This is a genomic window from Paenibacillus hebaui, from assembly GCF_051934385.1.
In the GTDB taxonomy this organism is placed as follows: domain Bacteria; phylum Bacillota; class Bacilli; order Paenibacillales; family Paenibacillaceae; genus Paenibacillus.
Genome location: NZ_CP196836.1, coordinates 3,229,602 through 3,690,974, shown reverse-complemented (window position 1 = coordinate 3,690,974; position 461,373 = coordinate 3,229,602). Strand labels below are relative to the sequence as shown.

Sequence of the window (461,373 nt, the reverse complement as noted above, 5' to 3'; positions counted from 1 at the left end):
ATATATCAAAATGCCGTGATTAGCTACTCTGTTCCATAAATTTAATAGACATTAATTATATCTTGCTATTGGAATGGATTTTCTTTTCATCAACCAATTTGGATGGTGTGACATCATTACCTTCAGGGTCAACCACGGATACCGCAAGCATCGTTGTTAGAAGTTGCCCTCGGATCATTTTCAAGTAATTTTGCCTAAGTTCCATCTGTTCTGATTTCTCCTGGTCGGTCAGACCGGTGTTATTTTGTTTTCTGCTTAATTCATTAATTCTGTCCAGATATGGGATCAGCATGTTCATACGCTCCTCTGTTTTTATTTGTGGAGCCAAGCTTGATTATACTTGGCAAATTTGATCATATATATTTAGCAAGCTAAATATATATGATCAAATAGAGAGTCATACTATATTCCTCTCCATTTGTTGCATTAGGTGTCTTAATATCAACCGATCTTCCGTGGAAATGGATTGAAGCAATTTCTCCTGCTGCTCCCTCCATTTAATCTCAACCGGTTTTTCTAATGCTTTTCCTTTGTCCGTTAGAAAAATACGCATGATCCGTGCATCTTGTACATCACGTTTACGATATATAAATCCGTTCTGCTCCAGTGATTTAACCATGTTTGTTACCGTTGGTGGTTCGCACTTCAAGTGTTCACATAGTTGCATTTGTGTTACCCCATCACCCAACCACAGACGATACAACAAATTATCTTGCCCTACATAGAGATTAAGCTCCCTAAGCGACTCACTATAATTCCGACGCATTTGGGAGGATATCCGATCTAACGACTGTCGAATATCACAATCTACTGCATCTGTCATGAATTATCCCTTCCTGTCGTCCAAATGATATTTAGCATACTAAATGTATCACGATAAATTACAGTTGTCAATTTACCTTAGAGCTACCGCCTATTGAGGGCAACTCTAAAGTTCAGGAAGTTTGGCCTTGTCATAAACCTATTTTTTAGCAAATCCTTGCTTGTTCAAATAGTCCATCATCTGAGGCTGAATACTTCTCTGGAGATGATCCTGGATATGGTCACTCCATCCTTTTACTTTTTTCACGGTGAAAGGGGCTCTCGTCGGACGATTTTCATAATACTTCAACATGCTCTCATCATAGATAGCTAATTTCTCTTGATCAAGAGATTGATACTGATTTTCAAGTAAAACCATGGATTGAAGGAGCCGAGGTTTCAGCTCAGGTTTATCTCCAGCTGGATTACCGATGCATAACCCCACCAAAGGGATCACATACTTCGGTAAATTCAATATGTCAGATAGTTCGTTAATATTTGCTCTGACCCCACCAATAAACACCCCGCCTAGCCCCAAGGATTCGGCCGCGGTCAACGCATTTTGTGCCACCAGTCCGGCGTCGAATGAACCGATTAACAGAAATTCAATATATTCGATATCCACTTCCGGGGCAATTTGATGATTTCGGTTGAAATCTGCACAGAAAATCCAAAACTCAGCCGCTTCTTCAATGTAAGGTTGATTGACAGAAAGGTGTCTGACCTTTTTTCGAAGCACCGGATCTGTGATTCGAATAATGGACACGGCCTGCAGGAGACTGAACGATGAAGTTTGATTCGCAGCCTGAAAGATTGCATCGATTTGTTCCTCAGTCAGGGGTTGAGATGTGTAAGAACGAAACGATGTATGGTTATGAAGCAATTCAAGCGTATGATTCATTAAAATCCTCTCCTCTATTCGTTTATTCCATATTCCCGCATTCCATATTCGTATGGAACGTCCATATTCTCTCGTAGTGTTTTTCCTTCATACTCCTTGTGGAACAAACCACGCTCCTGCAAGATGGGCACAACCTGATTTACAAAATTAGCAACACCATCAAAAGATACATCGGGCACGACTGAGAATCCGTCACATGCTTCAGCCAAAAACCATTCTTCTAAAAAGTCAGCAACCTGTGTGGGTGTGCCTGCAACGACGGGATGATAGTTGATGACCCCGTGGGCGAGAACATCCCGAACGGATAGCCCTTGTAACAACAACTTCAAGGCTATTGGAGAACGTGGGTCCATTGGGTTGGCATATGCATTTTTCAACATGTCGGCCGATAAAGGTTTATCAATATCTACCGAGTTTACCGATAAGGGTAAACCAATCATGGAACCGAGGTAACTTACCCTACTAGGGATTTCCTGGGGATTGAAGCTCATAAGCTGTTTTCGACGATCCAACGCTTCTTCTTCCGTTAAAGCCAGAGAAAACATAAAACCTGCAAACATTTTGATATCATCAGGGTTTCGACCGAAACGGGCAGCACTTTGCCGAATGGCTTGTCTGTGTTCACGAGCAGACGCTATATCATAAGGATTGGCGTAGACGCCCGAAGCGTATTTCCCCGCCAATTCCAATCCCTCACTCCCTCCTCCTGCCTGGAAAATAACAGGCTGCCCTTGCTCGGAAGGGGGAATGGGTAGTGGACCACGAGATGCATAATATTGACCTTGTAGATATATAGGCTGGATTTTGTCCATATCGGCAAACTTCCCTCCTTCTACATCCAACGTCCAAGCATCTGGTTCCCAACTCCCCCACAATGCCTGAACAATTTGTATGCTTTCATGTGCTTTGTCATATCGTTCTTTGCGATTAACAACCCCGGCACCGAAATTTGCTGCCGCTAAGGGGTCGGATGTGGTAACCGCATTCCATCCCACACGTCCATGACTGATTACATCCAGTGCTTTGAACTGACGTGCGATGTTATATGGATAATTAAATGTCGTAGAGAGAGTAGCAACAAGCCCAATGTGGTTCGTCTCTCTTGCTACAGCCATCAGTGCTAACATAGGGTCCATAGGGAACATAGGCGTCTGAGGACCTAAGTTGTTGGATAATACTGGAGTGTCGGCAATGAAAATCATTTGAAATTTTCCTTGTTCAGCCAATTTAGCCCGCTCCACATAACTATCTATATTAGTGTAAGCTGCAGGGTCAGTGCCAGGCATTCTCCATGCGCTGAATTCGCCTCCATAGCCGGAAACCATCTGTAAAGCCAGTTGCATCCCATTTCTTGTTTTCATATCGTTTCTTCTCCTTATATTCCAGATAGGCACAGAGTGGAATCCCTTCATGTGATGACTAATAATTAGCCTGCTAAATAAATGTTGTACGATATTACTCTGTTCAGCGACATTGATACTATCATAAAATTCTTTGATAAATCTGCAAAGAGGGCAATTTAAATGAACATAGTACAACTTTCTGTACCTATAGATTAGAAGTGCTCGTAAAAGATCAAGAATCCGCAGCTGCAATGTACATGATTGCTGCGGATTCGAGTGTTTAAGCATTAAACATATTGACGTTCACCAGTCTGTGCTGATTTTTCGACGGCATCCAGTAACTGATGAAGTTTAACCGCATCCGCAAAAGTAGGTGTTAAGGTTGTGCCTTCTTGAATATCTTGGGCAAATTTACGATATGCTTGAGCCATATTCAGAACAAATCCCGAGTCATTTTTTAGAGAATGTGGAGCCCAGTAATAAGAATCGGGAATGGTTAGTTCACGAAGCTCATTGTCCGCATGTCCAGCGCCACGTAGTTGGTGTGATCCGAATTGAATGGATGCCGGAGCACTCAGCACGATTGTGCCCTTTTCTCCAAAAATTTCAAGTGTTAGTCCTGTTTGATGTTTGACTCCACCTTGAATATGAACACTGGCTGCGGCACCACTCGTTAATTTTCCTGTAATCAGTATTTGATCATCCGCCGTCTTCTTCATGGTTTTCTGAATATCCACCAATTCGACTTCAGGAAACTGCTGTGCTGTGAGAGCAGAAAGTTCGGTAAAGTCCCCAAGCATGTAGGTAAATGCATCCAGATTATGTCCACCTACAATAGTCAGCAAATTCCCTCCAATCTTCCGATCAAATAGGTACGCACTGGACTTGTCGCCCACGCCACCCATGCCATCAATAGAAACCTTTAAATTGGCAGACAAGACTTTACCCACATAACCTTCTGCCAATAGATCTTTCACATACTGAACGGCCGGGGCTTGTCTGGCCTGTAATCCAATCGCATTTGGCAATTTTGCGGATGCTACCCATTCCTGCATTTCAAGTGCTTCACCTGTATTGGATCCCAGTGGCCATTCACAATAGATCGGTTTTCCAGCAGGCGCGATGGCTTTGACGGCGTTATAATGTTCCTTGACGTTTATACTGACGACTACCATGTCCACATCAGGATGTTGAGCCAGCTCCTCCATGTTATCAAAGCCGTGATCTGCATAGAAAGCTTCTGCGCTTTTCTTCGCACTCGCCATATTGCTTGTCCCCACTGCTGTAAGCTCAAACTCATCCAAATGCTCAATGGCCGGAATATGTGTACCACTCGCCCACCCATTATTAATTGAAGCGCCTATGATTCCTGTACGAATTTTTTTACTCAATGTAAAACATCTCCCTTATTTTAAATGTATTATCTCAGCCGATCCTGATCTCAACAGATCAATCATGAAAAAATCTTTGATATGCTCTAGCGTCCCAATTAATTCATTAATTGCTTGATCCTTTTGGGAAAAGTCTCCTCTGCCTGTGCTCTGTTCATGTATAGGTCATACCAATGTTTTGGCCAGTGAAAAACCCAGGCCGGGACCAGCCCCGATTATAGCAATTGTTTTCAAAAAGTAACCTCTCTTCTTTGGGTAATCACACATGGGGTGGCGCCAAAATATTCTCTTTCCTCATGGTGATACTAAATCACAACTATTTAGCTTGTTAAATACATACAGATGATGGAGAATTCATGATAAATTCCGCTCTAATTTCTGGATTAATTGTCGGAGGATCAAACGATCTTCTACAGAAATGGTCTGTAGTAATTTTTCCTGTTGTGTTTTCCATTTGATATCAACGGGAACCTCTAATTCTTTTCCTTTTTCGGTGAGATATATTCGCATTACTCTTGCGTCTTGTTCATCACGTTTCCGGTATATAAATCCATTTTGCTCTAGTGATTTAACCATATTTGTTACTGTAGGAGGTTCGCATTTTAGATGTTCACTGAGTTGCATTTGTGTGATCCCATCGTCTAACCACAAGCGATACAGTAAATTTTCTTGGCCCACGTAGAGGTTAAGTTCTCTTAGAGATTCGCTATAATGTCGACGCATTTGAGAGGAAACTCGATCTAACGACTGACGAATATCACAATCCACCTGATCTGTCATCCATTCATCCTCCCTCTCATTTTATTTCGCGGGCTACTTCACAGACAATCCTCCATTAATTACATAATCAGCACCCGTTATGGCAATAGCACGATCAGGGAAATCGTTATTTATACGGTTCACTACAGCTTGTACACTTTCATATTGGATATCCGTAGCAATGACGTTTGCTCCTTCTTTAGCAAACAAATACGCTTCAGCTTCCCCTTGACCAGCACCAGCTCCAGTAATCATGGTTACTTTATTCGAAAGTCTTCCCATCTAATCCCCCTCCTGATCAAATTTTTGTTGAGATCTTCATCCAATGAATTTAACAATTTCATCAACCACTTCTTGACACGTAAGAATGTGCTGAATGCCACCAGCTGCTTCAGATACACTAATGGTACCGTTGATCAAATCGCCATCTAACATGCCTATTTTGAACCCTTCTCCATAGTATTTGTAGGCTTCGGCATGATTTCCTTGATTAATGAGTTCTAATGCTTTTTTGCCCGCTTCTGTCGGAATGGTTCTCAAATGTCCCATACCTGATTTAAATTCAATGAACTCTTCACTTTTCACATTAACAATGGCTTTCTTCGTTTCAATGCTAGCCGGGTTTTCCTTCGTTGCAATGAACCTTGTCCCCATATACACACCTTCGGCACCCATTGAAAATGCTGCTTTCGCTCCCTGACCATCTATAATCCCACCGGCAGCAATTACAGGTATTTTCACAATTGAAGTGATTTGTGGAACAAGCGAAAGCGTACTGATTTTATAATCACTCATATGGCCACCAGCCTCATAACCTGTAACGATAAGCGCATCTACTCCTGTTTTCTCAGCTTCTACAAGCTTTTCTACCGTTGGGCTCAAGTCTCTGTATACGACCTTAATATCATGTTCTTTCAGTCGTTGAAGTTCACGTTCAACCACATGTTGTCCAATGGCTATAACGTTTTTTACATTCTCTTGAAGCAAGACATCAAAAACAGCATTCGTAAATGGGTCTTCTGCGGCCCCTCCCATTGGGAAAATGTAGTTTACTGCAAAGGGCTTATCGGTTAATGCTTTCACTTTACGAATTTCTTTGGTCAGTCGATCCGCCATATCTTCCGCACTCGTTGCTTTTTCCGACTGACCAGCATTAGGTCCAAGCACCCCCATTCCCCCTGCATTGGATACTGCTGCAACAAATTCTGCCGAAGTGACCCATGTCATCGCAGCTGAAATAATAGGATACTCAATTCCAAGTAGTTCTGTAATTCGGTTTTTCATCATTAATTTCTCCTCTTGTTAAAAAATTACTTGATTATTATTTCGTGTATTTATTTTCAGGGTAAGGTAGACCTAAATTTCCCCGAAGTGTGTCGTCCTCATATTCCTTGCGGAATATGCCTTTATCTTGCAAGATGGGAACAACCAATCGGATAAAGTCCTTAAATCCTGCTGGATGATCTTGTCTGATGAGCATAATATCCATAACGCCTTCTCGATACCAATGTTCGATTTGTTCGGCAACGTGCTCCGCCGATCCTATCAACCCAGGTTTCGGCATTCGATAACCTTGGGGCATCCATGATTCGATTTCCTTTAGCTTTTCCAGGGCCTCTTTTTCCGTTTTACCAACGATTGGGTTGTGAGAAGGCATCATCAACAGGTCATGTGGTGAACGCCCTTGATTTTGAACTTTACGTTTCAGTTCAGCAGTGAATGCCTTGAGATATTCCAGATCATGTCCAGGTGCCATGATAACTTCGGCATGCTGTGCAGCAATATCCATGAACTCCGGGGAAGTACCTGCTTGAAAGACCACAGGTCTGCCTTGCCTCGATCGACTGATATTTAAGGGTCCCTCCACGGAAAAGTAATTCCCGGTATAAAGTAGCGGATGCATTTTACGCGGGTCATAAAATACCCCACGTTCCTTATCACGTATAAAGGCATCGTCTTCATACGAATCCCAAAGGCCTTCAACAATCTCCAAAAACTCTTTTTTCATCGGATAAAGATCTGCTTTTCTTAAATGGGACCGACTGTAATTGGCTAATCCTCCCGGATTCGAGGTGATCGCATTCCACCCTGCTCTACCTTTGCTAATCTTGTCGAGTGAGGCAATTTGCCTGGCAACCGTATAGGGATCAGCATATGAAGTCGCTATCGTTGCAGCCAAGCCAATGGTATGTGTTACCATACTTAGTGCAGACAAAATGGATACACCCTCAAACATGCTTAAATAGTGTGGGATCATGCCAGGTCCAATATGACTTACGTCTGCCAAAAAGATGAGATCGAACTTACCCTGTTCAAGTTGTATGGCTTTCTGTACGTAATACTCAATATTTTCACTGGCATCTGCTGGAATAGCGGGGTGTCTCCAACCCGTGTGATTCCAACCCACGCCATCAATAATTCCTCCTAGTTTAAGCTTTCTTTCTTCCATAGTTGAATGATCCCCTTTTCACGAGCTCACTTATTTCCTTGTGATAAACCTAATTCTTTTGCCAATAATACATGCCCTTTCTTGCGGCTCTCTTGATTAGGATAGAAGTCTGCAATCATGATTTCATCTACTAAACTTGCTTTCGCTAGCTGCCTAAGGTGCTCCGCAACCTGTTCAACACTTCCAATCACAAAGCGATCTTTATTACGTTCCCTGGCCAGCTCTTCATGAGGCGTGTATTTGTGATTTTTGGCTTCTTCCGGTGTAGGGAAAGTAAGATTTCTCGTCCCTGTGCTCATCTGTGCCCACATTAACTCCGCCGGCCCTGCAATATATTTAGCCTCTTCTTCCGTCTCAGCTGTAATAACCATTGTCGCTAACATACTTTGGGGTTCAGTCAAATAGGACGAAGGCTTAAAATTCGAACGGTAAGCTCTCAACATAGGAATAGCCAGTTGCGGTGCCAAATGTGCAGCAAATACAAACCCTAATCCTTTTTCCAAGGCAAAATGTAATCCCCCCTCGCTAGATCCCAGCATAAACATATCCGGAACCATTGAATGATCTCCCGGAGGATGGATGTGACTAAACGGGTGGTTTTCTTTAAAGTCACGGGCAAAGAAGGAAAGCAGGTTATCTAATTGCTCTGGAAAATCATTAACCTCCATTAATTCTCGGGATCTTAACAATGCCCACATGGTTCTGCCATCCGTACCTGAAGCCCTGCCAATCCCGAGGTCAACACGCCCTGGATATAATCCTTCGAGAAGCGTAAAGTTCTCCATCACTTTCAAGGGGCTGTGATTAGGCAACATGATTCCTCCAGAACCTACTCGAATGCTTTTAGTGTGAGCTGCTGCATGCAGACTCAATAAGTCTGGTGAAGTACTCATCAAGGTTGTTGTGTTATGGTGTTCAGTAAACCAATATCTGTTGAACCCCCACTGTTCTGCTAATTGAACCATTTCCGTCACGTTCTGGAGGCTTTTCGTAGCCTCAGTTCTGTTATAGATATGAACAAAGTCCAAAATCGAAAGTTTTAGTTCATTTGCTGTATTCACATCAGTTCTCCTTTCTATGTTTTATTTATTATTTAGCTTGCTAACTATAAGATTAAAAAATATAATGATTACTTAGCCTGCTAACTATAAAACCAAAATAAGATTATTATTCTTTTACACTTTAACCAAACTAAAATGATTTGTGTTTTGGTTGTTGACCCAATCATAAGTGTATTCGTTTCGTTTGCAAAGAGGGCAATCTAGATGTACATAGTACATCTATTTGTACCTACAGATTAGGAGTGATATCAATGAGAGTTTGTAATGAAGGATTTGAACAAGAGTTCATGAATGAGAAAAGTGATATGTACGCGATAGCTTTTACCCAAAATGTTCTTTCCGGACGTTGGAAGTATTTTATATTATGGTATCTAAAAGATGAAACGCGTCGTTATTCGGACATCAAAAAATTCCTTGGAGATCTATCTCAGGGCTCTCTTACGAAGCAACTTAAAGAGCTGGAGAATGATGGCGTTATTCAACGTGATGTTTATCCGGAAGTTCCTCCACGAGTCGAGTATTCGTTAACAGACAAGGGAATCAAGTTACTACCGATCCTTGAAAAGATGGAGGACTTCGGTAAAGAATACGGCGACAACACGTAATTTGAGAATAGTTTTCCAAACAGGCTTAACACCGAAATTTCGGCTCCAAATAAGCATTATCCAGTCTAATATACCAAAGCTCATGAATGAATAAGAAAAACGATATCTGTTGTAATTGCCCTTTAGGGACATTATCTTTCATGTGAGGCATTAGGACCCTGTCATCTCTTAAACAGTTCATTTCAACCATAATGACACTAATCCTGAAGAATAAGAAATAGGTCAAGATATTTAATCTTGACCCTTCTTTCCTCATTGGCATGCTAGGCATGTTTTTGCCTATCTAAAGGATTACAAAATCTTTGATCGTTGCATCAGCTCGCAGTATCTTATCCTCTTCCATTTTAGCTAGTTGCTTTCCTTCTTTAACTTTAGTAACGCAATCATGGTTAATGCTTGACAGATTGTCAAGTCAAGTGCGACAGTTCCTCTGTGAAAGATTCGCAAATGGCTTTATCTAATCAATAGTAGCCGGTTACGTTGCTCGGCTGCCTTGTTAGTTTTGTTCAACTAACCTGCCCGTTAACTTAATAAATACCGGTGAAGATCGATTAGATATATGCCTAATCGTTAATTGGAACATGTTTTTGTCAAATACGGTAATAGGTACAAGTTCTTGTCCTTATAAACTAAAAAAGCCGCTAAATTAGCGACCTTAATGGGACCATGTTCTTGTCCCTCGACAGGATAAGAAAGAACTTATTCCCTTAATCACCACGCGCCTTTACTTCATAATCATTCGGAATTAATTCATACAAAGTACGAACATCACAACCGATGGAATCGGCGATCGATATGGCAATTTTGAGTGGCATCACTCTTTTGTTTTCAATAAAGTCGAAAATTCGTTCCGGTTTAAAAAGTAAGTCTTTTGCCAGCCATTCTACTGACTTTCCGTATTCCATCAATCGTTCATTCAATAAACAACGTCCTAGTTCAAATTTCAAGAAGCGATGACCTCCCGCGTAACATAATATTTAACCTTAAGCGTTGTCCGTTACCAGCATGAATATACTTAGTATAGGGAGCCACGATGAATTTCCCCATGCGTCTGCCCCATTTGTTGGGCGAGTGCTATCGTTTCCATAAAGTAACTAACTATGTAAGGATTCATAATTTCACACTTTCAAGGTCTTTTTTGTTTGTGACTAAAGATAAAATGATCATCACGATTCCAAACGAATATCAAATCAGTTCCATCGCTCTTTTAAAGAACTACCCCGTAGTAGCTCCATCAGGAAAAGCCAAGTTTACCACATAATATCGTCTGTTCGAAAAATGTTCTAAGTACAACATCTATAAGCACAAAACTAACCACCGGTATAAAAGTATATCGGTGGTAATTATCAATACAGCCAAGCTTGTGAAAGAACGTTTGCCCACAAGCGATCTGTTTTATCAAAAATAAAGTCGCCTACTGTATTCTTTGATTTTTTTTAGTCAAAAGGTTTAGCAGATAAGCTTTTAAATCTACCATACGTAAATATTCAGGCTTTTGATCTGTACCACTGATTATCAAGGGGACAAGGGATTCCATTTTACGAATGGAACCGTGACCGCCTCCTCCCTTGTGCGTTGGTGAACTGCCGCCAGTAAATTCATATCCTGGTTTTGCCGTGACAACCAAAAATTCGCCTTGATGTGAGCGGAGCGCGCTTGACAATCGTTTCAGAACATCGGGATACTGATCGTAACTCAACGAGTGTGTAGCCATATTTAAGCTTAAATCCAATACCTCTTCGTCCTGTTCGACCGTCCATGATTGGTTGTATGGATCAGTCAGGTTGCCTCCTGCTTTAAATTTGATCTGTTTGGCTGTTGATCCTTGAATGGCATAATTCCATTCCTTTTCTTTCCAGGAGATAAAATCGATGCCTGGATCGTTCATTAAAAGGTTCGCCGTATCTCTCAGGGAACGATCCACTTTCAATGAATATACATAGGCCATCGTTTCATTGACGGCAAGAATGATCTCAGTCTCCTTCGATACAGCTTCACCAGGACGCAAAATTTTGGCATCTCCAAGCAAGGAAGACAGATCAATGACCGGATTCTGTTCGGCAGGCAGAATACGGGTCATCCCGCTGTCGCTTGCAATGATAAAGATGGCATCATGCAAAGCTTTTTCCGGAGAACCGAATGTTTGCAATACAGATTGAAGCTGCTGATCCAACTCTTTGACCTTACGAAGTCCCGTGGGGCCTTTCTTATGTAACTCCCGGTCTAAATCCGGCAAATAGACAAACAGAAAATCCGGCAATTTATTGGATTGAACCAAATATTTTACGGCCTCAATAGCGAAATCATTATGGAGGCCCATCCGATTCGTTAGGCCATCCGGCAAGTTTTTAATACCTTGAAACGGATTAGACAATGCACCTAGGGACAGTAAGTCCGGCCCTTTCACATCAATCTCTTTCGGTAAAGAAGAAGGCCCTTGAATCCAATCAGGTATCGACAACTTATGAGCGGACGCCCCCCTGTAAATCAAGCCGTTGATCGAACCAGACTTTAACCCGTGCCGGGCTAAGTCCTCATAAATCGTGGGTAAATCCCTGTTCAAGTGACTCCCGTTCAAATGGATTAGTGCATCCGCCAACACCGGATTAACTCCGTGTTTGAGTACTTCCATGGGTCCGGTTCCGTAATTGATCATTTTCTTGTTGTCCGTAGAATACCAAGCTAGACCCGGGATACGGTGAATGTCTGAATACGCACCGGTAAGTAATGAGCTGTCGATCGTGACGGACATTGTGGGAAAAGAACTGACCAAATTTTTATAATATTGCCCGTGTTCGATCAGGAATTTTAATGCGGGAAGTTCCTGCTTACTAATTCCTTGGTCGATCGCCTGATACATCAAAGAGTCCACCATCAGGAAAATGACTTTCTTCGCATTTTCTCCATTAGTGGAGTTTATCCGTATCAAATCCTGTTCTTTTGGTTTCGAGTTCTGGCATCCGATAAGCATGCTCATTAATAAGATCGAAGCTAACATCTGTTTCCCTTTTTTCCTCATACAGTTCACCCCATTTATGTAAATTGTGCATTAAAAATCTTGGAGTTATTCGAGGTTTTTTTTGCCAAGAGGGTAGATCGGACTCGGATGAGGTGTATACAGAATATAATAATCATTCTAACTCATCGCTGTTAACAACACGGCAATTGTATTAAACACACCGTGAACGATCATAGCAGGCACGACCGATCCCGTACGTTCATAGGTCCATGCAAGCACAACTCCACTAATAAAATTCACGGGCATGGCATTCATAGTGGGAAAATGCGCAAGAGTAAAGATTAGCGAACTAATCAGAAGCGCCCATCTCATACTAACACGAGCCCGTAGCCAACGATATATAAATCCACGGTAAAATATCTCCTCATAAAAGGGTGACACGATCCCTGCCGACACAATACCAATAATCATAGTAAATAGAGTGACATTTTGCTTTAGACTCTCTGTTTTGCTGTTGTCCACTGTATTCCCAAGAAAACTCGTGAGATAGAGAGTCGCCACACTGAATACGATGAGAATGAGTGTCCACAGCGCAATCCTCCACCAATCTTTCGCAGGAAATCCCTTTACTCCTACCTCTGTCCAGGACATTTTCTTCGGTCGTAAAGCAACAAAATATAATCCTAACAAAAGTACAATCGCGATGGTAAGCCCTGTAAGAGTCCCTGAGTATAGAGTATTCCCCAACCATTGCTCATACATTGACTGTACTGCGTATTTGATAACGAATATTACGAATACAAACTCAAGCGCAAGTAAAGCAATAAACTCACGCCATGTCCACTGATCCATCTTCTTCCACATTTCCGTACTAGTCATCCTTAATCCCTCAATCCTCTGTGATATAATTTAATGATATTAGGTGACGTTACGTCACCTGCAAGCATTATTTTCGGGAGGAAAGAAGAAACATGAATAGATGGACAACAGGACAAGTATCCAAACAGCGGAACATTTCTGTTCGAACCCTACGTTATTATGATCAGATCGGTCTTCTTAAACCGAGTTATAAGGAAGAAAACGGCCGCCGTTATTATTCAGAGGAAGATTTATTCAATCTCGAAAAGATAACATTGCTTAAATCACTATCACTACCGCTTGATGACATCCAAAATGTAATGGACAGGCTATCTTTTCGTCATATTCTTATCGCACACCATAATCATCTTCAGGAGCAGCTCACTTCTCTTCAGGGGAGTATTGCAAATACTACGTCTTTGATCAACATGATTGATCTAGAAGGTAGCCTCTCCTGGGAACGGGTTTCTCATCTGGTCCATAACGTGCAACCTATTTCTAAACAGTGGGTCGATTACTTCAACGATGACGAAAGTGCATTTCTACAACATGCACTGCCCAATCTCAACAGTAATGACCAGACCACTCAGCAATATGCCTCTTTGCTGCGCCGGATTGAGTGGTGCATACAGGAATCTGTTCCACCTAAATCTGATGAAGGTTATAACATTGCCTGCGAGCTAATGAAGCTATCAGATGAAACCTTTAATGGAGACGAGAAATTGATGGAGAAGTTTTGGGAAGTGAGGAAGCTTCCTACATTAGAGTCAGGACTATACCCCGTATCCGACGAAGTGCTGAACTTTGTGGAGATTAGCGTAGCTCACGCTCTAGAAAAAGGAGAGGAACAGAAATAGGAAATGAGGAAATATTATTGAAATCATGCGTACAACCGGGGCTTTGATGGTTATATTTTCTTTTAATAATGAACGAGTCATTTCTCCATAACGATGTGGAAATTGTCATGTATTATGGTGTTTATTTACACTGTCCTGCCCGTTAGATGAATAAGAGCAGCCGATCACAAAGATCCGCTGCTCTTATTGTTTTATTCGCTTTTCGTTTCCCGTTAGCCTAAATAGAGATCTTTTGAAACTGTTGAATTTCCATATGGCTTAGTTAGCATATTTATTAGCGTTGTCTACTCCTCGATCCTTGGTTGAGCCTCGTACCCACCTTTTCTTATGAAAAATCCTTTTTATATTGGGCGGCTAGGTAAATACCACCAGCTAAAAATGCCAGCGTATATTTGAACAAGAAAAAGATGGTCCACATATCGTCTTTAGGAAAAATCATGTCACATAGAATAATTGCCAACAGCATATATGAACCGCTTTTCAAAAAGATTTTATTTGTCCGTTCGTCGTCTTGCCCAATCTTCTTATAAAATACATAAGCGAAAATCGCACTACCCATAACCAGTAAAAAACCAACTCCAATGAGAATATTCCAATTTCCTGTAGATTGTTCAGCCCAGGACTTTAAAGGGGAAAAAATTGCGTTATGGATATATGAGATAGACTTAGTTATCATTTTAATCATTCCCTTTCACATAAGTAAAAATATCGTTTACATCTACATTAAAAAATTTGGCAATTCGAAAAGCTAACAGTAGAGTCGGAACATAATTTCCTTTTTCCATTACGAAGATGGTTTGTTTGGAAACCCCGACTTTCTCTGCTAATTCTTGCTGAGACATTCTGGCAAGTACACGATATTCATAAACCTTATTTGATATCGAATCACCAAAATCTTTCTTCATGACAACCACCCCTTGAATCAAATTATAAACTCATTTTTTATAAAAGTAAAGTAAACTTATATATAAGTATCATATACTTCTACTTATGTTTAAATTACTTTAACCAAAAAGAGCCGGAATATAGAAAAAACTTCAAAAAATTCATGATTCCGTCAGGTTCACTTATCGATTCGGAAAAGCCTGGTTATAAGTAGTGGCCTAAATCATTGTGTTAACCTGCCCGTTAGCTTAATGAATTAGCGGGCGAAAATCGATTAGTTACATGCCTAATCGGTAATCGGGCTATGTTCTTGTCCATTTCGGCAATCGGTACAAGAACTCGTACCGATAAACTAAAAAAGCCGCTATAATAGCGACTTTGAATGGGAGCTTCTTCTTGTCTCTCGACAGTTTGTTGTGTTGTGAATTAAAAAAAAGAGCCGCATAGGCCCAGTCCTTCCTTGATATTGTGTACAGCACAATATGTTTAGCCCTTATTTGATTCGAACATATTTTTCAGCACATTACGCATTTCGGGCTTGATCGAAATATCCGGGCGTCTTTCCATCGCCAGCTTTTCTGCTTCTTCCACCGTGGTGGCTTCACCCAGATTAATCAGTAGAGCTGTTGCCACAGTTCCTGTTCGATTGCGTCCTCCGGCACAGTGAAAGAATACTTTTTTATCGGACTGAACAGCCTCAGTGACGGCTACAATCGCTGCTTTAATGGACTCTTCCTGATCATCCCGGTCTTCAATAATCGGATAATGATGTCGCTTGGCCGAAGCAGGAAACCCCTCTTGTGCCTTACCGTCATCCCGGAGATCAAATACTTCAGTGACACCTTGCTCCTTGATCGCACTCAGAGCAGCATCTGCTCCTCCAATATATACTTTACCTTTAACGAGTTCATGATAGTTAGACATCGTTATCCTCTCCTTCTCTAGTTGTACTTAACAGCAGCTTGAGCCTCCACTAACGACCAGTCCAGGTCCATCAGCAGATTGTTCCACATCCAGGGTAATCGATTCTACGGTAGCTGCAATCTCAGGATCGACAGCTACGCGTATCGCATTGATTTCCTGTACCACATCGTTCTCTATAGGATCAGAGAGCCCTAGTTGAAAACTGGGTCCACAGCATCCGCCGCCAACCATGGCAAACCGAAGCGTATGCACGCCTGCTTCTTTCATCATTGCCTCGATATAGGTTTTAGCACCATCGGTAATCATCATCGTCGGTTGTCTCCTCTCTATACTTCACTCGTGCTTCCCGCTTCAGCCCAGGTCTTTAAGCTGTCATAACCAACTACTTCTCTGGATTCCCATGGTATAATCACGGAGTTTCCATCCGAAGCTTTATGAATCTGCTGAATCCATTCCTGCTCAGCGATGGCCCGTCCGCTAAGAATGGGGTCCATGGTGTCTGTCACAGCAAAACTTTGATTAATGGTCCACCACTTGGTTGGTATACTGGCCCGCTGTAAGTCCTGTTCCAAACGAAAAGCCTCATAATACGGTGTAGCCTCTGCGAGTGTAACAATAACAACACTTGTTTCATTCGGATCACGAAGTCGTGGTAACAAATGCTGAACCGCAGCGGGTATGGCACCTGCTGAACGTGCAATCTCCTTATGGTACTCTTCCGTTGCATCGAGAAGAAGTAACGTGTGCCCTGTTGGAGCCGTATCAATAACCACAATCTCATCGCTGCTTCGTTCAACCAGATTGGCAAATGCACGGAAAACTGCAATTTCTTCCGTACAAGGTGATCTTAAATCTTCTTCCAAGTAAGCCAGACCATCCTCATCCAAAGAATCCTTGTTCTGCTCCAGGACTTCCTGTTTATATCGTTCCAGTTCGACCTTCGGATCGATACAGCTCACGGTGATGTTGTCCGTCTCTTGTTCGAGCACATGACTCAGATGGGAAGCGGGATCGGTTGTGCTCAGATGTACCCGGTGACCTCTCTCTGCTAGACCAACTGCTATAGCTGATGCGACTGTTGTTTTGCCAACGCCGCCTTTTCCCATGGTGAAAATCACTCGGATACCCTTGTTCTCCATATCATCTACGAGATGTTGCAAAGGGAAAACCAACGAAGATTTTACATTTTTCTCTTGTACCAGCCTAACCTCCGGGGCATCGAAGAAATGACGCAAATGCTCAATGCCAGTGATGTTAAACGGCGCTAGAGGAATTTGATAGATTGGAAGCTGCTGAACAGCTTCAGGAAGTTTCTCCAATGCACGTACCTGTCGACCGTAAAAAGCAGAAGAAACCGCATCCTGCTCCACAACAGAAGAAAGTAGCCCATTCACAATTAACAACTGGTTCTGAATGCCGATCTCTCGAAGTTCTTGTGATGCCCGCGCTGCTTCTTTCAGCGGGGAAACATCCGGGCGGGTAACCAGTACAAGTGTTGTTTCGTTTGAATCAGACAACGTTTTTACGGCTTCCTGGTATAGCATTTTTTTCGCTTCCAGACCGGCAAGTGGTCCCAAACAGGAAGCCCCATGCGTACTTTCGGATAAAAATCCACTCCAAGCGGTAGGCAATTGCAATAAACGAAGCGTGTGCCCTGTCGGAGCCGTATCGAACAAGATGTGATCATACTGCTCTCGCAGTTCTTGATTGGTTAGCATGGAACTGAACTCATTAAAGGCAGCAATTTCCACGGTGCAGGCTCCTGACAACTGCTCTTCCATCGTTGCAATAACCGTATCAGGCAGAACGCCGCGGTATGGACCAACGACTTCAGCTTTGTACTCTCCGGCAGCCGTTTCAGGATCCAGGTTGGCAGCATCCAGATTTTGAATTCCCTTAACAGGTACAGGATGATTGGATAAGGTCATCCCAAAAACATCTTGCAGGTTTGAAGCTGGATCGGTGCTCACCAGCAAAACACGCTTCCCCGAATCGGCAAGGGATACGGCTGTTGCACAAGCCGTAGACGTCTTGCCTACGCCCCCTTTTCCGGTAAAAAACAGATAAGGGGTTAACGACATGGATTTCGGTTCAAATCGGTTTAACATGTTGAGAGGACCTTCTTTCCTAAAGCTCGGATTTGGTTTTGACTTCAAGACGTATTCTCGGCTTAGCCACCAGTTCTTCTTCCGTCAAACCGGTCCATTGAATGAATTCTTCGTTGCTTGGATAACCATTTTCCTTTACCACTTGACCATCTACAATGATAATTGGCAGCACTTGAGGACCCTTTTCAGCCAAAAGCTGTCCTACGAGCGGACTTGCCACAAAAGCATCAGGTTCACTGGTTAAGTTATAACGTGATACCTGAAACTGTTTCTTTTGCAAATTATGGACGACAGCAGATACACGAATCAGTTCCGGATCAACACCTGGACCACACACGCCGGAAGAACAACACATGGCAGGATCGTAGATCTCCATTGTTTTCAACGCGAACCCCCCTCTCGAAATTAGAAAAGCCGGGAAACATTCTCCCGGCGGTTTGTATTATTTGCCGGTTTCAGCGAACGTTTTAATGCGCTCCCCAATCTGGTCACGAACCGTTTGGAATACAGCCCATTTCTCTTCATCTGTACCTTGTGCTTTGGCAGGATCATCGAATCCCCAGTGTTCCCGCTTCACATGTGGTGGTGTCATTGGACACTTATCCGCGGCGTCTCCACACAATGTGACTACAAAATCAGCATTGTTCAACAACTCGGAATCAATGATATCGGAAGTTTGAGTGGAAATATCCAGGCCGACTTCCTTCATGGCTTCAACTGCTTTTGGATTCAGACCGTGTGCCTCAATGCCTGCACTATAAATGTTCCAGTCCTCACTCAGATATTTCTTGGCCCAGCCTTCGGCCATTTGGCTCCGGCAAGAATTGCCTGTGCATAGGAAGTACAGTGTTTTTTTACTCATGTTCATCGTCTCCTCGTTGTTTGAATTATAGAATGCTTAACCACAGATACAGACCCAATAGCGTAATAAGCAGAGTTGGAACGGTGATAATGATACCTGTCTTAAAGTAAGTGCCCCATGAGATTTTGACGCCTTTCGTGCTAAGCACATGAAGCCAGAGCAGCGTCGCCAGTGAACCGATCGGGGTAATCTTGGGACCCAGGTCTGATCCAATAATATTGGCGTAGATGAGCGCCTCCCGAACCGTTCCCGTAGCCGTTGTTGCATCAATGGCAAGCGCATCAATCAACACGGTAGGCATATTGTTCATCAGGGATGAAATAATTGCCGCAATAAATCCCATACCAATCGTTGCGGCAAACAATCCTTGATCAGCCAAAGCCTGAATGACTACGGCGAGCAGATCCGTCAAACCTTCATTCCGCAAACCATATACGACGACATACATGCCGATAGAGAAAAATACAATGGCCCAAGGTGCTTCCTTAACGACAACTTTGGTCGGTACAGCAGAACTGCGAGACGCCATGATCAGGAAGAAGATAGCCACAATTCCTGCAATTATTGATACTGGAATACCAACAAATTCACTGGCAAAGTAACCAATCAGCAGGATGCCCAGTACAATCCATGATAACCGGAACATCTTCAGGTCTTTGATCGCTGTTGCTGGAGCTTTCAGTTCACTGGCATCAAACCGTTTGGGAATACTTTTTCTGAAAAAGAGATACAATACACCGATACTTGCACCCAGTGAAAACAGATTCGGAACAAACATTTTGCCTGCATACTCCATAAACGTAATACCGAAGAAATCGGCAGATACAATGTTTACAAGGTTACTGACAACCAGTGGCAATGAAGTTGTATCGGCAATAAATCCGCTGGCAATAATGAAAGGGAACACTTTTTTCTCATCGAAATTCAGTGCTCGTACCATTGCCAGGACAATCGGTGTCAGAATCAATGCTGCACCATCATTGGCAAAAAATGCTGCAACCACGGCTCCAAGAAGCGAGACGTAAACAAACATCCGGACACCTCTACCGTGAGCTGCCTTCGCCATATGTAAGGCTGCCCATTCAAAGAAACCGATGCGGTCCAAAATCAGTGAGATGATAATGATGGCCACAAAAGCAAGCGTGGCGTTCCATACAATTTGCGTAACATCCCAAACATCCTGGAAATTGACCACACCTACAAGTAAAGCAAGAATTGCTCCGCCGCAAGCAGACCAACCAATGGACAGGTTTTTAGGCTGCCAGATGACGAGGACTAGCGTAATTAAAAAGATAATGCAGGCCATGACGACAGAAAACACAAGTTCTACCTCCTCTAATCAAATGCATTATAGCTAATAACATTCTCCTCATACCTTCATGTCATTCAATCATTATATAATGATGTACTTATATAATGATTGAAAGTTTAACTACAAATGCAAATGCGAGGTACATCCACCTTGTTCAAAGTACGGAGAATGTTTTTGGAATCAGGCATGGCGTCCAGAACGGTTTTGATATAAGGTGTATCATCCACATTTAAAGAATAATAAACCCACTGTCCTCGTTTGTTTTCCTTAACGATCCCTTGATCCTTTAATTTGCGTAAATGCTGACTAATCCCCGGTTGAGAAATATCCAAGACATCAACAAATTCGCATACACACCATTCCCGATCTTTTAAGAGCGTTAACATGGTTAGACGTGTTTTGTCTCCCAAGAGCTTTAGTTTGTCTGCCGCTTCATGAATGGTATTCAATTGAAATTCCTCCTTCCAGGTAATATATAATCGAATAATTATATTATAATATGTTGATATCTTTTAATCAACCCTTTACCATGAAATAGTAATGCGTTGACTCCACATTTTGTAGAGTCAACGCACAATCGTTTTATTCGGTTTAGGATTCAGACTCCCCTTAACACTGGGAACCGACTCCTTTTTTGCCCAAAGACAGCAGCACAGTTTCATGATCTGGCATCTGATCGAGCACCGCTTTAATATATGGCTTATCTTCAACATCTAAGGAATAGTGTACCCACTGCCCCCGGCGTGTTTCACTAACAATCCCCTGAGACTTTAATTTGCGTAAATGTTGGCTAATTCCGGGCTGAGACATATCAAGCACTTCAACGAAATCACATACACACCATTCTTTCTCTCTTAAGAGAATGAGCATGGTCAGACGAGTCTTATCTCCAAGCAACTTTAACTTATCTGAAATTTGTTCAATGGATTCCACTTGCGTTCATCCTTCCCTGCGTTCAACAATCCTAACGATAATAATATATAAGTTTATATTTATATTCTAAAGCAAGGATATGCTGAAATCAAGGAATCCTGTGTAATGCTTTTTCCGTGAACATAACCTTCAACCAAAACGACCCGCAACATAATTCTCCGTTTTTTGATTTTTCGGGTTACTAAACATTTGACTTGTGTCGTCGTATTCAACCAGTTCTCCATCCAGGAAAAACGCACATTGATCTGAAATCCTTGCAGCTTGATGCAAGTTGTGAGTTACCATTACAATCGTATAGGATTGTCGAAGTTCTTTAACTAATTCTTCAATTTTAAGAGTGGATAACGGATCTAATGCAGCAGTAGACTCATCCATCAGCAAAATTTCAGGATTCATCGCCAGAGCCCGGGCAATACACAAGCGCTGCTGTTGTCCTCCTGAAAGCTGCAGAGCGGATTTTTTGAGCAGGTCTTTCACTTCGTCCCATAAAACCGCTGCTTTCAGACTCTTCTCCACAATATCATTCAACTCGGGTTTGCGGGTAATTCCGTGTTGCTTTTCAGTACTCCGAGCCCAAATCACCATGACGGACACAGGTTAGTTGAGTAAGAATAAAAAAAGTACGCAACAACTTGGTTGTTAGCGTACTTTTTTGAATTTCAACTTATGTCATCGTTCAATAGAACAGGATGAGCTGCAGTCACTCTGTTGTTGCACTTGTTGTACATCTGGACGCTTCACACTACATACCCCCGTTTCAGGCAGATCCAGCTCTACTTGTGCAGCAGCCTCTAAATCACCCGCCAGAAAAGCAACGACGGATCGGACCTGTTCATAACCGGTGGCCATCAGGAAGGTCGGCGCACGACCGTAACTTTTCATACCCACGATATACAGACCTTGTTCTGTATGACGAAGTTCCTTCTCCCCATGAGGTCGAACGGTACCGCAGCTATGGACGTTTGGATCGATCAGTGGAGCCAACGTTTCCACACTTTCTGTTGCGTGGTCAATGCTCAAACGTAGTTCTCCAAGAAAGGAAAAGTCAGGACGACTCCCTGCATTAACAATGATTTCATCAATGTGCTGCAATTCCTGGCTTTCCCCCAGTTGCTCTCCACCAATATTGATCTTCCCCCCTTCTTGTCTCAACTCCTGAATGTGGAAGGGGGTGACCACACTAACCTTTCCGGAATCCACCAGCTCATGCATGCGACTGCCTAATTCACCCCTGGCTTCAAGCTGATCGCTTGCTTCTCCGCCATAAGCTTCTTCCACTCGATCTCTCCGCATAATCCAGGTCAGTATCGTATCGGGATTCGTTTCTTGCAGTTTAGCTAAATCAAGTAAGGTATTTAAGGCTGAATGACCGCCACCTACAACAGCAATATGTTTATCTGTATAGCGCTCTTGATCGACCCCAAGTACATCTGGTATGCCATAAAACATCTGCTTATGAAGAGATTGCTCCAGGGAGGTCAACACCCCGCTCGCAAGCACCGGGTTTGCTTTACCCCAGGTTCCAGAAGCATCAATGACAGCTTTCGCCTCATACCGCTTGGCCTTGCCCTCTTCTTCTACATAGATGATGAAGGGTTGTCGTTCCCGGTCGTGTGTTTTCATTTTGTCCGTATTTTTGCGACTGATACCGACAACGCGTGTATTCAAATGAAGGTTGGATTTAGTCTCAGGTAACTCAGCAAGTGGTCGTAAATACAGATCATGCAGCTCATGCCCTGTCGGTAATTCATCTGGAGATGGGGCAATCCACCCATTCTTCGTCAACAACCGCTCTGCTGCCTTATCCACGTTATACTGCCATGGCGAAAACAGACGAACATGGCCCCATTTGGAGATGTTCTCACCAACTTTACTCCCCGCCTCAAGAATGATAAATGATTGGCCGGCTTCAATCAGATGTGCTGCTGCTGCCAAACCAATAGGCCCAGCACCAATGATGGCTACAGGTAAATGAGTTAACTCTCCTTGGTGTACAGGCTCTTGAAGGGAGACCTGCTTTTCCTCCAACGTAGGTGCACAACAGGACTCGACTTGTTTGAATTCGATGTTTTTCATTTCAAATGACCTCCAGTAGTTGGTTAAATATATATTTGCAAATTACAAGTATTAGAGAAATGTAACGGGGTAATACCGTTGATTACCCCACTGGCGTGCAACACATTTTCGATTTCAACATGCTCTCATTCAGCAGTTTAACGGATTGCATAACGATTGCTTTTTCCGTATCGGTCATGAACGAAAAAACCTCTTCCAGATGCGTATTCATCCGATGATCTATAGCCGTCGTCACAAACTTCCCCTCAACTGTCAAACGGAGAATGTATACTCTTCGATCATCAGGATGAGGTGTTTTTCGAACCAGATTCTTCTTAATCAACGTTTGTATTTGACGACTGAAGGTTGTAATATCCATCGCAAGCGTTTCGGCAATTTGTTGCATGGATGGCTCATGCTGATGGTCAATTTCGTAGAGAATATGACTTTGAATCAACGATATTTCCTGCTCTCCAATTGTGCAACAATTTTTATCCAGCAAGCCGAAGCGACGCACCATGATTTGCAATAGCTCTCTTGGGTTTTGGTTATCTGGCAACATGATCACCTCTTGGTGACTATTATAAATGAATTATTTGTATAATACAACTATTTGAATTCATGCTGCTTGTCTACATTGCTTTGGATATGTTTGACTACATACTCAGCATCTGGTCCCACACCCCGAAGGGTCGCAGATGCAAAGGAGCGCTGTCCAGACAATCCCACAAAATAGAGTCCAGGGACCTTCCTGCTGATCCCGTTCTTTTGCACGGGTTCTCCTTGACCATCCAGTCCACCTAATGCATCGATATAAGAAACGTTAGAACGATATCCTGTCGCAAAAATAACAGCTTGGATCTCTTCTTGGGTTCCATCAGACCAGATCACCCCTTTGTCATAAAATGCGGTGAACATTTTCTTTTGTTTCGGGTTTCCCGCTTGAAGCCGCTGCTTATATCCATCCAAATCCAGAACGGATGAACCGTTCGCAAATGACTTTCCAAATTTCCAAAATGCATCGATCCCCGTTAGCTTAAACCAGAAATGAATATCTTGGCCTAAGAGACGTTGTGGGATTAGTGCTACTGGTTCTCTTACAGCAAGTGTTGTATCCGCTACTTCGGATAGTTCCATCGCAATCTGAACCGCGGAATTTCCTCTCCCCACAACAATGACCGATTGATCATGAAAAAGGGCCGGTGTTCGATACGTCGCGGAATGCAAGATTGTCCCCTTAAATTGTTCATCGTTTGGAATCGAAGGGGTATAGGGTCTGCTAAAAGATCCTGTCGCCGAGATCAGATTGCGAGCCATATATTTCTCTCCACTTGAAGTTGTTACTCTAAATACTCCAGATTCTTTGGATACTTGAACTACACGCGTGTGATAAATCAAAGGCAAGTCAAAATGAGAAGCATAGTCCTTCAGGTATTGAATAACTTCATCACGATGTGGGTAGCGATCCCCTGGTGACTCTATCGGAAGCCCCGGCAGAGACGAGTACCTGGCCGGTGAGAATAATTTCAAATTATCGTAATACTGAGGCCAAGCTCCTCCCGCTTCTACACCTGCCTCCAAAATCAGAAAGGACAGTCCTCTCTTTTTCAAATGATAACCGGAAGCAAGTCCTGCCTGACCTCCACCTATAACAATGACATCCCAGATTAGTCCCATAATGCATCTCCTTCACCAAAAAAAAAATTGTATTTTGCAAGTATTGTACATGAGCAGGAATTGCATCATGTATTTCGTTGCACCCAATGCTTACGTGAAATTTAGAATTAAAACTCATTCTAAGCTGATAAAGCCCGACCTTTGAACATCAAACCGTTTTGACATTTGAATTCACATTGAACTGTTTGTTCTTTTATGAGTATATCAATTTAATTGCAATATGCAAATTTTTCTGTCGAATGTTTTCTTATTGAATCCTATAGACTTTCCATACAAGAAAAGACGAGAAATCAATATGACAGTTCTCCCGCCACATGATTTCTCTGATTTTATCCAATGAGAATATGATCCTCGGCATATCCAATTTTGGAAGAACGCTTTTTCTGAGCCAAGGCGAAGGCCAGTGTTAATGGACCCAGACGCCCTGCAAACATGGTTACCGTTACGATAACTTTTCCGACAGGAGATAATTCGCCAGTCAACCCCATGGATAGCCCCGTCGTGCTGAAAGCAGATGTTGCCTCAAAGAGTACCTCCAAAAAATGATCCTCAAGCAGTCCCTCTGATAGGGTAAGCATTTCCGATCATTAGCAATATGTCGCCAGTATGAATTGGATCATCGGCATGGGGAGAAATATGCATCTGATGTCCTGTTCTAACAGCTATAATGGTGCAGCCATATTCTGCTCGAATGTCAAGCTCTTTAATCACCTTTCCGTTCATTGAAGGTGCTGCTTTAATTTCAACCAGATTATAGTCTGGGGATAATTCAATGTAATCGATGATATTATCCGAACTTAACTGGTTACCAAGCCGGGCGGCCATGTCTCGTTCTGGATATACAATCTGATCTGCACCTATTTTAAGCAGAACCTGACCATGCATTTCATTACGCGCCTTGGCTGTCACCTGCGATATTTGAAGTTCTTTTAACAGCAACGTTATTAAAATGCTGGAGTGCATATCGTCTCCTATGGCTACGATCGCATGAGTGAAATTTCGTGCCCCCAATTCGCGTAAAACAGATTCGTCCGTGCAATCAGCCTGGACAGCATGAGTTGCCACAGCAGAAATATCCTGAATATGAGATTCATCTTTATCAACGCCAAAACCTCATGACCGTTATGGATTAACGTTCGTACGAGACTCGACCCAAAACGGCCAAGTCCAATGACAATAAATTGTTTTTTCATTTCTTTTTTCCTTCCTCCTCCCCAGTCTGTTACAAAATGGTCAGGAATGAATCTTGTTTTCATAAGATGAATTCTATTCATTGCACAACATTAAACATCATCTAGCCATCGGTTAATATATTTTGATTCGGTTCTTTGAAAACGAATTAATTGATCCGTAATTTCCAGTAAGAAATATCTATCTTTCTTGGTAAAACATTCGACAAGGTACTTCTCTAGCAAATCAATATCATCATCCGTTTTAATGAGGACAAGATTAGAATGAACATACTTAATATCATAAAGCATATCCAAGTGAGATTGAATACACCGATCCGTCCATCCACTTTTCTCAGGTGAGTACGAAAAAAGGTACGTTTTTGCAACCATTCCCATCTCTCCTTCTCATCGATATACAGATTATTGTGCTAAGTCGTTAAACATTTGATTTCTTGAGAGTATGTTCCCCACTTTAAGCAGATTAATCCTTTGAAAATCAGGATATTTCAGCGCCTTGTTTTTGATGCAGAATATGCAAATCATTCATGAAATCCAATACCAAGCGATTAAATATCTGGGGCTGGCATAAATGAGTAGGATACATTGCATCCTGTAACACAACTTTTTGTGCATGAGGAAGGTTCTCCATTGTCTGTTTAGCCTGTCGTAGCCTCCGTCCATTTTGCGCTCCTGCCACACATAAAACAGGAACTCGAATTTGTTTGGTGCAAATCAGAATGTCAATTTGGCTTAAAGCAATGTGCTGTTTGATTAGCTCGGTTGGACGTTTATGCTGCAATTCTCTTCTAAGAATGTGATAAGCAATAAGCCATCTATTATAGCTAACTCTTAAAGAGCGAATGAAAAATTCGGCTGGAAGATAATGAGTAACCCGTGTAAAAGTTTCAAACATGCTCTGAAGTCTTTTATTTTTGAATGATAGGCTAGCATTCAAACCACTATCTACTAGAACGAGAGCATGAACATATCCGGGATATAAAGTTGTGAATTTTTGAGCCAGAATGCCTCCGCTCGAACTTGCCACCAGAATTGCTTTGGGTATTCCCAGTTTTTCTAATAGTTCTTTTACATCCTCACATTGTGTATCAATAATCCGGTTAACCTCAACATTCATTCTACCCGAGAGTCCATATCCTCTTAGGTCAAATACGATCACCCTGACCCGTTTGCTGAAATATTCAACTTGAGGCTCAAATACATGATGGGACGAAAGATGATCATGGATAAATACGATTGGAACACCGCTACCATATGCTTCATAGTAAAGGGATGTACCATTGATTTGAATCTGCGGGATGGAAATACGCCCCCTTTCATTCTGCTTGAATCCCTAAAAAAACACAAAAAGAGCCCGCTGTTGGCAGGCTCCTCCGGGTCATTCAATATCTTGTTATGGTTATTATATAACCCAAAATAGAAACTGTAAAGCAACGACCAAGAAGCTTAAGGTGGATGAAACTAGGCTTACTTTATGAATCAATTGAAGTAGGGCAAAGAGTAAAAATCACTGCTGACTTTGACCAACTAGAATCCTTGCCGCCCATTAGGACGGTTGTGAGTATTGAAAAAATCAATTAATTTGAGACTTCTTAATCATTTCTACACCGTCAAAGGTAAGGCTTTCAATTTCCGTTCCCTTTTTCAACATATATTTATCAAAAAAACGCCTTTGTATAAGAAGTAATAATGTTACGCTGTTCCATGGCGTCCCGGGTTCCTCTGGAGGCTTCATTCGTAGTCGTAAACAAGGAATCGGAGAAGTCACCATGCGTCACATGATCAATAATGGCAAAATAGGTTTCCTGGCTGTTGGATTCAAGAAGAAATGCATTCGTATTATAGGCAAGCGCGGTGCCGAGCTGCATGAAGGGTTTTTTAAGGTCGCTATCTAAAGCGCCCAACATATTACCATCAAGATTTACAGCGCCGACAAATCGGTCATCGTCACGGCTAACAATTGCCGCTGTCGTTCCTCCAAAAGAATGTCCAAACACTCCCATACCGATTTCAAGCTGCAATCTGCCTTTAAACATGGATTCAATATCACCTCTATTCATCCTGTACAGATGATCTGCGACATATCTAATATCCTCGCTCTGTAAAACGGCATATTTTGCAAACTTGACTGCTTCAGGCGCCGAAGTCAATTTGCGAGAGAGCTCCATAGCTTCTTCTGCCACAAGCTTCTCTGTCACAATTTCAGGAGGAGTTAGGGCGGCTGCTTCCATTCCGTATTTCGTTAATTCGTCCATAAATTCCTCGGACATACCAACAGTTCGTCCATCCTTAAGTTTGTACACACCACTTTCGGCATGGCCGATGGATACCACAATATAGCCGGTGCTTGCAAGGTCTTGAGCGAACAAAGTGCCTTGCTGCGGGTAAGCGCCAGCGCCATGAACAAAGAATAAAACCGGATATTGTTTTTCCTTTTCAGACAAGGCCAGATCGTCGTAAGACCATGTCTTAAAGTTGGAGTCAAAAAGCTGCTCACCACCCGCTGTAGCCCCTAATCTTACCAGAAGTTCATCCCTCAGTGTATGAAACTCCGGAAATGCATATTCTGCTGTTGGCTTGCCTTCACTGCTGTCGGACGGATAGAAAAATAACGCCGTCAGTTCCCTTTCTGAATGATCTGATGCTTTGTACTTGAAGTCCATCTGTGTACGCCCGACCGTATAACTTCCGACAGGTTTCGGAAATTCATCCTGTTCGGAAGTGCTGCTATTTTCCGGTTTCGGAATTTCCTCCTGTGTGGAAGTCCCGCTATTTTTGCCGCAGGCGGAGAGCATAGTCAGTGCGAGAACAATGGCCAGAATCGCTGTCAGTCGTTTTTTCATGATTTTTCCTCCAATTTTTATTCATGCATCTATCATATACGGAGGAGAAAAATAAAAAATCGTACAAAAGGGCAATCCCCAAGTGTACGATCGGGCAAATCAATGTAACTATGAAACGTTCGATTATAAATGCAGGATTCGACGCTCCACCGCAACTGCGACGGCCTGCGTTCTCGAATCCACACCCAATTTATTGTAAATACTAGTTAAATGAGTCTTTATCGGTCGTCCCAAGCCAAACCAGTGAAACAGAAAACAAGGTACAATAAAAGGTACAAACCAAAAGCACCTTCATCCGTTGAGAGTATACACCAATACTTTGTCCGGCCAAAGCCGTCAATAGACTTACAAAGATGAGCGAATGAGCATTAGGCATGAATAACGCACAACCCCAGACAATAAATCCTTGCGTCACAAAATATATCCAGGACCTTCTATCAACAACGGATCCGGCATACCAATGCAGCAAAATGTGGATCAGAATGAGACCTGTAAAAATAATAAATTCGAAACATGTGGGCAACATGGGAAGCTGGGAGAACAATGCAGAAAAATAAATCAGAATGCCCCAGATTACAGCAGGTAGACGAGAATCACGCAGAACATTTTGGATATCAGATCGGGAGCTTTTATACGGTTTGTTTATCGAAAAATCACTCATGCTTAATCACCTCTATCAGGTACTTTCTTAAAAACAGTCTCCCTGGACACAAAAAAACGGTACATTATTGTACCGATCATTGACTCACTCAATCTCTGTTAATGTACTAAGCGTCTCGAAGTCCAGCGCCTGAAGAAACCGTCACGATCCCACGCAGCCTTCCCGCAATCTCTATTGAACACGACTTAAACAGACATAAGGTTGTTTGGATGTAGAGTGTAACTCTAGGGTTTAATATTCTCCTGATGATGGATACGCTCAGGCTTATTGGTCGTGTTCGCATTCTTACGCTTCTTGAATTCTTTAAAAGTAAAATACCCCATGATGATTAAGATAGCGGGAATTCCCAAGTGAATCAGAGTATATAAAAGAAATGTAATAAATATAACGACAATACCTTCTGTTGGGCTCAATTTTCCGTTCTCCCCATAAAAAAATATGTAAAATATGTATATTATACAAACTTCCCAGTAAAATTTCACCAGTGTTCTACAGATGCCTTGACCAACGTTCTTTCATTTTCTTGAAAGTTAATCTGATCGTAGCTTCATTGTTCTAAATGTTGTCAAAAAAGTGAGCATTCCTGAATTTTGACCTCCACTGTATGGTTCTTGCAAAAAGGATGGTACAATAAATACCAAAAATATGATATCAAAGGAGTTTTGACATGATCGAAAGACCTGGCACAGAAGAATATGCTTCTTTCTATGAAGGGTACATCCGTCTTGTTCCCGGAGGTAACGTGATTGAGCTTTTAGAGCAACAAGCTGAACTGTTGAAAAAATTAATCCATTCTCTAACGGAGGAACAAGGTAATTACCGCTACGACGAGGGCAAATGGAGCGTCAAAGAGGTCATCGGCCACCTTGCCGATAACGAACGAATTATGAGTAGCCGTTTGCTTCGCATCGCCAGGGGGGATACCACGCCTCTTCCAGGGTACGAGCAGGACATTCTCATGCAAAACCATCCTTTTGATACATACACGTTAGTTGATCTGGCTGAAGAATATGCAGCTGCACGACACTCAACCATCCTTATGCTCCGTCACCTTACCCCGGAGGCTTGGCTGTGCAAAGGGACGGTCAGCAATCACACAGCGTCTGTTCGTTCAATCGCCTGCATTATCGCTGGGCATGAGTTGCATCACCTGTCTGTGCTTCGTGATCGGTATGCAGTCCATTCGTAGTTCAGCGCCACAAATAGAACCTTTCACAATTCTTTTATCTTTAACCAAGACTCATACCAAAATGTTTTCGATTTATATGGTTTGGCAATCTCTAGATGCTCACCATTTTTTATTATAAAAACTGCATTATCTGTGGTTTCCAAGATATCTCCAAAACCAATACGATATTTTGGCTGTCTTTTCTATATTGTTCTTCTCTTGTATCTGACCACTTTGCTTTCTGAACCGAAGACCTTTTTTTCAAGTTTCTTTATTCCCCCGTCCTAATATGAAAAAACTGATCTAGAGCAGATTGCCACTTAGCGGTAAAGTAAGCCATTTACTATGCCTTGTGAAAACGTTCGTCCCGAAAAAACAGTCGCAGAGTACCGACGGTCATGCCGATATCCTGCGACTTTTCGGCGAGTCTAGTTCTATTTTATTCCTCGTCGGCTGAGGGACCGTAGAGGCCAGGCACCGGAATATCGAGAAGCCGCAAATAAACCCCGATCTGTGCCCGGTGATGGACCATGTGGCTTAATCCGAAGGTGCGAAGCGCGATCGCCCGCGGTCGGCACAGGATGATATGGTCGCCGTTCCGCAAGGTCCATTCCTCGCCAAGCGTTTTCTCGTCGCATTCGGCTAATAGCTTTTCAAGCTTGACGACGTTGGTGTCAAATTCCTCCAGCACGTCTTCGCGTCTTTCCAAAGCTTCCCGCCGAGGCGGCAAGGTCGAAAGATCCAACTCTGGGTATAAAAAAATCGCCACTTGCCAGTTCAGCAGGTTGATCAGGTGCGTGGTCAGCCCGCCTAACGTCATCGATTTCACATGCGGCTTCCACGTCATATGCTCCTCGGGCAAGCGCTCCAGGATGCGACGTGTACTGGACAGCTCATGCATAACGTCTCCGACGATCAGTTGTTTCACCAAGTTTCCCTCTCCTCACTTATATGAAATGTACTCTATTCTATACTAACATATATTGTAAGTATTCTACCCGTCAGTTTAATGACATAGCTGTTGAATTGTATTTAAATATGCTTCTAACGATAAAGAGACTAAGTTCTTGTCCTTCGATATCCTCGTAATTACGATGTTTCTATGGAAACGTTCTTCGGCCATATGAAAGATCAACTCTGGCAGATATTATTGGGCATTAAAAAAGATGACCCCCGATGAATGATGAATACAGGAGTCATCTTCTAAGTACTTAGCAACCTAAAGTTTCTTTTCTAAAAATGTCCACAACAAGGGTCATCGTTCAGGGGAGCATATCCGTATCGGTGTAGACCGTTGGGTTGTTCGTTTCTTTATATACAAAGTAATCAAAATCCGCGTGTTTCCGGGTCCCACCAAGATCCTGTACACAAAGACCGATATAGGTTCCTGTAAACCGGATATATTCCGGAGATTCATCTGACAGATGTGTGATATCAAGCCACCCGCCTACCCTATACCAGGATGGATCATTATATAACGCATAATAAAAGCAGGCACGATCGTGATTGACCACAACCTTTAACCGAATTCTATTCACTGATTTTAACGGGATATCCTCCAGCAGCAGTTCGTCGTATATCCCGTATTTGGACTGAATAATTCCCAAGCACAGCCCCTTCTCTTCACGATAAGTTACACGTAAATAGAGATAGTCTTTGGTATCGTAATACAGAATCAATCCTGCCATTTGCTGAGGATGATCCGGTGCAAATTCCAGACAAGTCTCTGCTTCACACTCATAAGCCTGCAGTCTCCGGCCGACCATGCTTTGCCTGTGCGTCGAGCTCATTGACTCCATTCCGCGCAGGCGCAAGTATCCGGGACGTTCTGAAAGGCTTAACCAAGTCGGATCGGGTGGTATACGAAGTGTATTCCAATCGTTCTGGAGCTCGTATTGATCAAAGTGGTCCATTTCTGCTGCCGGTTCAAATGGATGTACCGTGATCTTTGGTGCGGGCACCTGAACCTCGGGATACCGATCACCGCTCGCTAGCCGCAGCCACCCGTCTTCGTTCCAAGTACACTGCTGAAGAGCGGTCTCACGCCCAAGTATGCAAAACTTTTGATTGACGGGTCGGCCGACCAGGTGAGCCATGTACCACTCGCCGGTGTGTGTTTCGACGAGACTGCCGTGACCAGCCTTTTGCAGATCTAAATCCGGCCTGCCGTATGAAGTGAGGATCGGATTGGCAGGATCGACCTCATAAGGGCCTTGTAATGTACGGGATCGCGCTGCCGTAACCGCATGCTCATAACCGGTCCCCCCTTCAGCCGTTATTAAATAATAATAGTCCTTGTGCTTATACAGATGTGGCGCTTCCGTCAGTCCTAATTCTGTTCCTTTAAATATGTTAACAGCAGGCCCGACCATGTTTTGTTCCCGGACGGAATATTCCTGGAGAACGATGCCTGAAAACCGATTTTTGCCCATACGGTGATCCCAAATCATATTGACCAGCCACTTACGTCCGTCTTCATCATGAAATAAGGAAGGATCAAAGCCGCTGCTGTTCAGATACACCGGCTCGGACCAAGGGCCTTCGATATCTGTTGCTGCCACAAGGTAATTGTGGGTATCTTTAAAAGCACCTACCCGGCTTTTAACATCTGTGTAGATCAGGTAAAACACGCCATTGTCATAGCTAAGGCAGGGAGCCCATACGCCTCCAGAGTTAATGTTTCCTTCCATGTTCAACTGTGTAATGCGGGTCAGCGGAGAAGCGATCGGCCGCCAATGAACCAGATCCCGGGAATGGTGAATCCGTACACCAGGGAACCATTCGAAGGTGGAAGTGGCGATATAATAATCTTCTCCCGCTCGGCATATGGACGGATCGGGATGAAAACCGCGAAGAATGGGGTTGGTGATCATATTCATTATATAAGCAACCTCCGGTATGAAAATAATGACAAGTACAACAGAATATAAGATTTCAATACCATCCCAGCGCTTTTTTGCCGGCTTCCAGGGCGGTTATGATCCGCTCTACATCGTACACATTTCCTCTCCATGTCCCTCCACTGACGGATTGCAGCGCAGCCCACAGCCTGGTATCATCCGGCAGAGCTTCGTCAGGCCGCATATCCGGATGGAAGGGCCTTTGTGCCAGGATGTGAGTACCTTCTTCCGGCGAAACCTCCGTCTCCCCTTCTCCTACAAAGTTAACGCTGCCTTCCAGCGTGTTGCGATCCACGACGATGTCAATCAAGTCTCCGTTCCGTAGCTTGCCAATCGGCCCGCCTGCCAGCGCTTCGGGGCCAACATGGCCAATACACGCTCCGGTGGAAACACCGGAGAAGCGGGCATCCGTAATGAGCGACACATATTTGCCAAAAGGCAAATGCTTGAGCGCAGACGTAAGCTGATACGTTTCCTCCATCCCGGTCCCTGAGGGTCCACGCCCGAGCAGGACTACAACGTCGCCGGCCAGAATACCGCCAGTCTTAATCGCATGGATTGCCTCACGTTCGGTTGTAAACACCTTTGCCCTGCCACGATGACGATACACGCCATGCTCATCCAGCACAGCAGGGTCAATGGATGTGGATTTGATTACAGAGCCTTCCGGCGCGATATTCCCGGTTGGAAAGGTCACGGTCGAAGAAATCCCAAGACGCTGTGAGTGCTCTACGCTCATGATGACACTGTTCGGATCAATGCCGTCCTTCTCTTTCAATTGCTTTCGCATGAGATACCGGCGTTCCGACGATTCCCACCAATCAAGTACTTGGCCCAATGACGTACCTGTTACTGTAGGTACAGACTCATCCAGCAGGCCAAGCTGTCTGAGGTGGAGCATGACCTCTGGGACGCCTCCGGCCTGAAAAACCCGAATGGTCGGGTAGAAGATAGGTCCGTTCGGCAGGGCACTAACCAGTCTCGGAACATTTTTGTTGACCTGTATCCAGTCCTGTACCGTGGGCACGGTTAAACCGGCTGCATGAGCAATAGCCGGTATGTGAAGAAGCAGATTGGTAGATCCGCCAAATGCGGCATGAACGGTCATGGCATTACGAATGGCTGCATCTGTGACGATATCAGCCATCCTCATCCCCTGGGACTCCATCTTGATCAGTGCGCGTGAGGATTGGCGTGCCATTTCAATCCAGATAGGCTGCCCGGAAGGTGCAAGCGCGGCATGCGGTACCGTCATACCCATTGCCTCTGCAACGACTTGGGCTGTTGCCGCGGTACCTAGAAACTGACAGCCTCCCCCCGGTGTAGCACAAGCCCGGCATCCTAACTCTGACGCCATTTCCAGAGAGAGTTCTCCGCTGACGTACCTTGCGCCGATGGTCTGAATTTTACCAGCGTCCTCTCCATCGATAGGCGGAAGCGTAACACCACCGGGTACGATCACGCCTGGCAGCTGGGGCATGCCTGCGAGTGCGAGCATCATCGCCGGTAGACCTTTGTCACACGTTGCGACCCCGATCACGCCTTTACGCGTCGGCAGCGAGCGAATCAGTCTGCGAAACACTAGAGCGGCATCGTTCCGGTATGGGAGCGAGTCAAACATGCCGGTCGTTCCCTGTGATCTGCCGTCACAAGGGTCGCTGACATATCCGGCAAACGGGATTCCTCCGCGGCTTGATATTTCTTCTGCTGCAGCTTTCATCAGCAGGCCGACCTCCCAGTGGCCCGTATGGTAACCGAGAGCTGCGGGACTGCCATCCTCATTGCGGATACCGCCCTGTGTACTTAAGATCAGATACTGTTTTCCATTCAATTCCCCTGGCTTCCAGCCCATTCCAACATTTTGGGACATGCCGAACAAGTCGCCGCTTGGAGCATTCCGCAACAAATCATCGGTTAAAGGCAGACGTCCTGCTGCCCCTGGAGCATGTGCTATGATATCGAAGCAGTTGGACTCTTGCTCCCCCATAATCGACATAATCTGTTCGTACATGATAGCCTCCTACAGTTTATGACTTCACGAAGACCGTTTTGATCGCCGTGAAAAACTCGATGGCCGCTTGCCCCTGTTCTCTGGAATGCGAGCTTGACATCTTCATTCCACCGAACGGAGCCTGCAACTCTACGCCGGCCGTTTCCGCATTAATCCTGACCAATCCGGCATCCATATCCCGGATGAAAGACAGCATAGACCCGACATTTTGTGTATAGATGGAAGCACTCAAGCCGTAATCGCTATCATTAGCCGCCTCTATAGCTTCTTCTATGGAATCCACCGAAATCAAGGCAAGCACTGGGCCGAAGATCTCTTCCCGGGCTATGGACATGTGCGACTCGACACCTTCAAATACGGTCGGCTGGACATAAAATCCCTCTTCAAGCCCTGGACCGTCCGCTCTTTTTCCGCCGGCCAGCAGAACGGCACCTTCATCTTGTCCTTTTTGTATATAGCTCAGCACGGTCTTGAGCTGTCCTTCGTTCGCACATGGACCCATCCAGCTTCCGGAAGACATGCCGTCGCCCAGCCGGATCTTCTGGATTTGCGATAGGAGCTTTTCTTTAAAGGCATCATATACTTTATGTTCAATAATGACCCGGCTGGTGGCCGTGCATTTTTGGCCGGTAGATTTCAAGCCACCGCTGATGGTGCCCTCGACAGCTAAATCCAAATCAGCGTCTGCTGCGATGATAATCGGGTTTTTTCCGCCCATTTCAAGTTGATACTTGGCCCCTCGTCCCAGTGCTGCGGCGCCGACCCGCTTACCAACTTCATTGGAACCTGTGAATGTAATCCCGTTGACATCTGGATGCTCAGCAAGTGCAGATCCAATCACCGAGCCCTTGCCGCATATCAGATTAAGAACGCCTGCCGGAATACCCGCCTCCTCAAAGCATTCCATCATTTTTGCCGCTGTGACCGCTGTTTCCTGTGCTGGCTTTAACACAACTGTATTGCCATAAATTAAGGCGGGAGCCGTCTTCCAAATCGGAATTGCTACAGGAAAGTTCCACGGAGCAATAACGCCCACAACGCCAAGCGGTACGCGGGTCGTAAACATCAAGGCTTCGCTATCCGTCGAAGGAATGACATCGCCGGTTTTTCGCATCCCTTCTCCGGCGTAATACCTTAAGATCGCGACTCCGCGCATCGTCTCTCCTTTGGCTTCTGGGAGCGTTTTGCCCATTTCCCTTGTCATCGCCTCCGCAACCTCATCGGCCCGGCGTTCCAGTACGTTTGCTGCCTGAAATAGATAGTTACCGCGTTCCGCACCCGTTAACCTCCGCCAATCTCTTGCTGCTTCCTTCGCCGCTGCGACAGCACGGTTCAGATCCTCTGCGCCAGAGTTTGGTACATGCCCCACTACCTCATTCCGATTCGCCGGATTTATGCTGGGTTCGGTTTCTCCGGATGCAGCCTTCACCCATTCTCCATTAATATAATTCCTGTATGTCTGCTCTACCTGAAATGCGGTCATCGCATTCATCCTCCTTATAAACTAGTTTGATATGACAGGATTGATGAGTGTTCCGATATCACTAATAGATATTTCAATGCGGTCCCCCGGTTCAAGCGTAAAATCATTGGGTGGTACTATGCTTGTACCTGTCAAAAGTACTGTACCGTCAAACAAATCGTTGTCTCTTGCCAGAAAGGAGACCAGTTCATCCAGCTTTCGGTTTAATTCACTCGTACTCGCCTCACTCTTAACAACCATTACTCCATCGCGATATATCTCGCAGACGATGCTGAACTCATACGGATTCTGCACCGTTTCCGCTAGTCGAATAGCCGGACCTATGGAACAGGAATTGCGCCATATTTTTGCTTGTGGCAGATACAGCGGGTTTTCTCCTTCGATATCGCGGCAACTCATGTCATTGCCGACGATGTATCCTACAATGCTGCCATCAGCGGAAAGCACTAATCCCAGCTCAGGCTCCGGGATCTGCCAAGTGGAATCGCTGCGAAGTGTGACAGCCTCATTCGGTCCAACGGTCCGGGCTGCTGTGGATTTAAAAAAGATCTCTGGTCTTTCTGCATCATAAACCTTATCGTAAAAGGTCTTTGCATCCAACTTTCCATCCGTGGCTTCATAATTTCGCGCTTCCCGGCTCCGCTGATAAGTAACACCCGCCGCCCATACTTCCGGAGCTTCCACTGGAGTGATAAGGTGTAGGGAAGTCCAATCGTTAGTCAGCTCATTCAATGGATTAAAAGCGCTTTCAACTAGTTGAACTGGAGAAATTCCCCGCTCTCTCGCTTGATAGATCAAAGTCATAAAATCTGCTTGTGGCAAACGATAGGCTTTTTCATCATCCGTAACTGCTGCCAGCCACTTCTGTTGTCCATCCAGAAATCGAATAATTCTCATTCAAGCTTGCCCCCATTCTTCCCCATCGGGTTGATAATACTACCATAGCACCAGCTATGGTTCATGACGATGTTCTAATCACTCCGACGATTTACCCTTTTCACGCATTTTTTTTCTGTTAAGATGAATCTATACGTATTTGGAATACAGAACATTTCGAGGAGGTTGCTGTGACCAAGCTTTCAGAAGCCGTGTATTTAGGTCGTCTGCCCGATGTTCGCATGTCTTTTCAATTACTGGGGCTGCATGCAAGAAAAGTAGATTCAAGCTGGACTTATCCATCCCATGAGCATTCTATGTATGAAATTCACTGGATGATGGACGGTCAGATGAACATGGTGGTTAACGGACAGTTGCACAGTCAGTCCGTTGGAGACCTTCTGTTCATACGCCCTGGTGTAACCCATTCCTGCACCGGTGCCGGACCGCAGGGCTTCACTTACTTTTCCGTTCATTTCAGCGTACACGATACTTCCTTTTGCAGAGAACTCAACCGCTGCAAGGACATTTATTATCCGGCAGATTCGGATTTAGCTCTTGGATTGTCTTCTTCACTGTCTACACTGTATGATCTGGCCACAGAGCACTTGTCCATCTCGCTGTCTTCCTCCAAACAGATGAAGGTTCATGCCGCCGTATTCGAACTGCTCGGCTCCTTGGTCGGCCAGTTATCTCAGAACGCATCCGTTACCTTATCCAGAAAAGAAGCCATCGCCCATCAAATTGCTGAGCACATTGAGGATTCCGTAAGATATATCCACCTTCATGGTGAAATTCGGGAGAGCGAGCGAACCTGGATCCAAGACATTGCCAAGTCGCTGAACATTAGCCCGTCGCAGGTCAATCGGATCTTTCGGCAGGTATACGGCACAGCACCGCGCAAGTTTTTATCAGAAACCCTTCTGAACGAAGCACAGCGGCTGTTAAAGCAAACAGACCTAAACATTGACCATATTGCGATGATGTTGGGGTATAAGACCAATGCGCATTTCAGCCGTCAGTTCAAGCGGTGGACAGGCATCGCGCCGAGCGAATTTCGCAGCCATTCCCAGCAGGCGGCAGCATCAGCCGATCATCCTGGATGATTGAAGGATTCCTTTTCATACCGATAAGCTTGTAAGCAGGAGATTCAGTAGCGTTCCTGAACCTCTCGGGCGCTTAACCATTTTGAGTCCCCGAGAATAAGTTGTAATTCTAAGAACAAGCGAATATTTCCAGGAAAGCGTTATCATTATTTTCGGAAATGCACCACTCTTTTTGTACAGTCGATGTTCACATTAAATAAGCAGCTGCTGGATTACCAGAAGCTGCTTTGGCTTTACACTGGCCGAATCTGTTCAGCCATTTATTCTAATGTAAATGAGGCCAAGCTCGCGCCTCCCGCTCCCCTGTATGTAAAATACAAAGCCTGTCTGCCGTCTGGAACGGTAATCTCGGCCGTATATTTTTTCCAATCATTTGTAAAATGTACGGGGATCATTCCCAGAACAGGACCGTCCCATGCGGTTTTGACCTCGAAAACTCCATTACAATATCCGCGCACCTTAATCGTGACCTGACGGATTCCGTTGCAATCGAAATATTTAAAACCAGCCGTTGCTGATTCGACCATATTGGATATATATCCGTTCTCTTCATCGCCGTCTCTTCCATCCTGGGTAATTTTCGGAAAGCGGCTGTCCAGCCACGCTCCCGCTCCGAAACCTCCTGTATACATTTGATTATCTTTAGTAAAAAGATTGCATGCAAGGTACGCAGGATACTCCCCTTTTCCTTCAAGAGGCCCCCATTCAGACCGCAGGAGGTCATTTCCGCCTGAGGAATGGTACCGTCCTCATCAAAAGAGATCCGTTCGATGCAGCCTTGACGGTTGAATGCGTCCCCGTTTGTATGGCGGTGATAAAAAATATACCAGTCCCCGTTCATTTCGTTAATGCTGCCATGGTTATTGCCGCCATAATACATCGGCTTGTCAGCCGGTTTATAAGAGTCGATATGAAGATCGCAGTTGCTTACGATCACGCCCTGATATTCAAACGCTTTGTTTGGATATAGACTGGTAGCATAACATAATTCATGCATGACGATAGAGGAATACACCAAATAGTAGATGTCCCCTCTTTTCCGGATGGAAGGTGCCTCAAAAAATTCATGACCCTCAAATCCACTGCCATCGCTGTATGGTTGGCTCGGTGCTACGAATACGGGTTCCTCCACAATCGTCAGCATGTCCGCACCAAGTACCGTCGCCATCGCGCCATGTCTCGATTTATCTCCGGGCGCACAGAAGCCGGTATACAGATACGTATGCTCCCCTTCGGTCAACACACCGGGATCGAATTGTGGCTCGTCCCCGTCTCTTTCTCCCAGTCGAGTGCCATCGGCAGATTTTACGTAACCATAGAATTCGTATTTGCCCGCAGGTATATCGCATACAGCCACAGAAACAACCGGCACTTTATCCAGCACATAATAAAGATAATACCGTCCGTCAGGACCTAACGTAACGTCTGGCGCATAAAGGCACATACTGCCATCCGGATTTAGCGGATCATCTGTTTTTCGGTAGATTACACCTTCATTTCGCCAATTTCCGAGGTCGTCCACTGGCGCCGACCAGCATACATAGTCGTTTAAACAAAAGACATGTCCGTTAAACCGGTCATGCGAACCATACACATAAACTCTGCCGTCAAATACATAAGGTTCACTATCAGGGACATACTCCCAGGATGGAAGGTATGGATTTAACCCTTGTTTTTTCATTCAAGCTACACTCCTCGTAAAAAGTAATTAGGCAATTTATTAATTTATAAAAATAAAGCCGTATAATAGAAAGAAATTAAAGCGTTTACACATTTTTCTATTCTAACAATATTTATTAGCGATGACGATGAAATAATCCACACTCGAGTATTTTGCATGGTCCGTTTGACAAACCTACATGGTAGTAGTGGTGATTATTGGGCTTGCCCCGTTAGAGCCTAGCGAACGTGATGTAATCAACTTGGACAGGCTCTGCCGATTCAATTCGAAGTGCCCGGTTGATCTGTCCCCGGTGATATTGCCCATGTAAGATGACCTGCGACAGGATGTCCCGGACGGACGTTCGAAACGGAACCCCGTTCTGGTTCGCATAGTCAATTATCTCATCCAACTCGGATTCCTCAAGCCCTTCGATATAGACGCGATATTGCACGGCGTTTTCTTCGAACATCGTCCGGATCGCCGTCAGGTCTTCCGTTTCCTCCCACAACGAATATTGTGCGCTGCCCTTGCCCTGCAATCGGGACAGCCAGACTCGTTCCGCGACCGCGACGTGCCGAACCAGCTTCAGAAGGTCCTTGTTTTTCGTCTTAGTCTCCTCGATTGCGTCTAAGATGCGTTCGTCCGCCCAGTACAGGTGTTCCATCATGCACTTGATCGTCTTCATTTCGGTTTCCCCTCTTCGTCTCATCGATTATTTGAACCTACTGTGATCTCCTCGTTAGCTTAACGAAAAATGGAGCAGCTGCCAACCGGCAAACTACTCCTTACAGTTTTACACTAACGTTTCTGTTAGTATAACGCATATGGATTAACTCGTTCCCATCACCAGTATCGTTTTTCCGTCATATCACCACTGAGAATCTCGAAAACGATGTGATATCCTAAAATTAAATCTTTATTATCCCGTTTAGCCACCATTCTACGTACTTAGTTACTGAAGGCGCGACCCAAATAAATCCCCAATATCACTTTCTGCAAAGAATATTAGAATTAGGTCTACTTTGTAATGGCTAGAAAAGGAGGATCTCAGTCTTTTTTTATTCTACAGGCATGCGTAATACCTCTGTCTCATAGGATTGAAAAGCGTTTTCCAAACCCATAATGACATCCTTGATTTTCATATATCCTTTGGTATAAGGCTCCGAATCACGGATTTCTTCCCACATATAGTGGTATTGTTTGATATCTTCAGTCTCGCATACTACAAAATCAGTGTAATCTTTACCTGGTAGAGCCTCAGCATCAAAGAATCGCACACTAACTTCTGAACTATACTTATTGATAATTTCCTGTAATGACGCCGCATAATTTCTGCGATCTTCACGCGATAGCGCTAACCAAGAAGGATAAAACTCCAATAATACAATCATCATTTGCCGCATATTTCTGTCACCTCGTCTGAGTAATGGTTGTTGTGATTCCATTTTAACGCGCCTGAACTAGGATGGCATTAACATAGGTTAATCACTCTAATGTAGTATTCGACTTAGTGACACAGGTGAGATACCTAAGTAGGAGGCAATGTGATATTGGGGAATCCTCTTCTCCAGACCTGGATATTTTACTAAAAAGGCTTGATATCGCTCCAGCGCAGATAGATATAACAATTCTCTTTCACGTGCTTCTTTTCGGATATAAAGTCGTTCCACAGCCGTTCTAACGAATCGTTCCCACATATGACTCCGATCCATCAACATCTTTAAGGCAGCATAGGGAATCTCGATTACTGTGGAATCTTCCATAGCCTGGATCGTGTACTTTGATGTTGACCCGGTTACCATTGCCCCGTAAGATGTTGCAAAGTCATTTTCCAATGTGAAGGCAACATTATATTCTCTTCCATCAGGTAACGTATAATACAGACGAAATAACCCATGCGTACAGAAATAAGCATGACTTACTTCATCATCTGATTGAACAACCGCAACTCCACCTGGAATATGCTTAACAGTCGTTGCATTCACAAACCAGTTCCACTCTCTAGAGGATATAGAAGCTTGAGAAGCCATGGACTGAAGTATTTGATAATGTTGCTGCATAAGGATTTCCTCTCTCTTACTAGGTTACATTTCTAATGTATTATACAATTAATTTTCACATAATAATCTCTCACTCATAACAAACCTTTCCAAGTACATCAGTAAATTTCCTCCCTTAATTTATAAATTGATTATAGCCGATCTATATTTTGATGCTATCGAGGCGTGATTTTTGAGCTAAACCATTGGTTGGAATTCTACACCATTCGTTGTTTCCTGGAGTGCAAAACGACATGGTCTTTACTTTTAACGGAGTTATCGGCGAATAAATAGCTTCATCAATTTTATATAAATCGGGTTAACCATGTAGCCATTCGGGCTTACGGAATATCTCCTACCCGTGTCCAACCCTCGTATTTGTTCCATTTCCTTCTCATTCAGCTCAAAGTCGAATGTTTCGTTGTTCTCTTTTATCCTTTGAGGATTGGACGATTTGGGGATGACAATAATTCCGCGTTGCAGATGCCAGCGCAAAATGACTTGTGCAACCGATTTCTGATGACGAAGGGCAATTGCGGCCAGCTCCGGGTGCTCCAGCAGCGCTTTGCTTCCCTGCCCTAACGGACCCCAAGCCTCATGCAGAATCCGATGCGGAACCATATAATCATGCAATTCATGTTGCGGAAATTCCGGATGGGTCTCGATCTGATTTACCATCGGCGAAATACGGGAATTCTTCTTGAGATGCTCCAGATGCCGGATCTCGAAATTGGCTACACCTATAACTTTGATTTTACCTTCGCCGTATAACTCTTCCATCGCCTTCCAGGATTCCACGTAATGAGGACCAGCGAAATGAATCAAATACATATCGAGATAAGTTACGTTCAGCTTCCGGCAAGTCTGCTCGAACGCCTTTTTCGTCGCACGGTAGCCGAGATCTGTCGTCCACACTTTGGAGGTAATGAAGAACTCCTCCCGGGGAATGCCGATTTTTTGGATGACTCGGCCTAACGCCGCTTCATTACCGTAAATTTTCGCCGTATCGAAATGCCGATAACCAATTCGAATAGCCTCCTCGACAGTCGTCTCGAAGGCTTCCCCGTCCTTGATCTTATATAGGCCGAACCCGAGTTGAGGAATGTTGACTCCGTTTGCCGCTTCGACTGTCCGATTCATTCGCAACTCCCCTCCCTGTTTTTCCTAATCGTGTTCGGATGGTTGTTCTTCGCATTGCGCAAGCACCTTCTCTATTTCGTTCACCAGGTTTTTCAACAATTTCAGCTTGCTTCCGGAGTTCAGGCTGTAATAGTTGAGGGTCCCTTCTTTACGAACGCTTATAATCTGCGATTCTTTCAATATTTTCAGATGATGTGATACGGTTGGGCGGGATAGGTGAGTTTTCTCCCTGATCTCGCCTACGCGCATGCCGGGTTTTTGCGGCCCTTGAATCAAAGCCATAAGGATGGCTTGCCGGGTCTCGTCTCCGATCGCGTTCAACACCTTCTGATTGTTCTTGAATTCGATAGCAATAGTAGCCGCAAGTTCCTGATCCAGGCAAATCTTCCCCTTCCGTATAATCGTTTAATTCTTCTGCAGATACAGCCTACCACAATCTCCGATTCAGTTGCATATTGGGAAAGAAAATCAAGAACCTGTTTTTCCCATATCCTAAGACAAAGGATCTCATGAGCAGCGTTTGACCACATAATTTACATCAGTATATAAAGAAGAAGCCACGCCTGATAAATGGAGTGGTTTCTATAAATTGAACTTTTTAACTTTGCTATTCATCTCTATGTAATCCAATTACCTATTCATCGTCTTAACAGAAGTATAGTTATGTTATTGCTACTTATAGAGGTAAGTCCTTGGACCGGTTGAGAAGGTGTTAAACCAACCTGCCCGTTAGAGGAAAACGAAAAGAGAGGAAACACAGCTTAGTATTGCAATGAAAATATGAAGACAACTGAATGAGGCTTTTTCCAGAAAATTCCTTTGTTTTTTTGAATTAGGGTCGAGTAAATAAATACAGTAATCACAATGGGCAAATATTGATGAAGATCCGGTCCAGCATTACTCGGTAATACTTTATTAATATATCCACCTATAGTTTCATCAATGATCATATATCCATATATAACTCCGATTATAGCTGAAATAAAAAACTGAGATGCTATCTGAACTAGATTATTCTTCAAAAAGAAAGGACCACGTTTTCGGTATAGGTCATTGACCATAATATGTTAGTTTACACCGTTGTTAATACGAGATAACTTCTCATTAACCTTGAATATTTTTGAGTTCGGCTCTTGTACCCCAAACCCACTTAATCTTTCTAAATGCATTTTCAGATAGTTCTCTGCGTCTTCTTTCGTTTCGAAAAGATAGATTCCACCAGCTTCCTTTCTTTCCTCACTCTCAGTCCATAATTTCGTAATGAACCCTTTTTCTAGATTGATGCTTTCCGCCAACTTCTCGAATTCCATTGACATTGCTTCTCCAAAAGGACCATCAAATTTAAAATCGATTTGCAAAATGTAAGACATATTAATCTACTCTCCTTCTTAGTTTCGTTTGAGATACATTTCATTCATGATTTCGTTGAGTTGATATGTGTCTTCTGCCAGTGTTTCCTTAACGAATGCTTTGACCTTGCTTTGTTCAATATCGTACATTACCTCAATCTCTTTAGCAAAGAGAACATGACCTGGTTTAAGCAGTTTGGCCAAACTTGGTTTCTTTTTAGGTTTAGGATCTTCGTTTAGAACTTTTTGAAGAGCTTCCAGATAAGTTTCCAAGGATCTTGCCCCAACGATTTTGACTCCTTTGTTCTCTTCGTTAACCAGAATAATGGTAGGGAAGCCTCTTACACCGAGTTTCGCAACCATTTCGAAATCTTCATCCAGTAAATTTTGCGCCGATTGTTGGCTCGCCTTTTCTACAATATCCTTACCGCTCAACCCCAATTGATTTACAATTTCGATCAAAACATTGTCTTCCCCAATGTTTCGATTGAAGGCAAAGACAGCTTCACGAGCGTTTCGGAGAAAATCCATCTCTTTTCCAGGATGGTTTTGCTGGATGACTTTAAATACTCTGGACGGAGGGTAAGAAGAAAGGATGGGATTAGAGTACCAAAGTGATCCATCAATTGGCATCCGGGAATGCTCCCCTACCTCTTTCCAATGCTCCGCAACATCGGAGGGTTTTTGAATCCCATTTCCACCATCCGAGAAACCGTGCCAACTTGCCAAAAGTCCACCCATTAGCGTTTCCGTTTTAAAATATTGACCATATTCCTCAACAAACCGATTCAATACTGGTTCAAGAGCCCAACAGTGCGAACAGATCGGGTCCGTAACATAATACATAGTTACTTTCTTCGCTGACTGAGTAAGATCAATCTCTTGCATGGTATCATCCTCAGCGACACCACATACACCGGTTTCAAGATCACAGACCATATTTTGATTATCCATACATGTTTACCACCTTTTTTGTTTATTATCTCAATGTCTTCAGTGCGCCGTACCAAGCAACCACCTGATCAAGCATTTGGTCAATTGTGTTTTTGTGATGCGGACCTGGTTTGAAGGTTCTCATTTCTTCAAAATCCGTGAACAAGCTCAATGCCCTCCTTTTAATTCATTTCAAAGGGATAATCTTTTGTGAATTTCCTTTGTATAGTATAATTATAAAACTTAGATATATTATAACAAGTACTATTCTTTTTCTTACTAAGTATAAAAAAGTATACTATTGGAGGATAACAATGAAATATGACTTTAATTTTGACCAATTGTGCCCGGCAACCTATGCGTTTAATGTCATTGGGGGTAAATGGAATTTGCCTATCTTGGCCATTTTGAGTGAAAACGAAACGATAAGATACAATGAACTGAAAAGAAGGCTTCACGGGATTACAGGAACCATGCTCACCAATTGCTTGAAAGATCTGATTGATTATGGCATTGTTCACAGGGAGCAATTTAATGAAGTCCCACCAAGAGTAGAGTACTCACTCACCGATTCCGGGAAAAAACTGGTCCCTTTGATTGAATCCATTGTCGTTTGGGGCCAAGACAACATGATGAGCAGCTTACCGGGACAAGAACTTGTACCGAAAAGACAAAAAAAACCGCTAAAATAGCGGCTTTCAATGAAAAAGTTCCTGGCTTCATCAAATTTTTAAAAATAGAATTTGTCATCCAGTCACTACGGTAACCCCACACACAAACCCATCATGCTTGCACAGCAGTAAAATGGTCAGGGCCACCAGTAATGCGTACTCCCGGATATGGATCCTTATATGTTTGAATTAGGCCCCCCTTCTGACTTTAAAATTAGGTGATCCCTAGCTTTCTCTGATCATCCCATATTCAACAACTTTCCATTGCCCTTCCTGATAAGCCAGTTTCATGTTTAAAGTGATTGCTCCCTCGTTTGCACGGTACTTACTGACCTCAATCGTCATCTCATCGGGGTTGTTCGACTGCCATGTTGCCAAACGTTGTTCAAGTCCTGGTTCGAAACTGTTTAGATAATCAACTAATCCGCAAAGACACAATGTTGTTATTCGGCGATATTTCGCAGCTAAAATTGTTAGACAAACCCTTGATATAGCTGTGTAAACTAGAGATCCAATCCTGTCGTTGATAAAGAACAGCTGTTTTGTTTTTCTTCGTTTTGGACTCTGCCATTTCGAGAAATAAATTCATAAGTTGCTGAAGTGCGGTCTTGAAGTCCAGATCACGGACTTCATCCGCGAAGAGCAAAAAGAGTCCTCCATGTGTCCTGTCATCACTCGATTCACGCCGTTTATATTCCATCGCTAACTTCATGTTTCCTTCCTCAAAGCCTCCACGATACTCGTTTGATTTAATCGATACATCGGCCAAGCTGTAGCAACGAGCGTTGTTGCTATGGCACCTCCACAAGCAAGAACAATGCTGCCCCATGGAATCGTCCAGTCTATATCCACGACACCTCTTAAGAGACGATCTATACCATAGCTCAGAACCGTTCCGAGGGTGCTGCCGTAAACTGCAGCGTACAAGCCGTAAAATAATCCTTCCAGCAAGATCATTTTGCTTACATTTCTATGTGTCATGCCAATGGCCTTGAGAACGGCGAATTCTTTGGTTCGAAGAATGAGATTTGTGCTAACGGTATTCAATATATTCAGGAATGCAATAAGAACAATAACACCGATAAAACCATACAAAAAGATGCTTGCTGTGGTGGCGTCGTTTTTGGCCTCTGCACGCGCTATCACATTATCCATATAGTTGTAACCAGCGTCTTTTTCGGTTAGAGACTTGAGGTAATCCGTGATCGGTTTGTTGGAAATATCGGTTTTCGCAAGAATAAAGATCCTTGAATACGCATCGTTACCGGTAACTTTCTCTATGACTTTAGGTGTCGTAATGAGTTCAAGCATCGCGCTCTCATTATAATCTTTCGACAACACCCCTTGATCAACGATTCCAGTCACCGTCAGTGTCTTGTATTTTTGATTCCCCCCCTCTAAAGTACGTACTTGGATGTGATCCCCAACCTTAAACTCGGTTTGGTCGATGATAATCTGTTTGCCTTCCTCCGTCGTTATGATTCGTAACTTCTGATTGAGAATGACGCCATTCTCCTGGTTCATCTTATCTTTGTCGATCGTACCTGCCGTTAGTTTGGATTTCAGAGCATCGAGTCCGTTATCTCCGTAGGATTGGAGGTAATTGTTGTCAGTTCGATACCCCTCTCCTTCTTCAACAGAATACATTCCCTTCCTGAGTTCATAGTATTTGGGATTGACTTTATCCTTCGGAAGGATTGCCATCACTTGATGGTTATATAACTTATAGGCATGTTCTACTGCGTCAATTTTGACAATATCTGAATATACGGAATCATCGATCCGCTTGGAATTCCCTTCATATTGAACTGAATAGGAATACTCGATCCCCGATTGAGACGTCTGTCCTAAGAATCCGGCCAAGCCGCTAAAGACAATAAATAAAAGCATACTGACAACCATGGAAAAGGCTGTGATGCGGAAGCGTTTTTTATTCCGTCGTATGTTTCGACTAGCAAACTGGCCTTCCATACCAAACAGCTTTTTCACCAGCATCGATTTCCGGATGGATGTTACGTTGTCCACCTTTGTGCTTCCCGAGCCATTTATTGCTTCAAGTGGGGATACCTTGGCTGCCAGTCTAGCCGGTCCGATGGCAGAAAGATACACAGTCAGCAGTCCAAGTACACCAGCAATAATCAGAATCGGTAGGGAAATGACCATTTGCATATCATTCAGAAAACCTAGTGCCAAAAAGCTAATGTTGTAAAACAGAAGCTTCATAAAGATAGTTCCCGTGAATAGTCCTACGGGAATGCCAATCAGGCTGAGAATTGTCGCCTCTTTGAGCACTAATTTGCGTATTTGTGATGGGGTAGCTCCTATGCAACGCAGCATACCGAATTGGGAAGTGCGCTCCAAAACAGAAATATGAAACGTGTTATAAATTACCGCACTCGTACAACCCATAATAATGATGATGATTGCAGCGAATGCGTATAGTAGGCTATGGTTTACACCTTCGTAGGTGCTTTTGCCATATAACTTGAGCAGTTCATTATTGTAATCGATCCGAACATTTTTAATGTCGATAGCCCTATCGAGCTTTACGGCAGAACCTTGTTCCACTTTCTCAACATTCAGTGATGAAATGATAGCTTTTGTCTTTGGCTCGATTTGATCCATCGTTTTCATTTTGACGTAAATGAAGTATTTTTTATCCGGTTCAATCGTTTGGTTATCTTCGTAAGTGATGGCCGGTAATATGAAGTTCGCCGACCAGGAAGCCTTAGCGCCTGGGTTACTAAACCCGACGACGGTAAATTCCCTCTCTGTTTGGGGTCGAAAACCTTCATCCTGATCCCAGCCGAGATCTCCCAGACCATTGATTTTTTTGATCTCCCCTGTTGATGCGACAATCCGTTCTCCCAGATTTAGCTTAATCGAATCACCCAGTTTCGGTTTCGTCGGAAAGCTATCCAGACTCAACGTCGGTAGGATAACTTCATGCGAATTCCTGGGCAGTCTGCCCGCATCCAACTGGATCTGGAGTTTGCTCATCGCATCGGTGTTATAACCTTTGAGATTCAAATACCGATAAGGCGCAGCAAATGGATTTTCTCGCTTCTCTTTCTCACTCGTTTTACTAAGGACCGAATATCCTTCCCTACTAATAATCCCGGCACTCTCCACCGATGCATTATTGACAACTTTAGAGATGGCTTCTCCGGGTATTCCGTTAAAAGAAACATGGTAATCCCCATACTCTTGAACGGTTTGCCGAACTACCTTGTCTCTGAAGCTGAGGCCAATGGTTTCGATGGCTGTAAGTAGTGTCACAGACAAAATAATGCCGACGATGGTTAGTATTGATCTTTTTTTCTGCCCTAGCAAATATTTTTGGGTAAGACTGGTATACTTATTCACGATCTCTCACCCCAGTTTGTTGCAAGAGTGTGCCATCTTTTATATTTACAACACGGTCTGCTCTCTGGGCTACATTCAAATCATGCGTGATCATAATCAAGGTTTGATTGTACTTTCTGACGGAGTAGGTAAGCAGATCCACGATTTCTTTACTGTTCTTGCTGTCCAGGTTGCCCGTGGGTTCATCAGCCAGAATAATCGATGGTTTATTGATCAAAGCGCGCCCAATTGCTGTTCGCTGCTGTTGACCGCCTGATAATTGGGACGGAAGGTGCTGTCTTCTATCGCTGAGTCCCAATACGCTCAATAATTCCTCGAGATAACCTTCGTCCACATTTTTATTCTCAAGCAGCATCGGCAACTTGATATTTTCTTCCGTGGATAGCACCGGGATTAGATTGTACGACTGAAAAATAAAACCGATTTTGCGTCTTCTGAACACAGCGAGTTCATTTTCACTTTGAGAATACAGGTCCATACCATCAATGATGACATGGCCACTTGTCGGTTGATCAACTCCTCCGAGCAGATGCAGCAAAGAACTTTTTCCAGACCCGCTGGCGCCCACGATTGCAACGAATTCTCCTCTTTCGACGGATAAATTAACGTTTTTCAATGCTTCCACCCTAGCTTCAGCACTTCCGTATATTTTACATAAATGATCGGTCTTCAAAATTTCCACCTTGTTGTACCTCCAGTTGTGTGATTAACATTGCTTGATTGTTAGTATAGGTGTGGAAGCTTACGATGAAGTGAAGAAGAAGCTTACATTTTCGTAAGCTTCTTCTTCACTTCATTCCCTTTTGAAAAACGAAATTCTGAAAGTAGTCCCTTCTCCAAGCGCGCTCTCAACTGTAATGATCCCATTTTGTTCCTCAATGATTGATTTTGTCAAAGCCAGACCAATACCTATACTGTGAGGCTTGTTATGGTTCTTGCCTTTATAGAATCGCTTGAAAATGTGAGGTATATCATCGGGATGAATGCCTTCACCGTTGTCTTGGATAACGATCGTATTAAATAGTGAGTTCTCTTCCAAATTGATTCGGACCTCCCCCTCTGGAGGGGTGTGTTCCAGTGCATTTTTAATCAAGTTCATGACGGCTTCCTTTAGCCATTCTTCATCCGCTTGGACATACGCATTTTCACTACCGAGGATGGTGATGGTCTGCCGCTTCTGGTCTGCTGCCGTCCGAAGCGAATAGACAGCGCTCTCTATCAGCTCCCTTAGCTTGATCCTTTCTGTTCGAAATCTGATGGCACCCGCTTCGACCCGTGCCAGCTTCAGCAGGCTGATAATGAGCCATTCCATTTGGTCAAGCTGCTGCCGACTTCGTTCCAGAAACTTCATTCTCATTTCTTCTTTCATCCCGGGATCATTCAGCAGATTTTCATTGAACACAATGAGGGAAGCCAAGGGTGTTTTGAGCTGGTGGGAAATATCGGATAACAGATTCCGCAAAAAGGTTTTTTCCTGTTGGAGTAGCTCCAAGCTGTTGGTTAGTCTACCAGCCATCGCGTTGAAGCTTCGGCCTAGCGAGCCGAAATCTCCATCCTCAGTCTCAGGCAGTTGTTTGTCGAATTGGTTCTCCACAACCTGCTCCGCTGCGTGGGAAATGGTTCTGATTTTCACGAAAAGTTTACGATACTCCCATAGAAGCAATACCATGAGTGGGATCAGGAACAATAATACTTGAGCCGCTGTTTTCAAGGGTAATGCTCGTCCTGAAAGAGCGGGCTGATCTTCTAAAGGCATATCCGCCTGATAACCATATTGTGCGAGGATGCGTTGGCCCTCAGCGAGTTCAGCTGTTTGAGCTCCTTGGGTAATAAAGTGAATCACCTCATTCTCCAACTGCGGCTCTTTCATCAACAGATGTCCAATTAGGGCGCTATTTTGATTCACTATGGTTGTATTGATGCTCTCAACTTGGTGGTGCATGTAAAAGAACATCATAAACGACAAAAGAACTTGCAGGCCAAGTACTTTAATGGTGATGGATTTCCATTCTGGATTTCGGAGGACTTCGATCATGTTCATTTTCCTATGACTTCCACGTTCCATTTATATCCGATCCCCCGAACCGTTACGATATATTGTGGTGCTGCGGGAATATCTTCGACTTTCTCTCTTAACCTGCGGATATGGACGGAGAGCGTGTTGTCATCAATGAAGTCGCCCGAGAGATCCCAGAGATGATTCAGAATTGAACTTCTGCTGCATATCTGTTTGGGATGAGAGATTAACATCAATAGTAGTCGATATTCAAGTGCCGTCAGTGTAATTTCAGTATTGTTTTTAAGTACAGTTCCTTCTAATATACGTACCTGAATATTGTCGGATGTCCATAGGCTTACTTCTTGTTTTCCTTTGTTGTTGCGTCGCAATACGGCTTTAATCCGTGAAATTAGTTCTTTGGTTCGGACAGGCTTGGTTACGTAGTCGTCTGCTCCGAGATCAAGTCCTGCGACAACGTTCGCTTCCTCATCCAAAGCTGTCAAAAAGATAATGGGCACCTGCGACGTTACCCGGATTTCACTGCACAGTTGATATCCTGACCCATCAGGCAAATTGACATCCAACAAAATCAGATCGATAGACTCTGCCTGCAACGCCCGCCGGGCTTCTTTCAAGCTACCAGCCACAACGACATCATATCCTTCACTGGACAATGTATATTGAATACCGAACACCAAATTTTCATCATCTTCTACGAGTAATAACCGATTCATCGTGCACCTCAGCTCATGCTATTTTCAATTTAGAATTTTTTGAATTTTGATAATATGGTTCCAGCGTCATTATACATCATTTGAGTTTCTACGCTAAATCTGTATTTCTTGTCCCTCGACATTAATCAAAAAATACAAATAGCCTTGCACACCGCCAAAAGCGGTTTACAAGGCTATTGATATACACCGGCGGGAGGAATCGAACCTCCATGGTTCCCCACTGAATTTTGAGTGACATCCGCTATCGGGAAGATAGAAAAAAGCAATCAAACGCTAAGATAAAAGTCGGTTTTGGTTATTGGGACAATACTCATTTAGTTATTTCAAGCGAGTGAGACATTGATGCCGACATCGATCAATTTGACCTCGTCCAGCAACTGCACCTCAATTTTGGCTCTTGACTTGCGTTTATCAATTTTTCGTATCAACGCTTCTTTGCCAAGGAGTGGTCCAGATGTTACTTTCATTTGGTCCCCGCCGAGAATGATATCCGAGTATCCCATTGTTCCGTTGGCACCACATAGCTGGATGAGCCAGTCCATCTGTTCCTTGGGAATCGGAGTAAAAAAGTTGGTAGCCAGGTCATGCTTGTGAATTCCGCCGTTGACCATATACAAAATATGCGGCGTTTCTTTGATGGTGTAATATAAATCCTGAATCTGTCCGGTCTGGATAAAAATATAGCCTGGAAACAATACTCTGGTGCAATGATGAGTCTTTCCCTGTTTTCGTTCAGGAATCATTCGTTTGGGCACCAGACAACTCAAGTGCTCTAGCGCATAAAATCGATCCATAAAAAGTTTGATTTCTTCTTCTCTCCCACTTCGTACAAAAAAGCTGTACCAGTTCATAGATCCTCCCACGATCTTTTTTTATGGACGAATTTAAACCCATTCATTATGTAATATTATAATAAATTACATTTAAGTAAATAAAAAGTGCCTAAGGTCATGGTTCAACCCAGGCACTTTTTACGTCTTTTCACCTAACAGATCGATCAGCCTTGAAGCAGAATGGATAAATTTTTCAGCCCATATACATTGCTGGGGTTGACGTCCACCTCATATTCGGGATGCACTTGAAGCCCCGGATAGGTAGTCAGCATCGCTGTCAGCGCCGCTTTGGCTTCCATTCTGGCCAGGTGGGAGCCCATGCAGAAATGGATGCCTTTGCCCAGAGCCAAATGGGGATTATTCTTTCTGCCAAGCATAAACTTATCGGCTTCTTCAAATATGTCCTCATCCCGGTTCGCCGAACCGATCCAATTGACAACATAGTCGCCGGGCTCCAGTACTTTTCCGCCAATCTCTGTGCGTTTGAGCACTTTGCGAATCGCGCGCTGCAACGGAGAGCGGTAACGCAACATCTCCTCGACAGCGGATGGGATCGTTTGCGGATGCTGCGCCAGTTCCTCAACCAGCTTATAATCATTGAATGTATAGATGGAATTGGCGATGAGACTGGTGGTGGTTTCATTTCCTGCGATAAGCAGCATGACACAGCTTGCAATCAGCGATTCGGGAGACAGCTTCTCCCCGCCTTCCTCCGCCTGTGTCAGATCAGATATGATATCATCGGCTGGATTACGACGTTTCAGTTCAATGATGTCCTGAAAATAAGCCACAAGCTGTGCACTCGCCTGAGCCTGCAACTGATAAATGCGCATATATTCTTCGGGCGTATTCTCCTGGGGTGCCAGAGTCAGCGTGTTTGCCCAGTCCCGGAATTGCTCGCGGTCGCTTGTAGGAACGCCAAGCAACTCGGAAATAACAATCATCGGCAGCGGGGAGGCAAAGTCCTGCACCATATCTATTTCGATGCGTCCTTCAATCGATTCCATCAGCTCCTGGACAATCATATCAATTCTGGACGCCCAGGAGGACATCGCTTTTGGTGTGAATGCTTTGGCTAACAGCGCGCGGCCGATGGTATGCTTGGGTTGATCCTGAAAAATGATCGTATCCTGAATAATCGGTGGAGCAAGTACCTTGTTGGAGAAGTACTCCTTATCCTCAGCAACCCGTTTGACATCCTCGTATTTGAATACACTCCAGACATCCTCGGCTTCGTTATAATGAACCGGATCTTCCTGCCGCATTTTTTTGTACCATGCAAATGGCTCATATTTCTCCGCGTCGGTCTTAAAACCTGTAACCAAGTTCAAATCAGGAAAACTGCTTCTTTCCTTGATATTCATGCCAATCGCTCTCCTTTATATCCATATGTGCAGAGGGGATGCAGCCCGTTTGGTCCAAACAGCCATTGGAAAGAGCCAGCAGCTGCCGTAAGGTTACAACCAGTTCCTAGTACTGAGTGAACGTTTGTTTCATCACTTTTTCCTCGAGATTAATCCGGTTGAACAGTGTAATGAGATGAAGGATAAACAAAGGCACAAATACAGGCCAGGCTTGAGAAATCAGTGCAAAACCGATAAGCTCGGGAATAATGTTCAGGTAATAATTGGGATGGCGCACAAGCCGGAACAGCGCGCTTTGCACCAGTTTGTGGTCCCTGGCAATGTATAGCTTGTAGGTCCAAAAAGGGCTGAGTTTGCGAATAACATAGATGAGACAGCAAAGGGCAAACACATACACGACAAGACCAATTACGGTCAACGCATTAAACTGCACATCGTAAATAAATGCGTATACAATGCAGCTCAGATAAATCAGGTTTTGCAGCACAAATAGCACTTTGCTGTTCAGGTTGCCGTACTCGGTACCGCCTCCTGCAACGATCTTTTTCTCGTTACGCATGGCAATAATAACTGATGGTATACGAATGAGTGAGATTATAATTAACAAAAATCCAATCCACATGGTGATCCGCTCCTTCTTCTCGCTTTTTATATTGGCAAGTATGGATTACATGCATTTCCTCGCCGGGACTTTCTCGCTGGAACTTTATTCGACTTGGTACTCATCAGGGGGTGTCCGGTACCAGTCTCCTCTGATCTTCTGGATGCGTTGGGTTCAGGGAAACGCTGATGACGTCCTGCAAGGTATGGCATTGATTCAGATCCTCCATACCAATTTCAGAGGAAATCCGGGCCTGGAGATGATGAAGAAGCTGAAGCGCCAGTACAGAGTCCATTCCGTAATCTTCCAGCGAACGATGTTCGTCCATGTCGTCTGGGGGGATCCCCAGCAGAGCAGCCATGATACTTCTGACCTCATTTTCAACCGAAGGATTCGGCGCTGTTGATCCGATAGCTTCAGCTTTGGCAACGGGTACGGTTTCAATTTCTTCGTTACTTGCTTCGAATGAATCTTCCGTCCCAGTACTCTTCATTCCAACCCAGTATTTCTCGGGTGCAAACGGATAGGTTGGAAGGGATATCCGCTCTGGACGATCCTCTGTATATAACAGCTCCCACTGAATCTCTACGCCCTGCACCCACAGTTCAAGCAGTTTATGGTATTTGCGACGTATAATCCATTTTTGCAGCGCTTCGCCGAGTTCTTTATCCTCTCTGAACAGTGCTGCCGTCCGTTTGTGAGCAGCAATGGAGCCAAGATGGAGCTTGTGACCTTTCGCAGATTCTGATAATCGCTGCGAATTTACGGAATCATCCGAATCGGTCCACAGGTGCGCTTCCTGAACATAGCCGTCCAGCAAGGATTTAAGCTCTGTAATCGATGCGGCTATGAAGCCTGCACGGTATTCCATCGCTTGTCTTCCTGTCTGAAGTGTACAGGCAATGCGGCGAAGCTGTTGAGAAGTATCCTCCTCCTCCTCCTCATTGCGAAGCAGGGCAGCCGACAGCTGGATCATCTGTTCCCTGAGCCGCTCCTTGCTTTTGGCCGACAGCACGATTGCTACAGGAGCCAACTCGGATTCAGAAACGGTCACCTCATCATGCTGTCGTGGTGGTATATATTCCTCCAGAATAACGTGGGCATTCGAACCCCCAAAACCAAAGGAGCTTACTCCTGCCCTACGAGGAATTTCGCTGCCATTGCCGTCTTTGAGTCTCTCCCATTCCTGCGTCTGTCTGACAATGTAGAACGGGCTGTGCTCAAGCTGGATATACGGGCTGAGCTGCTCTGCATGCAGGCTGGGAACAAGCTTGCGGTGTTTCATCTGCAATAACACTTTAATTATTCCAGCAATGCCTGAAGCAAGCTCCAGATGACCGATATTTGTTTTGACAGAGCCGACGCCACAGTATGCGGTTGACTGCCCTGGAGTGGAAGGACGTCTTGCGGGCGATAAGTCTGCCCTCGTCTCCTGAAATGCTGTCTTGAGCGCATTGATCTCAATTGGATCACCAAGCGGTGTGCCTGTGCCATGCGCTTCAATATAATTTATGGTGGAAGGATCAATTCCCGCCCGAGCATACACGGAATTCAGCAGCGCTGTTTGTGCCTTAGGGTTGGGAGCAGTAAGTGAACCTGCCCTTCCACCGTGATTTTCCCCGCTACCGCGGATCAAGCCGTAAATGTGGTCATGGTCGCGCTGAGCATCACTCAATTTCTTCAGAAAAATCATTCCAACCCCTTCGCCACGGCCGTAACCGTTTGCCTCGCTTGAAAAGGTTTTGCAACGCCCGTCCGCGCTAAGCATGCCCGCTTTGGTCAGACTGATATGAGCATCCACGGACAGAATCGTATTTACACCACCGGCTACAGCCGTCTCGCAATCCCCATTTCGAATGGCTTGAACGGCCCGATGAATGGCGACCAGGGAGCTGGAGCAGGACGTTTCGACAGGCTGGCTAGGACCGTGTATGTTCAGTGTGTAGCTCATCCGATTAGGGCCGACTGAAGGAACGGTGGCTGTGACGGAGTAAGCCTCGACCGCTTCATTCGACTGGGCCAGCATGACATTATATCCACTGCTGCCTGTACCAATGAACAGTCCCATGGCCGAACCTGACAGGTCTGACGGTGCATAGCCCGCATCTTCAATCACTTTCCACACATGCATCATCAGCAAGCGCTGTTGTGGGTCCATGTGCATGGCTTCCTTGGGAGAAATGCCAAAAAACAGTGGATCGAACTCACTGATTCCGCTCATAAATCCCGCATGTTTTACGTTGGTTTTGCCATTCTCTCTAAGCGGATCTCCCATATAATCCTGCCAGCGCCAACGTTCCTCCGGAACTTCCGAAATGCAGTCTTTGCCATCAAGCAGATTGTGCCAAAACTGCTCCGCATTATCGGCCATCGGAAACTTGGCGCTAATGCCCACAATGGCTATCGGCTCGGCGGAAGACAACTGGTCTGAACGAGAATCAAGCTTGCTGCCTGTACCTGCATTGGAACGGGCAGAGGCATGTTTCTCTTCTTCTAAAGTGGTCGACCGCAGTGAAGTTTGCAGCGGTTCTTCCCTTCTTGATGCCCCTGGCACAGAATGAGACATCACATTCAGCGATTCGGGTTGAGAGACCGTTCTGGTGGCAGCAAGCTGTGTCCACTTATCCGTATGATTTTGCAGCAAATGAACCGCTAACTCGCGAATAGTGGCATACTCGAAAAAGATAGCGGGTGTCAAACCCAATCCATGGTCGTGGTTCAACCGATCCGCAAGCTCTGTGAACAGAATGGAATCAAAACCGTATTCTGCCCATTCTGCATCACTGTCCAGATCGTAGATACTGACTTTCAACAGAGAGGATACCGTTTGGGATAATAAGGATAGAACCTGATCTTCCCGCGGATCTTCCTGAAACGAAGACGCCATAGCAGATCCCGTAACCGGGTCCGATGTTTCATCCATATGCTGGACGATGTCCGCGACTTCAACTTCAGAAGAGGATGTTTCCGCACGATTCAATTGCAATCCTTTCTTCTCCTTCTCTTTCTTTGTCTCTCCGAGTGAGTGATCTTCAGCCTGAATCCAGTAACGATTTCTGGCAAAAGGATACATTGGCACACGAACAATGGTCGGTTTTGTCTGAAGATCGTCATACAAAGTTGTCCAGTCTATCCCCTGTCCCTGCTCCCACAATGCAGCCCATTGATGAAGCCTCTCCTGCGACGAAGGACAATTTTCCAGCAAAGTCATTTCATCTGATTTTTCACTGGAATGTTGTTGTAATGATGACTGGCCTTTCAGGAACTGATCGATCTGTTCCACCAGTTCACTGTGGCTGCTGCCCGTCCAAGCAATCCTGTATTTCATGTCCGTTCTTCCAACCTGAAACGTGTAGGCGATGTCGATCAGGCGTTCAGACAGACCACCGTTCTCCAAATAAAGACGAACCTGGCGAGCGTATTCCATCAATCTCTCCTGTGTTCTGGCCGAGAGCGGAAGAACCACTTCACCATCCCCTGAAGCTTCCGCTCCATTGGAATCCGCATCTAAAGCAGAACGATCTGTCCATGAGGCTACAGTTGGAATATATTCCTCCACGATCAGGTGTGCATTGCTTCCGCTTGCGCCAAAAGAGCTCAACCCGGCACGAACAGGCCACTCCGCGTAGCGCCCATTTTGTTGTCCATGACGGCGCTCCCAGCGCTCGGTCGTCTGCTGCACGTGGAAGCAGGTGTTCTCAAACGGAATGAGCGGGTTCAGCTCTTTGGCATGCAGCGAAGGAAACAGCTCCCTGTGCTTGATTTGCAGGATAAGCTTGGTTAGCCCGGCGACGCCTGCCGCTGCCTCCAGATGTCCAATGTTGGACTTCAGGGAACCGACAGCACAGTTTCGGCCCGGATTGCTGCTGTTTCGAAAGGCTCGCTCCAGCCCCTGAATTTCAATGGGATCACCCAGTGACGTCCCGGTTCCGTGGGCTTCGATATATCCGATGGTTCCTGGCTCGACACCTGCTGCCGCGAGTGCATCTGCAATGACTTCTGATTGGGCCACTGGATCTGGCACCGTCGTTCCGGACGTTTTGCCAGCATGATTCAGAGCCGAGCCCTTAATGACACCATAGACCGGATAACCTTGCTTGCGGGCTTCAGCCACCGTTGTGAGCAGGACAGCGCCTACCCCTTCACTTGGCACATAGCCGTCCCCATCCTTGCCAAAACTGCGACATTTTCCGTCCGATGACAGAAACTTGGCCTGTTTCAGGAATACATACTTATGGGGATGGGTGACCAGATTCACACCCCCTGCTATGGCATACTGGCTCTGTCCATGTCGAATGCTCTCGCAGGCCAAATGTATCGCTGTCAGTGAGGAAGAGCACATGCTGTCTACAGCGATGGATGGTCCATGGAAATTCAGGTGGTAAGAAACCAGATTGGCGATGGCTGAAGCGTTGCTGCCCATGGCCGTAGGAGTGCCTTGCTGCGTCATGGCTGCGCCAAGCAGCTCATAATGGTTCCAGAACACGCCAGCAAATACACCGACATTCCGCTTGGCTGCTGATGCATCATGATGCTTGTCACGTTCAATAGCAAAGCCTGCATCCTCACAGGCTGTCCAGGCCGCCTGCAAGAACAGGCGTGCCTGTGGGTCCATCCTCTCGGCTTGAAGCGGCGAAATTTGAAAGAAGGCCGGGTCAAAGTCATCGATCATGTCCAGAAATCCGCCAGCCGGGTAATATTCAGAAGCGGAATATGGAAGATGCAGCCCCGCCCAGCGTTCATCCGGCATGGGCGTGATACAATCTCGTCCCTCCTTCAAAATCCGGGCCAATTCGTCCATGTTGTTCGCCGAGGGATACCTTCCCGCCATGCCAATGACTGCAATATCTTCCGGATCAGATGGCGGGGGAAAATGAATGGCCATGTCGTCTCCCATAACGGACTGAATCCGGGATTTATTTCCGTATACAAGTACGATCTGCGAAACATCCTGAGCAATAATCCGGTCGATAAGCGCCATCCCCTCAGCCAGTGGCAGCGGCATTGAACCTGAGGACGTATACATACTGCTGCGAATATGATCATTCACTTGCATGCCGCCATCTGCCCATAACGGCCAGTTAATTGTAAACTGGCGTGGAATTGCCCCTTTTGTTCCATCTCTCTCCTGATGATTCAACAAAAGTCTGTCCATGCAGCTGTTGGCCACAGCATAATCAGCCTGCCCTTTGTTACCTACAATGGCTGACAGGGAGGAAAACGCAACCGTGAACTCTGGCCTAAGATCATTTAAGGCTTGCTCCAGATTCCAGAATCCGTCCATTTTGGGCTTCAACACCTGCTCCAGGTCGGACAAAGGCTTTTGCAGCATTAACTGGTCTTTGGCAGCTCCTGCACAGTGAAATACCCCCGTGATTCCGCCATACTGATCCCGAATCTGCAGGACAGCCTGCTCCAGCTCGGCCTGATTGGTCGTATCGGCCTGAATATACATGGCTTCTGCACCGTTGATGCGCAGCGGATTCAGTTTGCTCTGAATGCGTTCATTCAGCGGAGAACGTCCGACAAGAACTAGCTTGCATCTGCATTGACGGGAAAGATGAACGGCCAGCGCATACCCCAGCCCGCCCATACCGCCGGTAATAAGATAGACTCCGCCAGGCTTATAGCGTTTTTTCGTAGGGGCCCCTGGAACAGGTATCTCCACCAGCTTGCGAACATGTCGCTGAAGGGAGTCCCCTTTGTACCATATGGAGACAGCGGACCCTGACGGGATGTTTTCGGCTTCGAATCGAAGTCGACGAATCAACGTCTCATCCATGGAGCTTTCATGCAGATCCATTCTGATTAATTGAGCCCCAAAGTCTGGAAGCTCCATAGCGGCCGTCTTTACCAGCCCTTCAAACCCGTGAATGTATCCTCCCGTGTCACGGGAATCTGACAGCACTTGAAGAACTATTCGTCTGCCCGCATTCGGGTGAATTGCTTTTGCCTGGATCATTCCGTATAACGCGGTTACCTTCTGGCGGTACAGATCAGCGTCCATGGACGAATGATCAGGCAATTGATGAACCTCGTATATGTCAGACTGAAGCTCCATCCTGGCAGCAAGATCCGGATAGTTGCCATAGAGAACAACTATCCGGTACGGGGTGTGATCGGACTGCAGCTCTTTTCCATCCGCTATCGTGTGTCGGGCAGATTCAGCCTCATGGATCTCCAGGGTTTCAATCCATTTAGGCTCATAACACACAGGTTCTCCATTCCCCTCGATTTCTCTGGTTGTTGCCGGTATTTCCGAATGCGTTGCAGGTTGTTCATCGGTCGAATGGCTACCTTGGGATGAAACTGTAATCAAGTTCACACTTTCCGACACCGCTGCTGCCTCATTCCAGGCGTCGGAACAATGTGTGTGCAGGTATTCGGTCAACGCCTGCACGGAAGAGTGCTCAAACAGCAGCGTTGGATAAAGCGCCATGTTCACCCGGTTTTCCAGCCGTTTCACCAGCTCAAGCAGATGCATGGAATCTAGCCCCTGCTCATAGAAGCCTGCACGCTCATCCACTGCCTCAGGTAAAATGTGCAGCATGCGTGCGATTTCAACTTTCACATAAGTCGAAATCGTGGTTCGGATCTGATCTTGGGAGGCCGTAGACATTACAGTTGTCTTTGCCCATTCGAAACTTCCGGCTATTGCCGCTTCAGAAGTTGGTTTGTCGTTGCGTCCATTGGTTATCGTGTTTGTCAGTCCGGTAATGGATGCGGCATGGCGAACTCGCTTTGCCTTCAAATGCACAAACTCCGCAAGCAACCTGCCCTCCCGATCCGTAACAGAAATGCTGCGGGAGATGATGTCCCCACCGGAAAGATCACTTGGTGTTTGTTCGGTAAAGGTGCGAATCTCGGCTGGAAAACGGTCGTATATAACAAATCGTTCAATCATGAACGGAATGTATGGCGGAACTTCAGCATCCAGATCGCCGACATTCCCCAGGCGGAAGGACGACCCGGCAAAGGTCGCCCCGTCCAGCAGGGCCACATGAGCGTGAAACTTGTCCAGATACTGCTCGGCCAGGCTGCTCAGCCGGATATCCATCCACTCCATTTGGTCTTGTCTGTAAACATCTCCGTGGTTTTTCATAAAGGAAAAATGCTGTATATCCGCCTGTCGGGCGAGCTGATAGATCTGATCCATATCCCACGTCTGGAGCCCGTCCGTGTCTTTGGATGGCAGCGGGTGTGTATGCTGTGCAGGTTGTACAAGCCCCTTCCCGCTGAGCAAATACAGCTTGCATTCCATATTCAGCACATCAGGTGGAGGTGGCTCACCGTCTTTTGGTACTTTACGGCTATGAATGGTGACCTGACCCTGACCCTCATCCATCTTCATGGACAATGTCAGCATGATATCCACATCAAAATCCGTCGAAGTGACAATCGGCTGTGTAAACACGATATCCCGAAGTTCAATGGAGGTTGTACGCAGATGGCTCCCGCTCAGTCGGTACACCATATCCAGCAGCACCACACCCGGAAGGGTGCAGACGCCGTGAACACGATGATCCCTCACGAAATAGTCGCTGTGGCGCAATCGCTGTAAAAATGATTCGGTTGCAGGCAATGTCATGATCCGCGTCACTCCCTTCTCATAGCTTGATGAAATCAAAAAAGCTCGAATGCTCCGACTGTTCCGGAAGCTGTTGCATCGGCAACGCAGCTGAAACAATGGACGATGCCTCTACCGATTCCGTTATCTTGACGGGTGGCCAGCAATACTTGCGTTGAAAAGGTGAATCAGGGAAACGAAGCGGCAGGCTCACCATACGTTCGGCAGGAATGCCTTCATTGCTGACAATAACGTGTGCGTTGTTGCCTCCAAGTCCGAATGCACTAATGCCTGCCCGCAGTGTGTCGCTTGAACCACTTCCCCACGGCTGGTGCTGCTGCACGATATAAAAAGGAGATTCCCCGAACTGGAACCGCGGATTGGGCTGGTCGCAGTGAATCGTCGGCGGAAGCTCGCGGTGAGCAAGCGAGAGCAGCACCTTGATCAGGCTGGCAATGCCCGATGCGCTCAGCAGATGCCCGATATTGCTTTTGACACTGCCTACGCCGCAAAACTGGCGCTGATTTGTATATTTTGCAAAAACACCTGTCAAGGCCTTAAGTTCAATGGGATCACCAATTAGTGTCCCTGTTCCATGTGTCTCGATATAGCTGATGGTGGAAGGATGAATGCCTGCATTTGAAATCGCTTTTTCCAGTAATTCCTGCTGGGCTTCCGGGTTAGGTGTGGTAATGCCCATCGTTTGACCGTCATTGTTGATGGAGGTACCATCGATGACCCCATAGATCGCGTCCTGATCGGCGATGGCTGTTGACAGCAGTTTAAGTAATACAACGCCGCAACCTTCACCCAGCCCGATGCCGTTTGCGTCCGCACTGAACGTTTTGCAGCGAGAATCCGGGGATAATACGCTGGCAGCTCCAAGCATCTCGTAGGGCGCATCATCAAGCAGAATGTCCACACCGCCCGCAAAAGCGAGATCGCATTCCCCATCCAGCAGACTTCGTACAGCAAGATGAACTGCGGTAAGTGAACTGGAGCAAGCGGTATCCACCACCATGTTGGGGCCTTTCAGATTATAAAAATGGGACAGATGTGCAGCGATAAAGTTTTGGCCGATGCCGACGATCGTATCTTTGGTGCTGCCGCCCAGCTTGGACGAAAAGTTGCTCGCTCTGGAGCCGACAAACACGCCGGTCTGCGAATTCCATAAACGTTCCCGGCTGTATCCTGCGTCTGCGGCGGCCTCCACGCTCACTTCCAGCAGTTGGCGCTGGAGCGGATCAAGCTGTTCTGCCAGCGTATCCGTAATTCGGAAAAATTCGGGATCAAACTGCTCAATGTCCCGAATGAATGCCCCAATGCGCTTGCTGGAAGCGGAAGTCCTATTGGGGCTGCTGTTGCCTGTCAACCTCAAGCGATCCGCCGGGAGCTCGGTCATGCTATCTTTGCCCTTTTGCAGATTGGACCAGAATTGCGCCGGATTCTCGGCATCAGGAAAATGACAGGCAACGCCTACAATCGCGATTTTATCCCGTTTCTTGGTTTGCTCCAGCTCCACTGGTTTTTCGTATGCTTCATCCACAGGATCATTCAATTCGTTCAGTCCGGTGCGACCATCCATATCTGGTTCAGCATGTTGCACAGGAATGGAAGTCATTGAACGAACATCGGAATGCGTTCCAGTCGAATTTTCCGCCAGCTTGGAGTTGGGTTGCACCAACAGATCAGCCAAAGATTCGGGATAGATCCGAACCAGATGTTTTGCCAATTGGCGCAGTGTTGGATGTTCAAGCAGCAGCGAAGGGTCTGTAGCAACATGCTGTAGCTCTCGGTCCATGACCGTCAGAACCTGGACAAGCAGGATCGAATCCATTCCATAGTGCTGAAAAGGAGTATCTTCATCCAGCCGGGATTCATCCAATCTCAGTTCTTTCGCCATCAAAGCCTTGAGCCACGCCAGTGTCCTGTTCTCCATCTCCTCCGTGAAGCTTGTGGTTATCCGCTCCACCTGGCGTGGAATTAACGGAATGGATACCTGCTGTCCATCGCCTAACGATGCCTCTGCCTGATGCTCTCTTTTGTGAACGGCTTGCGATGCAACTACAGCCGGCTGAATAACAGGTCCCCTGTTTTCCCGAATAATCCGATCCAGCCATAACAATCCTTCCGCATCGGTGATGCTGAGAAGGCCGCTCTGGCGATATGCTTCGCTAGTGACCGCACCAAAGCCAGATTCCTGCCAGCTTGGCCACTGGATGCTGATGACCGGGAATGGAGAGATCGCACTTTCCCGGGATGCGGCTTCGGCAAAATAGTCCATATAGGCGTTAGCCATCGCATAATCGCTCTGCCCTGCTCCCAGCGAAGGTCTCGCTGAGGACACGGAGGAAAACAGCACAAAGAAGCGCAGTGGCTCATGCCTGAACGCATGAAACAACGCATGCACACCGCCTGTTTTTGGATCAAGCACCCGCTGCATGGCATCCGCCTGCTTGCGAATAAAAGCCGGATTGGCATTATCCACGTTGCCTGCACAATGAATAACCCCTCCAACAGGACCCATTGAGCGCTTAACTCTGGCCAGTTCTGCCTGAATGGCGTTCTCCTCCGTAAGAGGGATATCCGTAACAAGCACCTCGGCCCCCAGTTGTTCGAGTTCCAACAGGGATCTGATTTTGGTGCCTGTCGCAGTGTCATGGCTTGCGTATGTGTCCCATTCCTCCCGCTGTGGGATGGCTTCCCGTCCAGTCAACACCAGCCGCTTCACGTTGTGATGCTTCACAAAATGGCGGGCACATGCCATTCCAAGGCCGCGGGTACCTCCGGTAATCCACAACACCTGATTTGCTTCCAGAATCGGTCGTTCCGGATCGATTGAAGATTCCGTAACATCTTTGTTCATACCCGCCCCATTAGGCATCTCACGCATGTAGGAACGCCAGCGTTTACCGTCACGGTAGCATATCTCCGGTTCCCGATCTGTTTGCCGGAACTCTGTTGTAATGCATTCGATCTTCGCCTCTTCCGATGCTGACGGATCCACATCCAGATGTCTGGATTGGATGCTTCGGTATTCGGATTGCAGCATGCGGAACAGACCCGCACGAGAGGCGTGGGCCAGATTCACTTTGGAATTGCGGAACGACTCCAGGCCACAGGTCACCAATAGCAGCAGCATCCCTTCATGGCCATGGACTTCAATGACCTCCTGCACAAGCTTCAGCCATCCCGGCCGGATCTGTTCTTCGCAAGCATCATCAACAGTGTTCTGCCTCATGCATGCTGTCAGATCAATCAAGCCTGTCAGTCCATGTTTCAAACGTTCCTCATCTTCCAGCCAATGGCGTCCCGGATCATCCAACTGTTCTTCATTCAAAACCACCGTATGTTTAAAATGTTCTGTTAATCTCGCAGCAAGGGCTGCTGAATCCCGATTGGCAAGAATCAGAATCATTCCAACAGAATCGCTTTCATCGGAGATGGGTGCAATGTCCGCAAGTTGCCAGTCTTTGTGATAAGCAGTCATTTGGCGCTCCGGTGCTGCTTTCTGAATTCCTGCAGGTGCAGCAGAGTTAAGATCATCCACGTATTCCCGGATAACGGCTTCTTTCGGCAAGTCAAACCAGCAGCGCTCGCGCTCAAACGGATAGCCAGGTAGACTAATTCGACGAGGCTGTCCTGTGGAGTATAGAACGCTCCAGTCCGCTTTGATGCCTTTCACCCACAACTCCAGCACTTTTCCGTAAAGCCCTTCATGCAACCAACGGCTCACCACTTCGCCAAAATGCTCATCCATGGCGATTGCCGCCTGCACAGCCTGATAGGACTTGACATTACCCAGGTACATTTCGTCTACTGCCTCGTTCGCGTTCTCATTTCCCAGGAAAAGTTGAAGACGTTCCTTCAACTCCTGAACGGATCGCACTACGAATCCGAGGCGCTCTTCCATCTCCTGTCTTCCGGTCTGAAGCGTAAATGCCAAGCGCTCCAGCAAACGTTCCGGCTCTTCCTCTGCTCCTCCGGTGAGATGCTTCTCATCCACAGCAGTGAGCAAACGTCTGGCTCGTTCCCTGAGAGCGGATCGGGTTCGCGCCGAGAGCACAATGATGACAGCTCCTCCTCTTGTTACTTCGTTGAAGGTCACCCTCTCATGTGGACGGTAATCTGCTTCCTCAATGATCAGGTGGGCATTGGAACCGCCCGCTCCAAAAGAAGACAAGCCCGCCCTGCGCGGTATCTGGACCGGCTTGCCGTTTTCCATCCGCTGCAATGGCTCCCACGCTTCTGCATCACGCTGTACACGAAACGGGGTCTGCGCAAAGTCGATATGCGGATTGGCCGGGTCTGAATGCAGAGAGGGCACCAGTTGTCCATGTTTCAGCTGAAGCAAAATTTTGGTCAGTCCGGCAATACCCGCCGCACTTTCGGCGTGCCCGATGTTGGATTTTACCGACCCGAGAGCGCAAAACTGCTGCTGGTCCGTGGACTCAGCAAATGCCTTGCTCAGACCGGCAACCTCAATCGGATCACCAAGCGATGTGCCTGTGCCGTGAGCCTCCACATAGGTAATGGTGTCGGCGGAGATGTCCGCCTCAGCAATGGCTCTCCCTATGACACATGACTGCGCCGCCGGATTGGGCACGGTATATCCATTCGTTTTTCCGCCGTGATTCAGTGCACTGCCTTTAATAACCCCGTAGATATGATCTCCGTCTTCGATTGCCTTGTTGAGCGGCTTGAGAATGACTGCTCCGACACCCTCGCCAGGGACATAGCCGTCCCCTTGTGCACCAAAGCTTTTGCATCGGCCTTCGCTTGAAAGGAAGCCACCTTGGTTCAGTAAAATATACTTGTTTGGATGAATCGATACGTTGACACCGCCCGCCACCGCCACCTCGCATTCCTTCAATACAAGACTCTGGCAGGCCAGATGAATCGCAGTCAAGGAAGAGGAACACATCGTATCAACAGCCATGCTTGGCCCATTGAAATTGCAATAATACGATATTCGGTTGGCGATGGATGCCGGATTGCCACTTAAAGCGATGGAGGAATCTCCCTTGGCCTGAGCCTGGGCAGCGTACAGCTGGTATTCCTCGTACATGACTCCGACGTACACGCCAACCCTGTTTCCCCAAGTATCTCCGGTTGCAGAAGCCAAACCCTCCGGTGTATACCCTGCATCCTCAATGGCATCATACGCCGTTTCCAGGAACAGCCGCTCCTGCGGATCCATCATCTGTGCTTCTCTCGGCGAGATATGGAAAAACAAGGGATCAAAACGATCCACGCCCTGAAGGAAGCCTCCCCACTTGCTGCCAGACTTCGGTGAATTAGGGTCCGCATGGTGCATATGTAGCCTGTAATCCCAGCGATCCAAAGGAATTTCGGTGACACTGTCCCTGCCTTGCATCAAGTTTTCCCAAAATTGTTCCAGGTCGTCCGCCTCGGGATAACGTCCGGCCAGGCCAATAATGGCGATATCCTTGGCAAGTGAGCGCACAAGAACATCTGCTGGCCCCAAGGGACGCTGAGCTGGACGCTGAAATGCACGAAATGGAGGGTGTGGCAGACCGGATTGGGCAGTCTTATCCGAACGTTCCTTACGTTCTTCATATGGCAGCGCAGGAACGGAAATCAGGCGATTGACAGTATCGCGGTGGGCCTTGATCAGATATCCTCTCAACTCTTTGAGAGTCTGATATTCAAAAAGCAGCGTTTTGGACAACGGCCCGAATGTATCTTCAAGCTGATCCGTCAATTGAGTAATGCTAATCGAGTCTATACCATACTCTTCCAGTCGGGCGTGGCTCACAATTTGATCTGCGGGCACTTTGAGCACCGCGGACAAGGCCTTTTTCAGAAAAGTATCCAATGCTTCCGCCAGTATATTGTCTGCTGCTGTGGTCTGCGCGTGCTTCGTCGAACGATCCGTTGGCAGGCTCGTTTGGCTTGAACGCGGTAATGGTTCGCTCTCAGGCACTAACGGTGCTGACGGGAAAGCGTTCGGGTATCGCTGGCTCAGAAATGCCGAAGCAGATTGCAGCGTTGGATATTCCACGAACAGAACATGACTCAGATCCAGCCCACATCGCTCGTTCAACCTTTGGGCCATGAGCGTTAATTGAGGCTGGTCCAGACCGCATTCAAGCCATTCTGCTTCATGGCTAATCTCATCAGGCCCTACACCAAGCAACTCCGCAGCCAATTCTTGCAACACAGACATGGCACCTGCTTCTGAAACAAATGGGGTATCCCGCATTGCACGGTTCATATTCCAACGTGCCTCCAGGCTGGAAATCAGCTTGGAAATGTCCCCTTGTACCCCAATGATTTCACATTCGGTGGACTGAAAAGCTCTGTAGAGTATCGTAATACCTGCTTCAAGATCCAGTGGACGCATTCCCGTATTTTCCCATAACCCCTTCTCTTCAACAGGGCTTAAATGCATGCCGCCATCTTTCCATAACGGCCAGTGGATGGCCAGGGTCCTTCCTTGCCGTTTTCCGGCCAGCATTAACTGATGACGATACTGTGCATAGCTGCCCATATACGCGTTGGCTGCAGCGTAATCGCATTGGCCTGGATTTCCATATACACCCGACATGGAGGAGAACAGGATAAAAAAGTCCAGCTTCATCGCCCGGGTTGCTTCATCCAGATGAAAGGTGCCAGCAACTTTCGGAGCCAGCACCTTCTCCATTTCGGCTTTCGTTTTGTTCAAAATGTACTGATCTCCCGTTAAACCTGCGCTATGGATGATTCCATCCAGACGGCCGAAGCTATGCTGAATAAAAGCAACAAGCTCCGATGTATCTTTTTCCCGGGATATATCCCCTTGGCGATAGATAATCGTGGTACCGTTTGTTTTCAATGGTTCCCACGCTTGCTCCTGATTCGCTGATATGTCCGATCTACCTGTCAAAACCAGCGTGGCGTTGACAACCCTAGAGGCAATCTCACGGGCAAAAATATGGCCCAGACCACCTGCACCGCCTGTAATAAGGTACACCCCGCCATTCTTCCAAGGCATGACATCTGTCTCAGCAGGCAGATGGAGGGCTTTCCAGTGAAGCACTTGCCGCTGTGCGCCTTGGTAGCCGATGCATGTATCCTCTGACTCCCGGTTGAGCTTAATTAGTTCGACAGCACGCTTGGCATTACGCGGTTCCCGAGATCGCCTCTTCGATTCTGAATATCCCTCTCCCATATCTTCAATGAACTGAACATGGATCCGGGGATTTTCCAGTGCCGCCGTTCGCAGCAATCCTGTTAATCCGCTGTACAGCTGAAAATGATCTTCACGGCTGTACAGCAGCTGAATAAGCACATTCTCAGCGTTGGATGGACTGCTCACCAGTTGTTGAAGTACGTGGAGTACCTGGGTTGAAGCATACGCAAAACGTTTGGAGCTTGCACCAACGTTGTGAATGTCAGCAACCTTTTCAGATCCAAGCGCTACGATCTCGGTTAGCATTTGCTCTCGCTTCAGTCTTTCCTTTATTTCCTCCGCCAGTTCGGTCCAAGGTTCAGCCAGCATTACGATATGCCTGTCATAAGGGTGGCCCCACTCATTTCGGACATCGGCATTTTCTTCCCAACGAGGCACCAACATGGCCGTTGCTCGCCCATGCTGCTCAGCCCCCGGGACTGTACCGTTGTTCAAGGCTCTGCAACTAAGTCCCTGAATAAGAACACATGGAGCACCTGTACTGGAGAACAAATCAATATCCAGCTTAGGCATGGCATCCGCAGCGGATGAAGCAGAATCAGAGCTGTAACGCACATGAGCCCACATTTCTTCAGTGAAGGAGCCCAGAACCTGAAGTTCATCCATGGCATAGGGAATGGGCAGCATAGAATTTGCGTTTTCCAGCTCCTTGTCCTCCATCCACAGCCCGATCGCGGATTGCAATGCCCCGTCCAGGATGGCGGGATGCAGTACATAGGATTGCATTTCGTGCTTCAGAACAGAAGGCAGGCGAATCTGTCCTAACACCTCGCCTTCTCCCACGTGTAACTCAACCAACATCCGATGAGCGGGTCCGTAGTTGAGACCACCTTGTTCGTAAATTCGGTAGCATTGATCCGCAGTAAAGCGCTTGGTGTTGCAGCGCGCCTTTATCTCGCCCGGATCAATTGCCATTGCTGCGACAAGCTCGGGTTCCAGTGAAACGATGCTGGCATAACCGCTGCTGTGCACCCTATTTTCGCCCGGTCCATCCGCAGACATCTCACTGTACATTTCATATTGAATAGGCTGATCCTCCAATGAGGCATGTAATCGAATATGCAGAGGCACCGGAGTCTCCCTGACAATAAGAGGACGCATCCACACATGGTTTTGCAGGGTAACCGCTGCATGCTCTCCCTTTTGATCGCCGAGAGCATCGCTGACTGCAGCTTGCGCCATTTCAAGGTAAGCCGCACCGGGTAGAATCCGCTCTTGCCCGATCCGATGATCATTCAGGTAAAATTCCTGGCCGGTCAGAACCGTCACGTATTTTTGCTCAGACAAGTTAGACTTATTCTCATGAAGTAGTGGATGAATAAATGGAATATGACCGGAGTATCCGTTATGGGAAGAATGCTCATTCATCTGGAACTCAGCAGAAGGTTCACCAGGTACCCAATACCGTTCTTTGGCAAACGGATACGTAGGCAGGCTGATCTTGCAGTGCCTGAATCCGTTATGGAGCAAGTTCCAGTCCACATTCAGGCCTTTCACCCAAAACTCCAGCAATTTTCCGAACTTGCGTTTGGTAATCCACTTCATTAGGGTATGGCTCATGTCTGCATCGGTTGACAGTATGGATAGCGGCTGTTGTGCATCACCTGCATATCCCACATACATGTTGTCCGAATCCGGGTCCCCCGAACAGTAGCTTTCCAGTTTCGACCTAAGTTCCTGTAGCGAACCTGTCACGATGCCAAGACGCATGTTCATCATCTCACGTCCGGTTTGCAGCGTATAAGCGATGTTCGCCAGTTGTTCCTCTTGATATCGATTGGATCGCAGAGCCGTCAGCATGCGTTCACACAATTCATGAAGCTGCTCTTCATTCCGGGCCGACAAAACGATAAGTGCCTGCTGTTTAGCTGGTTTATCCTGCTCAGCCAGCAACATATCTGACTGCTCGTGACAATACTCCTGCACAATGATGTGGGCATTGGAACCCCCAGCACCAAATGAGGAAATTCCCGCAATCCGCGGGATTTCCCGTGTAGAGTCTCCTGAATCAATCGTTATTCTGTCCCAGTCACTTAATTGCTTCTGCACCGCAAAAGGTGTCTTGTCGAACTGAATGTGTGGATTAGGCGGGTCCGCATGAATGGAAGGAACCAGCTGCCGATGCTGCATCTGCAAAAGGACCTTGGTCAGTCCTGCAATGCCTGCTGCACTTTCGCAATGCCCAATATTCGATTTGGCTGAGCCAATGGCACATTTGCTGTTCGTTGCTTTTCCTTTCCTAAATGCCTGGGTTAACCCTGTAATTTCGATGGGATCTCCCAGTGAGGTGCCTGTCCCATGAGCTTCGATATAGCTGATGTCCGTAATGTCGATTCCGGCCTCGGCAACGGCTGTTTCAATGACCTCCGCCTGTCTGGCAGGATTGGGAACCGTATAACCGTTCGTTTTGCCGCCGTGGTTAACGGCAGTTCCTTTAATGACGCCATAGATATGATCGCCGTCGGCTATGGCACGGCTTAAAGGTTTGAGCATCACAGCCCCTACACCTTCTCCGGGGACGTAACCGTCACCGCCTTCACCGAAGCTTTCGCAGCGACCTTTCGAAGACAGGAATTGTCCCTGTGTTAACATCACATATTTATTGGGGTGAACAGATACATTGACACCTCCGGCAATTGCGGTTCGGCATTCTTTTTTACTCAGACTCTGACAGGCCAGATGAATGGCTGTGAGTGATGAGGAACACATGGTATCTACCACCATGCTGGGCCCATGAAAATTACAAAAGTACGAGACACGATTGGCAATGGAAGCCGGATTGCCGTTTAATGCAAATGGCTCTCTACCCGCAATCCTGGCTTCCGCGCCATACAGCTGATACTCCTGATACATGACTCCTGCGAACACACCGACATTTCCCATCTGATCCGGGGAGGCATCTGGACCTGCGGCCTGTTCGCGGGTATATCCCGCATCCTGAAGCGTTTCGTACACACATTCCAGAAACAATCGTTCCTGTGGATCAATTCGTTCAGCTTCCTTCGGAGAAATCTGAAAAAAGAGTGGATCAAAACGATCCACTCCATCCAAAAATCCGCCCCATTTCCCAGAATGTTTTGCTTTGCTCGCATTCATCTCGGTATGAATCCGGTAGTCCCAGCGATCTTCCGGTATTTCGGTGATGCAGTCCTTCCCATGTTTCAGGTTCTCCCAGAACTGCTCAAGGTTATTAGACTTCGGATATCGTCCAGACATGCCAATGATGGCAATGTCCAGTGATTTACTGTGGACATGCTCTTCGCTGATCGATTCTCCGCCTGCGCTTGCCGCTGTTAGAATTCTTCTCCGCGAGCCAGCAGACGGCTGCCGCTTATTGAACGAATTCGGGCTTTCAGCCTTCCGAATTGTGCTGGACTCAAGCTCTGAAGGATGGGATTGCACGGCTGAATTGCTCTTCGCCCGTGCCCCTGTGAGCTGTTCCAGCCGTTCCCGGTGATGGCTTATGAAATACCCGGCAAGCTCCGCTATATTTTGGTATTCATAGAATAATGTCTTGGAGAGCGTACCAAATTGCTGTTCCAATTGATCCGTCAATTTCATCACCATCACGGAATCAATGCCATAGTTCTCCAGAGGCGCATGTGCATCGATATGCCGTTCCGGCAGCATAAGGCTAGAGGACAACACTTTTTTGACATAACGAATAGCTTTTTCGCTGGTATCGTCCTCTCGCTCTTCATGGGGCGTCTCTCTCAAGCTTGACTCCTGTTCTCCAGATTCGGACAACAGCCTTTGCAGCTGCTCCGCTGCTTGCTGATCGCTGAGCTTTCCTTGCTGAATCTTTCGATACAATGTGGACAGTTGGTCTTCCAAAGCGATCACCTCCTTAAAGAAAAACGTCAATCGATATCATTGCTGAAAAGTCAATTCGCATTCCGCGAAATTCTTAAAATCGGCTCAGAAGCAAGCAAAGCAAAGTGCAACTATTTGAGATGCATTAGCTGATCAAGGGTACATTCGCCGCTGCGAATTTTCTCTACAAGGTGGAGGTAATTCTCGTCATCGGAACGGCTGTATGTTTCATCCGTATTCATAATCGGTGCTGTCCCGGAATTACCCATGAAGCTTCGCATTTGATCAGCCTCCCCCTGCATGACGACTACAGGTGACCTTCTCTCTTGCAGCGTCTGCTGGAGAGATCGCATTGCATTTACACGCTCCAATGGAGCCGTGCCTGATATTCGCTCCATGTTCTGTCTCGCATGATCACTCATATGCATACCGCCCTCTTCCCACAAGGGCCAATTAATGGCGAGTGTAAACCCGTGACGTTCTCCCTGCTGAACACGTTCATTGCGGTATTCGGAATATTCGTCCATAAACGCATTCGCTGCCGCATAATCGGCCTGACCCACATTGCCATGCACCCCGGCAAGCGAGGAAAACAATACAAAAAAGTCCAGCTTGAAATACTGGCTTGCTTCATCCAAATGAACCGTTCCAGCGACTTTTGGAGCCAGCACCTCCTCGATGTCATCAAGCTCTTTCCGGATCATATAGCTGTCGCGAATCAAGCCCGCATTATGAATAATTCCATGCAATACGCCGTAATTTCGGCTGATTTCCAGCATCAGTTCATCTACAGCTACTCTCTTCGAGACATCCGAACGCCGATAGATGACCTCTGCCCCCATCTGTTCCAGCAACGCCATCTGCTGGCGATCTGAATCATCCGGTTCCGAGCGCCCCGTAAGGATGAGTACTGGATGTTCCGCCTGCTCGGCGATATGCTCCGCTATGATAGATCCGATTGCTCCCAGACCGCCTGTAATCAGATACACGCCTCGATCTTTCCAAGGCAGCTCGACAAAGGATGAATGCGAAGAACCGACCTCTTTCCACAATGATGTATATCTTTTATCGTTCTGATAGCGGATATGTGTGTCGCCAGCGCTTTGACTGCTTTCCGTCAGTATCTGCACCACTCGTTCGGTACTCTGAAGCTCATCTGCTTCAATGATTTGAATGATGACTTTCGGATTTTCCAATTCAGCCGTTTTCAGCAAGGCGGATAATCCTCTGAATAATTTGAATTGTGCCCGCTTGGCAACCAGCAGTTGAATGAGTACAGCACCTTCCGGTCTAGCTTTGAGCAACTGTTGCACATAATGATAGGCCTTCTTAACAGCAAACAAGTATTGCTCATGCATCAAGTCGGAATGACCAACTCGATCCGCTGGGTCTGGACCAAGGGATACATACTGCACATTCGGAAGTTTGGCAGCCATGACGTGTTCCTGCTCTGTCCAAGGGCCAGATAACATGACGATATGACGACTGTATACCACCTCAGGCACAACTACAGCTTCCTGCTCCTTCCACTCTCTTGCAAACATCAGTGTTTGTGATTCGGTTGGAGATGATGTTTTCCCCATCTGAATCTCTCCCTTCAACGGTTTGCTGGTGAAGCCCTCGAATTGCACACATACATTTCCATCTTCATCACACAAGTCAATATCCAGCTTTTGCAGCGAATAAGAAGGTTTATGTCCGCTACTGTAACGAATATAAGCCCACATGTGTGCTGTACAAGGACGGTGGAAAACGGCCCGCTCCAGTGCAAAAGGAAGCAGCGGACTATGACTAGTTTGCAGTCTGTGATCATCAGGCATTGAATGTGCAAGCAGCAATCCAATGGCGGACTGCAAAGCCGCATCTGTCATGGACGGATGAAGGACGAAGTCACGAGCGGAGTCCTTCACCCGGGCAGGCAGAGCGAGCTTGGCCAGCACCGCGTTTTCTCCCGTATAGACCGTTTCGATCCCTCGCATGGCTGCGCCATAGTGCAGTCCCATCCGTTCAAAGGCCTGATAGCATTCATCCGCTGTCCACGGCTTGATGCATCTGTTTCGTATTTCTGCCAGATTCAGCCTTAAGTCTTGAGATTCGGTACTTAGCAAAGCCAAACCCTGACTGTGCAGCAACTCGGCTGACGCATCTTGGGTGTATACTTCATAGTGAATGTCTCCCTGCTCTTCCGTATACAAACGCACATGAACGTCGGTGGCCTGATCGGTTATTACCACTGGCCTGCCCCAGATGATATTTTCCAGCACGATCACCTCAGGCACGGAATCAGCATGTTCTACAGAGCGTTTCACAGCCTCGCGAGCCATTTCCAAATAGGCCACTCCCGGAAGCACCCGGTAGGATCCGACCTGGTGATCTGACAGGAAAAATTCATCACCGCTGAACCGCGAGGTAAAGCGCTGCTCCGATAACAGGGAGGTATTATGGTGAAGCATCGGATGAAGCACAATGGTATTGCGGGAATCTGCCTCGGTGGTATTAGCAACATGCAGCGGCATTCCTTTGGCGTCAGGCAGCCAATATTTTTCCCGCTCAAACGGATAGGTGGGCAGACTTATTTTGCCTGGCGTTATTGCACCATATATTTGCTTCCAGTCCAGCTTCGCGCCATTCACCCATAATTCCAGCAATTGATCCACGTTAACTTGCATCATGGCCTGTCTGACATCTTCTGAAGGAGGTATGGTTCCTTCTTGCTCGGTGTCTAAAGGAGTATACGAGGTTCGATTAACCCGTCCTCTGTATATTCCGGGAATGGCTTGTTTTAACTTCCCGGTTTGAATTGTGGCAAGTCTAGCCATTAGTTCACGTATCGTGCTTGCTGTAAAAGCCAATCGTTCTTCCATTGCCTCTCTGCCGGTTTGAAGTGTATAGGCCAGCTTGTCTAACATCTGATCATCCAATGTTCTGCGGCTAATATATAGTAGAAGTTTCTCCGCCACAGCAACCAGCCTTTCTTCATTTCGGGCAGACAAAACGATCATTACCGGTTGCTCTGACTTACGCCCTATTCTGCCAGCAGAGCTTTCTATCACAGGGAAAGAAGGTTGAGCAGGAGCAGGAATGTATTCTTCAACGATTACATGAGCGTTTGCGCCCCCGGCGCCAAATGAGGATACACCGGCAATGCGCGGTATTTCCCGCATCTGTCCGTCCACCTCAACCATCGGTCTTGACCAATCGCTCGCCTTCTGCTGTACGATGAACGGCGTGTTCTTGAAGTCAATTTCCCTGTTCAGCTCTCCGGCATGCAGGCTGGGTGCAATCTGACCATGCTTCAACTGAAGAATAATCTTGGTGAGTCCGCCAATCCCGGCAGCCGATTCCATATGTCCAACGTTGCTTTTCAGTGATCCGATGGAACAGTATCCTTTATCCTGCGTATCCTGGCGGAACGCACGGGCAAGTCCGGCCATTTCAATCGGATCTCCCAGGCTTGTCCCGGTTCCATGAGCTTCAATATAGCTGATCCAGCGGGCATCAATACCTGCTATGTTGATCGTCTCCCGAATCAGGTCTCCCTGGGCTGCAGGATTGGGAACCATATAGCCATTCGTTTTGCCGCCATGGTTAATGTGGGTTCCGCGGATGACCGCATGGACCTGATCACCATCTTCAACCGCTTTGGACAGCTGTTTCAGGATAACCACCCCCACGCCTTCCCCAGGTACAAAACCGTCTGCCTCCTGAGCGAAGCTTTTGCATTTACCGTCAGCTGCCAGCATCTGCTGGGCACACAAGGCAACATAGCTTGAAGGATGCAGATACAGGTTCACCCCGCCTGCAATCGCTGCCTCACATTCGCCGCGGCGAATGCTTTCACATGCTTCATGGATAGCCGTGAGTGAAGAGGAGCACATCGTATCCACCGGCATGCTGGGACCATGGAGGTTCAGCAAATAGGAAACCCGGTTTGCGACCGAACTGAACGAGGTCTGCGGGAACCATTCACTGCCTTCATTCCATAGAGGCGGGCCGTAGAGGTTGAAGCCACTTTTGGTAATGCCCGCGAACACCCCCACTTTGCCATTGTACTGTCGATCCATCTGTTCCCTTGTATAGCCCGAGTCTTCAAGCGCTTCCCATACGGTTTGCAAAAAGAGCCTTTCCTGCGGGTCCATGTTCATGACCTCTCGGGGAGAGAGCTGGAAGAACAGCGGATCAAAATCGGCGTATCCTTCGATGAAGCCACCCCATTTGCTGTAGCTTTTGCCTTTACGTGCGGCTTCCTTGCGATCCGGTTCATAGAATCCTTCAAGTGACCAGCGTTCTTCCGGGATTTCCGTGATGCAGTCCTTGCCTGAAATCAGATTGTCCCAAAATTGCTCCAGATTATCTGCCTGCGGATATTTTCCGCTAATGCCGATAATGGCAATCGGTTCATTGGCAGCCAAGTTGAGAGATGCCGTGATGGGTACAGGCTTTGCCGGATGTAAAACAGGTTTGTGCATCGTCCTTTCCACTGCGGAAACGGTTGGCTGAATATGGGATTCGAGCGTTTGTTCCGGCTCTTTTTCAGGCAGATTCGGTAGAGCCGCCGCCAGCAGCTCCTGTCTGTGCTGTTTCATAAAATAATGAATTAATGATGCAAGTGTTTTGTGCTCAAAAAACAGCGTGGTGTTCACGCCGTCAAAATGCTTGCGCAACTGATTCGTCAGTTGAACAATCAGGATGGAATCGATGCCGTAAGCCTCCAACGGTTCGGACTCATCGATGTGTTCAGGTGACATCCGGATAACCTCTCCGACCAGACATTTGAAAAATGCCAGGCTGGCCTGCCACATCTGATCGGAATCCAGTTCTGACTCCGACTGTGACTGTTGTTCTATCTGCATTTTGTCCATGTTCATGACCGATGTGTTTTCAGAAGAAATCGGCTCATGATTCGACCTGGATTCCGCAGGAGGTGTGGCCATGGAAATATAGCCGTCGCTGAAGGCGGTGATGATCTGCTGCCCAAGACTCTCACCTGGTTCGGTAGGCAGCATTGCCTGTCCAAACCCGTTCTCTTGTAGCGCCTTCTGCCATTGCTGCTTGCCAAGAACTGGGGAACCCCCGATACGGATATCATCATCTTCATACAGCCACCACCCTTCCAGCAAACCAAATGTCAGGTGGCTAAACAGCGAGCTGCGAGTCAATTCATTCAGCAGAAGCAGGCCGTTTTGTTTCAACAGATAGTGTACGTGACCCAGGGTGCGGCTTATGTTCCGGGTAGCATGAAGAACATTGGCTGCGATGACCAGATCATACCTCCCCAGATCATAGGATTGTTCGGCAGGAGGCTTTTCGATATCCAGCATGGTGCAGTTCAGATAAGGGTAATTCTCCCCATAGATCTTTTCTCCATGCAGCAGGAATGCTCTGGAGATGTCGGTGTATGCATACTCCGCAATAGAGGCGGCAAAGGGTTTTATCCGCTCAAGCACCTTTTCGGTCGTTCCTCCTGTCCCGGCACCGATTTCAAGAATCCGCAAGCTGGCCTGCGGATTGGATTCAAGCCGCTCGGCAAGGTACGCTGCGGCGGTATCGGCCAGTATTTCGTTGAAATAGTCTGCTGCTGAATTATGCTTGTAAATATTCTGCACCATATCCATCGCTCCGTCGGGGAACATGATATTGGTGGCAGCCAGTTCTCCTCTGACAATCTCCGGCAGGCTGCGTATCATCTGGTCGACTAACTTAACCTGGGGCGCAAAATCCGGGTCCAGCAGCCAGTGCTTCATACGCTGGTCCCATGCCGACCACATTGAGTCAGAAGCAAGAGACTGTTCCGACAACGTATACTGCTCTAAGCGCTTTTTACTTTCCTTCATCCAGCGATCATAGATGGCAATAGGACGGTATGCCGAATCAGATGAGGCCATCTGCTGCAACTGAATCGATAGCAGTCCGGCCAGCATGGACTCGAATTCATCGTTAAAGGCAGCCCACTTTTGTTGAATCGGCTTCACGTTGAGCTGTTGCCCAGAAATTCGATTCATGAGCTGATGGCGCCCTACTTGCTTGGCTTCAGGCGCTGCAATAAACATATGGTCCAACTCTGTGCCTTCCACTGCCCCTGGCTTGTCCGTCTGAATGAACGCCAGCTGATGCTTGCCTCCTGCCATCAGCAGTTCCAGCGCCCGCATGGCATCCTCAGGATGTATGGAACCAATTCCCGACTGATTCAGTCTTTGCTTGAAAGCGGCAGGCACCTGACTGGCGATGCCGGTCTCAGCCCAGTAACCCCAATTCATCACTTTTACAGGGAATTTCCAGGATTGTGCTGCAGTGCTCATGCCATCGATAAAGGCACATCCAGCGGCATATCCGGCTTGTCCAGCTGGTGTGGTGAACGAGCTCATGGAGGAGAAAAACAGCATAAAATCCAGAGGCTCCTGTCCAAAAATGTCCATCATATTCACACTGGCATCCAGCTTGGAAGACAATACATTGCGGAAATAATCTAGAGTCATCTGAGACAGACTTTGATCCATCAGGCCCACCGCAGCATGCACGACCCCGTGAATGGCTGGCGCCAATGGTTTGATCTGGCGGTATGCCTCCTGCAAGCTGTGCTTGTCGGCTGCATCCGCAGAAATATACAACGGTTCGGTTCCCAAATCGCCAAGGCGTCTGCATAACTCTTCGATCCGTGCATCGACCGTTCTTCGGCCAATCCAGATAAGCCGCGCCTGATAGCGCCGAATCATATATTCACTCCATGCTTCCCCAATGCCGCCCGCACCGCCAATAACGACGTAGACGCCATTTTTTCTGAATGCTTCATGCGTGTCACCCATAGAGCAGACGTTCACAAGTATACTTTCATACCCTTTTCCATTCCGCCAGGCGCGCGTATTCCCATCCCATATCCCTGGAAAATGGCGTTCGGGATGCGCTCCGATGTCATGGACATCATCCACATCCAGATGGCAGACCCTCCAATCCGGCATTTCTTTGGCGAGGGAACCTGCCAGTCCGCTAATTCCGGCGTGCGCAGGATAGATGGCTTCTCCAGCCAATACGTTGCAGGCCCTCTCCGTTATGATGGTCAGATCGAGTCTGCGTGCGTCGTAGCCCAGATTCATCAAGACTTTAATGAGGAGAAATGTCTGAAACAATCCCTGGTTCTGCTCATTCATCACTTCCACAGCATGCTCCGGTCCATGAATGATGCTTGAGGGCGGCACAATCCAGACCAGACGGCTGATTACGCCATGGCGCTTTAACTTGAGCTCTAGTTCTGTTTCCGATGCATCCCATTCAACCGCAACAGGTCGCAGGTCGGGATGCCATTGCTGAATGACGGCATGCTGCCTCGACGTCCCGCCTATGATAATCCCCGAACCACCGAAAGACATGGACATAGGTTGGGTTACATCAGGACTGGTCGATACTTCTCTCCAACTTGGCGCATAAGTCATCGCTCCCGAGAGCGGAATTGGTGTCAGTGTCTGCTTCTCCGGGGTGGCGTAAGCTATTGTTTCATACGGTAGTGGCTTTGCAAATGTATTGGACTCTTCCTGAAAAACGCCGGATGGTTCCCCAGGGTACGGTCTGTGCAAAATCGTCAGCCCTATGAATTGCAGGACTATTTTTCCCTGGTCGTCACATAGATCGATCTGCACTTTGCTAGCCGTTCCGGAAGAATTCTGTTCCGGCAAAAGACGTACCCATGCCCAGACGGAATCCGGGCAATCTCGATAGATTACAGCCTGATCCAAGGAAAAAGGGGTAACTCCCCCTTCCTTGAATTGCGGCAATCCGATGCATGCCTGTATAGCTGAATCCACCAGCGCCGGATGCAGACCGTACTCCTCAGCCGTGGATGCAAGAGATGGCGGAAGTTTCAACTGTGCGATGACTTGCCCCTCTCCAATATGAAGACGCTGAATCCCCTGATGACCCGGTCCATAAAACAGGCCGGACTGCTCAAAGAAACGGTAACATTCAGCAGCCGTCATCGATTGTTTTCCGCATTGCAACAGCAAGGATTCCAGATCGATCGTTGGATAGGATGAGGCTTGACGAGTGGACGTCGAAATCGTTCCTATATGATGTACATTCCGTTTGGATGGTTCGGATCGTACGGATATCGGGTTGTTTTCCCCGCTGGTTATTTCATAACGGATCTCCCCTGTATCCAGCGGAGTCAATCCCAATTGCGCTTGGAGCCTGCCCGGTGTGTCTGAATGCAGTTCCATCCCCAGCGGCACAGTCCAGTAGATGTCGCGAATAACAATAACCCTGTCCTGCCGGGATGTATCTGTCGGAATAACCTGTTCCACCGCTGCCCTGGCCATTTCGAGGCAGGCCGCCCCTGGCATGATTTTACGATTGTGAATGACATGATCGTTCAGAAAAAATTCCTGTCCGCTCCACTCTGAACTGAAACGAATCCCTTGCAGATCCGATGTATTTCGCTGGAGAAGCGGGTGAAGATAAGATGTCGGTACAGGTTGTCCCGATTTTCGCTCCTTCTGTTCAGGAACCCAATAACGTTCTGTGGCAAACGGATAAGTGGGCAGACTGATTCGCTGGGGCGTCCTTCCCGTGTAACCTTCAGACCACGGAACCTCAAGACCCTTCACCCAAAGATCCAGCAGCTGTCCATACTTGTGTTTGCGGACCCAGCTTTTTACCGTTTCCTGCATATCTGCATCCTCTGCCAGTGCAGCGATGGAGGCTCTGTGGGACTTTATTTTGCCTCGATAGATGTTATCAGCCTTCTCCGGATCATGAATATAAGCGTCCAGCCGGTCTTCTATTTCAGCAATGGAATCTGCCACAAAAGCCAGTCGTTCTTCCATCGCAGCACGCCCTGTCTGAAGTGTGTACGCGAGCTGAGGCAGATGACGATCCTCATATCGTCCCGATTGCAACACCGCCAGCAATTGCCGAGCCTGTTCCTGAAGTCTTTTTTCGGTTTTGGCTGACAGTACGATGCATACTGAAGTAGCTTTGTTCATTGCGTCTTCGTGAGCTGGATGAAGGGTCCTATCAGAATGGGCTACCGATTCAGCCGGAATATACTCTTCAAGCAGCACATGTGCGTTTACGCCTCCGAATCCGAAGGAACTCACTCCTGCTCGTCTTGGCAGCATTCTGCCGGCAGAGTCATTGAGCGCTTCCCATGACTTGTTCTCATCGACGATGTAAAAAGGACTTCCTTCCAATTGAATGTAAGGGTTAGCTCTCTTATAATGAACCGTCTTCACGAGCGTTTTGTATTTCATTTGCAGCAGTACCTTAATGACCCCGGCAATGCCCGCAGCAAGCTCCAGATGTCCAATGTTGGTTTTGATGGAGCCCAGTCCGCAGGAGGCTGAGGTTGTCATATTGGGTTCCACAGTTGCAGGAGTCTCCTGAAACGCGATCTTCAAGCCATTAATTTCAATGGGATCACCAAGGGGCGTGCCTGTTCCATGAGCCTCAATGTATCCTATGGTAGAAGGGTGCACACCAGCCTTTGAATATACGGATTTAATCAAGTCGGCCTGTGCTCGCGGATTCGGTGCGGTGAGCGATGCGGCCCGTCCACCGTGATTTTCATCCGTAGCACGAATCAGGCCATATATGTGGTCACCTGCTTGCTCAGCGGCCCGTAACCCTTTCAAAAAAATCATGCCAACGCCTTCTCCGCGTACATATCCGTTAACCTCATCGGAGAATGTTCTACAACGTCCATCCGGACTCAGCATCCCCGCTTTATTGAAACTGATATGATAGTCCGGGTCCAGAATGGTATTAACTCCACCCACTATAGCAGTATCACAGTCTCCATTTCGTATCGCCTGAACAGCCCTATGAAGTGCCACCAGCGAACTGGAGCATGCCGTCTCCACGGGTTCGCTTGGACCGTGTACATTCAGGAAAAAGCTCATTCGGTTAGGACCTACGGAAGCCACATGGCCTGTCGAGGTATATCCTTCGATTACGGTATCCGCCTGTGCCAACAGACGATGATACCCGCTGCTCGCAGTGCCAACAAAGATACCCATTCTTGAACCGGACAAGCTCGGTGGTGCATAGCCCGCATCTTCAATAGCTTTCCAGGCATACATCATCAAAAGCCGCTGCTGCGGGTCCATCAATTCCGCTTCACGCGGGGAAATGCCAAAGAAGCCAGGATCAAATTCGGCGACACCCTCCATAAATCCGCCCCATTTGATGTTGGTTTTGTTGTGAGCCTGATCGGGGTCTCCGTAATAGGCTCTCCAGTCCCACCGCTCCGGTGGAATTTCCGAGATGCAATCCCGTCCCTGAAGCAGGTTATCCCATAATGCGTCAATGTCCTTCGCCATCGGAAAACGGCCGCTCATGCCAATAATAGCGATGGGTTCCGGTGCCTTATGATTATGATGATCGGATTCAGGAAGGCCGGATTCTCTATGGCGTTCGGAGGATGATATTGAACCTCCTATTTGTTCTTTCTGCTCAGAGGAATCTTTCGTTTCCTTTGGAAATGTATATGGGTTACGGATCGAAAACGAATCAGTCTGTTCCACCTGTCCGAGCAGATTAGAGGAGACACCTTCTGTCTCCTTCTTCTGTGATGAGTCATCAGCATGCAGTCCCTCGGTGTCCATGTGTTTCTCAGGCAAAAGTGTATCCCACTGTTTCGGATAGGCTCCGACAAGATGTCCTGTTAAAGACCTTAGGGTGGAGTGCTCAAAGAAAACAGTAGGTGTAAGTTGAAGCGCATAGTGCTCATTAAGAATACCGGCGAAATCGGTAAACGAAATGGAATCAAATCCATATTCGCCAAATTCCACATCTGGAAAGATGTCGGTCCGGTTTACCTGCAACAAGTCAGACATATGATCCGTTAAAGCGTCTTGGACTCTGGAAACGAGCAGCCGTTTTCGCTCATCCTCTGTCGGCCATGTTCGTTTTTGCGACTCAGGGACGTCGCTTGGGACGGCAACAGACGTCATGGATTGTGAAGGAGCTGTTGACACGTTCCATATCGACGGCAGATCCACCGAACCTGCGGAATCAGACATTACACCTGACAGAAATACGTCCGCTTCACCGTAAAAAGCCAGCACTTGGGATGAACCGCTGTTCATGGCCATATGCAGCAGTTTGATTCCGATAGAGGTGTCCATCGGGTGCATTCCCCATTGGCGGCGAATTTTCTGCTCCGCTGCTGCCCCTGGTTGCATGCGTCCTTCCTTCCAGAGCGGCCAGTTGATAGCGAGCGTTGTGCCTTTACGCTGTCCGTTCCGAACCAGCCCATCTCGGTATGTGGCGTAAGCATCCATGAAAGCATTCGCACAGGCGTAATCCGCTTGACCCGGATTGCCTGTCACAGCAGCCAATGAAGAGAACAGGACAAAAAAATCGAGCGCCATGTGGGCGGTCGATTCATCGATCCATATCGTGCCATCCACTTTGGGAGCCAAGACGGAGCGCAGTTCTTTTGAATCTTTGAGCCGTAAGGCACGATCTTTCACGACACCTGCCGCATGAATAATGCCGTTCAGCTCACCGTAATCAGACTGAATCTCCTGTACCAGTCTCTGAACTGCTTCACGTGAAGTGATGTCCGCTTTCCTGTATAGCACGTGATTTCCGTTCAATTGAAGCTGTTGAAGATGGGCCTGCTGCTCTGCGTTTGGAGTCGAGCGGCCGTTTAACAAAATCGTGGCATTCCTGATCTGACTGACAAGCGTACGTGTCAATGCTAATCCGAGTCCGCCGATGCCTCCGGTTATCAGATATACCCCACCGTCTTTCCAGGACAATGAATTGCCAGCGGAGTGAGCAGATAGCTCATGCCAGACTCTTGTCTGCCTGATGCCGGGAGCTGGATAGCGGGCAATTGCGTTTTCTGAATGACGGCTCTCTGAAGCCACTTTATCAATCAGTTCTCCTGTTTGTATGGAGGATTGCAGCTGAATGAGCTGGCATGTCAACTGTCGATGCTCTCTTGAAGCCGTCAATAACATCCCGGCAAGACCGTTGAGCAGACCGCCCTGCCCCTCTTCCTCGAAAGGAATAACGAGCTGAATAAGTGTGCTTCCGGTTTCCGTGTTCACCATTTGGCTGATTTCTTCGAGCAGGTGTGCAGCTGATTCAGTAAAAAAGCCTGCAAGCGGGTGCAGCAATGCATCATCTTGCTCCAATCGCTCTGCGGATGCAAATGCGTCCGTTGCCAGTCGCACACAGCGAGCATGAGGGAACGATTCACGCAATGAAGATAGCTGCCCGGCAAAATGATCCGAAATCAAGATCAGATGACTGTTGTACTGAGCGGCTGATCGGTCGGAAGAGATCTCAAGGGGCTTCCATTCCGGCACCATTAGAATTGGCCTCACGCTTTCTTCCTTCTGTGTATCGAAATCCTTCTCCAGAATACGCGGCGTAAATCCGGTCATGCGTATACGTACCACTCCGTCCATGTCGCACAGTTCTACATCCAGCTTGTGAATTTTGCTGTCCCGGCTGTTTCCTGAATTGTACGTGGCAACCACCCACATCTCCGCTGTGCAGTGGCCCAGAATATCCAACTGCTCCAGCGCAAACGGCAGAGCAGGCCTGCCGGAGGCAGCCTGCTCCGTCACAATGCCGAGCAGATATCCGATGGTGACCTGAAGTGCCGAGTCCATCAAGCTGGGATGAAGAATATATTTCTCACCCGAAGCCGTCAGAGATTGCGGGAGTGACAAGTGTGCTATGACACGATCCTGTCCAACATATACGGATTGTATCCCGCGTAAGCTCGGCCCAAGGACAATGCCAGTTTGAGCGGAGGCAGCGTAGAATGCTTCGGCATGGACCGGGCTGGGTTTGCAAGCTGCAAGTTCGGATTGAATATCCCGCTCCATCTGGACCGGAAGCTTGGCAAGCATGACTTGGCCCTGACTGTATACCTGTTTATGTTGATCGCTTTCCTTTCCCTGCTCCTGAACAATTTCAAAGTGCATCGTTTCGTCACCCTCTGTCTGCTCGACAGGACGAAAACGGATGGCAAAGGACGCGGATGTTTCATCCAGAATTAACGGGGCAGACCAGATCACGTTTCTCAAGCGAATCATCCTGGATTCCGAGAAATCACCCCAGGCTTTATCTGCTGCAAAGCACACCCACTCCAAATGAGCCACACCCGGAAGCACTTTCATCCCCTTCACCAAGTGATCCTTGAAAAAGAATTCCTGACCACTGAACGTGGACGAATATTGCAATTGCCTCACGCTGGATGTGTTTCTGTGAACCAGTGGATGCAGCACCATTCCAAAAGAATGTCCGGCACTCGACGGCTGTTTAACCCGCTGAGTTTCTTCATGTGCCGGTACCCAGTAGTCGTCCCCTGCAAATGGGTAAGTTGGGAGCGGGATACGCCGTGCAGAGATTGGAAACAGCTTGTCGAATGAAAGATCGTAGCCCTGTACATACATTTCGCAGAGGGCTGACAAATGCTCCAGATAAACAGACGAATCCTCCGTTTCCCGGCACTGCCTTATACATTCGGCGGCGTATCGCTTCAACGAGGCGTTGCCGCGTTGTTCGTTTCGATTAACGAATCCGCTGGTTACCGAAGTGCTCTCCCCTTTCGCAAGCCACTCACTCAACTGATTTGCAAGCTGCTCCCCGTTGCGGGCAATGCAGATCATTCGATGGGCCGAGTGAGGTCTGCCTGTAAGCAAGGTATAACTCATGTGCAGACTTCCCACCGCGGAGTTTTCCTTTGCATAGGACACAAGCTGCTCAGCTTGCTGACGCAGTTGGTCCGCAGTGCGGGCTGACAGTGCAATCAGATAGCCGGGACGCAGATCCGACTTGGCAGCCGGACGCGGTGGTGCCTCTTCAATGACCATATGGGCATTGGTTCCGCTGAATCCAAATGAACTGATCGCAGCCCTTCTCATCTGTCCTTTTTCCGTGTCCCATGCTTTGGTCTCCGTATTGACATAAAAAGGACTGTCGCCGAACGAAATGTTGGGATTGGCCTTTTCCATATGCAGCGAAGCTGGAATGCGCTTGTGACGCAAGGAAAGCAAAACCTTGATCAATCCGGCAATGCCCGCTGCTGTTGCTAGATGCCCGATATTGGTTTTGATGGAGCCCAGCGCACAGTATTGCTTCTGATCCGTATATGACGAAAATGCGTTAGTGAGCGCTTGGAACTCGATCGGGTCCCCTAGCCGGGTTCCGGTTCCATGCGCCTCTACCAGCTGAATGCTGGCCGGATCGATACCAAAGCGATCATAGACCTGTTTCTCCAGAGCAGTCTGCGATTTGGCACTTGGTGCGGTAATCCCGTTGGTTGTACCATCCTGATTAATGCCTGTTCCGCGAATTACGCCATGTATGTGATCTCCATCACGTATAGCATCACTGAGCCGTTTCAGCAGAACCGCTCCAGCTCCTTCTCCTGGCACAAAACCGTCTGCCCGTTCATCAAACGTATGACATCGCCCGGTGGTTGAAAGCATGCCGGCACGGTTGGCATCCATATAGAACTGGGGAGTCGATTGAATAAACACCCCGCCCGCAAGCGCCATTTCCGTTTCCCTCGCCCACAGCGACTGACACGCCAGATGAATCGCCACCAACGAGCTGGAGCAGGCGGTATCTACCGCAATGGCAGGACCTTTCAAATCGAGATAATAGGCGATCCTGGCCGGAATGATGGACCCGGCTTTCCCCCAGAACGACTGAGCCGGAGGCTGTTCACCCATCAGCTGTCCATAATCCATTTCCGTACAGCCTACATATACGCCGCATTTGCGGCCCTGCATCGAGAGGCCGGCATAACCGGCATCCTCGAATGTTCTCCAGGCTTCCTCCAGAAAAATCCGTTGCTGAGGGTCCATGTAGGCCGCTTCTTGCCCGGAAATGTTAAAAAAGAGCGGATCAAACGCATGAATGTTATCCAAAAAGCTGCCCTGGTCGCAAAACGAAACATCCGCTCCATAATGCTTGGCAAGATTCCAGCGCTGCTCGCGTTGGATCAGGTCATCTCCCTTTTCGAGATGCGACCACAATTCCGCTACGTCGCGCGAACCCGCAAATCGGCCGCTCATGCCAATGATCGCCACCGGCTCATACGTTGTCAGCTCTTCGCTTTTGTTTCCCAATCCGTCACTTTCAATCCGGAATCGGGTGGTGACACCGGCAGAATCGGCTGGAAGAGTGGCAGCGACAGGCTGATAGCGCATATATTCCGGCACGTTGATGACAATTTTGCCGATATTTTTTCGTTGATCCATGCAACGATAGGCTTCCTGCAATCTGTCCATCGGGAATGTTTGACCGATCAGGGGACGGATGACCCCTTCTTCTACCCAATGCATCATCTCTTGCCTGTATTCCGCAAGCATTTCGGGCTGCTCCATGCCCAGCTTGCGCAGATCCAGACTGTAGAAGCTCTGGTTGTGATTGAGTCCCGACAGGTTGACTGCATGGGCGCTTTTGAGAGCTGTCATCGCGATCTCGATGTATCTTCCGTTCCGCGCAAGACAGTTTAGTCCTTTTTGCAGCGCCTCGCCTGGCAGGGTATTTAGAATGACGTGTACCCCTTCTCCGTTCGTGAGCTGTTGTACTTCCTGTTCAAAGTCCGTAGTGGCATAGTTGATTACATAGCTGGCGCCCATTTCGCGCAAATACTCCAGCTTGTGCTGCATGCTGGCCGTGGCGAAAATTTCTGCACCAAGATGGCGGGCAAGCTGAATGGCTACAAGTCCGACACCTCCGGTCGCCGTTTGGATCAAAACCCGTTCGCCGGGTTGAATATTGGCTTTGCGGAAGGCGGCAATGACGGTCATGGCTACGACGGGCAGCGAGCAAGCTTCCTCATGAGTAAGCCGATCAGGTTTGGCAAACACTTGCTCTGCTTTACACGTAATGGCGGTGGCATGCGCTCCGAGAGAGGCATCTGCATAGAACACTACCTCATCGCCGGTTTTTACCGTTGTAACGGAGGAACCTGTTTCGACTACAATACCGGCTGCCTCAAAGCCTGGAGTGAACGGATACGGCGGCATGGTTGGATACAGGCCTCGAATACAGAGCAAATCCCCAAAATTCAGGGAAAACGCTCTGACCGAAATGCGCACTTCGTCAGGCCGCAGCTCCTGCACAAGGATCTGATGAAGCTGAAGATCGCTGATCTCCGAGGGGCTGCCAATATGTGTGTGATAAAAATAAGAACCCGGGGTCTTGTCATTGATTCGGGTATTGGGTGCTTCCGCGTTGCTGCTGTCCACAAAGGGAGTCGATGGATAATTAACAGATTCGGAAGGCAGCGATGTGCCCGGAAAAATGGTTGTCTCTTTATCTAATGCCATTGCAGCTGCCGGTTCTGGCTCCCAAGCCTGACTCTGCAAGAGCAGCGATTCGATCGTTTTTCCGTATTCCTGCAAAATGTGTTCTGTCAGACGATCCACATTGTTATAGTCGAATAGCACGGTTGTTTGCAAGGTCAGTTTGCACTTCTGATTAAGCACGTTGACCAGATGTACGGCAATAATGGAATCGACGCCATAGTCCGAGAAGCTGCGATTGTTCTGGATTCTGGACTGTTCCATTTTCAGGTCCTCCGCGATGCTTTCACGGATCGCCTTTTTCACAAACTGTTCAGTCATCTCCGCGGTGATGATCCCATGATCCGCAGCGGGCTGCTCCTGTTTATAGAACGATTCGCTCTGGTGTACGATATCGGCAGGACAACTGGGTTGAAAAACGTTCTTAACAACCGGTACAGATACATTAGCCCGAATGACGATACCGTCACTTTTGGCGGCAATGATGTGCTGTCCATAGCGGTCTGCCTGTGCTGACGGGTAATGAACGGAATGATAGCCTTCCCGCTGGAGCAGCTTTTTCCAGTTTGCGGCCGACAAGGCCGGACACCCCGGGATGCGGACATTCTCATCCGTGTACTGCCACCAACCCTCCAGCAGTCCGAAGGTCAGGTGATTTATTACGGTTTTGCGCGTAATCTCGTTTAACAGCAATTGTCCATCCTTTTTGAGTGATGCCTTGATCATACGAAGTGTGTCTCGGATATCCGGGGTGGTATGCAGTACGTTACTCGCAATAATGAGATCATACCTACCAGGTTCAATGCCTTGCTCGGCAAAAGGAATTTTCAAATCGGCAATTTTGTATGTCAAATAGGGTACCGAGGGGCCATACTGCTGTTCAGCATGCATAAGAAAGGCACGGGATATATCGGAATAACAATATTCCTGTATCTTGTGTGCGACAGGCTTTAACTTTTCAAAAACGACTTCGCTTGTGCCTCCGGTACCGGCGCCGATTTCCAGAATGCTTACTTTCCTGTGTTCTGTTATCTCGGACGTAAATTCACTGATCACGCTCAGCGCTTGTTCCGCAAGGATTCCGTTGAAATAATCGGCAATGGCGTGATGTTTATAAATACCTTCAACCATATGCATCGACGAGTCGGGAAACATCACCTCGGTAGCGGCCATATGCCCTTTGAGAATGTCCGGAAGCGCACGAATCGTCGAATCGGCCAATCTCGCATAAGCGCGCACATCGGGATGTGAGATCCAGCCCGGAAGTCTGCTCTCCCATTCCTCCCAGGATAACCGGGTCCAGGCAGCAATCTCTTCTGATTGGAGGCTTTCAACTGGATCAGGCAACTCCTGGGCATATTCGGCAAGCATCAGGCGACTTTCGATCAGCCATTTTTGGTAGAATGGGCGGACCGTTTTTTCAAACACAAAATGTTCGTCCATACATCCCGCATTGTGCAGCTGCCCCCATAATAACCGAATAAGAAGCCGTTCGATGCTGCTCATCTGCTCCTGAACTGAATCCATATGTTCTGTAATGATCATCTACTACACTCCCTTTGCATATCGGTCAATGTGCACTTGGTCTAACGATATACCGTTAACATTTGATTTTCATTCAGTACAAGCATTTCGGGTTTGCGGGTCATCTTGAGTATGACGGCCTGTTGCAGGGAACCTGTCATCAGCCATTCCAGCATGGGATGGGCTTCCTCCGCTTCGATGGAACCAATGCCTTTCTGCTGCATGCTTTGCCTTACCTGCTCAGATACGACCGAGCCGACGCTGCCCCAATATCCCCAGTTGACCACTTTGATCCGTCCAGGCCATTTCCTGTTCATCTGCGAGGCCAGGGCATCGGCATAACAGCAGGCGGCTACATAGTTGCCCTGACCTGGCAGTTTCATAAAGGAGTTCAGCGAAGAGAAAAACAAGACAAAATCGGGTTGCTTCTGAAGCCGACTCATTAATGCATTCACTTGTTCGCTAATTTGAACTTTAGCAGACAGCACATTGTTGAAAATCTCCTCATCCATACGTGCCAGACTTCTGTCAGACAACACTAGTGCAGAGTGGATTATTCCATTCACCTGTCCAAACCGCTTTATGACAGACTCATAAGCCTGTTCCAAACGACCGGGAATCGAAGCGTCTGCCTGGATATAAAGAGGCTCTGGCCCCATTTGGCTCAACTGTTCGATTTTACGGCGAATCTCGGTACTCATGGAGCTTCTTCCTAGCCAGATCACCTGGGCGTTGTAGGTCGCAATCATATAGCGTGTCCAGACTTCGCCGATTCCTCCGGCTCCGCCAATAACCAAATAGACCCCTCCCTGCCGATAAGCGGCTAGTGGAACGGAATCGTATTCTACAGGCACCAATTCCTGGCGATACCATTCCTGATCCCGCCACATATATGCGTTTCCGTGCGGGTCCGGTGTCATATCTGCAATAGCATCCATTGGGAGAATTTCGCCGCCATTCAGATCAATGACGCGAATGGCCCAATGGGCATATTCCTTAGCAAGTGAACCCGTCAACCCATGAATGGCTGCCTGGTCCGGGTCGATGGTATCATCGAAGGAGAGCGCTTGCGCATTCGTTGTAACGACCGTGAGGTGAAGACTTCTGGAACCGTATCCCAGGTGCAGAAGACTTTTGACAAACCTGAAAAAACGAGTAAGCTCGGGTACGAAGCTTTCCTTCTCTTCCCTGTTTGTTTCTGTCATGCGATTCTCGGACGGTTTAGGGCGACAAAGCCAGATCATATGATCGCAATCGCCTTCGGCCGCAAGCATATCCGCCATCTGTGCCACAGATGTCTGACTCGGAAAGGCAATCTGCCGAAAAGCATTCCCTGTCGGGAACTGGATGTTCATGTCGGCATTCACGCAGAGAATCAGAAGTTTTTCCGCCGAATACACCTCAGTGCCGGAAACGTCTTCACTTGATGATTGCTGCTCTAATGGAGCCCACACCGTGGTAAGAACGGCCAGTTTAGCATCATTTTCAGCTGTTGCCGCTGCTGCCGACATGGTCAGATCTTGTGTCCAGGGCTCCAGTGCATGCAGATGATTTAAATGATGCCCGAACGGATTAGTCAAGCCAGCTTCCTCTCCGGTCCAATCCTGCTGGGATTGGGGCGTGGTAGCCCACTTCCGTAACGCCAAACCTTCAAACTTCGCGCAAAGCAATCCATCATCACTATAGAGCGTGAGGTCATAACGAGGCATGGGATGCCCAGGACCACTGCCCGCGGAATAACGGACTTCTACCCACATCACAGAAGAACATGGTCTGTAAATCTCCGCTTGTTGCAGTGCATATGGCAGCCAGGGCTCAGGCGAAAGACCTTCTTCCTGGCTCAACTGGCTCAAATCCATAGCAAGTGCCAGACAGGCCTGAAAAGCCGAATCTAGCATGGATGGGTGGAGTCCGTATTCCTCCAGACTTTCTGTACCCGACAATGGCATGGCTAGTCGTGCCATAACGCTGTGCTGACCTGTATACAAATGTGAGATGCAGCGGTGAGTGCTTCCATAAACCAGACCTATTCGAGAAAAAAATTCATATCCTCTCTCAGGTGGAACGATCTTGTTGCCATGACGCTTATGCCAATCAGCAGGTTGGAATACAGGCGTGTCCCCTGTGGAGCGAATCAGGGAAACGAATCCTTGACTGCATAATACGGATGGAGCCTCCGCTTTCGTATTGCTTGTAATTTCAAATCGGTACCCCTGCTGGTGTCGCTCGGCCTGCAATTCAAGATGTACAGACAACGGCTGATCCTCTACAGATGCGGGATGCAACCATACCAGATCATGCAGACGAATATGATCGTTTCCGTTTTGCTCTCTGTTATGTTCTTCGGGCGGCAGGGAATGCCGTAGAGCTGCTGCTGTCATCTCCAGATGAGCCGCTCCGGGTAATATGCTCACCCCTCTTACTTGATGATCACGCAGGAATGATTCGTTTCCGGTAAAACGTGAGCTAAACCGCTGACTGCCCAAATAACTGGTGTTTTTATGCAGCAGCGGATGCAGCCATTCTGTCTGGTTTGGCACTAAGGCGTTCGCGGTTTCAAAGTCTTCATTCCCCGATGAGGAGGAGGATACACAAGGGATCATGTAGTGCTCTTCCGCAAAAGGGTATCCCGGCAGACTAATTCGCCGTGGTTTAACCGTTCCATACCACTGCTGCCAATCCAGCTTCATTCCCCGAACCCATTGCTCCAGAAGCCGAACCGTTTTTCGTTTGCGCATCCAGCTGGCTGCCAGTTCCTGCATATCGTCATCGTCTACAAGTCGATTGTCATTCCGTTCAATATCGATCTCTCCGGTGAATATCTGTTCATGTGCCGTTTCCCCGGTGAGATACGCCTGCAATTTGCCTAGCATCTCCATGAGGGTATACGCCGTGAAAGCGCATCTGCATTCCATCTCTTCTCTTCCGGTTTGCAGCGTGTAGGCGATCCTAGCGAGATGTAAGTCCGTATAAGCGTTGTCCTGAACGGCTTGTGCAAGCTGTCTCACCTTTATCCTGAGGCGATCTTCGGTTTTTGCGGATAGGACGATCATTACCGGTGTATTGGACTCCCCTACCGCCGCAGCTTTCTGGTCCATGTGGTTGCCCGTCCTGTATTCCTCAAGGATGACATGGGCATTCGCACCGCCTGCTCCGAATGAGGAGATGCCCGCAATCCGCGGATATTCGCGCATGCCTTCAGGTGTATCCAGTACGGGACGAATCCATGGGGTCATGTGCTGCTGAATGCGAAATGGGGTTTGACTGAACCGGATATTCGGGTTGCTGCTCTCTGCATGCAGTGAAGGCACCAGGCAGCCGTGGCGCATTTGCAGCAATATTTTGCTGACCCCGGCGATGCCGGCCGCACTCTCGGCATGGCCGATGTTCGACTTCACCGAGCCGATTGCACAAAATTGTCTATCCGCTGTATGTTTCTCAAATGCCCGGCGCAAGCCTTCGATTTCAATCGGGTCACCCAGTGCAGTACCGGTGCCATGGGCCTCAATATAACTGATGGTCCGGGCATCCACTCCAGATCGTGACATGGCTTCGCTGATCACCTTTGCCTGCTGGCCGGGATTGGGGACGGTGTACCCTTTTGTTCTACCCGCTGCATTAATCATGCTTCCTTTAAGGATGCCGTAAATGAAATCCCCGTCGGCCTCCGCCAGATGAAGCGGCTTGAGCAGTAATGCACCAACACCTTCTCCGTCCACAAAACCGTTAGCCCCCTCTCCAAAAGGACTACACTCGTTGCCCGGAGACAGCATGGTTTTTTCGGATAACCTGACATAATGAACCGGGTCAACAATCAGATTCACACCGCCTGCGATGGCTAGGTCGCAGGTGCCGTTGCGCAGACTTTCCATTGCCAGGTGAATGGCCGTCAAGGAGGAAGAACATGCCGTATCCACGGCCAGACTTGGCCCCGTGAAATTAAACGTGTAGGATACCCGATTGGCTATAGACCAAAAGGAAGCTCCCGTAGGATAGTTGCCATTCATTACGCCTGCGTATACACCAACTGTACCCGCATCGGCAAGAGCCTGAGGCGTATAGCCCGCATCTTCGATGGCAACATAGACCGTTTGCAGGAACTGCCGTTCCTGAGGGTCCATTTGTTCGGCCTCTTTAGGAGAGATATGGAAGAACAACGGGTCAAAGTGATAGATACCACGGATAAATCCTCCCCACCTGCTGTAAGACGTTCCTTTTTGTCCTTTCTCCGAATGATAGTGGGTTCTCCAATCCCAACGTTGTGAAGGTATTTCAGTAATGCAATTTTTGCCCTGCATCAGATTGTTCCAAAATTCTGCCATATCATCAGCCTGAGCGTAACGCCCGGCAAGCCCTATGATGGCTACTTCACTAGTTGCATCAGATGGTCGTTGCTGCTTGTAACTTTCAGTTAGGTGAGTAGCAGCTTCTGCCGAAAATTCACCAATATTCAGTTCAGGCTCTGTTATCGATTCCTGTTGTAACCCTTTCTGCCCTACAGGCTCCGGGTCATGTTGCATTTTCGTTAACCCAAGCATCGAGATCAGTTCAAATTTGCGCTTTTCCACAAAATGGTTGACCAGTGCGTCAAGGGTTGTATATTCAAAAAAGAGCACGCTGCTCACATGCTCCCCCATTTCCTTATTTAGCTGTTCGGTTAACTGAATGATGAGAATCGAATCCAGTCCATACATTTCCAGAGCTTCCGCGGGATCGATCTGCTGCGGCTCTACATCCAGAATGGCACCGATCATCTTTTGTAAATACATCATGCATGCTTGTTTTAATTCCCTCTCATCTACAGCAGGGCCTTTCGGGGTTAACGCGTTTAACGCTGGTTCTAGGTCTTGAGCTGTAATCGTCTCTTGTGGCTGTAGAGGCTCTTCCCTTCCAGCTGTGGGCAGCATCTGAGCCGCTGATGAAAAGGTGTGTTTCTGCCGAACCATTCCGTCACTCGCTGCTCTTATAATTTGCTGGCCCAGTCCTTCGGCGGTGGATGCCGGAAATTCTACGTCAAAGTAGCCCTCCAGTTCCAGTGCCGCTTTCCACTGATCCGGATGCAGCAGCGGAGTGCCGGGAATACGCACCTGTTCGTCTTCGAACAGCCACCACCCGGTCAGCAAGCCAAACGTGACGTGGTTAAACAGGGAATCCTCAATAATTTCGTTGATTAGCAGTTTACCGTTCAAGGTCAACAACGCTTTGGCATTGCGCAAAGTATGGCGGATCTGACGTGTGGCGTGCAGTACATTGGTAGCCACGACCAGGTCATATCGTCCCGCTTCAATTCCCTGAGAATGCAAGGGCTCTTCAATATTGAGCAGGCTGTACGTCAGGTAGGGGTAATACGGACCATATTGTTTCCTTGCATGTTGTAGAAAAGATTTGGAGACGTCTGTGTAACAGTATTCCTGAATAAGTTCACGGTAGGGCTCGAACTTTTGAAACAGCATGGAGCTTGTTCCTCCAGTTCCGGCGCCGATTTCAAGAATGCGGATCTTGCGATTGCCATGCCCGGAGAACTCCCGGATCAGTTCCACGGCCTCATCTGCAAGCAGTCCATTGAAATAATCTGCAATTGCATTTTGCTTGTATATTCCCTCCACTCTTGACATGGAGCCACCCGGAAACATGATCTCTGTTGCGGACTGTTTGCCTGTAACAATGTCGGGCAGCGCACGGATCATCACGTCAGCGAGCTCCACCCTTGCTCTCATTTCTGGCTGTGTAATCCAGCGCTCCTTGTGCTCCTCCCAATCAGACCAAATGTTGCTTCGTTCGAATTCACCGAGTTCAGGATTACGCTGAAGAATGCGAAGTGTGTGGTCCATCCAGCGTTGGTATGCAGGAAGCAGCCCCGGATAAGAAGTGCAGTGCGAAGCTCCTGCCATCGTTCTAACATCTCCAAGCTGTTCCATCTGAACAATCAACACATGCATCAGCATCTGGTTTAATGAATTCCACAGCTTGTGCTGTAAGGATAACCGCTCGTTATCTTGCATGATTTCGCCCTCCTGTTGGATTACACGCTTCATGCCTAATGATATACTGTCATGAATTCCTGCTCGCTGATCGCGTATGGCTTTGCCTCACCAATGATTTTGACCAGTCCCAGTTGAGGAAGTGAACTGGCCAGAAGCAGTTCAAGCGCAGCCATCGCTTCGGGAGGCTCAATCGAGCCAATGCCCTGTTTGGTCATCCGCTCACGATAAGCTGGAGAAGCCACCGTTCCGGTGCTCCCCCAATACCCCCAATTAATGGTTTTAACAGGATAATGAAGCCGACGATGAAGCCACTGGGCGAATGAGTCCTTGAATGTACACCCGGCCGTATAATTGCTTTGCCCGGCAGGTGTGGCAAACGCATTGATGGAGGAGAAAAACAGCATAAAATCAAGCGGTTCCTTCTCAAAGACCTCAAGCATTCCCGCGCATACGTTGACTTTTGCATATAATCCTTCATTGAATTGTGGCAAGTCCATTTTCATTACACTGCTGTCTCTCAGTGCGATGGCAGCATGAATAACCCCATGAATTGTTCCATGGCGTTGTTTGATTAACCTGTAAGCCTCATGCAAGGCCTCAGGACTGCCTGCATCTGCTGATATATATTCTGGAGCCGGACCAGTTAGAGCAAGCCTTTCCTGTTCTTTTGCAATATCGGGGTTGAGCGGTGTTCGTCCGATCCAAATGATCTGAGCGTTGTAGCGACTAATCATATACTCGCTCCATACTTTACCCAATCCGCCAGCACCGCCTATAACGACATATACGCCGCAGCGTCGATAAGCCGATTGCTGGATGGAAGGCAGCTTGACAGGCAGCAATTCGCAGCGATGCCACTGTTTGGCCCGATAGACAGTCAGATTGCTCCAAGTGTTCTCAGGCACAATGGGCATGTCGCTGAGCGATGGCAGACTTCGATCTGCAAAATCCAGATCGACTACTCGGAACGTCCAGTTTTTGTATTCTTTGGCCAAAGAACCGAGGAAGCCATGTATGCTTGCATGGAGCGGATGCACTTTATCCTGCGCATGAATGGCAATGGCACTAAAAGTAACTACGGTCCATTGGAGAGGGATTCTGTCATACCCTAGCTGCAATAGACTTTTGACCAAACTGAATACAATAATCACGCCTTCCTCCTGGCTCTGAGTGATCGCGCTGGCATCCTTCCCTTCTGCGCTGCCCAAGCCCGAGACCCACACCAGATGGTCAAACTGTCCACAATTTTCCAGTTCTTGGGCCGTTTGCTCCACAGTTTCGCCAGGCTTCATCAATATCAGCGAAGCTCCCGGATATTGCTGTCTAACCTCATCAAGGTATCCACTCATCTCTACTGTCTCTGCAACAATGAGGGCCGTTCGGAGGCTCGCGCAAGAAATCCTGCTATCTTTCTCCGATGGAAGCACACTCCACACAGGAGCCAGCAACGCTGTACCAGGTGGAAAATCTTCGTGCAAATCTCTGGTGATCGTTACCCGCTCTGCATCCTGCATCACGTGCTCCTGCCTCTTCTCTCCCGGCATGCTGCGGCACATGTAATTCCGAATCCGGACACAGACGTTTCCCTCAGCATCCATTAGATCCATGTCCAGCTTCGCCACGTTCCCTCCCATTGAACCACCATCACCGAAACGCACATGCACCCACATCTCCGCTGTACACGGAAACAAGCAATCCAACTCTTCCATATAAAAAGGAAGCTTCGTTCCCTTCTCTTGATCCTGAAGGGTGGCGTTATCGTCAAGCAATAACATTGCCGTCTGCAAGGCCCCATCCATCATGCTAGGATGCAGCGCATAATCGCCCAATGTATGCTCTATATGGGAAGGGATGTTCAGATGTGCCAGAGCCTGACCCGAACCGATGTACATTCGCTCAATCGCCTGATGACCTGGTCCATATTCCAGCCCTTGTTCTCGCAAGCGGCCATAGATGGTCTCATGATCCAATAAACTCTTCTCTCGCATTGCTGCAATCAGAGACAAAATATCGAGACGATCAACAGGGTCCAACGATTTCAAGGCGACACGTCCTGTTCCGCAGCTCAGACGATCTAGGGGTTCATTGCCTTCCGCACTGATTTCATATCGCAGGATTCCTCGTTCCGCGTCTTCGTAATGTAGTCGAACAGATACCTCAATCGGATGTTCATCTACGAAAATCGGACTCGTCCAGGCTGCATTTTTAATCTGGAACGCTGCAAAGGAGGAAGAGGGCGCTTGGTTTACACTGTGCAAAGCCATGCGGCCCATCTCCAGATATGCCACACCTGGAAGTACCCGTTGCCCTCGAACCCGATGATCGTTGAGAAAAAATTCATGCCCTGTAAAGTCCGAACAGAATCTTATGTCCTGATTAGCCGAAAGGTTGCGGTGAAGCATTGGATGAAGCCGATCATGATCTTTTTTGCTTTCCGTTTCTTGAAAGGAATCCTTCGCTTTTCTACCAAAGTTGGCAGACCAACGGAATGTTTTTCTTTGAAATGCATAACGTGGCAACCGTACTTTCTGATAAGGCTCCTCTTCCGCAAGCTGACGCATATCGAGCTCCATGCCGGACAGCCATAACCGCAGTACATTTTCGTGAAATGGTAATTCCAAGGTCACTTCCTCTGCTTCTTGTCCGGCCTGCTTCATCCAGTCTGTGGCTTTTTCTGAATGAGGTAGAGGTATCTTGCGATCCTTTTCATTTTTAATACCGGGTTGAAGGAAGTCATGTAGAAATTGGACTGCGTTGTGCATTCCACCTGTCCGCTGTTGATGCTGACGAATGAGTGTGTACGCGCGTTCTGGCAGCATGAGTCCGGAATTCTGGTTTAACTGCGCTGTGATCCGTGAAAGTTCATGATGTTTCCCTGTCTCGTTAAACAACATCTCGATAATGTCTCTCCGAGTAATAACCTGATCCGCCAGAAGATCAAGCAGTTCCTGTACAGCCGGAATGTCTGACTCTTCCGAAACCTGAAGCTGCCACTTTCGTTTCACCCTGCGCAGTGCATCCATGACTGCAATGCATAACACAGCCGACGTGGAACGGAAAGATTCGCTTGTACTGCTGCTGTCAGACGTTGGTTGCAACGGCCATGGCATGGTAGTTCCCGTGCTCTCCTGCCATTCGTCATTCCATTCATTTATGTAGTTCCTGAACGTATACTGATGGGTGTATAAACGATGCGCACGATCCATCAATTCGTCTCGGAACCCGTCGTAAGCCTGTTCCTCCACGATCCTTACAGATTGAATCAAATCATGTACATAGGAATCATCAAAAGCAAAGGGCATGATTGGGGATGAGCTTCCCTCTTGCATGACAGGCCATATGGGGCTGCACAGTCTCACGTCTTCGGCACGCTTCTGCTTGAGCAGAACGGAGATCATATCTTCAACAGAAATGTGACCTCCAATGACCCATGCAATCAGCATGCCAATTCCTGTTCCCTGAATCCAGCGAGGGGCAAAACCCAGTTGAATCAAGGAAGCAGCATGAACATATCCGGCTATAAAACAATACAGCTCTCGCCGATCTTCATGCCACGTATCCTGATAGTACCCTGCCATCAAGTCTTCCCATTCTTCCCTCATGCCGTTTGCTTTTAATGCTGCCTCGATTTGCTTTTCCACCTTTCCTAGTAATAACTGAGATGTGTGTCCAGAGCATTTTAATTGGGTGTATCCTTCCCATATGGGACTTTGAATGTTCAGATACCCTGCGGATGCTCCAATTTGCGGGCTGCCGTAACAGTCGGAATTCAGCAATTTTCTGAGCTCTTCCTGGGTATGAGCCCATCCGCCAAACCGGTATTTGAAATGCTCTCTGCCTTTAAGCAACGACAGGCTGATGGCTCGTAGTGTGTCTTCCGTTTTAGAATGCCTGTCGAACCACTGCTGCCAATCTGCGACATGCTCCTGTAAGCTCGCTTCCGACTTGGCAGACAGCAGAAATAATCGGGATGGCTCTCTGGATTCCTGCTGAAAGGATACCTTGGAGGGAACAGATGGTTTGGGAGCAGGTTCGTAGTGTTCGACCACAATGTGGGCGTTTACACCTCCAAAACCGAATGAACTGATCCCTGCGCGTAAAGGCTGTCCCTGCTCCCGACTGTGCCAAGTCTCTTGTTTTCGTACAACCTCCAGCGGGGTGCGCGAAAAAGGAATCATCGGATTCAGCGTCTTAACATGAAGAGAGGCCGGAATCTTCCGATGTTTCAACATCATCATCACTTTAACAAGACCAGCTATGCCCGCTGCACTCTCCAGATGACCGATGTTCGTTTTAACCGATCCGATCTTACAGAATGACCGATCCGGGGTATGGTGCCGAAATGCCTGAGTTAACGCCTCGACCTCAATTGGGTCCCCCAGCGAGGTGCCAGTCCCGTGTGCTTCAATATAGGTAATGGTGCGAGGATCGATATCTGCAGCCCTCCACGCAGCCAAAATGACATCACGTTGCGCCTCCATGCGAGGTGCCGTAATGGACAAACTTTTTCCCGTGTGGTTGACAGCCGAGCCTTTAATGATGCCATAAACCGTATTCCCTTGCTCAAGGGCTTCCTCCAATCGCTGCAGGAGCAAAACAGCAACTCCGTCCCCAGGGACGTATCCGTCCGCGCTCTGGTCAAATGTTTTGCACTGCCCTGTTGGGCTTAACATTCTCGATTGGGAAAAAGAAACATATTTGAGCGGGTCGAGATTCAAATTCACGGCAGAAGCCAAGGCATAATCACATTCTCCCAGAATCAGGGCACGTCTCGCCTCGTGAATAGCCACGAGTGAGGAAGCGCAGGCCGCATTAATCGGCAGGCTCATGCCACTCAAATTAAACGCGTAGGATATTCGGTTCGCAAGCAAGCTCTCATAATTGCCAAGACAGGCATAGCTGTCTGCCTGTGAGGCTTCCATTTGCTGCAAATAACCCGCTGTCATCACGCCGGTATAGACAGCTGTCACCTTCTGCTGAAGCTCCGAAATAGAAATGCCCGAATCTTCGATGCAATGCCATGTATCTTCGAGGAGCAGTCGCTGCTGTGGGTCCATGCTCGCAGCCTCGCGCGGGGAAATGTTAAAAAAGCTGTGGTCAAAATCATATGCTCCTTCCACCACCCCGCACCATTTGCTTGAGGTTTTGCCTGCGTCATTAAAATTTGGCGAATAAAACTGCTCCAAGTCCCAGCGTTCCGGGGGAATCTCGGAGATAGAATTGCGGCCTTGAATCAGGTTTTCCCAAAACGAATCATATCCGTCGGCTCCCGGGAAACGGCAGGCCATACCCACAACGGCAATTTCCGTCCTTTTGCTTCCCATCTGAATGTCTCCTCTCCTTCTGTATCGGCATACTGACCTTTTATCAAGGCTTCATAAGTCCCGCAAAGCGCAGCATGTGTGAGAATGACGGCGGTTTGTCACTGTATCCCGACGTAGTCAGCATTTGTTCCTTCAGCAGATTGGGACACTTGCCGATTCGACGAAAAGCAGCATTGCGAAGCGTCACAAAGGCGCGGTTCTTCACAAACCAGCAATAGGTATGAGCTGTGCTGTTGCGCTGGATGAGACGCACATACTTTCTTCTTTTTTTCTCATACACGCGAAGCTGACTTTCCGAGCAGTCATCGGTAATGAGCGCTTCTTCCAACGTATTGGACAGTTCAACAGCACCCTGAATCGCCAGATTCATTCCCTGTCCCAGTGCCGGACTTAGAGCATGGCATGCATCTCCCAGCAGAACGGCGCCGTTAATCGCCCATTTTTCGGTATGCAGATAATAGGCAGGAATGGACTGAACCTGTTTGAAATCCTCGATCTGCGATATTTCTTGCTGCAAGTGCGGACAGAGGGACAGCAGCATGCCGCGCAAGGATTCGATACCGTCCTCCCGGATGCGCTGCCATATATCCTTTCGCAAAGCTAGGTAGATCCGCAGCCTATGGCCCGGCAAAGGAAAGACTCCGCAGCTTACACCTTCACCGAAGAAAAAGCTGGCTTCTTCCCTCGTTTGTGTGACATCGTGAAAAGTAAAAGCGAACATTTTTGCCATCTTTTCCTCATAGGGATAAAGGTGATATTTAAGCCCCAGCTGATCACGAATTTTGGACTTGATGCCGTCCGACCCGACAAGGATTTTGCTGCCGATGCGTACCGTTTTGCCCGCAGAATCCGCTTCGATTCCACTCACATAATGATTGGTGAACAACAGTTTGCCTGCGTTCATGCCGGGGTAGAAACGTACGTTGGGCATTTCCTCAATGGCATTAAACAGGCTTTGATGAATATGGTGATGGTCCCCGTTCAGCGCATAACGCACAGGCATGTCCATTTCCTCGTAGCTACCCGTAAAACAGTTGACACCCCCAAGCGTGCCATAGTTTACCCGTGCTACATGAGCACAGTGTTTGGTTACTTCAGGAAGAACGCCAAGCTTGTCCAGCAGATCGATCGTTACCGGCTGAAGAAAATCTCCTTTTGGAATGTTGGGAAATTGTTTTGAGCGTTCAATCAACACCACCTGTCGACCTTTTCTGCCCATGGCAAGTGCCAGCGCCACGCCTGCAATGCCCGCCCCCACGATAAGCACTTCACTTTCAATATCCATTCGATTCCTCCTTATTGGCTTGTTTCACTGCTCATCTAATTGTGCTGGGCCGTTTTATACCTGTTGAAGCAGGCTTTCGTTAAGCAGTTGGGCTGTTTCTTCCATTAACTTCTCTCCGATCAGGTGCACATGGCGCTGTGTCCAGGATTCAAGCGTTGTTCCTCGTACCCACTGATTAAAAGCACCAAGTGCCGGACCGCAATATACCTGAAAGTCCACCCTGTGCTGATGATTCTCATCCCCCTGAAGCGCCAGTTTGGCGGAGTGCTCCAGATACCATTTGAAAATAACGGCCATTCTGGCCTTGGGACTACGTTCGGCAAGTGCTCTCTCCTGGGTCGTAAGAACGGATTCCATCTCCGCGTAAATGCTGTCAAAGCTCCTTTTGAAATACTGCTCCTGAAGCCTTGTTTTTGTTTTCTCATCGATCTCGTCGATGCTGTCGTACTGGCGATACAGTTCATGTAATTTGTTAGCACGCGCAGGAAAATAAACCCCTTTCTTCAGCACCTGTACCTTGCCTCCCAGTTCAAACATGCCTGCTGCGGGCGCATATCCAGTATCCTGGACGTTGATTTGCTGAAGCAGTTCCTTTACGAGTTGGCTTGTATTGGCTTCGACCGTACATTGATTAATGGAGCCGGTCAAAATAAAGTCCGCCCCCATGACGAATACTGCCGCAGCCGCTTGCGGTGTACCAATACCCCCAGCTGCACCGACCCGGATTGCTTTGGCGTAGCCATGCTTGTTCATCATCTGATTGCGCAGGGACAGCATGGCAGGCAGCAGGGTCATGGATACTGCACCATCGGTATATCCGGCACAGTCGGCTTCTGCACAGATGTCATCCGCCATCGGCAATTGCCGCGCCCATTGGGCCTGTTCAGCGGAAATGCGTCCTTCAACCAGCAATTGGTCCAGCATATGTTGCGGAGCCGGACTCATAAACAGCTCTGCCACCTCTGGACGGGAGCATTTGGCGAGAAGAAGATGAGATGAAGCCACAGTACCATCGGATCTGCGATAGATTCCTTTGACCCGATAGTGGACAAGTGCCGGAGTCATGCCCAGAAATCCTTTTGCCTCCATCTTGTTCAGGCCCAATCTAAGCATTAACTTGATCATCTCTTCCTCGCGCTGAGGGTGGAGAGGATCATGAAGCACATTCAATCCCCAGCAATGTTGGACAGGCAATTCTTGGCGGATGGACATCACCGCCTCTTCCACTTCTTCAGCGCGCAGTCCGCCTGTTCCGAGAAAGCCGACCATGCCAGCTTTTGCAAGTGTTGTGATCATCGCCACAGACGAAATGCCGCCAAACATGCCTCCCGCAACGTACGCCAGCCTGGCGCCGTAATCCTGCCTGAATTCAGCGCTGCCCATCCGTTCAGATCGGAAACGCCGCGAACTGCTGAAGGGATGGGCAGCGGTCTCAGACACTCGCAATGATTCATCCTTAGGTACGTCCTTTATCATTGCGGGTGAAGCCGCAGGCGGTTCAACGGATAATTTCTCCACAAAAAGTGGCTGAGCCTGAGCCTGGATAGCCTTTACGAGTTTGCTTAGAGCAGTGCCGGGTCCAATCTGTACAATGTCGTTAACCCCTTTTCCCATCAGATATCGAATGGTATCGGTCCATTGCACAGAGGAAGTCATCTGCTCCACCATGTTGTGTTGCACATGGTCGATTGTATAGGGTCTCGCCTCGACATTGGAAATAACGGATAGCGTCGGGGCAGCAAACTGAAATTGCTTGAGATATGCAGCAAGTTGCTGCTTGGCCGCTTCCATATATCTGGAGTGAAATGCGCCGCTCACATTCAAGATGACGTAATTCGTTGCTCCTTCCTGTTCAAACACAGACTTCGCCTGGATTAGCAAATCCTGCGGACCCGAAATAACGATCTGACTGGGGCTGTTGATATTGGCGATATCCAAGTGGTCAAGGCCATGCCGCGCAATAATCTTACCCACCACATCCGCATGCAGCCCAATCACAGCAGCCATCCCACCGCCTTCTGCTCTTCCCATTAATTCACCGCGGAACTGGACGATACGAAGTCCGGTTGCAAAATCAAACACGCCTGCAGCCAGCAATGCATTAAATTCGCCCAAACTGTGTCCCGCAGCATAGTCCGGCTTACCCTGTTGCTCGAGTTCCCTGTAGTACATCAGGGCATTGACGGTGTACAGGGCCGGCTGGGTGTATTCCGTACGTTTGAGTCGGTCTCCGGGGTCCTCAAGACACAGCTCGCGTATGGAATATCCCAATATTTCATCTGCGGTGCGGACCAGGTCAGGATAATGATTCCAAACGTCGTGCCCCATGCCCTTGAACTGCGAGCCTTGCCCTGGAAATACATAAGCCCTCATGCTCTGCTCTCCCCTCTGAATGTTTATGGACGGCTGTTGATATTGCCTGGCCACGCTCTCCAACTGTTCCTTATCCCTGTAAAAGGGAGATAACAAAACGACCGCTGCTGATGAAACTTGTTTGTCTGCAAGCCGCTTCACAAAACCTGCAAGCGTACCGCCCGGACTGATATCGATATAGTGATGCGGTCCGGCAGATTCAAGCTTTTGTATTGCTTCGCGAAAGAGAATTGGTTTTCGCGCAACCTGCCAGAAGTGATTTTGTGCAATTCGGGCAGCCTCCCCTCCAGTCATACAGGAGATTAAAGGGATATGAGGGGCAGCAAATGTAAATGCCTGCAAATCCTCCGTGTATGCTGCCTCTGCCCTATCAATCCCTTGAGAATGATAGGCAAAAGAAACCGGGAGCATCTGACTTAGCACAGCATGCGATGTAAGCCACTTCTGCGCTTTTTCCAGTGCATGCACCGGTCCGGAAATAACAAAATGCCCGTCATAATTGACGGACACCAAGGTACAATATTCAATTTCCGGAAGTTCCGGATATAGAGATGCATCTCCCAATATCGCTAACATCGCGCCAGAAGGGCAATGTTGCTCGAATCGTATTGCCTGCTTCATAACACAGCGCAAGCCATCTTTTGCACTGAATACGCCCGCAATGGCAGCGGCGGCAAATTCCCCAAGGCTGCTGCCAAGGACGTAATCAGGTATCACACCACGAGTCAACAACGATTGGGCAAGTGCATACTCCACCATATAGATGGCGGGATGCGACAGAATCGTACGTTCGAAGCGGTCCTCATCGGTCGACGATTCGCCGTACATATACTGGACGATTGACTCGCCCCCGCATTCCAAAACCGTTTGATCCAGAGTAAGCATCGTTTCCCTGAACAATGCATCCTGCTCAAACAGCTCCTTCCCCATCCGCGGATACTGCGATCCTTGTCCAGAAAACATAAAAACAACGGAATCGCTCAGCCTGAGCACCTCCTTACAAGCGCATCAAAAGACATATCAAATAAACTCCGTCATCCCAATGATAAGGGACAGAAGGTTGTAATTGAACACAAAACTATCATTATATGTGCATTTTCCTATCTTCAACGTGCCGAAACAACGATTGAATTAGTTGAAAAGCTTGTTGAATATACTATAATCAATTTTGTAATTTTTGTAAATGATGGATTATGTAAATGGAGGCATTGTATATCGTAAAATGATGAATGAAATAGAACTATGAAAGTAAACAGAGAAAATAATGTGATTTCGTGTCATTTCTCTTTCCGTAAACAGGTAATTTATCCGATTAAACGAATAGGAAACAATTAAATAGTTAACATTAAATGTCGTTTATTTCTTTCTGCCATCGTAAGTGTTGACTCTTTATAATCAATTGAACCGATTAATGAAGATTACACTTGGCTTTGTGGACAGTCCGGCAATAGCTGCGACCCAAGTCAAAGCCAGCGTAAACAGCACGAGTATACCTGCTATGGCAAACCAAGATAGTACCCTGCTGAGGAGCGAAATCCCATAATGAGCGCTACGAGAATGATGACGACAATAGAAATGACGTTGGATACCACCGAGGTTAGCACATGCCCCCACAGCACAGTGGAACGCGCAATCGGCATGGAGTGGAACCGCTCAATGATGCCCCGTTGTTTATCCATAAACAGGCGGTAAGCAACGTAAGCCACCCCACTGGCAATAGCCATGAGCATTATGCCAGGCAACAGGTAGTTTACATAGTTATCCGTACCGGTTTCGATTGCGCCACCAAGCACATAGACGAACAGCAGCATCATTGCAATCGGAGTGATACAGACCGTGAAGATAGTATCCATACTGCGGAAAATATGGCGCATGGAACGACCGAGCATGACGCTCATGTCGCTGAAGAAATGTTTCATTGTTGTCTCCATTAGATGGCCTCCTTCTTACCGATGATTGCGAGGAACATTTCCTCTAATGTCGGCTGTTTTTCAACATACTCTACCTTTGGGGATGGAAACAGCTTTTTCAGTTCCGCGAGCGTGCCGCCCGCGATAATCCTTCCCACCTTTCACTTCAATTGCTTTTTCCATCCCGAAGCCCCCTTTTAACTTCTTGGTCAACAGATTCTTGATAGAGGTCAGCGTAAGTTTTTGAATCTTTGATTAGTTCATCGCAAAAAGCGGCTACGTCACTGCCCGTCACTTCGAGCACCCCTTTCCCCACGGCCGTGCCCTCTTCAAAAAGATCGACAATTCCCGAGAGCAAATCTATCCCGTCGGTTAGCCCAACAGGGCCAACCTTAAAGAGATATTTTTGAATCTCTTTATAAACAATCTGATAATCTTGCGGGAGTGCTTTGACACGCGCGACATGAGCTCGCCACTCTTTTTTCCCTTCAATAATATCTCGGATTTTCATTGTATTCTCCTCCTATTTACCTAATTTTTTAGCAATATTATTGTTGAGTTGCTCGCGCCACTTGTCCCGAAAAGACTTTGCCCCTTCTTCGCCAGCCAGTGCAGAACAGAAGCCTTTGATATCGTCACCTAAAACCTCTTGGATACTCTGCCCATCCCCTGCGGTTTCTTCCAGCAGGCCAAGCACACCGTCCAAAATTGGCATGAGGTTGCGTCCGGTAAAATCGGAGTGTGGCCAAAGATGGCCATTAATTTCTTTCCATGCCGCTTGATAATCCGCCGGCAGCTTTTTGACTCGCGCTTCAAAAGCTTTGAATTCTTTTGTCATGTCGTTTCCGGTGATTTTATCCCAAAAATTCATTGTTTTTTCTCCTTTAACTCGTTCATTTTTGATGATACGAACTCCCATTTTGCCCAGAACTTCCGCAGTTCCTCATGCCCTGCTTCGTTGATCGCGAAAAACTTTCGCGGCGGTCCCATTTCGGAAGGCTTCTTGGTGGTTTCCACCAACTTGTTTTTTTCAAGCCGGATCAGGATGGTGTACACCGTTCCCTCGACGACATCTGTGAAGCCAAGGGCGTTCAGCCGTCGCGTGATTTCGTAGCCGTAGGTTTCTTGGCGGCTTATAATTTCAAGGACACAGCCCTCAAGCACACCTTTGAGCATTTCCGTTAAATTTTCCAGTACAATCACCCTTTACTATTCTGTATGACAGGTATGCAGTGTTACTTAATACTGCTATAAAGTATCACGTAGTAGATGATATGTCAACAGCGTTATCTTTGACACAGATTTTACATTTCCAACGATCCTGCCCGTCAGCTTAATGAAGAGATAAGGAAAAAGCAGGTAAAGTATTATCTAATCGGTAATCGGAACATTTTTTCAGCAGTCGTCTTTTTTGCGATAAAACAAAAAAAGCCGCTAAAATAGCGACTTTCAATGGACTATGTTCTTGCTCCTCGCCCCACATATTGAGTCATGCGAATCGATGCAACTTCGGCAAACATCTATTCAACAAATCGGGCCCCTTTTTCACGGCTTGGTATCCTACTAAATCATAGGAATGATGGAACAGCAGCTTTAGTGCTTCCGTATCGGTATCCAGATCTCGCTTTTGTATTGCAGAGAAGTGACATCCTTGTGCTCATTCCATAGGATTTCCGGTCCTTCGTTCAGCTCATAATCCGAAGAAGGAGACCACTCGGAATAGATTCGTCCCCATACGTCTTGAAGCGTATCCGGAAAAGGACCAACGGCAGTAAACACTGCCCACGTCGAGGCAGGCACTTCCAGTTGTGCCAAACCTTCAGGAGCCGATTGTGTCGTGGCTGCACCGATATAATGATCCAGTTCCCCCTTTTCCTCCATCCGTTCCTCACTAAAATGAGCCGAAGCACTGATTAGCCCAGTCGGCTGAACATTGGATAATCCCTTAATCGTCTCAATTAATTCCGGCGTAAGACGTTGATACATCGCAGCAATGTCCGGGTTGACCCCGTTAAATACGATCGGTACCCTTTTGCTGATGCCTACAATCCGAAAGGCCTCTTTGTCTTCAATACGATAGTTCATTTCGCTTCCTCCTTGAATGGTCAATTGAAATGTCATCCGAGGGAAGGCCTTGAGTGATGGACCATGATTTCTCGCTTCGGAGGGTGTAACCCCATGCATGCTTTGAAAAGCCCTAGCGAAGGAATCCGGAGAGGTATATCCAAATTTGAGGGCAACATCAATGACTTTACTGTCATTCCGGCTTAGTTCCAGTGCTGCCAGCGTCAAGCGCCGACGTCGAATATACTCTGACAAGGTAATGCCGCTAAGAAAGGAAAACATACGTGTAAAATGGTATTCCGAGCAGCAGGCAATTCGTGCTACCTCTTTCATATCCACGGAATCCATTAGATTCTCCTCAATGTAGCTCAAGCCCTCATTTAGTCGTGCTAGTGTATTCATGATCTTACCTCCCTCGTTGATCCAAGCATATCAAAGCCTTTCTCCTCTCATCCGACATTCCCTGCACCATTCTGCAGGCATTGTTATTCACGGGAGATAAGCTTAGCCCAAAAACTTCGAAACGTACACGTTTTTCGTCTTCCGAAACAATCCTCTCTAGGCACTTGTCTAAATTACAGTTAAAACAAAAAAAAGCGCTAATTTAGCGACTTTTAGTGGGGCTATGTTTTTGTCCTTCGATAACTACAAATAGAAATTTGGAGGTTACGGGCACCATTTATTGAAAAGAATATCTGAACAGCCCATAGTAAAGTGGTCCCATCAAAATAACGAATGTTAGCAACATCCAGAATCTTCTCGTTACAATAGGTAGTTCTTCCAGGATTTCTTCACCTTCGTAGTCTTTTAGAAGCATTGTGAATGATATATCCCACAGAAAAGATGTTACGGTAATAACTTTCCAGACAGCAGGATTTAGATAAGTTCTATCTTTCTTTTATATCCTTTTGCATTATAGCCAATCAGCTTCGTAATGGATATATTAAAATCCTTCCATATATACTGGCTATGTAATGTTCATTTCGGTTATACTTTCCTCACCTCGCAACAAGTTCTTAATTCCATAAAAAAAGCCGCTGCATTAGCGGCTTTCAATGGAACAATTTTTTTGTATCCTGACAGTATGTTTGTGTTGTTTCATCAACTTCATTAGATCCAAATATCATTGACTGCTGTTAATTCTGACTCAGTTTCGCCCGTGTTTACTACTCCCTTGGGCTCTACCATCATGATATGACATTCCTGGTGCGCAAAAGTTTTGTGTTCGACCCCTCTTGGTACAATAAACATCTCTCCTTGGGAAATCTTTACTTGGCCATCGCGGAAATCGATAAACATCTCCCCTTTGATCACGATAAACACCTCATCGGTATCTTGATGATCGTGCCATACAAAATCGCCTTCGATTTTAACCAATTTAAATTGATAGTCATTCATTTCACCAATGACTTTCGGAGACCAATGTTCATTGAACTTAGATAATTTCTCATTAAAATTAATAGGTTGGTAACTAATGTTAAACACTCCTTTTTATTTTGGCTTTAAGGCTTTAAACTATTGATTCAAAATAAGCATAAATAATTCATTGATAAGCGTTTCATCAAATCCGTTGTGGAATCGAAACGGTTCGTTCATTCGCTACATTTCCCGTGTTTAGAGTAGTTTTTGGTTCGATTAAGAGTAAATGGGCCTCTTCTTCTGCAATTGGCTGATGTTCAACTCCTTTAGGTATAATAACAAACTCTCCTTCGTTAACAGCTATTTCACCGTCTCTCAAACGGATTAGTAGTCTCCCTTTCCATACGAAGAACATTTCGTCCTCGTGATCATGGTGATGCCAAATGAATTCTCCCTTTATCTTTACCATTTTCACGTAAGAATCATTCAACTCTCCACTTATTCTGGGATTAAAATAATCATTGATTTGCAGCAATTTATCTTGTACATTTACCTTTGAAATCATGAGATTCCCTCCTCATTATTGATAACGTGGGCTGCATTTTGCCCCGGCTAGAATCTCCTTTTTTCCATTCACATTCTCATCATCAGATAACGAGATACTCAACCCATTGGCAATAGTGTTAATCCCTCTGATTCATTAAGTTTACATACTATGATGCATCACGTAAAATCAAAGAAAAGTATATAGATCATCATAATATGTGATGCAAAAAGGAGAGAGTTGTTTTGGATTTTAAATCTTTGGAGGTGTTTAAGGCAGTAGCCATTGAACAGAGTATTACCAAAGCTGCTGAGAAATTGAATTATGTACAGTCCAACGTTACTGCACGAATACAACGTCTTGAGCAAGAGTTGGACGTTCCTCTATTATATCGATATCATAAGAAGGTATCCTTAACGCCTGCAGGACGTGAACTGTTGCCGCATGTAAACAAGTTGCTTTACGATTTCGAGGAAGCGATTGAGGCAGTTAAGCTTTCTTCTGCCCCGCGGGGAACTTTGCGCATTGGAGCTATGGAGTCAACTGCTTCTACACGATTGCCATTGATTTTCACACAATATCACAAGAATTTTCCACAAGTAGAATTAAGCTTATATATGGCACCTACTGTAGATCAAGTAAGTACCATTCTCGAATATAAGGTAGACGGCGCATTTGTGGATGGGCCAATTCTTCATCCGGAGATTGTTGAATACCCTGTCTTTGAAGAATCTCTAGTTTTGATTACAAGCTACTCTCTGGAACCATTTCAATTAGAATTGATTTTACATGAACCGCTGCTTTCGTCATTCGCGCATTGCATCTATTTGGGACGTTGGCAGCGATGGCTCGAGGACAATGGGTATGCCCCTATGAAGGTGATGGAATACGGCACACTGGAGGGTGTTCTTAAATGCGTTGAGAACGGGTTAGGAGTCACTGTTTTACCCGTATCTATGGTTGAATCACGCATGGAAGGAAGACTCAGCTGTCATCCATTACCGGAATCGTACAGAACAGTGCCCACGGTGTTTATAAGGCGTCGTGACTCGTACATGACCAGTGCTCTCTCTCGATTTATGGAATTGGTGGGCATAACTAATCTGTGATTTGTTGCTATATGCCCACTTAGAGTATTATTCGTAGGTTTACTCATTACAAATATGAAAATTTCATGGCACTAAAAAGAATCCACCTTATTGTGGACTCTTTTTAGTATCCTGGCTGAATTATAGTTTAACTTCTATGTCCCGATCAGGATCGGCGTATTTATAAATACCAGGGTTTAGTTCAATTACCTCATTCAAAGGAATGCCGCTATACCTGTCAATATTTATTTTTTTAGATACCATACCCTTAGGTATAATTTCAGGTACGACTTCTTTGCCATTAATCCGTAACGTAGTTTGGTTAACGCCTTTGAAGCCTGGAGACTCGGAATGTGATTCTACAATCAAACTGCTCCCTTCTGTATAATACGTGAACTGAATTTCAAGTCCATCGACATTGATTTTGGTGTACTGCTTTTCTTGTTTTGGTTTGTTTAGTGTAGTCCAGTTTGTCGTCGTATCCCTTTTCTCAACGACAGCATCTTTTAATATCAGCTTCATTGGAACATTAGACCAACTTTTGTACCACTCTGGAGATTCAAATTGAAATAAATGCTGATAGCTTCCCGGAAGGTCTCCTTTCAAATTCCTGTCCCCAGAAATGATGTTATCCCCTATACCCAGCTGAACCGTTTGATAGTGAGCAATTCCATTCTTAAGAGAACCTTCTTCGTCTATTAAAATTTGGATATCTAAAGGAGTAACCGCAAGTTGTTCTAAAGTGATACCTGTTTTTTCTTGGAATTCAGTATTAGTAGGTAATGCCTTCCTGTAGATAGCCTCACTTGCTTTTTTGCCATCAGCTCTAAAATCAAACTTCCAAGTGCCCGTCTGTTTTTCTTCTTCCATGTAACTAAACTGAATACTCGCATCTGTCCAGTCTTTTTTGGTCATATTGAATACCTGTTCAATAAACAGATCTTTATCTTTGTTCGGCAAAATAGTAGGAATTGCGTTTAATTCTTGATCACCGGTATGAACGACCAAATGAGGATTACCACGTCCTAAGTCGGATGGCGAAGCAGCGACTTTATAACGGACAACGGTTTGATCTCCATCCTGTCTAACGGATTCAATATGGATCGTTGGATACTGTGCAACTCCCGTAACCATTGTATCTCCGGGTTGATGATTAGATTTTAAGGGAATATTCCGATCACGGTAAAAAATAAGATTTTGTGCTTCGAACGTATACTCTTTTGTATCATCCTTTAAGGTATCAGGAGTTTCATACACCCCAACGAGTTTCTGGCTGTCCGGATCGTATCCTAAAATACCATACACTTTTGCCTTCGATTCGTTGTCACTTGTCAAGGTATTTATCTCTGTAGCAAATCCAGTATATTGCGTCAGATCAGTTGGAGTGTCCAGAGATATGAGCATCTTCATTTTTTCCCCATCCGTCACCACACCATTCAAATTCATGGTCACACCTGAACTGGAGGAATGAAGATCATACTGCTGGCCGATCCCGTTCTTCAATGCATTCGCAACGGTACGACCTCCTCCGATCCGGTCCCAATCAATCGTCACACTGGCGAATACAGGAATGGCGACAAGTAAGAAACAAGAGAAAACGACACTGATCGGAATAGCTTTACCGCGATGCCGAGTAGCCTTCTGCAAAGTTTGCAGATTGTCTCGGCGATTGTGTGCTTCATTTTCTATGGCTGTCCACATCAAATCATAATCCGGCTTAGGCGTACTCTTCACATTTTCAATAAACCGATTCATTACTTCTCATCTCCTTTAGTTGAGGTTCAACCATTGTATTAAGAAGTTTTAGCCCCTTGTTTAATCTGGATTTTACAGTTCCTTCGGGAATATTCATCACTTTGGAAATCTCAGGTACAGTCAATTCGTTGATAAATCGAAGCACAACCACCATTCTAATTTTGTCAGGGAGTTCACTATATAACCCATGTAGCTCATCTTTTGTTTCCCGATGGTTTAGGCATTCTTCGACGGGGTTATAGTCCTGTGTTTTGGATAACAAATAATGGCGCACTTCTTTCATCCATCCTGTTTTACGTCTTCTCATAACACTGTTACACTCATTTGAAGCTATTCGTAAAATCCACGATTTCAAGTTTCTTACCTTAGTTCGGTCTGCCAAGATTACTTTGACAAATACCTCTTGGCAAATATCCTCAGCATCCGCTTGATTTTTCATTAAGTAGTAACAAAAAAAATATACTTGCTCTTTATACATTTCGAAAATCTCTCGATCATTCATTCTCCAGCACCCCCTTTTGTTGTTCTCATACATAAGACGGATAAGGCTATGTAATCGTTCATTTTGGTTAACTTTTCCTCTCTCAGGACAATTTCTTGATTCATTAAAAAAAGCCGCTGAATTAGCGACTTGAATCGTAACTCTAAATAAGTTTCAGACAAGTTGATTTCAACAGACCCACCGGAATTATCCACTGTATCAATTTTCACACCCATGAATGTTCCCAATCACCATGATTTACGGAAGTGGAAAGAAAACGCAAACGGAACGGAGCAGGATGAAGCCATGCCTCGTTCCGTTTTGAACAATCAGTATGGTAAGTTATACTCATCAATCAGAGGAGCTTTGAATCGAGTTCATATTTAAAATTCATAGGCCTTCTTTTATTGGATAGAAAATACTTCTTTTTTCAATAGTTCTTCCGGGATTTGGCCGATCACATCACTGTGAAAATAATCGCGTATAATGCCATCTTGAAGATAGTTAGCGATAGACACCATAATCATCCCTTGATCAAGTGCAAGATAGGCTTTTGCAAGTTCTCCAGTTTCAACATTAACGGAGTCATAGAACCCGTATTTGTTATACATTTTGAAATTCTTTAACGTTCTAATGTTCTTCCGAACAGCTTCAGGGGCATACTCCAGGGCAAGGAATGTTGCGTGTGCTGTTACCGTTGCCCCGTCTTTATAACCTGAGGTACCCAGCGGCGTTGCTGCAAATTCACTGTATCCTGTCGGAGTTGCAGCAGGTGAAAACCCCCATGCGGGATATCCTTTTTCTTTGGCATATTCGATTTGCAGCTCTACATGACGTTTATTGTTCAAACCCAGAGCTTTTGTACCGAGTTCTTTTTCTTTCAAAACCATCCCAGGCATAAGGCCCTCAAACATGCTACCTCCCCAGCTTGGCACAAACTTCGTACCATTGTATACATAGCTTCCTTCAAAGACACTCACTTCATCGTACTGGATGTTTTGTCCTTGTGGAACCTGAGCTTGCCAATCCCACTCTTTAGGCAGTGTGCGGTACAACTTCCACCAATGTTCTTGTGGAACGTCCCCTTTTCCGATCGCAATATAGCTCGCAACACGTGGTTCCGTATAAAACATTCCGTAATGGTGATCCGTAAGTTGGCCTTTAGACACATCATATCCTCCGTAGAATTGGCCGACTTCAGGATCATATAACGGTGTATAATTCATATTCTTAATCAACTCGCTTGTTTGTCCATAAAGTTCTTCATAGGCTTGCCCAACGACAATTAAACCTGCCGATAGCCATCCATTATCTACTTGAGAGATAAATTGTCCCCAATCTTTCTTCACTGAACCGTCATCTGTGTTATACCAGTTATAGAACAGGCCGTTCCACTTTTCTAACTTTTCAAGCGAATTTATAGTTGTTTGCATACGATGTACAGCTTCTTTCTTAGAAATAATGCCCAATTGTTGGGCTGAAACTGTACTCATCATATACATGCCGATATTTGTGGGCGAGGTACGTTTAGCTTCTTCAGTTCCATTTTCAGTGATTCGTACTTCATCATAAGTCAATCCGGTGTTCTGATCCGTATAGTCCTCAAAAAACGTATAGGTTTTATAAGCAATCGCTTTCAATTCTGCCCGAAATCCAATTAAATTTCTTGAGTCACCTGCTGAGACCATAGGAGTTAAAGTTAGAGTAGCTAACAGACAAAAAGTTAAAAGAAAACTAATTTTTTTTACTTTTTTCATAATTTTCTCCCTCCAAGTGGATTCGAAACGTTCATCTGTCATCCAAGTCAACAATAGAAATAAATCTTTTATTCGCCTGCGTTTTGTTCTCTTCATGTCTGTTCTAGGGTTACCGATACCTTTCCATCCCTTTTTTTATTAACCAAAGCAACCTCAAAATCAGAAACCCATTTAAGTTCACCAAGATGTCTAGTATAGGCAAATTCATCGGGTAGTTCTGATATCACCTTCTCTAAAAGTAACTGTGTACCATCTCGGTGAATAATAGATATAAATATATCCATGCTTTCTACATGATGATGGCATATGACTTTAGCATTGTACTTCTTATTAGGACTCTTTATGGTTTTTTTCCAAGTCCATTCATTTACATAACCTAACTCCTCTATATGCAAGGCTATCTCTCTAAATGGCTTAACATCCCAATTATTGTTTAGACTAAGTTTCTCTATCCCGTCCATAAGTAATTGAAGCGTAGTCCTTTTTTTCTCTAACTCACTTTTTGCACCAAAATCATTCAACCTACATTGGATTGGCACCGAATAAACACCTGAGTTGTTAACAATCCTTTCGTCCGAAATGTTTTCTACGCATTCTATAAGAACTTTCCAACAATCTTTCGTTTTATATTTCCCAAACAAACGTTCATACATAGCTGTAATGCACCGAGTTTCTAATCTGAACGAACGTCTTTTCCATTTCCAATTTAACTCATAATCTAACTTTGTTGCTTCGTTGTAGTCACATTTTTGTGATTTTATTATTGATTCAACATTTTCATCATCTACAATATATGGTAAATCTAATTCAAATTCTTTGAGATACATCTGATCCTCCTCAGATAAAAAAACTTGAAGTCAATAAGCAAATCAAGGTCCAAAACACATATACTAACCTGTATAAATTAACTCATTATAATACGGGTCCCATTCTCCAGTCACAAACCTACCATTGACTACGTCCTCTATACGTAAGTTGGGCAAAAATTCGTCCATGAACTCATACAACTCCATGCTTTCACTTGAGTATATTTCCCATTCATCCACTGCACAGTACTCTGCAAATTCCTTTTTAGGCCAAAATGGAAGTAATTTGTTACCATTATTGCATTCAATTTGAATTCTTCGGTATACGTCTGAAATGTTTGCCCTTTTTTCGCCATAAAAATATCCCCTCCAAGTGTCACTTGAACCCCCATGATAACATGAAGGTTTTTTTAAGTGTCTACTTAAAGGGGATAATACCAACTTTGATTGGTACAATGTTCTTGTCCCTCGACAGAAAGTCACTCTAATAAGTTAATTTCATTCAACTAACCTGCCCGTTAGTTGAACAAAAGCAGCCGATCACATGGTCAGTTGCTTCCTTGTTTTTTTATTGAGCTATCGTTCCCCGTTTGCTTAATACACTATACCCTAGTACAACTAAACACTTCTTTGAAGCTTGACATCAAATTCTGTCGTTGACGCAGTTACATACTCCATATAATTCACAGATCCGTTAAAGCTCAAATAAGCTTCATAACGCATGCGGATTCCAGGTAAAGTAATCAAATCCAGAACATTTTCCTTTGGTACCCACCTACATTCGCTTGTTTCATTAGAAGTCGCTAACTCTCCACCCACAGCTTTACACACGAAATCAAACATGACCTTTGTAGGGACATCAGTCACACCGTCATACCACTTATGGATTGCTGTATTCGAAACAACACTAATCAAATGGCTAACCGTGGCATCTATTCCACTTTCCTCTTTGATTTCACGAATGACGCCATCAATCAGGTTTTCTCCTACTTCAGTTATCCCACCAGGATACACCCAACCATCGTCATGAGCTTTTACTAAAAGGATATTTCCAGTTCTATCTTCTACAATTCCGCCTGCAGATACAATATGTGTCGGGAACGCCATTTTACAACCTCCAAATAAGATAAAGTTGTATATTTATTCCACACAATTCCTACACTTTCCTGCCTTTGTGAATTTCTAAAAGATACTGCCGGCATGATTGAACCAACCTGCCCGTTGGCTTAATGAGGCATCATCACTCTAATATAATTTCTTCGTTCACTACCGTCCCTAAAGGTATATACAAAGGATCGTCAGCATTTCTGCAACGATCCCTATTATCATCCACTAGTTGTAAACCGCAGTTGATCACGAGGATGCTTTAAGCTAACATTTCTACGTTAGACTAATTGATGCTCGTTGAAGCTATTCCAGCCTAAAGACAATCTTTGTTCCCGTCTTCTTGTCACTGAATGGCTTACAATATTCTATGAACGTTAATTCAAGTCCTGATGTCTTATCTGGTAATGGCGGAGATATTACATAATTAGTAAAAGCATGACCTGAATGTCCACCACCTTTTACCACTCGGCAATCATATTCTTCTCCAATTTGCAATTCAAAATGGTGTAGACCATTTTGAATTGAGGGTACCTCAGCCTCATCCCAATCAATATTAAAAGTCACTACATTTGCATTACTATATTGCCTTATTGAATTTAAAGTATAAAAGAAGTTCCCTTCTTCGACTGACATTAGTACGGGTACATGTTTTCTAAAGTCCGATGGACCAACCATTGGTTTATAATGCTCTTCACTTCTCAATGTTCCAAAAACGAGTTTCAGAAAATCCTCGTTCAAAAGTTTCAGCCCATTTAGAGATATATTCAAATGGCGGGAAACCAGGATTGTTATTTGAAAGCTGCTTCCGAAGTTTTAACATTTCACAAATTTGTTCGTCAATTTTATAAATTCGTTCGTCATAATGCTCCGTTGGACGTTCAAAAGGAATTCGTTTCAACATTGATCTTCCCTTTATAACTAAAATTTATTAAGTTACCTTGGTTTTGTTATTGAATTCTATCTGAATTTATCCTCCACCTTCACTAAACTTCCTGCTCGTTAGTTGAACTTAATAGAACACCTGTAGGGAATTTGTGATACATGAAAGTACAATAATTCAACGGTTAATGCATTCAACGTCGATACCAATAAATATATACTAATCCCACCACGTTAAGATAATGAATCACAACGGAATCGGAGGTGTAAATGACATGAATCAAAATGTTACTTTAATAGGCAAGACAATAAAACTCTTACCCCTAGAATCTAAACATAAAGAAGATTTACTTGAAACACTGATGAATCCAAACATATGGGAATTTACTTGGAGAAAAAATGCAACATATGATGATATTAAGCATTTAATCGAACAAGCCATACAAAACCAGCTTCATGGCACCCAACTCCCTTTCGTCATCGTCGAACTCATGTCGGAAAAAATTATTGGAACCACAAGAATCGGAGATATTGATATGATCAATCAAAATGCGGAAATCGGCTGGACATGGCTAACACCAACTTACTGGCGTACAGGTGTAAATACGGAATGTAAGTTTTTACTGTTAAATTATTGCTTCGAACAATTAGCGCTAGTCCGCGTGCAATTTTCCATCAGCGGCTATAACATAAGGTCACAGCGAGCGATAGAACGGATTGGGGCAACTAAAGAAGGCATATTTAGGAAGCATAGGCGGGATACTCAAGGTAGATTTCATGACAATGTTTTTTATAGCATTACGGATAACGACTGGCCTGAGGTAAAAAGCACTCTTGAACATATGATCCATATAAAATACTCGCCAAAAAACACAAGATAGATGTTTGTACAAAAGGGAAAAAAGAAGCACCCTGATATTTTCCTAGCCAAATGCCATTGGTAAGCTCAATAAAAGCCCATCGTAACAAGGGCCTTTATTGAGCTACCCTGCCCGTTACTTGAACAAAAGCAGCCGATCACGTTGATCTGGCTTTCTTTGTATTATTGAGCTAAAGTTTCTTCGTTAGTTCAATGAGTTTTAATGATTTCTTGCCAGTTAGGAGGCAGGTCATAATCCCTAATGTGCTTATACTCAAGAACCACTATTGATCCCGAGTTATCTATACTAAACCTCATTGAGTCGAGTCCAACATCCAAATGAGGTCCTACGTACGGGATAGTTTTAACCTGAACATCAATATGTGAAGAATGATATTTAACGTCTACATCAGTTCCATCCAAAAAAGGCGTAAACGTAGGTGATACAGTTAATTTATTTTTGTAGTAGTGGTTAATCTGTTCCTGTATTTTTGGAGCTAACAAAGTAAGTACAAGCCGTTTCAATGGTTCATCGTTTGGCTTTGCACAAATGGGCTGGATTACCATCAAGAAAATGATGACTGTTAGCAATGATCCCATAAATCTTTTCATTTCTGAAACCCTCATCCCCAGATTTTTAAGGGTAGTTTTCACTAAATGAAGATAATTTATTATGCTAACCTGCCCGTTAGCTTAATGAGGAGCTCATCATCCTAATATATTTTTCGTGTTCTCCACTTTCTGTAAAGGTATACAAAAAAGGAGCGTCAGCATTTCTGCAACGCTCCTATTGTCCGTCCGCTAGTTGAAAACAGCAGATGATCACTTTGATGCCTTCTCAGTTTTATTGAGCTAACGTTTCCCGTTAGTTTAATCCATGCTCGTTGAGCTATTCCAGCCTAAAGACAATCTTTGCTCCCGTCTGTTTGTCACTAAATGGCTTACTATATTCTATGAACGCTAGTTCAAGTCCTGAAGTTTTATCGGGTAAAGGCGGAGATATTACATAATTAGTAAAAGCATGACCTGAATGTCCACCACCTTTTACCATTCGGCAATCATACTCTTTTCCAATTTGCAATTCATAATGGCGGTGGTTATTAGAAATTGAGGGTGCCTCAGTCTCATCCCAATCAATATTAAAAGTCACTACACTTGCATTACTATATTGCCTTATTGAATTTAAAGTATAAAAGAAGATCCCTTCTTCGACTGACTTTAGTACGGGTATATGTTTTCTAAAATCTGATGGATCAACCATTGGTTTATAATGCTCTTCACTTCTAAAAGTTCCAAAAACGACTTTTAGAAAATCTTCGTAGAGTTCAAAAGTTTCAGCCCATTTAGAGATATATTCAAATGGTGGGAAACCAGGATTGTTATTTGAAAGCTGTTTTCGAAGTTTCAACATTTCACAAATTTGTTCGTCGATTTTAGAAATTCGTTCGTCATAATGCTCCGTCGGGCGTTCAAAAGGCATTCGTTTCAAGTTTGATCTCTCCTTTGTTATCGATTCTAAAAGAAGGTTATTCTCCACCATCACTAAATTACATGCCCGTTAGCTTAACAAAATAAACCGACAGCTGAAGCTTTTTATTCGTGTCGTTCACAGTAAACAAGCCACGATTTGACTAAAGATCCTTCTTATTCGAGGTATTCTCATATTCCTTGTTGTCTATATAACGAAACCAAGCTAAATAAAAAAGCCGCTTCATTAGCGACTTTTAGTAATAAACGTTCTTGTTTCTAAACATTTAATCTTTTGTTTTAACAACACATTGTGATATCCCACGTTCCTTTAGAACATCTTAATATTATTTTACAAATTCAGAAGAAGGGGTATCATTTCCCACATAAAAATGCAAGTACTGAGTAGTGGTAAGTCCTCCACCTGAATACTTCCATCTTAGACTCACTTTTGCTGGTCCACTTAAACTTTCTGTTGCTTTTACAGTTGTAAGATTTTCGCTATCGTACGATCCAGCAACAACTTGAATATTGTAGTCATATTTAGCACTGACGTAATCCATTCCACCATTAACTAAGGTGAAATCAACGTAGAAGTATGCTGAACTAGTTATGCTTCCTCCAGAAACTTTAGTTTTTTTATAGTTACAATATCCAGTCCCGCATGTTACTTGATCATGTGTAAGAACATAAGTGGTAATTGATCCATCTGGAAATTCCTCTACGGTACTTTCAACTGTTTTCCCCTCTGAATTAACATAAGTACTTTTTGTAACATCACTCTCAATTTCACCCTGAGCTCTGAATAGGACTTGGTCAGAATCCAAAGGCTCTCCTTTGGATAATTTATCCAAAAGCCCAGCCCTTTTTTCCTCTTTTACTCCAAGTTCATCAAATCTCTTTGTATAATCTGTAATTTGTTTTGCTGTTAATCCATCGTATGTTGCTGACTCATTTGGCACTGCGCCTACTATACCTGCGCTCGATAAAGAAAATGCTGTTAAGACTGTCGCGAGTAACAAACGGTGAATAGTCTTTTTGAAGTTTTTCTCTCCCTCAAATTATATTTTTTTGGATTCCCTTTAATAAAATACCATAATAATGAAATATATGTAAACAAAAAAAACAAGACTGTTTAAAAAAAAAATTATTTCGCATATAATTGATAACTAAGGGGGCTCAGCATATGTTATTTATAATAATATTGTTAGGTGTAATAATACTTATTCTTCTTAAAATTCAAAATAATACATCAAAAAGCAAAGTTAGAAGAGATATTGAAAATTCAAGAAGATTAAGAAAAATGTCTCGTAATCTTAAATCAAAAGATCGGAGCGATGAAGATGTGTAATTTGGATAGACTGACTAGAATCCACGTGTAGTTCATTCAGCCTATCTCTTTTTAATTAGGCTTAACTGACTTCACTCTCCGCCTCGCACTTTCCCTTTTGCATAATTTCAATAGAAATCATTAGGTCTCCCCTCTAGTATTATTCTTTATTTGAATCCCTATTTTTTTCGAGACACCTCTTCTCGCCAGATTCTAAGATGTTTGTTTATACGTGATCATTCATGGGAAAGAGAACACAGTGTTTCAATATATAAGGAAATTCAGCTCGCTGTTTATCATTAAAAAGTAAAAAAGCCTGATATACCAAGCTTTTTCTTATAGTTCATTATCATTTTCTCTGTACATTTTATCATTACATGTGGGAACTTTAGTTGCACTGTAACCACTATCATTGCCATAGTAATGATAAGAAACAAAATGCCAAATTCCGGCGTTTATCAAAATGAATGGTGAAAATCACCTCCCTGAAACAGGAACATTCGTTTGTAAATCATAGTTTTATCTTTTCTTGTGGGAATTCCCCTTGATTTACAATGCTTTGTGCTGTTTTTTTTATCATTTCGTGTGGTGACCTACACCAGTTCCATGGACTTCCACCCCCAAGAGATTAGCCGGTTAAAGACAGAGTAAGTGATTACCAGCCAGAAGTAATATGTGAAGCGACAAGGGTGCCTGAAGTGGGCCAAATAATTATATTCTTGGCGAAGGGGATTGTTGATGTCATGCAGGCTTTCTTTCCTACAAGTTACAAGGGAGTTTGGTTAAATTGAAGAGTATCGCCCTCATTACAAACCTGAATATGATCTGATTCATATGTTATCGTATTACTATGTTTGTAACATTCATGAACAGCTTAGAGAAGCCCAGCTTGAAGATTAAGAAGTAAACAATGGTATGTCTGCCGTCTGGATCGACATACATCAGGCCATTATGCATAATCGACAGTTTAATAAAGTAAAGGGACCAAACTCTCTTCCTAAACAGGGACAAGAGTTTGGCCTTTATCATTAAACTAATCTGCCCGTTAGCTGAACAAAAGCAGCCGATCACATGGGTCAGCTGCTTTCTTGGCATTGTGGAGTTATCGTTTCCTGTTAGCTTAGACAGCTGTCTTAAAAGATTAACTCACAATCTTTATGCTCCCATACATCAAATAAGTTTCCATCTAGATCTTCAAAAATAAAAAACTTGCCGTAATGCCTTCATTGCTAATTGGTCTAGTTGTAACTCCTTCCGATGTTAGTCTCATGTGTAATGATTCGATATCATCTGTAAAAAATGTTACAACCCACCTTGGCCGTCCGTTATTTCAAAAACCGCTCTGGTGTCATTATCAGATTCAATTAAATCAATTATTGTGCGGTTATCCCTGAATAAACTTATATAATTCCCTCTATCATTTCTGATGTTAAAACCAAAGTGACTGACAAACCATTCTGCAGATTTTTTTGCATTTTTAACTGGAATTACATTATATGCGATTCCTAAAATACTCCCACTTATCATACTACTCAGCCCCTGTCATAAATTCGTCTCCAAATTAATTCAAGGTTACTGTTGCGTTATCCTGCCCGTTAGTTTAATGAATTGATGGGCAAGATGACGATTAGATATACGCCTAACCGACAATAGGAACATGTTCTTGTCCAATACAGTAATCGGTCCAAGTTCTTGTCCTCAGCAGCTAGTTTCAGTCCGATATTTCGCTTTTTTAATACCCAGCCCAATCTTGTTTAACCTCTCATTGAGTCAGTTATCCATAACAATGTGAACATTTTCATGTATTATGTTACTTAATGAAGTTTTAAGTGCATGCAATCAAATTTTAGATATATATCTAATCGGCAATCGGACTATGTTCTTGTCCATTTCGGTAATAGGTACAAGTTCTTGTCTTTTGCTCGGGACAAGAACTTGTACCGATAAAACAAAAAAGCCGCTAAAATAGCGACTTCAATAGGACTATGTTCTTGTCCCTCGACAATTATTATCTTGAGTAACGGACCATCCATCCTCGTAAAGACCCCACACAAGCTTTGAATCCACTACCTTACCATTCAATGTATTAAATGCGGTCATGACGAGCTTTGCCCCCGCATCAATGGCAGCTTGGTATCCTGGTAAATAATATTCACGCAACATATGCTCCGACATATCTACAGCGTTGTATTCCCGTCCGGATATAGGCGCACAATAAGCGGCAAAATGCTTAACACATGCGGCAATTTTATGGAAGGGGATACTGTCTTGCCCCCGGCCCTGAAGTAAAGAAAACGCCTTTTGCTTTGCTTACGTTCTCGATAAACTCATCATCAATAATGTCCCTGTCCTTTACAATCAGCCTGAGACGTGTGGCACAATGTGCCATTGAAATGATATTCTCTTTTCCACCCAGCCCATGGATTACATCCTGGGCAATTTTTTCATATTCCTTATCAGGACCCATCTGTCTCTTCCTTTCAATTCATAAGTGTTTACCTGCTTATAAGCATATCAAGATGGCGCTTACAAACAACGGTCTTATTTTACGTGATTAAGGTCAATTTTTTACTTTTTGTGTTCTTTTCCAGAGTGGACAGGGCCATTAACCATATATATTCTCTGGAAAATCTAACAAACCCAATATAATCTATTCCTCATTTCTTGCAACTCGGATTTTTACTCAGTAGGAAATACCAACACGAGAGTTGATATAAGAGCTTTCCTTGATCTGATTGTACGTAAATTCGGCGGTATCCCCAACCGAGATTTCTGCGCCGCCTTCAGGTAGCACCTCACGTTCTACACGGTATGTACCCAGTCGTTCTCCATCCGGCAAATACGTAGGGCACACGATCGTCCATTGCAAAGTCGATTCTTTCAGCAACGAATAGACTCGATGATGCTCTTCAGCTGCTCGGGTTGACTTCCGTCTGGATTCACTGGATTGATATCGCAACATATGCGGAGAGGTCGCGCTCTGCAAAATGCCGGCAGTTCCCACCGTGATGATTCGTTGTATGCCTTCCTTATGCATGGCTTGGATGAGCAATGGCATGCTTTCCGACAGCGTAGTTGTTCCATCGGTGTTCAACGCACTAATTACAACGTCCATTCCATGGGTTGCACGCACCAGCTCATCCTGATGCAGAACGTTGCCTTGAATAATCGTCAAGTTGTGATCATGAGTCTGTATTTTCCCCGGGGTACGAACCAACGCAGTCACATGATGTCCATCTTGAAGAGCGTGTGCAACGATATGGCTTCCGACGCGTCCAGTTGCTCCCAAAACTAAAATATGCATGAGAAAAACCTCCTAATTAATGTAATGGACGAGTTCATAAGACTTTCGATCGTGAAAGAATAGAATAACAAAAAAACCGTTAACCCGATACTCCGATTAACGGTCCAAAACTCAATTTCGATGGATAACTCCCGCAAAATCCTTTATTTTCTCAGTGATTTCCTTTGCAAAATGAAGTTGCATTTGCTCTAAATCATAGATGAGACTGTAAGTAGTATGCCTTTTTTTATTGCTAGCTGTTCCCTACTTTGAGGGATCGGCATTCTATCATGAATTTTAGTAGAATTAAAAAAAAGAGAACTGCCTGTTTATAAGCAGTTCTCTTTTTGAATAGACCGTTACTAGTGATCCAGGAATACAAGCTGGATGAAGAATAATACTGCAAAAATGTAGAATATCGGATGAACATCCTTACCTTTTCCGCGGAGCAGCTTGAGTACAGGATAGAAGATGAAACCTACGCCGATGCCTGTCGCAATACTGTGTGTCAGTGGAGTAAGTATGATAATCAGGAAAGCAGGAAATGCTTCTTCGAGATCATTCCAATTGATTTTACTGATTACGCTAATCATAAAGTACCCGACAATAATCAGTGCCGGAGAAGTGATGGCCGGAATGCCTGATATCACACTTACGATAGGCGTAAAGAACAAAGTAAGAGCAAGCAGTACACTTACCGTTACCGCCGTCAGTCCCGTTCTTCCTCCTGCAGCCACCCCTGTGCTGGATTCAATATAAGCGGATGTTGGGCTCGTTCCGAGCAAAGCGCCAGTGGTAGTCCCTACGGCATCTGCCAATAACGCGCCACGTGAGCGCGGAAATTTACCGTCCTTCAGCAGTCCGGCTTGTTCAGCAACTCCGAGCATCGTTCCCGTTGTATCAAACAGTGTAATCAGCAGGAAAGTAAATATGATCGTATACAAGCCATTGGAGAACACGCCTGCCAAATCCAGTTGAAAAGCCGTAGATGTGAGGCCTTGCGGCATGGAAACAATCGATTCCGGCATTTGAAATAGTCCTAAGATCCAGGCAAGTATCGCTGTAACCACCATTCCGATGAACAGATAACCTTTTACATTGTAAGCCATAAGAACAACCGTAATAATCAATCCGATTATGGTCAGGTAAGTCATTGGCTCTGCCAAGTTACCGAGTGTAATCAAATTCGATTCAGAATCGGCAATAATCCCGGAATTTTGCAGACCTACTGTTGTAATAAATAATCCGATCCCTGCAGTTATCGCGTGCTTCAGACTTGCAGGAATGGCGTCAAGCAACATGTAACGAAATGAAGTAAGTGATAAAATAATAAACAAAAGCCCTGCAATAAATACCGCTCCCAATGCTACCTGCCAAGACACGCCATACCCGGCAACGACACTATAGGCAAAGAATGCATTCAGACCCATACCCGGCGCAATGACGATCGGATAATTAGACCCTATCCCCATAATCAGAGTCGCTACAATACTCGCCAGCACCGTAGCAATGAATACTCCGTTAAAGTCCATCCCCGTGCTGCTGAGTATTCCTGGATTGACGATAACTATGTATACCATCGTGAAGAATGTGGTGATTCCTGCAATGATTTCCGTTGAAACGGTCGTGCCTCTTTCTTTTAGTTTGAACCAATTATCCATTGTAAAGCCAGCCTCCAACTTTCAAATTATTCTCCAAAGCTAAAAACAAAAAAATCCTAATCTTCATATAGGATTGTAATATTATCGCTCCTATATTCGTCATTAGGATTTAACAGCTAAGCTTCTAAAAGCAAAAATAAAGATACTCATATCTGTTTTAACCTGATGTCCATTTCGTATCTTAATCAATATAACATTCATTGTCAACGGATTAACCGATTGTTCACAGTTATTTACGAACTATATGGATATGGTATTAATTATTCATTCGTTTTTTAAAATGGGTTATAGTCCTCATTAACGTAATTAAGATTTTTCTTTCTCAACCGACTCCAGACTCAATGTCTCTTTTTCCTCGGTACGTCCCTTGAGGCGGATAGAGAGATCCAGTACGCAAATCCCCCAAGAACATGATCTGATCGGTAATCAGACCATGCTTTTGTCTATTTCGGATCCAATTACGAATTTGCTGTACGTTTTCCTTTATTTATCACGTTCATTCTTTTTTAAGTCATTTTTTAGACGATCCAGTTGTAAAAGATGATGTCTGTAGTGCATTTCTATTAACATAAACCACTCTTTAGCGTTTAATTCACCGAATCCTGGGTGGAGAACATACTTATCATCAGGAGCTTGATGCAGAACAGGTTCTTTATGTTTCATGCATTTCATTACACGGTGAAGACCATCTGACAGTTGTCGCTTACTCTCCGGTTGCTGTGGGGTGTATTGCGGCGAAGCAGGTACCCGTATCCGAACTTCTGGGAAGCTCCCTAGTTTAAATATTGCCTTACCCGCCTCCGTTTTCTCTCCAACAGTGCTCAATGCCGCCACATCATGATCTGCTAAACATTGGTCGACATTCTTCAAATGCATGAATAGCGCGGATTGAATCAAATGTATGTACATTTGTCCTATGGACCATTCCTCCTCACACCTTTTATAAAGCAATTGCTCCATATCGTAGTTATTCAGTTCGCTTACATACTGATCTATCGTCTTTTCAAGCGAATGCAATACCTTCTCTGTTCTTCTCATGATTCAAACATCTCCTCTTGTTTATGGATATGTCTTCATCATAAAAAAACGCTGTTGACAACAGTGTGTCAGTAGCGTTTCATGATTTTTTGGGCTTCTTCCTGTATCCGGTCACATAAAGATTGAGGTTCGATGACTTCAACATCTCCACCCCAGCTTAAGATATAAGGTACCAGCTCTTCTGGGTCGCGGACTCGATAATATACCAAAAGACTGTCCTCGTGTTCCTCCGTAGCCTCCATATAAAAATTACCAATCTCCAGAATTTTGTCGGCTATAATCAAATCAGCCTTAATTAACACACGTTTGTTCCGATCATCCCGCGGGCGATAGTCATTTAAATTAAATTCCGGCGGCATGACGAAATATGATTCCAGCACAATAAGCTCTGTCATTCGTGACAAACGAAAGTGGCGAATATCCTTGCGGATATCACATCGTCCAATTAAAGTCCAATTGCCTTGAACGAACGTCAAACCATATGGATCAACCTCACGTATGGTCTTTCGATTTCCATTAGAGTCCGCCATTTTTTTCACATACGTAATACTTATTTTTCGCCTCTCTAAAATAGCCCTGCGCACCTGTCCCAGATAGTTCTTTACCTTTTGGTGCGTAAATGGTTCACCAGTATGAAGAACTCTCATCGTTTCACGTATGCGAGTAGACTTGTCACGCACCGATTCCGGCAAAATGGCTTCAATCTTGGGCCTTGCTCCCTCAACTTCACTGCTGTATTCACGATCTAGTCTTTGTAAAATAAAATCTGTTCCCATAAGCAGCGTTACGGCTTCTTCTGCTGTAAAGGTAATTGGCGGAAGAAAATAGCCTTCCATTAGAGAGTAGCCTTGCCCGGGAGCTCCATAAATGGGTACTCCCGCCTCGCTCAAAGCCTGGATATCCCGATATATGGTCCTCACGCTTGTCTCAAATTTAGCCCCCAAATCTTCTGCTCTCAACATCTTATTTCGCTGAAGTTCAAGCGTTATAGCGAGCTGTCGTTCGGTCTTATTCATTGTCTTTTCCCCCGCCAAAGTTTTTGTCCCTAGACACTTAGCCAGTCAAGGTCCAACTCCTACTTCCTATGTTCTACCTATGCTTGAAGCCCATTCTTTGAAACAAATTAGGATCTCTTCTAAATTCGTTGCTCCGCCAGCACCGTGAAAAACTCCATCCCTCACAATGCAGTAGAACCAATCTTCATCATTTCTCTCTTCTTTGATCAACTCAAAAGGTACATCCTCTAAATTAGTATCTGTCAAGTCGATTTCGACAGACCAACCCGGATTATCCACAGTATCAATTTTCACACCGTATGAATGCTCCCAATCCCCATTACAGTTTTCATCATACCAGTTCTGAAGCCACTTTAATGTATTCATCATCTCTACCTCTTATTCGGAATTTCACTATGCTTTCTAACGGACACCTTGTATTCTTCGACAAACACTAATGATGGAAGAGGATAAAGGAGTGAACGGAGTTTTGTCCCAGTCTGAATATTGGTTTTCAATACAAAAGCCGTGGTTATTTAACAAACGCTTGAGTGTGTCATGATCAGTAAAACGACATGCAATTCGTGAAGTTGTTTTCCTAGATCCCCAATCACGGAAAGTGACCCAATGCATGATATGGTTTCTTGCATCATAGGATTGTGTCCCTTATACCTTGACTTTAACCCCATCTATATCGATAAATTCTCCCCAAATGGATTCCTCTTGATCTGATAAATCGGTTCCCATGGGGTTACGTGTTTCAAAAATAAACATCCCATTTGGCTCTAAGTGCTTGTAGACTGTTTCGAGTAAGGCGATCTGATCTTCATCACTCAAAAATGCCTGAAATGCATTTCCTGTCAAATAAATCAGGGAAAAACGCTTTTCAGAATCGAATAGACGAGCATCTGCTTCAATAAAATTCACAGGTAAACCTTGAGCTTTGACTCTCGCATAGGCAAGCATGGCTGAAGAAATATCAACCCCTGTGATATGTATCCCCGATTTTGATAAATGAATTGTTGTTAATCCTGTGCCACATGCAAGTTCTAAAACTTCACCCGGATTCAATTCAGCAAATTCAAGATAGAAATTGTATTTTTTTGGTTCATCACCAAATTCAAGATCATAATTAATCGGATCTCGATACTCTTCAAGGTTATTGTGATCTATCAACACTTATCATTCCTTTACTGTAATGTGTTGTGAGTTTCTTTAGTAATATCGCTAACCGCCCATCGGTTGGTAACATATTCGGTGAGGTCGATAATCTTATCAAAGCAGTATGAATCTCTGTCATAGCCGTTATGCTTATAAAAAGCATGGGCGTCGGTTCGCTTAACTCCGCTACATAAAATAATACTTGATATTCCCCGTTCTTTCGCATAATTTTCAGTGTGTCTTAGTAGTTTTGTACCTATCTCACTATTTTGAAAATCCCTTTTAACAGCAATAGCTTGAATATGTAGATAACCAATTGGAACTCCTACGGATAATGCCTGAACAATAGTTACAAAACCGATCACATCATTTTCAAATAATACGACAAATGTTTTGTAATTCCCGTCCTTATTCATCTCTTCCATAGTAACTCGAAAGTTTGCATCATTAACATTGCGATTTCCAAGTACATCGTTCCATAAGAAAACAACTTCAGCATAATCATCTGATATAATTTCTCGTATTTTAATATCCATACCTAACCCCCTCAATATAAAAAATCGAACATTCTTCCCTTTCCCCCTATTTGTGATAAGGTTCACCTCGCAATAAGTAACGGCAAGTTTTAAGAGCCATCCTTCGCCGGATGGTCCTGCTTTTGATTTCTCGCTTTATGCAACAATCGTGCCCGTGAACTTAAAACCTAAATTGAACTGAATGCAAACATTATTTCAGATTCACAAACCAGTTCATTGTTTACTGTGGCGAAACCTTTCCCTTTGACTATCTGTCCCTTGATACGAGTTACCTCGAATGTAAGAAGGAGTTGGTCTCCAGGTTTTACTTGCCGTTTGAATCGACAATTATCAATACCAGTCAATAAACCTATTTTATGATTATTGCTCTCTCCCTTAGACATAACGATACCACCGACCTGCGCCAGTGCTTCAACAATCGCGACTCCAGGCATTACCGGATGGTCGGGAAAATGACCAATGAAATAAGGCTCATTGATTGTCACATTTTTAATTCCGACAGCTTTCTTGCCCTCATCAATTTCCAAGATTCTATCTACCAAAAGAAATGGATATCTGTGAGGAATTACCTCTTTTATTCTTTCAATATCAAACATGGATTGCCTCCTCTTGTAGGTAAATTACCACTTTTGCTCCATTTTGAAAAAAAGACCATAAAAACTAAACTAATACCGCTTTAAGATCATTTTCAGACATATATCATTTTCATTTTCAGAAGCCTTTTGTACCTTTCCGGCGTTACCATAGCCTGAAAGCTACACACATATATACAAATCCATGCCCCGCAAGGAATTCAACAAGGCAAAGGTCTTATTCTCAAGCGTACTTAACTGCTCTTTCACAGTATCAATTACTGTCCTTTTCGTTTAAAACACATCTTGCCAACAATAAGTCCCATACCAGATGAACATATAAGATATCCAAAGAACAAGAAAAGTAAATAAACACCATGAAGATCTTCAGGAATCTGTTTTAAACCTTCAAACCAAGCAGAACGAAAAGGATACAGGAGTGCTACCCAAATGATCAGTAAGAAAAGAAGAAAATTAATTATTTTTAGCACAATAACAATCCTTTCAAGTCCGAGTGGAAACAGTCGGAGGTATACGCTGCATCTTTCATTTCGTATACCTTAACGCTGCACGTACAATATTAGTTAGCTTATGTATTAAAGTTGATATGTTGAATCTATAAATAATTTCAAATTATAATAGGAAACATTAGGGATATTTCTTATTATTCAGTGATTATAACAAATAAAGGTAATATAAGCACATGAAATAATATTGATAAATCTACATGCTCAAACAAATAACCTACTCTCAACCAACGTTGAAGTTAAGTGGGAAATTCGTGTCTTGCTTTAAGTTTAGGACGATGATCGCTACGGTATAAAGAAGCCCTTTCTTTATCAGAACGGTCTTCTTTATGCGTTTCGTGGCAGCGCTTCATGTTCAGTGGACACCAGGTGCACTTTCTTGCACAGTGGGGTTCGATCTTTTTTTCTTTCTTGGCTGTCCTTTCCAGGATAGGTATGTCCAAATTCGCAGGACGTACTCGACCGGCCCATTGCGAAATTTTTTAAGATATAGCGGACTGAGCCACAATTGAATGATGTAGACAGCAAGCGCAATCACCGTGCCGATGAACACGCCAGCATGGCCGAATAGTCCAAGACCGTATCCGTAAAAAATTGTCGTACAGATTACGCTTTGCATCAAATAATTGGTCAGTGAGAGGCGTCCTACGGCCTCAAACCTGCCCATTAGGCTAGAATGGCGGCTTCCCGCATACAACAGCGCAAATGCATAAATGTATCCGAGTGCAAGCAACGTTCCCCCGAGCGTCCCGCCGATTCCGACTCCGGGCCATCCTCCCGCACCAAATTGTGGCGCCAATTGGCCATATGCTTTGAGTATCAAACCAACTGGAATCAAAAACGAGGCACGGCGAAGATACATACGCCACATCGCTTGCGGATCGCTAAACGTGCCGATTCTGGCAGCGCGCATGCCGAACAGAAACATCGGCACCGTCATGAGTGGGGCTAACATCAGGGCCATCAGGGCGTATGACACCTCCAAATCCCCACCGAATGGATCGCCGTTATTGCTGAAATCCCTGATCTCCGCGTAACTGCCACTACCGTATACATCCTGACTTTGAATGATGTAGTTATTCATATGAGTGGACTCACTAGCCAGCGGATTCATCGGATTGGATGCGGGCAGACCAAGCAGCCCCACTCCGACGAGTAGCAGTACCGCCCAGATGAGCAGCGTTTTGGACTTCCGATTCAGGAACATGAGCAGGAAGAAACCGAGTACGCCGTAAAAAGCCAGGATATCCCCTTCCCACAGATAGGTTATGTGCAGCAATCCAATACCAAACAGTAGTAGAAAACGTCGAGCCAGATGACATTTTGGTCGTAAATCTCGTGATTTTAGGCTTTCCGATAGCTTAATCATTCCGAAGCCGAACATAAATGCAAAAATCGGCATAAAACTACCCACCACAGTGATAAGCAGGAACGAGAGGAAAGCCTGGTCTGCACCGCCGATCCCAAACAGTTGGGGTTTACTCTGGCCGAACATTCCATATTGGAAAGCCAGCATATTCGCCATCACGATGCCAGCCAGACTGAATCCGCGCAGTCCATCAATTAATTGGACGCGCTTTTTTGATGTGCTCAATCAATCACCTCTGTCTATAACGTAAAGATCAGTCCTAAATATACGTTAAATCCTTCCATAATTTCAACACAAATTAATAAGTGAAAGTTCTGATAACGATCCCATCTGTATAGTAAAAAAAGTCGCTAAATCAGCGACTTTTAATTTGAACATCTTAAAGTGTGACAATAATTGGACCATTTTTAGTAAGGATAATCGTATGTTCCATTTGAGCTACATAGCTATTTTTTGTAGCAAAGGTCCAGCCGTCTCCTTTTTGGTATACTTCTTCTTCTGAAGTTGAGATAAATGGCTCGAATGCGATAACCATGCCTTCCTTCAACAATTCATCATCCGTTGGATCGTTATAATTAAGGATGTGATCAGATGCTTCGTGTATTGCACGCGTCCAACACCATACAAAATAACTGTTCTTGGAGCCAGACACATCAATGTTGACGATTCTCCTTCTTGAATAACCCGCTCTCCCGGAATACCATGTGCCACTTCGTCATTAACACTAATACAAGTATAGCCTGGAAAATCATATTCACTTTTTGGAGCAGAAACTGCACCTGCTTTTTCAAAAAGCTCTCCGGCTATATAAGTTGAACTAAAGATATATTCACACGTACACTCCGATGACAGAATAACCTTCCAATCGCTGTTATCCCCAGATTTTTTTGATCCCCTTTTCTCAAGGGGGAAATCCGGTGATAAAGGCGAACGCTTCGCTTTTTCAGGTTTTTTCTGTCCTCTCCGTTTCTGTGTAAATGATTAGTTCAACTTATATAGATCATCAAGTTCTTTAGTCGTTATGCCCGGAATAGTTTTTTGTACCAATTCATCTCTAATAGATGCGACAATTTTTTTCGATTTCCTTCAAACCATTAAAATCTTCTTCTGTTCTTGAAATCATTTTTTCTACCTCACTATCTTTTATCATCCATTGATTACATAAGTGTTATCTTTTCGCAAAACTCAAGCAATGTAAATAAATATACGTTGATTGAACATTAGATAATCATATCCAAAGCAGCAAAGCTTCGCAACTTTTTTTCAACATCGTAATTTTAGTTATTTCATTCTCATTTTCCTTCATATTATTGAAGTTCAATTCTCCATCCCTTCATATGTTCTGCGCTATAAGTAAGGGTGTAGTTGTGAAGTAGTTGCTGTATTGTGGTTATCTGTACTGCAATAGCGTTACTACCCGTTCTGACGATAAATACAGGAGAAATATCATTTTCCGTGAATTGGTTGATTATCCATGTCAAAACTTGAATATCGTCACAGTTTAATGAATCCAAAGTTTCTTCCAGTGTTGATTTTTCTTCGTCAGGTCCAAATATGTCGATGGGAATCCATCTATTTCGTTCATTGCTGATCGTCTCAGGAATTTTAAATAAGCTACGATGTCTTGCAAGAACTAATGCTGGATCGATGACTTCTCTGGCGCGTTCTTTCATCTCCCGTTTCTTTATATGTTGTTCACGAAATACTTTTGGTCCTTCCGGGAAGATCTTATTGAATCGTTGATAAAAGTACCTGGGCGAAGAAAAACCACTCTCGATTGATATTTCTACCAGACTCTGTTCGGTCGTTAATAATTGTTTAATGGCATGCTCAATGCGTAAGTAATGTAGCAAGTTTTGCAGCGTATCGCCTATCAATAGCTTGAATTGTGATGATAAATAATCCAAATTTAAATATTCCTCTGTATGTTTGGCGATGTCATTCAAAGATGCTTTGTTAATAAACCCCCTGTGATTAAACAAATAATCATATATTCTTCCTATTCGTTGCAGCTTGGTTGCGTTCCCTTCGAACATTCTTTTCGCATCAAAATTCATAATGAGCAGATCCAGCAAATGTTCGACTGTATTCTTTATACTTAACAATGGAACTTCGCTCGTAGTTACAATTGGAGTAATGAACGTGCATATTTCTTCATTGATGCCTTCTATTCGTTCCAATCCTAGATATGCTCTAGGGCTAAATTCGTGAGCAAACCAGACATATGATAAATCCTGGTAATAACCTTTTGCAAATTCAGCATCGATATTTATTTGCAGTACGACATTGTTTTCATCGGTCTGCCATAAACGGTGAACTTGATTGATATTGAAAATTTCTATTGTACCCGCACCTAAATGTTCTTTGCTCATCTGCAATGGCAACATGAATACTACCTTCCAACACAATCGCCACTTCAATGGAATTATGCCATCCGAACGGTTCATCTTTAACTTTTAGAAACTGTACGTTCATGGGAGAACGGTGGGCCAAATAACCCGTAGCACTCATCCTGTATTTTCCCCTTTCACTGCAAGTTAACTAATCATTAGCAACACATAGAAGCAACATTCAAAAGAAATCTAAGAAATGCACCAACAATTCAAAGAAATGTGAATTGTTCACCCGTCTTCATTTTAGGAAAATGAATGATAGAACAGAACATCTATTAACTCTTAAATGAAGGATTGGGGAGATATCCATGAACCAAATTCAATTCACACAACAGCTTCATTTACAACATCAAGAACAAGTTGCTTATTTATTTTACGAAGCTATTCCATTGAAAGTTAAACATCTGTGGTTTTATGCAAAAACGAAAGAACAAGCAGTCAAGCTACTCGTGGCCATGGAATAGGCAAATTGTTACTAAGTAAGGTGGAGCAACTCGCAATGAATAAACACATGACTAAGATCAATTTAGAGGTTGTTGATACGAATCCATCAGCACAAAAATTATATGAGCATTTCGGTTATAGGATCCAAAAAGAACTGAAATCCGGCCCAGTTACTGTAAAGACTGGCTTCAGAAAAGTGATATTTATGCAAAAATGCTTAGAGGGCACGAAAACAATATAATCTGACAAGGTATTTTATTTCTATTGTGAACCCCATCTTTTGCTTTATTGCTTCTCCTCCTCAATAGTGATAACCTCCCTTGCTGCTTCAATGAAAGATAAGAGGATTGGCGAAAGCCACTTGTCTTTGTGCCATAACATCTGTGTATACACGTGCAAGTCTGGAATTTGCCATGGAAGGGCAACAAGGTCGCCTCTTTTAACTTCTTCCGTGGTTATTTCAGGGAGAAAAGCAATACCGATTCCTGCAATGGCACATTGTTTAATGGCTTCGGCATTTTGAAATTCCAAGTATGTAATAGTATCCATGCCTTCTTGCTCAAATGAACGGTCAAACATGGTTCGATAAGTACAGCCTTTTTCATTCGTCAGAAAAACTTCTCCGTGAAAATCCTCCAACTGTAGTACAGTTTGATTCGCGAGTGGATGGTCTGGAGCCGCGAAAAAGCGGAACGTTTCTTCCAGCAGCGGTTCCACTGCAAGTCCCGTTGAGCGAATGGGCTCGTCCAACATAAAGACAACATCCAATGATGGAATATGAAATTTTTAATTTGGGTGACGTGAGCTTGCAATCCGGAGTGACATTACCGAACGCTTTTCTTGCGTATAAGACGTATGGAAAATTAAATGAGAAGAAAGATAATGTCATCATCTATCCAACGGCATTTGGTGACCAGCATGTGCAGAATGAATGGTTAATTGAAAACGGCATGGCACTCGATCCGGAGAAATACTTCATTATCGTACCGAATCTATTAGGCAACGGGTTATCTTCGTCCCCTAGTAACACACCTCCCCCATTTGATCGGGCTAATTTTCCTCAGGTAACCATCTATGACAACGTAACGTTGCAACATCGACTGGTGACCGAAAAATTCGATATTCAAAAGATTGCTCTCGTCGTGGGTTGGTCCATGGGAGGCATTCAAGCATTCCAATGGGGAGCAACATATCCCGACATGGTAGAACGCATTGCGCCGATCGCTGGAATTGCCAAGCCGTGGCCTCAGACCTTAGTGGTGCTGAATGGAGTTAGCGCCCCGCTTATGGCTGTCGCTCAGTTCGAACCAAGCAAACTCAATGATTTGACTTCTGCAGACTTGCGCGCTGTGGGTCGTACTTATGCAGGATGGGGATTTTCGCAAGCATTTTATAGAAAGGAGCTCTATCGTGAGTTAGGATTTGATTCACTCGCAGCGTTTGTGGCTGACTTCTGGGAGGCTGTGTTTATGACGATGGATCCACACAATGTCTTGACCATGTTATGGACAGGCGAACATGCAGACATTAGTGCCAACCCCTTCTATAACGGGGATTTTGATCAGGCACTCAAAAGCATTCAAGCCCTTGCCTACGTTATGCCAGGAAGCTCGGATCTCTTTTGTACGGCGGAAGATAACGAATACGAGGTTAAGCTCATGCCTAACGCGGTGCTAAAACCTATCGAATCGATCTGGGGGCACTTTGCCGGTCGTGGAATCAACAGTGCGGATAATACATTTATTGATGACAACCTTAAACAATTGCTCACGCTTAGTGTAAATGGATAACCAAGTAGGAAACCACACGTGCATTTATAAGAATGATTTCCTTTTACATGGATAAATGTGGTTTTCAAGTTGTATATGCCTCGGCATATCTCTCATTCCATATGGATTAATATGCTAAAACATCTGCTTTTAGGCGATATAATTGAAGGCACAGACGGGCGTAAAGTATACGAATACTTGATTTCTGAACTTGCTAAACTGAACTTAGCCTATCTTCATATTCTGCATGGTGGGGACAGCCGCGGCTATACTGATTATCCAACGATGAAATAAAAGTCACTTTGAACTTTTTTCTGCGCCCTACTACAGCGAAGCTGTTTTAGGGCATTTTCCATTTATAACTCCGTCACTTTACAAGTGTTGAATTATTCACTACGCTTATAGAAGTACAAGCGGAAAGGTGAAAAGTGATGAACAACTTTGAAGAAGAACACAAACCAGACTCTAATACATCTCATGTAGAAAAAGAAATGCAAGTCATCCAGCAATTCCCCATTAACTTTGCGGTTTTTTCCATGGCGAGATCACATCGTGGTTTAGCTGCGCACTTGTTGCGTGAAGTTGGACTGTTTACTGGTCAAGAAATTATGTTAATGCAATTAGGAGAGCAAGATGGACAATCGCAGCAGAGTCTCGGACGGACGATGCGCTTGGACCATTCAACGATTGCCAAATCCGTTCGGCGATTAGAAGAATCTGGCCTAGTCACTCGCTCTAAATCGCCCAAAGATGGGCGCGTCACGCTAGTTACACTGACTGAAAATGGCCGACAACTCGTTGACGAGGCTGTTGCCGTTTGGACAAAAATGGAGGAAGCTGCATCACAAGATCTTTCGGAACAAGAACGTGAGCTGTTAATCTCGGTATCTCGAAAAATTTCATCCAACCTAGAGGGTTTCCTTTAGGACTTACAACCCCCTCCAAAGGTGCATTTGACTTCTTCTACCTTCAAGGGGGTTATTCTAAACTTCATATACAAAACTTACATAAAACAACTTCGTTGGGTGATACTACCTAGAAATATATTCTCCGGTTTGGAGTGAAGGCCAATGAAGCAATCCACATCTCAGATCAATACCTCCGAGGTTATTATCGTGGTTATCAATTCAATACTTGGAGCTGGAATCCTAACACTCCCTCGAACCATCAGTAAAGCAGTGGAGACACCGGATGTATGGATTTCCGTCATTCTGTCAGGGTTGATCGTAACCGCCATCAGCCTGCTTCTTGTAACCTTGTGTCGTAGATTTCCCGGTAAAACGGTGTTCGAGTTTATACCTGAAATCACAGGTAATTGGATTGCTTATCTATTGGGACTTTTAATTATCGTATATTTTGTTGTTCTCTGTTCATTCGAAGTCAGAGTCATGGCTGAGATTACAAGTATGTACATCCTTGAGCGCACGCCCACTTGGGTCACCATTATGGTCAGTTTGTGGATTGGTATCTATATGTTAACGGGTGGTCTTAAAGTCATCATTCGGGTCTTTTCAATGGTGTTGCCCGTTACGCTGGTGTTGCTTGCGCTGGTGTTCCTTTTAAGCACTAAGATGTTTGAAATCAATAATCTCAGGCCCATTCTGGGCGAGGGCCTCATGCCCGTGTTGAAGGGTCTCAAGCCTTCATGTCTCTCCTATTCTGGATATGAGGTTTTACTTATCATCACAGCTTACATGACAGACGTAAAGGCAAGCAATAAGGCCGCGATATATAGCATCCTTATTTGCACGATTATCTATTTGATCACGATTGTCACAGTGGTGGGGAATTTATCTTTGCCAGGAATTGAGACGCGGATGTGGCCAACATTTGACATGGTACGAAGTTTTGAAATTGAGGGATTCCTTTTTGAGCGTTATGAATCGCTGTTCATCGTATTTTGGCTGATGCAAATATTTGCAACGTATGCTTTTAAACACTATTTTGCGGCAATAGGTATCCGAGATTTGTTTCGTCTCAAAAATATTACGAGCATACAATTCGCGATGTTGCCTGTCTTGTATCTGATTGCTTACTTGCCTAAAAACTTGGAGGAAACGTTAGCTTTGGGTGATTTTCTCGGCAATATGTCCATTTTTTTATTTGGCCTGTTGCCACTACTGTTGCTCATCATTAGTTTCGTTCGTAAAAAAGGCGGGAAGCAGGCTTCTAGTGAAGCCCTATAGATAGGCTGAATGGTTAGTTCTTCTTGTATGTGCTCAGGAGAACCTTTTCGTTCTCCTGGCTCCATGAGCATAAAATTAGTCTCGGCTTCAACTTGTTTCATGACCGAATCGAAATGGTGACCCTCGAACATCAAATTTTCGTAATTTGACTTGCTGTGGCTTCATCCGTAATGAGCATATTAATATACCCTCCCCGCAAAGCAGCCAGAATGCAGTCGATTTTATGCAGACCAAAGGCCATACCTACCACTGTTTTTGTCTTCTTTAACTGCTCAAGTCCAAGGCCAATCACTTTATGATTAATGGGATGCTCTGTGATTGTTCCTTCACGAGTGATAAATACGGAATTAATATCCGCAACGGTGTTCAAGGCTTCTAATTCAGCTAACACTTGCTCATTTAGATAACCTGATCTTTCCATCGTTGACATGGAATACGGGTTTCCGATCCCCACCAGGGCGAGATTGATATTCTCTCCCTCTTTGAGAACAGCCGAAATATTAGACATGCCAATAATTTGCTCCCTTAACTCTTCTGTCTCAACGACTGCGGGGGCATATAACGTATCGCACGTTACACCCATTTTTTTGGATAACTCATAAGCGATCTGGTTAGAGTGCATTTCGTTTCGGGAATTCCCTGTTCCACCAACCAGTGGAATAACTTTGACATTCTCTTTTTTCTCCAGGGGGAACTCTCGCACCATATGATAGAGCGTATTGCCCCATGAGACACCGACACGGTCGCCGTTTTTGATCAGTTTTTGAACAAATTGGGCGGCAGCCTTGCCTACTGCACTCGACAACAACTCTTTATTCAGATCCTTCGTTGGAACGACCAGTACTTGTTTGAGGTTAAATAAGTCTTCCAGTTTTTTCTCTAATTTGGACGTTTCGTAATCATCATCGTAAATGACAATCTCAATAATGCCCTCTTCCTTCGCACGTTGCAGCATCTTGGAGATGACCGGCCTGGATACACCAAGCTTCTCAGCAATCTTCTCCTGTGTCCAGGATTCATAGTAATACATCTTACAGACTCTTATCATATTTTTGCGTTCGTCTATATTCACATATAAGTCCGCCTTTTACATTTAAATTTCCCTTCTTACACATTACCCACTATAAAATGGGATTCGCAGCGCAGTCAAGCCAGGATAACATTCCCAAAAGTATTTTACAAAAGATTGACACTCGGTTGACACAAGAGTAATAAACTCTTTTTACAATTGTAACTGTACAGAACATTTGTAAAGAGTACAGATCAAGACAGACAGAGGTGCAAAAGATGAATGTGAAGATATTAGGTTACTGGGGGGGATATCCCTCCGCTGGCGGAGCAACTGCGGGATACCTTGTAACCACAGATGAAGGGCAGATTTTGTTGGACTGTGGCAGCGGCGTTATGAGTAAGCTCCCCTCCGAGACATGCGTGGAAGATCTATCAGGTGTTATTTTGTCTCACTTACACCATGATCATATCGCGGATCTGGGAGTCCTCCAATATGCTGCAGCGGGTGCGATCCGCAATGGTCGCATGTTGAATAAACTGAAGCTGTATGCACCGGATAATCCAGTGGATATTCTGAATGGTCTATATGGTGAACATACCGAGGTCATCTCGATTGATCCTTCATCCAAGATTCAGCTTGCTGGCGCAGAGATCGAATTCGTACAGGTGCAGCATACCATTACATGTTACGCCGTTAAGATCACATATAAAGGCAAGGTGCTGGTGTATTCCGGTGATACCTCGTACTGTAATTCACTTATCGAACTTGCTCGTGATGCAGACATCTTTCTATGTGAGGCTACCATCTGTGAAGGCAGCGTACACACAACTGGCCAAGGACATATGAATGCACTTCAGGCAGGCATGATTGCTGGTCAGGCTAACGTCAAGCAGCTCGTCCTTGTCCATCTTCCCGGAGATGGCGATCTGGAGTTCATGCGGGATGAAGCAAGTCGCTCTTTCCAAGGGCCTGTGGATATACCCGAACCACTTCGTATGTATGTTGTGTAAGTCTATACATCCGGGAGGGATATGTTCATGTACAAATTGTTAGCCCTTGATCTGGACGGCACGATGCTCAATCCAGACAAAATGATAACCCCTATGACACGAAGCTCCATTCAACAATTAATGTCAGCAGATGTGAATGTCACGATTGCATCCGGTCGCTTTCCCGCTTCCGTATGGTTACACGCTCGGGAAGTCTCCATGAATTTCCCACTGGTAGCATTGAACGGTGCAGTGACGGTAGATCCCGTGACAGGACAGATGCTTGATGGGGTTGCACTGAAAACAGAAAATATGCTGTTCATGTTGGATGTCATCGAGCAAGAAGGAGCTTACATCCATTTCTATGGATACAATGTCCTCTATGTTCAAGAGATTAATGATATCAATAGAAACTGGGCCTTGAACAATAGGGTCAACAGACCGGAATTAGATTCGCCCGAAGAACTTGATGAACTTGATGCAAAACAGGCTGATCTTATTCGCTTCGTCGAAGTTGGACAGGATTTCAGAACCTTTGTCAGCCAGATGCCAGACATGCTCTTCAAAGCAGCGGTTATCTGTACAGACCACGACTCACGCGAGAAACTTTTTCGTACCCTTGACGAATCAGGGTTGTTCCAATGTACACGGACCGGACGTTTGCGATTTGATGTTAATTCAATCGGAGTCAGTAAACGTGGAGCACTGGAGCGATTGTGTCATGCACATCATATCGAACGTGCGCAGGTAGCTGCAGCCGGGGATTATGATAATGACCTGGAAATGCTGCAATGGGCCGGACTAGGTATAGCGATGGGAAATGCCGAGTTTCATGTGAAGGAAATCGCTAATGTTGTTACAGGTAGTAACACTGAAGATGGTGTTGCGCAGGCTATCCATACGTTCTTACTCTAATTTATCAGCTAGACACCCAAAGGAGAGATTATCTGTGATTCCATTCAAAAAGACGTTACTACTGCCACTTCTGGCAGGCATGATTGTATTCAGCGGTTGTTCTGCACAGGGACAAGCCACTCCAGATCAAGGTAGTTCAGGCGGAGCTTCAAGCTCTGTGTCAGGCAAACTGTCCTTCTATACTTCCCAGCCTGAAGAAGATGCAGGCAAATTGGTAAATGCGTTTAACGAAAAATATCCAGATGTTCAAGTCAGCATCTTCCGTTCCGGAACGGAAGAAGTCACTGCCAAACTTCAGGCAGAACGCCAAGCCGGTAAAACTCAGGCGGATGTACTCCTGCTGGCTGATGCAGTTACCTTTGAAAATCTGAAAAAGGATGATCTTCTTCAAGCTTACAAGTCGCCAGAACTAAGTGCAATCCCGACCGATCTTGTTGATCCGGATGGTATGTACGCCGGTACGAAGGTCATGGCAACGGTACTTGCTACCAATACCCAGAAGGTCACTGCCCAACCAACATCTTGGCAAGTGCTGACCCTGCCCGACAGCAAGGATGCAAGTATTATGCCGAGTCCCCTATACTCTGGCGCAGCAGCGTACAACATCGGTGTTTTTAGTCGTACAGATGGATTCGGATGGGATTTTCTGCAGGAGACCAAGATGAACGGCATGGCCGTAATTAAAGGAAACGGTGCTGTTATGAAGGCTGTAGCCAGCGGTGAAAAATCATATGGCGTCGTTGTTGATTACCTCGTAGCGCGTGAAAAAGCGAAAGGTTCTCCAGTTGAACTGATCTATCCAGAAGAAGGTGTTCCCATCATCACAGAACCGATCGGAATTATGAAAGAAGCTGCCAACGTGCCGGCTGCTCAAGCCTTTGTAGATTTCATTCTCTCTGAAGAGGGTCAGAAGTTGTCTGCCGAGATCGGTTACTCCCCTATTCGTGAAGGCATTGCTCCGCCTGAAGGACTGAAAGGTGTATCGGAAATGAAGATTTTGCCTGGCGATGCGGCCAAACTTGCATCGGATCGTGAAACAGATAAACAGCAATTCATTAATGTGTTTGGCGAGTAAGGATTGGAGCTGTCCGAATGGAGAAGTTGTTTCGTTGGAATCGATTGATCGCCTTGTTGGGTGCTATAGCTGTCCTGTTATTCTTTGTATACCCCATCCTGAAGCTGGTTCTTCTCAGCTTTCAGGGTGAGCAAGGTTTAACGTTATCTCATTATAACGAATTGCTTCAGCAGGAGCGTTTCTGGTCCACATTGCGCAATACCGTATATATCGTCATCGGTTCAACCGTGTTCTCGTTAGTAATTGGAACTGCACTGGCCTGGGTCGTCGCTTATACGGATATACGACACAAATCGGCTCTTCACATGGGGATCATGCTATGTTTTATTCTTCCCTCTTATGTTCTCACGTTGTCCTGGTCCTCTTTTACCGGGTCACAGAGCTGGCTTGCACATTTGCTGCAATGGATTCATCCCTCCCTGTCTCCTTGGAATATGTACAGTATGGGCGGGATTGTGTTTGTGATGGGTATTCATCATTTCCCATTAGTGTATATGTTCACTTTGGATGTACTCCGCAAAATCCCGCGTGATCTGGAGTGGTCGGCCAGAGCTGGTGGTGCCAGCAGGATCGAAGTCTTTCGTCGTATTACATTGCCACTTGCCCTTCCGGGTCTAACGGCGGGCGGATTGCTGGTTTTCCTGGCTTCGCTGGACAATTTCGGCATACCTGCCTTCCTTGGTACGCCTGTGAATATTTCCGTTCTCAGCACACTTATATATGAAGAGATTATCGGGTTCGGGCCTTCGGCATTTGCCCGTGGCGCATCGTTATCTGTGCTGCTCGGTGCTGCTGCGGTAGTCGGCAGTCTGTTGCAATGGATTCTATTGCGTAAAAGTCATGCTTCGGATACGATGCAACCCGATCTGACTCCGAGATATGAGTTGGGTCGCATGCGGAAGCCATTAACCTATGCCATATGGGCGGGTCTCGCACTGATTACGATTATTCCATTGTCATCCATGATCTCGATGTCTTTAAAAAGAGCATATGGTCTCGGTCTGACTCGTGCCAATATGACCCTGGACAATTATAGATATATTCTCTTTGAAAATGAGCGTGTATGGCAGGCGATCCAGAACAGCCTTGTCCTCTCTATAGTCACGATGCTGGCATGTCTGATTATTGGCTCAGGATTTGCTTATATCCGGGTACGTAAGCCTAATCAATTCAATAAAATGGCCGAGCTGGCCACTGCCGTTCCTTATACCCTTCCAGGCATTGTGTTCGCACTGTCCATGATTCTGGTATGGATGGAGCCGGTTCCCGGTTGGAACCCTGGCATATATGGCACCATGACCATCTTGTTTATTGCCTACATCTGCCGATTCCTTATTCTTCAGATCCGTTCAAGTGTCACTTCATTCATGCAGTTGGATGCGTCTATGGAAGAAGCTGCCCGGATCTCCGGAGCCGGTTTTTGGCGTAAGTGGACTGCTGTTCTGCTGCCTTTATTGCTACCAGGTATTCTCACTGGAGGCATGTTGGTCTTCCTGACTGCCCTGACCGAGCTTACTGTATCGGCATTGTTATATTCATCAGGTTCACAGACCATTGGTGTTACCATATTTAGTTTTGAACAGGCAGGGGACACCCTCTATTCAACTGCATTGTCCAGTCTGATTGTCGCACTTATTGCGGCAGGAGGAGTAATTTTGCTCATCGCTCAACGCTGGGCAACTCGTAAGGGAGTGAAGTCATGAGTATCCAGATTCAACAGGTTAGCAAATCCTTCGGAAGTTACCAGGCACTTCATTCCATTGATTTAACGATTAAGGATGGAGAATTCGTGGCGATTCTTGGACCGTCAGGCTGTGGGAAAACCACATTACTGCGCATTCTTGCCGGATTTGAGCAGCCAAGCAGCGGTAATGTTTTGATGGACGGTAAAGTGGTTGCAGGCTCGGGGACATTGCTTCCTCCCGAAAAACGTAGAATCGGCATGGTGTTCCAGTCATTCGCACTTTGGCCACATATGAATGTATCAGAACATGTCCGTTTTCCCATCCGAACGCATAAATCAACGCCTTCCCATATTAAAAATAACGAGCAGAACCGCATTCAGGAAGTCCTGAATATGTCGGGGCTGTCCCATCTGGCTGAACGTATGCCGCATGAGCTATCCGGAGGACAAAAACAACGCGTCGCTATCGCACGCGCCATCGCTCCCCAGCCGTCTTTGTTGCTGATGGATGAACCTCTCAGCAGCTTGGATGCCATGCTTCGTATGGACATGCGGCGTGAGATTCAACAAGTACACCGGAATACCCAATCAGCCGTAGTTTATGTTACGCATGATCAGGGCGAAGCCCTTGCCATGGCTGACCGAATTATCGTGATGAAGGATGGTCGGATTGAGCAGGCTGGAACTCCGCAGGAGATTTATTTGCGGCCGGAGACCGAGTTTGTTGCGAGGTTTGTATCGAAGTCCAATTTGGTCAAGGGGCACTGGGATACAGACATGTTCATACCTGAGGGCGGTACGAATATTGCTTGGCCTGGCAAGCAGGTCGCGAACTATTTTAAATCCAACGGGTTGTATCCCGTTAGGCCGGATCAGTTCCAGTTACAGCCTTCCAGTGAAGCTGGAATATTGGGCTCGATCGCCAATGTTCAGTTTCAAGGGAAAGAATTTCACTATGATATTCGCAGTGATACCAAACGTTGGGAAGTCATCTCTCCTCTTCCTTTTGCCCTGAATGAACAAGTGAGCATGAGTCTTTCTGCTTTCGGCGGTGAAGGAGTGTGACGTTGTGACTCAAACCCCAAAATTGATTTTCTTTGACATTGACGGTACGCTGCTGGACCGCCATAATCGAATTCCCGCTTCCGCAAAGCAAGCCGTTCTTGCATTAAAGGAAGCCGGACATGTAGTAGCTTTAGCCTCAGGACGATCTCCGTTTATGATGGAACAAGTCCGGCTTGAACTTGAGCTGGAGTCTTATGTTAGTTTTAATGGACAATATGTGATGCATCAAGGAGAGCTCATTCACAGTAATCCCATCCGTTCGGATGCTTTGGATCAATTGTCTGCATTCGCTGACTTGTCGGGACATCCACTCGTTTATCTTGATCATTCGCAGATGAGTTGCAGTCAGGAGTATCATCCACATGTAGACCTTTGTCTAACTTCACTTGGTGTTACGCATCCTGGGTATAGCAAGAGCTTTTGTACAGACAGACTCATCTATCAGACGATGTTATTCTGCTCCTCAGAAGAGGAAACGGTATACCACGAAAGGTTTCGTGAGCTCCACTTTGTACGCTGGCATCCGTTGTCCATGGACGTTCTGCCCGCTGGAGGCTCCAAAGCCGAAGGTGTTTCCCGACTCGCAGACCGAACGGGGTTTTCCCCTGAAAATGTGTATGCTTTTGGCGATAACTTCAATGATATCGAGATGTTCCGTTATGCAGGCTGCAGCATTGCCATGGGCAACTCCCCACAACCACTACAACAACTGGCGTCTCATGTTACAGCAAGTGCAGAGCAGGACGGGATTTGGCATGGTCTGAAATGGGCAGGCTTGTTGTAAAGATGGTACAGTACCCTCCTTTATGTAAAAAATACGAATGCTACAAAGACCTCTTCTATAAACATAGGGAGGTCTTTTCAATTTGTCTGTTAATCCCTTTCGTATTCCTTATATAATACATTGCATAGACAGTACGGAAAGCAAAAAAAGCCGCTAAAATAGCGACTTTCAATGGGCTTATATTTTCTTCATTATTTATTGAGAGTGCCGCCGAACACGTTAGTCTCTTTGAAGGAGCCGACGTGGTCTTTTATCGTTATCAGTTCTTAGCTATACTGCAGTCTATCCTTGTACCAAACGTCCGGAATCATCTTACGCTCCAGTTCCAACAATTCATGGATGATCTTGTCCGCGTCACTGATGGAATTCACGAGCGGGTCAGTGAGCATCGCCCTTCTCAGCTTCTCGTAGCTCTGTTCCAGAACAGCTTCGACCGTAAGCTCATGCGTATCCAGTACAAGTTCTTGCATACCTCTTATTCCGCGCGGCATCTCGCCTACATGGACTGGCTTCACCCCATCCATATCTACATCGCACAGTAACTCCAGGAACGAATCGGCATTCACATTGGTTACCGCGCCTTGATTGAGCGTATTGATGAAGAACTTCTTGCCCAAGTTCCCCACCATATTCTCAATGATGTCGGTCGCATGATCCGGGCCGAAGGTGCTCATGTAATCAGCAATCGGGATATTCCCCGCAAGAAAGTCATCCACCTGACGCCACATTTCGTCGTGACGCTGATATCTGTCCTCTGTCTCCCAGATCGATAATGGAGGAATGGTGTCCGCAGTTTTGCCAAGACCCTGCCAATACCGAACGTATTCCTTCGTATGCGCCGTGCAAGTGGGAATGATTCCGAAAATATCATAGAGTTCATAGGTAATCGCATCGTTAAAAAGAGCTTTTGCGCCGCGATCACCGCCGTTGTTCTCGTCACCTGCCATCTTGCGCATGGCTTCTGCGATTGTGGGCATTACATTTTTTCCTTCATACTCCGCTTTGAGCAGCCAAGTGAAATGATTGACACCAGCGATGCGAAAATCGAATTTCTGGTTGATCTCTTCGGTGAACTCGTCTGTCTTTTCGATAATTCCGGCGCGTACAGCGTAATAGGCTTTTTTATGCGGCATATGATGACTATCGCAGAGCGCAAACGATTTAAGCTTCGGTGCATAACGATGTAAAGCGATGCCATGAACGGTAGACGGGTTAATGTAATTGATCACCCACGCATCAGGACACAGCTCCTCAATGTCTTTGGCGCATTCCATAATAACTGGCAGTTCCCGCATTGCGCGAAAGATCCCGCCAGGACCAATCGTATCGCCGGAGCACATGCGAATGCCGTACTTTAAAGAAATCTGGCAGTCGATGCCCCGATATTTCACCGATTGCTCCGCAAAGCTGAGCACAACGAAGTCCGCTCCCGGAAGCACCTGTCTTCGGTCCACCGAGCCCTCAATCTTTAAGGATACGTTGTTCTCCCGGGCGACCCTCTCCGCCAGTGTTACCATTTTGGAGAGCCGTTCCTCGTCCGTATCCACCAAAGCCAGCGTTCCCTGATTCAAATATGTGGAGTGAACCATCTGCCAGATGGACTGACGACCGAAAAACAAGCTGCCCGCCCCAATAACGACTACCTTTGGATGCTGTGTGTTTGTAGCATTCATCATTAATCCCTCCTCGTAACGATATAAGTTCATTATAGGTGAGTGGGCTGGTATCGGAATGTTCGATAGTTTTCAATACATGTCATATCGTACGATAATTAACAAGGAGTAAAACCTTTGATATGATAGTAAAGTGGAGAGGATTGGGTTGGATTACATGCATGCAGGAACTGTAAATATGAGTATAATCGACGAACTTTCGGAGTATATCACAATTCGCATGAGCTCTTATTTGGAACAAACGCACGACAGCAATTGGATAGAGCACAAGTCTCATTCCGATTATGATCTGTGGTTCATTACAGCAGGCTCCATCCAGATTACCATCGATGGAATCGAACATATGGCGGACCCGGGTGACGTCGTGTTTTTTTATCCGGAGATGCCCTATATTGCTTCCACGACCAGAGAGCTGTGCCGATTCGTGTACATGCACTTTGATTTCAGCATCGCTGAGCAGAAGCGAATTCTCGGCGAGTTTCAACTTCCGGGCATTGTACCTGACAACCTGATTAGGGAGGAATCAAAACTGTTTACCTCGTCCTATCGAAGGTTCAAACAGGGTAGCGGCGCTTCCGGAAGTCCACTTTACTTGAAAGCCTCTCTGCTTCTCGTCATCGCCAAAATTTTGGAATTACACGGGCAAGGCTTATATCACGGTGAGTTTCTGAAAGACCGAAAACCGAGGAAGATCGAAGGAAGTCTGGAGGTTCTGCAGAACGTGTTCCCATACGTAGATGCGAATCTGCATCGTGCCATCCGAGTTAACGAGCTTGCAGACATTGCTGGCGTCTCTGAGAAATATTTTATTTCTTTGTTCAAAAAAATTCTGGGTATTACACCGGGGCAGTATATCAATCAAATCAAAATGAATCGAGCCAGAGACTATCTCTACGAGAAAAAATATACGATTCAGCAAATTGCCGGATTTCTGGGATATCCTGATCCCTTTACGTTCTCCAAAGCATTCAAAAAATTCTACAACGTGCCCCCTTCCAAATTTGAATAACATGCCGCAGACAAACAAAGAGGCAACCGGTCGATCCGGCTGCCTCCATACTTGATGAATCCTTGGTTGTTCAGGGTTTAGTTTACGTACAGGTCCCTTCAGCGTTCCTCATATTCAAAAGGAGCTTCAGTGGAATACATCTCATGGAAAAATCCTCGGTAAGGTATATCTTCTTCCAAACATTTAATGAGATACAACAGTGCTTCGTCAGCTTCCGGTTCTTCGCCAGCACGCTGCATTTCCTCAAATTGACCTAGAATATTCTCTAAAAGGTTGACTTGAATAAATAAAGGCAGCTTCTCCAACATCGAATCTTCGATCTTGGTCTCGGAAGTATATCCAGCGAGGGCAGTTTGGAAATAGTCATCCATGAACTGTCTGCGTTTGTCCACATCCGACTCAAATTGTATCCAGCCCATACCGTGCGTCCATAGATCAGCCAGATCATACATATACCAACCGAAGCATGAATTATCAAAATCATACACAGTGATCTGACCGGTATCAAAATCGATCGAGTAATTCCCATCGTTATAATCAAAATGGATCATGCCGAATGTCTCCTGGTTTGTATCCAAACCTTGTAAGGTATTCAGGAGCTCAACCATCTTCTCCTTCAGCAGAGGGAATGATTCAGGTACCAGGTTATCGATATATTCACCGCTGTAATTGTCAATCAAATGATGCCGGCGATGGACGGGAGTGTACCCTTTCGATAGCTGATGCATTCTGCCCAAAACTTTTCCGCTATTATAATAGTATTCGGTAAGTGGGACCCCTTCACGATACTGATAATGGTTCTCTACCAGCAACTTTCCCTTGGCCTTCACAAACATACAGACAAAGAATGTATGCCCATCATAAGTGATCTCTTCTAACAAATAGCCCTTTTTCGAGCTAACTACATTCGAGACACTTGCACCGTGCTCAAACAGATACCGGACATACTCCAGTTCGGCAATGTAATCTCCCCGCTTTCTGTCAGGCAAAAAAGATACCCGTAGAATTAGCGATTCACGCCCCTCTTGCTCGCAAGTGTAAACGACATTACGTCCACCCTCATGAGGCGGAATAAGCTGAATATTGTAACCCTCCAGATGAAACAGCTCGGGTACCAGCGTCAGTACATGTGTATTGCTGATGTTAACAGCTTCGTTAAAATTAATAATAATCTCCTCCAGTAAACATTGTTTGGACGGTTTCCCGCACTGCAATGTCCACAAAAGGAATCCCTGTAACGCAAATATCCTTCTGTGAACCTAAAGCATAATCACCTTGTTAGACATTTAAAAACGCTCCTTTTTGTTCAGATGGTTATATCTTATCCTAAAATTCCACATTTTACTAGCCGGATTTATAACTCAGCAGCCTCGTAATAGTACCGTATCAAAATGTCCTGATCGTAGTTACCGAACCCTTTCCCGAACAGCGTAAGTCCGCCTCGACCGGGCACCCCTTCTTCCGGTCTTAATCCAAACGTCCAGTAAGTGGATGAATCCAGTTCCAGATCATGGATACGCACATCCGAGATGCGCTGGCTATCCATAAACGTCCCTTCTCCGTTAATGCGCAGCACCTTCAGTACACCATACTGGTTGACGTCCAATTTCCACCATAGCGGTGTATGTTTTCCTTTCCGATCTCCAAAGTCCCCGGGGCTTGTCCATGTTCCCAGGTGTTTGCCATTAAGGGAAAAACGAATGTCGGAAGGCCAGTTTTCATTAACTTGGGGTGCTTCCGAACTGAGTTCGAGTGAAATTTCAATTTCCTGGAGATGCTGTTCTGTATTCAGATAATTGGGAATCTTATATTCCAGAAAACCTCTTGCCAACCAGAGAATACCTGCATTGACCCGATCCGGGTCCATGAAGCAGGCCGGGGTATCATATTGCCCAATCATCTGCGTTGTTGTTGCAATGCCACAGGTGGGCCAGGCTTCGTAATCTGTATACTGACCAACCGGAATAGAGACTTCATGATAAGGAGCATCAACTGGTTCAGGAGAGAGATTGATAGTCATAAATTCTTGCAGAATAAAGCAGTATTTGTACGTTCCACCGTTCTCACGCTTCATGCGGCTGCCTACGATGCCCGCCTTCTGCAATTTGCTCACATGTGTACTAACGATGGCTTTGCTCAGATACAGCTCTTTGGCAAGCGCATTGATATGCATCTCCCTGTTTTGCAATAATAAGCGAACGATATTTAAACGGGCCTCGCTGGCGAGCGCCTCATATATGATCAAGGATGAGGAATCCGTGCCAAGCATCATGAACTTCACTTCCCTATCTCTATAGAATTCGATATATTATTGATTTAGAATTCGTTATTTAGCAAACCCTGAGAAATAAACTTGCTCAATATAATAGCATTATGATACACATTAGATAACAAATCAATCAGTTGATTTTGCTTTTATGCGAACTCATCGTGAAATAAAGATTCTTACACACCTAAAATTAATTCTATGGAGGTTTTCATTTTGCTTACATCCAAGATGCTTATTGATAAAGATTTTCAGGTAGCCGAGGTCGATCCACGTTTGTATGGCTCCTTCGTTGAACATTTGGGACGTGCTGTCTATGGCGGTATTTACGACCCAGGTCATCCCACGGCGGATGAACAAGGTTTCCGTCAGGACGCCATCGAAGCCATCAAAGCGTTGAATGTGCCAATTATCCGGTATCCGGGCGGGAATTTCGTATCCGGTTACAATTGGGAAGATGGTGTGGGCCCGGTAGCAGAGCGGAAACGCAGACTTGAGCTGGCCTGGTGGACCATTGAAACCAATGCGGTTGGCACTAACGAATTCGCGGATTGGGCCAAGCTCGTTGGAACCGAGGTCATGATGGCGGTCAATCTCGGTACCCGAGGCATTGATGCGGCAAGAAATCTGGTGGAATACTGCAACCATCCTTCGGGCACCTATTGGAGTGATCTGCGGATTTCCCATGGGTATAAGGAGCCTCACAAATTCAAAACGTGGTGTCTTGGCAACGAAATGGATGGACCTTGGCAGATTGGCGCCATGACCGCGCACGAGTACGGCCGAATTGCGAATGAAACGGCGAAGGCGATGAAATGGGTTGATCCAAATATTGAGCTTGTGGCGTGCGGTAGCTCCAGCCGAGGCATGAGCACTTTTGCAGATTGGGAAGCGACGGTTCTCGACCTGTCGTATGAAAATGTGGATTATCTGTCCTTGCATGCTTACTACAACAATAATAAAGACAACACCTATAATTTCCTGGCTACATCGCTGGATCTGGACCAATTCATCGACAGCGTGGCATCAATCTGCGACTATGTGCAAGCCAAGAAACGCAGCAAAAAGAAATTGATGCTGTCACTGGACGAATGGAATGTCTGGAAGTCCATTGGCACAAGCCGGGCTGAAGAACGCTGGCAGATTGCACCGCCGGAATTCGAAGATGTATACACGCATGAAGATGCTCTGGCAGTGGGCTGTTACCTGATTACACTTCTCAAACATGCGGACCGCGTGAAGATGGCTTGCCTCGCACAGTTAATCAATGTCATAGCGCCAATCATGACCGAGAACAACGGAGCGATCTGGTTCCAGACGACCTATTTCCCGTTCATGCATGCATCCAACTTCGGTCGCGGTACTGTGCTTCAGTCTGTCGTATCTTCACCGAAGTATGATTCCAAGGACTATACGGACGTGCCTTACCTTGAAGCGATCAGCGTGCATGATGAAGAAAACGGTATGATCACCATCTTTGCGGTGAACAGACACCTGGACGAACAGATGGAGCTTAATGTGGATCTTCGTTCCTTCGGGGAAACTACATTTATTGAGCATATCGTACTGGAAAACGACGATCTGAAAGCCATCAATACCAAAGCGAACCCACATAACGTTGTTCCTCATTCCGGCGGGCATACAAAGGTTGATCAGGGTAAAGTGCAAGCTGTGCTGAACAAAGCGTCGTGGAACGTGATTCGCCTGAAAACCAAACAGCCTTGAGCTAATAGATATAATGAACTGCCTAAGTAAAGTTTGGTAACGCACGATTGTTAACCATGCACATTAAACAAAGACCTCTAGTCTTCTTACGAAGCTTGAGGTCTTTTGGTATTCCATTCACCCGAATTTAAATCAACCTAACCATTCAGGCCTCATGTTCTTCATTTCCTAAATACATCACCGTTTCTTCTCCCTCAAACAATCTAAGAATCTGCTTTCGTAATTTTGCTGGATATAAGGGTTGTTGGGTAATATCTTTAATTTCGAGCCATTCATATCCTACTTGGTCTTGGTTACCTTGCACAGCAGAATCCTCAAGTATACCTGCGTACTGGCATAAAAAAACCAAATCTACACGATGAAGAGCTTCACCGTATACCCCTTCAATCACAAATTTCAAGGATAACGGTTCTACATCGACTCCGATTTCTTCAGCTACTTCACGCTTAACAGCATCCGTCAGTGTTTCGCCTGCATTCTGGCTCCCACCAGGTAGGCTATAGAAAACATCACCATTATCATTGAGCTTAGTGGCAAGCATTTTCCCATCCTTTATAATTAATGCTTTTGCAGAATTTCTTATTTTTCGCTCCATTGTGAATCCCCCATTAAAAATAGTCTATATCGATTACGTTGCTCAGCTTCAGATCCATTCCGCTTAACATCACGCTTTTCGTGAAGAAAATTTTAACATATAGATCTTAACAAATTCTGAACATTCATATTTAACACCCTATCGTTGCTGGAGATGGGCGTCATTTTGGAGGAACAACTCTTCCACCAGAGATTTGAATTGCATGGTTATGGTAGACGGTACATAGCTCCATAGTTCAGCAGTTCGACTAAGCTCTAGGTAGAAGCAAGTGTGCAAAAGGTTTTTAGTTGGCATATTTCTATAAATTGAGCACCTTATATGTTCAAAAAAAATGAACGATATAATCAAAAACGTTTCGTTGAATTGATGGAAGGCGTATTGTAGAGTGAAATCAAGTTATTACTTTTTTTAAAGGAGAATCCACCAATGAACGATTATGAAACCTATTCGCTTGGAGATATATTACTTCAATCGGGTCAGCAACTCCCTCAAGCCTTTATTGCTTACAAGACCTACGGTACCTTAAATGCCGCAAAGGACAATGTTATTGTATATCCAACGTGGTTTGCTGGTCTTCACACAGATAATGAATGGTTAGTTGGAGAGGACAAGGCACTAGATCCCAATCGGTATTTTATCATTGTGCCTAATATGTTAGGGAACGGATTGTCGTCTTCTCCCAGCAATACTCCCGTCCCATTCGGTAAGGAGAACTTCCCTCTCATCTCCATGTATGACAATGTGCGTTTACAACATCAACTCATCACTCAAAAATTCGGTATTACCAAGATCAAACTCGCTGTAGGCTGGTCCCTAGGTGCTATGCAGGTTTTTCAATGGGGAACGAGTTATCCTGAGATGGTTGAACGTATTGCTCCTTTTGGCGGAGCGGCAAAGACCAGACCACATGCACAGCTGGTTTTCGAAGGAATGATCGCAGCGTTACAGGCAGATGCGAATTATAAAAATGGAAAGTATGAAGAACCACCGGTTATGGGTCTCGCAGCGATGGGAAGAGCCTATGCTCCATGGGGTTTTTCGCAGGCGTACTACTTGGAGAAATTGTATCAATCCGAGGGTTACGATTCCTTGAAATCTTATGTAGAAGATTACTGGGATCAGGTATTTCTGTCCTTTGATGCGAACGACTTGATTGCCATGTTGCGTACAGGAATCCACGGGGACATTAGCGATAACCCCGTGGATGGCCGCAACTTCGAACAGGCGTTACGTAAAATCACCTCTCCTGCACTCGTTATGCCGGGGTCAAGTGACTTATTTTTCACGCCAGAGGACAGTGCGTATGATGTTCAACATATGCTGAATGCTGTTTTTCAACCTATAGAATCCAAGTGGGGACACTGCTTTGGAATCGGAGCAAATGAACCGGATTCTATCGTTATAGATCGTCATCTAAAGCGATTTTTGGAGCAGGAATAGTTAACCAATCGTTAGGCATCCTTGTTATCTTTTACGCAATTATTTAGGTGTGTATCGATCCAGCAATAGCACGATGTTTACGGCAAAGGAACCCAGTCTGGCCCAGTTAAGGGCAAGGCTGGGTTCCTTACAACAAGAAAAGCTGCTAAAAAAGCGACTTCGCGTTTTGCCCCGGTAGACAGGCGCATCATAAGGCCTTGTTTTTAAATATCCCAACTTGTAGCCCTGAACTCCTTGATAAGACGGCCGGTTTCTGTGTGTGGATTAGGAAAAAATGCTGTCCAGTTCGTCCTGCGTCAGCCCCACACTGTCAATATCGGAAGGGGTAAATACAGGAGAACTCTGCGCAGAGCAATAGGCAACCAGTTCAGACAAATGCGCCAGTCCCCCGCTCTCCCGGGATGACGTAAGTTTCCAGTCTTGCTCCGTTGTTGTTATTGACTACATGCTCCCCACATATTTAAGATTGGCTTCGGTAACATGGGCTTTATGAATCTTGGACTTCATCAGTGTACGGAACAGTTAAATGACCCCCTTCAAATAATGAACCACCGTATTGATCACTCGGTCATGATCTTCATATATGAAATAATGCCCACCGGGAAACGTGATGTTATGACAGGGTGCATCAATCAGTTCATCCCATTCCTGTGGTTCAGCTTGAACACCCTTGTCTGATGCACCGTTCATAATGACCACAGGACTTCTGTATTTGCTTCTGCCTTTCTTGTGACTGTAGCTATCACACAGGCTCAGGTCTGCTCTCAGAATGGGTAGGTACATGTCCCGTATCTGTTCCCCATGTTCATGCTCATCCCATGGAGTCTGGCTGCCTGCGAGCAAAATGTCCCACAAGTCATCATCGGACATACCGGAAAAGCGCGGACTATCGCCAAAGTGGTGCGGGGGCTTCTGGCCCGCCAGAAATAGCATCACCGGTGGCTCCCCCTCTTGTTGTGCCAACATGGCAAGTTCATAGGCAAGCAGACTCCCCATGCTATGTCCCAGAATGGCATAAGGCTGATCAGAACGCTGTTGGCACAATTCCTTGTAAAGATCATCCAGGGCGGCCTGAAAATCCGAATACAACTCATCATTGAATCTTCGCCCCCTACCGGCAAGTTCCAAAGGTACCATTTGGATGTTGGTGGGCAGGTCTTGCTTCCAGTCGCCATACATCGTTGCCGAACCAGCGGCATGGGGAATACAGAATAACTGGATGCACGGTTTATGAACGGCTTGGATCATGTTCAGGTTCTCCCTCCATAAAATGGGATAGTTCTTCAATAGTCTGGTGCTGTGGTCGAGATAGTGATGAGTCAGATAAGACAGGGTAATTCGCAAACCCCCAATGGTCTGAACACCTGTGGAGATTGGATAGTGAGCGTGTCCTATTATTGATATGAAGTGATTGCGAGTGGTTTGTCGGGAGTGCCATCCATTCGGATCAAAGGATAATTCTGAACGACAAATAACGTATCGAACCCCTGGGTAGATTGATCCGTTCCTGCAAAATCCGTACCAATGGATAATGGCTGTTATGTTCACATTCCTGTAAGGTTAGCTGTACCAGCACCCAATTATGTATCCATTTGATATAATCGATCGTCTTTCTTTTGGGGAGTAGCTCGGCTTCAGTTCATTCGCCTTTTTCTTCCTTGAAATATAAAGAGTGTAGTGAGAATTATGGTATATTTGTTCAGATGATGAAAGTATAAAGGATATCTTAAGTCGAAATCTTAGGAAATTTGTCGTTGATTACATTTTAATTTTATTATGGAATTTACAGGATTTTACTGGAGTGTTTTTTAAAGCAGTTAAATGGTAATTTTAATCACACTTATAGCATAAAAAGAACGATATCGGAATTGCGCTTGTATTGAGAAAAAAGGGACCCAATCCATATCGGATGGGTCCCTGCTTTATCTGCTTACGGCTTGTCGGTTCCGTTAATCTTCTCGAAGTACGGGGCCAGCTTGGAAGCGAGCTGCTCAAACTGCTGCTTTTCTTCTTTGGTCAGCTTCTCCTCATGTTTGACTCCTTTTTCATCGGTGATCTTCAGCTTTAATTGCACCACCTGTTTGGTCAGTTCCATATACTTATTGAATTCGTCTTCGGTAAGCTTGCCTTTGGCTGCTTGAAGCATTCCCTCAATCTCTTGATAACTTTCCTGTGTACCGCCGTGCTGCTCAATGGTTGCAACAGAACCGAAAATATCATCGGCCAGGTAGGAAGCAGCAAATGCGGCAGACGGAATCAGGATTGCTACTGCGGCAATACCTGCGAGCATGCGTTTTTTCATGGGAGACCTACCTCTCTTTTCGTTAGTATAGTGTTGATAGGACTGTTGGACACGTTCATACATTTCGGGTGGGCAGTGCATCGAATCTGCCGCCTGGCGAAGCTCTTCACGCAATTCCTTTTCAATGGACATACACGTCTCCTCCCGTCATTTCAAAACGTTTCCGGAGTTCTTTCAGTGCCAGATGATGTCTGGATTTCACTGTACCGACGGGGATCTGTAGCAAGTCTGCAATTTCTTCCAGAGCATAGTCGTGAAAATAGCGCAAGATGATGACCACACGCAGTTTATACGACAACTGGCGGACAAGACTGAACAGTTCATGCTGCATTTCAGACCGCAGGACGGCCTTGTCCGTCCACTCGAACTGTTCGCAAGTCATCTGGCGGTTTCGTTCAAAGAGGCGAATGCGCCGCCAGGCCTTTCTTTTCCAGTCCTGAACCTGACGTACAGTGATCCCGTGCAACCAATACCTGACTGGCCGATTCGGGTCGTATGTATGAAACGACCGCCACATGCGCATGTAAACTTCATTTACAATATCGTCAATGTCCTGTTTGTTGAAGACGAGAAAAGCAACCGTCCGATAGACGTCTTGATGAGTCGCTTGATAGACAAGCTGAAAGGCTGACTCGTCGCCCAACGTTGCTTTTTCAAGCCATGGAAGTAACTCTTTATCATTCATGGGGGCCCCTCCCTAACGTGTTACAATTCTTAATTCGCTCTTGCCGGGAAAAAGGTTCAGTAAGAGAATATAATTTCTTTGATGATACTCGTCTTTCTATATCGACCGTACTTTATTCCAATTGGTTTTATCCAGATCCTCATACAAAAAAAGCCGCTAACTTAGCGACTTATAATGGGACTATATTCTTGTCTCTCGACAACTTAAAATTTGGTTCTCTTATCTCTATTATGAATGTGATGTCAATGGAATCAAGAAATGTCTTGTACTATCTTCACATAACGGACGTACAAACAATGTATCGTCACTCTCTGTGATGAACTCTTTATGAAGGTTCTTGTTATCATAATCTGGCGTGAAATGAAAATGAATGATTTCTGTACGATCTGAAACAATACTATTGAATATAATATTGAAATCAACTGGTTGTTTGCTAATGATATCAAAAATATGAAGATTGTTGTCTTCCTGCTCGAAAATAACAATGGTATCCACTTCTTCAATATAATAAATCGCCTCATTAAATACTAAGATAAAGTAAAACATTAATAGATGTTCATTATTCTTCACACCCATTAATGAAGATACAGGTATTCTCTGTGCTGCGAATTGCTCCATCATTCGGAAATCTTCCGTGTTATTTGTATTCAACCTGCGTAGAGCATGAGATGTTACTGGTTCCATTTCAAGATCCGATATTTTCAGCGAAAAACGACTTTCTTTTACTTTTTCAAACCCGAATCTAGGATAGAAGTCTAGAACCGATTCATTGGCAAATAAGTAGATAAAATCGTATTCTTCTTCATATTTCTCAACAATATGGTTCATTAGGGCTCCAGATAACCCTTGATTACGATAGTCAGGATGCGTCATGACTGTACCCACTTGAATGGCTCTATACTCTTTGCCGTTAGATACTATGGTCATCTTGTTTATGGAAGCATTGGCGATCACTTTATCTCCATCAACGTATGAATAACATATATAATTGTCGTTCCAACACCCTTTTTCATACCATTGTTTAAAATCAAGTTCAAATATCATTTTAGCCAATGCATTAAAACTTTCTTTATATGTATCAACTTTCTTGTAGTCACTTATCAATTGATAATTTCTCATATAAACCTCTCTTTTTCTTTAGTAATTACTTCAGCAAATTATATAAAGTAATTCTATTTATAGTTTATAAGAATACTACAGGTTTTTCTTCTTTCAATCAAATCATGCCATTCACCACTGCCCCCCCTTGTTGCTTATCCTTCATTTCGTTGATTACCATCCATCTATTCCATACCAAAAAGCCGCCAAAGTTGGCGGCTTTCATGTCGTATTACAGTATTATAAACTGGTTCTGATAATTACAGGGAATCACCGTTGCTCTCAATAACTTGTTTGTACCAGGCAAACGAATCTTTGCGGTATCTTTGCAGTGTTCCGTTACCGGCATTGTCCTGGTCTACGTAAATGAAGCCATAACGTTTACCCATTTCGGATGTGGAACAGCTAATAATGTCGATCGGTCCCCAGCTTGTGAAGCCCATCAAATCTACACCATCCGCTACAGCTTCCTTCATTTGCTCGATGTGCCGACGCAGATAGTCAATCCGATACGTGTCATGAATGGAGCCGTCTTCTTCCAGTTTGTCAGTAGCACCAAGGCCGTTCTCAACGATGAATAAAGGCATCCGGTAACGGTCGTATAAACGGTTCAGCGCAACACGAAGACCGATTGGATCAATTGGCCAGCCCCATTCAGTAACTTCCAAGTGAGGGTTTTTCACTTGACTAACCAGCATGCCGGAATTGCTGTTGTCGTTCGGGTCGTATTTTCCGATATAGGTCATGTAATAGCTGAATGCAATGAAATCGACCGTGTTGTCTTTAATGATCGCATCATCCTCAGGTTCCTTCACGAGTTCAATCCCGTTTTCCTCAAAATATCTATTCATGTAGGATGGGTATTCGCCTCGTGCCTGAACCTCTGGATAGAACAGATTCATCTGATCTTCCTTCAGCGTTTGCAGAACGTCCTCTGGTTTGCTTGATGCAGCGTAAGTTTCCAGACGGCAAATCATACATCCGATTTGGGCGTTTGGCATCTTCTCTTTACCGCTTTTTACAGCCAGTGCGCTCGCTACAAACTGGTGATGAGTCGCTTGGTAGGCAACTTGCTCTTTGCTGCCCTTGATTTTATCCTCAAGAATACCGCCACCCGTATACAGGCTTGTAAGGATCATGTTCATTTCATTAAACGTAATCCAGTATTTCACTTTGTCTTTATAACGATCAAACAGGGTGTTGGCGAATTTCAGATACAGGTCAATGAGTCTGCGGTCTTCCCAACCATTGTATTTCTGAGTTAAATGTACAGGCATTTCGTAATGGGAGATGGTAACCAATGGTTCGATGTTGTGTTTCAAGAGTTCATCCAGCACATTGTCATAGAACGCCAGACCCGCTTCATTGGGCACCTCTTCTTCCCCAGTAGGGAAAATGCGTGTCCATGCCATAGAGATCCGTAATACTTTGAATCCCATCTCGGCGAACAAGGCAATGTCTTCTTTATAACGATGATAGAAATCTACCCCGTTGCGTTTCGGGAAATACACATCTGTGTTTCCTCCCAGGAACTCTTCAAGCTCAACAGAATTGACGTCAAAGGTAAAATCCTTGCCATTGCGAAGTTCCTTGGGTACGAATGGAGCCATGTCCGAAGTGGACAGCCCTTTCCCGTCAGCATCAAATGCTCCCTCCAACTGGTTGGCTGCTGTAGCGCCTCCCCACAAAAAGTCTGCTGGGAATACTTGTTTAATGTCTTTTTTTGTCATGATAGTTGTGCTCCTTTTATATGATAGTTTGTGTTTAAAGTTAAAATCACTTCATATGATAAATGCGAAAAAACATTTAGCGAACGGTGAGAAGAAGCAATTCATTCATTGAAATCACCCCCTTCACATGTACTGGCACAACATCCAGATAATCCGGAGTATTCGTCACAATAACAGGCGAAACGATGTCCAGTCCTGCAGCTTTGATGCTCTCCAGATCGAATTCAACAAGTGGATCGCCTAGGCGGACTTCTTGTCCCGCTTCTACTTTGACATCAAAAAACTTTCCTTTAAGCGAGACGGTATTTAGTCCGACGTGGATGAGTATATCAATGCCATCTGTGGAATGAAGCATAATGGCATGTTTACTTTTGGCCACCATCGTGACTGTTCCGTCAAAAGGCGCGGTCACTTTGCCTTCCGTCGGTCTGATGGCAATCCCTTTACCTGTCAGCTCATCCGCAAATGTTTTGTCTGGAAGCTCTGCAAGTGGAACAAGTTCCCCGGTAAGTGGACTCTGCACTTCTCCCTTCTTCTCTTCGATGGAGTGAACCGTGACTGGCAATTCGTTTTCCTTCGGCGAGGACTCAGGTTTCACTTCGGAAGAATGAGCGTTTGGCGCAGCCGATGGGTCCGAATCATCCCATTTCAGCATCAAGGTTAAGACCAACGAAACGGTAAAGCTGATGGCGATCCCGATCAACGCATACCAGAAGTTGGACATCCCTCCATTCGGGTCAATATATAATGGCAGTGACAATATGCCAGGTATAGCAAAACCGAAACTTTTCAGACCAACAGCTGTAATGAATCCCCCACCTGCGGCCCCGCCAACAAGTGATGCGTAGAATGGTTTTTTCAACTTTAGACTTACCCCGTACAATGCAGGTTCCGTAATGCCCAGAAAAGCGGAAATTCCACTCGATAGAGCAAGCGACTTCATTTTTGGGTTTTTCGTTTTGAGGAACACGGCCAGCACAGCACCTACCTGTCCCATGTTTGTGACCAAATTAATAGGTAACAAAAGAACGTCATATCCAAGTTTGCTCAAATTTTGCAGCGTTCCCGGAAAGAAAGCATAGTGCATACCCGTCATGACAATGATTGGCATCAGCCCGCCAAGGATAATGCCCGTTAGAGGCCCGGAATGGGTGAAGAGCCAGGAGGTACCCATTTCCAAGTAAATTCCCATGTAAGTGCCGAGCGGCCCTATGGCAATCAGCAGAACCGGAACCGTTATCACTAGAACGATCATTGATGTGAAAATAACTTTAACCGGGCCTGGAACAACCTTGTCTACCCAGCGATACACGTAGCTAAGCAACCACACACCCAGGATAATCGGAATGACAGACTGCGTGTAATTCACGATCGACACAGGGAGCGAAAGGAAACGAATCGGTTCAAGGTGATTGGCATTGAAAGCATCCAGAATGGTCGGGTACATCAATGTACCTGCCAACGTCAGAGCAATATACTCATTCACCTTGAATTTGCGAGCGGACGATACGGCTAACAGGAAAGGCAAGAAATAAAAAGCAGCATTTCCGATGGAGGACAAGATCTGATACTCGCCACTGGTTTCGTGCAACAGCCCCAAGGTCACCAGCAGTGCCAGAATTCCTTTGAGCATACCGGTGCCCACAATAGCTGGCAGAATCGGTGTGAATATGCCCGAGATGGTATCCAAAACGGCGTTGATGCCTCTGGAACGTGGAGCCTGTTTGTTCTGCTCCGAAGAGATGCCTTGCTTCAGTTGTCCCTCCAGTTCCTCATATACCGCAGAGACGCTATTACCGATAACAACCTGGAATTGATCATTCTGAAACTGGGCACCGAGGACACCATCCAGTTTCTTGATCTGCTCCAATTGAACTTTTTTCTCATCCTTAACGTTGAAACGGAGCCTGGTGATGCAGTGCCAGGCCTGGGGGATGTTTTCTTCTCCTCCCGTTAATTGGATGATCTCCTTGGACAACTCCCTGTGGTTCATGCTGATTCCTCCTCTGTTTTGGACGAAAAAAAACCAAATGCTTAACCGGTCCGCCGCAGGTGCAGAGTCGGTAACATTTGGTGGTGCCTGATCGAATCAGTAACACTCCATATTCAATTCTTATTCAAACGCGATGTTCAGTCCGCATCGGAATGCGACGTCACTCTCTCGATGTGAATCATTAGGTAAACCATCTCATCCGGAGTAATGGTGAACTCATGCTGCCGTTCCATAAACTCCTTTATTTTTTGCGCACATTGGAAGCTGGAAGGATACCTTTCCGACAACACGTCATACAAAAAATGCTGATCATTGAACGAAAGTACCTCCCGGTTCATTTGGCGGACGATGAAGTAACGCAAATGGGTGATGAATCTGGAATAGTTCACAGATTCCTGATCCAGCGCGATGCCGAAATGGTGGGACATGATCTCCAGGCTATCATTGATTATCTTCGTAATTTTAATCGTTTGGTTCATGCTGCCTGAATCAATTTGCGAATTCACGAAGTGGAGTGCGATGGAACTTGCTTCACTATGGGACATCGCCACTTGAAAAGCTTCGTTTATCCGGTTCACGGCTTGTTCGCCTACACTATATTCCACAGGATACAGATGCCGAATGTCCCAGTGAAGGGGGTTCTGCACATCCATACCGATTTTATGGCGTTCCAGTGCAAAATGAATATGATCTGCAAGGGTTAACAGGATTGAATCGTTAAGCTTTTTCCCAATCCTCTCCTGACCTATTTCAATAATCTGATCGGTTATATCAATGACTTGCAGAGGAATGTCGTTGAAAAATTGCTCGATCCGCTGGTATTTGTCATTGGCTCCAATTCTGAACATTTTCTGGATCTGGTCGCGATCAAGGGATTGCCCTTTAGCTTTTTTGAAACCAATGCCAGTACCTATGACAATGACTTCGCAACCTTCGTCATCTTCAGCAAGGGCGATGTTGTTATTTAGTGACTTTTTGAATTTCATGCTGCCTTCACCCCCTATATGAAAAAAGCACCACCATTGTCTACAAACACAAGCATACACTTGTGAAATCCAGACTGTGGTGGTGCCTGATCGAATCAGTGACACGCCTTATTAAGTTTTCAGCTATTGAACAGGACCCATATTGATCAAGCTTACGTCAGACAACGTAATGGTTGTATCCCCATCCTCTGCACCTGAAATATTGCCCATGTCAAATGAAATTCGAGTATTCGGATAGCTTTCTTCTGTTGCATCAAATGTGAAGGTGAACGCTTGTTCTTCGTTGATCAGATCCACCCTCTGTCCATAGAAACCATGCCATTCATAATTCGCTGCTGCGTCAACCCATCCGATGCCCAGGCCCAATTTTCGAGGCTTTTCGGATTTGGCCTTAAACGTCAGCTTGTATTTGAAACCTTGCTGAATGCCAAATCCTTCGTTGATGACTTGACGGTCCCATGGATTCTGTCCTGCATTCCCGATTTTAGCCTGAAGCTGCTGATTACTAACGTTCATCTCCAGGTTTTTGGAGTCCCCATCTGCATAGGTAAACCAACCTTCACTTCCTTTGGATAAATCCCCATTCGGAATCAGATTCACATGAGCGGGCTGTCCTCCTTGGTCTGCAGTCGGATTGACCTCAAATAACAACACATTTTGGATGGACATTGTATGTGGACCAGTGGATGCTGGAGAACCCAAGCCAAATGCAAGCACTGCTGCGGCATCCGAGGTATCCCCCATTGTAAATGTATAAGCATACTGCTGTTTGCTATCGGTTAGCCCTACTTCCTGATCCATATACTTCGTATAGTCTCCAGTGCTCTGCGAGATTACGGCTTGCATTTTTTTGGGACTAGATGCCGATGCTTCAAATGTGAGCCGATACGTTTTTCCTGCTTCAAGCTCGATCTCTCTTTGTTGCAGCAAGGCATCCCACCAATTCGTGCTCGTGTCTGGCAAGTCAATCGTAATGCCTGCATTCTCTGTATAAGTGGCTGTCAGAACGTTGGGGATCAGCTCCCAACGATTTCCGTCTGTTGCAAGTTCTCCATTTTGAACTTTACTCTTTGAAATATCCACCCAGCGAGTATTATAGTTCTCGCCTTCAAAATCAATATAATATTGCTTTCCTGCCGCTAAGGAAACTGCCGGGAAGTATACTGTTTTGTAAGTCTGCCATCCACCTGTATCCCCGAGATTGAGATCAGATTGTGCAACAATTGTGCCTTGTTCGTCTTTGATGCTGAAACGAACGCTCGAATCGCTTTTTCCACTGGCCATTCGGGCAGACAGGGCGTAAACACCATCCTTCGCTACATCGATCTTGTATTGCAACAGATCCCCTTTATCCATGTAACTGACATGTTTGCCTCCTTCATCGGAGTTCTCCAACTGCAAGCCTTGCATGTTCCAGGCTTCGGTTGCAGGCACGTGTGCGTAGCCATTGACCGATACAGGTTTACCGCGTTTCGTCAAACGAACATTGTCTACATAAGCTGTGCCTTTGGAGCTTCCGAACAATAGTCTAAGCTCGGCGTTCACAGTGGATACGCCATCGCCAATCATGATTTCTCCGGTATACGTCTTCATCTCCTGTCCAAGCTGAAGATTCTGGCCCTGATGCACCTGAACGGAATGTCCGTCACTGCTGATGAGATCCATGTTCATGCTCCGTGGGGTATCAGCCTTAGCATCAAAGGAGAAGCCGTATGTTGTATTTGCCTCCAGCTTCATATCCGGTTGGGTTACCGCAACCTGCTCAGGATCGCCATTCGTTTGTGTCACATCAACAACCAGTTGGCGCTCCATAATCGGGAATTTCGAAAAGTTATTTACGCTAATCTTGGCTGTAGCACTTTCCTGAATGCTGCTTGACCAGAATCCCAGACGTTCCTTGCCTTGATCAAACGTTCCATTGAAGATGAAATTGCCATCAGGCAGTGCTTTGCGCTCCGCAATCAACGGATCAGCCTCACCGATCTCGATCAGTCGAGCATTGGCAAGCAGAACGGATTTATCATCCAGCCCCAAATTAAACTCGAATCTGGCATTATTATCGGAGCCATCCCGCATGTTGAACGTATATTCGTAGGATTTCCAATTCGTCGTCAGGTCAAAGGAATGCTCTCCTGAATAGTTCGTCCAGCCTTTTTCGAATTGGGTCACTTTGGAACGGATTGAACGGTCAGCGGATGCTTTAGCATCAAACTGAATCTTGTATTTTTTGTTTTTCTTGACGTAGATCGGCATCTGTGTGAGCTGAACCGAATAATTCTCAGTTCCGGCTTGTGTAATGCTTACCTTCGCTGCTTTTCCTTTTTGCTCATCCTCCACAACGCTAACATCTCCGGCTCCGCCAGCATTTGTAATGAACTGCCATTGAAGAGGAACACCATTGGAAGCAGAACCTTCTGTAAACTGATCATTATAGATCTGGTTGCCATCGGCTTGTGGTTCACGCTGTGATTCAGGCTCAATAGGATTCGTGGTTACATCAGGCCATTGGTTTAAGTTTTTGTAAGAGTACACACGAACAAAATCAACATTCATCGCTTCTGAAGTAAATTCGCTTTCCGGTGATCCCGGCCAGTCTCCTCCAACTGCCAAATTCAGAATCAGATAAAATGGACGATCAAATGGTGCAGGAAAAGTATAATATTCCGGCTGACCCGCAGCCTTTGTCTGCCAGTTGGTCACTTCATGATGCAGCTTGCCATCCACATAGAAACGAATCATGCCCGGAAGCCACTCTACCTGGAAATCATGATAATCGTCAGCGAAGGATTCTCCTTCCGGTAGCGTGAGACTGCCCTGATTGTGTCCATGAGAACCATCAGGCTTTACGGCGTCATAATGCAATGTGCTATATACCTTGTTGCTGCTCTCTTTCCCACCGATTAGCTCCATAATGTCAATTTCTCCAGACGCAGGCCATCCTCCATAATGCGCTTCATCTGTCGGCATCATCCAAATGGCTGGCCACATGCCTTTTTCTACAGGGAGCTTCGCACGAACAACCACCTTGCCGTATGTCCAGTCGCCTTTCCCCATGGAAATCAATTTGCCGGAGGAGTAATCTTTACCGTTTTTCTGATCCCGTTTCGCTTCGATTTGCAGCACGCTTCGATCCTTATCCTTCACAATGCGTGTATTATCCGGGCTGTAATATTGCAATTCATTGTTATAGACCAGTCCCGTATCCTGCACAGTCCATTTGGAAGAATCAACCGCTGATCCGTTGAATTCATCATTCCAGACAAGATCCCATTGATCATGGGGAATCGTCGTTGCTGGAATCGGCTTTTCACCTGACGGATTGCTTGGCGTTGATGGTGTTGTTGGCGTTTGCCCGCCCGGAGCAGATTCGGTTGGGGTATTTCCCGCATTCGTTGAATTACCGGGCTGAGACGAAGCGGGTTGTTCAGCTTCTCCCGTCATGGATGCACGCCATCCTGATTTTACTTTCTCTCCATTAATCACAACGTCGCTCGCATCCACACTTAGATTTTTAATCTTACCCTTCGAATCAATCTGGGTCTGATGCGCTTCCTGAAGTACTGTCAGCGAATCGATCAAGCTATTTGCAGATAGTTCTATGATGGCTTTTTGCTTTACGATCATCTCTTGTATGTTGCTTCCTTCCGCAATGGCAATTCTGACGGGTTCTCCGCTTTTGTCAATAACGACTCGATTCAGCTTGGAGTTGCTGATGTCGATCGAATGTCTGCCTCCCCCTTTAACGATGACAGAGCCAGTAACCGTTACTCCCTGTAGCACAACTGAGCCATCCCCAATTCCCTCAGTAAGCAACAGGTTTCCGTTCACGACTGTGTTTTTCAACGTCGTATTGGACGTTCGCACAATCAAGTTACCCTCGACCCGAGATTCATGTGTACCAGGGGAGCTTTTGACATCCGCAATCATGGCAGACAATAACCCAGCCGTCTCGGCGCGTGTGATTGGGGATTTGGGATTTAATTTGCCTTGGTATCCTTTTATAATATGTTCACTGACTAAATAATTAAGCGCTTTCGCTGCATAACTGGAAACATCATTCGCATCTTGAAACTTCAAAAGTTCCCGATCCTCTTCCATTCCGGTTGAGAGTTGAAAAGCACGATCCACCATTACGGCTGCATCCTGACGAGTTATAGGCTGTTTGGGGGACAAATGTTCCTGATCTGTTCCCTGGATAATGCCTGACCCGTGCGCACGTGTCATCGCATCATAGTACCAATCCCCTGAGGTCAGGTCTGCAAATGAATTCGACACCGCTCCACCCGTGAAGCCAAAAGCACGATCCAAAATCATGACAAACTCCGCTCGGCTAATCACCTGATTCGGCTTAAACGTACCATCCGCATAGCCTTGTAATAATGCTAAATCTTGCATCCGGGTGACTGCGGACTGCGACCAATGCCCGGTCAGGTCTTCATAGGTAACAGCGGATTGCAGGCTTTTCGCTTGAATGTTCCCCTTTTCCGCTTGCCCCTGTAAACTTTCTGCGCCAGCAAATGCAGGCAAAACGAGTGAAGCCACTAAACACCCTGCAACTATACTTGCCATTCCTTTTCTCATCTTACTTCCCCCTCAGGTCTGTTATCTTTCCCTGGTTGTTCTCTTCTTTAACTGCTCCCATGACGATTCCTATAACTCCATGTTCTGAAAATTTGTATTTTACAAGTCATCGTGAACTTGTATATTAAAATTATAGCAATGGAAATTTGCAATCTATATCCTAATATTGCAACAACGATATCCTTATTTTAATGAGATTTGAGGAGGTTACACTTTGCTCAGCCGTTTGAATGTTTTCACCAAAATTACATTGTTATTTGTAATACTGCTTATTCTGGTGCTGTTCCTATACACCTACTCGAATAGAGAAAGTGTGCGCGTTATTGAACATGAAATCCAGAACAACACCATGAATCATCTATCCACGTTTGCCGACTCTGTAGAATCCAACATTTACCAATTGTCTCTTTACGGAGTTTCGATCGGACAGGATTCCAGCATTCAGGAATATCAGCGCCCCGACTACAAAGATGTTCCCTACGAACGCGTGAAAGCAGGCAGTGCCATACTGGAAAAAATGAATCTGTACAACGCAGCAAGCAAATGGCACTCGACCATCACCCTGTATTTCCCACGCATGCAAAAAGTAATTTCAACCGACTATTATGCGCAGATTCCTTACAAGGAAGATGAATTTAACGAACCACTCTCGCAGTCATGGACGTATGCAAATAACCGTTTTATCTGGTACACGACCGAGCCAACCACCGCGATGGCTAAACCCGGTAAAGCCAAATTAATAACCAAAATAAGCTTTCCTGTCCATCATTTATTATCACTACTCAATCAAAACAAGCTAAATAACAATGGTGATCCTTTCATGTTTCACCCTGATTATGGCTTAATCAGCAATAGCACCTCCGAGAATACCTTGAATGCGATCCTGCCTTCACTGAAAGAAGCAAAATTGCAAGCCAAAGGCGGCTTTGGCATCACACTGGATCAAACGGAATATTACGTTTCCTATATTCAATCCAAGAGTCTGGGCTGGTATTATGTTGACTACGTTCCCATGCAGCAAATATTAGGACCCATTACAAGCAGCCGAAATCTATTTTACGCATCCATTGCCGTTCTGATTGTGATGAGCATTGTTGTTTTGTATACGCTCTATCGCAGCGTCCAGCTCCCGCTTCTTCAGTTGGTGAGAGGAACAAACCGTTTATCCACCGGGGATTTTTCAGTTCGTCTGAACTACACGGCCCGCAACGAATTCAGCCTGCTGTTCGCCCGTTTCAACATCATGGCGCAGCGGATTCAGGAGCTGATTGAGAATGTATACGAGGAGAAATTGCGGAGCAGAGAAGCTACGCTAAAACAGCTACAGTCCCAGATTAATCCCCATTTTCTGTATAACTGTCTGTTTTATATTAAAAATATGGCGAGGATGAAAAATGAAAAAGCCGTGGTAGCCATGGCACTGAATCTGGGGGAGTATTACCGGTACATAACAAGGTCTGAGAAAGACTTGGCAACCATTCGTGAGGAATTGAACATGGTCAAAAATTATCTGGAGATCCAGTCTCTCAGGCTGGAGCGAATGCAATTTACAATCGATGTGCCCCATGCTATTTTAAATAAAACGGTGCCCAGACTGACACTTCAGCCCATCATTGAAAACGCTATTATTCATGGTCTTGAGCCTCGATCTGAGAACGGCGAGATCAAGATCTACGCCGAATTTAAGGATAATGTATATTCCATTACGGTGGAAGACAGTGGACTTGGCATGTCCGACGAACAGTTGGATCAACTGAAATGTGATCTGCTCAAACCACTCGATGAGAACATGGGCTGCGGCACATGGAATGTCCATCAGCGGTTAACCTTTATGTACGGTGAGGCAGCAGGATTGGCCTATGACCATTCTTCATTAGGTGGCGTTAAAGTCAACATCATATGGCACGACAATACAAACAAGTAGGTGAAGTACCCAATGCTGCAAATATTATTAGTGGACGATGAACGTTCAGTTGTAGAAACGTTAGCCGAGACCATTCCGTGGGAAAGCTGCGGGATCGGCACGGTTCATGAAGCATTATCCGGGGCTGTAGCTCTCGAAATGATGGAAAATCACGACATTGACATTGTCATTACCGATATCCGTATGCCCGAAATGTCAGGCATTGAACTTATTACGGCGATCCACGAAAAGTGGCCGCATGTGCAGACCATTCTGTTATCGGGCTACGCCGATTTTGAATATGCCAAGCAGGCGATTACGCAGGAAAGCTTCGATTATTTGCTGAAACCTGTTAGTGATGAAGATCTGATCGAATCGGTTCAACGTCTCGTTAATCGAATCAAGCAAAGATGGGAAACGGCGGCTTCCCATCAAAAAGCCTTGCACGCTTTTCAGGATAATCTGCCTTTGCTGCAATCCACAATGCTCAATGAGCTGTTGACCGGAAAAATCTATAACCCAGAAACGCTGGCGGACAAGCTTGAACTGTTAGAACTGCCCTATTCGGTGGGCGAGGATCTCGGCATGCTGATAATTCGCATGGAGAAACATCTATCGGCGATGGTCCAGAGTGACCTGGCTCTGATGGAATATGCCATTTGCAACATCATTAGTGAAGTTATGCATAGTCATTTTCATATCTGGCATACGCGAGATGTCCATGATTACATCGTTGTTCTGGTCAGCATGAGGCAATCAGCCACGATGAGCTATAACAAAGACGAAACTCCTCAGACGCTGCTTGAACAGTACGCTGCCCAAATTCAAACGAATGTTCAGTTGTACTTGAAAGGTGCCATTTCGATTTCGGTTTCTAACTGGGGAACGTTTCCTTACGACATTGGAGAAATTTATGATCGAACCGTCATGTCCATGCGTAAACGGATGGGTCAAGTTCAAGGCTTGTTTGTGACAGCCTCTGATGAAACAGATGTCAATCCTCTTCATATGCTCAGATCTCTCTATCAGCCGCCAACGTTAATTAGCCTGTTGGAAGCAGGACGCTTTGAGGATGTAGAACAGAAAATCGAGCACATTTTTGAGGAGCTGCTGCTTTCGAACGAGCAGCATGATATCGCAGAGTCAACGATTGAGGTGTATTTTGCTATAGCTGGAGCCTTTGCTTACATCATTCATAAAAACGGCAAGCAAATATCTTCTTTAATGCCAGCGGAGTCCTATCGTTACTTTCAAGCTCCCATCTACTCTACTGCACAGCAATTGCAGGACTGGTCCATTCGCACGCTCCATTACATCCGCGACGATGCTGAACAAGAGCTGAAGGATAATCACAGCACCATTGTTCGTAGCGTTAAAATTTTTGTGGATCTGCATTTGGCATCTGACGTATCCTTGCCCGCGATTGCCGATCATGTACACCTCCACCCTGTATATTTGTCCAAGGTCTACAAGGCGGAAACGGGAGAGGCCCTTACTGCATATGTGTACAGATTAAGAATGGAAAAGGCAGCATATTATTTACGTACTTCAACAACCAAGGTATTTGAAATTGCCGAGCTTGTCGGTTACAACAATACTGCGTATTTCATTCGTGTATTCAAAAAATATTATGACGTTACTCCGCAAGAATATCGTGAAAACCTGCCTGTTTAATTGACGTTGCACCAGCCTGAAATCCAGGCGGCTTCTAATCTTATCGAAACCGCACAAAGAGGCATTGCCGGAGATATCTCCTGCGATGCCTTCATTGCGAATGTGGCTGTGATGAATGAATTCAATGCCCTGCCGCTTATTATTTTCCACTTTTCACGGACTCATACCACTCGTTTACTTCTTTGGTGATTTGGTCCCCGCCAGAGGACTTCCACTTCTCTACAAATGAGTCGAACGCATCAACAGAAGTTTTACCGTAGATGATCTGTGAGAAGGTATCCTTCTCCATTTTGGTCAAAATATCATTGTTCATCTGCATGGTCATCGTAGGCGCACCCGTAAACATTTGCTTGAGAACGATGTCCTTTTGATCCAGAACAATTTTGGCTGCTTCTACCATAGCTGCGGGTATACCTGATTTCAACTTTTGCTCAAATGGTGTTGTTGGCGATTCACCATTTGCCAGCTTCGTCAGCGTGATCATATTAAGACTTGGAATCCGTGCTCCATCAAAGGTCAACGTATATTTTTCGGGAGCATAACCGCCTGTAAGACTTATATCGGTGGATGAATTACTGTCGACCATAACATAATCGTATCCTTCAGCGAATCCATGCTCAAACTCATCGCCTACTTTTGGATTAGCATAATGATCGAATAGATAATTCTGATAGGTGAAGAAAGCTTCTGGATGCTTCATGTCTTTGTTAATCAGAACAACACCATTCTCGTTTGGCGTCCCATGTCTGCCTGCTTTGCCATTAGGACCTGAAGGAATAGGATATACCTTGAATTCAGCTTCTGGAATGTTTCTCTTCACATCCTCCAGCGGCCAGGATGGCATCCAGTGAGGACCCACCACAATTCCTGCCTTTCCGGCAGTGAATTCTTCGGCTGCCTTCGTCTCGTCATAGACGCCAACTTCTTCCGGGATATAGCCTTTGCTCATCCAGCTTTGTAATTTTGCCAGAGCTTGCTTCGCTCCTGGTGTAACTGATCCGTATTCCAGAGTGCCATCTTTCGTCAGATTCCATTGGTTGGGCATTGTGCCATATGCGCCGAAGATCCATCCTGCATCAGACATCCAGGTGTTTAACCAGTTCTTGAATCCGATGGTCAGTCCGAACGTATCCTTCTTTCCATTTCCATCCGGGTCCTGATTCGTAAACGTTTCCATAAGTACTTCAAGATCATCTATAGTTTTCGGTGCTTTCAAGTCAAACTTCTTCATCCAGTCTTCCCGAATCCACATGACAGGATCACCATTATAGGAGTAATCCAGAATGGGAATACCAATTCGTTTGCCGTCTTGCATATATGGATACCATACCGAAGGATCTTCGTTAACGGCTTCCTTCCATGTATCGCTGGCATATTTATCAAATAACTCGCCAGCATCGATAAATTTACCCGATTCAATTAATTCGCGTACCAGATTGAGTTCACCACGATACGAAATAATATCCGGCATTTCCGTATTCGAGGCAAGAGACAGACGCAGCTTTGTCTCGAAAGCATTGTTGGTGGATGGAGATATCCATTGGTTTTTCAGTTCGATTCCCAGCTTTTCCTTCGCCCATTGGGTATGGACATTGTTATCCTGATCCTCGCCTTGTTTGAACTTGACGTCTGGGCCCCATGGCCGCAAATACGTAATGCTCACCGGTGGATTGTATTTTCCATCTTTCAGCTCCAGCGTTGCCGCTGGTGTGTTTGATTCTACTTTCTTGTCACCCCCGCTGCTGCACCCGGTCAGGATCGCTGAAAGTGCCAACATGCCTGCCATGATCAAGCCACCTACCCGTCTTTGTTTCCTTGCATCCAACTTTGTTCCCCCCCCCAGTCTATGTAGTGTTGTTTACAGAGTTCATCATAATGAATGATTGAGGTTTATGGCAACATTTATTGCATTAATTTGGGATATTAGAAATTGGATGTGCAGCTTGACTAAATGAAATCTGCTGTCATAAAAAAAGCAGCCTCAGGAACGGCTGCTTCTGCATTTTAAGATTAATTACTTGTATATTTAACCCAGTCATATTCTGCGTACAACGGATTGGCTCCATTATAAGGACCAAGCCAGCTGTCAACACCAGTTCCATTCCACAAATTCATCATAATCTTACCTGGTGTTTTGGGAATATTGTTGGTAGCCGTATGTTTTAATACGCCATCCACATACCATTTGATATGACCTGGCTGCCAGTCAAAACTATAGGTATGGAATCCTTGTGATGCATCAAAGCCAAGATTGATAATCTTCTCATGATTACCAACACCATTGGTATAATAATTAAACTGTACTTTTGTCGTGTCTTTTCCTAAAAACTCAATATCGATCTCATCCCATTGGGTGCCATGAGAAGGGCCAGTGTACGTGAAAAAGGAAGAAACCACGCCCGTATTTTTGGCAGGCTTCATACTGACTTCATAAAGTCCGTACCCATAAGTATTGGTTGAACGATACTCCCCGCAATCAAACTTATTGTTTGCAGAACTTGTCAATCCCAGCTTGAGCTTACCATCGCTCGTGAAATTAACATTTTTGGCTCGCCAAGTGCAGTTGAACATGGATCCATTGGAGTAACCATCTGCTTTTTGCCACGTGTTTGAATTAAAATAGCTTAACGGTTCCCAGAAAACATAACCCGCGAAAGCGCTTACTGAAAAAAATAAAGAAACTATACCAGTCACCACCAGTGTATACCAAGCCTTCCTTTTCATCCAATACACCTCCATAATTAGTTCCAAACATGTATGAAGTTGAGGTAGGCAATCCGACGATTAAAATCGGTAAATCTCATCTCCTTAGCGTATTTATATAAAACGCTTACATGGTTGGTATTTCCATTTTATATGGATATGGATCGCTTTAACTATAGCAAATTTTAAAGAATAGATATTCATTTCTAAAGATGAAGCCAAGTGCAAAAAAATCCCCCCTCAGAATATGAAGGGACTCGTTATTCTTAGATTCTTGTCACTCGACAAAAATCCCTCTTCGACAGCAAAAAGACCTTGAATGAAATCAATCCATTCAAGGTCTTTGAATTTTGATGATTTGACCTGGCAATTTTACCGATTTGGGTGGTCTGTCACTTTTTTACGCATGCCAGCCAGACCTAGTAAACCTAGTAAGCCAAGCCATCCCCAATCCATATCGTTGTCGTTATCTGTGGCGTTAGCACGTATAGCGTTAGCATTATTATTGTAGCTGTTGTCTTGATATGTGTTACTGTCTTGCCCCTTAGCAGAAGCTTCGTTTACATTTTGAGCCGATGCAGGGACAACTAAAGCTGCAAACAAAAATAATGAAGCAACAACAGTTGTGACTCGTTTATTCATTAAATAACCTCCTTCAAAGTTTGGTGATATTAATATCTCCCCATATTCATTTCATTATTCAGTATTCTTAAAATACGTAATATTTCTTTGGCACTTTGTATCTGTCGGATCATTAAGTTAGAAGGAGTGATGGAAATAAATGTTTGGTTAATATTACGGTTTAAATATCTGATAAGGGTAAAACATAAGAGAGTAAAACTGACTAATTACTTGGAGGGGAATAACGAATGGGCATTTTAAGTGGTAATCCCAAAAATGAACCCATGCATTATGGAGAAATTTTTAGTGCATGGCAATGTTCCGTAGTAGCAAAAGGAGCAGTATCCTGTTATCAAGCATACCTGAATCATGCCGGAGACAAGGATCTAAAAAAAATTCTAAATGATTTGTTGGATCAAGCCAAACTTGAAGTTAAAGAATGTGATGCGTTGTTAACCGAAAATGGAATTGCCCCTGCTCCAACTTTGCCGGAAAGACCTCCAGTGAAGTTGGAAGATATCCCTGCTGGCGCGAGATTCACAGACCCTGAGATTGCGGCTATGGTGGCAGCTGACACCTCATTAGGATTGGTTGCGGCAAGTCAAGTCATGGGTCAATCCATCAGAGAAGACATTGGGGCATTATTTGCCAAATATCACGTAACCAAGACGGCATTAGGCGTACGAATTCTTCAAATGAGTAAAGAAAAGGGATGGCTTGTCCCTCCACCTCTTCAAGTCAAAAGACCCGTTTCTAACGAAGCCTAATTGCATTAACGTTTTGCCATTAGTCAGATTTCATTCTGAGACAAAGATGGAGAAGATCTTATTCTCCATTCTTTGTTTTTTTTCTTTGTTGAATTTTTATCATTATTAAAATCAAATTACGATCAAAGCATATCCAATATCGTATACTTTTACGCTCCAGCGTCTCCAATCATTTGCCACTCGATTTTCTTCATCTCATAAAAATAACCCTCTTGCTTCATCAACTCCGAGTAGGAACCCGTTTCCACGATCCTGCCCTGGTCCATAACGACAATCCGATCCATCTGTTCCAGTCCGGTAAGCCGATGACAGATCAGGAGAAGTGTATCTTCGGCCGCCTGTGCCAAGAGATGCTGCAATACGTGTTGCTCTGTGACATAATCCAGTGAAGACGTCGGTTCGTCCAGAAGCCATAACCGTCCTTTGCGCACCATTGCCCGTGCCAGAGCTAGCCGCTGCTTCTCGCCATCTGACAGGTTCTCCCCTTTTTCATACACGATATCGGTCAACGATATATTCGGCAGTTGCACTTTATCCAGCACAGCTGACAGTTGTTCGTCAGAATGTGCTTCTCCATTCAGCAGCAGATTATCCCGGATGGTTCCCCGGAAGAAATGACTTTGCTGTAAGACAACATTCGCCGTTTGCCAAATGCTCTCCTCATTCAGTTCCTTCACCGAAAAGTCGTTTAATTGTATATCGCCAGACGTTGGTGCACGCAGCTTGAGCAGCAAATCAATAATCGTTGACTTTCCTGAACCGCTTGGGCCGACAATCGCCGTTTTGGAACCTGCTGCAAGTTGCAGGGACAACTCCCTCAGCGCCGGTCTCCACTCTCCTTCATAATCAAAGCTAACACGGGATAGCTCTATTGAAACGGCGTGATCGGCAGACAATTGCCCGCCTGGCTGAGCAGAATGTACATCGGAGGTGTGTACCGTTTCCGTCAGTCGTTTGGCTGCATGTTCGCTATCCTGCTTATACAAGGGTAACGTAGCCATTGCCGCAGCTTCTTCGAACACGGTCTGCGTGGCCAGAATCAGCATGGCGAGGAATACACCAGCAAACGCTCCATCCATAATTAAGAAGGCGCTCAGTGCCAGCACTCCCCATGTAACGAGATACGTCACAAAAACGTGCATGGATTGCCCGCGCAGCAAGTGCGATGCTGCTCGTTTCTGTTCCGTTGCCAATGCAGCGGAAGCCTGCTGAAGCTGCTGCTCGCGCTGTTCCAATTGGCCGTATACTTTCAAATCCAGGAAACCATACAACACTTCGGTTACTTCTGTGGAAAGCAAAGCCCGTTGCTGGCGGACACGTCCGTGTATTTTCCGCTGGCCTAGCAAAACAATTCCCGGTACAACAAATGCCGTGATCAGCATGCCTAGCACTAACAGGCACGCAATCCAGAGCGAAAAGGCTGAAGTGAACAGCATTGTAGCCAAGAACACCATAACGACAATAATCGGTGGATACGCCACGCGCAAAAAGTAATTTTGCAAGCTTTCCACATCGCCAACGATCCGTGCAAGCAGATCCCCGCTTCGGTTTTTGTTCAATATACCCGGAGTCAACGGAATAAGCTTGGCAAAAAAGGATGTCCGCAAACGGCTCAGCATGGAGAACGTTGCCCTGTGGGAATACAGGCGTTCTCCGTACCGACTCGCCGCTCGAAGGAAACCGAGCAGTTTGACCATCGAGGTGAGTACAATTAATGTGTAGAGCGGTGGCGCAAATACCGTTTGTGAAATCATATACCCACTCGCGGAAAAGAGAGCCACACCTGCTATGCCGGCGATGAATCCGCCTAAAATTGAAAGCAAGATATCCTTGCGCTCCTGAATCATCGCTTTTGACAGAATTGTCAGCTCATTCATGCTAATCCTCCTTTCCGTTGAATATCTACCATCTCGGCATACTGAGGCAGACGCTCCATAAGCCCGTTATGATGTCCTGAATCCACCAACAACCCATTGTCCATAAACAAAATGTTGTCTGCATGTTGAATCGTATATAATCGGTGAGCTACCGTAATCATCGTCGCCGTTTTGGCCAATGACGCAATGGATCGTTGCAGTACCCGCTCGGTGTGCAAATCCAGTCCCACAGTGGGTTCATCAAACAAAATGATGGCAGGTCGCTTCAAAAAAGCGCGAGCCAAGGCAAGGCGTTGCTTTTCCCCACCAGACAGCCCCCTGCCTCCTTCACCAACAAAGGTATCCAATCCTTGCTCTAATTGAGCGATAACTCCAGTAAGTCCGGCTTCCTCTACCGCCTGCTCCATTTCAGCCCTGGATACGTTCCGACCCACGCCAATCGCAATATTCTCAGCAAATGTACCTGCAAAAATATACGGATGCTGTGTAATGTAGCTAACCTGTTCGAACCAGGCGGCCTCCGTAAATCCAGACAGCGGACTTCCATTTACCAGAACCTCCCCCGAATCAGGTTTCAGCAAACCAGCAATCAGATGAAGCAACGTTGTTTTACCTGAGCCACTTTTGCCAACAATAGCGATCTGTTCTCCAGGCCCAAGGAAGATCCGTCCTGTCTCAAGTCCAAAGGAATCAGGTGCGTACTGGAACCGGACATGGTCCAGTTCAATGGTCGGTGGCATTGGAATCAGTGCGGCACGAGCTGTACGCAACCCTTCCTGCTGCACCATCAGATCGTTTGTATCGCTGGTATGTGTACCCTTTTCGGCTTTCTCATCTAGGGTTGGCATGCTTGTGCTACTTGTTTCCGCAAGCATCTGCTCCACCTTGCGAATCGCCCCCATACTGGTTCGCCCGCTGTGAAAAGCCGTTCCTGTATTCTTCAACAGGCTGTAAAACTCGGGAACGAGCAACAACACGAGAAAGGCCGTGTGGAAGGTCATCGATTTGAAAACAAGTAACTGGATGGCCAGTTCGAGCGCGACAATACCGATGCTTAACATCACGATCGATTCCAGCATAAAGGTGTTCGTAAACGCAATCTTCAAAATGCCCATTGTCGCATCACGATAACCCAGACTGCTGCGTTCAATCTCCTGCTGCTGACGTTTAGCCCGTCCGAATATTTTCAACGTAACCAGCCCTTGAAGCGAATCCAGAAACGTACCGGAAAACTCGGCCAGTTGCGCATATTTCTCTTCTGACTTGTTCTTTGTCTGGAGTCCCACCAAAATCATGAACAACGGGATAAACGGTGCCGTAAACAGCATAATGAAGCCTGTGTTGGCGTGCTGAGTAAACGTAACGACCAGAATCAGAATCGGGATCATCGCAGCTTCCATCATACGCGGCATATACTGACTGAAATAACTGTCAGCTTCGTCCACAGCATCCAATGCAACACTGACCTTTCCTCCCGTCTGTCCACGAAGGGTTGAAGGCATGGAAGCGCGGGTCAGGTTCTGCAATACAGATGCTCGCATATTCGTCTTGGCACGGGCAGCCATATGCAAGCCCACTTTCCCGTTTCCATAAGACAACAATGTGCGTATAGCCATAACAGCCAACAAGATGCCGAGCAACAGCATCACCGATGAGAAGGAAGCTCCCTCTACAAAAATTCGTTGGACTGCTTCAGCCACCAATGCGGCCTGACTTACAATAGCTACACCAAGCGCCAGCGAAATGACGGCTAGGAGAAGCCTGTTTTTTCGTTGTAAAGACATTTGCTGAGAGATCAGACTGGATTTACTTTGCCTTTGCCTTTTCACAGAACGCTCCTCCTTTATTTTTTGCCTTTTACATAATCCGCATCAAACAGGAAAAGTTTGAAGACCAGAATAAGAGAAGGAATCAACAGGCACAGCCCCCCGATAAACACAACGACTAGCGCGAAACCCATCGCTGGCGATGTGGCGCTGCTCTGAATCGTGATGTATGGATCAAGAATATAAGGATACTGCCCAATCCCGTAAGCGAAAAAGGCTGTGAAAAATTGCAGCATGATGCAAATAAAAGCTAATCCGTAACGGCGTCCGTTATATAACAGCCACATGGCGATCATGAAGAAAGCAACGGAAAGCGCAAGCAGCCACCATAAATCCATCATATTTTGAAAATGGCGCTCATTGTGTTGACCCAAATAAATAAATGCGGTCAGTGCGAGAATAATGGTCGGTGTGCTCCAGAATAAAGCATAGTTCCGCATCAGCTTCAATGCCGAATGATCCTCTGCCCGAGAAGCGTAAAATGTCAGAAATGTTCCGCTAATGAACAATACGGACACGATCGCGAGTCCCACGATGCTCCACGATAACGGATTGGTAAACAGCGCCCAATAATCCAGGGAAACCGTCTCGCCTTGTTTCAGGATAAATCCGCCTTCAGACAGTGTCAGCGCTACTGACAGCGAAGCCGGAATAAGCAAACCTGTAGCTCCGTATAAAAACAGATACACTATGTTGTTTTTGGAACCGTAGTTTTCAAAAGCATAAAACGAACCACGAATGGCAAGTAGAATGACGGCAATACTTCCCGGAACAAGCAGCGCGGAGCCATAATAATAGGCCGTATCCGGGAAAAATCCGACGATGCCAATATAGAAAAAGACAAAAAATACATTGGTGATCTCCCAGACCGGTGATAAATAGCGGGAGATCAGACGATTAATCAGGTGATCCTGCTTCGTCAGGCGTGCATAAAAGGCGAAGAAGCCTGCTCCAAAATCGATGGAAGCTACAATAAGATAGCCGTACAAGAACAGCCAGAGTACCGAAATACCAATCAATTCATAACTCATTATGCAGGTCCACCTTTCTCTGTTGGTTGATCAGGCTTCTCCTTCATCCATTTCTCCATCTCAAGGTCAGCAGGATTGTTATTGAACAAACGTCTTAACACGAGAACACATATGGTGCCGAGTACGATGTACAGTAGCAAGAAGACGAAAAACAAAACTCTAACACTCGGTGAAGAAGTCGCGGCTTCCTCTACACGCATATATCCTCGGATAATCCATGGCTGCCGCCCCACTTCTGCATAAAACCAGCCCATCTCCACGGCCAGAAAAGCAAGTGGTGCGCTCAGTGCAATGACACGAAGCAGCCACTTGTTCAGCTCATTGCGCTTCTTCCAGAACACAAACAGGAAATATAGACATGATATAGCGAGCAGAGCGAATCCAATTCCCGCCATTAAATCAAACATGTAATGCACAAGAAGTGGCGGACGCTCATCCAGAGGGAATTCCTCCAGCCCGGTTACCTCGGCATTAAAGTCTCCAAAGGCCAGAAAACTGAGCAGTTTCGGCAGGTGAAGAGCGCCTATAATTTCATGCTCAGCATTCAGCCATCCCAAGAAAATCAAGTCCGCGCCGCTTTCCGTCTCAAAATGCCATTCGGCTGCTGCAAGCTTCTCCGGCTGGTGTTCGGCCAAAAACTTGGCAGATACATCTCCAGCTAAGGTATTCAGTAAGCTGAATACCAAAACAACGGCCATCATGAGGTTCAAGCCTTTCTTGTGATAGGCAGATACGCCTTTTCTCAGCATTGCAAAGGCTGCAATTCCCGCTAACAGGGCTGCTCCTGTCAGATAGGCCGAGCTTAATACATGGAATACCTTGGAGAACGTCGCCGTATTCAGCATCGCCTGCACGGGGTTAACCGCCATGAATTGACCTGCTTCCATGACAAAGCCTTCAGGCTGGTTCATGAATCCGTTCACTGTCGTAATAAAAACAGCAGACATACCTGCCCCGGCGACAATCGGAATGGTCAGCAGCCAGTGAATATACGGGTTTTTGAACCGATCCCACGTATACAAATAAATGCCCAGGAAAATAGCTTCAAAAAAGAACGCGAACACTTCCATAAATAGCGGCAGTGCAATGACATTCCCCGCCAGCTTCATAAAATTCGGCCACACCAAGGCCAGTTGCAGGGATATCGCTGTGCCTGTCACGACACCAACCGCCACAGAAATGACAAACCCTCGTGACCACCTCTTCGCCATAAGTATGTAATGGGGGTCCTTCTTCCGGATGCCCATGAACTCTGCAATAGCGATCATTAGCGGTACACCGACACCAAGCGTTGCAAAAATAACGTGAAACCCGAGCGTCAAACCTGTCACTAGCCTGCTCCATAGCACTGTATCAATAGCCATACTTTGTACTGCCTCCTTTCAAACTCTGTTCAATTTTCATTCATGCTTATGACTAGGCCTACTGCTCTTGTTTACATTCAAAATGAGGTTTGACCAAGCTCTACGGCATCGTTGCCTTTTCCGACTTGTGGACGTTTCTTTAATTCATGCATCAATTAAGAGAATTTTTTCACAAAGTAAGGAATAACGATATCTTGCCACACGTTCATTGGGTGTACGCCTGTTTGTTACTGGCTGAAGCAAGAGTTGGAAGCTTATTGGAACCTGATTGGAATGCATTCAAAGTAGTAGACGAAACCTAATAATCAAAATTATTATATCTTTATTTTTTAGCAATTCAATCACCGACACATCTTCTACTATAAACGTTCAAGAAAGGATCAACTCTTTCTGACAACTTGGTGAAAAACAAAAAAATCACCCAATCGAGCTATTGCTTCATTAAGCTAGAACGTGGTAATACAAGAGAAAATTTCGTTCAATAACAAAAAAGCCGCTAAATTAGCGACTTTCAATAGAACCATTAATTACCGCTTACTCGCCCAGGCTGTTCCAGAACGCTTGAAACGCGCTTTTCTCAACCTATTTATCCTGGCCGCTCAGCTCATCGATGCCGCCAATTGTGGTGCCGAACTTCTCGCCGAGCAGGGTGAGCGCATTAGCGCCGTCAAGCGATGTGGCGGACTGTGTATATACGTACTGGTCTACTTAATTGCTGCCATACACTCGGCGCAGCCAGTCCGATGCTGGCAGCGATAACGACGCTTGCTGCAATGTATAGAGGTTTGCGCTGGCGTTTTGGCCCCTGACGTTGCGTGTTCAAGGATTGCTCTACCCGTTTTTTCATTTGGTCGTTGGTTTTCATATGATCCACCGCTGATTCGCTCAGTTCCAGGATCTCGCCGATTTCGCGGATCGGATAATCTTCGTAATAATACTGATGAACCACCGATCTATACTTGACAGGCAGTGACAGCACAAGTTCAATCAGCGCCTGATCTTCGGGGTTATCCGTCGTAAGGGGATCAAATCCCTCCAGCTTGACCTCTCGTTTGCGCCAGCCTCTGCCTAATAAGGATTTGCAATGATTGGTGATGACTCGAGTCAACCATGCTTTCTGATGTTCCGCATCGTTGAACGTAGGGGCTTTTTCTATTAGTTTGATGAAGGTATCCTGAGTGGCTTCCTCCGCATCTTCTCGTCTGCCAAGGTGCACCATGGCAATTCGGAATAGCGTATCCGCTAACACTCTTAAGGACAGCATTTGGTCACATTTTGTTGTGTGATTTTTTATTTAGATATGTATCTAACTGATAATCGGCCAAGTTCTTTTTATAATGGATATATAAACTACTTGTACCCATTAAAAAAGTCGCTATTTAAGCGACTCTGAATAACAGGGTGTCTTGCTCCGTAAAACATGATCAACAGAGTTATCATGTATTCTGCGTTAGAGTATTGCCCTGTATATTTTTATATCTACCCCTGCCTCTGTTGCATGTCCTTCCCCAATGAGCGTATCGCTGTTCAAAAAAGATAATGCCGTACTATTCGTAATCATTTTGGGCGAAGTGCGAAATAATGCAGTTTTCAGTTTTTTATCCATATTTCCATTATTTTCGATATAAATTTTGCAGGTTTGCCCTGTGTGGTCTTTTCCTTGGAGCATGTACCTTGCCGACAGACTGTGCCGATCACCATACTTTCCGATCATCTGGGTATCCACTCCTCCATCAAGCACCATTCCTTCAAAATAATCTCCGGTCACGCTGCCTGTGAAAGTAATCATAACGACTGAATCATCCTCACTATTGTGTAATTCGAATGATTTCTCTATGTTCACATGTACTGTGAACAATTCTTCTAATTTCACGCGTATCCACCTCCAGACCTTTGCGAGTTTGTTCATTCGGATCGAAAATAGTAATAAGACAATTATAAATGCGAATTTGTTAAGATGCTGCTCCATTTTGCCTGTAGCGAGGAAATGCCAGAGGATAGCATGTAGATTAAATATCAAAAAGACTGATTCCGTTTGCTGAAATCAGTCCTTTTGATCCTATCATGAAGGTACGTCATCACACTTTCCGATCCTGTCTGCTGAAGGTTGTCATCTTCATGGACTACCCCTTCACACCACCAATCGTCATGCCCTGTACAAAGTATTTCTGCAAGAACGGATACACCATCAGAATAGGAACACTCGCAATAATGGTCATGGTCGCTCGAATCGAGGTTGGCGTGACCGCCGTTGCATTGCTCTCGGCAGACTGATAAGCATCGCTTGCTGATGAAGTGGCTGTTGTCGTCGAGGTTTGCAGAATCTTCATTAATTCGTATTGCAGCGTGCTTAATTCTTTATTGGAAGAGTTGTACAGGAATACGTCAAACCAGGAGTTCCATTGTCCTACGGCTACAAAGAGCGATACGGTTGCCATGGCGGGAATCGTTAGCGGCAGGACAACGCGGATAAATGTCGTGAACTCCCCTGCCCCGTCAATACGGGCTGACTCCAGAATACCTTCAGGAAGACCTTCAATAAAGGAACGGATGACGATCATATTGAAGACACCGATTACACCCGGAATGATATATACCCAGAAGGAACCGATCAATCCAAGGTCACGAATCAACAGATAACCCGGGATCAGCCCCCCGCTGAAGTACATAGTAAATACAAAAAACATTGTAACAAACTTGCGAAGCACAAACTCCTGACGACTGACCGTATACGCGAGCATGGCTGTACAGAAGACAGATACAATGGTTCCAATGACCGTACGCAGCGCCGAGATCAGAGTCGCGTGATAGATATCGGATTCGCCAAAAATGTATTTGTAATTGTCCAGTGTCCATACCCGCGGCCATAGATATATTCCACCCCGAATGGCATCATTGGCATTATTAAAGGATACGGCAATCATATTAACAAAGGGATAGATCGTCACAATCATCAGGCACACCATGAAAATAATGTTAATGGTGTCAAACGCTCGATCCCCAGTGCTGCTATTCCGCAAGCGGGATGTGTTTCCTTTTCGCATGGCATAGGCCTCCTTTTAGAATAATCTGCTCTCTCCCATTTTTTTCGCTATAAAGTTTGCGGAGAAAAGGAAGATGAAGCTGACCACGGTTTTGAATATGCCTGCTGCTGTACCTAAGGAAAAGTTCCCCATCCCTAAACCATATTTCAGTACAAAGATGTCCAGATTCTCCGAATAGTCCATATTCATCCCGTTACCCAGCAGATACTGTGGTTCAAATCCGGATTCCAGAATACTTCCCATGTTCATGATCAACAAAATCACAATAACTGGTTTCAAGCCTGGCAGGGTGATATATAACATCCGTTTGAAACGACTGGCTCCGTCGATTTCAGCAGCCTCATATTGCGCTGGATCAATAGCCGTAATCGCTGCCAGATAGATAATAGTGTTCCAGCCGACATCCTTCCACACCTCGGTTGCACCCAGAATACCCCAGAAGTATTCACCTTTCCCCATCCACAGCACCGGACTGTCAATCAGGTGAAGTTTCATCATCAGCAGATTGATAATTCCGTCTGGTGACAAGACCGTTAATACAATGCTGGAAGCAACAACCCACGAAATAAAGTGAGGCAGATAACTGACGGTTTGCACAAAACGTTTAAAAATCACATTTTTCAGTTCATTCAACAATAGAGCCAGCGTAATCGCTGTCACAAATCCCAACACCAGTTTAATGGAACTCATGACAAGCGTATTTCGCAGCACCCGGTAGAACGTATTATCCTCAAACAATATACGAAAGTGGTGCCAGCCTACCCACTGTTGATCCGAGAAGGATCTCGCTGGTTTGAAGTTCTGAAAAGCCATGGTCCATCCCCATAACGGCAGGTACTTGAAGATAAACGCCCAGGCGACAAAAGGAATACACATCCAGGCAAGCGTTCGTTGCTGCACAAGCCGTTTGAAAAATGAATTTGTTTTACGTCCCTTTGGCTCCAAGGCTGGAGGTATAGAATTAAGGGAGACATTATGTTTCTCCACGTTGAGCCTGCTCCTTTCCTATGCTGTTATTCATGGGAGGGGAAGACTGATTTCTTGGTCTTTCGTCTTCCCTACGCATGTAACCGTTTGTTTTAATGCGTTCGTATTACCATTTTCCTGCGACACGATCCTTCACGACTTTGGTAATGGTCTCTTCATAGCCGGCTTTGTCCAATTTGTTCAATTCAGCCATGTAGGTTTCCCACAGTTTGTTAAAATTCGCTGGTGATCCCAGGATCATTTCCGGCAAATATTTACGTTGCAGATCATCGGATTTGGTGGTAAAAACTTGCTCAGGTGAACCTTGTTCAAGCGCGATGGACCATGCTGGGAACCACGGCCGCTCTTCCGGCTTGTTAAATAATTCACTAAAGGTTTGGATGCCATAAGCTTCGAGGAACTTCTTGTCCCCCTCTGTGTATGATGCATAAGCTACTTCAGCCTGGTTACCCGGGCTATAAGCGTTACCATCGGATAGTGTGGATTCACCACCATAACGCGGCCAGTCTGAGGAGAAATAGGTGAACCCGAATTTGCGGCTCAGCTCCAGATCATCATGCGCTTTACGTTGATCCTCATTGGCAAAATAGAATCGGCCCTTCTCATCGACACTATACGTCTCGTCCTTGATTCCCCATTGGACCAAAATCTGATTCTCTTCCTTCAGCAAATTATCGAAATATTTGATGATACGAACAGGATCTTTGGCATTCACCGAGATACCCGTTGCATAGTTGTTGACGAAGCCGGGAGGATCAACATACTGATCTTTAATTTCTTTGTCAAAAACAATAGGAAGCGGTGCATAACGTTTCTCATCAATACCTGCTGAGAGCAGGTTTTTCGACGCGTCTCCAACCTGCCAGCCGTAATTGAAATAACCTAGAACACGACCCGAGGTAAGCTTGGCCAGATACTGGTCTTTGTTCATCGTAAAGGATTCTGGATCAAGCATGCCTTCCGCATTGATTTCATTCAGCTTCTGAATCCATTTTTTCTGGGCATCTGTTCCGGCGACCACTTTCGCCTCATGGGTGTTCATATCCACCATGACACTTCCATCGTTCGGGTAACCGGCCAGATGCATCGCTGGATTTTGCAAAGTGAAAAAGTTATTGGCTACCCCCGCAAGTGAGACAAATCCAATGGTCTCCGCACCATCGATAGTTGGATGCTTTTCCTTGTAATCCTCGATCAGATCAAAGTATTCATCCAGTGTGGTGATCTTGGGATAGTTAAACTCCTTGAGCACAGAGCGCTGAATCCAGAAGGCCCCTCCGCCGACATTTGGACTACCGTAGTACTCACCCTGATTAGCCGTGTATGGCAGTGCATAGATTTTTCCGTCTTCTGCATTTTTCATTTTATCGAAATACGGTCCATATACTTTTTTGATATTCGGACCATATTCCTCAATCAGATCATCCAGTGGAATGTAGGCCCCGGCATCCAGTAACTTGGACATTTCACCACTGGAGCTAATGACATCAGGATAGTCTCCACTAGCAATCATGACACCGGCTTTCGTAGCACTATCGCCGACCAGATATTCCATCTTCCAGTCCACACCCGTTTGCTCTTGCAATGCTTTACCGATTGTTGTTTCACTTGCCAGAGTATCCTTCTTGCCTGGAGAGAACATGTAATATGAGAACGTGACTGGACTGTTCTCATCATCACTTGCAGCTGAAGGCGCTGAGGACGAATTGTTCTGACTGCACCCAGCCAGTAGAGCTGTCAGTAATACCGCTAAACCCGCTGTTTTTAATTTTGGTCTCAACATGTGAAGATTCCCCCGTTCAATGTGATCTGATTGGATTTCACCACCATTTTCCTGCTACACGATCCTTCACGGCCTGTGTGATCGTTTCTTCGTATGTTTTCTTGTCCAATTGATTCAATTGACTCATATATTCGTTCCATGTGTTCTCGAAAGTGGAAGGCGAATCCATAATCATTTGGGGCAAGTATTTCTTCTGCAGATCTTCTGCCTTGGTGATGAAAATCTGTTCAGGAGAGCCTTGCTCCAGTGCAATGGACCATGCAGGAGACCAAGGACGCTCATCAGGTGTGCTGAATAATTCTGAAAATGTCTCCACGCCATATTTCTCTAACAACAGCTTGTCACCGTCCGTGTAGCTAAAGGTTGCCACCTCTGGTTGGTTGCCTGGTCCATAGGCATTGCCATCCTCCAGCAAGGAGTTGTTGCCGTAACGAGGCCAACTGTAGTTAAAATAGTCAAAGCCGAACTTCCGGCTTAACTCCGGATCTTCATGGGCTTTGCGCTGGTCCTCATTTTTGTAATAAAAGCGGCCCTCATCATTCACACTATACGTCTCGTCCTTAATGCCCCATTGAACCAGAATCTGGTTTTCTTCCTTGAGCAAATTGTCAAAATATTTAATAATTCGCACCGGATCTTTGGCATTTACGGTAATCCCGACACCATAGTTGTTCACAAAGCCCGGCGGGTCGATATACTGGTCTTTGACGTTCTTATCAAATACGATCGGTAGCGATACGTAACGTTTATCGTCAATACCGGCCTTCTTCAGATTGTTCGTTGCATCTCCAACCTGCCAGGAATAACTGAAATATCCCAGCACCCGACCGGACGTCAATTTGGCGAGATACTGATCCTGGTTCATCGTAAAGGACTCTGGATCAAACATACCCTGTGCATTAACCTCGCTTAGCTTCTGAATCCATTGTTTCTGATAATCAGACCCTGCTACCAGTTTGGCTTCATGGCTCTGCATATCCACCATCACACTTCCATCATTGGGATAACCTGCCAGATGCATGGCCGGATTTAGCAGGCTGAAGAAGCTGCCGGATTCACCCGCAAGTGTTGCGAAGCCGATGGTCTCCTTTCCATCGATTTGCGAATACTTTTGCTTATATTGCTCAATCAAGTCGAAATATTCGTCCAGCGTCTTGATCTTGGGGTAGTTGAACTCTTTCAGTACAGCACGCTGAATATAGAAGCCGGTCTGGAAGTTAGGCTCTGACACATAACCAATGTTGGCAGTGTACGGGAAGAAATATATCTTTCCATCCTCCTGTCTGAATTTGTCCATATAGGGACCATATACTCGCTTGATGTTAGGCCCGTATTGTTCAATCAGTTCATCCAGTGGGATAAAAGATCCTGCATCCATCAACTTGGCCATTTCTCCGCTGGAGTCAATAATGTCAGGGTAATCTCCACTCGCAATCATCACGCCTGCCTTGGTTGCGCCGTCGCCGACCAGATATTCCATCTTCCAGTCCACGCCTGTTTGTTCCTGTAGCTTCTTACCAATGGTCGTACTGCTTGCCAGAATGTCCTTCTTGCCCCCACCAAACGTGAAATATTTGAAGGTGACCGGGGTGTTGTCATTACTGTCAGGAGAAGTCGTTTCCGGGCTGGTTTTATTGCAGCCTGCCAGTGTTGCGGCGAGTAAGATGGCCAGACCTGTTACAAAGACTTTTTTTCTAAACATGCAGCGGATGCCCCCTTAACGTATTCTTTTTGTCTGTAAGCCTTCTCAATATATCAAGATAGCGCTTTCAACGTTACCCATGAAAGTGTACCTTCTACTTTGTAAAGTATATTCGTCGTTGTTTCAATCGTCCTGCATGGCCGCTTGATCAAGCGGCAGCTTAATCTGGATATGCGTTCCTTCTCCTTCGCATGTCTGGATTTCGAAAGAAAAGCGATCCTGGTAGCATAGTTTTAAGCGACTATACGCATTCTTCATGCCGACATGCTCTCCCATATCCGTGTTCTGAGCTAGGTAGCTCAGCAGCTCATCCAATCTGGCTGGTGACATGCCTATTCCATTGTCCGTAATTCTGATATGGAGCTGGTCATGTTCAATAGAAACGAGGAGTTGAATGTTGCCTATACCTGGAGATGACTCGATGCCATGAATACTTGCATTCTCAACAAATGGAAGAATAACCATCTTGGGGATACGGTACATCAGTACCGCACGATCTGCTTCAATGCTGTATTGGAGTTTTTCTCCGAAGCGGTATTTCTGAATTTGCAAAAAACTCTCGATGAGTTCCAATTCTTCCTTCACCGTCACATCATTCTGGTTCCAGCTGATCGACTTGCGAAACATCTTGGCCATGTTATGCACAATTTTGGCTGTCTCCTTCTCGCCTTTGATGAGGCTCCGCATCCGTACCGATTCAAGAGTATTGAACAGAAAATGCGGGTTGATTTGGCTATGGAGCGCATGAAGCTGTGCTTGCTGCTGTTTTAACTCCAAGTCTTTCTTCTGAATGTCCGCCAGATATACCTCATGGATCAGGTTATGGATCGTCTCGGTCATTCGATTGAATTCCATCGTGAGCTGACCAATCTCATCTCTTGCATCTTCAGGAGGAATCGTCTGAAAATTCTGCGTTTTTATTTTTTTCATATGTTTAAGTATCCGCACCAGTCTGACATGGATGGATCTGGACATGGCCGCAATGATGATGGTAGGCAATACAAAATTAATGCAAGCAAGCCAAACAACGAAAGAGCGGGACTTGCGAACCTCCTGCAACACAATCTCTTCATCCATGCCCCCTTGCAGTGACCAGCCCTCCAGATAGTTAATGCCCGTATACGTACGTTCGAACGGAATCGTCTTGTTCGGAAACTGGATCTCGCTGTAGAGTTTCCCTACCTGAGATTCTTCGGCTATCAAATCGTTTGAAAATTGGATGTGCCCTCCTGGATCAATCAGATATACTTTTCCGTCAAAACCGCTGTTATGAAAATGTTGCTTGATCAGATCCATGTTCAGATCAATTTTAAGCAGCTGCTCTACACCTCCGGTATCGAAATTGTCGAGGCGTTGAACCAGACTTAAACTCTGATCCGCTGCGATCAGTGCCGGATAAGGATGGGAGTATGCCTGAAACTGAATGTACCAGTTAGCGTTGCGGGTGGCGTCACTTAACCGTTCAATATACCCGGAGGATAAAATGGTAGGATTATCGGTATACACTTGATACCAGCGAATTCCCTGGTTCAATTGACTGGAGAATTCCCCTTTTAAATACGAATTATAGGCTTGAATGTACTCGAAGTGACTGCGAAACGGACGGGAAAGTGTGTCATTGAACACTGGATCAGCATATAACGAATAGGACAAGCCAACGCCCTGATCAATGGTTACTCGCAGGTCATTCTTCAGATTGTTCAACGCCATGCCAGCATCACGGGTTTTCTGACTGCGAATATTGGCGGTTGTGACATTGTAGAACACCACATTGGTGACAACGATGGGAATAAACACGGACAGGACGTACATGAGCAGCAGCTTGTCCCGGAGCTTCATATAGTTCAGGTTCCATCTGGTCATCGTGCACCTCGCTGCTCATTTCCCATAAGGAGATTACGATATTCCGTAGGTGACAGCTTGACGAGCTTCTCAAACTGCGTTACAAAATAATCCGCATTCTGAAATCCTACGCGTGCAGCAACCTCGTACATCCTCAGATCCGTTTGGCGTAGCAATTTCTTCGCTTCCTGGATCCGCAGGCTAAGCAGATACTCATTGAAATAAAGATGGTAGCTTTTGCGAAATAACCGTCCGAGATAGACGGGATTCATATAGAAGAGCGCAGCAATGCTTTTGAGACTGATGTTTTCGGTATAATGTGTATCAATATATCGTTTGATCTTGTTAATATCCCCTTTGGACTGTTCACTCCGCAAATGGGAGATATATTCCTCAGCTTCCTCCAGTGCGATTAGAAAAGCGTTCTTCAATAGCCGCAAATTCCAGCCTTCATGACTTTGTTGTACCAACTCCTTTAGTCGCTGCAACCCTTCATCACTACCGCCCATTTCTTTGGCCACAGCCAAAATGCACGTTATACAGCGTAGAAGAGAGCCTGATACAGCCTGAGGAGAGAATCGATTCACATGAAACAATTGGAACTTCTCCTCTACAATCTCATGGTAAGCAGGCCGGTCCCCCTCTTCCAAGCTCAAGATTAATTGTTCCACATCGTCCTGATATACATTAAAAACGTACAATGGTTTATCCTTGATCTCTGCATACCGCACGACACCAGCATCTTCTGCAAATTTATGCCTGGCTGCTTCTTCTGCCTCCTGATTGGATTGCGGGACATCGCCAATTTCTTTGACAAGGGTTCCAGCGTAAAGACCGATGTCCAGCTTAAGCCGCTCGCTCAGCGCCAGATGAATGCCATGCAGCTTATCTCGTAGCGCTGAGTTCTCGTCGTTGTATTCCTGCTTATTCCACAGCAGCAATAGGCGAAATCTGCCGTGCTGTTGTTCAATAACGAACATAGTGGAGAAATCATCCTCCAGAGAAGGCAGCGCTTCACGTACTAGCTCAATGGTGACTTTTCTTTTGTCTAATCCCGTCTGAAGTTCAACAAGTGCAATCAGCAGACCCGAATGATGATTGATCCCGAATACTTCGGCATACCGATGCTCATCTTCCTTCCGTACATGGCCTTTAATCATATCTTCCAGCATGATGTTGCAGGCCTGTTCCTCTGCCAAGAGGATATGTTTTCTTTTATTGCAAATCATATGAGCCGACTTCTGTAACGTCGCCGTCATTTCTTCATCATCAATAGGCTTCAGGATATAGTCATGAACGCCGTACTTGATGGCCTGCTGTGCATACTTAAAGTCATGATAACCACTAATGATAATGAACACCGGCTCCAGATGTCGCAGTTCCTCCACGGCCCGTATAAGTTCCAGCCCGTCCAGGATCGGCATCCGTATATCCGTAATGATCACGTCAGGTTGCAGGCATTCAATCATGTTCAATGCCTCTAGCCCGTTCTCTGCTTCTCCGATAATCTCCATATTAAGATCGTCCCAGTTAATGAGTTCATGCATCCCTCTCCGAACATACATCTCGTCGTCTACCAGTAATACTTTTAACATCCTTTCGTCCCCTTTCTTCAAACGAAAATAAACCGCCGGTAGCATGTTCTCCTATCGGCGGAATCCAGTATGGTTCCTTCTGCATATTCGTATTGATATAGGCCACGCCAATAGCTTCGCATACCCATGTATGGAAATCGTTGGCATATTTCTGTTTAAATATGCCAGAATGCTTCCATTCTATAGGTTCCCGTCTGCAATTTCATTGCGCAGATCGTCATATTTATTGCGCGAAAAGACTAGGAGGTAATCCGCTTACACCAAAAAGCCGCTGATCCGATTAGAATCAACGACTTGCATGTACAGCCCTTTTTCTGAGTCTTTTCCAGCAAACCCGCCATATTGCGCATTTCATGCTTCTCCCGGTAGGTTTGTATTATTCGCCTGTTTCAGCAAACGTTTTAATGCGCTCCCCAATCTGGTCACGAACCCTCTGGAATACGGCCCATTTCTCTTCATCTGTACCTTGCGCTTTGGCAGGATCATCGAATCCCCAGTGTTCTCGCTTCACATGTGGTGGTGTCATTGGACATAACGGACAGGTTTATTAAGCCTACTTATCTGTCCGTTAGCTAAATGAAAATAAGAGAAGCCTGGCAACCTGGAGTAATGATTCCAAAGTTCACTTAAAATCATAATAAAACCTCCTATAAGAGCAATTAATTCTAGTTTGCTTCAAATAAGAGGTTTTAGACTAGGGCCAACTAAAGTTTCCTGTTAGTTAAAACGCAGTCAGTAAAAAGCTTCGAACACGTCATGATAAGCTCTCTCGAAACTTCTTGGGCTTTGCTTTTCTCTCTTCCACTATGATTTTGTTGAGATTACCTTATTGGAATTAGTTTTTCAGACACGCCCCAATTTATGATCTCTAAGCTGACGAAGGATTTTTCTTTCATACAATGTGGTTGCTCAAGTGTCTTTGACTACACTCCACACTTCATTTCTAACTTCTTCTCATCTTTTCCGTATTGAAAAACCGATCGTTCTTTATCCCTGCTTTTAATTAAGTTTAATGTATTTCGGGCTAAAGGTTCAATTCGTTGCTGAACCATTGATATACTTCCCTGCACAATGGTTCCTTTCTAATTCCATAATTCATCCAGTTCTTTTGCCGAAATTGAATTAGCGGAACTACTGAATTGTCTTAACCTTTGATCTGGATTCGCCATGACAGATTCCAAAATCCGTATATATTTATCTGAGAACAAATGGATGGTTTCTTTATCATACAAATCAGTATTATATTCTAGTGCTATGAGCATGTTGTTAGATTGTTCAATAATATTAATACTCAGATCAAATTTGGACGTTCCTGCATCAAGATGCTCAGGTATAGATACCACATGAGGAAGGTTTAACATTAACTCTTTACTTGTTTCAAACATGATCTGGAAGAAAGGAGAATAGGCTGGATTTCTTTCTTCTAACAACATTTCGGTTAATTGCTCGAAAGAAACATCAGCATGATCATACGCTTCTAATGTTCTTCGTTGGATACGTCTAAGTAATTGCTCAAAGGTTGGATTGGAGGAAAGCTCCATTTTTATTACAACTGTATTTACAAAGAAACCCACAATCCCCTCAACTTCTTTGTCAGTACGGTTGGCAATGGGAGTACCTATGCAAATCTCTTCTTGCTCTGTGACTGTGTACATCAACACACCAAAGGCGGATAAAGTCGTTGTAAATAAACTGACTCCTTGGGATCGGCTGTAATGAATTAAATCGGTATACAGTTGGTCTGAAACTGAAATATAATGTGTATATCCATGAGTAGATAACTTACCCGGCCGGGCATGATCTGTAGGAAGTGTCACATTAGCGTTACTGCCCTCTAGCGTACTTTTCCAATATCTCAGTTGTTCCTTTATATATTGGTTATTTAGCTTATATTGCTCTAACTTTATAAATTCCTCATATTGAAGAGGTTCTGGGAAACTATCATGTTGCTCACCATTAAACTGCTCGCCATAATAATATTCAATTTCTTTAAAGATGATACTGAGAGACCAAGCATCGACAACGATATGATGAAAATTTAACATAAACAGAAATTCAAAATCTTGGGTTTGGATCATGTAGGCACGAATCAAAGAATCCTCTTTCAAATTAAATGGGACTTTAGCTTCATTCTTCAAATAATCTAAACCACACTGTCTACTATTTGTTGTTTTACGCAGATCCATTACAACGATCGGTAAATCCCTGTCTTCTTGCACAGTTTGTACAGGTTCCCCACACACTTCTTCATATATAGTACGTAAAATTTCATGACGTTTCACAATTTTCTTCAAACTTCTCGCCATAACATCCATCTGAAAATCGCCTTCTATCCGTACTACCTTGGGAACATTGTACAATGCAGTGTTGCCTTCCAATTGATCCAGAAACCATAGTCTTTGTTGAGCAGAGGATAGTTTTCCGTTCGTCTGAACTTTCACAAGTTGCTCTTGAGATGCAGAGGTGCTGGATACATCCGTACTCACAACCTTCTTCGTCAAATCAAATATTGTGGCATATTCAAAAATAAAGGATAGTGGAATATTCTTTCCCCATTCTTTCCTAATTCTTGATATGACTTGCGTAGCTAACAGAGAATGTCCTCCCAGCACAAAAAAATTGTCATAGAGTCCTATTTCAGAAGGCTGCAATTGAAGAATCTCTGCCCATATATTTCTGATTCTTTGTTCATCTTCTGTGAGTTTATCTTTCTGCCTCTGTGGCTTAAGCTCCTTAATACCTGGGGCCTTAGCCAGAGCAAATGTGTCTACCTTTCCATTCATGGTAAGAGGGATAACATCCAAAATATAAAATTTAGCAGGTACCATATAATTAGGCAGATGAAGCAATCCATAATCCCTTAATTCCACTAAATGTAATAAGTTTGGATGATCAGAGACAATGTAAGCAACTAATTCATGTGTTTGATGGTTCTCGATCTGTACATAAATAGAACGGATATGATGATGCTTTGTATAGGCGGATACGATCTCAGGTATCTCGATGCGATAACCTCTAATTTTCACTTGGTCATCCTGACGCCCCAGATACTCTACCGAATAATCGGGTAGTTGCCTAATCCAATCTCCTGTACGATATAGCCGCTTACTGTCATGAAGATGCTCGAATGTCACATAGTTCCGAGCTGTCATTTCATCTTGATTTCTATACCCTCGAGAAAGAGAAGGACCGCTCACATATAACTCTCCTCTAACGCCTCTAGGTACAGGTTGAAATGCCTCATCCAATATATAGAATTCAGTGTTGGCGATGGGATAACCTAAAGGAACCGCAGAAGAGTATCTAGGCATGTTTTGTTTCAGTGTATGTGTAGCTACCCCAATCGTCGTTTCTGTTGGACCATAATGGTTAATTACTTCACAATCCGGTTGTAAGCTCCATATCATGTCCACTTGCTCCCATAATAATGCTTCTCCCCCTAAAACGATACGCCGCTTAGGTAGAATATCTTTTGGTTCAGAAGCAGACAAAAGAAAATTCAAATGCGAAGGAACGATTTTCAAACAATCCACTGGATTACTACGGAAGTATGCTGCAAATTGTTCAGGATCTGACACCCTTTCTTTGCTTATGACATGTAATACCCCCCCACTAATTAAAGAATGAAATATCATCGTATTCCCTAGATCAGCAGCAAGAGTAGAAACGGTTGCATAACTGGAAACCGCCTCTAAACGAATGGTTTTTTGCGTACCAGATAAATAACTCATTAGATTTCGATGTTCCACCATAACTCCCTTAGGATAACCCGTGGAACCTGAAGTATATATCAAATAAACTAGATCGGTCTCCTCAATATGACAAGTTGGATTAGTGGTAGGCTGGTTATCCAGTTGGGAGCGAATCCATTCGCTCTTCACATCTATTGTCCGTATGGCGTCTTTTATCGAGAAGAATGCGTCTGAAAATCCACTGGTGAGTACAAACTCAACACCCGAATCTTGAAGTTGATATTGCAATCTTTGCTTAGGAATCGCAGGATCCAGGGGCAAATAAGCCATACCTGCCTTTAAAACTCCCAGTAAAGCAGTAATCATATCGATGGATCTTTCTATGCAAATACCTACAATGTCTACCTTGTTATTCGTCTGTTGCCCCACTAAAAAATGTGCGATCTGATTTGCGTCTTGATTTAATTGTTCATATGTTATAGTTTCCAATTCATACGTTGCTGCTATATGTTGAGGAGTTTCACGAGCCTGTTTTTCAAATAAATCTACAACATTCGCTCCTGCAAAGTGTGCTCCTTCAGCGTCAGCTTGAATAGCGATCGTTTTTAATTCATTAGGACTAAGAAGTTGTAACTGACTAATCTTAATCTCAGGGTTTTCAACAGCGTCTATTATTAATTTCTGAAAATGTGTGCTGAATTGGCCTATCCATGCTTCGCTAAATAAGTCCGTTCGATAATTGATTTGTCCATATAAACATTCATTACTGACCTTCATATTTAAACCAATATCAAATTTAGATGTACTTATCCCAACTGCTTTTTCTTGGATATCTATCCCTTCGATTGATAGCCTGATTTCTGGGGCAACTTGAAACATAGCTTGGATTAAAGAGTGATCCCCTCTGGAATGATCTTGTTTCAGAACTTCCACTAACTTATCAAATGGAACTTGATGTTCAAAAGCTTCTAGTACCGTTTGACGTACATCTTGTAGAAGCTGCTTGAATGTCAGGTCTCCCCCTACATCTGCGGAAATAATAACCGTATTCACAAAAAAACCTATAACATTTTCAGTTTCAATTTGATTTCGGTTACTGACAGGCGATCCAATAAGAAACCTAGATTGACCAGAGTATTTATAGCACAAGATTTGAAATATCGTGAGTAAAACCATGTACATTGTGCTGTTATTTTCCTCACCAAGGTTCAGAAGCTTTTCTGTTATGTGCTTAGGTATAACAAAAGTAAAAACATCTCCCTTATGTGATGTTTTCTTTACAAGTTTACGATCGGAAGGTAAAGCAAGGGCAGACCAATCCCACTCCAGCTTTTTCTTCCAATACTCCAAATGCAGATTAATTTGATTAGATTGAGTCGGCAATTGTTCCCACAATGCATAATCTCCGTATTGAATAGAACGTGGCACAAGTTTATGCGCTCTATTCAAAACTTTATTTTCATAAAACATGGAGAATTCTTTCATAAACAACTCAATAGACCAATCGTCACTAATGATATGATGGAATACAATGCCCATCATATATTTCTGTCTCTCTAAACGAATTAACGCAACATGAAACAAGGGTGGGTGATCCAATATGAATTCCATACGAATCAGCTCTTGGGAAAGCTTATCGGATTGAGTAACCTTTTGCTGCTCTGAAAGCCCACTCAAATCATGGTACCTATAAGAAATTTCAGCCTCCATAACTTGAACCTTTGAGAATCCCCCAATGGAAGTAAAGGCAGAACGGAGTACTTCATGCCTCTTCACAATTTCAAGTATACATTCTTCAACAATAAACGGATTCAGTTCACCAGTCAGCTCCATAAAAAAGGGCACGTTATAAAGGTACTTCTCTTCAAGCAATTGATTCAAAAAGAGCACCCTATCTTGTGCAAACGACGGCTTTGTTCTTTCCTGTTTCGAAGTCGCCCTAATTTCATGTTCGGCCAATGGATTATTACCTAAAGTATGAATAAATTGAGCAAGCCCATCAATGGTGGGCGAATTGAAGATTACACTCAAGGACAAATTACCTTGAATGATTCTATTGATACGAACCATCATTTTGGTTGCCGCTAGAGAGTGACCCCCTAATTCAAAAAAATTATCATACACTCCGACTGACCTAAGATTAAGAGTCTCTTCCCAGATCTCTGCCAGCATTTTTTCAATCGTATTCCGCGGCAATACTTTATTTCCTGTGTTTTCCATATTAACTTCTTGTAACATTAACAATTTTCGATCTATTTTCCCATTTGGTGTTAACGGTAGTTTTTCGATTTCCATATACGATGTGGGCAGCATATATTCAGGAAGTGATCGTTGCAAATATTGCCGCATTGCCTGATGACCTGGCCACGCCATACCCGGCTTTCGTACGAGGTACGCAGCCAACTGTGCTTCTTCACCCACCTGCACAGATACCACGACAGCATTTTCAATCGATTCATGCTGCAGCAGCTGGCTTTCAATTTCAGACAATTCAATCCGGTAACCTCTAATTTTTACTTGCTGATCCATCCGTCCCAAGCACTCCAGAATGCCTTCGGCATTGTACCTTGCCAAGTCACCCGTTCCGTACATCTTGTCCTTCCCCGTAAACACATTGTCTACAAACTTCTCCTCGGTAAGTTCTCCCCGGTTCCAGTATCCATTCGCTACCCCTTCTCCGCCTATATAGAGCTCACCAGCTACACCAACGGGCACGGGTTCCTTATGACGATCCAGCACATACATCTGGGTATTCGCAATCGGGCGGCCAATTGGAATGATTCCTTCCTGTTCTCTGACTTGGTGGATTGCTGACCAAATGGTCGTCTCGGTAGGCCCATACATATTCCAAACTTCCTTGCTTCTGGCCTGCAATTGACTTGCGAGCTCTCTCGACCAGCTCTCACCCCCGCACAAAATCTTTAACTCCGCGCTTCCTTCCCATCCAGCTGCAAGTAACAACTGCCATGTTGATGGTGTAGCCTGCATCATTGTTGGTTCCTTCTCCTCAATTAGACGTGTTAACCGGAGGCCATCTGTTGCGGTCTCGCGGTCAACCAAGATGACTCTCGCACCTGTTGTGAGAGGAAGAAATAACTCTAATAAACTGATGTCAAATGATATCGACGTTACGGACAGTAACCGGTCTTCCTTACTCATGCCCGGTTCTTCGGACATACTTGTTAAAAAATTGCTCAAAGCTTGATGTGAAATCTCCACACCCTTAGGTTTCCCCGTTGATCCTGACGTGTACAAAATATAGGCCAGGCCTCCTGGCTCTGAACGATCATTAACAGCAATCCCTTCGGCCATAGTCGATGACTCAAACAGTGCCTGTACATTCAAGCTTGGAATCGCATGAGATTCCCAAGTTGCCGCTGTAATATGGTCAAGAAGCAGCAACTGAGCTTCTGAATCGGCTAACATATACGCTAGACGCTCTTGGGGGAAATACGGATCTAAAGGCACATAGGCACCGCCAGCTTTCCAGATGGCCAGAAGTGAAACGACCAGATTAGCGGAGCTCCGCATACTGACGGCTACCTTCGTTCCCCGGTTAATCCCTTGTGCGCACAAGGCAGCTGCACACTGATCTACTTTTTGGGCAAGTTCCTGATAACAAAACTGCTCCTGAAGATGCTCCACAGCAATTCGGTTTGGATATCGTTCTGCCATCTCTTCGAAACGCTGAATTGCAGTATACTGGCCTGCATCTTTTCGTTCAGTTTGATTCCACTGAACCAGCTGTCGGTTGCGTTCATTCTCATCCAATATGCCGATTTCCCCAACAGGCATATGTATATTATCGATCAGATTTATTAGTAGTCTCTCAAAGTGAGATAACATCTGGTTAATAAAATCCAAGCTGTGCTTCATTTGCTTGCCACACAGGAGAGCACAGTTTAGATCCATACCCTGTAATTTATAAATCATCACCATATCATAAGAGATACCTGGGGCTACAAAATACTCCATGTTCTCCCCAAGTTCTCTCTCTTCAAGTAAGAAATAATTATGGTTTTGTTTGTTTAATTGAGAAAAGTTCACCGTTTGTCGAGATACTTTTCCGTCTGAAAACCCGTTTACGATGTCATTGAAAGAATCACTGTCGGCATAATCAATACTTACTGCTTCCAGCTCCCTTCCAGTCACAGCATAGATTGGGACCTCTTTATTCAAATTGTATTTATGTAGTAATAGATAAAAGGTTAATTTCAAAATATCATGTTCTGTTACTTTTTCCTGTTGACAAATCACACTTAACTCATCCATCATCCTGTTTTTTAAAGGAATATGTCTGGCACTAGTCAGGAAATTCTCATACACATTGACTTGATTTTCAAGTAAAGAAGTTTTGGATGTATCCATATCTGTACCTCTCAATTCAATCACCCTCAAGTTTGATGAATTTTTAAACAGGCGCCTTGCAATTTAATAATTCTCCTGTTTCTGATCTATATTGGAGGAACTAATAGATTTATTGGTGAGTACAGCTATAGTCGCAATCCCTCCAAGAAGTACAAGACCAACTCCAGCTCCTAAAAATACAAAGTTAGTTGAGAATGCTGCTGCCAAAGAAGCACCCAATAAAGGAGCCAGAAATGTAGATACATTTTGAAGTGCATTAGAACTCCCCGTAACCCGCCCAATTAAATGGGTAGGCGTCTCTGTCTGTAATATATATCCGAAAGGTACAGTCGTGAATGCGGCGCACACACCGGCACAGAATGCCATGGCGCTCCAGACAAGAGTTGGAAGCTGAAGAGCCAGCATACCGCCTAGTCCAAGTATAGTAACTAGAATTCCTGAAATGAAAACAGCACTGCTTATACTAGATAACGGACTCTTCTTCCATCCATCCCAACTCCCCCCACCTAAAACTCCCACGAGGCTACCAAAACCAATTGCACTTATAAGCATGCCATAAGCCTGCTCTGACAGATTTTGTTCCTTGGCCCACAATACAAATAAACCTTCAAAAAGAAAAATCAAGAATAAGGAAGCCGATACTAGAATCACTGCCACTAAAAGTGTAGATGTCGTTTTTAAATGTTTGATCCCACCTGTTAACTCCTTCCAAAACTTTGGCTTATCAACAGACTGTGCTCGGTTCAAATCATTTGGTATAAAAGAAAGTAACACTGAAGAGATGAGAAAGAGAACCCCTTCAATTAGAAAGATAAATGACGAGGAAGTATGAGCAGCAATAACCCCGCCAACAATAGGAGCAATAATTTTCATTAAATAAATAGAAGTCTGACTAAGTGAGATCGCTTGAGAAAGTTCTGGATGAGGGATAATACTCTTAATAGTTTTCATTCTTGCAGGTTCAAAGGCTGTAGCAATAGAGTTCTTCAAAAAAACCAGCATTAACAATAACCAAAGCGAGTTCGTAAAAAATAAACAAAACACAATGATTGCACGAAGTATATCTGATACAACAAGGGTCATTTTAGTAGGTAGACGGTCTACCCATACACTAATTAATGGTCCAAGAAATATCCAAGGAACACCTGCGGCAATAACTTGTGCTGCCACCGCATCAGGACCAAGTTGCCATGTATACACCAGTAATGTATATATGGCAATATAGTCAAGCCAATTGCCGCAGTCCGACATTAATTGTCCTGAAAATAATAAGGAAAATCGCTTATTTTTCAAGGGCCGCAAAAACTTGATTGTACCCAAATTCATCATCCTTTCCTGACTCCAATCTTCTCTGCCTTAGTGGTGAAGAATACTTAACTGTCCATCACATTATTTATTGTGGAAACGGAATGAAAGATCTTGACCTCACCATAGACATTTCTCAGAGCTACATGGATCGCTTCTAATTTTTCTTTATAATCAATCTCATCATCTGAAAGTAAAATACCAATATACGTACCACTATGGGCTATGATAATGCCCAACGCGTTATGGTTATTCGATATCTCAAGTAAGTGCGAGATACTTTGCTTCGCTAGCCGATCTTGATTTAAAAGGGCACTTCTAGTGGCAACCTGACCGATCAAATACACATCTTGATTACAAAAAGCATACTTTAACTGCATCATTAAATCTGTATATTGAGTGCGCTCATCGAGCGTAAATTCTTTTTTATTACGATTGTATTGGATCGTATCAATCTCACCGCCTTCATCGATAGCAAGCACAGTAAGTCTTGGAAGAACGCCTAATCTTTCAAATAATTCAACCTCCCTGTGATAGAATGCCACAACCTCTGGATACATAACTCCATCACTAGGTTCAATTTCTTTCATCACCTTCTGCAGCAGCTGTAAGGGAATCGTTATACCATAATATGATTCAATTGATCTCGCGGTAGCAACCAGATCTGCAGATGAACTTGCTAATCCTTTTCCCACTGGCAAATCACTTTCAATAAAAATCGTGCCGCCTGGTGGCAGCTGAAATATTTTCAAAATTTCGGTTGCCAATCTAGCTGATTTTTGTTTGAACTCCGGTGCGACTTTCAAGCGTGAGGTTGAATCGGGACAAAACGTGACTTTAGTGAAATTTTGTATAGGGAAAGTAACCAGAAAATCCTGGTTACTTTCCACCGTCATCCCTTGTAATAACTCTCCAAAAGTACCATAAGCCATACCTATTCCTATCTTTTCTTTGGATACTACATTATTTTCGAGATCCGATATCAATAGTCTCCCTCCCACTCTCTGAAGAGTATTCATTCCAATAGGTCTTAATCATCTGAGCCAACTCGTCTACGTGAGGTGGTAAAGCCATGGTATTATGATCCCCAGGCACAAGGAATGTGCTTAACTTGCCTTTAGTTCTGTACTTCCACTGACTTGGGTTAATCAGCTTATGAAGATGCTTAGATACTTTTTCTACATAGAATAACTGTAGATCTGAATTAATCGGGTCGCCATATCTGTATTTTCTCATCGCTTGCCCCGCAGCTACCAAAACATTCATCTTTCGTTTTAATTCCTTAGAGCTCATGCCTACTGGCCAATCCTCACGTTTCCTCGCTTCATCCAGTAGTAGATTTAACGCGGTCTCGCTATCCGTTTCATCAAATTGAAGGGGATCTAGATCGAATAAAGTAGCAAAATACTTAATTGCATCTTGCTCTGTAAATTCATCATAAATATTCATAGATTGGTCGAGAGGCTGCACATCAAACAAACCAATAAACTCAATCTTCTCACCCATCGTTTCAAATATTCGTGCCATCTCGTAAGCGACCATTCCACCAAAGGACCAACCGATAAGTTTGTATGGGCCAGCAGGAATCTTTCTTTTGATCTCTGTAACATAGAGTTCTGCCATTTCTTCAATGCTATTTAATGGTTCTTCATCCGATTCATAGCCAGGCGCTTGAATTCCATAGATGCACTCTGATGTTCCCAATGAATTAACCAAATGGAAATAGTGAAGAATGCCTCCCCCCTGTGGATGGATTAAAATTAGTGGACTTGTTGAACGATCCTCATCTTCTTGAAGTTGAATAAGGTAAGAAGAAGCCAAGTCTTGTTTCTTTCCACCCACCAGTGCACAGATACATTCAATTGTTGGCTCTTTCAAAAGGGTAGCAAGAAGTAATTCCGTACCAAACTGCTCGTTAATTTCATGTAATAATTGAATAGCTTTCAAAGAATGGCCACCTATCGAGAAAAAGTTACTTGTAACACTAATCGGGTGAATTTTCAAAACTTTCTCCCAAATTTGTGTCATTTTTAACTCCTGCAGATCACGAGGCGGTACGTAAGATTCATCATTTTGCATGTGCATGATCACCGGTAATGATTTTCGATCTATTTTCCCATTTGGTGTTAACGGTAGTTTTTCGATTTCCATATACGATGTGGGCAGCATATATTCAGGAAGTGATCGTTGCAAATATTGCCGCATTGCCTGATGACCCGGCCACGCCATACCCGGCTTGCGTACGAGGTACGCAGCCAACTGCGCTTCTTCACCTACTTGCACAGCTACCACGACAGCATTTTCAATCGATTCATGCTGCAGCAGCTGGCTTTCAATTTCAGACAATTCAACCCGGTAACCTCTAATTTTTACTTGCTGATCCATCCGTCCCAAGCACTCCAGAATGCCTTCGGCATTGTACCTTGCCAAGTCACCCGTTCCGTACATCTTGCCCTTCCCCGTAAACACATTGTCTACAAATTTCTCCTCGGTAAGTTCTCCCCGGTTCCAGTATCCATTCGCTACCCCTTCTCCGCCTATATAGAGCTCACCAGCTACACCAACGGGCACGGGTTCCTTATGACGATCCAGCACATACATCTGGGTATTCGCAATCGGGCGGCCAATTGGAATGATTCCTTCCTGTTCTCTGACTTGGTGGATTGCTGACCAAATGGTCGTCTCGGTAGGCCCATACATATTCCAAACTTCCTTGCTTCTGGCCTGCAATTGACTTGCGAGCTCTCTCGACCAGCTCTCACCCCCGCACAAAATCTTTAACTCCGCGCTTCCTTCCCATCCAGCTGCAAGTAACAACTGCCATGTTGATGGTGTAGCCTGCATCATTGTTGGTTCCTTCTCCTCAATTAGACGTGTTAACCGGAGGCCATCTGTTGCGGTCTCGCGGTCAACCAAGATGACTCTCGCACCTGTTGTGAGAGGAAGAAATAACTCTAATAAACTGATGTCAAATGATATCGACGTTACGGACAGTAACCGGTCTTCCTTACTCATGCCCGGTTCTTCGGACATACTTGTTAAAAAATTGCTCAAAGCTTGATGTGAAATCTCCACACCCTTAGGTTTCCCCGTTGATCCTGACGTGTACAAAATATAGGCCAGGCCTCCTGGCTCTGAACGATCATTAACAGCAATCCCTTCGGCCATAGTCGATGACTCAAACAGTGCCTGTACATTCAAGCTTGGAATCGCATGAGATTCCCAAGTTGCCGCTGTAATATGGTCAAGAAGCAGCAACTGAGCTTCTGAATCGGCTAACATATACGCTAGACGCTCTTGGGGGAAATACGGATCTAAAGGCACATAGGCACCGCCAGCTTTCCAGATGGCCAGAAGTGAAACGACCAGATTAGCGGAGCTCCGCATACTGACGGCTACCTTCGTTCCCCGGTTAATCCCTTGTGCGCACAAGGCAGCTGCACACTGATCTACTTTTTGGGCAAGTTCCTGATAACAAAACTGCTCCTGAAGATGCTCCACAGCAATTCGGTTCGGATATCGTTCTGCCATCTCTTCGAAACGCTGAATTGCAGTATACTGGCCTGCATCTTTTCGTTCAGTTTGATTCCACTGAACCAGCTGTCGGTTGCGTTCTTCACCAATAACTAAAGGAATGCTCTCAATTTTGATGGTTGGGGTTGTCAAAACAGATTCAACGATAAGCATAAAATAATTCATCCATCGACTTACCGTAGCTTCATTAAAGATATCTGTTCTATATTGCAATTCCAGTTTGAGTCCCTCTTTAACCTCCGTGGCCAATAATAAAATATCAACATCGATGTAATAATTTTTAGTAGGACGTAATTGGATTTGTATTTGATCCGTCATAAGATCATCTTCTAATGGGATAAGTTGAAATTGGCTATTATATAATGTAGGCCGATTAAAATTACGCTCTAATTTCATATCCTCAACCAATAAATTAAAAGGATATTCACTGTTTGAATACGCTTCTATTGTCATGTCTCTATTTTTCTTTAATAAATCCAAAAATGACGGATCATCTTCAAAGCTCATTCGAATCATTAAATTATTCACAAAAAATCCTACAACGTCTTCAAATTGCATTTGATGCCTTCCTGCCTCTGGCGTTCCAATAATCAAATCCTTTTGTTGACTAAGCCTAGTTAGGAGAAAACCATATAGAGATGAAAGGGTAACAAACAAACTGGTGTTATGTTCAAATGACATTTTTTTTATTTTCTCTAGTTGAGCATTATTAATAAAACCTTCTACTTGACTTGAACTAAAATTGGACGTGATCACACTTGAATAGTCAACAGGCATGCTTAAAGTAGGTAAGTCCCCTGCCAATTGATTAAGCCAATAGGTTCTCATGCCTTCCAATTCTCCATTTTCAAGCCGCTTATTCTGCCAATTCGCATATTCTTTATAGTGGTACTCTGCTGGTTTCTGTACAGGTGTAAACTGATTATTCATTTCATACGACTCATACAGCTCCATTAAGTCCTTGACAATAATCTTCCAAGACCAATAATCACTTATGATATGGTGCATACTCATCCAAATGATACAATGATCAACTGATACTTCTGTGACCTGTACTTTAAATAAAGGCCCTTGTTCTAGATCAAATGAAAAACTCTTCTCTTCATGTTCAATTTGATTGATCTTCTTCGTTTGAGAAGTCTGATCCAGTCCTGAAATATTTTCAAACTTCACCTCTATGTTAGCTTGGGGATTAATTCGTTGAGCCGGCACTCCTTCGTTGAGCACAAAGGTCGTGCGAAGTGATTCATGTTTATCTACCAATGCTACAACTGCTTTTTGGAAAGCAGCCAGGTTCAATTCCCTTTTAAAATCAAAAGAAACTAACATATTGTACGAATGATTGTGCGGTTCTAGCAAATTTAAAAAGTAGAGCCTATGTTGCGCATTCGACATAGCATAGGATGTATCGGTATCTAGTTTCTCTATACTTTGCTGCTCATGAACCTCAGACGTAGAGATATGATTAAGAAAGAGAGCAAGCTTTCGGATTGTTTGATGTTCAAAAAGAGACTTAATTGAAACATCAATCCCTAGTTGTTGTTTGAAACGTGAGCGAACTTGAATCGTTTTTAATGAGTTTCCGCCCAATGAGAAGAACGTTGCCTCAACGCTGATCTTTTCTAGACCCAGCACATCTAACCATATTTGTGTAACCGTATTTTCCCAATATCCTTCCGGGGAAACATAATGCTCCTCCGAAAATGAGTTTGCCCCAAAAACGGGCAAGGCCTTTCGATCAATTTTACCATTTTGGTTAAGCGGCATTTCCTCCAGTATCATCATTCGTTGTGGTATCATATAAACGGGTAATAATACCTCCATATATTTCCTTAATTCCTCTTCACTTATATTGGAATTTAAAACAAGATACGCTGCAATTTCATTTTCCCCATTGTCTCTTGCTTCAGCTACCACAATGACTTGTCTTACCTCATCATGTTTCAGTAACACAGACTCAATTTCGCCTAATTCAATGCGCAGGCCTCTAATTTTGACCTGAAAATCACTTCTAGAAATAAACATAAGCCTGCCATCTGGCGTATATCTTCCTAAGTCTCCTGTTTTATAAAATTTTTGCACTTCCTCCCCTTGCAGTTCATAACTAAAAAAGGAGGCCTCTGTACGTTCAATATCATTCAAATATCCTCTACCCACACCGATTCCGCTGATATATATTTCGCCGGTACAGCCAATAGGAACTATCCGTCTCCATGTATCCAATACGTAATGCTTCATATTGGGGATGGGCTTACCTAATTCGACATAATGGTCATTATGGTGGTAATCCTTATCAATAATAATATGGGACGTATCATCAGAACATTCAGTAGCCCCATATGTATTTACAATTCTCACATCCGGGTAACTGTTTTGCCAGCGCTGCAATAATGGAACAGAAAGGCCTTCTCCTGTAGAAATCATATATTGGAGATGTTCAAGGTTGATTTTGTTTTCTGTTGCACTTTGAAGGAATAATTCACTAATTGCAGGTACCATCTCTAGTACATTTACCCGGTCAGTACATACCGAATTCAACAAAACTAAAGGATCCATTGCAACCTCATTTGGATATATAATAACCTGTCCCCCAACCATAAGAGGGGATAAAAATTGCCACACAGAGATATCAAAGCAGTGTGAAGCATTCTGCGCGACAATACTCTCTTCATTCAAACCCAGCAAGTTAATTTTGGAATATAAATGATTAAGCATGCCTTCATGTTCTATCATGGCTCCTTTTGGTTGCCCTGTAGAACCCGATGTGAAAAACACGTTTGCTAGATTGTTTTTGGAATGAATGACGTTCAAATTATCCGTTGGGAAACTATGGAGAGGATCATCTCCCTCTACAGTTTCCATTGCAGTATGAATGGCAAGTAACTTTGGCCGTTTGCTCGAATCCTGAAAAATACCAAAGTATCGGCTTTGCGCTTGATGATCAATGAGCATAATGGAGATATTCCCACTATCCACAATATGCTGCAACCGCTTATCAGGATAGGAAAGATCTAGTGGAACATACGCACCTCCTGCCTTCATAACAGCAACTATACTTGTAAGCATCTCTATGCTTCGATCAGCCCATATACCTACTAGATCATCTGGCTTGAGATGTTGATCTCGGAGCCACCCTGCCATCTGGTTTGCTCTATCATTTATTTCCTGATATGTTATCGACTCCTCATTACATCTGACCGCAATTTTATCTGGATATTTTCTTACTTGCTCTTCAATAATTTCATGAACCGCATGGTTAACAGAAAACAGAGGAATCGTACTTTGATTAAAATCATCCACTAAAAGTTTACGTTCAATCTCTGGCAAGATATTTAAAGTATCAAGATTATGATTCATTCCTAAAACCACACTTCTCAAAATGGTTTGAAAATGAATCATGATATGTTGCAGCTGTTCAAGTGATGCCCCGCTTGAATTATGGAATTCAATATTCCATCTCGTTCCCGTGGTAATGAAGATTTCCATAAAGGATTGACTCTCTTTAAACAACACACCATGTGATCTCTCTGTAGATCGATTATTATTAACGGTTACATTTGTATCGAATAACGGTCTGTCCTGGTGGGAAGAAGTATTATTTTTCAACATCCTGGCTGTTGTACTGCCGAATGTTCTGATAGACTTCAATTGATATTCCACATCTTGAATTACATGGAAGCACTTCTGACTCCGATCCAACCGGACTTGTATAGGTAACGAATGACTAAATGTCCCTATCATTTCATCGGTGGCGGGGAATGTTTTGAAGTCTGCTGACAGAGTCGATCCGCAGGCAACGTTCTCATCCCCCGTATACACGTGTAATGTAAGCAACCAGGCGGTGTAAAATATGCTATTCATGGAAGTGTTATATCGACGGCTGCACTCCTGGATCAATCCAACCAGATCTGCTGGGAGGTCTGCATTTATTTTTTTATAATAATCTTGGTTGTCGGAACTAGATTGGGTCGCAGGCACTTGGAGAGCCGAAAATGAGTAATCCCCCATCTTATCGAACCAATAATCCTGTGCTGGATTTCCATCTTGCTCTGCTTCCCATTGAAGATAACTTTTTATATCCCCATGTCGTAAGCCCTTATCTTGAACTGCCTTTGCTTGTCCCATCCATTTGTTGAATAATAGCTCACAACTATACATATCTATGCTCAAAACATTAAATGTCCATATTAAAACAGATCTAACTTGTCCAAATGTAAGGATAACCAATCTGTGCAAGGGCTCTTCACTTATAAGAAACTCGCCTCTATATTCTTCTGCGACGTGTTCAATTACAATTTGCTGATCTGCCGAAGTTAATGCCTCATTATCCATCCACTGCAATGCAATCGGTCTCGATTTGAGTACAACTTGTACAGTTCTATTTTTTAAAGAACGGAAAATTGTTCGTAACGCAGGAGAATCTTCAACCAAAGTATCCCATGTCAATTGGATTTGTGTTCTGTCTATATTTAAGGGGATTTCAAATATAAGTTGGTTTATAGCATCCTTTTGTTGTAAATACTCTTTCTGAATGTGAGATAATTCCAGAACTTCTGAAACGTTCTCTTTCGATAGATAGTTCATGAAATAGATACACCCTCTGCCAGTTATTTTTTAATTGAACAGTTCATGTAACAATGTATCATCATTTAATTTAATTTGTGATAACCTCATGTTTGGGGAATTTACCGTTTGATTAAGAACTTGTTCAATTTGCTCAAAAAAAGTCTGGATCGTATCTGCACAAAATTTAGTCTGGTTATAATAAATTTCAAACAAGAGTTGATCTTCATTATCGAACAAATAAATCAACAAATCTAATTTTGTTTTTTCATTCTGATCCATCTCATAGTTACCAAGTGCGGCATCCGTTCCCTTGACCTGAAACTCATCCAAGTTACAGAATCGAACTTCAATCTCATCGTTCTGAAGTTTGGTCGTGTGCGCATTTTGTCCTATTAGACATACGGAGTATAACGACTTAACTTGGTCATGCATAACATACTGATCCTGCATAACTAAATCAAAAGGATACTCTTGATTCGTGTATGCTCCAACACATGTATCCCCAACCCTTTTCAGAACATCGTGCATTGTAGGATTTCCTGATAACTCAGTACGCATGGCAACTGGATTAATGCATAAACCGATCATGCTCTCTAAGTCCGGATGTGTACGCCCAGAAAGGGTCGAACCTATCGTAATAAGTGTGTGATCCGTTATATGAGACATCCAGATTTTCAAAGCAGCTAGGACAGTAATATATGTGGTGGTTCCTCCACTTAAAGCATTCAATTCATAAATCTTATTTGTTAATTCTGGTGTGATGGTGTATTTGCACATCTCCGAGATCGTTTCCTGTTCTTTTATTTCCTCCTCAGAATCGCTTGGTAATTGAAGAACAGGGGCGAATCTTTGCAATTTCTCCTTCCAATATTCCTTCTGTTTCCCAACTGCTTCAGTTGTAATATGCTTGTACTGCCATAACGAAAAATCTGCATATTGACGAGGTTGATCTATTCTATGAAGATCCTCTCCTTGACTTAAGGAGGAATATATATTTAATAAGTCATTCAAGAAGGCATAATGGGACCAGCCATCATGACCAATATGATGCACCGATAGCAAGAATATAAATTTTTGATCAGCTAATTGATAAAATTTCATGCGGTAAAAGGATTCCAATCCTAAGTCGAATTCTGTATTCTTGTGTATTTGTATATCTTCAGCAACACGCTCACGTTGTTCTTCATCGGATCTATGAGCCAAATCAACATACTCAAAGGGAACTTTCAGGAAATCATGAACTTTTTGATAAAATACTCCTTCCACTTCGGTAATTGTGGTCCTCATGATCTCATGCCGATCAATTAAGATGTGTACGGCCTGCTGAAAAATTTCGATATCCAATCCATTTTTGAATTCATAGAGATACACGTCTCCGTATGCATGCCCAGTAAACTGTGCCCTAAACCACACTCTTGCTTGAGCATTGGAGAGCGGATAACAATTTGCTTCAGGTAATTTTTTTTCATTTCCCACCAAAAGTACTGCTCTACTAGGGATAGGTGTGTATTCTGTACGATCAGAATCTTCGAAATTTTCAATATATCTACTTAATGCACGAATGGTTGTAGAAACAAACAATTCACTTAAAGGAATAGATACATTTAATTCCTTGTGAATTCTAGAGAAAATCGTTGTGGCTTGTAATGAATTTCCCCCAAGTTCAAAAAAACTTTCGTCTACTCCAATATCCGTAATGGATAAAATCTCTTTCCAAATCGCAGTTAATTTTTCTTCGGTTATCGACATGTTCCCCGAGTTTGAATCACCCGCTTGATCTGACTCATCCAGCTGCGGTGCATAGTCACTCAACGTACTTATCTGGTTGTTTCTTGGATCCACATGTTTAATTGTCTTTGGTACCCAGTATTCTTTTAATGTTTGTAACAGTTTCTTCCTCATGAGTGAAAGGTCACTTGGAGTATTGCCATGAACATAAGCTATAATCTCATGTCCCTCTTCTTCTACGCGTACATCACAACGAGTTACTTCTTCGGCGAATTCCTCGCAAATATAGTTTTCCAAAAGTTCCAAATAAACAGGATTCCCTTTGATCCAAGCGAGTTTTTCTTCAGAAACTAATGCCTTCAACCTATGCTCTAGCTCGTGTTCAACGATGATTTTTTCTAAATGCAGATGTTCATTTTCGGTGATATGGAACACAAGTTCATTAAAATAATTCACCCACTGATCTATTTCATGCTCTTGAACGAGTTGTGTATTCACATCTAATTCGAACCAAAGCTCTCCGCTTACGTACATCACATTCATAAAGAGATCATATTTGGAGTATTGAATCGGAGTGGGAATGAGTTCAACATCCAGATCATGTAATTTCGTTTTTGAGATCGGCCTGTCCATGTTAAATAGAATATTTAATTCGGGCACATTATTAAAATTTAATGAATCAATAAACATGGAGAATGGAAACTTCTTCACGTCTTCTAATTCGTTCATCACTTCTTTCAGAGACGTCAAGTAATCTCTAAAGGAGCCCCACTTGTTTACTTTACTGACCACGGGTAGAACACTTGCGCAATTCCCAATCAAATTATAATTTTGCATTTGGGCCTGACCAGACATGGGAATGCCTATAACGAGTTTCGAATAGCCTGTTAAACGGTGTATAAAGACTTTGTATACAGCAAATAAAGTAACAAAAAGGCTATTTTGAGAGTGGATACTCAATTTTCTGAGTTTATCAGTTACCGATTTTTCCAATTTGAAATGAACCCGTTTGCCCTGATATTCCCTCTTTAACATCCCTTCGGTGATCGAAGGAATTGTAATACTTCGAACAGGCTCTTCAAAGATAGAGCTCCAATACTGTACTGCCTTTGTATGTTCCGAAGTATTTAGCTGCTTCTCTCGCCAATCTAAATATTCTCTAAATTGACCCGGTGCAGGTAATTCAATGAGATCATTTTCATTTCTAGAGTACGCTCTATACAACTTATGGAGTTCATCCACAACGACAGAAATAGACCAGCCATCGGCAATAATATGATGAAAGGACATAATAAGAACGTGAAGGTCTTCCGCCATTTTAAGCAGATGGTATTTAGTGAGCACTGAGTCTGGACTAAGTTCAATCTGGTTCTCACTCTCTTTAGCCATCCATTCCTTAAAAACTAAATCCTTGTCTGTTCTTAAGTCTGCTGTAAGATCTGTGCTATGAATCTCTACATTTCCATGCTTTAGCACAATTTGCTGTTCTCCACTGTTATCTATGACTGTTCGAAGCGCTTCATGTCTACTCGTGATGGTTTGGAGCGCTTTCGTTAACTTCTCCCTGTCAATAGAACCCTTTAATCTCAAAGCCACTCGTTCGGTAAACGCAGCAGATTGCTGCTTTCTTGCTTTGGATGCAAACCATAATTGCTTTTGTTCACTCGTAACTGGGAAAACTTCACTTGTTTTTTCTGGTTCCCTTGGTGGACTGTCTGCGCTAGGCTGTTGTTGAAAGAACATATTTTTTTTCAGCTCAAATATGCTCATATACACAGCACGCAAAATTTTATTAATATCCTCTTCCGTATGCGCTGTTGATAAGAAGCAGTTACGCCCCTCCCAAATGTACACGCCGTTTTTGATCATCAGATAATAGAACAGTTCAATATCTACAAACGATACAAACCTGAAGAGTGATCCACAGTTGACCATATGAATTGGCACGTTTTCTTGTTTAAAGAACTCATTCAAGGTATGCATTAGTTTATTGGTGCGTTCATTTAATTCCCTTTGCAGTCCGGGCCCTTTGTCCTTTAAGTACTCTAACGTTTTTAATGCTGCCTTCATTGTTATAGGATGAGTACAGAATGTCCCGCCTACAAATGTTTTGATGTCAGCATGAGGTGGATAGGAATCATCTCCGAATTCCCAATATCCCCCATCTACCGCATCCAAGTATTTTGATTTTCCAGCGACCACACCTATCGGCATCCCGCCGCCAACGATTTTTCCATATACAGCGATATCAGCTTCGATATCGTACCATCCTTGGGAGCCCCTCATATCAATCCGAAAACCCGTGATGACTTCATCAAAAATCAAGGCTATATCAGATTGCTCTGTTAGGGTTCTGATCTCTTGAATGAAAGCCTTAGGTTGTAAATCGGGTCTGCGGCTCTGGATTGGTTCTACTACCACTGCAGCAATTTCATTTTTATATCGATCCAAAATTTCTAACGAATGCGGGCTATTATAATTTAGGATGAGAACATCCTTTAAGTAACTTTCCGGGATACCTGGAGCCATCGGCAGCGCTTGACCATCATCTGCATTCATATCGGCTACTCCCAGCACTCCGTCAAAGGTTCCATGATATGATCCGGAAAATAGCGCTATTTTGGAACGCCCACTCTGTGCTCTAGCCAATCGGATCGCCACCATAATTGCTTCAGTTCCAGAATTATAAAAAGCAACCCTTTCACAGCCAGTTATCTCTCGAATTAACTCCGATACCTGACCTGCTATGTTAGACATAGGACCGAGAGGAGCCGGTTGACTGCTAATCTCCTCTTTCAATTCATCTGTTATAAATGGAGGATTATGACCAAACAAATTCACGCCGAATCCCATCGTAAGATCAATATATTCATTTCCATCAAGATCCCATAGTCTCGAACCCATTGATTTTTCTGCAATCACGGGGTATACAATTTCTTTCATATATGAACGAAAGCCTGAGGCATTACGATTATTAGCATGTGCTTTTCTATAGGTTTGCGTGTATTCTTTAGACTGTTTCGTTTTCTTGGAATACTCTTCAATGAAAGAATCCAAAAAGTGCTGCTGCTCTTCAGACAAACCACTTTCAGAACTAATGACAATAGGTTGGAAAGGTACAAATACCTTTTGTTTTGGTTGCAGATCAGCATGGACAGTAGCATCTCTATGCTCCTTAATGTGTTCAATACGGGTTTCTCCGCGATCGCTATGGCTGTTCATCGGAGCAGATGTTGTAGCATGTTGTATAGCACCGCCATTTTCCATTCTCAATAGCTCTAATTGTTGATTGAAAATCTCACTTATATTTTTTTGGTGATTATTTAACAGATTAATTTGCTTCTCAATAATGTTTAAGAAACTTGAATCACTTGAGCGATTTGTTGGTGCTGATCTAATAACATTCTCAGGGGTTAGAAATTGAGATGTTTCATTTTTCTCTTGAACATAATCTGAATCAATCACTGGGGTATGCTCAATGATATACTCATTTAACTTGTTTAAATTAGTAACGGATTCAAACAATAAATTCACAGGAATATCCACTGAGAATTGTTTCATGATACTAATTTTGACTTGATTCAACATAATAGAGTCGATACCCATCTCTAAGAAATGGGTGCCTGTATTTATTTCATCCTTGGAGAATCCGGTTATTTTTTGGAATATATCTTTTAAAAGGTCCCTATGATCAACAGTACTTTTTAATGTTTTTTCCACATTTCGATCCTCCTCCACCATGACCTCTTTACGAACTGCCTTTTCTTTTTGAGTTTCAGATCGTTCTACCCAGCATCTTTTTTTCATGAACGGATACACAGGCAGCGGCACTTTGTTTGGTTTGGAATCACCTTTATACAAATCGAAATTTGCACCTCGGATATAGCACTCACATAAGGTTTCTATATCTTGTTTGCTTATTGGAGTCTGTGCGTCATATTTGTCTAAAATCTCATTCGCTTGTTTAGAAAAATCCTGAATACGTAGTGATTGCTCATCCACATGTTCTTTTTGGATGGGTACTCCTGCACCTAGAACCTCTGTTAATTTCCATCTCAACTCTTCAAGCGTATGCGCAACGATACCGATCCGCAGCGGGAAATGAGATCTACCCATGTTAGCCGTATAACAAATTTCACTTATCGTGTAATTAACATTACAGGAAAGAAATTCTGTATATTTTTTTACCAGTTCATACAACGAATCATGCGTCTTAGCTGATAATGTAAACAATTGATAGCGATCCGTAATTGTTTGAACAGGCTGCTCAATCCGGTTAAATTCTTCAAGAACAACATGACAATTCGTACCGCTGAACCCGAACGAACTCACTCCACTGCGCCTAGGAACATCATTGGCTTGCCAATTAGTCAAATCTTTCGGAATATATAAGGGAGTATCCAAAAAATTAATGTTACGGTTAGGTTTTTTAAAATGGGTTAGTGGCGGTATTTCCTTATGCTGCAAACAAAGAATCGTTTTAATTAGACTAGCAATACCCGCTGCTTCATAAAGATGCCCAATATTGGCTTTGACTGATCCAATTCCACAGAACTGTTTGTTGGAAGTATGCTTCTGGAACGCATGACTAATCGCGTTAATCTCTATAGGATCACCTAAAGGAGTACCTGTACCATGAGTTTCAATATATGAAATGGTTTCTGGTTCAATCTCAGCGTTCTCCCACGCTTTTGAAATAAGGTTGGTCTGAGACTCTGTATTAGGAGCTGTCATACTCACCGTTGCTCCGTCTTGATTAATCGCACTTCCTTTAATAACTGCGTGAATATAGTCCCCATCCGCAATAGCTTGCTTTAACGGCTTTAGTAAAATGGAGGCTACCCCTTCTCCAGTTCCTGTACCATCAGAATCATCATCGAAGCTTCTAGCTCGATCGTCTGAAGACTCCATGCCAATTCCCGCCTTGATTGGAAGGAGAAGTGTCCTTACACCTCCAGCAATTGCCAGTTCACATTCGCCTCGTATAATACTTTCACATGCCATATGCACGGCTACCAGCGAGGAAGAACACGCCGTGTCGATCGTTATTGCTGGCCCTTTAAAATTGAGTAAATATGAAATTCGACCTGATATGATTGATGAAAGATTACCAACAGCATATTGTGCTACGGAGGCATCTCCACTTTCCAGCAATAACTGTTCATAGGTATAGCCGATCTTAGAAGCTCCTACAAACACACCGACTTGACGTCCGGATAGCTGTCCTCCTCCATACCCCGCATTTTCAAGCGTGTGCCAGACCGTCTGTAAAAATAATCTTTGATTAGGATCCATAAGCTCTGCTTCTTTGGGTGTCATTCCAAAAAATGAATAATCAAATTTATCGATCTCTTTGAGAAATCCTCCCTCTATAAATGTAAAATCTTCGTCCTTTCTATTCATAAAATGACGTGCATCCTCAGCTCTCTCAACATTCAATGGACTGATCGCATCTTGCCCTGTAGCAATCACTCTCCAATATTCATCTAAATCATCCGCTCCAGCAAATTCACCTGACATTCCAATGACAGCGATATCATTTTTCTTATAGTTTGGGAGATCATCGACCTCTTCTTTTCGTTTTGTTACAGGTATGACACTTATTTCATCCCTTTCAATACCTAAGAGATATTTCGCTAACTGATTAATCGTTGGATACGAGAAGAAGTCAGTTGTCGGAATAATCATGTTCAATTCATCTTCTAATTGAGTAGCGATCTCCGTTAACTGTATGGAAGTTGCTCCTATTTCAAAGAAACGATCATGTTTGTTCACATCATGGATCGACAACACATCTTTAAATATTTTTACGAGTTTATCTTCCAATTCTCCAATATTTGCTTTGGAACTTTTATTGGCTTCTGGACTTTCTTCCTCAACTGCTTCATTGCCAGGTACAGATCGGGAATGGTACACACCACTGGAATATTCATCTGCCAATTTGTATCGTTGCACTTTCCCACTCGTCGTTTTAGGCAATTGTCGAATAGGTACCACATTTGAAATTTTCCATCCGGTCTGTTCATTAATATAGCCTTTTAATCGAGTAGAATACGCTGAGAAGTCCTTGCTAGAATCTTTATGCACCACAAAAAGAATAATTTGATCTTCATTTGTCGTTGTGTCGTATACACCACATGCAGCCACTTTCCCTAGCTCAATATTCTCGAATCCTTCAGCGACTCTTTCTATATCATGAGGGTATACATTTTGCCCGTTAACAAAAATAATATCTTTATATCTTCCGATCACATATAATTTTCGATCTACGATAAATCCTAAATCTCCTGTTCTAGTCCAGCCGTCTATCGTTTTTAGTTTGGCGGTAGCTTCCTTGTTGCGATAGTAACCTTGGGTCACATTTTTCCCTTTTATTTGAATATGTCCGTAGAACCGATCTGGTACTACAACATCGTTATCGTCTGTGATCCGCAAATCGCAGTCTTCAAAAACAGTGCCCACATTAACAACCGATAAGCCCTCTTCTTGTTCGCCAGTTACATGTATAGCATTACCTATACTTAATAATTTTCTATTAAGTAACAGCGGATCTGACATTAATTTCCCTATTGAAACTCCTACCGAGGCTTCAGCAAGTCCATACCCGGCAAACATGGCGTCTTCTCTCAGATGATATGGGGCCAAACATTGCATAAAATTCATACTGACTTGATGTGCTATCGGCTCTGCTCCATTTAGGATAATTCTTAAACTGGATAGATCCCAATACTCTGCATTTTCTTCTTTAAATTTTGAAACGAAATATTTAAGTCCAAAATTAGGAGAAGCTGTAAACGTAATTTTATGATCGCTAATTTTTTTCATCCATAACATAGGGCGGCGAATAAACGTTGAAGTAGCAATAAGATGCTGATTTAGACCGCTAACTAAGGGCAAGAGATGGAATACAATTAATCCCATATCATGAGTTAATGGCATCCATGATAAAGTAGAATCTTTTTCTGTAATACCTAAATGGCTCGTAATATCCTTGATGTTATACATTAAATTTTGATGTGTTAAAACTACCCCTTTAGGTGTACCTGTTGATCCGGAAGAGTATTGGATAAACGCAATCTCTTCGCTTGTTCGGGATATGCCGGAATGATTTTGATCATGAGTTCTTGCATCTTTCTCCTCATAAAACAACACCCTCTCTTGCATATTCAGAGAATGCGGATCAATTAGCGATTTAGACAGAAGTCTATCCCATATAGAATGATCTGTGATTATGTACGGATTTTTGAGAGTCATCCAGATTTCGAACAATTTTTTTCTATGCTCATTATTATTTCCTGTAGCCAAGGGAACCGGAATGATGCCGCCGAGAATGCATGCCCAATAATAGGTTACAAATCTGTTCATGTCCTTCTCTTCGAAATAAAGAACCAATTCATTATCAACGCTTAGCCCTTTGCTGTTGAGGTAATCCAACGTATGAACTGCTTCGAAATACAGTTGTTTATAAGAAATGAATGTTGTATCGCTGTCCCCATTAATAAAATTAATACCGCGATCTTCGACCTCACTAACTCTTTTAAAAGCCTCTATTAAAGAAGTAGGAAAATTCATTTCAACAACTCCCACTGAAATTTTATTTTACGCATAATTTCTCAACCAATTTGCTTTGAAGCTCTCTTGTTCTTCAAATGGAATATTTTTTAAATTACATATTTCTAATATATATTGGATTATTTGTCTATTCGTATTTTCATTAATGGTACCATTGTTCTTCAAATCTTTTATTTTATGATAGATTTCATGAATTGCATTATAATTGATATTTGTATAGTTATAATTTTTCATCACAATACTGTGATTCACCAATTCATCAACAATAGAAAAATCATCTTTACTCCCTTCAGAATTATTAGGCTGAATTTCTAACATAGATCTCACCTGATCCACGTCTTTACTTGTACAAAAAGATAAAAACTGAAAATTCTTCTTATCATGATCGATCATATTTCCTAATACTTTTCTCGGTCCAATTTCGACAAAAGATGTTGCACCATGTCTGACTAAGTTATCCACTGTTTCTCTCCATCTAACCGGTTTAGTAATTTGTAGCACCAACATTTTTTTCAATGTATTCATCGTATGAGGAAGAGCATCTACGTTAGATAGAACTGGGAAATCCCCTTTATTCACCTTTACATCACTTAATACTTCAAACATTTTATTCGCTGCACTTTGCATGGTATCGTTATGAAATGCTCCTGAGTTATTAATCACTTTATATTGGATATTTTTATCTTTAAGTTGGTCTATGAACATTCCTGTAGCTTCAATAGTTCCCGAAAACACCTTGTGCAATTTTGAGTTGTCACATGCGAGAGTGAAATTTCTCCAACGTCTCCTAGTGCGATCATAAATTTCTTCTACATCTGAATAATTAGAATGCATTGTCGCAACCATTCGCCCAGGAAACTGATCAGAAGCCGCTTGCATCAATTCGCCTCGTACTTTTACAATATTTAAAGCATCTTTTAAAGAGATGTGTCCACTACTGACCAAAGCGGCGTATTCTCCTAAACTATGACCAGCAGCTGCAGAGGGGCTCAATCCAATTTCTTGATAAAAAACTCGAAACGCTGCAATACTGACAGCGAGAATCATGGGTTGTGCATCCCGCGTATTATTTAGGTTATAATCCGTCCTCCAGCATTTTGTTATATCCATGTTGATGATTTCACTTGCTTCTTCAATTGTCTGGCTCGCCAGTGAAAATGATGTGCATAGCTCCTTCCCCATACCAATGTATTGAGAACCTTGCCCTGGAAAAATTAAAGCTACTGACATCGTATCCTCCCTCTTTTCATCCAAAAAATCATTTCCTTCGCCTTATCCAGCCAATATGGAATGTATTATTTCAAGCGCTTTTTTGATATCAGTAGAGTTAATACCCGAATGAGTAACCATTCGAATTCTGTCCGTGCCTAGTTCTGCCAGATTAAGCCCTCTTTCATTTGCTTCCTTGATAAAAATTTCTGTTGTAAGCTTAGATGAATCGATACGAAAGAACACAATGTTAGTTTCGACGTTTTCCATTTCTAAAATCACTCCAGGTATATTGGCTAAGCCTTCAGCCAGTATCCTCGCATGTTCATGATCCACAGTTAACCTTCCCATATATCCTTCTAACGCTATTAATCCCGGAGCTGCTATGATTCCTGCCTGTCTCATACCTCCCCCTAACATCTTTCGAATTCGATACACTTTATTGATAAACTCTTTTGAACCTGCAACCATAGAACCTATCGGAGAAGACAACCCTTTGGATAAACATATTTGTACTGTGTCAGCATATTTAGTGATTTCCTTTGGTTCCACTCCCAGAGAAATTGCAGCATTAAAAAGCCTTGCTCCATCCATATGAACAGGTATATTTTTATTCATTGAAAATGACTTCAATTCCTCGAGATACGATATGGGTAAAACCCTTCCCCCCATTCTATTATGCGAGTTTTCAATACAAATTAATGATGGGATCGCGAATTGAGGATCGTCCATATCCTTTGGAAATGCTTCTTCCAAGTCTTGGATACGTAACGTTCCATCTAACATGGTTGGAATCTTCTCATACATAATGCCTCCACATACTGAAGCACCCGCAGCTTCATAGATATAAATGTCACTTTCATCCCCCACAAGAATTTTCGACCCCCTTGAGCAATGAACCATAATCGATGATAAGTTTGCCATAGTACCACTAGGCATCAGAATGGATGCTTCTTTTCCTAAGATTAAAGCTGCCTTCTCCTCTAGTGCTCTGACTGTAGGATCTTCACCATACACATCGTCTCCAAGAGTTGCATTCTGTATGGCTTGCATCATCTTTCGTGTAGGAAGGGTAAAGGTATCACTTCTAAATTCAATCATTTCCTGCTCCTTTTCCATTCAAAATTAATGTTTTTTGCCCAACTTGCAGTGGATCAATTGAATACGTTGTCAACTGGTCAATCTGCTTCAATAATTGATTTACTTCTTCATAAGAAGTGCCAGCAACAATAACATGTCCTATTCTATGCGAGAAATTTTCTGGTGCCTGAACAGCTTCTCCTTCATTTATATAGATAGAAATACTTTTCACTTCTGCCATCTCTGTAATTTGTTCTAAGTTATTTATGTTTCGTAATATACCAGATACTTCCACCGTAAAAAAGTAAATTCCTGAAACTCCCAGGTTCTCTTTAATAAATTCCGGTTTTATACCCACTGAGCTTAAAATTTGGCTGTTCAACAAATCTATTCCAGTTGAATTTTTGACAAGTTCAGGTATCATACCTCCAGGCAATCGTGCATTCGTTTCAATTACATATGCACCTCTGTCTGTTAGTTTAATTTCAGTATGTGAAGCACCGTTTGTGAATTTAACGGCTTTAAGTGTTGAATTGACCACCTCTATAATGTGATGCTCCTTCTCTTTAGAAAGTTTGGCTGGGAATATATGCGCATATTCAACGAAGTAGGGGCTTCCCGTTACAGCTTTCTCTGTGATCCCAATACACTCCGCAACGCCATCCCATGAGAACATTTCAACACTAAATTCAGGACCTTCAATATACTCTTCCACTAATACTGTTTGCATTGTTTTTTGGCCACGTCCATTGAACTCAATTTTTAGGATCTTCAAAGCATGTTCCTCTAACTCTTCCCATGAGGAACACAGACGTACATTATTGGACCCACTATCATCTGCAACTTTACAAACACAGGGGAAATCGATTTCAGAACGAAGTGAATACAACTCAGACTCCGATGTTATTATGTCGTATTTCGGTTGTTTAACGCTGTGCTCATGAAGCTTTTCTCTGAAAAGAACTTTATTCCGGCAAATATGTATTGATTCACGACTGTTGCCCTTCAGTTCAAAATATCCAGCTAATTCAGCAGCCATTTCTAAGTAAAAATCACTTGTGGTCATAATCCCTGCAATTGATTGGATATTCTCTTTAATCACAGCCTGATACAAACTTGCTTTATCATTAGTTTCAGCCGTTATAACAACACAAAGATCGTGACTTAAATTTCGGTATAAATCTGGATTTCTAGAAATTAACACAGGTTCATAATTTAAATCCCTTGCCTTTTGTAGTGCCTGCATTCCTGTTCCTGTTGTATTTGACTCAATAAAAACAAGACGTTTGCTGGATTGCTTCTTTGGCAGAGAAGTATATGACCAGCAATCTGCAACTGCATTTAAATCAATACATTTAGGCTTCGTTTGTGTTCTGCCTAAAAACAAATTATTTTGTTCATGGTAATCTTGATTATAGATATTGTTCGCATATCGGTCCCCCCGATCAGGGAAAATCGCAACAACATTACATGATACCTCGGCTTGTTCTGCTAACCACTTAGCAACATGATAAGCTGATCCAGAACTGTTTCCTGCAAAGATTTGCTCTTGGTATGCAAGTTCTAGGGTAGCATTGAATGCTTCCTCATCATTTAACCAATGTACTTCATCTATGATATTAAAATTAACATTAGGAGCAATTATGCTGTTTCCCAATCCACCCTGCAAGCGGCCTGGTTGATCAGGTTGACCGAAAATCACACTGCCAACTGCATCAACTGCAACTACTTTTAAATTCGGATTATATTTCTTTAACGTTTGAGCTGTTCCGGACAGTGAACCCCCACTTCCTACAGATCCAACTAGAACATCTACTTTGCCAATATCCTTCATTATCTCCATGGCCATATCCTCATACGCATTCGGGTTTTCTGGATTTTCATATTGCCTCGGCCAAAAAGCATCAGGGTATTGCTGTAGTAGAGAGTCTAACAACTCCAAACGTGCCGTTTGCCACCCTCCCTCTTTCCCCATTTTCGTGACAATATGAATATTGCAGCCCAATGATTCTAACTTAGCATGTGTGACCCTATCTATACGGGGATCTGTAACAATATGAACAGGGTGTCCCATACAACGTCCGACCAGAGCAAGCCCGCAAGCCATGGTTCCAGATGAACTTTCAATAATGGGGGCCCCTTCTTTTAACATCCCTGATTTCTTAGCACATTCTATTACTCTTTTAGCAACTCGATCTTTCATTCCAAATGGATTCATCAATTCCAGTTTTGCGAATAATTTTCCTTGCTGCGTTGGGGAGGCGGTCGCCTTCAACTGAATTAGAGGCGTATTACCAATCATACCTACCATATTCTCAATCATATTTGTTCCCCCTGCTTATTTTGATCTTCTCATTCCGTATTCTATTTTTATTTACGCAAAAAGCGTGAAAATTGATTTTCTCTTTCAATTTCGGCGTTTAATAAATCCGCTACTCTAGATATTAAGTTACTCTTACATCTCGTAATCTCTTCCAGTTGATGATCAATACTTTTTTGTACCATAGATGGATTGGTAGATCCGAGGGATTTCTTTAAGTTCAGATTATTTTCTACATCAAAAGACAAGGCAAGTATTTCAACCGGGTTATGAATACTAAATCCTTCTTCTGCGCATTTTTGCTCTAGAATGTGCACGTTGTATTCTTCGGGTGAAAGATTCATACGCATCGCTTCTATAATGTAGCGACCTGCTATAATTTGAGATTTTCTATAGGGAATGTTTTCTCTAATCGTCAAAAAATTAGCCAAACTGAACCCACCAAAATAATCCTTTTTACAGAGATATAACATTCTCTCTTTATTAAAACTTAAATGCTGAATAACGAGTGTTAGTAGAGTAAGTATGGATTGACTTGTGTGAGAAAGATCTATGAAGTAAGTGCTACTTTCTTTTGAGGTTTCGACCAAATTAGAATATGGAGTATTTTTTTGTCCTAGAATAAAGTTGTTATGAAAAGCGGCCAAATGTGAACATTTCCCCCTAATGCGTTCAAGGATGGGGAAATTTTTTTTCTGAGGCATTGCAGAAGAAATACCTGACAGGTTTCCTGGCAAGTCAATAAAATGAAATTCGCTGCTGCCCCACAGCATAAGATCAGTAAGAAATCTTGAAATCAAAACGGAGAAAACAGATAATTCAGCAGATATTTGTAAAACCCATTGCCTAGAGGCCACTGATCTTAAAGCATTTGTGTAAGTATTACTGAAGCCAAGCAGGCTAGCAAGTGACTCACTATCCCAGTTCAACTCCACTCCAGCCATTGCACCAGCAGTTAGCGGAGATTTATTGATATTGTCATATGTATGTATCCAATTTCTATGTATTTGTATCAGTTCATCAGCCATAGCAGAGAGGTAAAAACCTGGAGTAATTATCTGTGCAGATTGGAAATGAGTGTACCCAGGCATCGGGGTATCTGTATATCGCTTGGCCAAATTCAATATTTCATCAATTAAGAAGCCTAACTTTGCTATCAAGTCTAATAATTCTTGCCGAGCAAACATCAGTTGGGCGCATGCCTGAACGTCATTTCGACTCCGATCCGCATGCCAGTAAGGAACTGAATCAGTCAAAGAGCTTTCAACATTTTTTTCGATTGCGAATAGGATATCAGACATATTATTTTCAGGGCTGGCAACCAATACTTCCTTCGTAATCGACTTTAAAATTTTGTTAATTTCAGCACCTTGGCTTTTACTAATACAGTGCATTTTCACGTACTCTAACAACATAACTTGTTCAATATTGATATAGTACTTCAGCAAGTTTTCTACTTCGTAATTAAATTGCGGCTCTAAAATCTCATCATGTAATATTTGTTCAGGGAAATTGTCAATTCTACCAGTAAATACATTCGACATCTCAAGCACCCCTTTGAATTTCTGATTTCTATATATTCTTCTTGGGACGTAGATTCAAATCACACTTTTACCTTGTATGCAAATGACAGTTCTAAAATAGTTAGGATTTTACATCAAAGAGCAGAGGCAGTTTCACAATTCTGTATTGGGGGTAATTTCACTGAATTTAATATATATGAAAACCATACTATTTCAATCAAGTAAAACTAATATTTTCTAATATAGATTAAATATACATTATTGATAGTCTGTTTTCAATATTCAACACCAAAGTATTCTATTATAGAACGCAATAAATAAATCAACAAAGTCTCTCAGATCGCCTAATTGGGTAATACATTGTAAACACATCCAAGGCGGCGATGAAAATGAGCAATGAAGAAATCAAACAACTAGATGCAGCTATGAGAGAAACATCTGATAAACGTCTCTACGAAAGAGTTATAGCGGTTCGGCTTTCGTCTCGAAAGACATACGTTTGGTGAGATTGGCGATTTACTAAGTCGTTGATGACAAATAAATATCATTTATTGAGACGGATTGTCAAGTCAAGTGCGACAGTTCCTCTGTGAAAGATTCGTGAGCGGTCTTCCAACCCAAGCATTTTCTTGGCCTGTGATTGATTAAATCAAGGGAGTCGGCGAGATCTTCATCCTCCACTTGAGCGAAATCGGTGCCCTTAGGGTGGAACTCTCGTAGTAACCCATTCGCATTCTCGTTGGAGCCGCGTTGCCAAGATGACTACGGATTAGCAAAGTAAACATGGAGGCCGTAGGTCGTCTCTAGATTGGCGTAGTAAGCAAACTCCTTTCCACGGTCAGCGGTTGCGGTGAGGAAGGCCCCTTTGGGGTACTGTGAGATGCTACACCAAGCGCGATCTCCATGGACAATGCCGTACGATTAGGCATGAGAATAGCGGTATATAGACGCGTTTTACGTTCAATGAGTGTGGCTACGCAACCTTTACTTTTCCCACGACCCGATACGACGGTATCCAGTTCCTATTGTCCAAAGGTTTCACGGGAACGGACTTCTTTCGGACGATCTGAATAGTTCTGCCAATGGCGAATTTACAGCGAGTTTCTGCGGGTTTCTGACGCTTCCCTTTGTGACGTAAGACTTGTAATGTACCTTGAACCAGACGTCCTGCGTAGATCCAGCGATAGATGGTTTTAAAGGAGACCGCAGGCAGGCCATCGGCGCGAAACCGTTCCGTGATATGTTTCGGAGACCACGTTGCCTCAAGTGTTTTCTCCAGTGAAGCAGCCAAGGCGTCTGACCATTTACCGGGAGATACCGAAGCCTTACGACTTTCCTGATAAGCATTCTGAGCTTGTTCTGCCTGATAGGGTTGCGATGAAACGCTGCGCTCCAATTCACGGCAAATCGTCGAAGGATGCCTTTCCAGCTCTTTTGCGATGGCGTGCACTTTGGCCGTGCTGGTGAAGGATTTCTAGCTTGCTGCGTTCGATTATGCTAAGATGTGTGTAGCTCATGGTGGATTCTCCTTGTGTGAATGTGGTGTAGGAACCTTCATTTTACACGAATCCGGCCATGGGCCCTTTTTTTATTTATTTCCAGTAGGTGTCGCACTTCATATTACAATCCGTCATAGGAGTTCCATAGGCGAAATCAGTAATTTCCAACAGGTCGTTTTTGTCGGAACAAGCATTTCACCCCCCTACCTTCCCCAGGCATACGATTGTCTAATAATTCAACTCTAGTGTTTCCTGGAACCAGAAAACTCCTTTGACCACAATCTTCACTTGCCTCCCAATATTACGTTTAAACTTTCTGAGCCTTGACTCTCTCCTTTGGATAGAGTTTATGCTTAACTTATTCTGGATTGAAAGGAATGACATGAAATGAATGAAACGACAAATAAACGAACGCTACGTCTGATCATGCCGCAGTGGCAAGGAGGAAACAACACTGCCTATCACTTTGGCGCACAGCTTCTGGCATGGCTTGCTCCAGTGACCCGACAAGAGACAGTTGAAGTTCCCATTGTAGTTACGGAGTCCCTTAGTCAAATAAAAGAAGATGGTATTATCGCCAAACAACAACTACTCGCTCAAACAAAGCGTGCTTCTGAAATAATCCATGAGCATCAACCTGATCGTCTTGTCGTACTTGGCGGGGATTGTAGTGTCGAACTCGCTCCTTTTGCATATCTGGCCGACAAATACGGAGATGATCTTGCCATTCTATGGATCGATGCACACCCCGACGTTACGACAGCAGAGATATTTCCACATTATCATGCAATGGTATTGGCAACGCTTCTGGGTGAGGGAGATACGGATTTTGCTGCTTTGGTTCCAAACAAGGTAAATCCAGCACACGTTGTTTTTGCAGGTATCAACGATGAGAGCGAAAAAGATCGGTCCGTTTATCAAAAATTTAATTTTCCTAATGTCCCTGCTGCGGAATTTGGAACCTCCAGCGATTCGGTGCTATCATTGCTGAAGAAAACGGGTGCTACTCGAATAGCTATTCATTTTGATCTGGACGTTCTGGATATCCAGCAGATTCGCTCCACTTACTTTGCTCGACCTGGCGAATATGAGAAGAACGTGGACACGATGCCGAAAGGTGCTTCTGTGGAATCTGTAACGCGTCTCATTCAAGAGGTTGCTTCCGAGTTTGAGGTCGTAGGACTTGGAATTACGGAGCACTTGCCTTGGGATTCGATTGCCCTCTCTTCTATGCTGAACAAGTTGCCTCTGCTGAAGGATTAGTCAAATAAAAAAGCATCAAAAAAAGGGGACTGCACCCCTTTTGTGAGACAGGGATCAAAACACCTTGCAAGTTTAAGCAGCCAGTCTTCGGAAATGTATCGGAGACTGGTTATTTAGTTTCGCTTGAATCCGAATTGAGTTATAGTAGTTGATGTAGTCTCGAACGGTCTGTTCAACGATGTCCGTCGTTGTACAGATCCAAAATGCTTGATAGGTATAACATTTTATTTCCGAAAGGCAAATAAGTAATGTCGGTCACCAGTTTTTGCAAAGGAGCTTATGCATGAAATTTACGTTTTAGCAGATGTTCCACAGGTTTTGCAGGTTGCCCTGTGTTCTTTCGTTTTTTCATCCTCACTCGGCACTGTAAGCCCTCGTACTGCATAATTCGCTTTATCCGTTTATGATTTATGGGACCTTCAATCCGAAGCAAGGCAGTGATTCTTCGATATCCATACCGGAACTTGTGCTGAGCACAAAGCTGAACTACTTTCTCCACCATCGGATCTGGACGTTTGCTCTCCCAGGCTGCCTTCCAGCGGTAGTAGGTCGCTCGAGCAATTCCAAGCCATGCACAAGCCTCAGATATGGTCACTTCTTTTCGAATGGACTCGACCCAAGCGATAACGACTTCTGCTTCCACCGCTTTTCCAGTTCCTTGTACTTTTTTAGCAGATCCAGTTGCTGTTTCAAGAATCGGTTTTCTGCTTTTACTTTTTCGAGTTCTGTCGCGTGTTCTGGACCTCTTCCGTAGCTATATTGCTTACCAACTGGTTGCTCTAAGTGGTGCAATTCTCCTTTTCGATATCATCTCATCCACGTTTCTAATTGTGTCTTATTTCGTATTCCGAGCTGATCCATAACCTCTTTCACGGGCACCTCTGCCAATCTCATTTCTATGGCTTTCATTTTTAATTCCACGGGATAACTCACTCTGGTTGCCATTACAAAAACACCTCCAAGATGATCTCCCTATCTTACGATAAGGTTTCATTCTCTTGAAGGTGTTTTGATTTGTCTCACATTATGGGGTCAGTTCCTTTTTATGATGCTTCTATTGATCTATTCGGATCTGTAATTCTGAAATAAAGTCCTCGTCTTTGTCTACAGCATAATTATTCGGAAGTGAAACCTCATATACTTCTACTTCGTTTTTCAACGGTAATCCCATTGCAATGTATGCCTCTTTTAGTTTGGAGAAATAGCCGTAGTATGCCTCAACCGACCATTTAAACGTGATGCATAGATACGTCCCAGCTGGGATGGAAGTCACGGAAATATCCGTGTGCTCGGAAGAAATGGCCTCTTTGTGTACATTGGTGTACAAAGCCTTATATTGAATATCTGCTGTATGCTTATAATCTTGAAGAGGATAGATGCAGCCATACAAATTATCAATAATCATTCCTTCGAATTCCAGAACATTGGCGAGATCACGAAAAAAAACATCCGGGTTATCGAGAGGAGTAACCTGTTTATTTAATTGCAGCTTTAAAACTTTTCTATCCGCTAACTTTCGTTGGTAAACAACTCCTTTTGTCTGACGCTCCAGTAAAATTTGTTCTTGAAGTTGATCTTTACGATGGTTCAAAATGCGATGAGAATCCTCTAGCTGTCTAATCTTTTCTTTGACTATACTCTCCTGCTTATCCAGAAACAGATAAATCTCCTCAGGTGGCAATTTGATTACCTGCTTAATCTGGTCAAGAGGCGTACCAATAAACTTCAAATATTTGATGATATCAAGATAAAATATTTGTCTCACGCTATAGTAACGATAATTATTATCTTTATTCACATGTTCAGGCTTGAATATATCCAGTTTATCGTAGTGACGAAGCGTCTGAATGGTGACGTTATTCAGTTTTGCCATCTCTCCAATAGATAAGAACGTATTCATGTGGTCACTCCCGTGTAATGTTTCATATCACATAGCGCTTGCATTCAGCAAATCACTCTTGACTGTATTGTAACAATAGACTTTATTATACCATCATGAACAACCATATTGTAGTTCACAATCAATAAAGGAGGATTCTTATGCATTCCATTGTTTTCATATTTAGGCGACATTCTGGACTCACGTTGGAGGAATTCCATCATCACTATGAGCATGTTCATGGTCCGATTGCGCGACAACTGCCTGGATTAGTTGAATATCGACAGCATCCAGTAAGAGAAACTGGATTAGGAGATGGAGATTATGCTGATAAACTGGAGGGGTTTGATGCCATTTCCATATACACATTTGAAAGTGCCGAAGCAGCAGCCTGGGCTTCCGAGACAGGAAAAATCTTAGATGACGATACTCTGAGAATGCTGGATGTATCAACGATGATAACGATACCTGTAACGATTAGAACGGTGTTTACTCAATTGTAAGAATAGATTTCAGAGGAGCGGAACCTTATGGCAAAAGAGAGCAGCAGTAAAAAATATGAAAATGCAGCAGCAGATATTGTCCGCTTGGTCGGCGGTGAGTCTAATATTGAAAGTCTAGTACATTGTGCGACGCGCTTAAGATTCGTCCTAAACGATCCAAGCAAAGCGGATAAGATTTCACTGGAACAAATGAAGGAAGTACTAACGGTGGTAGAGAGTGGTGGCCAATATCAAGTTGTCATTGGAAATCAGGTTCCCGAAGTTTATAGCGTTTATGGAGCAACTTAATGTGAATTCTCCCAAAGAAAAGCAGTCCAATGCGAAAAAGACAAGCGTTACTTCCCGGATCTTTGAAATTATTTCAGGCAGCTTCTCCCCCCTTCTTCCAGCTTTGGCCGGCTCAGGTATGATTAAAGCATTATTGAGTATCTTGATCACACTCGGAGTCACACACGTACCTGATCCTTGCTGCTGCAAGTAATGCGGTGTTTTATTTCCTCCCCATCCTACTAGGGATTACGTTGGCTACTAAACTTGGCTCTACCCCATACGTAGGCGGTGTTATCGGTGCTGCATTAATGGAACCTAATTTTACAGGAATACTAACTTCCGGTGTGGAACGAACGACATTCCTTGGCATACCAGTCATCGTTGCTGACTATGCCTCTACCGTGTTTCCCGTCTTTATTGCAGTTTCAATCTTTACGGTACTGGAAAGACATCTGAAGAGATACATTCCGAAGAGTGTTCAGTTGTTCCTCGTTCCCATGCTGTCACTTATTATTGTTGTACCATTAACAGTCATTGCATTTGGGCCATTTGGTGTTTACGTAAGCCAGGGCATCGCTAGCGGTATAACATTTCTAGTGGAAAATAGTGGGGTTATTGCTGGTCTAGTCATTGGAGGTCTAGTTCCTTTCCTCGTGGTTCTGGGCGTCCACTGGGGATTGGTACCCATTATTTTGTTGAATCTGAGCGAGCTTGGAGCAGATCCGATCATCGGTATGTGGTTAGCAGCGACATTCTCTCAAACGGGTATCGCATTAGGTGTTTTCCTGAAAACTAAGGATTCCTCGTTGAAGGCAGCGGCAGGTTCCTCAACCATGACCGCATTACTCGCAGGAGTTACAGAACCGATTCTATATGGTATCGTTCTTCGTTATAAAAGGTTAATTCCGCTAATGATTTTGGCGGGTGCCATCGGTGGGGTTCTCCTTGCTGTGTTTAAAGTCAATGCGACCTCCTTTGTTCTCCAGAGTGTTTTTGCCTTCGGTGCCTTTACTCCAATCGGGTACGCTATACTCGGCGCATTCGTGTCCTTGATCGTGGCAACGGTGCTTGTACTACAGTTATACCAACAGAGGATAGTCAAACGACCCATCCGAATCTAGTCCTGACTCTTAAACTATAACACTATTCATATATAACAGTAGCATCATTCACTAGTGATGCTACTCAGAAAGGAAGAATATTGTGGAAAAATTTCCGGATAACTTTCTATGGGGCGGCGCATTAGCTGCCAATCAAGTCGAAGGAGCTTACATGGAAGGAGGTAAAGGTCTATCTGTTGCAGACGTATTACCTAACGGAATTTGGGGACCAATCGTCTCTCCTCCCCAAAGTGAGTATTTGAAACATCAAGCTGTCGATTTTTATCATCATTTCAAGTCGGATCTAGTGGACAGGAAAACATTTCCAAGTGACTTTGATGAGTATCCGTGTTGGCGAAGATATCGGATTGGAGGTCCATCCGACAACCGATCAATTCATTCGTATTGAAGAAGGTCAGGGACTTGTGCAAATGGGAGACCGGAAAGACCAATTGGATTTCCAAACGATGGCCTCGGAGGACTATGCTATTATGGTGCCTGCTGGCAAATGGCACAATATCACCAATACAGGCACTATACCTCTAAAAGTATACGTGATCTACGCTCCCCCAGAACATCCTTATGGAACAGTTCATGAAACGAAAGCCATTGCCATGTCTGCTGAAGGATAGTAAATTAAATTCGTAGAACCTCTAATGTTTTTTTGAATGTTCGTGTCAAGATACCGACTTCACTGTCGACCAACAAAAAGACTCCTACCAGGGGAAATGAAACGTCTCACTGGTAGGAGTCTTTTTGTCTTGCGGCGGTTAGTAATACTATCAGGAACCCAAATAGCGGTATAATGTCGTTTTGCTGATTCCGGTTTCTTCACGGATCTGAGCGAGACTGTACTCCTTGCTTTCATACATCTGCAACGCCTTCATCACATTACCATCCAGTTTACGAGGTCGTCCTAACTTCGTCCCCTTTTCTTTTGCTTCATCCATTCCTCTTTTGGTATGTTCACTGCTTAGATCACCTTGAAAATCAAGTAAAGCTTTAACGTGCTCCAGGAAAATATGCCCTGAACCATCCTGGGTATTCAAGTTTTCGTTCAAAGAATATAGACAGGCCTGCCTTAGCTCGAATACGCCCAACAGATCGGCAAGATGCCTCGCAGAATCAGCGAGGCAGAACAATCGGGTTATAACAACAGTGTCCCCTGCTTTCAACTCCTTCATCATCCTCTCCAATTGGACTCTCTGCTTGGCAGAAGAATGCTCCTCTTTGAACAACAGATCACAGGATTTTCGTTTTAAAATTTCGTATTGAGTATGACATTGTGGATCATCCTGAGAAGGTCTCATGTAGCCAATAATCATGTGAAAGCTCCTAACTGCAATTGACATTATAAAATTATAACACAAATAAAGAACCATAAAGGTTCCATTTTGGAACGATCCGTGGTACGATCGATTTACTTCAACCGGGCATGACTTTCCGTACAGGGCGAAAGTCATATCAAAATAACAGATAAGGAGTGGAAGTACACGTGATTGAACGAATTAAGACAGACTGGTTTTCCAACATCAGGGGAGACGTCCTGGCTGGCATTGTAGTTGCCCTGGCGTTGATCCCCGAAGCGATTGCATTTTCGATTATTGCTGGTGTAGATCCTATGGTGGGACTATATGCATCCTTCTGTATTGCAGTAATCATCTCGTTTATCGGTGGACGCCCGGGCATGATATCGGCAGCTACCGGAGCCATGGCTCTACTGATGGTGCCCTTGGTCAAAGAACATGGGATTCAGTATCTGCTCGCGGCCACCATTCTCACAGGTGTAATACAACTCATCTTTGGCGTGCTTAAAATTGGAAAACTCATGAAATTTATACCAAGGGCTGTCATGATTGGATTTGTCAACGCTCTTGCCATACTCATCTTTATGGCACAGGTTCCGCATTTTGTAGGCATATCTACACTAACATATTTGTTCGTGGCGTTTACTTTACTCATTGTATATGTTTTACCCCGATTCTTCAAAGCGATTCCTGCACCTCTCATTGCCATCGTCGCTCTGACCGCAGCTGCTATCTGGGGCAATCTGAATCTCGGGACCGTTGGAGAACTGGGAGTAATCACGCAGTCTCTACCTTCATTCTTCATTCCCGATATTCCTTTAAACATGGAGACCTTGCAAATCATATTCCCATTCTCTATCTCGCTGGCGATTGTCGGGTTGGTTGAATCTCTTCTGACATCTTCCATCGTAGATGATATGACAGGCACGGACAGCAACAAAAACAAAGAAGCCCGCGGACAAGGGATTGCCAACATTATTACCGGATTCTTCGGTGGTATGGCTGGTTGTGCCATGATTGGACAGTCTGTCATCAACGTCAAGTCGGGCGGACGGGGAAGATTGTCCACACTGGTGGCTGGACTTTTTCTCATGTTCCTCATTCTTGTACTTGGCGGAGTCGTTGTACAGATACCGATGCCGGTACTTGCAGGAATCATGATTATGGTGGCCATTGGAACATTCGACTGGTCATCCTTCTCTTATCTCCGTAAAGCGCCCATAAGTGATGCTTTCGTTATGCTGGTAACCGTTATTGTGGTTGTGGCAACAGATAATTTGGCCATTGGTGTCATTGTTGGAGTGATTTTCAGTGCCATATTCTTTGCCGCCAAAATTTCCAAGGTTAGTGTGAAGAGTCTCTCCACGAAGAACAGCGTAAGATTTGATGTGACAGGTCAGATATTCTTTGCTTCTGTAGAAGGATTCATCGAAGCTTTTGACTTTGACATTGCAGATGCAGATATCGTCATTGACTTTTCGAATGCGCACATCTGGGATGATTCGGGTGTAGGTGCTGTCGATAAGGTCGTCATCAAGTACCGCGAGAAACATAATCGTGTCACGATTATGGGCCTCAATGCCTCCAGTGAAAAACTCATTAATAAACTGGCGGTATACCGTGATGTTAATGCACAACTTAAATCACATTAAGATGGGAGAGATTAATATGTATCAACATATTATGCTTGCGGCAGATGGCTCCAATAATGCCATTCGTGCGGCGAAAGAAGCAGCTTATATTGCATCCTTGGTTCCTGATGCTGAGGTTGAGATTTTGTTTGTCGTTGACTTGTCCAAGGTGAAGGAGGAAGTTCTCCATTCTGCAAATCATGAGGAAATTGAACTGAAACGCAAACAGAAACTGATTCCTGTCCAACAAGAGCTCATACAAAAGAATGTAAAACATCGAGTTACCTTTGTAAATGGAGACCCTGGCCCCACGATTGTTGATTATGCGAACAAGAACAACGTTGATTTGCTTATTATTGGAAGCCGTGGACTGAACTCCTTACAGGAATTTGTACTGGGAAGTGTGAGTCACAAAGTAGTCAAGAGAGCTCGATGTCCAGTTATGATTGTGAAATAGATGACAATGAGAATAATTCAAAAGTTGATCCACCCAGATACACCTAATTTGAGTGGACGGATATTTGAACGACAAGCGGCACGTGGTATTATTTTGCGTGGCTCTGACATTCTTCTACTCTATACCCGTAGATATAATGATTACAGTTTCCCTGGAGGTGGTGTGGAAGCTAATGAGGAACTACTTAGTGGACTACGAAGAGAAATTACAGAAGAAACAGGCGCTATTCAAGTTGAGGTGGCTAGTGAGTTCGGGTACATTGAAGAGTACCGTCCCCATTACAAACCTGAGTATGACGTCATTCATATGTTATCTTATTACTATGTTTGTAACATTCATGAACAACTTGGAGAAGCACAGCTTGAAGACTATGAAATGCATAACGGCATGTCTGCCGTCTGGATCGATATTCACCAGGCTATTTCGCATAATCGGCAGGTGATATTGAACAAAGAGGCTTCCATGGGATTCTCGATCCAAAGAGAGACGATTGTTCTGGAGCTTATTGCATCCGAATTACTTCAATAGCTTTAGTCCTTGCGTCACAGAAACACATTATAAGTTTATAAGAAGCTAAAAAATGCAAGCAAAGGTCCCGCTTTTCCAGGTCCTATGCTTGCATTTTTTAGTAGTCAAACTTTAAAACCCACCCCATCGGCTGCTGACTGTGCATAATCCCAATAGTCGCCAACAAGTCCTTCGATAATCGATCCGCTGGCCCAGGGCATCAGACAAAACCAGGTGCTGGCTGATGTGCCATCCGCATACTTTTCGGTAACCAGTCCTTCGGAGTGACAGAACCGTTCGGACATCCATCCTTTTTTGCCATATCCGAATTCCCGATCATAGCGATTGTAGGTCTGACACCCCCACCCAATCGTATCCATCATGCGTTGGCGTACATAGGCATCTTCACGCTGCTGAACATAGTATAACAATTCGTCCACCAGGTTACTCGACATGGGGTGAATGTGCGGATTGGCTACAGAAGTAACACTTCCCCCGGAACTGGACCAATTTAATGTACTGAGCGGCGGAATTTTAACAGGTGAGTTGTAACAAAAATTGAAGCTGAACTCGTAGCAGATCGCATCTCTCATGTGATCAAGGAATAGCTCATCGCCGGTCAGCGCGTGCAGAAACCGAACGGCTTTGATGTAAGCCAAAATGCCTTCCGAATCAACCGCCTTATCCGCATCGAGCGGAGCGCCGTAACATTCCATATGTTTGACATAGGTATCGTAGTAATGGGCTTCACTTCGTCTCAGTTCATCCAGGGAGGATAAATCTTGGGTTAACCAACTGTAATATGCCATGGCAGCGAGACACCAGGTCCCGCTAAAGGCATCATATTCGAGACCTGTCCCTGTCCGCTCTGACATAATAGTAGGATATTCTCCATCCGTATTCTTTGTACACTCCAGACGATCAAGCACCTGCCTGACATATGCAAGCCAATCATCGTGCCTGTTATTACGAATGCGTTTCTCATAATCGTAGCACTTAAGAATGTAGAACATTGCTTGTGCTACGAGGTATGAGGAATGTCCCGGCGTACGCATCCCGTCAAACCACCAACCTTTGATGCTCCATATGCCGTCCTGATAGGCATCGTAAGGAAGACCGGATTCGGGATTCATGGCATGCTCGATAATATTCGTAATACAGGACAAGGCCTGCTGTCGCATGGGCTCATGATTCAGGCGCAGTGCGGCCATCAGCATCGGTGCAGCTATCGTCATGCCATTGGTCCAACTGATCGAGATAATTTTATTGAATCGGTAGTTTCCGGTTGTAGCGCGTCTTCATATACAAAGGTGGAGTAATGACGTTCCTCTGGAAGCCAGGCATACTCGTAGATGGCATTGGACATATCCGATACCGTTACCTGAATGTTGCTTCCTTCTCTTGGCTGCTCGTGATACCGCTCATAGATTGACTCCATCGCGGAATTAATGCCGAGCTCTGATGCCGACTCGTAGTTATATAGTTCAAGAGTGAGTCCAACCGACTCCCCTACCCCCAGTTCGAAGCAGTTCTCTCCAAGGGGAGCTCGCTCATGAACAAGTCTTGATTTGATAAACAGCAACGGGGCATTCTCATATCCTAACGTGTACCCGACCGTCCCTTTTTCAATAGAGCATGTGAATCCCCCATATTGTACAAACGTTCCTTTCATGTCTGGATACCACTGCTGCGAGGTACCTATCTCATCTATTGCTTCTTAATTGACTCAAGGTTTTCTCGCGCCTGATCACTTTTCCCGTCCTCCGACAGTAGGATCACTTCGTACTATGCGCGGTAATCGAAAAAGGGGATATACGGCATGGCTTCCCGAACATACGTAAAAAGGACTCCACGCGGTCTATACGCTTTTCCAACGCTAACATGCTATTTCCGAATCGACTTGAAGGACTCTGTCTGCTGTGTAATGCCCTTCTCCGCCGCAAAACGCTCGATGCTGGACGCGCCGAAGAATCCATCGATGCCCTGCGTTCTCTCAATGACATAGGCCGCATCCTCAGGATCTGCAATGGGTCCACCGTGGCAAATAATCATGATATCCGGGTTCACAGCCCGACCGGCTTCAATAATCGCCTCGATTCGTTCTACACAATCGTCCAAGGTCAGTGCTGTTTTTGCGCCAATCGAGCCCTTGGTTGTCAAGCCCATATGTGCAACCAAAATGTCGGCTCCCGCTTTCGCCATGGCCTTCGCCTGAGCTGGATCAAAAACATACGGAGTGGTCAGCAAATCCAGCTCATGGGCAATCCGGATCATTTCAACCTCCAGGTAGTACCCCATATCGGTTTCCTCCAGGTTTTGTCTGAACACCCCATCAATCAAGCCTACTGTTGGGAAGTTCTGAACACCGCTGAAGCCCTGCTCCTTCAGCTGCTTCAGATATACCTCCATCACTCGAAACGGATCGGTGCCGCATACCCCTGCCAGAACAGGCGTATGCTTGACAACGGGCAGCACTTCGGCTCCCATCTCCACGACGATTTGATTGGCATCTCCATAGGAAAGCAAGCCCGCAAGCGAGCCGCGGCCCGCCATTCTGTACCGGCCGGAATTGTATACGATCAGCATATCCGCTCCACCCGCTTCACTGCTCTTGGCCGTAATGCCTGTGCCTGCCCCGACACCAAGGAGAATTTTACCCTGCGTAACCTCTTCCCTGAATTTGGCCATAATTTCTGATCTGGACAGCTTATTCATTTCGTATCTCCCTCCCTATTGGATTCAGTTGGAATTTGAAGCATGCATGAGAGCGATCAGCTTTTGAGCTGCGGCCTCTGCAAAGGCCGGATCGTTGATGGCGCAATCCAATTCAATCACTTCAACTATCGAGATATCGACATGCTGGCGCAGGGTATCGAACAGCATCTGGTCCTCCTCCGGGCCGTAGAAAGGTTGCCCCTCCACATCAATGGCGGAGATGCCTCCAAGCGGCAGCATTAGCACTGTGCTTTCCTTGGCCATATTCAGCTTCTCCGCAAGCTTCCTGCCGATCTGTTCATTCTCTTTCACCGTGGTTCTCATCAGAGTTACGGTCGGATTATGCTGATAAAACGTATGATCCTTGAATTTCTCTGGCACGGAATCTATCGGCCCAAAATTGCACATATCCAAGGCGCCCACCGAAACCACCTGCGGAATACGATTGCGGCCTGCAGCCTCCAGGCGATGCGGCCCCGCGTTCAAGACACCGCCGATGATCTCATCCGCCCACTCCGTTGTCGTCAGGTCCAATACCCCTTCAATGAAGCCCGCCTTAATCAACGCCTCCATCGACTGCCCTCCGATGCCCGTGGCGTGAAACACAAGCACCTCGTAGCCTCGCTCCTCCAAATATTTTCTTGCCGCTGTCACACAGGAAGTCGTCACTCCAAACATCGTAGCTGCAACCAGCGGCTTCTTCTCTAGTTTGTGCGTATGCTCAAACTGGAGCATGCCCGCCATCGCAAATAACGCATTTGTGAATATTTTCGTAGAAATCGAATTCAATCCTGCTACATCCACCACAGACGGAATCATGACAATATCACTCGTGCCTACGTATGGAGCTGTGTTTCCAGACGCAACGGTCGATACCATCACCTTCGGAACGCCAATCGGCAGGGCTCTCATGGCCGGTGCGACCAGTGAGGTTCCGCCCGTGCCTCCAAAGGAAATGATTCCATCAAATTCCCCCTGCTTGTACAACTGTGGTACCAGCTTCTCCAATCCTTTGGACAAAACCTCTGTAGCCAAGGCCCGATCCTTCCTTGCCGCAAGCTCCTCTATTTCCATGTCCGCAGCACGGGCAACTTCCCGATTAGACACATCCGGAACAAAGGCTGACTCGAATACGCCTGTATGAATCATCAAGGTCCCCAGCCCAAGCTCCTCTGCAATCCTCTTAATGTAAAGGTACTCATCACCTTTCGTATCAAACGTTCCAGCTATTGCGACGGTCTTCATCCTGCTGCCTCCTCGTATGAATCATTTAGAGTCAAGCTTGATCGCAGGTAGCATTCTGATTTTTTTCGCTAACAGAAAAACCAGTACGATCACTATAGCTTCATCATACTGGTCCTGTTCATTCGTGAAAACGCTTTTATGTTCTATGTTTTTGTGTTTAGGTTAGATCTGTACTTCTTGGGAGAGCAGTCTTTAAGCTTTTTAAACATTTTGCTGAATTGGGCATAGTCCGGATACCCTACCATCTCGGCCACCACGGATAATTGAAGCTGTGGCGCATGGAGAAGCGTGACGGCTTTATTTATGCGGAAGCTCACAAGATAGGTCTGAAAGCTGCAACCAACCTCCTTTTTAAACAAACTGCTCAAATAGCTGCGCGATACATGAGCAACCTTGGCCAGATCGGAAAAAACAATTTCACTGCTGTAGTTTTGTGCTACGTATTCCTTGACAAACTCTACGTAATCATAATGCTTGGTGATGCCGTTCAGCATTTTGACCATCAAATCGTCCTCATCCAGTTTACCCAGGCGTTTAAAATCGCGAGTAATTGCTGTAATCAAATTCTCGGAAGGAATTCGTTCAAAGGCAGATCCGCCAATATAACCCATAATGTCTGTGTTGTTGTTATACATGTACTGGACATCGACAGGCGTCTTTACCGGACCGCCGTAAATCATCTTGATCAAATCAGGCTTAAGATGCTCGCAGGCATCGAAAATACGCAGTGCCTTTGATTTAGCGGCCTCTAAGGATACAACCTTCCGCGCACCCAATAATCCGCCCTCGGTCAGGCCGAGATGAGCACAGATTACATCTGCCCCCGCCTCGATCATTTGTGCCGCTTGAAGCTCGTCAAATACAAAAGCCACTGTAAACAACTCCTGTCGATGGGCCAAGCGTATGGCCTCAACCTCTCTCTCATAGCTGATCCCGTCTTCCTCCAGAGCCTCTCTGAACAATCCATCTATCAGGCCGACCGTCGGATAATTATTGACTCCCGAAAATCCTCTGCCCTTGATTTCCCCAATATAATCGGCCATTTCTATGGTTGGATCATTCGCATTCAGTCCAAAAAGTACGGGAGCTTGCCTCACCAGCGGCACAATTTCTCTTGACGCAAAATCCATCACCATATCGTTACTGTTGCAAAACGGCAAAAAGCCCGCCAGAGAGCTTCTTCCCATCTGGCGAAACTTGCCGGAGTTCAGCATTAATATAAAGTCCGCTCCGCTCTGAGCTGCATACTTGGCTGTGATCCCCGTGCCTGTCGAAACGCCGATGATGTGATTACCCTCGTGCAGCTGTGATTGAAGACGCTCCAGTACGGCTGTTCTGTTCAAGCTCCATCAGCCCCTTATCTCTACAGATTTCTCTTCAATACCCATGGGGACAGAAGCCAAGCTCACCTCATCGCAAAACAGCCTTATAATTCTGCAAGAACTATCCTCATTATCCTCTTATTATAACATGCCAATTCCTGGACACATAAGCTCAAAGACTACTGCCGGACAGTCTTAACAAAAGCATAGGGGCAGCCGGCGCCCTCGTCATTTTGCAAGATTTAGCATCGGGCACCTTTTTAGTAAAAATAAGATTAGGCAAAAGTAAAATAAGTGCATGATCTCTTCTTTTCATTCCTCTTTTATCCATCGAAAGTCAAAAAACGAACTGCTTGTCGTCAATAACCTTTATATCACGTGACCCCTTCTTCGATTACAATAATTCCTAGTAGACCATGATTACACAATCGCGAAAAAGGGGGCACAACGATGAATAGGAAAACCAAAACGTTACTATTGTCTTTATGCATGTCTACCTTGTTATTCACAGCCTGCTCAAATGGAAGCGCTATCAAGAAATCTTCAGACAACACGGATTCGGACACCAACGAGGCTGGGACAATAACCATCCACACGGTTACTTCTGAATACACTTCAGCGAAATATCCAAAGGGCGACGACATTACAAACAATGTGTGGACCAGGCGCTACAAAGAGAAGTTTAATATTGATCTCAAAACCGATTGGGTTAGCGATGAGTACGATACAAAATTGAATTTGGCTATAGCTTCGAACGACCTTCCCGACGTGTTTAGAGTTAATCCATCGCAATTGAGGCAGTTGGTTGAAGCGGATATGGTGATGGACCTTACGGAAGTTTTTGATCAACACGCCTCTGAACGTCTTAAAGGCTACATGGAAACCGATGCAGATAGCTATGAGTCTGGTAAGAAGGACAGCAAGCTGTACGGGATACCGCAAATGCACTGGGGATTAATTGACCAACCAGACTTCGTCTGGATTCGGAATGATTGGAAAGAAGAGCTTGGTCTTCAGGACCCCAAATCGGTAGAAGACATCGAAAATATAGCATTGAAATTTATGGAAAAGCACGGAGCTTATGGCCTAGCGGTAGATCAAACGCTGGATTACCTGAACCTGCTCGCCATTGCATGGAATGCACACCCCGATCTTTGGCTTGAGGATAGCAGTGGCAAACTGGTGTACGGTTCCATCCAGCCTGAGATGAAGGATGCACTGGCTAAATGGTCGGAATGGTACAAGCGGGGCATTATTGATCCGGAGTTCGCCATCAAAGACTTTAACGCAATGAATGCCGATATCGTAGCAGGCAAAGTGGGAATGCAGCCCTATTACCAGTGGTGGGGCTATAATCCCGGTGTAGATACGGTATCCAATTTGGGCAAGGATGCCATCTTTTATCCTTATACCATCCCTACCATCGATGGCAAGGAAGCGAAGCAATCCATTACCTTTGCTAACAACTATTATATTGTCATGAAGAAAGGGTTTAAACACCCTCAAGAAGTGATTAAAATTTTGAACGATTATGCTTATATCGTCGATGAAGGTACAGGCAAGGAATCCAAAGAAACGTTATCTGCCTTGCTGGACAATGATATCGCCCATGTGGTCGGAGCGTTCCGTGTGCTTAATCCCAATTCCGACTACGAGCAGTTTGAGGCTGTATCAGCAGCCCTTCAATCCAAGGATACGAGCGGACTAACGACTTCAGGAATGTGGCAAAAGTATAACAACAGTGTTGAATTCAAGGAGAATGCAACACCAGGTGCGGTCGGTGATTATTTGCAACAAGGCGCCCCAAAGAATGCGTATGGTCTGGCAAAGAAAGTGCTTGATAGCGAGAACTACACAAAGACGGCTTTATGGGGAGGTGCACCGGAGGTACTTTCGAGTTACGGTACAACCCTGGATGATATCCTGACGGAAGGTTTCACCAAGATCATTATGGGTAGTGAAAATATCGATTATTTCGATGTTGTCGTGCAGAATTGGCGATCAGCCGGAGGTGATGAAGCAACCCAGGCCGTCAATGACGCTTACGGAAAAAAATAAATGTTCACTTAGAGGGGATGAGGATGTTCTCGCCCCCTTTATTTAATGGTGGTACATCTTCATTATCCCAAGAACGGAGGAATATGAATGCTGAGAAAATGGAAACAGCAGAGTCCCTATCATCTCATGTTGATCCCCAGCGTGGTCCTGGTCTTCATTTTCAGTTACATCCCTTTTTACGGGCTTATTATTGCGTTTCAGAAATACAATCCAGGTCTCGGCTTCAACTCACCATGGGTAGGATGGGACAATTTTTCACATGTCTTTAATCAGCCGAACTTCGTAAGGACGATCTGGAATACACTGTACATGTCGATCTTCAAAATGATCGGTGGTATTCTCGTGCCCGTTATTTTTGCCTTATTGCTGAACGAGGTACTCAACAGTGGAATCAAACGCACATTTCAAACCCTTGTATACATTCCGAACTTCCTGTCCTGGGTCATTATGGCCGGGATCATGCTGGATATACTTAGCTCCGATGGCATCGTCAATACGTTTTTGGGCGTATTCGGAATAGAGCCTATTTCCTTTCTTGGCACACCATCCCTATTTCCATGGACCATGATCGTGAGTGATATCTGGAAGGGCTTCGGCTTTGGCACGGTTGTTTACTTGGCTGCCCTCACCAGCATTGACCCGGGACTTTACGAGGCTGCGGTGATTGACGGAGCCAAGCGGTGGAAGCAGACCATCTATATCACCTTGCCCCTGCTTATGCCAACAATTGTGTTAATGACGGTATTGTCGCTTGGAAACGTTCTTAATGCCGGCTTTGACCAAATTTATAACCTGTACTCCCCTGTCGTGTATCAGACCGGTGATATTATTGACACCTATGTATACCGTTTGGGAATTCAGCAGGCTCAATATTCGATTGGTACCGCCATTGGATTATTCAAATCCGTCATTTCCAGCGTACTGGTTGCCCTGTCCTATTTCCTGGCCTATAGAGTTGCCGGCTATCGCATCTTTTAATGCTTCTAAGGAGGAACTGTCATTATGATCAATGATAAAAGTCTGAGCAGGCGTTTGTTTCATATCATGAACTACACGATCCTACTTCTCATTTCTCTACTCTGTGTCCTGCCGTTTATCAACCTGTTGGCTGTTTCATTCAGCAGCAGTTCGGCTGTATCTGCCGGGGGTGTTACATTTTGGCCAGTCGATTTCACCACTAAAGCTTATGAATTTGCATTAACTGGCGGGTCATTTTTTTCCTCTCTCTGGGTAGCCATTAAACGAACCGTGCTCGGGACGTTTGTGAATCTCGTTTTAATCGTGCTTGCTGCTTATCCGCTTTCCAAATCAAAACAAAAAGTAATGGGACGTAATATTTATATGGGATTTTTTGTTGTAACCATGCTATTTAGTGGAGGATTAATTCCAACCTACCTTGTGGTCGTCAAAATGGGATTGATCGATTCCATCTGGTCTCTGATTCTGCCCGGAGCACTTCCTGTATTTAGCATGATTATTCTCATGAATTTCATCAGGGGACTGCCAGAGGAGATTGAAGAATCAGCGATCATCGACGGTGCCGGGCCTTTACAGGTGTTGATCCGTATTCTACTCCCGCTCCTCAAGCCCGCTCTCGCAACGGTCGGCTTGTTCAGTATCGTCGGGCATTGGAATTCATGGTTCGATGGCATTATCTATATGAATAATCCGGCTAACTATCCATTACAAAGCTATCTGCAGACCCTTCTGCAAAGCTTTGAGCAAATCATGCTGAAATCAGGCTCGGATTACACCCAACTGCTATCCATGATGAACGCCAGAACGGGTCGCGCTGCTCAAATGTTTTTAGGTGCCATTCCAATTTTGCTCGTTTATCCGTTCTTACAGAAGTACTTTACCAAAGGATTGGTACTCGGCAGCGTCAAAGGATAAACTGAAGGGGGATGTTCCATACGTCATGAGAATGCCGGAGGACATCCCTTGTTTGTTAGTGTTATTTTATTCTAATGAATCTAGCACACGCTATTCGCTCCGATATGTACAAGACTGAGATGTAACGAATCACAGAGACGTTATTGTGTCAATTGGATCGATTTTCAGGTTCTGACGCCGGTTTATGACGGAATAACATGAAAGAGGTTCGTTAAACGTTGCGTTCCTTGATTATTCGCCTTTTAAGACGTGGTAGGTTCGTTAGCGCTTGGAGCGAATTTGGAGACGATATCCACCTCAATATTAAATCCGCTTACAACATCCTGAAAAAGTCATCCTTGAGATGGGCAGGCTCTTTGAATAATCATGGCCCACCTCCTTGTAACCTGCTTCAGGGCCATATCTTACTTTGAAGTTCGTATAGCACTTTGAGGTGCGTACTTCTCCGTTTCTTTGTTTTGCGCCACAATAAGGAACAGAACACGAGAGGAGAAATGCCCATTGAAACCCAATCCATCTGTTACTCCATACACTGCCCTTGTCATCGGTGCTGCAGGGGTCATTGGAAAAAATCTGATTGACTATCTCATGACACTCCCGGAATGGGACATCATCGGCGTATCGCGCCGTGGAGGGAAAGATGCCCCAGGATTACGTTATATATCGGCGGATTTACTGAACGAAGCGGATACGCGGGCCAAGCTGCAAGATTTAACAACGGTTACTCATATATTTTATGCTGCTTACCAGGACCGCCCGACATGGGCCGAATTGGTGCAGCCTAACCTGGCGATGCTCGTCAATGTAGTGAATACCATCGAACCGATTGCCCCCCGCCTTCAGCATATCAGCCTAATGCAGGGCTACAAGGTATACGGCGCACATCTTGGCCCCTTTAAGACACCTGCAAGGGAAACCGATGCACATCATATGCCTCCTGAATTTAATGTCGATCAGCAGCGATTTTTGGAGGAACGGCAACCTAAAAGCAACTGGACCTGGTCAGCGCTGCGCCCCTCTGTTGTGTGCGGAATTGCTCTCGGCAATCCAATGAATCTGGCTATGGTGATCGGAGTATATGCCTCGATCTCTAAGGAGCTTGGCTTGCCACTTCGTTTTCCGGGGAAACCGGGGGCGTACCATTCCCTGCTCGAAATGACCGATGCATCATTGCTCGCTCGTGCAACCGTTTGGGCGGCAACAGATCCGCGCTGTGCGAACCAGGCCTTTAATATCAACAACGGTGATCTGTTTCGCTGGGATGAACTTTGGCCCAAAATTGCTGCGTTTTTCGAATTGGAAACGGCTCCTCCCCTGCCTCTCTCGCTTGGTACGGTGATGGCAGACAAAGAACAACTTTGGAATTCAATGATTGAGAAGTATGGTCTGATGAATAATTCCTATGATGCGGTCTCTTCTTGGGCATTCGGTGACTTTGTCTTTTCCTGGGACTATGATTTCTTCGCAGACGGCTCCAAAGCCCGCCGCTTCGGTTTTCACGATTTTATAGACACAGAGACGATGTTTATGGATATATTCACCAATTTGCGAGAGAGCAAAATCATCCCGTAATGGACTAGCACACTCGGAATATCACACTTAATAAGCCGCTTCCTGATTTTGAGGAAGCGGCTTTGCTTATATCCGTCAACGCTCGGAAGTCGGCGGCTCGAACAGAATTTTCCCTCGATCACCATACACCTTTTCCACATGTGTATCGCCCCATTTGCACATCAGATGAAGGATTTCTTTAAGACTCCACCCATACTCCGTTAACTCATACTCCACTTTTGGCGGAACTTGATGATGGGAAATACGTACAATGATTCCTGCCTCCTTCAGTTCATTAAGCTGCTGTGTCAACACCTTCTGCGTAATGGATGGGATCATTTTCATCAATTCACCATTCCGTTTCTTACCAAAGGTAAGAAGGAATAGAATAATCGGCTTCCATTTGCCACCAATCACTTCAAGAAGAGCCTCAACTGCGGTGTTATATACTTTGATCGGTTCCTGCTGCATATCCTATTCTGTCTCCCTTCCCCATTATTTTGCCTGCTTCAATTACCTCATATATTTTCGTCTTTGGCAATCCGGCTTTTCACCCCCATTTCAACTGCAGAAAAAAATGGAACGGCCAAAAAAAACGGAAGTTCCCGAATGCTTGCCGGAATCTTCCGCTCTCTGGTTGGATATGGCTTCATTGTACGTCTAATACTCACCTTTGATTACAAAAAATGAGCCTCGGATTGTGCCTGCCAACTTGGACTTCTGGCGGGCAAACTTAAATTTGCCTTCCAGCTCTCCGGGGATCTCCATGCCTTCTGAAAGCTTGAAACCTACAGCTCGTTTCTTGGGATCATCTACGGTGTACATCACATTCAATCCAAGACCATCTTCATAGAAGACGAATGTGAACTGGATATTTTCCACTTGAAAGCGTGACGTTTCCAGTGGCTTGGCTGCGAACTCGATCCCCCGCTCATCCCTCAGAATCCGGTTCACATAATCAAGGACATCCTGACTTTCATTTGCAGGTACAACGGTAAATTCATGCTTATATTTATTCATAAAGTATCGGGCTTCGTTTGCACGCAAACCCGCAAGCGCTGCTGCCACTGGCGAGGACTCTAAACCAGCGGTAATCACATGCTTGAAATCAACGCTAGCGGACATTTTCATCGTTCCTTTCCTCTTTTATTTTCGAACAACCGGAATCCACATCTCGCCATACACGAAACCGTCCCGCTGCCCTATCTCAACCACCGTGTTCGGCCCGCCGACATAGGCAATATGCCTCGCTTCTGACAAGACCTGTCCAAAAGCAATCCCGGTAAGCAGATTACTCAACGCCTCGGGCGTTTTCTCTTCTCCTTCTACAACGAGGTAATCCCCCTTCGGAAACTGTATGATTCTGGTAATCCCCGGTATGGATGCCTCAGTCATAACGCCAGCGTAATGCATCATTTTGTTGTTTACCGCCTCATTCACAGCAAAAATGTAGTTATTTGCGGCAATGGCCTTTAATTCGTCGAGTGTCCCATCCTGCTGGATCGTCTGCCAGAAGACAGCTTTTTCTTGACTTATGCCAGCATAATCCGTGTAATCGCTTTTTAGTTCAATTCCGATACCTGATACGGCAAAGCTTTCTTTTTCAACCAAAGTGTAATTTGACATATTCATTACCATCCTTATCATTTATTTTCGTCAAATGTTTGTGTTTGTCTTTTCACTTGATAAGGTTATAATAGCCTTAAATCATGTCAGAAAATGATACTGTTTAGGAGGACAGATGAAAAAGGTAGAACGGATTAATACGATCATGAGGTATATCAACAATCGCGCCCGTTTTACTATTACTGAGATCATGCGCGAATTTGACATTTCCCGTTCTACTGCTATAAGGGATATCAAAGAAATTGAAGCCTTGGGGATGCCGCTTGTGGCTGAGGTCGGACGGGACGGCGGCTATTTTGTCATGAACAACTCTGTTCTCCCAACAGTTCGATTTACCGATAATGAGATTAAAGCTCTTTTTATTGCCTTTATGGCTACACGAAATCAACAGCTACCTTACCTCAAAAGTCGCCAGTCCCTGGCTGAAAAATTGTTAGGCCTGATCTCGAAGAATCAGCAGGATGATCTTGTTCTTTTGAATGAACTTTTGCTTTTTGAAGGAACGAATCCCCATCATCCCGACTTGCTTGATCTGACAGACCTGCCCCATCCTATTTTGGAAAAAATCATTCACCTTTTGCTTTCAGATGCTTGCTTAATGCTTACTACGCTTGAAGAACAAGTGGAGATCTCTTATCCGGTGTATCTTCTGCACCTTTATCGTGAAAAAAGCCTGTGGCTGATTGAATGCTTTGACTTACAACAAGAAAAGAGACGGATTATTCCTGTTGACCTTGTTACCGACGTTGAACCCCATACAATGCATAAAAGAATGAGCAAAAAAAAGATTTTAGACCAACTAAGACAGCAGAAAGAGGAGATCAATCTTATTCTTGAACTTGGCCCCAGAGCAATCTCCCAGTTCAGAAAATACCATCCGCTGCACTTGTCCATCTCTTATACGAATCCGTTTCAAACAGCGGCAGTTCTACAGACTTATATACAAGTTAACCGTTCGGAGGAATTAACCGAAATCACGAATTGGCTGCTTTTCCTAGGTGAGGATATCCAGTTCAGAGAAGTACCGGCGGAAGTACTGGCACGGATACAAAACAGAATGCATGACAAACTGAATCAAAGATTGTAAGCATCATGTCCGGATTTCTCCAGGCTGGCAGCTTTCAGAATTACACTATTTCAATGTACCCTTCCGTTCCATGCACACGAATGCGTTGGCCGTCTTTAATCAGGCGGGTAGCATTCTCCACGCCAACTACGGCAGGTAAACCATACTCACGTGCGATAACAGCTCCATGGGTCATCAATCCACCAACCTCGGTGACCAGCCCTTTTATGCTTACAAACCATGGCGTCCAGCTAGGGTCGGTAAATGAGGTGACTAAAATATCTCCATCTTCGAGAACAGCATCTTCCATATCCAGGATGACTCGTGCCCTTCCCTCAATAACTCCGGAAGAAACAGGTAATCCTGCAATAGCTCCGGCGGGCAGATCGTCCCGGTTGTACTTGCCTGTAATGATTTCTCCATCCGACGTGATTACACGTGGAGGTGTTAGTTTTTCAAAGAATCTGTAGTCTTCCTTTCGTTTGCTGATAATCTGGGAATCCAGTGTATTGGTGCGCACAACATCGTGAAGTTCTTCAAAGGTGAGATAATAGATATCTTCTTTTTCGGAAATAATGCCAGCTTGTACAAGTTGTTCGGCTTCTTTCAATAAAGCCTGCTTATATATGAAGTAGCGATTAACCATGACGTATTTGGGATATTCACGATATCCGATGAAATTTCGGAGCAGGTCGATCATTCGTTTGGTTTCTTGAGCCTTCTGTTCCCCATCGGGCAATTCCTTTAATCGCTCCAGTAGCTCTTGTTCCTTGTTCAGTGCCTCCTGACGGCCTTGCTCAAATTTACGTTTGCTGGCATGAGGCTCGAAGTTTTTGATATTAGCCAGAATTAACGGCAGAAGTGTGGTTGGTTTTTCGCTCCATCGAGTCCTCGTTATATCGATTTCACCGGGGCATCGCATTCCGTATTTATCCAGATAAGCACAAATCGCGTCTCGGGTTTCCTGTCCCCCAGGGAAATTCACGAGTTCATTCAAAAAGTCATCATCCTTTACCTGCTGCAAATAAGCAATGACTTCCGGATAAAGACGAATAACATCTGCGACATCCAATAGCGCCAGACCCATTTCCGAAGTAATATTGTGGGGTACGGATTGAGAAAGTGTATCTGCTGCGTTTTTTTCACCCAACCACTCTTTGATATGGTCATTGATCCAGAAGGAAGCATTCATGGCAGCCATAAATATGCTTGTGCTTTGCGGGTCAAATAAAATTCTTCTTAATTCTTGTATATCCTCCAATATAAAATTAAATAGATCGGACCCTGATTTCGTTTGGATTGTTTGTTTTAACTCTTCGATTGATATCTGACTCTTGTGAATCAGATTCGTAACGATTGCCGGATTGTTCTCCATGGATGCCTGAAAACCTGAAGATGAGGGAGCAGCATTCGTATTGCTTTTATTGAGATTGGCTGTTTCTTCACCAGCAGGTGAAGATGTAATAAAACCTTCTCGTGCTACGATGGTCGTGAGTGCATCTTTGGTGAGCAGATCGTATTTTCCCAAGTTATCTATCAGCTGATCTCTGCCCGCAGATGAGGATAGCATTGGAGTAACGTCCACAAAAAGTCTTCCACCTGCTCTCCGCATAGGGGCAGGAGTCGTTAACAGATAAAACGACAATCCCAGCGGTTTCATGGGATCAGTCATCATTTGCTGATGTCCAACGGACACATAAACATGATTTTCTGGATCGTTTGCTTCAGGGATTGGATACAATGTGGTGATTGGACGACTCTGGACGATATAAAAGGTATCTCTGGACAAACACCATTCAATATCTTGCGGGTTTCCAAAATAAGCTTCAATCTTTCTGCCTAAGCGTTCCAATTGCAGAATTTGTTTGTCAGTCAGTGTTTGAATATTTTGCTGATCTGGCTTGATCTGCCGGGTCTCTGTTCCACCTTCTTGTAGTCCATAGATCGCCAATGTTTTGGTTGCGATCCTCTTATTCACGATCTTACCTTCCTGTACAGTATAACCATCCGCGGATACTAAGCCGGAAACCAGCGCTTCTCCTAGTCCAAAACTGGCATCAATGGTTAACAGCTTTCGGTTGGAGGTCAGCGGGTCAGCGGTGAATAATATACCCGAAGCTTCTGGGAAAACCATTCTCTGCACGATAACGGATATATAAACCTGACGGTGATCAAAGCCGTTTTGGTTCCGGTAGATTACCGAGCGATCCGTAAACAGAGATGCCCAGCATTTGCGGATATGTGTCAAAATGACGTCTTTGCCTATAATATTTAAGTACGTATCCTGTTGACCCGCAAAAGAGGCATGTGGCAGATCTTCAGCTGTTGCACTGGAGCGTACGGCATAGGCATGTCCCTCGCCAAACCGAGAGAGATAGCGAGCAACTTCGCTTACGACATCGGAGGGCAGTTCCACTTCCATAATGAGTTGGCGAATCTCTCTGCTGACTTCGCCAACAGCAGCTCGATCTTCGGCTTTTAAGATCGTTAGTCGATTCAACAAAGCGTGATAGGTTTCATTGTGTCCTAATGCTTTTTGATATCCGACAGTTGTAATGCAAAACCCTTCGGGAACCTGTATTCCCTCGATTTTTGATAACTCTCCTAAATTCAATCCTTTTCCACCAACGAGAAAAAGCTGTGTTTTACTCATTTCCTGAAAATCGAGAACCAAAGAACTCATTCCGTATCTCTCCCTTAGCCGTTAGATTGAGAAAAAAACATTTGACAAGAGTTTGCCAGCATGATAAATTTAGATTATAAGATAACCCGTTTATGCCTACATATCCTTTGACAGATGCGATCTGATTATATCATTGTGTCTTTTTATATGCAATATGAAAGAACCTGACAATACTATTCAGGTTCTTTTTTTTGTTTCAGAACTACTTGGGTTCTAGAAAACCTGAAATGGCTGGAAGCAGAATCGTAAAAATCGTACCTTCTCCAATTTTACTATCCACCTGTATTCCATACGGCTTCCCGAAATGAAGCTGAATGCGCCGTTGCACATTATGTAGACCGATCCCTTTGGTTCCAGTAGGTGCGTCGAACTTTTCTTCCATCAGGTTCTGCATCGTATGAAGCTCCATACCGACCCCATTATCGCGGACTTCAATCGCAATATCACTGCCCTGTGGTTGAATCCGAATCGTAATGATTCCGTCATCTTCGAGTTCGGCAAGACCGTGAAAAATTGCATTTTCCACAATCGGTTGCAGAATCATTCTGGGCATACGATAATCCATTAGTCTATTCTCAATCTCATATCTCATCTGAATACAACCATAGTATCTGACATTCTGGATCGTTACGTAATTGACTATATTATCGATCTCTTCACGAATCGTGACCAGCGTTCCATCGGATCTTGTTGCATAGCGGAGCATCGAGATTAGTGCATCTGTCATTTCCACGATTTTGTCAGCCTGTTGCATGGACGCGATCCATTTCACCGACCCGAGAGTATTATACAGAAAATGTGGTTTAATCTGATCATGGAGCGCACGCATCTCGGCTTGCGCTTTTTCTATTTCTTCCTGCTGCATCCGTTCGACCATACGCTTCAATTCATGAGACATCTTATTAAATCGAATCGATAAATGTCCAATCTCATCTCGTGAGCGAATATGTTCAACTTGTTCAAATTGCCCCTTTTCGACCAGAGCGATGTTGCGTAGGAGTTTCTTTATAGGGGTTGTAATGACATGTGATAGAAAGGTGGAGATGATGGCAGCAAAAAGAAACATGACAATGGCCAGCGTCACCAGACTACGGCCCAACAGCTTGCCGTCGGCAGTCAGTTCATCCAAAGGCATGTATAAGTATGTCGTCCATTTTTGCTGACTAAGCGGATTCGTCACTACGACATTTAAGGATTCGTCTGGACGGACGTTGTCCCTGAACAATGTGCCAATCAACCGGTCGTTCACGTTATATACAATTTTGTCATCCTCATCAACAATCATGAATCTTGAGCGTAGCGCTTCCTGCAAATTACGATTAACAATTTCGATGAATTTGATATCAATGCTGACAATAATCACACCAAGCATTTCTCCGTTAGTCACATCATGAATTTTTCGAGCGTGTGAGACGGCCAGTATTTTATTTTCCAATTGCTCATCTATTCGGGTTGTCAACGTGATGGTTCGATCATTGCCATGCATAAACTTTTTGAACCATAATTCGTTCACCATTTTGAAATTTGGGTCAATAGGCTGGTTAGGGCTTACGAACAGATCTTGTCCACCGTTCAAGTTATAGAGGTAAATGGAGAATACGCGATCCTTCATCATGATGTAGTTCATCAGAATATTGTATGCTGCAATCTCACGCTGCTCGCCACCATCTCGCAAAAAATCTTGAATTGGAAAGCTCCCTTCATGTGTCGCAGATAAATCGTTGTTCAGTCCATTGCTGGCCAACAGTGTAATTTTCTCAATCTCTTTTAGAAACTCGTCAATACGAATATTCGTCTGTTTAGCCAGGTCGCTTAACAGCTTCGTGTAATTCTGTGCTAATAACCGCTCAGACGAGTAATACGAATTGATCGTCATCACGAATACTGGAAGGATAATGACGGTCATACATATGACCATGATTTTGTACCTGATTTGGAAGAGCTTCCCACGTCTCATTTGATGCACCTCTATTCACGGATTACATGGATTTCTGCTGACTTTCTCGATATTCCTCAGGAGTGAGCCCTACTAATTTTTTGAAAAGTTTGCTGAAATACGTGTAATTGTGGTAACCCACCTTATCCGCGATCTCATATACTCTCCACTCCCTGCTCAATAGATAAGCCTTTGCATGCTCAATCCGAACTCGTGTCAGGTAAGAAATAAAATTCTCTCCTTTTTCATGCTTAAATAATCGGCTGAGATACGATGGATTGACATTAATTTGGCTGGCTACACCCTGCAAAGAAATATCCTCGGCATAATACTTGTCGATTAGCTCAATGGCGAGGTCTGTGTAGGTATGTTCCTGCATGATTTGAGAATCGGTTTGAAAATAATACGCAATATGAGCCAGCATCTCCCGATGGATATCCCTCCAGAACTCGCCCTTCAGCACGATTTCGTAGGGTGATTTCTCTGTAAAAGAAGGCTTGCTTTGATGTGTAGCCCGTGTTAAATGGGAGTGGATCGTTTCCATTACCATAATATATTGCTTCCGAATACTGCTCTCATCGGCCCGCAGCGACTCCAGATCAGCTCGAATTCCTTCAAGGAAATCCTCCGCTTTTTTGTTATCTTTGCTTACCCATAATTTCAAAAAATCTCTTTCTTGCTGCGGGTTCATTATCCCATTTACTTCTTTTCGCTCTGGGGTGTGGACCACTTCCTCGTAGTACAACACCTGATTGCTGCCTGTGAAGAAAGCTTGCTTTAGGGCGAATTCCGCCTCTTGACATGCCTGTCTGATGCAACGAAAACTAGTAACAACTGTACTTACACCCGCCGTAAGGGATAGATTCATAAAATCCTTTATCGAAGATATGAGCTTATTGCATAATCTATTTATATCAGTGTGTACCGTTTCACGTTCAGGAAGCACATTGACAACAACCCAATATTCAGAGGAGCTTTCAACCAAAATCTCTTTCTCCCATTTGGATGGAATGATCTCTTCCATAATATTCAGAATCGAAAATCGAAGCAGTTTTTCACCCTTCTCGATATATTTCATCTTCGCATCCTCGTAATAATTAACAATGAACTTGATGACAATCAGATTGTCCGATCTTATGCGAAATTGCAGTTCTTCCGCTTTGGAGACAATGTCTTTTTCATTGATGAATCCGCTTACAACATCCTGGAAAAAGCTGTCTTTCAGATGTCTCAGGCTCTTTGAATAATCATGGCCTATAAATGGTGCGTTTGTCGGGCTGCCATGTTCACTTTGCAGTTTCTGTCTAATGGTAGTAAGCAGCTCGACAAGGGTGGTTTCGGTAATCTCGCTTTTAATCAAGTAGTCTGTAGCGCCAAGTTTTAAAGCCTCTTTCACATAATGGAATTCATCAAAATTACTCAGGATGACATACTTACAGGTATTTAGTATAAAAGATACCTCTTGTATAAGCTGTAGTCCATCCATGACAGGCATCTTGATATCCGTAATAATTAGATCAGGCTTTACTTCAAGCGCAAGCTCCAAGGCCTCTTTTCCGTTCCCCGCTTCACCAACCACATCAAAGTTGTACTCTTCCCAATTCAGCATGGAACGTATGCCAACCCGCATTAGTAATTCGTCATCTACAATCATCAGTTTATACATAGAAGTCCCCCATTTTTGTTTTTCATATCTAAGCTATTTTACCATTAAACGAATAATTACCATTCTACACAATACAATTTGTGCTTTTCTCTTGGTATATAATAAATCAAGCGCCTGCCCTTCACATGTGAAGGAAACAGGCGCTTGATTTCAAATCTAACGATTACGATCTAACGATTACGATCTAACGGTTGTCTGCTAACCTACTGTTAGATTTATTCTTTTACACCACCAAGCTGCAACCCAACAACAAAATACTTTTGCAAAAATGGATAGACGACCAAGATAGGCAATGCTGCTACGATTGTAATGGCCGCCCGAATAGATATAGGTGTGACCATATTACGCGCAGCGCCTATATCTGAACCATTGGCAACCGATGCGCTGCTGTTGGAATTCATGGAAGAAGACAGCAGTTTCATCAATTCATATTGCAGTGTGCTCAGGTTTTGCTTGGAAGAGGCGTACAGAAACGTATCAAACCAGGAATTCCATTGGCCAACTGCAATGAACAGCGCAACCGTAGCCAGAACAGGCTGGCACAGCGGTAGAATAATAGATATGAATGTTCTGAAATCACCAGCTCCATCGATTTTGGCTGATTCGATCAGTCCCTCGGGTAGGGTCTGGATATAGGTTCGAATGACAATCATATTGAACGCACTGATCAGCCCAGGAATAATGTAAACCAGAAAGTTGTTTAACAAATGCAGGTCTTTCATCAAGAAGTAGGTTGGAATAAGACCCGCACTAAAATACATCGTAAGTACAACGATAATGGTAATTGGCTTCCGTAATATATAGTCCTTTCGGCTTAACGTGTACGCCAGCATGGAGGTCAGAAACAGACTCAGGACTGTTCCCAACACCGTTCTCGCTACAGAAATACCAAAGGCGTTAAAGATGGTCCCACCTGCAAATACAGCTCTGTAATTTTGATCCGTCCATACTCGGGGCCACAAATAGATACCACCCCGGATGGTGTCGTTACCGGCGTTGAACGAAACGGCGAGTGTATTCACAAACGGATACAGGGTAATAATCGCGATCGCGATCATCAGCACACCATTTAACGTATGGAAGACAATCGGCTCAAGCCGAGATTTATTTATGCCCATCTCTTAGTCCCCCTCATATTAATCGGTCTTCCCCGAATCGTTTGGAAATGGAATTCGCCGCAAAGATCAGTGTGATACTAACCACGGTCTTGAAGATACCTGCCGCCGTTGCTAAAGAGTAATTACCAATCTGTAGTCCATATTTCAGGACAAATATATCTATCGTCTGCGACCAGTCTACAACCACGCCATTGCCTAACAAATACTGAACTTCGAATCCAGCCTCCAAAATCCAGCCCATATTCATGATCAGCAAAATGATTACAATGGATTTGATTCCGGGTAGGGTCACATACAGCATTTTCTGATATCGGTTTGCACCATCGATCTCTGCCGCTTCATAGAGCGAGGGATCAATAGACGTTATGGCTGCCAGATAAATAATGGCATTCCATCCCACTTCTTTCCACACATGCGATGCGCCTACAATGCCCCAGAAGTATTCGGGAACGCTGAGCCACATGATGGGTTCTTGAATGATGTTCAGTTTCATGAGTACAACATTGACAATCCCGCCGTCTACAGACAACGAACTTGCCACGATGCCTGTCACGATGATCCATGAGAGAAAGTGAGGCAAATAGGATATAGTCTGAATGGTTCGTTTATAAAACCGGTGTTTGATCTCATTAAGTAAAATAGCAAATACAATAGCTGTTGCAAATCCTAGAACCATATTGATCACACTCATCGCAATGGTATTGCGAAGCACATTTAGAAATGCGTCGTCTGTCAACAAGAATTTGAAGTGTTTGAGTCCAACCCATTCCTGCTGTGTGAAACTCTTGGCAGGACTGTAATTCTGAAAGGCCATAGCCCAGCCCCAGATGGGATAATACGCGAATACAAGAATGTAAGCGACAATCGGTAGCGACATGAACATCAGTTGCTTTTGTTCGCGTAACCGCTTTAAAATGGGTGTTTTGACAACGACTGTTCGGGTAGTTTGCTCCGGTATGGCTCCAGGCGTGTTCGCCATCGTTCACTCCTCCTATTGGCTTGCAGCGGCATTATGCATAATAGTCCCGGAAGGCTCATGTTGAGCCTTCTTCTGGTTCGAACCTTCCGGGCCGATCATTGCCGCATTTTTTTATTTAACAGACCAGTTCTCAATTCTCCATTTCAATTGTTCATTAATCCGGTCCTCGTAAGATTTGACATTGATTTTCTTGTAAGCGTCAACATATTCAGTCCAGATGGAGTCGAATTCATTGGCCTTGGACATAATCGCCTTAGGCAAGAATTTGAGCGAAGTATCTGTCATTTGCTTGTTTGCAACCGAAGCATCTGAGCCTTCTTTAAGATCGACCTGCATGCTGGGTAATAGATGGGATTCTCTGGTGCAGGGGAGAAGAAATCACTCCATGTTTTGAGCCCGTAAGCATCCAGAAGTTCTTTGTCTTCCGGCTTAAGATTGTCGTAAAATTCCTCTGGTTGGTTGATTGCTCCAATGGCATTGCCATCCTCAAACGTTCCTTCGAGCTTCGGTGCTGCACCGTAGAAACCCTCTGCGCGGTTTGCCAATCTCCATGCCGGATCTTCCTGCTGGGTCCGTTGCTCTTTCGTACGATAAAATCTTCCTTTATCATTTACCTGATAATCCACGCCCTCTTCACCCCAGGACAGAAGCTTTTGGTATTTTTCGTCCATAAGCTTATCGAGGAATTTGATGAGTGCAACGGGGTCCTCAGCATCTTTACTGATGCCAAAACCATTATTCAGGTTAATGACTGGACGGTCGAGATAATGATCTTTGATACTGGTGTCATAGACTAGAGGGAAACCGACATAGGTCTGTCCGATCTTGCCCTGAGCAACGAGTGTGTCTTCACCCGTCTGGAAATTCCAGTGCTGGTCGAACATGCCAAGCACACGTCCCGATGAAATTTTCGCCAGATACTGATCGTAGTTTTGAACAAATGCTTCTTTGTCAAGCAATCCTTCATTATACAGTTTGTTCAGTTCCTTATAATATCGTTTGGAGATGTCCTTGTCGGCAAAAACGCTGGCGACTCCATTCTCGTCCACGACTACACCCCCATCATTGGGGTGACCCGTAAGATGTTCTGGTGGATTGAGCAATGGGAACGTCCGCCAGTCTGAGGCCAGTGTAGTAAAGCCAATTGTCGGTTGACCGTCAATGGTTGGATTTTTGGCTGCGTAATTACGGATTAACTCCGTGAACTCATCCAACGTTTTGGGTGTCGGGTAACCGGCATCTTTCAGAATGGATTTCTGAATCCAAAAGGCAGGGCCAGAATAATAGTTACTTATGAATTCCCCTGTATACACGCCATAGTTAGGCAACCAGTAAATATGTCCGTCACTTGAATCTTTCATCCGGTTCCAGTCTTTTCCAAAATGTTTCTTCAGATTGGGTGCATGTTCTTCAATCAGATCTTCCAGCGGAATTACCGCTCCAGCCGCAACCAGCTTGGTATCCGCTGTGATCAAGTCAGGGAAATCGCCACCGGCGATCATGACTCCTAACTTCTGTTGCAGATCCCCCACCAGAAATTCCATCTCCAGTTTGACGCCCAGCTCATCCTGGATTTTTTTGTAGATTCGGTTATCTGGAGTTGGTGCCTGATTCGGTGTTCCGATAAACGCCGAGATGTTTAACACCTCTTTACCGTCCGCTGTGGTCGTTTTGCCGCTGTCACCGCTGCATCCTGCCAGAGCCAAACTTAATGCCAGAACGATTGATACGGAACCCCAAAGCTTCTTTTTCTTCAGTCCCCCCATGTACTTGCCCTCCTTGGAAGTGGTATGTTTTACTATTCTTAGTATGATGAAATGTATGCGGTTACAAAATATATAAATTTAAGATCCACCCCCCTTTAATTGTAGGTCTTATGAAGGAGGGGTTCTTTTCTTACCTGTATCAAGTTGTAAACTTCAACCTGAATTCTAAGGGTTTCATGGCTGTTCGTTTCTCAAAATGTTTCAGAAAATGCTGATAACTGCGGTACCCTACCTGTTCTGCAATTGCACTTGATGTCTGGTTCGTCTCTTGGAGCAGACGCTTCGCTTCCTCCATTCGCAGATCATGTACCACCTCTATTACACCCTTGCCGTACTTGCGCAAGAAGGATTGGCCCAAATGGACCGGGTTCATGTAAAATCGTTCTGCGAGCTCCTGGATCGTAAATGTCTCTTTGTAATGCGTCCGCACATATTCCGCTACCCTGGCCTGAATGCCTCCCACCTGTCTCTCGCGGAGAATAGCCAATGCCGACTTGCACTGCAAACAGAAATTCTCCAGGTTGTACGCGATCTCTTCTATGTTTCGATGGCTCCTCTCCAGGATGCGGCTGGCCGATTCATGCATCAGGGCATTAGGCCCTCCTCCCAACTCTTTACATAGGGAGAGCCCTCGGAACATAATATGTGTGGAGAAAATATGAATGAGCTCTGGCGCAGCCTTCATCTGTTTGAACATATCAAAGGTCTTCCTCACAGAACACGAGAGTTCATCTACAGATCCGTTCTCAAGCAAGTCGGTAATACGGTCTATGTCTGATAGTGTTTCTGGATCAAAATGCAGATTCTCAGGCTTGAGATCTTCGGCAAACAAAACACGAGCTTGATTAAAAAACAAATAACGTCCAACTTCCTGAACGGAGCGGAAGGAATCGGATAAATTCTCGATATTGCTGACAGGTAATCCGACGACGATACTTATATCCTCGCAGCCGTTCTCTTGCATGTTGTTCATTAAGAGCTCGGTAAAAGCTTTAATTCTTTCAGATGACCCAGCTTTACTTGGCGCTTCTTCCCCCCATACCAATCCCAAGATGTCTCTTGTTCGCTCTATCACATAACAATAGGTTGTTTCACCAGCCATTTGTTCGGCGACTGAACAGGCTTGCTGAATATCTCCCTGAAAAGCAATCTGAAGGTAGGTCCAATGTGACTTATTTAAACGAGAGACGATCTCTGACATCTCTTGTCCAGAAGTATCCTTTTTATCCTTAATCAGTGCTGACAAGAATACTTTGATCCTTTGTTGGTCCGCATGTCCCCGAACACGCTCCTGCTCTTCGCGTTCCTGTAATTCCGAACGGAGACGTTCCAACATGTCGTCTGCTTCAGTACTGTCAACCGGTTTGGTTAAATAGTTGGAAACGCCTAATCGAATAGCTTGTCTGGCATAATTAAAATCACTGTATCCGCTCGTAATGACAAATAGCACAGATTCATGGTCCAAGCGGCGTGCTTCTTCAATCAGCTCCAGACCATTCATGACGGGCATACGAATGTCTGTAACCACAAGATCAGGCCGATCTTGTTGCATCATACGAATGGCTTCCTCCCCATTGGAGCACACACCTCTGATTTCAAAACCGTATTTTTCCCAGTTGATCAAAAGCTGTAGACCTTCAATGGCAAACGGTTCATCATCTACTAACAGCACTTTATACATAAGAAGTCAGCTCCTATTTCCTAGGTTCCAGTTTGGCAAACGGTATACGGTACCCCGCTATGGTCTCCTTTCCCGGCACACTGCTTAGATTGAAGATCGCATTCCCTTCATAAAATAACTCTAACCTCCGGTATACATTGCGGAGCCCTACATGCTCTCCGTTCCTGGGTCTTTCAGAACGAATATCTCTTAGGAGTTGGGTTAGTCTGGCCGCATCCATGCCGATTCCGTTATCAATAACCTGAATATCCAGCTCAGAAGCGTCTCGTTTCGCGGTTACCTTGATCTGTCTTCCATCCTTCCGAGCCTGCAATCCGTGTTTGCATGCATTTTCGACGAGAGGTTGAATACTCATTCGGGGTATGAGCAACGACGCTGCATCAGGATCAACATCGAAGGTGTAATCAAACAGTTCTCCAAAGCGAAACTTCTCAATCTGAAGGTAAAGATTCGTGAATTGAAGCTCTTCATGCAAGGGAATCAGATTATCGGAATGACTAAGCAGCTGTCTCATCAGTACAGACAGACTTTTAATAATCTCGATGACTTCGGTATACCCGTTCTTCGTGCTAACCACCAGTAAGGCATTCAAGGTGTTAAACAGGAAATGGGGATTCATCTGGCTCTGGAGCATGGACAATTCGGTCCTCACCTGATCCAGCTCTAAATCTTTTTGCCTGATTTCCAGTTTATATACGTCATTGATAAGTGTATGAATTTTACCAATCATAATGTTAAATGTGCGAATAAGTCCGCCAATTTCGTCGCGCCCCTCTTGAATTTCGATAAGGTCGAATCGTTCATTGCGAACCTTCTCCATATGCCTGGAGAGTTTGCGGATTCGATAGTGGTAGGAGCGTAAAATAATGTAAATCAAAACCGATGGCACTACGATGCTTATGGCGAGTAGTCCCAAAATTGAATTACGGGCTTCTTTCAGCAGTTGGTCAAGATGTCGGGTATCCGCGACTCCAATCAATTTCCAGCCCTTTAGATAGGCTAGGTTTCCCAATGATTTTTCGAGTGTGTAAGCAGAATTCCCACTTTCCTTGGATATCAGCTCATCGCGGGTTTGGGACAAGTCACTTTCGCTACTCTCGCCACTCGAAACGACTGTACGATTGTTGCTGTCCACTAGACGTAGCTGGAGACTGTCTGATTCACGATTTAATATGCTATACACCCGGCTCACTTCCAAATCAATCTTGGAATATTTTGCATAATTGGCATACGAGGTATAGGTATCCATCTTGCCAATCACACTGATGCGTCTCCCCGGATTAAACACGGATGGATCATTATAATCAACAACGAGAATACCGCCGATCGTGGATTCCAGCTGTTTCAATCCAGGAAGTGATTCCATCTTGTCTTTCATCACGATATAATGACTGCCCGTCTGTATGGTATCGTTATCCGTATAAATTCGTACCTCCAGAATATTGGCTGACATATAACGTGTTAATTTGTCTCGTAGAAATGCATGGTACTCGTTGTAATAATCCACAGGCGATGGATAGGTTCGATCCAGTGCCTCATAGAGTGAATCGTCTGCTGCGATAATTCTGCTCAGAGCAACGCTCTCGTCAATCATACCCAGAAGTTCACCCGCAGCCCGTTCTATGGATTTGCGGAGATTTTCCTGTTCACGTATCTTGATGTCTGCCGAGGTTCGTTGATAAAAGAAAATATTAATGGTTATTACAGGAAGGAGAATACTAAGTACATAAATCAGCAGAAATTTGGATCGGAGAGGAATATCATTAACCTTACGGAACATCCAGAATTTATGGCGCATATGATCACCCTTGGTTTTTGTTTTTATAGACAGATGGAAGCTCCCCTGTATGCGCTCTGAATTTTTGGGCGAAATATTCAGGATCATGATATCCCAGGCTGAGTGCAATATCAGCTATCTTCATGTTGGTACGTCTTAGAAGTTTGCGGGCCTCCTCGACTCGAAGCTGGTGTACATAATCATTGAAACTGACCCCCATCTCTCGCTTGAACTGCTGGCCCAGATAAGCAGAATTAACGTGAATCCGATTAGCCACGTCTTGTAATTTAATTTTGCTGCGGTAGTGTTGCTTCAGTTCATTGACTGCATCTGCAACCAGACCTCCTGTGCCTAACTCCGTCATATCAGTCTGAGAGATTTGCACGGATATGCGAACACATAGCTCTTGTAATGTACCGGAAGACCAACTTGCTGTCTCATGCCATTCTTTCTCACACAGTATTTCCTTGCACGCGTCCTTTTTGCCATACTTGCGTAGTAGCTCGCCATGGATGTATCGGATGACATGGTGTATCCATTCCAACGAAACTTCAGCTTTTTCAGCCATATGTAGCATTTCTCTCACTGCATTATCAATGGGATAAGCGTCCCCTGCTTCAATCAAAGCCAATATATCCTTTGAGAGATTCATCATTTTCTCTAAATCATATTTTTCCGTTATATGCTCATTGAGATGATCAACTTGGATTTCATCTGCTAAGACTAATCGATCATACTGCTTCTGCTCATGTCTGCGTTTGTCCAGAGGCTCAATCATTTCCATAAGTACTTGATGGATTTCCTCGGGCACAAGTGGCTTGAGCACATATTGATCAACCTGATACCGTATAGCTTGTTTCGCGTAATTGAAATCTGAATATCCTGTAACGATGACAATTTTCGAGGTATAGGCTAGATCTTCTCGCAACGTTTGAATCAAACCCAGTCCATCCATAATGGGCATTTGTATATCCGTGACGACAAGATCAGGTTGAACAGAATGGAATAAAGCAAGTGCTTCTTCACCATCCGTTGCTGTTCCGCAGAGTTCGTATCCACAAGCTCGCCAGTCAATCATGGTTCTCCATCCTTCAAGCATAAACGGCTCATCATCCGCAACAATGACCTTGTACATTCGCTCACCTGCCATTCCTCGTGATCAGCTATATGAAACTTTCCTGGTATTAAACTTTAAAAAGCAATTGAGAAAAATCATACAATCCGCTTTTCCAAACAGGCCAATCATGTCCGCCCTCTTCCTCACGCGAAATATGTGGAACATCATGTTGAACCAAGTAAGCATGCAGGTTATCACTGATATGCTTGAGGTTATCCTGGTCACCGCAGGACAGCCAGAGCTTCCTCACAAGCGCAGAAGTTTCTACTGGATTCGGAACGATTTCTCCAGGAGCTCTCGTATTAGGAGCAGCGGAAAAGGCCCCAATCCACGCAAAGCGATCAAGATTGCTCAATCCTATATTTAAAGACTGCCCTCCGCCCATCGATAAACCGGCAATAGCGCGGGTTTCCCGATCTGTCCACACCGAGTAATTCTCTTCAATGAATGGAATCAAATCGTGAAGCAGATCGAATTCAAACCTTTCGAAAGCTTGTATTTTAACCGGATCAAACACGTCCCCCTCCGCTCGGTCATTTGGCATGGCGCGGCCGTTAGGGAAAATAACGATCATAGGTTCAAGCTTGTTATCATTGTACAAATTATCGAGTATGACCTGTGGATTGCCATGATTATGCCATTCGAATTCGTCTCCGCCTATGCCATGCAAAAGGTAGAGCGTGTTGTACCGATGAGTTGCCGAATATTCAGGCGGTGTATATATCATAGTTTGTCGTGAGACTCCAACTGTATCAGAGAAGTACTCTATTCGTTCCATTTTTCCACGAGGGATATGTTCCCTCATCTGATCAAATCCATCAGAAGATAGCATCATTCACTTCTTCTCCCTTCTATTTGTTTTGTCACGTCCCGAATGTAGCGCAGGACAGCGAGTTCTTTTTTTCAAGTGTAGCGCTTACAATTGAGCACGACAACCTGTTAAATCATAGATTTTTACCCGACAAATTATAGATTAAACTCCAAAAAGGCCTCCTCTCAGGGAGGGGCCAATTATTCTCCGCGTACGATACGAAACCCTTGATCGGGACCAAAACCATTCGCATCAAACTTGCCTCGGAATGATATTTCATTGTTATTGGTGCCGCCCATCCAGCCGCCGCCCTTCACAACTCGCCAGGTTTGTTCGGGACTCTCCGAATCGCTGTACCAGTCCCAACACCATTCCCTCACATTTCCAGACATATCATAGATTCCTAACTCATTGGCTTTCTGGGTTCCCATCCTTTGCGTTTGATTCCGATTGCTCTCAATAGCGGGCCAGCTCCAGTCACCACTCAGGATTTTATCCCCGGCGTTTTTCCAGTACCATGCTACTTCGTCGGGATTATTACTTCCACTGTATGTGTAATTCAAACTCTTTTGGCCGCCGCTCGCAGCATATTCCCATTCCGCTTCTGTAGGCAAACGGTAACCGTTAGCTCCCTCGTTGATCGTTACAATCCATTTTATATTATCGTTTTCATTGTTATTTTCCGTGTCCTTGTTATCCTTGTCTATGTTGTAATACGGTTCTAAGTTTTCCTTTATACTTCTTTGATTACAGTATTCCACGGCGTCATACCAACTCACCATTTCAACCGGCAAATCATCTCCTTTGAAGCCGGAAGGGTTATTTCCCATGACCTCAACCCATTCCTTCTGAGTCACTTCGTATTTGCTAATATAAAAGGTGGACAGCTTTATTTTTTTTTCAGTATCATTGGACTTGTTGCTCTTAAATGTTCCCCCTTCCACGAGTACGAGGTCATCCTTTATTACAGGTTTATCCGTTGAACAAGCACTTAGGCTAACTGCTATTGCGATTAAAGTAAGCATTACCAGCTTTTTCATTCATCTAACTCCTTTAGGCTGATAGAAAATTATAAATAATGACGACGTTCTTAGCCGCGCTTGCATCCGGCAACATCGAAGGCCGCTAATCTGACGATAAACGGCCCGCAACGCATCCAGAAAATTCAAGAGCAGGCGTTGGCCTGCCCCACAACATTTTACCAAACAGTCACGTTTGCGCTTCCGCTGCTTTGATATCCCTCTGTTGCCATCACCTGATAGGACCAACTGCTTCCCAGATTCATTCCTTTGCTCTTCCATGCGTTCACGTGATTAATGAACGTAATCGTGGAGTTAACTCCAATCGGTTTCTTTGACTGTCTAACACTCCAATACTGGGCAAATGTCTGTGTGCCATCAATGGAAGGAGCATTGTAACGCATCGTTGTATAGATGTCGTATGTGCCGCCATCACTATTCACCGTGCCTTTGTAAGTTCCCGTTGGACGATAAGTCCCCCAGTTATCCACCACGTAATATTCAATGAGTGCATTTCTGGTCCAACCATAGAAGGTCAAGTATCCATTCCCGGAAGGAGAAAATACCCCGGCATTATAATTAACCACTCGGTTTGGAGAACCGGTTGTCCAACCTTTCCCGACTACAAAGTTCCCGGTATTTTGCCAGTTCACGCTGTAATTTCCACCAGATCCGTTCACGGCGTTGACCGTTCCTCCGCCATCCGTCCAATTTTGCCAATAATCCGTTGCTGCACTGGAAGTTGCTGCAAATACGCCAAAACTCATGGATGTTGCGAGAACGACCGTTAACAATTTTTTGCCAAACTTGAACATTAGAATACCTCCTAGTATTTATAATTCAAATGGGATGCGAATCCGATTTTAATGGACATAGCCAAAACCCAGAATCGTAAAACGTTTATCTTCATTCCCTTCATCCATTTCAATTTCAATGGTGTGCTCGCCGGCATCCTTCTCATCAAGTAGAAGTATGGCATGGCAGTGCGTCCAGTTCACTTGACGCGGATCAGCTTTTCTTACGATTTCTCCATTCACCTTAATCATGGCGGTCCCGAATTCGTCACTTCCAGAATCCTTGAAGACCAGAATAAGCCGTCTGCAACACAAGCTGAGCTTAAAACTGCCCTGGCCCTCTCCGTCCTCGTTGGAATACATCCAGTTATTGGGGAATAGAGGTGTGCCATAGTCATGATCATCTATTTCTGTCATTTGTAGATCCGTGTCTGTTTTCCCAAAACCACCCGTTTCGATTCGTGCGATGGTATCGCCGTTTTGTCGATCCATGAGTTTTATATCCGTATAGTCATTTCCGATCAGAGGCGGTTTTTCAATCGCATAATCCTCTTTGTCCGGTTGGGAATGAGCAGTTACGTCGAAGAGAAAACTCAGACAATCGGCCATAATGTTGTGTCCAGCGTTGGTCGGATGATAGATATCATAGAAAAATTGCTCTTTGGAAATGATGTTGCCCTCATCCTTTGTCCACTGGAACTGCTCTACAACAGCATCCTTCACGCTTACCATAGGCAGATTATAATGCCAGCCGATCGGAGCCAGACGATCCTGAAGGTTCCAGTCATTCTCAAACACACTGAACAGCAGGATGACTGCTGGCTTGTTATCCGCAGAAAGTGCTTTGAGCACAAGACTTTCATAACAATTGCCCTGGGTTTCATCGTCTGCATCGTTCACAGCAAATTCTACAATCACAATATCCGGCTGAACGGTGCCATCCCGGAGCACATCTCGCTCATAACGCACGATTCCCAACTCTGATGGTGTTCCGCCTACACCTGCTTTAATTAGACGAATAGAGCTATCGTTCGCAGGTGCGAACATAAGCTTGAACTTTTCGTATGAACGATAGGCGTAACATTGGAGATGAATTGGCTCAGCACCAGCACCGTGGGTAATCGAGCCTCCAATGTAGGCAATGACTAGAGGTTCGCCTTTTTTGGCTTTTTCTATTGCGCGTTTTAATCTGGTATTGTTCCCTTTGTTCAAAAGTGATTTTTCAATCATGTCACGATAGGACTGAGATTCCAAATCAATTGCAGGCTCAATGACAGGTTCCGCCCTCTTCACGGGATCACGCGGTGCTGTTAATGCTTTTTTTCGTCCACATCTCCTGAATTGCGGAGCATACACACCATCCTTTCTGAATGAATGTAATAAGTGCTTCAGAACATTGTGAAGGAACTATATGCTACAGTCGTATTTACACTTGATGTAAGCCTTCTACCAAAGTGTAGCGCTTTCATAATATGGCAACAACCTGACGAATGATAGTTTTCTACCAGGTAAAGTATAGCATTTGAATCAATATAGCCTTTAAAAAAATAAACGTTGAATGAAATACCTATAATTTCTTAAGTAAGCGCTTTAATTTGATGGGGTCAGCCATGCTATAATTTGAACAGACCGATAGATCAAGGAGGATACGAAACGAATGACGATTACCGATAAAGGCGCATATTACACTGGAACATACAGAAATCTGTTTCTGGAACTGGGCTATAGCGACGATGAAATCAACGCAAAACTCGAAGAAACATGGAACGAATTATTTTATGGGGATGCAGATTCACGAATATATCATCCTATGGGTGAGGACAAAGGTTACTTGCTGGATACCGGCAATCTTGATGTGCGCTCTGAAGGTATGTCTTATGGCATGATGATGGCTGTGCAAATGGATAAAAAAGAAGAGTTCGATCGACTCTGGAATTTCTCGAAAACATTCATGCAGCACACGGATGGCCGATACAAGGATTATTTTGCATGGCATTGCAAACCGGATGGCACGCGGATATCGCACGGACCTGCACCGGACGGGGAAGAATTTTTTGCCATGGCCCTCTTCTTCGCCTCCAACCGCTGGGGGGATGGACCTGCGCCATATAATTATGCCGAGCAAGCGAGAAGAATACTTCACGCCTGCGTGCATCAAGGAGAACATGGCGAGGGTGATCCGATGTGGGACCCGGAAACGAAATTAATCAAATTCACACCGGAAACACCATTCAGTGATCCCTCCTATCATCTGCCTCATTTTTATGAATTGTTCGCAAAGTATGCAGATGAAGGTGATCAGTCCTTCTGGGCTGAGGCTGCGGAAGAAAGCCGGGCTTATCTTCATAAAGCTTGTCACCCGGTAACCGGACTTTCCCCCGAGTATGCCAATTTTGACGGCACACCAGCACCACCTCAGCCTCATGGGGATTTTGGACATTTCTATAGTGATGCTTACCGGGTTGCGGCAAACATTGCTCTTGACTGGGAATGGTTCCGCAAGGACCGCTGGCAAGTACAGCAGTCCAATCGAATCCAGGCATTCTTCAGTGACATTGAAGTATCCGATTACCGGCGTTATACCATCGCAGGTGAACCGTTCGACGAGCCATCGCTGCATCCCGTTGGACTTCTTGCCACCAATGCCATGGCTTCTTTAGCTGCGGATGGTCCACATGCAAGCCAGTTCGTACACCAGTTTTGGAACACGCCGCTGCGCCAGGGTGTACGCCGTTACTATGACAATTGTCTGTACTTCTTCAGTCTGCTTGCTTTGAGTGGCAACTATCGCATGTATTAATTTGTACGTCAATGCAATCATTCCATCTTATGCTACCAAAGGATTCAACTTCTAACCCAACAACCCAACAAGCCAACCGTCATTTCTACGTTGGCTTGTTGGCATTTTTTCAGGATGTTCTACTGGCTATTCGTTGTTTCGTCTGAATTCAGAATAGATCTAATATACTTCGAATGAAGCAAGCGTAGGATACCATCTGGATTCGCTGATCTTGAGCCGAATGTGCTGCGAGGTCACAGGCTCGAAACGGCATATACGCTTATAACCTACTACAGTGCCGCTGAACAGGGGCTTCCATTCACTCCCGTCCTTGTACTCCAGTTCAAACTGCTCAATCCGCTGGGTATACCGATATTCCTGCAATACGATATGACTGAACGTCTTTTCAGTTAGTAGATTCAAATCAACAATAGCCGCCTCCGTTCCCTCTTCACTAGCCCAATACGTATCCTTGTTCCCATCCAGCATAAGGTTGGCATCGTGGTCATGTGTTGATTCAGTGGCATTCACCAACGCGTCTGCGGCCAGATTGTTTTGGAAGATAGAACGGAGATTCTCCCCAAGCTCCTTCATTCGGGCCGCATCATTCTCATGAATGAGACCCCGTGGATCTGGTGGAAGATTCAATAGAAATGTCGCGTTTCCACCAACTGAACCGTAATATACATTCATTAGCTCATCCAGCGTTTTGACCTGATTATCCTCTTCCGAATGATAAAACCACCCAGGACGAATAGATGTATTTACCTCAGCCGGGTACCATACAAGCTCTTGTTCATTGCGTATGATCTCCCTGCTCCCCAAATCATCTTCGTTTGAACTGTATCGCTTCGCAAACTCCCGATCATCCGACTGCTGCGAATTTTCTTGGATTTTTTCGTTGTCGCGAAGAGAAGCCGGGACTACGTTCCATTCAGAGGTGCGACAATGTCCCGCTTCGTTCCCACACCATCGCATATCCGGTCCGCAAACGGAAATCGCGGCATCGGGCTGTAATTCTCGAATTAACGTATAGTATGCATCCCAATCATACACTTGACGTTTGCCATTAAACGTCGCCGTAATTCGTTAACAGCTCTCGCAATTGATTCAGAAAAAAGGCGTTATATCGGGGCGAGTCTCCATAACACGGTTCGTGCCGATCCCACGGAGAAAGGTATACTCCGAATCGGAAACCAGCTCTCTGGCAGGCTTCTGCCACCTCTTTTACCATGTCCCCTTCGCCGTTCTTCCATGGACTTCTCTGGATGGTATGCTCCGTATATTGACTCGGCCACAGGCAGAAGCCGTCATGGTGCTTGCAGGTCAGGATCAATCCCTTCATCCCGGCCGATTGACATACGCTTACCCATTGATCGGGATCGAACTGAGTCGGATCAACGATCGAAGGATCTTCCTCTCCTGTCCCCCACTCCTCACCCGTATATGTATTAACTGTGTAGTGAACAAACGCATAAAATCCCATTTCCTGTACTGCCAGTTGACGCTCGGATGGTCGTACCAGCGCAGCCTGCTTAACCCAGTCCAGTGTCATTATGAAATCCTCCATTCGTCATATGCGTCTTGATGGTCCTGCAAATACTTTTCGAGCTTCACCCCCTTGAACCCTGCAACATCGTTATGCCATTCCTTCGAAATATCTTTATTTCCTGTATCACAAAGTTAGGTAACACTGAAATGCCAAGACCGCTTCTAACTGAAATAGACACTCCGTTACAGATCGTAGCCCCAAACATTAAAATATTTAACGAAAAACGTTCCCGATTCGCATGAACCTCCCTGCGAACCGAGAACGTTTTGTTATACAGCCGGGTACTCCTTACTTGGAAATGGACGAGGAATCATAAGCTGCCTGCATAATTTCCAGGTAACGCTTGATGTTCAGTCCCTCCAACCCTTTTACATAATCATCCCAATCTTTATCCAGGTCCTTCGCTCCTGTAATGAACTGCAGGGCGTTCTGGTCAATATAATCCTTGAGATTCGTCTGCATCATACTTGTTTCATCTGCATTTGCCGGGTCAACCCATAATGCCCAATGCGGAAAGACTTCATCGGGTTCTTTGCCTTCCATCAGCAATGTTGCCTCATAAAGCCGGCGTTCATATCCGTCGTTTGCATAGATGTCCTTGCCTTGCACTTCGGCATCGCGGTATGCTCTGTGGTGATTGTACTGACTCAGCGCACCCCAGCTGTCATTACGGGGTTCCTCTCCCGAAGGAAGAGGGATTGCTTTGTATAGAGGCTGTACCTGATCATTCAGGGCCACCTCTCCTTCCTGCGGCTTGCGCCAGCTTGTGCCTTCCTCACCCAGATAAGAACTCATGGCGCCTTCCTCGGTGTAGAGATAATCCAGCATTTTTATGGCTGCAATTTGCGTTTCTTCGCTTGCCTTGTTTGTCAGTACAAACGATGCTCCAGGATCAATCGGATAGTTATAACTTGCATAATTACCGTGCGGCCCTTTCAGTGGAGGGATCGGATTGTAATCCTTTGCATACGGAGCGTCCTCCCCAGTGCTCACAAAAAGAGACGGGTGCATGGCCGCACCTGCGCCAAGAAGCTGCGCCTCCGCGTTATCTCCGATTTTTTTGAAAGCCCCGACATTTTGCGTGAAAGCACCAGGGTCAATCAAACCCTCATCGTACAGCGACTTGATATAGGCAAGTCCTTCCTTCCACTCCGGTTTGCTCGCAACCGTCTCAACCCGGCCATCCTTCGCAATGAGATAGGTTCTGTCATCGTCGTAGATGAACCCGTTCATCAAATACGGAATGATATGCACGCCGAAATTTTCAATGGAACCGCTAAAAGGAACTTCATCGGCTTTGCCGTTACCGTTCGGGTCCTTTGTTTTGAAGGCTTTCAGCACTTCCTTGAATTCCTCTGTCGTTGCGGGCTCGGATAAGCCGAGCTGTTTCAACCATTTGGTATTCATCCACATTTTGTTTGGATAGGAGCAGTGGAAGCATTCATTCAAGCCCGTCAGACCGTAAATCTTGCCGTCTGGAGCCGTATTCATCGCTTTATAGTATTCACTGCTGTCCAGTACTTTTTTGATGTTTGGTGCATATTGGTCAATCAAATCGTTGAGCGGCACGATGACACCTTGCTGGCCAAATTTCAACAAGTCCGTTTGTGAAAAACGGTCCACCCAGGGAATGAGCAAATACAGGTCCGGGTAGTCACCCGAAGCCAGTGAAATCTGTCTTTTTTCAGCAGCGCCGTCAAAAGGTACGGTCGTCCATTTAAACTGAATGTTGAACTTCTCTTCCATTTTTTTGTAAACTTGTTGGTCAGAAGGTTGGTATCCGAGCTTTGATGAGCAAACACATTAATGGAAACGTTGTCGCCGGATGAAGCGCCGTCTCCCTTTTCCCCGCTGCCTTGACTTGAGGATGAACATCCCGCCAGCGCCACAGACAGAAACAGTACACAAGCAAGTACGAATGATCCTGTTTTTCTCAAAAAGACCCTCTCCCTTACGAATGGTTGTAGTGAACTAACCCTTGACGGAGCCAATCAACATGCCCTGAACGAAATATCGCTGCACAAATGGATAAATAATGAGTACAGGCAAGCTGGCCATAACAATTAGTGAAAACTTCATCAACTCGGCCATTTGCTGCTGTTTCACCATCTCTCCTGCGTCCATGTTGCCAGTGCCGTTGCTCAGAATCAGAATGCTGCGGAGAATTAACTGAAGCGGATAGAGCGATTGCGATTTCAAATAGATCAGGGCATCAAAATATGCGTTCCACTGCCCCACGGCATACATCAGCGACAGAACGGCGACGATGGGTTTAGCCAGAGGCAGAACGACACTGAAAACAAAACGAATATCGCTGCATCCGTCAATATCGGCAGCCTCGGACAGCTCTTCCGGGATCGAATTCTGAAAAAAGGTGCGTGCGATGATCACTTGCCATACCCAAATGGCATTCGGAATCAGCAACGCCCAGCGAGTATCAATCAGTCCCATGGATTTGACCACCAGATAGGTGGGGATCAGTCCGCCGGAGAATAGCATAGTGAACGTGATGAACATCATAAGAGGGCTGCGCCCAACAAAGGTTTTTTTGGAAAGTGGATAAGCAATCATAATCGTCAGCGCTACGCTAATTAGCGTTCCACTTGCGGTATAAAACAACGAATTGGCGTAACCCATAATCACCTGCTCGTTGCGCAAGACCGACTTGTAACCGTCGAACGTCAAGTCAATGGGCCACAGCCAAACTTTCCCCGAGGAAACCGCTGTCGGACTGCTCAGAGAAGAGCTTACGATATAGATCAGCGGATAAAGTACCGCAATCAGCACCAACGTCAGAACGACGTAGATGATAGCTATAAACACACGGTCACCCAAAGATTCTCTGATTGTGCTCCCGCGATTAAGGGATTGCAACTTGCTCATCTATGGACCCCTCCCTTTTGCCGCATCACCATAAGCTTGTATTGGATAGACGCTTGGCGGCAGCATTGACTGTTAACAACAGAATCAGGTTAATTAGCGAATTGAAGAGGCCAACAGCGGTAGCAAAGCTGTAATTGGCGTTCAGCAATCCCATCTTGTACACATATGTGGAGATGATTTCCGAAGCGGACAGATTCAGCGGGTTTTGCAATAAATAAATTTTCTCGAAGCCAACCGCCATAATGTTGCCCACACTCAGGATCAGGATAATGACTGCCGCTGGCAGAAGGCCGGGCAGATCGATGTTCACCATTTTCTGAAATCGGTTAGCCCCGTCAACCTTGGCAGCCTCGTACAGTGAAGGATCAATACCCGCAAGTGCTGCCAAATAGATGACCGCCGAATACCCCATGCTCTGCCATACATCAGAAAATACATAGATGGACCGGAACAGGCCAGGCTCTCCCAGAAAATTGACGGCTTCAAAACCCAACGCGCCTGCAATCGTGTTAACGATACCTAGCCGTGGGGAAAGGAATAGCATGATGATGGATACCATAACTACCGTAGAAATAAAGTAAGGTGCATAAGTCACCATCTGTACCGTTTTCTTGAATCTGGCGTTCTTGACTTCGTTCAGTGCCAGCGCAAGTAATATAGGAACCGGAAAACCAACGACCAAACTATAGAACGAAATATACAGTGTGTTTTTGATCAGGGTAACAAACGCGGGGTTTTGGAAAAGCAGCTCAAAATATTTGGTTCCTACCCACGGACTTCCCCAGATCCCCTTAATCACGTTGTACTCCTTAAAAGCGAGCACTGCATTAACCATGGGCACATACTTAAAAATGATGAAGTACGCGACGGGAGGAATAATCAACAGGTAAAGCTGCCAGTGCCTCCTCCAACTCCTGGACAAGGCCTGTTTCACTGCGGATCGCCTGCCTTGTTTCACAACCATTTTGCCATTCGAAATTGTCGTTCTCAGAGTCATCCCCCCAGTAGGTAGCCTATCTGACAATAAGGCCCTCTTTTTTTGATAGCGCTTTCTTGTTCGTAATCATAAGAGGGCATCCCCTGTTGCGTAAAGGTACACTTTATCCAATGAGGTACGATCCAAGTACAAGAAGGCCGAGAAGCCTGATATGCCTGGGGATTAGAGCCGTTTTATTTCATTGGATGATCCATCTGCCGAAATGCACTAGGTAAGATACCCCGAACCCGTTTGAAGGCTCTTCGGAACGAATGAGCGCTATTATATCCGGTTGTCAGTGCGATCTCATCAATCGTCTGCTGACTCTCACGCAGCAGCTCAGCTGCCTTGTTGATACGCACCACTTCCACATAATCGGAAAGGTTCTCTCCGGTATGCTCTTTGAATAATTGCGAGATATATTTTTCCGGTTTGCCCATTTGTTCCGCAATCCGGTACACCGTTAAGGTCGCATCGGCATAACGTTCCTGAATGTAAGCCATCGTTTCGTTAACAATTTCGGCATGCATGTTGGATTTTTTGCGTTGTACGTCCCGACAGACATCTTTTGCCAGTTGATGAAACTTGTCCTGCAGTACAGCAACACTGTCCGTTACCTGAATGGCCGTAACCCGATTCTTGAACTGCTCGACAAGCGCTTCGTCCAGCATGATCTTAGGTTCCAACTTCAGAAATGTTCCCTTTAATTCCATGATGAACTGCTGTGTCATGTCATACGACAGCTCTCGCTCTACAAAATTTCGGCTGAACAACTGATCAATATTACGGTCGGATTCTTCCATTTCTCCCGCCTTGAGTGTATTTAGCAGCCGCTGTTCCGACTCAATCGGATAGTAGTACAATTCCGTTTCCTTCACGGCGTCCTCGAATCTCACCAGCTGGTCCGTTCCCATGTGTATGGCATATTCCAGCGCTTGTCTAGCCTCGTTGAACGAACGGCCAACGTCATTCCATACTTCATAAGAAGAACTCATTCCAATGGTCGTCGATACGCGGTAATCCTGGTACACCGAATCCATCCGTTTGACCAATTCAGCTTCGCATGTACGCAAGGTTTTATCCGAAGAATCTTCACTAAGCGGTTGCACAAAAGCAATCTGATCCGTTCCCCAGTCTGTTATCAACACATCGGCATTCCATGTTGTCATGGCTTCCCGCACAATGAGCCTCGCAACGCTTAGTTCTTGAATAATCTCTTCGCTATCCAGACTGCCATAGCCGTCCACCTTCAGAATTCCTACAAAACCCCGGCTGGTATGGAGGGAAATACCTGTCTGGGAAGAAATTGCCTCCAACTCGCGGTTCGTGTAGAACTCGCCAGTCAGCAGTCGCTTGATAAACCCATCCCGCAGCATGGGGAGCTGCTCATTTAATGCATTCTTGAGAAGATGGTTATTGGTGATGAGGCTGGTGATGTTACTTGCCAAAAAATCGTATTCGTTGCGTGTCTTTCCAGGTAGCCCCAGATCCTGTTCTCGGAACACGGACAGAAGCCGATGAATCGGCGCGCTGTTTCGATAAGCCAGTAACAGCCCAATCAATAGCCCGAAACCAAGTGTTGCTAACGTAAAAGTAAAGGTAACCTGCTTGATTTGGTCTGCTTTTGCCATAAGCGCATGTTCGGGAATGCCAGCCAAGTAATTCCAGCCGTTTTGATTGGAGCGAATTGAAATTAACAGACGTCCATCGCCCATAGGCTGCACTTCATTGTCCTTTCCAGCAGGCATGTCCTTCAAGTGTTTCGCCTCGGCTTCATTCATACCTCGCGAAAAAATGATGTTCCCGTTGGCGTCTGTCACCATTGTCCAACCTCCATATTGCTCCACAATATGTTGAGTAAGGCTCGCCATCTGATTTTCATCAATGATGACACCGATTGTAGCCTGAGGTTTGTTGAAGCTATTTAATGGAAGCGACTGAAGAAACGTGATGGCAGGAGCGTCCACAAGCACATTACTGCGAATCTCCTGTTTGTAGTTTCGAAGGGGAATAATTTCGTTTAAATGCGGCTTTTTCAATATCTTCTCTTTCCATTCTTCGAACGTCATGCCTTCTAAAGGATTGGCTTCGTAATAATGTTCAGGTCGGTAGTATACCGTCTTAGGTGTAATAATGACGTTATAGTTCGGAATATAAATGAAGAAATGAGACAAATAATCATTGGTACTGCTATACATGGACAGACTGCGTTGCATACGGCCCACACCATACACATTATTAGCGTCCAGCGGCTTAGGATCGGCTATTAAACGGTATAAATCCTGATTAATTGCCAACTGTCTCGTGAAATCCTCGACCTGCATGAGATTTCGTTCAATAATTTCTTTGCCCAGGTTGAGCGATTTGAGGCTGTTCTCAATGGAGCTTGTTCTCGCTGCTTCAATGGATGCTTTATAGGAGGCATATCCGGCAATTTGAGGAATCATGAGAATGATGAGATAAGAAATCATAAATCTGCGAAATAACGGGGAGAATTTGGACCATAGGCGCTGCATATGTACCTCCTTTTTAGTAAACGCTTACATAATGATTTTCTTAATAATACACCTTTCATTAGTGAATGGTGAAGGTACACCTTCTTCTTTTGGGTACAAATGCTTAAAATCCAGCTACAAGACCCACTATCCTTAAAGGAGAGTGACCGCTACGTCTGCTTTGCAAAAAAAAAAGAAACCTCCCCAGGCGCAATGGCTTAGGGAGGTCCCTTTATACATTTTTTTAATTTACAGCGACAAACTTCCATTGCTGATTGGTAGCATTGGTAAAGGTATTTTGCTGCAATTTTGCGCCGTCTGTCGCCGCAGAACCTGTTACTTCAACGGCTTTATTGCTGTTTACATTTATAATGCTCCAATATCCATTGCCCAGATCGTTAATTTTGAAGTGCTGCGCGGTGGTATTTAAATTACTCATAAGCTGTACCGCCTCGCCGTTGTTACTAGAACCGTTCTTAACCTCGAGTACCTTATCAGGTGAATTTACGCTTGTTAAACTGTAATTCCCACCAGCGATCTGGTTCAGGATCCACTTTTGAGGATTGCCTCCCAGATCGGACCATTGCTGAAGCTGTACATTGTTCTCATTTACCCCACCCGGCACATCAATCACCTTGCCCGAATGTCTAGCCACAATCTTATAGGTTCCACCCGAGATCAAACCGGTTGATGGAGTCGTGCCACCGTTCGGGTAGTTCTGAGCACGTTCATAAAACCAATTGAAGAGGAACCTTCCCATCGCGCTCCGCGAAGCATCGCCGTCCCATTTCAGGCCTGCCGTAGGGTCAGCAAAGGAGCTCCGTGCTCCAGCATCCAGAATAAATCCGTTCATGTGAGCCGCAATACTGACATTGCCGGACGCGTTGAAAATGGTCTTTGTATTGTTACCAAAGCCTTCATTGCTGCCGTTGAACAGATCCCAGTAAGCGGAATCGCCTGCTTTCTTTTTAAACCATGTTACTTCTGTGATATTGATTGGATATTTATCGGCCGCAGCCTTTACATTCGTATTCCACTGATCCTGAAGGATCGAAAAGTTGTCATAGGCACCATACCCTGGATACCAGTGAACAGCATAACCGTAATTGTTCAGTGGGTCTGTCAAAGGATGGCTTGCTGTCAGGCTGTAGAATTGGTTGTAACCAAGTCCAGCGGCCCAGATGACATTATCTGCACCTTTGCTTCGAATGGTAGAGATAATGGAATTCTGGAAATTGCGCAGATCGTTCCAGTGATCTACAAAGTCGTTCTCGCCATTATAGCCACCCCAGTGTCCATTGGCATACGATTTAATCGGCTCGTTGATCAGCTCGAAATGTACGTTGTCTGCACTTTTGATTTCCGGGCGTTCAGCGAGATACCCCCAAATTTGGTTGAACTTTTGCAGATTGGCTGCAGTAGTAGCCTGGTCATCCTTCAGTGTGAAGTCAAGGCCGAGCGTGACATAGACACCTTTTGTTTTTGCATATTGGATATAAGGGATAATGACATTTTGCGTTACCGTTTGTAAACCTGCAAAATTGTAAGTACCTGCTGCTACGTCTCCCATGTCCTCACGGTCGATGAACAAACGAATCTGATTCATATTCCAGCCATGGCTGCTTCCGTATTTTGGACTTGTACTTGTGAACGTATCCGTAATATCTTTCAGATAAGCTAATGTGGCAGCATGGCGGTTATTGCCATGAAGATTCAGATAATATTTGCTGTCCTGGTATGTCCAGTAAGCGCCTGAAGGCTGATGCCAACCGCTCATCAGGACAGGCTGGTTATTACTGTTCACCAGATTTTTACCATTAACGTGAAGCTTGTCCATCGGCATACCGACCCATGCTTCCGCACGTCCCGGTCCGAATGGTGTAATGGACAACATTAAAGCAATAACGAGCATGAATTTCAATGAAATCAACAATTTTTTCAACATAATCCCTCCGGTATTTTTTTGTAAAGCAGTGAAACAGACGGCATCACCTCCTCTACTGGATGGTGTTGGGGCCTGCCTTCGCGGCCCCTTTTAATCGGAATCATCATCCAACGATTCCGGTACGTTCTACACTTTCAACGAAATAACGCTGTACAAACAGGTAAATGATGATCAAAGGCAAGATGGCCAGCAAAATCCCCGTATCCTGAATCATGCTCAGATAGAAAGGATCGGCTTTGGATGCCCCATCGCTTACCTGCTGGGCCAGATTGTACGGAAGGGAAGACAACTGGGTTGACATGACTTTGCTCGATGTCAGATACGTTGTCGTATAAAAGCTGTCATTCCACTGCCACACAAAGGAAAAGAGAAGCACCGTAACGATTGACGGAATAGCGTTAGGCAGCATAATGCGTGCAAATGTACGGCTGATGCCTGCACCATCGACGTAAGCTGCTTCCTCTACCTCCTTAGGAATACCTCTGAAAAACTGGCGGAAGATGAAAATATACAAACCTGCTTTTAGCGAATTCGCTGTAATGGCGGTCAGGATAAACGGCCAGTACGTATTCAGCAAATTCACGGGTTTGCCAAAAATGAGTGTCATCAATCCCATGAGATCGAAGCTCTTTAGATTCAGGTACACCGGAATCAGAATCGTGGTGGGTGGAACCAGAATCGTCAGGATGACTCCGGCGAATAACAGATTGCTGCCTTTGAATTTCAAACGGGCAAACCCGTATCCAGCGAGTGCACAGGAAAGCGTTGTCAAAATGGTCGTTGTTGCAGACAACGCAAAAGTGTTAAATAGCGTTGCCCAGTAATCCATAACACGAATAGCCTCTCGGAAATTGTCGAGGGAGAAATTCTGTGGAATCCAGACCACAACTGCTGAATACAAATCACTCTTATGCTTGATGGACGTTGATATTTTCTGAAATATGGGAAACAGAATCACAAAGGATAGTCCGGTAATCAGCGTGAATCGCACGATGGACCATAGCCAGCTTTTCCACTGCTCAAGTGACAACAGCCTGGAGATCATCAATCCGAACACCCCCTTTTAATCTTGATAGAAGACACGTTTGGAGAAAATGAGTGATACAAACACCAAAATTAAGGCAATGGCCACGAAATACACCCACGCCATGGCTGAGCTTAATCCAAAATCGAATTTGACAAAACCCGTATCCCGAATAAGTGTTGTCATGGCATTGTTGGCAAACGAATCAACAATGGTATAGATGACGTTGACAAAAATAAGCGGGCTGACCATCGGAAATGTAATTTTCCAGAAGGCTTCATACCCGGTAGCTCCTTCCATTTTGGATGCCTCGTACAGTTGGGGTGATATGGTCTGGATGCCAGCCAGGAAGATCAGAATTTGGACACCCGATTGACTAACGATCTGATAAATGCGGTCTACAGCCCCACTCAGATACGTCACAACCCACTCACTCAGCCCGGCGTCCAGCATCAGGCTTTCCAGCTCAAATGTGCCCAAGGCACTGCCGCCGGTACTGCTCTGATTTACAGCCTCGATCAGGCTTGTGCTTTCCAGTGACATAATGACCCCCGATGCCAGAATGACCGGAAGGAAAAAGATGGACCGTGCGATCGCCCGACCTGGGAACTTCTGATTGAGAATAACCGCAAGAAACAAACTAAAGATAACGATCAACGGCACATTGACTAAAACATCCGTAATGGATTCAATAAGCGCTCGGTTGAAGCTGGTATTTACCGTCAAAGCCTGGATGTAGTTGGCAAGACCTGTGAACTGGATGGATATGCCCTCTGCGTTTGCCTGGATGGAGCTCAAACTGTAACGCAGAGAAGCCAGCAGCGGAACAAAGAAAAATAGCACAAACCCGATAAGCCAGGGAAGTACATAGATGACTCCCCAAGCCGCCTTCTGCTGGGCATAGGTTCGACGTCCCCACTTCCCTCTCAATAGCGCTTTCAGAGTTGCTCACCACCTGTCACATAACTTTTGGCTTCCACAGTCTGACCTGCTGCCTGTACCGGGAAGTCATTATAATTCACTATCGCGAAGCCGCCGTTTTCATAACTCGTTTGGAACACTCCTTCAGCAAGCTTCTCGTGGGATACCATGTGAGATCCTGTGAATGGACGATTGGCCTGATTGACCTCTTGATACATTTCGGCTGCCAGATCCATCCACTGCTCATAATGGGCAGCATACAGATTGTCGTAGTCCGTTTCCTTAACAACATGATTAGGTGCGTTAAACCAAGTGAAATAAGGACTTGCACCGTACTCCACGAGTTTTAACACGTATTGTCTCGCATCGGTATACGTTGACAGATTGTAGGCAGCTCCTGTATAGCTGATTCCCCCATGTGTCACCAGTTGGAAGAACGGGATTTCTTCATCTTCCAATTTGAAGCGACTGCTGGACATGGGTGCATCCGTCAGACCTGTCACATATGGCAGGGCATAAGCGTTCCCTCCTTCAGCGACAACCGGTATACCTTGCTGTGCAATCTGTTTCAGGGTTTCGGTGGCTGCGGCTTGTGCTCCTGTGCGATCCAGCAGTTTTTTCGGATTCATGTCACTGTTCAGCTGCTCAGCGAGATCACGAAGCGACAATCCACCCGGCTCAAAGGGTTGCAGTGCTTTCAACATGTCTTGAGTCACATCACCCAGCATATGTGGAGACAGGATATAGGACGGGAGTCGCTCACGGTCACGCCGCAATCTTGCCGGGTCCATGGGATACAGAAGTGCCGGTTCCTGCGTCAGTGTACGTGAAGCCTCCTTGGAAGGACTGAACCCTTTCTTGGAATGTACATTTAGCACAGCAACATCGGGATAAAAACCAATGCCCGCCTCACGGGCGTAGTCGCTGAACGCTTGCATACCTTTTTGTCCACCAACCGCTCCATCCACTTTGATGGAATCAGGCATCTGGTGTTGAAGTCCCCCGTTGAACCATCCCGCGTACCGAACCTGAATGTTGGATACTTGTTTTTCCTTGAGAGTCGACAAGATTTGCCGAGCTTCATCAAAGGTGGTCAACGCTTGGGTGGAGTCGTATGGTATGCCCAAAATATGTTTCTTTGTCGTCATTCCGCCGATAAGCTTCAAGTAAAACGGAATGTCTTTGTCTGCCTCAGCCGTTTGCTTCGCAGGAAGGCCATTCGTCTTGATTAAGTAGTCACGATACAAGGAAGCCAGCCCGGAGTAGGAAGCGTTCTCTTCCCCAGCAAAGGCATAACGAACGACAAAATCGGATGCGGTCGGCTTCTTCTGAAACTTGGGAAGTGTCCGTACCATGTCGCTGGCCTGAAGTGTTATATCGCTCTTGTTTACAACGTAAAAGCTTGGATACACATTGTTGTAGCTATTCAACTTTCCGCTGATATCTGCATTCACAACGGCCGCTGCTGCACCCTCCTCAATGATGCCAAGAAATGCGCCGCCCTCACGAATGAGACCGAATACCGGCAGCCTGGCTCTTTCCTCAGAGGAATCTACTTCCCGAAGCTTCATCGTTAGATCGGGTCCATATACGTCCTGCTGATAGGAAGGGTATTGAACCTTTCCATTATTGAAATGAATGAGCGCTCCTGAGCCGTCAGGTACAAACAGTGAACCCTCTTGATCCGCTGCACCTGCCCCGAAGTAATCCAGCACAGAAATGCTGTTAATCGGATATTGCTCTGGAAAATGGATGCCTGCTGCTGGAACACGTACAACCAAGGATTCCCCGTCCAGCTCGTATTCGATGGAAACCATGAACATTCGGGGGCCACTTGTATCCTGTTCAACGCCGTGCTCGGCATTGTCCAGTTCAAGGTCCTCAGATGTGTATCCAGCTGTCTCAAAAGCCTTCAGAGCACGCGTTAGCTGAAGCCCCTGCATCGCCTTGTCGTTCCGAACATAAACATCTTCATTCTTATCCTGTGCATATCCAATTTTCAAAGCCCGCTGCCCAGCCTTGTCGAGAGACGCAAGCAGCTTCTGCTCGAAGCGCTCTTTGCTGATTTTTACAGGCAGATCATCGATTGAGCTCTCATCGGTTCCAAACTGGTAATTCACCCGAACGCCGTTTGGCAATGATTCGTAGCTTATCTGCTGATGAGCCACACTATCGGTATAGGAATTGACCGAGTTACTCTGTCCCAAACTGTTATAAAAGGTGAGCTTGGCCTGCGCTGACAGCAGGTCCTTGTTAATTCCTGCCGCAAGCGCATCCAGATTCCGCTCCTCAGGATTGCTGCGCCAGACCTGCCCGCTTCGCTTGTGAACCACCGCGATTTCGGCTGTATCCTCCTGGATGAGCAGCTGCATCTCATCATTCTGAGCGAGTCCGAGCATATCCGGGAGACGGGCATCACTGAAAGACGATGCCAGCTTCTCTCCAGGTGGCAGCACAGGTACTTCGGCTTGCTCATCTGCATTTGCCGACATCTTGGTTACAGGCGCAGAACCGGACTGGCACCCGCCAAGAAACAGGCCGAATACGAGCAAGATCACGATCATTTTTTTGGCCACGTCATAGTTCATCTCCATTCTCCTTCCTTAGCCCCGAAGTACAAGTTCCTGATAGATGGTGGCTGCAAAGGACACAATCTGCTGCACCAGACTGAAGAACAGCAGGCAGAGAAAGGCCATGAATGCCATGGCAACCAGCGTCAAAAGCATGGTCAGCACCGTTTTGGCGGGTGAGTATTGATGCACCGTCATATTGCCAACAAATAACAGGTATACCGTCCAGCCCGTGGCAGCCATGTTAAAGAAATAATAAAAGGCGGTTTCCTGACCGGACATGATCAGACTTAGCCAGATCAATGGAAACTGTATCAGAATTAGCGGAACCAATGCGAAACAGGTGGACATGAAGATTTCTGAAAATTTGCCCTCTCCGTCCATAAGTGTGGTTAACGACCAGTTCGCTGTGCACCAGAACAGCACCGGGACAATAACGTAGACCATTTCCATCAGACTGTTCAGTTGTTTCGGATTGTTGAAATTGACCAAGAAACCGCTGTATTGAGCCTGAAGAATCGTTGTCAGCATCAGCACTGCAAGAATGATCCATGCGATCATCAGTGTTGTTCTCTGATTTCGTTCATATTTCAGCTCCCAATACCCGTCAAATGGATGGAAAATGAGATGAAACGGATATTGGATCAGCTGCCTACTTGATGCCTGCATGTGTGTTCCCCCTTCTCTGTCTGCGAACCATAAATGCAATCACCAGCATGACAGTGACTAGTAGCAGTCCAGACATGATCCATGAAAAATGCTCGCGGAGCAGTTCTTTTCGATACAGGAGAAACGCTTTGGAATACCCTTCTCTTTCCATGCTTCGCTTAAAGTATTGCGCAGATTGCTCATAATCCTTCTGACGCAAGAGCGCTTTTCCGATGCCTGCGTAGGCATATTCGAGATTGGCATTCATATCTGCTGCTTTGGCAAAGTTCGCTGCAGAACCCTTTTCATCCCCATTGAAATAACTTTGTACGGCCTCATGAAGCGTACGTCCATATTCAGTGGTTTGAAAAACGGTGATTTCTCCGAGCGCTTTGTCCAGCACAAGCATACGATCCCCCACACGTTCCAGAGCAATAGGGGTATTGAATTGTCCTAGCCGATTCCCGATACCTCCGAACATGTGCAGCAGATAACCATCTCCGTTATAGGTGAAGATGCGTCCCATATTGGCATCCAGCACAGAATACATATCACTGTCTCCAACGTCGACATCAATTAGACGTGAAGGTCCCTTCTCATTGCTGTACAGCAAATCACCCTGGGGTGGATAATATCCTTCTCTTCTCAAAATGTCCAAGCCCTGTGCATTCAGTTTTTTGATCGGTAATCCGGTCTTGTCTCCACTCGTTGCATAAATGAAGCCCTCTCCGTCAATGTCCATATTGGTGAACTCGGTGGGTGTGAACATGACCATCTGGCTACGCTGCTGACGAGTTGCGAACCGTTTCCACAAATACTCCACCGGGTCAACCTGGACTCGGTTGGCTCCAATGAACGAAGCAAAGGTTCCATCGGAATTAAACTCCATGAAGCCATCGAATACCCCTTCGGCCATGACATAGATCCGCTCGCCTTTATCCATAACAACACGCAGTGGCTTGAACTGAAAGTCTGGCTTCAGCAGCTCGGATTGTGGCTGTTCCACAATTTTGATCAGTTGACCTTGCTTATCCAGATGCACAACCCGCTGGTTACCCGTATCCGCTATGAGCAGTTGCCCGTTATCCGATACATATAATCCCTGTGGAAGTTTGAACTTGTCTTTCGTTCCATCATGATTAAAAGAATCGATAACCCTTGTCAGCTTCATCTCTGGATTCAGCTCAACAATACGGCTGTTGCCCGAATCCAGCACATACACCCGCTTATCAGCAGTGACGTGCATATCGTTCGGTTCTTTGAATGTACCAATATCCAGTTCCTTGCCCGTAACAATTCCCGTCGCCTCATATGCGGCAGGAGAACGAACCGCATCTCCCCAGTAGGAATAATTGTACGCATTCGTCTGACCGTCGGCGAAAGCCGTTGACGCTGCGTTTCCCAAGCATAGGAGGCAGGCAAGGCCCAGGGTGAGCCATCCGCATTTTTTCCACACGCTGTTCAATATGTTGCTGCCCCCCTTCTACTCTTTCATACCGGAAGTTGCCATCGTCTGCATGACACTGCTCTGGGAGATGATAAACAGGGTAATGGGCACGATCATGAGCAGCAGTGCTACCGCAGCACCAACACCTGCCCGGGCGATACCACCCTGGATAATCTGACTGAGCGCATAATGCAGCGTTTTCAGGTTTTCACTGTAAATGAAACTTCCACCGTCTGTTCCCCATAATGCTGGAAATTGCAAAATCATGAGCGTAAGCCAAGCGGGCTTCACGTTGGGCATTACGATGCTCCAAAATATACGGTATTCGTTCGCCCCGTCGATTTTGGCTGCCTCCAGCAGCGCATCGGGAATCTGCTCCATGAATTGTTTCATCAGGAACAGACCTAGAGAGAATGCGAGAGAAGGCACAATGATGGACGCATGTGTGTTGATCCATCCAAGCCAGGACATCACCATGTAGTTCGGAATTGCCGTTACATGTGGTGAGAACATCAGCGACAGGATGACGATCGTAAACAGCACATTTGAACCGGGAAATCTGTATTTCGCCAACGGATAAGCCGCTGCGGAAGCGAGAAGGATATGACCTGCCGTTCCCAGTAGCGTAATCAATAGTGTATTGGCAATGTATCTGGATAAAGGAACCCAGGAGTTGCCCATCAGATTGATCAGATCCGCAAAATTTTCCATCGTCGGATTGTTCACCCAGAAACGCGGCGGAAAAATAAACAGCTCATCCAGAGGTTTGAAGGCATTGTTGACCGTATAGATCAGCGGCAATACCATAAATGACCCGAACAGACCAAGCAGTGCAAACAACATCAGACTGACGGTAAATGACCGATTGAGTCTTCTCGGCATGCCGAAAACGGCACGTACCTTGCTGGTCATTGTCATTCACCTATCTTTCTAAGCATTTTTTGTGTCAGAACATTCGTTCCCAGCATCAGGGCGAACAAAACGGTTGCGATCGCCGACGCATAGCCCATCTCGAACCGAATGGTTCCAAAGTCCATCAAATGGGTTACAACGGTATGTGCTGCATAGTTAACGCTCGGGAAACCAGCCAGCGCAATGGAGATTTCGGCCACGGCAAACGAGGCTGTAATCTGCATGACCGCACCAAACATCAACTGCGGTCTCATAGAAGGCAAGGTAATATACCAAAGCTCCTGCCAGCGGTTTTTGATTCCGTCCACCGTACCCGCTTCGACTAGGGAACGATCGATGGTCTGAAGTCCGGCAATGAAGGCAAGGAAGCTCGTGCCAAGACTGAGCCACAGTTGTACAAGGATGACAATGGCCAGCACGTACTTCTCATTCGACAACCATTGAATTGGTTCAAGAATAACGCCGAGGCGCATCAGAAAACCGTTCATGTATCCGTAGCTGTCTCCCGAGAAAACGATTAGCCAGATGAAAAAAACGTTTCCTGAAATGGAAGGTGCATAAAACACAAGTGTCATGATTGCACGGATTTTGGGTGACAGCTCATTGATAATCCATGCAAACAAAAAACAGGCAATATAGCTGACAGGCCCCGTAATAACGGCAAACAGCAGCGTATTTTTAAGTGCAATCAAAAAAACATCATCGTTCAGGAACAGCCGTGAATAATTTTGCCAGCCGACAAATCGGGGCAGCTCCAGCATGTTGAAGTGAAAAAAGCTGAGCCCCAGCGAGATGCCAACCGGAATGACAGTAAACATGAAAAAGATCAGCATAAACGGTGCCATCAGCACATAATAGTGCCTGCTTCGGTATAAATCCCTTTTCAAAAGGGACCACCAGCTGCTCTGCCTAGTGTTGATGGCAGGAGCAGTGGATGACTTGGTGGTTTCTGCGTGCAACCGTTACCCTCCCTTCTCTCTACTTCAGATTGAATTCCTTTCGCTTGAGCTCGATTTCATCATCAATGTATAGGACATAATCAGCCAAGGCTTCACGCGGATTCTCATTGGCATTGACCACCTTGCGGAATGCGTTGTCCAGATGCCGGCCCGTAAAGTATCCGCCGGGAACCTGAGGAATGCCTTCTACCCACTCCCACTGTTTCTTCAGGTTTTGATAATCCTTAACTGGCCATGGCAGCTGCTCCAGCGCTTCAATATTGGCAGTCGGGTAACGCGCCGCGGCTCCCATCAGCCCTTCCATCTCTCTGCCATAATCGATCTGAGTCTGCTTGTCGGTCCACCACTTCATGAACTCCCAGGCAGCTTCCTTGTTCTTGGCGTTTTCCAGCATCATGACCGCACTCGTGGCACTTGCCACCTCATGCCTTATGGACCCGTCCTCCAGCTGCGTGCCGGGAACGATTGTGAAATCCCAAAGGTTGCGAATTTCCGGTGCCATGACCGTCAGCATGTTGTAGGTGGTGTAATCCGCAATGCCAATCGGCATCTCCCCGGTACGGAAGCGGTTTGGAAAATCAGCTTTGAGAGGGAATTTGTAATTGGTATAAAATTGAGTCCAACGCTTGAATGCGTCCATGGAAATCTCCGAATTCAGCGCGCTTTCCTTCTGATCTGCCGAATAAAATTCGCCATCGTTCTGATAGAGCAACATGGCAAAGGTAGCGTTGGGTACCATATTGGCATTGTTCGTCGTATCCTCAATGGGCAGGTAGAACTCCATGTTGTGCTTTTGCAGCACCGAAATGGCATTATACACATCCTGCCACGTTTTTGGCGGTTCCAGGCCAAGCTCATTCAGAATATCCTTTCGATAAAACAACATTGGAAAATGCTGCTGCTCCGGAAGGGCATACACCCCGTTGTTGAATTGGTATGGCGTCAGCCCGCTTGCGCGAAATCTGCTCGCAACCTGTTCAAAATCCGGGAATTTACTCAGATCCGCCGATGCATTCCGCATGGCGTAATTAACGGGAATATCTTCGCCCATCTGCATGGCAACGTCCGGTCCTTCCCCGGCAAGCGTTGCAGGCAGCAGGATATTGGGCGGAACGAGACGCAACTGAACGGATATATCGGTTTCCGGCGTAAAGGAATCATCAATCAGACCTTTCAGAACCTGTGCCTGATCACGTCCCGTTGTAATCCATACCGTAATGGAATCCTTATTTTTCTCAACGTTTCCGATGCTGTCGTAATCCTCCGTATAAGAAGCGACATAAGCTCCCATTTCATGTTTCATCTGCTTAAGCATGGTAGCCTCTGCCTTCGGCATCTTCTGATCCGGTGAGGATACCAGGACGTAATCCAGTGAGATAGGCTGTTCACGTACGGATAGAATCCATGTGCCTAACCCGCCAACGTTGATCTTAAAGGTATCCAGACGTTTGGGCACGGTTTCCGGTCTTGCCGCCATGTCCTCTAGCTGAAGTACCATGGCATGGAGAATGGCTACCTTGTCGCTCTGTTCACCTGTCGCCTTCTCCAGGTAGTCAGCAACCGATCGAAGAATGTCTGCCTGCTGCTTGAATACCTCAACCATCTCTGGAATGCGAGTTTCCAGCTGATAATCCCTCATAGGGTCCGGTTTATTGGAGGTAATCATCAGAATTTTGCGATACATCTCGTTCAACTCCAGCACGCTTGATTCCACTGTACGCAGCAGTGGAGCGATATCCCCCAGCGTAACTGTCATACGCAAACGGTGAGTTCCTTTCTCCAAATGAAACAGGTAAGGCTCACTCTCACTCGTGCCCAGCACCCGTGTCTGCCAATCAGGGCTGTAGTTGAATCGAATGCGCTTCATTTCTTCAAAAGGAATTTTGCCATCGATCGTCAGACTTCGTGTGGCATACACGCCGCGAAGCTGATCCTGCTTCACTTTGAGCGCAATTTGGTACAAACCGTCCTCCGGTACATCCACATCCCATTCGATCCATTCACCAGGAAGCTTCCAGTTGGTGCCCCCGATAGCGTTGACACGGATTTTGGATACATCATACGGTTCAAGAGACGGGCTTGAGCGATCGGAGATGGGGGCAAGGGTTGGCGAGGATTTACTCATGGCCTGCTCCCCCTGTACCTTGATCATGACAGGATCAGCTGGCTTCAGACCTGCTGCTTCATAAGTAGCCTGAAGCTCTGCGTAGGCTGGAATGCTCTCTTCCCGATATAGCTCGATATAATCGATCGCCATGCTTTCGCGCAGCGAAGTCAGTGACAGTTTCTGTTTTCCCTTTTCAAAATAAAATTGGTATGGCTCTTCGAAGTAACCAGCACTGTCCTTAAAAGAGGCAAGCTGCCAGACTGGTTGCTCAACCTGTCGTGGCCTGAGGTCGTTCCCGCGATCGTCCCTGCGAACACTGTCATCGCGATTCCCCCATACCCTGTCAAATAACAGCACATCGGCTCCTCTGAACGGAACCTCTCCATTCAGCTCCAGCTGCCGTTCAATCCCTGAGCTTTTGCCTGTAACAGGATAATAATGTATTCGCAACTGGTATAACCCGCTGGTTTGAACAGGCACCTCCCAATTGATTGTGCCGGATTCCGGAGTGATGACGGCTTTCCCGTCCAAACCGGCATACGCATTGACGATCTCGAACTCCCCGTTCACAGCCTGGGTGAATGACTCTCCCTCAATCCGTATGGTCTGCTCCGGCTTGTCTGCATCAGCATGAACGGAGAGGTAATGCTCATAGCTGCGAGAGTCTTCTGTACCGGATACCGCTTCGAAATCCTCGCGTGCCTGAACGATGCTGGGACCACGATCCCTTGTAAAGTAAATGCTCCATAATGAGAGAATCATCACCATGGCCAGCAGCAGGATCAGTGCCTTTTTATTTCGTGACCGCATGTTCGAATACGTCCCCCTTCCTTCTGCCGTGGAGTATGAATGTTATGGATTGAAATGGCCTCTCGGGACAGTGGCCTGTAACCCCTTTTCGTCCCGAGAGAGCAGCTAAGTGCGTTTATTTGTAGACCTCATCAATGGAAGCTTGGAAAGGCGCCTTGTATTTTTCAATGACCGTTGATACGGATACCCCTTCAAGCAGCTCACCGTTGAAATCCCAGAATGGCAGAGACGGGAACGTATTGTGGTCCAGCACCAGCATACCCTCGGCAACGGTTTTGGCATTTTCAATATCGGCTTCATCCGTCAGATGAGTCTCTAGGGTAGACTGACTAGGGTAATCGTAGATGGAGTCAATCTCGTTGATTTTTTCCCAGATATACATCAGTTGCTCCGGATTTTCGACAGCCTTCGGGATCGTTAGGGCTTGGTAACGCGATTCCCCGGAGTGGTACGCTGTAGCACTTGGCCCTTTTGGAAAAGGAACAAAACCAATGTCGTAGTCCTTCATATCTGTACGAATGCCTTCAATCTCATACATGGCTCCTGAATACATAAGCGTGTTCCCCTGACGGAAGAATGTCGCCGGTTCCGTCCAGTCTCCACCCTCCGTAGGTCTTCCTACCTTCTCTGTCGCCAATTTGGAAACAAAGCTCAGCGCTTCTTTTGTTTTTGGGTCCTCCAGATTTTGTTTGTCATCCTTGGTCAGAGACGCTTCGTTGGAATACAGGACAGGCTCCAGCAGTCCCGTTTGGGCCAATCCCCAAGTGTCGAGCTTTCCGTCGTTGTTGCGATCCTTGTTCGCTTTTTTGGCGACTTCAATGAACGTATCCCAGCTCCATTGATCTTCGTCCACATATTCCTGTAATGGCTTCATGCCAAGCTCCTGCATGAGTGTCCGGTTGTAAAAGACCCCACTAATAAATGAAGATTGATCTTCCGTGAATCCATAACCTCTGCCTTCATACTGAAAGTATTCGTTCGTCGTTTTCTGGTTGAATACCTTATCATTCTTGGTGTATTCATCAATAGGCCATAACAGGTCCTGCTTGGTCAGTGCTGGGATAGCATAGTTTTTGCCCAGCCGCACAATATCACCAAGCGGTTCGCCCGCCATGAGTGATGCCACGACCTTTTCCTGATATTCACCGAAATCAATGGAGACATATTCGATGTTGAAGTTATGCTTTTTCTTCAACGCTTCCAAATTTTCAATGCGTTGAATATTATCCGGATTGTTATCCGTTATTTTCATGTCCCACCAGGCTACGACTTTGATCGTCCTGCCTCCCATGTCAAAGTCCATTTCTGGTGTGGATTTTTCGTTCTTGGGTTCTGTTTCAGTTGTTGTTTGTTCCTTTTGCGGTGTCTTGGCCTCCGGCTCAGGTTGAGCGGTAGTACCGGAACTGCATGCGGTGATTAACAGCATTACAGCAAAAACCAAACTGAGCAGCATATACGTGTTTTTTCTCATCGTCTTCCCCCCTGATTGTCGTTTGCTCTCAAAGTGTATCGCCGAAATGAAAGCGCAAACAACCTGGCGAAATACAGATGTTTATCCTGGCAAAATATAGAAAGGAGTATTTTTCACCGAGCAGAGTACCTTATCGGTTTCATATTAGTAAAGAAATGGTGTCTCCGCAAAAATATGCACATTGTATACGCTTTCTTTTATTACCATAATGAAATTAAGCTATATTTCAGTTACCAGTGGATTCGAAATTCAGGAGAAGGTGAGGTATTGCTTAGTGTATGATATTTTACTTGTGGATTTTAGCGGTCGCCTGTGCAGAGAGCTGCAACAGTTGCTACAGCGAAGCAAAGCCCATTATACAGTCGCAGATTGTGTGTTCTCATCGTCTGCTGCCTTGAACGCGTTATCTGAACGAGATTTTTCCGTCGTGATTGTATATACAGAGCGGTGTGATGCTGCGGGCCTCTGGCTATGCCACGATATTCGAAAAAAAAGCCAGGTTCCCATTCTTCTGATCGGCGGAAGAGATCATTTCAGGCTAGTGCGTAAAGCTATGACGTATCAAGTGAATGATTATTTGCCCTTTCCTGTAAATTCATCTTCATTGTTGAACAGTCTGCACGGACTCCGGTCCAAGCTTGAAACCGAGCCTGCATATAAAACATCATCTTTCTTCAAAACGCCAGTTCAAATGAATGGCAAGCCCAAGCATTCAAGTCAAGTTATTCGTATTGTCAAAGCCTATATTCGGGATCATCTAAGCGGTGACCTCACATTGAAGAATATCTCCGACATGCTTCATTTTAATTGCGCCTACCTTGGACAAAAGTTCAAGCTGGAAGAGAAAATGTCTTTTAATGATTACATCCTTCAACAACGAATGGAAAAAGCCAAACAGCTCCTGTCCTCGACCAACCTGCGAATATATGAAATTGCCTTGGAGGTGGGCTATAAGGATATTGACTGGTTTTATAAAAAGTTTAGAGCCTATGTTGGATCAAGTCCGAATGCCTATAGGAGACAAAAAGTTCACACCGCTTAGGGATGAATCGTCGCCTTATTCGTTCATCCATTTCATATCCGCATCAAAACCGCAGGTCTGCTGCCCCTGCGGTTTTTTGCATTGCCTTTTGTACTCATCGTTTGTTACCGATGTTCATAACTAACGTACCAAAAGAGATTCCCGGTAGTCCTGAGGAGTCATGCCCGTTATTTTTTTGAAAAGTCGGGTGAAAGAATGAGCGGCCTCATAACCTACGTGAAGTGCAACCTCGCGAATCATCAGATCCGTATTCTGAAGCAGTTCCTTGGCTCTCCTGATTCTACAGTCATCAATGAACTCCGACAAATTTATTCCCATTTCTTGTTTGAAGAATCGTGATAAATAGGAGGGGTTAAAATGATGAAGCTCGGCCAGTCTCACCAGAGAGAGATCTTTCTCCAGATTCTCTTTGACGTAACTACACAAGGAATGAATGATAACCTTCGCACGTTCCTGCTCATTCGATCTCTTGAAATGGACTAATTCATCGGCTGCACGGTACAGAAATTGGACCGCATCTTTCATACAGGTAAACTCTCCTAGATGAAATAAGCTTCGTTGCTCAGGGATTTTATGCTGAAGTCCCCAACGATTAATGGTGGAATACAATAACAACGCCAGATTGTAGTAGGTCTCCATGGCCCGTTCCATCGTAATATCCTGTTGCAGCAGTTCACTCGCAAGCTCCTCAAATATGTCGTAAAAAGGCTGAAATCTTCCCGACTCCAAATATCCCGACATAATCTCGATCCTGCTCGAGATACGTACAGATTCTTTTGGTGTTCCAGCCGAAAGGTCATTGTGATAATCTGTAAGCACCATCGATATTCCATCGCCGATCTTCATCCACTGAAGTAATCTTAAACGTTCATATTGTCTTGTGATCTCAGACCACTGGCAGCTTCGTCCACTTAAAGTGAACGCGATGGATACGCCAAGTGTAGACATGCAAGCTTCCTGTACAAGTTCCAGGGTGCCCTCAAGAAATCGCACAAGTTTATCATTCTCCGTCTCTTCCTCCTGTTTCGGCTGAAGTATCCAGATCGTATCACCGTAATGGTCTGTAACGTTAGCGTACACCGTACGTTCATGCATCAGAGTAGAGCCGATAATTCGCACAGATTCCTGGATCCGATTGAGATCCGAACCGGTTCCTGGCGGCGTGTTAAACCGACCCAGTACCAGATAAACCGGTGAGTCAAGCCGCAAGCCTATGTCTCGTTTGGACAATTCATCTTGCGTTTCAAACGGTGAAGATGTAACTGCTGTACAATCCTGAAGAAGCTTCCGCAAATACTCCTCTTGCTGAATCACTGCCAGCTGGGAAGTGACTTTACGAGATTGTTCCAACAATTTAAGCATGCTGTAACTCTGCCGAATCTCTTCTAATACATCTTCGACAACAGCCAATACCTTGTCATAGCCTTCCGTTTTGAGCAAGTAACGCACATTAGACATTTGAAAAGCCCGATAGGCATAGTCAAAATCGCTATGTCCTGTCAGGAAAATGACCCGGCAATTCGGCCAACTGGCCTGAATCTGTTCTGTCAGCTCAAGACCACTCATACCCGGCATACGGATGTCCGTTAGAACGATGTCGATTCTTGAGCGTTGCATCCAGGTCAGAGCTTCCATCGCGGAATAGGCCTTGCATACATCCAGCCGGTCGGGCATATGCCTGGCGAATGTTTCATAGAGACTGTCTGTAATGATTTCCTCGTCATCCACAATCAAAAGTCGATACATTCGCTTTCCCCTTCCTTCCAGTGAATTCGAATCGTGACTTTCAACCCCTTCAATTCGCTTCTGGCCAGAAAAAGGCCACTTCCCTCTCCATACGTTAGGACCAGACGTCGGTGAATATTCATTAATCCGGTCATTTCATCCGTGTCATCGTCCTTGTGCAGGCGCTGTTGAAGGACATGGATTTGACTTTCTTCCAATCCACTCCCATTGTCCTCCACCGTGATCTCAGCATATGGGGCTTCCAGGTTAAATCGGACGATTAGAAGACCCGAGGCTGTATTCTTTTCAAGGCTGTGCTCATAGGCGTTTTCGATAATCGGTTGAATAATGAGCCTGGGCACCTGAATATGTTCCATCTGAGTCGGCAGTGGTCCGAAATCGACCTTGATTCGTCTGGAGAATCGCAACTGTTGAATTTCAGTGTAGATTCGTGAATGGTCAACTTCCTCTTTCAACTTGACATGATCTGTTTCATTCCGGGTAATGAACCTGAAATATTCACCAAGCATGTTAGTGAATTGCTCAATGCGTTCTGTTTCCCCTGTTCTTGCGAGCGAATTTAGAATAAAGAAGCTATTGTACAGAAAATGAGGATTGATTTGGGATTGGAGCTGTTTCAACTCGGCCCGCTGCATCATCATTGTTTTTTTGAAATCCCGGTCTATAAGGGATTGAAGATTCTCAATCATTTGATTGAAACGGGTGTAAAGGAAACCAAACTCGTCCTTTCGATTGTGCGCGATCGGGATATCAAGCACGCCTCCCTCCATTTTTTTGAATCTTTTCACCAAAAACAGCAATGGGATGTGAATCAGCTTATAACTTGAATAGAGATAAGCCGTGATGGCAACAAACGATGTGATGGCAAACAGCCAAGCCCAATGATAGAACTTGCTAAGGGGTCTGGTTACTATTTCCTCAGGCAAATATGTAGCTACGGACAGGCCCAGGGAGTCCATATGGAGCTGGCTAACATGATACCATGTTCCCTCCAACTTCATGCGGAAGCCGTCATGTGTGGCCTTGGCACTGTGCTCACGATAATTCGAAAGAATAATATTGCGTTGTTGCTTATCCATGATGGCATACCCCGTTTTGTCCTCAATAAGAAAAGTGGCACTCTCCGGGTACAAATTAAGCCGTGTTAATTCATTTTGAAATTGCTCTTTATCCAGCTCTACTTGTACAACAAACAGCGGAGGCTCGTCTCTCTTGCCTGTCAGCCGAACGGCACTCAAGTTCATGGTGTCCTCTTTCACCGTGAAGCGTGTGCCTTTTCCCTGTATGCCTGATCTGAAATATTCATATGAAGCCTCATCGAAGTTATCGATGCCTTGGGTCGAGGAAATGCTCTTGCCGACGGTAGGGATATGTACATGAACGTTCTTGATGTAAGCACTGCTGTTCTTAAATGCTGCCAGCCGTTCAGATAGGTAATTGAACGTTTCGCGTCGCTCAACCTGATCCATCATGTCCCATAGGATCGCGAGCCGATTCAGTTTCCGATCTTCGGCGATATCAAACTGCTGTAACTCCATCCATTCAATTTCCCTATTCAACTCCACTACATACTGGTTCAACCGTCTTTCCGTCGACAAAGATATTTCCTGGCTCGCATTATCATAACTCCAATGATACAGATACACTCCAAGAAGGATAAGAGGCAGCACAAAGGCTAGATAGGTGATGATTAATCGTGCAAATATACTGTTAAACCATGATTTAGCAGGGATCTTAATCAGTGCATCCACCTCCAATGCAAAGGGCTGGATTACTTCCTTGTATGAGTACGGCGAGGAGAACGCTTAGTGCTTCTGTGATAAATCGGTTCTGAACCACGTATTAACTTCAGATGTGATCTGATCTCCACCCAGCTTGCGCCAATTCTCTACAAATCGATCGAACTCATCGATTGGCCAACCGAGAATGATGTTCATATAAGCTTCAAGTTGAAGATCCCGAAGGATGATCTGCCGATCAACCATCGTATCCGTAATTCCGCCAGTGAACTGGTCATAGAGAAGTTGACCGTTCTTCTCGTAGGCATCTGCAATGCTAAAGGCCCCCGAAGGTCCATAGGTTTGTTTCCAACCCCATCCGCTATCCACACCTTCCGATTCATAAGCCACTATACGTTTGTAAATGGCGAGAGCTTCATTCTGCAGACCCAAAAAATCTCCTGTGCTTCTGGCATCACGGATTTGTTTGTATGCATCTATATTTTTGTTGCCAGGAAAAGGAGTAACCGGTGAGAGCATCCACACCGCTCGGGAATCGTCATTGTAGTAGGTTTCGTACTGTGCCTGCTCGCCCCAGTTGGTGTCCAGGTGCAGATTCATGAGCTTCACGACAACTTCAGGGTTAGAATATCCTTTCTTTACAGCGAAGTAATGCCCTGTGTTCGAACGCAGTGGTACCAACTGACTCCTGCCTGATTCCGCAACAATGGGATAACACTGCCATTCTACATCTGGATCTGTATCACGGGTGCTCTGAATCATAAAAGAAGTCCATTGTTCTCCATAGAGCATACCTATTTTGCCATCCTGAATCAGACGAAACTCCTTGCTTCCACTTTTGTAGCCGAAATCCGGATCGAGCTGGCCTTCAAGATACATGGTTTGCAGTACTTGCAGAGCCTCGCGAACTTCTGGTTGTATGCCGCCATAAGCGAGGTTGCCTTCCTTATCTTTGATCCATATATTGGGGAAGGCTCCGTACCCGGCCATCAGTCCCGCAGCCCCCATAACGGGATCCCACAAATGGTTCGTCAGCGCCAGTCCGTATGTATCCTGCTCTCCGTTTCCGTCAGGATCTCCTTCTGTAAACGCTTTCGAGATTTGAAGCACGTCTTCCATGGTTTTGGGTGCTTCCAGACCCAGTCGCTCCAACCAATCTGTTCTAATCCACAGGTACTGTGCAGTCTCGATAGAGGAAGATGATTCGGGAATCGCCATAAGTTTGCCATCAATGCTTGCTGCATCGAATGACCCTCTTCCTTCTGCTTCCAATATTTTCTTCGTAAGTGGAGAGGCATACTCTTGATACACGTCAGTTAGATCTTCGATCAATCCAGCGTTGCTCAATTGTCTGAGTTGGTATGGATTCACTTTTACCACGTCCGGGAAGCGTCCTGCAGCAAGAGATACCCCCAGCTTTTGACTGTATACGTCTCCGTTGGCAATCCAGTCATAGCGAATTCGAATGCCGAGTTCTTCCTCGTACAAACGAGTCCAGCGATTATCCAACACCGTCTCACCAGGCAGCTGGCTAATCATTCGCTGAAGGTCATCTCCGGTTTCCCTGACAAAAGAGACCTCTATGGGAGGGGAGTATTTCCCATACATAGCGGGTGGTTGAACCTTGTGCCCGTCCGACTGCAAATTTCGTTGTTCAGAATCCCCTTCGGTATGACCTGTTGGTATACATACAGCAAGGAACAGAATGAAGGTCCATCTAGTTTTGTCCAGCCATCTCTTATACACGACGACATGCCCCCAATTCGGTTGGAATGAACATATCTCTGTTCTATACCATCTTGAATCTTTATCATTGTACAACAACTTGAACCCATTGAATACGAAAAAGCTGCCGTTTGGCAGCTTCTATGTGTATCAATCGTTCTCTCTTGACATGAGTACATCATATTCAAAATTCGAAAAGTCAGCTGATCCTCCAATCACCCTGGTTGAATATACAAACAATCCAATCCGACAACCCATAAAATGATCCAGTTTGTACATCATTTTGTGGGAAATGCCTATGTTTCTCCATTCAATCCCATCCAAATAGGAGAAAGAGCACTCATCCTGATTGTCCACAAAATCCCCAAATGCTCTTAGTGTAACCACTGGACCTGATACAGGAATACGAGCATGCTCAGTGGCAGGCTCCTGGTCAATCAGATTGCCGAATATGCCGGAATCCTCACTATCTCTAGCCTGCATGACCAAGTAGAACTGGCCTTCATTCCTCGTAAGGGCAATCATACCGTAGGTGCCGATCAGGAAGCACAACCCGGCAAAATCCCCATCATTCAGTCCGCTGCCATCGAGCGTGACCGTTGCTTCGCAAGCGGGTCCCATCGAACGCTGGGTTAGCGTATTTACGGCAAACGTCAGATTCGGGCTGATCTGTCCGGTACGGACGCGGTAAACTCCCGGTTTCTCTGTTACAGACCAGAGTTCATCGTGGGGTGTATGATTCCATTGCCAAAAATCACGTAGACGTATCCTGCCGTCTTGCCCAGTTTCATAATCAAATTGATCACTTCCTACCAGCGGGTTATAACGGTACCCTGGTCTTGTGCTTGGAATATCAATCTGTTTTGGAGCTTCGTTTGCAAACACAGGAATATCGTTATCGAAACGTAGCGGAACCAGTACAGGGATACGACCAACTGCCCCATGATCCTGAAACAGCATCGCATACCAGTTACCATCGGGCGTATCCACGATTCCGCCCTGGGCAACACCGGAATTGAAATAACCCATATCGTCATTGAATACTTCTCCACCAACAAAGAGACCTTCCAGCGAGTCTGCCATATAGCAAGCCTGTGTTCTCCGTCCCGTTGCCTTCGTTATGTGAATCAGGAATAAAACATATTTCCCATGAATTTTATAGAAATGGGCACCTTCATAACCAAGGTAGTAAGGTTGCTCATCTTTTACGATCAGGCGTTGTATTCCACCCGGCTTGGGTTCGGACAGGTCAGCGCTTAGCTCGGTCAGATAGATTTCGGCATTACCATGAACCAGATATATCCGATCGTCATCGTCAAAGAACAAGGAGCAGTCATGGTAAAAGCCCTTCACAACCTGCTTGTTCCATGGTCCTGATATGGAGGTAGACGTATACAAATACGTCTTCCGCGTATCATTGGCAACAAAGATAACGTAGAACATCCCTTGATGGTACCGGAGTGATGCCGCCCACATGCCTTTACTATAAATCTGTTGGCCATCCTCAAGCCTCTGGGCTGGTGTATCATCCAGCCTGTCGTATACATATGTGGCTACTTCCCAATGGATCAGGTCATACGAACGCAGGATGACACATCCCGGCATCATATGCATGGTTGTACTGACCATATAATACGTATCCTCCACCCGGATCACGTCAAGATCCGGGTAATCGGCCCAAATAATCGGATTTGGATACATGCTTTAATTACACCTCATTTTTCCGGGTTATTTGAACTCAACACCAGGCTTTATGTCGTCGCATCTGTTTCTCTTTCGAACTTCCATTCCCTCAAAAGGATATATGGGCTATCCGTTGAGCTTTTGAGCACCATATACAAGTCTTGCACATCTTGCGCACCGGTAATTTCGGTTGTAAGCTCCATCCAGTGAAGTGATCCTTTTGTGGAGGGGAACATTATTTCTCCAATCAAGGGTCCGTTGGCACGACCAAGACGAAGTTCCAAAATACCTTCTGTTCCTTTACTTGAAATGATGGCTGTGAAGCTTGTTGGCCCTTCGCTGCCAAAGTCGACGTTCGATATTGCAATCCAACTGCCACTTTGCAGCTCGGCGGCAATCATATCCGAGTCTGATGAAGACATCTCCTCGGAGCCCAGATATTGCGCTGTTGATACTCCGCTACTCCATCCAATCGTCGAACCAGTTACCCGCTGATAGGGATCGAAGGGCTTGATTTGATCTACGCCTAGATAATCTGCGTGTACCTCCTTGATCCCACCAGACGCCTCATCGTATTCAATTCGGTTTAGATGTGTGGATCGGTAACCTTCGGGTATATTCATGGCCTGGCATAACGTCTGAGCATGATAGGCAATGTACCACTGATTTTCCAATTGAAATATGGCATGATGGTTGTTGCCGCCGATACCGAAATAGTGCCCTGGATTCTTGAGAAGCGTTCCCTGATATGTCCATGGTCCCATTGGCTGAACGCTGGTCATATATGCAATTTCTCCGGGTGGTGGATTGCCTTCTGGCCGATGGCCTTCGTGAAAATTGGAGCAGTACGTATAGTAGTACATATTATTATATTTATGTATCCCTGAATCTTCAAACATATAGGGTGCCGGGATAACCTTCGCTTTGCCAACAACGCTGATCATATCGTCTCCCAATCGCATAACTCTTGCCGTATCGGGCCTTTCTGCTTTTCCTTCAGGAATACCACCTCCAAAATAGAGGTAAGCCTGATGATCATCATCTACGAACACGGCTGGATCAAATAGCCAGGTTACTTCCTCCACTCCCGGGGTCTCTCTTGTAACGAGTGCTTTCCCAAGAGGATCTATCCAGGGGCCAACAGGGGTTGGTGCGGATAATACGCCGATCCCACTGGCATTGTTAGCGAAATAAAGAAAGAAACAATCCTTACCATCTAAGATGCGATGAGCAGCTGCTGGAGCCCAGGATTGCGTAGCCCATGTCGCTGCGCCTTGAGGCCCAGCAACCTTAATCTCGCCATGATCAGTCCAGTTGACCAAGTCTTCTGAAGAAATGACCGTGATCCGATTGATCGACGAATAGCTGTTTTTCTGAGGAAGACCATTCATATCATATTCCAACTTATCGCTAGTCATATATAAGTAGACTCGATTGTTAAATACTAAAGCATATGGATCGGCTCCGAATTTGTGAGCTATCAGAGGATTTCCGTTTGCACGAAGCTTCCCCATTCCCTCTTTTACACTCTCCAGATTAGCAGACTGACCGGTTCCTTCCTTTTGCTCACCAGCATGTGATGTAGAATTGTGATTCATTGAAAGAATTCCCCCTATAACCGTTGTTGGTAGTTTCTTTGACCCGTTGCGGTGTCCCTGATCCGTGGTTCCATGAATAGAAAGCGTTTGCAATAAAAATCGCATCATGATAGGATGATTACATTTTAAGGTAAGCTGAGTACAATTTCATTGCGTAACCCGCTCTATTTATTGCGTGAAATGACGGGAGGTGTTTTATGAGCGGGTCCTCTGAATATTTTTATGACCCCATCCAGCCTGAACTCTTGTATCTGCACCACGTAACTACCTATAAGCTGGATACGATCTATCATCGACATAATGCATACGAGATCTACCTGTTTCTTCGTGGCAATGTCCACTTTTATGTTGAAAACCGATGTTATCATGTGCAACCGGGTGATCTGCTTATCATGTCTCCCGAAGAAATGCATCGGGCCTTTATTCTGGATGAATCTGAATATGAGCGAATTACAATAAATCTCAAAAAAACGTACCTCTATCAGCTATCTACTCCATCAACCAATCTGTCGTCATGTTTTGATTATCGTCCCAAAGGAACAGGCAACATCGTTCACCTTGACGATTATAACTTAAAGCAGATGCTGAAATGGACCAACGAACTGGAGAAATGGCTTCATTCTGATGCTTATGGCGCAGATATCAAAACCAACGCAGTAGTAGCACAATTGCTGGTTATGATTAATGTCTGGTTTCACAACAACTCTTTTGTTCCAAATGACATCATGCCTGAGCTGGTGTGTAGAACAATGGAGTACATCGAAGCCCATCTAAATCAAGACATCACGCTACGCAAACTTGCCGAAGAGTTTTATATGAACAGCACTTATATCAGCCGCCAGTTCAAGAAACATACCGGGTTGACCATTCGATCTTACATTTTGGGCCGGCGCATTGAACGAGCCAAATTCCACTTGTCTGAGGGAATGAGTATTACAGATACTTGCTTTCATTCCGGCTTTAGTGATTATGCCAATTTTATTCGGAGCTTTACCAATATGGTGGGCATTTCTCCGGGCAGATTTGGTAAGCAACGTCGACTTTTAGCCGAATCTTCATCTTCCTTTGACAACTAGAGCGTAAGACTGGGGCCCAAAGGTATTCATTTTCACTACAACTAGGAGGACATCTATGGACATTCCCAGAGGTACCTATGGCTTTCGGTTCGCCGAAGATAAAGAACTCCAGCTGTGTGTACTATTTGCGGCCGGATGTGATTCTATAACCGATCCTTCTTATCGCTGGGATGGACTGGAACGTACGGATGGGCCTCTCCTGTTATTCCAGTACACAATCTCCGGCGAAGGTGTGTTTGAGTCGAGAGACCGAATTCACCATGTTACCTCAGGACAAGCTTTCTTGGCCGAAATTCCAAGTCCGCATCGCTATTATTACCACTCCAACTCGAAAGAGCCTTGGGAATTTCTTTTCCTGCTATTCCGGCCCAATCTTGTTCTGCCCCATTGGCAAAGATTCCTTCGGGAAGCGGGAGAAGTCCCCAATCTACCCGCTGATTGTACACCGATTCGACTATTGCGCATGATTGTCACCGATGCGGCGGCAGGCAGAATCACAGATCCTCTGAGCGCATCATCTAGCGTCTACCAGTTCATGACGGAACTGGTCAGATTGCAGAAAACAACGCTGCGCAACAGGGAGAACTGGTCTGAGAACATACAACGAGCAGTCGAATATATAGAACTCAACTATTCAAAGATGATCAGTATCGATCAACTTGCTGAGCATGTGTCCCTTTCCAAATATCACTTCATACGTCGCTTCTCATCCAGCACGGGCTTGACACCAGGAGCTTATCTGACACGCATACGTACCGAGAAGGCGATGGAACTGCTTCGTGGAACTACTCATAGCGTTGAAGCCATCGCCGAACGAGTCGGATACTCCAGCGGAAGCTATTTTATCAAAGCATTCCGCAGCTTGACTGGGCTTACGCCAGGCGAATTCCGCAGCGGTGGAGAAAGTCTTGCTTATCGTAAACTGTTCTTCGACTAAGCGCAATATTATGCTATTTTGCTTTCAAGATTACTGTAGATTAATGATAAACTCCTATACTATGATGAAATTAGCGAGAGCAATAATGAATTAGTAAAGGAGAATTATCATGAAAAATACGCTTGCAGCATCAACTCCACCGCTTGGCTGGAACAGCTGGGATTGCTACGGTGCGGCCGTTACCGAGGACGAAATTCGTGGCAACGCTGAATACATGGCAGAACATCTTAAAGACTTCGGCTGGAGCTACATTACGGTCGACATTCAATGGTACGAGCCTTCAGCTAATTCTTCTCAATACCGTCCGTTCGTTCCACTAACCATGGATGAATATTCACGCCTTATGCCTGCGGAGAACCGGTTTCCTTCCGCAGCAGGTGGACATGGGTTTAAGCCATTAGCTGATTATGTACATAGTCTGGGACTACAATTTGGCATTCACATCATGCGCGGTATTCCACGTCAAGCTGCACATGCTGCTACTCCGATTCTGGGAACAACCGCTACTGCACGCGATATTGCTCATACGAACTCCATCTGTCCATGGAATACGGATATGTACGGTGTCGATAGCTCAAAAGAAGGAGCACAGGCCTATTACGATTCGCTTTTTGAACTGTATGCACAATGGGGCGTTGACTTGGTGAAGGTAGACGATATTGCTGCTTCCAGGCTCTACGACACACATCAGCCGGAGATTGAAATGATCTCCAAAGCGATTGAGCGATCCGGTCGTCCCATGGTACTGAGTCTCTCTCCTGGACCGGCGCCAGTGGAATACTCGGAATTTTTAGCCGCACATGCCAACATGTGGCGCGTCACGGACGACTTCTGGGACCTTTGGCCGCTGTTACTGGATATGTTCGACCGTTGCCGCACATGGCAGGGCGTCCCTAAGGAAGGCTGCTGGCCGGACTGTGATATGCTGCCTTTGGGTCACATCGGTATCCGTTCTGTGGATGGCGGAGGCGCGGATCGCTGGACCCGATTCACGCCTGACGAACAGTTGACGATGATGTCGCTGTGGAGTATTTTCCGTTCCCCGCTCATCTTTGGTGGTGAGCTGCGAGACAATGATGACTGGACGCTATCACTGTTAACCAATCGTGAGGTTCTCCGTATGCAACGAGAGAGCTACGGCGCCAGAGAAGCCTTACGCAAAGAGGATCTTATCGTATGGACAGCCCAAAATGCTGAGGGCTCCTCCTACGTCGCTTTATTCAACATTGGTGAGGATAGCCTTCCAGTGGATATGAACATCGAGGTAATCGGCCTTTCCGGTATAACCGAAGGCACTGAACTGTGGAGCGGTGCGATAGCGGAGTTAATGGATAACTCGCTACGTACCACTGTACCGCCGCATGGTGTGCGCCTCTATCAGTTTGTCTAAAGTGGTTGAGGATGTGACAAGGAGACTTCTCTAGGTGTAAGTCTTTATAAGTCAATGATGTATTAATATAAGTGGAGAAAGGGTTGCTGACTCTAATAGTCAACAATCCTTTTTTTTGTTGAACAATGAAATACGTTCTACCTTCGCTTTGTTGCAAATTAAACTTTTGTCATGATAATATATCAATCATTGGAGTGTTAATAACATTCAACATTTTATTAAAAATGCAATCCATAATGTCAGCATGAGCACTGGAGTTGAATCAATGCTAAAAGTGAATCGAAATGACCATCGCCCGATCTGGCAGCAACTTCTTGACCAAGCGATTCATAATATTACAACCGGAAAATGGCCGCCAGGCGAATTGCTACTTCCATCACGTGAACTCGCTCAATTAATTGGCGTTTCACGGTCAACCATACAAATTGTCTACGAGGAATTATTCAGCCGAGGGTATACGGTAACCTCCCGTCGCGGCGGGACAAGGGTTAGTGATTGGACATATGCGCCTCGTTCACCTGAGGATGTCGAGATCCAAGGACCTATTCCTCCTGAACTACCTATACTAAACGATTCGATTGGTCATCTGCACAGTTGGTTCGGAAATAGAGATAATCGAAAAGTAGAAATTGATTTTAATCCCCATGAGCCTTATCTGGACGAACATTTCACAAAATCCTGGAGACAATCGTTTATACAGGCTTCCACTGAACCCAATCTGGACATTTGGGCTTACGGCGATGCCAGAGGATTATTGCCGTTACGAGAGCAGATTCAACGTTATTTGTCACTTGAACGAGGCATTCATATCGATGTTGATCAAATCTTATTAACCTCGGGCGCACAACATAGCATCGATTTGATTGCCCAGTCCCTCTTAAATGAGGGAGACAGAGTTTCGGTAGAGGACCCCGGCTTCCCTGCCGCTTGGATGGCGATGAAATACCGACGGATGCAAGTCGAATCCGTTCCAGTCGATGAGTACGGATTATGTGTAGATCGTATTCACCCACAAACTAAACTCGTATTTGTCACGCCTTCTCATCAATGCGCAGTTGGCGTTATTATGTCGGAGCCACGCAGGCAGCAATTAATACACTTGGCTGCTCATCATCAATATTGGATTGTTGAGGATGATTACGATAGCGAATTTAGGTACCGCGGAGATCCGCTTCCCACAATATTCAGTCAGCTACCTCAGAATACACTTTATATGATGAGTTTTTCCAAAATGGTTGCGCCTGGCATCCGACTATCCGCTATCATCGGACCCCCAAAAGCCATCGATCGTCTTACCCAAGTTCATGAATTAACCTATCGTCATCTGCCGATTATGGAACAATTAACGCTTACTCATTTTATCGAACGTGGTCATTTTATGCGCCATATGAGAAGAGTTCGGAACATATATCGGCGCAGACACGAAGTCATGACAAAAGCCATTGTTGCTTCCGGGTTAAGTTCACGATTTACATTAAGTGGAGTGGAAACGGGATTGCATTTGCTTCTTGAATCTGAAACATCATTTGACGAAGAAGCGATGACGAATGCTGTCCTTGATCAAGGAGTACGCGTGTACCCGCTTAGTAAATATTGCCTGGAAAGTAATCGAAAAGGATGGATATTAGGTTTTGCCAAAGTGGATGAGGATTTGATTGAGGAAGGCATACATCGACTTGCAAAAACGATATTATGATGGAGGACATGCGTTCCAATATCTCTTCTGTTCACAACGGTATGTTTTCAATATGAGCAAGCAAAATAAGAGCCTGCGATTGTTATTCATTAGGAACAATTGCAGGCTACATATGTGTCTGCTGTTAAACTATTTAAGCCCTTCATAAAGAGGGAATTGCGATGTGATTTCGCGAACACGTCCTAGTATATGATCTTTTACTTTCAAGCTCTTCGGATTTTTGAAAGCAAGTCCTATAAGTTGAGCAATTTCTTTCATTTCCTTTGCTCCAAGTCCTCTGGACGTCATAGCAGGAGTCCCAAAACGAATACCGCTCGTGACCAGCGGACTTGCCGTATCATGAGGGATTGCATTTTTATTCGCCGTAATTCCTACTTCATCCAGTATGGCTTCGGCTTCTTTGCCTGTAAGGCCAATGGTTCGTAAATCAACCAACACCATATGATTGTCTGTCCCTCCTGATACAAGGGTAAGTCCTTCATTGATTAATGTTTCTGCCAAAACATTGGCGTTATCCAGAACACTTTCAATATAGGTTGTGAAGTCGGATTGCAAGGCCTCACCTAATGCCACCGCTTTCCCCGCTATGACGTGCATGAATGGACCACCCTGAGTTCCCGGAAATACGGCTTTATTGATCGCCTTTGCCCACGGCTCCCGGCACAAAATGGCTCCCCCCCGTGGTCCTCGTAATGTCTTGTGCGTGGTAGTTGAGACAAAATGCGCATGCGGCACCGGGTTAGGATGCAAACCTGCCGCAACAATTCCTGCGATATGCGCCATATCTACAAAGAAAAGGGCTCCCACTTCGGCAGCAATTTGGGCGAATAACTCAAAGTCAATGGTCCGTGGGTAGGCACTTCCACCTGCAACGATCATACGTGGACGATACTTATAAGCAAGTTTACGTACTTCGTCAAAGTCAATGCGGCCCGTTTGTTCATCGACACCATATGGAACAAAATTATAAAATCTCCCTGAAAAATTAACAAGACTTCCGTGTGTTAGATGACCACCATGGGATAAATTCATGCCAAGGATCGTGTCACCAATCTCAACCGAGGCAAAATATACAGCCATGTTTGCCTGAGCACCGGAGTGAGGTTGCACATTAGCATGTTCAGCACCAAAAAGCGCTTTAAGGCGGCGATTGGCAATCTCTTCGACAGTATCGACATGCTCACACCCTCCATAATATCTTCTGCCCGGATACCCCTCCGCATATTTATTGGTCAATACCGTACCCGTTGCTTCCATCACAGCTTGACTTACAAAATTTTCTGATGCAATCAGTTCTATTGTATCCCGCTGCCGTGCAAGCTCTTGCTGGATAGCATTTCCCACTAATTTATCTTGCTGCTCCAAGTGTTTCATGTACATCTTCCTCTCAACATTATTGTTATGCATTCGATCCGAATTGCTTTTTGGAGAATTTACTATTCATCAATAGATGCGCCACCATCCCTGCAAACAGTCCCCAAAATGCACCACCGACGCCAAGCAAGGTCACATTCGCTGCTGTCGCCAAAAACGTAATCAATGCAGTTTCACGTCCCTTAGGGTCCGTTAATGCATTGGCAAGACTGCCACCAATTGTTCCAAGTAATGCCAATCCCGCTAATGTCGCAATAAAGGTCGCAGGAAGAATCAAAAACAGAGCAGCCAATGTTACGCCAAAAATGCCGACAAAAATATAAAAAATTCCACAAGCAATACCTGCAATATACCGTTTTGTTGAATCCTCATGTGCATCTTTTCCTGTACATATCGCTGCTGTAATGGCTGCCACGTTAAAAGCATGTGAGCCGAATGGAGCTGCAAGCAGCGAACCCAAACCTGTTACTGCCAAAATGGGATTGGCACTCGTCTTGAATCCGTCGTTACGCAAAACAAGCATTCCGGGCATATACTGCCCCGTCAAAGTAATAATGAACAGCGGCAACGCAACACCAAGTAAAGCATGTAACGAAAACTCTGGAACAATAAATACAGGCGAAGCAACCGCCAATTGGATCGTGCTGAAGTCTGTTTTCCCCATGCAAATCAAATAAATCAAACCGATTGCCAATATGCCAACAATTGCGTAACGGGAAGTAAACCGTCTTAGCACGATATAGGCTGCAAACAGTACAATAACAAGCAAAGGATCAACCTTCGCCCCTTCAAAGGCTGAGATACCAAACTGTAGTAAAATACCTGCTAACAATCCGGAAGCGATGCCTGGGGGAATAAGTCGAACGAAACGTTCAAACATGCCTGACAAACCTAAAATAATAAATCCGACTGCTGAAATCATGTAAGCTCCAATGGCTTCTGGATAAGGGGTTACCGCTAATGCTGAAACGAGAAAAGCCACACCCGGTGTAGACCAGGCTGTAATAATTGGTTCCTTGTATCGATAACTTAGCCATATCCCCGTTACTCCTACTCCAATCGAGATGGCCCAAATCCAGGAAGCAGTCATTTCCGGGCTTAAACCAGCAACTTTTGCAGCTTGAAAAACAAGAATAAACGTGCCCCCGTAATTAACAATAACGGATATTAAAGCGGCTATGACCGGCGATATCAAATCGTGGCCACGTAACGAAGGGGATGCTGACTTCATATTTAACACTACCTCTCACCTAATCGTCCATGCGTGTATTTTCATTCCAGTAATATTCATCCGGTAAGTAGCGTTGCCCAAATACACTTGTCCCTACACGTATCATTGTAGCTCCTTCTTCAATGGCGACTTGGAAGTCACCAGACATGCCCATCGATAAAATATCCATCTCTACGCGTGGAATGTTTTTCTCTTTAATTTGTGTACGGATACGGTTTAACAATCGGAAACAATGTCGTGTTTCTTCGTTTGTCGCATTCAGTTTTCCAATGGTCATTAAGCCTTTCACGTTCAACGTCTCGAATTGAGACAACTGTTCTACTAGCTCCATTGCTGTTTCTGGAGAGGCACCAAATTTACTTTCTTCGTAGGACGTGTTAATTTGCACAAGAATGTCTAGGGTCTTGTTCTCTTTGAGAAGCTGGTTATGTAAAGCCTGTCCCAGTTTCAGACGATCTACGGAATGGATGAGTGTAACATATTTAACCACGTCCTTTACTTTATTCGTTTGCAGATGTCCGATAAAATGCCATTCCACCTGTTTGCTTTGTTGCATCAGTGGAAATTTGTCCCGGAGTTCTTGAGCTTTGTTTTCTCCGAATAGGATCTCACCTGCTTGAATAGCTACTTGTAATTTCTCAAGCGGTACCGTTTTGGTCGCGAGCAACAGCTTAATGTCCTCGATGTTGCGACCCGAAGCCTGGCAGGCCAATGCTATTTGCTGTCTAACCGATTGAAGATTTTCTTCAACTAGATGCTTCATGTCAGCTACCTTCTTTCTATTCCGCACAGGAATGAATGATTAAGATTGTGTCTCTTCTTGTGAATTGTGAAGACTGCGTAGAACGTTATGCTAGTATATCAACGGATGGATTGGTTATATATATCCAAAACTACTGATTTTGAGCAATCCAAAAAGAATAAAGAGGACAAAAAGCCTATGAGGTCACTATTTGATGTGCTTCTACAAGCCGATAAACCGTTTCAAGTGATGCATGCATCTCTTCCAAAATATAAAAAAAGCCGCTAATTTAGCGGCCATAAGCTTCCCCACCTCTACCCAACCACTGATCAAACAGAAAAATCCCGTTCTGGCGCTATTTCGTCCAAAACGGGATGCATAAGTGTACATCATGATTTATTTATTCGCGTTTTCCTTGGTCACCAGCTTCAATTCAGCCGGAATGGATTTCTCTACTTGCTTGCCACCCAGTACATCCATAGCAGCTTGCACTGCCAGTTGGCCAATCAGTAACGGCTGCTGTGCAACCGTAGCCGTCAATTTCCCGTCCTGAATGGATTTGATCGCATCATCATTACCGTCAAATCCGATGACTGGAATGTCTTTGCCTGAGCTTTGGATCGCTTCGATTGCGCCTAGGGCCATCTCGTCGTTATGAGCAAATACGGCTTTAACATCAGGGTTACCCTGCAACAGATTCTCCATTACGTTCAAACCTTTGGAGCGATCAAAATCGGCAGATTGCTTGGCAACCACGTCAAGTTTCTCGTCAGCCACCTCATGGAAGCCTTTACCCCGTTCTCTTGTTGCGGAAGCACCGGGCACACCCTCAAGTTCAATCACCTTCGCTCCCTCACCGAGATGTTCAACGAAGTATTCGGCTGCCATGCGTCCACCTTTGACATTATCGGATGCAACTAAAGCAGCGACTTCGCCTTTGTCAGCGGAGCGATCCAGCGTGATTACGGGAATGCCCACACTGTTGGCGGATTGAACCGCCGTGGAGATCGCTGCGGAGTCCGCAGGGTTAATCAGAAGTGCATTGACTCCTTGTTGGATCAGATCATCCACATCATTGGTTTGCTTGGCCGAATCATTCTGCGCATCAACCACGATGACCTGAATTCCCTGTTTTTTTGCCTCAGCCACTACCCCGTCCTTTAGGGATACAAAGAATGGATTGTTTAGTGTAGATATCGACAGACCGATTTTCTTCTGTCCGTTACTTCCAGCGGAATCAGGTTTAGCCCAACCCGGTGGTTCCAAAGAACATCCGGCCAGAACGATGATCATCAGCATACTTACGAGTGTTAATGTCCACTTTTTCATATTCGCTTCTCTCCTTATGCTGTTTTTTTGCGGTCCAGCAGGACAGCAATCGCAATCACAACGCCTTTCACAACCATTTGGTAAAAGGAATTCACTCCGAGCAGATTCAATCCATTATTCAACACGCCGATAATCAGAACACCGATCAATGTACCGACGATTCGTCCGCGTCCTCCTGAAAGACTTGTACCACCTAATACGACTGCCGCGATGGCATCCAGCTCGTACGATGAACCCGCCGTAGGTTGCGCTGAATTCAAGCGCGAAGTCAGAATGGCACCTGCCAGAGCAGCGAGCATACCTGTTAGGGAGTAAATCATGATTTTCACTCGATTTACTTTGATACCTGAGATAATGGAGGCTTTCTCATTCCCGCCGATCGCGTACGTTTTGCGGCCAAAAGCTGTTTTATGCAAAATAATCCACAGAATCATGAAGGTAATCAGCATGGTGATCGCAGGAACCGGAATACCGAGAAGGTAACCGCGCCCAAACAGTTGGAACAGCAGGCTATCGCCGAGCCCTGTAATTGGATTACCATTCGTGTACACCAGCGTTAATCCTCTGAATATCGTCATGGTTGCCAATGTAGCGATAAACGGAGCCATTCTGCCTTTGGTAATCATCAGTCCGTTCACCATACCCATGACACCACCGAGCGCTACACCGATAATGATGGACAAGATCGGATCCAGGCCGGATAACATCATATTAGCTACAAAAGCACTGGATAAAGCTAGGATCGAGCCGACCGACAGATCGATTCCACCCGTCAGGATAACAAACGTCATACCGAAGGCAATCAGCGCATTAATCGAGACTTGACGTAATAGATTCAAGATATTAAGCGGTTCCAAGAAACTTGGATTCAACACCGATACGATGAGAATAAGAATGATCAGACCGAGTAATGGTCCCAATTTTTGTGTCACGCTTGAGAAGCGGAAGCCGCTTTTGGCAGTTTTGTTTTCCTGCATTGTTGTCATATCACTGTCCCCCTGTGGCCAATGTCATAATGTGTTCTTGTGTTGCTTCTTCCCTTGCAACCTCGCCACTGATGTGCCCCTCATGCACAACCGCAATTCGGTCGCTCATGCCAAGCACTTCAGGTAGCTCCGACGATACCATGATGATTGCAACGCCGCGTTCTGTCAGTTCATTCATCAATTCATAGATTTCGCGCTTCGCTCCGACATCTACTCCGCGCGTAGGTTCATCCAGGATGAGTACGCTTGGACCGATACCAACCCATTTGGCGATAACCACCTTCTGCTGGTTGCCCCCGGATAGATTCCTTGCCGCCGTCTCGGAGGATTGCGTTTTGATCTGTAGACGTTTAATCAGTGTATCTACGAATTCTTGTTCTTTTGAAGCTGAGATGAAGCCTTTGCTTGAGAAACTGAACAGATTCGGCAACGCCATATTTTCGCGAATGGAGAAGTCTAGTACCAGACCCTCATCCTTGCGGTCTTCTGTAATAAACCCGATTCCATGTTTCACTGCATCGGCCGGTTTACGGATGTTCGCTTTTTTGCCGCGGATGATGATTTCACCACTGTCCAACGTATCCAAACCAAAGATTGTCCTCATGATCTCTGTCCGTCCAGAACCCATGAGTCCTGAGAAACCGAGTATTTCCCCTGCTCTCACGGTGAAGCTGATATTCTCGAATAACCCTTTGCTGCTTGCATTCCTTACTTCCAGAACGACTTCACCATAAGAAGGATTCCGGACAGGATAACGCTCCGTAAGTTCCCGACCTACCATTTTTCGCACCACTTCATCAAAGCTTGTCTGCGGAATCGGTTGGGTATCTACCGTTCTGCCGTCACGCATAATGGTAATCCGGTCACAGATCGTGAATATCTCCTCCATTCGGTGAGAAATATACACGATGGATACTCCGTTTTTCTTCAGCGAGCTGATTACACCGAACAGCTTCTGTATCTCACGCTCCGTGAGTGCTGCCGTTGGCTCGTCCATAATGATGACCTTGGCATCCGTCATTAACGCTTTGGCGATTTCAATCATCTGTTGCTGCCCGACGGAGCACTCTCCCGCAGGACGTTCCAGCGGAATGTGTACGGAAAGCTTGGCGAACTGCTCTTTGGCGAGCGCTTTCATTTGTCTCGTATTGAGCAACCCAAAGGATGATGTCAGTTCCTTACCGATGAAGAGATTATCCAGCACCGTCATTTCAGGCCATACGTTCAGCTCCTGATGGATAAACGTGATACCCCGTTTCTCTGCTTCCTTTGGACTACCAAAATAGGTTTCTTGTCCGTCTACGGTGATGGTTCCCTGATCCCGCTGATGGAGACCAATCAGAATGTTCATCAGTGTGGATTTGCCGGCTCCATTCTCCCCCATCAGGGCATGAACCTCACCATCTTTTAGTTCAAAATCCACTCCGCTCAGCACCTGGTTGGTGCCGAACGCCTTATGAATGTCTTGCATCTGAATGTGCATCATGCAACCTCCTTTTAACCGAAATGAACTCCCGATTGTAAAATGCAATTGGCATAGGGTGTAGCTTCACCCGTGCGGATGACTGCCTTCACCTGCTGTGTTAACACTTTGAATTGTTCGTGGCTGATGGAAGCATCAATGGCTTCCACCCCGAATTTCTCCGTAATGAATTGCATGGCCACCCGATTGCCTTCCCGAATCTCTTCTGCCACAATGACTTTCTCAATGACCATATCTTCTGCGATCAGTTCCACCACTTCGCGAAAACTTGGCGTCCCCAGTTTGAGGGCCAGATCAATTTTGAGTACCCCGTCCGGGACGGGTAGACCTGCATCCCCAATCGCGATCATGTCCGTGTGGCCCAGATCAGACAGTATCTTGGATATGTGACTATTCAGCATGCCATTTCTCTTCATTACAAACTCTCCTCCACTTCATCACGCGTCGGCATGCCACCCTGCGCTCCGAACTTGGTCACGGACAACGATGCCGCCCGATTAGCGAAGCGTATACTTTCATGCAACGGTTTGCCTTCTGCCAAGGCGACTGCAAATGCGGCATTGAACGTATCTCCTGCCCCGGTGGTATCGACTGCTTCCACCTTATACGTTGGGACTAAAATTTCCTCTGTACCATCAAAATAACGAACGCCTTTACTGCCCTCCGTGATGAACAGTTTATTTGGATACTGACGCAATGCCTGTGCCGGACTCATGCCCTGAAACAAAATCTCGGCTTCATGCTCATTCGGCGTGATATAAGCTGCATTGTCGATGACTTCTTGCGGCAATGTTCTCGCCGGAGCGGGATTAAGCAGTAGCCGTGTTCCGAATTCAGCACAAAGTGCGCTCACATGGACCACGGTTTCCTCCGGAATTTCCTGCTGAATCAGTACGATATCTGCACTGCGGATCACCTCAGCCGCCTCATCGACATATGCAGGAGTGACTTCGCGATTCGCCGCTTCAACGACTACGATACTATTATCACCTTCCGCCAGAATGATATGAGCCGTTCCGCTTTCTAAATGTGTAACCGGTTTCACATTTTGCGTATTTACAGCATTTGCTCTAAAGTTCTCTAAAATATCTTCGCCGAAAGTATCGTCGCCTACTCGGCCGATCATTGCAACCTCCGCACCCAGTCGTGCAGCGGCAACAGCCTGATTGGCTCCTTTGCCGCCAGGGACGGTTTTGAAGCTGTCGCCAAGAACGGTTTCACCCGCCCCCGGCCGTCTTGAAGAAGTAACAACCAGATCCATGGAACTGCTTCCAATTACGCATATTTTAGCCATTTGATCTCACCTTTCTCGTTGTGCCCCGTTCAATGAAGCTGACGGGCAGCTGTATGTTTTTATTCTCAATTGGAGCTTGTTCCACAAGCTCGATAAGTAATCCCGCTGCTTCCCTTCCCATCTCGTATGCCGGCTGGCGGATGGTGGATAAACCCGGTGATAACAGGCTGCTCATCGGAATATCGTCGAAGCCGATCACTTGCACATCATCAGGAATCTTTCTTCCGATTCGTGATGCCTCATGCATTACGGCCATGGCTGCGATGTCATTGCTGGCAATGACTCCGTCCGTATCAGCATATTTCCTGAACAACTCTTCAGCCCATAAACCTGCCTCGTTAATAGAAAATGAGGTCGTCTGAATTACCCGGTAGTCGAGCCCGGCAGCACGAATGGTTTCTATCGCACCTTCGAAGCGATCCTGAGCTGGCCTGATATGTGACGGCCCTTGCATCACCGTGATACGCTGGCTACCACGATTGATGATCTCCTTAGCAGCTAGTCTTCCACCTTCCCTTCCATCCGCATACACGGATGGACGATCCAGTGAAGTTCTGTCCAGAAACACGACAGGAATCTTTAGGTTTTCATATATTGAAGAATGGGGGTAGTTCGTTGAAGAGATCACACCTACCACGTTATTTTGGATAAACGTCTGGATGTAATCCTGCTCCTTCCGTTCATCCTCATCGCTATTTCCAAATATCAGTCTATAATCCTGTTCCTGCATCCGGTCCTCTACACCGCGAGCGAGCTGCGGAAAGTAAGGGTTTGCAATATCCGGCAGCAACAGGCCAATCAGTTTGGACTTGCGCTTATACAATGAGCGAGCCACTTCATTGGGCGAAAAGTTAAGCGCCTTCACAGCTTCTTCCACTTTCTTGCGTGTGTCCGCATGAACATAACCTCTGTCATTAATGACTCTTGATACGGTGGCTACGGATACGCCAGCCAGATTAGCTACGTCTTTGATTGTTGTCATTTACTTTCACTCACCCTCTATGTGTAACCGGTTACATACATTAAATTATCATATTCTTTTCAATTTGACAAGGGTTTTAATACTGGAAATTTATTGAATCTCAAAATCTGGCATGCCTTTCAAGCGTTAGGACAAACTATTTACAAAGAAATCAATATCAATTATAGTTATTGAAGACTCTGTATATCTTTAATTTAATTTCACAGCAGCATAAAGTGACATATAGCATCTCAATGAATAAAATACGAAGGAGATTGAGACATCATGGAATTCTGGGAATCCAGTTTTATAGAGAAACAAACGATGTGGGGATTTGAGCCTACAGACTCTGCAATGTTAACCAAAGACTTTTTCCTTGAGAAAAATGTTAAGGACATACTGGTTCCAGGTATTGGATATGGTAGAAATGCGAAGGTCTTTGTGGATGAGGGGATCCATGTTACAGGCATTGAAATTTCATCAACAGCGATTGATTTAGCGAGGGACAATGGGCTTGATATACCTATTTATCATGGTTCAGTAACGGACATGCCTTTTGATGACAAACGCTATGACGGTATATTTTGCTATGCACTTATTCACTTATTGAACAATCGCGAGCGAGGGAAGTTTATTCAAGATTGCTATAATCAGTTAAAGCCCAATGGATATATGGTTTTTACTACTGTTTCTAAAAATGCCCCGATGTTTGGTAAGGGCGTACCTCTGGATAAAGACTATTTCGAGGTCATGGAAGGTGTGAACATGTTCTTTTATGATGCTGAATCCATAAAACAAGAATTTGGAAAATATGGACTGTTAGAGTTTTCGGAAATCGACGAACCCAATAAGAGCATGAATAATAAGCCTCCCATATCATTTATAATGGTTAAATGTAAGAAAGAATCATAAAGATAATGATATAGAAAGCTGAACATAGTGAATGTTGGAAAATAAGAACCTGTACTTTTAAAGCAAAAAAGTCGCTAATATAGCGACTTTCATTGGTACCATATTTTGTTCCTAGACAGGAGTAATTATCATATTAATTCAAATGTGAATTGCTCCAACTCTTCTTCTGCTTCACGCATTAACTCCAACAAACGCTCTGCGTATTCTCCAAGCGAATCCCTGGTTGTATCAAAATCAAGCCACTGAATTGTAAGTGGCATTGGGATGAAGCCAGTCAAGCAGTCCCATAATGCATCCAAATTCCGGCCATAATCGATGTCTAATCCGAGCTGTTTCTGAAGTACATCATGTAATTCTTCTTTTCCATGAATGTTCTTTCCATCTATGATTACTGTTTTCATATAAGCTCCCTAAGCTCCCTCTCATTATTTTATTTGCTCAAATGTACGGTAATGATCAGTGGTTTTATAGATCAAACCATCATTGGAGTATAGAATTCGATCGCTTCCCCGAGTTCCTCCAGCATAATTAATGTCTGCTTCGTACCATGTTCTTCCCTTTTTCTTGGGCAATAATCCTTCACGATTTTGAAACACATCACCGCCTATGCTTTTGCCTGGGGCCACTTTTTCCAAATTTCCTTCACTAGGTTTCCAGCCTACATCCCTGGCTTCCCTCTTGGTTATATAATTTTCCGGAAGTTCATGATGTTCAGCAATGTATTGGGCCACCTCATCAAATTGTGTGTATGTCGGACTATCCTGAGATGAGCTATCTGATGAAACCGATTCGAGTGAACAACCTGCAAACAGTATGCTCGCCAGAATAATAAGCAAGGCACCTAAGCATTTTTTAATAACCATTGTATTTAATCTCCTTTTGAACATTTAGCATCCTAGCAATCATAACTTTTTAGCTTCGTATACTCCTCCTTGAAGTAATTATTCAACCATATTTTCACTTTCTACTCAAGCCCCCAACGTAATACGACAATAAAAAAGGCTAACCAGAAGATCCTGGCTAACCTGATCATACGAAAAGATCACAACTTACATGGTGCTGGTGTCAATCACGAATCTGTACTTCACATCTGAAGCTAACACGCGTTTGTAGGCTTCGTCAATTTGGTCAGCAGAGATGACTTCGATATTTGGAGCGATGTTATGTTTTGCACAGAATTCCATCATTTCCTGAGTTTCACGGATTCCCCCGATCATTGAACCCGCAAACGAACGGCGGTGACCGATGAGGGACATCACATTTACTGCCAAGAGTTCCCCAGGAGCGCCTACGTTAACCAGCGTACCATCCAGAGTAAGCAGTGCGAAATAAGCATTGATGTCGATATTCGCACTTACTGTATTGATAATCAAATCAAAGGACCCGGCAAGTTTGTTAAAAGTTTCGGGTTCGCTTGTAGCATAGTAGTTATCTGCCCCGAATTGCAAGCCATCCTCTTTTTTATTCAATGATTGTGACAGAACCGTTACCTCTGCACCCATGGCATGAGCAATTTTGACAGCCATGTGACCAAGTCCTCCCATACCTACAACCGCTACTTTCTTACCTGGTCCAGCTCCCCAATGATGTAACGGTGAGTATGTGGTAATACCTGCGCAAAGTAGCGGTGCTGCGACATCCAACTCGATGTTGTCAGGAATTCGGACGATGAAGTTCTCTGTTACAACAATGTGGGTCGAATACCCGCCTTGCGTAGGTTCACCGTACTTGTCAACACCCGCGTAGGTAGGAATATTTCCTTTAAGACAGTACTGTTCTTCTCCTTGACGGCAGTTTTCACATTCGCCACAGGAGTCAACCATACATCCGACGCCTACCCGGTCACCCACGTTGTACTTGGACACTTCGGCTCCTACTTCTGTGACAATTCCTGCAATCTCATGTCCTGGTACAAGGGGATAGTTCACAGGACCCCATTCACCGTGAGCCGTATGGATGTCCGAGTGGCATATGCCGGCATATTTAATTTCGATCAGGACATCATGCAAATCCAGATCACGTCGTTTGATTTCAGCAGCCTGGAACGATTGATCCGGACCACCCACAGCTCTTGCTTTAGCAGTTACCATAATAAAACCTCCTGAGGTTATCATTTTCCGAGAGAAATAGCTCATAGGGTACAAGTACATGACTCGGCTTGAATTTCATTTATTGAATTCATCCCTGCTTTTTCTCTTGCAAAACCATCTTAATCCCTCTAGTTAACTCTAGGTCAAATGTCTTTAGAAAATTGATGTTCTCAGGAAGCGAAATTCAAACGTCTATATTGCTTCGTGTTTATGTTACTTTGACATCCCGCATACAGCATGGTAGAATCCCCAAATATCCTAGAGTTAACTCGAAGTCTATGCCAGTAAGAAAAGGGGAAGATAAATGACGTATTCGATCAGCGAAGTTGCAAAGGAATTGAATCTCACCGTGTATACCTTGCGTTACTACGACAAGGAAGGACTCATGCCTTTTGTAGAACGTACCCCTAGCGGAGCACGACAGTTTAAAGAATCGGACATCGACTTTTTAAAGATCATTCAATGCCTGAAATCTACCGGGATGCCGATCAAGGATATTAAAGATTTCATTGAATGGTGTTCCGAGGGCGATTCCACCTTGCAGGAAAGATATGACATGTTTACGGAACGTAAGGCAAGTGTAGAAGCACAAATGGAAGAACTTAAAAAGACGATGGAAGTCATTGAACATAAACGTTCCTATTACAAGACTGCACTCGATGCTGGAACGGAAGATATTCATAGAATCAATAGAATAGGGAATTTTATTACTAGTTAATAAAAGTATACTAACTACAAAAAACCTAAAGTCTATAGACTTTTAGGTTTTTTTGTTAATTTTGTTATTCTTCGATAACTTTTATCACTTTTGCAGGTACACCAGCCACAATGGTGTTGGCAGGTACATTTTTTGTCACTACCGCTCCTGCCGATATAATGGAATTCTCTCCCACTGTTACACCCGGCATAACGGTCGCAGCAATGCCAATCCAGGCCCCTTTTTTGATGACAATGGGATTTGAAACGGTGGATCTTCTCTGGGAGGGTGTGACTGGATGATTAATCGTCACGAGATTGACTTTGGGACCAATCAAAACATGATCTTCAACGGTTATGCCACCTCGATCCATGAATGTGCAACCTTGGTTAATAAATACCTCTTTCCCCACTCGGATATTTTGGCCATAATCTGTGTAAAACGGTGGCAGCAACTCAAACGTTTCATCCACTAGTTCTCCCGTTAACTGACTGAACAGGTCTCTTACTTTGTTTGCATTATGATACCCCGTATTCAATTCTGCAATCAGCTTTTGGGCACGTTCGATAGCTTCGCCAATTTTATAAAACTCTGGGTCATGAATTGAAATTATTTCACCTGAACGGTCTCTTTCAAAGATATCTTTACTCATGTGTATCTCACCCTTCAATATTGTTTTTGTGGATAGAACGTGTTATTACCGTACCACTTCGATTCAACTCTAGGTCAACAACAATTTGCACATCAGCGTGTCTCCCATTTAACTTTGGTATTCAACAGTAAGTTACTTCTGTATCCTTTCCCCATTATTCGTCACCATTACGAGCATCAAAAAAAGTCACTAATCTTTATAAGATCAGCGACTTAGAAATTCATTTCTTAATAGCAACTTTCTTGAATTTACCCAATACTAGTTCATGTAGCACTTCCTAAAGTGTTTTGATCATAATAAAATCCATTTGTTCTTCATTACCCATATAAAAAGAGTGTGCGCCAGTCTGATCAAACCCCATTTTCTTGTAAAAAGCAATAGCATTATCATTTTTCTCCCAGACCCCAAGCCAAATGTTCTTCTTATGATGTTCAGTGGCTATCTCCATAGCTTTATTTAACAGATATTTACCTAATCCATGTTTTTGAAATTTCTTTTTTATATAAATTCTTTCAATTTCGAGTGACTCTTCCCCCATTTTCTCGGATTGGGCTTCATTCATATTTACCTTCAAATATCCGGCGAGTTCTTCATTGAAATAGATGAAGAAGATTTCTGAAGAAGTCTTGGACATTTCCTCCTCCAACTGTTGAGCATTAAAAGCTCTTTCCAAATAGGCTGTCATGTTTTCAGGGGAATTCTGACCTTTAAATGTTTCTTCGAATGTCTCGATACTTATTTTTTGTAATTTCTGTAAATCCTCAGGATTGCATCTTTTTATTATTACTGGCATTGTAATGTATCGCTCCTTTGATGAATCAAATAATCTCTCTTGTTTCCTTTGCTCTGTTTATAATAACTTTTGTTGTAAATGCAACTAATTATATATTTAAACTAACCTAAAATTGTATAGTTTGCAACATAAAATAAGAAGTTATCTTTATACAATTTGGCTGCTAATGTTATGGATACTGCGAGCAGGCTTATCCCCGCTAATACGTTTTGTATAGCCAATTTGGATCATCTGTCAACAAAAGTGCTCAAAGCATACAATCGTGAAAAGCTAATTTTAGGTGAGGGGCTAGTCGTGGACAATGCAGAATCATACTGTGCTCTTGTTACCGAACATGCCCAGGGTCCACTGATCATAGATAATAATCTGACACATCCATTAACCATGCATATGGACGCAACTGAATTCGTAGGTGATTGTTCATTTATTGGCGTACTATTACATTTATTCTCTTCTGAAGCTCAGAAAAAAGGGATTAGATTATAAGCTGAATATAATAACAATGACAATCCAACTCTAATTGGGGATCGACATAAAGTAAGTCAGATTTTAATTAATTTAATTGGGAATGCGCTTAAATTTACAGAGAAAGGAGGAGTGCGTATTCACACTCAGATACATACTGAATCTGAAGGAACAGTTAATGTATCGTTTGCAATAAGTGATACCGGTATTGGCATCCCTCCAGATCATAAGGATCGTTTATTTAAATCCTTTTCACAGATTCATGGTAACACAGAAAAGTTTGGAGGAACGGGGTTAGGTCTTTCCATCTGTAAACAGTTTACAGAATTAATGGGTGGGAGCATTTGGCTTGATAATAGCAGTCATAAGGGGAGTCGGTTTGTATTCAACATTTCCAGCCCAGCACACCATGGGTAAACAACCCCAGACCTTATAAGGCCCGTTTCAGTTGTAACATAGAATGCAAGACTTAGCTCCTTATTTTGCAAGATCATCCATGGCTTGAATAGCGAGTTGAAATGCTTTAATTCTTCGTTCTATAAGCGTTTTTTGAGGGCTACCCGCCTTTGACTTCGCATTCATGTTCTCAAGGGATGGGAATAGGCCAGTCAAAACATGACGAGCTTCTGTTAAATCCGCTTCGTTATAATCATGAGATCTAAGATTCCAAGCAGCTTCTAGCATGACTAAGCCGATGTTTAAAGCTGTGAGGCGTTTCTCTAATAAGGTAGTATTAGCCCCTTTTTTAGTCATATTAGCTAATGCGTTTTCGCATTTACGGATTGTCGATTGGAAGGCTTTCAATGTTTCCGTTTTATCTTCATTCGATACGTTTTCCATTCGTGCTGCCTCTCTTTTTCGTAGGATAATGTTATAGACAAGTCATTATAGCACATCTATGTCCTCGGCTCGAAGCAAGCCTTAAAACAAAAAAGCCGCAGAAATAGCGACTTTCTTTCAATGCTCTTCCCAATGAGGAGAAAACGGAACAATTCTTTTTCCACACCCATTATTTTTTATTCGTCAGTGAAATTTCGAACCTTGAACCGGTGTCGCCTGCAAATACAATCGTACCCTTCTCAGGCAATGTGACTTTATTCTCACCACTAACCAAAGTATGATTCATACTGATGCCAGTCTGGTCATATACAGTGAAAGCGCCTTTCGAAGGCAGATCGACCGTCATCACTTTACCTGCGGCTCCTGACGGTACCGAATACCATGTAGCATAACCATTGGATTGAATCGTTGTCTCCGATTGTTTACCCGCATAGAGCGGTCTCACCAGATCTTGGCTGACGTAGACCTTCCCTCCTGCCGCAACGTATTCCACGCCTTTGTTCTCGAAGAACTCAAACTCCATCGTATCGCGACCGGCTAAGCCAGGAATTTGCAGTTGATTCACGGCCAGGTTTGCATCAATAATCTTATTGGTGTACACATAGCCTGGTACCTCATTGAACATGTGAATAGGGATAATCGGTGTCGCACTGTCATATACCGTTGAGGTGTATTTCTCATTCACCAGGTAATAAATGTTGCCTTCGCGTTTTTGCCATGCGGCTGTTACGTCTTCGGGTAATGCATTGGTTTCCAGCTTTTCTGCCTTATATTCCGAGGATGCGATCTGTCCAAGCCCAGGCACAGACTGATACGAGCGGGACCATAAGTAAGTACTACCGTTATCCTCTTGAACGAATTTCAACTTTTCTGTACCTTCGTCGTTAACAAAAGAACCATCGGCGGTATACGTATAGGTTTGGTCTGTACTGTTCGGCAACGAAAGCGTGGACATCGTTAATTGCCCTTCATCACTCACTTCCAACTTCAATAACGAACTGCCGCCACCACCATAAATGCCTGCATATTGCGATAGTTCCTTCGGCATGTTTGTTTTTACAGCCACGCCATGCGACTTCTCCGGCTTCCGCTCGGGAATGACACCCTTCTCCTGAAGTGCGCTGAGCAACAGCTCGCTCGCAATCAATTGGTCGGTGGTGCTTGAACCTCCTGACGAGGTAACGGCCGCAGCCATGTTGTATTCTGGAAGCACAATCAATGATGAATGATACGAAATCGTATTTCCGCCTTTGGTTACTGCTTGGATGCTGTAATCATTGAAAGGAAACAGATTTACGCTGTCCCACCCCAGCCCAAAGGCAATAGATGAATCGCTGTCCTCTGGCCACATGCCTCTTTTGTACTCTTCTTGCATCATCGCTTCTGTGGACTCATTGGAAAGAATGCCTTTGACCTCTCCGGTAAAGATTTGCGAGAGTCTAACCAGATCTTCGGCGGTAGAATAGATGCCCCCAGATCCTATCATGTTCGTAGTTTCTATTGGAAGTTGCTCCTTATGCAGGCGGGAATACGTTACTGCCATTTTGTCGGGTTCAACCAGATCCTGCGGCGTTTTGGTATGGCTCATGCCCAAGGGCTCTGTGAAATACTGATGTATGAAATGGGTAAAGCTCATACCACTGACCTTCTCGACCAGAATTTCAGCTAACGTAAAACCATCGTTACTATACACCGAGTATGCTCCAGGATCTGCTTTCAGATGTTGCGTCGCCAATTGATCCAATAACGTATCATGTGCATAGGTATCATTATCTCCATATAATATTGCACTACTGCTTGAGGTTCCGAGAATCCCGGATGAATGATTCAGCAGCATACGTGGTGTAATTTGTGTGTAACGTTGGTCCTTCATCTTAAAATCCGGGATATAGTTCACAACAGGCACATCCAAATCGACCTTGCCTTCGTCAACCAGCTTCATTACAGCGGAAGCAAGTATCACTTTACTGGTTGAACCAATTCCATACATCGTATTAGAAGAAAGCGGGATACGGTCCTGCGGGTCGTTTTTGCCTGCTTGCCCGGAGATTACAATCTTTCCCTCATCCATGAGGGCGTACTGCACACTTGTCGTGCCGTATGTTTCGGTAAGTACCTTTGCTTTCTCGATTACTGCTTTTTTGGCCACCTCGTACGTAAAGTTACTACTGTTACTGGTAGCCGCTGTGGCAAAAGCAGACGTTGGGGCCAACATCGCAAATACCAAGGTTATCGCGGCCATGGAAGTTCGTTTTTTCAGTGTCAATCTCATCTTCTCCTGTCTTATCTATGGATTGGGAATCCCTGTGATGGTACGTCAGTTAGTGTACTCAAGGATGATGAACTGAATATGAATTAACCCGGAATAGATGGATATTTAGATATTCGTTGGATCTGAAGTAATAGTATCAGGATCGATTTCAGAAAAAACTAAACGACCGTTCCCCAGTAGAATACCGGGAAACGGTCGCAATTTAAACATGTCTATTTTGTTCTCTGTACTTGACAGGGTCGTGACCACATACTGCTCCGGGCAATTCCGAATCAAACCATATGCTGGCCCAGAACTCCACTTCCGTATTACATACAGGAGTACACCACATTACGTAAACGTCGCTGAATGTAAGGCTCCTGACTATTCACCAGGTGCTGCGCATACATCACGGTCAGTTCTGAATCCGGATCAATGATAGCCATACAGCCAGCAGCACCGCTCCATCCAAACTCGCCAAGTGGGCTGAGCGAGCCACTTCCTGCTTTGGAGATATGCGTGCGGACACCCAATCCATAACCGTACCCATACGCATGATCCCAGGAGTAATCACTGCGAGTCATCTCGTTCAGGTGATCGGTTCGCATGAGTTCTACGGAAGACCGGGACAGAATACGTACACCTTCAGGACTTGTGCCAAGCCCGGTCAGTGCGTTCAGAAACCTTGCATAGTCGCTAACCGTTGACAACAGGCCAGCACCGCCACTCTCCAATTGCGTACCTACGCGGAACCCATTGCCATCCATGCGTACAGCTTTTTCAAGCTCATCATTGTACGCGTATTGCGGAATCAGACGACTCTGCTGCTCTTCATTCAGATCAAACGTCGTATCATACATCCCGAGCGGTCCGATAATCTCGTCCTGTAGATACATCCCAAATCGTTTGCCACTGACAACCTCCACCAAGGCTCCCAGCACGTCGTGACACATGCTGTAATTCCAATGCGTACCTGGCTCAAACAAAAGCGGTTCCTTGGCAAGCGCTTTCGCGAATTCACGTGTTGGCAATGTTCCGTTGGTGCTTTTTACGGCTTCCTGAATGCTTGGAGAACCAACATCATAGGAGAACCCGGCAGTCATGGTGAACAAGTCGCGTACTGTAATGGCTCTTGTCGCCTTTTCTAGCCTGACTTCTCCGTTCGCCATTGTTTTCTTTACCACCATATTAGCGTACTCTGGCAGATAATCGGACAGCGGGTCGCTTAACAGCATTTCCCCTCTCTCCACCAGTTGCAGCGCTGCCACACAGGTCATGATTTTTGTCATGGAGTATAGATTGAAGATTGCTCCATCGCCAATAGGCGTTTGCTCCTCCAGATTGGCGTAACCATTACGGTAATGGAAAACGGTATCATTTTGGTGCATCACCAGCACCTCTGCCCACGGAATGCGCCAGGATGTAATGCGGTCAATAAATGAAGCAAGCGGTTTATAGTCCATGTTTTTCCCAACCTTCTATGTAGAATCTTTATCATTGCACCATGTGGTTCATGTTCAAGCCCACGGCCCACATACTATTAATATACGACCTTTCACATACATTGACCACCACCAATAACAATACTCGAAGGATCAAGCGACAAGCTTCCTGTTTGGTAAAATGCTTCGCACGATTAAGCCGATCCCATAAAGGATCGGCCTATAATTGTAGCTTTTAAGGCTCAAGCGCGTTTGTTCTCAACCGATTTCATACGGTTCTGGTCATCAGGCACCCGGTCATTACTGAACTCCTGGCCAGCTTCAATCTCACCATGACCGGAAACATTTCGGGAAAAATTAGTGAACTGCCTTTTTTGCTCATCCAGCTCGTGTTTTTGCTTCAGAAGCTCCTGCGGATCCTGATTGGTCATTATGTTACCTCCCATCAATGAAATCATGCTATTTATTCGTACTACAGAAGTTTTCCATAAGAGAGCTGTGCTTATGCATGAAGTTCAAAACCCTTACATAAAATGAGTTCAAGCACTCTCTATGCATCGGTCGTTTAGTCATTTCACTGTGGAGACGGTGTCTATATGAGACTATGAACCTGGATTACAAAGGAGAGAACAAAGATGAAGCGGATGCTCTTGTCCTATCCTCTTAGCGCAAATACCCCCGTGTATAAAGATAACCCCCCGGTTGAGATCCAGCAGCAGTCCAGCACAGATCAAGGCGATCTGTATAACCAATTCATCATCACTTCCCTTAACCATAACGGCACTCATATTGACGGACCTTGGCATTTCAATCCGCAAGGCATAAAGCTAAACGAGATTCCAATAGACTATTTTATCTTCACCCATCCAACAATCCTCGATATTCCCAAAGGTGATGACGAACTGATCACCAAAGCTGATCTGGAGCCATATGAACACCAGATCGCTGGCTCCGATTTACTGCTCATACGCACAGGTTTTGGAGAGATTCGGTCATCTGACCCTGTTCGTTACAGTGATCATAACCCGGGGTTTGCAGCATCTGCTGCAAGTTACCTGATGGTTTTTGATTCATTACGAGCAGTTGGCATGGATTTTATCTCATCAGGCTCTGCGCTCCATGTGGATGAAGCTATTGCTTTTCATCAGATTAGCCTCGGGAAAGGTCGGGTCGATGGCAAGTTCATTCTGCTTATTGAGGACATGGATTTAAACCATGATTTATCAGATATCGGCAAGGTCTATGCTGTACCTTTGTATATTGAAGGTGTTGACAGCAGCTTCAGTACGGTTTTTACGGAAACTTGAGTTATAAAACAAGGTAACAGAAATAATGCGCTGGCGAGAGAATCCCTCTTGCCAGCGCATTATTTTTAGTGAATGTCTTTCTTTTTGAAATTGCCGCCCTTCACTTCAGCTACATCATATACGACTATAAAGGCAGTCGGGTCAATTTCATGAATGATTTCTTTAATTTTGCTCTCTTCCATCCGGTTAATGACACAAGTGATTTCTTTGAATTGTTCATTAGAGTAACCACCATAAGCATCGGTATACGTTGCTCCACGACCTAGTCTGTCACGAATGGTTTCAACCATGATTTCAGGTTGATTCGTAATAATTTTAAATGTCTTAGAGCCACTCAAGCCCTCTTCAACAATATGTATTACTTTGGAAGCAATAAAATAAGCAAGTCCTGACAGAATCGCTCCCTGCAGACCAAATACGGTAGAAACGACAATAAAGACAAACATGTTGAGGAACAAGATGAGATCACTGGTTCCAAAAGGTACTTTTCGGGAAAGTAGCACAGCCAACATATCTATGCCGTCCAATGCCCCGCCATTACGCAATGCAAGTCCCATACCGAAACCGATGATAATCCCGCCGACAACGGTAACGAGCAAGGTATCACCTTCAATGATCGTTGGTACATGGTGCATAAGACTGGTGCTGATCGCTAGTGAAGCAATACCAATCACTGAATATAACGCAAAGCTTTTACCTATTTGTTTATACCCTAGCCAAACAAATGGAATGTTAATAATCCCAATGAGCATCCCTAATGGTAATCCAAAGAGCTGTGAACCCACGATACTCAGACCTGTCACACCACCATCAGAGACATTGTTCGGGATTAATATGGCTTCCAGCCCATATGCCGTTATAACCCCCCCAATGATAATCAATAATACTTTGGAGAGGATCTTCAGCTTGTTTGATTTTTGGTTTCTGTTTTGATTCATTCCATTTCCCCCTTGATGAACAACCGATAAAAAACAGTCTATAATAAAAATCACTGTTTTGGCAAAAGATCGTTATGTGTGTGTTGTACGTGAATATACGATGTAATCTGAGTCGTTCCGGTTACATCATTTCCCGATGAACGCTCGATACGACACAATTTTATGCTCCAGCATCTCATCTGCTGTGCTAAGCGTGTGCATCTGTTTTTGGATCGACTCTTTATGCTCTTCCAGCAGCTTCAAACGATCTGCCGCTGTATGCTCACCTTCCTGAAACAAGGATGCATACTTCTTAATTGTAGCGATAGGCATTTGAGTTTCTTTTAATTTGATCACAAATTGTAGCCATTTTATGTGGGACTCGTTGTATCGCCTGTCTCCACTGGCATCTCGGAGAGGGATGACAATCTGTTCCTTCTCATAATAGCGCAGCGTATGTGCACTGATATGGAGCAATTCTGCCACTTCACCAATGGTATGCATGGTCAACCTCTTTTCTATTTTTCCACTTGACTTAGAGTAAGCTCTAATCAGTATAATCAACTCGTGATCATATCACAATAAATATAATGAAATCAGATCCAGGAGGAATTCCCATGAAATACACAGTGATTACCGGTGCCAGTTCAGGCATTGGATATGAAGCCGCTTTAGCTTTTGCAGCTCGCGGCAAAAATATGATACTGGCAGCACGCAGAACCGATGAATTGGAAAAGTTAAAATCAAAAGTAGCTGAAATCAATCACAACCTGGACGTTGTCATCCGTACGGTGGATCTGTCTGTTGCCGCTAATGTACATGAGTTCTATGAAAGTCTTCAGGCGTATTCCATTGAGACGTGGATTAACAACGCCGGATTCGGAAATTTCGCTTCGGTTGGCGAACAACATCTGCCCAAGATTGAGCAGATGCTTCATCTTAATATAGAAGCATTAACGATTCTTTCATCTCTATATGTACGTGATTATGCAGAGGTTGATGGCACACAGATCATTAATATCTCCTCTGGTGGAGGATATACAATCGTGGCCGATGCGGTAACCTACTGTGCAACCAAGTTCTATGTAAGTGCCTTTACTGAAGGACTTGCGCATGAATTAAAAGGTAAGAACGCAGCGATGCAAGCGAAAGTTCTCGCTCCGGCTGCAACCGAAACGGAATTCGCAAAACGTTCCTTTAATGTAGACCAATTTGAATATGAGGGCAGAGTTCCCCAATTCCATACGGGGGAGCAGATGGCTGGATTTTTGCTTGAACTGTATGACAGTGAAAGTGTAGTCGGTATTGTGGATGGGTTGACGTATGAGTTTCAGCTAAGAGAACCTATCTTTCCGTATGCCGCGAGAGCAGCATCCCAGCCGCAAAAATAAATCGCAACCCGCAACTGAGTTGCCAAACATAGTTAAATCCATTACATCTTGTCGTTAACTTCACTATTATTAAACGTCAGAAGGGAACCTGTCTCCAGGTTCCCTTCTTTGTATCTATATTTAATGCTTCTATTATAATGAAGTATTATGCTAGTCTCATTTTGAAATCCTGATATCCAAATTCGCGAACAACTTCGCAATCGCCGTCTTTTCTTTTGACAGCAATCGCTGGAAGCGGCATGCCGTTAAACGTGTTAGTCTTCACCATGGAGTAAATCGCCATGTCCTCGAATACCAAACGGTCGCCTTCTTGCAAAGGCTGATCGAATGAATAATCTCCAATCACGTCACCGGACAGACACGTTTGTCCACCAAGACGATATAGATGCTCTTTCTCGCCCACTTCTCCCGAACCGATCAGCGGCGGGCGATATGGCATCTCCAGCACATCCGGCATATGGCACGTAGCTGAAGTGTCGAGAATCGCGATGTCCATACCGTTTTTATGGAAATCCAGCACGGAAGTCACCAGATAACCAGCGTTCAGCGCAACGGCTTCACCCGGCTCCAGATACACTTCCAGGTTATAGTCGTCCTGCATGCGTTTGATGCAAGCTTCCAGCCTTGAAATGTCATAATCTTCACGCGTGATATGGTGTCCTCCACCGAAGTTGATCCATTCCATTTGCGGCAGCCATTGTCCAAACTTCTCTTCAACTGCGTTCAGCGTAGTCTCTAGATCATCGGAGTTTTGCTGACACAGCGTGTGGAAATGCAGTCCTGAGACACCTTCCAACAGCTCTGCCTTGAAATCCTCCTGTTTGGCGCCAAAACGTGAACCCGGAGAACACGGATCATAGATTTCGTGTCCCTCCTGAGTAGAGCATTCAGGATTGATACGCAAGCCGACCTTGCAACCAGCCTGAAGCGCCTTCTCCTTGAATTTCGCAAGCTGTGAAAAAGAGTTAAAGATAATATGATCGGTAATGGAGATAATTTCGTCTATTTCATCCTCACGGTATGCCGGGGCAAAGACATGGTTTTCTTTGCCCATCTCTTCGTGACCCAAGCGTGCTTCATACAAGCCGCTAGCCGTTGCACCGCTCAGGTATTCTCCAATCAGCGGATACATCGCAGTCATGGAGAACGCCTTTTGAGCAAGCACGATTTTGGCACCTGTACGCTGCATAACACCGTTCAGAATTTTCAGGTTTTTCTCGATAAGCCCCTCGTCAACAACATAGCACGGTGTCGGTAATTGCTCGAACCGCATTTTAACGAACAAGCTCCGATTCTTTAACTTCTTCTGGCAGCTCATCAACGAGTACCGGGTTGAAATCTTCAACCCATGGGAGACCCCATTTATTTAACTCTTCCATGAATGGATCTGGATTGAACTCTTCTACATTGAATACGCCTGGTTTGTTCCATTTGCCCGTCATGACCATTGCTGCACCAATCATAGCTGGAACGCCAGTTGTGTACGAGATCGCTTGGGAACCAACCTCTTTGTAGCACTCTTGGTGGTCGCAGATATTGTAAACATAGTATGTTTTGTCTTGACCATCTTTTTTGCCTTTGAAAATGCAACCGATGTTCGTTTTGCCCACTGTACGTGGTCCCAGGGATGCTGGATCAGGCAATACGGCTTTCAGGAATTGCAGTGGAATAATTTGTTTGCCTTCAAACTCGATCGGCTCGATTGAAGTCATGCCCACATTCTCAAGTGCTTTCAAGTGAGTCAGGTAGCTTTGACCAAATGTCATGAAGAAACGGATGCGTTTCAGACCTGGCATGTTTTTCGCCAAAGATTCCAATTCTTCATGGTACAACAGGTACATGTCTTTCTCGCCAACTTCCTTGAAGTCGTAGACACGTTTGATTTCCATCGGTTTTGTTTCGATCCATTCACCATTTTCCCAGTATCTTCCGTTCGCAGAAACTTCGCGAATGTTGATTTCTGGATTGAAGTTGGTTGCGAACGGATAGCCGTGGTCGCCGCCATTGCAGTCCAGAATGTCGATGTACTCAATTTCGTCAAAGTAGTGCTTCAGGGCATAAGCGGAGAATACGCCAGTCACACCTGGGTCAAATCCACTTCCGAGCAATGCAGTAATTCCCGCTTTTTCAAAACGCTCTTTGTAATCCCATTGCCAGCTATATTCGAATTTCGCTGTATCATGTGGCTCATAGTTAGCTGTGTCCATGTAATTCGTTTTGGTTGCAAGGCAAGCATCCATGATCGTCAGATCTTGATACGGCAAAGCGAGGTTCATAACGATATCCGGTTTAACTTCGTTGATCAGGGCGATCAGTTCGTCAACATTGTCCGCATCCACTTGCGCTGTCGTAATTTTTGTTTTACCGCCGTCCAGCTTGGCTTTAAGGTCATCACATTTGGATTTTGTGCGGCTCGCAATGCAAATTTCCTCAAAAACTTCGCTGTTTTGAACGCATTTGTGTACTGCCACTGAAGCTACGCCGCCGGCGCCGATGATTAGTGCTTTTCCCATTTTACATTCTCCTATCCCAATATGTAATTTTTGAATTGACATCCATAATTTTTATCGTTTTTTCAACTTCCGTCCGGTCTTGATCCAACAAAAAAAAGCAAGGTGAACAATGCCGGAATCGCGCATCATCACACTTGCTTGTCGATATACATCATTAAAAAGACGCAAAGTCTCCATAACTAAACAAGTTCAAAAGAACTCCTCTAGTGGAAAGCTTCTTCATGTATATCAATATCGGATCAGAGTTTATATAGCAAATAATTCGCCTTTACTACTCTTATTGACCGTTTCACAAGTTGATGTGCAGTTGCACTGGTTGTAAAGTAACCAACTTATAAAAGTTGAGCTTTGAACTCAATCAATAAGGCAACATAAGTTGCCAATCGGCGTTTGACCCGGCTGTCCGTATGGCCTTAACTTCCTGCTGGAAGTGGTCAAAATTATCTGCTGGAAAGCTCTAATTCATATTGATACAACAACTTTCCAAAATCACAGGTCTTACACTATCAGACGTCGGAATAAAAATCAAGCATTTATCACAAATTATTTTCATGCCCAAATGTTGACTAGGAATGAAATGGGTATCCTTCGAATACTTTCAAGCCTTATTCGTTGAGTAATTTCCCTACCACATCAGGTTTTTGAGGACTTTTCTCAAATACTTCTTCACATGTAATCATAATATTACTGCCAACGATTTCCGCTAATTGATCATGTGATACGCTTTACACCAGTCTCCCTAAATTCGACTAAACCATAGCTCCGGAGCACATCACACACGGTTCACAACTCGTATACAGGGTGTATTCGCTCAGATCAAACACATGATGTTCTGAACAATATTTCCGTATAAGCCCTATTTCTGCATGATGCGTAGGATCACAGAAAGTGTTGATTTTATTTTCTCCAATCATAACAATTTCATCATTTTCATATGGCTTACCTCCACAAAATTGTATGTACTAATATTCTCTTCGGCATTTTGCATTATTCGATTCCATGACATGCCTCTTATTCGATTCCATTCTATCATTATTACAAAAAAAGTCGCTATGACTCTCTCCACTGTTGAAAATAAACCAAAAAAGAGTATGACGAAATTCGTCATACTCGAGTGAGTCACACAAGGATATTATATTAGAATTTTACTGGCAAAGATGCCAATCCCTCAGATAATAGTGAGAAGTGCCAATGAATCTCTTCCGGAGGAACACTAAGCTGAAGACCAGGAAGTCGACTTAATAGCGTAGTAAACGCTACGTCTCCCTCAACCCGGGCCAGTGGAGCCCCAAGACACATATGTATACCATGCCCAAAGGCCAGATGTCGTTTTATCTTGCGCTCAATATCCAGTTCTTCAGGTTGGTTAAATTGTGACTCGTCACGATTCGCTGATTTCAAGAGAGGAATCACAACATCTCCCTTTTGGATCTGTTGTCCGTCCAGTTCCGTGTCCTGCGTTGCATAACGAGGACCTGAAGAAGTCGCGGGTCCGTTGAATCGTAACAACTCCTCAACCGCAGAAGGAACCAGATTCAAATTTTGTTTAAGTTGTTCCAGTTGTTCGGAATGTGTCAGTAGAAGATAAGAGCCGGTTGCGATCAGATTGGAAGTTGTCTCATGTCCTGCAAATATTAACAACGTGATCATCGATATTAATTCATCTTCGTTCAGCCGATCTCCCTCCTCCTCAATCGCAATTAATTGACTAATTAGATCATCAGAGGGTTCTACTCGTTTATTCGCTACAAGCTGAGCGGTGTATTCTGCGAATGATCGCAAATGCTGCGCTACTTCAGGGTCTTGTTTACCGAAACCGAGACCTTTGGCAATGGCTTCAGACCATACATGGATCTGAGGTCGGTCTTCCTGAGGTACACCGAGCATTTCGGATATGACGTTAATTGGAAAAGGGTAGGCAAAGTCTTTTACAAGATCCATCTCTCCCTTCCCTTCAACCTGGTCAATCAATTCATCGGCGATTTCCTGGACGCGTGGACGCAGGCTTTCCATATACCTTGGGGTGAACGCTTTGGAAACCAGGCTACGCAGTCTCCGGTGATCCGGTTCATCGACAAAGAGCATCGACTTTCCGGTAAAAAAGGTCTGGGGTTCCGATGAATCAAGCTCGCCTGAGAGATTCTTTCTAATATCATTGCCACTATCAATAGAGTTCATATCTACCGTAAATCGTGAGTGATCTTTCAACACTTCCATGGCTACGTCCATCCGAGTTATAATCCAGGTTTGCTCTGCTCCACCCATTGGATTGGGAATAGGAACAACGGAGCCTTTGGATCGCATCTGTGCAAACATGGCAAATTGATCTTTAACATTTTCTTCACTAAACAAATTGAATTCTGATTTTTCCGATGTTTGGTTATTATTCATTGAAATCTTCCTTTCGTAGTGAAGTTATTCGAATCTATGGAAATTTATGTGCATTTTGATTATATACTACTAGTATATTTAATTTCAAATCTTAGAGTTCTTTCGTCAATAAACTACCTTTATAGTGACTTATTATGTATATACGAATAGTACAATCTTGATCACTCCGAAAACAAAAAAAGAGGTTGGCTTTTGAGCCAACCTCCAAATTAATTACGTAGTTTCACAAGTTCCAAATACCACCAACAAGCTTCGGTAAGTCTATTAGCCTCCGAGTGAAAAGCACTGGATTTATACTCTTTGTGAAACGCTTGAAGTACGACTTCAATCACAGGAATATTTAAATCCTTCTTATCCTGTAACAACGCCAGAAGCCCCTTGGCAAGTTGTTTCAATGGTGTGGATTCCTTGGATTTTTGAACATGCTTGTTGAACTCTTCAAATTCCTCCAACAGCGTGTCGATGTCGAGACTATTATCACTGTTACGCTCATCGGCATTCAGAAAATAGAGGGACTGAAAGTCAAAAATATGTTCATTTCTTTGGTGCATTGTTCTTAATATCACTTCGATGTACGTTAATACTTTTGGAACAACCTCGCTCCATACCGGTTTTTGCGTATTCAGGCTTCTCGATGTATTGGCAATCTGGTGTAATATGCCATAGCACAATATTGCGCCTTCGTTGGCATACAGGCTGATATCCTTCCCGTACACCTGTATCAAGCGTGTGGACAGCCATTTTAGGTGCACTGTAGCCAGCTTGGCCGAGGAGTTAATCTCCCCGGAATAAAAACCAGTCCAATATAATTCCCATACTCGCTCTTTGTTAGGCACAGACATAGGAATGGCAATTTGATCAACGAGCAGGTCATAATCCGATGTATAGTGATTTTGTTCAAGTTCTTTGCGAATGAAAACATCCTCTTGCATACGCTGATCAATAATCGAATATAAACAATCTTCTTTCGAACTGAAGAATTTGTAGAATGTCCCTTTGGATACGCCAGACTGATCCAGGATCATCTGGATTGTTGTATTTGCATAGCTATGCTCTAAAAATAGTGCAAGTGCTGTCTCTAATAAACTTTGTTTACGACTACTCATGTCCCGTCCTCGCCCCAAGTTTTTCTACTGATTTTAACATTCATTCCTTTGGAGTTGAAGCATTGATTCATATTATAACTGTTCGGCGCGAATGTTATTGTGATATGACGCAAACCTACCCCCTCAACACAAAATATTTGCACAATGTGTAAATTTGCACAAAGGGCAAGTTGTTGTTATGATAATCCTCACAGAGTGTATGCTCATGAGCATGTTCTTAGTATTTTATAGTACTTTTGTACAAAAGGAGGCACTTCAGTAACAGTATAATTGGCATAGTAATTACACCATAGTAATTGGTGTTGGAGGTGAACGCACAAGCGGAGAATGATGATCAAACGAAACTTGCGACATTTGAAAAAAGAAGCGACCGAAAAAGCGCTTGCTGGTGCTGCATTTGAGCTTACTCTTGAGCATGGGCTCGATGGTTTTACTGTCGAAGATATTGTGCATCAAGTGGGTTGTTCCCGCAGAACATTTGCAAACTATTTCACATGTAAAGAAGAAGCAGTAGCGAGAGGGGCAATATCCGTTCAGAATACAACGGAGCTTGAGGATTTGCTTACCGAACTTCCTGACGATGCCTCTTTACTTGACGTGCTGTATAACCTAATCAAGATGCAGCTTACTACAGAACTTATAGGAAGGCTTCATCAACTATTAGCTTTATCTCAAACCTATCCCGTGCTTGAACCTCATTACCTTGGGGCCATGCACCGGATGCAGACGCAGGCACAAGATACCTTACTAGACTTGTCGAACGGAAAGTATGACGAGATATATACGTATCTTCTAATAAACGCATTGTACGGAACCATACTGCCTTTAATTGACGGAAGACTTAATGTATTACTGCCCGGACAAGCCATAACTGAAGATACAAAGGCCGGTGCTGTACTGTTCGATCAATTTTTGGAAACCGTATTTGCTCATTTGCGGACAGGATTCGAACACGCCAACCATCCATATTCATCTTAGAGGAGTGTAAAATAGAGAAATGTCTACATTATTATACAGAGTGGGGAAAACCGCTTTTAGCAAACCTGGATACTTCATCATTGGCTGGGTATTAATTCTAGGAATCGTCATTTCATTGATCAGCATTAATGGTATTCATATCAGTTCTGAAATGAAGATTGAAGGCACAGAGTCACAGAAGGTCTTGGATCAATTAGCAAAAGAACTGCCAGCCGCCTCAGGCGGTCAAGGAAGTGTTGTGTTCAAAGCACCTGACAACGAGCGTTTGGATACACCTGAACGTCTGGCTGCAATGATGAAAGGTGTTAACGAAGTTTACGGACTAGATAAAGTCATTAACCCTGCAGATTATGCAGCTGAAGCGCGCAATTTGGGTGCTTCAGCTGAGATGGCTCAGAGTGCTCAGGCTGCTAATATGGTGCAATCCGCAGCAGCATCCCCTCCTCCCTATGGACCTCTAATGGTGGAAGGTGTTCCGGTACCGGGTGTACTTATCTCTTCGGACGGCAAAATTGCCTTGTTCCAATTCCAGTTTACGATTGAACAGTCTGCCATTACGCAAGATGTGTTTGATTCTGTTATTCAATCCGTCATGACTGTTGAGCAAGGAACCAACATTACTGTGCTACCAGGCGAGACGCTCAAAACGGTAGCGATCGGTGTAGGCTCGGCAGAGATTGTCGGACTGATCATTGCTGTGATTGTTTTGCTAATAACTCTAGGTTCCGTCGTTGCCGCAGGTCTTCCTCTGATCACTGCACTGCTCGGCGTTGCCATTGGAGTAGGTGGAGCGTTCTCGATCTCCAAATTTATCGAAATGCCTAGTGTCACTTCCGTCCTGGCTCTTATGGTTGGATTGGCTGTAGGAATCGATTATGCTCTCTTCATTGTCAATCGCCAGCGCCGGATGATCATTGATCAAGGCTTGAGCGCGCGAGAAGCAACAGCAAGAGCTATTGGCACATCGGGCAGCGCTGTATTTTTTGCCGGATTAACGGTCATTATTGCACTATGCGGTATGCTGGTCATCGGACTCACATTCTTGTCTACGATGGCTTTGGTAGCAGCTGCCACCGTGCTCATCAACGTATTCGTTGCTCTAACCCTGTTGCCGGCTTTACTGGGTTTGGTAGGAGAACGCATCTGTTCCCCTAAAGCTCGCGAGAAAAGCACAAAACATCCCAAAGCAGCTGGCTCTGGAATCGCTGACAGATGGGTGAAATTCGTTATCAAAAATCGTTGGGCTACCATTATCGCCATCATCGTCATTCTTGGCTTTGCCGCAACGCCTATAACCAAAATGGAAATGGGTATTCCGGGAGCTTCCTCAGCCAATCTGGATACGAGCGCAAGACAAAGCTATGACGCCATCTCCGAAGGCTTCGGAGAAGGATTTAACGGCCCCCTTATTCTGGTCGCAGAGCCTAATAAATCTTCTGCTCAGGTGACTCCGGAACTCTTGGGAAATCTCGTTCAGGAACTTCAAAGTCAGAATAACGTTGCACAGGTTACACCGCTAGGCATGACAGCCGATTTGGCTATCTTTAGTCTTATACCGAAAACAGGTCCCAACGATAAAATCACCAAAGATCTAGTGACTGATTTGCGATCTACTGAATCAAGCATTGCGAAGTCAAATGACGTTAAGCTTGGTGTTACCGGACTAACAGCCGTTAACATCGATATGTCAGCCAAACTGGCTCAGGTATTCCCTATCTATGTAGGCATTATTATCCTGCTGTCGCTTATCATATTACTGCTTGTATTTCGTTCGATCATCGTTCCAATCAAAGCAACCATCGGTTTCCTCCTTAGTATCCTGGCTACATTCGGGATTACTACAGCTGTATTCCAATGGGGCTGGCTGCATTCGCTCTTTGGCTTCGACACCGGCGGCCCGCTGCTGAGCTTTATGCCGATCATCGTGACAGGTATCCTGTATGGCTTGGCAATGGATTATCAGGTCTTCCTTGTCAGCTCGATGCGGGAATCATACGTTCATGGTCACCGAGGAACAGAATCCGTTGTTCATGGGTATAACCAGGTAAGTCGCGTGGTCGTTGCCGCAGCGGTGATCATGGTCTCCGTATTTGCAGGGTTCATCTTCACTGATGACGTTATGATCAAACAGATTGGTTTCACATTAGCTGTAGGAATTTTGATCGATGCATTTATCATCCGTATGGGCTTGGTTCCTGCCATTATGGCTATTTTCGGTGATAAAGCTTGGTCGCTTCCGAAATGGCTGGATCGCATTCTGCCAAACCTGGATGTTGAAGGCGAGAAGCTGATTGCTACACTCCATGCTAAAGATGTTAATCACAATTCCAAGTCTTGATGTGGATTGCTACAAATGAACACAAAAGAAGTCCGTTAACCCTTGGGATTAACGGGCTTTGTTCATTCATATGCGCTATCATTCCAATGAATAGATGCTGCAAGTAGTTGCTTCGGATTCTCAAACAATATTGCAGAACGCAGGAACGGTTGATGAGTATAAGCCACAACATAAACAGCAAAAATAACCTTGGCGGTTAGCAGCCAAGGTTATTTCCATCGAGTTGCAGCAAATTTGCGATAAGAGCTCCGAGTAAGTCCGGAACTTTGCTGAATTATGAATACAGCTTATTGCGGCCAACGTCACCTTGATCCATCAATATGACGCGATCTCGTACAAGTTCACAGGCAATGCCTGCACGAACGGCGACCAATCGCCCGTTGTATAAGATAAAGCTGGTGCATGGCTCGTGTACACGCCGTATAAAGAAGCTTGCGTTCGTTTTCCCGTGCATAAGCAACGGACGAAGCCTCATAAATCAAGACTGCATCGAACTCAACACTCTTGGCGAGATAGACGGGAAGGACCATCACTCCTTTTTCGAAGCCCACTGTCTCCTTTTATTTATACTATGAATACCGTTTGCTAAGCACCCGTTCTTTATATTCTGTGGGGCTGAATCCCGTATACTCCTTGAACACCTTGGAGAAATAATGCTGGTCACTAAATGACAGCAGATCCGATAATTCCTTGAACATCATATCGGGTTGGCTTTCTATGAGCCGGCAGGCTTCTTTGATTCTAAGCCGGGTATAATACTGAACAAACGTGATTTGCGTGACGTTTTTGATCACTCTGCTGACATAAGATGGGCTGACGTGAAACTTCATTGCAATATCATTGATGGATAATTGGGAGTACTTATTCAGCTTGATGTACTCATCCATTTGTTCGAACAGGAGCTCCCCGCTCTTTCGACCTTGGGAATGCAGCATATCGAAGCACTGTCCAGTCCATTCCGTTAGTTCAAGGCAAAAGTCGGCATATGTCTTTTCCTCATATAATTGGTTCGCTCGAAGTTCCAGGCCCAGCCTGATTCCCACCCCCTGTTCTTCGTACAAATGAGCAAATGTCTCAACCACTAACCCGATAAACCGTTCCACTTCTTTCATTTGCACGTTTTCCTTTGCCCAGCGTACCATCAACTCAGACAACTTGAGAGCAAATTGTTCCTTGCGATGAGCTTGTATTATGTGCACAAAAGCAGATTCCAGCACGGAATCCAGGCAGACCACTTCCGTTCTTGCCAATGAAACGGGATTTCCGGTATCCAGCGCCATTCCTTGTTTCAACCGCTGTTGCGCCGACAAAATTGACGATATTCGGTGGTAGTACTCTGACAAATTTCCGAATTCAGCGAACAGTAACTGACCCCCTATGATCACATCAATGTCATGGGCAACCAGATGCCGTCGCAACGATTCAAGACATTCATGCGTGGAAGAATACAGATCAAGAGCACTCTTGTTTACAAAAATAATAAATTGATCCGGCCTTTGACTCGGAAACACTTGACATGGCTGCCGAGCAAAAAAGTCGCCTACAATAGTTTGAAACGTCTTCTGTACCCATTGTTCTGTGCCTGTTGTAAAAGGCTGCTTGCGCAGAATAATCATCATTTGATTAAAAAGCGGAAAATCCTCTCCCGGCCTGAGTTCAGCATAATACAGAGGATTGATGATTTCCTGTAACTCTAGCAGGTTTCTTGACGTCTGTTGATCAAGCTGGTCAATAACCCGACTCATGACCTCTTCTAGTGCCTCTCGTTCCACAGGTTTCAGCAAATAGTCGAACACCTGCAAGTTTAATGCTTTTCTGGTGTATTCAAAGTCGCTATAACCGCTGATCAGAATGACCTTTAGCCCCGGATTAACAAGCTTCGCTTGCTCGATCAAGGATAAGCCATCCATCTTGGGCATGCGGATATCAGTCAGCAACAGATCGATCGACTCTCGATGAATCGCTGCCAGCGCCTCCTCTCCGTTCGTTGCCGTAGCCGCCACGCGAATTGGAAAAGCGAGCGTATCCAACAGCATTCTAATATTTCGCAATATCGGTTTGCTATCCTCAACGATCATGACGTTATACATCGTTTGTTCCTCCTATGCTTAGTAAAAATCCTTGGTGAGTGAACCGATGATTTGTATCGTTGCTCCTTTTTCCCCGTGTGCATGATTGTTGAATATGTTAAAAAAGAGTCGGTTGCTATACATCAGTTTGAGTCGGTTAACGCTGTTAAGGATCCCCATATTACCGAGTGCTGTCTGGCGATTCAATGGGTGTTCTCTGCCAGATCCAGATTGCTGTATATTGGCTAAAATCTCCTGGATTTTATCTGGTGGGAAACCTTCCCCGTTATCTTTAATTTCCAAAGCCCACAATCCGTTATAATGCTTCACGGTGATCTGGATACGCCAAGGTGGTGCGGTATTGGAAAATGCATGTTCGATGCAATTCTCCACGAAAGGCTGAATGACCAGGCGCGGCAACCGAATTTCCCTGGCTAACACGTCGGAAATGATGTCCCATTCCAAATCTTCCTCATACTTTTGCTGTACGAGCGACAAATAATGTCTCGTATGCTCAAGCTCCTCCGCCAAGGTCACATGCGCGTAGGGTGAGGACACGATATAACGTAAACTGTCTGAGAGATGTTTGCACATATCGGATACAACTTTGGTTTTCCCCTCTTGAGCAGCAATGCTGATCAAGTAAAGAACGTTATGAATGAAGTGAGGGGCGATTTGAGCTTGCAGTGCCGAATTCCGCGCTTTTACTTCTTCATGCAGTGCCACTTTTTCACGGTCGATGGATTGTTGCAGCCGTTCCATCAACTCTTCAAATGCTTCATTCAGCAGCAGCAAATCGTTATTTTTTGGTACATCATTGACTTTAAGGTTCATATTGCTGTAATTGATACGCCAGATTTGGCTGCGAAGTTTGCGAATCGGAAGCAGCAAATTACGCGTTGATAAAAAAATATACACAAAAGAAACCAGCATCAATGCCGTAATCAACAGGATGGACATGGTTTGAACCGAATGGATCGAGCCCAATACCGATTGGTTAGGTGTTACGATATAAGTGACCCAGCCTGTACTAGGTGAGGTGGAATACGTAACGTAATTGTCATGTTCATCGATATACAACCCTTGATCGGATGACGAATTTATCCAATTTAATGGTTTAGCATCTGCTTCCGCTCCAGTCATCTGCTCACCTTGCTGATTCAGAATAAAGACATTGCCCGCCGAGATTCCTTCCGTAAGATTTTGAATGTAGGCCTGATCCATCTGAATACTAAGATAGCCATACACCTTCCCGTTCTGATCGTTAACCGTGCGAACAAAGGAAATGGTATCGTCTTGGCGGAGCAAGACAAAACCATTCCCCGACCACTCTCGTCCAACCTTGCTGTTTTCCACCATCGTACTCAAGATCACTGTGGAGTTTCCAGAACCCAGATACGACGTAAGAAGCACGCCTTGCTTGTCATAGATGGACATGTCCTTGATGTTCATACTAGGCCCGATGGCCTGAAACATGATGTCTTTGATGATCCGAATCTGCTTCAGCCTTTCATAATTACTATGAGCTGACGAACTCTTGTCCATGGTTGTGAAGATGTCCTTGCTGGACAGGATTCGCTGCGACAACTGGTTCTGCTGATCCATATAGAGATCAACCTGCTCTCTTACCTTTGTTGCGGTCATCAACGTATCCTGCACTGTTTTTTGTTTGAGCGGGCGGATCACGACCATGTTTACATATACGATAAAGCAGCCGAGCACGAACAAAAGCAGGGCCAAAAACGTCAAAAATACCTTCGTCTGCAAACTGACATGAGTTACCCTATGTATGAACTTTGCCATTCTCCAAGAGGCCCTCCTGTTCCGACATGATGTAAAATCAGCCTTTCTTCCTGTCTACTTTATCATGCACCTCAATGAAATGATAGCGGTTTCAAGTTCAGTATTTTACACATCAACGTTCAAGCACAGACATGTACCCGGGAGAAAAAAGAATCTATAATCGGACTTGTAAACGGATTCACTAAACGTCTTAGAGGGGGATTTGCATTGAAAACAATAAAAAGAAAAAAGGCGATTTCCATTATTCTGGCCAGTTTATTATCGATTTCATTATCCGCGTGTGGATCAGGAGGTACGGATTCCGATACATCTGCTGGCGGGGACAGCAAGAATGGCAAGGTCACACTGGAGCTGGCGATCTCTAAAAGTTCTCAGGACTCTGCCTTTATCCAACAAGACATTCTCGATGAATTCGAAAAACAAACGAACATTCGCGTCAATTTGCAGCTGATTCCAGCGGAACAAACGACGACTGTACTGCAAACCAAACTGGCTGTAGATGAAACGCCTGACATTATTCAGTACAATCTGGCGAGCGCAGTCACGGACCTGAACCTTGAACGTAACTTCGAGATTCTGGATAACGAGCCTTGGGCGAGCAGAATTGTGAACAAAGACGTGCTTTCTTCTGGTGGACACCTCTACAGCTTCCATGTCAGTCAGGATACAGGGATGCAAGGGGTTGTTTACAACAAACAAATCTTTGAAGAACTCGGGCTGTCGATTCCAACCAACTACGAAGAATTCTTGGCGGTCTGTGAAAAAATCAAAGCGAGTGGCATTACGCCCGTATTCATGCCTTACAAAGATGCCTGGGCTGCCAACATCTGGCCTGCTGCAGCTTTTGCCGATTTTGTAGCCAAAAATGAACCGACGTTTTTTGATGACTTGAACAGCAACAAGAAAAAATGGTCCGATATTCCGGAATTCAAAACGTTCCTGGAACAACAGTATGAAGTGTACACCAAGGGGTACACCAACACGGATGTGCTTAGCGACAGCTATGACATGGCAGTAGGTAAATTCCTGAACAAGGAAGTTGCCATGATGTTTATGGGCGACTGGTTAATTGAAGGCGTGGCTGAGCAAGATCCAAGCATGGAACTGGGCGTATTCCCGATTCCATCATCGGATGATGCCAGTTTGGGTGCAAGTCCACTCGGCGGACAACTGTTCATTCCGAAGAAGTCCAAACATTTGGAAGAAGCCAAACAATTCCTGGACTACATTGCTTCCAAGGAAGTTGCACAACAGATCGTGGACTCCAAAGGGTACGTATCCAATTTCAGTGACGTCACAACACCGGAATTGCCGGCTTACAAGCAGGATATTGTAGACAATTATATTACACCGAAGAAAACAGTGCTGACAACGGATGCATACATGCTGGTTGATCGCAGCGAACTGTACCGGTTGCTACAAGATCAATTTGCAGGTGGTCTGTCACCGGAAGAAGTACTGAAATCCTGGGATGAGAAGTTCAGTCAGCTGATGCAGGATAAAGGTGTAGCTGGTTTCTAAAGAGTGAAATATAAGGTAGCATAACACGGTCTAACGTTATGCTGCCTAGCTATAACGGAGTGTGAGACATGAACAGGACTAAAAATTTGTATTCGTATTACATGATATTTCCCGCACTAATTATCTACTCCATCTTTTTCGTTGTGCCTGCTCTCGCCGCTTTCTACTACTCATTCACCGATTGGCGGCTGGACCGGCTGGAGCTGAAGTTCATCGGGTGGGATAATTTCAGGAAAATTTTCTCGGACAAAACGCTTATTCTGGCGCTGCAAAACACGGCGATATTTGCGATCGTTACGGTGGTTGGCAAAAACGTCATCGGTCTGTTGCTGGCCGTAGGACTTAACATGCGATTAAGAACGAAGAACCTGCTGCGCGCCATCTTCTACTCCCCTTCCATTCTCAGCATACTGGTGATCAGCATTCTGTTCACTCCCATGTTGCGTACCGAAGGTACAATCAACCATTTGTTGGAATCTGTTGGATTGCATTCGTTAAGCCAAGCTTGGCTGACCAACCCATCCATTGTCATCTGGACGATTGCCATCGTCTCAATCTGGCAGAGTGCCGGTTTCCAGATGGCCATCTATCTGGCGGGCCTGCAGTCTATTTCTCAGGAATATTACGAAGCAGCCAAGATTGATGGCGCAAGCTCGTGGAGAAGTTTTTTCAAAATTACACTGCCGCTCTTATTGCCAGCCATTAACATTAACCTGATGCTGACATTGATCGGTGGACTTAAAGTATTCTCTGAAGTATATGTCATGACAGGTGGCGGCCCAGGTAACGCTTCCCAGGTCGTTGGTACGATTATTCTGCGATCTTTTGGCGAAGGCAACTGGGGACTCGGTACCGCGGTCAACACACTTCTGTTCGTGGTCGTCACGATTATTGCCATACCGCTATTGATCTTCATGCGGCGTAAGGAGGTTACGGAATAACATGGGCTATACACGCAAACTTGCCATCCGCAACTATATCGTGGAAGGGTTCCTGATTCTGGCCTCTCTTATCGTTCTGTTGCCGCTTGTGATTCTGATCTTTGGTTCATTTAAAACCAGTGCCGAAGTGCTCAGCTTCTCCCTGAGTTTCCCTGAAACATGGCAGTTCTCGAACTATGTTCGTGTCTTCCAGGAAGGCGGACTGTCGCGAGCATTCTTCAACAGCATCTTGATTACAGGAGTTTCGTCCATCATTAACATCGTTGCCTCTTCGGCAGCGGCATTTATTCTGGCACGTCGGGAAACCAAATTATCCGGCACTATCTACATGTATTTCTTCATGGGACTGATTGCGCCAATGTCGATCATCACGACGATCCGTGTCGTGCAAGGATTGGGATTCTACGGCAGCATCACCAGTGTCATCCTGATCTATGCCGCATTGAATACGGCATTCAGTGTATTCTTGTACAGCGGATTTATCAAAACGATTCCGAGGGCGCTGGATGAGGTCGCTTTTTTGGAAGGTGCTAGTGTGTTCGGCGTGTTTTTCCGCATCGTTACACCGCTCATCCTGCCCGTCAATGCAACGGTAGCCATTATGGTGTTTATGTCCGTATGGAATGATATCACGATTCCGGTGTACTTCCTGACAGACAGCTCAACGTGGACGATGCCGCTTTCGATTTACAACTTCTACGGCAAATACAGCCGGGACTGGAACTTGATTTTTGCCAATCTCGTGCTAACTTCATTGCCTGTATTTATCCTTTATTTATTCGGTCAGAAATATATCGTCAGCGGCCTTACTGCGGGTGCAGTTAAAGGTTGAGCAGCATATTCTCATTCTCGTATAATCATCCAATCTGAATAAGAATTAACGACGTAATAGCCGTACCAAAAAACCTTCAAGAACGATGTCTTGAAGGTTTTTGGTATGATTTTAGAGTACTTTCTCTAAGAAGCTGATCGTCCGCTCATTGGTCGGTCTACCAAATATTTCTTCTGGCGTACCTTGCTCTACAATATAACCCCCATCCATGAAAATGACCCGATCGGCCACTTCACGTGCAAAACCCATCTCATGGGTTACGATGATCATCGTCATTCCTTCGCTCGCGAGATCCTTCATCACGCCCAGTACTTCTCCAACCATCTCAGGGTCAAGCGCTGAAGTTGGTTCATCAAATAACATAACGTCCGGATTCATGGCAAGCGCCCGAGCAATGGCGACCCGTTGTTTTTGTCCACCTGATAGCTGGTTGGGATAGCTGTTAGCTTTATCCGACAACCCAACACGCTCAAGTAATCGGAGCGCCGTGTCCCGCGCTTCCTTTTCATTTAATATTCCAAGTTCTCTGGGGGCAAACATGATGTTTTTCAGCACACTGAAATGAGGAAACAGATTAAAATGCTGAAACACCATGCCGATATTTTCGCGGGCTTTGTTAAGGTTCGTTTTGGGATCATTCAGATCCCGATCATCGACAATAACGCGTCCAGCTGTAATCTCATCTAACTGGTTAATACAGCGCAAAAACGTACTTTTACCCGACCCGGAAGGTCCGATCACACAGACCACTTCACCCTCAACAACCGACATATCGATTCCTTTCAGAACCTGATTTGTGCCAAAACTTTTCTTTAATCCTTCAACTATAATTTTACCCACGACGAACCTTCACCTCCAGATAGTCAGCAATTTTAGTCAATGTGATGATGACAATCAGGTACATGATCGCAACAGTTAACCAAATGTCAAAAGAAGCAAACGTTCTTGCGATGACAATTTTACCCGATTGAGTCAACTCCACAAGGCCAATGACAGACAAAATTGACGTATCTTTCAATGTAATCACCATCTGATTGATAAATGAAGGGATCATCACCCGTATGGCCTGAGGGATTACGATCTTCATCATGGCTTTGCGATAAGGAATTCCGAGTGAACGTGCAGCTTCCATCTGACCACGATCAATGGATTGAATTCCTCCACGAATAATTTCCGTTACGTAAGCTCCTGCATTCAGACTTAGTGTCAGAATGGCGGCCAGGAACAATGGCATGGTGAAGCCCATGGCCTGCGGAATCCCGAAATAGATAAAGAACGCCAGAACAATCAATGGCACCCCGCGGAAGATATCCACAAATACGGTAGCAACAACACGAAGGAACTTATTTTGTCCCACTTTCATAAAGCCAAAAATCAAGCCTAGAATAAAGGCGAAAAACAATGAAACAATCGTATATAAGAGGGTGGTACCCAGACCTTTGAACAGGGCAGGAAGTGAATTTTGGATCAATTCCCAACGACCCTGGTTTGCAACTGGGGCATTCTCTCCAACATATTCCTCGATAATGCGCTTATACTCACCGTTAGCTTTGATATTCACAAGACCAGCATTAAACATTTCCAGAAGTTCCTGATTTTTACCCTTACTTACCGCAAATCCGTAGGAAGCCCCGTCTTCTTTGTCGGTAACAACTTTCAAACCATTATTCTGTTTTACCCCAAATCTTAGAACAGGTTCATCTTCAAAACAGGCAACCGAATTACCGGTCTTTACATCATCATACATTTGCGAAGAATCGTCGAATGGAACAATGGTAAAGCCATACTTCGAGGCGATGGATTCAGCAAAGCTGTACCCTTCTGTACCCGTTTTCACGGCGACCTTTTTATCGCGAAGATCTTCGTAGCTTTTAATGGTATCATTATTGGCGCTAATTCCCATAACAACGCCTGAATCATAGTATGGCTCTGAGAAGTCAAACTTTTGTTTTCGTTCATCCGTGATACTCATCCCGGCAATGACGCCATCCACCTGATTGGACTCAAGAGCCTGCACAGCAGCATTAAATCCCAAGGCTTTGATTTTATAGTTGAAGTTCTGATCTTTGGCGATGGCATTCAGTAAATCCATATCTATGCCTACATAATCACCATTTTCATCTTGATATTCAAACGGTGCAAATGTAATGTCCGTACCGATCACGTAGGTTTTACCGGAATTTGATTCTGCCGTTGCACTCCCTGCCCATCCCGATAAACCAGTCACTAGGAGCAGTACTAATGTAAGTACAAAAAATGATACCTTGGTTGTTTTCATAAGTCCTCCTCATCTCGGTGTTGTTCGAATAATGATCCTTTTTTGTGTGGATTGGATGTTTCTGTAGCACATTTTTCAGATGTATTACTCATTATATTGTTATTATTTACAGTATATTAACAATCAATGCTTTTCCTAATGAGGAATAAAACTGAACCAACCCATACCCACATTTTTCATTGTCCTTCACAACGTTTTACTTTAAACGAATCCATTGTCCAACTTATACTTACCCTTCAGTTCCGTTTTAAAAACCCTAATTTACATGATCGCATTCATTTCAGTTATGTTGTCCTCAAATCGGGATCTGAACTTATAATGTTTAAATGAAAAAAAGTCGCCTTATAGACGACTTTTTAAGTGATAGAGTGATAGCCCCCACCTCATCATCGATGACAATCATGTTGGATGTAGAAGGTTGTTTTATTACTTTTCTTTATACACACGTACATAATCCACCTGCATGGTTGCCGGAATATCAGCCGCGCTCGGAGTACGCCCGCCGTCAAAGTTTCCGCCAATCGCCAGGTTCATGATGAGATAGAATGGCTCATCAAAAGGGGCGTTTGGATTGTTCGGTGCAGCTGCGGAATACCATTGCTCGTTAGTGACTTTATAAAAAAACTTGCCGTCGACATACCATTTAATGTTGTCCTCTTCCCAAACTACGGAGTATACATGATAATCATTAGCAAAAGTTTGCCCTTCCAAGAAGTGATATTCACCACCTGATGACTGGTTCCCGGGCCATTGTCCACCAAAGTGAACGGTACCGCTCGTAGAGCCAGGCAGACGACCTCTCGCTTCCATGACATCGATTTCGCCTGATGCAGCCCATGTGCCATATACAGAATCTCTTGGAAGCATCCAAAGTGCCGGCCAAACGCCATCGCCTGTAGGCAGCTTGGCACGAAAATCTACTCTGCCATACTTCAGGGATAGTTTATCTTTGGTGTTAATCTTACCGGAGGAGTATTGTGCATATCTATTTGGATCCTGCGGGAAGGACTTGCTATCGTTCATAGCCTTGATATTCAGCTTTCCATCCTGTACATATACATTTTGGATGCTGTTTGTGTAGTGCTGAAGTTCTGCATTGCCCCATCCCCAGGTAGCCGGATCGTCATTGAGATAATAGCCTGTTTCATAATTCCATTTACTTGTATCCAGCGTTGTTCCGTTGAATTCATCCTGCCAGATGAGATTCATGCCTGCGATAGCCGGGTTTGTTGGTGTTCCGATTAAGATATCCTCTTGATCTGATACATCTGGACGCGGAGCATTTGGATTGCCGATCAAGGTATAGTTGACAAAGTTGTTGCCGATATTCCCGCCCTTCTGTCCGTTCAACGGATAGCCGATCCGAAGCTGCATATTCTCCTGGATCGGCTGGAACCAAAGGCCATAGATGTGATCAGTCCAGTATCCCCATTGATTGGCAGCAGACATATTGTTGTAGCCATTACCGGAGTAAACAAACTTACTCTGACTGGAGTTGCTCAAGTCCACCCACTGCCCGTTGATATGAATCTGGTAAACGAAATGGTCCAGTTCCTTCGCTATCGGTGCACCCCCGTCAATTTTGGGCAGCGGTAAGCCAATGGAGCCGTTCGCATCTGCTGTTAAGGTCGTTCCTTCATAAGGCGTAATGACATATGAATTTCTTACGGGTTCATTAAAGGTGATGGTATAAACCATGTTAGCCGAAGAAGTCTTCGATTCCAATTTGACGTGGATCGACTCCGTTACATTAAACCAGTACCCGCCCCCACCATCGGTGAAATGGCCAAAGTTGTGATCATAAATCCAGCCGCTCGCTGCGTTATTGTCAATATCAATCCATGTGCTGCTGTTTATCGGTTTTACATATACCTTCAGATCATCCGCTACGGCTTCATAGGTTACCGCAGGATCATTGTTGAACGTCGGATATGTAAAGCCTGCACCGCCTGTGAAACTTGCTGTAATTTGCGGCCCTTGGGTGGGATTCATCGCCGTGATGGTTGTTTTGTTTATGTTTTGGAATACAAGCTGATATTCAAGCTTAACACCATTCGCTTTGGAATACAGTTGAATATCGGTCGTTGCGGAGAGGGTGAACCAATAGCCATGGAAGCCACCATCACTCCAGTGCCCCCAGTTTTGGTTATAGGTGTAGCCCCCGGCTTGATCAATATCAACCCAGTTACCGCCCACTTTCACATTGACCCCCATGTCATCGTGCACATCGTTCCAAGTGGCGGAGCCTCCGTTGAAAATTGGCATGACAAAACCGTAGCTGGCTTTGCCGACACCAGATTTGGAAATGACAGGACCGTCTGCTGATGAAAAATAATTCATCGAGGTAACGGTGGTTCCCGCTGCCTCAGCCCTCGAATTGGGCCATACGCCGACACTAGCAAGCATTACAACTACCAAGAATAAACCAAGTACCTTTTTCATAAATCGTTTCTCCGTGAAGTAAGATGTTGTCATCATTGCCCTCCTTCAATAAAATAATGGATTCTCCCCGTCTGCACATTTAGGAAATCGCTTACATCAGAGGATATTTTTATTCTATCAAACAAGATATTCTGCTGGGAGGAACAATTATGCCACTTCATCGTTTCCGAATGGACTGGAACAATTCATGCAGCTTCTTGAAATCCTGATTTGTCGAAACTATAACGCTTGCGTTTCCAAAACTCTCTGACGGCGTAAGGTCATGAGGATTAAGGAGGTGGATAATATGGTAAGTATGATGCCTAGTATGTGAAATCCCATAACACTAAACGTATCTCCCATGACGATTCCAATCAACAGTGATGACAAAATGGTGCCCAAATATCTCGATGTATTAAAAATACCCGATGCGACACCGATCATTTCTTTTGGTGTGCTCTTAAACAAAGCCGCCTGCATTCCCACACCGTTCAACCCGTTACTTATGCCAAATACAGCTAAAGGCAAGATTATGCTGATGACCGGTGAAGCTTCATCCAATGCCACAATCCATATGGACCCCAGTGTCATTAACACTGCAGATACGATTAAAGCTGGCCGAGACCCCGATTTGTCAATCCATCGTCCTGCGATAGGAGAAATGACGAGTGAGCATAAGCCCAGAACAAGCATGATTATCCCCGTATGAACTTCATTGAGATGACGCACTTGCTGCAAGTAAGACGGTACCCCAAAAAACAGGGCGTAAAAAAGAATGTTGACCAGCATGAATTGTAGGTTCACCCATGTCATTTCAGGATATTTCGCAAATTTTCGCAAAGGAATGAAGGGTGATGACGTTTTTAATTCGTGTCTTATAAAAGTTACCAGTGCAATCAAACCAATCCCGCCTGTCACAAGGTGCCATATTGAAATATATCCGGTTGATTTGACCGAAAGTACAGCACTCAACAGAGTCACCAAAGCTACTGTAAACAACAGGATGCCCCGTATGTCAACCAAATCGAGCCATTTCCGAATGGACATGTGCCCTGAAGCGTATTTAATGGGTTCGTCCTGCGGAATGGTTCTCCAAGCGAATAAAAAGCTCGCAGCTACTACCGGAATATTAACCATGAATATGCTTGGCCAGTCCCACCAATGAATCAATATGCCTCCAATAAAGGGACCGATCGCAGCTGCTCCGGACAGGAAGATTGCCAGGGTGGACAAGGCAACTGCCTGCTTATCAGTTACGTAAATTCTTACAATCGCCATTCCGACAGCCACCATCATGCTTGTGCCAACAGATTGCACGATTCGGAATACGATGAGCCACGAAAAGCTCGGGGACAGCGGAGCTAACATGGATGAGACAAAGACGACAATGAGACCGGAGAGGAATATCTTCCTGCGACCGAACAGATCACTGCACTTGCCCACGACGGGTTGAGCAACAGCACTCGCAATGTAGAATGAAAAAATAATCCACGAAACGGCTGTAACATCAAGTTGATACACATTTTGCAATCTTGCAATGGCCACAGAAATCATGGAAGAATTTAATGGATTCAACATAATTCCCAAGCCAACAGATATCATTAACCATTTATTTCGAGCGTTCATTGAATACATCCCCCTTCTTCTGTTGTCAATCTTAATTGAATTCCTTTATTTATTCCAACGCATTGTATGTTATGATTTGATGAACTATAAGGAATAAGGGGCGGTATAAATGGAGCTTCTTCAACTACGATATTTTCTGACGGTAGCCCGATGTGAGCATGTTACGGAAGCCGCAGGAATGCTGCATGTCACTCAATCTTCATTGAGCAAAACGATACAACGGTTAGAAGACGATCTGGGAGCACCTTTATTTGATCGAATGGGCAGGAAGCTGAGACTTAACGAATTCGGAAGGAGCTTTCTTCACCGAACCGAAAAAGCCCTATTCGAATTGGAACAGGGAAAACAGGAAATTGCGGACCTCTCCAACCCGGAGCAGGGCACACTTCAATTGGCGGTGACCACAGCAAGCACATTGCCCGGCATATTGAGGGAATTTCATAAAAGAAAGCCGAATATTCAGTTTCATGTACAAATGGTAACCTTAGACGAGATGGCCATACTTCTGCATCGAGGTGAGGTTGATTTTTGTCTGTCCTCCCCTCCGATCCAAGGTGCTGAGATCAATTGTCAGATACTTTTCGCGGACCCCGTCGTTGTAGCCGTTCCCCTCAGTCATCCCTATTCGAATCGAAGCAGCATAACGTTAGCAGAACTTAAGGATGAGTGGTTTGTGGGTGTGAAGAAAGGGTATGGTGTTCGTGATCAGGTGGACTCCCTATGTCAAACAGTCGGGTTTGTACCCAAGTATGTATACGAAGGAAACGAGCCTGCAAGATTAACCGCACTTGTGGAAGCGGAGATTGGTCTCGCATTCATACCAAGTACAGCAAAAAATCCAATAGAACGTATTAAATATCTCCCCATCGAGGATCATAGTCTGGTGCGTGAGATTGCTTTAATGTCACACAAAAGCAGATACATCTCAAAAGCAGCATTGGAGTTTCACAGCGTTGTTATAGACTATTTCAGTGCAATGTCCAAAGAGAAACAGAAAAAAGAGCATTCCTGAAGGTCACTTAGTGACCTTCAGGAATGCTCTTAACTCTCTCTCATATCGTATCAAAAAGTGAACCTTACTTCACTACTTCACTGAAAGCAGACTATCCGTAATAAACTTCAGCTGACCTTCCAGTGATATAGGATCGTTGTATGTATCCGATGTTGGATCAAGTTGGAACACATAGCCGGACTTAACCGCCGGTAGATTCTGCCATATTTTATTGTCATAGACTATCTTTGAATCACTTGTATCTCCTGCCCACGGACTGGTGAAGATGATGTCACCTGCATATTCCGGTAACACTTCCATTGAGATCGATGCCCAACCTGTTCCACTGTCAATTGCCTCAGCCTGAGCCTTGGTTGGCGCCTTAAGGCCAAATTCGCCATAGATGATCTCACCACCACGACCGTAATTATGGCCGAATACAAAGAGACCTTTTGAATACGGATTAAGGATGGAAACCGTGCGGTCACCAACAGCGGCTTGCACCTGTGGCTTCAACTCGTTAATCTTTGCTTCCCATTTTGTATTCCAGTCCTTCGCCGCGTCTTCTCTATTGGTCAGCTTCCCTATTTCCAGCATGAGATCTTTGACGCTGCGTTTGCCATACTCGAATTGTGCCACAGGTGCAATCTGGGATAACTTATCGAGTCCCTCTGCACCTGTATAAGCAATAATCAGGTCGGGCTTTAAGCTGATTAGTTGCTCGGCTGTAGGCTGCTCGCCCAGATCTATCGCCCCCATACTTGTGAGTTGCTCCTTGATATACTTGTTGTTCATCGCACCTGACGACACTCCGACTAACGGGGCATCCAGCGCCACAAAGTATCCTGTCGAAAATGCCGTCAGATCGATGATGCGCTTCGGATTTTTGGGCACTTGCACTTCGCCTGCATCTGATTGATACGTGACGGGCTCTTCTTTAGCAGCCTTCGTATCAGCTGTAGACGAGTCGCTTGTTGTAGTCTCCGCAGCTGCGTTAGTATTTGTCTCGGTTGCATCACTCGTCGTTGCGGACTGGCTGCATGCGCTCAATATAAGCAGCACAATCAGAGCCAGCAAAGGCCACATCGTATTTCTTCGTTTCATCAAATTAAACCCACCTTCTCTTAATGATATTGATAATCGTTATCAACGATAACATGCTATTTCAGATTTGACAAGGTGATTGCCACATTCAAAAAGATTCAACTCTAGTTAACTTGCTTTTCAGAAAAAAAGCCTTCGTCTGGTACTCGACCGAACGCAGGCTTGTTCAAGAATCATTTATTATTCAAATTTGTACTTGCTTATGCTTTTTCCGTAACTATCAATGATAATGAATTCGGTTTTGTTATTGCTAATCTCATATTCACTCTTGTTATAATATTCACCTTCAGTGAAAGACTTAATTAAATTCAGATTCTTCGAATCCAATATTTTTATTTCGTATTGTTTGCCCTTTCTAATAGTGAACATGAAGCTCAACTGATCCTTTGATACATCTATCGTTTTCAATAAACGATTATATCCAGTAGCCATAGGCTTGTAAGATTTGCTCGCAAGCAACTTACCGTCGGAAGCATACAGTTTCAACGTATTATTTTTACCATCTATAAACAGAAAACGATCCTGAAGTGTGTATACTTCTGTTTTTTCACTCACATATGGAAGTTCTTTCGTCCATTTTAACTTTCCTGTAGGATGGAACGCTTTTAACGTCAACGTATTCTTGACCACGTTTTGAGTAATCAGTGTGTTATCCTTTAATACAGTCACAGGGATGAATGATATTCCGTTCGTTGCCGTTCTAATTTTTTTTCCTGTAGCGAGGCTTATAATATATGTATTCGGGTCATCACTGTAGGTTTTGGCAAATACATAATCTCCTTCTATACCCACGATTATATAAGGTAAAGTATATTTCTTAGTTCTCCGACCAGCGGAGTCGTAATAGTATAGAGTGGCTTTATCATCTTTTGAATGTGAGACCACATACAGGCTGCCATTTTTCCCCGGATACATTCCCTCATCATATGAAGGATAGTAATCTTCCTTTTTAGAGGGAAGGGTTCTGGTCCATAACTTTTTACCTGTAGCTAGATGCATCGCGCTGATTTGATTATTGTTTTCCAGAATAAATATGTAACCATCCTCTGAGGAGGTATAAAAAAAATCTTTTCGAATGGACCATCGGATCTGACCCGTCGTGGGATTCATATTTTCCAAATAACTTTTGTTGTTGGCGAATTTCTCACCTAGCAGGCTCTGATTTCCTTCGGAATCTACAACTATTCCCGAAATTTTGTCAAAAGGAAGGGACCATTCCCCGTAAGTAACATCATACACCCACTCGGGCTGGGGAAGCTCTTTGGCATAGGCAGGCGTGCCGAAGGCTAATATTGGACTTAATAGACTGGCTACGAGTAGACTTTTAGCGAATTTTAGTTTCAAATATGAACAGCTCCTTTTTTATAGGTCTTTTATACTATAACATAGAAGGAACAATATGGAATTGTGATTTTAACCATAAAAAAAGCCGCCATATTGACGACTTTTAAAAGTTTGAGCAGTTTGTTGCAACGGATGAGACGATCTTTTTAATTACTGACCAAGTCTCTGCTCTTTGCCAGTGCTATGAAACTTGAGGAATAGATAAATTCCGATCAAAGCCACGACAATCCCCGAACCAAAGAACCACATTTGAACCCCGAAACGTTCGACGACTGGTCCTGCCATCGCCAGTCCAATCGGGGAGGCCAACAGTCCAATGCTCGTGACAAATGAGAGAACCCGCCCTAATATTTCAGGTTCATATGACTTCTGAATCATCGCCATATAGGGGCCATTGAATAAAGGCGCGGCTGCGCCCATGATGAAAGACAAGACGGCGAAAACAAGGAACGCTTCACTTCCGACCACCCCGCTCAGGACGCAGGTAAATCCAATAGCGCCCAAACTAAGACTCATATATGTGGAATCCTTCCATTTAGAACCAAGAACCGACAACAATGCGCCGCCAAGTATCATGCCAATGCCGAATACCGCCTCAATCAAACTGGCGCTATAGCCCCCGCGGTTGAAGTGCGACAATGTTATTAGAGGAAAAAGTATGGCAAGAGGCATAAAAACAACGCTGAATGCAGCCATTGCGACCGTAATCGTGACAACAGGCTTCACCGAAAGGAAAGCTTTCCACCCGAGAGTAAATTCCTTTCGAAACGAAGGCGCTTGAACGGCCTGCTGCTTCGGTTGATGAATCTTGACCAGCAGCAGCATAATATTGGCCAATAGAGCGCCCACCACATCCAAGAGCAATACCATTCCTAAGGAAGTTGCCGAGTAAACCGCTATCCCAAGTGCCGGTCCCAGTACGTTGGAAGTCGAGAACACCAACTGATGCCAGCCGGCTACTTTCGTTAATTGTTCATCTGGCGCGATTAGTGGAATCGAGGCCTGGAACGACGGAGCATGGAAGGATGTTGCTACGGATCGGATGAACAGTATCACATATACGACCCACAAACTCGGTTCGCTCCATACGAACCAGGCGCCCAGAACCAAACTGGTAAGCGCAATGGCGCTATCCGCAGCGATCATCGTCAGCTTACGATTCCATCGATCAAGCCAGACACCGATGAACGGGCCCAGGAGCGCTTGCGGCAGGAAACCGGCTAGACCTGCGATCATCAACACAGTAGCCGAACCTGTTGTCTCGGTCAAATGCCAGATCATTGAAAACTGAACCATAGCGGACGTTAGAATTGAAAAGATTTGTCCACTGAAAATCAATACGAAGGTTTTTTTCCATTGTCTATGCATGAATAATTTCTCCTTTATTATGATTTTCCCTAATTTCCTATTACTTTAATCGAACAAGCCGCTCGTTCTTTACTTCGTATACCTGATCGGCAACGCTCTCGATCAGACGCGCATCATGAGATATAAAAACGATGGTACCCAGGTAATGTTGCATCATGGTCTCCAGCGCTTCTACAGCAGGAATATCCAGAAAATTGCTCGGTTCGTCCATAAGCAGGATGTTGTAAGATCCAAGCAGCAATTTGGCTAACTGGAGCTTTATGATTTCTCCACCGCTTAATACGGTTAGTTCTTTGCGAACATCCTGATGCGTGAATCCCATTGACGCAAGCACTGCCCGAATGTCCGAAATAGGGTATTCGCAATTTTCCTGCATGAAGGCAATGACGTTCTGATTCCGCTCGAACCTGTAGCTGGTTTGCACAAAGCAGCCGATTTCCGCTTTGGGAGATATCGTAATCCCGTAATCCCGATCTCTGATCATGTTGAACAACGTACTTTTTCCGACCCCGTTGGAGCCCGTGATTGCTATCTTGCTGCCTAGCGGGAACTGGAAAGAAACGTTGTCGAAAATTACTTTGTCCCCGAATCTTTTGTGGAGATCTTTGCCTACAATCGGAAATGGATTATGCAATTCCAGCGCTTTGCTCTGACGGAATTGCACGCTGCGAATGGCTACGGGCGCGTCAACTTCTCCCAGCGCTTCGATTCTTCGCTCCATATTTTGGGCAGCGTTATGGAACTTCTTCTGCTTGCTACCCTGGGACTTCTGATGGCCAAGGCGTCCGCCACTTTCCGTACTTTTTTTTCTGTCGGCCCCTTTTGTCTTTTGTTCAAGCTTGCGGGCTTGACTTTTCTTCTCCTCTATCGCCTGTTCCAGCCGCTCCCGTTCCGCTACATATTGCTTGTATTGGACAGCCTGTCTCTGGCGTTCCTCTTCTTTTTGTGTCAGATAGTCGGTATAGCCGCCCCAATATTCGGTGATTCTTCCGTCTTTCAACTCCCAGATCTTATCGACGACCCGGTCCAGAAAGTAGCGATCATGACTGATGATGAGCAAAGCCCCAGTGTAATGTTTGAGACGATTAATGAGAAAGTCGATACCTTCCCGGTCCAGATGGCATGTCGGCTCGTCGGCAAAAATGCCGTGTGCCTCTTCAGACAGTGCCTGCGCAATCTTTAGCCGTGTCTCTTCCCCGCCGCTCATGGATTCCGTTTGCACGCGATCGACGCCTAATTTGCCCATTATGGCATAATCCTGCACATCTTTGACAAAGGCCTCTTCCAACTGTGGAATGTAGGTGAACGTCCCATCCCTCTTGAGTCTGCCTTCCGGTAAGGGGATGTGGCCCAGCATCACTTTAAGCAATGTGCTTTTCCCAGCTCCGTTTGCGCCAACGAGACCAATTCGATCGTAGCCGTACAATTCCAACTGGTCGATATCGAGCACGTCTCTCCCTAAATATTCCACAACTATACTTTCCGCTTTTATCAATAACATGAATTTATCCTCCTTCGATACCGTAGCTTCTGATTTCGTTCTCAGGCCTTACAGCGGATTCGCAAAAGGAGCATCAAATAAAGAAGTACCATTGTTTGCCTTGCATCATCATTACTCCTTGTCTCTGAATATTAACTAATCTAAAATTTTCCAAATATTCTAAACGATACAAAAAAAAAAAAAAAAAAACAGACCCAAGTCCATTTGCGGGCCTGGGTCTGCATAAATTACGTATCAGAGCATAGCGAAAGAAGGCTCATAAAAATGCCGTCTGGATCGCGTTCAATGTTCTCATACGCAAAAATAAGCAACTCAAAAAAAGCCCACTAAACGTGGTGAAAATCGCTTTTTATTGAGTGCTTATCTTAAGCGCATAGAGTAAACCACATGGATCGCAACCCTCCTAATAATTGTTAAGTAGTATCCTAACACCGACGACTACAACTGTCAATTCGTATTCCTTTACTTTTTCAAACCTTCCATAAAATAATGCAGTGCGTTAGACACCCACTTCTTGGGATGAAGAATGAGCTTAATTTCGAGTTGAAGTTCTGCATGTTCTAGAGGTAAAGCCTTCAATTCTCCGCGTTCTATTTCTTCCATTACAGCCATTTGTGGCAGAATTGAAATACCCTGCCCTGTCTTAATACTTCTTTTAATCGCTTCAGGATTACCAAGTTCCAGTCCGATCCGATAAGGGATTGAATTTGCACGAAGCACCCTTTCAAGCAATTGCCTGTAGTTGCAGGTATGTTCTGGCATGATCCATTCCATATCCATCAGATCATTCCATTCAATCTGTGCTTTGGCGAGCAGCGGATGGTGCGGATGCACGATTAGCAAAAGTGGTTCTTCGCGAATGGTAATCCACTGCAAATCTGGATCGTTCGAATCTTCTGCGAGAATAAGCCCAATATCGGCTTCACCCTCTCTGACCTGATGCAAGATCATTCCCTCGCGGTTCGTATGCAGTCGTATGTTCAGATCTGGGTACTCCTTACGCGTAGCTTGCATATACGGAGGTAAAAAATAGGAAGCAATCGAATCCATCGTACCGATGTTGATGGAGCCCCCGCCCTGCTTCGCCATTTTTTCCTTGGATTGCTCAAACAGATCCAGCATCTGTCCGGCAAGCTTAAACAGTTCTTCCCCGGCTGAAGTCAGACGAATCTTATTATTGTTATAGCGCTCAAACAGTTTGACTTGATATGCCTTTTCCAGCTTCTGAATTTGGGTGGTGACGCTGGATTGTGCATAACCCAGTGCCTCTGCTGCTCTGGTGAAGCTCTCGCGAATCGCGACTTCTCTGAACGTCTGAAGATAGATGAAATCCAACATGCTCACCTCATCGAAAATATTGATGACAACGATCATTTGTTATAGATAACTGTGATGTTGGTTCCTATGTTACATTAGTTTTACTAGAACGTGAAGGGGTAGTTGATTATGATGAACGAACAACATATCCATGGAATATTTATACCGGTAATTACACCTTTTTCGGATGAAAACAAGCTGGACATCGAGTCGTATCGCAAGTATATTGCCCATATTGCAAAACATGACATTCAAGGATTAGTCGTGAACGGCACAACCGGAGAATCTCCGACCGTCTCCTGGGACGAAGTGAAGCAGATGTTTCAGGTAACAAAAGAGGTTCTGATAAGTATGAACAAGACTATTCCCATCGTTGTGGGGACTGGAACCAATGATACCTATTCCACCATTCGTCGGACCGAAATGGCCGCTGAATTAGGAGCGGACGCGGCCATGGTTGTCACTCCCTATTACAATAGGCCAACCCAAGAAGGGATTCTGGCGCATTTCACCAGCGCTTCCCAGACAGGATTGCCGATCCTCGTCTATGAAATTCCGGCTCGAACCGGCAGCCGAATGACTTTGGATACGATGAGAAAAGTAATGGATCTGGACGGCGTCATTGGTTTGAAAGACAGCTCGGGCGGTTTGGATCTGTTATTGGCTCTAAACCAACATGAGATGAAGCCTGTGCTTTGCGGTGAGGATTCTTATTTCCATATGATGCTGTGTCAAGGCGCCGCAGGCGGCATGCTGGGCTCTGCCAATATTCATACCCAACGGTACGTTGAGGTATATCAACGCTTTGTGTCTGGTGACATGAATGCGGCAAGAGACAGCTTCACGCAACTACAGCCGCTGATTCACGATGTGTTTGCAGAACCTGCTCCAGCAACGATCAAATGGTGGCTTGCTCAGCAACAGCTTATTACAAGTGCACAATTGCGACTTCCGCTGACTAAAGCATCGGAAAACGCAAAACAACGGTTGTTGGATACGCTCACGGATATGGCCGTACCTTCATAAACAAACGTATCTAATCACTGTGAAAATGAATACACTCACACAAAAGTAACATGTGTGAGTGTATTTTTATGAAACAGCTTACTTGATATTAATTGAATTCATCAACTGAAAGAAGTATTCAGGTTGATACGTCTTATTGAGGTTATACCATGCATGCAATGTATCTGGTGCAAATACATCTAATTTTCTTAGGACTTCCAACGCAAATTCCAGTGGGGCGACTCCAGATGCGGTAATCAGATTCTCACTAGATACCACAGGTCCCATTTCGTGAAATTTTTCTCCCTTATAAGTGGGGCAAACCATTTTAATATACTCTAAGTTATTGCTCGTATGTCTTCTGGAATCCAGGTAGCCACTCTTCGCTAGTCCCTCCGTTGCACCACAGATGGCAGCAATAATCGTCCCGTGTTCTAGAGCTTCGCCCGTTTTTTTCAATATCGGTTGATGAATATCTTCGCCCCAAGTATTCCCTCCAGGTAGAATGAGAAGATCCTTCGTCTGAAGAGTGCACCCATCTAAGGAGATTTCAGGCTGTATGTTCAGTCCCCCCATCGTAGTAATCGTTTCATGATTAGCTCCTACTGTAACTACGTTTAGAGGTGTTACCCCTTTTTTGAAATATCTTCCTGAGTTTAGTTCAGCAATTAAATAACCATATTCCCAGTCTGACATCGTATTAAATACATAAAGATAAACGTTTTGAGTTTCCATTTAATTGTGCTCCATTCTATCCAATTTTTAATAATCGATAAGGCGACCATGATCATGCCATTGACCGTACATTTGGTTTACTTTTGTGTTTGCTATGAATTTGTCCAGTCTGCTCTTCATTAATTCCGGCTGATTTTTCACGCTTTGAATTGTGTCGATCCGAACTCTTCTATACAGAGCTGGGAATGCCATAAAGTTCTCATAGACGTCCTTTTCCTCTTGTAGCCTTTGTTCTATATCACGATCTATCTTAAAAGAATCGTGATTCATATTCGGAAGTATCCTTCGTCCTTCTTCCGTCATTAACCCTAACTTTTCAAGACGGCGGACGCGTTCTTTATTCAATTCAGTCCATGAACTTTTTTTACTTCTGGGAGACAATCTTTGAGCCAGCTCCGTTTCAGATATTTTCTTTTTGACTCCATCGATCCATCCAAAACACAACGATTCTTCGACCGCATCCAAATACAACAGCGTATCGGATCTGGGCTTCATACTCACGATTACCCAACAGGACTTTTCTGTTTTACCATGATCCTGTAGCCAACTCCTCAAATCTTCTCTGGATTGTACTGGTATCCAATTTTCATTTTTCATAGATAAGTAAGCCTTTCTTGTTTACAATAGTCATTCATCGTGTCTGCCGGATTCCGGCGAATCGATGATCAAGCAGAATAGTCTGCTCCAGATCATTCTGGCTTTGAAACCATTCTCTCTATATGATTGGTTTGGGTTTCTAAGATCATTATAAATAAAGAAGTATGACAACAGGCTGTCATATTTCCCTCATCATGAAATGCTTTATCCGATCACGATCACCCCAATCCAAAAGAGGCTGTAATCCTCTTCATTTTTGCTCTGCTTATGTATCTACTCTGTGAATCCATAACTGTAAGCTTCTGGACAACCCTACTTTAAAACAGCTATCATATATAGTGAACACACACACCTGTGGGAGAAAGGAGCTTCTATATAAATTGAACTAATCATTTACACAGAAACGGAGAGGACAGAAAAAGCCTGAAAAAGCGGAGCTAAAAGCTTTCTAAAAGAAAGCTGCATCGGAAGCATATGCTGTCACCGGATTTTCCCCTTTAAAAAAGGAATCAAAAAATCTGGGGATAACAGCGATTGGAAGGTTGTTCTGTCATCGTAGTGGCAAGTGTAAATATTCTTTAGTTCAATTTATATACTTTACAAGACCCGCAGGAAAAAATTAAAAGGAGGACAAGATGGAAGAAATTATACTGTGGTTAAAATATTTGTTTTTAGGTATCGTTCAGGGTGCAACGGAACCCATTCCGGTCTCTTCAAGTGGACATGTGATTATCGCACAGAGACTTCTCGGGATGAAGCAGAATGGATTGTCATTTGAAATTCTGACAAACACGGCATCCCTTATAGCTATTGTTTTTATTTATCGGGAAGATATCAAAAAACTGATTTTTGGAGCAGTGAATTACCTACGTACTCGTAACGAGGAGTACAAAGCTGACTTTATGTTTTGCTTATACATAGTTATTGGTACGATTCCTGCTGCTATCATTGCTGTACTGTTCAAGGATCAAATTGAACAAATCTTCTCATCGGTATATACTGTATCGATTGCTCTATTGATCACAGGGGTGGCATTGTGGCTTATTCGTAATCTTCGTGGGCGTAAGCAGGAAGGCGACTTGTCCACCAAGGATGCGCTGTTGGTAGGTTTGGCTCAGGCGGTCGCTCTTATTCCAGGCATAAGCCGTTCGGGAGCGACTGTAATTGCCTCCATAGCTGTGGGTATGAAACAAGAAACGGCTTTGAAGTTCTCGTTTATGCTCTACATTCCGATAAGCCTTGGCGGACTCGTCATGGGTGCATCCGACATTGCCAACGATCCGAATCGTGGGCAGTTAGCTATCCCCTACTTGATTGCGTTTATTACTACGCTTTTTGTCACCTACTTCTCCATGAGATGGTTCATGGGAATCATGGCCAGAGGGAACCTAAAATACTTTTCATATTACTGCTTTGTCGTAGGTACATTACTACTTATCTTTTTATGATAAAAATAGTCAATACAACCAAAAGGAACAACCGGCTCACGCTGGCTTGTTCCTTTTGTCTGTTACCATTACAAATGTTGAACAACGTTCCTTGCTGGTTCCAAATCGATGTGACCACGCGCTGCCAAGCAAGGCATCTACTGGAACTGGAGAAAAGCTATTCCTCGTATTGGAAGGGTTATACGTTCTCGTGTACCAAGTCTTTTTGGTAGGCCAATACTTTATCCCAATCTCCACTGAAAATCGGTATGGCATAATACCCGACACGCTCATACAGTGCCGCCGCTTCCGGTTGCAGGGGTCCTGTTTGCAGTTTCAGACTGTTATAGCCAAATTTGAGTGCGATACGCTCCGCCTCAGCCAGAATTGCTTGGGCAACACCCTTTCGGCGGAATTCGTTACGGGTGTACATGCGTTTGACCTCAATTGATGTCTCATCAAGGGGTCTGAGTGCTCCACATCCGACCGGATATCCGTCCAGTCGAGCGACAATAAAGGCTGCGCGAGGCACTTCTACGTCAGACGGCTGAAATCCTGCTGTTCCATCCCCACCGTATAACAATCCAAGTTCTTCGCTCAGTTCCTTGATCAATTGTTGCGATTCCTCGCTTCGTATATCTTCCGCTGCCGCACGCACGACTAATGTCATCCCTCATAACCCCTTTACCTTATTGGACTTCTTGGTTTGGTGATATATATAAATTAGCATTAGAGTTATCTAGCGTCAATTGCTCCATCGATTGAATATTTCAATAAGCAAAGCAATACGTCTGAACCAAAAGGAGCAAACATGAACCATGACGCTTGAACTGTTCATCCAATTCCGTTATATCCGTCTCAAGGAACAAAGGCGACCGTATCTTTTTACGCTCTTCGTTCGTTTACAATGAGAAATGGAATAAGTAATCATATCAATACTCATAGTTGTAAATTAATTTTACGGAGGTTTGATCGTATGAATATTTCAAAAGGAATAGAAATGCTTCAACTTGATTTTCAAGGGAATATGATTCACCCCATCCTGATACGGGATGGAGAAGTGGCTGTTTTAATCGATACGGGTTTCCCGGGCCAATTCGAAGATTTATGCACTGCCATGGAAAAAGTAGGCGTACCGCTTGAACAATTAAACGTTGTGATTTTGACGCATCAGGATGTAGATCATATCGGCAATCTTCCTGAAATTTTGCAGGAGTGTGGCAATAATGTCAAAGTATATGCACACGCACTGGATAAGCCTTATATTGAGGGGCAGTTCCCTCTTCTCAAAGATGGACATCTTGAAAATCCCCCAAAAGGCAAAGTGCACGATACCTTAATTGATGGTCAAGAACTGCCTTATTGCGGCGGAATTCGCATCATTCACACACCTGGGCATACTCCGGGTCATATCAGTCTTTACTTGAAGCAAAGCAAGACGCTCATTGCCGGGGATTCGATGTATAGTGTAGACGGGATTCTCGGCGGGATTCACGCCCCTACAACGCCGGATATGGAAGCAGCTCGTCTCTCATTGCAAAAGTATTTGGAGTTCGACATTGAATCTGTCGTTTGTTATCACGGGGGATTAAGTAAGGATAATGTTCATGATCAGATATCAGGTTTAGTCAGGGAATATAAGAGTTGAATTTGCAACTTCTCGAATGTTTGGTCTTGTAATTGCATCGCGCAAGACAAGACAAAGCTTTCCTTATTATTTCAAAAAAATAAAGAAAGCTTTCTGTGCTGATGTATATAGACGAATACCTTGGTCTAAGGTTTTGCATACTGTAAAATGGCCACCGCTGCACGAATTCGTAAATCTGCCTCTTCGCTATGTAACGCTTCTTTCAAAACATCGAGAGCTTCTTGAATTGTAGCTTCATCTACCCTGACAGTAGAAAGAGTTTTCTCTTCCCCTTCAGTTGTGGGGGTAACCAAGAGCCCACGCTCCAGTTCTGCCTGAGAAACAGGATACTCGAACCTCGCAAGGATCGAAGGATGATTACAAAGCGTCTGCACTTTATCGTTTAATTCAGCTAGGGGAATTCGCCCCATCCAGGTGACTCCCCGGCGGTGACATATCAGGTTCTCACCGGTGCCGGTAGAATCATCGTAATAGTATTCGCCCATATCCCCAACATACGCCCATTCCTCATCGCTGATTAAGATATAGTCTCCATCCTGTAAGATATGTGCAAACGTATGAAGCGTCTCTAGTGCATTAGCGAGTTCCGTCTCTCCCAGCCTATAGCGTTGAACAAGTTGCTCTTTCCATTCTGCTGGAGATTCATGTTCCAGATCACCTATAGCAGGCCAAGCGATACCCACAAAGTTATCCTCCAGGAACGACTTCGTCCAACTGATCCCGTGCAGTGAAGATTGAATATGAAACAGATTCATGCTGACCCTCCCTTTCCATAATTCTTATGGACATATTGAATTATTTTAACATCAACGGTGTCTACTTCAAACGTAATTATCTCTTTCCCATAAATGGGTTATGTGGACCATTCTGATTCGGTATAGCCTTAAGCTATAGCTAGATATAATTTAATGGAATTACGTTATAACTCCGATTCTGTGATAAATTTCTTGTAACATAAAGCAGAGGGGTTTTACTTAATGGTGAGAAGCAGTGTATTGGGATATCCGCGTATTGGTGCCGATCGGGAATGGAAGAAAGCTTTGGAAGCGTTCTGGTCAGGCAAGCTGGAAGAAACAGAGTTTCAAGCACGATTGCAAGAGATCCGGTTAGATCATTTGCGTAAGCAACAAGAAAAAGGCATCGATCTCATTCCAGTCAATGATTTCAGTTATTACGATCATATCCTGGATACAGCCGTGATGTTCGGAATTGTTCCGAAGCGCTTTTCTTATGAGGGTGGAGCCGTTCCGTTGTCCGTATATTATGGCATCGCCCGGGGAACGAAGGATGCTGCAGCAAGTGAAATGACAAAATGGTTCAACACCAACTATCACTATATCGTGCCTGAACTGGACGATGCATCCCCTACGCTTACCGAGAATAAACCTCTTACCGCGTACCGCGAAGCCAAAGAAAAGCTTGGGATCGAAGGAAAACCGGTAATTGTTGGACCGTTGACTTTCCTGAAGCTCTCCAAAGGATATGATAAATCCGAGACGGGCGCTTGGTTGGATCGTTTGTTGCCACTCTATGTACAAGTTCTTCAGGAGCTTGCAGAAGAAGGAGTGCAATGGGTACAGATTGACGAACCGATTGTGGTCACCAAATTAAACGATTCTGACGTGCAGCTGCTGAATAAAATTTATGAGACGTTTGCCTCAGCAGTACCAGGCTTGAACATTATGCTGCAAACCTACTTTGAATCCGTAGAAAACTACAGCGATATTGTTGCATTGCCGGTTCAAGGTGTAGGACTTGATTTTGTGCACGGACTCTCTGGTAATATTCAATCCATTCAAATGTCCGGTTTTCCGACAGATAAGGTATTGGGTGCAGGTGTGATTGACGGACGTGGAATCTGGAAGGCCTCCCTTCAGGGGAAGCTGAAGTTGCTGAATGAGCTTGCTGAATTCGTGACACCTGAACGTTTAATCGTGCAGTCGTCGTGCAGCTTGCTACATGTTCCAGTAACGACAGCGCGTGAAACCAAACTTACATCCGAATTGAAGAATGCTTTGGCATTTGCAGATGAAAAGCTGGACGAGATTGTTCTTTTGACGAAAGCATTATCTTCACAAAATGCAGAGATCATCGCTGAAATAAACAAAGCTGAGCGTACTCTTCAGGATCTTCAGCAATCAGAAGAACGGAATCGCACCGCTATTCAGGAGGCCGTTGCTTCCATCAGTGTTCAACAGCCGGAACGCTCCCGTCCTTTTGCCGAGCGTCATATCGCTCAACAGGCGAAATGGCAGTTGCCACTTTTCCCGACAACAACTATCGGCAGCTTCCCTCAATCCGCCGAAGTGCGTAAGGCACGTCAATTATGGCGTAAGGGTGAATTGAATAACGAGCAGTATGCTGCCTTTATCCGGGAGCAAATCGATATCTGGATCAAACTTCAGGAAGAAATCGAGCTGGATGTTCTCGTACATGGAGAGTTTGAGCGTACGGACATGGTTGAGTTCTTTGGCGAAAAACTCGCAGGTTTTGCTTTCACACAATTTGGCTGGGTGCAATCATACGGTTCCCGTTGTGTGAAACCACCCATTATTTTTGGAGATGTCGCATTTACTGGGGAAATGACGGTTGAAGAAACGAAATATGCCCAGTCCCTGACCGGGCGTCCTGTAAAAGGAATGCTGACGGGTCCGATTACCATTATGAACTGGTCGTTTGTACGTGATGACATCTCACGCGAGAACATCGCTTATCAATTGGCGTATGCACTCAGACAAGAAGTGGAAGCCCTCGAACAGGCCGGTATTGGTATGATCCAGGTTGATGAGCCAGCAGTTCGCGAAGGATTACCGCTTAAGGAAAATGAACAAGCCGATTATCTCGCATGGGCGGTCAAAGCTTTCCGCATATCCACCTGCACGGTACAAGAAACGACTCAGATCCATACACATATGTGCTATTGCGAATTCCATGACATGATTGATTCCATTGAAGCTATGGATGCAGATGTGATTTCGATCGAGACGTCACGCAGTCACGGCGAGCTGATTCATAGCTTTGAATTGAACACCTACAAGCTGGGTATTGGTTTAGGTGTATATGATATCCATAGTCCACGTGTTCCGAGCGTGGAAGAAATGAGCAACATGATTGAACGTGCCCTGCGTGTATTGGATCCGAAGCTGTTCTGGATTAATCCAGACTGTGGACTCAAAACTCGTGGACTCGAAGAAACAGTCGCTTCCTTGCGCAACATGGTTGATGCAACCAAGATTGCGCGTGCAAAACACGCCTCAACTGCTGTTTTGAAGTAGACGAAGAATCCGTAATATAACTCAAAAGCCGGACACCCTTTAACATAGGAGTGTCCGGCTTTTCTTCCGTGTTTGCTTAGCGTACATTGCTGTTGAGTTATTAGTCGCTTTCCTTTTGCCGCATGATTCATCCTTGATACTACTTGCTCTCATCCAGCCATTGCTGTAACGGGGTATCTTCGGTCAATTCACCGAGCAGAATATGACGAAACACCCCTTCTTTGTCAATCACCATCGTCGCTGGCAAACCCGTGATGCGATACATACCGGATATCTTCCCTGTCACATCAATGATGACTGGGAAATCGAATTGCTGTATATTCATAAATTCACGAATGGTGCCCTTGGCTTCTCCCACGTTGACAAATAGGGTTTCCACATCATTCTGATGTGCCTCAGCCATCTGATGGACCAAAGGCATTTCCCTTACACAAGGGGTGCACCATGAAGCCCAAAAGTTAATCATGACCACTTTGCCACGATAATCCGATAGCGTGATCTGTTCTCCGGCTGAATTGACTGCTGTGAAATCAGGAGCTTCTGTACCTGCTTCAATGCCATTTCTTTTTTGCGGTTCGGATGACGAAATTCCTTGGTAAATGGCCCACGCACCTGTCGTCAATGCAGCAATACCAATCAGGATCGTGACCACACGTCTGATTTTATTATGATTTTTTTGCAAAAGTTTCACCTTCACTTTAAACCGAGACTTTGATGAAATGCAGCGTGAAGCGAACCAAACTCGTCACGGATGTCATTCGTGGAGCCATCTCCTACGTTACGTCCATTGCTCATAAAGACAATCTGATCCGCAATATCGTCTGCAATCTCCAGCTGATGGGTGGAGAATACCACCATGTGGCCCTCCTGTTTGATTCCCTTTATAAGCTGTGCCAGTTCCTGCATCCAAAATGGATCTAATCCATTCGTCGGCTCATCCATGATGAGAAGCGGGGGTTTGGCAAGCAAAGCCTGAGCAAATAATACACGTTGACGCATGCCTTTGGAAAAGGTCGTGACCCGTTTGTTCCTTTGGTCTTCCAATCCTACCATCGCTAGAACTTCCTGTACTCTCCCTTTGGGAACTTTCCGCAGAGATGCCCAGAACTGGAGTATTTCTTCTGCCGTCAGCCCCTGATTAAATTGATAATCATCCGGCATATATCCGATCTGTTCTGAATAGCGCTTACGTTCCTTGGACCAGCTTAGCTTATTTACAACGACTTCACCGGATGTAGGCCGAAGAATACCTGCGATCATACGCAAAACGGTACTCTTCCCTGCTCCATTCCCTCCACATAAGGCGAGCACATGGCCTGAAGAAATGCGAAAGGAAATATCCTTTACAATTGGTTGTTTTTTTATGGATTTGCATAATCCAATGACCTCAGCTTCCACGTTATGCATGGGAACGCCCCCTCTCCCAGATCGCGTATACAGCCAGGACAGAGCAGGTAATCCAGAGCAGGCATATCCCAATGAAAATCCAACTGCCGCTGGGTTGCTGAACCCATTCCACCCATCGATAATATTCTGGTCCCAGAATGGAGCCGCCTCCCAGTTTGATCACTACATACAAGCGCACCAGCTCGGCCGGATTGATGAGAGTCAGTATCACAAGCAGTGGTTTGACCCACAAATAAGGCAGCAATCCCAGCACAGAGAGCAGTAACGTAGGCCATCCAATGACTGTGAAAAACCATACGGTCACAGAGATGGTTAACGCCTGCCACCGATTGCGCGACAACGAACCGATAAATAGAGCCACGGTCAGGAATAACAACACGAGCCCACAGGAGAATACCAGGAAGAGTATATACGTCGTGACATCCAGTGGATTTCCGACCAATCCGCTAATAACCCCCATCAATCCGTATCCAAAGCCAACAATAGTGATCAAGACGATTGCCAGCCCAAGATACTTCCCAACAATAAAAGACATCGTGCCTATGGGGTAGGTGGACAGCAATTGCCAGCTGCCGTCTTCTTTTTCGGATGTTAACGAGAAGGAACCCAGGAACAGCGTCATTAATGGCAAAAGGTAGAGAATGAGATTCAACATGGAACCTGTGGTGCCCGAATATCCTTCAACCAGATTCTGTGAATTCAGTAGTAACAAGCTTAAGCTAAAGGTGCAAAAAAGGATCAGAAACGAATACGCCCAGGGATTGCGAAATCCCATTTTCACTTCTCGTCTTGCAATCTGAATCATATCTGCCATCATTGATCACCATTTTCCATTGTCATGCCTAGTGGCCTGACTCTTCTTTCATCTCACCTTCCTGGTGTGTTCCTTCACTTTCCCCTTCTTCACCATGTCCGTGCCCATGATCACCCATCATGTCCATATTCTCTGTATTCTGTTTCCAGTCATGGGAGGCGAGATCCTCGGCGGTCATGATGGTTCCCACACCTTGCTCAGCAACGAAAGCTTCAGCTGAGGGCTTGTCCTTGAAGGTGAGAATTCCATAAGCCATCGGAGTACGCAATGTAGCATCGTATACATAAGTAGCTTTACTGTATTCAATCCATTCCTTGTCATTGTAATCACGAACAAAGTCCATACCAATGTTGTCTGTACCATTTTCTTTTTTCCACTGGTTCATACAGCCGATGTCATCAAACTTATAGTTTTTCCCGTCTTTCGTTGTGAGCTGCGTTGCATACGCATCATCCTTCACTTGCATTTTACATATCGCACAGATATCCACGTCTTCATTGATCGGCAATGCCGCGTATTTTGGTCCGCAAGCCGTTAACAGTATAATGCCAAACATAAGTACCATAACCATGATCCATCTTCTATTCAAGCTTATGTTCATTTTCGTAATACCCCCATATAGATGATTATAAAAGTTGCCATACCTAACAGAACCAGCCCGAGCATCCACACAACATTGGAACCAGTTGTCCTTTCCGTTGACATTTGCAGATCAGATTCCATGTCCATGCTCATTCGTGGCGACTTGTCGGTGGTCCATTGTTCTCTGCCTTCCGTAAACAAGTCACTCAGAAAGACCATGCCCGGTGATTGAAAAAAGAGCTGATACGCTGAATTCCGACTGACCAGTTGCTCATAAAAAGGATTGATGGCATAGGAAATGTCACTGATCCCATCCTGATTCAGGTCGAGTCCCTGAAAGGAGTCCCAGTAATTCTCCATCATGATATTATCCGGACTATCCAGTGGCGAAGCTTCAATGACATTGGACACAAATCGATTATGTGTAAACTCGTTAGCTTCTGCCAGAACCAGCTGGATTCCAATAAAATTCCGAAGCACCGCATTGCCACGGATCTCATTACCCGAGGATTCTGCAATATTCATGCCGACACGATTACCCTCCACTACATTGTTGAGAACGGAGGATTGATGTACGTCATACAACAAAATTCCTTGCGAATGGACATTTGTACTCTGTTTGCGAAAGAAATTCCCTGATATAACCGTGTTCTTGACGCCCATGATCATGGCACCTGTCATGTTCCCCTCTCCGGTATTATCCATGACAGAGGAGCCGTCAATGTACATACAATGAATGCCATACCTTGTATGTAACAGCCTGTTATTTTCCACAGTACTCTTGCGACTGTTCTCCAGATAGATTCCATCCCTCATGCCAGTGATCTCATTGGCTTCAATGTAGCTATCATGCGAATTGTACAGATCAATTCCGTTCCCCTTCTGGCTGCTGGAGGCAGAATCAGCCCCCACCCAAGTAATGTCATTCCTCTGAATAATCGCATGACTGGAATCCCGAATGATCATGCCAAAACCTTGGGTCTCAATATGCATGTCCGTGATCTCACTGTTTTTCCCTTCAACCTGGATCGCTGCGGTCTGCTCGTTAGCATCATGTTCAATCGTAAACCCACTCAGCTTCACCCCATCCGAGCGAATGGTTATCGTGGATGTGGTTTCTGCATTAAGTAATATGACCGTAGGATCGCCCTGTATGGTCAAGTTCTTGTCGATCGTTACAGGGCCAGAGTAACGGCCTGATTCAAGCACAATAACTTCTCCGGGCGCAGAACGGTCAATCACAGGTTGGAGCGGGATAATGCCACGGTTGCCGGAGTCGGCCATGGCCGTTCCATGCGGGAAACTCAGTGGAATCGTCATTATAACGGTCAGGAAAATCAACCCTAGCATCCTGCTTTTCAAGCAGTAGTCGGATGTACTTAACTTCGTCCAAGGATCACGCATGATTCTTCCCGCACAATTCGGGCTCCCTGATGCCCCGAACCCATAATCTACGTTTGCTGTACACACCATTCCCTCCATTCCACACCAAATAAACCATCCATGTTCATCCTCAATTGAAGCAAGAAAATAAATAAAGCGTTATCACAAGCCTGATCACAGTGTACTTAAAATGATGTTTTTTCCATATAGCTCAATTAGGCTATAGACACCACATTTTTGTGTCGATATTGTGATTTAAACCAAAAAAGCCGCCATATCGGCGACTTCCCAAGCAACTGTACTATATAAATGCCATTCAAGTATTTAAATAATTAATTTCCCTCTTCCCTATTACCCAGAATTCCGTAAAGAAACAGCTTGCCCAACTCTTTTCGCACATTTACGTTAAGTTTTTCTGCGAAAGATGGTTCGCTCAGCATGGCCATAATTCCATTCATGAAAATCATGATGGCTTCTGCCGATATGCCTCCTTTTATTTTCCCCTCGGCTTTGCCTTGTTCGATCAGCTTCATAAGCTCGGGAATGACAACGTTTCTGGCATAATCCTCAATATGCTCTTTGAATGCCGGATCTTCGAACATAAAATTCTTTATGCCCTCACTATTTAACGTCTCTTGATTGTTTACGGATAACTCATACATTTTGCTCATCTTGTCTTCAAAAGGAATATCGGAGTTCATCAAAAGACTGAATTCCTTCCCCGACTCATCCATTTGATGATAAAAAATCTCCTTGGCCAGTTCTTCTTTGCTTCCAAAAAAATTATATATGGATGCAGGAGACACACCAGCATGTTGCGCGATCTCCCTTACACCGATTTCTTTAAAATTGCGAGTCATAATCATATCGATTAGCGATTGCAGGATTTGCTTTTTTTTCTGTTCTCTGCGTTTTTCGAAGCCATTCATGGGAACCTACCGTCCTATCCTCCGCGAATTATGTAACAATATACCTCTATGTTATATTTTTATTGACATCTAATCAAGCTGATAATATTATGTAACTTAGATGGTAATAGTTACATATTTTTTTATGGAGGTTGAGATTAATGATCAAGGTCCACTCATTAACCAAGATCTATTCGAATGGTAAGGGGATTCGGGATGTGAGTTTTGACGTTGAAGAAGGAGAGGTCTTTGGATTTCTTGGGCCCAATGGTGCTGGAAAAACAACGACTCTGCGTCATCTGATGGGATTTGTGAACCCCTCCAGCGGGAAGGCTAGTATTAACGGCTTAGACTGCAGAAGGGAAGCAGCACAAATCCAGAAGAATTTGGGTTATGTGCCTGGCGAGATCGCATTTTACGATAACATGACAGGCATGCAGTTTCTGGACTTTATTGATGATTTAAGAGGACGTAACGACAAACTGCGCCGCGATCAATTAATCAACCGTTTCGAGTTGGAATCGGATCGGAAGATCCGCAAAATGTCCAAGGGGATGAAACAAAAAGTAGGATTGATCGCCGCTTTTATGCACGACCCTGCAGTGCTTATTCTTGATGAACCTACAAGCGGGCTCGATCCACTGATGCAGAGAAGATTTGTGGAACTGATTATTGAGGAAAGAAACCGGGGCAAAACGATACTGATGTCTTCCCATCTCTTTGATGAAGTCGATCACACTTGTGGACGGGTAGGCATCATACGGGAAGGATCAATCGTAACCGTGGAGAACATAAACTCGCTAAAAAGGACACTGCCGAAGAGCATTGTAGTCGCTCTGGCGCATGCGGAGGATATGCAGGTCCTTCAAAATAACGGGCTCCTTTATACTGAATTGGGTCCCTTACGTGTGGAGATTAAGATTACGGATGGCTATGACCAAATGCTCAGCGCACTCTCCCAGTGCAAGGTTATTCATATGGAGTGCCCTCCCCAAACGCTTGAGCAAATTTTCATGGGCTTCTATGGAAAGGAGCAAAATTAATATGTCCTGGGCATTATTTAAAGCAAATATGCGGGCCAATCGGTTCATTTGGTTTCTTATTGTAGCCATCTATTCTTTTTACTCCATTATGCTGATCGGTATGTTCGATCCGGATAGCGTCGATGCATTAAAAGAAATGCTGAACATGCTTCCTCCTGAGCTCATCAATGCTATGGGAATGAACGTTGGAACCACCTTGCTTACCTTTCTTTCCGGAACACTATACAGTCTTCTTCTCTATTTGTTCCCCATGGTTGTTTCCATCGTTACGAACCACCGAATAATGGCCGCTCATGTGGATAAAGGAAGCATGTCCTATCTGCTTTCAACGTCCAACTCAAGAAAACGTATTGCTGTTACCCAAGCGGTCTACAGTCTGATTTCAATAACAGCGATCTTTTGCTGGATCACGGTACTAACTCTTGTCGTATCATCTGTCATGTTTCCGGGGCTTATGGATATCAACCAATTCATTTGGCTTAATCTGTACGCCCTTCTGATGTATTACGCCATCAATGGTATCTGTTTTTTCGCTTCTTGTTTGGCGAATGAAAGCAAGTATAGTCTTGGACTCGGGGCCGGTATTCCTGTTGCGTTTGTACTACTGCAAATGCTGGGCGATTCAGGAGAAACGTTGAGCTGGATTGGCAATATGTCCTTGTATTCCTTGTTCGATCCGGTACGATTGTTCGCGGGTGACAGCTTTGCGTATGTGGGAATGGCTGTGTTCGCCGGACTCGCAGCACTTCTGTATGCTGCAGGAATCATTATTTTTGATAAAAAAGATTTGCCTATTTAATCGTGGCATAGTTTGATTAACTCCCGCAAAGGGCCATAATGATGGAAAAACGCAAACGGGACGAAGCAGGATAGACCTCTGCTTCGTCCCGTTTGAACGTATCGGTGTCATTTCTCGACCAATATGTTTTTTTAAGGGCTTTTGGACAACCACTTTTTTAAGTGTCTACTTAAAGGAGATAATACCACATATCGGCGACTTCCAAGTAATCATGTTATTCAAATGGATAGATCCAGAATGTTTCTTTACCGAAACGAAGCTTAATTTCTTCATCGTTCAGCTCACGATTTCCAACCAGCTCCGCTGCCTGGAATTGAGAACGGTGGGCTCGAATAGACGCCATTTTTTGGTCCAGAAATCCGGTTACGTCAACGATCACATCCGCTTTGCCAATGTACTGTTCCTGATTGTTGGCGAACGCCACACAGTGAACCACTGGACGCTCAGCCACAGGAAGTTGAGCGATTGTACGTATGACAGCGGCTCCCGTCGCATCATGATCGGGATGAACGCTGTACCCAGGATAGAAAGTAATGACGAGCGAAGGCTTCAGCTCCTTGAGCAACGCCATGATGCTGCCTTCCAATAACTGCGGATCTTCAAACTCCAGCATTTTATCGTGGAAGCCCAGCATCCTGAGGTCCTGAATACCAATCGCTTCCGAAGCTGCGATGAGTTCCTCTTTGCGGATGGTAGGTAACGTGACTCGGTTGGCAAAGGGAGGAATCCCCATATTGCGTCCCATCTCGCCGAGTGTCAGACAAGCATAGGTTACATGGGCACCACCATCTATGTACTTGGCTAGCGTTCCCGATGCAGAGAAAGCCTCATCATCAGGATGTGGGTACACCACCAGGATGCGCTCATGCTCGTTATGTGTAGTATTCATGGTTATTCGTTCCTCCGCTTTCATCAGAACATCTCCCGACCCAGTTGTAACGCCACAACCAGCTTGCCTTGGCTGTCGTGACCGGCCAAAATCAGTCTTTCTTTTTCCTGCTCATCAATGTGTGTAAGGCCTTCGGCGTAAATCCAGCCCTGAGTGGTTTTCAGACCGACTCGGTATGGACCTGTACCGGAGATGGACCCCTGCGTATATCGTATGGCCGCATTGGTAATGAATGCCGATGCCGGATGTCTTGTACTGTCCAGGTGATGTGCGTATGCACCTGACGTGAGTTCGAGATGTACGTATAAGTCCTGATCAGCAAGGTGATTAATCCGGAGCTGAATATCTTGAGGTTGTATCGGCTGCATGGCGGCCTCCTTGTCTAATGTAATTGTACGAATTTCATTTTAACATAACCACGAGAGAATATACATTGAATGACCGATTCGCCTACTCATGAAGCCTTCTCATAGAATAGGCCGAGTCCTACGCAAGGCAAAGAAGTCTGTATTCTTTTATTCCAGTCCAATCGAGAATCATCGTTAATGAAAGGGATCATTTTAGATTTTGAAAACAAGAACAGATTTACGCGTTTTTTTCTCTTTTTATTATTGGATGATATCTATATCATGAGTGTAGGCTAAAAAGTGCCCATGATGAACACTCTCAAATCATATAATGAATCGTGCTCAAACCTGTTTGGAAAGGAGATTAACTCGATTTGAAACCTCTAATACAGCTACTTCACTTCGGCTATCATCAGGCCATGAGCTGCATATTTCCTGTAGCAATCTTTGGAACATTGGCTCTTTCCACTGTAATACAGGTCCCTTTCCTTCATCGTTATGATGCCATTCTGCTCGTATTGCTCGTTGTGCAGTACCTGATGTATCGAAGTGGATTGGAAACCCGGGATGAAATCAAGGTCATCTGTGTATTTCACATCATTGGCCTGGTGCTGGAAATATATAAAGTATGGATGGGATCATGGTCATACCCTGAGCCAGCATACACCAAAATTCTCGGAGTCCCTTTATATAGTGGATTTATGTATGCAAGTGTAGCCAGCTTTATGTGCCAAGTATGGCGCAGACTGCGTATGGACATGACCGGCTGGCCCGGGTTGGCACCTTCGTTTCTCTTAGGAGCAGCTATCTATATCAACTTTTTCACCCATCATTTTATTCCCGATTTTCGCTGGTGGCTAACGGCGCTTGTATTTATGGTCTTCTGGAAAACATGGATTATCTACCGGGTACGAGCAACAACCTATCGAATGCCGTTATCGCTTGCTTTTGTCATTGTCGGTTTTTTCATCTGGGCTGCTGAGAATATAGCCACATTCTTTAATGGCTGGAAATACCCCGACCAGCACGAGGCCTGGCAACTGGTTAGTTTTAGCAAAATCAGTTCGTGGTTCCTGTTGGTCATCATTAGCGTCATCATCGTTGCTCAGCTTAAATATGTGAAAGCCAATCGAACCCCCAACAATCCAAGTGTAAGTTAATTCAGAAATCCTCCTACATTAGAAACAGCGGCAGTCCAAGACTTGAAATCAAGCCTTTGGCTGCCGCTGTTTCTATGATGATCATTTGCTCCAAAACCTATCATTCTCACTCAAAACTAACGATCCGATTACCGCAGGAGCCCCTAAGACGTGTCATCGATGTTGGAATATGAAGATTAAACCTTAGCAAAATGATTCATAATCATCTCAGCGGCCCGCTTATAACCACCAGCCTGCCGTAAAGATTCGCCGATGAGGCAAGCCTGCTGTTTATAACGCGGATTGCTTAGGACTTCTCCTAATGCCTCTCTCAGATCAGCTGCACTGAGGTTATGTTTATTTAAAGTGATACCCGCCCCCAACTCCTGTACCCGTTTGGCAACGAGTGGCTGATCCGACGTTAACGGAATCATCACCAACGGAACGTTGTAATAAAGCGCCTCACTTGTACTGTTCATTCCAGCATGTGTAATAAAAACATCCGTATGCTGTAGCATTTCCAACTGTGCAATGTATGGCATGACGATAAAATTAGAAGGAATTCGATCAGCCAGCGGCACCATATCCGTATATCTTCCTGAAGATAGAACCACATTCACTGGCAAATCCCCAAATGCTTCAAAGCAAAGCTGATAGAAATCCAGGTTTTTATTTAAAATGGTTCCCATGGCAATGTACACGGTTTGCTGGTAACGTTGACGAAGTAGCTCGAACGAGAAGTTCGGAGCATCTTGACGCGGTATGATGGAAGGACCCGTGAAAATAAAGCTAGGGTCCAGCTTTTCGGCCTGCGGTTGAAAATAACGGCTTGTATACACAAGCTTTAACCGACCTGCATGTGCCGGAATCTCTTCTATGGCTGGAATACTCACTTGAAACTCTTGCGCTAACTCACGCGTTATCTTCATCGTAGCCTCATACAGTTCCTTCGTATCCATATCCATTTTCTTCTCCTTCTCATTCATGCCTTCGCCAGCCCCCAAAGGATCTACGAAAGCAAAGGAGGCAATCGAACACACCGCGGGAATTCCCAATTTTTCTGCAAGAATAGTCCCTCCCCAGCCCATCAGGGAATCAAAGATCATATAATCGAACTTTTGATTTTCGATCACTCGAAGCACCTCGGGGATCATCCTCCGAATGACACCGCCTACCATCATATAAATGAACTGATAAGCATGCTTGTACTCCTGCGGTTTCAACACTGGATCATGAGAGAAGGCATCTTGCGGAAATGGATAGGTAATCAACCGGGCTCCGGTTTGTTCAATTCGGGAGCGGTACTCCTCCGTGCACACATAGACAACTTCCTCTCCACTGTCAATCAACTGAGTAACTAATCCTAACGACGGATTCACATGGCCTTCAGCCGGAGTAATGACAACTAATACACGTGCCATCTTATCCACCTCCCAATGTAATTTTTCCCCCGTTCTTCGTGATGTATTTAACGACGCGATGGTCATCCGTTACATGGGAATGTTCTCTTTCGACTGGCTGATCGGATGATGTTCTTCTTGATGAACGAGTTCGGTGATTCGTAAAGATGCTAAGAAACTTAATAAGCCCCATAGTAATTGGAGTGTTAATACGATCACAACTCCTGTCGATATGCCCCACTGTAAAGTTTCAGATAATGCGATAAGAGCGCCGCCAACTCCGATGCTTACTCCAATATAGAAGGAATCCACGAATTGAAGATTGGCGGACATCTCGCCCTCTTTCCTAGGCGCCGCATGTTGTAAAGCAATGGCCGCCGTTGTAGGATTAGCCAATCCAACACCGAAGCCGGTAATCATTTGCGAGAGCAGGATGAGTATAATTCCACCGTCTGACAACAGAAGAGCCAAGATCACAAGTACAGTTCCAGCAATCATAATCCCAATACCCACCATGACTCTGTGCTTTCGGCCACGACCTAAATCTCGTACATCGAGCTTGGCTTGCAACCACGCTGCGGCGGACCAACTCAAAGAACCTGCTGCTACAATGAGGCCGGCAAGGTCTGCCGATAACCCCTTTACTTCGGTTAGTGCCAAGATCACAAAGCTCTCCGTTGTAAAATAACAAGCCACATACAACCCTCTGGAAACCAATGTGGCAGGAAGTCCTTTTTGCACCGTAAAGGTGCCCCTGGGCAGAAGTTTGTGCATTTGTGGAATCATGACGAATAATCCACCCAAAGTGAGAACTATTCCTTTCCAATCGGTTATCATACCAAGTCCAGTGAGTAACAATCCGGTTCCAATGGCAAGTAGAATCGCATAAAGAGTCTTCGAGTCGGCTGTTTGGGCTGGTCCTGTCCGTACTTGCCGAAGCTGCAGATCACGGAAAGAGCGAAATGTGAGACTCAATGCCACTCCAATCAAGGGTAAAACAATCCAGAAAACAAATCGCCATGACATATAAGAGGCAATAAGACCTGCCAGGTAAGGCCCAATTAAGGAAGGCAGAACAAATGCCATGGAGAAAGCTGCTAAAATTTGAGTACGAAGAGCGTCTGAATAATGCAATGTGACACAGGTATAAACACATGTGATCAAGGCTCCCGCCCCAAAACCTTGTAAGGCTCTTCCTGCGATAAGCATGTGCATATCAAAAGAAACAGCCGCGACCACAGTTCCTAACACAAAAATACTAAACGACACGAGCATGGATGTAAAAACACCGCGTTTGTCAACCTGCTGCCCCATCACCAGGGTTCCAATAAGCTGGGATAACAAAAATGCGCTGAAGATCCAACCGTATAAATGGATACCCTCCAAGCTTTGTGCCATTTTCGCCGCAATTGTTGTAATAGCCAGCCCCTCGAAAGCTACGGTTGTCAGAACCAGCATAATACCAATCGTAAGCGCCCTGTGCTGTCTATCAAAAATCCCATTCTGATTGTTGTTTGTCTCCTACACCTCCATAATAGATGAACTTATGGTAAAATTCACCTTTTTTATGTTCTAAATATACAATAAACGCTCTACTTTGTAAATAAAAATGTTTAATAAGTAAATACGACGAGAATGGCTACTCAACTAACAAAAAAAAACCGCCAAAGGTGGTATTATCCCCTTTAAGTAGACACTTAAAAAAACCTTCATGTTATCATGGGGGTTCAAGTGACACTTGGAGGGGATATTTTTATGGCGAAAAAAGGGCAAACATTTCAGACGTATACCGAAGAATTCAAATTGAATGCAGTTAGATCATATGTCGAAGGTTCTTCAAGTTACAAGGTGGTTGCTGAGCGCGAGGGGATTCGAAACTGTTCACAATTGAAGGTGTGGGTGAAAAAGTGGATAAACGGGGAAGCTTTCGATGAGCGAAAAAACAGTGTCCCGAATCCACTGAAGGGACGTCCCCGTACAACCTTTGGCAGCGTGGAGGAAGAACGAGATTATCTTCAAGCACAGGTGGATTATTTAAAAAAGCGGTATCCCAATCTAGCAAAGGAGAAGCGCTGAGCCAACGGGAGAACTACGATATCCTAGATGAATTGCGCTGCTTGCATGGCATTACACGCCTATTAACAATTGCAGGAATACCCCGATCCAGTTACTACAAATGGCGAGCAACCCAGCCGCAGCGAGACGCAAGACAAGACCGTGATCGTGAGATCAAAGAACACATGATGGCTATTCATTTTGCAAACCGAGAGTTTGGTTATCCTCGCATGACAACGGCGTTGTGGGAGGCCGGTCTGAACGTCAATCACAAGAAAGTATGGCGAATCATGCGGGAACTATCGATCCAATCGGTGATTCGCAAGAAGCGGAAGAAGTCCAGCTATACGCCATCTGTTATCTATCCGAATCGCCTGAAGCGCCAATTTCATGCCACAGCACCCCAGCAAAAAATGGTGACGGATATTACCTATATTTCGGATGGGAGCGCATTCGTTTACCTGTCTGTGATTCAAGACTTGTTCAACAACGAGATTGTAGCTTGGCAGTTATCTAAACGGAACGATGTTCAGCTCGTATTGGATACGGTAGAACAATGGACACAAAAAAGAGACGTTTCGGAAGCCGTGCTCCATTCGGATCAGGGCTTCCAGTACACGTCTCAGGCGTACAACTCACGATTAGAAGCATTCGGCGTCAAGGGCAGCCACTCTCGCAAAGCAACCTGCCTGGATAACGCATGCATCGAATCTTTCTTTTCGCATCTCAAAACAGAGAAGCTGTACCTTAACCAGTGTAATTCAGAAGCAGAGATTCGACAAGCTGTGGAAGATTACATTTACAATTACAACTACCGACGCTTTCAAGCCAAACTCAAACAGCGCGCACCGATTGAATATCGATGCGCACTGGCAGCATAGCTTTTTTCATCTGTCTACTTGACAGGGGTATGACCAAAGGCAAGGCGGCTTTAAAGTAGTCCATAGAAGAACTTATTCTCCCAAAATAATGACTTCTGTCTCCAAATCAATATTAAATGTCTCATTCACTCTTTGTTTGATTAAATGGATTAACGCCAAATAATCCTCTGCGGTTGCATGATCTGCATTAATGATAAAACCTGCATGCTTCATAGAGATTTCGGCTCCTCCAATGCGGGTGCCTTGCAAGTTGCAATCCTGAATCAATTTTCCTGCAAAGTATCCCTCTGGACGTTTAAATACACTGCCACATGAGGGGAATTCCAGAGGTTGTTTAGATTCTCTTTTATACGTTAAATCCTGCATTATACTGGAAATAACATCCTTGTTTCCTTTTTCGAGCTTAAACTCGACCTCAAGTATGATATGTTCATTCGTTCTGAAGATACTGTCCCGATAACCAAGTTCCATGTCTGCTCGGGATATATCTAGCACTTCTCCATCTTTGGTAATTACACTCGCACGTTCGACAACTTCAGCCATTTGACCACCATAAGCACCCGCATTCATATATAGGGCGCCTCCGGTGCTACCCGGTATTCCACATGCAAACTCCAGACCCGTTAAGCTATGATCCAATGCAATTCTGGAGACATCAATGATATTGGCACCGCTTTGCGCAACAATCCTGTTCCCGCTCACCTGGATTTGATCAAAATCACTCAAAGAAATCGTTACCCCTCTGATTCCGCTCTCTTTGATGATGACATTTGATCCTTTTCCAATCACAGTCAAAGGCAATTGATGTTCTTTTGCAATGTCAACGATGGTTGTAATTTCGTCTTTCGTTGTTGGATGAATAAGTATATCTGCTTTACCACCTAACTTTATATACGTGTGGTCTTTCAGAGGCTCATTACGTTTTACCTTTTCCAAAGGTATGTGATTTTCAAATAGGTTCATGATATTCTCTCCCTGAGTTCATAAAGAAATGATTGTGTCATCGCTGAATAGAGATGCTCCTTCTTTATTATATGCTCAATAGGAGATTTTGTTTGAAAATATGCCATTTTCATTGCAATCAATTTCAAGAAGTTCATCCTGTAAAATCCAAGCATCTGTTTTTTCAACAAAGAAATGAAATCCGCCAATGCATTGAACCAATGCTGGATCGATCGGTGTAGCACTTACATTTATGCCAATCGTAAAAGCATCTGAGCCTCCACCCACATATTTCGCGTAAATCCTTACATATTGGGACTCTTCCAAACCCCATTCATTCTTAAATGAATCTATTGCTTTTTCAGATACTACAAATGATATCATTCCACTTCTCTCCTCCCTGCAGTTAATCACATTTTTTAACTTCGCCCCGATAGTTGGCCATTCTGAAACTGGCCCCGCATCCACATGAAACTTTTGCATTAGGGTTATTCATGGTGAATCCGCCCAACATTCCACTTTCTTCATAGTCAATCTCAAGACCGTCAATATATGGAATACTATTTGTGTGAACCACTATATTAAATTCATCTTTAGTTAATACAAAATCCTCTTCTGTCTGCTGCTCGTCCACGACAAGGGTATAGGATAATCCACTGCATCCCCCTTCTTCAACACCTACTCTAAGAAAGGGATTTCGGGTATTTGCGCTTAATAAGATTTCGGCGATTTTGTCTGATGCTTTATCACTGACCTCAATGTTCATCTTCATTCCTCCTATAAAAGTTTAATAATTTCTTCAGGACTGGTATACGCATTAAAGTAACGACAACGATATTTTTGCAGCGTGGGCGGAATATCATTGATTTCTAAAGAACCGCTGTACAATAATACGCTGTATTTCTCCGAAAATCGTTTTAATAACGGCTCTACATGTTTCAAATTAATATCTATGATAAGTACTGAATTGTCTGGAATTTGATGAAAGCTATGAATCAGATTCGGCCCAGTCTCCACGAGGTAAAAAGACGGTTCAGTTCGAATCAATACACTTAAACTTTTAACAATGTGATGCGTATCTGAGAGGATTAACACATGTATCATTCAGAGAACCCCGTAACCCAGTCTGTTAGACAGGGTATGAAAGCAGCAAGAGCAGCTCCTTTGGGCGTAAGCTCATAAATGATTTGTGTAGGGCGTGTCAGGCTTGTTCTTTTAACCAAATGATGATGTTGAAGATCCTTTAAACGCTTGGAAAGGATCATTTCCGAAAGGGAAGGAATACTCTGGGAAATTTCGCTGAATTTCTTCGGGCCATGAGAAAGAGTAAATAATATATGGATAGTCCATTTAGTCCCGATGATGCGATAAGCTAGAAAAAGTTTCTCCGTATCTTCAGTGGACAAGGATCGGTACACCCTCTTTCTTATGATCAGCATTCTTATAAATGTATTTTAAATCGTTCCACGTTTATAATGACGTGGAACGTTTTTTTATCATTCTAGATGGATTGTTGTGAGATCCGAGTACTCGCAAATAAACTCATTACGATCAACAAGAGATGGAAACCCATGGCTACAATTAATCCGGCTTGCAGTGACATTCCCCCAGCCTGACATACCACAAGAATGGAACCACCGATCCCGATCACTACACCAGGTGTAAATGAATCCGCAAATTGCAGATTTGCAGAGGTTTTGCCGGCACCACCTTCCTCTGTTTTGGAAAATGCCACAACGCCGCTAATCGGATGGGCCAATCCAATTCCGATACCAGCGACGATCTGCCCAATAACTGCAACAGTAACGGTCACAACGGGCACCCAAAATACGATGGCAATCCCTATGGCGAGCAGCAATACTCCCAGAATAATTCTCGTATGACGTCCACGGCCCTGATCTGCCGAATCCCACCGCCCTTGCAGATACGCTATGACGCACCAACTCAATGCAGCACTCGCTACTATTAATCCGGCTTGAGAAGGCGTAATTCCTTTCACATCGATTAAAGCCAATACCAAGAAATTCTGAGTGCTGGTATAGGCAGCGAAGAACAGCCCGCGTGTTGCCAGAATAGCTGGCATGCCTCTACGAAACGTAAGTGTTCCCTTCGGTAGCAGTTTGCGGAGCGGAAATATCATGAGAGCTAAGCCGATAAAGACTAGAACAAATCCCATAATGCTCGGAAGCTCACTTAGACCGACCAAGAAAATCCCTGTCCCCAGTGTTAACAGTAACGCCATCCAAGTCGATGAAGCCCCGGTATCCCTTTGCGTCTTCTGTATCTTTAATTTCGTAAAAGCAGGCAAACTAAGAAACGCTGAAATAGCCAATATAGGCAATATTACCCAGAAAACAAGCCGCCAAGACCACTGATCTGCGATAAGACCTGCAACGTACGGACCAAGCATGGACGGAAGAACATAAGCTGTACCGAATGCTCCGAGTATTTTGGCACGTAATTCATCCGGGTAACTTAAGGATATTGCCGTATACACACAAGTCATCATTGCTCCGGCACCCAAACCCTGCATAGCCCGTGATCCTATCATGGTATACATGTCGCCTGCTGTTGCTGCAGCGATCAGCCCGGTGATAAACAAAAGAAGTGCGAAAGTGAATGGTGCTGCTGGTCCTCTTCTATCTATGATTCGACCAACGACCAGCGTTCCGACAATCTGTGCAAGCAGATATGTACTGAATATCCACCCAAACAGGCTAAGACCGTTCAAGTCTCCAGCAATCGAAGGGGCAATGGTAGTTACGGACAGACCTTCAAATCCAACGGCCATCACTGACAGAATAATACCTATGGTTAGTGCAAAATAACGCGGGCTGAAAATACTTTGATGATTAGACGACATGAAATGTGACCTCCAAGAAAATTGGTATGTAAACATCGTATCCGGATACTTAGTAAACATTTTTATTTACAATGTCTAAACTACAGTTCAGCTTTGACTTTGTCAATATTTTTATTTAAAATGTAATCAGTGATGTAGATTGAGATGCTACAAAAGGAGGTACACCATGAGCCAAAATCAAACTAAAAAGGATGCCTCAACCAGTACCCGAAGAGCAATCATTGATCTGTTAAAGGAGCGAGGGGGAATGGATGTTGTGGCACTCTCCTCCCAATTTTCTCTTTCAGGAATGGCCATCCGTCAACATTTGAATGCGCTGAAAGAAGAAGGGCTCGTTACGAATGTAGAAGAGGCACGTCCCATGGGTCGACCCACCAAGCTATGGATATTAACTCCCGCGGCGAATCGTTTTTTTCCGAGTGGATATTCGGATTTATCCGTTAGTCTGATTAATTCCATGAAAGAAGCTTTTGGTAATGAGGGGCTCGACAAGCTGCTGGCTGTTCGAAATAAGACTATGCAACAACAATATCTCCAGCACCTTGGAGATACATCAGATGTTAAAGAGAAACTGGAGAAATTGGCCGAGATTCGAACGAATGAAGGTTATATGGCCGAGGTTAAGGAGCAGGATGATGGCAGTCTCCTATTCATCGAAAAGCATTGTCCGATCTGTGAAGCTGCTGCTGTATGTACCGGGTTATGCAAGAATGAGTTACATTTATTTAAAACGGTTCTAGGAAATAATGTTCATATTGAACGGGGCGAGTACATTTTAGCGGGAGGAAGAAACTGCGTATACACGGTTAGGCAAAATAAGTCGTGACAAAAAGAGCAACCTCATTAGAGATTGCTCTTTTGTTTACTTACTCTGACTGCCGTTCTCTTGTGAACAAGAAAAGAACGTATTCAAGAGATTGGTAGGTCCGTTTGAGTCAACTTGGCCGATAGCTCCCATAAACGAAGAGCTTGCTCGGGATCGATGGCGTACTTCTTGACCCCGTAGAAGCCTCCATCCTCGGGAGCTAATTCACTGATGTCACAATCCTCGCAGTAAACGCCGCCCTTTCCCTCAAGCTGAGGAGAAGTGGCTGCCCATACTTGAGTTGCTGCACCTTGCTGGGGCGTTTTGAACGCAGGATTGGCGACTTGTCCAGATTCATCAATCCAGCCCAATGCAACCATTTCCTCTTTTGCCATATGTCGTTGCAGCGGTGTCAAAATTCCGCCCGGATGCACCGAAAATGCACGTACCCCCTGATCAGCACCACGTCTGTCCAGCTCAACACTGAACAAAATGGTTGCTGTTTTGGACTGCCCATAGGCAGGGAATTTCTCATAGCTATGCTCAAATTGGATGTCATCCCAACGAATCGGAGAGAAATGATGTCCCGCTGATGCCAAGGAAACAACGCGTGCGCCACCCTGACTTGCGAGTGCAGGCCATAACAGATTGGTGAGCGCGAAGTGACCGAGATGGTTCGTTGCGAACTGGGCTTCCCAACCCGGGCCTACCCTGGTTTCTGGACAAGCCATGATTCCGGCGTTAAGGATCAGCATGTCGATACTACGGTCACTTGCAAGAAACCGTTCGGCAAAAGAGCGAACGCTGGTTAGATCAGCGAGATCCAGTTCGTCAATCTCAACACCTTTCAGACCGGCAAGTGCTTCTTCAGCGACTGCTGGCCGACGTGCTGTGACAACGACCTGTGCTCCTGCTTGTACAAGCGCGCGTGTTGTCTCCAGTCCCAGGCCTGAATATCCACCCGTCACAATAGCAAGGCGCCCTGACAGATTAATATCTCTCAATACGTCCTCCGCCGTGCTGTGATGGTCGAATCCAGAGTCCATTTTATGTTGTAAGGTGCTTTTAAAGTCCTTTTCCTGTGTCATCACGTTCATCTCCTTTACAATGCTTTTTCATTCTTTTGCAAGTCTACACCTTAGAGTATACTCTAAGTCAAATGGCAAAGATGGAATCGTCTCGAAATCTATTCATGGAATCTGCAAAAAGTAAAAAAAGCCGCCACGTTGGCGACTTTCATTGCAAGGCTTCCTGGTCAGCTCAGATTATGAATCGCTTTGAACGGTAGATAATGAAACCCAGACTGGACTGGCGAAATCAGAGGCTTCTTCCCCTTTGGGATTATGAAGACGGAACAGAAAAGCATCCCCTTCTTTTGATTTCCAAATCATAAAATCACTGATTCCTTCTCCACTGGAAGATTGAAGATAGAGCTCCGCGAAACCAAGCGGGTGCTCCACCAGCTCTCCGCTATAATCAGACACCTCACCGAATTTCTCCAACTCCGCCTTGCCCGCAGTCTTCAGTTCTGCCAGATTATAATCCGAAGGCAGCGGTTCAATATCCACATAATACTCCGGGTTGCTACTCAGGAACAAGCAGCCTTGGGCAGCGTCAAAGGTGAATTTCTCGAATACATACAAGGAAAATCCTTCTCCTTGTTGCAAGGTTGCCGTCAGTGATTGATTCCCTTCTGCTGTCAACATTTCAAAACTTTTGGTCTGGGGTCGCTCTGTTTCGTTCGTTTCGTTCGTTTCAGATGCTTGCTCATTCTCTGTTGAAGGTGCTGGAGCAGATTCACCTGTTGGTGTTGATGGTTCAGGACTAGCGGAAGGTTCATTTCCACCAGAGCAAGCTGCAAGTGCCAAAACCATAATGATCAGCGAAATGCTCATGATAAAAGAACGCGATTGTTTCACCTGGATCAATCCTCCCTATTTTCATAATATGGATGCAAAATAAAACTTATTTCAGCGAGGCTGGCAGCTTTACCCCTAGCAGTTTACCTTCCGCTTGAATGATCATCATTCCGTCCGTTTTCAACGTCATGTTATGCAGATCCCCTCCGGTGGAGACTCGAAAGACGGGCTGACCCGACATCATGTTGATACCAAGCAGTGTGCCGTTACGCTGCGCCCGATACATTCCTTTTCCGTAAACATCAATCTGAGAAACCGGGGCATCCCCATTCCATTGGACTTCTTGGCCATTGGCCAGCTTGATGCCTGTGAGTTCTCCCGTATTGGCGTTTTTGAAGATCAGCCTTTCCTGTGTAATGCCAAGCCACACCATATTTTCTCCGTAAGGGCGCTGAAAAGTTCGAAGTGGCGTGGTTCCCGGCTTGGTTGAGGTCAACGGATACTCCGCTATCTTATCCCCTTGTAGAAGGTATAATTTGTCTTTATTGGCAAATATCCCTTTATACCCATTTACATACGGTGGATCACCCGGAATTTTCCAGGTATACTCCTGGCTTCCTTTCAACACACCGGTCTTCAGGTTGTACATATTGACCTGATATTTGCGTTCGGGTGACGAATCGTCATCTTCCGACATTGGAGAATAGTAGTTCATTGAATATACAAGACCGTCTTTGATCTGAAGTGCTTCCCCCTGACCAAACTCATCCCATAACTTCTTGCCCGTTTTCTTGTCATACGCATTAAGCTGAGTGGAAGTAAGTGCCCCTTGGACAAAAAAGGTTCTCAACACTACACCATTAGATTCTTCAAGATATGCAGTACCATGACCATCGCTCAACGGTTCATTCGCCTCCCAGCGCAGCTTACCTGACTTGATGTCCAGGGCAAACGTTGTACTTCCTTTAATTACGTAGAGGGTATCCACCGTTGGAACTAGGGCTTCCGTACGGTAATACGTATCAATCCAGGTGGATGTGCCTGACTGCCATTTGGCTTTTCCTGTCTTCGCATTCACGGCATAAGGCTTGTGATTGCTGGTCAGGCCGTATAGAACGCCGCCTTGATAGGTGATAAAAGGGGTCAGTTCTTTGCCGTAAGTCCACAGCCGTTTACCTGTTTTGGCATCGAGTGCAATTAACTTCGATCCAGCGAACGTGAATACTTTGCCCTCTTCTGCGATAGCATTAACTCCGATGTTCGTCTCATTCATATTCAGGTAGTTATCTACTTTCGCCGTCCAGGAAGGTTTCAGCTCAGGTACGGTGAAGTGTTGATAGGGATACCAGTTACGGATCGATACCTCCGATGCTTCTGCATATGCCTGCGACGGTAACACGCCGATACCCCCGTGAACCATCAACATTCCGGCTGTAAGGCCTGCAACGATGGGTCTGAATACTCGCGTTTTCCGATGTGTATTCATGTGACGGGTACGTTTATTGAACATGGTAAGTGACTCCTCCTGTCAAGAAAATAGTCCTAAGATATAACTGAGCATTTTGCATAAATCCAAAGAGCGTCTTTCAATCAGCAAGATATAGATCGAAATGTTTCTATTCGTCTAGATCTTGTACCCGGGAGCGAGATGAATCAAATTATGCAAAATGCTGAACTACATAAACATAACGTGCAGTCAGATCAAATAGTTACGCGATTGTTAAATTATTCAAAGGAAATGTCAAAAAAGCCGCCATGAGGCGACTTCTTGAATAACTGCATTCCTTCTGTGACAAAATGCGGGCGTGAATAGAATAAAGTCTCAGCCTACTTTAAATGAACCTGGAAGACATCACCAGCGTCACCACCAAAAACGATAAAACCTCTTTTCGGGAGCTGCGTTGATTGCTGGTTGGTTGCAACGGAGAAGTGAACCACTTCGCCTTTGTCGTTATACACCGCATAACCTCCGCTCTCTGGAGAATCCACCGTTATCGATTTGTTCGCCGAACGGGCGTCGATCGCATACCACCGGGCCTGACCGTTAGCCGGAATGGTCGTCATTCCTCTTTTTCCGCCAAAGATGGGAGTAATAGCATCCTCTGCAATGTATTCCTGTCCATCCTGGATCAAAACCTCAGCGCCATTCTTCGTGTAGAATTGCAGGTCAAATGCGTCTCTTCCGTTCATCACCGGAATTTGGGCAACATTCTCTGCGTTGTTCGCATCCGTGATTTGCGTGCCATTGGCGTAACCATTTTCGGCATCAACGGACAGATTTTTGATCAGCATCGATGGGAGCAGATAAAAGATCGACGTTATTTTTTCATCTAGTGCGTAATATTTCGAGTCGTTGCGAGCTGTCCATTTCTTTTTCGTTGCTGTGTCCAGCGCGTTATGCTCCAACTTTTGATAATCATACGTGTTCATCACCGTTTGACCTACACCGGGTAACGTAATCATGCCCTGAACTTTAACATACACCTTGTCATTCTGTTCTTTCTCGAAACTGATCTTCGCGCTTCCATCGGAACTTGTAAAATGTCCATCACCTGTGTACACATAGTTCTGCTCCGGGATAAGTCCCCCTAACAAAGCTGGCAGTTTGACCTCGCCATCCTTGATCTTAATGTCCAATGTCGCTCCTACCGTACCATAAAGACCTGAGTATGCGCTTAATTCTGTTGGCATCTTCACTTTGACGGGTGACGAGAATGTTTGATCGGGTTTAACCTCGTCAATGATACCTTGATCCTCCAGAACTTCCAGCAGTACTTTACTGGCAAACATCTGATTGTAGACGGAAGATCCGCCAGATGATAGCACCGCCATTGAAATATCATGTTCGGGTATGGTGATTAACACGGCATGGTACAACATGGTATCTCCGCCCTTGGCAAGCGCGGTAATGCCATAATCACTGAAAGGTGCAAGCTTAACCGCGTCCCACCCCAAGCCATAATTGATCGTATTTTGTTCATCAGATACCCATATGCCCTTCCGATACTCAGGGTTTTGCATGGCCATCACTGAAGATTCGGACAGAATATCCGGTCTGTTCCCCATTAAAACCTCTCCGAATTGACTCAATTCCTCTGCGGTGGAGTACACTCCGCCTGTACCGATAATGTTTGCATTTTCGGTAGGCATCTTCATCTCAAGTGTAGGCCAATAGGTTTCGGATAACTGTTCTCTGTCAAAGGAATCCAGCGGTGTTTTCGTTGATTCCAACTTCAACGGCTCACTGATGAACTTGGCGATATATTCGCTGTAGCTTAATCCACTCACCCGTTCCACCAGGATCTCCAGCAGCTGGAAACCATCATTGCAGTAGACGGAATAGGCTCCCGGCTTGGCTTTCAGTTTTTCGGACTGAAGCTTGAGCAATAGCTCATCATGATTGCGGGTATCATTATCGTCAAACAACATGCTGTTCCCATAATGGGTACCGTAAAGACCGGATGAATGATTCATCAGCATACGCGGTGTGATTTGAGTATAGCGCGCATCCGCCATCTTAAAGTCTTTAATATACGAAGTAAGCGGCTCATCCAGATCTACTTTACCGGAATCGACCAGCCTCATGGCGGCTGCCGTAACAACCATTTTGCTAACCGAGCCTATGCCATACATGCTATCCTTGTCTACTGGCTTCTGTGATGCCTTATCGTGCAGTCCGACACTATCTGATAAAATGAACTTCCCTTCATCCATAATGGCATATTGCAGACTGGTAACACCGTAGTTTTGCACCATCTCCGTGGCGATCTGCTTCGCCTGAACCTCGATCGTTGCACTGTTATTCGCCTCTGCGCTGACATCTGTCAGCGGCGTAATTACAAGCACCGCTGTACATAAAAGACTGATCAATTTCTTCATCTCAATATCCTCCCTCAAACGTTCTTATGAATGAATTCATCATATCCGGGAAGAGACAGATCGAACGCGAGCGGACCCTGAATGGAAAAAAACAATCCCCGAACGGCAGGTTCAGGGATTGTTTGTGTGAAACGGAAGCACGACCATATTATTAAATGTGCGATGTTGATGCTCAATACTCATATGTCCACCATATTTCTCGCTCATTCTCAATATATTGGTCAGACCGATCCCGTGATACTCCGGATTGGACTTCTCACTTTTCAAGTCAACTATCGGTTGCTCTACATGATTCATAATCTGGATGACGAGTGCAGATGGTGTGGAGTGAATGGCAATCAGGATATATCGATCCTCCGCCTGTCTGACCTTTTTGGAGGCTTCAATTGCGTTATCGAGCATGTTACCGAGCACAACACACAGATCATATCGATCGATCTGGACATGCTGCGAGTGGAGCTGGATTTTGGTGTCGATTTTGATCCCGTTTGCCTGCCCCATGGCAAGGGTATTCGTAACAAGGGCATCGATCACGAGATTGCCGGAATTCACCCGCTGGTACGCACCTTCGATCGTATTCAATGTGAATTTAATATGATCGCCTGCCGCCGTCAGTTCGTTACGTTTGATACATTCATCAATGTACAGAAACTGCTGGTTGATATCATGGATGATGCTTTTAATGTTTTTGAAACTGTGTACGATCTTTTCATAGTTGGCATCCTGGTAATCCATCTGACGCTGCAACTGGGCATTTTCATGCGCGAGTTGCACCTTTTCGACCATATTATCGAATACATAGACTATGAACACGTTGAGAAAAAGAGATCCAAGTACAGAAAAGACGTAAAATATGTTTTTTTCACTATATATAGAGGCCACATTGATCTGATAGATCGTAATGGTCGGTACGACGAGAAACAGCAAATAGTAACGATAATGCACGGCAAAACTTCTGCGTTTGGCCACTAAACGGACAATTTGAATGACAATGAACATGATGCTGCAACCAAGCAGCATTACCTTGGAGAGAATCCAGTGGTCTTCTCCGTTGAACTGATCCATTGAACTGTAATCCGCGGATTCCAAAACTCCGAGAATATATACAGCAATGAGATTTGAGGTCGTAATCAGCACCCCATACAGGATAGTAAAAACAAGCTTGATTTTGAACTCCACTTCATAGGATTGTGCCAGACTGAAGATTAATAGCAGAGCAACAGCAGTCGAAACGAGGTCGGAGAAGGACGTTGCCAAATAAAAATAACCCAGCCCAACAAATACCATGAAATAGACCGCTCTCTGTGGCTTCCGCTTGGACTTACCCAGCACAGAATCAAAATAAAAATTCGCCTGAAATGCCATAAGTAAGGTCACAAAGATGACGGAAAGTATCATATATGTATCCATATCATTGAATCCTCATGATCATATATTTGGTATAGGCATCTTTGACTTCCTTGACCTTGGACCGGCCTATGGGTAGTTCCGTTCCATTCAACATGACGACCTGGGTGCCGGCAAACTTCTGAACATGCATCAGGTTGATAATAATCGAGCGATGAATCTGCAAGAAACCATGGTCTTTCAAGGCAGTAGCATAGCTGGATAGAATGCCTTTGGTCTCATGCACATTTTCCTGTGTCACAAAATTCAACTTGTTCTTGATTGTTAAACTTTTGACGACCTCAATCCAGAGGATATCATCATATTTCAGCAGCAGTTCATCATAGTCTGACTTGATCAGTACATACTTTTTGTCCATCGCTTGGAAATATTGGCACAGCTTAATCATCTTCTCCTCAAAGATCTGCGGCTGGATTGGTTTGATCAGATATTGAAATGTCATCACATCGAAGCTCTCCACCATATACTCCGGGTAACTGGTCAGGAACATAATCTGTACGTCCAAAAACTTCATGTTCCTGATCTCTTTGGCGGTTTGAATCCCGTTGATACCGCCCATCTCCACATCCATGATGAGAATATGGAATGTATCCCCAACGTCTCTGTAATGCGAGAGCAGTTGTTCACCAGATGCGAATAATGTGATATGAAAATCAATATGGGTCTTTAGAGATAAGGTTATCAGCATCGTTCTCACATGCTCTCTCTGCTGCTCCTCGTCATCACAGATGGCAACATTATACATATTAAATCCGCCTTTCATCGACATCAACTCTGAATTTCACTCTCGAATATACTATTTTATCACAGGTTTCGGGGTGAAATTGGGATGAAATGCATGATTCAGACCCTAAAACGCAGTTCAACAAAAAAAGTCGCCACCTTGGCGACTCTTGAGCTTGTAACCTTCTCCAGCGGATTTCACATGAAAAATCTGGTCTGTTATTTTGGCGCAGCATGGCGGTAATATCGTATTACTTTGCGATACATCGTCTTGTCCTTTAATTGATTGAAAATAAATGGGTCAGGTTTGACATTTACCTCAATAATCCAGGGTTTCAGACTGTGGTCAAGGCCAATATCCACACCGATTTGCTTTAGATACGGGTACTTTTTCTTCATATGACGAGCTATGCGCAGACTAAGCTCATTCATCTCCTGAACCAGTTCATTCCTGCGTTTTGTGGATACATGCGATTGTAGCAGCTTGTGAACATCCATCGGTGTACCACCACTATGATAATTGGTTACGATTTTCTTTGGATGACCCAGTCGGCCGATGATTCCGGTAGCTTCCCACTGCTTGGTCGGGCTTAGCTGTATCATGACTCGGATGTCAAAACGCCTGTTATTGTGCTTAAGAAGATGGATTCCTCTCTGAATTAGATAGCTTCTTTTATGCACCAAACGTGTCAGACTGGTATAGAAGGATTCAAAGCTGTCAAACGTCAGGCGTTTTTGCTCTATCTGAAAGACAAAATGTTGATGACTGTCCATCTCGGCCTTAATGACACCCATCCCGAAAGTACCTCTCTCGGGTTTGACATAGACCATTCCATATTTGCTGATCATGGATTTCAGATTCGTTTTGTTATATTTCTGTGTGTCGGGGATAAACGGTTTAATAGATTCATTATTGATGATCAATTTTGTTTTTACCCACTTGCTTCTTAACGGCTGCAATTTATCAACTCCCATATCATAAACTCTCCCTTCAGCAACCGCATCAAAGCCTGCTGTTTGATCAAGATCCTGCATGCATTATATGAAATACCGATAAAGGAACCCTCAACAAAAGCCCCTATTCGTAAAAAATGTATACTTGCACATGCCCTGACCAAAACACTTTTGCACACATACCATGAAAGAAGTCATAACGATTTGTGCAAGGAGTTGAGAAGATGTCCGTTCAGCGTGGAATTCAGTTGAATCATGCGCCTATGATCGATGTTCTTATACCAGCGATTGAGAAAGATTTGGCTACCCTTCCTCTCGTCATCGATAACATTCGCCGTTATGTAAAGCATCCCATCGGAAGCATATATATTGTTTCTCCGGTCAGCAACAAAATCAGAAAACTTTGTTCCCGTAAAAACTGCACTTTTGTTAATGAGCGATCCGTCCTGCCTATAACCAAAAACGAGATACACTACCAGTCCTCCCGTTGGAATCGGTCAGGCTGGTTATATCAGCAGTTGCTCAAAATGAACGGAGATTCCATTGTGAAGGCAAAGTACTTTCTAGTCATGGATGCGGATACCGTACTGATTAAACCTCATTCATTTATTGTAGAAGGCAAAACGGTATTTTACTGCCGTGATTGGAGCCAGCCGGAATATTTCAATACCTACCGTAAGTTGTTAGGCATGAAAGCTCCGCGTCCCCGCTCTTTTGTCACCCATTATATGCTGTTCGAAAAATCGAAACTCTCTGCCTTAAAACAGAAAATTGAAGCGGTTCATAAGCTGCCATGGTACAAAGCGATCATCTCCAATATCAATAAGAAGAAGCAGTTTGGTTTCTCCGAGTATGAAACGTATGCCAATTTTATGTATACGAAGTACCCGGGCAGCATGGTCCTTAGAAGTTCCATGAATAAAAGTCTGAATGTGAACGCTTCTTCGTTAAAAGAGCAACAAATCCGTAATCTGGCTCTTAAATACCGTTCTCTTTCCTTTCATAAACGTAAAATCTATAGTAAAGCTCCCTGAGCTTAAGGAGGAAGCCCATGCATATCGTACTGCTGTGCGGCGGCTCTGGCAAAAGGCTCTGGCCGTTATCCAATGAGCTTCGCTCCAAGCTGTTCGTAGATATCCTTCCATCACCCGATGGGAGTAGGGAATCCATGATCAGCAGAGTATGCCGCCAGCTTGACAGTTCATGCCTAACGGACTCAACGCTCATTATTTCACATCAGGATCAGGCTAACATTACGGCTCGACATACTCAAGGCAAAATACCAGTCATCGGGGAACCTTATAAACGAGGCACTTTTACTGCGGCAGCCTTAGCGACGTTATATCTGCAATCCTTCCGAATGGCCAAAGATGACGATGTGATCTGTATCGCGCCTGCTGATGTATTCGCAGGTGAAGATTTTTTCAGCAACTTCCAATTACTGCCGGACATATTGAAACAGTCTCAAGCCGATATCGCTTTAATTGGGACAAGGCCTACACATGCTTCAGAACAGTATGGATACATCCTGCCGGGTAGGGAAGAACGTAATGCCTATGTGCCCGTAACACAATTTATAGAAAAACCCGAAGCCGCCATTGCTGAAACTCTACTGCAACGTGGGGCACTGTGGAACTGCGGAGTGTACGCCTTCTCCGTCGCGTTTATGATATCCCATATTGAAAAAATGGGGCTTCCGGTTCATTATGATCAATTCTCATCCCTGTATGAAGCATTGCCTGAACGCAGTTTTGACAAGCATGTTGCAGAAAAGGCGCAGCGGGCCGTGGTCCTGCCATATAAGGGAGTATGGCAGGATATCGGAAGCTGGGATACGCTGTGCGCCCAGTTAGATTCCCATGTATTCGGGCACGGTGGAATCTCGGGATCTTCCTCCGATTCCTATATTATTAACGAGCTTCCCTACCCCATCCAAGTCATTGGCGTGCCAGGTATTATCGCTGCCGCAAGTCCAGACGGCATTCTCATTGCCAACAAAAATAATTCAAATGAAATTAAAGCGCAATTGGGCAGCTTGCCACTAAAACCGATGTATGGTGAAGCAACCTGGGGCAGTTATCGTGTCATAGAGAGCTCGGTGGAAGATGAAAATACAACCGTAACCACATTGAACACAACGGTTCTACCGGGCAAACATATCGGGTTGCACTGGCACCGGACAGGATGCAGAGCATGGACTGTACTTGCAGGCAGCGGTCAATTGCTTATCAACGGACAGGTCACCCAGGTGACTATCGGCAATCAGTTCGCGATCACCTCGGAGAGCGTCTATTCTATTTTCGCTGAAACCAGGATGGGCATCCTTGAGGTGCGGATCGGCGAAACCGAGGATGAAAACAACATCCTTTTTGAAGAAGAAGATTGGAATATAATTGTAGAACGTGCAGGATCGTATAACTATTGATTGGGAAATGAACCGTTCAAATCTGCACACCTAATAGCCCCGTCCATTCGTGGGGGCTATTAGGTGTGCGTATTGAACGAAACATGGGGTAAAACCAAATATCAGTGTGCTGTAGAAACCTTCAATCCAGATACATTTTAGAATATGGTTGGAATCATGCCCCCGTCCATTCGGATGGGAGAGCCTCTAAAGGCTGAAGCATACGGGCTGCATACAAAAGTTGCAAGTCTGCCTATTTCACTTGGCTTGATGAATCGCTCTAATTCGGATTGTGGCAGATTACGCTTCATAAAATCATTCTCTTTTTCCTCGAAAGTCAGCGCTTCATCAAGGTATATCCCCTCAATGATCTCACGTACATTTTCGGACAGTGTCGGCCCTGGTAGGATCGTATTGATCGTAACTTCGGCCCCTGTTGTCAGTTTGGACAAACTTTTGGATAATGACAGCAACATTGATTTGGTCATGCAATACTGGGGCATCTGGCCTGATGGCATAAGCGCTTCTTCACTCGCTATGAAAATAATGCGCCCGTCATTTTTCTTCACCATTTTAGGTAAATAAAATTGGGACAAGCTATTGGCAGCCAGAACATTGGTGCGGAAATAAGTCTCCCATACTTCATCATTCACGTCTTCATAACTCATGATTTCATATATGCCCATGCTATTAATTAAAATATCAACATCAGGGAATTTCTCGAATAAAGCTTGTCTTTGCTCCAGATCCACAAGATCAGCCGTGGCCTTTTGCGGAAAGGTCTCCGGAAAATTGGACCTTATTTCACGAACTGTTCGTTCTACCTCTTCATCATTTCGTCCATTAATCAGAACATGAACACCTTCTCGGGCGAGTTCAAAAGCAATCGCTCTACCGATTCCTTTTGTTGATCCTGTAACTAAGGCTGTTTTTTCTTTTAATCCCATATCCATCCCGCATGTCCCCTTCTTCATTACAACTATCCGGCAACTGATTCATAAACCTTGCGAACGGCTTAACGTTCCGGATAGGAATAATATTACGCGGTCTGAACGGCCCGGTAACTAGCAGCTTGCGCCAGAATTATTGCCTGACACGCCAATTAGAAGGTGTATCTCCTTCCCAGATTCGGAAAGCACGATAGAACGAATTCTGATCCTCATATCCGACCAGGAATGCCACTTCTTTGATATCGAGCGAAGGGTCTGCCAGGTACTTCCGAGCCTGCTCATGTCTGGCTTCGGTCAATAATTGCTTAAAGTTTGTGTTCTCCTCTGTCAGTCGGCGCTGCAGAGTACGATCGCTTATTTGAAGCTCTTTGGCGACCGTCTGGATGTCGGGGCGCTTTCCTGTAAGGCTGCGTTTCATGATCCATTTGACCATATCGGTAACGGAACGCCTGCTCTGCTGTTCGTCCAGCGATCGGTCCAGAGCTGGGTTCAGAATCTCTAACAACTCCTCGTTATATGAGAGAAAAGGAAGACCCAGATCTTTCCGGTGCAGCGTCAGCCGGTTATAGTTGGCATTAGTCACGACTCGGCAGCCGAAGTACGCCTCAAGGTTATCTACGTTACCCATCGGTTGTGAGAATTCAACCAACTTTGCAGTCAAAGGCTGGCCTGTGCCCCTCCGTCCAAGTTCGAGCAGAAATGCCAGCGTGATACCAATCAGCATAGGTGGACCCGATTGATCTGTCTGTAACCATTTCAGTTCAATGGTACATTGCTCCCCCACTTCGATAATCTGCAAGCTCTCGGGAGGGCACATTTGTTTGTACCGTACCATTCGGTATATAGCATCGCGATAGTCACGAGCATGGTAAGCCGCTAAGACCGTCGGCGGATACTTCGTTGTTTCAAATGCAGTCACCAGTTTAATAACGCCTTCGGCCGTGTCACCCGTGAGATCGGAATAGGCCTGCCAAATCGCGAAATATTCGGATTGGGTTACTTCAAATTCAGTAATTGCGGTGAGAGGCAGTTGAGCTGTGCGAGCTATGTCACCAGTACTAACACCTAATAGATGTAATCCGGCCCAAAAGCCTGGATGAATTTTGATACGCTCAGAAGGTAGAGACTTCATGCCCAGGAGCTCCTTTTGCTATGTTCTGATGACCGTTGTGATACTCTCTATCGTGATTTCGATGGAGTGGAGATAGATTCCCTGAGACTCTTTGGAAGTTTTCGGTAAACCATATCGTAAGAGTGGTCGATCATATCAAAGATATCTGACTCAGGTAAAGAGCCATCCATCGTAATGGTATTCCAATGCTTTTTGTTCATGTGGTACCCTGGTTGCACAGCCTCAAGTTGCTCTCTCAGGTTTTCCGCAATCACGGGGTCACATTTCAGGTTTAAGCGAACATGATTGCCGTTATCCTCAAAAATTAGCGCAAACATTTTATCCGCAACTTTGAATACCGATGTATTCGGTCCAAAGGGATACTCTTTTGTCGCTCCGTTCTTCTTTAAACAATATTCAATAATCGCACTCTTCAATTCAAAATCGCTCCTTCCCGAACGGCAGTCATTCTTTAATCTTCCTATATGATTTTATAATCCAATTATAAGAACTTATGTTCCGCATATCAAGCAAAGATCTGATCGATAATGGTCAGGTGCTCTGTTTTATCACTATCGTTTCGATCCTTAGCACATTGTTCAGCCTCTCCATACCCCAAAACTTAAAAAGCCGCCATATGGCGACTTCTTAAGCGACTATGCCTATGTCATCCGACATAGGGTTAGTCGTGTTTATATGAAAGCCTATCCGAACTATTCGCTTAACGCTGTTTTGATCAAGTCGTTCACCCGAGAATTAAAGAGCAGACCGATATGGGACACCAGGGAAACCGAAATATTGTTCGCACCGTCCAATCGGGATAGTGCAGGTGATACGATCGTGTCACTAGTAGAATAGATAGAAGTAACATTTATTCCTTTTGGGGCTGTTCTTGTAGTCAGTCGGTTAGCCCCGCCAAGGGTCACCAGCTTGTCTACTTTGGAAGCGCCACCACGATTCAGTATGTAATATAAGCTATTGGCTCCGCCCATACTGTGAGCAACAATATCGACTTTTGTATGCCCTGTTTGACGAAGCACATCATCTACAAAACGGCTAATCGCTGCTGAGTTCAACTGCTGGTTTCCTTGTTTGCTCGGCAGATCAATGGCGAACAGCTCATCCTTACTCCAGCCCTGACTACGCAGATACCTCTCAATAGCTGCAAAATTGCTATCCGACCCCGTCAATCCGTGTACAAGTACAACTGGCGTGCGTGCCGTGGCTGCAGAAGCCTTCGAACTCTGACCCATGCCAGGTATGGACGACAAGGCAAGAATTATGCTCATTACAGCAATTAGGATAATTTTACTCTTTTTCATTTAATTCACTCTCCTGTAAAATTATTTATATTACATATACACATAGTACAAGGGAATATATGTAATATAAATGAATCTTTAGTCTCATTTTTCACAGGGAAAATTGCGTAATCGCACTTGGAGTGAATTTTCTTAATAAATTACATTATCCTTCAACCACATCAGCTCGCAAATCAGTAGCAATCTCAATCATTTTGGGAACTATAGCTTCGTTCGAAATCGCTACATATACATCTCCCATGTATAGCCGGAACGGAATTTCCTCGTCTCCATGCTTCCACATGAAGAAATCCCCCTCAATGGACATGGTGCTTTCGGGGCCTTTGACGATAAGAACCTGAGAATACCTAAAATCGGGTTTGGATGCAAAGTATTGTTTACATTCTTCCAAATCGATAGATTGCTCCGTATTTTCTTGCATTGATCGTGTTATGCGGAAACGCTGATTCATGGAAATGCCTCCAATTCAAAATAAAGGTGTCTTACATTTTGTGCAACAACCATTATATTTCTCTTTCACAGTAAAAACAAATGAAGAATCAATGCATAGTTGCTGCATTTTTCATAACCTTTGGATAAATCATCCTGATATAGAACACATTATGTATAACTTATTTCTACAAGAGGTGGCTCATGACCCTAGACAATACAGCTTTCTTTGAATTGCAAAAGAACATCTCCTATGTGGAGCAGTCCCTCTTTCACACGGATGATCTAAAAAAACAGTCCTTCTGCACGAATGGAACAGACAGCGTACTGCTCTACATTGATTCACTCGTAGATCACGAGATGATTCAGATGCATATTCAGACAGCGCTCTCGGAGAAAACAGATGCGGATACCCATCACATGTTTACCTTGGGCAGTCAGAAGGAAACCGATCTGCAATCAGCCATAGACTATCTACTTCAAGGGAGATGTCTTTATATCCAGGATGGAGTCTGTGAATTTTACGTGCTCTTCACAGAAAAAATATATGCCCGCGCGACAAACGAGCCTGACAACGAAGGGGTTATTCGAGGCCCTCACAACGGTTTTATTGAGCAGCTTTCTGTCAATTTGAATCTAATTCGCAGACAAATGAATAGTCCATCTTTGATCGTGCGCTACTATTATGTCGGCGAGACATCCCGCACCAAAGTTGCTGTCGTGTATATTCAGGATTTGGCCAATCCCGAGCTGGTGGAACAGGTGAAAGATCGGATCCTTTCCATTTCTTCGGATATGGTATTGACTCCCGGTTTTATTCAAGAATTTGTGGAAGACAGCCCGTTTTCCCTTTTTCCCCAGCAACTAAGCACAGAGAGACCTGACCGGGTTATTGCCAACCTGATGGAAGGAAGAGTGGCCATTCTCGCTGAAGGCAGTCCTGCCGTTCTTATCGCTCCGGTTACTTTTTTTGCATTTTACCAAAGTCCGGACGATTATCACGGTCGCTGGATGGTAAGCTCTTTTCTAAGGTTGATTCGCATGATGAGCTTCATCATTGCTTTTACGTTACCTGCTATTTATATTGCAACCATCTCTTTTCACTCGGCCATTTTGCCGCTGGAGCTTGCACATACGATCAAAAAATCATTACAAAACATCCCGTTCCCCGCTCTTATTGAGGCCATGCTGCTTGAACTAATCTTTGAGGTATTAAGAGAAGCAGGGGTACGGCTGCCCAGCCGTGTAGGCCAAACGATCGGTATTGTTGGCGGTTTGGTTATTGGAGATGCGATTGTTCGTGCAGGGCTTGTATCCTATACGATGATTATCGTTGTATCACTAACCGCCATTTCTTCATTCTTGGTACCTTCTCACGAAATGAGTTCAGCGGTGCGTATTCTCCGCTTTCCGATGATGATCGGAGCTGCACTTTTTGGATATATTGGCATTGTTTACGGGCTGGTTATTCTCACGATCCATCTCTGCAAGCTGGAATCCTTCGGGACTCCCTATTTTGCTCCAGTGGCTCCTTTTCGGTTAGCGGATATGAAAGATGTATTTATTCGCTTTCCCATATGGGCTCTCCGCGGACGCCCCCATGATTCCCGCCCTCAAAAGTTAAAACAGGAGAATGACTCTAGGAGTTGGAAACGACGTGAATAAAGAAAGTACAATCACACAGGGACAATTGTTTCTTCTAATTTTGAAATTTGAGATTGGTGTAGATATTCTATCGTTACCTCATCGGATACACCTCATCGCCAAAGGAGGGGGATGGATCTCTGTTTTCCTGGGGGGAATTATGATTCAACTCATTATTCTGTTGTGCTGGCTTCTGATGCGACGTTTTCCCAGCTCTACGATTTATCAAATTACAACGCTCGTCACTGGCAGTTGGATTGGAAAAGTATTAGTTATTGCTTATATCGCATATTACCTGTTGATGGGTACTTCTGTACTGGTGAACGCCTACAGTGTCATTAATCGCTGGATGCTACAAGATACTCCGCGCTGGGCGATACTTACTCTGTTCCTCTTCAGCAATATTTATCTGGTTCGCGAAAACTTACGAATTATTGCTCGGGTGCTTGTGCTCATCTCGTTTTTAATTGTACCCATAATGGTATTAATCAGTTACGGACTTAAGGAAGTCAACCTGCTATATTTGTTGCCTTTGGACGAAGCGGGATGGCCCAATATTATTAGCGGATCAACGGAAACATTGATGGCTATGTTTGGGTTTGAATTTTTTCTTGTTGTGTTTCCCATGGTCGAGGGCAAAAGTGTTGGCAAACTCAAGTCCATTACTGCAGCAAGCGGAATCGTCGTTCTATTGTATGCATTTACCATGTTTATCTGCTCATCCGCATTCAGTCCCCAGCAGCTTGATATGATGCCAGAGCCCGTTATTTATCTTCTCAGATCCATTCCGCTCGGCACGATGGATCGGGTTGATTTCTTGTTTCTCCCCATCTGGGTCATTTCAATTTTTGGTGCAATTTGTGGCTATAATTATGCTGCTGCCAATGGTTTAAGCTATCTCTTCAAACAAAAAAACCATAAAAAGGCTGTGCCTTACGTTGTCCTTACTTCATGTATTATTGCTTATTTGCCGCAGGAAAAGGCCAATATTGAGATGATTAGTACCATCGCCAACAATTCGGCTTATTTTTTTCTCATTGTCCTGCCTTTATCGCTGCTGCTCCTGTCATATATTCTGAAACGAAAGGAAAAGGTCATATGAGAAAACGAAGAATAGCACTTGGCGTGCTGACTCTCATATTAATGACAGGCTGCTGGGACCAGGACAGCTTAAAGGATGCACGACTGGCTAATGCTTCAGCGTTTGATTTAACGCCAGATGGTGAGATCCAGCAAACGCTTGAAATTGTCGATGATATGGAGAGTTCACAAGGAAGCAGCGTTAATGAAGTGCATACAGGCACCGGGAGGTCGGTCCGTCAGAGCACAGATAAAATTCGAGATAAAGTAACAGGAGATATTCGCTTCTTCAAATACGGCATGATTTTATATGGGAATAAACTTGCACGAAACGATATATATCCTTATCTTGATGTTTTGTATCGAGAACCGGATTATCCGACATCGCATGTAAAAGTAGCCATCGTAGATGGAGCAGCCGGAGAGGTGTTACAGCAAAAAAAGGTCGGTAGCATTTTGATTGGTGAGTTTATCACTAAAAAAATAAAAAGTTTGGAAGAACTATGTATATTTCCCGAAATGACGCTGGAGACCCTGCTCCCCCCCATGCTTGATCCGGGTCAGGATTTTACTCTTCCCTATCTCGTTAAAGATGGAGAAGAAATTGCTGCACGGGGAATCGCGTTATTTCACGGGCAAAACTTCACAGGAAGTCTGGATACAGAACAGGCGCCTCTGTACGTTATCCTAAGTGGAAAATGGAGTAAAACAGCACGCTTCGTTAAAAAGGTGAATTCGGGACCTTCCTATGACCCGCGAAATTATGTAACGTATGAAGCCAATACCCAGAAAATCAAACGAAAGCTTGCCGTAAAAGTTGGAAGAGACCGCCAAATTGATGTGGTTCTAAACATCGAACTGCCCGTTACTATTGTTGAATATCCCAATAATCATCTTCAGGAGAAGGAAACCATTAATCGTTTGAACACGCAACTTTCCGAAGATATGACCCAGGATGCCGAACAAATCATCCAGAAACTTCAGCAAACCGGGTGTGATTCATTTGGGATTGGCAGAGAGTTAATCGCCCACTATCCTAAGTTGTGGAAGGATTTGAATTGGGACGACGAATATGCCCAGGTTCGTTTTCATCCTCAAGTCACTGTCAAAGTCATCGGATATGGAGTGTTGAATTAACAGCTACCACCCCGATTTAACATCGTTACAGCAAAAAAGTCGCCCATCAGGCGACTTCAAAAGTTGCTATATTGTTGTCCTCTGAGGGCCAAATACAAGATTGGCAGATTGTTTGGCCTGCTCTACAACATTCATAACCTTCTCGCTATGTTCAAGCATATCAGCGACTTTTTGTATATCTTGTTCCTGGATCATACGGTCAAATTCATAGAATTCATCATACATGCGATGTGGATGATCCTTCAGATCTACCCGAATGGCTGTCTCCTTATTGGCGACGTACTCGAAGCTATCAATGACATTAGCTGAACTTGCCATGTGAATATAGCCTTCATTGCCTTGAATGTTCACTGCATTGGGGGCTGTACTGTCTTTGGAACCGATGCAGATACACTTGAAATGCCCATAATCCAGCATTAATATACCTGAGGTATCAATTCCTCGTTCCATGTTTGCCCAATACTCCACCTTCTTCGGGCTCCCGAAGAATCCAACGACCAGATGTATATTATACAAGTTAATGTCCATTAATGCTCCACCGGACATTTCCGGGTTGAACGCTGGCAAGACTTCTCCAGCTTTGAAAGCCGCATACCGAGATGAATATTGGGAAAAGTTACATTCCACAATTTTGATCTCACCGAGCAGCCGGAGATGCTCTCTCATGGACAAATAGTTTTTCAAATATTGATTCGTAATGGCTTCCACCAATACTAATTCCTTTTGCTGAGCAATCTCTTTAAGCTCAAGAAATTCTTGCAAATTGGAAGTGAACGGTTTCTCACAAATGACATGTTTTCCACGTAATAAAGCTTCTTTGGTGTATGAATAATGAAGATGATTTGGAAGCCCGATGTAGATGGTATCTACCTCATCATTCGCAAGCATTAGACTGAAGTCCGAATAAATCTGGCGAATTCCGAACTTTTCCTGAAGAAACAACAGCTTCTCCTGGTGACTGGGTTTCGAGCTGATGGCCTCCAGGGTTATTGTGGGGATTTCATGAATAAAGCTCAATAAATCTGTTACAATCATTCCGGCTCCAACGATTCCTAATTTCATTTGATTTACTCCCCTTTATGCTTTGTTTCATTTATTATAGAAGAAGAACTTGATGCGTGAAGGATTTGCCGCCATAATGGTACATTCGACCAATCATTTGTCTTTCCCAACGTATATTATTAAACAAAATGTTTACTGGATGTCCTTGATCCATGTTATTACCATTGAGCCGGGGTGAACCTGTTGAGAATACTGACACAATTAACAGACATGCATCACTTTACACCAAACGAAAAAAGCATAGCATCCTATATTCTGACGCATAAACAGAGCATCCTTCACCTCAATATTCAGGAACTTGCAAAAGCTACGTATACCTCGCATTCGGCGATTAATCGCCTGACTCATAAACTCGAATTATCCGGTTTCAAGGAGTTCATTATCAGACTTGCTCGGGAATTTGAACAAGAATTTCAACATATCTCCAAAGTCGACCCTAATTACCCCTTCAGTCTGGGTGAGTCTTCCCTTCAGATCGCCAATGAAATTGCCGAATTAATGAAAGAAACCATTGAAAAAAACGTTGCCTTTATGGAGGATGAATTGCTGTCACAGACAGCCCAATTATTGGATCAAGCTGAACGGATATTCATCTATGCCTTAGGGGACTCACAAATTCGGGCAAAAAGTTTTCAAAACAAATTGTTTAAAATTAATAAATATGCTGTCATTGCTACCGAGCTGTCCGAATGGGCTCATCATACCGTCAATCTGACGCCACGAGATTGCGCCATTTTCTTAACCTACCATGGAAAGTCACTGAATTATATCCAAGTGGCTCACCATTTCAAACGTGAAAACATTCCGTTTATAACCATCACAGCAAACAGTCATAGTGAGCTGGCAAAGCTCAGTACGATCTGTATACAGGTTCCGAATGATGAAGTGAAGCTTGCCAAGATTGGTACTTTTTCTTCACAAATTGCCTTGGATTACGTGTTAAACGTGATATACTCCTGTATCTACAAACTCGATTATTTGCAAAACATGCAAGGTGCAACAGAATTGTTAAAGACATTTAATGTCGATGACATGATGAATGACGTATAGTAAAATGCTAAACTTTTCGAGAGTAAAACAACCGTTTCTAAAGTCTGTTCATCAGGAAAGATCATCGAAAATTTCAATATCTTTGACTTTGAATTAAGCCAAGAGGATATTTAGACAGAAAGGGATAGGTTATTTCATAAACTTGTCTATATGACCAAATAGAAGTTTGACAAATTGAGTCGGACCTGGCAATCTTGGCTGGGGAACAGTAGCAGCAGAGCAAGGACTGCAGCTACAATGGAAATTCCTGCTACAACGATTCTTGCTCTCTTCTGTTTGCTGCTCTGCCATTCACCATATATAATAGCTGCAGCCAGCAGAACAATTCCAAGGACGGATGCTAATTTCATTCTATCCATTCCTCCATAAAAGCTTTTCTCAGGCTTAGTAGCCCACTATTTTGTTCCTTGATCGGGTATTCCTTGTGGTCCGATCGACTTACCGGTGCGAACAACGAGTGCCTCCACTTTGACATCCACGTTCATTTCGGAGAAAATCTTTTCCCAGTTTTGCTGCTGTTCTTTCCACTGTTTCGGGTAATACCTGCGGAATTCGACAGCAAATTTGAAAAAATCCGTTTTCAACTCTCTCTGTGACATTTGGAGAGCTTCATTGACATGCTCTTTCAGCTCGGCTGACCAAGCTTGTTCAAGTTTAGTCAACTTGGCAGGATTAGACAGATCTTCATCCGTAGTATTCAATACAACTTCTCCTTGGGATTCGATCCGAATCTGCATGCTCCACTCCTTGTTTATGATATGCGGGGTCAGCGATGTCTTGTTTTCTATCAGACGGATCGAAAATGATCCGTCCCCTGGCTTGATCTCTACGGGCATAATAATAAACCTCGCAATGGCCCCAGAACATATTGCGTGCAACCTGCCTTTGTAACCGATTCAAAGCTTCGGCAACCGTACGTCCTTCTGCCGTCCGAATCATCGTGACACCGCTTGGACTGCTTCCGCCACTTTCCGCCCCGCCCCCTCCCTTGCGAGGGATAAAGATCTGGGCGGTTAGATGTACTTTCTCGTCCACATGATCAATGCCCGTAGCCAAAACAATGGCTATATCGTTAATTTCAACCCGGTCCCAGCACGCGGTCAACAACATGCTACACAGTAGTGGAACGATGACAGCTATGCATATCTTCTTTTGTCCTCCTCCAAGCCAAACCATTCTGCCGTTGATGTAGCGAGAATATAGAGAAAAACTGAAATTTTGACGAAAATCCCAAAAATCCAAATAGCAATGATGAGCGCTTCAATATGCTGCAAAAAGTCAGCAATTGTGATATAACGTGCCGCAACCATGACCGGGAAAACAAAAGTGTCTGTCAAATCCCCAATCAGAAACAGGCAGAACAGATTGGTTACCGTCATCGCTGTTGTTGTCACGACCAGCGAAACAACCATCGCTCTGGCTGTTCGTTTCTTTTTATTGACGTAAGGAAGAAGAAAAGCCAATACAATGTATTCACTAAACCATGCAGCTGGGGCTACAGCGCCTTTTAAGGTTGGCAGCAATCCGCTCTCCATAAAGGGAAATAACTCTGCAGGATTGAGCTCTCCAATCAGCAGAACAAAAATCAGGCAGAGCAAGATAACAAGTAACGTAACAAATATCTGGGCGGTACGCCCCACAACTTCAATACCCAGTCTGACATTAATGGCGCAAACGACCACCATCGTTCCCATAATCACGAACAGAGGGGTACGTGGAAGTGCGTTATTGACAATAAAATCACCATACTCACGAATAATGAGTCCGGTTAGATGCGGTAAAAAAGCAAGGTAAGCAAGCCCTAGCAGCTTGCCAGGCACCGCCCTGTAATCAACAGACTGGATTGAATGATGGTCTTGCCGGGATAAAGACGGTCAAGCCCCAGATCGGAGAAATCCACATGTCATGTCCAGCATAGTGCATTGTGATACCGGGTACGGACAGGATCGCGGTGGCAAGGATTGTGGGAAAGATCAAAAATGCCAATTGATTTGCAGATATTTCCCCTTTATCTGTCAAAATAATACGTAAGCCTCCTGTTACTTGAGTATCGGAGTCTATCGTGGCTTATTCTTCCATGGCGGCGGACGCCACCATACATCCTTGAGCTTTTCGCTGGAGGTTGGGGCGATCGGAGCTAGATACGGAGTGCCAAATGAACGCAGACTGCTTAAATGAATCGCTATCTTTTACTTGTGAAAGAAGATTTATACAAAAAGGTCCCTTACTCGGTTGATATGAATATCAACCGAGTAAGGGACCTTTTTGTCCTCCGCTCGTAGTAGCTCCTTGCAAGTAGAGACTCTCCTTCCAAGCTATTTGAGAACCCCGAAATAATCTTTATAATTCTATCTACGTTTCTTTTAACAATGTCAATTCGACATTTTTAGACACGATACTTCAGCGAAATGAGGAATAACAAGACAATGCCCAAACCTATCAAGAGAAATACACTAGATATCGATATGCCACTTATGATCACAGGGCAAAGTCGGATGTCCGCGGATGAATTCAGGAATTGGATTGAACATTCACGGGATTACACCATAGTACAGTGTATCGGAGGAACGGGACGAATCGCGGCTAAAAATCATGAAATCTCGATCAGCGAAGGAGCGGCACTTATTCTGTTCCCGCAGGTTACCTACCAGTATCACAATCTGAGTGATTCATTGTTGTTCGACTGCCTGTCTTTTAATGGCTATTTATTGCCACGACTTCTGCAAGCCTTGCAGATCGGGGAGCTACGCGCCTTCAAGCCTGATGGAATACTTCCTATCCTTCTGGATGAAATTACACTGGCGCAGCAGTCCCGGCACAAGGATCAGATTTGGCACGTCTCCGCATTGCTCTATATGTTTCTGGTCAGGTTAACGATTGAAGGAGAACACTACGGCGCTTATGAACGATCGGATGCCAGATTAAAACTGGCTGGACTCATTACTTTTATCAAACAAAATTATCAACAGGATATATCGCTCTCCATGCTGGCTCAGCAGATGAATATTACCGAGCAGCATTTGAATCGGATATTCAAAAAAGAATTCCAGATGACACCGCTGGAGTATCTGATGCGCTATCGGTTGCTGAAAGCCAAGGAATTGCTCATTCGGGATGATGAAACAACGGCAAATGAAATTGCCAGAGCTGTCGGTTTTAACAGTGCAAGCTATTTTGGATCCGTATTCAAAAAATTCGAGGGTTTATCCCCTATTGAGTTACGAAAGCGTTATCAGAGTTAAAGATTTTCTACATTAATATCCGCCAACGAGGAAACTCGCAGATCATGCATGGGAAATTCCAGATCACGCGTTACCTCGTTTGGCACAATAACACATCGAATCCCTGCATCTTTGGCTGCTTTGAGTCCATTGGGTGAATCTTCGAACACAACCGCTTCACTAGCTTCAACCCCAAGGCTTTTAAGTGCAAGAAGGTATAATTCTGGGTCCGGTTTCACCCGGCTCACCTCATCCGCTGTATGAATGACAGTGAAATGCTCGAAGATTCCGAGTGCATGCAGGTAGCCGTGAACCCAATCCTTCGTTGAACTGGAAGCCACTGCGAGCTGTATTCCCTTTTCCTTGGCTGCCTGAATCAGTTCAAGCACACCCGGGAGAATGACAGCCTGCCCCAGGTGGGCTGCGTATTTCTGTTCAGACAGTAATTTGATATGATCATGATCGATCGGCTTTTGCAGAGCTTGTTCCAGATAAAGAAATGGATGAAATTCTTCAAAGGACGTTCCCACATTTTTGGACCAGAGTTCCAAACCAAGTTCAAGCCCATGTTCTTCATAAATATCACGAAAGGCATAATACCAAGGGGTCTCCGTATCCAAAATCAAACCATCAAAATCAAAAATAAAGGCTTTAACCATAGGCTATTCTTCCTCCAATCAACTGGAGGGGGAACGGATTAGAAGCGTGCGGTCAAGTCCGGAAGGGTAACATTCAGCGACAAAAAGTGACATGTACAACCCGTTCCGACTGGTGATTGCGCAACCATTCCAGCCCGGATCTCCCCCTGAATCGGCATACCGAAGTACCGAATTAATTTCCACTCATTTCCATCGGGCGAATAAAAAAATGAAATACAGTCATCCACTCTGCGTATGCGCAAATATGGATTGGACACAGGTACTTCTACCGAGTTGCAATCGTCAGAAGCTCCATCCCTAGTGACCACGGACACAATAGTAGCTGCTTTTCCATCATACTCAAAACAAAGCTTGCACCAGTTTCGTTCGTCCGCCATGACCATCAGGCAACCAGAATCATACTTCTCATTCATGCTCACGGTTAAGCGAGTTGTCATCTCAAAAGAGTCCGGCACAGACATCGACAGGAATGGAGCCGTTGCACGGATATGCTTGCCTGCCGGGTCCTGAAAGAAGTCCGTATCTGCCTTGGCTTCAATGATCAGACCTCCCTCATCGGTGTACGACCAGGTATCCGGTTCGTTTATCCATTTCATTTCGCTTCGTGTGTCTGCAATCAATACATTTGTCATTTCATGGCCTCCCAAGTTATTTTCTGTATGATATATTCGTTCCATATACAGAAAAAACCTTCTTCTACAAATTTTTGTAAGACTCGATGACCTGGGTGTGCTTTTGTGGATCAGGCAGGAATAACATGATGACCATGAGTACGATGTATAAAACCAGAATGACACTGAACAACAGCGTTGGATTGTGATGGTAGAGTAAGCCCGTCAGGTAACCGGATGGAATGGCGGTTAACGTCATGACCGTCTGGACGGCCGAGAACATATCTGCTTTCTCATGCGTACCCAATCGGTTCATCAGCAGGGAATCCCGGTATGTCTGCAAAATGAAATTACCGGCAGCGAGCACGACGAGCGTGAGAAACAACATCGCTATATTCCCTACAGGAATCAATAGAAACAGGATGGCCCCGGCTGTACTAAGCACGATGGAAAAACCAACATACTTTTCTTCCGAACGCCGTTTCAGACGCGGAATGATGACCAGGTAGAGCAGCATGACGGTTACCGCGGTCACCACCGGAATAAATGAGATGACCCTGTCATCAAACTTTAACTGTTCCTTGAAGAAGATCACCTGAAAGAAATTCAGTTGCAGAATCAGATTGGACAACACCGTAATCAGAATAATCGGAAACAGTCTCCGTTTGTAGAACGATTTGCCGAACAGGCGCAGACTGGCACCCAAGCTCTGAAGTACACGGGTTTTGCTATGCAATCCCATAAGTTCCTTACCAACCTCGGTCTCATCCGTGTATCGGTTACGAATGAAGAACATGGCGGTCATGAGGATTCCCCCGACAAAGTAAATGCTGGCCAGTGTAGGCACAATACCATAATCAGCAATGACAACCCCGGCAATAGGCGTTAGTATCCCAGCCCCTGTAATAATCATGTTGAGAATGGCAAATACCTTGGATCGTTTGTGTTCTTCGACATCCTCAATGATCAGACAGTTGAAAGCGACCGTTACAAACTTGGATGTTGCGTTCAGTAAGTAGGCGATCAGAAACAGCCAGAAGTTCTGGGAGAAGGCCCAGATGAACATGGGAACACTCCATGCCACAAGATCAAAGATCAGCGTTGTGCGTTTGCGACCCAGCTTATTTGTAATGGAACCCGCAAACAATTGAAAGATAAAAGCAAAATAAAGATTCACCGAATTGATTAGACCGATTTCAATATCCGAAAGTCCGGCTTCCTTCATATATAAAGGAGCATAAAAGAGAACGATCGTGCCCGGAATGGCCCATACCGGTTCGAGTAGAATGGAGTACCGTGGATTTTTCGGCAAATCTTGAAGCAATTTCAATCGATATCCCTTCTTTCTGCGGTTTTCACCGCTGCGATTTCCTACTTCTCGCAGCGGTGAACCCGCTAATGTCTACATGCTTATAGGATAAGAGCTGTTTTGACCGAGTTCATGGGCAAGGTCTCTCCGGTACGCAGGTCATAACCAATCGTTCCATTGAACGCCTGTTCATAATCACTCAGCAGTTCCTTGGCTGTCACCATCTGCTCCAGTTCCGGAATGCTTTGTGCAAATTTCAGTGCCGTACTGATCATCGAGTGATTAGCCACCGCACCAATGATACTAATCCCATCATTAATCACGGCTGTTGATTTGAACGTCACCTCATAGCTGTCGTCATAACCCATGGGAATGATTCTGCCGCCTTTGGCAATCATCTCAAATCCCACATGAAGCTGGTTACCAACCGCGTCCACCACGATATCAAACTTCTTGTTATTATTGATCTCGTATACTTTCTCAAGCGTCAGCTCCTGAGGGTAGAAAACATGATCTGCGATCCCTGAAGCGAACCCTTTGCGGTATGGATCGACTTCCGTACCTACTGTAAGCCTTGCCAATCGTTTGCTCACAAGCTGACACAGAGAACCGATTGCACCAGAACCGAGGACGAGTACAGAATCACTCGGCTTGACTCCTGCTTTCATGAATGTCTGCAGAACACATCCGAGTGGTTCGATCATCATGGCCGTTTCCCAGCTCATGGAATCTGGAATTGAATAGATATACTTCTCGTCCCCAACAAAATATTCGGCAAAGGTTCCGTGAGTGGTCATGCCTACCTGATAGTCATCGAAATTCTCGCAGTAGATGAACAGACCTTCGCGGCAATACGAGCAGGTTCCGCAAGACTGGGTGGGATCAACCAATACCCGATCACCTACCTTGAAACCCCGAACTTCGTCGCCGATCTCAACCACGGTGCCCACGCCTTCATGACCAATAACGGTTCCTTTATTCGCAGGTACTTTGCCTTTGACAATATTCAGGTCTGTACCGCAGATGCCTGATCCATAGATTTTAACTTTAATCTGGTTAGGTTTTTGAATGGTTGGCTCCTCAATATCCTGGTAGGCCACCTGTTTGAGATCCTGATATACGAGTGCTTTCATTGATAAATTCCTCCTTGTTGATTGTCGATTTCCATTGGGGTTTAAGCTTCACACATTTTAGATTGTTTCATATGGAAAGGTGTTCTTGTTTCAGTGCCTCTTTCCAGTCCGATAGTGTCTGCAAGATGGCTTCCTCTACCCACAGCAGTTCTTCCCGGGTATGAGCATCTGAGAAAATGAAATATCCTTTGGTGAAAATTCCGAAATGGGCCATTTTTTTAATCAAAAACTCACGGAAAGGATCGGTTTGAAAGTTTCCCTCGGAAATAGAGTTAATGGAGAAGCTCGCATAGGTTCCCTTTAACGCCAATTGATCGGTAAGACCAAGAAGCACGAGTTCAGCTTCAATCAGATCCATGATTCGGATGGTAGCATCCCGCCAGCTCGGCCATACCTTCGCACTTTTCATCAATCGCTCACATGCAATCGCCGCCGCGAGCGCAGTCGTCTCGCTGGAATGTGCATTGCTGAACCTGACCTGCCCTGATAGAGACATCAAATGCTGCGGTCCCATCACGGCTGCGAGGGGCAATCCGTTCGCCATTCCTTTGGAGATGCAGAGCAGATCAGGCCAGATGTCATACTCTCCCGCTGTAGCCTGCTTACCCATTCGAATGCCTGAAGTTACTTCATCAAATATGACAATGATATCTAATGAGCGGCATAGCGAGACGACTTGCTCCAGCGGCTCCCGTTTCCATTCATTCGGACACAGAACAATACAGGCAATGTCCTCAGGAGAGGATGTGATCTGAGCCTCAATTCGCTCTGGTGAAGGCTTGTCCACCCAGATGGTTGTACGCTCAATATCCACCGGTATGCCTCGCTCTTTCGTTTCGCGACCATAGTAACCATAGGCAGACCAGTCATGCCACCCGTGATAGGCAGTTGCGATCACCTTGCTTTTGCCACTTCCCGCACGAGCCAGACGTACGGCTCCACTGACTGCATCGGCGCCGCTCTTGGTGAATCGCAACGAAGGGTAACGGCCACCAAATCGCTGCAGGATCAGGTCAGCGCATTCCAGTTCAATGTCAGCTGGGAGCGAAAAACTCGTTCCTTTTTTCAGCTGATGTATGACAGTCAGTTGAACTTCGTGCCGGGCATGTCCCCATGACGCCGTACCCATGGCCATCTCACAATCCAGCCATTCATTCCCATCGATATCGATAAAACGGGAATTCCGTGCTTCGGCACAACATACAGGTGTGTAGCCGGGAAATAATCGCTCAGGTGCTTTGGCTAACGTACTGCATCCGCTCGGAATTACCTTTTCGACATGTTCCAACCACTCCAGATTCCGGGTAAATCTTACGGCACGATCCAACGTGCTCTCTTTTTCTTTCACCTTAAATCCTCCCTGTTTACTCGATTTTCAGTCAGCGCACTTTCGTTCCAGGCCAGCAGCCATCGTATATGCGATCCATCGTAATGACATTGCCATACAGGTCGATAATCAGATCTTTGGACCTATGATCATGTCTCATCTCGATCCAATAGCGGTTCTCCAGCAAGCGGGCAAAATTGTCCACGAGAAACAATAATCGGTTCTCGCTATGAACCAATTCCTTACCCAGTACCTGTGGCAGCCAGATTGCACCGTTTGAATTGAATCGATTGGAATAATCGCGTACTTCAGCAATAGGCGCAAAGTTAGCTTCATCAAGCTTGGTCCAGAACGTCTCGGCATCACTGCGAACTTCGGCAAGATCAATACCGATGATCGGCAGTTGCTGATCTTCACCCTGGCTATCGAGCTGTGCTTTCAGATGACCGAATACGAATGGCCACACATCAGCCTCGATGTCACCGCCCCACTTTTTCCAGAAACGCCCCAAATTGTTTTTCCGGTTAAAGTTGCGATGAATTCCGCTGCTCCGTTCCCAGTGATAAGCGAGGATATTCGGATTAACGACCGTATCATATCCGGCAGCACGTGCTCGCATCTGATAATCAAAGTCTTCATATCCGTTAAAGAACTTCTCATCCAGTGTGCCTACCGTCTCGTAGACTTCCCTCTTCATGCCGAACATGGCGAATATGACAAGCTGAACCGAAAATGTCTCCTTCGGAATATCTTCCGGGGATGCGTTCAGGAATAAGTGCCGGCCGATCGTGTCCGCAAAAGCAATACCGCAATGCTGCACGCCTCCGGTTTGCGGATATAACAGAACACCACCAATCATGCCGATGGTAACATCGCTATCCAGTGTCTCTTTCATCATGGGTTGCCAGTTCGGTTGGAGAATCGTGTCGGAATCCAGGAAGAAAATATAATCTCCCTCTGCACGCCGCAGTGCACTGTTGATCGATACGGCACAACCTAGCGGAAAATCATGCTGAAGAATCTCGATGGTCACACCTTCTCTTACCTCTTGCTTCATTTTCTCCAGATGTTGATATACCGCTGAACCGGAACCATCGTTGATAAAAATAATTTGAGTCGATGGACTTACGGTCCGAAGCAACGAATCGGTGAACAAGTTCAGAATGTTATAGTCCTGGTTGACTGGCACGATAATGGTGTAAAGCATGGAATCCCTCCTGAATGGGTTGATGGAATGAGTACAAAAGCAGATTGAAACTGTCGTAAATGTGGGTGTAGACTGCCCGCCTCCTTGCTATGCAATTTATGTCTTAATTTGGTAACGATTTGAATCTACTAGAAATTTATATCATTTTTTGTAATTTTGAAATCTAAGATTTTGAACTCTGTTAAATTCTGAATATGTTCAAATGGCAACCTCCGATATCATCATGTAATTGGAACTCTATGAAAATTTTGCTATACTACTGTATGCTAGATTTAGCATTCAAAGAGTTGCAATTCTACTATGATTAACGAGTTGGAGGAGAGCATAACATGCTACATAAACGTATTGGAAAGACAGCCGTCGCCACCCTTCTTACCTTCGCCTTACTCGGAGCCACCCCGAATATGAGTGATGTCGATGCGGCCCCTGCCATTTCGGTCAAGCTGGATGATGTCCCGCTCAAATTTGATGCAGCCCCTCGGGTAGACAAAGGGGTTACCTACGTTCCGTTCCGGACGGTTGGAGAAGCCCTTGGCATCCAGATCACATGGAACAGCAAGACGCAAACGGTCAAAGCCGTAGGCAGTCTTAAAGGACAACCAACAGTGGTACTGCTTCAAGTGGGAAGTAGTACGGCAACCGTAAATGGGGAAAAAGTGAAGCTCGCTGCGGCGCCGCTCCAGAAAGAAGGGCGTGTCCTCATCCCGCTCAGTTCGTTCAGCAGCCAATTTGGTGTCGGTGTGGGTTGGAATCAATCCACACGTACGGTTTCTCTTGTATCGCCACAGCGCGATATGCATCTGCGAGCCTTCTATGCCCTGCAATCCTTTCAGGAAAAAGATCTGGTCTCATCCATGAACTCCGTCGCTTTTGGCTGGAGTCGAATTGACCGCGAAGGTCAATTTACGCTTCAGGGTGATGAGTACCGCCTTCCAGCTTCGGCGGGTGACGTTACACCTCAATCCATGGTTGCGGATGCCGCAGATCAGCGTATTAAACCGTACCTTATGGTTTATGCTTTGGATGGAAATGGGGAACTAACCAAGGTTCTTAGTGATAGCGGCATGCGTAAGAAATCCATAGAGGGCATAACCAGCGCGATTGCAGAGAATGGGTTCGGCGGGGTTGTTCTTGATTTTGAAGGATTGGGTTATAAACTGGATCCAGTGGGACAACAAAAGCTGCTGAACGATTACGTAAAGCAATTGAAGGCTTCCTTGCCCAATGACATCGCCTTATCGTTAGCCGTACCGCCATTGAATAGTGCTTATAAAGGCTACGATTACAAGACGCTGGCTTCGGTAGCAGATGATATCATTATTATGGCTTATCAGTATAATCCCGTTGGCACCAAATCACAGGTTCCTGAACCGAACAGTCTTGTCGATCAAGCCATCCAGCTTGCACTGAATGCTGGTGTACCCAAGCAAAAGCTCCTGCTTGGCATCAGTTTAAGTAGTGAAACCTCTTCTTCCATAGATGATAAGCTGGGTCTTGCCAAGCGTTATGATCTAAAAGGTGCAGCCTTCTGGCGTCTTGGATTATTCCGTGCCTATAACAACCAGATGGAAGACGCTGTGAGTGCCTCGGTTGTTAAAGAGTAGTAACTTAGAACAATACGTCTGGATGATAGAGTGCAAGGATTCCATGGGAATGGAATAAGAACGTGAATCAGCAACACAAAAAAAGTCGCCCATATGGCGACTTACATAGAGCTATTTTTACCGTGGAATTACACATACACATTGCTCATAATAGGAGAAAGCAGGCTTACCCCGGATTCGGTATGCCATCCCATTCAGTCTGACCGTATGGGATGGCATACCAAATTATCCTTTGACCGCGCCCAAGGCGACGCTGCCTATAATTCGCTTGGAGAATATTGCAAAGACAATAATAATGGGCAAGATGGAGATCGCAACACCCAAATACAGTAGACCATAATCCATCCCATAGTAGCCTTGCACCAGAGCAACGAGTACCGGAAGCGGATACTTATCCAAGGAGAAAAACAGGACCAGCGGTGTGAGAAAATTGTTCCATGAACCGATAAAGGTGAATATGCCAAGGGCTGAGATGGCCGGCCCCAGGATAGGTAATACAATCTGATTAAATGTCCGAAACTCCCCCGCACTATCTACCCGTGCAGATTCAATGATCTCGTCAGGTACACTGCTCTCCATGAACTGTTTGATAAAGAATACATTAAATGCATTCGCTGCTGCGGGTAAAATAATCGCTGCATAGCTGTCCAGCAAGCCTAACGTACTGAACAGACGATACATCCCGATTAAAGCGAGTTGTCCGGGTACCATCATGGTTGCAAGCAGAAACAGGAATAACCCGGTGCGACATTTGAATTTGAATTTGGCAAAGCCGTAGGCCGCGAGGGAACCGATGTATAAGGATAACACCGTCGATGTTCCTGCAATGAAAAAGCTGTTTGCGAAACCACGCCAAATATTGATTTTGGAGGCCATGTTTATATAATTATCTATCAGAAAAGGCCCGGGGAGAAATGTAAATGTCGATGCAATCGTAGCATTGTTGTGAGTGGAATAGATCAGCATGAGATAAAATGGAATGATACAGATCACGGCAAGGCTAATCAAAAACAGATAAATAATGACCTTTCCCAGTGTCAGCTGTCTCGTGGTAGCGTACTGCTGTATAGCAACGTTTTGTTGATCCATAGGTTTTACGGTTTGCATTTCTTTTCCCCCTCCCTACGCACGGCTCTTGCGCTTTGTCATCATGAAGGATGCAACCGATAGCAGAATAATGATGATGAACAGACAGAATGCAATTGCCGCTCCGTAACCAAAGCGCGTACTTTGGAAGGCCACATTATATAAGTACATAATACTGGTCATGGCCGCACGGTCCGGGCCACCTGTTCCATTCGTCAATGTGAAGGGCTGATCGAAAATTTGAATGCCCCCGATGATGGATGTGATCATCTGAAACAAAATGATCGGCCGTAACATCGGAACGATAATATGAATGAAGATATGCTTCTTTTTCGCGCCATCCATTTGGGCCGCTTCCTGTAGAGCCGGATCAATCCCCTGAAGACCTGCAAGGTAGATGACCATGGAGTAGCCAAAGTATTGAAAAAATAAAATGGAAGATACAATCAGCCGCATGAACCAAGGATCATTTTTCCAGTTAATCGGGTTATCAATGAGTCCTATCTGAACCAGAAAATGATTCAATCCGCCGGATTGCCAATCGAAGATCAGGCTCACAAGCAGACCCAGCGAAGCAGCGGTAACGATGTTGGGAAAGAAATAAACGGCTCTAAAAATATCTCTTCCTTTAAGCAACTTATCGTTGAGAATAAAGGCGAGTACAAGTGAAACCGTAAGCTGCGGTACAACAGAAACTCCCCAGATAAAGAGCGTGTTAAACAGTGTTTTATAGAACAGAGGATCTTGTAGAACGGCAACATAATTACCGATTCCAACAAAGTCCGGCGTAGTAATCCCGTCAAAGTTGGTAAAGCTGATATATAGCGAATACAGGATTGGATATAGTCCGAAAATGGCGAAAAGAATAAAAAACGGAGCAATGAAATAGTAGCCATAATGGTCTTTGCGGATCGATTTGGCAAACATGTTCTGTACCCCCGATCATCGGATGATAAAAAGGCATTCGCCCCTTCTAGGCTAATCCACTTCCAGCTCCGGAAATCTCAATTTGACATCCCGTTTGATTCGTTCTATCGCTTCTTCCTTGGTCTGGATGTCTTTATTGAGATACAACTGAAGTACAATTTTGAAAATGTCATTGTTAATGACCGTGTCATACTTGGTTCGTTCATACACAGGAATCTGCTTGGCGGCTTCCGAGAAAAACTCAAAGTGCTTCTGCCCGCCCAAATAGGCTGAGGTTACGGATTTAGCCAGCTCATCATTCACGACCCTATTGCTTGTAAAATAGTCTTGCTCCTTCGCAAGCTTGGTCAGGAAATCATGATCAAAGTTATAAAACTCGATAAACTTCCAGGCCAGGTCCTTTTTGTCGCTTTTGCTGTACATCGCAATATAGGTTCCGCCTGCACTGAACGCTGACGGACCTGGAGCAAGGCCCCACAATCCTTCTGTATCCGGGGCATTGGCCTTGAAGGTAAATTGCAATGCCCAAGTTGCTCCGGGATAGAACATCACCTCGCCTTTTTGCATGGAAGCAGCATATCCGGCACTTCCATCTTCATATTCAGCAAATACATGCCGCTCACGGGCTTCGCGAACCAGATCCAGAATCTGCATATAGGTTGGATCAATGACGAGCTTCCCCTCTTTGACCCATGGAATACCATCATATGAATTGGATATCGCATTCCAGTTGGCAAGGGCATGAACTTTATTGCCACTTTGCTGCTCTACCTTTTCACCAATCTCGAAGACCTTCTCCCATGTATCAATTAGCGGCGCCACCTTCTCTGGATCATCCGTGCCCAGATATTTCTTGGCTAGATCTCTCCGGTAATAGATGCCCCCGGGCGTTCCCTGATAGCCGATTGCTTTGACATTTCCTTCGCTGTCCTTCTCATTCGCCTGCACAAAAGCATACTGCTCTGGAATCAGCTCATTGGCGTTATACGGTGCTGCTGATAAATTCTCCAAATAAGGTACATCAATCAGCTCTCTGATATTTCCATTCTCGATCATGAACACATCCGGAGCCTTTGACGCTGTCTGAAGTGCGGATTTCAGCTTGGTGATATAGAAATTACCAGGAATATTGACAAAGTTGACCTTGATGTCTGGATATTTTTCTTCGAATTTCTCAATGGCGTAATGTGCCTCGTCCGTAAAACTCCATACTGTAATCTCCTTCTGCTTGTTTGGATTCGCTCCACCTGACTGGCAACCGGTTACCATGATTATTGCGCTTACGAGTGCAATGACGGAGATATACTTCAGCTTAAAGTTCTTCATAGGCCCCCTCCTTCAAAAAGGAAACGCTTACAATTTATTAGAGTATATGGATTTTGGAGAGGGCTTTCTCCCTAAATATTGTGAATCATCCTTCATATGTTGTGATATTCGTTCGATGCTTCTTGCGAAATTCAGACGGCGTACAATGATTATATTTTTTAAAAAGTCGATTGTACGAGTTCACATTGTTAAATCCATGACTGATAGCAATATCCAAAATGGAATCTTCACGGAACAATAACGCCCATTCCGATTTGATAATCCGAAAATGATTCAGGTACTCCATGAGCGTCATTCCCTTGATCTCTTTAAACAGCTTGCACACGTGAAACTTACTGAATTTAATATGCTCCGCCACCTGATCCAGCTTGATCGGTTCCGCATAATGCTCCTCCAGATATTCACAGACGGATTCGAGAAATTCGAACTTTTTGGAGGGACTAGAGGGAAAACTTGAATGTAAATCGGTTGTAAAGGGAGCCTTTGTACGCAGCATGTGCACAATAAGATCGTACAGTCTGGCGACCATTAACCAGCGTCCTCCCACCTGTTTATCCTTCTCTTCGTCCAATAAGGCATCTATATATTTCCCCAATTTTTTCTCATTACTGATGCCTGACGGAATGACTGTAGATGTATTGAAAAGTTCTCGCAGATGCTGTGTCTCCTTATCGGTTGTAAAACTTCCCGTTAGTAACTCCAGTCGAAACTGTATAATGGTTAAATGATCGGTTCCAGGCAAGAAGCAGTGAACACCCCCCGGTTTGATCAGCAGTACATCGCCTTGTTTCAGCTCATGCACATAATTGTTTACACCTATTCTCGCGTTCTTCCCTCTCACTACAACCAATTCCACCTCTTCATGCCAGTGAGCGGCAAAATTGAATTGATTACCGGTATGAATCACACGGATCGGAAAACCTTCTGTCATATGACCTGTTTCAAGAAAAGTTGGTACACCCATCGAATCATCCTTTCCTTAAGCTCCAGTTCAACAGCAATCATCATGTATTACTATTATGCATGAAAAGCTCCTCTCCTCTATAGATCGGCATAAAAAATGGGATACCCACAAAAAAATACACTATAGAACTATTTCATCCACTCATCAGTCTAACAAGTATCAAGCGAACTCAAGTACTGAAGTAGAATCCATGCATGGAAACGTGAAGTGACTTGAATACTTATGTTATAAGGGGTGTAGCTCAGGAGTGCTTAGAATGATGAACCATAAAAAAACGAAAGAACAACAGTTCAGTGAAAAGATATCAGAGATTCAGAATAAATTATATCGACTGGCATACTGCTATGTTAAAAATGAACAAGAAGCGCTGGATATCGTACCCGAGGCGACCTATAAAGGGTATATTGTTTATGGAAAGATGCAGTCCATGACCTATTTTGATTCCTGGATGTCACGAATTGTGATTAACACAGCGATCGATCATATTCGTCATGGAGCAAGCTATTCAGTCATTGGAGAAATTCAAACCATTCGATATAGAAGCTGTTGTATGTTACCATGGCGGACTGTTGCGAGGCGACATTAACAAACGTATCGTGGACTTAACCGCGCGGTCGTAATCCGCGCATCTATATACACTCTGTTCTTTTATATGAGCCAGACATATATTTATCGTCTTTATTTTATCATTACTCAATCGGATTAATGCCCTGTTCTATCCTGTGAGGATCTAATCATGCGGGTCATCATCTTACGAGGCAACAACCGCGGCATAAATGCGATGAATCGATTTCGAGCACCAGGCATAATTAACGTCTTACCACGCAAAAAGCCTTGATATCCTTCTTCAGCCACCTGTCCAGCCTCCATGATCGCTCCCTTTAGCATCTTCGATGCACCCATGCCTGAACGATCAACAAAACCGGTTGATGTCAGGCCTGGGCACAGCGCTGTCACCGTAACTCCTGTACCGCTTACTTCGTTCTCCAAAGCCTCGGTGAATGATAATACGTACGCCTTCGTCGCATAATAAACCGACATCATAGGTCCAGGGAAGAAGCCCACCAAGGAAGCAACATTCATCACCCCGCCTTGCCCACGTTGGATCATATCCGGCAGGAAAAGCTTTGTCATAACCGTCAGAGCCTTGATATTAATGTCAATCATATTTATTTCCTGCTCCATATCCGTCTCCATAAAAGTCCCAAACAAACCGAAGCCTGCATTGTTGACCAGATAGTCAACAACGATCCCTTTTCCCTTAAGCTCGTTGAAAATCTCCTGCGGTACCCCGGATGCCGCAACATCCTTGGCAATAACCGTCGCCTGAATGCCATATTTATTCTGATACTCCTGCGCAAGCTCCAATATTTTATTCTCACTGCGAGCTACCAGCACAATATTATGTCCACCCTTGGCAAAACGATCTGCTAACTCTTTACCAATCCCACCGGATACGCCTGTGATCAGAACTGTCTTTCTCATGTTGTAACCCACCTCTTTTTTTAGTATTTAAGAATGAACATTCTATTATTGTGAAAAAATTTTATTTTACGATAAGCTGCAAGGATAGATTAGCTATACGAAGAAGTTTTTCTTTGGTAATCGATGTTTTGGTTATAACCCTTAAACCCACGTACACATTATGCAGATATTCCGCCAATTCTCCTGCGTCGTACTCCGATGTGAATTCACCGTCTTGCTGCCCCCACAAAATAATATTCTTGAAGAGCTGCTCAGCATTCGAAAACATCTCCATGGATCGGTTATTAATATCGACATCATGCGCAGCCAATTCCACTGTCGAGTTCACAATTAGGCAGCCCGAAGCTGGATTTTCTTCTCTATTAACCAACAACCCAACGATAAACTGAAGTGCTTCCGTTGCAGTTTTGGAGTGCTTTACCCCCGCTGCAAGTGCGGTACTAATTTGTCGATCATAAAGCTCTACTGACTTTAGAAACAGCGTATGTTTATCCCCAAATGTGTCATATAAGCTTCTACGATGGATTCCCATATGCTTAACCAAATCGGTCATGGACGTCTTCTCGTAGCCCTGTTCCCAAAAAAGTCTCATCGCTTTATCTAGTACAACAGACTCTTCGAACTCTTTGCTTCTGGCCATTTGGATCCCCCCTGTCAAGAAAAACGATTCTCAGAACACGCGAGCAACCTCACTTAACTTGCTAGCTATCTAGAAGGTCACTATCACTTTGCCCTGGGAGTGACCCGTCGACACTTGGATTAACGCCTTGTTAATGTCAGCAAACGTATACGTTGAATCTATAGAAGGCTTGATATTTTCTCTTTCAACAAGTGTAGTGATTTCTTGTAATTGACTTCCACTGTCTTTAACAAATAAAAAACGATATTCATTTTGATTCTTACGCGCTAAAGAATCCAGACGAGCACCCACCAGACCAAACAATGCTTTTTTCCACATCGGAAAATCGTTGTCCACCGCAAAGCGATAGTTAGGTCCAGCTTTCAATGATACCAATTTCCCGTGTGGTTTTAAAATGCCCAGTTCAGCTTTGATCTCTGCAGCACCCAATGTGTCGATTACATAATCGATATCAGACAGCATATCAGAATAATTCTCAGCCTTATAATTAATGAATTGATCAGCCCCGATCGACATTGTACGTGCTCTGCCTCTTTCACTACCACTTGTAATAACAGTTAAACCGATTGATTTGGCAATGGGGATTGCCATAGCGCCAAACCCTCCGGTTCCTCCAGGAATGAATAGCTTTTTATTCGGCTGGGCGCGGAGTACATCATGCAATGCTTGATAGGCAGTCAACGCAGTGAGGGGTACTGCAGCAGCTTCAATAAAAGAAAGATTTTCAGGCATGATGGATAAAGCATCTTCATTCACGGCCGCATATTCTGCAAAAGCCCCGATTTTATTAAGCGGCAACCTCGTATATACAGGGTCACCCACTTTAAAATTCAAAACATCATCACCAACGGCTTCAATAATTCCAGATAGTTCATTTCCTAAAGTTAAGGGTAACTTATAGTCGGCAATCATCCGAACACTGCCGTTCATATTCATAATATCCAATGGATTTACACCCGCAGCTTTTACTTTGACAAGCACCTCGTGGCTATTGATCTGTGGTATGTCAACATCATTCAATTCAACTTGGATTTTTTTGGAGTATTTCTGTATTTGTGCTGCCCTCATGTTCCATCCTCTTCCTTTACTACATATTGAACATCTTAAGACTAAAAACATGGCGTACAATTTCAGTTGTACGCCACGTTCAATATTTATGTTTATTATAGCCTCTCTTACGATCCTGATTCTGCCATCGTAGGATAATCCGTATACCCTTTACTTCCCAGACCAAAGAATGTTGTCGGATCTGCTTCATTTAGTGGCGCACCTTTTTGAAGTCGCTCCACTAAATCCGGATTGGCTAAAGACCATACACCAACAGGAACCAGATCAGCGAGACCATGATCAATATCCACACTGAGATCCTCCAGAGCTCTTCCAGCCCGATTGACCAACAATGGATTCTGCCAGATGGAACGAATGTCTTGGAGCAGGTTTTCATCTCCAAGATGCATGACATGAAGGTAAACTAAATTCAATTGAGCTAATTCTTTTACAAGGTAGCGATAAAGGTCAGGACCTTGTTCACCATCTTGGATTCCACCAAGAGGTGTCCCTGGCGAAATACGGAAGCCTGTTCGTTCCGCTCCAATTTCTTCGACGATGGCTTTCGTTACTTCGATCGCAAAGCGAGCACGATTTTCTATAGATCCTCCATACTCATCTGTACGTGTATTCGAATTTTCTCCGAAGAATTGATTAATCAGATACCCATTGGCTCCATGAATTTCGACACCATCCGCACCTGCTTTAATAGCTGCTGCTGCTGCTTTTCCGAAATCGGCAATAGTCGTTTGAATATCCTCTTTACTTAACTCCCTCGGAATGGGGATGTCTTGCATCCCTGTAGCGGTGAACATCTCTACACCAGGTGCGATTTCAGATGGCGCAACAGGTTGACGATGATGAGGTGTATTGTCAGGATGTGACATGCGACCAGCATGCATTAATTGAATATACATATATCCACCAGCTTCATGCACTGCATCCGTAACCTTTTTCCATCCTTCAATATGCTCATCTGTATAAATACCAGGTGACCATAAGTAACCTTGCCCATCATCAGAAGGTTGCGTACCTTCCGTAATAAGGAGTCCCATGGATGCACGCTGAGCATAATAAAGTGCGGCCAACTCTCCAGGTGTACCATCTTCTTGTGCTCGACTACGCGTCATTGGTGCCATTGCTAGTCGATGGGGCAATTCCATGTTGCCGATTTTCGTTTTACTCCATAACTTTTCCAATTGAATTCACTCCTTTGTTGATGTATTTCACAGCTATGTGAATTGAATTTAAAATTCTGAAATAACTGGATAGATTGGACCTCTCAGATTGAAAGTATAGTCCTGGTCTACAATCCCTACCACTTCGTTGCTATCATACAGATCCATCATGAAGCCTGCCATTTCTTTGGCCGTGTGGTACTTAGGCATGTTTGCTTTGTAATCAAAAGCTTCAGCATCTAATGATTTTTGCACAAATTCCGTTTCCGTTATAGCTGGTGCCAGGACCTTTGCTTTTAGTTTTGCACCTTTCAATTCCAGTTCTTTGGCAAGACCTTCTGTGAAGGCACTAACGTAATATTTAGATGCAGAATATGCAACACTGCCCACAGCAATGGCATATCCGAGTGCGGATGAGACGTTAATTAACTGAGTTCCTTCGACATCTGCATAATCTCGCACATAAAGTGTAGAAAGGATGGTCAGGGATTCAATGTTAACTCGTAACATCGTTTCAACTTTATCTAATTTCTGTTCTGCTACGAATGAACCTTCACCAAGCCCTGCATTGTTAATCCAGGTCTCAATTTGGTATTCCTTCAGATTGTTATACAGTGTGTAGGCCTGATCTGCAACAGACAGGTCACTTGTCTGAACAATAACTTGTACTTTAGGATCCAATTCCTGAATGGTTGATTTAAGCTCTTCTAATTTATCTAATCTTCTAGCTACCAAAATTAAGTTCTTGCCTCGTGTAGCAAACGCCAATGCTGTCTCATATCCAATCCCTGAACTTGCACCTGTAATAACTGTATATTTCATAATAATCTCTCCTTCATAATCATGCTGATTAGTGTACATGAACTTTCAAAATTATTTTAGAACGATCGTTCTATATAGTGTAAAAAAAACCAGTTAGATCTAACTTGCTATTACTATATCATTTTTAGAACGTTCGGTAAAGAATTATTTTTTTGTCTGTTAATATTGTTTTTGGAAGCTACATTCCCTACACTCCTTGACTTGCTTCAGCATAGGATAGCATGGACACAAGCTCCTGCTTCCCGTAGAAAGGCAAGAACTTGTATCTCAGAAGCAAACAAACTTCCATTTAGATGACCTCTTTGCCCGTTATGTTGTAATTACACTTTTAATCTAAGGCGGACAGTGTCATGTCAATGATATTCTTTAATTTTTGCTGATCCGTTGTTGTCTTAATCAAGGTACGTAACCCCAGCCACGCATTCATTAAATAATGAGAAATAACTACTGGGTCTAAGTCAGCCTTAATCTCACCCGTTTGTTGACCCTCCTGAACAAGGCTAGTCAAGAATTCCTCCGTTCGCGAATAACTCTCATCAACCAAGGATGCAACTTCAGGATCCAGCACGCCCAGTTCCACGCCTGAATTCACGAGAAAACACCCTAGAGGTTCCCCTTCATTTCTTACTGTAGACTCAAACAAGTCCCGAATTAATTCCTTGATCGGCTTTTGCTTTTCAACCAAAATTTTTATTTTATTGGTCTGCTTCACTTCATATCGTTCCAGAGCTTTCATAAACAAGGCATGTTTATCTCCGAACGTATCATAGATACTTCTTCGGTGAATACCCATAAATCCTACCAAATCTTGCATTGAAGTCTTCTCATACCCTTGTGTCCAGAACAGGTTTATTGCTTTATCTAATACTTCATTAACTTCAAATTCTTTTGATCTTGCCATCATCATCACCTCGAATAATCATTATACATTTAAGTGAACGATCGGCAAACTGTGAATAAATAATTGAGCAACCGATCGTCTATATTCATCACCACCCTAATGATAAGAGACGAGCTTGATCAGCCCGCCTTATGAATCATTAATTATTATATTGTTCTGGTTGTTTATTAGGCCAATTGCGTAATAACCAAATGTGCCGAAACTGGTCGTGTTCCTCCTGCGAGGGGTGTAATAGTCAGTGCAGTGGAATTCCCTGCGGGATTTCGAACAGTCAGTATAGAGTTAATAACAGTCGTTTGTACTAAAGCCATTTCTACAATTTGAGACGTTCCAGTTGCCCGTCCGACTACCGTGGGGGCTAAGTCAGCACCATTGAGGGTTAGAATGAGTTGACCGGCTTCATCGACACTAACTTGAAACAATACCTGGTACGTGCCTATCGCTGCCAAATTGAATGAACTTGGTCCCGTGCGCGCAATCGTCGTTCCGCTTGTAGGTCCATCTTGCGGAAAACTGACGTCCGTGCCTGGAGCAACCGTCGCCGCATTATCAGGAGGCATTAACGCAAAAAAATCAGCAAATCCCAGTACGCTTCCCGCTGTACCTGTAGCACCGGTAGCTCCCGTGGCACCCGCTGGGCCTGCTGCTCCTGCTGCTCCAGCTGCACCTGTGGCTCCCGCCGGGCCTGCCGCTCCAGCTGCACCCGCCGCACCGGTGGCTCCCGCCGGGCCTGCCGCTCCAGCTGCACCCGCCGCACCGGTGGCTCCCGCCGGGCCTGCTGCTCCAACTGGACCAGTTGCTCCGGGAAATCCTTGTGGTCCTATGGCTCCGGCTGGACCTGGCACGCCTTGAGGACCTTGTGGTCCTACCAACCCCTGTGCCCCTGGGATACCCTGTGCCCCCATCGGTCCCGCTGGGCCTGCTTCACCTTGAGGACCTGCCGCTCCAGCTGGTCCTGGTTGGCCCTGAGGTCCTTGGGGTCCTGGAGGACCTCCAGCTGGCCCTTGTGGTCCGGGCGGTCCTTGAACTCCTGCTACGCCTTGTTTCCCTTGAGCCCCTTGTATCCCTTGGGGGCCGACTGGACCAACAACGGTTGGCGTAGTTACATTCACTTCAGGTGGTGGACATTTTACCTGAACTATCTTTTTCATTAACTTCACTCTGCGTTCTTTTTTTTTCACTCTAGAAGGACATACAGTTACATTTTTTTTCTTATGAGATTTTTTTTCATTTGAATAACTCAATACGTACACCTCCCTATAATCATAGTTCAGTGTACGTAGATAGTTGGTTTCGGGCATGGACGTACAACTATCTTTTCTATGTTACAACCTATTTTCTATGATAAAAGGGCTAGTGACATGGTAGAGCAACCTTATAGAATCATCTAACTGCCCAGTCTGTTTCCTTGGATTTGTCATCAAGGATATCAAAATATGTAGGATTCGTGGAATGGTGGTCGAAGGAGCAACCGTCACAAACTAGCCCTGCTGGCTGCTCCTTATTTCCTGCGAGAGCTGTGGCTACTTCATCATTCGTTTCAACTCTTTATACAGCTTGCGATGAATGCAAGCAACTAATCTGGGTAACCAATATAGCACGCTAATAACGATTATAGTCAGCGCCGTTATCCCAACACCCGTACGAGTCGTTAAAGTTTCTTTATAAAGAATGAAACCCATTAGAACAAGGTATATCATCGCGGCCAACCCCATGCCAATCTTAGAAAACCGCTTCATCATAATCACCCCTTCGTTCAACCAGATAAGTCCATCTTACCAGATGTTTCATTTCTCTTGTTTACTTAAAGAGATTAGACTCATTCGCTCACTTGTAATGCTTGACCTTTTTGTGCAACGTTCTGTTTTAACTTGGTTGCATATGTTCTCACTTCAGCAGCAAGTGAATCTTGTTCAGCGGTAATGACCAAAGGCTCGGACAGGTGTTGTAGATTTAACATAATATCTCACACAATAAGTCCATGATTTGAAATACCCCATTGCTCATTTTTGAGCAATGGGGTATTTCGGTTCCCTCGTATCTTTCGTAACCTTATGCTTGGATTATATTAAGTGCCAAAATAGACGTCCAGTTTTCCTGTGGGCGGTGTGGTTGCCATCCAGACTGCAGCCAGATTATCCGGAGCAAAGGTTGCAGCGGTAATATAATCCCCAATGAGCACAGTAGGCATCGGGGAAATTCCGTTTGGATTAAAGGAGGTCGTCGTCAGACGACGATTCGTGAAGCTTATTCCCCCATTAAAAGATTCAGCAACAAACACATCCAGAAGAAACCCGTTGATTCGGTTCGTATAATAAATCACCCGAATCGTTCCAGCGAATGGCGACACGGTTATGGATGGGAAAAAGTTCTGTGTACCTGGCACTGCGCCCGTAATGCTGACAGGGTCTGACCAAAGAAGACCATCAGGAGATTCACTGAACAATATATCAGTATATCCAGCACGGGCATCATTCCACACCGCATACACGGTCCCGCTGTTAGGCCCAATCGATATATCGGCCCCCAGACTTAAGTTGGTTTGCACTCGAAAAGCATAATTGGGAACGGGTAATGGCGAAGGTGCGGGCACAACAGATGAGATGAACGTAGACTGTCGCTCAACGGATGGCAAATAAGTGATTCCCCCATCGTACGATATTCTTAATAGTGCAGAAGGACTGGCGGGGCCTGTAATAATATATCCGGCATATACTTGACCAGAGAATCCCACAGCCAATGCTGCCCGGTCATGTATTCCTCGGGGGTTCGACTGTCGATCAGGGGGTTCCCAGGTTAATCCCTGAGTGAGGGACCTTTGAGTAAATATGGCAGAAGAAGTTGTAGCGAGCGGAGTATAGCCAACATATGCATGACCTCTATAAGGACTACCTGGAGAACGGTCTACGGCAATATAAGGCTCATCATTATGAACAATTGTACCATAACCCGCTTGCACGATGACTGGTGGTTGCCAGGTTACTCCGTCATCAAAAGAGGTATAACTTGCGATGGTACCGTCATTTATTCCATTAAATAGGTGTACAGTCACGATAAAGGTACTTGGAAATGTGTAGTCTATCGTAGGTGCTTCTGCTCCTGCGTACCCTGCCGGTTGAGGAAGTACCGTTGTGGACCAAGTATTGCCACCATCAATAGAGCGATAAAATCCGGTCAATGTTGGTCCAGTACTAGTGTCCACGGCTACAACACACATGATATTGGGATTCAGGGTATTAACGGCAATGGAAGGTTCAAACTGATTACCTCCTAATGCTCCCGTAATATTAACAACTGCCAATCCGCTCACCGCCATTCCTTTAAGGGATATTTGTGAATCGGTCTATTAATGACATTTCTGACTGAAGAACACGTTGTATGATCTGGCCCGTTGAATCAACACCATATACATCAATAACCGTACTTGTGGCACTGAAATAGTCACTTTGAACCTCGTAAAAAGCTGCATTGATAAGTGGATATATTAAAGATCTTGTCGCTTGAGGCAGTAATTCAAACAGATCATGACCTATGGGTGTTCGTGTGGATTGTGTGGTATCCCATCTAAAAACCTCTAGCTCAATATTAACAGGCGCATTAAGAGAATCATTTATAAAAGTAACGATAATTTGCGTAGCCCGATCTACACCAGTGGTGGGATTATAAATCAAACCTGTCGTATATGGCAAAAAGTTCACTCTCCTCTCTTAAGAAAACTTTCTACCTTTTGGATACATTTTATATTATGTTATCATCTCGCTCTTTGATACGGCTAAAGGACAGTATAAAAAATGCGAAAAACCTGCTACATCAGCAGGTTTTCATGCTTGTGGAACAAATAGAAGGTAAGACCTATAAGAATGCATGCTTATTCCTACCTGCCCAAGTCCATGCGAAACTTATAAACTATGAATATACTATTCTATCTCAACCAAGGGGGAATGTAGTTTGACTCAATTTCTTGATGCACGAGTATCCCAGAATGCCAGCTTGTTCAATTCCATTGCCATCCCGATACCATTTATTAACACACCTCAGTTATTTGGCCAGATTGGTCTTCTAACCGCAGGAGCTGGAGCAAATCCTAGAGCCCAGCTAAAAGGAACCATTACTGTCCAATTACCGTTAGCTCTTTTTCAAGTCATTATTACCATTGTTAGAGGTACCGTTGCAACCGACCCTCTAGTTTACTCAGCAACCACCACATTTGGTTTGAGTGTGCTAGCGCCTCAAGTCATTACGTTCTCTGCAAATGACTTTAATCCGCCGATCTCGCCACAAATAACCTACTCTGCATTCATCAGCACAAACTTGCTGGGAACTGTTCGCGTAGGTCCTGAGAATTTTGATGGATTTATCGTTTCGGATTAAAAGCAACTTCCAAGGCTGTAAATTAGAAAAAACCGCTCTAATGGTCATACACCTGACCAAGCGGCTTTTTTCGTGCTCTAGCTTTTTAGCGCTGAAAAATGGTCTTAATTTCTTATCTCTCCTCTAGCTGACCTATCCATTTCTACCGTTTCGATCACCTTGAACAGAAATGGAGCATCCATTAAATATTCTCTTAGGTACGCCTGAGCGTATTCTTGTTCTTCCATCAACCTGGGTGTTTCTCTTGGATCTGAGGCGTGATGGCAGTAATTCTCGATCATGAACATGATGAAGAAACATTCCAGATACCGCTCATAACCTTTTTCCAATTTTCTTAAACTCTCATAGCCTTTGATAAATTCCCATCGTTGTTTTGGATTTAACCCTAAAAGGGTGCCAGCCATATCGTAAAGAAAATAGCCGTACCCACATCTGCCAAAATCAATCGGAAAGGGTCGATTCCCCCTGAATACAATGTTGCCCGTATGCAAATCGGCATGAATGATTCCGTGGTTCTTTTCGTTCACATCCATTCCAGCGAGTTCGGACAAAATCTTCTCAGCTGCGGTCTGGTACACCTTCCATGCCTGAGTGGATAGAAAACGTGTATAATAGCGTTCCAGCTTAGACATCTCACGTCTAAAATTGTCTGCTGCCCATAAGGGGCGAACAAAATCAGAAGGCGGGATGAAACACGAAGCTGCTTCATGAAGTCTCCCCATCATCGCGCCCATATGATAAGCACAACTTTCCGTCAATTCTCCTGTTATATGTTCTCCTTCTACCCACTTCATCATCGTAACGTAGGGCCGTTTATAACCCTCTTCTGTATTGATCTCCAATACATAAGAGCCATTACAGCTTGCCACTCCATCTGGTACATGAAGATCATCCAACTTGTTCAATGCTTGGAGCAACGTTAGTTCTGAGCGAATTTCCTCTTTGCTCAATCGATGTGAATGAATACGAAGCAAATAACACCCCGTCGTTTTTGTCTCTATTTTATACGTTATCGTATCTGACAGTTGAATAAATTGAATGCGTTCCCACGCAAGTTCATACTGTTGCAAAGCAGATAACGCAACCTTCCTCGCTCGAGCTAGCAAAGCCAGCCTATTTTCATCCGTATCATTCTGAAAAAAATCTTTCATATGTTGTTCTCCTCCTAAACATACATAATGAGCCTATTAGGAATTATACGGATCGATAGATTATATGAATATATAATAAACAAGTAGTAATGATTCATTACATAAGGTGCACAAACTTCAGTGGACTGGTAGAAGCTGGTGTCGATATGTCTTCCTTCTATGGAACATGATCGGCTCCAGATCCTATGCTCATGTTGTTGGTATTTGGTTATTTGCTCATATTCCGAATATTCGATGAGGTACGTATGGCTTCTCTAAACTTGCGATTTTAAATCTTCGTTGCAATAACAACCTTATCCAGACGAGCGAGATCTTTCAGAGCACGCCCAACGATTTCTGCACTCCTTTAACCTATTTGGGATATACACTTGTCCTTAATCTTTCCTGAGCCCCTCTGCGTCGGCACAGATGCTTAGAATAGCGGCGTTGTTTTTCACTCAAATAAATTCATGATTGACACAAAAAAGAGGTCGAATTATAATGGTCCCAACAACTATAGTTATGACGATTATTTAGGAGGACAACCTTGGAATTAGAAAAATATATCGGTGTTAATGTACAGCGCGCGGCACTTAAACTGAATAATTACTATCAAAAGGTAGTCAATCCGTTTGACATCACAGTGGATCAGTGGGAAATACTAATCGTACTATGGGAAAAAGAAGGGATTACTCAAAAAGAACTTGCCGAGAGACTGCACAAGGACCAGACTAACGTTGCACGAATGCTGTTTAAGCTGGAAAAGAAGGAATTTATTTATCGTGTGGTTCATGAAACGGATAGAAGGTCTTTGCGTGTTTATTTAACTCCTAAAGGACGAGATATTAAAGATGAAATTCTTGCTCCTTCCAATGATGCATATAATAAAACCATCCAGGGGTTATCCAAAGAGGAAGTTGAGATGTTTAGAAGGATTCTTACTGTAATGTATAACAACGTAAAAGATCTATAGTCCAAAGAGGAGTCTCTCTCCTCTTTAAAGGGGAGAATAACTTTTCTGGTCATATACTTGCTGCAGCAACTATGATCAAGACTATTAAAAACTTATTCTAAAGGGAGAGTTGTAAGATGGAAATATCAGCAAAAGAAGTAGGGGTTTTCGACGCCAAGTACAGAGCATTGACCATTGGGATTATTCTTGCTGTAACTACCGTTGCGTTTGAAGGTTTAGCAGTTATTACGATTGCTCCAAGCCTGGCTCAAAAATTGAATGGGCTCCATTTGTACGGCTGGATATTCAGCTCTTTTCTTTTGGCACAAATCCTTGGAACGATGATCATAGGGGCGCGGATCAATAAAAACGGCGTATTTGCATCGTTTGGCATATCGATACTGTTTTTTGTAATCGGCATCGTGATTGCGGCTACTTCCGTGAACATGATTACCCTAATTATAGGGAGAGTGTTTCAAGGTTTTGGTGGAGGCGGTATCATTACGTGTGTGTATTACAGCATTACTTTAGGTTATCCCGATAAGCTGAGAACGAAAATACTTGCTTTGTTTTCCGGCGCATATATTTTACCTGCACTAATTGGCCCTTATATTGCCGGGCTTATAGCGGAGCATATATCCTGGAGAGTTGTTTTTTGGCTTGTGCTTCCCTTCATTGGTTTGGCTGTCATGCTGACGCTTCCCGCTTTCCGCAAATTTACAGTTAGAGTGAATACCCCTTCCAAGAATAACCGAAAAGAAGGTTTTGCAGTCCTACTGACTATTGGAACGGGAATGTTGCTGGCTGGGCTAGGCTTTATAACCGATTGGAAAGGAATTGTACTTTCGGTAGCAGGATTGCTTATCATGATTCAGCCTTTGCGAAAGCTGTTGCCTGAGGGCACCTTAAGTGCCAGAAGAGGTTTACCCGCTACGATTGCTTCAAGAGGATTCTTTGTTGCTAGTTATAATGCGACCGAGAGCTATGTTGTCCTGGCTTTGACAGATGTGAAAAAGCTTCCTGCAGATATGGCGGGATTAATTGTAGCCGCAGGTGCATTAAGCTGGTCAGCGGCAGCTTGGCTTCAGTCAAAGTTTGATGCTAAAGACCATGGGATGGGCCGAAAGAAACGGGTAACGGTTGGTATTGGATTTATGATCATTGGCGTTGCTGCGGTCATTCTCGCTGTTGGCCTCCCCGAAGGAGGGATCGTATTTGCAGTGATTTCACAGCTTTTCACTGGATTTGGCATCGGTTTGGCACATCCTACGACCGGAGCGATTGCACTGCAGCACACGAAAACAGGTGAAGAAGGAGAGATATCCGCCAGCCTTCAGTTTACAGATGCATTTAGTCCGGGGGTAAGCATTGGAATCGGCGGAGCCCTCATTGCCGTTAGTCAATCACTAAATTTGGGGTTGTTGACGGGGATTATATTGGCTCTGTCTCTTCAATTGCTTTTCGTTCTCTTGAGCTTTACGATTTCCTTTCGTATCAAGCAGGCAAGCGCCTCGGAGGGGAACTGATTCCGTCCTGAATTCCGAAAATTGAATATTCCCTACATCGACATACAAAAACCTCCTCCACGTCATGGAGAAGGCTTTTGTATGTTTTTTTAGAGAACTTTATTGGCTTTACTGTTCTTTGTCTTGTTGTGATTTAATTTGCTAGTACCTGTTCTACTATTGTTTGTATTCCCGTTCTGCGCTTTGCCACTCTTAGCAAACCACTCCGATTTAGGCTTGCGTGCCGGGTTCGCCTTTGGCTTGGCAGGTTTACTTGCCATGGATTTATGGGCTGCAGCTTTTGATGGTTTATTGTTTTTGACAGACGCTGGCACATTCGCCATCGGATAAGGATGTCCTTTTACTTCAGGAACGCTCTTCTTGATCAATTTCTCGATATCCTTAAGGAACGGCAGTTCTTCCATTTCGCAGAACGAAATCGCCATACCGCTATTCCCTGCTCTACCCGTACGGCCAATTCGGTGAACATACGTTTCTGGAATATTAGGCAGGTTGAAGTTGATTACATGAGAGAGTTCCTCAACATCAATTCCTCTTGCCGCAATGTCCGTCGCCACCAATACTCGCGTGACTCCGCTTTTGAAATTATTCAATGCTTTTTGCCGATCATTCTGAGACTTGTTGCCATGAATGGCTTGAGCAGCAATATTCACTTTGGACAACTCGCGTGTAACGCGATCAGCGCCGCGCTTCGTACGAGTGAACACGAGTGCCGAGACAATGGATTTATCCTCCAGGATCTGGTTCAACATATTCTGTTTTTTGCCATTTTCTAATAAATATACAGACTGTTCAATTCGCTCTACAGTGGAGGACACTGGTGTAATTTCTACTTTCACCGGATCAACCAGCAGCGTTTTTACCATTTTTGTAATTTCCGGAGGCATGGTTGCTGAGAAGAAAAGGGTCTGTTTCTTGGCCGGCATCTTGGAGATAATTCTCTTCACATCATGAATGAAGCCCATGTCCAACATCCGATCCGCTTCATCAAGGACCAAAATTTGCACATATTGCAAATCAATACGTTTTTGATTGATCAAATCGATCAGTCTGCCTGGTGTTGCAATAATAATATCTGCACCTTGACTCAGGGCGCGCTCTTGCGCTTTTTGCGAAACGCCACCAACGATAGCAGAACAACGAATATCAGTGTACCGGCTATACATCTTAATGTTATCCGAAATCTGAATAGCCAATTCTCTTGTTGGTGTTAAAATTAATGAGCGAATACGGCGCCCAGGTTTAGGACTATTCGACTTCTCGCTTAATAATTGAATAATCGGCACAGAAAATGCTGCCGTCTTACCTGTTCCTGTTTGCGCACATCCAAGCAGATCTCTACCAGCTAGAACTGCTGGAATCGCCTGTTCCTGTATGGGTGTTGGAGCAGTATAGTTCGCTTTGCTCAAACCTTCTAAAATCGTGGGTATAATATTCAAGTCTTTAAATGTCATTTTATCTCCTTAATTTACGTGCTAATAATCATTAGACGTATCTTTCTTTTCACAAACGTAACAAATAAGGATAACATTAAAAATGTCATTTGTACATGTCTTTTTAAGTTTCTAACTTTCAAGATGCTCGAAATGCTCTATTTTTGGCCCCTTTATGATCTCTCGTACTACAAATTCCTCACATTTAATCCTATTACATCAAAATTATTGCTATGAAATTAATCACTATTTCGTGAATTATACCCTTTTCGTATATTCCAAATGACACAATTAATTCAATCATTTTCCATTACAATATATGGTATATTATACATGTTCACTGGTACATAGTAAGTGGATAGTAAATAGAAGGGAGTTTGAATATATAGATTGAATTAAATCTCGCTTTCTTTTTTTATTACGTTAGAAGAAGTTACATTTGATGTCAACTAGAGTTATTATACTCGCTCAAAAGTAGAAATATTCTAATCCTAATGTGAAAAGGAGACTTTCAAATGTTAAAAAAATTCATTGCAGCTTCCCTAATTGCAACAACCTTACTTCCTGCATCGGGAGCTTTTGCGGATCAAGATGCAAGCGATAAAGTAATCCCTCCGTCATCCACAGTTGTAGTTGCCCCAGAGCTACCTAATACCGAAGTTAGCGTAATGGCTTTGTCATCATACTATAAGGTAATTGACTATTCTAATTTCCGGAAAACGCCTTCCCCCACAGGTGTGAATATTGGTTCACATGTATACGGCGATATAGTTTATGGCGGTACTGAAAGTGTTCTTGTAGAAGGTATGACTTATCTATATGTCTACAGTTATAAGTATCAGGCATGGGGATGGGTCCAGAATTACTATCTTGAAAAGATTGTGCAACCATAGACTTAAATTCTTTAAATTCAGAAAAGCGTTAAGTTCAAGAGACCCATCTTGAACCCAACGCTTTTCTTTTCCTGTTAATTCACTGGATCAACTTATCAGTTTTGACCCTATTGCAGATCCAAGTACCATCGCAATAAACACAAGTCTTCAGGCGTTGCAGCGTTCTCAATAACAAATCTTACCGAATGGCTTTTTGTTCAGTTTGTCACACTCTTTATTAGTTAAATGCAACAAGTCATATGGGCTACAACCTATTGCAAAAATAAAAAAACTGAGAAACAAACTGCAGTTAAGCAGTTCATCTCCCAGGCTGTTACTTCATTATGAGTGACTGTATTGCACCTGATGAAGCCGACTGTATATGCCTCCGGCAGCGACCAGTTCCTCATGGTTCCCCTGCTCTGCAATACCGTCTGCATTGACGACGATAATCCGATCTGCATTCTTAATGGTTGTCAGTCGGTGTGCTATAACAAGGGTTGTTCTACCGACAGACAGTTCCGCCAGGGACTTTTGAATGAGTGCTTCCGTTTCCGTATCCAGAGCGGATGTCGCTTCGTCCAGAATGAGAATGGGCGGGTTTTTCAAAAACATGCGTGCGATGGACAAACGCTGCTTTTGTCCTCCCGAAAGTTTAACACCACGTTCACCAATGACCGTATTCATCCCCTCTGGCAAAGTAAGAAGCAATTCTTCCAAGGAAGCACGACGGGCTGCTTCCCAGATTTGATCGTCCGTAGCCGTCAAGTCACCGTAAGCGATATTTTCCTTAATGGTGCCTGAGAAGAGGAATACATCTTGTTGAACAATACCAATATGTCTACGTAGTGATTCCAACTGAACCTCTCGAATATCCATACCGTCAACGGTGATCCGTCCTTCCTCTACCTCATAGAATCGTGGAAGAAGACTGCAAATCGTCGTTTTACCCGCACCAGATGGACCCACAAATGCAACGGTTTCCCCTGGCTTCACGGACAAGCTGATATTATTCAGAATCCGGCGATTTGGCTCATACCCGAACGAGACATTTTCGAAGCGAATATCCCCTTGCACGCTTTTCAGCTCAACGGCATTTTTGGCATCGGCAATTTCCGGCTCGGTATCGATGATTTCCAGATAACGCTTGAATCCGGCAATACCTTTGGGATAACTTTCGATGACGGCATTAATTTTCTCGATCGGGCGGAAGAAGATATTGGACAAGAGCAGGAATGCCATGAAGTCCCCCATATCAATTCTGCCATCGATGAAGAACCACGCACCGCTAATCATCACAAACACGGTAACCAGGCGCATCATCATATAGCTGACTGATATACTCTTCGCCATCGTTTTGTAAGCAAGCAGCTTTGTTTTACGGAAGTTCTCGTTGTCTTCGGAGAACAATTTCTTCTCATGCTCTTCGTTTGCGAACGATTGTACGACACGAATTCCGCCTACGTTGTCTTCAATACGAGCATTGAAATTGCCCACATCTCCGAAGAGACGCCGATAGGTCTTTGTCATGCGTCCACCAAACACGATAATAACCCAGGCCATGATCGGAATAATGATAAAGGTGATCAGCGCAAGCTCCAAATTAATATTTGCCATGAGCCAGAACGACCCGATCAATGTCATTACCGCGATGAATACATCCTCGGGTCCGTGGTGGGCTACCTCTCCAATATCGTTCAGATCATTGGTCAGATGCCCAATCAGATGACCTGTTTTGCGATTATCGAAAAACCGGAAGGACAGCTTCTGCAAATGAGCAAACATCTTCGAACGCATGTTGGTCTCAATGTTAATCCCGAGCATATGTCCCCAGTATGTAACGACATAATTCAAAACGGTATTCAGCGCATAGATCGATAATAGTACAATACAGGCCAGAATAATGAGCGGCCAATCCTGACCCGGAAGCAACTCATTAATGAACTTGCTTACCGCAAGTGGAAATGCCAGTTCCAATAAACCGGCGAGGACTGCACAACCAAAATCAATGAGAAACAGTTTTTTGTAAGGCCGATAATACGAAAAGAAACGACGCACCATTCCTATTCACTCTCCAAATCCTTAGTAGGGCTTTCTTCTTCATTTTGCAGTTCGAAGAGATGCATATATTCATCGATCACCTGATCTATGGCTTTCAACTCTCCACTAATCACGGGACGGATATGCTCATATTCCTTCTGGCTCAGTTGTCGGGCCAAAGTGCTTCTTCTGTTCTGCATTTGTTCCAAAAAGACAAGAATCCGACCACGGCGAAACGTTTGTGCTCCGTTGCCTCGTTTCCCGTGATGCTCGCTGTGACCTCTTCCCCGTCTTGAACGTTCTCCGCGTTGCTCACTGTCTCCATCATCACGACTGACACGTTCACCTTGACGCACACTTCTATCCGTTTCTTCGATATGACTATCTCTCATCGGATGAAACACCTCCATTAGTTGTATACATATGTATACGACTGTTGATGTATACGATTGTATGCATAATGAAAAGGAGAGTCAACCTTAATTTTCCAACCAAGCAAATGCGCATGCAAGTTCGTCATTTTTTCAACAGAAAAAAAGCCGCAAAAATGCGGCTTGCGGCTTTTTGTTTTGTTCGTAACTGTTCTTACTCCTTCGAAAATCATCATCTTTCCATACACCAAATTAATTTTTACTTTTTTAATGAAATTTCAAATTTGGAACCGACCTCACCTGCAAATACAATGCGGCCGTTTTCTGGTAATACAACCTCATTCTTACCGCTGATGACGGTGTGATTGATACACACACCCTTTTGATCATATACGGCAAAGGCGCCATTTGAAGGCAGTTTAACGGTCATGACTTTGCCTTTCACAGTCGCTGGTACCGAAAACCATTTGGCATAACCGTCTGCTTGAATCGTTGTTACAGATTGTTTGCCCGAATAGAGTGGTTGTACAAGTTCCTCACCGGCAAATACGCTACCTAAGGCTGTAATGTAATCTACTCCGTTCTTTTTAGCAAAATAAATCTCCTTTGTATCACGTCCAGCCATGCCAGGGATTTGCAGCTCAGTGACTGCTTCGTTTGCTCCAGTAATCTTATTATTGGACATATACCCTGGAGTCTCTTTATTCGTATGAATAGGGAGGATTGGTGATGAATGGAGATAAACCGTTGATGTATATTTCTGATTCACCACGTAATATTTTTTACCTTCACGCTTTTCCCATGAGGTGGTAATATCCTGGGATACTTCATTGGCTTCCAGCTTCTCCGCTGTATATTCTGAGAAAGCCAATTGTCCAAGTCCTTGCAAGGATATATAAGATCGAGACCACAGATAAGTCCTTCCATTCTTCTCCGTAACGAATTTCAACTTTTCTGTCCCTTCATCGTTAACAAAAGTACCATCCGCTGTATATGTGTATTTTTGAGCCGGATCACTTGGAGCTGTGAGTGTGGATATAGTCATTTGTCCAGCAGTATTCATTTCGATCTTCCTAACCGAATTATTGCCGCCATATATACCTGCATACGTGGCTATTTCTTTAGGTATATCTGCCTTCACTGGCACACCAAATGATTTTTCCGGCTTCCGTTCTGTAATAATACCCTTTTCTTCAAGTACGCTGAGTAATAATTCACTCGCAATGAACTGATCTTTTGCACTTGTCCCACCTGATGAGGTAACGGCTGCAGCCAGATTGTATTCCGGTAGTACAACTAATGATGAGTGATACGATATGGTATCTCCACCTTTTGTAACTGCCTTGATGCCGTATTCACTGAATGGGAACAAGTTCACACTATCCCACCCTAACCCGTAAGATATAGACGTATCGCTATCCTCCGGCCACATGCCTCTTTTGTATTCTTCTTGCTCCATGGCTTCTACCGACTTACTGGAAAGAATGCCTTTGACCTCTCCCGTGAAGATTTGTGAGAATTTCACAAGATCTTCAGCAGTGGAATAAATGCCTCCTGTAGCGATGATATTATAATTCTCTTGCGGAAGCTGGCCTTCATACAAAGGAGAGTAGATTCCCGCCATGTCTGCCGGGTCAACCACATCCTGTGGTGTTTTGGTATGCTTCATATCCAGAGGCTCCGTAAAATATTGGTGTATAAAAGACGTAAAGCTCATACCGCTAACTCGTTCAACCATAATCTCGGCTAACGTAAAACCGTCGTTACTATACACCGAGAATGCTCCAGGATCTGCCTTCAGGTTTTGATTCGCCAATTGCTCCAGAAACGTATCATGTGAATACGTGTCATTATCCCCGTACAATGTGGCATTGCTGCCGGAGCTGCCCAGCAGACTGGAGGAATGATTCAACAGCATGCGTGGCGTGATTTGTTTGTAGCGATGATCTTTCATCTTAAAATCAGGTAAATAGTTCACAACTGGCAGATCCAAATCAATCTTTCTCTCGTCAACAAGCTTCATCACAGCAGCTGTAAGAAACATTTTGCTGGCTGATCCTATGCCATAGATCGTATCCGACGTAAGAGGTACGTTGTCCTTTAGATCATTTTTGCCTGTCTGACCTGAAACCACAATCTCTCCATGATCCATAAGTGCATATTGCAGACTTGTTGTTCCGTACGTTTCGGTGAGTAACTTGGCCTTCTCCATCACCGTTTTCTTGGTTGGTTCATACGTAAGATAACTGCTACTCGTAGCAGGCGCGGCCATTGCAGACATTGGAGCCAACATCGTTAACACCAGAGTTAACGCGGCGATTGAAGTTCGTCTTTTCGCTGCTCTTTTGCCCATCCCCATTTTTTCTTGTTGTGCCATCCGCATCTTCTCCTGTCCTGATCTAATATTGAACCATCTTAACTTGGTTCTATAGTAAGCTTAACTAAACAAGATGTACTGCCCGTGACGTCAATATGAACCGAATATGAACAGGAAAACATGCAGCAGCGTCAGTCTACTCCGTCGGACATGATCGGTTAGAGTTCGTCCGGATCTATAAATTTCACCTCTGGGTACATGTCGCTCGGCCCCTCAATCAGGTTTCCACCCGTTCCTTTCAGTTGCTTGTTAAAGAAATCAAGTACATATTGATTTATGATTTTTGATCCTCTTATACCATTGATGTCTCCTGTTATTCCCGTCAGTTTAATTAACTCCGAATAGAATTGAAGGTCCGTGAAATTGAAGTGTTGCGTTCCTTCTACATAAATCACATTTCCCCCATGTTCGATAACATTTTTCATAATGTGCAGCTCATCTGAAAGAGATTTAGTTACTTCGTCATCCGAATTTCTATCCATTTCAAAATTGGCTAACCAGTCTTCAAAACTTCCCGATCTGATGAACATAAACGGCTTGTTTATATCATCTCTATTTTCCACTTCATATAATGACCCATCCATATTAACCCCGGCCTTGATTCGATGATCCAAATAAGTTGCATTAAACGCGGTTGCACCCCCAAAAGAATGCCCCATCACGCCGATGTTATTTAAATCGATTTTCCCTTTGAATTGACTTTCAATTGCACCTGAATTCAGCTTTTCGATTTGACTGATTACAAACTCCACGTCTTGTGTCCATACATTCCCGATCTTTGTACGATCATCTAGTGTAGTCGTCTTTGCTGTATAATCTGTTACACGGCCATCCGGAAAAATGGTAGCAAAGGTGCTATACGTATGATCGATTGTGACCACGATATACCCATTACTGGCCAGATTCTCGGCCTGTGATGCATGTAGGACTTTACTGGTTCCCATGCCATGAGATAGCAGTACCAAGGGATAAGGATTTGTGGAAGGTAATATTTCTACATTTTCATAAGAGTTGGTTCTATTATACTTCCAGTAATCGAGCACAAAGTCAGGCAGCTTTAAAGAAGTAGAGAAGCTCTGAATATACTTTTTGAACATTTCTTTATCTTTTGGAAACAGCGGGTCACGCTTGTTGTTATTAATGTTTTCAGTAGGGTACCAGACTTGAACCATTAGCTCCCTCTTATCGCTTTGATCTTCAGTGAAGACTTCGTCTCTGTTCTGGTCCGTTAAATGAAATGTTTGAGTACCCACTTTCTCTGGACCATCAAGCTTCGGTAAATCAAAAACAGGTAAGTATACAGATAAGACGGTAGAACCAACAAGCAGAATGACGATTAGGGAAGATAAACTATATTTCAAGAACTTCCCTATTTTTAGATTTACCATCTTTTCGGAATGCCTGAATAAAACGATGATTATGAATATCGCCGTCATGATATATACCAAAAGCATCTGCCATCTGTATCCCTCAACCAACAATTGAACTGCAAGTATAACGCCACTTCCTATACTCAAACCCAATCCTGTTTTCTTTGCACTTCTTTTAATAAACAATAAATCTACAAGTAAAGCGAAACAGGATAGAACTAAAAGTATCTCAAATAATCTCATTTGAATTCCTCTCTCTCATTAATAGATCCTGATTCAAACGTGAGCGGTCGAAATCCAGGAAATAAAGTATACAGCAGGATACCGGCTGAATTGGACAAATTGTAAGAAACCGCCCCACGGGACGGTTTCTTACATCATTCACGCATCTTTGAAATCGCGCTGAACTTATCTAGAACATTTCATTTACTTCGCTTCATTCATGAATGCTCTAACGTCTTCAGCTATTTCTTTAGATAACGTATGGTGCAAGTAATGTTCGCCATCCATTGTGATTACTTTTCCATGTACCGAGTCTTTGATCTGTTCTTCGTGCAAAGGTATCCATCCTTCTACGCCTGTATTATTCGCCTGTATAAGGAAAAGAAGTGGAAGGTCTTTAGGGAAGGTTAAACCTTGAGCTTCTTTAAAATTGGAAGCAATATGATCCATCTCATTCAATGTCGTGGAGCTGTTCGAGTTTTTATTGGACAACATTTTCATCTGCTCTACGGTATGATCATCAAATGCGAGTCCAGCATAGGGGTCACCACTAAATTTGACCACCAATCTTTGTAGACCTGATTTTTTAAGGAAATTGAACATTTTTGTAGGTAATTTGGCATCCATACCCGGTTGTGTTGGAACACTGCTGTCAATTCCGACAAAGGCAGTTACCTCATCTGGATATTTGTTCACATACTCAATACCGTAAATGCCTGCAATCGAGTGGCCCATCAGCATGTATTTGTCAATATTAAGCTGCTGTAGAGCTTCATGGATTTCACTTACGATATTCTCTGAGGTTCTCTCTTTTTCCGTTGCATCACTTAAGCCATAACCGAAAGGCTCAACTGCAACAACTTTGTAATATGGAGATAATTCGTCGATGAGCAGCTTAAAATCAAGCGCTGGTGCAGCTGTTCCAAAACCAGGCAGAAGTACGATCGTTTCTTTGCCTTCACCTTGAATGAGCACATTCATATTTTTCCCGTCTACGGATACGTGCTGGCCGTAAGGCTCTATCTTTTTCGCCTCTGAATTGCTACTGATCACATTCGTGATATAAACAATACCTAGAAACAGAATAATGGCGATTACGATTGCCCCTAGTATTTTAAGTATAATGTTTCGTACTTTCTTGGCCCTCGATCCATTCTTTGCTTTCTTTTCCTCTGGTTGTGTCACTGTCATCTTCTCCTGTCTTGAACTGTTGGTTAGGCTTGCTTCATTGCCGCTAATGAAATCTTAACTAATAAAGATGTACTCCTCATGACGGCAATATGAACTGAATATGAACAAACAAAAAAAATGCCACGTATAACATACAAGGAAGCTTGCATGTTATACGTGACAAGAACATACGGTAGAGATCCTCCGATGCATAATCTATACATCGGCCGATACTGTAAGCCTAACTATCCGTTGGGTGATGAATTGGCAACGTGATAATAAAGGTCGTGCCTTGACCAGGTTCGCTTTCCACTTGGATGTCACCCTGATGAAGCGATACGATCTGTTTAACGATAGCTAGTCCCATACCACTCCCGTCATATTTACGACTGTGGGAACGATCCGCCTTGAAAAAACGCTCGAATATACGCTTCTGGTCTTCCAGGGGAATGCCAATGCCTGTATCGGATATTCGGACGATCACATTTTTGATATCCTGTGTGATACTAACGTTTATCACGCCACCATCCTCAGAGAACTTGATGCCATTGCTGAGGATATTCGTCCATACCTGATTCAATTGGTCATGATCAGCCGTTACTTTAACCGTCTGCAAATCAAGCTCGAAATGAATGCTGCGAGCAGACCATTGCGGCTGGAGCGCCACGATGACCCGTCTGATCTGTTCATCAAGGCTTAAAGTGATGAGCCTCAGTTGCTGCGACTGCGATTCAAGCAAACTCAGCTTGAGCAGGCTATCACTCATTTTGGACATTCGCTTTGCTTCAGCGATAATAATATCCAGATAACGGCTTCGTTCGTGATCTGAGAGATTGACTTGCTTGAGCGCCAGAGCGTAACCGGATATCGAAGTGAGCGGAGATTGAACCTCATGCGACACATTCGTAACGAATTCCCTGCGCATCTGCTCCAACTGCTGTAGATCATGCATCATTTCTTCGAAGCTGCGAGCCAACGTACCGATCTCACTCGTTTGCTTAATGTTCAACTTGACGTTGAAATCTCCAGCTGCGATCCGCTTGGTCGCTTTGGTCAATTTCTTGATTGGTCTGACCAGAAATACAGAGGCAACTAAAATCAACAAGCTTCCTGCAATCAATGAACAGGTCGCAAAAATCAAGCCCCACTCGATCACAAAAGAGGCTGAAGGCGGGGAGAGTGTTTCTAGAAACATCGCTTTTGTGCCCATTTCCGTCTTGATCGGTAGCCCCAAAAGAACGGTAGCGATACCGTTAGGCGTGTCCTGAACAACCCCTCCGCTTATAACTTTCTTGAGTTGCTCTGTTGATACCAGGGCTGATTTATGCCCGTTAAGCTTCCCATAGGACTGAAACTCGCCCGAAGCATCATAAATTCGAATATGATATGAATTAAGCTGTTTCATTCTACTAACGAATGATTCCGCCTCATCAGCAGGCATCGTCTTATAGATCTGCACAACGTCTTGGCCAAAGTTGCGTAAGTTAATTTGAGCATTTTCGTTCAATTGTTCTTTGAATATCAAGGTTGACATAAAAAAAGAAATGATCGTGCCTGCGATGACAGAGACCAGAAAGGTAAGCACCACACGAATATATAAGGACTTGATCATTGGTAAACCTCAAGCCGGTACCCTAGCCCACGCACCGTTTCAATCCGAAATTCGGGTGTAGACGCAAACCGTTCGCGTAGGCGCTTAATATGTACGTCTACCGTTCGATCATCTCCGGCGTAATCAATACCCCAGATCTGATCGATCAACTGCTCACGGGTATAGACTTGTCCTGGTGTTCCAGCAAGCTTGTACAGCAATCCGAACTCCTTAAGTGGCAAAGTAAGCGACTCCGAGCCGTTCATCACCTTATACGTCTGGCGATCCAGGATGATGTTGCCAAACTGAATCGTGTGTGTGGAGCCAATCTTGTATCGTTTCAGTAATGCCCTGACACGAGCCGTGAGTTCCAACGGATCGAACGGTTTCGTCAAATAATCATCCGTCCCGAGTTCGAACCCTTTCACTTTCTCCCATGTCTCCCCTCTCGCAGTCAGCATAAGTAACGGGAGGTCAGGATTAGCTTTCCGCAGTTCTTTGCATAACGTCCAGCCGTCCATAATCGGCATCATAATATCAAGTACGACAAGATCGACATGTGTTGATCCGTAAACGGTCAGGGCTTGCTTGCCGTCCTCGGCTTCGACTGTTTCGAATCCGTCATTTCGTAGAAATAAACAGACAAGTTCACGAATGTTCGCATCGTCATCAGCAACCAGTATAGTAGGCATTTTTTTCCTCCTTTCCTCTTTTCCATCCTATGTAGTAGTAACCATTATACTATTAATGGATTTGTAAAAAGCAAGAAGCAAGTAAGAAATAGGAGAGAGATTTGATAAAGACGCATGATTCAAGTGAGTATTCCTGCCAGTGTTCCTTTAAAAAGTTTGATTATAACGCAAGACTGGAAATCATCAATCCGATTGCCGACACTGTCGCCTATTGAATTCAACTGTTAGTATGTTATATTATATTTTGACATGTTATAACATACGAAAGGAGTGATGCAATGCAATCGCCAGCATTAACTATTGGAGAACGGTTAAAAGAAATACGAGCAACTAGAAATCTTACACTTGAAGATGTTTCTAAACTTACTGATGTAAGTAAGCCTATGCTTGGACAAATTGAAAGAGGGCAGTCTTCACCAACTATTACAACTCTTTGGAAAATCGCAGTGGGCTTAAAAGTTCCTTTATCTTTATTATTGGAAGAGCTAGAAGATGAGTGCAGTGTGGTTGATACACGGTCCAAAGACGCTATCATCGAAGATGATGGAAAAATGAGAGCATTTCCTGTTTTTCCTTTTGACCCTACCCGTAACGTTGAAATATTCTATATCGAATTTGATCCTGGATGTCACCATCCATCTAAAAGGCACCTTGATGGTGTGGAAGAATATGTTTTTGTGGTACAAGGTATGTTGGAAATGGTAGTCAATACAAAAAAAATTGTTCTAAAAGAAAAGCAAGCACTCCGCTTTCGTGCTAATGTTTCTCATTCCTATAATAATCCCTATCAAGAACCATGTGTCATTTACAACATGATTTTTTACCCAAGAACATAGGCAAGTTTCATCTATATATAGTAAATTTGAAATTTATAGAACAAATGATTGTATATTTGATGAATAGTGAAAAAGATGAAAACCTTCTAGAAAATATTTAAAAATGAGGTGTGATGATTATGGCAATTGAAAAAGTAAAAGATTTTTTTAAACAATATGGTATGGATTCTCAAATTAAAGAATTTGAAGTATCTAGTGCAACCGTGGATTTGGCTGCATCTGCATTAGGTTGTGAGCCAGAGAGAATCGCAAAAACACTTTCTTTTATGGTGAATGGACAAGCTGTTTTAGTAGTTGCCGCCGGTGATGCAAAAGTGGATAACAAAAAATTCAAAGAGTATTTCAAAACAAAAGCAAAAATGCTTTCTCCTGATGAAGCCATTGATATGGTTGGTCATGCAATTGGAGGTGTTTGTCCATTTGCTATTAAAAATGATGTTTATGTTTATCTAGACATATCTCTAAAACGTTTTGAGACAATCTATCCAGCTTGCGGGAGTAGCAATAGTGCTATTGAACTTACAATAAAACAATTAGAAAAATACTCTAGTTATTCAGAGTGGATTGATGTATGTAAAGGATGGAATGATTGATTTATAGTAGTTCTATATGGGGTAGCGCCAACATTTTGACTGTTTTATACGCTAAGTATTAGCGGACATTTGCTTAGAGTAGGAAAAATTCGCTGTCTTTGCGCCTTAACGTCCTTAGCGTATATTTTCGTTAAAATGTTGGCTGGACCCCTTACTGTCCTATCTCGAAGCTATAACCTTTACTCTGATGTTCAAAGAGCAGATGATATTGTGGTGGTACTTCCTGCTGAAGCTGGCGAAAAGCACTTTGACTTTGAGGAACGTGTCAAACTGATTCGTGGTTTTACCAATTACTTTTTACATGCTGACGACATGATAAAAGAATAAAGAAAGAGAGGAAAAGTGATGAGATTACCTAATGGCATTGTATTAAATAAAGACGCTACGTTTGGGGAATTAAAGTTCTCTGCACTCCGTCGTGAAGTACGAGTACAAAATGAAGATGGTACGGTATCAGATGAAATCAAAGAACGTAACTATGACTTAAAATCCAAAGGACAAGGAATTAGACTCATAAACTGAGCGCATCTCTACCCTGTTACTGCCCAAGGCATTTTAATCAGGCAATTCTCTCAGGATTTTCTTCATTACAGCCTTGGTATGAAGAAACTGTTTCACACGAGAGCCATTGGCACCTGATGGATGAGGGAACCCCCATAAAATTTTCCCTTCCTCAATTCGATGTTCATCAAGCAATTGATGAAGTACAGCCTCCACCGACTTTCCTAATGGAATGATAAGAGGATGCTTCAACTGTTCCAATTCAGGCAGAAATGACCCCAGTACGGCTTGATACAGAAATGTATTTTTACGAATGGAAGGCTGGTGTCCATTGTAATTTTGCTTATTCACCAAGACTGGATATCGAATCAGGGAAGTTGTATGTAACAATGTACAGTCTGCTTCAAATAGGCTTTGCACATCGGGCACTCTTAAATACTCATGCAAGCCTAATTCCTGGAGCATATGAAGCAAGTTGATCCGCATGGACCCAGCCATTCTTGCAGCCCATTTGGCTTCTTTACAGGCTTGCTCATATGTGCTGTGTTCCTTCAAAGCTTTAATGGCCGTTCTATAAGCAATCTCCATCTGCTGCCAACCCGGTGTAATGCCAACAAGCATAACTGTTGCAGAAGGATTGATATACTCATTATGTGGAGAATAGAACATCTCAACCTCTCCCGAAGAGCTTAATTTCAGATCATTAATCAGCAGCTGTGCTTTGGAGTACTTCGGTTGTATCGGAAATGAATTCATCACGGTAATCAGACGCTTTTGGTGAGTCGAAGATATCAGCAGATTGTACACTCCTTACAGCCTTATGTGTTGGCTACCCTATAAATTGATAATGCAAGTACATACGCACCCTATTTTGTGCAAAAACTAGCCTGATTAATTGAAACAAAAAGGATAATTGACGGACAACATCCATCGATTACCCTTTATCGCGGTCTTTTCAGGTGGACACTGCCTTCGGAATTTCAGACCGACGTCCCTTACGGCTTGCAATGAATACCCCGGATAGAATGAGAATCAGGCCGATGATGAGGTTCCATCCAATAGGTTCATGCAGTAGTGTATATCCCCAGATCATTGCCGTTGCCGGAACCAGATAGGTAACGGATGTGGCGAACTCCGGGCTGCCTTTTAACACCATGTAATTAAAAAGAATATAGGCAACACCTGAGCCGAAGACGCCAAGACCTATTAATCCACCGATGTTGGCCGGTTCTATGACCTTCGTAAGGTCAACTTTTTCTGTTGCAAAAGCAACTATTCCACTCCCGATCATTGCACCAAGCAATGTTCCAAACGTCAACTGATACATGTTCAATTCGCCCAATAAACGTTTGGATAATTGAGAGCCCACTGCATAACAGAGCGTGGCACTAATCATAAATGCAAAGCCTTTGATGTCTACGGTAGCAAGCGATCCCGGGCGAATCCCGATTAGAATGATGATGCCCACAAAAGCAATGCCCATGCCCAGCCATTGTATCCGTCGAAATACAGAGCCGAAGAATAACAGCCCGACCAGCATGGTCCAAATCGGTGTCGTTGCGTTCAGCACGGATGCCATGCTGCTGGCAAGTCTGGTCTCACTAAAAGCGATCAATGTCCAAGGCAGTGCCATATTGATCATCGCTACCACGATAGCTGGTCCCCAGTGAATCCTGCGCCACTCAAACGGTTTTTGCATAATCAGCATGAAGGCTGTAATGAACACAAACCCAAAGGTAGAACGCAAAAAGGCAATGCCCCATGGTCCGAAGTCATGCAGTAAATGTTTGATAAAAAAGAACGACCCACCCCAAATGAGGCTTAGGAGAATAAGTGCAATATATAAAGATCGTGCCAAGCTATAGCCCTTCTTTCATTAAATATAGAGATGTCATTTTATGTTAACCTATCTTTATGGTCTGCGATCCCCTATTTGTACATCGCTTTACTCTGTAACCAGAACAGCTTTACGGTCATACGTTTTGTCAGTAACCTGTTTGAGCATGAACTCAGCCAAATTGGCACGGGACAACTTCAACTTGCGATAGCTATCCCGATGAATCGCTGTCTCGTGAATATATTTTCCACTATACACATCGGAAGTAAGGATCGGAGGTTGAACCAAAATCCAATTGAGCTTGCTGCTGGTGATGATTGTATCCTTTTCCTGGTGATCACGAAGCAAGTTTCTCATGAATGTTGGAATAATATACTTATACAAAAAGCCCAATTTGCCAGCATCTCGGTGAACACCGATAAAGGACAAGTGAATTAATTTCCCGGCATCGTTATTCTCCACTGCCTGAACGATGTTCTTTACGGCATCAATCAAACGCAAATCCCTTTTGAGCATGCTTTTTGCACCCAACACAGAAAAAGTTGCGTCATATTTCTCCTTTCTCAGCACATCATCGATATCCGAATAGCGGGTCGCCTCCCCCTTCACAACTTTTAGATTGTTATGAGTTACGCTAACCCTGGATGGATCTCTGACCAATGCGGTAACGGTGTGACCTACTTTAAGTGCACGTAACAGCAGTTCATTCCCTGTTCTTCCAGTTGCTCCAAAAATAATAATATTCAAATGCTCACACCCCACTGTTTATTTCACTCTCAATTACTTCATTATAATGGATTGACACCAATGGAACATGTTCACGAACGAAGAATAGAATTAGTTGTGCTACATGTAAGTAGGGATGAACATGTCTAAACATAATACGTGGACCATATGGTTTACTGTGGTATGCTTAGACACTAGACTCCTTCATTGCACATCGGGGTTCATTCGGGAGGAGATACAGTGAATTGGATACGTCAGTTCAATACAGGAGAATCCGCATTAAAAGTTAAAAATAATCGCATTATCTACTTCGCCAAATTGTCCGTTCCACTTAATGTCCTTATCGCAGTGGGCAAAATACTCTTGGGGATCTTCTCGCTCTCCTTCTTTTTATGCATTAATGCCTTTTATAATATCGGCATCGCCGTTGCCAAGTACTATGCAGCAAAAGCTCATGAGGACTTGAATCAAGGTCATTTCAGCCCGGACGAAATTAGTAAAAAACAATACGCAGCGTATCACTTTATAGGCAATATTGTGCTCGCATCAAGTATGGTATACATCATTTATTGCAGTAAACTACTCTTTGTTGCTGGCAACATAACGCATTATCCTCGATACATCGCCTTCATCATAGCTGCCGTGACTTTTACCGAAATCGCAATTTCTCTCGGCGGAGCCGTTATGGCAAGACGGAATAATGAACCGGTTATTGAAGCCATTAAACTGACGAATTTCTCTTCCTCATTAATTTCGCTTTCATTAACACAAACTGCAATCATGTCATTTTCTTACAAAGGAGATCCTACCTTTTATAATGGGCTGTCAGGTATTATTTTTGGAGCTCTGGCAGCACTCATCGGACTGTATATGATATTAAGAACCCGGACAAAAGAATAGCCTTTGTATCCTCTGTTGAATAGACATCTGCGTATAGTTGATCCTGGCTATAGACAGATGTTTTTTTCATATCAAGTCATTATAAGAATACGCTCGAATTAAAGAGAACTGCTTGGCCAGAAAATGTGGCGAATAGGGCATGTCATTGCGAAGCCAAGCTATGATGGTACCAATCAGGGCCGATGAACTGTACCAGATCGCAATTTCCTTATGAATACCCACTTCGGCAAGAGCGCTGTCCATCTCCATCCTCTCCACTTTGGCTGTAACGAGTCTTGTCAGCAATTTCAAGAGACGCTCTGTAAAAATCGGTGTTCGTTTGGAAGCGAGAACGACACGATAGAACTTGGAATGTTCAGCAAAATGCTCAAGCACTTTCACAAGTACGGGCCACCCCTCATCCGTTACTGCACTCTCAAAAAGAGGCTCATGTTCCTCTACAATCTTTTCGATGTGTTCGATCATCTCATCAGCCATCGTCTCCATCATGTCTGTGATGTCACGATAATGCAGGTAAAAGGTCACACGGTTAATGGTCGCTCGCTCCGCAATCCGATTAACGGATAGTTTCTCGATGTCCATTTCCTGTAACAGATCGACAAACGCATCACGAATCAACTGTCTTGTACGAAGTATCCGGGGATCTGTGGCAGATTTCCTTTCGTTTGTCATGTCCATTCACTCCTTCCATTTTTAAAGTTACAATTTCAAATGATCAGTCGTTTATTTCCGAATTAAGCGACATACTCTATTTTTTTGTAAAATAAGCAACAAAAATATCTTAAATCGTAAATTGTAATCTCCGTGAATATGTATATAATTCAATAAATACAATGTAAACTATACAACACGTTGTAAATTTAGTCACGTGTAGAGATTGAAAGGATGAAACAAATTGAGTCAGGCAGTAATGAAAGATCCATTAAGCGTGAAGAAGGGGCCTATACTATTTGTTATGATTCTGGGCGCATTTCTTGCAACGTTGAATCAAACCATAATGAGTGTCGCAACTCCGGAGCTGATGGGAGATTTCAATATCTCCGCTACCACGGCCCAGTGGTTAACAACAGGCTACATGCTGGTGAATGGGGTTCTTATTCCCATCACGGCCTATTTCATGCAACGCTTTTCGACAAAACAACTTTTCCAAGCCTCGATGTTTATTTTCCTAATCGGTACCATTGTATCAGCCCTTGCGACTAATTTCGGTACGCTATTAACAGGACGTATGATACAAGCAGCAGGTGCCGGCATTATCATGCCGCTGTTGATGCATGTCATTCTTACCTTGTTCCCTGCTGAGAAAAGAGGATCTGCTATGGGTATGGTCGGGTTTGCCATTATTTTCGCCCCGGCGATTGGGCCTACACTTGCTGGTTATATTCTCGAAAACTATACATGGCAAACCATGTTTTACGGTATGATTCCACTGACTGTTATTGTCATTGGCTGTGCGTTCGTATATCTGAAGAATGTATCGGAACGAGTCATTACCAAGTTCGACACCATTAGTGTGTTACTGTCCACGATTGGTTTTGGCGCGTTGTTATATGGCTTCAGCCGAGCGGGAAGTCTGGGATGGTCAAGCGCAGAAGTACTTGTATGCATTACTGCTGGCATCGTTGCTCTTGCCCTGTTCACATGGCGGCAGCTCGTTTCTGCAACTCCCCTGCTTGATCTGCGGGCATTCAAGTATAGTATGTTCTCCTTGACCACAATCATTAATATCGCAATCACGATGATCATGTATGCTGACATGATGTTGCTTCCTTTATATCTTCAAAATGCACGTGGGTATTCCGCGCTGGAGTCCGGGCTATTGCTGCTTCCAGGAGCACTCGTCATGGGCTTCCTCATGCCCGTAACCGGTAAATTATTTGACCGATTCGGTGCGAAATGGCTGGCGATTATCGGGATGGT

General features: G+C 44.6%; 353 protein-coding genes and 25 pseudogenes (1 of these 378 cut by a window edge). 85 read left to right on the top strand and 293 right to left on the bottom strand.

What is annotated here, in order from left to right:
* Nucleotides 1-55 precede the first annotated feature (55 nt).
* The 10 genes from ACR32F_RS16130 to ACR32F_RS16085 all read right to left on the bottom strand — a co-directional run bounded on the left by ACR32F_RS16130 (nucleotide 56) and on the right by ACR32F_RS16085 (nucleotide 8,705).
* Nucleotides 56-292, bottom strand: a complete 237-nt coding sequence (locus ACR32F_RS16130) for a DUF896 domain-containing protein (RefSeq protein WP_440108664.1) — start codon at nucleotides 290-292, stop codon at nucleotides 56-58.
* A gap of 105 nt (nucleotides 293-397) precedes the next feature.
* Nucleotides 398-823: a MarR family winged helix-turn-helix transcriptional regulator gene (locus tag ACR32F_RS16125; RefSeq protein WP_440108662.1), complete on the bottom strand. Its 426-nt coding sequence runs from the start codon at nucleotides 821-823 to the stop codon at nucleotides 398-400.
* 138 nt (nucleotides 824-961) lie between these two features.
* Nucleotides 962-1,702 (bottom strand): oxygen-insensitive NADPH nitroreductase, encoded by a 741-nt coding sequence (nfsA, locus tag ACR32F_RS16120; protein WP_440108660.1) that lies wholly within the window; start codon nucleotides 1,700-1,702, stop codon nucleotides 962-964.
* A 14-nt stretch (nucleotides 1,703-1,716) separates the two neighbouring features.
* Nucleotides 1,717-3,063, bottom strand: a complete 1,347-nt coding sequence (locus ACR32F_RS16115) for an NtaA/DmoA family FMN-dependent monooxygenase (protein ID WP_440108658.1) — start codon at nucleotides 3,061-3,063, stop codon at nucleotides 1,717-1,719.
* Between the two features lie 269 nt (nucleotides 3,064-3,332).
* A complete protein-coding gene (locus ACR32F_RS16110) occupies nucleotides 3,333-4,436 on the bottom strand; it encodes a Gfo/Idh/MocA family protein (RefSeq protein ID WP_440108657.1) in 1,104 nt (367 codons plus the stop codon).
* 354 nt (nucleotides 4,437-4,790) lie between these two features.
* Nucleotides 4,791-5,216 carry a MarR family winged helix-turn-helix transcriptional regulator gene (locus ACR32F_RS16105; protein WP_440108655.1) on the bottom strand — a complete coding sequence of 142 codons (426 nt, stop codon included), beginning with the start codon at nucleotides 5,214-5,216 and terminating at the stop codon, nucleotides 4,791-4,793.
* Between the two features lie 33 nt (nucleotides 5,217-5,249).
* Nucleotides 5,250-5,477 (bottom strand): SDR family NAD(P)-dependent oxidoreductase, encoded by a 228-nt coding sequence (locus ACR32F_RS16100; RefSeq protein WP_440108653.1) that lies wholly within the window; start codon nucleotides 5,475-5,477, stop codon nucleotides 5,250-5,252.
* 36 nt (nucleotides 5,478-5,513) lie between these two features.
* Complete coding sequence (locus tag ACR32F_RS16095) at nucleotides 5,514-6,482, bottom strand: NAD(P)H-dependent flavin oxidoreductase (protein WP_440108651.1); 969 nt, start codon at nucleotides 6,480-6,482, stop codon at nucleotides 5,514-5,516.
* Between the two features lie 34 nt (nucleotides 6,483-6,516).
* Nucleotides 6,517-7,644 (bottom strand): NtaA/DmoA family FMN-dependent monooxygenase, encoded by a 1,128-nt coding sequence (locus tag ACR32F_RS16090; RefSeq protein ID WP_440108649.1) that lies wholly within the window; start codon nucleotides 7,642-7,644, stop codon nucleotides 6,517-6,519.
* A 26-nt stretch (nucleotides 7,645-7,670) separates the two neighbouring features.
* Nucleotides 7,671-8,705, bottom strand: coding sequence for an LLM class flavin-dependent oxidoreductase (locus tag ACR32F_RS16085; RefSeq protein ID WP_440108647.1), 1,035 nt, complete (start codon nucleotides 8,703-8,705; stop codon nucleotides 7,671-7,673).
* Between the two features lie 251 nt (nucleotides 8,706-8,956).
* On the opposite strand from ACR32F_RS16085, the gene ACR32F_RS16080 reads away from it, so the two are divergent.
* Nucleotides 8,957-9,310, top strand: a complete 354-nt coding sequence (locus ACR32F_RS16080) for a winged helix-turn-helix transcriptional regulator (RefSeq protein WP_440108645.1) — start codon at nucleotides 8,957-8,959, stop codon at nucleotides 9,308-9,310.
* Between the two features lie 707 nt (nucleotides 9,311-10,017).
* On the opposite strand, the gene ACR32F_RS16075 is transcribed toward ACR32F_RS16080, so the two are convergent.
* From ACR32F_RS16075 to ACR32F_RS16065, 3 genes are all read right to left on the bottom strand, one after another.
* Nucleotides 10,018-10,257 (bottom strand): XRE family transcriptional regulator, encoded by a 240-nt coding sequence (locus ACR32F_RS16075; protein ID WP_440108643.1) that lies wholly within the window; start codon nucleotides 10,255-10,257, stop codon nucleotides 10,018-10,020.
* A gap of 467 nt (nucleotides 10,258-10,724) precedes the next feature.
* Nucleotides 10,725-12,329, bottom strand: a complete 1,605-nt coding sequence (locus tag ACR32F_RS16070; RefSeq protein WP_440108641.1) for an alkaline phosphatase family protein — start codon at nucleotides 12,327-12,329, stop codon at nucleotides 10,725-10,727.
* Nucleotides 12,330-12,446: 117 nt separating this feature from the next.
* Complete coding sequence (locus ACR32F_RS16065) at nucleotides 12,447-13,148, bottom strand: lysostaphin resistance A-like protein (protein WP_440108639.1); 702 nt, start codon at nucleotides 13,146-13,148, stop codon at nucleotides 12,447-12,449.
* Between the two features lie 92 nt (nucleotides 13,149-13,240).
* On the opposite strand from ACR32F_RS16065, the gene ACR32F_RS16060 reads away from it, so the two are divergent.
* Entirely contained in the window at nucleotides 13,241-13,984 is a 744-nt protein-coding gene (locus ACR32F_RS16060) for a MerR family transcriptional regulator (protein WP_440108637.1), read from the top strand.
* A 325-nt stretch (nucleotides 13,985-14,309) separates the two neighbouring features.
* On the opposite strand, the gene ACR32F_RS16055 is transcribed toward ACR32F_RS16060, so the two are convergent.
* The 19 genes and pseudogenes from ACR32F_RS16055 to ACR32F_RS15965 form a co-directional block, all read right to left on the bottom strand.
* Complete coding sequence (locus tag ACR32F_RS16055; protein ID WP_440119898.1) at nucleotides 14,310-14,660, bottom strand: DUF2178 domain-containing protein; 351 nt, start codon at nucleotides 14,658-14,660, stop codon at nucleotides 14,310-14,312.
* 1 nt (nucleotide 14,661) lies between these two features.
* Complete coding sequence (locus ACR32F_RS16050) at nucleotides 14,662-14,889, bottom strand: helix-turn-helix transcriptional regulator (RefSeq protein ID WP_440108635.1); 228 nt, start codon at nucleotides 14,887-14,889, stop codon at nucleotides 14,662-14,664.
* A 466-nt stretch (nucleotides 14,890-15,355) separates the two neighbouring features.
* On the bottom strand, nucleotides 15,356-15,793 hold the full coding sequence (locus tag ACR32F_RS16045; protein WP_440108633.1) for a protein-tyrosine phosphatase family protein: 438 nt from the start codon (nucleotides 15,791-15,793) through the stop codon (nucleotides 15,356-15,358).
* A 27-nt stretch (nucleotides 15,794-15,820) separates the two neighbouring features.
* Nucleotides 15,821-16,102: an adhesin gene (locus ACR32F_RS16040; RefSeq protein ID WP_440108630.1), complete on the bottom strand. Its 282-nt coding sequence runs from the start codon at nucleotides 16,100-16,102 to the stop codon at nucleotides 15,821-15,823.
* 17 nt (nucleotides 16,103-16,119) lie between these two features.
* Nucleotides 16,120-17,901, bottom strand: coding sequence for an arsenical pump-driving ATPase (arsA, locus tag ACR32F_RS16035; RefSeq protein WP_440108628.1), 1,782 nt, complete (start codon nucleotides 17,899-17,901; stop codon nucleotides 16,120-16,122).
* Between the two features lie 19 nt (nucleotides 17,902-17,920).
* Nucleotides 17,921-18,286 carry an arsenite efflux transporter metallochaperone ArsD gene (arsD, locus tag ACR32F_RS16030; protein ID WP_440108626.1) on the bottom strand — a complete coding sequence of 122 codons (366 nt, stop codon included), beginning with the start codon at nucleotides 18,284-18,286 and terminating at the stop codon, nucleotides 17,921-17,923.
* 57 nt (nucleotides 18,287-18,343) lie between these two features.
* The gene (gene arsC / locus ACR32F_RS16025; RefSeq protein ID WP_076215280.1) at nucleotides 18,344-18,763 is read right to left on the bottom strand and encodes an arsenate reductase (thioredoxin); all 420 of its coding nucleotides are present in this window, start codon (nucleotides 18,761-18,763) and stop codon (nucleotides 18,344-18,346) included.
* 25 nt (nucleotides 18,764-18,788) lie between these two features.
* Nucleotides 18,789-20,084: an arsenic transporter gene (locus ACR32F_RS16020; protein ID WP_440108624.1), complete on the bottom strand. Its 1,296-nt coding sequence runs from the start codon at nucleotides 20,082-20,084 to the stop codon at nucleotides 18,789-18,791.
* A 107-nt stretch (nucleotides 20,085-20,191) separates the two neighbouring features.
* The gene (locus ACR32F_RS16015) at nucleotides 20,192-20,524 is read right to left on the bottom strand and encodes an ArsR/SmtB family transcription factor (RefSeq protein ID WP_440108622.1); all 333 of its coding nucleotides are present in this window, start codon (nucleotides 20,522-20,524) and stop codon (nucleotides 20,192-20,194) included.
* Nucleotides 20,525-20,684: 160 nt separating this feature from the next.
* Nucleotides 20,685-21,008 carry an ArsR/SmtB family transcription factor gene (locus ACR32F_RS16010; protein WP_440108619.1) on the bottom strand — a complete coding sequence of 108 codons (324 nt, stop codon included), beginning with the start codon at nucleotides 21,006-21,008 and terminating at the stop codon, nucleotides 20,685-20,687.
* A 129-nt stretch (nucleotides 21,009-21,137) separates the two neighbouring features.
* A pseudogene (locus tag ACR32F_RS16005) lies at nucleotides 21,138-21,560 on the bottom strand (phosphate ABC transporter ATP-binding protein); the annotation flags it as partial.
* A gap of 117 nt (nucleotides 21,561-21,677) precedes the next feature.
* On the bottom strand, nucleotides 21,678-23,084 hold the full coding sequence (locus ACR32F_RS16000) for an NAD(P)-binding domain-containing protein (RefSeq protein ID WP_440108617.1): 1,407 nt from the start codon (nucleotides 23,082-23,084) through the stop codon (nucleotides 21,678-21,680).
* Between the two features lie 82 nt (nucleotides 23,085-23,166).
* Complete coding sequence (locus ACR32F_RS15995; protein WP_440108615.1) at nucleotides 23,167-23,625, bottom strand: MarR family winged helix-turn-helix transcriptional regulator; 459 nt, start codon at nucleotides 23,623-23,625, stop codon at nucleotides 23,167-23,169.
* Nucleotides 23,626-23,672: 47 nt separating this feature from the next.
* Nucleotides 23,673-24,740 (bottom strand): flavin-containing monooxygenase, encoded by a 1,068-nt coding sequence (locus ACR32F_RS15990; RefSeq protein ID WP_440108613.1) that lies wholly within the window; start codon nucleotides 24,738-24,740, stop codon nucleotides 23,673-23,675.
* A 329-nt stretch (nucleotides 24,741-25,069) separates the two neighbouring features.
* Nucleotides 25,070-25,318 (bottom strand): annotated as a pseudogene (locus tag ACR32F_RS15985) (potassium transporter TrkG); the annotation flags it as partial.
* Nucleotides 25,290-25,933: pseudogene (locus tag ACR32F_RS15980) on the bottom strand (potassium channel family protein). The pseudogenes ACR32F_RS15980 and ACR32F_RS15985, both read right to left, overlap by 29 nt.
* Nucleotides 25,934-26,408: 475 nt before the next feature.
* Nucleotides 26,409-27,158 carry an alpha/beta fold hydrolase gene (locus ACR32F_RS15975; protein WP_440119896.1) on the bottom strand — a complete coding sequence of 250 codons (750 nt, stop codon included), beginning with the start codon at nucleotides 27,156-27,158 and terminating at the stop codon, nucleotides 26,409-26,411.
* A gap of 430 nt (nucleotides 27,159-27,588) precedes the next feature.
* Nucleotides 27,589-28,773 carry an alpha/beta hydrolase gene (locus tag ACR32F_RS15970; RefSeq protein ID WP_440108611.1) on the bottom strand — a complete coding sequence of 395 codons (1,185 nt, stop codon included), beginning with the start codon at nucleotides 28,771-28,773 and terminating at the stop codon, nucleotides 27,589-27,591.
* Between the two features lie 123 nt (nucleotides 28,774-28,896).
* Nucleotides 28,897-29,001, bottom strand: a pseudogene (locus ACR32F_RS15965) (LuxR C-terminal-related transcriptional regulator); the annotation flags it as partial.
* Between the two features lie 1,100 nt (nucleotides 29,002-30,101).
* Between ACR32F_RS15965 and ACR32F_RS15960 the strand changes: the two are divergent.
* Nucleotides 30,102-30,623 carry a DinB family protein gene (locus tag ACR32F_RS15960; protein ID WP_440108609.1) on the top strand — a complete coding sequence of 174 codons (522 nt, stop codon included), beginning with the start codon at nucleotides 30,102-30,104 and terminating at the stop codon, nucleotides 30,621-30,623.
* Nucleotides 30,624-31,041: 418 nt separating this feature from the next.
* Here the strand turns inward: ACR32F_RS15960 and ACR32F_RS15955 are convergent, their stop codons facing one another.
* The 5 genes from ACR32F_RS15955 to ACR32F_RS15935 all read right to left on the bottom strand — a co-directional run bounded on the left by ACR32F_RS15955 (nucleotide 31,042) and on the right by ACR32F_RS15935 (nucleotide 37,893).
* Nucleotides 31,042-31,533: a DinB family protein gene (locus ACR32F_RS15955; protein ID WP_440108607.1), complete on the bottom strand. Its 492-nt coding sequence runs from the start codon at nucleotides 31,531-31,533 to the stop codon at nucleotides 31,042-31,044.
* Between the two features lie 331 nt (nucleotides 31,534-31,864).
* Nucleotides 31,865-33,481 (bottom strand): glycoside hydrolase family 43 protein, encoded by a 1,617-nt coding sequence (locus tag ACR32F_RS15950; RefSeq protein WP_440108605.1) that lies wholly within the window; start codon nucleotides 33,479-33,481, stop codon nucleotides 31,865-31,867.
* Nucleotides 33,482-33,536: 55 nt separating this feature from the next.
* Nucleotides 33,537-35,513 carry a YjhG/YagF family D-xylonate dehydratase gene (locus ACR32F_RS15945; RefSeq protein WP_440108603.1) on the bottom strand — a complete coding sequence of 659 codons (1,977 nt, stop codon included), beginning with the start codon at nucleotides 35,511-35,513 and terminating at the stop codon, nucleotides 33,537-33,539.
* 16 nt (nucleotides 35,514-35,529) lie between these two features.
* Complete coding sequence (gene gucD / locus ACR32F_RS15940; RefSeq protein ID WP_440108601.1) at nucleotides 35,530-36,996, bottom strand: alpha-ketoglutaric semialdehyde dehydrogenase GucD; 1,467 nt, start codon at nucleotides 36,994-36,996, stop codon at nucleotides 35,530-35,532.
* A 21-nt stretch (nucleotides 36,997-37,017) separates the two neighbouring features.
* On the bottom strand, nucleotides 37,018-37,893 hold the full coding sequence (locus ACR32F_RS15935; protein WP_440108599.1) for a fumarylacetoacetate hydrolase family protein: 876 nt from the start codon (nucleotides 37,891-37,893) through the stop codon (nucleotides 37,018-37,020).
* Nucleotides 37,894-38,063: 170 nt separating this feature from the next.
* On the opposite strand from ACR32F_RS15935, the gene ACR32F_RS15930 reads away from it, so the two are divergent.
* Complete coding sequence (locus ACR32F_RS15930; RefSeq protein WP_440108597.1) at nucleotides 38,064-38,978, top strand: helix-turn-helix domain-containing protein; 915 nt, start codon at nucleotides 38,064-38,066, stop codon at nucleotides 38,976-38,978.
* Nucleotides 38,979-39,238: 260 nt separating this feature from the next.
* Here the strand turns inward: ACR32F_RS15930 and ACR32F_RS15925 are convergent.
* The 8 genes and pseudogenes from ACR32F_RS15925 to ACR32F_RS15890 form a co-directional block, all read right to left on the bottom strand.
* Nucleotides 39,239-40,659 (bottom strand): annotated as a pseudogene (locus tag ACR32F_RS15925) (family 43 glycosylhydrolase).
* Between the two features lie 211 nt (nucleotides 40,660-40,870).
* On the bottom strand, nucleotides 40,871-41,326 hold the full coding sequence (locus tag ACR32F_RS15920) for a DinB family protein (protein WP_440108596.1): 456 nt from the start codon (nucleotides 41,324-41,326) through the stop codon (nucleotides 40,871-40,873).
* A gap of 373 nt (nucleotides 41,327-41,699) precedes the next feature.
* Nucleotides 41,700-42,044 (bottom strand): darcynin family protein, encoded by a 345-nt coding sequence (locus tag ACR32F_RS15915; protein WP_440108594.1) that lies wholly within the window; start codon nucleotides 42,042-42,044, stop codon nucleotides 41,700-41,702.
* 87 nt (nucleotides 42,045-42,131) lie between these two features.
* A complete protein-coding gene (locus ACR32F_RS15910; protein WP_440108592.1) occupies nucleotides 42,132-42,701 on the bottom strand; it encodes a Crp/Fnr family transcriptional regulator in 570 nt (189 codons plus the stop codon).
* Nucleotides 42,702-42,956: 255 nt separating this feature from the next.
* Nucleotides 42,957-43,820 (bottom strand): aldo/keto reductase, encoded by an 864-nt coding sequence (locus tag ACR32F_RS15905; RefSeq protein ID WP_440108590.1) that lies wholly within the window; start codon nucleotides 43,818-43,820, stop codon nucleotides 42,957-42,959.
* 24 nt (nucleotides 43,821-43,844) lie between these two features.
* A complete protein-coding gene (locus ACR32F_RS15900; protein WP_440119895.1) occupies nucleotides 43,845-44,204 on the bottom strand; it encodes an ArsR/SmtB family transcription factor in 360 nt (119 codons plus the stop codon).
* A 683-nt stretch (nucleotides 44,205-44,887) separates the two neighbouring features.
* On the bottom strand, nucleotides 44,888-45,190 hold the full coding sequence (locus ACR32F_RS15895; RefSeq protein WP_440108588.1) for a monooxygenase: 303 nt from the start codon (nucleotides 45,188-45,190) through the stop codon (nucleotides 44,888-44,890).
* 18 nt (nucleotides 45,191-45,208) lie between these two features.
* On the bottom strand, nucleotides 45,209-46,123 hold the full coding sequence (locus ACR32F_RS15890) for a DsbA family protein (protein WP_440108586.1): 915 nt from the start codon (nucleotides 46,121-46,123) through the stop codon (nucleotides 45,209-45,211).
* 293 nt (nucleotides 46,124-46,416) lie between these two features.
* Between ACR32F_RS15890 and ACR32F_RS15885 the strand changes: the two genes are divergently transcribed.
* Complete coding sequence (locus ACR32F_RS15885; RefSeq protein WP_440108584.1) at nucleotides 46,417-46,794, top strand: winged helix-turn-helix transcriptional regulator; 378 nt, start codon at nucleotides 46,417-46,419, stop codon at nucleotides 46,792-46,794.
* Nucleotides 46,795-46,998: 204 nt separating this feature from the next.
* Here ACR32F_RS15885 and ACR32F_RS15880 read toward each other — a convergent pair whose 3' ends face one another.
* From ACR32F_RS15880 to ACR32F_RS15755, 26 genes and pseudogenes are all read right to left on the bottom strand, one after another.
* The gene (locus ACR32F_RS15880) at nucleotides 46,999-47,151 is read right to left on the bottom strand and encodes a hypothetical protein (protein WP_440108582.1); all 153 of its coding nucleotides are present in this window, start codon (nucleotides 47,149-47,151) and stop codon (nucleotides 46,999-47,001) included.
* Nucleotides 47,152-47,188: 37 nt separating this feature from the next.
* Nucleotides 47,189-47,479 (bottom strand): annotated as a pseudogene (locus tag ACR32F_RS15875) (hypothetical protein); the annotation flags it as partial.
* A gap of 2 nt (nucleotides 47,480-47,481) precedes the next feature.
* Entirely contained in the window at nucleotides 47,482-50,139 is a 2,658-nt protein-coding gene (locus tag ACR32F_RS15870; protein ID WP_440108580.1) for an ABC transporter permease, read from the bottom strand.
* Nucleotides 50,132-50,821, bottom strand: coding sequence for an ABC transporter ATP-binding protein (locus ACR32F_RS15865; RefSeq protein ID WP_440108578.1), 690 nt, complete (start codon nucleotides 50,819-50,821; stop codon nucleotides 50,132-50,134). Before ACR32F_RS15865 ends, ACR32F_RS15870 begins: the two co-directional genes overlap by 8 nt.
* A gap of 111 nt (nucleotides 50,822-50,932) precedes the next feature.
* A complete protein-coding gene (locus ACR32F_RS15860) occupies nucleotides 50,933-52,174 on the bottom strand; it encodes an ATP-binding protein (protein ID WP_440108576.1) in 1,242 nt (413 codons plus the stop codon).
* 2 nt (nucleotides 52,175-52,176) lie between these two features.
* Nucleotides 52,177-52,872: a response regulator transcription factor gene (locus tag ACR32F_RS15855; protein WP_440108574.1), complete on the bottom strand. Its 696-nt coding sequence runs from the start codon at nucleotides 52,870-52,872 to the stop codon at nucleotides 52,177-52,179.
* 323 nt (nucleotides 52,873-53,195) lie between these two features.
* Nucleotides 53,196-53,723: an antiterminator LoaP gene (gene loaP, locus ACR32F_RS15850; RefSeq protein WP_440108572.1), complete on the bottom strand. Its 528-nt coding sequence runs from the start codon at nucleotides 53,721-53,723 to the stop codon at nucleotides 53,196-53,198.
* 146 nt (nucleotides 53,724-53,869) lie between these two features.
* Nucleotides 53,870-55,069, bottom strand: coding sequence for a cytochrome P450 (locus tag ACR32F_RS15845; RefSeq protein ID WP_440108570.1), 1,200 nt, complete (start codon nucleotides 55,067-55,069; stop codon nucleotides 53,870-53,872).
* 106 nt (nucleotides 55,070-55,175) lie between these two features.
* Nucleotides 55,176-55,691, bottom strand: coding sequence for an isoprenylcysteine carboxylmethyltransferase family protein (locus tag ACR32F_RS15840; protein ID WP_440108568.1), 516 nt, complete (start codon nucleotides 55,689-55,691; stop codon nucleotides 55,176-55,178).
* 103 nt (nucleotides 55,692-55,794) lie between these two features.
* Nucleotides 55,795-56,034 (bottom strand): annotated as a pseudogene (locus tag ACR32F_RS15835) (acyl carrier protein); the annotation flags it as partial.
* 438 nt (nucleotides 56,035-56,472) lie between these two features.
* Nucleotides 56,473-58,119 (bottom strand): annotated as a pseudogene (locus ACR32F_RS15830) (type I polyketide synthase); the annotation flags it as partial.
* Nucleotides 58,120-58,326: 207 nt separating this feature from the next.
* A pseudogene (locus tag ACR32F_RS15825) lies at nucleotides 58,327-63,258 on the bottom strand (SDR family NAD(P)-dependent oxidoreductase); the annotation flags it as partial.
* A 19-nt stretch (nucleotides 63,259-63,277) separates the two neighbouring features.
* Nucleotides 63,278-74,266 carry an SDR family NAD(P)-dependent oxidoreductase gene (locus ACR32F_RS15820; protein WP_440108566.1) on the bottom strand — a complete coding sequence of 3,663 codons (10,989 nt, stop codon included), beginning with the start codon at nucleotides 74,264-74,266 and terminating at the stop codon, nucleotides 63,278-63,280.
* A gap of 110 nt (nucleotides 74,267-74,376) precedes the next feature.
* Nucleotides 74,377-92,064 carry an SDR family NAD(P)-dependent oxidoreductase gene (locus tag ACR32F_RS15815; RefSeq protein ID WP_440119623.1) on the bottom strand — a complete coding sequence of 5,896 codons (17,688 nt, stop codon included), beginning with the start codon at nucleotides 92,062-92,064 and terminating at the stop codon, nucleotides 74,377-74,379.
* A gap of 41 nt (nucleotides 92,065-92,105) precedes the next feature.
* Nucleotides 92,106-98,045, bottom strand: coding sequence for an SDR family NAD(P)-dependent oxidoreductase (locus tag ACR32F_RS15810; RefSeq protein ID WP_440119622.1), 5,940 nt, complete (start codon nucleotides 98,043-98,045; stop codon nucleotides 92,106-92,108).
* A gap of 35 nt (nucleotides 98,046-98,080) precedes the next feature.
* A complete protein-coding gene (locus tag ACR32F_RS15805) occupies nucleotides 98,081-103,351 on the bottom strand; it encodes an SDR family NAD(P)-dependent oxidoreductase (protein WP_440119621.1) in 5,271 nt (1,756 codons plus the stop codon).
* 43 nt (nucleotides 103,352-103,394) lie between these two features.
* A complete protein-coding gene (locus ACR32F_RS15800; RefSeq protein WP_440119620.1) occupies nucleotides 103,395-104,636 on the bottom strand; it encodes an FAD-dependent oxidoreductase in 1,242 nt (413 codons plus the stop codon).
* Between the two features lie 54 nt (nucleotides 104,637-104,690).
* On the bottom strand, nucleotides 104,691-107,972 hold the full coding sequence (fabD, locus tag ACR32F_RS15795) for an ACP S-malonyltransferase (protein WP_440119618.1): 3,282 nt from the start codon (nucleotides 107,970-107,972) through the stop codon (nucleotides 104,691-104,693).
* Nucleotides 107,973-108,437: 465 nt separating this feature from the next.
* Nucleotides 108,438-108,940, bottom strand: a pseudogene (locus tag ACR32F_RS15790) (ABC transporter permease); the annotation flags it as partial.
* A pseudogene (locus ACR32F_RS15785) lies at nucleotides 108,940-109,074 on the bottom strand (ABC transporter ATP-binding protein); the annotation flags it as partial. The pseudogenes ACR32F_RS15785 and ACR32F_RS15790, both read right to left, overlap by 1 nt.
* Nucleotides 109,075-109,085: 11 nt before the next feature.
* Nucleotides 109,086-109,430 (bottom strand): DUF1048 domain-containing protein, encoded by a 345-nt coding sequence (locus ACR32F_RS15780; RefSeq protein ID WP_440119617.1) that lies wholly within the window; start codon nucleotides 109,428-109,430, stop codon nucleotides 109,086-109,088.
* Between the two features lie 12 nt (nucleotides 109,431-109,442).
* On the bottom strand, nucleotides 109,443-109,790 hold the full coding sequence (locus ACR32F_RS15775; protein ID WP_440119616.1) for a DUF1048 domain-containing protein: 348 nt from the start codon (nucleotides 109,788-109,790) through the stop codon (nucleotides 109,443-109,445).
* The gene (locus tag ACR32F_RS15770) at nucleotides 109,787-110,095 is read right to left on the bottom strand and encodes a PadR family transcriptional regulator (RefSeq protein WP_272907538.1); all 309 of its coding nucleotides are present in this window, start codon (nucleotides 110,093-110,095) and stop codon (nucleotides 109,787-109,789) included. Before ACR32F_RS15770 ends, ACR32F_RS15775 begins: the two co-directional genes overlap by 4 nt.
* Before the next feature lie 417 nt (nucleotides 110,096-110,512).
* Nucleotides 110,513-111,385 carry an AraC family transcriptional regulator gene (locus ACR32F_RS15765; RefSeq protein ID WP_440119615.1) on the bottom strand — a complete coding sequence of 291 codons (873 nt, stop codon included), beginning with the start codon at nucleotides 111,383-111,385 and terminating at the stop codon, nucleotides 110,513-110,515.
* A 708-nt stretch (nucleotides 111,386-112,093) separates the two neighbouring features.
* Entirely contained in the window at nucleotides 112,094-112,459 is a 366-nt protein-coding gene (locus tag ACR32F_RS15760) for a cupin domain-containing protein (RefSeq protein ID WP_440119893.1), read from the bottom strand.
* 85 nt (nucleotides 112,460-112,544) lie between these two features.
* On the bottom strand, nucleotides 112,545-112,907 hold the full coding sequence (locus ACR32F_RS15755) for a cupin domain-containing protein (protein ID WP_440119614.1): 363 nt from the start codon (nucleotides 112,905-112,907) through the stop codon (nucleotides 112,545-112,547).
* 224 nt (nucleotides 112,908-113,131) lie between these two features.
* Here ACR32F_RS15755 and ACR32F_RS15750 point away from each other — a divergent pair, with 224 nt between their 5' ends.
* A complete protein-coding gene (locus tag ACR32F_RS15750; protein WP_440119613.1) occupies nucleotides 113,132-113,995 on the top strand; it encodes a LysR family transcriptional regulator in 864 nt (287 codons plus the stop codon).
* A gap of 120 nt (nucleotides 113,996-114,115) precedes the next feature.
* Here ACR32F_RS15750 and ACR32F_RS15745 read toward each other — a convergent pair whose 3' ends face one another.
* The 8 genes from ACR32F_RS15745 to ACR32F_RS15710 form a co-directional block, all read right to left on the bottom strand.
* A complete protein-coding gene (locus ACR32F_RS15745) occupies nucleotides 114,116-115,729 on the bottom strand; it encodes a DUF4179 domain-containing protein (RefSeq protein WP_440119612.1) in 1,614 nt (537 codons plus the stop codon).
* Nucleotides 115,713-116,231, bottom strand: a complete 519-nt coding sequence (locus ACR32F_RS15740; RefSeq protein WP_440119611.1) for an RNA polymerase sigma factor — start codon at nucleotides 116,229-116,231, stop codon at nucleotides 115,713-115,715. Before ACR32F_RS15740 ends, ACR32F_RS15745 begins: the two co-directional genes overlap by 17 nt.
* Before the next feature lie 383 nt (nucleotides 116,232-116,614).
* Entirely contained in the window at nucleotides 116,615-117,967 is a 1,353-nt protein-coding gene (locus ACR32F_RS15735) for a glucoamylase family protein (RefSeq protein ID WP_440119610.1), read from the bottom strand.
* Nucleotides 117,968-118,059: 92 nt separating this feature from the next.
* Nucleotides 118,060-118,794, bottom strand: coding sequence for a hypothetical protein (locus tag ACR32F_RS15730; protein WP_440119608.1), 735 nt, complete (start codon nucleotides 118,792-118,794; stop codon nucleotides 118,060-118,062).
* Nucleotides 118,795-118,857: 63 nt separating this feature from the next.
* Nucleotides 118,858-119,229 carry a DUF2750 domain-containing protein gene (locus ACR32F_RS15725; protein WP_440119607.1) on the bottom strand — a complete coding sequence of 124 codons (372 nt, stop codon included), beginning with the start codon at nucleotides 119,227-119,229 and terminating at the stop codon, nucleotides 118,858-118,860.
* Between the two features lie 162 nt (nucleotides 119,230-119,391).
* Entirely contained in the window at nucleotides 119,392-119,880 is a 489-nt protein-coding gene (locus tag ACR32F_RS15720) for an NUDIX hydrolase (protein ID WP_440119605.1), read from the bottom strand.
* Nucleotides 119,881-120,183: 303 nt separating this feature from the next.
* On the bottom strand, nucleotides 120,184-120,618 hold the full coding sequence (locus tag ACR32F_RS15715) for a hypothetical protein (protein WP_440119604.1): 435 nt from the start codon (nucleotides 120,616-120,618) through the stop codon (nucleotides 120,184-120,186).
* A complete protein-coding gene (locus tag ACR32F_RS15710; RefSeq protein WP_440119602.1) occupies nucleotides 120,572-120,781 on the bottom strand; it encodes a hypothetical protein in 210 nt (69 codons plus the stop codon). Before ACR32F_RS15710 ends, ACR32F_RS15715 begins: the two co-directional genes overlap by 47 nt.
* Nucleotides 120,782-121,034: 253 nt before the next feature.
* Here ACR32F_RS15710 and ACR32F_RS15705 point away from each other — a divergent pair, with 253 nt between their 5' ends.
* Nucleotides 121,035-121,640: a GNAT family N-acetyltransferase gene (locus ACR32F_RS15705; RefSeq protein WP_440119601.1), complete on the top strand. Its 606-nt coding sequence runs from the start codon at nucleotides 121,035-121,037 to the stop codon at nucleotides 121,638-121,640.
* A 188-nt stretch (nucleotides 121,641-121,828) separates the two neighbouring features.
* Here the strand turns inward: ACR32F_RS15705 and ACR32F_RS15700 are convergent, their stop codons facing one another.
* From ACR32F_RS15700 to ACR32F_RS15690, 3 genes are all read right to left on the bottom strand, one after another.
* Nucleotides 121,829-122,230 carry a DUF3888 domain-containing protein gene (locus ACR32F_RS15700; protein ID WP_440119600.1) on the bottom strand — a complete coding sequence of 134 codons (402 nt, stop codon included), beginning with the start codon at nucleotides 122,228-122,230 and terminating at the stop codon, nucleotides 121,829-121,831.
* Nucleotides 122,231-122,507: 277 nt separating this feature from the next.
* Nucleotides 122,508-123,098 carry a hypothetical protein gene (locus ACR32F_RS15695; protein ID WP_440119891.1) on the bottom strand — a complete coding sequence of 197 codons (591 nt, stop codon included), beginning with the start codon at nucleotides 123,096-123,098 and terminating at the stop codon, nucleotides 122,508-122,510.
* 334 nt (nucleotides 123,099-123,432) lie between these two features.
* Nucleotides 123,433-124,047 (bottom strand): hypothetical protein, encoded by a 615-nt coding sequence (locus ACR32F_RS15690; RefSeq protein WP_440119598.1) that lies wholly within the window; start codon nucleotides 124,045-124,047, stop codon nucleotides 123,433-123,435.
* Nucleotides 124,048-124,271: 224 nt separating this feature from the next.
* Between ACR32F_RS15690 and ACR32F_RS15685 the strand changes: the two genes are divergently transcribed.
* A complete protein-coding gene (locus ACR32F_RS15685) occupies nucleotides 124,272-124,436 on the top strand; it encodes a hypothetical protein (protein WP_440119597.1) in 165 nt (54 codons plus the stop codon).
* Nucleotides 124,437-125,717: 1,281 nt separating this feature from the next.
* On the opposite strand, the gene ACR32F_RS15680 is transcribed toward ACR32F_RS15685, so the two are convergent.
* The 15 genes and pseudogenes from ACR32F_RS15680 to ACR32F_RS15610 form a co-directional block, all read right to left on the bottom strand.
* Nucleotides 125,718-125,942: a VOC family protein gene (locus ACR32F_RS15680; RefSeq protein WP_440119596.1), complete on the bottom strand. Its 225-nt coding sequence runs from the start codon at nucleotides 125,940-125,942 to the stop codon at nucleotides 125,718-125,720.
* A 546-nt stretch (nucleotides 125,943-126,488) separates the two neighbouring features.
* Nucleotides 126,489-126,674, bottom strand: a pseudogene (locus ACR32F_RS15675) (glycoside hydrolase family 3 N-terminal domain-containing protein); the annotation flags it as partial.
* 19 nt (nucleotides 126,675-126,693) lie between these two features.
* Nucleotides 126,694-126,882: pseudogene (locus ACR32F_RS15670) on the bottom strand (PTS transporter subunit EIIB); the annotation flags it as partial.
* A 216-nt stretch (nucleotides 126,883-127,098) separates the two neighbouring features.
* Entirely contained in the window at nucleotides 127,099-127,719 is a 621-nt protein-coding gene (locus ACR32F_RS15665) for an NAD(P)-dependent oxidoreductase (RefSeq protein WP_440119595.1), read from the bottom strand.
* A 341-nt stretch (nucleotides 127,720-128,060) separates the two neighbouring features.
* A complete protein-coding gene (locus ACR32F_RS15660) occupies nucleotides 128,061-129,359 on the bottom strand; it encodes an NCS2 family permease (RefSeq protein WP_440119594.1) in 1,299 nt (432 codons plus the stop codon).
* A gap of 483 nt (nucleotides 129,360-129,842) precedes the next feature.
* Nucleotides 129,843-130,397 carry a DinB family protein gene (locus ACR32F_RS15655; RefSeq protein ID WP_440119593.1) on the bottom strand — a complete coding sequence of 185 codons (555 nt, stop codon included), beginning with the start codon at nucleotides 130,395-130,397 and terminating at the stop codon, nucleotides 129,843-129,845.
* A 68-nt stretch (nucleotides 130,398-130,465) separates the two neighbouring features.
* Nucleotides 130,466-131,413 carry a helix-turn-helix transcriptional regulator gene (locus ACR32F_RS15650; RefSeq protein WP_440119592.1) on the bottom strand — a complete coding sequence of 316 codons (948 nt, stop codon included), beginning with the start codon at nucleotides 131,411-131,413 and terminating at the stop codon, nucleotides 130,466-130,468.
* Between the two features lie 66 nt (nucleotides 131,414-131,479).
* A complete protein-coding gene (locus tag ACR32F_RS15645) occupies nucleotides 131,480-131,782 on the bottom strand; it encodes an immunity 53 family protein (RefSeq protein WP_440119590.1) in 303 nt (100 codons plus the stop codon).
* 276 nt (nucleotides 131,783-132,058) lie between these two features.
* Nucleotides 132,059-132,568, bottom strand: a complete 510-nt coding sequence (locus ACR32F_RS15640) for a class I SAM-dependent DNA methyltransferase (protein ID WP_440119589.1) — start codon at nucleotides 132,566-132,568, stop codon at nucleotides 132,059-132,061.
* 14 nt (nucleotides 132,569-132,582) lie between these two features.
* Nucleotides 132,583-133,089 (bottom strand): GNAT family N-acetyltransferase, encoded by a 507-nt coding sequence (locus tag ACR32F_RS15635; RefSeq protein ID WP_440119588.1) that lies wholly within the window; start codon nucleotides 133,087-133,089, stop codon nucleotides 132,583-132,585.
* Nucleotides 133,090-133,256: 167 nt separating this feature from the next.
* Nucleotides 133,257-133,685 carry a 3-hydroxyacyl-ACP dehydratase FabZ gene (gene fabZ, locus ACR32F_RS15630; RefSeq protein WP_440119587.1) on the bottom strand — a complete coding sequence of 143 codons (429 nt, stop codon included), beginning with the start codon at nucleotides 133,683-133,685 and terminating at the stop codon, nucleotides 133,257-133,259.
* An 858-nt stretch (nucleotides 133,686-134,543) separates the two neighbouring features.
* A complete protein-coding gene (locus tag ACR32F_RS15625; RefSeq protein ID WP_440119586.1) occupies nucleotides 134,544-135,782 on the bottom strand; it encodes a DUF418 domain-containing protein in 1,239 nt (412 codons plus the stop codon).
* Between the two features lie 154 nt (nucleotides 135,783-135,936).
* Nucleotides 135,937-136,412: pseudogene (locus ACR32F_RS15620) on the bottom strand (M24 family metallopeptidase).
* Nucleotides 136,413-136,556: 144 nt separating this feature from the next.
* A pseudogene (locus ACR32F_RS15615) lies at nucleotides 136,557-136,680 on the bottom strand (type I methionyl aminopeptidase); the annotation flags it as partial.
* A 184-nt stretch (nucleotides 136,681-136,864) separates the two neighbouring features.
* On the bottom strand, nucleotides 136,865-137,944 hold the full coding sequence (locus tag ACR32F_RS15610; RefSeq protein WP_440119585.1) for a helix-turn-helix transcriptional regulator: 1,080 nt from the start codon (nucleotides 137,942-137,944) through the stop codon (nucleotides 136,865-136,867).
* Between the two features lie 314 nt (nucleotides 137,945-138,258).
* Here ACR32F_RS15610 and ACR32F_RS15605 point away from each other — a divergent pair, with 314 nt between their 5' ends.
* Both ACR32F_RS15605 and ACR32F_RS15600 read left to right on the top strand, forming a co-directional pair.
* A complete protein-coding gene (locus ACR32F_RS15605) occupies nucleotides 138,259-138,414 on the top strand; it encodes a hypothetical protein (RefSeq protein ID WP_440119584.1) in 156 nt (51 codons plus the stop codon).
* A gap of 35 nt (nucleotides 138,415-138,449) precedes the next feature.
* On the top strand, nucleotides 138,450-138,635 hold the full coding sequence (locus ACR32F_RS15600; protein ID WP_440119583.1) for a hypothetical protein: 186 nt from the start codon (nucleotides 138,450-138,452) through the stop codon (nucleotides 138,633-138,635).
* Between the two features lie 44 nt (nucleotides 138,636-138,679).
* Here the strand turns inward: ACR32F_RS15600 and ACR32F_RS15595 are convergent.
* Nucleotides 138,680-139,159 (bottom strand): annotated as a pseudogene (locus tag ACR32F_RS15595) (LysR family transcriptional regulator substrate-binding protein); the annotation flags it as partial.
* A gap of 5 nt (nucleotides 139,160-139,164) precedes the next feature.
* On the opposite strand from ACR32F_RS15595, the gene ACR32F_RS15590 reads away from it, so the two are divergent.
* From ACR32F_RS15590 to ACR32F_RS15580, 3 genes are all read left to right on the top strand, one after another.
* On the top strand, nucleotides 139,165-140,184 hold the full coding sequence (locus ACR32F_RS15590; RefSeq protein ID WP_440119889.1) for an alpha/beta fold hydrolase: 1,020 nt from the start codon (nucleotides 139,165-139,167) through the stop codon (nucleotides 140,182-140,184).
* Between the two features lie 410 nt (nucleotides 140,185-140,594).
* Nucleotides 140,595-141,089, top strand: a complete 495-nt coding sequence (locus ACR32F_RS15585) for a MarR family winged helix-turn-helix transcriptional regulator (protein ID WP_440119582.1) — start codon at nucleotides 140,595-140,597, stop codon at nucleotides 141,087-141,089.
* A 144-nt stretch (nucleotides 141,090-141,233) separates the two neighbouring features.
* The gene (locus ACR32F_RS15580) at nucleotides 141,234-142,349 is read left to right on the top strand and encodes a GerAB/ArcD/ProY family transporter (RefSeq protein ID WP_440119580.1); all 1,116 of its coding nucleotides are present in this window, start codon (nucleotides 141,234-141,236) and stop codon (nucleotides 142,347-142,349) included.
* Nucleotides 142,350-142,479: 130 nt separating this feature from the next.
* Here the strand turns inward: ACR32F_RS15580 and ACR32F_RS15575 are convergent, their stop codons facing one another.
* The gene (locus tag ACR32F_RS15575; RefSeq protein WP_440119578.1) at nucleotides 142,480-143,379 is read right to left on the bottom strand and encodes a sugar-binding transcriptional regulator; all 900 of its coding nucleotides are present in this window, start codon (nucleotides 143,377-143,379) and stop codon (nucleotides 142,480-142,482) included.
* A 257-nt stretch (nucleotides 143,380-143,636) separates the two neighbouring features.
* On the opposite strand from ACR32F_RS15575, the gene ACR32F_RS15570 reads away from it, so the two are divergent.
* From ACR32F_RS15570 to ACR32F_RS15545, 6 genes are all read left to right on the top strand, one after another.
* Nucleotides 143,637-144,371, top strand: coding sequence for an MBL fold metallo-hydrolase (locus ACR32F_RS15570; RefSeq protein ID WP_440119577.1), 735 nt, complete (start codon nucleotides 143,637-143,639; stop codon nucleotides 144,369-144,371).
* Nucleotides 144,372-144,398: 27 nt separating this feature from the next.
* Nucleotides 144,399-145,265 carry an HAD family hydrolase gene (locus tag ACR32F_RS15565; protein ID WP_440119576.1) on the top strand — a complete coding sequence of 289 codons (867 nt, stop codon included), beginning with the start codon at nucleotides 144,399-144,401 and terminating at the stop codon, nucleotides 145,263-145,265.
* A gap of 79 nt (nucleotides 145,266-145,344) precedes the next feature.
* Nucleotides 145,345-146,340, top strand: a complete 996-nt coding sequence (locus ACR32F_RS15560; RefSeq protein ID WP_440119888.1) for an ABC transporter substrate-binding protein — start codon at nucleotides 145,345-145,347, stop codon at nucleotides 146,338-146,340.
* 17 nt (nucleotides 146,341-146,357) lie between these two features.
* A complete protein-coding gene (locus ACR32F_RS15555) occupies nucleotides 146,358-148,043 on the top strand; it encodes an ABC transporter permease (protein WP_440119575.1) in 1,686 nt (561 codons plus the stop codon).
* A complete protein-coding gene (locus ACR32F_RS15550; RefSeq protein WP_440119574.1) occupies nucleotides 148,040-149,089 on the top strand; it encodes an ABC transporter ATP-binding protein in 1,050 nt (349 codons plus the stop codon). Before ACR32F_RS15555 ends, ACR32F_RS15550 begins: the two co-directional genes overlap by 4 nt.
* Before the next feature lie 4 nt (nucleotides 149,090-149,093).
* A complete protein-coding gene (locus ACR32F_RS15545; RefSeq protein WP_440119573.1) occupies nucleotides 149,094-149,873 on the top strand; it encodes a Cof-type HAD-IIB family hydrolase in 780 nt (259 codons plus the stop codon).
* Nucleotides 149,874-150,139: 266 nt separating this feature from the next.
* Here the strand turns inward: ACR32F_RS15545 and ACR32F_RS15540 are convergent, their stop codons facing one another.
* On the bottom strand, nucleotides 150,140-151,546 hold the full coding sequence (locus tag ACR32F_RS15540) for a family 4 glycosyl hydrolase (protein WP_440119886.1): 1,407 nt from the start codon (nucleotides 151,544-151,546) through the stop codon (nucleotides 150,140-150,142).
* Between the two features lie 157 nt (nucleotides 151,547-151,703).
* On the opposite strand from ACR32F_RS15540, the gene ACR32F_RS15535 reads away from it, so the two are divergent.
* Complete coding sequence (locus ACR32F_RS15535) at nucleotides 151,704-152,555, top strand: AraC family transcriptional regulator (protein WP_440119885.1); 852 nt, start codon at nucleotides 151,704-151,706, stop codon at nucleotides 152,553-152,555.
* A gap of 98 nt (nucleotides 152,556-152,653) precedes the next feature.
* Here the strand turns inward: ACR32F_RS15535 and ACR32F_RS15530 are convergent, their stop codons facing one another.
* On the bottom strand, nucleotides 152,654-153,778 hold the full coding sequence (locus ACR32F_RS15530) for a phosphotransferase enzyme family protein (protein WP_440119572.1): 1,125 nt from the start codon (nucleotides 153,776-153,778) through the stop codon (nucleotides 152,654-152,656).
* Nucleotides 153,779-153,909: 131 nt separating this feature from the next.
* Nucleotides 153,910-154,827, bottom strand: coding sequence for an ArsR/SmtB family transcription factor (locus ACR32F_RS15525; protein ID WP_440119571.1), 918 nt, complete (start codon nucleotides 154,825-154,827; stop codon nucleotides 153,910-153,912).
* Nucleotides 154,828-155,052: 225 nt separating this feature from the next.
* On the opposite strand from ACR32F_RS15525, the gene arfA reads away from it, so the two are divergent.
* Nucleotides 155,053-156,546, top strand: coding sequence for an arabinosylfuranosidase ArfA (arfA, locus tag ACR32F_RS15520; protein WP_440119884.1), 1,494 nt, complete (start codon nucleotides 155,053-155,055; stop codon nucleotides 156,544-156,546).
* Nucleotides 156,547-156,691: 145 nt separating this feature from the next.
* Here arfA and ACR32F_RS15515 read toward each other — a convergent pair whose 3' ends face one another.
* On the bottom strand, nucleotides 156,692-157,141 hold the full coding sequence (locus ACR32F_RS15515; protein WP_440119570.1) for an NUDIX domain-containing protein: 450 nt from the start codon (nucleotides 157,139-157,141) through the stop codon (nucleotides 156,692-156,694).
* A 426-nt stretch (nucleotides 157,142-157,567) separates the two neighbouring features.
* Between ACR32F_RS15515 and ACR32F_RS15510 the strand changes: the two genes are divergently transcribed.
* Nucleotides 157,568-158,581 (top strand): alpha/beta fold hydrolase, encoded by a 1,014-nt coding sequence (locus ACR32F_RS15510; protein WP_440119569.1) that lies wholly within the window; start codon nucleotides 157,568-157,570, stop codon nucleotides 158,579-158,581.
* 379 nt (nucleotides 158,582-158,960) lie between these two features.
* Here ACR32F_RS15510 and ACR32F_RS15505 read toward each other — a convergent pair.
* The 9 genes and pseudogenes from ACR32F_RS15505 to ACR32F_RS15465 form a co-directional block, all read right to left on the bottom strand.
* Nucleotides 158,961-159,103, bottom strand: a pseudogene (locus tag ACR32F_RS15505) (aspartate 1-decarboxylase); the annotation flags it as partial.
* The gene (locus tag ACR32F_RS15500) at nucleotides 159,104-159,829 is read right to left on the bottom strand and encodes a thioesterase II family protein (protein WP_440119568.1); all 726 of its coding nucleotides are present in this window, start codon (nucleotides 159,827-159,829) and stop codon (nucleotides 159,104-159,106) included.
* Nucleotides 159,830-160,511: 682 nt separating this feature from the next.
* Nucleotides 160,512-161,015: a DUF3600 domain-containing protein gene (locus ACR32F_RS15495; protein ID WP_440119567.1), complete on the bottom strand. Its 504-nt coding sequence runs from the start codon at nucleotides 161,013-161,015 to the stop codon at nucleotides 160,512-160,514.
* The gene (locus tag ACR32F_RS15490; RefSeq protein ID WP_440119566.1) at nucleotides 161,005-161,568 is read right to left on the bottom strand and encodes a sigma-70 family RNA polymerase sigma factor; all 564 of its coding nucleotides are present in this window, start codon (nucleotides 161,566-161,568) and stop codon (nucleotides 161,005-161,007) included. The genes ACR32F_RS15495 and ACR32F_RS15490 overlap by 11 nt, the downstream gene beginning before the upstream one ends.
* A 228-nt stretch (nucleotides 161,569-161,796) precedes the next feature.
* The gene (locus ACR32F_RS15485) at nucleotides 161,797-162,687 is read right to left on the bottom strand and encodes a GNAT family N-acetyltransferase (RefSeq protein WP_440119564.1); all 891 of its coding nucleotides are present in this window, start codon (nucleotides 162,685-162,687) and stop codon (nucleotides 161,797-161,799) included.
* Between the two features lie 239 nt (nucleotides 162,688-162,926).
* On the bottom strand, nucleotides 162,927-164,396 hold the full coding sequence (locus tag ACR32F_RS15480; protein ID WP_440119563.1) for a glycoside hydrolase family 1 protein: 1,470 nt from the start codon (nucleotides 164,394-164,396) through the stop codon (nucleotides 162,927-162,929).
* A gap of 76 nt (nucleotides 164,397-164,472) precedes the next feature.
* A complete protein-coding gene (locus ACR32F_RS15475) occupies nucleotides 164,473-166,389 on the bottom strand; it encodes a beta-glucoside-specific PTS transporter subunit IIABC (RefSeq protein ID WP_440119562.1) in 1,917 nt (638 codons plus the stop codon).
* Between the two features lie 137 nt (nucleotides 166,390-166,526).
* Nucleotides 166,527-167,375, bottom strand: a complete 849-nt coding sequence (gene licT, locus ACR32F_RS15470) for a BglG family transcription antiterminator LicT (RefSeq protein ID WP_440119560.1) — start codon at nucleotides 167,373-167,375, stop codon at nucleotides 166,527-166,529.
* A gap of 123 nt (nucleotides 167,376-167,498) precedes the next feature.
* Complete coding sequence (locus ACR32F_RS15465; RefSeq protein ID WP_440119559.1) at nucleotides 167,499-171,956, bottom strand: carbohydrate binding domain-containing protein; 4,458 nt, start codon at nucleotides 171,954-171,956, stop codon at nucleotides 167,499-167,501.
* Between the two features lie 214 nt (nucleotides 171,957-172,170).
* Between ACR32F_RS15465 and ACR32F_RS15460 the strand changes: the two genes are divergently transcribed.
* A complete protein-coding gene (locus tag ACR32F_RS15460; protein WP_440119558.1) occupies nucleotides 172,171-173,880 on the top strand; it encodes a sensor histidine kinase in 1,710 nt (569 codons plus the stop codon).
* A gap of 12 nt (nucleotides 173,881-173,892) precedes the next feature.
* A complete protein-coding gene (locus ACR32F_RS15455; protein WP_440119557.1) occupies nucleotides 173,893-175,533 on the top strand; it encodes a response regulator transcription factor in 1,641 nt (546 codons plus the stop codon).
* 139 nt (nucleotides 175,534-175,672) lie between these two features.
* Here ACR32F_RS15455 and ACR32F_RS15450 read toward each other — a convergent pair whose 3' ends face one another.
* From ACR32F_RS15450 to ACR32F_RS15440, 3 genes are all read right to left on the bottom strand, one after another.
* Nucleotides 175,673-177,358, bottom strand: coding sequence for an extracellular solute-binding protein (locus ACR32F_RS15450; protein ID WP_440119556.1), 1,686 nt, complete (start codon nucleotides 177,356-177,358; stop codon nucleotides 175,673-175,675).
* A gap of 185 nt (nucleotides 177,359-177,543) precedes the next feature.
* On the bottom strand, nucleotides 177,544-178,257 hold the full coding sequence (gene bglS / locus ACR32F_RS15445) for a beta-glucanase (protein WP_440119555.1): 714 nt from the start codon (nucleotides 178,255-178,257) through the stop codon (nucleotides 177,544-177,546).
* A gap of 351 nt (nucleotides 178,258-178,608) precedes the next feature.
* Nucleotides 178,609-178,878, bottom strand: coding sequence for a WGxxGxxG family protein (locus ACR32F_RS15440; RefSeq protein WP_440119554.1), 270 nt, complete (start codon nucleotides 178,876-178,878; stop codon nucleotides 178,609-178,611).
* A 227-nt stretch (nucleotides 178,879-179,105) separates the two neighbouring features.
* Here ACR32F_RS15440 and ACR32F_RS15435 point away from each other — a divergent pair, with 227 nt between their 5' ends.
* Entirely contained in the window at nucleotides 179,106-179,624 is a 519-nt protein-coding gene (locus tag ACR32F_RS15435; protein ID WP_440119553.1) for a DUF3231 family protein, read from the top strand.
* A 149-nt stretch (nucleotides 179,625-179,773) separates the two neighbouring features.
* Here ACR32F_RS15435 and cydC read toward each other — a convergent pair whose 3' ends face one another.
* The 24 genes and pseudogenes from cydC to ACR32F_RS15315 form a co-directional block, all read right to left on the bottom strand.
* The gene (gene cydC, locus ACR32F_RS15430; RefSeq protein ID WP_440119552.1) at nucleotides 179,774-181,501 is read right to left on the bottom strand and encodes a thiol reductant ABC exporter subunit CydC; all 1,728 of its coding nucleotides are present in this window, start codon (nucleotides 181,499-181,501) and stop codon (nucleotides 179,774-179,776) included.
* Nucleotides 181,498-183,285 (bottom strand): thiol reductant ABC exporter subunit CydD, encoded by a 1,788-nt coding sequence (cydD, locus tag ACR32F_RS15425; protein WP_440119882.1) that lies wholly within the window; start codon nucleotides 183,283-183,285, stop codon nucleotides 181,498-181,500. Before cydD ends, cydC begins: the two co-directional genes overlap by 4 nt.
* 59 nt (nucleotides 183,286-183,344) lie before the next feature.
* The gene (locus tag ACR32F_RS15420; RefSeq protein ID WP_440119550.1) at nucleotides 183,345-184,358 is read right to left on the bottom strand and encodes a cytochrome d ubiquinol oxidase subunit II; all 1,014 of its coding nucleotides are present in this window, start codon (nucleotides 184,356-184,358) and stop codon (nucleotides 183,345-183,347) included.
* Complete coding sequence (locus tag ACR32F_RS15415; protein ID WP_440119549.1) at nucleotides 184,358-185,722, bottom strand: cytochrome ubiquinol oxidase subunit I; 1,365 nt, start codon at nucleotides 185,720-185,722, stop codon at nucleotides 184,358-184,360. Before ACR32F_RS15415 ends, ACR32F_RS15420 begins: the two co-directional genes overlap by 1 nt.
* Nucleotides 185,723-186,389: 667 nt before the next feature.
* Nucleotides 186,390-186,986 carry an RNA polymerase sigma factor gene (locus tag ACR32F_RS15410; RefSeq protein ID WP_440119548.1) on the bottom strand — a complete coding sequence of 199 codons (597 nt, stop codon included), beginning with the start codon at nucleotides 186,984-186,986 and terminating at the stop codon, nucleotides 186,390-186,392.
* A gap of 186 nt (nucleotides 186,987-187,172) precedes the next feature.
* Nucleotides 187,173-187,595: a DUF3237 family protein gene (locus tag ACR32F_RS15405; RefSeq protein WP_440119547.1), complete on the bottom strand. Its 423-nt coding sequence runs from the start codon at nucleotides 187,593-187,595 to the stop codon at nucleotides 187,173-187,175.
* 250 nt (nucleotides 187,596-187,845) lie between these two features.
* The gene (locus ACR32F_RS15400; protein WP_440119546.1) at nucleotides 187,846-188,766 is read right to left on the bottom strand and encodes a carbohydrate ABC transporter permease; all 921 of its coding nucleotides are present in this window, start codon (nucleotides 188,764-188,766) and stop codon (nucleotides 187,846-187,848) included.
* Between the two features lie 15 nt (nucleotides 188,767-188,781).
* Nucleotides 188,782-189,753, bottom strand: coding sequence for an ABC transporter permease (locus tag ACR32F_RS15395; RefSeq protein ID WP_440119545.1), 972 nt, complete (start codon nucleotides 189,751-189,753; stop codon nucleotides 188,782-188,784).
* Between the two features lie 106 nt (nucleotides 189,754-189,859).
* Nucleotides 189,860-191,536 (bottom strand): ABC transporter substrate-binding protein, encoded by a 1,677-nt coding sequence (locus ACR32F_RS15390; protein WP_440119544.1) that lies wholly within the window; start codon nucleotides 191,534-191,536, stop codon nucleotides 189,860-189,862.
* Between the two features lie 37 nt (nucleotides 191,537-191,573).
* Nucleotides 191,574-193,238 carry an ABC transporter substrate-binding protein gene (locus ACR32F_RS15385; RefSeq protein ID WP_440119543.1) on the bottom strand — a complete coding sequence of 555 codons (1,665 nt, stop codon included), beginning with the start codon at nucleotides 193,236-193,238 and terminating at the stop codon, nucleotides 191,574-191,576.
* A gap of 123 nt (nucleotides 193,239-193,361) precedes the next feature.
* Nucleotides 193,362-195,101: a histidine kinase gene (locus ACR32F_RS15380; RefSeq protein ID WP_440119542.1), complete on the bottom strand. Its 1,740-nt coding sequence runs from the start codon at nucleotides 195,099-195,101 to the stop codon at nucleotides 193,362-193,364.
* Nucleotides 195,098-196,675, bottom strand: a complete 1,578-nt coding sequence (locus ACR32F_RS15375; protein WP_440119541.1) for a response regulator transcription factor — start codon at nucleotides 196,673-196,675, stop codon at nucleotides 195,098-195,100. The genes ACR32F_RS15380 and ACR32F_RS15375 overlap by 4 nt, the downstream gene beginning before the upstream one ends.
* Nucleotides 196,676-197,051: 376 nt before the next feature.
* Nucleotides 197,052-197,207 (bottom strand): annotated as a pseudogene (locus tag ACR32F_RS15370) (arsenate reductase); the annotation flags it as partial.
* A gap of 550 nt (nucleotides 197,208-197,757) precedes the next feature.
* Nucleotides 197,758-204,735: an amino acid adenylation domain-containing protein gene (locus ACR32F_RS15365; RefSeq protein ID WP_440119540.1), complete on the bottom strand. Its 6,978-nt coding sequence runs from the start codon at nucleotides 204,733-204,735 to the stop codon at nucleotides 197,758-197,760.
* A gap of 63 nt (nucleotides 204,736-204,798) precedes the next feature.
* Nucleotides 204,799-206,064 (bottom strand): MFS transporter, encoded by a 1,266-nt coding sequence (locus tag ACR32F_RS15360; RefSeq protein WP_440119539.1) that lies wholly within the window; start codon nucleotides 206,062-206,064, stop codon nucleotides 204,799-204,801.
* Between the two features lie 44 nt (nucleotides 206,065-206,108).
* Complete coding sequence (locus ACR32F_RS15355; protein ID WP_440119538.1) at nucleotides 206,109-207,026, bottom strand: GHMP family kinase ATP-binding protein; 918 nt, start codon at nucleotides 207,024-207,026, stop codon at nucleotides 206,109-206,111.
* Nucleotides 207,004-214,158 (bottom strand): amino acid adenylation domain-containing protein, encoded by a 7,155-nt coding sequence (locus ACR32F_RS15350; protein ID WP_440119537.1) that lies wholly within the window; start codon nucleotides 214,156-214,158, stop codon nucleotides 207,004-207,006. Before ACR32F_RS15350 ends, ACR32F_RS15355 begins: the two co-directional genes overlap by 23 nt.
* A 30-nt stretch (nucleotides 214,159-214,188) precedes the next feature.
* On the bottom strand, nucleotides 214,189-223,440 hold the full coding sequence (locus ACR32F_RS15345; RefSeq protein ID WP_440119536.1) for an aminotransferase class III-fold pyridoxal phosphate-dependent enzyme: 9,252 nt from the start codon (nucleotides 223,438-223,440) through the stop codon (nucleotides 214,189-214,191).
* 27 nt (nucleotides 223,441-223,467) lie between these two features.
* Nucleotides 223,468-224,670, bottom strand: coding sequence for an ACP S-malonyltransferase (locus ACR32F_RS15340; RefSeq protein WP_440119535.1), 1,203 nt, complete (start codon nucleotides 224,668-224,670; stop codon nucleotides 223,468-223,470).
* A gap of 42 nt (nucleotides 224,671-224,712) precedes the next feature.
* Nucleotides 224,713-225,750 (bottom strand): GntG family PLP-dependent aldolase, encoded by a 1,038-nt coding sequence (locus tag ACR32F_RS15335; RefSeq protein ID WP_440119534.1) that lies wholly within the window; start codon nucleotides 225,748-225,750, stop codon nucleotides 224,713-224,715.
* Complete coding sequence (locus ACR32F_RS15330; RefSeq protein WP_440119881.1) at nucleotides 225,743-226,768, bottom strand: ATP-grasp domain-containing protein; 1,026 nt, start codon at nucleotides 226,766-226,768, stop codon at nucleotides 225,743-225,745. Before ACR32F_RS15330 ends, ACR32F_RS15335 begins: the two co-directional genes overlap by 8 nt.
* A gap of 267 nt (nucleotides 226,769-227,035) precedes the next feature.
* Nucleotides 227,036-228,052: pseudogene (locus ACR32F_RS15325) on the bottom strand (cysteine synthase family protein); the annotation flags it as partial.
* A 47-nt stretch (nucleotides 228,053-228,099) separates the two neighbouring features.
* The gene (locus ACR32F_RS15320) at nucleotides 228,100-229,593 is read right to left on the bottom strand and encodes an argininosuccinate lyase (RefSeq protein WP_440119532.1); all 1,494 of its coding nucleotides are present in this window, start codon (nucleotides 229,591-229,593) and stop codon (nucleotides 228,100-228,102) included.
* A gap of 543 nt (nucleotides 229,594-230,136) precedes the next feature.
* Nucleotides 230,137-231,089: pseudogene (locus ACR32F_RS15315) on the bottom strand (IS30 family transposase).
* A 369-nt stretch (nucleotides 231,090-231,458) separates the two neighbouring features.
* Between ACR32F_RS15315 and ACR32F_RS15310 the strand changes: the two are divergent.
* A complete protein-coding gene (locus ACR32F_RS15310) occupies nucleotides 231,459-232,334 on the top strand; it encodes an arginase family protein (RefSeq protein WP_440119531.1) in 876 nt (291 codons plus the stop codon).
* Nucleotides 232,335-232,406: 72 nt separating this feature from the next.
* Here the strand turns inward: ACR32F_RS15310 and ACR32F_RS15305 are convergent, their stop codons facing one another.
* The 4 genes from ACR32F_RS15305 to ACR32F_RS15290 form a co-directional block, all read right to left on the bottom strand.
* Nucleotides 232,407-232,562, bottom strand: a complete 156-nt coding sequence (locus tag ACR32F_RS15305; protein ID WP_440119879.1) for an IS3 family transposase — start codon at nucleotides 232,560-232,562, stop codon at nucleotides 232,407-232,409.
* Nucleotides 232,563-232,611: 49 nt separating this feature from the next.
* Nucleotides 232,612-232,977, bottom strand: coding sequence for an IS3 family transposase (locus ACR32F_RS15300; protein ID WP_440119530.1), 366 nt, complete (start codon nucleotides 232,975-232,977; stop codon nucleotides 232,612-232,614).
* Nucleotides 232,978-233,141: 164 nt separating this feature from the next.
* Nucleotides 233,142-233,279: a hypothetical protein gene (locus tag ACR32F_RS15295; RefSeq protein ID WP_440119528.1), complete on the bottom strand. Its 138-nt coding sequence runs from the start codon at nucleotides 233,277-233,279 to the stop codon at nucleotides 233,142-233,144.
* 109 nt (nucleotides 233,280-233,388) lie between these two features.
* Nucleotides 233,389-234,234 carry a MerR family transcriptional regulator gene (locus tag ACR32F_RS15290; protein ID WP_440119527.1) on the bottom strand — a complete coding sequence of 282 codons (846 nt, stop codon included), beginning with the start codon at nucleotides 234,232-234,234 and terminating at the stop codon, nucleotides 233,389-233,391.
* 140 nt (nucleotides 234,235-234,374) lie between these two features.
* Here ACR32F_RS15290 and ACR32F_RS15285 point away from each other — a divergent pair, with 140 nt between their 5' ends.
* The 5 genes and pseudogenes from ACR32F_RS15285 to ACR32F_RS15265 form a co-directional block, all read left to right on the top strand.
* The gene (locus tag ACR32F_RS15285) at nucleotides 234,375-234,716 is read left to right on the top strand and encodes an EthD family reductase (RefSeq protein WP_440119526.1); all 342 of its coding nucleotides are present in this window, start codon (nucleotides 234,375-234,377) and stop codon (nucleotides 234,714-234,716) included.
* 27 nt (nucleotides 234,717-234,743) lie between these two features.
* A complete protein-coding gene (locus ACR32F_RS15280) occupies nucleotides 234,744-235,004 on the top strand; it encodes a PTS transporter subunit EIIB (RefSeq protein ID WP_440119525.1) in 261 nt (86 codons plus the stop codon).
* Between the two features lie 170 nt (nucleotides 235,005-235,174).
* Nucleotides 235,175-236,107, top strand: a complete 933-nt coding sequence (locus tag ACR32F_RS15275) for a PTS transporter subunit EIIC (RefSeq protein WP_440119877.1) — start codon at nucleotides 235,175-235,177, stop codon at nucleotides 236,105-236,107.
* Between the two features lie 79 nt (nucleotides 236,108-236,186).
* Nucleotides 236,187-236,393, top strand: a pseudogene (locus ACR32F_RS15270) (family 1 glycosylhydrolase); the annotation flags it as partial.
* Nucleotide 236,394: 1 nt separating this feature from the next.
* A pseudogene (locus ACR32F_RS15265) lies at nucleotides 236,395-236,718 on the top strand (cupin domain-containing protein); the annotation flags it as partial.
* A gap of 150 nt (nucleotides 236,719-236,868) precedes the next feature.
* Here the strand turns inward: ACR32F_RS15265 and ACR32F_RS15260 are convergent.
* On the bottom strand, nucleotides 236,869-237,411 hold the full coding sequence (locus ACR32F_RS15260; RefSeq protein WP_440119524.1) for a recombinase family protein: 543 nt from the start codon (nucleotides 237,409-237,411) through the stop codon (nucleotides 236,869-236,871).
* A 170-nt stretch (nucleotides 237,412-237,581) separates the two neighbouring features.
* On the opposite strand from ACR32F_RS15260, the gene ACR32F_RS15255 reads away from it, so the two are divergent.
* The 3 genes from ACR32F_RS15255 to ACR32F_RS15245 are packed head-to-tail and all read left to right on the top strand — an operon-like array spanning nucleotide 237,582 to nucleotide 240,009.
* Nucleotides 237,582-239,045 (top strand): SulP family inorganic anion transporter, encoded by a 1,464-nt coding sequence (locus ACR32F_RS15255; RefSeq protein WP_440119523.1) that lies wholly within the window; start codon nucleotides 237,582-237,584, stop codon nucleotides 239,043-239,045.
* Between the two features lie 16 nt (nucleotides 239,046-239,061).
* A complete protein-coding gene (locus tag ACR32F_RS15250) occupies nucleotides 239,062-239,481 on the top strand; it encodes a universal stress protein (RefSeq protein WP_440119522.1) in 420 nt (139 codons plus the stop codon).
* Complete coding sequence (locus ACR32F_RS15245) at nucleotides 239,482-240,009, top strand: NUDIX hydrolase (protein WP_440119521.1); 528 nt, start codon at nucleotides 239,482-239,484, stop codon at nucleotides 240,007-240,009.
* Nucleotides 240,010-240,113: 104 nt separating this feature from the next.
* Here ACR32F_RS15245 and ACR32F_RS15240 read toward each other — a convergent pair whose 3' ends face one another.
* The 5 genes from ACR32F_RS15240 to ACR32F_RS15220 form a co-directional block, all read right to left on the bottom strand.
* Nucleotides 240,114-241,223, bottom strand: coding sequence for a hypothetical protein (locus tag ACR32F_RS15240; RefSeq protein WP_440119520.1), 1,110 nt, complete (start codon nucleotides 241,221-241,223; stop codon nucleotides 240,114-240,116).
* Entirely contained in the window at nucleotides 241,220-241,660 is a 441-nt protein-coding gene (locus tag ACR32F_RS15235) for a hypothetical protein (protein WP_440119519.1), read from the bottom strand. Before ACR32F_RS15235 ends, ACR32F_RS15240 begins: the two co-directional genes overlap by 4 nt.
* 212 nt (nucleotides 241,661-241,872) lie before the next feature.
* Nucleotides 241,873-242,676 (bottom strand): phosphoenolpyruvate hydrolase family protein, encoded by an 804-nt coding sequence (locus ACR32F_RS15230; RefSeq protein ID WP_440119875.1) that lies wholly within the window; start codon nucleotides 242,674-242,676, stop codon nucleotides 241,873-241,875.
* A gap of 51 nt (nucleotides 242,677-242,727) precedes the next feature.
* The gene (locus tag ACR32F_RS15225; RefSeq protein ID WP_440119518.1) at nucleotides 242,728-243,948 is read right to left on the bottom strand and encodes a Tm-1-like ATP-binding domain-containing protein; all 1,221 of its coding nucleotides are present in this window, start codon (nucleotides 243,946-243,948) and stop codon (nucleotides 242,728-242,730) included.
* Nucleotides 243,949-244,091: 143 nt separating this feature from the next.
* A complete protein-coding gene (locus tag ACR32F_RS15220; RefSeq protein WP_440119517.1) occupies nucleotides 244,092-245,291 on the bottom strand; it encodes a phosphoenolpyruvate hydrolase family protein in 1,200 nt (399 codons plus the stop codon).
* Nucleotides 245,292-245,720: 429 nt separating this feature from the next.
* Between ACR32F_RS15220 and ACR32F_RS15215 the strand changes: the two genes are divergently transcribed.
* The 4 genes from ACR32F_RS15215 (at nucleotide 245,721) to ACR32F_RS15200 (ending at nucleotide 250,793) form a co-directional block, all read left to right on the top strand.
* Nucleotides 245,721-247,328 (top strand): hypothetical protein, encoded by a 1,608-nt coding sequence (locus ACR32F_RS15215; protein WP_440119515.1) that lies wholly within the window; start codon nucleotides 245,721-245,723, stop codon nucleotides 247,326-247,328.
* An 87-nt stretch (nucleotides 247,329-247,415) separates the two neighbouring features.
* Nucleotides 247,416-248,306, top strand: coding sequence for an ABC transporter permease (locus ACR32F_RS15210; protein WP_440119514.1), 891 nt, complete (start codon nucleotides 247,416-247,418; stop codon nucleotides 248,304-248,306).
* 24 nt (nucleotides 248,307-248,330) lie between these two features.
* On the top strand, nucleotides 248,331-249,221 hold the full coding sequence (locus tag ACR32F_RS15205) for a carbohydrate ABC transporter permease (RefSeq protein ID WP_440119513.1): 891 nt from the start codon (nucleotides 248,331-248,333) through the stop codon (nucleotides 249,219-249,221).
* A 501-nt stretch (nucleotides 249,222-249,722) separates the two neighbouring features.
* Nucleotides 249,723-250,793, top strand: a complete 1,071-nt coding sequence (locus ACR32F_RS15200; protein WP_440119512.1) for an SDR family oxidoreductase — start codon at nucleotides 249,723-249,725, stop codon at nucleotides 250,791-250,793.
* 75 nt (nucleotides 250,794-250,868) lie between these two features.
* Here the strand turns inward: ACR32F_RS15200 and ACR32F_RS15195 are convergent, their stop codons facing one another.
* The 3 genes from ACR32F_RS15195 to ACR32F_RS15185 all read right to left on the bottom strand — a co-directional run bounded on the left by ACR32F_RS15195 (nucleotide 250,869) and on the right by ACR32F_RS15185 (nucleotide 252,398).
* Nucleotides 250,869-251,243 carry a winged helix-turn-helix transcriptional regulator gene (locus ACR32F_RS15195; RefSeq protein WP_440119511.1) on the bottom strand — a complete coding sequence of 125 codons (375 nt, stop codon included), beginning with the start codon at nucleotides 251,241-251,243 and terminating at the stop codon, nucleotides 250,869-250,871.
* A gap of 189 nt (nucleotides 251,244-251,432) precedes the next feature.
* Nucleotides 251,433-251,897: a phage tail protein gene (locus ACR32F_RS15190; protein WP_440119873.1), complete on the bottom strand. Its 465-nt coding sequence runs from the start codon at nucleotides 251,895-251,897 to the stop codon at nucleotides 251,433-251,435.
* 21 nt (nucleotides 251,898-251,918) lie between these two features.
* Nucleotides 251,919-252,398 carry a GyrI-like domain-containing protein gene (locus ACR32F_RS15185; RefSeq protein WP_440119509.1) on the bottom strand — a complete coding sequence of 160 codons (480 nt, stop codon included), beginning with the start codon at nucleotides 252,396-252,398 and terminating at the stop codon, nucleotides 251,919-251,921.
* Between the two features lie 115 nt (nucleotides 252,399-252,513).
* Here ACR32F_RS15185 and ACR32F_RS15180 point away from each other — a divergent pair, with 115 nt between their 5' ends.
* Nucleotides 252,514-253,485, top strand: a complete 972-nt coding sequence (locus ACR32F_RS15180) for a helix-turn-helix transcriptional regulator (RefSeq protein ID WP_440119508.1) — start codon at nucleotides 252,514-252,516, stop codon at nucleotides 253,483-253,485.
* 40 nt (nucleotides 253,486-253,525) lie between these two features.
* On the opposite strand, the gene ppsA is transcribed toward ACR32F_RS15180, so the two are convergent.
* The 13 genes and pseudogenes from ppsA to ACR32F_RS15115 all read right to left on the bottom strand — a co-directional run bounded on the left by ppsA (nucleotide 253,526) and on the right by ACR32F_RS15115 (nucleotide 272,167).
* Complete coding sequence (gene ppsA / locus ACR32F_RS15175) at nucleotides 253,526-256,147, bottom strand: phosphoenolpyruvate synthase (protein WP_440119507.1); 2,622 nt, start codon at nucleotides 256,145-256,147, stop codon at nucleotides 253,526-253,528.
* 202 nt (nucleotides 256,148-256,349) lie between these two features.
* The gene (locus ACR32F_RS15170) at nucleotides 256,350-258,104 is read right to left on the bottom strand and encodes a cache domain-containing sensor histidine kinase (RefSeq protein ID WP_440119506.1); all 1,755 of its coding nucleotides are present in this window, start codon (nucleotides 258,102-258,104) and stop codon (nucleotides 256,350-256,352) included.
* Between the two features lie 22 nt (nucleotides 258,105-258,126).
* Complete coding sequence (locus ACR32F_RS15165; protein ID WP_440119505.1) at nucleotides 258,127-259,749, bottom strand: helix-turn-helix domain-containing protein; 1,623 nt, start codon at nucleotides 259,747-259,749, stop codon at nucleotides 258,127-258,129.
* A 215-nt stretch (nucleotides 259,750-259,964) separates the two neighbouring features.
* Nucleotides 259,965-260,867, bottom strand: a complete 903-nt coding sequence (locus ACR32F_RS15160) for a carbohydrate ABC transporter permease (protein WP_440119504.1) — start codon at nucleotides 260,865-260,867, stop codon at nucleotides 259,965-259,967.
* A 13-nt stretch (nucleotides 260,868-260,880) separates the two neighbouring features.
* The gene (locus ACR32F_RS15155; RefSeq protein ID WP_440119503.1) at nucleotides 260,881-261,846 is read right to left on the bottom strand and encodes an ABC transporter permease; all 966 of its coding nucleotides are present in this window, start codon (nucleotides 261,844-261,846) and stop codon (nucleotides 260,881-260,883) included.
* A 111-nt stretch (nucleotides 261,847-261,957) separates the two neighbouring features.
* Nucleotides 261,958-263,612, bottom strand: a pseudogene (locus tag ACR32F_RS15150) (ABC transporter substrate-binding protein).
* Between the two features lie 139 nt (nucleotides 263,613-263,751).
* On the bottom strand, nucleotides 263,752-265,293 hold the full coding sequence (locus tag ACR32F_RS15145; RefSeq protein WP_440119502.1) for a response regulator transcription factor: 1,542 nt from the start codon (nucleotides 265,291-265,293) through the stop codon (nucleotides 263,752-263,754).
* 13 nt (nucleotides 265,294-265,306) lie between these two features.
* Nucleotides 265,307-267,091 carry a sensor histidine kinase gene (locus ACR32F_RS15140; protein ID WP_440119501.1) on the bottom strand — a complete coding sequence of 595 codons (1,785 nt, stop codon included), beginning with the start codon at nucleotides 267,089-267,091 and terminating at the stop codon, nucleotides 265,307-265,309.
* Nucleotides 267,092-267,095: 4 nt separating this feature from the next.
* A complete protein-coding gene (locus tag ACR32F_RS15135) occupies nucleotides 267,096-268,205 on the bottom strand; it encodes a response regulator transcription factor (protein WP_440119500.1) in 1,110 nt (369 codons plus the stop codon).
* A 49-nt stretch (nucleotides 268,206-268,254) separates the two neighbouring features.
* Nucleotides 268,255-269,022 (bottom strand): alpha/beta hydrolase, encoded by a 768-nt coding sequence (locus tag ACR32F_RS15130; RefSeq protein ID WP_440119499.1) that lies wholly within the window; start codon nucleotides 269,020-269,022, stop codon nucleotides 268,255-268,257.
* A 176-nt stretch (nucleotides 269,023-269,198) separates the two neighbouring features.
* Nucleotides 269,199-270,038 carry a formylglycine-generating enzyme family protein gene (locus ACR32F_RS15125; RefSeq protein ID WP_440119498.1) on the bottom strand — a complete coding sequence of 280 codons (840 nt, stop codon included), beginning with the start codon at nucleotides 270,036-270,038 and terminating at the stop codon, nucleotides 269,199-269,201.
* 158 nt (nucleotides 270,039-270,196) lie between these two features.
* Nucleotides 270,197-270,832 carry a glycoside hydrolase family 11 protein gene (locus ACR32F_RS15120; protein WP_440119497.1) on the bottom strand — a complete coding sequence of 212 codons (636 nt, stop codon included), beginning with the start codon at nucleotides 270,830-270,832 and terminating at the stop codon, nucleotides 270,197-270,199.
* Between the two features lie 48 nt (nucleotides 270,833-270,880).
* Complete coding sequence (locus ACR32F_RS15115; protein WP_440119496.1) at nucleotides 270,881-272,167, bottom strand: SGNH/GDSL hydrolase family protein; 1,287 nt, start codon at nucleotides 272,165-272,167, stop codon at nucleotides 270,881-270,883.
* Between the two features lie 301 nt (nucleotides 272,168-272,468).
* Here ACR32F_RS15115 and ACR32F_RS15110 point away from each other — a divergent pair, with 301 nt between their 5' ends.
* Nucleotides 272,469-273,611: a glycosyl hydrolase family 8 gene (locus tag ACR32F_RS15110; RefSeq protein WP_440119494.1), complete on the top strand. Its 1,143-nt coding sequence runs from the start codon at nucleotides 272,469-272,471 to the stop codon at nucleotides 273,609-273,611.
* 159 nt (nucleotides 273,612-273,770) lie between these two features.
* Here ACR32F_RS15110 and ACR32F_RS15105 read toward each other — a convergent pair whose 3' ends face one another.
* From ACR32F_RS15105 to ACR32F_RS15030, 16 genes and pseudogenes are all read right to left on the bottom strand, one after another.
* A complete protein-coding gene (locus tag ACR32F_RS15105; protein ID WP_440119493.1) occupies nucleotides 273,771-274,646 on the bottom strand; it encodes a discoidin domain-containing protein in 876 nt (291 codons plus the stop codon).
* A gap of 13 nt (nucleotides 274,647-274,659) precedes the next feature.
* Nucleotides 274,660-275,145 carry an alpha-L-fucosidase gene (locus ACR32F_RS15100; protein ID WP_440119492.1) on the bottom strand — a complete coding sequence of 162 codons (486 nt, stop codon included), beginning with the start codon at nucleotides 275,143-275,145 and terminating at the stop codon, nucleotides 274,660-274,662.
* 285 nt (nucleotides 275,146-275,430) lie between these two features.
* A pseudogene (locus tag ACR32F_RS15095) lies at nucleotides 275,431-277,079 on the bottom strand (ABC transporter substrate-binding protein).
* A 34-nt stretch (nucleotides 277,080-277,113) separates the two neighbouring features.
* Complete coding sequence (locus ACR32F_RS15090; RefSeq protein ID WP_440119491.1) at nucleotides 277,114-278,025, bottom strand: carbohydrate ABC transporter permease; 912 nt, start codon at nucleotides 278,023-278,025, stop codon at nucleotides 277,114-277,116.
* Nucleotides 278,026-278,050: 25 nt separating this feature from the next.
* Complete coding sequence (locus tag ACR32F_RS15085; RefSeq protein WP_440119489.1) at nucleotides 278,051-279,022, bottom strand: ABC transporter permease; 972 nt, start codon at nucleotides 279,020-279,022, stop codon at nucleotides 278,051-278,053.
* A gap of 173 nt (nucleotides 279,023-279,195) precedes the next feature.
* Complete coding sequence (locus ACR32F_RS15080; protein ID WP_440119488.1) at nucleotides 279,196-281,517, bottom strand: helix-turn-helix domain-containing protein; 2,322 nt, start codon at nucleotides 281,515-281,517, stop codon at nucleotides 279,196-279,198.
* A gap of 223 nt (nucleotides 281,518-281,740) precedes the next feature.
* Nucleotides 281,741-283,441, bottom strand: coding sequence for an RICIN domain-containing protein (locus tag ACR32F_RS15075; RefSeq protein WP_440119487.1), 1,701 nt, complete (start codon nucleotides 283,439-283,441; stop codon nucleotides 281,741-281,743).
* A gap of 103 nt (nucleotides 283,442-283,544) precedes the next feature.
* The gene (locus ACR32F_RS15070; protein WP_440119486.1) at nucleotides 283,545-284,489 is read right to left on the bottom strand and encodes a carbohydrate ABC transporter permease; all 945 of its coding nucleotides are present in this window, start codon (nucleotides 284,487-284,489) and stop codon (nucleotides 283,545-283,547) included.
* Nucleotides 284,490-284,504: 15 nt separating this feature from the next.
* Nucleotides 284,505-285,407, bottom strand: a complete 903-nt coding sequence (locus ACR32F_RS15065; RefSeq protein WP_440119872.1) for a carbohydrate ABC transporter permease — start codon at nucleotides 285,405-285,407, stop codon at nucleotides 284,505-284,507.
* Complete coding sequence (locus ACR32F_RS15060) at nucleotides 285,404-287,974, bottom strand: DUF5696 domain-containing protein (protein WP_440119485.1); 2,571 nt, start codon at nucleotides 287,972-287,974, stop codon at nucleotides 285,404-285,406. The genes ACR32F_RS15065 and ACR32F_RS15060 overlap by 4 nt, the downstream gene beginning before the upstream one ends.
* Before the next feature lie 15 nt (nucleotides 287,975-287,989).
* Nucleotides 287,990-288,625, bottom strand: coding sequence for a Yip1 family protein (locus ACR32F_RS15055; protein ID WP_440119484.1), 636 nt, complete (start codon nucleotides 288,623-288,625; stop codon nucleotides 287,990-287,992).
* Nucleotides 288,609-290,072, bottom strand: coding sequence for a hypothetical protein (locus tag ACR32F_RS15050; RefSeq protein ID WP_440119871.1), 1,464 nt, complete (start codon nucleotides 290,070-290,072; stop codon nucleotides 288,609-288,611). Before ACR32F_RS15050 ends, ACR32F_RS15055 begins: the two co-directional genes overlap by 17 nt.
* A gap of 15 nt (nucleotides 290,073-290,087) precedes the next feature.
* Nucleotides 290,088-290,963, bottom strand: a complete 876-nt coding sequence (locus ACR32F_RS15045) for a carbohydrate ABC transporter permease (RefSeq protein WP_440119482.1) — start codon at nucleotides 290,961-290,963, stop codon at nucleotides 290,088-290,090.
* Nucleotides 290,964-290,965: 2 nt separating this feature from the next.
* A complete protein-coding gene (locus tag ACR32F_RS15040) occupies nucleotides 290,966-291,883 on the bottom strand; it encodes a carbohydrate ABC transporter permease (RefSeq protein WP_440119869.1) in 918 nt (305 codons plus the stop codon).
* Between the two features lie 58 nt (nucleotides 291,884-291,941).
* Nucleotides 291,942-294,839, bottom strand: a complete 2,898-nt coding sequence (locus tag ACR32F_RS15035) for an extracellular solute-binding protein (protein WP_440119481.1) — start codon at nucleotides 294,837-294,839, stop codon at nucleotides 291,942-291,944.
* 115 nt (nucleotides 294,840-294,954) lie between these two features.
* On the bottom strand, nucleotides 294,955-296,310 hold the full coding sequence (locus ACR32F_RS15030; RefSeq protein WP_440119480.1) for an extracellular solute-binding protein: 1,356 nt from the start codon (nucleotides 296,308-296,310) through the stop codon (nucleotides 294,955-294,957).
* Between the two features lie 274 nt (nucleotides 296,311-296,584).
* On the opposite strand from ACR32F_RS15030, the gene ACR32F_RS15025 reads away from it, so the two are divergent.
* Complete coding sequence (locus tag ACR32F_RS15025) at nucleotides 296,585-297,352, top strand: helix-turn-helix domain-containing protein (protein WP_440119479.1); 768 nt, start codon at nucleotides 296,585-296,587, stop codon at nucleotides 297,350-297,352.
* 120 nt (nucleotides 297,353-297,472) lie between these two features.
* Here ACR32F_RS15025 and ACR32F_RS15020 read toward each other — a convergent pair whose 3' ends face one another.
* The 5 genes from ACR32F_RS15020 to ACR32F_RS15000 form a co-directional block, all read right to left on the bottom strand.
* Nucleotides 297,473-299,098, bottom strand: coding sequence for a response regulator transcription factor (locus tag ACR32F_RS15020; protein ID WP_440119478.1), 1,626 nt, complete (start codon nucleotides 299,096-299,098; stop codon nucleotides 297,473-297,475).
* Nucleotides 299,083-300,696, bottom strand: coding sequence for a sensor histidine kinase (locus tag ACR32F_RS15015; RefSeq protein WP_440119477.1), 1,614 nt, complete (start codon nucleotides 300,694-300,696; stop codon nucleotides 299,083-299,085). Before ACR32F_RS15015 ends, ACR32F_RS15020 begins: the two co-directional genes overlap by 16 nt.
* A gap of 207 nt (nucleotides 300,697-300,903) precedes the next feature.
* Nucleotides 300,904-302,583, bottom strand: coding sequence for an extracellular solute-binding protein (locus tag ACR32F_RS15010; protein WP_440119476.1), 1,680 nt, complete (start codon nucleotides 302,581-302,583; stop codon nucleotides 300,904-300,906).
* Between the two features lie 129 nt (nucleotides 302,584-302,712).
* Nucleotides 302,713-304,263 carry a glycoside hydrolase family 43 protein gene (locus tag ACR32F_RS15005; RefSeq protein WP_440119475.1) on the bottom strand — a complete coding sequence of 517 codons (1,551 nt, stop codon included), beginning with the start codon at nucleotides 304,261-304,263 and terminating at the stop codon, nucleotides 302,713-302,715.
* 50 nt (nucleotides 304,264-304,313) lie between these two features.
* A complete protein-coding gene (locus tag ACR32F_RS15000) occupies nucleotides 304,314-305,843 on the bottom strand; it encodes a glycoside hydrolase family 43 protein (RefSeq protein ID WP_440119473.1) in 1,530 nt (509 codons plus the stop codon).
* Between the two features lie 197 nt (nucleotides 305,844-306,040).
* Here ACR32F_RS15000 and ACR32F_RS14995 point away from each other — a divergent pair, with 197 nt between their 5' ends.
* From ACR32F_RS14995 to pdxR, 4 genes are all read left to right on the top strand, one after another.
* Nucleotides 306,041-306,919, top strand: a complete 879-nt coding sequence (locus ACR32F_RS14995) for a helix-turn-helix domain-containing protein (protein ID WP_440119472.1) — start codon at nucleotides 306,041-306,043, stop codon at nucleotides 306,917-306,919.
* A 55-nt stretch (nucleotides 306,920-306,974) separates the two neighbouring features.
* Nucleotides 306,975-307,856 carry a helix-turn-helix domain-containing protein gene (locus ACR32F_RS14990; protein ID WP_440119471.1) on the top strand — a complete coding sequence of 294 codons (882 nt, stop codon included), beginning with the start codon at nucleotides 306,975-306,977 and terminating at the stop codon, nucleotides 307,854-307,856.
* Between the two features lie 109 nt (nucleotides 307,857-307,965).
* Nucleotides 307,966-309,246, top strand: coding sequence for a glycoside hydrolase family 27 protein (locus tag ACR32F_RS14985; protein WP_440119470.1), 1,281 nt, complete (start codon nucleotides 307,966-307,968; stop codon nucleotides 309,244-309,246).
* Between the two features lie 265 nt (nucleotides 309,247-309,511).
* The gene (gene pdxR, locus ACR32F_RS14980; protein WP_440119469.1) at nucleotides 309,512-310,942 is read left to right on the top strand and encodes a MocR-like pyridoxine biosynthesis transcription factor PdxR; all 1,431 of its coding nucleotides are present in this window, start codon (nucleotides 309,512-309,514) and stop codon (nucleotides 310,940-310,942) included.
* A gap of 129 nt (nucleotides 310,943-311,071) precedes the next feature.
* Here pdxR and glyA read toward each other — a convergent pair whose 3' ends face one another.
* From glyA to ACR32F_RS14935, 9 genes are all read right to left on the bottom strand, one after another.
* Complete coding sequence (gene glyA, locus ACR32F_RS14975; protein WP_440119468.1) at nucleotides 311,072-312,316, bottom strand: serine hydroxymethyltransferase; 1,245 nt, start codon at nucleotides 312,314-312,316, stop codon at nucleotides 311,072-311,074.
* Between the two features lie 25 nt (nucleotides 312,317-312,341).
* Nucleotides 312,342-313,547 carry a benzoate/H(+) symporter BenE family transporter gene (locus ACR32F_RS14970; RefSeq protein WP_440119467.1) on the bottom strand — a complete coding sequence of 402 codons (1,206 nt, stop codon included), beginning with the start codon at nucleotides 313,545-313,547 and terminating at the stop codon, nucleotides 312,342-312,344.
* 19 nt (nucleotides 313,548-313,566) lie between these two features.
* Nucleotides 313,567-314,310, bottom strand: a complete 744-nt coding sequence (locus tag ACR32F_RS14965) for a YggS family pyridoxal phosphate-dependent enzyme (protein ID WP_440119466.1) — start codon at nucleotides 314,308-314,310, stop codon at nucleotides 313,567-313,569.
* A gap of 375 nt (nucleotides 314,311-314,685) precedes the next feature.
* A complete protein-coding gene (gene rbsB / locus ACR32F_RS14960) occupies nucleotides 314,686-315,618 on the bottom strand; it encodes a ribose ABC transporter substrate-binding protein RbsB (RefSeq protein ID WP_440119465.1) in 933 nt (310 codons plus the stop codon).
* A gap of 14 nt (nucleotides 315,619-315,632) precedes the next feature.
* Nucleotides 315,633-316,595: an ABC transporter permease subunit gene (locus tag ACR32F_RS14955; protein ID WP_440119867.1), complete on the bottom strand. Its 963-nt coding sequence runs from the start codon at nucleotides 316,593-316,595 to the stop codon at nucleotides 315,633-315,635.
* A 10-nt stretch (nucleotides 316,596-316,605) separates the two neighbouring features.
* Nucleotides 316,606-318,087 carry a sugar ABC transporter ATP-binding protein gene (locus ACR32F_RS14950; RefSeq protein WP_440119865.1) on the bottom strand — a complete coding sequence of 494 codons (1,482 nt, stop codon included), beginning with the start codon at nucleotides 318,085-318,087 and terminating at the stop codon, nucleotides 316,606-316,608.
* A 14-nt stretch (nucleotides 318,088-318,101) separates the two neighbouring features.
* Nucleotides 318,102-318,503, bottom strand: a complete 402-nt coding sequence (gene rbsD / locus ACR32F_RS14945) for a D-ribose pyranase (RefSeq protein ID WP_440119464.1) — start codon at nucleotides 318,501-318,503, stop codon at nucleotides 318,102-318,104.
* Nucleotides 318,503-319,381, bottom strand: coding sequence for a ribokinase (gene rbsK, locus ACR32F_RS14940; RefSeq protein ID WP_440119463.1), 879 nt, complete (start codon nucleotides 319,379-319,381; stop codon nucleotides 318,503-318,505). Before rbsK ends, rbsD begins: the two co-directional genes overlap by 1 nt.
* Entirely contained in the window at nucleotides 319,374-320,363 is a 990-nt protein-coding gene (locus ACR32F_RS14935) for a LacI family DNA-binding transcriptional regulator (RefSeq protein ID WP_440119462.1), read from the bottom strand. Before ACR32F_RS14935 ends, rbsK begins: the two co-directional genes overlap by 8 nt.
* 264 nt (nucleotides 320,364-320,627) lie before the next feature.
* Between ACR32F_RS14935 and ACR32F_RS14930 the strand changes: the two genes are divergently transcribed.
* Nucleotides 320,628-321,254 carry a class I SAM-dependent methyltransferase gene (locus ACR32F_RS14930; protein ID WP_440119461.1) on the top strand — a complete coding sequence of 209 codons (627 nt, stop codon included), beginning with the start codon at nucleotides 320,628-320,630 and terminating at the stop codon, nucleotides 321,252-321,254.
* Between the two features lie 128 nt (nucleotides 321,255-321,382).
* Here the strand turns inward: ACR32F_RS14930 and ACR32F_RS14925 are convergent, their stop codons facing one another.
* From ACR32F_RS14925 to ACR32F_RS14915, 3 genes are all read right to left on the bottom strand, one after another.
* A complete protein-coding gene (locus ACR32F_RS14925) occupies nucleotides 321,383-321,655 on the bottom strand; it encodes a barstar family protein (protein ID WP_440119460.1) in 273 nt (90 codons plus the stop codon).
* Between the two features lie 24 nt (nucleotides 321,656-321,679).
* Entirely contained in the window at nucleotides 321,680-322,117 is a 438-nt protein-coding gene (locus tag ACR32F_RS14920) for a ribonuclease domain-containing protein (protein ID WP_440119458.1), read from the bottom strand.
* 186 nt (nucleotides 322,118-322,303) lie between these two features.
* Nucleotides 322,304-323,344, bottom strand: a complete 1,041-nt coding sequence (locus ACR32F_RS14915) for an NAD(P)-dependent alcohol dehydrogenase (RefSeq protein ID WP_440119457.1) — start codon at nucleotides 323,342-323,344, stop codon at nucleotides 322,304-322,306.
* 304 nt (nucleotides 323,345-323,648) lie between these two features.
* Between ACR32F_RS14915 and ACR32F_RS14910 the strand changes: the two genes are divergently transcribed.
* On the top strand, nucleotides 323,649-324,062 hold the full coding sequence (locus ACR32F_RS14910) for a MerR family transcriptional regulator (RefSeq protein ID WP_440119456.1): 414 nt from the start codon (nucleotides 323,649-323,651) through the stop codon (nucleotides 324,060-324,062).
* 64 nt (nucleotides 324,063-324,126) lie between these two features.
* Here ACR32F_RS14910 and ACR32F_RS14905 read toward each other — a convergent pair whose 3' ends face one another.
* Nucleotides 324,127-324,693, bottom strand: a complete 567-nt coding sequence (locus ACR32F_RS14905; RefSeq protein WP_440119455.1) for a sugar O-acetyltransferase — start codon at nucleotides 324,691-324,693, stop codon at nucleotides 324,127-324,129.
* A 277-nt stretch (nucleotides 324,694-324,970) separates the two neighbouring features.
* Nucleotides 324,971-325,486, bottom strand: a complete 516-nt coding sequence (locus ACR32F_RS14900; protein WP_440119454.1) for a GNAT family N-acetyltransferase — start codon at nucleotides 325,484-325,486, stop codon at nucleotides 324,971-324,973.
* A gap of 519 nt (nucleotides 325,487-326,005) precedes the next feature.
* On the opposite strand from ACR32F_RS14900, the gene ACR32F_RS14895 reads away from it, so the two are divergent.
* The gene (locus tag ACR32F_RS14895) at nucleotides 326,006-326,368 is read left to right on the top strand and encodes an ATP-binding protein (protein WP_440119863.1); all 363 of its coding nucleotides are present in this window, start codon (nucleotides 326,006-326,008) and stop codon (nucleotides 326,366-326,368) included.
* 60 nt (nucleotides 326,369-326,428) lie between these two features.
* Here ACR32F_RS14895 and ACR32F_RS14890 read toward each other — a convergent pair whose 3' ends face one another.
* The 4 genes from ACR32F_RS14890 to ACR32F_RS14875 form a co-directional block, all read right to left on the bottom strand.
* Nucleotides 326,429-326,791 (bottom strand): hypothetical protein, encoded by a 363-nt coding sequence (locus ACR32F_RS14890; protein ID WP_440119453.1) that lies wholly within the window; start codon nucleotides 326,789-326,791, stop codon nucleotides 326,429-326,431.
* 169 nt (nucleotides 326,792-326,960) lie between these two features.
* Entirely contained in the window at nucleotides 326,961-329,063 is a 2,103-nt protein-coding gene (locus ACR32F_RS14885; protein ID WP_440119452.1) for a serine hydrolase domain-containing protein, read from the bottom strand.
* Between the two features lie 308 nt (nucleotides 329,064-329,371).
* Nucleotides 329,372-330,505 (bottom strand): serine hydrolase domain-containing protein, encoded by a 1,134-nt coding sequence (locus ACR32F_RS14880; protein WP_440119451.1) that lies wholly within the window; start codon nucleotides 330,503-330,505, stop codon nucleotides 329,372-329,374.
* Between the two features lie 221 nt (nucleotides 330,506-330,726).
* On the bottom strand, nucleotides 330,727-330,915 hold the full coding sequence (locus tag ACR32F_RS14875) for a hypothetical protein (protein WP_440119450.1): 189 nt from the start codon (nucleotides 330,913-330,915) through the stop codon (nucleotides 330,727-330,729).
* Nucleotides 330,916-331,119: 204 nt separating this feature from the next.
* Between ACR32F_RS14875 and ACR32F_RS14870 the strand changes: the two genes are divergently transcribed.
* Complete coding sequence (locus ACR32F_RS14870; protein WP_440119449.1) at nucleotides 331,120-331,791, top strand: cyclase family protein; 672 nt, start codon at nucleotides 331,120-331,122, stop codon at nucleotides 331,789-331,791.
* A gap of 65 nt (nucleotides 331,792-331,856) precedes the next feature.
* On the opposite strand, the gene ACR32F_RS14865 is transcribed toward ACR32F_RS14870, so the two are convergent.
* Nucleotides 331,857-332,729 carry a YitT family protein gene (locus ACR32F_RS14865; RefSeq protein ID WP_440119448.1) on the bottom strand — a complete coding sequence of 291 codons (873 nt, stop codon included), beginning with the start codon at nucleotides 332,727-332,729 and terminating at the stop codon, nucleotides 331,857-331,859.
* Nucleotides 332,730-332,855: 126 nt separating this feature from the next.
* Nucleotides 332,856-333,212, bottom strand: coding sequence for a MerR family transcriptional regulator (locus tag ACR32F_RS14860; protein ID WP_440119447.1), 357 nt, complete (start codon nucleotides 333,210-333,212; stop codon nucleotides 332,856-332,858).
* A 113-nt stretch (nucleotides 333,213-333,325) separates the two neighbouring features.
* On the opposite strand from ACR32F_RS14860, the gene ACR32F_RS14855 reads away from it, so the two are divergent.
* The gene (locus ACR32F_RS14855) at nucleotides 333,326-334,099 is read left to right on the top strand and encodes an SDR family NAD(P)-dependent oxidoreductase (protein WP_440119446.1); all 774 of its coding nucleotides are present in this window, start codon (nucleotides 333,326-333,328) and stop codon (nucleotides 334,097-334,099) included.
* A gap of 145 nt (nucleotides 334,100-334,244) precedes the next feature.
* Here ACR32F_RS14855 and nspC read toward each other — a convergent pair whose 3' ends face one another.
* The 5 genes from nspC to ACR32F_RS14830 all read right to left on the bottom strand — a co-directional run bounded on the left by nspC (nucleotide 334,245) and on the right by ACR32F_RS14830 (nucleotide 340,109).
* On the bottom strand, nucleotides 334,245-335,372 hold the full coding sequence (nspC, locus tag ACR32F_RS14850; protein ID WP_440119445.1) for a carboxynorspermidine decarboxylase: 1,128 nt from the start codon (nucleotides 335,370-335,372) through the stop codon (nucleotides 334,245-334,247).
* Between the two features lies 1 nt (nucleotide 335,373).
* Complete coding sequence (locus ACR32F_RS14845) at nucleotides 335,374-336,612, bottom strand: saccharopine dehydrogenase family protein (RefSeq protein ID WP_440119443.1); 1,239 nt, start codon at nucleotides 336,610-336,612, stop codon at nucleotides 335,374-335,376.
* Nucleotides 336,613-337,361: 749 nt separating this feature from the next.
* Nucleotides 337,362-337,532, bottom strand: coding sequence for a nucleoside deaminase (locus tag ACR32F_RS14840; protein ID WP_440119862.1), 171 nt, complete (start codon nucleotides 337,530-337,532; stop codon nucleotides 337,362-337,364).
* Nucleotides 337,533-337,749: 217 nt separating this feature from the next.
* Entirely contained in the window at nucleotides 337,750-339,003 is a 1,254-nt protein-coding gene (locus tag ACR32F_RS14835) for a cytochrome P450 family protein (RefSeq protein WP_440119442.1), read from the bottom strand.
* A gap of 209 nt (nucleotides 339,004-339,212) precedes the next feature.
* On the bottom strand, nucleotides 339,213-340,109 hold the full coding sequence (locus tag ACR32F_RS14830) for a TetR/AcrR family transcriptional regulator (RefSeq protein ID WP_440119441.1): 897 nt from the start codon (nucleotides 340,107-340,109) through the stop codon (nucleotides 339,213-339,215).
* A gap of 327 nt (nucleotides 340,110-340,436) precedes the next feature.
* Between ACR32F_RS14830 and ACR32F_RS14825 the strand changes: the two genes are divergently transcribed.
* Nucleotides 340,437-341,087: a TetR/AcrR family transcriptional regulator gene (locus ACR32F_RS14825; RefSeq protein WP_440119439.1), complete on the top strand. Its 651-nt coding sequence runs from the start codon at nucleotides 340,437-340,439 to the stop codon at nucleotides 341,085-341,087.
* A 19-nt stretch (nucleotides 341,088-341,106) separates the two neighbouring features.
* Nucleotides 341,107-343,425 carry an MMPL family transporter gene (locus ACR32F_RS14820; RefSeq protein WP_440119438.1) on the top strand — a complete coding sequence of 773 codons (2,319 nt, stop codon included), beginning with the start codon at nucleotides 341,107-341,109 and terminating at the stop codon, nucleotides 343,423-343,425.
* 315 nt (nucleotides 343,426-343,740) lie between these two features.
* On the opposite strand, the pseudogene ACR32F_RS14815 reads toward ACR32F_RS14820, so the two are convergent.
* From ACR32F_RS14815 to ACR32F_RS14805, 3 genes and pseudogenes are all read right to left on the bottom strand, one after another.
* Nucleotides 343,741-343,985, bottom strand: a pseudogene (locus ACR32F_RS14815) (ATP-binding domain-containing protein); the annotation flags it as partial.
* Between the two features lie 9 nt (nucleotides 343,986-343,994).
* Nucleotides 343,995-345,515: a response regulator transcription factor gene (locus tag ACR32F_RS14810; RefSeq protein ID WP_440119437.1), complete on the bottom strand. Its 1,521-nt coding sequence runs from the start codon at nucleotides 345,513-345,515 to the stop codon at nucleotides 343,995-343,997.
* An 18-nt stretch (nucleotides 345,516-345,533) separates the two neighbouring features.
* Complete coding sequence (locus ACR32F_RS14805; protein ID WP_440119436.1) at nucleotides 345,534-347,297, bottom strand: sensor histidine kinase; 1,764 nt, start codon at nucleotides 347,295-347,297, stop codon at nucleotides 345,534-345,536.
* Nucleotides 347,298-347,504: 207 nt separating this feature from the next.
* Between ACR32F_RS14805 and ACR32F_RS14800 the strand changes: the two genes are divergently transcribed.
* From ACR32F_RS14800 to ACR32F_RS14790, 3 genes are all read left to right on the top strand, one after another.
* The gene (locus ACR32F_RS14800) at nucleotides 347,505-348,818 is read left to right on the top strand and encodes an ABC transporter substrate-binding protein (protein WP_440119435.1); all 1,314 of its coding nucleotides are present in this window, start codon (nucleotides 347,505-347,507) and stop codon (nucleotides 348,816-348,818) included.
* 68 nt (nucleotides 348,819-348,886) lie between these two features.
* The gene (locus ACR32F_RS14795) at nucleotides 348,887-349,759 is read left to right on the top strand and encodes a carbohydrate ABC transporter permease (protein WP_440119434.1); all 873 of its coding nucleotides are present in this window, start codon (nucleotides 348,887-348,889) and stop codon (nucleotides 349,757-349,759) included.
* Nucleotide 349,760: 1 nt separating this feature from the next.
* The gene (locus ACR32F_RS14790) at nucleotides 349,761-350,591 is read left to right on the top strand and encodes a carbohydrate ABC transporter permease (protein ID WP_017688542.1); all 831 of its coding nucleotides are present in this window, start codon (nucleotides 349,761-349,763) and stop codon (nucleotides 350,589-350,591) included.
* 111 nt (nucleotides 350,592-350,702) lie between these two features.
* Here ACR32F_RS14790 and ACR32F_RS14785 read toward each other — a convergent pair whose 3' ends face one another.
* From ACR32F_RS14785 to ACR32F_RS14770, 4 genes are all read right to left on the bottom strand, one after another.
* Complete coding sequence (locus ACR32F_RS14785; RefSeq protein WP_440119432.1) at nucleotides 350,703-351,431, bottom strand: amino acid ABC transporter ATP-binding protein; 729 nt, start codon at nucleotides 351,429-351,431, stop codon at nucleotides 350,703-350,705.
* Nucleotides 351,424-352,869, bottom strand: coding sequence for an amino acid ABC transporter substrate-binding protein/permease (locus tag ACR32F_RS14780; RefSeq protein ID WP_440119431.1), 1,446 nt, complete (start codon nucleotides 352,867-352,869; stop codon nucleotides 351,424-351,426). The genes ACR32F_RS14785 and ACR32F_RS14780 overlap by 8 nt, the downstream gene beginning before the upstream one ends.
* A 426-nt stretch (nucleotides 352,870-353,295) precedes the next feature.
* Nucleotides 353,296-355,344 (bottom strand): glycoside hydrolase family 16 protein, encoded by a 2,049-nt coding sequence (locus ACR32F_RS14775; RefSeq protein ID WP_440119861.1) that lies wholly within the window; start codon nucleotides 355,342-355,344, stop codon nucleotides 353,296-353,298.
* A gap of 186 nt (nucleotides 355,345-355,530) precedes the next feature.
* On the bottom strand, nucleotides 355,531-356,916 hold the full coding sequence (locus ACR32F_RS14770) for an MFS transporter (protein ID WP_440119430.1): 1,386 nt from the start codon (nucleotides 356,914-356,916) through the stop codon (nucleotides 355,531-355,533).
* A gap of 109 nt (nucleotides 356,917-357,025) precedes the next feature.
* Between ACR32F_RS14770 and ACR32F_RS14765 the strand changes: the two genes are divergently transcribed.
* On the top strand, nucleotides 357,026-357,928 hold the full coding sequence (locus ACR32F_RS14765; protein WP_440119429.1) for a LysR family transcriptional regulator: 903 nt from the start codon (nucleotides 357,026-357,028) through the stop codon (nucleotides 357,926-357,928).
* Between the two features lie 72 nt (nucleotides 357,929-358,000).
* Here ACR32F_RS14765 and ACR32F_RS14760 read toward each other — a convergent pair whose 3' ends face one another.
* The 5 genes from ACR32F_RS14760 to ACR32F_RS14740 all read right to left on the bottom strand — a co-directional run bounded on the left by ACR32F_RS14760 (nucleotide 358,001) and on the right by ACR32F_RS14740 (nucleotide 364,562).
* Nucleotides 358,001-359,011 (bottom strand): ABC transporter substrate-binding protein, encoded by a 1,011-nt coding sequence (locus ACR32F_RS14760; RefSeq protein WP_440119428.1) that lies wholly within the window; start codon nucleotides 359,009-359,011, stop codon nucleotides 358,001-358,003.
* A 180-nt stretch (nucleotides 359,012-359,191) separates the two neighbouring features.
* Entirely contained in the window at nucleotides 359,192-360,355 is a 1,164-nt protein-coding gene (locus tag ACR32F_RS14755) for an outer membrane protein assembly factor BamB family protein (RefSeq protein WP_440119427.1), read from the bottom strand.
* 150 nt (nucleotides 360,356-360,505) lie between these two features.
* Entirely contained in the window at nucleotides 360,506-361,723 is a 1,218-nt protein-coding gene (locus ACR32F_RS14750; RefSeq protein WP_440119425.1) for an MFS transporter, read from the bottom strand.
* 40 nt (nucleotides 361,724-361,763) lie between these two features.
* Nucleotides 361,764-363,224, bottom strand: coding sequence for an Msr family ABC-F type ribosomal protection protein (locus ACR32F_RS14745; RefSeq protein WP_440119424.1), 1,461 nt, complete (start codon nucleotides 363,222-363,224; stop codon nucleotides 361,764-361,766).
* A gap of 462 nt (nucleotides 363,225-363,686) precedes the next feature.
* The gene (locus ACR32F_RS14740; RefSeq protein ID WP_440119423.1) at nucleotides 363,687-364,562 is read right to left on the bottom strand and encodes a LysR family transcriptional regulator; all 876 of its coding nucleotides are present in this window, start codon (nucleotides 364,560-364,562) and stop codon (nucleotides 363,687-363,689) included.
* 108 nt (nucleotides 364,563-364,670) lie between these two features.
* On the opposite strand from ACR32F_RS14740, the gene dapA reads away from it, so the two are divergent.
* Nucleotides 364,671-365,567 carry a 4-hydroxy-tetrahydrodipicolinate synthase gene (gene dapA / locus ACR32F_RS14735; protein ID WP_440119422.1) on the top strand — a complete coding sequence of 299 codons (897 nt, stop codon included), beginning with the start codon at nucleotides 364,671-364,673 and terminating at the stop codon, nucleotides 365,565-365,567.
* Nucleotides 365,568-365,645: 78 nt separating this feature from the next.
* Here dapA and ACR32F_RS14730 read toward each other — a convergent pair whose 3' ends face one another.
* Complete coding sequence (locus ACR32F_RS14730; RefSeq protein WP_440119421.1) at nucleotides 365,646-366,281, bottom strand: type 1 glutamine amidotransferase family protein; 636 nt, start codon at nucleotides 366,279-366,281, stop codon at nucleotides 365,646-365,648.
* A 27-nt stretch (nucleotides 366,282-366,308) separates the two neighbouring features.
* Nucleotides 366,309-366,878, bottom strand: coding sequence for a YdeI/OmpD-associated family protein (locus ACR32F_RS14725; RefSeq protein ID WP_440119420.1), 570 nt, complete (start codon nucleotides 366,876-366,878; stop codon nucleotides 366,309-366,311).
* 635 nt (nucleotides 366,879-367,513) lie between these two features.
* Between ACR32F_RS14725 and ACR32F_RS14720 the strand changes: the two genes are divergently transcribed.
* Entirely contained in the window at nucleotides 367,514-368,326 is an 813-nt protein-coding gene (locus ACR32F_RS14720) for an undecaprenyl-diphosphate phosphatase (RefSeq protein WP_440119418.1), read from the top strand.
* A 178-nt stretch (nucleotides 368,327-368,504) separates the two neighbouring features.
* Here the strand turns inward: ACR32F_RS14720 and ACR32F_RS14715 are convergent, their stop codons facing one another.
* Nucleotides 368,505-368,975 carry a GNAT family N-acetyltransferase gene (locus ACR32F_RS14715; RefSeq protein WP_440119417.1) on the bottom strand — a complete coding sequence of 157 codons (471 nt, stop codon included), beginning with the start codon at nucleotides 368,973-368,975 and terminating at the stop codon, nucleotides 368,505-368,507.
* A gap of 306 nt (nucleotides 368,976-369,281) precedes the next feature.
* Here ACR32F_RS14715 and ACR32F_RS14710 point away from each other — a divergent pair, with 306 nt between their 5' ends.
* Nucleotides 369,282-369,953 carry an MBL fold metallo-hydrolase gene (locus ACR32F_RS14710; RefSeq protein ID WP_440119416.1) on the top strand — a complete coding sequence of 224 codons (672 nt, stop codon included), beginning with the start codon at nucleotides 369,282-369,284 and terminating at the stop codon, nucleotides 369,951-369,953.
* Nucleotides 369,954-370,078: 125 nt separating this feature from the next.
* Here the strand turns inward: ACR32F_RS14710 and ACR32F_RS14705 are convergent, their stop codons facing one another.
* Entirely contained in the window at nucleotides 370,079-370,708 is a 630-nt protein-coding gene (locus ACR32F_RS14705; RefSeq protein ID WP_440119415.1) for a hypothetical protein, read from the bottom strand.
* A gap of 222 nt (nucleotides 370,709-370,930) precedes the next feature.
* On the opposite strand from ACR32F_RS14705, the gene metE reads away from it, so the two are divergent.
* On the top strand, nucleotides 370,931-373,228 hold the full coding sequence (gene metE / locus ACR32F_RS14700; RefSeq protein WP_440119414.1) for a 5-methyltetrahydropteroyltriglutamate--homocysteine S-methyltransferase: 2,298 nt from the start codon (nucleotides 370,931-370,933) through the stop codon (nucleotides 373,226-373,228).
* Between the two features lie 139 nt (nucleotides 373,229-373,367).
* On the opposite strand, the gene ACR32F_RS14695 is transcribed toward metE, so the two are convergent.
* The 6 genes from ACR32F_RS14695 to ACR32F_RS14670 form a co-directional block, all read right to left on the bottom strand.
* Nucleotides 373,368-373,910 (bottom strand): TlpA family protein disulfide reductase, encoded by a 543-nt coding sequence (locus tag ACR32F_RS14695; RefSeq protein ID WP_440119413.1) that lies wholly within the window; start codon nucleotides 373,908-373,910, stop codon nucleotides 373,368-373,370.
* 11 nt (nucleotides 373,911-373,921) lie between these two features.
* A complete protein-coding gene (gene ccmA, locus ACR32F_RS14690) occupies nucleotides 373,922-374,635 on the bottom strand; it encodes a heme ABC exporter ATP-binding protein CcmA (RefSeq protein ID WP_440119412.1) in 714 nt (237 codons plus the stop codon).
* Complete coding sequence (locus ACR32F_RS14685; RefSeq protein WP_440119859.1) at nucleotides 374,628-375,449, bottom strand: ABC transporter permease; 822 nt, start codon at nucleotides 375,447-375,449, stop codon at nucleotides 374,628-374,630. Before ACR32F_RS14685 ends, ccmA begins: the two co-directional genes overlap by 8 nt.
* Before the next feature lie 28 nt (nucleotides 375,450-375,477).
* Entirely contained in the window at nucleotides 375,478-376,050 is a 573-nt protein-coding gene (locus ACR32F_RS14680; RefSeq protein WP_440119411.1) for a nitrous oxide reductase accessory protein NosL, read from the bottom strand.
* A complete protein-coding gene (locus tag ACR32F_RS14675) occupies nucleotides 376,047-377,435 on the bottom strand; it encodes a right-handed parallel beta-helix repeat-containing protein (RefSeq protein WP_440119410.1) in 1,389 nt (462 codons plus the stop codon). Before ACR32F_RS14675 ends, ACR32F_RS14680 begins: the two co-directional genes overlap by 4 nt.
* A 311-nt stretch (nucleotides 377,436-377,746) precedes the next feature.
* Nucleotides 377,747-378,343: a TetR/AcrR family transcriptional regulator gene (locus tag ACR32F_RS14670; protein WP_440119409.1), complete on the bottom strand. Its 597-nt coding sequence runs from the start codon at nucleotides 378,341-378,343 to the stop codon at nucleotides 377,747-377,749.
* A 140-nt stretch (nucleotides 378,344-378,483) separates the two neighbouring features.
* Here ACR32F_RS14670 and ACR32F_RS14665 point away from each other — a divergent pair, with 140 nt between their 5' ends.
* Nucleotides 378,484-379,365, top strand: a complete 882-nt coding sequence (locus tag ACR32F_RS14665) for an ABC transporter ATP-binding protein (protein WP_440119408.1) — start codon at nucleotides 378,484-378,486, stop codon at nucleotides 379,363-379,365.
* Nucleotide 379,366: 1 nt separating this feature from the next.
* Nucleotides 379,367-380,164 carry a hypothetical protein gene (locus tag ACR32F_RS14660; protein WP_440119407.1) on the top strand — a complete coding sequence of 266 codons (798 nt, stop codon included), beginning with the start codon at nucleotides 379,367-379,369 and terminating at the stop codon, nucleotides 380,162-380,164.
* Between the two features lie 214 nt (nucleotides 380,165-380,378).
* On the opposite strand, the gene bshB2 is transcribed toward ACR32F_RS14660, so the two are convergent.
* Both bshB2 and ACR32F_RS14650 read right to left on the bottom strand, forming a co-directional pair.
* Nucleotides 380,379-381,053, bottom strand: a complete 675-nt coding sequence (gene bshB2, locus ACR32F_RS14655; RefSeq protein WP_440119406.1) for a bacillithiol biosynthesis deacetylase BshB2 — start codon at nucleotides 381,051-381,053, stop codon at nucleotides 380,379-380,381.
* A gap of 23 nt (nucleotides 381,054-381,076) precedes the next feature.
* Entirely contained in the window at nucleotides 381,077-381,421 is a 345-nt protein-coding gene (locus ACR32F_RS14650; RefSeq protein ID WP_440119404.1) for a YojF family protein, read from the bottom strand.
* A 353-nt stretch (nucleotides 381,422-381,774) separates the two neighbouring features.
* Between ACR32F_RS14650 and ACR32F_RS14645 the strand changes: the two genes are divergently transcribed.
* Nucleotides 381,775-382,560, top strand: a complete 786-nt coding sequence (locus ACR32F_RS14645) for a DUF817 domain-containing protein (protein WP_440119402.1) — start codon at nucleotides 381,775-381,777, stop codon at nucleotides 382,558-382,560.
* A gap of 176 nt (nucleotides 382,561-382,736) precedes the next feature.
* Here the strand turns inward: ACR32F_RS14645 and ACR32F_RS14640 are convergent, their stop codons facing one another.
* Both ACR32F_RS14640 and ACR32F_RS14635 read right to left on the bottom strand, forming a co-directional pair.
* Nucleotides 382,737-383,960, bottom strand: coding sequence for a macrolide family glycosyltransferase (locus ACR32F_RS14640; RefSeq protein WP_440119401.1), 1,224 nt, complete (start codon nucleotides 383,958-383,960; stop codon nucleotides 382,737-382,739).
* Between the two features lie 69 nt (nucleotides 383,961-384,029).
* Nucleotides 384,030-385,397, bottom strand: coding sequence for an MFS transporter (locus ACR32F_RS14635; protein ID WP_440119400.1), 1,368 nt, complete (start codon nucleotides 385,395-385,397; stop codon nucleotides 384,030-384,032).
* A 297-nt stretch (nucleotides 385,398-385,694) separates the two neighbouring features.
* Here ACR32F_RS14635 and ACR32F_RS14630 point away from each other — a divergent pair, with 297 nt between their 5' ends.
* Nucleotides 385,695-386,015, top strand: a complete 321-nt coding sequence (locus tag ACR32F_RS14630; RefSeq protein WP_440111819.1) for a transposase — start codon at nucleotides 385,695-385,697, stop codon at nucleotides 386,013-386,015.
* On the top strand, nucleotides 386,012-386,875 hold the full coding sequence (locus tag ACR32F_RS14625; protein ID WP_440119858.1) for an IS3 family transposase: 864 nt from the start codon (nucleotides 386,012-386,014) through the stop codon (nucleotides 386,873-386,875). The genes ACR32F_RS14630 and ACR32F_RS14625 overlap by 4 nt, the downstream gene beginning before the upstream one ends.
* A gap of 72 nt (nucleotides 386,876-386,947) precedes the next feature.
* Here ACR32F_RS14625 and murB read toward each other — a convergent pair whose 3' ends face one another.
* From murB to ACR32F_RS14600, 5 genes are all read right to left on the bottom strand, one after another.
* Entirely contained in the window at nucleotides 386,948-387,838 is an 891-nt protein-coding gene (gene murB / locus ACR32F_RS14620) for a UDP-N-acetylmuramate dehydrogenase (protein WP_440119399.1), read from the bottom strand.
* Between the two features lie 75 nt (nucleotides 387,839-387,913).
* Nucleotides 387,914-388,201, bottom strand: coding sequence for a HesB/YadR/YfhF family protein (locus tag ACR32F_RS14615; RefSeq protein ID WP_440119398.1), 288 nt, complete (start codon nucleotides 388,199-388,201; stop codon nucleotides 387,914-387,916).
* 22 nt (nucleotides 388,202-388,223) lie between these two features.
* Nucleotides 388,224-388,583: a HesB/IscA family protein gene (locus tag ACR32F_RS14610; protein ID WP_440119397.1), complete on the bottom strand. Its 360-nt coding sequence runs from the start codon at nucleotides 388,581-388,583 to the stop codon at nucleotides 388,224-388,226.
* 334 nt (nucleotides 388,584-388,917) lie between these two features.
* Nucleotides 388,918-389,223, bottom strand: coding sequence for a winged helix-turn-helix transcriptional regulator (locus tag ACR32F_RS14605; protein WP_440119395.1), 306 nt, complete (start codon nucleotides 389,221-389,223; stop codon nucleotides 388,918-388,920).
* A 95-nt stretch (nucleotides 389,224-389,318) separates the two neighbouring features.
* Nucleotides 389,319-390,680: an MFS transporter gene (locus ACR32F_RS14600; RefSeq protein ID WP_440119394.1), complete on the bottom strand. Its 1,362-nt coding sequence runs from the start codon at nucleotides 390,678-390,680 to the stop codon at nucleotides 389,319-389,321.
* Nucleotides 390,681-390,846: 166 nt separating this feature from the next.
* On the opposite strand from ACR32F_RS14600, the gene ACR32F_RS14595 reads away from it, so the two are divergent.
* A complete protein-coding gene (locus ACR32F_RS14595; protein WP_440119393.1) occupies nucleotides 390,847-391,506 on the top strand; it encodes a helix-turn-helix transcriptional regulator in 660 nt (219 codons plus the stop codon).
* 83 nt (nucleotides 391,507-391,589) lie between these two features.
* Here ACR32F_RS14595 and ACR32F_RS14590 read toward each other — a convergent pair whose 3' ends face one another.
* From ACR32F_RS14590 to ACR32F_RS14560, 7 genes are all read right to left on the bottom strand, one after another.
* Entirely contained in the window at nucleotides 391,590-392,573 is a 984-nt protein-coding gene (locus tag ACR32F_RS14590; protein WP_440119392.1) for an SDR family NAD(P)-dependent oxidoreductase, read from the bottom strand.
* A 177-nt stretch (nucleotides 392,574-392,750) separates the two neighbouring features.
* Nucleotides 392,751-393,404 (bottom strand): hypothetical protein, encoded by a 654-nt coding sequence (locus ACR32F_RS14585; RefSeq protein WP_440119391.1) that lies wholly within the window; start codon nucleotides 393,402-393,404, stop codon nucleotides 392,751-392,753.
* A 46-nt stretch (nucleotides 393,405-393,450) separates the two neighbouring features.
* The gene (locus tag ACR32F_RS14580) at nucleotides 393,451-394,854 is read right to left on the bottom strand and encodes an outer membrane protein assembly factor BamB family protein (protein WP_440119390.1); all 1,404 of its coding nucleotides are present in this window, start codon (nucleotides 394,852-394,854) and stop codon (nucleotides 393,451-393,453) included.
* Between the two features lie 317 nt (nucleotides 394,855-395,171).
* Nucleotides 395,172-397,223: a serine hydrolase domain-containing protein gene (locus ACR32F_RS14575; protein WP_440119389.1), complete on the bottom strand. Its 2,052-nt coding sequence runs from the start codon at nucleotides 397,221-397,223 to the stop codon at nucleotides 395,172-395,174.
* Between the two features lie 111 nt (nucleotides 397,224-397,334).
* Nucleotides 397,335-398,633 (bottom strand): ATP-binding protein, encoded by a 1,299-nt coding sequence (locus ACR32F_RS14570; protein WP_440119388.1) that lies wholly within the window; start codon nucleotides 398,631-398,633, stop codon nucleotides 397,335-397,337.
* A gap of 1 nt (nucleotide 398,634) precedes the next feature.
* Nucleotides 398,635-399,375, bottom strand: a complete 741-nt coding sequence (locus ACR32F_RS14565) for a LytR/AlgR family response regulator transcription factor (RefSeq protein WP_440119387.1) — start codon at nucleotides 399,373-399,375, stop codon at nucleotides 398,635-398,637.
* A 197-nt stretch (nucleotides 399,376-399,572) separates the two neighbouring features.
* Nucleotides 399,573-400,328: a YheC/YheD family protein gene (locus ACR32F_RS14560; RefSeq protein WP_440119386.1), complete on the bottom strand. Its 756-nt coding sequence runs from the start codon at nucleotides 400,326-400,328 to the stop codon at nucleotides 399,573-399,575.
* 203 nt (nucleotides 400,329-400,531) lie between these two features.
* Between ACR32F_RS14560 and ACR32F_RS14555 the strand changes: the two genes are divergently transcribed.
* Entirely contained in the window at nucleotides 400,532-401,341 is an 810-nt protein-coding gene (locus tag ACR32F_RS14555; RefSeq protein WP_440119385.1) for a DUF6492 family protein, read from the top strand.
* 17 nt (nucleotides 401,342-401,358) lie between these two features.
* Nucleotides 401,359-402,732, top strand: a complete 1,374-nt coding sequence (locus tag ACR32F_RS14550) for a sugar phosphate nucleotidyltransferase (protein WP_440119384.1) — start codon at nucleotides 401,359-401,361, stop codon at nucleotides 402,730-402,732.
* A 137-nt stretch (nucleotides 402,733-402,869) separates the two neighbouring features.
* On the opposite strand, the gene ACR32F_RS14545 is transcribed toward ACR32F_RS14550, so the two are convergent.
* The 5 genes from ACR32F_RS14545 to ACR32F_RS14525 form a co-directional block, all read right to left on the bottom strand.
* The gene (locus ACR32F_RS14545; RefSeq protein ID WP_440119383.1) at nucleotides 402,870-403,664 is read right to left on the bottom strand and encodes an SDR family NAD(P)-dependent oxidoreductase; all 795 of its coding nucleotides are present in this window, start codon (nucleotides 403,662-403,664) and stop codon (nucleotides 402,870-402,872) included.
* A gap of 130 nt (nucleotides 403,665-403,794) precedes the next feature.
* Entirely contained in the window at nucleotides 403,795-404,793 is a 999-nt protein-coding gene (locus tag ACR32F_RS14540) for a helix-turn-helix domain-containing protein (RefSeq protein ID WP_440119382.1), read from the bottom strand.
* 47 nt (nucleotides 404,794-404,840) lie between these two features.
* Nucleotides 404,841-405,209, bottom strand: coding sequence for an MmcQ/YjbR family DNA-binding protein (locus ACR32F_RS14535; RefSeq protein ID WP_440119381.1), 369 nt, complete (start codon nucleotides 405,207-405,209; stop codon nucleotides 404,841-404,843).
* A gap of 276 nt (nucleotides 405,210-405,485) precedes the next feature.
* The gene (locus tag ACR32F_RS14530) at nucleotides 405,486-406,094 is read right to left on the bottom strand and encodes an esterase/lipase family protein (RefSeq protein WP_440119380.1); all 609 of its coding nucleotides are present in this window, start codon (nucleotides 406,092-406,094) and stop codon (nucleotides 405,486-405,488) included.
* 145 nt (nucleotides 406,095-406,239) lie between these two features.
* Nucleotides 406,240-406,545: a hypothetical protein gene (locus tag ACR32F_RS14525; RefSeq protein ID WP_440119379.1), complete on the bottom strand. Its 306-nt coding sequence runs from the start codon at nucleotides 406,543-406,545 to the stop codon at nucleotides 406,240-406,242.
* A gap of 182 nt (nucleotides 406,546-406,727) precedes the next feature.
* Here ACR32F_RS14525 and ACR32F_RS14520 point away from each other — a divergent pair, with 182 nt between their 5' ends.
* From ACR32F_RS14520 to ACR32F_RS14510, 3 genes are read left to right on the top strand one after another with little or no spacing between them, the layout of a single operon-like run.
* A complete protein-coding gene (locus ACR32F_RS14520; protein ID WP_440119378.1) occupies nucleotides 406,728-408,188 on the top strand; it encodes a spore germination protein in 1,461 nt (486 codons plus the stop codon).
* Nucleotides 408,181-409,269, top strand: coding sequence for a GerAB/ArcD/ProY family transporter (locus ACR32F_RS14515; RefSeq protein ID WP_440119377.1), 1,089 nt, complete (start codon nucleotides 408,181-408,183; stop codon nucleotides 409,267-409,269). The genes ACR32F_RS14520 and ACR32F_RS14515 overlap by 8 nt, the downstream gene beginning before the upstream one ends.
* Nucleotides 409,266-410,384, top strand: coding sequence for a Ger(x)C family spore germination protein (locus ACR32F_RS14510; RefSeq protein WP_440119375.1), 1,119 nt, complete (start codon nucleotides 409,266-409,268; stop codon nucleotides 410,382-410,384). Before ACR32F_RS14515 ends, ACR32F_RS14510 begins: the two co-directional genes overlap by 4 nt.
* 66 nt (nucleotides 410,385-410,450) lie before the next feature.
* Here ACR32F_RS14510 and ACR32F_RS14505 read toward each other — a convergent pair whose 3' ends face one another.
* Nucleotides 410,451-411,446 (bottom strand): Gfo/Idh/MocA family protein, encoded by a 996-nt coding sequence (locus ACR32F_RS14505; RefSeq protein ID WP_440119374.1) that lies wholly within the window; start codon nucleotides 411,444-411,446, stop codon nucleotides 410,451-410,453.
* A gap of 183 nt (nucleotides 411,447-411,629) precedes the next feature.
* On the opposite strand from ACR32F_RS14505, the gene ACR32F_RS14500 reads away from it, so the two are divergent.
* Nucleotides 411,630-412,496: a MurR/RpiR family transcriptional regulator gene (locus ACR32F_RS14500; protein ID WP_440119373.1), complete on the top strand. Its 867-nt coding sequence runs from the start codon at nucleotides 411,630-411,632 to the stop codon at nucleotides 412,494-412,496.
* A 146-nt stretch (nucleotides 412,497-412,642) separates the two neighbouring features.
* On the opposite strand, the gene ACR32F_RS14495 is transcribed toward ACR32F_RS14500, so the two are convergent.
* The 5 genes from ACR32F_RS14495 to ACR32F_RS14475 form a co-directional block, all read right to left on the bottom strand.
* Nucleotides 412,643-412,846: a hypothetical protein gene (locus tag ACR32F_RS14495; protein ID WP_440119372.1), complete on the bottom strand. Its 204-nt coding sequence runs from the start codon at nucleotides 412,844-412,846 to the stop codon at nucleotides 412,643-412,645.
* A 45-nt stretch (nucleotides 412,847-412,891) separates the two neighbouring features.
* Nucleotides 412,892-413,284, bottom strand: a complete 393-nt coding sequence (locus ACR32F_RS14490) for a Ger(x)C family spore germination C-terminal domain-containing protein (RefSeq protein ID WP_440119856.1) — start codon at nucleotides 413,282-413,284, stop codon at nucleotides 412,892-412,894.
* The gene (locus ACR32F_RS14485; protein WP_440119371.1) at nucleotides 413,181-413,600 is read right to left on the bottom strand and encodes a Ger(x)C family spore germination protein; all 420 of its coding nucleotides are present in this window, start codon (nucleotides 413,598-413,600) and stop codon (nucleotides 413,181-413,183) included. Before ACR32F_RS14485 ends, ACR32F_RS14490 begins: the two co-directional genes overlap by 104 nt.
* A gap of 32 nt (nucleotides 413,601-413,632) precedes the next feature.
* Nucleotides 413,633-414,316 carry a GerAB/ArcD/ProY family transporter gene (locus tag ACR32F_RS14480; protein ID WP_440119369.1) on the bottom strand — a complete coding sequence of 228 codons (684 nt, stop codon included), beginning with the start codon at nucleotides 414,314-414,316 and terminating at the stop codon, nucleotides 413,633-413,635.
* A gap of 237 nt (nucleotides 414,317-414,553) precedes the next feature.
* A complete protein-coding gene (locus ACR32F_RS14475; protein ID WP_440119855.1) occupies nucleotides 414,554-414,676 on the bottom strand; it encodes a spore germination protein in 123 nt (40 codons plus the stop codon).
* Between the two features lie 246 nt (nucleotides 414,677-414,922).
* Between ACR32F_RS14475 and ACR32F_RS14470 the strand changes: the two genes are divergently transcribed.
* Complete coding sequence (locus ACR32F_RS14470; RefSeq protein WP_440119368.1) at nucleotides 414,923-415,738, top strand: AraC family transcriptional regulator; 816 nt, start codon at nucleotides 414,923-414,925, stop codon at nucleotides 415,736-415,738.
* Here ACR32F_RS14470 and ACR32F_RS14465 read toward each other — a convergent pair.
* From ACR32F_RS14465 to ACR32F_RS14440, 6 genes are all read right to left on the bottom strand, one after another.
* Entirely contained in the window at nucleotides 415,735-416,376 is a 642-nt protein-coding gene (locus tag ACR32F_RS14465) for an HAD family hydrolase (RefSeq protein ID WP_440119367.1), read from the bottom strand. The genes ACR32F_RS14470 and ACR32F_RS14465 overlap by 4 nt on opposite strands.
* 38 nt (nucleotides 416,377-416,414) lie before the next feature.
* Nucleotides 416,415-417,008: a DUF1349 domain-containing protein gene (locus ACR32F_RS14460; RefSeq protein WP_440119366.1), complete on the bottom strand. Its 594-nt coding sequence runs from the start codon at nucleotides 417,006-417,008 to the stop codon at nucleotides 416,415-416,417.
* A 64-nt stretch (nucleotides 417,009-417,072) separates the two neighbouring features.
* Complete coding sequence (locus ACR32F_RS14455; RefSeq protein WP_440119365.1) at nucleotides 417,073-418,317, bottom strand: MFS transporter; 1,245 nt, start codon at nucleotides 418,315-418,317, stop codon at nucleotides 417,073-417,075.
* An 80-nt stretch (nucleotides 418,318-418,397) separates the two neighbouring features.
* A complete protein-coding gene (locus ACR32F_RS14450; RefSeq protein ID WP_440119364.1) occupies nucleotides 418,398-419,429 on the bottom strand; it encodes a zinc-dependent alcohol dehydrogenase in 1,032 nt (343 codons plus the stop codon).
* Between the two features lie 67 nt (nucleotides 419,430-419,496).
* Nucleotides 419,497-420,777, bottom strand: coding sequence for an aminotransferase class III-fold pyridoxal phosphate-dependent enzyme (locus tag ACR32F_RS14445; protein ID WP_440119363.1), 1,281 nt, complete (start codon nucleotides 420,775-420,777; stop codon nucleotides 419,497-419,499).
* A gap of 31 nt (nucleotides 420,778-420,808) precedes the next feature.
* The gene (locus ACR32F_RS14440) at nucleotides 420,809-421,963 is read right to left on the bottom strand and encodes a glycosyltransferase family 2 protein (RefSeq protein WP_440119362.1); all 1,155 of its coding nucleotides are present in this window, start codon (nucleotides 421,961-421,963) and stop codon (nucleotides 420,809-420,811) included.
* A gap of 329 nt (nucleotides 421,964-422,292) precedes the next feature.
* On the opposite strand from ACR32F_RS14440, the gene ACR32F_RS14435 reads away from it, so the two are divergent.
* Nucleotides 422,293-423,567, top strand: coding sequence for a stalk domain-containing protein (locus ACR32F_RS14435; protein ID WP_440119361.1), 1,275 nt, complete (start codon nucleotides 422,293-422,295; stop codon nucleotides 423,565-423,567).
* 225 nt (nucleotides 423,568-423,792) lie between these two features.
* On the opposite strand, the gene ACR32F_RS14430 is transcribed toward ACR32F_RS14435, so the two are convergent.
* The 4 genes from ACR32F_RS14430 to ACR32F_RS14415 form a co-directional block, all read right to left on the bottom strand.
* Nucleotides 423,793-424,674: a carbohydrate ABC transporter permease gene (locus ACR32F_RS14430; RefSeq protein WP_440119360.1), complete on the bottom strand. Its 882-nt coding sequence runs from the start codon at nucleotides 424,672-424,674 to the stop codon at nucleotides 423,793-423,795.
* A gap of 15 nt (nucleotides 424,675-424,689) precedes the next feature.
* Complete coding sequence (locus tag ACR32F_RS14425) at nucleotides 424,690-425,580, bottom strand: carbohydrate ABC transporter permease (protein ID WP_440119359.1); 891 nt, start codon at nucleotides 425,578-425,580, stop codon at nucleotides 424,690-424,692.
* A 51-nt stretch (nucleotides 425,581-425,631) separates the two neighbouring features.
* Nucleotides 425,632-426,906 (bottom strand): ABC transporter substrate-binding protein, encoded by a 1,275-nt coding sequence (locus tag ACR32F_RS14420; RefSeq protein WP_440119358.1) that lies wholly within the window; start codon nucleotides 426,904-426,906, stop codon nucleotides 425,632-425,634.
* 85 nt (nucleotides 426,907-426,991) lie between these two features.
* On the bottom strand, nucleotides 426,992-427,870 hold the full coding sequence (locus ACR32F_RS14415) for an AraC family transcriptional regulator (protein ID WP_440119357.1): 879 nt from the start codon (nucleotides 427,868-427,870) through the stop codon (nucleotides 426,992-426,994).
* Nucleotides 427,871-428,126: 256 nt separating this feature from the next.
* On the opposite strand from ACR32F_RS14415, the gene ACR32F_RS14410 reads away from it, so the two are divergent.
* Nucleotides 428,127-428,456 carry a sigma factor gene (locus ACR32F_RS14410; protein WP_440119356.1) on the top strand — a complete coding sequence of 110 codons (330 nt, stop codon included), beginning with the start codon at nucleotides 428,127-428,129 and terminating at the stop codon, nucleotides 428,454-428,456.
* Between the two features lie 116 nt (nucleotides 428,457-428,572).
* Here ACR32F_RS14410 and ACR32F_RS14405 read toward each other — a convergent pair whose 3' ends face one another.
* The 10 genes from ACR32F_RS14405 to ACR32F_RS14360 form a co-directional block, all read right to left on the bottom strand.
* The gene (locus ACR32F_RS14405; protein WP_440119355.1) at nucleotides 428,573-429,355 is read right to left on the bottom strand and encodes an SDR family NAD(P)-dependent oxidoreductase; all 783 of its coding nucleotides are present in this window, start codon (nucleotides 429,353-429,355) and stop codon (nucleotides 428,573-428,575) included.
* A gap of 61 nt (nucleotides 429,356-429,416) precedes the next feature.
* A complete protein-coding gene (locus tag ACR32F_RS14400; protein ID WP_440119354.1) occupies nucleotides 429,417-429,995 on the bottom strand; it encodes a TetR/AcrR family transcriptional regulator in 579 nt (192 codons plus the stop codon).
* A 69-nt stretch (nucleotides 429,996-430,064) separates the two neighbouring features.
* Nucleotides 430,065-431,063, bottom strand: coding sequence for an NADP-dependent oxidoreductase (locus tag ACR32F_RS14395; protein ID WP_440119352.1), 999 nt, complete (start codon nucleotides 431,061-431,063; stop codon nucleotides 430,065-430,067).
* Between the two features lie 107 nt (nucleotides 431,064-431,170).
* Entirely contained in the window at nucleotides 431,171-432,241 is a 1,071-nt protein-coding gene (locus ACR32F_RS14390) for an alkene reductase (RefSeq protein ID WP_440119351.1), read from the bottom strand.
* 48 nt (nucleotides 432,242-432,289) lie between these two features.
* Nucleotides 432,290-433,042 carry an SDR family NAD(P)-dependent oxidoreductase gene (locus tag ACR32F_RS14385; RefSeq protein WP_440119350.1) on the bottom strand — a complete coding sequence of 251 codons (753 nt, stop codon included), beginning with the start codon at nucleotides 433,040-433,042 and terminating at the stop codon, nucleotides 432,290-432,292.
* Nucleotides 433,043-433,370: 328 nt separating this feature from the next.
* Nucleotides 433,371-433,943, bottom strand: coding sequence for a TetR/AcrR family transcriptional regulator (locus tag ACR32F_RS14380; RefSeq protein WP_440119854.1), 573 nt, complete (start codon nucleotides 433,941-433,943; stop codon nucleotides 433,371-433,373).
* Nucleotides 433,944-434,110: 167 nt separating this feature from the next.
* Nucleotides 434,111-435,094: a collagen-like protein gene (locus tag ACR32F_RS14375; protein ID WP_440119349.1), complete on the bottom strand. Its 984-nt coding sequence runs from the start codon at nucleotides 435,092-435,094 to the stop codon at nucleotides 434,111-434,113.
* 668 nt (nucleotides 435,095-435,762) lie between these two features.
* Nucleotides 435,763-435,903 carry a hypothetical protein gene (locus tag ACR32F_RS14370; RefSeq protein WP_440119348.1) on the bottom strand — a complete coding sequence of 47 codons (141 nt, stop codon included), beginning with the start codon at nucleotides 435,901-435,903 and terminating at the stop codon, nucleotides 435,763-435,765.
* A gap of 108 nt (nucleotides 435,904-436,011) precedes the next feature.
* Entirely contained in the window at nucleotides 436,012-437,244 is a 1,233-nt protein-coding gene (locus tag ACR32F_RS14365; protein ID WP_440119347.1) for an exo-alpha-sialidase, read from the bottom strand.
* A gap of 19 nt (nucleotides 437,245-437,263) precedes the next feature.
* Nucleotides 437,264-437,632: a hypothetical protein gene (locus ACR32F_RS14360; protein ID WP_440119346.1), complete on the bottom strand. Its 369-nt coding sequence runs from the start codon at nucleotides 437,630-437,632 to the stop codon at nucleotides 437,264-437,266.
* A 259-nt stretch (nucleotides 437,633-437,891) separates the two neighbouring features.
* Between ACR32F_RS14360 and ACR32F_RS14355 the strand changes: the two genes are divergently transcribed.
* Nucleotides 437,892-438,314, top strand: a complete 423-nt coding sequence (locus ACR32F_RS14355) for a hypothetical protein (protein WP_440119345.1) — start codon at nucleotides 437,892-437,894, stop codon at nucleotides 438,312-438,314.
* A 104-nt stretch (nucleotides 438,315-438,418) separates the two neighbouring features.
* Here the strand turns inward: ACR32F_RS14355 and ACR32F_RS14350 are convergent, their stop codons facing one another.
* Nucleotides 438,419-439,465 (bottom strand): phosphotransferase enzyme family protein, encoded by a 1,047-nt coding sequence (locus tag ACR32F_RS14350; protein ID WP_440119344.1) that lies wholly within the window; start codon nucleotides 439,463-439,465, stop codon nucleotides 438,419-438,421.
* 526 nt (nucleotides 439,466-439,991) lie between these two features.
* Here ACR32F_RS14350 and ACR32F_RS14345 point away from each other — a divergent pair.
* Together ACR32F_RS14345 and ACR32F_RS14340 are read left to right on the top strand one after the other, a co-directional pair.
* Nucleotides 439,992-440,417, top strand: a complete 426-nt coding sequence (locus tag ACR32F_RS14345; RefSeq protein ID WP_440119343.1) for a MarR family winged helix-turn-helix transcriptional regulator — start codon at nucleotides 439,992-439,994, stop codon at nucleotides 440,415-440,417.
* Between the two features lie 116 nt (nucleotides 440,418-440,533).
* A complete protein-coding gene (locus ACR32F_RS14340) occupies nucleotides 440,534-441,922 on the top strand; it encodes an MFS transporter (RefSeq protein WP_440119342.1) in 1,389 nt (462 codons plus the stop codon).
* Nucleotides 441,923-442,011: 89 nt separating this feature from the next.
* On the opposite strand, the gene ACR32F_RS14335 is transcribed toward ACR32F_RS14340, so the two are convergent.
* The gene (locus ACR32F_RS14335) at nucleotides 442,012-443,376 is read right to left on the bottom strand and encodes a DEAD/DEAH box helicase (protein WP_440119341.1); all 1,365 of its coding nucleotides are present in this window, start codon (nucleotides 443,374-443,376) and stop codon (nucleotides 442,012-442,014) included.
* 494 nt (nucleotides 443,377-443,870) lie between these two features.
* On the opposite strand from ACR32F_RS14335, the gene ACR32F_RS14330 reads away from it, so the two are divergent.
* Nucleotides 443,871-444,248, top strand: coding sequence for a hypothetical protein (locus ACR32F_RS14330; protein ID WP_440119340.1), 378 nt, complete (start codon nucleotides 443,871-443,873; stop codon nucleotides 444,246-444,248).
* Between the two features lie 321 nt (nucleotides 444,249-444,569).
* Here the strand turns inward: ACR32F_RS14330 and ACR32F_RS14325 are convergent, their stop codons facing one another.
* The 7 genes from ACR32F_RS14325 to ACR32F_RS14295 form a co-directional block, all read right to left on the bottom strand.
* On the bottom strand, nucleotides 444,570-446,288 hold the full coding sequence (locus ACR32F_RS14325; RefSeq protein WP_440119339.1) for an ABC transporter ATP-binding protein: 1,719 nt from the start codon (nucleotides 446,286-446,288) through the stop codon (nucleotides 444,570-444,572).
* Between the two features lie 2 nt (nucleotides 446,289-446,290).
* Complete coding sequence (locus ACR32F_RS14320; protein WP_440119337.1) at nucleotides 446,291-446,659, bottom strand: hypothetical protein; 369 nt, start codon at nucleotides 446,657-446,659, stop codon at nucleotides 446,291-446,293.
* Nucleotides 446,660-446,897: 238 nt separating this feature from the next.
* Complete coding sequence (locus ACR32F_RS14315; protein WP_440119336.1) at nucleotides 446,898-449,015, bottom strand: serine hydrolase domain-containing protein; 2,118 nt, start codon at nucleotides 449,013-449,015, stop codon at nucleotides 446,898-446,900.
* Between the two features lie 158 nt (nucleotides 449,016-449,173).
* Entirely contained in the window at nucleotides 449,174-450,628 is a 1,455-nt protein-coding gene (locus tag ACR32F_RS14310) for an alpha/beta hydrolase family protein (protein WP_440119335.1), read from the bottom strand.
* 183 nt (nucleotides 450,629-450,811) lie between these two features.
* The gene (locus ACR32F_RS14305; protein WP_440119334.1) at nucleotides 450,812-451,792 is read right to left on the bottom strand and encodes an alpha/beta fold hydrolase; all 981 of its coding nucleotides are present in this window, start codon (nucleotides 451,790-451,792) and stop codon (nucleotides 450,812-450,814) included.
* A 226-nt stretch (nucleotides 451,793-452,018) separates the two neighbouring features.
* Nucleotides 452,019-453,389: a sensor histidine kinase gene (locus ACR32F_RS14300; RefSeq protein WP_440119333.1), complete on the bottom strand. Its 1,371-nt coding sequence runs from the start codon at nucleotides 453,387-453,389 to the stop codon at nucleotides 452,019-452,021.
* On the bottom strand, nucleotides 453,386-454,060 hold the full coding sequence (locus ACR32F_RS14295; RefSeq protein WP_440119332.1) for a response regulator transcription factor: 675 nt from the start codon (nucleotides 454,058-454,060) through the stop codon (nucleotides 453,386-453,388). The genes ACR32F_RS14300 and ACR32F_RS14295 overlap by 4 nt, the downstream gene beginning before the upstream one ends.
* A gap of 278 nt (nucleotides 454,061-454,338) precedes the next feature.
* On the opposite strand from ACR32F_RS14295, the gene ACR32F_RS14290 reads away from it, so the two are divergent.
* The 4 genes from ACR32F_RS14290 (at nucleotide 454,339) to ACR32F_RS14275 (ending at nucleotide 456,011) form a co-directional block, all read left to right on the top strand.
* Entirely contained in the window at nucleotides 454,339-454,896 is a 558-nt protein-coding gene (locus ACR32F_RS14290; protein WP_440119331.1) for a helix-turn-helix domain-containing protein, read from the top strand.
* A 119-nt stretch (nucleotides 454,897-455,015) separates the two neighbouring features.
* Nucleotides 455,016-455,489: a YbaK/EbsC family protein gene (locus ACR32F_RS14285; protein ID WP_440119330.1), complete on the top strand. Its 474-nt coding sequence runs from the start codon at nucleotides 455,016-455,018 to the stop codon at nucleotides 455,487-455,489.
* A 135-nt stretch (nucleotides 455,490-455,624) separates the two neighbouring features.
* The gene (locus ACR32F_RS14280; RefSeq protein ID WP_440119852.1) at nucleotides 455,625-455,816 is read left to right on the top strand and encodes a DUF961 family protein; all 192 of its coding nucleotides are present in this window, start codon (nucleotides 455,625-455,627) and stop codon (nucleotides 455,814-455,816) included.
* An 18-nt stretch (nucleotides 455,817-455,834) separates the two neighbouring features.
* Entirely contained in the window at nucleotides 455,835-456,011 is a 177-nt protein-coding gene (locus ACR32F_RS14275) for a DUF961 family protein (protein ID WP_440119329.1), read from the top strand.
* A 33-nt stretch (nucleotides 456,012-456,044) separates the two neighbouring features.
* On the opposite strand, the gene ACR32F_RS14270 is transcribed toward ACR32F_RS14275, so the two are convergent.
* The 3 genes from ACR32F_RS14270 to ACR32F_RS14260 all read right to left on the bottom strand — a co-directional run bounded on the left by ACR32F_RS14270 (nucleotide 456,045) and on the right by ACR32F_RS14260 (nucleotide 458,574).
* Complete coding sequence (locus tag ACR32F_RS14270) at nucleotides 456,045-456,797, bottom strand: hypothetical protein (protein WP_440119328.1); 753 nt, start codon at nucleotides 456,795-456,797, stop codon at nucleotides 456,045-456,047.
* Between the two features lie 148 nt (nucleotides 456,798-456,945).
* A complete protein-coding gene (locus tag ACR32F_RS14265; RefSeq protein ID WP_440119327.1) occupies nucleotides 456,946-457,848 on the bottom strand; it encodes a DMT family transporter in 903 nt (300 codons plus the stop codon).
* 87 nt (nucleotides 457,849-457,935) lie between these two features.
* Nucleotides 457,936-458,574 (bottom strand): NAD(P)-dependent oxidoreductase, encoded by a 639-nt coding sequence (locus tag ACR32F_RS14260; protein WP_440119326.1) that lies wholly within the window; start codon nucleotides 458,572-458,574, stop codon nucleotides 457,936-457,938.
* A gap of 219 nt (nucleotides 458,575-458,793) precedes the next feature.
* Between ACR32F_RS14260 and ACR32F_RS14255 the strand changes: the two genes are divergently transcribed.
* On the top strand, nucleotides 458,794-459,453 hold the full coding sequence (locus ACR32F_RS14255; RefSeq protein ID WP_440119324.1) for a hypothetical protein: 660 nt from the start codon (nucleotides 458,794-458,796) through the stop codon (nucleotides 459,451-459,453).
* 66 nt (nucleotides 459,454-459,519) lie between these two features.
* Here ACR32F_RS14255 and ACR32F_RS14250 read toward each other — a convergent pair whose 3' ends face one another.
* Nucleotides 459,520-460,125, bottom strand: a complete 606-nt coding sequence (locus tag ACR32F_RS14250) for a TetR/AcrR family transcriptional regulator C-terminal domain-containing protein (protein WP_440119323.1) — start codon at nucleotides 460,123-460,125, stop codon at nucleotides 459,520-459,522.
* 238 nt (nucleotides 460,126-460,363) lie between these two features.
* Here ACR32F_RS14250 and ACR32F_RS14245 point away from each other — a divergent pair, with 238 nt between their 5' ends.
* Nucleotides 460,364-461,373, top strand: the 5' portion of a protein-coding gene (locus ACR32F_RS14245; RefSeq protein ID WP_440119850.1) for a DHA2 family efflux MFS transporter permease subunit. 475 nt of this gene lie beyond the right edge of the window; the window shows 1,010 of its 1,485 coding nt (coding positions 1-1,010); it begins with the start codon at nucleotides 460,364-460,366; its stop codon lies beyond the right edge, outside the window.

Bases quoted from the DNA above. Each gene is read 5' to 3' on its own strand.
- ACR32F_RS14290 (WP_440119331.1), top strand. From the start codon at position 454,339: ATGCAATCGCCAGCATTAACTATTGGAGAACGGTTAAAAGAAATACGA.
- ACR32F_RS14985 (WP_440119470.1), top strand. From the start codon at position 307,966: ATGAAAAATACGCTTGCAGCATCAACTCCACCGCTTGGCTGGAACAGC.
- ACR32F_RS14925 (WP_440119460.1), bottom strand. From the start codon at position 321,655: ATGAAAACAGTAATCATAGATGGAAAGAACATTCATGGAAAAGAAGAA.
- ACR32F_RS15755 (WP_440119614.1), bottom strand. From the start codon at position 112,907: ATGATTTCAAAGGTAAATGTACAAGATAAATTGCTGCAAATCAATGAT.
- ACR32F_RS15140 (WP_440119501.1), bottom strand. From the start codon at position 267,091: ATGCGCCATAAATTCTGGATGTTCCGTAAGGTTAATGATATTCCTCTC.
- ACR32F_RS15740 (WP_440119611.1), bottom strand. From the start codon at position 116,231: ATGAATGATCGAGAGATTTTCGAAATGTATAAAGAGCAAGTATATTTT.
- ACR32F_RS15730 (WP_440119608.1), bottom strand. From the start codon at position 118,794: ATGTATCTCAAAGAATTTGAATTAGATTTACCATATATTGTAGATGAT.
- ACR32F_RS14575 (WP_440119389.1), bottom strand. From the start codon at position 397,223: ATGAAGAAATTGATCAGTCTTTTATGTACAGCGGTGCTTGTAATTACG.
- ACR32F_RS16070 (WP_440108641.1), bottom strand. From the start codon at position 12,329: ATGAGGAAAAAAGGGAAACAGATGTTAGCTTCGATCTTATTAATGAGC.
- ACR32F_RS16045 (WP_440108633.1), bottom strand. From the start codon at position 15,793: ATGTCTAACTATCATGAACTCGTTAAAGGTAAAGTATATATTGGAGGA.
- ACR32F_RS14315 (WP_440119336.1), bottom strand. From the start codon at position 449,015: ATGGCACAACAAGAAAAAATGGGGATGGGCAAAAGAGCAGCGAAAAGA.
- ACR32F_RS14250 (WP_440119323.1), bottom strand. From the start codon at position 460,125: ATGACAAACGAAAGGAAATCTGCCACAGATCCCCGGATACTTCGTACA.
- cydC (WP_440119552.1), bottom strand. From the start codon at position 181,501: ATGAATGAGCTGACAATTCTGTCAAAAGCGATGATTCAGGAGCGCAAG.
- ACR32F_RS15680 (WP_440119596.1), bottom strand. From the start codon at position 125,942: ATGATAAGTGGGAGTATTTTAGGAATCGCATATAATGTAATTCCAGTT.
- ACR32F_RS15745 (WP_440119612.1), bottom strand. From the start codon at position 115,729: ATGAATCGGTTTATTGAAAATGTGAAGAGTACGCCTAAGCCGGATTAT.
- ACR32F_RS16125 (WP_440108662.1), bottom strand. From the start codon at position 823: ATGACAGATGCAGTAGATTGTGATATTCGACAGTCGTTAGATCGGATA.
- ACR32F_RS15535 (WP_440119885.1), top strand. From the start codon at position 151,704: ATGCATGCAGGAACTGTAAATATGAGTATAATCGACGAACTTTCGGAG.
- ACR32F_RS15490 (WP_440119566.1), bottom strand. From the start codon at position 161,568: ATGAATGATAAAGAGTTACTTCCATGGCTTGAAAAAGCAACGTTGGGC.
- ACR32F_RS14530 (WP_440119380.1), bottom strand. From the start codon at position 406,094: ATGAAAAAGAGTAAAATTATCCTAATTGCTGTAATGAGCATAATTCTT.
- ACR32F_RS14275 (WP_440119329.1), top strand. From the start codon at position 455,835: ATGAGATTACCTAATGGCATTGTATTAAATAAAGACGCTACGTTTGGG.
- ACR32F_RS15280 (WP_440119525.1), top strand. From the start codon at position 234,744: ATGGCAAAAGAGAGCAGCAGTAAAAAATATGAAAATGCAGCAGCAGAT.
- ACR32F_RS14900 (WP_440119454.1), bottom strand. From the start codon at position 325,486: ATGCCAGTAATAATAAAAAGATGCAATCCTGAGGATTTACAGAAATTA.
- ACR32F_RS14780 (WP_440119431.1), bottom strand. From the start codon at position 352,869: ATGAAAACAACCAAGGTATCATTTTTTGTACTTACATTAGTACTGCTC.
- ACR32F_RS15720 (WP_440119605.1), bottom strand. From the start codon at position 119,880: ATGGCGTTCCCGACACATATTGTATCTGCAGGCGGAATTGTAGAAGAT.
- ACR32F_RS14410 (WP_440119356.1), top strand. From the start codon at position 428,127: ATGATGAACCATAAAAAAACGAAAGAACAACAGTTCAGTGAAAAGATA.
- ACR32F_RS15920 (WP_440108596.1), bottom strand. From the start codon at position 41,326: ATGAAGACGATCAAGTGCATGATGGAACACCTGTACTGGGCGGACGAA.
- fabD (WP_440119618.1), bottom strand. From the start codon at position 107,972: ATGTTTTCTGGACAAGGATCGCAGTATCCGCGGATGGGGAAGGAGCTG.
- rbsD (WP_440119464.1), bottom strand. From the start codon at position 318,503: ATGAAGAGAAATGGCATGCTGAATAGTCACATATCCAAGATACTGTCT.
- ACR32F_RS15660 (WP_440119594.1), bottom strand. From the start codon at position 129,359: ATGGATAATTGGTTCAAACTAAAAGAAAGAGGCACGACCGTTTCAACG.
- ACR32F_RS14795 (WP_440119434.1), top strand. From the start codon at position 348,887: ATGAACAGGACTAAAAATTTGTATTCGTATTACATGATATTTCCCGCA.
- ACR32F_RS15480 (WP_440119563.1), bottom strand. From the start codon at position 164,396: ATGACAAAAAAAGACATTAAACAAGTATTCCCAGCAGACTTTTTGTGG.
- ACR32F_RS14300 (WP_440119333.1), bottom strand. From the start codon at position 453,389: ATGATCAAGTCCTTATATATTCGTGTGGTGCTTACCTTTCTGGTCTCT.
- ACR32F_RS15510 (WP_440119569.1), top strand. From the start codon at position 157,568: ATGAACGATTATGAAACCTATTCGCTTGGAGATATATTACTTCAATCG.
- ACR32F_RS15685 (WP_440119597.1), top strand. From the start codon at position 124,272: ATGTTATTTATAATAATATTGTTAGGTGTAATAATACTTATTCTTCTT.
- ACR32F_RS15360 (WP_440119539.1), bottom strand. From the start codon at position 206,064: ATGATGAATTTGGGTACAATCAAGTTTTTGCGGCCCTTGAAAAATAAG.
- ACR32F_RS15165 (WP_440119505.1), bottom strand. From the start codon at position 259,749: ATGTATAAACTGATGATTGTAGATGACGAATTACTAATGCGGGTTGGC.
- ACR32F_RS16080 (WP_440108645.1), top strand. From the start codon at position 8,957: ATGAGAGTTTGTAATGAAGGATTTGAACAAGAGTTCATGAATGAGAAA.
- ACR32F_RS15215 (WP_440119515.1), top strand. From the start codon at position 245,721: ATGAATAGGAAAACCAAAACGTTACTATTGTCTTTATGCATGTCTACC.
- ACR32F_RS15665 (WP_440119595.1), bottom strand. From the start codon at position 127,719: ATGCATATTTTAGTTTTGGGAGCAACTGGACGCGTCGGAAGCCATATC.
- ACR32F_RS15780 (WP_440119617.1), bottom strand. From the start codon at position 109,430: ATGAAAATCCGAGATATTATTGAAGGGAAAAAAGAGTGGCGAGCTCAT.
- ACR32F_RS15350 (WP_440119537.1), bottom strand. From the start codon at position 214,158: ATGAACTATCTATCGAAAGAGAACGTTTCAGAAGTTCTGGAATTATCT.
- ACR32F_RS15585 (WP_440119582.1), top strand. From the start codon at position 140,595: ATGAACAACTTTGAAGAAGAACACAAACCAGACTCTAATACATCTCAT.
- ACR32F_RS15160 (WP_440119504.1), bottom strand. From the start codon at position 260,867: ATGGGCATAAATAAATCTCGGCTTGAGCCGATTGTCTTCCATACGTTA.
- ACR32F_RS14545 (WP_440119383.1), bottom strand. From the start codon at position 403,664: ATGGATATGGGATTAAAAGAAAAAACAGCCTTAGTTACAGGATCAACA.
- ACR32F_RS14600 (WP_440119394.1), bottom strand. From the start codon at position 390,680: ATGTCGTCTAATCATCAAAGTATTTTCAGCCCGCGTTATTTTGCACTA.
- ACR32F_RS14935 (WP_440119462.1), bottom strand. From the start codon at position 320,363: ATGACAACAATCAAAGACGTAGCTAATCTGGCTGGCGTATCCGTAGCC.
- ACR32F_RS14285 (WP_440119330.1), top strand. From the start codon at position 455,016: ATGGCAATTGAAAAAGTAAAAGATTTTTTTAAACAATATGGTATGGAT.
- ACR32F_RS14635 (WP_440119400.1), bottom strand. From the start codon at position 385,397: ATGCTGGTTCTGACAACCGTAGCTTTCGAGGGGCTGGCTATTACAACA.
- ACR32F_RS15180 (WP_440119508.1), top strand. From the start codon at position 252,514: ATGAAAAAGGTAGAACGGATTAATACGATCATGAGGTATATCAACAAT.
- ACR32F_RS16105 (WP_440108655.1), bottom strand. From the start codon at position 5,216: ATGACAGATCAGGTGGATTGTGATATTCGTCAGTCGTTAGATCGAGTT.
- ACR32F_RS14435 (WP_440119361.1), top strand. From the start codon at position 422,293: ATGCTACATAAACGTATTGGAAAGACAGCCGTCGCCACCCTTCTTACC.
- ACR32F_RS14675 (WP_440119410.1), bottom strand. From the start codon at position 377,435: ATGCGTGATCCTTGGACGAAGTTAAGTACATCCGACTACTGCTTGAAA.
- ACR32F_RS15500 (WP_440119568.1), bottom strand. From the start codon at position 159,829: ATGATCCAAGCCGTTCATAAACCGTGCATCCAGTTATTCTGTATTCCC.
- ACR32F_RS15045 (WP_440119482.1), bottom strand. From the start codon at position 290,963: ATGACCAGCAAGGTACGTGCCGTTTTCGGCATGCCGAGAAGACTCAAT.
- ACR32F_RS14470 (WP_440119368.1), top strand. From the start codon at position 414,923: ATGCCCAAACCTATCAAGAGAAATACACTAGATATCGATATGCCACTT.
- ACR32F_RS15440 (WP_440119554.1), bottom strand. From the start codon at position 178,878: ATGAATAAACGAGTCACAACTGTTGTTGCTTCATTATTTTTGTTTGCA.
- arsA (WP_440108628.1), bottom strand. From the start codon at position 17,901: ATGTTAAACCGATTTGAACCGAAATCCATGTCGTTAACCCCTTATCTG.
- metE (WP_440119414.1), top strand. From the start codon at position 370,931: ATGGTGAGAAGCAGTGTATTGGGATATCCGCGTATTGGTGCCGATCGG.
- ACR32F_RS14415 (WP_440119357.1), bottom strand. From the start codon at position 427,870: ATGGGTGTACCAACTTTTCTTGAAACAGGTCATATGACAGAAGGTTTT.
- ACR32F_RS16130 (WP_440108664.1), bottom strand. From the start codon at position 292: ATGCTGATCCCATATCTGGACAGAATTAATGAATTAAGCAGAAAACAA.
- ACR32F_RS15415 (WP_440119549.1), bottom strand. From the start codon at position 185,722: ATGGCTATTGATACAGTGCTATGGAGCAGGCTAGTGACAGGTTTGACG.
- ACR32F_RS15635 (WP_440119588.1), bottom strand. From the start codon at position 133,089: ATGGATATTAAAATACGAGAAATTATATCAGATGATTATGCTGAAGTT.
- licT (WP_440119560.1), bottom strand. From the start codon at position 167,375: ATGAAATTCAAAAAGTCACTAAATAACAACATCGCCCTTGCTGAAGAT.
- ACR32F_RS15080 (WP_440119488.1), bottom strand. From the start codon at position 281,517: ATGCAGCGCCTATGGTCCAAATTCTCCCCGTTATTTCGCAGATTTATG.
- ACR32F_RS15190 (WP_440119873.1), bottom strand. From the start codon at position 251,897: ATGTCCGCTAGCGTTGATTTCAAGCATGTGATTACCGCTGGTTTAGAG.
- murB (WP_440119399.1), bottom strand. From the start codon at position 387,838: ATGAACCTATTTGAAAATCACATACCTTTGGAAAAGGTAAAACGTAAT.
- ACR32F_RS15135 (WP_440119500.1), bottom strand. From the start codon at position 268,205: ATGTACAAGGTCATTGTTGCGGATGATGAGCCGTTTATGCTTGAAGGA.
- ACR32F_RS15805 (WP_440119621.1), bottom strand. From the start codon at position 103,351: ATGGGAAGCAAAAGGACGGAAATTGCCGTTGTGGGTATGGCCTGCCGT.
- ACR32F_RS14745 (WP_440119424.1), bottom strand. From the start codon at position 363,224: ATGTTATTGATAAAAGCGGAAAGTATAGTTGTGGAATATTTAGGGAGA.
- ccmA (WP_440119412.1), bottom strand. From the start codon at position 374,635: ATGCATAACGTGGAAGCTGAGGTCATTGGATTATGCAAATCCATAAAA.
- ACR32F_RS15735 (WP_440119610.1), bottom strand. From the start codon at position 117,967: ATGAAAAAAGTAAAAAAAATTAGTTTTCTTTTAACTTTTTGTCTGTTA.
- ACR32F_RS14705 (WP_440119415.1), bottom strand. From the start codon at position 370,708: ATGAATCTGTTTCATATTCAATCTTCACTGCACGGGATCAGTTGGACG.
- ACR32F_RS15565 (WP_440119576.1), top strand. From the start codon at position 144,399: ATGTACAAATTGTTAGCCCTTGATCTGGACGGCACGATGCTCAATCCA.
- ACR32F_RS15815 (WP_440119623.1), bottom strand. From the start codon at position 92,064: ATGATCATTACAGAACATATGGATTCAGTTCAGGAGCAGATGAGCAGC.
- ACR32F_RS14555 (WP_440119385.1), top strand. From the start codon at position 400,532: ATGTCCGTTCAGCGTGGAATTCAGTTGAATCATGCGCCTATGATCGAT.
- ACR32F_RS14505 (WP_440119374.1), bottom strand. From the start codon at position 411,446: ATGAAATTAGGAATCGTTGGAGCCGGAATGATTGTAACAGATTTATTG.
- ACR32F_RS15775 (WP_440119616.1), bottom strand. From the start codon at position 109,790: ATGAATTTTTGGGATAAAATCACCGGAAACGACATGACAAAAGAATTC.
- ACR32F_RS14750 (WP_440119425.1), bottom strand. From the start codon at position 361,723: ATGCATAGACAATGGAAAAAAACCTTCGTATTGATTTTCAGTGGACAA.
- bglS (WP_440119555.1), bottom strand. From the start codon at position 178,257: ATGAAAAGGAAGGCTTGGTATACACTGGTGGTGACTGGTATAGTTTCT.
- ACR32F_RS15195 (WP_440119511.1), bottom strand. From the start codon at position 251,243: ATGCAGCAGGAACCGATCAAAGTATATAACACCGCAGTTGAGGCTCTT.
- pdxR (WP_440119469.1), top strand. From the start codon at position 309,512: ATGCTAAAAGTGAATCGAAATGACCATCGCCCGATCTGGCAGCAACTT.
- ACR32F_RS15840 (WP_440108568.1), bottom strand. From the start codon at position 55,691: ATGTGGATTGGATTTTTGTTAATTATAATCTCACTCATTCGTATACCA.
- ACR32F_RS14525 (WP_440119379.1), bottom strand. From the start codon at position 406,545: ATGAATCAGCGTTTCCGCATAACACGATCAATGCAAGAAAATACGGAG.
- ACR32F_RS15225 (WP_440119518.1), bottom strand. From the start codon at position 243,948: ATGAAGACCGTCGCAATAGCTGGAACGTTTGATACGAAAGGTGATGAG.
- ACR32F_RS15885 (WP_440108584.1), top strand. From the start codon at position 46,417: ATGAAATATGACTTTAATTTTGACCAATTGTGCCCGGCAACCTATGCG.
- ACR32F_RS14580 (WP_440119390.1), bottom strand. From the start codon at position 394,854: ATGTTCAATAAACGTACCCGTCACATGAATACACATCGGAAAACGCGA.
- ACR32F_RS14370 (WP_440119348.1), bottom strand. From the start codon at position 435,903: ATGTTAAATCTACAACACCTGTCCGAGCCTTTGGTCATTACCGCTGAA.
- ACR32F_RS15120 (WP_440119497.1), bottom strand. From the start codon at position 270,832: ATGTTCAAGTTTGGCAAAAAATTGTTAACGGTCGTTCTCGCAACATCC.
- ACR32F_RS15320 (WP_440119532.1), bottom strand. From the start codon at position 229,593: ATGTCGAATGTATTTACTGGTAGAATTGACAATTTCCCTGAACAAATA.
- ACR32F_RS15340 (WP_440119535.1), bottom strand. From the start codon at position 224,670: ATGTCAGTAGCTTTAATTTTTCCAGGGCAAGGTTCTCAATACATTGGT.
- ACR32F_RS15580 (WP_440119580.1), top strand. From the start codon at position 141,234: ATGAAGCAATCCACATCTCAGATCAATACCTCCGAGGTTATTATCGTG.
- ACR32F_RS15645 (WP_440119590.1), bottom strand. From the start codon at position 131,782: ATGATGAATACATTAAAGTGGCTTCAGAACTGGTATGATGAAAACTGT.
- ACR32F_RS14905 (WP_440119455.1), bottom strand. From the start codon at position 324,693: ATGAGTAAAGATATCTTTGAAAGAGACCGTTCAGGTGAAATAATTTCA.
- ACR32F_RS15860 (WP_440108576.1), bottom strand. From the start codon at position 52,174: ATGATCGAAGTCCTCCGAAATCCAGAATGGAAATCCATCACCATTAAA.
- glyA (WP_440119468.1), bottom strand. From the start codon at position 312,316: ATGAAACACTTGGAGCAGCAAGATAAATTAGTGGGAAATGCTATCCAG.
- ACR32F_RS15575 (WP_440119578.1), bottom strand. From the start codon at position 143,379: ATGTATTACTATGAATCCTGGACACAGGAGAAGATTGCTGAGAAGCTT.
- ACR32F_RS15335 (WP_440119534.1), bottom strand. From the start codon at position 225,750: ATGATTGAATTTAGAAGTGATACCTTTACCCTTCCTACACGAAAGATG.
- ACR32F_RS15950 (WP_440108605.1), bottom strand. From the start codon at position 33,481: ATGAATATGATCACCAACCCCATTCTTCGCGGTTTTCATCCCGATCCG.
- ACR32F_RS14610 (WP_440119397.1), bottom strand. From the start codon at position 388,583: ATGAACATTGAGGTCAGTGATAAAGCATCAGACAAAATCGCCGAAATC.
- ACR32F_RS14770 (WP_440119430.1), bottom strand. From the start codon at position 356,916: ATGAACGCTCGAAATAAATGGTTAATGATATCTGTTGGCTTGGGAATT.
- ACR32F_RS15945 (WP_440108603.1), bottom strand. From the start codon at position 35,513: ATGTACGAACAGATTATGTCGATTATGGGGGAGCAAGAGTCCAACTGC.
- ACR32F_RS14865 (WP_440119448.1), bottom strand. From the start codon at position 332,729: ATGAATCAAAACAGAAACCAAAAATCAAACAAGCTGAAGATCCTCTCC.
- ACR32F_RS15495 (WP_440119567.1), bottom strand. From the start codon at position 161,015: ATGTCCATTGAAAAGGAATTGCGTGAAGAGCTTCGCCAGGCGGCAGAT.
- ACR32F_RS15075 (WP_440119487.1), bottom strand. From the start codon at position 283,441: ATGTTGAAAAAATTGTTGATTTCATTGAAATTCATGCTCGTTATTGCT.
- ACR32F_RS15765 (WP_440119615.1), bottom strand. From the start codon at position 111,385: ATGAATACACTAGCACGACTAAATGAGGGCTTGAGCTACATTGAGGAG.
- ACR32F_RS14650 (WP_440119404.1), bottom strand. From the start codon at position 381,421: ATGCAGCCGATACAACCTCAAGATATTCAGCTCCGGATTAATCACCTT.
- ACR32F_RS15145 (WP_440119502.1), bottom strand. From the start codon at position 265,293: ATGTATAAAGTGCTGTTAGTAGATGATGAACCGTTTGCCATTGAAGGT.
- ACR32F_RS15895 (WP_440108588.1), bottom strand. From the start codon at position 45,190: ATGTCTTACATTTTGCAAATCGATTTTAAATTTGATGGTCCTTTTGGA.
- ACR32F_RS15085 (WP_440119489.1), bottom strand. From the start codon at position 279,022: ATGACTCTGAGAACGACAATTTCGAATGGCAAAATGGTTGTGAAACAA.
- ACR32F_RS15705 (WP_440119601.1), top strand. From the start codon at position 121,035: ATGAATCAAAATGTTACTTTAATAGGCAAGACAATAAAACTCTTACCC.
- ACR32F_RS16115 (WP_440108658.1), bottom strand. From the start codon at position 3,063: ATGAAAACAAGAAATGGGATGCAACTGGCTTTACAGATGGTTTCCGGC.
- ACR32F_RS14460 (WP_440119366.1), bottom strand. From the start codon at position 417,008: ATGACAAATGTATTGATTGCAGACACACGAAGCGAAATGAAATGGATA.
- ACR32F_RS15810 (WP_440119622.1), bottom strand. From the start codon at position 98,045: ATGCAAGATAACGAGCGGTTATCCTTACAGCACAAGCTGTGGAATTCA.
- ACR32F_RS14810 (WP_440119437.1), bottom strand. From the start codon at position 345,515: ATGTATAACGTCATGATCGTTGAGGATAGCAAACCGATATTGCGAAAT.
- ACR32F_RS14790 (WP_017688542.1), top strand. From the start codon at position 349,761: ATGGGCTATACACGCAAACTTGCCATCCGCAACTATATCGTGGAAGGG.
- ACR32F_RS14760 (WP_440119428.1), bottom strand. From the start codon at position 359,011: ATGAAACGAAGAAATACGATGTGGCCTTTGCTGGCTCTGATTGTGCTG.
- gucD (WP_440108601.1), bottom strand. From the start codon at position 36,996: ATGACCGCATTTCAGGTAGAGCAGACATACAGGAATTATATTAATGGA.
- ACR32F_RS14420 (WP_440119358.1), bottom strand. From the start codon at position 426,906: ATGAAGAACTTTAAGCTGAAGTATATCTCCGTCATTGCACTCGTAAGC.
- ACR32F_RS14310 (WP_440119335.1), bottom strand. From the start codon at position 450,628: ATGAGATTATTTGAGATACTTTTAGTTCTATCCTGTTTCGCTTTACTT.
- ACR32F_RS15380 (WP_440119542.1), bottom strand. From the start codon at position 195,101: ATGACCAGATGGAACCTGAACTATATGAAGCTCCGGGACAAGCTGCTG.
- ACR32F_RS15295 (WP_440119528.1), bottom strand. From the start codon at position 233,279: ATGGCAACCAGAGTGAGTTATCCCGTGGAATTAAAAATGAAAGCCATA.
- ACR32F_RS16000 (WP_440108617.1), bottom strand. From the start codon at position 23,084: ATGAAAAACATCGAATTCAAACAAGTCGAGTCCTGTTGTGCACCTACG.
- ACR32F_RS14720 (WP_440119418.1), top strand. From the start codon at position 367,514: ATGGAAGAAATTATACTGTGGTTAAAATATTTGTTTTTAGGTATCGTT.
- ACR32F_RS15110 (WP_440119494.1), top strand. From the start codon at position 272,469: ATGACGATTACCGATAAAGGCGCATATTACACTGGAACATACAGAAAT.
- ACR32F_RS15590 (WP_440119889.1), top strand. From the start codon at position 139,165: ATGGAATATGAAATTTTTAATTTGGGTGACGTGAGCTTGCAATCCGGA.
- ACR32F_RS14405 (WP_440119355.1), bottom strand. From the start codon at position 429,355: ATGAGAAAGACAGTTCTGATCACAGGCGTATCCGGTGGGATTGGTAAA.
- ACR32F_RS14670 (WP_440119409.1), bottom strand. From the start codon at position 378,343: ATGAATGGCTTCGAAAAACGCAGAGAACAGAAAAAAAAGCAAATCCTG.
- ACR32F_RS14680 (WP_440119411.1), bottom strand. From the start codon at position 376,050: ATGAACATAAGCTTGAATAGAAGATGGATCATGGTTATGGTACTTATG.
- ACR32F_RS15250 (WP_440119522.1), top strand. From the start codon at position 239,062: ATGTATCAACATATTATGCTTGCGGCAGATGGCTCCAATAATGCCATT.
- ACR32F_RS14295 (WP_440119332.1), bottom strand. From the start codon at position 454,060: ATGCCTACTATACTGGTTGCTGATGACGATGCGAACATTCGTGAACTT.
- ACR32F_RS15260 (WP_440119524.1), bottom strand. From the start codon at position 237,411: ATGATTATTGGCTACATGAGACCTTCTCAGGATGATCCACAATGTCAT.
- ACR32F_RS15290 (WP_440119527.1), bottom strand. From the start codon at position 234,234: ATGAATACGTTCTTATCTATTGGAGAGATGGCAAAACTGAATAACGTC.
- ACR32F_RS15390 (WP_440119544.1), bottom strand. From the start codon at position 191,536: ATGTTGAGACCAAAATTAAAAACAGCGGGTTTAGCGGTATTACTGACA.
- ACR32F_RS14710 (WP_440119416.1), top strand. From the start codon at position 369,282: ATGAATATTTCAAAAGGAATAGAAATGCTTCAACTTGATTTTCAAGGG.
- ACR32F_RS15170 (WP_440119506.1), bottom strand. From the start codon at position 258,104: ATGAGACGTGGGAAGCTCTTCCAAATCAGGTACAAAATCATGGTCATA.
- ACR32F_RS14540 (WP_440119382.1), bottom strand. From the start codon at position 404,793: ATGAAGTCTCTACCTTCTGAGCGTATCAAAATTCATCCAGGCTTTTGG.
- cydD (WP_440119882.1), bottom strand. From the start codon at position 183,285: ATGTCTTTACAACGAAAAAACAGGCTTCTCCTAGCCGTCATTTCGCTG.
- ACR32F_RS15570 (WP_440119577.1), top strand. From the start codon at position 143,637: ATGAATGTGAAGATATTAGGTTACTGGGGGGGATATCCCTCCGCTGGC.
- ACR32F_RS15995 (WP_440108615.1), bottom strand. From the start codon at position 23,625: ATGTTGCCAGATAACCAAAACCCAAGAGAGCTATTGCAAATCATGGTG.
- ACR32F_RS14430 (WP_440119360.1), bottom strand. From the start codon at position 424,674: ATGCAAACCGTAAAACCTATGGATCAACAAAACGTTGCTATACAGCAG.
- arfA (WP_440119884.1), top strand. From the start codon at position 155,053: ATGCTTATTGATAAAGATTTTCAGGTAGCCGAGGTCGATCCACGTTTG.
- ACR32F_RS14880 (WP_440119451.1), bottom strand. From the start codon at position 330,505: ATGGACTATAAACCGCTTGCTTCATTTATTGACCGCATTACATCCTGG.
- ACR32F_RS15435 (WP_440119553.1), top strand. From the start codon at position 179,106: ATGGGCATTTTAAGTGGTAATCCCAAAAATGAACCCATGCATTATGGA.
- ACR32F_RS15035 (WP_440119481.1), bottom strand. From the start codon at position 294,839: ATGCGGTCACGAAATAAAAAGGCACTGATCCTGCTGCTGGCCATGGTG.
- ACR32F_RS14830 (WP_440119441.1), bottom strand. From the start codon at position 340,109: ATGAGTAGTCGTAAACAAAGTTTATTAGAGACAGCACTTGCACTATTT.
- ACR32F_RS14990 (WP_440119471.1), top strand. From the start codon at position 306,975: ATGGACATTCCCAGAGGTACCTATGGCTTTCGGTTCGCCGAAGATAAA.
- ACR32F_RS15130 (WP_440119499.1), bottom strand. From the start codon at position 269,022: ATGATGCTATCTTCTGATGGATTTGATCAGATGAGGGAACATATCCCT.
- ACR32F_RS15330 (WP_440119881.1), bottom strand. From the start codon at position 226,768: ATGGCTGCTGAATTAGCTGGATATTTTGAACTGAAGGGCAACAGTCGT.
- ACR32F_RS16040 (WP_440108630.1), bottom strand. From the start codon at position 16,102: ATGATGATTACCGATGGTGCTAAAACCTATATCGAGGCAATGATGAAA.
- ACR32F_RS15970 (WP_440108611.1), bottom strand. From the start codon at position 28,773: ATGAAAAAACGACTGACAGCGATTCTGGCCATTGTTCTCGCACTGACT.
- ACR32F_RS14400 (WP_440119354.1), bottom strand. From the start codon at position 429,995: ATGGCCAGAAGCAAAGAGTTCGAAGAGTCTGTTGTACTAGATAAAGCG.
- ACR32F_RS14335 (WP_440119341.1), bottom strand. From the start codon at position 443,376: ATGACATTTAAAGACTTGAATATTATACCCACGATTTTAGAAGGTTTG.
- ACR32F_RS15525 (WP_440119571.1), bottom strand. From the start codon at position 154,827: ATGATGCTTGGCACGGATTCCTCATCCTTGATCATATATGAGGCGCTC.
- ACR32F_RS15205 (WP_440119513.1), top strand. From the start codon at position 248,331: ATGATCAATGATAAAAGTCTGAGCAGGCGTTTGTTTCATATCATGAAC.
- arsC (WP_076215280.1), bottom strand. From the start codon at position 18,763: ATGAGTAAAAAAACACTGTACTTCCTATGCACAGGCAATTCTTGCCGG.
- ACR32F_RS14885 (WP_440119452.1), bottom strand. From the start codon at position 329,063: ATGAGATTGACACTGAAAAAACGAACTTCCATGGCCGCGATAACCTTG.
- ACR32F_RS14715 (WP_440119417.1), bottom strand. From the start codon at position 368,975: ATGACATTAGTCGTGCGTGCGGCAGCGGAAGATATACGAAGCGAGGAA.
- ACR32F_RS14875 (WP_440119450.1), bottom strand. From the start codon at position 330,915: ATGACCAATCAGGATCCGCAGGAGCTTCTGAAGCAAAAACACGAGCTG.
- ACR32F_RS15245 (WP_440119521.1), top strand. From the start codon at position 239,482: ATGACAATGAGAATAATTCAAAAGTTGATCCACCCAGATACACCTAAT.
- ACR32F_RS15400 (WP_440119546.1), bottom strand. From the start codon at position 188,766: ATGCGAAAAGGAAACACATCCCGCTTGCGGAATAGCAGCACTGGGGAT.
- dapA (WP_440119422.1), top strand. From the start codon at position 364,671: ATGATGAACGAACAACATATCCATGGAATATTTATACCGGTAATTACA.
- nfsA (WP_440108660.1), bottom strand. From the start codon at position 1,702: ATGAATCATACGCTTGAATTGCTTCATAACCATACATCGTTTCGTTCT.
- ACR32F_RS15600 (WP_440119583.1), top strand. From the start codon at position 138,450: ATGAATAAACACATGACTAAGATCAATTTAGAGGTTGTTGATACGAAT.
- ACR32F_RS14495 (WP_440119372.1), bottom strand. From the start codon at position 412,846: ATGAAATTAGCATCCGTCCTTGGAATTGTTCTGCTGGCTGCAGCTATT.
- ACR32F_RS15185 (WP_440119509.1), bottom strand. From the start codon at position 252,398: ATGTCAAATTACACTTTGGTTGAAAAAGAAAGCTTTGCCGTATCAGGT.
- ACR32F_RS14955 (WP_440119867.1), bottom strand. From the start codon at position 316,595: ATGCAGGAAAACAAAACTGCCAAAAGCGGCTTCCGCTTCTCAAGCGTG.
- ACR32F_RS15030 (WP_440119480.1), bottom strand. From the start codon at position 296,310: ATGAGAAAAAACACGTATATGCTGCTCAGTTTGGTTTTTGCTGTAATG.
- ACR32F_RS14350 (WP_440119344.1), bottom strand. From the start codon at position 439,465: ATGAAAGATTTTTTTCAGAATGATACGGATGAAAATAGGCTGGCTTTG.
- ACR32F_RS15800 (WP_440119620.1), bottom strand. From the start codon at position 104,636: ATGGATATTGAAAGTGAAGTGCTTATCGTGGGGGCGGGCATTGCAGGC.
- ACR32F_RS14660 (WP_440119407.1), top strand. From the start codon at position 379,367: ATGTCCTGGGCATTATTTAAAGCAAATATGCGGGCCAATCGGTTCATT.
- ACR32F_RS14930 (WP_440119461.1), top strand. From the start codon at position 320,628: ATGGAATTCTGGGAATCCAGTTTTATAGAGAAACAAACGATGTGGGGA.
- ACR32F_RS15935 (WP_440108599.1), bottom strand. From the start codon at position 37,893: ATGAGAATTATTCGATTTCTGGATGGACAACAGAAGTGGCTGGCAGCA.
- ACR32F_RS14425 (WP_440119359.1), bottom strand. From the start codon at position 425,580: ATGTTTGCCAAATCGATCCGCAAAGACCATTATGGCTACTATTTCATT.
- nspC (WP_440119445.1), bottom strand. From the start codon at position 335,372: ATGCGGTTCGAGCAATTACCGACACCGTGCTATGTTGTTGACGAGGGG.
- ACR32F_RS15475 (WP_440119562.1), bottom strand. From the start codon at position 166,389: ATGAACCACAGGGAGTTGTCCAAGGAGATCATCCAATTAACGGGAGGA.
- ACR32F_RS14965 (WP_440119466.1), bottom strand. From the start codon at position 314,310: ATGAAGCATCTAGTTGAAGAAAATCTTCAATCGGTTAGACAGCAAATA.
- ACR32F_RS15210 (WP_440119514.1), top strand. From the start codon at position 247,416: ATGCTGAGAAAATGGAAACAGCAGAGTCCCTATCATCTCATGTTGATC.
- ACR32F_RS15345 (WP_440119536.1), bottom strand. From the start codon at position 223,440: ATGAATTTTCCTACTTCTTTAATAGAGGCTTTTAAAAGAGTTAGTGAG.
- ACR32F_RS15230 (WP_440119875.1), bottom strand. From the start codon at position 242,676: ATGGCCAAATTCAGGGAAGAGGTTACGCAGGGTAAAATTCTCCTTGGT.
- ACR32F_RS15700 (WP_440119600.1), bottom strand. From the start codon at position 122,230: ATGAAAAGATTTATGGGATCATTGCTAACAGTCATCATTTTCTTGATG.
- ACR32F_RS15555 (WP_440119575.1), top strand. From the start codon at position 146,358: ATGGAGAAGTTGTTTCGTTGGAATCGATTGATCGCCTTGTTGGGTGCT.
- ACR32F_RS15235 (WP_440119519.1), bottom strand. From the start codon at position 241,660: ATGAAAGGAACGTTTGTACAATATGGGGGATTCACATGCTCTATTGAA.
- ACR32F_RS16060 (WP_440108637.1), top strand. From the start codon at position 13,241: ATGAATAGATGGACAACAGGACAAGTATCCAAACAGCGGAACATTTCT.
- ACR32F_RS16095 (WP_440108651.1), bottom strand. From the start codon at position 6,482: ATGATGAAAAACCGAATTACAGAACTACTTGGAATTGAGTATCCTATT.
- ACR32F_RS15385 (WP_440119543.1), bottom strand. From the start codon at position 193,238: ATGTTTAGAAAAAAAGTCTTTGTAACAGGTCTGGCCATCTTACTCGCC.
- ACR32F_RS16050 (WP_440108635.1), bottom strand. From the start codon at position 14,889: ATGAAGAAAGATTTTGGTGATTCGATATCAAATAAGGTTTATGAATAT.
- ACR32F_RS14995 (WP_440119472.1), top strand. From the start codon at position 306,041: ATGAGCGGGTCCTCTGAATATTTTTATGACCCCATCCAGCCTGAACTC.
- ACR32F_RS15770 (WP_272907538.1), bottom strand. From the start codon at position 110,095: ATGCTCAAAGGTGTGCTTGAGGGCTGTGTCCTTGAAATTATAAGCCGC.
- ACR32F_RS15365 (WP_440119540.1), bottom strand. From the start codon at position 204,735: ATGGATACATCCAAAACTTCTTTACTTGAAAATCAAGTCAATGTGTAT.
- ACR32F_RS14330 (WP_440119340.1), top strand. From the start codon at position 443,871: ATGTTAAAAAAATTCATTGCAGCTTCCCTAATTGCAACAACCTTACTT.
- rbsK (WP_440119463.1), bottom strand. From the start codon at position 319,381: ATGGCTAAAATATGCGTAATTGGAAGCAGTTCCATGGATCTGGTTGTT.
- ACR32F_RS14385 (WP_440119350.1), bottom strand. From the start codon at position 433,042: ATGAAATATACAGTTATTACAGGTGCAAGTTCAGGGATTGGATATGAG.
- ACR32F_RS14835 (WP_440119442.1), bottom strand. From the start codon at position 339,003: ATGAATAATAACCAAACATCGGAAAAATCAGAATTCAATTTGTTTAGT.
- ACR32F_RS14870 (WP_440119449.1), top strand. From the start codon at position 331,120: ATGAAGCGGATGCTCTTGTCCTATCCTCTTAGCGCAAATACCCCCGTG.
- ACR32F_RS15375 (WP_440119541.1), bottom strand. From the start codon at position 196,675: ATGTTAAAAGTATTACTGGTAGACGACGAGATGTATGTTCGGAGAGGG.
- ACR32F_RS15465 (WP_440119559.1), bottom strand. From the start codon at position 171,956: ATGAGAAAAGGAATGGCAAGTATAGTTGCAGGGTGTTTAGTGGCTTCA.
- ACR32F_RS15485 (WP_440119564.1), bottom strand. From the start codon at position 162,687: ATGAGAAATTATCAATTGATAAGTGACTACAAGAAAGTTGATACATAT.
- ACR32F_RS15310 (WP_440119531.1), top strand. From the start codon at position 231,459: ATGAATGAAACGACAAATAAACGAACGCTACGTCTGATCATGCCGCAG.
- ACR32F_RS15540 (WP_440119886.1), bottom strand. From the start codon at position 151,546: ATGAATGCTACAAACACACAGCATCCAAAGGTAGTCGTTATTGGGGCG.
- ppsA (WP_440119507.1), bottom strand. From the start codon at position 256,147: ATGAGTTCTTTGGTTCTCGATTTTCAGGAAATGAGTAAAACACAGCTT.
- ACR32F_RS16055 (WP_440119898.1), bottom strand. From the start codon at position 14,660: ATGATAACTAAGTCTATCTCATATATCCATAACGCAATTTTTTCCCCT.
- ACR32F_RS14910 (WP_440119456.1), top strand. From the start codon at position 323,649: ATGACGTATTCGATCAGCGAAGTTGCAAAGGAATTGAATCTCACCGTG.
- ACR32F_RS14730 (WP_440119421.1), bottom strand. From the start codon at position 366,281: ATGGAAACTCAAAACGTTTATCTTTATGTATTTAATACGATGTCAGAC.
- ACR32F_RS14805 (WP_440119436.1), bottom strand. From the start codon at position 347,297: ATGGCAAAGTTCATACATAGGGTAACTCATGTCAGTTTGCAGACGAAG.
- ACR32F_RS14725 (WP_440119420.1), bottom strand. From the start codon at position 366,878: ATGAAAAATGAAAATTGGATACCAGTACAATCCAGAGAAGATTTGAGG.
- ACR32F_RS14685 (WP_440119859.1), bottom strand. From the start codon at position 375,449: ATGGCAGATATGATTCAGATTGCAAGACGAGAAGTGAAAATGGGATTT.
- ACR32F_RS15125 (WP_440119498.1), bottom strand. From the start codon at position 270,038: ATGAAAAAGCTGGTAATGCTTACTTTAATCGCAATAGCAGTTAGCCTA.
- ACR32F_RS15515 (WP_440119570.1), bottom strand. From the start codon at position 157,141: ATGGAGCGAAAAATAAGAAATTCTGCAAAAGCATTAATTATAAAGGAT.
- ACR32F_RS14950 (WP_440119865.1), bottom strand. From the start codon at position 318,087: ATGCACATTCAGATGCAAGACATTCATAAGGCGTTCGGCACCAACCAG.
- ACR32F_RS15055 (WP_440119484.1), bottom strand. From the start codon at position 288,625: ATGCAGGCATCAAGTAGGCAGCTGATCCAATATCCGTTTCATCTCATT.
- loaP (WP_440108572.1), bottom strand. From the start codon at position 53,723: ATGAACTGGTACAGCTTTTTTGTACGAAGTGGGAGAGAAGAAGAAATC.
- ACR32F_RS14590 (WP_440119392.1), bottom strand. From the start codon at position 392,573: ATGACACAGGAAAAGGACTTTAAAAGCACCTTACAACATAAAATGGAC.
- ACR32F_RS14440 (WP_440119362.1), bottom strand. From the start codon at position 421,963: ATGCTTTACACCATTATCGTGCCAGTCAACCAGGACTATAACATTCTG.
- ACR32F_RS16090 (WP_440108649.1), bottom strand. From the start codon at position 7,644: ATGGAAGAAAGAAAGCTTAAACTAGGAGGAATTATTGATGGCGTGGGT.
- ACR32F_RS14640 (WP_440119401.1), bottom strand. From the start codon at position 383,960: ATGGCACGTGTATTAGTTGTCATTACTCCGGCTGAAGGCCATGTGAAT.
- ACR32F_RS14375 (WP_440119349.1), bottom strand. From the start codon at position 435,094: ATGAAAAAGATAGTTCAGGTAAAATGTCCACCACCTGAAGTGAATGTA.
- ACR32F_RS14855 (WP_440119446.1), top strand. From the start codon at position 333,326: ATGAAATACACAGTGATTACCGGTGCCAGTTCAGGCATTGGATATGAA.
- ACR32F_RS14465 (WP_440119367.1), bottom strand. From the start codon at position 416,376: ATGGTTAAAGCCTTTATTTTTGATTTTGATGGTTTGATTTTGGATACG.
- ACR32F_RS14775 (WP_440119861.1), bottom strand. From the start codon at position 355,344: ATGACAACATCTTACTTCACGGAGAAACGATTTATGAAAAAGGTACTT.
- ACR32F_RS15890 (WP_440108586.1), bottom strand. From the start codon at position 46,123: ATGGATAATCAAAATATGGTCTGTGATCTTGAAACCGGTGTATGTGGT.
- ACR32F_RS15960 (WP_440108609.1), top strand. From the start codon at position 30,102: ATGATCGAAAGACCTGGCACAGAAGAATATGCTTCTTTCTATGAAGGG.
- ACR32F_RS14920 (WP_440119458.1), bottom strand. From the start codon at position 322,117: ATGGTTATTAAAAAATGCTTAGGTGCCTTGCTTATTATTCTGGCGAGC.
- ACR32F_RS15695 (WP_440119891.1), bottom strand. From the start codon at position 123,098: ATGCCTTTTGAACGCCCGACGGAGCATTATGACGAACGAATTTCTAAA.
- ACR32F_RS14340 (WP_440119342.1), top strand. From the start codon at position 440,534: ATGGAAATATCAGCAAAAGAAGTAGGGGTTTTCGACGCCAAGTACAGA.
- ACR32F_RS15285 (WP_440119526.1), top strand. From the start codon at position 234,375: ATGCATTCCATTGTTTTCATATTTAGGCGACATTCTGGACTCACGTTG.
- rbsB (WP_440119465.1), bottom strand. From the start codon at position 315,618: ATGAAAAAGTGGACATTAACACTCGTAAGTATGCTGATGATCATCGTT.
- ACR32F_RS15090 (WP_440119491.1), bottom strand. From the start codon at position 278,025: ATGAGCAAGTTGCAATCCCTTAATCGCGGGAGCACAATCAGAGAATCT.
- ACR32F_RS15610 (WP_440119585.1), bottom strand. From the start codon at position 137,944: ATGTTGCCATTGCAGATGAGCAAAGAACATTTAGGTGCGGGTACAATA.
- ACR32F_RS14915 (WP_440119457.1), bottom strand. From the start codon at position 323,344: ATGGTAACTGCTAAAGCAAGAGCTGTGGGTGGTCCGGATCAATCGTTC.
- ACR32F_RS14845 (WP_440119443.1), bottom strand. From the start codon at position 336,612: ATGGGAAAAGCACTAATCATCGGCGCCGGCGGCGTAGCTTCAGTGGCA.
- ACR32F_RS14825 (WP_440119439.1), top strand. From the start codon at position 340,437: ATGATGATCAAACGAAACTTGCGACATTTGAAAAAAGAAGCGACCGAA.
- ACR32F_RS15990 (WP_440108613.1), bottom strand. From the start codon at position 24,740: ATGGGACTAATCTGGGATGTCATTGTTATAGGTGGAGGTCAGGCAGGA.
- ACR32F_RS14890 (WP_440119453.1), bottom strand. From the start codon at position 326,791: ATGGAAAACGTATCGAATGAAGATAAAACGGAAACATTGAAAGCCTTC.
- ACR32F_RS15650 (WP_440119592.1), bottom strand. From the start codon at position 131,413: ATGAATAAGACCGAACGACAGCTCGCTATAACGCTTGAACTTCAGCGA.
- ACR32F_RS15240 (WP_440119520.1), bottom strand. From the start codon at position 241,223: ATGACGATAGCTGCACCGATGCTGATGGCCGCACTGCGCCTGAATCAT.
- ACR32F_RS15905 (WP_440108590.1), bottom strand. From the start codon at position 43,820: ATGAATCGGACAGTCGAAGCGGCAAACGGAGTCAACATTCCTCAACTC.
- ACR32F_RS14550 (WP_440119384.1), top strand. From the start codon at position 401,359: ATGCATATCGTACTGCTGTGCGGCGGCTCTGGCAAAAGGCTCTGGCCG.
- ACR32F_RS15560 (WP_440119888.1), top strand. From the start codon at position 145,345: ATGATTGTATTCAGCGGTTGTTCTGCACAGGGACAAGCCACTCCAGAT.
- ACR32F_RS14560 (WP_440119386.1), bottom strand. From the start codon at position 400,328: ATGGGAGTTGATAAATTGCAGCCGTTAAGAAGCAAGTGGGTAAAAACA.
- ACR32F_RS15910 (WP_440108592.1), bottom strand. From the start codon at position 42,701: ATGCAGCAACATTATCAAATACTTCAGTCCATGGCTTCTCAAGCTTCT.
- ACR32F_RS15710 (WP_440119602.1), bottom strand. From the start codon at position 120,781: ATGTTGAAACGAATTCCTTTTGAACGTCCAACGGAGCATTATGACGAA.
- ACR32F_RS15005 (WP_440119475.1), bottom strand. From the start codon at position 304,263: ATGTATCCAAATCCGATTATTTGGGCCGATTACCCGGATCTTGACGTG.
- ACR32F_RS14510 (WP_440119375.1), top strand. From the start codon at position 409,266: ATGAGAAAACGAAGAATAGCACTTGGCGTGCTGACTCTCATATTAATG.
- ACR32F_RS14665 (WP_440119408.1), top strand. From the start codon at position 378,484: ATGATCAAGGTCCACTCATTAACCAAGATCTATTCGAATGGTAAGGGG.
- ACR32F_RS16100 (WP_440108653.1), bottom strand. From the start codon at position 5,477: ATGGGAAGACTTTCGAATAAAGTAACCATGATTACTGGAGCTGGTGCT.
- ACR32F_RS15550 (WP_440119574.1), top strand. From the start codon at position 148,040: ATGAGTATCCAGATTCAACAGGTTAGCAAATCCTTCGGAAGTTACCAG.
- ACR32F_RS14570 (WP_440119388.1), bottom strand. From the start codon at position 398,633: ATGGATACATATATGATACTTTCCGTCATCTTTGTGACCTTACTTATG.
- ACR32F_RS14325 (WP_440119339.1), bottom strand. From the start codon at position 446,288: ATGGTGCGTCGTTTCTTTTCGTATTATCGGCCTTACAAAAAACTGTTT.
- ACR32F_RS15655 (WP_440119593.1), bottom strand. From the start codon at position 130,397: ATGAGAAGAACAGAGAAGGTATTGCATTCGCTTGAAAAGACGATAGAT.
- ACR32F_RS15410 (WP_440119548.1), bottom strand. From the start codon at position 186,986: ATGCTGTCCTTAAGAGTGTTAGCGGATACGCTATTCCGAATTGCCATG.
- ACR32F_RS14630 (WP_440111819.1), top strand. From the start codon at position 385,695: ATGGCGAAAAAAGGGCAAACATTTCAGACGTATACCGAAGAATTCAAA.
- ACR32F_RS14595 (WP_440119393.1), top strand. From the start codon at position 390,847: ATGAGCCAAAATCAAACTAAAAAGGATGCCTCAACCAGTACCCGAAGA.
- ACR32F_RS14380 (WP_440119854.1), bottom strand. From the start codon at position 433,943: ATGGCAAGATCAAAAGAATTTGAAGTTAATGAAGTATTAGATAAAGCA.
- ACR32F_RS15020 (WP_440119478.1), bottom strand. From the start codon at position 299,098: ATGTATCGACTTTTGATTGTGGATGACGAGGAAATCATTACAGACAGT.
- ACR32F_RS14860 (WP_440119447.1), bottom strand. From the start codon at position 333,212: ATGCATACCATTGGTGAAGTGGCAGAATTGCTCCATATCAGTGCACAT.
- ACR32F_RS14450 (WP_440119364.1), bottom strand. From the start codon at position 419,429: ATGAAAGCACTCGTATATCAGGATCTCAAACAGGTGGCCTACCAGGAT.
- ACR32F_RS14740 (WP_440119423.1), bottom strand. From the start codon at position 364,562: ATGTTGGATTTCATCTATCTTCAGACGTTCAGAGAAGTCGCGATTCGC.
- ACR32F_RS14320 (WP_440119337.1), bottom strand. From the start codon at position 446,659: ATGAGAGATAGTCATATCGAAGAAACGGATAGAAGTGTGCGTCAAGGT.
- ACR32F_RS14820 (WP_440119438.1), top strand. From the start codon at position 341,107: ATGTCTACATTATTATACAGAGTGGGGAAAACCGCTTTTAGCAAACCT.
- ACR32F_RS15100 (WP_440119492.1), bottom strand. From the start codon at position 275,145: ATGACACTGGACTGGGTTAAGCAGGCTGCGCTGGTACGACCATCCGAG.
- ACR32F_RS14765 (WP_440119429.1), top strand. From the start codon at position 357,026: ATGGAGCTTCTTCAACTACGATATTTTCTGACGGTAGCCCGATGTGAG.
- ACR32F_RS15060 (WP_440119485.1), bottom strand. From the start codon at position 287,974: ATGAACTATGACGTGGCCAAAAAAATGATCGTGATCTTGCTCGTATTC.
- ACR32F_RS14395 (WP_440119352.1), bottom strand. From the start codon at position 431,063: ATGAGGGCAGCACAAATACAGAAATACTCCAAAAAAATCCAAGTTGAA.
- ACR32F_RS14520 (WP_440119378.1), top strand. From the start codon at position 406,728: ATGACCCTAGACAATACAGCTTTCTTTGAATTGCAAAAGAACATCTCC.
- ACR32F_RS16065 (WP_440108639.1), bottom strand. From the start codon at position 13,148: ATGACTAGTACGGAAATGTGGAAGAAGATGGATCAGTGGACATGGCGT.
- ACR32F_RS15915 (WP_440108594.1), bottom strand. From the start codon at position 42,044: ATGCGGCAAATGATGATTGTATTATTGGAGTTTTATCCTTCTTGGTTA.
- ACR32F_RS15605 (WP_440119584.1), top strand. From the start codon at position 138,259: ATGAACCAAATTCAATTCACACAACAGCTTCATTTACAACATCAAGAA.
- ACR32F_RS14565 (WP_440119387.1), bottom strand. From the start codon at position 399,375: ATGTATAATGTTGCCATCTGTGATGACGAGGAGCAGCAGAGAGAGCAT.
- ACR32F_RS15855 (WP_440108574.1), bottom strand. From the start codon at position 52,872: ATGAATCGGTTATTACTCGTAGAAGATGATGAAAATTTGGTGTTCGGT.
- ACR32F_RS15000 (WP_440119473.1), bottom strand. From the start codon at position 305,843: ATGAATCACAATTCTACATCACATGCTGGTGAGCAAAAGGAAGGAACC.
- ACR32F_RS15420 (WP_440119550.1), bottom strand. From the start codon at position 184,358: ATGAGTTATGAATTGATTGGTATTTCGGTACTCTGGCTGTTCTTGTAC.
- ACR32F_RS15155 (WP_440119503.1), bottom strand. From the start codon at position 261,846: ATGGCGAACACGCCTGGAGCCATACCGGAGCAAACTACCCGAACAGTC.
- ACR32F_RS14970 (WP_440119467.1), bottom strand. From the start codon at position 313,547: ATGAAGTCAGCATCCCCTTCGTTACGTGGCCACGATTTGATATCGCCG.
- ACR32F_RS14280 (WP_440119852.1), top strand. From the start codon at position 455,625: ATGTTGGCTGGACCCCTTACTGTCCTATCTCGAAGCTATAACCTTTAC.
- bshB2 (WP_440119406.1), bottom strand. From the start codon at position 381,053: ATGAATACTACACATAACGAGCATGAGCGCATCCTGGTGGTGTACCCA.
- ACR32F_RS15455 (WP_440119557.1), top strand. From the start codon at position 173,893: ATGCTGCAAATATTATTAGTGGACGATGAACGTTCAGTTGTAGAAACG.
- ACR32F_RS14615 (WP_440119398.1), bottom strand. From the start codon at position 388,201: ATGATATCATTTGTAGTATCTGAAAAAGCAATAGATTCATTTAAGAAT.
- fabZ (WP_440119587.1), bottom strand. From the start codon at position 133,685: ATGTTTGATATTGAAAGAATAAAAGAGGTAATTCCTCACAGATATCCA.
- ACR32F_RS15845 (WP_440108570.1), bottom strand. From the start codon at position 55,069: ATGAATATCAAGGAAAGAAGCAGTTTTCCTGATTTGAACTTGGTTACA.